General features: G+C 68.8%; 384 protein-coding genes, 10 tRNA genes, 1 rRNA gene, 1 other RNA gene and 1 pseudogene. 124 read left to right on the forward strand and 273 right to left on the reverse strand.

What is annotated here, in order from left to right; all coding sequences use genetic code 11:
• From BN2660_RS14365 to BN2660_RS14385, 5 genes and pseudogenes are all read right to left on the reverse strand, one after another.
• Positions 1 to 10,250 (reverse strand): annotated as a pseudogene (locus BN2660_RS14365) (DUF11 domain-containing protein); the annotation flags it as partial.
• 231 nt (positions 10,251 to 10,481) lie between these two features.
• A complete protein-coding gene (locus BN2660_RS14370; RefSeq protein ID WP_091233766.1) occupies positions 10,482 to 10,862 on the reverse strand; it encodes a hypothetical protein in 381 nt (126 codons plus the stop codon).
• Between the two features lie 144 nt (positions 10,863 to 11,006).
• Positions 11,007 to 11,078 (reverse strand) — tRNA-Val (locus BN2660_RS14375).
• Positions 11,079 to 11,103: 25 nt separating this feature from the next.
• A tRNA-Cys gene (locus BN2660_RS14380) sits at positions 11,104 to 11,174 on the reverse strand.
• Between the two features lie 53 nt (positions 11,175 to 11,227).
• A tRNA-Gly gene (locus BN2660_RS14385) sits at positions 11,228 to 11,300 on the reverse strand.
• Positions 11,301 to 11,452: 152 nt separating this feature from the next.
• Between BN2660_RS14385 and BN2660_RS14390 the strand changes: the two genes are divergently transcribed.
• Both BN2660_RS14390 and BN2660_RS14395 read left to right on the forward strand, forming a co-directional pair.
• Positions 11,453 to 11,525, forward strand: a tRNA-Val gene (locus BN2660_RS14390).
• A gap of 226 nt (positions 11,526 to 11,751) precedes the next feature.
• Positions 11,752 to 12,174 (forward strand): GIY-YIG nuclease family protein, encoded by a 423-nt coding sequence (locus BN2660_RS14395; protein WP_255305192.1) that lies wholly within the window; start codon positions 11,752 to 11,754, stop codon positions 12,172 to 12,174.
• Positions 12,175 to 12,236: 62 nt separating this feature from the next.
• Here the strand turns inward: BN2660_RS14395 and BN2660_RS14400 are convergent, their stop codons facing one another.
• Positions 12,237 to 12,620 (reverse strand): SPW repeat domain-containing protein, encoded by a 384-nt coding sequence (locus BN2660_RS14400; RefSeq protein WP_091233768.1) that lies wholly within the window; start codon positions 12,618 to 12,620, stop codon positions 12,237 to 12,239.
• Between the two features lie 99 nt (positions 12,621 to 12,719).
• Between BN2660_RS14400 and BN2660_RS14405 the strand changes: the two genes are divergently transcribed.
• Positions 12,720 to 13,373: a Pr6Pr family membrane protein gene (locus BN2660_RS14405; RefSeq protein WP_091233772.1), complete on the forward strand. Its 654-nt coding sequence runs from the start codon at positions 12,720 to 12,722 to the stop codon at positions 13,371 to 13,373.
• Here BN2660_RS14405 and BN2660_RS14410 read toward each other — a convergent pair.
• The 3 genes from BN2660_RS14410 to zapE form a co-directional block, all read right to left on the reverse strand.
• Positions 13,352 to 13,918 (reverse strand): type II toxin-antitoxin system PemK/MazF family toxin, encoded by a 567-nt coding sequence (locus BN2660_RS14410; protein WP_091233774.1) that lies wholly within the window; start codon positions 13,916 to 13,918, stop codon positions 13,352 to 13,354. The two genes, BN2660_RS14405 and BN2660_RS14410, sit on opposite strands and share 22 nt — an antisense overlap.
• A gap of 20 nt (positions 13,919 to 13,938) precedes the next feature.
• The gene (locus BN2660_RS14415; RefSeq protein WP_091233777.1) at positions 13,939 to 15,177 is read right to left on the reverse strand and encodes an ammonium transporter; all 1,239 of its coding nucleotides are present in this window, start codon (positions 15,175 to 15,177) and stop codon (positions 13,939 to 13,941) included.
• A 115-nt stretch (positions 15,178 to 15,292) separates the two neighbouring features.
• On the reverse strand, positions 15,293 to 16,342 hold the full coding sequence (zapE, locus tag BN2660_RS14420) for a cell division protein ZapE (RefSeq protein ID WP_091233780.1): 1,050 nt from the start codon (positions 16,340 to 16,342) through the stop codon (positions 15,293 to 15,295).
• 146 nt (positions 16,343 to 16,488) lie between these two features.
• On the opposite strand from zapE, the gene BN2660_RS14425 reads away from it, so the two are divergent.
• Together BN2660_RS14425 and BN2660_RS14430 are read left to right on the forward strand one after the other, a co-directional pair.
• Positions 16,489 to 17,382 carry a sulfurtransferase gene (locus BN2660_RS14425; protein WP_091233783.1) on the forward strand — a complete coding sequence of 298 codons (894 nt, stop codon included), beginning with the start codon at positions 16,489 to 16,491 and terminating at the stop codon, positions 17,380 to 17,382.
• 18 nt (positions 17,383 to 17,400) lie between these two features.
• Positions 17,401 to 17,832: a SufE family protein gene (locus BN2660_RS14430; RefSeq protein WP_091233786.1), complete on the forward strand. Its 432-nt coding sequence runs from the start codon at positions 17,401 to 17,403 to the stop codon at positions 17,830 to 17,832.
• Here the strand turns inward: BN2660_RS14430 and BN2660_RS14435 are convergent.
• Positions 17,816 to 18,970 carry an alpha/beta hydrolase gene (locus BN2660_RS14435; RefSeq protein WP_091233790.1) on the reverse strand — a complete coding sequence of 385 codons (1,155 nt, stop codon included), beginning with the start codon at positions 18,968 to 18,970 and terminating at the stop codon, positions 17,816 to 17,818. The two genes, BN2660_RS14430 and BN2660_RS14435, sit on opposite strands and share 17 nt — an antisense overlap.
• A 25-nt stretch (positions 18,971 to 18,995) precedes the next feature.
• On the opposite strand from BN2660_RS14435, the gene BN2660_RS14440 reads away from it, so the two are divergent.
• The 4 genes from BN2660_RS14440 (at position 18,996) to BN2660_RS14455 (ending at position 24,209) form a co-directional block, all read left to right on the forward strand.
• Positions 18,996 to 19,577: a DUF3000 family protein gene (locus tag BN2660_RS14440; protein ID WP_091233794.1), complete on the forward strand. Its 582-nt coding sequence runs from the start codon at positions 18,996 to 18,998 to the stop codon at positions 19,575 to 19,577.
• Complete coding sequence (locus tag BN2660_RS14445) at positions 19,570 to 20,763, forward strand: ribonuclease D (protein ID WP_091233797.1); 1,194 nt, start codon at positions 19,570 to 19,572, stop codon at positions 20,761 to 20,763. Before BN2660_RS14440 ends, BN2660_RS14445 begins: the two co-directional genes overlap by 8 nt.
• A gap of 74 nt (positions 20,764 to 20,837) precedes the next feature.
• On the forward strand, positions 20,838 to 22,043 hold the full coding sequence (locus BN2660_RS14450; RefSeq protein WP_091233799.1) for a thiolase family protein: 1,206 nt from the start codon (positions 20,838 to 20,840) through the stop codon (positions 22,041 to 22,043).
• Positions 22,044 to 22,049: 6 nt separating this feature from the next.
• A complete protein-coding gene (locus BN2660_RS14455) occupies positions 22,050 to 24,209 on the forward strand; it encodes a 3-hydroxyacyl-CoA dehydrogenase NAD-binding domain-containing protein (RefSeq protein ID WP_091233802.1) in 2,160 nt (719 codons plus the stop codon).
• A 48-nt stretch (positions 24,210 to 24,257) separates the two neighbouring features.
• Here BN2660_RS14455 and BN2660_RS14460 read toward each other — a convergent pair whose 3' ends face one another.
• Genes BN2660_RS14460 through BN2660_RS14470 form a run of 3 tightly spaced genes read right to left on the reverse strand, consistent with a single transcriptional unit; the run spans position 24,258 to position 28,438 of the window.
• Positions 24,258 to 25,907, reverse strand: coding sequence for a GMC oxidoreductase (locus BN2660_RS14460; protein WP_091233805.1), 1,650 nt, complete (start codon positions 25,905 to 25,907; stop codon positions 24,258 to 24,260).
• Positions 25,900 to 26,814 carry a YegS/Rv2252/BmrU family lipid kinase gene (locus tag BN2660_RS14465; protein WP_091233806.1) on the reverse strand — a complete coding sequence of 305 codons (915 nt, stop codon included), beginning with the start codon at positions 26,812 to 26,814 and terminating at the stop codon, positions 25,900 to 25,902. Before BN2660_RS14465 ends, BN2660_RS14460 begins: the two co-directional genes overlap by 8 nt.
• Before the next feature lies 1 nt (position 26,815).
• Complete coding sequence (locus BN2660_RS14470) at positions 26,816 to 28,438, reverse strand: FAD-binding oxidoreductase (RefSeq protein ID WP_255305193.1); 1,623 nt, start codon at positions 28,436 to 28,438, stop codon at positions 26,816 to 26,818.
• Between the two features lie 20 nt (positions 28,439 to 28,458).
• Here BN2660_RS14470 and BN2660_RS14475 point away from each other — a divergent pair, with 20 nt between their 5' ends.
• From BN2660_RS14475 to BN2660_RS14485, 3 genes are all read left to right on the forward strand, one after another.
• Entirely contained in the window at positions 28,459 to 29,067 is a 609-nt protein-coding gene (locus tag BN2660_RS14475) for a TetR/AcrR family transcriptional regulator (protein WP_091233809.1), read from the forward strand.
• A complete protein-coding gene (locus tag BN2660_RS14480) occupies positions 29,064 to 30,515 on the forward strand; it encodes a glycerol-3-phosphate dehydrogenase/oxidase (protein ID WP_091233812.1) in 1,452 nt (483 codons plus the stop codon). The genes BN2660_RS14475 and BN2660_RS14480 overlap by 4 nt, the downstream gene beginning before the upstream one ends.
• Positions 30,516 to 30,654: 139 nt before the next feature.
• Positions 30,655 to 31,350 (forward strand): SPFH domain-containing protein, encoded by a 696-nt coding sequence (locus BN2660_RS14485; protein ID WP_091233816.1) that lies wholly within the window; start codon positions 30,655 to 30,657, stop codon positions 31,348 to 31,350.
• Between the two features lie 49 nt (positions 31,351 to 31,399).
• Here the strand turns inward: BN2660_RS14485 and dxs are convergent, their stop codons facing one another.
• The 5 genes from dxs to dut form a co-directional block, all read right to left on the reverse strand.
• Positions 31,400 to 33,340, reverse strand: coding sequence for a 1-deoxy-D-xylulose-5-phosphate synthase (gene dxs, locus BN2660_RS14490; protein WP_091233819.1), 1,941 nt, complete (start codon positions 33,338 to 33,340; stop codon positions 31,400 to 31,402).
• 159 nt (positions 33,341 to 33,499) lie between these two features.
• Entirely contained in the window at positions 33,500 to 36,364 is a 2,865-nt protein-coding gene (locus BN2660_RS14495; protein ID WP_091233822.1) for an aconitate hydratase, read from the reverse strand.
• Positions 36,365 to 36,517: 153 nt separating this feature from the next.
• Positions 36,518 to 37,246, reverse strand: a complete 729-nt coding sequence (locus tag BN2660_RS14500) for a DUF3159 domain-containing protein (RefSeq protein WP_091234802.1) — start codon at positions 37,244 to 37,246, stop codon at positions 36,518 to 36,520.
• Positions 37,247 to 37,248: 2 nt separating this feature from the next.
• Positions 37,249 to 37,836 carry a DUF3710 domain-containing protein gene (locus BN2660_RS14505; RefSeq protein ID WP_091233825.1) on the reverse strand — a complete coding sequence of 196 codons (588 nt, stop codon included), beginning with the start codon at positions 37,834 to 37,836 and terminating at the stop codon, positions 37,249 to 37,251.
• Positions 37,829 to 38,320: a dUTP diphosphatase gene (gene dut, locus BN2660_RS14510; protein ID WP_091233829.1), complete on the reverse strand. Its 492-nt coding sequence runs from the start codon at positions 38,318 to 38,320 to the stop codon at positions 37,829 to 37,831. The genes BN2660_RS14505 and dut overlap by 8 nt, the downstream gene beginning before the upstream one ends.
• Positions 38,321 to 38,332: 12 nt before the next feature.
• Between dut and BN2660_RS14515 the strand changes: the two genes are divergently transcribed.
• The gene (locus BN2660_RS14515; RefSeq protein WP_091233832.1) at positions 38,333 to 38,800 is read left to right on the forward strand and encodes a DUF3093 domain-containing protein; all 468 of its coding nucleotides are present in this window, start codon (positions 38,333 to 38,335) and stop codon (positions 38,798 to 38,800) included.
• Between the two features lie 122 nt (positions 38,801 to 38,922).
• Here the strand turns inward: BN2660_RS14515 and BN2660_RS14520 are convergent, their stop codons facing one another.
• Positions 38,923 to 39,216 (reverse strand): DUF4193 domain-containing protein, encoded by a 294-nt coding sequence (locus BN2660_RS14520; RefSeq protein ID WP_050720878.1) that lies wholly within the window; start codon positions 39,214 to 39,216, stop codon positions 38,923 to 38,925.
• Positions 39,217 to 39,412: 196 nt separating this feature from the next.
• On the opposite strand from BN2660_RS14520, the gene sepH reads away from it, so the two are divergent.
• Entirely contained in the window at positions 39,413 to 40,465 is a 1,053-nt protein-coding gene (gene sepH, locus BN2660_RS14525; protein ID WP_091233835.1) for a septation protein SepH, read from the forward strand.
• 39 nt (positions 40,466 to 40,504) lie between these two features.
• On the opposite strand, the gene BN2660_RS14530 is transcribed toward sepH, so the two are convergent.
• Positions 40,505 to 41,626: an alkaline phosphatase family protein gene (locus BN2660_RS14530; RefSeq protein ID WP_091233838.1), complete on the reverse strand. Its 1,122-nt coding sequence runs from the start codon at positions 41,624 to 41,626 to the stop codon at positions 40,505 to 40,507.
• Positions 41,627 to 41,670: 44 nt separating this feature from the next.
• On the opposite strand from BN2660_RS14530, the gene BN2660_RS14535 reads away from it, so the two are divergent.
• Positions 41,671 to 44,118 carry a DNA gyrase/topoisomerase IV subunit A gene (locus BN2660_RS14535; RefSeq protein ID WP_091233840.1) on the forward strand — a complete coding sequence of 816 codons (2,448 nt, stop codon included), beginning with the start codon at positions 41,671 to 41,673 and terminating at the stop codon, positions 44,116 to 44,118.
• Positions 44,119 to 44,136: 18 nt separating this feature from the next.
• Here the strand turns inward: BN2660_RS14535 and BN2660_RS14540 are convergent, their stop codons facing one another.
• Together BN2660_RS14540 and BN2660_RS14545 are read right to left on the reverse strand one after the other, a co-directional pair.
• The gene (locus BN2660_RS14540; protein ID WP_091233843.1) at positions 44,137 to 45,045 is read right to left on the reverse strand and encodes an arginase family protein; all 909 of its coding nucleotides are present in this window, start codon (positions 45,043 to 45,045) and stop codon (positions 44,137 to 44,139) included.
• 25 nt (positions 45,046 to 45,070) lie between these two features.
• Positions 45,071 to 47,152, reverse strand: coding sequence for a DNA gyrase/topoisomerase IV subunit B (locus BN2660_RS14545; RefSeq protein WP_091233845.1), 2,082 nt, complete (start codon positions 47,150 to 47,152; stop codon positions 45,071 to 45,073).
• 182 nt (positions 47,153 to 47,334) lie between these two features.
• Between BN2660_RS14545 and BN2660_RS14550 the strand changes: the two genes are divergently transcribed.
• Positions 47,335 to 47,547 (forward strand): DUF7455 domain-containing protein, encoded by a 213-nt coding sequence (locus tag BN2660_RS14550; protein ID WP_060928201.1) that lies wholly within the window; start codon positions 47,335 to 47,337, stop codon positions 47,545 to 47,547.
• 90 nt (positions 47,548 to 47,637) lie between these two features.
• Here the strand turns inward: BN2660_RS14550 and BN2660_RS14555 are convergent, their stop codons facing one another.
• Positions 47,638 to 48,678 (reverse strand): alanine racemase, encoded by a 1,041-nt coding sequence (locus BN2660_RS14555; RefSeq protein ID WP_091233849.1) that lies wholly within the window; start codon positions 48,676 to 48,678, stop codon positions 47,638 to 47,640.
• On the reverse strand, positions 48,675 to 49,382 hold the full coding sequence (locus BN2660_RS14560) for an alanine racemase (protein WP_255305196.1): 708 nt from the start codon (positions 49,380 to 49,382) through the stop codon (positions 48,675 to 48,677). Before BN2660_RS14560 ends, BN2660_RS14555 begins: the two co-directional genes overlap by 4 nt.
• A 79-nt stretch (positions 49,383 to 49,461) precedes the next feature.
• Between BN2660_RS14560 and BN2660_RS14565 the strand changes: the two genes are divergently transcribed.
• Entirely contained in the window at positions 49,462 to 50,478 is a 1,017-nt protein-coding gene (locus BN2660_RS14565) for a sugar-transfer associated ATP-grasp domain-containing protein (protein ID WP_091233857.1), read from the forward strand.
• 78 nt (positions 50,479 to 50,556) lie between these two features.
• Here BN2660_RS14565 and BN2660_RS14570 read toward each other — a convergent pair whose 3' ends face one another.
• From BN2660_RS14570 to BN2660_RS14580, 3 genes are all read right to left on the reverse strand, one after another.
• A complete protein-coding gene (locus BN2660_RS14570; RefSeq protein WP_091233863.1) occupies positions 50,557 to 51,249 on the reverse strand; it encodes a coenzyme F420-0:L-glutamate ligase in 693 nt (230 codons plus the stop codon).
• Complete coding sequence (locus BN2660_RS14575; protein ID WP_255305197.1) at positions 51,249 to 52,481, reverse strand: RNA polymerase sigma factor; 1,233 nt, start codon at positions 52,479 to 52,481, stop codon at positions 51,249 to 51,251. The genes BN2660_RS14570 and BN2660_RS14575 overlap by 1 nt, the downstream gene beginning before the upstream one ends.
• 186 nt (positions 52,482 to 52,667) lie before the next feature.
• A complete protein-coding gene (locus BN2660_RS14580; RefSeq protein WP_091233869.1) occupies positions 52,668 to 53,609 on the reverse strand; it encodes a proteasome assembly chaperone family protein in 942 nt (313 codons plus the stop codon).
• A 104-nt stretch (positions 53,610 to 53,713) separates the two neighbouring features.
• On the opposite strand from BN2660_RS14580, the gene BN2660_RS14585 reads away from it, so the two are divergent.
• From BN2660_RS14585 to sucB, 3 genes are all read left to right on the forward strand, one after another.
• Positions 53,714 to 55,186, forward strand: coding sequence for a leucyl aminopeptidase (locus BN2660_RS14585; protein WP_091233873.1), 1,473 nt, complete (start codon positions 53,714 to 53,716; stop codon positions 55,184 to 55,186).
• A 3-nt stretch (positions 55,187 to 55,189) separates the two neighbouring features.
• Complete coding sequence (gene lpdA, locus BN2660_RS14590; RefSeq protein WP_091233876.1) at positions 55,190 to 56,563, forward strand: dihydrolipoyl dehydrogenase; 1,374 nt, start codon at positions 55,190 to 55,192, stop codon at positions 56,561 to 56,563.
• Positions 56,564 to 56,630: 67 nt separating this feature from the next.
• Positions 56,631 to 58,475 (forward strand): 2-oxoglutarate dehydrogenase, E2 component, dihydrolipoamide succinyltransferase, encoded by a 1,845-nt coding sequence (gene sucB, locus BN2660_RS14595; protein ID WP_091233878.1) that lies wholly within the window; start codon positions 56,631 to 56,633, stop codon positions 58,473 to 58,475.
• 8 nt (positions 58,476 to 58,483) lie between these two features.
• Here sucB and BN2660_RS16815 read toward each other — a convergent pair whose 3' ends face one another.
• Entirely contained in the window at positions 58,484 to 59,971 is a 1,488-nt protein-coding gene (locus BN2660_RS16815; RefSeq protein ID WP_255305198.1) for a hypothetical protein, read from the reverse strand.
• Between the two features lie 160 nt (positions 59,972 to 60,131).
• Here BN2660_RS16815 and BN2660_RS14605 point away from each other — a divergent pair, with 160 nt between their 5' ends.
• Positions 60,132 to 60,836, forward strand: a complete 705-nt coding sequence (locus BN2660_RS14605; RefSeq protein ID WP_091233885.1) for a DUF4191 family protein — start codon at positions 60,132 to 60,134, stop codon at positions 60,834 to 60,836.
• A gap of 64 nt (positions 60,837 to 60,900) precedes the next feature.
• Here the strand turns inward: BN2660_RS14605 and BN2660_RS14610 are convergent, their stop codons facing one another.
• Positions 60,901 to 62,088 carry a RimK family alpha-L-glutamate ligase gene (locus BN2660_RS14610; protein ID WP_091233889.1) on the reverse strand — a complete coding sequence of 396 codons (1,188 nt, stop codon included), beginning with the start codon at positions 62,086 to 62,088 and terminating at the stop codon, positions 60,901 to 60,903.
• A 26-nt stretch (positions 62,089 to 62,114) separates the two neighbouring features.
• Between BN2660_RS14610 and BN2660_RS14615 the strand changes: the two genes are divergently transcribed.
• A complete protein-coding gene (locus tag BN2660_RS14615) occupies positions 62,115 to 62,594 on the forward strand; it encodes an ATP-dependent zinc protease family protein (RefSeq protein WP_091233893.1) in 480 nt (159 codons plus the stop codon).
• A gap of 4 nt (positions 62,595 to 62,598) precedes the next feature.
• Here the strand turns inward: BN2660_RS14615 and BN2660_RS14620 are convergent, their stop codons facing one another.
• Complete coding sequence (locus BN2660_RS14620; protein ID WP_091233896.1) at positions 62,599 to 62,985, reverse strand: RDD family protein; 387 nt, start codon at positions 62,983 to 62,985, stop codon at positions 62,599 to 62,601.
• Between the two features lie 158 nt (positions 62,986 to 63,143).
• Between BN2660_RS14620 and glnA (BN2660_RS14625) the strand changes: the two genes are divergently transcribed.
• The 5 genes from glnA (BN2660_RS14625) to BN2660_RS14645 all read left to right on the forward strand — a co-directional run bounded on the left by glnA (BN2660_RS14625) (position 63,144) and on the right by BN2660_RS14645 (position 67,129).
• The gene (gene glnA / locus BN2660_RS14625; protein ID WP_091233898.1) at positions 63,144 to 64,568 is read left to right on the forward strand and encodes a type I glutamate--ammonia ligase; all 1,425 of its coding nucleotides are present in this window, start codon (positions 63,144 to 63,146) and stop codon (positions 64,566 to 64,568) included.
• A 180-nt stretch (positions 64,569 to 64,748) separates the two neighbouring features.
• Positions 64,749 to 65,249 carry a hypothetical protein gene (locus BN2660_RS14630; protein ID WP_091233902.1) on the forward strand — a complete coding sequence of 167 codons (501 nt, stop codon included), beginning with the start codon at positions 64,749 to 64,751 and terminating at the stop codon, positions 65,247 to 65,249.
• Between the two features lie 53 nt (positions 65,250 to 65,302).
• Positions 65,303 to 66,268, forward strand: a complete 966-nt coding sequence (locus tag BN2660_RS14635) for a M23 family metallopeptidase (protein ID WP_176697224.1) — start codon at positions 65,303 to 65,305, stop codon at positions 66,266 to 66,268.
• 127 nt (positions 66,269 to 66,395) lie between these two features.
• Complete coding sequence (locus tag BN2660_RS14640; protein WP_091233908.1) at positions 66,396 to 66,659, forward strand: hypothetical protein; 264 nt, start codon at positions 66,396 to 66,398, stop codon at positions 66,657 to 66,659.
• On the forward strand, positions 66,656 to 67,129 hold the full coding sequence (locus BN2660_RS14645; RefSeq protein WP_255305199.1) for a BLUF domain-containing protein: 474 nt from the start codon (positions 66,656 to 66,658) through the stop codon (positions 67,127 to 67,129). Before BN2660_RS14640 ends, BN2660_RS14645 begins: the two co-directional genes overlap by 4 nt.
• On the opposite strand, the gene BN2660_RS14650 is transcribed toward BN2660_RS14645, so the two are convergent.
• Positions 67,119 to 67,631 carry a GNAT family N-acetyltransferase gene (locus BN2660_RS14650; RefSeq protein ID WP_091233912.1) on the reverse strand — a complete coding sequence of 171 codons (513 nt, stop codon included), beginning with the start codon at positions 67,629 to 67,631 and terminating at the stop codon, positions 67,119 to 67,121. The two genes, BN2660_RS14645 and BN2660_RS14650, sit on opposite strands and share 11 nt — an antisense overlap.
• A 110-nt stretch (positions 67,632 to 67,741) precedes the next feature.
• Here BN2660_RS14650 and BN2660_RS14655 point away from each other — a divergent pair, with 110 nt between their 5' ends.
• Positions 67,742 to 68,896, forward strand: a complete 1,155-nt coding sequence (locus BN2660_RS14655; RefSeq protein WP_091233915.1) for an AI-2E family transporter — start codon at positions 67,742 to 67,744, stop codon at positions 68,894 to 68,896.
• Here the strand turns inward: BN2660_RS14655 and BN2660_RS14660 are convergent.
• The 4 genes from BN2660_RS14660 to BN2660_RS14675 are packed head-to-tail and all read right to left on the reverse strand — an operon-like array spanning position 68,883 to position 74,362.
• Positions 68,883 to 69,812: a diacylglycerol/lipid kinase family protein gene (locus BN2660_RS14660; RefSeq protein WP_091233918.1), complete on the reverse strand. Its 930-nt coding sequence runs from the start codon at positions 69,810 to 69,812 to the stop codon at positions 68,883 to 68,885. The genes BN2660_RS14655 and BN2660_RS14660 overlap by 14 nt on opposite strands.
• A gap of 9 nt (positions 69,813 to 69,821) precedes the next feature.
• Positions 69,822 to 72,797, reverse strand: a complete 2,976-nt coding sequence (locus BN2660_RS14665) for a bifunctional [glutamine synthetase] adenylyltransferase/[glutamine synthetase]-adenylyl-L-tyrosine phosphorylase (protein ID WP_091233923.1) — start codon at positions 72,795 to 72,797, stop codon at positions 69,822 to 69,824.
• Between the two features lie 9 nt (positions 72,798 to 72,806).
• Positions 72,807 to 74,144, reverse strand: a complete 1,338-nt coding sequence (glnA, locus tag BN2660_RS14670) for a type I glutamate--ammonia ligase (RefSeq protein WP_091234812.1) — start codon at positions 74,142 to 74,144, stop codon at positions 72,807 to 72,809.
• A gap of 2 nt (positions 74,145 to 74,146) precedes the next feature.
• Positions 74,147 to 74,362, reverse strand: a complete 216-nt coding sequence (locus BN2660_RS14675; protein WP_091233926.1) for a hypothetical protein — start codon at positions 74,360 to 74,362, stop codon at positions 74,147 to 74,149.
• A gap of 70 nt (positions 74,363 to 74,432) precedes the next feature.
• Here BN2660_RS14675 and ppgK point away from each other — a divergent pair, with 70 nt between their 5' ends.
• Entirely contained in the window at positions 74,433 to 75,179 is a 747-nt protein-coding gene (gene ppgK, locus BN2660_RS14680; RefSeq protein WP_091233930.1) for a polyphosphate--glucose phosphotransferase, read from the forward strand.
• A 69-nt stretch (positions 75,180 to 75,248) separates the two neighbouring features.
• On the opposite strand, the gene rnpB is transcribed toward ppgK, so the two are convergent.
• From rnpB to BN2660_RS14700, 4 genes are all read right to left on the reverse strand, one after another.
• Positions 75,249 to 75,605, reverse strand: an RNA gene (gene rnpB / locus BN2660_RS14685) — RNase P RNA component class A.
• Between the two features lie 29 nt (positions 75,606 to 75,634).
• Positions 75,635 to 77,332, reverse strand: coding sequence for a bifunctional 3'-5' exonuclease/DNA polymerase (locus BN2660_RS14690; RefSeq protein ID WP_255305200.1), 1,698 nt, complete (start codon positions 77,330 to 77,332; stop codon positions 75,635 to 75,637).
• A gap of 25 nt (positions 77,333 to 77,357) precedes the next feature.
• Positions 77,358 to 78,089 (reverse strand): zinc ribbon domain-containing protein, encoded by a 732-nt coding sequence (locus BN2660_RS14695; protein ID WP_091233933.1) that lies wholly within the window; start codon positions 78,087 to 78,089, stop codon positions 77,358 to 77,360.
• 34 nt (positions 78,090 to 78,123) lie between these two features.
• Positions 78,124 to 78,528, reverse strand: a complete 405-nt coding sequence (locus BN2660_RS14700; protein ID WP_091233936.1) for a YchJ family protein — start codon at positions 78,526 to 78,528, stop codon at positions 78,124 to 78,126.
• A gap of 40 nt (positions 78,529 to 78,568) precedes the next feature.
• Between BN2660_RS14700 and BN2660_RS14705 the strand changes: the two genes are divergently transcribed.
• Complete coding sequence (locus BN2660_RS14705; protein ID WP_091234819.1) at positions 78,569 to 79,408, forward strand: aldo/keto reductase; 840 nt, start codon at positions 78,569 to 78,571, stop codon at positions 79,406 to 79,408.
• 21 nt (positions 79,409 to 79,429) lie between these two features.
• Positions 79,430 to 80,365 carry a methyltransferase family protein gene (locus BN2660_RS14710; protein ID WP_091233939.1) on the forward strand — a complete coding sequence of 312 codons (936 nt, stop codon included), beginning with the start codon at positions 79,430 to 79,432 and terminating at the stop codon, positions 80,363 to 80,365.
• Here BN2660_RS14710 and BN2660_RS14715 read toward each other — a convergent pair.
• Positions 80,337 to 81,173: a helix-turn-helix transcriptional regulator gene (locus BN2660_RS14715; protein ID WP_091233942.1), complete on the reverse strand. Its 837-nt coding sequence runs from the start codon at positions 81,171 to 81,173 to the stop codon at positions 80,337 to 80,339. The two genes, BN2660_RS14710 and BN2660_RS14715, sit on opposite strands and share 29 nt — an antisense overlap.
• A 101-nt stretch (positions 81,174 to 81,274) precedes the next feature.
• Between BN2660_RS14715 and BN2660_RS14720 the strand changes: the two genes are divergently transcribed.
• Complete coding sequence (locus BN2660_RS14720) at positions 81,275 to 82,039, forward strand: SDR family oxidoreductase (protein ID WP_091233945.1); 765 nt, start codon at positions 81,275 to 81,277, stop codon at positions 82,037 to 82,039.
• A 39-nt stretch (positions 82,040 to 82,078) separates the two neighbouring features.
• Here BN2660_RS14720 and BN2660_RS14725 read toward each other — a convergent pair whose 3' ends face one another.
• Complete coding sequence (locus tag BN2660_RS14725) at positions 82,079 to 82,969, reverse strand: TIGR01777 family oxidoreductase (RefSeq protein WP_091233948.1); 891 nt, start codon at positions 82,967 to 82,969, stop codon at positions 82,079 to 82,081.
• A gap of 96 nt (positions 82,970 to 83,065) precedes the next feature.
• Here BN2660_RS14725 and BN2660_RS14730 point away from each other — a divergent pair, with 96 nt between their 5' ends.
• Complete coding sequence (locus tag BN2660_RS14730; protein ID WP_091234824.1) at positions 83,066 to 83,902, forward strand: zinc-ribbon domain-containing protein; 837 nt, start codon at positions 83,066 to 83,068, stop codon at positions 83,900 to 83,902.
• Positions 83,903 to 83,941: 39 nt separating this feature from the next.
• Here BN2660_RS14730 and BN2660_RS14735 read toward each other — a convergent pair whose 3' ends face one another.
• A complete protein-coding gene (locus BN2660_RS14735) occupies positions 83,942 to 84,319 on the reverse strand; it encodes a hypothetical protein (protein WP_176697225.1) in 378 nt (125 codons plus the stop codon).
• Between the two features lie 202 nt (positions 84,320 to 84,521).
• Here BN2660_RS14735 and BN2660_RS14740 point away from each other — a divergent pair, with 202 nt between their 5' ends.
• Positions 84,522 to 85,610 (forward strand): AAA family ATPase, encoded by a 1,089-nt coding sequence (locus BN2660_RS14740; protein ID WP_176697226.1) that lies wholly within the window; start codon positions 84,522 to 84,524, stop codon positions 85,608 to 85,610.
• A gap of 6 nt (positions 85,611 to 85,616) precedes the next feature.
• Here BN2660_RS14740 and BN2660_RS14745 read toward each other — a convergent pair whose 3' ends face one another.
• The 36 genes from BN2660_RS14745 to BN2660_RS14920 form a co-directional block, all read right to left on the reverse strand.
• Entirely contained in the window at positions 85,617 to 86,420 is an 804-nt protein-coding gene (locus BN2660_RS14745; RefSeq protein WP_091233956.1) for a sigma-70 family RNA polymerase sigma factor, read from the reverse strand.
• Positions 86,421 to 86,587: 167 nt separating this feature from the next.
• On the reverse strand, positions 86,588 to 86,902 hold the full coding sequence (locus BN2660_RS14750) for an HU family DNA-binding protein (protein ID WP_091234829.1): 315 nt from the start codon (positions 86,900 to 86,902) through the stop codon (positions 86,588 to 86,590).
• A 191-nt stretch (positions 86,903 to 87,093) separates the two neighbouring features.
• Entirely contained in the window at positions 87,094 to 87,645 is a 552-nt protein-coding gene (locus BN2660_RS14755; protein ID WP_091233959.1) for a hypothetical protein, read from the reverse strand.
• 55 nt (positions 87,646 to 87,700) lie between these two features.
• On the reverse strand, positions 87,701 to 88,129 hold the full coding sequence (fliW, locus tag BN2660_RS14760; RefSeq protein WP_091233962.1) for a flagellar assembly protein FliW: 429 nt from the start codon (positions 88,127 to 88,129) through the stop codon (positions 87,701 to 87,703).
• A complete protein-coding gene (gene flgL, locus BN2660_RS14765; protein WP_255305201.1) occupies positions 88,126 to 89,013 on the reverse strand; it encodes a flagellar hook-associated protein FlgL in 888 nt (295 codons plus the stop codon). Before flgL ends, fliW begins: the two co-directional genes overlap by 4 nt.
• Positions 89,014 to 89,027: 14 nt before the next feature.
• The gene (gene flgK / locus BN2660_RS14770) at positions 89,028 to 90,434 is read right to left on the reverse strand and encodes a flagellar hook-associated protein FlgK (protein ID WP_091233966.1); all 1,407 of its coding nucleotides are present in this window, start codon (positions 90,432 to 90,434) and stop codon (positions 89,028 to 89,030) included.
• A gap of 7 nt (positions 90,435 to 90,441) precedes the next feature.
• Positions 90,442 to 90,924, reverse strand: a complete 483-nt coding sequence (gene flgN / locus BN2660_RS14775; protein WP_091233969.1) for a flagellar export chaperone FlgN — start codon at positions 90,922 to 90,924, stop codon at positions 90,442 to 90,444.
• 122 nt (positions 90,925 to 91,046) lie between these two features.
• Positions 91,047 to 91,295: a carbon storage regulator CsrA gene (csrA, locus tag BN2660_RS14780; RefSeq protein ID WP_091234836.1), complete on the reverse strand. Its 249-nt coding sequence runs from the start codon at positions 91,293 to 91,295 to the stop codon at positions 91,047 to 91,049.
• 117 nt (positions 91,296 to 91,412) lie between these two features.
• The gene (locus BN2660_RS14785) at positions 91,413 to 93,479 is read right to left on the reverse strand and encodes a flagellar biosynthesis protein FlhA (RefSeq protein ID WP_091234840.1); all 2,067 of its coding nucleotides are present in this window, start codon (positions 93,477 to 93,479) and stop codon (positions 91,413 to 91,415) included.
• Positions 93,480 to 93,504: 25 nt separating this feature from the next.
• Positions 93,505 to 94,611, reverse strand: a complete 1,107-nt coding sequence (locus BN2660_RS14790) for an EscU/YscU/HrcU family type III secretion system export apparatus switch protein (protein ID WP_091233971.1) — start codon at positions 94,609 to 94,611, stop codon at positions 93,505 to 93,507.
• Positions 94,608 to 95,369, reverse strand: a complete 762-nt coding sequence (locus tag BN2660_RS14795) for a flagellar biosynthetic protein FliR (RefSeq protein WP_091233973.1) — start codon at positions 95,367 to 95,369, stop codon at positions 94,608 to 94,610. Before BN2660_RS14795 ends, BN2660_RS14790 begins: the two co-directional genes overlap by 4 nt.
• A gap of 8 nt (positions 95,370 to 95,377) precedes the next feature.
• Positions 95,378 to 95,653, reverse strand: coding sequence for a flagellar biosynthesis protein FliQ (fliQ, locus tag BN2660_RS14800; RefSeq protein WP_091233976.1), 276 nt, complete (start codon positions 95,651 to 95,653; stop codon positions 95,378 to 95,380).
• On the reverse strand, positions 95,650 to 96,423 hold the full coding sequence (gene fliP, locus BN2660_RS14805) for a flagellar type III secretion system pore protein FliP (protein WP_255305225.1): 774 nt from the start codon (positions 96,421 to 96,423) through the stop codon (positions 95,650 to 95,652). Before fliP ends, fliQ begins: the two co-directional genes overlap by 4 nt.
• 181 nt (positions 96,424 to 96,604) lie before the next feature.
• Positions 96,605 to 97,030, reverse strand: coding sequence for a flagellar biosynthetic protein FliO (locus BN2660_RS16820; protein WP_091233979.1), 426 nt, complete (start codon positions 97,028 to 97,030; stop codon positions 96,605 to 96,607).
• Between the two features lie 3 nt (positions 97,031 to 97,033).
• Positions 97,034 to 97,690: a FliM/FliN family flagellar motor switch protein gene (locus tag BN2660_RS14815; protein ID WP_091233982.1), complete on the reverse strand. Its 657-nt coding sequence runs from the start codon at positions 97,688 to 97,690 to the stop codon at positions 97,034 to 97,036.
• Positions 97,690 to 98,610, reverse strand: a complete 921-nt coding sequence (locus BN2660_RS14820) for a flagellar motor switch protein FliM (protein WP_091233986.1) — start codon at positions 98,608 to 98,610, stop codon at positions 97,690 to 97,692. The genes BN2660_RS14815 and BN2660_RS14820 overlap by 1 nt, the downstream gene beginning before the upstream one ends.
• A gap of 6 nt (positions 98,611 to 98,616) precedes the next feature.
• Positions 98,617 to 99,426, reverse strand: coding sequence for an OmpA/MotB family protein (locus tag BN2660_RS14825; protein WP_255305202.1), 810 nt, complete (start codon positions 99,424 to 99,426; stop codon positions 98,617 to 98,619).
• Complete coding sequence (locus tag BN2660_RS14830) at positions 99,423 to 100,220, reverse strand: motility protein A (RefSeq protein WP_091234846.1); 798 nt, start codon at positions 100,218 to 100,220, stop codon at positions 99,423 to 99,425. Before BN2660_RS14830 ends, BN2660_RS14825 begins: the two co-directional genes overlap by 4 nt.
• A 2-nt stretch (positions 100,221 to 100,222) precedes the next feature.
• Positions 100,223 to 100,438: a flagellar FlbD family protein gene (locus BN2660_RS14835; protein WP_091233989.1), complete on the reverse strand. Its 216-nt coding sequence runs from the start codon at positions 100,436 to 100,438 to the stop codon at positions 100,223 to 100,225.
• Positions 100,439 to 100,616: 178 nt separating this feature from the next.
• The gene (locus BN2660_RS14840) at positions 100,617 to 101,783 is read right to left on the reverse strand and encodes a flagellar hook protein FlgE (protein WP_091233993.1); all 1,167 of its coding nucleotides are present in this window, start codon (positions 101,781 to 101,783) and stop codon (positions 100,617 to 100,619) included.
• Positions 101,784 to 101,813: 30 nt separating this feature from the next.
• Positions 101,814 to 102,263, reverse strand: coding sequence for a flagellar hook assembly protein FlgD (locus BN2660_RS14845; RefSeq protein ID WP_091233996.1), 450 nt, complete (start codon positions 102,261 to 102,263; stop codon positions 101,814 to 101,816).
• Positions 102,264 to 102,278: 15 nt separating this feature from the next.
• Positions 102,279 to 103,631, reverse strand: a complete 1,353-nt coding sequence (locus BN2660_RS14850) for a flagellar hook-length control protein FliK (RefSeq protein ID WP_141651309.1) — start codon at positions 103,629 to 103,631, stop codon at positions 102,279 to 102,281.
• Entirely contained in the window at positions 103,628 to 103,996 is a 369-nt protein-coding gene (locus BN2660_RS14855; protein ID WP_091234004.1) for a hypothetical protein, read from the reverse strand. Before BN2660_RS14855 ends, BN2660_RS14850 begins: the two co-directional genes overlap by 4 nt.
• A complete protein-coding gene (locus BN2660_RS14860) occupies positions 103,993 to 104,418 on the reverse strand; it encodes a flagellar export protein FliJ (RefSeq protein ID WP_091234008.1) in 426 nt (141 codons plus the stop codon). The genes BN2660_RS14855 and BN2660_RS14860 overlap by 4 nt, the downstream gene beginning before the upstream one ends.
• Complete coding sequence (locus BN2660_RS14865; protein ID WP_091234011.1) at positions 104,415 to 105,812, reverse strand: FliI/YscN family ATPase; 1,398 nt, start codon at positions 105,810 to 105,812, stop codon at positions 104,415 to 104,417. Before BN2660_RS14865 ends, BN2660_RS14860 begins: the two co-directional genes overlap by 4 nt.
• A complete protein-coding gene (locus BN2660_RS14870; RefSeq protein WP_141651310.1) occupies positions 105,809 to 106,447 on the reverse strand; it encodes a FliH/SctL family protein in 639 nt (212 codons plus the stop codon). The genes BN2660_RS14865 and BN2660_RS14870 overlap by 4 nt, the downstream gene beginning before the upstream one ends.
• 134 nt (positions 106,448 to 106,581) lie before the next feature.
• Complete coding sequence (gene fliG / locus BN2660_RS14875; protein ID WP_255305203.1) at positions 106,582 to 107,664, reverse strand: flagellar motor switch protein FliG; 1,083 nt, start codon at positions 107,662 to 107,664, stop codon at positions 106,582 to 106,584.
• On the reverse strand, positions 107,661 to 109,301 hold the full coding sequence (gene fliF / locus BN2660_RS14880) for a flagellar basal-body MS-ring/collar protein FliF (protein ID WP_091234017.1): 1,641 nt from the start codon (positions 109,299 to 109,301) through the stop codon (positions 107,661 to 107,663). Before fliF ends, fliG begins: the two co-directional genes overlap by 4 nt.
• A gap of 3 nt (positions 109,302 to 109,304) precedes the next feature.
• Complete coding sequence (gene fliE, locus BN2660_RS14885) at positions 109,305 to 109,625, reverse strand: flagellar hook-basal body complex protein FliE (protein WP_091234020.1); 321 nt, start codon at positions 109,623 to 109,625, stop codon at positions 109,305 to 109,307.
• Positions 109,625 to 110,017, reverse strand: coding sequence for a flagellar basal body rod protein FlgC (flgC, locus tag BN2660_RS14890; RefSeq protein ID WP_091234024.1), 393 nt, complete (start codon positions 110,015 to 110,017; stop codon positions 109,625 to 109,627). The genes fliE and flgC overlap by 1 nt, the downstream gene beginning before the upstream one ends.
• Positions 110,014 to 110,361 carry a flagellar basal body rod protein FlgB gene (locus BN2660_RS14895; protein WP_091234027.1) on the reverse strand — a complete coding sequence of 116 codons (348 nt, stop codon included), beginning with the start codon at positions 110,359 to 110,361 and terminating at the stop codon, positions 110,014 to 110,016. The genes flgC and BN2660_RS14895 overlap by 4 nt, the downstream gene beginning before the upstream one ends.
• A 109-nt stretch (positions 110,362 to 110,470) precedes the next feature.
• Complete coding sequence (locus BN2660_RS14900; RefSeq protein WP_091234031.1) at positions 110,471 to 110,749, reverse strand: hypothetical protein; 279 nt, start codon at positions 110,747 to 110,749, stop codon at positions 110,471 to 110,473.
• 4 nt (positions 110,750 to 110,753) lie between these two features.
• Positions 110,754 to 111,167 (reverse strand): flagellar export chaperone FliS, encoded by a 414-nt coding sequence (gene fliS / locus BN2660_RS14905; protein ID WP_091234034.1) that lies wholly within the window; start codon positions 111,165 to 111,167, stop codon positions 110,754 to 110,756.
• Positions 111,168 to 111,209: 42 nt separating this feature from the next.
• On the reverse strand, positions 111,210 to 112,571 hold the full coding sequence (gene fliD, locus BN2660_RS14910) for a flagellar filament capping protein FliD (RefSeq protein ID WP_091234037.1): 1,362 nt from the start codon (positions 112,569 to 112,571) through the stop codon (positions 111,210 to 111,212).
• A 101-nt stretch (positions 112,572 to 112,672) separates the two neighbouring features.
• A complete protein-coding gene (locus tag BN2660_RS14915) occupies positions 112,673 to 113,497 on the reverse strand; it encodes a flagellin N-terminal helical domain-containing protein (protein WP_091234041.1) in 825 nt (274 codons plus the stop codon).
• A gap of 118 nt (positions 113,498 to 113,615) precedes the next feature.
• Positions 113,616 to 114,770, reverse strand: coding sequence for a sigma-70 family RNA polymerase sigma factor (locus BN2660_RS14920; protein WP_369690558.1), 1,155 nt, complete (start codon positions 114,768 to 114,770; stop codon positions 113,616 to 113,618).
• Between BN2660_RS14920 and BN2660_RS14925 the strand changes: the two genes are divergently transcribed.
• From BN2660_RS14925 to BN2660_RS14935, 3 genes are read left to right on the forward strand one after another with little or no spacing between them, the layout of a single operon-like run.
• Positions 114,740 to 115,330, forward strand: a complete 591-nt coding sequence (locus tag BN2660_RS14925) for a sulfite oxidase-like oxidoreductase (protein ID WP_091234854.1) — start codon at positions 114,740 to 114,742, stop codon at positions 115,328 to 115,330. The genes BN2660_RS14920 and BN2660_RS14925 overlap by 31 nt on opposite strands.
• Positions 115,327 to 116,052, forward strand: coding sequence for a ferredoxin reductase (locus tag BN2660_RS14930; protein ID WP_255305205.1), 726 nt, complete (start codon positions 115,327 to 115,329; stop codon positions 116,050 to 116,052). Before BN2660_RS14925 ends, BN2660_RS14930 begins: the two co-directional genes overlap by 4 nt.
• Positions 116,049 to 116,339, forward strand: a complete 291-nt coding sequence (locus BN2660_RS14935) for a DUF6510 family protein (protein WP_141651311.1) — start codon at positions 116,049 to 116,051, stop codon at positions 116,337 to 116,339. The genes BN2660_RS14930 and BN2660_RS14935 overlap by 4 nt, the downstream gene beginning before the upstream one ends.
• Positions 116,340 to 116,360: 21 nt before the next feature.
• Here BN2660_RS14935 and BN2660_RS14940 read toward each other — a convergent pair whose 3' ends face one another.
• The 6 genes from BN2660_RS14940 to BN2660_RS14965 all read right to left on the reverse strand — a co-directional run bounded on the left by BN2660_RS14940 (position 116,361) and on the right by BN2660_RS14965 (position 122,221).
• On the reverse strand, positions 116,361 to 117,719 hold the full coding sequence (locus tag BN2660_RS14940; protein WP_091234052.1) for a DUF1254 domain-containing protein: 1,359 nt from the start codon (positions 117,717 to 117,719) through the stop codon (positions 116,361 to 116,363).
• Between the two features lie 34 nt (positions 117,720 to 117,753).
• On the reverse strand, positions 117,754 to 118,245 hold the full coding sequence (locus tag BN2660_RS14945) for a DUF1269 domain-containing protein (protein WP_091234056.1): 492 nt from the start codon (positions 118,243 to 118,245) through the stop codon (positions 117,754 to 117,756).
• A gap of 567 nt (positions 118,246 to 118,812) precedes the next feature.
• Positions 118,813 to 119,799 carry an aldo/keto reductase gene (locus BN2660_RS14950; RefSeq protein ID WP_091234860.1) on the reverse strand — a complete coding sequence of 329 codons (987 nt, stop codon included), beginning with the start codon at positions 119,797 to 119,799 and terminating at the stop codon, positions 118,813 to 118,815.
• A 24-nt stretch (positions 119,800 to 119,823) separates the two neighbouring features.
• A complete protein-coding gene (locus tag BN2660_RS14955) occupies positions 119,824 to 120,582 on the reverse strand; it encodes an SDR family oxidoreductase (RefSeq protein ID WP_091234059.1) in 759 nt (252 codons plus the stop codon).
• A 23-nt stretch (positions 120,583 to 120,605) separates the two neighbouring features.
• A complete protein-coding gene (locus BN2660_RS14960; RefSeq protein ID WP_091234062.1) occupies positions 120,606 to 121,277 on the reverse strand; it encodes a flavodoxin in 672 nt (223 codons plus the stop codon).
• A gap of 62 nt (positions 121,278 to 121,339) precedes the next feature.
• A complete protein-coding gene (locus tag BN2660_RS14965) occupies positions 121,340 to 122,221 on the reverse strand; it encodes an aldo/keto reductase (RefSeq protein ID WP_091234065.1) in 882 nt (293 codons plus the stop codon).
• A gap of 134 nt (positions 122,222 to 122,355) precedes the next feature.
• Here BN2660_RS14965 and BN2660_RS14970 point away from each other — a divergent pair, with 134 nt between their 5' ends.
• Together BN2660_RS14970 and BN2660_RS14975 are read left to right on the forward strand one after the other, a co-directional pair.
• Positions 122,356 to 123,228, forward strand: coding sequence for a helix-turn-helix transcriptional regulator (locus tag BN2660_RS14970; protein ID WP_091234068.1), 873 nt, complete (start codon positions 122,356 to 122,358; stop codon positions 123,226 to 123,228).
• On the forward strand, positions 123,225 to 123,959 hold the full coding sequence (locus BN2660_RS14975) for an SDR family oxidoreductase (RefSeq protein ID WP_091234071.1): 735 nt from the start codon (positions 123,225 to 123,227) through the stop codon (positions 123,957 to 123,959). Before BN2660_RS14970 ends, BN2660_RS14975 begins: the two co-directional genes overlap by 4 nt.
• Positions 123,960 to 124,255: 296 nt before the next feature.
• Here BN2660_RS14975 and BN2660_RS14980 read toward each other — a convergent pair.
• Positions 124,256 to 124,328 (reverse strand) — tRNA-Val (locus BN2660_RS14980).
• Positions 124,329 to 124,481: 153 nt separating this feature from the next.
• On the opposite strand from BN2660_RS14980, the gene aceE reads away from it, so the two are divergent.
• The 6 genes from aceE to BN2660_RS15010 all read left to right on the forward strand — a co-directional run bounded on the left by aceE (position 124,482) and on the right by BN2660_RS15010 (position 132,121).
• The gene (gene aceE, locus BN2660_RS14985; protein ID WP_091234075.1) at positions 124,482 to 127,205 is read left to right on the forward strand and encodes a pyruvate dehydrogenase (acetyl-transferring), homodimeric type; all 2,724 of its coding nucleotides are present in this window, start codon (positions 124,482 to 124,484) and stop codon (positions 127,203 to 127,205) included.
• A 31-nt stretch (positions 127,206 to 127,236) separates the two neighbouring features.
• Positions 127,237 to 128,442 (forward strand): PucR family transcriptional regulator, encoded by a 1,206-nt coding sequence (locus BN2660_RS14990; RefSeq protein ID WP_091234078.1) that lies wholly within the window; start codon positions 127,237 to 127,239, stop codon positions 128,440 to 128,442.
• A 115-nt stretch (positions 128,443 to 128,557) separates the two neighbouring features.
• Entirely contained in the window at positions 128,558 to 129,478 is a 921-nt protein-coding gene (locus tag BN2660_RS14995) for an ACP S-malonyltransferase (RefSeq protein ID WP_091234080.1), read from the forward strand.
• Complete coding sequence (locus BN2660_RS15000; RefSeq protein ID WP_091234083.1) at positions 129,475 to 130,476, forward strand: beta-ketoacyl-ACP synthase III; 1,002 nt, start codon at positions 129,475 to 129,477, stop codon at positions 130,474 to 130,476. The genes BN2660_RS14995 and BN2660_RS15000 overlap by 4 nt, the downstream gene beginning before the upstream one ends.
• A 67-nt stretch (positions 130,477 to 130,543) precedes the next feature.
• A complete protein-coding gene (locus BN2660_RS15005; protein ID WP_017202249.1) occupies positions 130,544 to 130,792 on the forward strand; it encodes an acyl carrier protein in 249 nt (82 codons plus the stop codon).
• A gap of 90 nt (positions 130,793 to 130,882) precedes the next feature.
• Positions 130,883 to 132,121 (forward strand): beta-ketoacyl-[acyl-carrier-protein] synthase family protein, encoded by a 1,239-nt coding sequence (locus tag BN2660_RS15010; RefSeq protein ID WP_091234086.1) that lies wholly within the window; start codon positions 130,883 to 130,885, stop codon positions 132,119 to 132,121.
• Positions 132,122 to 132,188: 67 nt separating this feature from the next.
• On the opposite strand, the gene BN2660_RS15015 is transcribed toward BN2660_RS15010, so the two are convergent.
• Positions 132,189 to 132,848, reverse strand: coding sequence for a membrane protein YczE (locus tag BN2660_RS15015; protein ID WP_091234089.1), 660 nt, complete (start codon positions 132,846 to 132,848; stop codon positions 132,189 to 132,191).
• A 95-nt stretch (positions 132,849 to 132,943) separates the two neighbouring features.
• Here BN2660_RS15015 and BN2660_RS15020 point away from each other — a divergent pair, with 95 nt between their 5' ends.
• Entirely contained in the window at positions 132,944 to 134,347 is a 1,404-nt protein-coding gene (locus BN2660_RS15020; RefSeq protein ID WP_091234093.1) for an aminotransferase-like domain-containing protein, read from the forward strand.
• A 138-nt stretch (positions 134,348 to 134,485) separates the two neighbouring features.
• On the opposite strand, the gene BN2660_RS15025 is transcribed toward BN2660_RS15020, so the two are convergent.
• Both BN2660_RS15025 and BN2660_RS15030 read right to left on the reverse strand, forming a co-directional pair.
• The gene (locus BN2660_RS15025) at positions 134,486 to 134,989 is read right to left on the reverse strand and encodes a DUF3145 domain-containing protein (protein ID WP_091234096.1); all 504 of its coding nucleotides are present in this window, start codon (positions 134,987 to 134,989) and stop codon (positions 134,486 to 134,488) included.
• Between the two features lie 190 nt (positions 134,990 to 135,179).
• Positions 135,180 to 135,953, reverse strand: a complete 774-nt coding sequence (locus BN2660_RS15030; RefSeq protein WP_091234101.1) for a hypothetical protein — start codon at positions 135,951 to 135,953, stop codon at positions 135,180 to 135,182.
• A 175-nt stretch (positions 135,954 to 136,128) separates the two neighbouring features.
• On the opposite strand from BN2660_RS15030, the gene BN2660_RS15035 reads away from it, so the two are divergent.
• The 3 genes from BN2660_RS15035 to BN2660_RS15045 are packed head-to-tail and all read left to right on the forward strand — an operon-like array spanning position 136,129 to position 139,718.
• Positions 136,129 to 138,132: a DUF262 domain-containing protein gene (locus BN2660_RS15035; protein WP_091234104.1), complete on the forward strand. Its 2,004-nt coding sequence runs from the start codon at positions 136,129 to 136,131 to the stop codon at positions 138,130 to 138,132.
• Between the two features lies 1 nt (position 138,133).
• Complete coding sequence (locus tag BN2660_RS15040) at positions 138,134 to 139,381, forward strand: alpha/beta fold hydrolase (RefSeq protein ID WP_091234107.1); 1,248 nt, start codon at positions 138,134 to 138,136, stop codon at positions 139,379 to 139,381.
• Positions 139,382 to 139,436: 55 nt separating this feature from the next.
• Positions 139,437 to 139,718 carry a hypothetical protein gene (locus tag BN2660_RS15045; protein ID WP_091234110.1) on the forward strand — a complete coding sequence of 94 codons (282 nt, stop codon included), beginning with the start codon at positions 139,437 to 139,439 and terminating at the stop codon, positions 139,716 to 139,718.
• Positions 139,719 to 139,806: 88 nt separating this feature from the next.
• On the opposite strand, the gene BN2660_RS15050 is transcribed toward BN2660_RS15045, so the two are convergent.
• The 3 genes from BN2660_RS15050 to glgA all read right to left on the reverse strand — a co-directional run bounded on the left by BN2660_RS15050 (position 139,807) and on the right by glgA (position 142,160).
• Positions 139,807 to 140,061, reverse strand: coding sequence for a type B 50S ribosomal protein L31 (locus BN2660_RS15050; protein WP_091234112.1), 255 nt, complete (start codon positions 140,059 to 140,061; stop codon positions 139,807 to 139,809).
• Positions 140,062 to 140,172: 111 nt separating this feature from the next.
• Positions 140,173 to 140,958, reverse strand: a complete 786-nt coding sequence (locus tag BN2660_RS15055; RefSeq protein WP_091234115.1) for an ABC transporter ATP-binding protein — start codon at positions 140,956 to 140,958, stop codon at positions 140,173 to 140,175.
• A 17-nt stretch (positions 140,959 to 140,975) separates the two neighbouring features.
• Positions 140,976 to 142,160 carry a glycogen synthase gene (gene glgA, locus BN2660_RS15060; RefSeq protein ID WP_091234117.1) on the reverse strand — a complete coding sequence of 395 codons (1,185 nt, stop codon included), beginning with the start codon at positions 142,158 to 142,160 and terminating at the stop codon, positions 140,976 to 140,978.
• A 69-nt stretch (positions 142,161 to 142,229) separates the two neighbouring features.
• On the opposite strand from glgA, the gene BN2660_RS15065 reads away from it, so the two are divergent.
• From BN2660_RS15065 to BN2660_RS15075, 3 genes are read left to right on the forward strand one after another with little or no spacing between them, the layout of a single operon-like run.
• Positions 142,230 to 143,471: a glucose-1-phosphate adenylyltransferase gene (locus BN2660_RS15065; protein ID WP_091234120.1), complete on the forward strand. Its 1,242-nt coding sequence runs from the start codon at positions 142,230 to 142,232 to the stop codon at positions 143,469 to 143,471.
• A gap of 42 nt (positions 143,472 to 143,513) precedes the next feature.
• Entirely contained in the window at positions 143,514 to 144,149 is a 636-nt protein-coding gene (gene serB / locus BN2660_RS15070) for a phosphoserine phosphatase SerB (protein WP_091234124.1), read from the forward strand.
• A gap of 33 nt (positions 144,150 to 144,182) precedes the next feature.
• A complete protein-coding gene (locus BN2660_RS15075) occupies positions 144,183 to 144,884 on the forward strand; it encodes an alpha/beta fold hydrolase (protein ID WP_091234127.1) in 702 nt (233 codons plus the stop codon).
• 54 nt (positions 144,885 to 144,938) lie between these two features.
• Here BN2660_RS15075 and BN2660_RS15080 read toward each other — a convergent pair whose 3' ends face one another.
• Positions 144,939 to 145,649: a beta-ketoacyl-ACP reductase gene (locus tag BN2660_RS15080; protein WP_091234132.1), complete on the reverse strand. Its 711-nt coding sequence runs from the start codon at positions 145,647 to 145,649 to the stop codon at positions 144,939 to 144,941.
• Between the two features lie 137 nt (positions 145,650 to 145,786).
• Here BN2660_RS15080 and BN2660_RS15085 point away from each other — a divergent pair, with 137 nt between their 5' ends.
• The 4 genes from BN2660_RS15085 to BN2660_RS15100 are packed head-to-tail and all read left to right on the forward strand — an operon-like array spanning position 145,787 to position 147,738.
• Entirely contained in the window at positions 145,787 to 146,326 is a 540-nt protein-coding gene (locus tag BN2660_RS15085) for a DUF4190 domain-containing protein (RefSeq protein WP_176697227.1), read from the forward strand.
• A gap of 52 nt (positions 146,327 to 146,378) precedes the next feature.
• Complete coding sequence (locus tag BN2660_RS15090) at positions 146,379 to 146,738, forward strand: DUF3099 domain-containing protein (protein ID WP_091234138.1); 360 nt, start codon at positions 146,379 to 146,381, stop codon at positions 146,736 to 146,738.
• Complete coding sequence (locus BN2660_RS15095; RefSeq protein WP_091234141.1) at positions 146,735 to 146,929, forward strand: hypothetical protein; 195 nt, start codon at positions 146,735 to 146,737, stop codon at positions 146,927 to 146,929. Before BN2660_RS15090 ends, BN2660_RS15095 begins: the two co-directional genes overlap by 4 nt.
• Positions 146,926 to 147,738 (forward strand): SURF1 family cytochrome oxidase biogenesis protein, encoded by an 813-nt coding sequence (locus tag BN2660_RS15100; protein ID WP_091234144.1) that lies wholly within the window; start codon positions 146,926 to 146,928, stop codon positions 147,736 to 147,738. The genes BN2660_RS15095 and BN2660_RS15100 overlap by 4 nt, the downstream gene beginning before the upstream one ends.
• 9 nt (positions 147,739 to 147,747) lie before the next feature.
• Here BN2660_RS15100 and BN2660_RS15105 read toward each other — a convergent pair whose 3' ends face one another.
• Complete coding sequence (locus BN2660_RS15105) at positions 147,748 to 148,368, reverse strand: pyridoxamine 5'-phosphate oxidase family protein (RefSeq protein ID WP_091234148.1); 621 nt, start codon at positions 148,366 to 148,368, stop codon at positions 147,748 to 147,750.
• Between the two features lie 49 nt (positions 148,369 to 148,417).
• On the reverse strand, positions 148,418 to 150,016 hold the full coding sequence (locus BN2660_RS15110; RefSeq protein ID WP_091234864.1) for an ABC-F family ATP-binding cassette domain-containing protein: 1,599 nt from the start codon (positions 150,014 to 150,016) through the stop codon (positions 148,418 to 148,420).
• A gap of 188 nt (positions 150,017 to 150,204) precedes the next feature.
• Here BN2660_RS15110 and BN2660_RS15115 point away from each other — a divergent pair, with 188 nt between their 5' ends.
• The 4 genes from BN2660_RS15115 (at position 150,205) to BN2660_RS15130 (ending at position 154,157) form a co-directional block, all read left to right on the forward strand.
• Positions 150,205 to 150,825, forward strand: coding sequence for a DedA family protein (locus tag BN2660_RS15115; protein WP_091234151.1), 621 nt, complete (start codon positions 150,205 to 150,207; stop codon positions 150,823 to 150,825).
• A gap of 5 nt (positions 150,826 to 150,830) precedes the next feature.
• Complete coding sequence (locus BN2660_RS15120) at positions 150,831 to 152,075, forward strand: sensor histidine kinase (protein WP_091234154.1); 1,245 nt, start codon at positions 150,831 to 150,833, stop codon at positions 152,073 to 152,075.
• A complete protein-coding gene (locus tag BN2660_RS15125; protein ID WP_091234157.1) occupies positions 152,072 to 152,743 on the forward strand; it encodes a response regulator in 672 nt (223 codons plus the stop codon). Before BN2660_RS15120 ends, BN2660_RS15125 begins: the two co-directional genes overlap by 4 nt.
• 97 nt (positions 152,744 to 152,840) lie before the next feature.
• Positions 152,841 to 154,157 (forward strand): acyltransferase family protein, encoded by a 1,317-nt coding sequence (locus BN2660_RS15130; protein WP_091234160.1) that lies wholly within the window; start codon positions 152,841 to 152,843, stop codon positions 154,155 to 154,157.
• Here BN2660_RS15130 and BN2660_RS15135 read toward each other — a convergent pair.
• The 3 genes from BN2660_RS15135 to BN2660_RS15145 are packed head-to-tail and all read right to left on the reverse strand — an operon-like array spanning position 154,104 to position 155,960.
• Entirely contained in the window at positions 154,104 to 154,697 is a 594-nt protein-coding gene (locus tag BN2660_RS15135) for an energy-coupling factor transporter transmembrane component T family protein (protein ID WP_091234162.1), read from the reverse strand. The genes BN2660_RS15130 and BN2660_RS15135 overlap by 54 nt on opposite strands.
• Positions 154,694 to 155,386 carry an energy-coupling factor ABC transporter ATP-binding protein gene (locus BN2660_RS15140; protein WP_255305209.1) on the reverse strand — a complete coding sequence of 231 codons (693 nt, stop codon included), beginning with the start codon at positions 155,384 to 155,386 and terminating at the stop codon, positions 154,694 to 154,696. The genes BN2660_RS15135 and BN2660_RS15140 overlap by 4 nt, the downstream gene beginning before the upstream one ends.
• Positions 155,376 to 155,960: a biotin transporter BioY gene (locus tag BN2660_RS15145; protein WP_091234168.1), complete on the reverse strand. Its 585-nt coding sequence runs from the start codon at positions 155,958 to 155,960 to the stop codon at positions 155,376 to 155,378. Before BN2660_RS15145 ends, BN2660_RS15140 begins: the two co-directional genes overlap by 11 nt.
• Before the next feature lie 55 nt (positions 155,961 to 156,015).
• Between BN2660_RS15145 and BN2660_RS15150 the strand changes: the two genes are divergently transcribed.
• On the forward strand, positions 156,016 to 156,603 hold the full coding sequence (locus tag BN2660_RS15150; RefSeq protein ID WP_091234868.1) for a TetR family transcriptional regulator: 588 nt from the start codon (positions 156,016 to 156,018) through the stop codon (positions 156,601 to 156,603).
• Here BN2660_RS15150 and BN2660_RS15155 read toward each other — a convergent pair.
• The 7 genes from BN2660_RS15155 to sufB are packed head-to-tail and all read right to left on the reverse strand — an operon-like array spanning position 156,566 to position 163,149.
• Entirely contained in the window at positions 156,566 to 157,936 is a 1,371-nt protein-coding gene (locus BN2660_RS15155; RefSeq protein WP_091234172.1) for an MFS transporter, read from the reverse strand. The genes BN2660_RS15150 and BN2660_RS15155 overlap by 38 nt on opposite strands.
• Entirely contained in the window at positions 157,933 to 159,087 is a 1,155-nt protein-coding gene (locus BN2660_RS15160) for a MalY/PatB family protein (protein WP_091234175.1), read from the reverse strand. The genes BN2660_RS15155 and BN2660_RS15160 overlap by 4 nt, the downstream gene beginning before the upstream one ends.
• 2 nt (positions 159,088 to 159,089) lie before the next feature.
• Complete coding sequence (locus BN2660_RS15165; RefSeq protein ID WP_053096448.1) at positions 159,090 to 159,419, reverse strand: metal-sulfur cluster assembly factor; 330 nt, start codon at positions 159,417 to 159,419, stop codon at positions 159,090 to 159,092.
• A 10-nt stretch (positions 159,420 to 159,429) separates the two neighbouring features.
• On the reverse strand, positions 159,430 to 160,200 hold the full coding sequence (gene sufC, locus BN2660_RS15170) for a Fe-S cluster assembly ATPase SufC (protein WP_091234180.1): 771 nt from the start codon (positions 160,198 to 160,200) through the stop codon (positions 159,430 to 159,432).
• Positions 160,201 to 160,527: a non-heme iron oxygenase ferredoxin subunit gene (locus BN2660_RS15175; RefSeq protein WP_091234183.1), complete on the reverse strand. Its 327-nt coding sequence runs from the start codon at positions 160,525 to 160,527 to the stop codon at positions 160,201 to 160,203.
• Positions 160,524 to 161,729: a Fe-S cluster assembly protein SufD gene (gene sufD / locus BN2660_RS15180; RefSeq protein WP_091234187.1), complete on the reverse strand. Its 1,206-nt coding sequence runs from the start codon at positions 161,727 to 161,729 to the stop codon at positions 160,524 to 160,526. The genes BN2660_RS15175 and sufD overlap by 4 nt, the downstream gene beginning before the upstream one ends.
• Position 161,730: 1 nt before the next feature.
• Positions 161,731 to 163,149, reverse strand: coding sequence for a Fe-S cluster assembly protein SufB (gene sufB, locus BN2660_RS15185; RefSeq protein WP_091234191.1), 1,419 nt, complete (start codon positions 163,147 to 163,149; stop codon positions 161,731 to 161,733).
• Positions 163,150 to 163,381: 232 nt separating this feature from the next.
• On the opposite strand from sufB, the gene BN2660_RS15190 reads away from it, so the two are divergent.
• Positions 163,382 to 164,491 carry a COX15/CtaA family protein gene (locus BN2660_RS15190; RefSeq protein ID WP_091234195.1) on the forward strand — a complete coding sequence of 370 codons (1,110 nt, stop codon included), beginning with the start codon at positions 163,382 to 163,384 and terminating at the stop codon, positions 164,489 to 164,491.
• A gap of 85 nt (positions 164,492 to 164,576) precedes the next feature.
• Complete coding sequence (locus BN2660_RS15195; protein WP_255305211.1) at positions 164,577 to 165,005, forward strand: hypothetical protein; 429 nt, start codon at positions 164,577 to 164,579, stop codon at positions 165,003 to 165,005.
• Here BN2660_RS15195 and BN2660_RS15200 read toward each other — a convergent pair.
• Positions 164,951 to 165,856 (reverse strand): heme o synthase, encoded by a 906-nt coding sequence (locus BN2660_RS15200; RefSeq protein WP_091234871.1) that lies wholly within the window; start codon positions 165,854 to 165,856, stop codon positions 164,951 to 164,953. The genes BN2660_RS15195 and BN2660_RS15200 overlap by 55 nt on opposite strands.
• A gap of 332 nt (positions 165,857 to 166,188) precedes the next feature.
• On the opposite strand from BN2660_RS15200, the gene tkt reads away from it, so the two are divergent.
• From tkt to pgl, 6 genes are read left to right on the forward strand one after another with little or no spacing between them, the layout of a single operon-like run.
• Positions 166,189 to 168,285: a transketolase gene (tkt, locus tag BN2660_RS15205; protein WP_091234874.1), complete on the forward strand. Its 2,097-nt coding sequence runs from the start codon at positions 166,189 to 166,191 to the stop codon at positions 168,283 to 168,285.
• Positions 168,282 to 169,394: a transaldolase gene (gene tal / locus BN2660_RS15210; protein ID WP_091234198.1), complete on the forward strand. Its 1,113-nt coding sequence runs from the start codon at positions 168,282 to 168,284 to the stop codon at positions 169,392 to 169,394. Before tkt ends, tal begins: the two co-directional genes overlap by 4 nt.
• Complete coding sequence (locus BN2660_RS15215) at positions 169,391 to 170,998, forward strand: hypothetical protein (protein ID WP_091234201.1); 1,608 nt, start codon at positions 169,391 to 169,393, stop codon at positions 170,996 to 170,998. Before tal ends, BN2660_RS15215 begins: the two co-directional genes overlap by 4 nt.
• Positions 170,999 to 171,020: 22 nt before the next feature.
• Positions 171,021 to 172,571: a glucose-6-phosphate dehydrogenase gene (gene zwf, locus BN2660_RS15220; protein WP_091234205.1), complete on the forward strand. Its 1,551-nt coding sequence runs from the start codon at positions 171,021 to 171,023 to the stop codon at positions 172,569 to 172,571.
• On the forward strand, positions 172,568 to 173,503 hold the full coding sequence (locus tag BN2660_RS15225; RefSeq protein ID WP_091234208.1) for a glucose-6-phosphate dehydrogenase assembly protein OpcA: 936 nt from the start codon (positions 172,568 to 172,570) through the stop codon (positions 173,501 to 173,503). Before zwf ends, BN2660_RS15225 begins: the two co-directional genes overlap by 4 nt.
• Entirely contained in the window at positions 173,500 to 174,288 is a 789-nt protein-coding gene (gene pgl, locus BN2660_RS15230) for a 6-phosphogluconolactonase (RefSeq protein WP_091234210.1), read from the forward strand. The genes BN2660_RS15225 and pgl overlap by 4 nt, the downstream gene beginning before the upstream one ends.
• A gap of 6 nt (positions 174,289 to 174,294) precedes the next feature.
• On the opposite strand, the gene BN2660_RS15235 is transcribed toward pgl, so the two are convergent.
• Positions 174,295 to 175,281, reverse strand: a complete 987-nt coding sequence (locus BN2660_RS15235; protein ID WP_091234213.1) for a DMT family transporter — start codon at positions 175,279 to 175,281, stop codon at positions 174,295 to 174,297.
• A gap of 61 nt (positions 175,282 to 175,342) precedes the next feature.
• Between BN2660_RS15235 and def (BN2660_RS15240) the strand changes: the two genes are divergently transcribed.
• Both def (BN2660_RS15240) and BN2660_RS15245 read left to right on the forward strand, forming a co-directional pair.
• Complete coding sequence (gene def, locus BN2660_RS15240; RefSeq protein WP_091234216.1) at positions 175,343 to 175,909, forward strand: peptide deformylase; 567 nt, start codon at positions 175,343 to 175,345, stop codon at positions 175,907 to 175,909.
• Between the two features lie 117 nt (positions 175,910 to 176,026).
• Positions 176,027 to 176,542, forward strand: a complete 516-nt coding sequence (locus tag BN2660_RS15245) for a septum formation family protein (protein WP_091234219.1) — start codon at positions 176,027 to 176,029, stop codon at positions 176,540 to 176,542.
• A gap of 181 nt (positions 176,543 to 176,723) precedes the next feature.
• On the opposite strand, the gene BN2660_RS15250 is transcribed toward BN2660_RS15245, so the two are convergent.
• From BN2660_RS15250 to dusB, 5 genes are all read right to left on the reverse strand, one after another.
• A tRNA-Asn gene (locus tag BN2660_RS15250) sits at positions 176,724 to 176,799 on the reverse strand.
• Positions 176,800 to 176,896: 97 nt separating this feature from the next.
• On the reverse strand, positions 176,897 to 177,670 hold the full coding sequence (locus BN2660_RS15255; protein WP_091234222.1) for an ATP-binding cassette domain-containing protein: 774 nt from the start codon (positions 177,668 to 177,670) through the stop codon (positions 176,897 to 176,899).
• 36 nt (positions 177,671 to 177,706) lie between these two features.
• Positions 177,707 to 179,575 (reverse strand): DNA primase, encoded by a 1,869-nt coding sequence (gene dnaG / locus BN2660_RS15260; RefSeq protein WP_091234225.1) that lies wholly within the window; start codon positions 179,573 to 179,575, stop codon positions 177,707 to 177,709.
• Positions 179,575 to 180,969, reverse strand: a complete 1,395-nt coding sequence (locus BN2660_RS15265) for a deoxyguanosinetriphosphate triphosphohydrolase (protein WP_091234230.1) — start codon at positions 180,967 to 180,969, stop codon at positions 179,575 to 179,577. Before BN2660_RS15265 ends, dnaG begins: the two co-directional genes overlap by 1 nt.
• A complete protein-coding gene (gene dusB, locus BN2660_RS15270) occupies positions 180,959 to 182,113 on the reverse strand; it encodes a tRNA dihydrouridine synthase DusB (protein ID WP_091234232.1) in 1,155 nt (384 codons plus the stop codon). Before dusB ends, BN2660_RS15265 begins: the two co-directional genes overlap by 11 nt.
• A 59-nt stretch (positions 182,114 to 182,172) precedes the next feature.
• Between dusB and BN2660_RS15275 the strand changes: the two genes are divergently transcribed.
• Entirely contained in the window at positions 182,173 to 182,667 is a 495-nt protein-coding gene (locus BN2660_RS15275) for a glutathione peroxidase (RefSeq protein ID WP_091234235.1), read from the forward strand.
• On the opposite strand, the gene BN2660_RS15280 is transcribed toward BN2660_RS15275, so the two are convergent.
• Positions 182,664 to 183,350 (reverse strand): DsbA family oxidoreductase, encoded by a 687-nt coding sequence (locus BN2660_RS15280; protein ID WP_091234238.1) that lies wholly within the window; start codon positions 183,348 to 183,350, stop codon positions 182,664 to 182,666. The two genes, BN2660_RS15275 and BN2660_RS15280, sit on opposite strands and share 4 nt — an antisense overlap.
• 53 nt (positions 183,351 to 183,403) lie before the next feature.
• Between BN2660_RS15280 and BN2660_RS15285 the strand changes: the two genes are divergently transcribed.
• Positions 183,404 to 184,015: a P-loop NTPase family protein gene (locus tag BN2660_RS15285; RefSeq protein ID WP_091234242.1), complete on the forward strand. Its 612-nt coding sequence runs from the start codon at positions 183,404 to 183,406 to the stop codon at positions 184,013 to 184,015.
• On the opposite strand, the gene BN2660_RS15290 is transcribed toward BN2660_RS15285, so the two are convergent.
• Complete coding sequence (locus tag BN2660_RS15290) at positions 183,955 to 184,758, reverse strand: isoprenyl transferase (RefSeq protein ID WP_091234245.1); 804 nt, start codon at positions 184,756 to 184,758, stop codon at positions 183,955 to 183,957. The two genes, BN2660_RS15285 and BN2660_RS15290, sit on opposite strands and share 61 nt — an antisense overlap.
• The gene (gene recO / locus BN2660_RS15295; protein ID WP_091234248.1) at positions 184,755 to 185,501 is read right to left on the reverse strand and encodes a DNA repair protein RecO; all 747 of its coding nucleotides are present in this window, start codon (positions 185,499 to 185,501) and stop codon (positions 184,755 to 184,757) included. The genes BN2660_RS15290 and recO overlap by 4 nt, the downstream gene beginning before the upstream one ends.
• Before the next feature lie 34 nt (positions 185,502 to 185,535).
• Here recO and BN2660_RS15300 point away from each other — a divergent pair, with 34 nt between their 5' ends.
• On the forward strand, positions 185,536 to 186,222 hold the full coding sequence (locus BN2660_RS15300) for a trimeric intracellular cation channel family protein (protein ID WP_091234250.1): 687 nt from the start codon (positions 185,536 to 185,538) through the stop codon (positions 186,220 to 186,222).
• 200 nt (positions 186,223 to 186,422) lie between these two features.
• On the opposite strand, the gene leuA is transcribed toward BN2660_RS15300, so the two are convergent.
• Positions 186,423 to 188,177 (reverse strand): 2-isopropylmalate synthase, encoded by a 1,755-nt coding sequence (gene leuA / locus BN2660_RS15305; protein WP_091234253.1) that lies wholly within the window; start codon positions 188,175 to 188,177, stop codon positions 186,423 to 186,425.
• A 197-nt stretch (positions 188,178 to 188,374) separates the two neighbouring features.
• Here leuA and BN2660_RS15310 point away from each other — a divergent pair, with 197 nt between their 5' ends.
• Positions 188,375 to 189,013 (forward strand): hypothetical protein, encoded by a 639-nt coding sequence (locus BN2660_RS15310; RefSeq protein ID WP_141651312.1) that lies wholly within the window; start codon positions 188,375 to 188,377, stop codon positions 189,011 to 189,013.
• 42 nt (positions 189,014 to 189,055) lie between these two features.
• Here the strand turns inward: BN2660_RS15310 and era are convergent, their stop codons facing one another.
• The 12 genes from era to lepA form a co-directional block, all read right to left on the reverse strand.
• On the reverse strand, positions 189,056 to 189,952 hold the full coding sequence (gene era / locus BN2660_RS15315) for a GTPase Era (RefSeq protein ID WP_369690559.1): 897 nt from the start codon (positions 189,950 to 189,952) through the stop codon (positions 189,056 to 189,058).
• Entirely contained in the window at positions 189,945 to 191,240 is a 1,296-nt protein-coding gene (locus BN2660_RS15320; RefSeq protein WP_091234260.1) for a hemolysin family protein, read from the reverse strand. Before BN2660_RS15320 ends, era begins: the two co-directional genes overlap by 8 nt.
• Complete coding sequence (gene ybeY, locus BN2660_RS15325) at positions 191,237 to 191,695, reverse strand: rRNA maturation RNase YbeY (RefSeq protein ID WP_091234263.1); 459 nt, start codon at positions 191,693 to 191,695, stop codon at positions 191,237 to 191,239. The genes BN2660_RS15320 and ybeY overlap by 4 nt, the downstream gene beginning before the upstream one ends.
• On the reverse strand, positions 191,692 to 192,717 hold the full coding sequence (locus BN2660_RS15330; protein ID WP_255305226.1) for a PhoH family protein: 1,026 nt from the start codon (positions 192,715 to 192,717) through the stop codon (positions 191,692 to 191,694). Before BN2660_RS15330 ends, ybeY begins: the two co-directional genes overlap by 4 nt.
• Positions 192,718 to 192,763: 46 nt before the next feature.
• Positions 192,764 to 193,111, reverse strand: coding sequence for an HIT domain-containing protein (locus BN2660_RS15335; protein ID WP_091234267.1), 348 nt, complete (start codon positions 193,109 to 193,111; stop codon positions 192,764 to 192,766).
• Between the two features lie 45 nt (positions 193,112 to 193,156).
• Complete coding sequence (locus tag BN2660_RS15340; RefSeq protein WP_091234271.1) at positions 193,157 to 193,885, reverse strand: 16S rRNA (uracil(1498)-N(3))-methyltransferase; 729 nt, start codon at positions 193,883 to 193,885, stop codon at positions 193,157 to 193,159.
• A 10-nt stretch (positions 193,886 to 193,895) separates the two neighbouring features.
• The gene (gene dnaJ, locus BN2660_RS15345) at positions 193,896 to 195,011 is read right to left on the reverse strand and encodes a molecular chaperone DnaJ (RefSeq protein ID WP_091234274.1); all 1,116 of its coding nucleotides are present in this window, start codon (positions 195,009 to 195,011) and stop codon (positions 193,896 to 193,898) included.
• 37 nt (positions 195,012 to 195,048) lie between these two features.
• Positions 195,049 to 196,080 (reverse strand): heat-inducible transcriptional repressor HrcA, encoded by a 1,032-nt coding sequence (gene hrcA / locus BN2660_RS15350; RefSeq protein WP_091234278.1) that lies wholly within the window; start codon positions 196,078 to 196,080, stop codon positions 195,049 to 195,051.
• An 82-nt stretch (positions 196,081 to 196,162) separates the two neighbouring features.
• A complete protein-coding gene (gene hemW, locus BN2660_RS15355) occupies positions 196,163 to 197,380 on the reverse strand; it encodes a radical SAM family heme chaperone HemW (RefSeq protein ID WP_091234280.1) in 1,218 nt (405 codons plus the stop codon).
• A gap of 16 nt (positions 197,381 to 197,396) precedes the next feature.
• Positions 197,397 to 198,050, reverse strand: coding sequence for a DUF1990 domain-containing protein (locus BN2660_RS15360; protein ID WP_091234284.1), 654 nt, complete (start codon positions 198,048 to 198,050; stop codon positions 197,397 to 197,399).
• Between the two features lie 81 nt (positions 198,051 to 198,131).
• Positions 198,132 to 198,608: a DUF1990 family protein gene (locus BN2660_RS15365; RefSeq protein ID WP_091234288.1), complete on the reverse strand. Its 477-nt coding sequence runs from the start codon at positions 198,606 to 198,608 to the stop codon at positions 198,132 to 198,134.
• Position 198,609: 1 nt separating this feature from the next.
• Positions 198,610 to 200,463, reverse strand: coding sequence for a translation elongation factor 4 (lepA, locus tag BN2660_RS15370; protein WP_091234291.1), 1,854 nt, complete (start codon positions 200,461 to 200,463; stop codon positions 198,610 to 198,612).
• Positions 200,464 to 200,703: 240 nt separating this feature from the next.
• On the opposite strand from lepA, the gene BN2660_RS15375 reads away from it, so the two are divergent.
• The 5 genes from BN2660_RS15375 (at position 200,704) to BN2660_RS15395 (ending at position 207,235) form a co-directional block, all read left to right on the forward strand.
• Positions 200,704 to 201,687: an ABC transporter permease gene (locus tag BN2660_RS15375; protein ID WP_091234295.1), complete on the forward strand. Its 984-nt coding sequence runs from the start codon at positions 200,704 to 200,706 to the stop codon at positions 201,685 to 201,687.
• Between the two features lies 1 nt (position 201,688).
• Positions 201,689 to 202,627 carry an ABC transporter permease gene (locus tag BN2660_RS15380; protein WP_255305212.1) on the forward strand — a complete coding sequence of 313 codons (939 nt, stop codon included), beginning with the start codon at positions 201,689 to 201,691 and terminating at the stop codon, positions 202,625 to 202,627.
• Positions 202,624 to 204,552 carry an ABC transporter ATP-binding protein gene (locus BN2660_RS15385; RefSeq protein WP_091234301.1) on the forward strand — a complete coding sequence of 643 codons (1,929 nt, stop codon included), beginning with the start codon at positions 202,624 to 202,626 and terminating at the stop codon, positions 204,550 to 204,552. The genes BN2660_RS15380 and BN2660_RS15385 overlap by 4 nt, the downstream gene beginning before the upstream one ends.
• A 142-nt stretch (positions 204,553 to 204,694) precedes the next feature.
• Positions 204,695 to 206,410, forward strand: a complete 1,716-nt coding sequence (locus tag BN2660_RS15390; RefSeq protein ID WP_091234304.1) for an ABC transporter family substrate-binding protein — start codon at positions 204,695 to 204,697, stop codon at positions 206,408 to 206,410.
• Between the two features lie 69 nt (positions 206,411 to 206,479).
• Positions 206,480 to 207,235 (forward strand): alpha/beta fold hydrolase, encoded by a 756-nt coding sequence (locus BN2660_RS15395; protein WP_091234308.1) that lies wholly within the window; start codon positions 206,480 to 206,482, stop codon positions 207,233 to 207,235.
• Here BN2660_RS15395 and BN2660_RS15400 read toward each other — a convergent pair.
• The gene (locus BN2660_RS15400; RefSeq protein ID WP_255305213.1) at positions 207,153 to 208,439 is read right to left on the reverse strand and encodes an MFS transporter; all 1,287 of its coding nucleotides are present in this window, start codon (positions 208,437 to 208,439) and stop codon (positions 207,153 to 207,155) included. The genes BN2660_RS15395 and BN2660_RS15400 overlap by 83 nt on opposite strands.
• 287 nt (positions 208,440 to 208,726) lie before the next feature.
• Here BN2660_RS15400 and rpsT point away from each other — a divergent pair, with 287 nt between their 5' ends.
• The gene (rpsT, locus tag BN2660_RS15405) at positions 208,727 to 208,987 is read left to right on the forward strand and encodes a 30S ribosomal protein S20 (protein ID WP_091234311.1); all 261 of its coding nucleotides are present in this window, start codon (positions 208,727 to 208,729) and stop codon (positions 208,985 to 208,987) included.
• A 149-nt stretch (positions 208,988 to 209,136) separates the two neighbouring features.
• On the opposite strand, the gene holA is transcribed toward rpsT, so the two are convergent.
• From holA to BN2660_RS15430, 5 genes are all read right to left on the reverse strand, one after another.
• Positions 209,137 to 210,174: a DNA polymerase III subunit delta gene (gene holA, locus BN2660_RS15410; RefSeq protein WP_091234315.1), complete on the reverse strand. Its 1,038-nt coding sequence runs from the start codon at positions 210,172 to 210,174 to the stop codon at positions 209,137 to 209,139.
• Between the two features lie 57 nt (positions 210,175 to 210,231).
• Positions 210,232 to 212,553 (reverse strand): ComEC/Rec2 family competence protein, encoded by a 2,322-nt coding sequence (locus BN2660_RS15415; protein ID WP_091234318.1) that lies wholly within the window; start codon positions 212,551 to 212,553, stop codon positions 210,232 to 210,234.
• On the reverse strand, positions 212,550 to 213,149 hold the full coding sequence (locus BN2660_RS15420; RefSeq protein WP_091234322.1) for a ComEA family DNA-binding protein: 600 nt from the start codon (positions 213,147 to 213,149) through the stop codon (positions 212,550 to 212,552). Before BN2660_RS15420 ends, BN2660_RS15415 begins: the two co-directional genes overlap by 4 nt.
• A gap of 92 nt (positions 213,150 to 213,241) precedes the next feature.
• Positions 213,242 to 215,818 carry a leucine--tRNA ligase gene (leuS, locus tag BN2660_RS15425; protein ID WP_091234879.1) on the reverse strand — a complete coding sequence of 859 codons (2,577 nt, stop codon included), beginning with the start codon at positions 215,816 to 215,818 and terminating at the stop codon, positions 213,242 to 213,244.
• A 33-nt stretch (positions 215,819 to 215,851) separates the two neighbouring features.
• The gene (locus BN2660_RS15430; RefSeq protein ID WP_091234325.1) at positions 215,852 to 217,186 is read right to left on the reverse strand and encodes an anthranilate synthase component I family protein; all 1,335 of its coding nucleotides are present in this window, start codon (positions 217,184 to 217,186) and stop codon (positions 215,852 to 215,854) included.
• Between the two features lie 41 nt (positions 217,187 to 217,227).
• On the opposite strand from BN2660_RS15430, the gene BN2660_RS15435 reads away from it, so the two are divergent.
• Genes BN2660_RS15435 through BN2660_RS15445 form a run of 3 tightly spaced genes read left to right on the forward strand, consistent with a single transcriptional unit; the run spans position 217,228 to position 219,807 of the window.
• Entirely contained in the window at positions 217,228 to 217,905 is a 678-nt protein-coding gene (locus BN2660_RS15435) for a DedA family protein (protein WP_091234328.1), read from the forward strand.
• A 4-nt stretch (positions 217,906 to 217,909) separates the two neighbouring features.
• On the forward strand, positions 217,910 to 218,935 hold the full coding sequence (locus tag BN2660_RS15440) for an App1 family protein phosphatidate phosphatase (RefSeq protein ID WP_091234332.1): 1,026 nt from the start codon (positions 217,910 to 217,912) through the stop codon (positions 218,933 to 218,935).
• Positions 218,936 to 218,937: 2 nt separating this feature from the next.
• The gene (locus BN2660_RS15445; RefSeq protein ID WP_091234335.1) at positions 218,938 to 219,807 is read left to right on the forward strand and encodes a 3-methyladenine DNA glycosylase; all 870 of its coding nucleotides are present in this window, start codon (positions 218,938 to 218,940) and stop codon (positions 219,805 to 219,807) included.
• Positions 219,808 to 219,811: 4 nt separating this feature from the next.
• Here the strand turns inward: BN2660_RS15445 and BN2660_RS15450 are convergent, their stop codons facing one another.
• From BN2660_RS15450 to BN2660_RS15460, 3 genes are read right to left on the reverse strand one after another with little or no spacing between them, the layout of a single operon-like run.
• Complete coding sequence (locus BN2660_RS15450; protein WP_176697229.1) at positions 219,812 to 221,023, reverse strand: glycoside hydrolase family 3 N-terminal domain-containing protein; 1,212 nt, start codon at positions 221,021 to 221,023, stop codon at positions 219,812 to 219,814.
• 4 nt (positions 221,024 to 221,027) lie between these two features.
• Positions 221,028 to 221,684, reverse strand: coding sequence for an SDR family oxidoreductase (locus BN2660_RS15455; RefSeq protein WP_091234339.1), 657 nt, complete (start codon positions 221,682 to 221,684; stop codon positions 221,028 to 221,030).
• 53 nt (positions 221,685 to 221,737) lie between these two features.
• Entirely contained in the window at positions 221,738 to 222,802 is a 1,065-nt protein-coding gene (locus BN2660_RS15460) for an NAD(P)-binding domain-containing protein (protein ID WP_091234342.1), read from the reverse strand.
• Positions 222,803 to 222,960: 158 nt separating this feature from the next.
• On the opposite strand from BN2660_RS15460, the gene BN2660_RS15465 reads away from it, so the two are divergent.
• Positions 222,961 to 223,033, forward strand: a tRNA-Ala gene (locus tag BN2660_RS15465).
• A gap of 115 nt (positions 223,034 to 223,148) precedes the next feature.
• Here BN2660_RS15465 and BN2660_RS15470 read toward each other — a convergent pair.
• Together BN2660_RS15470 and BN2660_RS15475 are read right to left on the reverse strand one after the other, a co-directional pair.
• Positions 223,149 to 223,442 (reverse strand): hypothetical protein, encoded by a 294-nt coding sequence (locus tag BN2660_RS15470; protein ID WP_141651314.1) that lies wholly within the window; start codon positions 223,440 to 223,442, stop codon positions 223,149 to 223,151.
• Positions 223,439 to 224,404, reverse strand: coding sequence for a hypothetical protein (locus BN2660_RS15475; RefSeq protein WP_141651315.1), 966 nt, complete (start codon positions 224,402 to 224,404; stop codon positions 223,439 to 223,441). Before BN2660_RS15475 ends, BN2660_RS15470 begins: the two co-directional genes overlap by 4 nt.
• Before the next feature lie 98 nt (positions 224,405 to 224,502).
• Between BN2660_RS15475 and BN2660_RS15480 the strand changes: the two genes are divergently transcribed.
• Both BN2660_RS15480 and BN2660_RS15485 read left to right on the forward strand, forming a co-directional pair.
• On the forward strand, positions 224,503 to 224,811 hold the full coding sequence (locus tag BN2660_RS15480; RefSeq protein ID WP_091234352.1) for a hypothetical protein: 309 nt from the start codon (positions 224,503 to 224,505) through the stop codon (positions 224,809 to 224,811).
• 139 nt (positions 224,812 to 224,950) lie between these two features.
• Entirely contained in the window at positions 224,951 to 225,130 is a 180-nt protein-coding gene (locus BN2660_RS15485; protein WP_091234355.1) for a hypothetical protein, read from the forward strand.
• A gap of 46 nt (positions 225,131 to 225,176) precedes the next feature.
• Here BN2660_RS15485 and BN2660_RS15490 read toward each other — a convergent pair whose 3' ends face one another.
• The 11 genes from BN2660_RS15490 to rplU all read right to left on the reverse strand — a co-directional run bounded on the left by BN2660_RS15490 (position 225,177) and on the right by rplU (position 233,020).
• Positions 225,177 to 225,461 (reverse strand): hypothetical protein, encoded by a 285-nt coding sequence (locus BN2660_RS15490; protein ID WP_091234358.1) that lies wholly within the window; start codon positions 225,459 to 225,461, stop codon positions 225,177 to 225,179.
• A gap of 102 nt (positions 225,462 to 225,563) precedes the next feature.
• Positions 225,564 to 226,253, reverse strand: a complete 690-nt coding sequence (locus tag BN2660_RS15495) for an SDR family oxidoreductase (protein ID WP_091234361.1) — start codon at positions 226,251 to 226,253, stop codon at positions 225,564 to 225,566.
• Between the two features lies 1 nt (position 226,254).
• Complete coding sequence (gene rsfS, locus BN2660_RS15500) at positions 226,255 to 226,635, reverse strand: ribosome silencing factor (RefSeq protein WP_091234364.1); 381 nt, start codon at positions 226,633 to 226,635, stop codon at positions 226,255 to 226,257.
• The gene (locus tag BN2660_RS15505) at positions 226,635 to 227,879 is read right to left on the reverse strand and encodes a hypothetical protein (RefSeq protein ID WP_176697230.1); all 1,245 of its coding nucleotides are present in this window, start codon (positions 227,877 to 227,879) and stop codon (positions 226,635 to 226,637) included. The genes rsfS and BN2660_RS15505 overlap by 1 nt, the downstream gene beginning before the upstream one ends.
• Positions 227,876 to 228,478 carry a nicotinate-nucleotide adenylyltransferase gene (gene nadD / locus BN2660_RS15510; protein ID WP_091234368.1) on the reverse strand — a complete coding sequence of 201 codons (603 nt, stop codon included), beginning with the start codon at positions 228,476 to 228,478 and terminating at the stop codon, positions 227,876 to 227,878. Before nadD ends, BN2660_RS15505 begins: the two co-directional genes overlap by 4 nt.
• Positions 228,479 to 228,484: 6 nt before the next feature.
• Positions 228,485 to 228,709 carry a hypothetical protein gene (locus BN2660_RS15515; RefSeq protein WP_091234371.1) on the reverse strand — a complete coding sequence of 75 codons (225 nt, stop codon included), beginning with the start codon at positions 228,707 to 228,709 and terminating at the stop codon, positions 228,485 to 228,487.
• Positions 228,710 to 228,776: 67 nt separating this feature from the next.
• Entirely contained in the window at positions 228,777 to 230,030 is a 1,254-nt protein-coding gene (locus BN2660_RS15520; RefSeq protein ID WP_091234375.1) for a glutamate-5-semialdehyde dehydrogenase, read from the reverse strand.
• A gap of 9 nt (positions 230,031 to 230,039) precedes the next feature.
• Positions 230,040 to 230,825, reverse strand: a complete 786-nt coding sequence (proB, locus tag BN2660_RS15525; RefSeq protein ID WP_091234378.1) for a glutamate 5-kinase — start codon at positions 230,823 to 230,825, stop codon at positions 230,040 to 230,042.
• Positions 230,822 to 232,324, reverse strand: coding sequence for a GTPase ObgE (gene obgE, locus BN2660_RS15530; RefSeq protein ID WP_091234381.1), 1,503 nt, complete (start codon positions 232,322 to 232,324; stop codon positions 230,822 to 230,824). Before obgE ends, proB begins: the two co-directional genes overlap by 4 nt.
• A gap of 111 nt (positions 232,325 to 232,435) precedes the next feature.
• Complete coding sequence (gene rpmA / locus BN2660_RS15535) at positions 232,436 to 232,693, reverse strand: 50S ribosomal protein L27 (RefSeq protein ID WP_028501603.1); 258 nt, start codon at positions 232,691 to 232,693, stop codon at positions 232,436 to 232,438.
• A gap of 18 nt (positions 232,694 to 232,711) precedes the next feature.
• Positions 232,712 to 233,020 carry a 50S ribosomal protein L21 gene (gene rplU / locus BN2660_RS15540; protein WP_028501602.1) on the reverse strand — a complete coding sequence of 103 codons (309 nt, stop codon included), beginning with the start codon at positions 233,018 to 233,020 and terminating at the stop codon, positions 232,712 to 232,714.
• A 211-nt stretch (positions 233,021 to 233,231) separates the two neighbouring features.
• On the opposite strand from rplU, the gene BN2660_RS15545 reads away from it, so the two are divergent.
• On the forward strand, positions 233,232 to 233,498 hold the full coding sequence (locus BN2660_RS15545; RefSeq protein ID WP_091234384.1) for a DUF4031 domain-containing protein: 267 nt from the start codon (positions 233,232 to 233,234) through the stop codon (positions 233,496 to 233,498).
• Here BN2660_RS15545 and BN2660_RS15550 read toward each other — a convergent pair.
• Positions 233,463 to 236,030, reverse strand: coding sequence for an Rne/Rng family ribonuclease (locus BN2660_RS15550; RefSeq protein ID WP_255305215.1), 2,568 nt, complete (start codon positions 236,028 to 236,030; stop codon positions 233,463 to 233,465). The two genes, BN2660_RS15545 and BN2660_RS15550, sit on opposite strands and share 36 nt — an antisense overlap.
• A gap of 283 nt (positions 236,031 to 236,313) precedes the next feature.
• Here BN2660_RS15550 and BN2660_RS15555 point away from each other — a divergent pair, with 283 nt between their 5' ends.
• A complete protein-coding gene (locus BN2660_RS15555) occupies positions 236,314 to 236,925 on the forward strand; it encodes a vitamin K epoxide reductase family protein (protein WP_091234388.1) in 612 nt (203 codons plus the stop codon).
• 69 nt (positions 236,926 to 236,994) lie between these two features.
• Here the strand turns inward: BN2660_RS15555 and ndk are convergent, their stop codons facing one another.
• From ndk to BN2660_RS15580, 5 genes are all read right to left on the reverse strand, one after another.
• On the reverse strand, positions 236,995 to 237,411 hold the full coding sequence (ndk, locus tag BN2660_RS15560) for a nucleoside-diphosphate kinase (RefSeq protein ID WP_091234391.1): 417 nt from the start codon (positions 237,409 to 237,411) through the stop codon (positions 236,995 to 236,997).
• 1 nt (position 237,412) lies between these two features.
• The gene (locus BN2660_RS15565; RefSeq protein ID WP_255305216.1) at positions 237,413 to 237,775 is read right to left on the reverse strand and encodes a DUF4233 domain-containing protein; all 363 of its coding nucleotides are present in this window, start codon (positions 237,773 to 237,775) and stop codon (positions 237,413 to 237,415) included.
• A gap of 56 nt (positions 237,776 to 237,831) precedes the next feature.
• Complete coding sequence (locus tag BN2660_RS15570; RefSeq protein ID WP_091234396.1) at positions 237,832 to 239,184, reverse strand: bifunctional folylpolyglutamate synthase/dihydrofolate synthase; 1,353 nt, start codon at positions 239,182 to 239,184, stop codon at positions 237,832 to 237,834.
• Positions 239,181 to 242,585: an isoleucine--tRNA ligase gene (gene ileS, locus BN2660_RS15575; RefSeq protein ID WP_091234399.1), complete on the reverse strand. Its 3,405-nt coding sequence runs from the start codon at positions 242,583 to 242,585 to the stop codon at positions 239,181 to 239,183. The genes BN2660_RS15570 and ileS overlap by 4 nt, the downstream gene beginning before the upstream one ends.
• 424 nt (positions 242,586 to 243,009) lie before the next feature.
• Positions 243,010 to 243,849, reverse strand: coding sequence for an endonuclease domain-containing protein (locus tag BN2660_RS15580; RefSeq protein ID WP_091234402.1), 840 nt, complete (start codon positions 243,847 to 243,849; stop codon positions 243,010 to 243,012).
• A 315-nt stretch (positions 243,850 to 244,164) separates the two neighbouring features.
• Between BN2660_RS15580 and BN2660_RS15585 the strand changes: the two genes are divergently transcribed.
• The gene (locus tag BN2660_RS15585) at positions 244,165 to 244,815 is read left to right on the forward strand and encodes a pentapeptide repeat-containing protein (protein ID WP_091234404.1); all 651 of its coding nucleotides are present in this window, start codon (positions 244,165 to 244,167) and stop codon (positions 244,813 to 244,815) included.
• Here the strand turns inward: BN2660_RS15585 and BN2660_RS15590 are convergent.
• From BN2660_RS15590 to BN2660_RS15605, 4 genes are all read right to left on the reverse strand, one after another.
• Entirely contained in the window at positions 244,805 to 246,313 is a 1,509-nt protein-coding gene (locus BN2660_RS15590) for an ATP-binding cassette domain-containing protein (RefSeq protein WP_091234407.1), read from the reverse strand. The genes BN2660_RS15585 and BN2660_RS15590 overlap by 11 nt on opposite strands.
• Positions 246,310 to 247,122: an ABC transporter permease gene (locus BN2660_RS15595; protein ID WP_091234410.1), complete on the reverse strand. Its 813-nt coding sequence runs from the start codon at positions 247,120 to 247,122 to the stop codon at positions 246,310 to 246,312. Before BN2660_RS15595 ends, BN2660_RS15590 begins: the two co-directional genes overlap by 4 nt.
• Positions 247,119 to 248,057 carry an ABC transporter permease gene (locus BN2660_RS15600; RefSeq protein ID WP_091234413.1) on the reverse strand — a complete coding sequence of 313 codons (939 nt, stop codon included), beginning with the start codon at positions 248,055 to 248,057 and terminating at the stop codon, positions 247,119 to 247,121. Before BN2660_RS15600 ends, BN2660_RS15595 begins: the two co-directional genes overlap by 4 nt.
• Before the next feature lie 103 nt (positions 248,058 to 248,160).
• Entirely contained in the window at positions 248,161 to 249,768 is a 1,608-nt protein-coding gene (locus tag BN2660_RS15605) for an ABC transporter substrate-binding protein (protein ID WP_091234416.1), read from the reverse strand.
• Between the two features lie 153 nt (positions 249,769 to 249,921).
• Between BN2660_RS15605 and BN2660_RS15610 the strand changes: the two genes are divergently transcribed.
• The 7 genes from BN2660_RS15610 (at position 249,922) to BN2660_RS15640 (ending at position 255,984) form a co-directional block, all read left to right on the forward strand.
• Positions 249,922 to 250,326 carry a YbaB/EbfC family nucleoid-associated protein gene (locus BN2660_RS15610; protein WP_091234418.1) on the forward strand — a complete coding sequence of 135 codons (405 nt, stop codon included), beginning with the start codon at positions 249,922 to 249,924 and terminating at the stop codon, positions 250,324 to 250,326.
• A complete protein-coding gene (locus BN2660_RS15615; RefSeq protein WP_091234420.1) occupies positions 250,326 to 250,619 on the forward strand; it encodes a WXG100 family type VII secretion target in 294 nt (97 codons plus the stop codon). Before BN2660_RS15610 ends, BN2660_RS15615 begins: the two co-directional genes overlap by 1 nt.
• Positions 250,620 to 250,681: 62 nt before the next feature.
• On the forward strand, positions 250,682 to 251,008 hold the full coding sequence (locus tag BN2660_RS15620; protein ID WP_091234423.1) for a hypothetical protein: 327 nt from the start codon (positions 250,682 to 250,684) through the stop codon (positions 251,006 to 251,008).
• Positions 251,005 to 252,579, forward strand: a complete 1,575-nt coding sequence (locus BN2660_RS15625) for a hypothetical protein (protein ID WP_091234425.1) — start codon at positions 251,005 to 251,007, stop codon at positions 252,577 to 252,579. The genes BN2660_RS15620 and BN2660_RS15625 overlap by 4 nt, the downstream gene beginning before the upstream one ends.
• Position 252,580: 1 nt before the next feature.
• Positions 252,581 to 253,057 carry a hypothetical protein gene (locus BN2660_RS15630; protein ID WP_091234428.1) on the forward strand — a complete coding sequence of 159 codons (477 nt, stop codon included), beginning with the start codon at positions 252,581 to 252,583 and terminating at the stop codon, positions 253,055 to 253,057.
• A gap of 102 nt (positions 253,058 to 253,159) precedes the next feature.
• Positions 253,160 to 255,769 carry a valine--tRNA ligase gene (valS, locus tag BN2660_RS15635; RefSeq protein ID WP_091234431.1) on the forward strand — a complete coding sequence of 870 codons (2,610 nt, stop codon included), beginning with the start codon at positions 253,160 to 253,162 and terminating at the stop codon, positions 255,767 to 255,769.
• Positions 255,769 to 255,984 (forward strand): hypothetical protein, encoded by a 216-nt coding sequence (locus tag BN2660_RS15640; RefSeq protein ID WP_091234433.1) that lies wholly within the window; start codon positions 255,769 to 255,771, stop codon positions 255,982 to 255,984. The genes valS and BN2660_RS15640 overlap by 1 nt, the downstream gene beginning before the upstream one ends.
• Before the next feature lie 15 nt (positions 255,985 to 255,999).
• On the opposite strand, the gene BN2660_RS15645 is transcribed toward BN2660_RS15640, so the two are convergent.
• The 12 genes from BN2660_RS15645 to BN2660_RS15700 all read right to left on the reverse strand — a co-directional run bounded on the left by BN2660_RS15645 (position 256,000) and on the right by BN2660_RS15700 (position 266,375).
• Entirely contained in the window at positions 256,000 to 256,218 is a 219-nt protein-coding gene (locus tag BN2660_RS15645) for a hypothetical protein (protein ID WP_091234436.1), read from the reverse strand.
• A complete protein-coding gene (locus BN2660_RS15650) occupies positions 256,215 to 256,826 on the reverse strand; it encodes an ArsR/SmtB family transcription factor (RefSeq protein ID WP_091234439.1) in 612 nt (203 codons plus the stop codon). Before BN2660_RS15650 ends, BN2660_RS15645 begins: the two co-directional genes overlap by 4 nt.
• A 185-nt stretch (positions 256,827 to 257,011) precedes the next feature.
• On the reverse strand, positions 257,012 to 258,280 hold the full coding sequence (gene clpX, locus BN2660_RS15655) for an ATP-dependent Clp protease ATP-binding subunit ClpX (protein ID WP_091234442.1): 1,269 nt from the start codon (positions 258,278 to 258,280) through the stop codon (positions 257,012 to 257,014).
• A 164-nt stretch (positions 258,281 to 258,444) separates the two neighbouring features.
• Positions 258,445 to 259,296 (reverse strand): aldehyde dehydrogenase family protein, encoded by an 852-nt coding sequence (locus BN2660_RS15660; RefSeq protein WP_091234445.1) that lies wholly within the window; start codon positions 259,294 to 259,296, stop codon positions 258,445 to 258,447.
• Positions 259,293 to 260,735, reverse strand: a complete 1,443-nt coding sequence (locus BN2660_RS15665) for an aldehyde dehydrogenase family protein (RefSeq protein ID WP_091234448.1) — start codon at positions 260,733 to 260,735, stop codon at positions 259,293 to 259,295. The genes BN2660_RS15660 and BN2660_RS15665 overlap by 4 nt, the downstream gene beginning before the upstream one ends.
• Before the next feature lie 11 nt (positions 260,736 to 260,746).
• Positions 260,747 to 261,748: a deoxyribose-phosphate aldolase gene (gene deoC / locus BN2660_RS15670; RefSeq protein WP_091234451.1), complete on the reverse strand. Its 1,002-nt coding sequence runs from the start codon at positions 261,746 to 261,748 to the stop codon at positions 260,747 to 260,749.
• Positions 261,745 to 262,680, reverse strand: a complete 936-nt coding sequence (locus BN2660_RS15675; protein WP_255305217.1) for a sugar-binding transcriptional regulator — start codon at positions 262,678 to 262,680, stop codon at positions 261,745 to 261,747. Before BN2660_RS15675 ends, deoC begins: the two co-directional genes overlap by 4 nt.
• Positions 262,681 to 262,836: 156 nt before the next feature.
• Positions 262,837 to 263,478, reverse strand: a complete 642-nt coding sequence (locus BN2660_RS15680) for an ATP-dependent Clp protease proteolytic subunit (protein WP_091234454.1) — start codon at positions 263,476 to 263,478, stop codon at positions 262,837 to 262,839.
• 20 nt (positions 263,479 to 263,498) lie between these two features.
• Positions 263,499 to 264,089, reverse strand: coding sequence for an ATP-dependent Clp protease proteolytic subunit (locus tag BN2660_RS15685; protein WP_067120431.1), 591 nt, complete (start codon positions 264,087 to 264,089; stop codon positions 263,499 to 263,501).
• A gap of 81 nt (positions 264,090 to 264,170) precedes the next feature.
• A complete protein-coding gene (locus BN2660_RS15690; protein WP_091234457.1) occupies positions 264,171 to 264,665 on the reverse strand; it encodes a tetratricopeptide repeat protein in 495 nt (164 codons plus the stop codon).
• A gap of 77 nt (positions 264,666 to 264,742) precedes the next feature.
• Positions 264,743 to 266,239, reverse strand: a complete 1,497-nt coding sequence (gene tig / locus BN2660_RS15695) for a trigger factor (RefSeq protein ID WP_091234460.1) — start codon at positions 266,237 to 266,239, stop codon at positions 264,743 to 264,745.
• Positions 266,240 to 266,301: 62 nt separating this feature from the next.
• Positions 266,302 to 266,375 (reverse strand) — tRNA-Pro (locus BN2660_RS15700).
• Between the two features lie 110 nt (positions 266,376 to 266,485).
• Here BN2660_RS15700 and BN2660_RS15705 point away from each other — a divergent pair.
• Positions 266,486 to 266,556: transfer RNA gene (locus BN2660_RS15705), tRNA-Gly, on the forward strand.
• Positions 266,557 to 266,665: 109 nt separating this feature from the next.
• A complete protein-coding gene (locus tag BN2660_RS15710; protein ID WP_091234463.1) occupies positions 266,666 to 267,868 on the forward strand; it encodes a hypothetical protein in 1,203 nt (400 codons plus the stop codon).
• Positions 267,869 to 267,937: 69 nt separating this feature from the next.
• Here the strand turns inward: BN2660_RS15710 and BN2660_RS15715 are convergent, their stop codons facing one another.
• The 11 genes from BN2660_RS15715 to BN2660_RS15765 form a co-directional block, all read right to left on the reverse strand.
• Positions 267,938 to 268,291, reverse strand: a complete 354-nt coding sequence (locus BN2660_RS15715; RefSeq protein WP_091234467.1) for an RNA polymerase-binding protein RbpA — start codon at positions 268,289 to 268,291, stop codon at positions 267,938 to 267,940.
• On the reverse strand, positions 268,291 to 268,539 hold the full coding sequence (gene secG / locus BN2660_RS15720) for a preprotein translocase subunit SecG (protein ID WP_060926463.1): 249 nt from the start codon (positions 268,537 to 268,539) through the stop codon (positions 268,291 to 268,293). Before secG ends, BN2660_RS15715 begins: the two co-directional genes overlap by 1 nt.
• An 85-nt stretch (positions 268,540 to 268,624) precedes the next feature.
• A complete protein-coding gene (tpiA, locus tag BN2660_RS15725; protein ID WP_091234470.1) occupies positions 268,625 to 269,416 on the reverse strand; it encodes a triose-phosphate isomerase in 792 nt (263 codons plus the stop codon).
• Positions 269,407 to 270,621, reverse strand: coding sequence for a phosphoglycerate kinase (pgk, locus tag BN2660_RS15730; protein WP_091234473.1), 1,215 nt, complete (start codon positions 270,619 to 270,621; stop codon positions 269,407 to 269,409). The genes tpiA and pgk overlap by 10 nt, the downstream gene beginning before the upstream one ends.
• A 10-nt stretch (positions 270,622 to 270,631) precedes the next feature.
• Positions 270,632 to 271,642, reverse strand: coding sequence for a type I glyceraldehyde-3-phosphate dehydrogenase (gene gap / locus BN2660_RS15735; RefSeq protein ID WP_091234477.1), 1,011 nt, complete (start codon positions 271,640 to 271,642; stop codon positions 270,632 to 270,634).
• A 114-nt stretch (positions 271,643 to 271,756) separates the two neighbouring features.
• A complete protein-coding gene (locus BN2660_RS15740) occupies positions 271,757 to 272,383 on the reverse strand; it encodes a superoxide dismutase (RefSeq protein ID WP_091234481.1) in 627 nt (208 codons plus the stop codon).
• A gap of 185 nt (positions 272,384 to 272,568) precedes the next feature.
• Positions 272,569 to 273,546 (reverse strand): DNA-binding protein WhiA, encoded by a 978-nt coding sequence (gene whiA, locus BN2660_RS15745; RefSeq protein WP_091234484.1) that lies wholly within the window; start codon positions 273,544 to 273,546, stop codon positions 272,569 to 272,571.
• 68 nt (positions 273,547 to 273,614) lie between these two features.
• Entirely contained in the window at positions 273,615 to 274,487 is an 873-nt protein-coding gene (gene rapZ, locus BN2660_RS15750; protein WP_091234487.1) for an RNase adapter RapZ, read from the reverse strand.
• A gap of 30 nt (positions 274,488 to 274,517) precedes the next feature.
• Complete coding sequence (gene uvrC, locus BN2660_RS15755) at positions 274,518 to 276,431, reverse strand: excinuclease ABC subunit UvrC (protein ID WP_091234490.1); 1,914 nt, start codon at positions 276,429 to 276,431, stop codon at positions 274,518 to 274,520.
• A complete protein-coding gene (gene uvrA, locus BN2660_RS15760; RefSeq protein ID WP_091234492.1) occupies positions 276,431 to 279,319 on the reverse strand; it encodes an excinuclease ABC subunit UvrA in 2,889 nt (962 codons plus the stop codon). Before uvrA ends, uvrC begins: the two co-directional genes overlap by 1 nt.
• A 68-nt stretch (positions 279,320 to 279,387) precedes the next feature.
• The gene (locus BN2660_RS15765; protein ID WP_091234495.1) at positions 279,388 to 279,831 is read right to left on the reverse strand and encodes a MarR family winged helix-turn-helix transcriptional regulator; all 444 of its coding nucleotides are present in this window, start codon (positions 279,829 to 279,831) and stop codon (positions 279,388 to 279,390) included.
• A 45-nt stretch (positions 279,832 to 279,876) separates the two neighbouring features.
• Here BN2660_RS15765 and BN2660_RS16825 point away from each other — a divergent pair, with 45 nt between their 5' ends.
• Complete coding sequence (locus BN2660_RS16825; protein WP_091234889.1) at positions 279,877 to 280,119, forward strand: hypothetical protein; 243 nt, start codon at positions 279,877 to 279,879, stop codon at positions 280,117 to 280,119.
• A gap of 47 nt (positions 280,120 to 280,166) precedes the next feature.
• On the opposite strand, the gene BN2660_RS15775 is transcribed toward BN2660_RS16825, so the two are convergent.
• From BN2660_RS15775 to rpsA, 11 genes are all read right to left on the reverse strand, one after another.
• Complete coding sequence (locus BN2660_RS15775) at positions 280,167 to 280,499, reverse strand: TfoX/Sxy family protein (protein WP_091234498.1); 333 nt, start codon at positions 280,497 to 280,499, stop codon at positions 280,167 to 280,169.
• 16 nt (positions 280,500 to 280,515) lie between these two features.
• Entirely contained in the window at positions 280,516 to 282,588 is a 2,073-nt protein-coding gene (uvrB, locus tag BN2660_RS15780) for an excinuclease ABC subunit UvrB (protein WP_091234501.1), read from the reverse strand.
• Positions 282,589 to 282,681: 93 nt separating this feature from the next.
• Positions 282,682 to 283,893, reverse strand: a complete 1,212-nt coding sequence (locus BN2660_RS15785) for an MFS transporter (RefSeq protein WP_091234504.1) — start codon at positions 283,891 to 283,893, stop codon at positions 282,682 to 282,684.
• Complete coding sequence (coaE, locus tag BN2660_RS15790; RefSeq protein ID WP_091234507.1) at positions 283,890 to 284,489, reverse strand: dephospho-CoA kinase; 600 nt, start codon at positions 284,487 to 284,489, stop codon at positions 283,890 to 283,892. Before coaE ends, BN2660_RS15785 begins: the two co-directional genes overlap by 4 nt.
• Positions 284,490 to 284,520: 31 nt before the next feature.
• Positions 284,521 to 285,105: a CoA-binding protein gene (locus tag BN2660_RS15795; protein WP_255305220.1), complete on the reverse strand. Its 585-nt coding sequence runs from the start codon at positions 285,103 to 285,105 to the stop codon at positions 284,521 to 284,523.
• Positions 285,102 to 286,406, reverse strand: a complete 1,305-nt coding sequence (locus BN2660_RS15800; protein WP_091234510.1) for an O-acetylhomoserine aminocarboxypropyltransferase/cysteine synthase family protein — start codon at positions 286,404 to 286,406, stop codon at positions 285,102 to 285,104. Before BN2660_RS15800 ends, BN2660_RS15795 begins: the two co-directional genes overlap by 4 nt.
• Entirely contained in the window at positions 286,403 to 288,415 is a 2,013-nt protein-coding gene (gene acs / locus BN2660_RS15805; RefSeq protein ID WP_091234512.1) for an acetate--CoA ligase, read from the reverse strand. Before acs ends, BN2660_RS15800 begins: the two co-directional genes overlap by 4 nt.
• A complete protein-coding gene (locus tag BN2660_RS15810; protein WP_091234515.1) occupies positions 288,406 to 289,266 on the reverse strand; it encodes an ABC transporter permease in 861 nt (286 codons plus the stop codon). The genes acs and BN2660_RS15810 overlap by 10 nt, the downstream gene beginning before the upstream one ends.
• The gene (locus tag BN2660_RS15815) at positions 289,263 to 290,309 is read right to left on the reverse strand and encodes an aliphatic sulfonate ABC transporter substrate-binding protein (RefSeq protein WP_091234518.1); all 1,047 of its coding nucleotides are present in this window, start codon (positions 290,307 to 290,309) and stop codon (positions 289,263 to 289,265) included. The genes BN2660_RS15810 and BN2660_RS15815 overlap by 4 nt, the downstream gene beginning before the upstream one ends.
• Positions 290,306 to 291,160: an ABC transporter ATP-binding protein gene (locus BN2660_RS15820; RefSeq protein WP_091234523.1), complete on the reverse strand. Its 855-nt coding sequence runs from the start codon at positions 291,158 to 291,160 to the stop codon at positions 290,306 to 290,308. Before BN2660_RS15820 ends, BN2660_RS15815 begins: the two co-directional genes overlap by 4 nt.
• A gap of 132 nt (positions 291,161 to 291,292) precedes the next feature.
• Complete coding sequence (gene rpsA / locus BN2660_RS15825) at positions 291,293 to 292,747, reverse strand: 30S ribosomal protein S1 (RefSeq protein ID WP_091234527.1); 1,455 nt, start codon at positions 292,745 to 292,747, stop codon at positions 291,293 to 291,295.
• A gap of 209 nt (positions 292,748 to 292,956) precedes the next feature.
• Between rpsA and BN2660_RS15830 the strand changes: the two genes are divergently transcribed.
• The gene (locus tag BN2660_RS15830; protein WP_091234531.1) at positions 292,957 to 293,892 is read left to right on the forward strand and encodes a 5'-3' exonuclease; all 936 of its coding nucleotides are present in this window, start codon (positions 292,957 to 292,959) and stop codon (positions 293,890 to 293,892) included.
• 10 nt (positions 293,893 to 293,902) lie between these two features.
• On the opposite strand, the gene BN2660_RS15835 is transcribed toward BN2660_RS15830, so the two are convergent.
• Together BN2660_RS15835 and trpD are read right to left on the reverse strand one after the other, a co-directional pair.
• Positions 293,903 to 294,889 (reverse strand): PHP domain-containing protein, encoded by a 987-nt coding sequence (locus tag BN2660_RS15835; protein ID WP_091234534.1) that lies wholly within the window; start codon positions 294,887 to 294,889, stop codon positions 293,903 to 293,905.
• Positions 294,890 to 294,897: 8 nt separating this feature from the next.
• The gene (trpD, locus tag BN2660_RS15840; RefSeq protein WP_091234537.1) at positions 294,898 to 295,962 is read right to left on the reverse strand and encodes an anthranilate phosphoribosyltransferase; all 1,065 of its coding nucleotides are present in this window, start codon (positions 295,960 to 295,962) and stop codon (positions 294,898 to 294,900) included.
• Between the two features lie 192 nt (positions 295,963 to 296,154).
• Between trpD and BN2660_RS15845 the strand changes: the two genes are divergently transcribed.
• From BN2660_RS15845 to BN2660_RS15875, 7 genes are all read left to right on the forward strand, one after another.
• Positions 296,155 to 296,808: an aa3-type cytochrome oxidase subunit III gene (locus BN2660_RS15845; RefSeq protein ID WP_091234540.1), complete on the forward strand. Its 654-nt coding sequence runs from the start codon at positions 296,155 to 296,157 to the stop codon at positions 296,806 to 296,808.
• Between the two features lie 20 nt (positions 296,809 to 296,828).
• Positions 296,829 to 297,632: a cytochrome bc1 complex diheme cytochrome c subunit gene (locus BN2660_RS15850; protein WP_091234543.1), complete on the forward strand. Its 804-nt coding sequence runs from the start codon at positions 296,829 to 296,831 to the stop codon at positions 297,630 to 297,632.
• A 36-nt stretch (positions 297,633 to 297,668) separates the two neighbouring features.
• On the forward strand, positions 297,669 to 298,745 hold the full coding sequence (locus tag BN2660_RS15855) for a cytochrome bc1 complex Rieske iron-sulfur subunit (RefSeq protein ID WP_091234546.1): 1,077 nt from the start codon (positions 297,669 to 297,671) through the stop codon (positions 298,743 to 298,745).
• Positions 298,742 to 300,556: a cytochrome bc1 complex cytochrome b subunit gene (locus tag BN2660_RS15860; protein ID WP_091234549.1), complete on the forward strand. Its 1,815-nt coding sequence runs from the start codon at positions 298,742 to 298,744 to the stop codon at positions 300,554 to 300,556. The genes BN2660_RS15855 and BN2660_RS15860 overlap by 4 nt, the downstream gene beginning before the upstream one ends.
• Positions 300,557 to 300,632: 76 nt before the next feature.
• Positions 300,633 to 301,043, forward strand: coding sequence for a RidA family protein (locus BN2660_RS15865; RefSeq protein ID WP_091234552.1), 411 nt, complete (start codon positions 300,633 to 300,635; stop codon positions 301,041 to 301,043).
• A complete protein-coding gene (locus BN2660_RS15870; protein ID WP_091234555.1) occupies positions 301,040 to 301,543 on the forward strand; it encodes a GNAT family N-acetyltransferase in 504 nt (167 codons plus the stop codon). The genes BN2660_RS15865 and BN2660_RS15870 overlap by 4 nt, the downstream gene beginning before the upstream one ends.
• A gap of 93 nt (positions 301,544 to 301,636) precedes the next feature.
• Positions 301,637 to 302,056 carry a rhodanese-like domain-containing protein gene (locus BN2660_RS15875; RefSeq protein ID WP_091234559.1) on the forward strand — a complete coding sequence of 140 codons (420 nt, stop codon included), beginning with the start codon at positions 301,637 to 301,639 and terminating at the stop codon, positions 302,054 to 302,056.
• A 52-nt stretch (positions 302,057 to 302,108) separates the two neighbouring features.
• Here the strand turns inward: BN2660_RS15875 and BN2660_RS15880 are convergent, their stop codons facing one another.
• The 5 genes from BN2660_RS15880 to BN2660_RS15900 all read right to left on the reverse strand — a co-directional run bounded on the left by BN2660_RS15880 (position 302,109) and on the right by BN2660_RS15900 (position 307,157).
• On the reverse strand, positions 302,109 to 302,543 hold the full coding sequence (locus tag BN2660_RS15880) for a cytochrome c oxidase subunit 4 (RefSeq protein ID WP_091234562.1): 435 nt from the start codon (positions 302,541 to 302,543) through the stop codon (positions 302,109 to 302,111).
• Positions 302,544 to 302,546: 3 nt separating this feature from the next.
• Positions 302,547 to 304,280, reverse strand: a complete 1,734-nt coding sequence (gene ctaD / locus BN2660_RS15885) for an aa3-type cytochrome oxidase subunit I (RefSeq protein ID WP_176697231.1) — start codon at positions 304,278 to 304,280, stop codon at positions 302,547 to 302,549.
• 3 nt (positions 304,281 to 304,283) lie between these two features.
• A complete protein-coding gene (gene coxB / locus BN2660_RS15890; RefSeq protein ID WP_091234564.1) occupies positions 304,284 to 305,186 on the reverse strand; it encodes an aa3-type cytochrome oxidase subunit II in 903 nt (300 codons plus the stop codon).
• 96 nt (positions 305,187 to 305,282) lie between these two features.
• Positions 305,283 to 305,648, reverse strand: coding sequence for an iron-sulfur cluster insertion protein ErpA (gene erpA / locus BN2660_RS15895; RefSeq protein WP_091234567.1), 366 nt, complete (start codon positions 305,646 to 305,648; stop codon positions 305,283 to 305,285).
• Positions 305,649 to 305,738: 90 nt separating this feature from the next.
• Positions 305,739 to 307,157: a dipeptidase gene (locus BN2660_RS15900; protein ID WP_091234570.1), complete on the reverse strand. Its 1,419-nt coding sequence runs from the start codon at positions 307,155 to 307,157 to the stop codon at positions 305,739 to 305,741.
• Between the two features lie 44 nt (positions 307,158 to 307,201).
• Between BN2660_RS15900 and BN2660_RS15905 the strand changes: the two genes are divergently transcribed.
• Entirely contained in the window at positions 307,202 to 307,789 is a 588-nt protein-coding gene (locus BN2660_RS15905; protein WP_091234573.1) for a DUF3043 domain-containing protein, read from the forward strand.
• Positions 307,790 to 307,852: 63 nt separating this feature from the next.
• Here BN2660_RS15905 and BN2660_RS15910 read toward each other — a convergent pair whose 3' ends face one another.
• The 29 genes from BN2660_RS15910 to BN2660_RS16045 form a co-directional block, all read right to left on the reverse strand.
• Positions 307,853 to 308,875 (reverse strand): quinone-dependent dihydroorotate dehydrogenase, encoded by a 1,023-nt coding sequence (locus tag BN2660_RS15910; protein ID WP_091234576.1) that lies wholly within the window; start codon positions 308,873 to 308,875, stop codon positions 307,853 to 307,855.
• Positions 308,876 to 308,885: 10 nt separating this feature from the next.
• Positions 308,886 to 309,356, reverse strand: a complete 471-nt coding sequence (gene nrdR / locus BN2660_RS15915) for a transcriptional regulator NrdR (RefSeq protein ID WP_091234579.1) — start codon at positions 309,354 to 309,356, stop codon at positions 308,886 to 308,888.
• 10 nt (positions 309,357 to 309,366) lie between these two features.
• Complete coding sequence (hisD, locus tag BN2660_RS15920; RefSeq protein WP_091234582.1) at positions 309,367 to 310,671, reverse strand: histidinol dehydrogenase; 1,305 nt, start codon at positions 310,669 to 310,671, stop codon at positions 309,367 to 309,369.
• A 2-nt stretch (positions 310,672 to 310,673) separates the two neighbouring features.
• The gene (locus BN2660_RS15925; protein WP_255305222.1) at positions 310,674 to 311,978 is read right to left on the reverse strand and encodes a DUF2637 domain-containing protein; all 1,305 of its coding nucleotides are present in this window, start codon (positions 311,976 to 311,978) and stop codon (positions 310,674 to 310,676) included.
• 109 nt (positions 311,979 to 312,087) lie between these two features.
• Complete coding sequence (gene dnaE, locus BN2660_RS15930) at positions 312,088 to 315,606, reverse strand: DNA polymerase III subunit alpha (RefSeq protein WP_091234585.1); 3,519 nt, start codon at positions 315,604 to 315,606, stop codon at positions 312,088 to 312,090.
• 92 nt (positions 315,607 to 315,698) lie between these two features.
• Positions 315,699 to 316,802 (reverse strand): hypothetical protein, encoded by a 1,104-nt coding sequence (locus BN2660_RS15935; protein WP_091234588.1) that lies wholly within the window; start codon positions 316,800 to 316,802, stop codon positions 315,699 to 315,701.
• Positions 316,777 to 317,382, reverse strand: coding sequence for an RNA polymerase sigma factor (locus BN2660_RS16485; RefSeq protein WP_141651317.1), 606 nt, complete (start codon positions 317,380 to 317,382; stop codon positions 316,777 to 316,779). Before BN2660_RS16485 ends, BN2660_RS15935 begins: the two co-directional genes overlap by 26 nt.
• A gap of 41 nt (positions 317,383 to 317,423) precedes the next feature.
• Positions 317,424 to 318,560, reverse strand: coding sequence for a hypothetical protein (locus BN2660_RS16490; RefSeq protein WP_141651318.1), 1,137 nt, complete (start codon positions 318,558 to 318,560; stop codon positions 317,424 to 317,426).
• Entirely contained in the window at positions 318,557 to 319,153 is a 597-nt protein-coding gene (locus tag BN2660_RS15945) for an RNA polymerase sigma factor (RefSeq protein ID WP_091234591.1), read from the reverse strand. The genes BN2660_RS16490 and BN2660_RS15945 overlap by 4 nt, the downstream gene beginning before the upstream one ends.
• A 31-nt stretch (positions 319,154 to 319,184) precedes the next feature.
• A complete protein-coding gene (locus BN2660_RS15950) occupies positions 319,185 to 319,778 on the reverse strand; it encodes a GNAT family N-acetyltransferase (RefSeq protein ID WP_091234594.1) in 594 nt (197 codons plus the stop codon).
• Positions 319,779 to 319,845: 67 nt separating this feature from the next.
• On the reverse strand, positions 319,846 to 320,766 hold the full coding sequence (locus tag BN2660_RS15955; RefSeq protein WP_091234597.1) for an RluA family pseudouridine synthase: 921 nt from the start codon (positions 320,764 to 320,766) through the stop codon (positions 319,846 to 319,848).
• A 2-nt stretch (positions 320,767 to 320,768) separates the two neighbouring features.
• On the reverse strand, positions 320,769 to 321,419 hold the full coding sequence (gene lspA, locus BN2660_RS15960; protein WP_255305223.1) for a signal peptidase II: 651 nt from the start codon (positions 321,417 to 321,419) through the stop codon (positions 320,769 to 320,771).
• A 9-nt stretch (positions 321,420 to 321,428) separates the two neighbouring features.
• A complete protein-coding gene (locus tag BN2660_RS15965) occupies positions 321,429 to 322,022 on the reverse strand; it encodes a DivIVA domain-containing protein (protein WP_091234601.1) in 594 nt (197 codons plus the stop codon).
• 155 nt (positions 322,023 to 322,177) lie between these two features.
• Positions 322,178 to 322,474, reverse strand: a complete 297-nt coding sequence (locus BN2660_RS15970) for a YggT family protein (protein ID WP_091234604.1) — start codon at positions 322,472 to 322,474, stop codon at positions 322,178 to 322,180.
• A 3-nt stretch (positions 322,475 to 322,477) separates the two neighbouring features.
• Positions 322,478 to 322,951, reverse strand: a complete 474-nt coding sequence (locus BN2660_RS15975) for a cell division protein SepF (RefSeq protein ID WP_091234607.1) — start codon at positions 322,949 to 322,951, stop codon at positions 322,478 to 322,480.
• 43 nt (positions 322,952 to 322,994) lie between these two features.
• On the reverse strand, positions 322,995 to 323,675 hold the full coding sequence (locus BN2660_RS15980; RefSeq protein WP_091234610.1) for a YggS family pyridoxal phosphate-dependent enzyme: 681 nt from the start codon (positions 323,673 to 323,675) through the stop codon (positions 322,995 to 322,997).
• Positions 323,672 to 324,823 (reverse strand): cell division protein FtsZ, encoded by a 1,152-nt coding sequence (ftsZ, locus tag BN2660_RS15985; protein WP_091234613.1) that lies wholly within the window; start codon positions 324,821 to 324,823, stop codon positions 323,672 to 323,674. The genes BN2660_RS15980 and ftsZ overlap by 4 nt, the downstream gene beginning before the upstream one ends.
• Before the next feature lie 177 nt (positions 324,824 to 325,000).
• On the reverse strand, positions 325,001 to 325,912 hold the full coding sequence (locus BN2660_RS15990) for a cell division protein FtsQ/DivIB (protein ID WP_091234615.1): 912 nt from the start codon (positions 325,910 to 325,912) through the stop codon (positions 325,001 to 325,003).
• Between the two features lie 5 nt (positions 325,913 to 325,917).
• Positions 325,918 to 327,315 carry a UDP-N-acetylmuramate--L-alanine ligase gene (gene murC / locus BN2660_RS15995; RefSeq protein ID WP_091234618.1) on the reverse strand — a complete coding sequence of 466 codons (1,398 nt, stop codon included), beginning with the start codon at positions 327,313 to 327,315 and terminating at the stop codon, positions 325,918 to 325,920.
• 65 nt (positions 327,316 to 327,380) lie between these two features.
• On the reverse strand, positions 327,381 to 328,457 hold the full coding sequence (locus BN2660_RS16000) for a UDP-N-acetylglucosamine--N-acetylmuramyl-(pentapeptide) pyrophosphoryl-undecaprenol N-acetylglucosamine transferase (protein ID WP_091234620.1): 1,077 nt from the start codon (positions 328,455 to 328,457) through the stop codon (positions 327,381 to 327,383).
• The gene (ftsW, locus tag BN2660_RS16005) at positions 328,454 to 329,710 is read right to left on the reverse strand and encodes a putative lipid II flippase FtsW (RefSeq protein WP_091234623.1); all 1,257 of its coding nucleotides are present in this window, start codon (positions 329,708 to 329,710) and stop codon (positions 328,454 to 328,456) included. The genes BN2660_RS16000 and ftsW overlap by 4 nt, the downstream gene beginning before the upstream one ends.
• The gene (murD, locus tag BN2660_RS16010) at positions 329,679 to 331,217 is read right to left on the reverse strand and encodes a UDP-N-acetylmuramoyl-L-alanine--D-glutamate ligase (RefSeq protein WP_091234626.1); all 1,539 of its coding nucleotides are present in this window, start codon (positions 331,215 to 331,217) and stop codon (positions 329,679 to 329,681) included. The genes ftsW and murD overlap by 32 nt, the downstream gene beginning before the upstream one ends.
• On the reverse strand, positions 331,207 to 332,319 hold the full coding sequence (gene mraY / locus BN2660_RS16015; protein ID WP_091234629.1) for a phospho-N-acetylmuramoyl-pentapeptide-transferase: 1,113 nt from the start codon (positions 332,317 to 332,319) through the stop codon (positions 331,207 to 331,209). The genes murD and mraY overlap by 11 nt, the downstream gene beginning before the upstream one ends.
• Positions 332,316 to 333,728 (reverse strand): UDP-N-acetylmuramoyl-tripeptide--D-alanyl-D-alanine ligase, encoded by a 1,413-nt coding sequence (murF, locus tag BN2660_RS16020; RefSeq protein WP_091234633.1) that lies wholly within the window; start codon positions 333,726 to 333,728, stop codon positions 332,316 to 332,318. Before murF ends, mraY begins: the two co-directional genes overlap by 4 nt.
• Positions 333,729 to 333,756: 28 nt before the next feature.
• Positions 333,757 to 335,544, reverse strand: a complete 1,788-nt coding sequence (locus tag BN2660_RS16025) for a peptidoglycan D,D-transpeptidase FtsI family protein (RefSeq protein ID WP_091234637.1) — start codon at positions 335,542 to 335,544, stop codon at positions 333,757 to 333,759.
• 36 nt (positions 335,545 to 335,580) lie between these two features.
• Positions 335,581 to 336,153, reverse strand: a complete 573-nt coding sequence (locus BN2660_RS16030; protein WP_091234640.1) for a cell division protein FtsL — start codon at positions 336,151 to 336,153, stop codon at positions 335,581 to 335,583.
• Positions 336,150 to 337,088 (reverse strand): 16S rRNA (cytosine(1402)-N(4))-methyltransferase RsmH, encoded by a 939-nt coding sequence (rsmH, locus tag BN2660_RS16035; protein ID WP_091234644.1) that lies wholly within the window; start codon positions 337,086 to 337,088, stop codon positions 336,150 to 336,152. Before rsmH ends, BN2660_RS16030 begins: the two co-directional genes overlap by 4 nt.
• A gap of 117 nt (positions 337,089 to 337,205) precedes the next feature.
• The gene (gene mraZ, locus BN2660_RS16040) at positions 337,206 to 337,637 is read right to left on the reverse strand and encodes a division/cell wall cluster transcriptional repressor MraZ (protein WP_091234647.1); all 432 of its coding nucleotides are present in this window, start codon (positions 337,635 to 337,637) and stop codon (positions 337,206 to 337,208) included.
• 262 nt (positions 337,638 to 337,899) lie between these two features.
• Positions 337,900 to 338,271, reverse strand: coding sequence for a DUF3040 domain-containing protein (locus BN2660_RS16045; protein WP_091234650.1), 372 nt, complete (start codon positions 338,269 to 338,271; stop codon positions 337,900 to 337,902).
• A gap of 98 nt (positions 338,272 to 338,369) precedes the next feature.
• Between BN2660_RS16045 and BN2660_RS16050 the strand changes: the two genes are divergently transcribed.
• Positions 338,370 to 339,458 (forward strand): polyprenyl synthetase family protein, encoded by a 1,089-nt coding sequence (locus tag BN2660_RS16050; protein ID WP_369690560.1) that lies wholly within the window; start codon positions 338,370 to 338,372, stop codon positions 339,456 to 339,458.
• A 43-nt stretch (positions 339,459 to 339,501) separates the two neighbouring features.
• Here BN2660_RS16050 and BN2660_RS16055 read toward each other — a convergent pair whose 3' ends face one another.
• Positions 339,502 to 339,807: an Rv2175c family DNA-binding protein gene (locus BN2660_RS16055; protein ID WP_091234900.1), complete on the reverse strand. Its 306-nt coding sequence runs from the start codon at positions 339,805 to 339,807 to the stop codon at positions 339,502 to 339,504.
• A gap of 187 nt (positions 339,808 to 339,994) precedes the next feature.
• On the opposite strand from BN2660_RS16055, the gene BN2660_RS16060 reads away from it, so the two are divergent.
• Positions 339,995 to 341,197, forward strand: a complete 1,203-nt coding sequence (locus tag BN2660_RS16060) for a LysM peptidoglycan-binding domain-containing protein (RefSeq protein WP_091234903.1) — start codon at positions 339,995 to 339,997, stop codon at positions 341,195 to 341,197.
• 79 nt (positions 341,198 to 341,276) lie between these two features.
• A complete protein-coding gene (pknB, locus tag BN2660_RS16065; RefSeq protein ID WP_091234657.1) occupies positions 341,277 to 343,223 on the forward strand; it encodes a Stk1 family PASTA domain-containing Ser/Thr kinase in 1,947 nt (648 codons plus the stop codon).
• An 88-nt stretch (positions 343,224 to 343,311) separates the two neighbouring features.
• On the opposite strand, the gene BN2660_RS16070 is transcribed toward pknB, so the two are convergent.
• Together BN2660_RS16070 and BN2660_RS16075 are read right to left on the reverse strand one after the other, a co-directional pair.
• A complete protein-coding gene (locus BN2660_RS16070; RefSeq protein WP_091234659.1) occupies positions 343,312 to 344,652 on the reverse strand; it encodes a class II 3-deoxy-7-phosphoheptulonate synthase in 1,341 nt (446 codons plus the stop codon).
• Between the two features lie 38 nt (positions 344,653 to 344,690).
• Positions 344,691 to 345,389: a lysophospholipid acyltransferase family protein gene (locus BN2660_RS16075; RefSeq protein ID WP_091234906.1), complete on the reverse strand. Its 699-nt coding sequence runs from the start codon at positions 345,387 to 345,389 to the stop codon at positions 344,691 to 344,693.
• A 150-nt stretch (positions 345,390 to 345,539) separates the two neighbouring features.
• Here BN2660_RS16075 and BN2660_RS16080 point away from each other — a divergent pair, with 150 nt between their 5' ends.
• Positions 345,540 to 347,372 carry an AMP-dependent synthetase/ligase gene (locus BN2660_RS16080; RefSeq protein WP_176697232.1) on the forward strand — a complete coding sequence of 611 codons (1,833 nt, stop codon included), beginning with the start codon at positions 345,540 to 345,542 and terminating at the stop codon, positions 347,370 to 347,372.
• A 65-nt stretch (positions 347,373 to 347,437) separates the two neighbouring features.
• Here the strand turns inward: BN2660_RS16080 and def (BN2660_RS16085) are convergent, their stop codons facing one another.
• The 3 genes from def (BN2660_RS16085) to BN2660_RS16095 form a co-directional block, all read right to left on the reverse strand.
• Positions 347,438 to 347,929, reverse strand: a complete 492-nt coding sequence (gene def, locus BN2660_RS16085; RefSeq protein WP_091234665.1) for a peptide deformylase — start codon at positions 347,927 to 347,929, stop codon at positions 347,438 to 347,440.
• Positions 347,929 to 349,824, reverse strand: coding sequence for a nucleotide-binding protein (locus BN2660_RS16090; RefSeq protein WP_369690561.1), 1,896 nt, complete (start codon positions 349,822 to 349,824; stop codon positions 347,929 to 347,931). Before BN2660_RS16090 ends, def (BN2660_RS16085) begins: the two co-directional genes overlap by 1 nt.
• A gap of 66 nt (positions 349,825 to 349,890) precedes the next feature.
• Positions 349,891 to 353,298 carry a pyruvate carboxylase gene (locus BN2660_RS16095; protein WP_091234667.1) on the reverse strand — a complete coding sequence of 1,136 codons (3,408 nt, stop codon included), beginning with the start codon at positions 353,296 to 353,298 and terminating at the stop codon, positions 349,891 to 349,893.
• 93 nt (positions 353,299 to 353,391) lie between these two features.
• Between BN2660_RS16095 and BN2660_RS16100 the strand changes: the two genes are divergently transcribed.
• Positions 353,392 to 354,204: a ParA family protein gene (locus BN2660_RS16100; protein ID WP_091234911.1), complete on the forward strand. Its 813-nt coding sequence runs from the start codon at positions 353,392 to 353,394 to the stop codon at positions 354,202 to 354,204.
• 127 nt (positions 354,205 to 354,331) lie between these two features.
• Here BN2660_RS16100 and BN2660_RS16105 read toward each other — a convergent pair whose 3' ends face one another.
• The 3 genes from BN2660_RS16105 to BN2660_RS16115 all read right to left on the reverse strand — a co-directional run bounded on the left by BN2660_RS16105 (position 354,332) and on the right by BN2660_RS16115 (position 356,148).
• A complete protein-coding gene (locus BN2660_RS16105) occupies positions 354,332 to 354,877 on the reverse strand; it encodes a MerR family transcriptional regulator (RefSeq protein ID WP_091234670.1) in 546 nt (181 codons plus the stop codon).
• 99 nt (positions 354,878 to 354,976) lie between these two features.
• The gene (locus BN2660_RS16110) at positions 354,977 to 355,663 is read right to left on the reverse strand and encodes a transcriptional regulator FtsR (RefSeq protein WP_091234674.1); all 687 of its coding nucleotides are present in this window, start codon (positions 355,661 to 355,663) and stop codon (positions 354,977 to 354,979) included.
• Positions 355,663 to 356,148 carry an FHA domain-containing protein gene (locus tag BN2660_RS16115; protein WP_091234676.1) on the reverse strand — a complete coding sequence of 162 codons (486 nt, stop codon included), beginning with the start codon at positions 356,146 to 356,148 and terminating at the stop codon, positions 355,663 to 355,665. Before BN2660_RS16115 ends, BN2660_RS16110 begins: the two co-directional genes overlap by 1 nt.
• A 100-nt stretch (positions 356,149 to 356,248) precedes the next feature.
• Between BN2660_RS16115 and BN2660_RS16120 the strand changes: the two genes are divergently transcribed.
• Positions 356,249 to 356,923 carry a copper resistance CopC family protein gene (locus BN2660_RS16120; protein WP_091234679.1) on the forward strand — a complete coding sequence of 225 codons (675 nt, stop codon included), beginning with the start codon at positions 356,249 to 356,251 and terminating at the stop codon, positions 356,921 to 356,923.
• Between the two features lie 9 nt (positions 356,924 to 356,932).
• Positions 356,933 to 358,330 carry a dihydrolipoyl dehydrogenase gene (gene lpdA, locus BN2660_RS16125; RefSeq protein ID WP_053096802.1) on the forward strand — a complete coding sequence of 466 codons (1,398 nt, stop codon included), beginning with the start codon at positions 356,933 to 356,935 and terminating at the stop codon, positions 358,328 to 358,330.
• Between the two features lie 55 nt (positions 358,331 to 358,385).
• Here the strand turns inward: lpdA (BN2660_RS16125) and BN2660_RS16130 are convergent, their stop codons facing one another.
• The 6 genes from BN2660_RS16130 to BN2660_RS16155 form a co-directional block, all read right to left on the reverse strand.
• A complete protein-coding gene (locus tag BN2660_RS16130; protein ID WP_091234682.1) occupies positions 358,386 to 359,513 on the reverse strand; it encodes an FAD-dependent oxidoreductase in 1,128 nt (375 codons plus the stop codon).
• A complete protein-coding gene (locus tag BN2660_RS16135; RefSeq protein WP_091234685.1) occupies positions 359,500 to 360,222 on the reverse strand; it encodes a methyltransferase domain-containing protein in 723 nt (240 codons plus the stop codon). Before BN2660_RS16135 ends, BN2660_RS16130 begins: the two co-directional genes overlap by 14 nt.
• Complete coding sequence (locus BN2660_RS16140) at positions 360,219 to 361,373, reverse strand: type III polyketide synthase (RefSeq protein WP_091234688.1); 1,155 nt, start codon at positions 361,371 to 361,373, stop codon at positions 360,219 to 360,221. The genes BN2660_RS16135 and BN2660_RS16140 overlap by 4 nt, the downstream gene beginning before the upstream one ends.
• Positions 361,374 to 361,445: 72 nt before the next feature.
• The gene (locus BN2660_RS16145) at positions 361,446 to 362,090 is read right to left on the reverse strand and encodes a CYTH domain-containing protein (protein ID WP_091234692.1); all 645 of its coding nucleotides are present in this window, start codon (positions 362,088 to 362,090) and stop codon (positions 361,446 to 361,448) included.
• Positions 362,083 to 362,295, reverse strand: a complete 213-nt coding sequence (locus BN2660_RS16150; protein ID WP_091234695.1) for a response regulator — start codon at positions 362,293 to 362,295, stop codon at positions 362,083 to 362,085. Before BN2660_RS16150 ends, BN2660_RS16145 begins: the two co-directional genes overlap by 8 nt.
• Before the next feature lie 65 nt (positions 362,296 to 362,360).
• Positions 362,361 to 362,831: a prepilin peptidase gene (locus tag BN2660_RS16155; protein ID WP_091234698.1), complete on the reverse strand. Its 471-nt coding sequence runs from the start codon at positions 362,829 to 362,831 to the stop codon at positions 362,361 to 362,363.
• Positions 362,832 to 362,967: 136 nt separating this feature from the next.
• Between BN2660_RS16155 and BN2660_RS16160 the strand changes: the two genes are divergently transcribed.
• Genes BN2660_RS16160 through BN2660_RS16170 form a run of 3 tightly spaced genes read left to right on the forward strand, consistent with a single transcriptional unit; the run spans position 362,968 to position 368,755 of the window.
• Positions 362,968 to 363,759: a hypothetical protein gene (locus BN2660_RS16160; RefSeq protein ID WP_091234701.1), complete on the forward strand. Its 792-nt coding sequence runs from the start codon at positions 362,968 to 362,970 to the stop codon at positions 363,757 to 363,759.
• Complete coding sequence (locus BN2660_RS16165) at positions 363,756 to 365,294, forward strand: DNA polymerase Y family protein (protein WP_091234704.1); 1,539 nt, start codon at positions 363,756 to 363,758, stop codon at positions 365,292 to 365,294. The genes BN2660_RS16160 and BN2660_RS16165 overlap by 4 nt, the downstream gene beginning before the upstream one ends.
• On the forward strand, positions 365,294 to 368,755 hold the full coding sequence (locus tag BN2660_RS16170; protein WP_091234707.1) for an error-prone DNA polymerase: 3,462 nt from the start codon (positions 365,294 to 365,296) through the stop codon (positions 368,753 to 368,755). Before BN2660_RS16165 ends, BN2660_RS16170 begins: the two co-directional genes overlap by 1 nt.
• Positions 368,756 to 368,757: 2 nt before the next feature.
• Here the strand turns inward: BN2660_RS16170 and BN2660_RS16175 are convergent, their stop codons facing one another.
• On the reverse strand, positions 368,758 to 369,147 hold the full coding sequence (locus BN2660_RS16175) for a hypothetical protein (protein WP_091234710.1): 390 nt from the start codon (positions 369,145 to 369,147) through the stop codon (positions 368,758 to 368,760).
• 360 nt (positions 369,148 to 369,507) lie between these two features.
• On the opposite strand from BN2660_RS16175, the gene BN2660_RS16180 reads away from it, so the two are divergent.
• Positions 369,508 to 370,377 carry a DUF72 domain-containing protein gene (locus BN2660_RS16180; protein ID WP_091234712.1) on the forward strand — a complete coding sequence of 290 codons (870 nt, stop codon included), beginning with the start codon at positions 369,508 to 369,510 and terminating at the stop codon, positions 370,375 to 370,377.
• 25 nt (positions 370,378 to 370,402) lie between these two features.
• Here BN2660_RS16180 and BN2660_RS16185 read toward each other — a convergent pair whose 3' ends face one another.
• Entirely contained in the window at positions 370,403 to 372,028 is a 1,626-nt protein-coding gene (locus BN2660_RS16185; RefSeq protein WP_091234716.1) for an amidohydrolase, read from the reverse strand.
• Entirely contained in the window at positions 372,025 to 373,476 is a 1,452-nt protein-coding gene (locus tag BN2660_RS16190; protein ID WP_091234720.1) for a purine-cytosine permease family protein, read from the reverse strand. Before BN2660_RS16190 ends, BN2660_RS16185 begins: the two co-directional genes overlap by 4 nt.
• Before the next feature lie 75 nt (positions 373,477 to 373,551).
• Here BN2660_RS16190 and BN2660_RS16195 point away from each other — a divergent pair, with 75 nt between their 5' ends.
• On the forward strand, positions 373,552 to 374,196 hold the full coding sequence (locus tag BN2660_RS16195; protein WP_369690562.1) for a TetR/AcrR family transcriptional regulator: 645 nt from the start codon (positions 373,552 to 373,554) through the stop codon (positions 374,194 to 374,196).
• 5 nt (positions 374,197 to 374,201) lie between these two features.
• On the opposite strand, the gene BN2660_RS16200 is transcribed toward BN2660_RS16195, so the two are convergent.
• The 4 genes from BN2660_RS16200 to BN2660_RS16215 all read right to left on the reverse strand — a co-directional run bounded on the left by BN2660_RS16200 (position 374,202) and on the right by BN2660_RS16215 (position 378,721).
• On the reverse strand, positions 374,202 to 376,103 hold the full coding sequence (locus BN2660_RS16200; RefSeq protein ID WP_091234723.1) for an ABC transporter ATP-binding protein/permease: 1,902 nt from the start codon (positions 376,101 to 376,103) through the stop codon (positions 374,202 to 374,204).
• Positions 376,100 to 377,305, reverse strand: a complete 1,206-nt coding sequence (locus tag BN2660_RS16205) for a peptidoglycan-binding domain-containing protein (RefSeq protein ID WP_176697234.1) — start codon at positions 377,303 to 377,305, stop codon at positions 376,100 to 376,102. The genes BN2660_RS16200 and BN2660_RS16205 overlap by 4 nt, the downstream gene beginning before the upstream one ends.
• Before the next feature lie 74 nt (positions 377,306 to 377,379).
• A complete protein-coding gene (locus BN2660_RS16210; RefSeq protein WP_141651320.1) occupies positions 377,380 to 378,297 on the reverse strand; it encodes a hypothetical protein in 918 nt (305 codons plus the stop codon).
• Positions 378,298 to 378,644: 347 nt separating this feature from the next.
• Positions 378,645 to 378,721 (reverse strand) — tRNA-Pro (locus BN2660_RS16215).
• A 117-nt stretch (positions 378,722 to 378,838) separates the two neighbouring features.
• On the opposite strand from BN2660_RS16215, the gene BN2660_RS16220 reads away from it, so the two are divergent.
• The 3 genes from BN2660_RS16220 to BN2660_RS16230 all read left to right on the forward strand — a co-directional run bounded on the left by BN2660_RS16220 (position 378,839) and on the right by BN2660_RS16230 (position 380,481).
• The gene (locus BN2660_RS16220) at positions 378,839 to 379,423 is read left to right on the forward strand and encodes a GNAT family N-acetyltransferase (RefSeq protein ID WP_091234733.1); all 585 of its coding nucleotides are present in this window, start codon (positions 378,839 to 378,841) and stop codon (positions 379,421 to 379,423) included.
• Between the two features lie 68 nt (positions 379,424 to 379,491).
• On the forward strand, positions 379,492 to 379,944 hold the full coding sequence (locus BN2660_RS16225; RefSeq protein ID WP_091234737.1) for a hypothetical protein: 453 nt from the start codon (positions 379,492 to 379,494) through the stop codon (positions 379,942 to 379,944).
• A 150-nt stretch (positions 379,945 to 380,094) separates the two neighbouring features.
• Positions 380,095 to 380,481: an RNA-binding S4 domain-containing protein gene (locus tag BN2660_RS16230; protein WP_091234740.1), complete on the forward strand. Its 387-nt coding sequence runs from the start codon at positions 380,095 to 380,097 to the stop codon at positions 380,479 to 380,481.
• A gap of 29 nt (positions 380,482 to 380,510) precedes the next feature.
• Here the strand turns inward: BN2660_RS16230 and BN2660_RS16235 are convergent, their stop codons facing one another.
• The 22 genes from BN2660_RS16235 to rrf all read right to left on the reverse strand — a co-directional run bounded on the left by BN2660_RS16235 (position 380,511) and on the right by rrf (position 402,724).
• Positions 380,511 to 381,452, reverse strand: coding sequence for an NUDIX domain-containing protein (locus BN2660_RS16235; RefSeq protein WP_091234742.1), 942 nt, complete (start codon positions 381,450 to 381,452; stop codon positions 380,511 to 380,513).
• A 90-nt stretch (positions 381,453 to 381,542) separates the two neighbouring features.
• Positions 381,543 to 383,015 carry a ribosome biogenesis GTPase Der gene (gene der / locus BN2660_RS16240; RefSeq protein WP_176697238.1) on the reverse strand — a complete coding sequence of 491 codons (1,473 nt, stop codon included), beginning with the start codon at positions 383,013 to 383,015 and terminating at the stop codon, positions 381,543 to 381,545.
• A 40-nt stretch (positions 383,016 to 383,055) separates the two neighbouring features.
• The gene (cmk, locus tag BN2660_RS16245; RefSeq protein WP_091234747.1) at positions 383,056 to 383,775 is read right to left on the reverse strand and encodes a (d)CMP kinase; all 720 of its coding nucleotides are present in this window, start codon (positions 383,773 to 383,775) and stop codon (positions 383,056 to 383,058) included.
• Complete coding sequence (locus BN2660_RS16250; RefSeq protein WP_091234918.1) at positions 383,768 to 384,889, reverse strand: prephenate dehydrogenase; 1,122 nt, start codon at positions 384,887 to 384,889, stop codon at positions 383,768 to 383,770. Before BN2660_RS16250 ends, cmk begins: the two co-directional genes overlap by 8 nt.
• 50 nt (positions 384,890 to 384,939) lie before the next feature.
• A complete protein-coding gene (locus tag BN2660_RS16255) occupies positions 384,940 to 385,746 on the reverse strand; it encodes a pseudouridine synthase (RefSeq protein WP_091234749.1) in 807 nt (268 codons plus the stop codon).
• Positions 385,743 to 386,345 (reverse strand): SMC-Scp complex subunit ScpB, encoded by a 603-nt coding sequence (gene scpB, locus BN2660_RS16260; RefSeq protein WP_091234752.1) that lies wholly within the window; start codon positions 386,343 to 386,345, stop codon positions 385,743 to 385,745. Before scpB ends, BN2660_RS16255 begins: the two co-directional genes overlap by 4 nt.
• Positions 386,335 to 387,180, reverse strand: a complete 846-nt coding sequence (locus BN2660_RS16265; RefSeq protein WP_091234755.1) for a segregation and condensation protein A — start codon at positions 387,178 to 387,180, stop codon at positions 386,335 to 386,337. Before BN2660_RS16265 ends, scpB begins: the two co-directional genes overlap by 11 nt.
• Entirely contained in the window at positions 387,164 to 388,054 is an 891-nt protein-coding gene (locus BN2660_RS16270; protein WP_067115656.1) for a ParA family protein, read from the reverse strand. Before BN2660_RS16270 ends, BN2660_RS16265 begins: the two co-directional genes overlap by 17 nt.
• Before the next feature lie 120 nt (positions 388,055 to 388,174).
• Positions 388,175 to 389,491: an ABC transporter permease gene (locus tag BN2660_RS16275; protein ID WP_091234758.1), complete on the reverse strand. Its 1,317-nt coding sequence runs from the start codon at positions 389,489 to 389,491 to the stop codon at positions 388,175 to 388,177.
• The gene (locus BN2660_RS16280) at positions 389,491 to 390,177 is read right to left on the reverse strand and encodes an ABC transporter ATP-binding protein (protein ID WP_091234761.1); all 687 of its coding nucleotides are present in this window, start codon (positions 390,175 to 390,177) and stop codon (positions 389,491 to 389,493) included. Before BN2660_RS16280 ends, BN2660_RS16275 begins: the two co-directional genes overlap by 1 nt.
• Positions 390,174 to 391,736, reverse strand: coding sequence for an efflux RND transporter periplasmic adaptor subunit (locus BN2660_RS16285; RefSeq protein WP_091234766.1), 1,563 nt, complete (start codon positions 391,734 to 391,736; stop codon positions 390,174 to 390,176). Before BN2660_RS16285 ends, BN2660_RS16280 begins: the two co-directional genes overlap by 4 nt.
• A 1-nt stretch (position 391,737) precedes the next feature.
• A complete protein-coding gene (locus tag BN2660_RS16290; RefSeq protein ID WP_091234769.1) occupies positions 391,738 to 392,754 on the reverse strand; it encodes a hypothetical protein in 1,017 nt (338 codons plus the stop codon).
• A gap of 135 nt (positions 392,755 to 392,889) precedes the next feature.
• Positions 392,890 to 393,792 (reverse strand): site-specific tyrosine recombinase XerD, encoded by a 903-nt coding sequence (gene xerD, locus BN2660_RS16295; protein WP_091234773.1) that lies wholly within the window; start codon positions 393,790 to 393,792, stop codon positions 392,890 to 392,892.
• A 3-nt stretch (positions 393,793 to 393,795) separates the two neighbouring features.
• Positions 393,796 to 394,368, reverse strand: coding sequence for an NUDIX domain-containing protein (locus BN2660_RS16300; RefSeq protein WP_091234921.1), 573 nt, complete (start codon positions 394,366 to 394,368; stop codon positions 393,796 to 393,798).
• Complete coding sequence (locus BN2660_RS16305) at positions 394,368 to 396,062, reverse strand: CTP synthase (RefSeq protein ID WP_091234776.1); 1,695 nt, start codon at positions 396,060 to 396,062, stop codon at positions 394,368 to 394,370. The genes BN2660_RS16300 and BN2660_RS16305 overlap by 1 nt, the downstream gene beginning before the upstream one ends.
• Positions 396,063 to 396,079: 17 nt before the next feature.
• Positions 396,080 to 397,771, reverse strand: coding sequence for a DNA repair protein RecN (gene recN / locus BN2660_RS16310; protein ID WP_091234779.1), 1,692 nt, complete (start codon positions 397,769 to 397,771; stop codon positions 396,080 to 396,082).
• Entirely contained in the window at positions 397,768 to 398,682 is a 915-nt protein-coding gene (locus BN2660_RS16315; protein ID WP_091234783.1) for an NAD kinase, read from the reverse strand. The genes recN and BN2660_RS16315 overlap by 4 nt, the downstream gene beginning before the upstream one ends.
• Positions 398,679 to 399,476 carry a TlyA family RNA methyltransferase gene (locus BN2660_RS16320; RefSeq protein WP_091234786.1) on the reverse strand — a complete coding sequence of 266 codons (798 nt, stop codon included), beginning with the start codon at positions 399,474 to 399,476 and terminating at the stop codon, positions 398,679 to 398,681. The genes BN2660_RS16315 and BN2660_RS16320 overlap by 4 nt, the downstream gene beginning before the upstream one ends.
• Entirely contained in the window at positions 399,473 to 399,649 is a 177-nt protein-coding gene (locus tag BN2660_RS16670) for a hypothetical protein (RefSeq protein ID WP_176697235.1), read from the reverse strand. Before BN2660_RS16670 ends, BN2660_RS16320 begins: the two co-directional genes overlap by 4 nt.
• Positions 399,650 to 399,711: 62 nt before the next feature.
• On the reverse strand, positions 399,712 to 400,749 hold the full coding sequence (locus tag BN2660_RS16325) for an HAD-IIA family hydrolase (RefSeq protein WP_091234787.1): 1,038 nt from the start codon (positions 400,747 to 400,749) through the stop codon (positions 399,712 to 399,714).
• On the reverse strand, positions 400,749 to 402,533 hold the full coding sequence (locus tag BN2660_RS16830; RefSeq protein ID WP_255305224.1) for a primosomal protein: 1,785 nt from the start codon (positions 402,531 to 402,533) through the stop codon (positions 400,749 to 400,751). Before BN2660_RS16830 ends, BN2660_RS16325 begins: the two co-directional genes overlap by 1 nt.
• 74 nt (positions 402,534 to 402,607) lie before the next feature.
• Positions 402,608 to 402,724: ribosomal RNA gene (gene rrf, locus BN2660_RS16340) — 5S ribosomal RNA — on the reverse strand.
• Positions 402,725 to 402,726: the final 2 nt, after the last annotated feature.

Consider the following 402,726-nt stretch of genomic DNA (forward strand, 5'->3'; position numbering starts at 1 on the left):
GCCGACAACGCGGCGCCCGGGACGATCGGCACGGCTGCGGATGCGGTCGAAGGGTCCAGGGTGCCGCGCACGGGGGTGCCTGTCACGGTGACGGCGTTCGCCACGGAGCCCGAGTCGACGTCGGACTGCAGCAGGGTGTATGTCGCGAAGGCGGTCGCCTCGGCACCCGGAGCGAGGATCCCGGGTGCGGCCGGGTCCGGCCACCTGATGTCCAGGGGGCTCAGCCCGGCCAGTCCGTCGTCGAACTCGACCTCGCTGATCGTCACGTCGCCGGTGTTGACGACCGAGAAGCGGAACTCCGCCGTGTCGCCCGTGCGACCGGTCGCGCCCGGCGCCAGGGTGCCGCGCTTGGTCGACGTGAGCGCCGGGCCTGCCGCCGCGAGCTCGGTCGTGACCTCGGCGTCCGGCGAAGTGACGTCGATCTCCGCGGCCGTCGACCCGGTGGCGGTGGCGGCGTTGATCACCTCACCGGCATCGACGTCACCTTGGCGCACCGTGTACTGCGCGGTGGCGGTCACCTCCTGCCCGGGCGCGAGGACGCCGGTCTCGCCGCTCGGCCAGGTGCCGAACACGATGCCGGAGATCCCTTCGAGGTCGTCCGCGATCGCGACGTCGGTGACCGTCGTGTTCCCGACGTTCCGCACGGCGAAAGAGTAGGAGATCGCGTCGCCGAGCACGCCGTCGCCCGAGAGCTGATCGTCCTTCGCGATCTCGAGCGCGGGCGCCCTCGTCTCGGTGCCCAGCGTGATCGTGTCCGATGCCGAGACCGCCGCAGCGGCCGGGGTGACCCCTGTCGCCGTCGCGGTGTTGCGAATTCCCGCGGCGTCCACGTCGGCCTGGGTCACGGTGTACTGCGCAGTCGCGGTCACCGTGGCTCCGGGGGCCAGCGAGCCGGGTGCGGCAGGCCACGCACCGAACGTGATCGCCGACAGCCCCGGCAGCGGGTCGCTCAGCGCGATGCGGTCGATCGTGACCGTGCCGGAGTTCGTCACGGCGAAGGTGAACACCACGGTGTCGCCGACGGCGAGGTCGTCGTCCTGCGACGCGGTCTTGACGAGCGTGAGTCCGGCAGTCGAGTCGATGGCCACCGTCGCCGGCGCCGTCGATGTCGCGACCGCGCCCGACGGGGCCGTCCCGCGACCCGTCACCAGGCCGACGATCGATCCCGCATCGACGTCGGCCTGCGTGAGCACGGTCGTGGCGGTCGCGGTGACCGATCCGCCGGGAGCGAGCACTCCCGCCTGCCCCTGCCACTGGTAGGCCGGCGCAGACGTCCCGGCCAGAGCGTCGGTCAGCGCGGACCCCGTCAGCGTCACATTGCCCGTGTTCCGCAGCGTGTACGTCCACGTGACCGTCGATCCCGTGACTGCACCCGCAGGAAGCGAGCCGGCGTTGGTCACCGCCACCGACGGCGTCGCCGCCTCCACAGGCACCGAGCTCTGAGGCGACGAGACCGAGACGGGCCCTCCGGGCGCGTCGCCCGTCGCGGAGGCGGTGTTCAGCACCCGCCCGGCGTCGACGTGCGCCTGGGTGATCTCGAGCGTCGCCGTCGCGGTGACGCTCTGGCCGGGGTCGAGGACGCCCGTGGCCCCCGGCCACTCGGCCGCGATGTCCGACAGACCCGCCAGCGGGTCGCTGATCACGATGTCGCTCACCGTCACGTTTCCGGTGTTGCGCAGGACGAACGTGTAGGTGATGTCGTCGCCTAGTCCGGCCTCGGCTGGGAGCGTAGTGCCGGACTTGGTGAGTCGCAGCTCAGAGCGTTGGGCTCCGGTGGCGACCTCGACGGAGTCCGTGGCCTCCACGCCCGCTCCGGTCGGCGTCGTACCCGTGGCGGTGACGGAGTTCGGGACGGACCCGACGTTGACATCCGCCTGGGTGATCTCGTACACGGCGACGGCGGTGGCCTGGGCGCCGGGCGCGAGGACGCCGGGGGCGTCCGCATCCGGCCAGGTCACGGTGGGAACCAGGCCGGGGATGCTGTCGGCGAGATCGACGTCCGTGAGCGTGACGTTGCCGGTGTTGACCACGACGAAGTCGAAGCGGATGTCGTCGCCGGCCTCTCCGTCGTCGACGCCGTCACCGACGACCGTGCCGTCCTTCGTGACCGAGACGGAACCGGCAGCCGTGATCGGCACCGTGACTTCGGCGTTCTCGGTGATCGTCGCTCCGCCGGGTGCGACGCCGGATCCGCTCACGACGTTGTCCACGCCGCCGGCATCGACGTCGGCCTGTGTGAGCGCGTAGGTCGCCGTGGCGGTGACCACCTGGTTCGGGGCGAGCACTCCTTCGGCAGCCGGCCACGCGAACGTGAGACCCGAGACGGCAGGGTCCAGGTCAGTGAGGGTGACCCCGGTCAACGTCACGTTGCCGGTGTTGCGGAGCGTGAACGCATACCGGACGATGTCCCCCGCACGCGCTGCGGTCCCGGCGGGGAGAGCGCCCGTCTTGGTCACCTCGATGTCGGGCGTCTGGGCCGCGGTCTGAGTCACGACTGCATCGGACGGGTCGGTGACTCCCGGTCCGGTCGGGGGCGTGCCCGTGGAGCTTGCGGTGTTCGTCACCGAACCCGCGTCGAGGTCTCCTTGGGTGATCCGATGGGTCGCCGTCGCGACCACGGATTGGCCCGGCTGCAGGGTGCCGTTCGCGCCAGGCCACGGACCGTAGGCGAGCGGACTCAGGCCGGGTGCGGGATCGGAGATCGCGACCCCGGTGAGCGTGACGTTCCCGGAGTTCGTGGCCCGGATCGTGTAGGTGATGAGATCGCCGAGCTGGCCGCTTCCGCCGACGGCTGCCGACTTGGTGGTGAGGATTGCCGGTGCGGCGGCCGCTGTGTCGAGCACGATGTTCTGCGATGTCGCGGAGACGGCGGCGCCCGTCGGAGGGCGGCCGGATGCCGTCGCGACATCGGCGATCGATCCTGCGTTCACATCGCTCTGGCGCACCTGGTACGTCGCGGTCGCGGTGATGCTCTGATTGGGAGCCAGGGTGCCGGGAGTACCCGAAGCCCATGTGCCGTAGGCGATGGCGGAGAGCCCGCTGTGCGGATCGGTCACCGCCACGCCCGTGAGCGTGACGTTTCCCGCATTGCGCACGGTGTACGTGTACGTGATCGTGTCTCCGACCGACCCGGAGCCCGCCGTGTAGGCACCGGACTTCTGGATAGTGATCGCCGGAGCCGAGCTCAGCGGCACCGTTCCGGACCCTGACGCGGAGGGGGCCTGGCCGCGTGCCGGAGCGCCTGTCGCCGTCGCGGTGTTCGCGATCGATCCCGCGTCCACGTCCGTCTGTCGAACGGTCGAGGTGGCCGTGGCGGTCACCGACTGTCCGGGAAGAAGCACCCCGTCGGTGCCGCTCGGCCAGGTGCCGTAGGTGAGCGCGCTGATGCCGGGCAGGGAGTCCGACGCGGTCACCCCCGAGAGCGTGACGTTGCCGGTGTTGCGGATCGTCACAGTCCAGGTCACGGTCTCCCCCGCCACCCCCGTGGCACCCGACGGCAGGGCCCCTGACTTCACGACCTGCAGGCGCGGATCGCTCGCAGCCGTCGGGGTCGTCACGGTGCCGGATGCCGCGCTGACCCGCGTGTCGTTGGGCGCGAGCGCGCTTCCCGTCGCGACGTTCACGAGAGCACCCGCGTCGACGTCGGCCTGAGTGAGCGTGCGGCTCGCCGTGGCGACGACCTGCGCCCCGGGGGCGAGCACTCCGGCGGCTCCCGGCCAGGCGTAGACGAACGGTGTGAGGCCGGGGAGCGGATCCGTGACCTGGACACCGCTGAGTGTGACGTTACCGGTGTTCGTCACCCGCACGGTGTAGTCGACGACGTCGCCGACGGCGCCGGTTCCCCCGACGGAGGCGGACTTGACGGTCGTCAGGCCAGGACCGGCGGCGACCGTCGCGAGCGTGACCGTCGGGGAGTCCGCGCCGACAGGGGGTCCGGTGGGCGGGGCGCCGGTCACGCGGGCATTGTTGCGCACCGACCCCGAGTCGACGTCGGCCTGGGTGACCGTGTACGTGGCTGTGCCGACGACCTGCTCGCCGGGAGCGAGCGTTCCGGGTGTGGCCGGCCATGTCAGCGCGATCGGGCTGAGCCCCGCGTGCGGGTCGACGACATCGACGCCGGTCAGGGTCACGTTGCCCGCGTTGCGCGCCGTGAAGGTGTACGTGATGACGCTGCCGACCGCGCCGGTGCCCTGCGTGTAGGCACCGGTCTTGCCGAGAGTGAGCAGCGGACCGGCGATCAACGGCAGCGTGGCGGCCGCCGTCGCCTGCACCGGGGCTCCGGAGGGCGGGGTGCCGGTCGCGGTGGCGGTGTTGGCGACCGACCCGGCATCCACGTCGGCCTGCGTCAGGGCGCGGGTGGCCGTGGCCGTCGTGCTCTGCCCGGGCTGAAGGGTTCCCGATGGACCCGGCCAGGCCGAGAATGCGATCGCTGAGAGGCCCGGCAGTGGGTCGCTGAGACCGATGCCGGTGAGGGTGACGTTGCCGGGGTTGCGCACGGTGAAGCTGTACGTCACGACGTCGCCTGCGCGGCCGGTCGCGCCGGGCGCCAGGCTCGCGGTCTTGTCGAGGGTCACTCGCGGTGCGGCAGCGGCCGTCGCGGTCTCCACCTCGGGCGAGGAGTCGGCGATCGAGCCACCACCCGGCGCGGTGGCCGTGGCCGAGGCCGTGTTGCGGATCGCGCCGGTGTTCACGTCCGCCTGGGTGATGACATAGGTCGCGCGGGCGGTCGCCGCCTGCCCCGGGGCGAGCACGCCCGCCGTCGCCGGCCACGACACCGCGAGCGCCGAGAGCCCGGGCAGCGGGTCGCTGATCGTCACGCCGGTGAGTGTCTGGTTTCCGGTGTTCTCTGCGCGGATCGTGTAGGTGATGACGTCGCCGACGCGATTGCCTGCACCCGCGCTGGCGCTCTTCGTCACCGTGAGCGCGGGCGCGGGGGTGACCGTCGGCACGACGGCCACGCCTGAGGTCGCACTCACGACGGCGCCGACGGGTGGACGACCGCTGACGGTGGCGGTGTTGCGCACCGATCCGGCATCGACATCCGCCTGGCGCACGGTGTAGGTGGCCGTTCCCGTCGCGGTCTGTCCCGGGGCGAGCGTGCTCGCCGCGCCCGGCCAGGTGATCGTCGGGGTGCCGAGACCGGCGAGATCGTCGGTGAGGGCGATGCCGTTGAGGGTGACGTTGCCGGAGTTGCGGATGCTGAAGGCGAACGTGATCACGCTGCCCACCCCGCCGGTCCCACTCGTGACCGACCCGGTCTTGGCGACGGCGATCGAGGGCACGGGCGCGATGCGCACGGTCGACGGGGCGGTCGACGTCACTGCGGCGCCTCGGGGCGGCGCGCCCGTCGCGGTCGCCGTGTTCACGACCGATCCCGCGTCCACGTCCGACTGCCGCACTGTGTACGTCGCGGTTCCCGCGACGCTCTCGCCCGGCTGCAGGACTCCGCTCGCACCGGTCCACCCGGACAGCGCGACCGGTGTCGCACCGATGAGCGGGTCCACGAGCGAGACCCCCGAGAGGGTGACGTTGCCCGAGTTGCGTACGGTGAACGCGTAGCTGATGGTGTCGCCCGCGGCGCCGGAGCCGTTCAGGGTGCCGACCTTGGAGACCGCCAGAGACGGCGCACTCGCCACCGTCGGGGTCGTGACGACTCCGGACGCCGCAGACACGCTCGAGCCGCCTCCCGACCCGGTCGCGGACGCCGTGTTGGTGATCGCCCCGGCGTTCACGTCCGCCTGCGTGACGGTGTATGCCGCCGTCGCGACCACAGACGCCCCGGGTGCGAGCGTCCCGGATGCGCCGGGCCAGTCGTACTGGAGCTCACCGAGTCCCGCGAGCGGATCGGCGATACGTATGCCGGTGAGAGTGACGTTGCCGGTGTTGCTCGCGCGGAAGCTGTAGGTGATGATGCTGCCGACTCCCCCGCCTCCCCCCGAGGCCGTCTTCGTGATCGCGATCCCCGGTGCCGCCGCGACCGTCGCAACCGTCACCTCGCCGGAGGAGGCGTCGATGGCGGGGCCGGTCGGCGGCGTGCCGCGCACGCTCGCAGTGTTGCGCACAGCGCCGGAATCGACGTCGGACTGCCGCACGGTGTAGGTCGCCGTGGCGGTCACCGTCTGATTCGGCTGCAGCGTCCCCGCGGTGCCGGGCCACGTGTAGGTCAGCGCCGAGAGGCCTTCGTGCGGGTCGCTGATGGCCACGCCGGTCAGCGTCACGTTCCCCGTGTTGCGGGCCGAGAAGGAGTAGGTGACGGTGCTGCCGACGGAGCCGTTGCCCTCGGTCAGCGCGCCGGTCTTCGAGATCACGATGCCCGGGGCGGAGGCGAGTGAGACCGTCGCCGGCGCCGTGCTGGTCACGGCGGCCCCGCTCGGCGGCGTTCCCGTGCCGGTCGCGGTGTTGCTGACGGCTCCCGAGTTCACGTCGGTCTGGGTGATGACCGAGGCGGCGGTCGCGGTCACCGTCTGCCCGGGCTGGAGCACGCCCGTCGTGCCACTGGGCCAGGTTCCGTAGGTCGGGGCCGAGATGCCCGGCAGCGAATCCGTGACGGAGACCCCGCTCAGTGTGACGTTCCCGGCGTTCCGGAGTGTGATCGACCAGACGATCGTGTCGCCCGCACGTCCCGAGGAGCCGCTCTGAAGCGCACCGCTCTTCGTCGTCACGATGCCGGCCGACGCAGGCACGGTGTTCGTCGTGACAGTGCCGGAGGTGCTCGTCACGGGGGTGGCGCCGTAGGACGCGGTCGACGACGCGACGTTGCGCACCGAACCGGCGTTCACATCCGCCTGCCGGATCGTGTACGTGGCCGTGCCGGTGACGGTCTGTCCCGGCGCGAGGGTGCCGCCGGTCCCCGGCCAGCTGTAGGCGAAGGCCGACAGACCGGCCAGCGTGTCCGAGATCGCGACGCCGGTGAGCGTCACGTTGCCCGTGTTCGTGGTGCGGACGGTATAGGTCACGACGTCGCCCACAGCGGCGCTGCCCGAGACCGTCGCGGTCTTGGTGGTCGTGCTCGCGGGCGCCGCCGCGACCGTGTTCACCCGGGTGGTCGGCGAGGTGCCCGCGACGGATGAACCGCCGGGCGTGCGTGCCGACGCGGTGGCGGTGTTGGTCACCGCACCGGCGTCGACGTCGGCTTGACGGATGGTGTACGTCGCTCGGCCCTGCACCGTCTGCCCGGGGGCGAGGGTTCCGGCAGTGCCCGGCCAGCTGTAGGTGATCGCCGAGAGGCCCGCGAGCGGGTCGGCGATCGCGACCTGCGTCAGAGTCACGTTGCCGTTGTTGGTCGCCGAGAACGAGTAGGTGACGGTGCTGCCGACGCCGCCCGTGCCGGCCGTCACCGACCCCGACTTCAAGACGGCGAGTGCGCCGCTCGGGCTGACGGGCAGCGTGAACGACCGCGCCTGGCTCACGCGCGCACCGCTCGGCGGCAGGGCGGTCGCCGTCGCCGTGTTGGCGACGGCGCCGGCATCCAGATCGGTCTGCGTCAACGTATAGGTGGCCACCGCGGTCACGGCCTGTCCGGGCGCGAGCACTCCGGGCGTTCCGGGCCAGGTGTAGGTGAGGCCCGAGAGGCCCGGCAGCGGGTCGGCGATGGCCGTCTGGGTGAGCGTGACGTTGCCGCTGTTGACGAGACGGAACGAGTAGGTGACGACATCACCGGCGCGGCCGGTGCTTCCCGGGGCGAGCGCACCGGTCTTGGTCAGGGTCACGGCGGGCGCAGACGCGGCGGTCGAGACGACCGACTGGCTCGTCGGCACCGTGAGCGTGGCGCCCGCGGGAGTCCTCGCCGTTCCTGTGGCCGTGTTCCGCACGGCGCCCACATCGACGTCCGCCTGGGCGATCGTGTATGTCGCCGTCGCCGTGACGGACTGCCCCGGGGCGAGGGTCCCGGCGACGCCCGGCCATGCGTAGTTGAGAGTCGACAATCCCGGAAGCGGATCCGTGAACGCCACGCTCGTGAGCGTCGTGTTGCCGGAGTTGCGTGCGGTGAAGGTGTAGGTGATGGTGCTGCCCACCCCGCCGGTGCCCTGAGTGACGGATCCCGACTTCGTCGTCGTGAGCCCGGGTGCGGAGGCGATGGTGGGGACGGTGACCTGTGGGGAGGAACCGGAGACCGTGGCGCCGCCCGGTGTACGGGCGGTGGCTGTGGCGGTGTTGCGGACGCTGCCTGCATCCACATCCGCCTGGGTGATCGTGTAGAAGGCGGTCGCTGTCGCTGCCTGGCCCACGGGGATGACCCCGGCTGTCGTGGTGGGCCAGGTGATCACCGGAGGCGAGAGGCCGGGCAGCGGATCGACGAGCGACGCATTGGCGAGCGTCACGTTGCCGGTGTTGCGGATGGTGAACGTGTAGTTGATGCGATCGCCCACACGACCGGTCGCGCCGCTCGCCAGTGCACCCGTCTTGGTGACGGTGACGGTTCCCGCCGCCGCGATCGGAGTCACGCGGTTGGCCGATCCGGACGGCCGGATGCCGCCGTCGTCGTCTGCGGCGCTGACCGTCGCCGTGTTCGCCACCGCACCGGCATCCACGTCGCTCTGAGTGAGGGTGTACGTCGCCGTGGCGCTGACCGACTGCCCTGCGGTGAGGGTCCCCGCTGTTCCCGGCCAGGCTCCGAAGGTGATCGGGGAGAGTCCGACGAGCGGGTCGGTGATGACGATGTCGGTCAGCGTCGACTGGCCGGTGTTCGTCACGGTGAACGTGTAGACGACGACGTCCCCCGCCCGGCCGGTTCCTCCCGGAGCAAGAGCGCTCGTCTTGGAGAGGCTGATGGCGCTGAGCAGCACCGTCGTGCTGTCGCTGTCCTGCGCGAGGAAGTCCCCGACCGCCGTCCGCGCGGTCGCATCGGCGGTCGAGACGTACCCGGTGGCCGACGGAGCGGTGGCCGTGCACGTGTAGGTCGTCGTCTGCAGCGGTGCCAGCGTCACTGCGCCGAGATTGCGGGCGCAGTTCGCCTGATCGTCGGTGATTACGATGTTGCGCAGCGTGCCGGCGCCGGTGTTCGTGATTCGGACGGTGAAGGTGGCGAGCTCGCCGGACGTCCGGGACTGGGTGTCGGCGGTGCCGTTGAAGGTCTTGACGATCTGCAGACCGGCGGTCGGAACCGACAGCATGGCGTTCCGCAGCAGATACGAATCACCCGAGGTTCCCAGACGGAGGTTGACCGTCGAGTCCCCCGCCACGACGTTCGGCAGACCGACGGTCGCGACGTCGACGTTCTGATTGGTGAACGCGGTGCCCGTGGTCCCGGCGTACCGCACCGAGCCGACCGCACGCGAGATGCCGACGTTGCCCGACGCGCCTGCCGCGTTCGGTATCTCCGAGTAGGTCGTCGAGCCGCCCCTCGAGTACGAGGCGGAGTCTCCGGTGATGTTGCGGTCGCCCTCGAAGAGGGTGAAGCCCGCGCGCGTTCCGGCGGCGACGGCGGTGAAGCCGTTGAACGCGACCGTGAGGTCCGCGTCGTTCGCGCCCTGACGAACGTGGCCCTCGTAATAGATGATGTTGTGCGGCACCGACGCCGGGTTGTCGGGGATGAAGGTGCCGTAGTCGTAGACGACGTTGATCGACCAGCCCGCGTAGCAGCCCGCCCCCGTCGGGGTCCAGATGTTGCCCGCGGAGATCGAGATCTCTGACCCGGTCGTGACGGAGGCGAAGGCCGAGGTCACGTCGGCGCTGCCGGAATAGTAGAGCGCGGTCGCCTGCGACGCAGGGTCCTGCAGCATGCTCTGCGGGGAGACGTTGATGATGGGGCCCCCGCCGACCTTCACCTGCACGGCGCGGGAGGTGTACCCGGTGGCGCTTCCCGTCGGCATCGTCGCCACACCTCGCGCGGCGGAGTACTGCGAGCAGAGACGGCGCGTGTCGCCCGTGTAGACGCCCGTGTTGGCGCTCCACGTGAGGAAGGCCTTGACCACGGTCGCCCCCGCGGGGATCGTCATCGTCGCGCTGCTCGAGTTCGACGTGAATCCGGAGACGGCATTTGTCTGGGTCATGACGAAGTTGTCGTTGACGTTCGCGGTGTTGGCGTTCGACGCCGCATGCAGCTCGGTGCAGGTGCCGTTGGCGGTCGTACCGGTCGTGGCCGTGCAGCCGAGCACGCCGTTTCCGGCCATGATGAAGTCGCCGTTGACGTTCGCCTGGTAGTTCGGCGTCGTGCCGGAGTTGGTGCCCCACTGCACGACGGCGGCCTCAGCGGCCTGCGGAGCGCCGAGCGTGAAGCCGGCGGCGATCACGGCGATGGCGGTGGTCATGGCGATGGCGGACCTTCGCCACCCACGCCGAACACCGCCTCCCCCGCGCATGATCCACCCCCCTCAGAGCGACGTCTCCCTCTCCCCGGGAGGACGTTTCACCCACCCTAGGCGAACTCATAGGTGGTGGCAATGGTGCGGATGTGACCAATGGGACGTATCGCGAAGACGGCGTCCGCTATCGGAACAGTTCGGCTTGCCGGGGGCTCTGCGGGCGTCAGGCGTCAGGCGTCAGCGCGCAGCGATCTGGGCGAGGAACTCACGGGCCGCATCCTCAGACACCACGTATCCGAGTTCCGCCGCCTTCGCCACGAGTGTCGACGCCGTCTCGTCGGTGGGCTGCGGGTCGGCCGGGTCGAGGCCGATGACACGAAGGGCCTCGTCACGCTGCTCCGGACCTGCACTCTCCCAGACGTCGCTCATGACCTGCACCTGCTCGACGGCGACCGCGGCGGGATCGTCGGCGGCAGGCGACACGGCCGCCGCGGGCGGAGGGGTCTGCGGGGCCGACTCCGAGGGGGCCGGCGTCGGCGTCGGCGTCGGGGCGCTGCACCCGGCCAGCGCCAGGGCCAGCAGGGTGCCTCCGAGGGCCGTTCGCAGTCTCGAGCTCATCACGGACGCGAGCCTATCGACGCCTGCTGGGAGAAAGCCCGAGCAGGTCACGCCGCGGGACGGTCGTGCTCGCGTCCTGCGGTCCGGATGCCCGCGATGTCGAGACGCACGAAAAAACCCCCGGTGAACCGGGGGTTTTGTCTGTGCGCGATACTGGGATCGAACCAGTGACCTCTTCCGTGTCAGGGAAGCGCGCTACCGCTGCGCCAATCGCGCCCGTGTGGGCTATTCAGTTACAGAGAGGTGGCGACGGGATTCGAACCCGTGTAAACGGCTTTGCAGGCCGGTGCCTAGCCGCTCGGCCACGCCACCGTGTGGATTGACCCCACGTGCGGAAGGCCCTCCGAAGAAGGCCCCTGCACTTGAGCGGATGACGAGACTCGAACTCGCGACCCCAACCTTGGCAAGGTTGTGCGCTACCAACTGCGCTACATCCGCGTTGTCCCGGTTGACTGCCCCGAGCACTTGATAAACATTAGCCGATGATCGGCGGCTCTCCAAACCGGAACCGAATCTCGCGCGTGTCCGTGCCGCTGGTCATCGGCTCGTCCAGGCGTCGGGTAGTATCGGTTGACGTACCCCACGGGTATGGGCGATTGGCGCAGTTGGTAGCGCGCTTCCTTCACACGGAAGAGGTCATCGGTTCGAGTCCGGTATCGCCCACCGATGACAACCCCGCCTGGCTGAGCCGGCGGGGTTCTCCTTTTGTCCGGCACCCGCAGCACGCGAGCCAGGTCCGCGCGTGCGCGCATCTCCAGAAGCCATGTGCGCCTGCGAAGGCAGGATGCGGCGAATCCGGACTCGTGAAGCGCGATCCGACGCGCGAGGCGATCGCGCGTGCCCGGTGAGGCAGAGGGCAGCGTCTGTGACCCCGACTATCGTTCTGCGGGTGAAGAGCACTCCCCTCCCCGGCCCGTGCGGCTGCTGCGGTCGCGTCCGAGGCGTCCGCGTCGGCACGGCCCTGCTCTGCGACTGGTGCGGGTGGCGTTACGGAGACGTCCCCGACGACGATCTCGCACGTCCGGTGATCGAGGTCGTCTACTACATCCGCTACGACCGTCGCGTGAAGATCGGAACGAGCAGGCGCCCCCGGCAGCGCCTGTCGAGCATCCGGCATGAGGAGCTGCTGGCGTTCGAGCGGGGCGGCAGAGACGTCGAGCAGGCTCGGCACCGGGAGTTCGCCGCTATCCGCGAGGGGGGCGAGTGGTTCACGCTGACGACGGAGCTGCGGGCGCACATCGCTTCGCTGCAGAGGGTGTCCGACCCATGGCAGCTGCACGCCCGGTGGACCGCCGAGGCCCTGCGCGGCTGACCGCGGGTGCGCAGAACTGAGGCCCCGCACGGGACCGATACCGTGCGGGGCCTCAGGGTCTATCAGGCGCGGGCCGTGGCCTTGACCGACGCGGGCTGCGGCTGCGAGAACAGCACCACGATGATCACAGCGACACCCACGACGACGTGGGGCACCCAGACGTTCGGCGCCTCGGTGGAGAAGCCGAAGATCCACGGCGACAGCGCCAGGAACAGGCTGGCGACGATGTCGAAGACGAGGTGGACGGGCATCGGGATGAACCCGAAGGGGCCCCACTCGTACTTCGTGAACAGGCTGTAGACGATGAGGCCCACGCCGAGCACGATCGGGATGATGACGGCAGGGCCGCCGACGCCGGCGAAGCCGAACAGCCACGGCGCGACGATCAGTGCCGCTCCGACGACGTAGTCGAGAATTCCGTGGACCTTGGTGGGGATGAAGCGCATGATTCCTCCTTGGTGGCGTCGCCGCTGTCGTGCGACTCACAGATGGTTCGCAGCAGTCAGCGAAACGGATTGGGGGCGTCCGGCTCCTAGGCTGATCGGATGCCGTCAGCAGCCGTGCTTCGTCGAATCGCCGTGGGACGACTCGTCGTCGCCGCATCCGTTCTCGTCGTCCTCGGTGTCGCCTATGTGCTCGGGATACCGGCTGAGGGCGCGAGTCCCTTCGACTACTTCGGGTACTTCACGAATCTGACGTGTCTGCTCGCCGCACTCGTCCTGGCGGTCACCGCCGCGCTCATCCTGTACGAGCGACCCGTCCCGCGCCGACTCGTCGACGCCCGTGCCGTCGTGGTGTCCTGCATCATCATCGTGGGCCTCGTGTACAACGTGCTCGTGCCCGGGACGGGCAGCGCGCCCCCATGGGTCGGCGTCACGCTCCACGTCGTGTTCCCCGCCGCTCTGGTCGTCGACTGGCTGCTCGTCGGCGACCGGCCTCCCCTGCCGTGGTCGCGCCTCTGGATCGTGCTCCCGTACCCGCTGCTCTGGCTCATCGTCGTGCTGATCAGAGGCGTGACAGACGGGTGGGTGCCGTATGGATTCCTGCTTCCGGAACGCGGCGCCGCATCCCTGCTGATGCACACCGCGGGTCTCCTCGCAGCACTCCTGGCCGCCGGCGCCGCCGTCTGGGCGCTCAGCCGGATCCCCGGCGCGGTGCGGTCACCGGGCAGTGATCGTCAGGCTGTGCCCCAGCCGTAGCGTCGGGCGAGTGCCGACGCGATTCGTCCGTAGCGCGTCCGATCCAGCACGGCGGCCTCCCGACGAAGCCCGGTCTCATGCACGCTGTAGAGCTGCTCGATGTCCACCCAGGACTCGCGCCCCTGCGAATCCCACGCGCCGGAGCCGATGGACAGGTAGTCCCGTTCTCCGTCGTGCGCTCTGCTGGTCATCCGCACGGCGAACACGCGATCCGACGAGTGCCTGCCGATCACGAGCACCGGACGGTCCTTTCCGCGGCCATCGTTCTCCTCGTACGGCACCCAGGTCCAGACGATCTCGCCCGCGTCCGGGGCACCGTCGCGGTCCGGCGCATAGCCGATCCGCAGGTCGTCGATCCTCGAGGGGTCCACGCGCACTGTGGCGGTGCCGTTCGCGCCCCCCGACTCGGGTGCGCGGGATGCTGCAGTCGGGCGCAGACGCGAGACCGGGCGTCTCGGACTCTGTGTCCGAGACGCCCGGTCTGATCCGAATGCGTTGCGCAGGATCTCCGCGAGTGCCGTCAGGATGCCGTTCGTGTTGCTCACACGGTCACCCTAACCGCAGGTCACGCGTCCGCGAGTGCGTAACCCTCCTCGCCGTGGACGACCTGGTCGACACCGGCGATCTCGTCTTCGTTGGTGACGCGGAAGCCGATCGTCTTCTCGATCGCGAAGCCGATGATGAAGGCGACGACGAAGGAGTAGATCAGCACGCCGAGCGCTGCGATCACCTGGACGGCGAGCTGGCGGGCGTCTCCGCCGACGAAGAGGCCGGTGCCGGTGGCGAAGAATCCGAGGTAGACGGTGCCGATGAGACCGCCGACGAGGTGGATGCCGACCACGTCGAGCGAGTCGTCGAAGCCGAGGCGGAACTTCAGCTCGACGGCCAGGGCGCAGACGATACCCGCGACGGCTCCGAGCAGGAGGGACCAGCCGGGCGTCAGGTTGGCGCAGGCCGGCGTGATCGCGACCAGACCGGCGACGGCACCCGATGCGGCACCGACGGAGGTGGGCTTGCCGTCCTTGATCTTCTCGATGAGGATCCAGCCGAGGATCGCAGCGGCCGTTGCGCCGAGGGTGTTGAGGCCGATGAGCCCGACACCGCCCATGTCCTCCGCGAGCCACTCGGCACCGGCGTTGAAGCCGAACCAGCCGAACCACAGCAGCGCAGCGCCGAGGAGGGTGAGCGGCACGTTGTGCGGCTTCAGGATGCCCTTCTGGAAGCCGATCCGCTTGCCGAGGACGATCGCGAGGGCGAGGGCCGCAGCACCCGCGTTGATGTGCACCGCGGTGCCACCGGCGTAGTCGATGACGCCGATGCCGCTGTCCTCGCCGAAGAGCGTGGTGCCGAGGTTCATGATCCATCCGCCGCCCCAGACCCATGCGGCGACCGGGAAGTAGCCGACGGTCGCGAAGACGCCGGCGAAGATGAGCCAGCTGCCGAACTTCGCGCGGTCGGCGATGGCGCCGGAGATGAGCGCGACCGTGATGATCGCGAACGTCGCGCCGTAGGCCACGCCGAGCAGGGCGACGTTCGAGCCCTCACCCGAGGCGAGGCTGGAGAGGCCGATGTCGGCGAACGGGTTGCCGGCGAAAGCGGTCGGGCTGTCGACGGCGCTCATCGAGAATCCGAAGAGGATCCAGAGCACGGCCACGAGTCCGATCGAGCCGAAGCTCATCATCATCATGCTGACGACGCTCTTGGCCTTCACCAGACCGCCGTAGAAGAAGGCGACGCCGGGCGTCATGAGCAGGACGAGGGCGGTCGCGGTGATCGCCCAGGAGATGTTGCCTGGAGAATCCATAGTCAAACCTCACATTCGGGAAACTGAGAGCTTCAGTGTGACGAGGCCCGATTTCCGGGATGCGTGAAGTTTGTTGCGATGACGTTACAGGCGCGCTCCGTGTGTGAACATCGCGTTACGCGGCGCTGCGATCCGCGTGTGTAAGTGCATTGAGTCTGGAGATAGCCCGCAGGTACTTCTTGCGGTATCCCCCGCCGAGCATCTCCTCCGCGAACACCTGGTCGAGGCTCACACCGGTCGCGACGATGGGGATCTGCGCGTCGTACACGCGGTCCACGAACGCCACGAAGCGAAGCGCCTCCGACTGGTCGGTCAGGACGCGCACGTCCTGCAGCCCCACGAGATCCAGGCCGGTGATCACACGCAGATAGCGCGAGGGATGAACGCGGGCCAGATGACGGATGACGTCGTCGAAGGAGTCATCGGATGCCGTGCCGGCCGCCGCTCCCGCCTCGAGCGCCTGCGCGTACTCGTCGGCGGAGCTCACGACCGCGTGCCCGTCCAGGGCGCGCTGACGGAAGTCGACCCCGTCGATGCGGATCGTCTGGAAGCTGTCGGACATGGCGTGGATCTCGCGGAGGAAGTCCTGCGCGGCGAATCGCCCCTCGCCCAGCGCGTTCGGCGGTGTGTTCGACGTGGCGGCCAGTTTCGTCCCCGTGGGCACCAGCTCGCCCAGGAGCCGCGTCATGACCATGGTGTCGCCGGGATCGTCGAGCTCGAACTCGTCGATGCACAGCAGATCAGCGCCCTTGAGGAGGTCGACGGTGTTCTTGTACCCCAGGGCTCCGACGAGCGCCGTGTACTCGATGAAGGATCCGAAGTACTTCCGGCGAGCGGGCATCGCGTGGTAGATCGACGCGAGCAGATGGGTCTTGCCCACGCCGAACCCACCGTCGAGGTAGACGCCCGGCTTGACCTCCGGCTCCTTCTTCGCGCGGCTGAAGAACCCTCCGCGCTTGGCCGGCGCCGCGCGTCCCGCGAAGCGGATCAGCGTGTCCTTCGCCTCCTCCTGCGACGGGTAGGCCGGATCGGCGCGGTAGCTGTCGAAGGTCGCGCCGTCGAACTGCGGCGGCGGGACGAGACTCGCGAGCATCTCGGGGCCGCTGACGGTCGGCTGGCGATCGGTGAGGTGCACGATGCCCGTGCGGGTGGGCGTGTCGGTCATCACGGTCCTGAATCGGGTGGGCACCTGTGTCGAAGTCTTACGAATCGGGTGCAGGGCGCACGGCGTGGATCTATCGTCGAAGTGACGGCTCCACATTACGCCGTCGCTACCCGCACCTTCGCCGCTCACCGTCTGAGGAGATCCCTGTGGCCATCGAGTTCGACACCACCTCGTCCAAGTTCGCCGAGTACGCCGAGCCCGGGCGGCTCGTCACGACCGAGTGGCTCGCGGAGCGTCTCGGGACGCCGGGGCTCGCGGTGGTCGAATCCGACGAGGACGTGCTGCTGTACGAGACCGGCCACATCCCCGGGGCCGTCAAGGTCGACTGGCACACCGAGCTCAACGATCCCGTCGTGCGCGACTACGTCGACGGCGAGGGGTTCGCCAAGCTCCTCAGCGGCAAGGGGATCTCGCGCGACGACACCGTCGTCATCTACGGCGACAAGAACAACTGGTGGGCCGCGTACGCGCTGTGGGTATTCTCGCTCTTCGGCCATGAAGACGTCCGGCTCCTCGACGGCGGACGCGACCGCTGGATCGCTGAGGGCCGCGAGATCACCCGCGAGGCGCCGCAGATCACCCCGACGGAGTACCCCGTCGTCGAGCGCGACGACGCCGCGATCCGCGCCTACAAGGAAGACGTCCTCGCGCACATCGGCAGCCCGCTGATCGATGTCCGCTCGCCCGAGGAGTACAGCGGTGAGCGCACGACGGCACCGGCGTACCCCGAAGAGGGCACGCTCCGCGCCGGCCACATCCCGACCGCTCAGAGCGTGCCGTGGGCGAAGGCGGTCGCCGAGGACGGCGGCTTCAGGTCACGCGCCGAGCTCGACGCCATCTACCGAGACGGGGCGGGACTCGCCGACGGCGATGACGTCGTGGCCTACTGCCGCATCGGCGAGCGGTCGAGCCACACGTGGTTCGTCCTGAAGCACCTGCTGGGGTTCCAGAACGTCCGCAACTACGACGGCTCCTGGACCGAGTGGGGCAGCGCCGTCCGCGTGCCGATCGTCACCGGCTCGGAGCCCGGTTCGCTCTGACGTGTGACAATGACAGGGATGACCACCACGCACGTTCCTGACACCCTCGCCGAGATCCGCGACGGATTCCTGGAGACCCCTGAGGCCGACCGTCTGCTGCTCCTCCTGGAGTACTCCGACGAACTGCCGGAGGTCTCCGAAGAGGTCGCGAACCATCCCGAGATGTGCGAGCGCGTCGCGGAGTGCCAGTCCCCCGTCTACATCTACGTCGAGGTGAACGACGGTGTGGTGACGATGCACGCCACCGCTCCGCCTGAGGCTCCGACCACGCGCGGCTTCGCGAGCATCCTCGTTCAGGGCATCTCGGGCCTCACACCCGACGAGGTCCTCGCGATCCCGGACGACTACCCGCAGTCGATCGGCCTCACGAAGGCCGTGTCGCCGCTGCGCATCGGCGGCATGACAGGGATGCTCATGCGCGCCAAGAAGCAGGTCAGGCAGAAGCGCTGAGGCCCTGCGCCGCGAGCCAATCGGTGATGGCGGCGCTCCACTCGGACTCGTCGTAGTTCCACAGCTTGGTGTGGCGTGCGACGGAGAACCGCGGCATCGTCACCAGATCGGGCCTGGCCTTCTGGAGCGCGTGCGACGCATCGGCCGGGACGAAGCCGTCGTCGTCGCTGTGCAGGATGAGGATGGGCACCGTCAGCTCCGCGGCGCGGGCGACCATGTCCAGTCGGTCGAACGGGATCGCGTCCTCGGCACCGCTCAGACGCGCGGTGAGCGGCACCGACAGCGCGCTCATCGCGAGGTCCGGCAGCGGCGCCCGCATCCCGGCCTCCTTGGCCTGGAAGCGCAGCACCGTTCGCCAGTCGATCACCGGGGACTCGAGGATGAGCCCGGCGATCCGGTCGCGGTGCCCGGAGTTCACCGAGGTCTGCAGCGCGACAGCGCCTCCCATCGACCATCCCATGAGGATCACCCGCTCCGCACCGCGTCGCAGCGCGTACGCGATCGCCGAGTCGACGTCACGCCATTCGGCGGCACCCAGCGCGTATGCTCCGGAACGGCTGCGCGGCGCCTCACCGTCGTTCCGGTACGACACGACGAGGTTCGGGAATCCCGCGGCGTGCAGTACAGGCACGGCGCGGAGGCACTCCGCCCGCGTGACACCACGACCGTGCACCTGGATCACCCACGTCGACGACTCCGCCGGGAAGTACCAGGCCGGGCACGGCCCCGCTGGCGACCCGATCAACACGTTCTCCCACCGCAGATGCAGCTCGCTCGGTGAGGAGTAGTACCAACCGCTGAAGCCCGCCGACCTGTCGACGCGGGAGCCCGGCTCGATCTGGGTGAGCAGCTTTCGTCTGACGGTGGTGGCGTCGGCGCTGAGGACCGCGCCGAGCTTCACGTAGCCGTATGTGCCCGAGGTGAAGAGGCCGTACCGGCCCGGGAGCTCGGTGTCGGGCGTGCGGGTGAGCTCGATCGTCTGCGCGCCCGTGTCGACCGCCAGTATCTCGACATCAGCCGGCCGGCGCGCCGGGATGACGACCCGACGGGCCACGCTGAGCACGAGCAGACTCATCGCCGTCCCGAGGGCGAGCAATGCAGGGACAAGAAGCGCAACGGCGTGCCTGAGACTCTTCATCGCCTCCTGACTCTAGCCTGATGCCGTGACCGCTCACCCCGATGCCGGGACGATCTTCGACGCCGCCGTGGCAGAACTGCGCGACACCGCGTTCCGCGCGGACCTCGTCGTCCGCGAGATCCCCACCCCTCAGGGCCTCGCACCCTTCGCGCTGGCCCTCGCTGCGGACGTCCGGCCCGACGACGACGGCGACTCCGTCTACGGCACCGGACGGTTCGTGCTGCTCCACGATCCGGAGGCCCCTGCCGCGTGGGGAGGGTCCTGGCGGACCGTGATCTTCGCGCAGGCTCCGCTCGAGACCGAGATCGGCACGGATCCGCTGCTGGCGGACGTGACCTGGGCGTGGCTCGTCGATGCACTCGACTCCCGGGGCGCGGTCTATCACTCGCCGTCCGGCACGTCGACGAAGACGCTCTCCAAGGGTTTCGGAGGCCTCGGGGACGAGGGCGACGGCGCGCAGATAGAATTGAGGGCGTCCTGGACACCCGAGGGCCCGTTCCGACCGCACGTCGAAGCATGGGCCGAACTGGTCGGAATGCTGGCGGGTCTTCCGCCCGGTTCCGAGGGCATCGCCGTGATCGGCGCGCGAAAGGCAGCACGTGACTGAATACTCCGTGATCTCCGACGTCTCGGAGTTCGCTGCGGCGTGCGCCGCCCTCGCCGAGGGGACCGGCCCCGTCGCCGTCGACGTCGAGAGGGCGTCCGGCTTCCGCTACTCCCAGCGGGCATACCTCGTGCAGGTGTTCCGGCGCGACGCCGGGGTGTTCCTGTTCGACCCGCCGGCTCTCGGGGATTTCAGCCCCCTTCAGGCCGCGATCGGCGACGTGGAGTGGGTGTTCCACGCTGCGAGCCAGGATCTCCCCTCGCTGCGGGAGCTCGATCTTCTGCCGAAGACCTTGTTCGACACCGAGCTCGCCTCCCGCCTCCTCGGCCACGACCGGGTCGGTCTCGCGGCGGTCGTCGAGCGCACCCTGGGCATCACGCTCAAGAAGGAGCACTCGGCCGCGGACTGGTCGACGAGGCCGCTCCCCGCCGCGTGGCTGGAGTACGCAGCCCTCGACGTGCTCCACCTCATCGACGTCTACGAGGCGCTGCATGCGGAGCTCGTCGAGCAGGGCAAGACCGAGTATGCGGCGGAGGAGTTCGCCGCCACTCTCACTCGGCTGCCCAAGCCCCCTCGAGAAGACCCCTGGCGGCGGCTGAGCGGGCTGCACCAGGTGCGCGGCGCACGCAATCTCGCCGTCGCCCGTGCACTCTGGCAGGCCCGCGAAGCCTTCGCGCAGGAACAGGACGTCTCCCCCGGCAGGCTCGTACCCGACAGGTCCCTCGTCGCGGCCGTACTCGCGAATCCGCAGAGCAAGCAGGCGCTCGCGGGTCTGAAGGACTTCCAGGGCCGCGCCAGCCGCACGCAGCTCGATCGCTGGTGGCAGGCGATCGTCGAGGGGCGGGCCTCCGAAGAACTCCCCAGGGAGCGGGTTCCCAGTGACACCCTTCCTCCGCCGCGCGCCTGGGCCGATCGCAACCCCGAGGCCGACTCGCGCCTCAAGGCTGCACGCCCGCTGGTCGAGGCGACGGCCGAAGAGCTGCACATGCCGACGGAGAATCTGCTCACGCCCGACTACCTGCGCCGGATCGCCTGGGATGTGCCGGGAACGACGCCCGAAGCGATCGGGACCGCGTTGATCGCCCTCGGCGCGCGTCCGTGGCAGGTTGCACAGACTGCACAGAAGATCGCCACTGCCTTTGTAGAAGCCGCGCAACCGTCCGACGAGGCGTCCGCACCCGCTTCGTAGGTTCGATCCAACCGATTCCTCCCGGTTTCGGGGCCCTCCATAGACTGAGGCCACCGCACAAACTTGGAGGCAGAGTGGCCGAGATCTCGGACGTCTTCTTCGTCGATGGAGTGCGCACCCCCTTCGGGCGCGCCGGCGAAAAGGGCATGTACTGGAACACCCGCGCAGACGACCTCGCCGTGAAGGCGACGATCGGTCTGATGGAGCGCAACGCGGCCGTCCCCGCCGATCGCATCGACGATGTCGCCATCGCAGCGACCAGCCAGACCGGCGACCAGGGGCTGACGCTCGGTCGTTCCGTCGCCATCCTGGCCGGGCTTCCGCAGACCGTACCGGGTCTCGCGGTCGAGCGCATGTGCGCCGGAGCGATGACGAGCGTGACGACGATGGGCGCCTCGATCGGCGTCGGCATGTACGACGTCGCCCTCGCTGGCGGTGTCGAGCACATGGGCCACCACCCGATCGGCGGCAACGCCGACCCGAACCCGCGGTTCGTCGCGGAGAAGATGGTCGACCCCGGCGCGCTCAACATGGGCGTCACCGCCGAGCGCATCTTCGACCGCTTCCCCCACCTCACCAAGGAGCGCTCCGACCGGTACGGCATGCTCAGCCAGCACAAGGTGCAGGCGGCATACGACGCCGGCAAGATCCAGCCGGATCTCGTCTCGGTCGCGATCAAGGACGCCGACGGCGCCTGGGGCCTCGCCACCGAGGACGAGGGACGTCGACCGCAGACGACGATGGAGGACCTGGCGTCCTTGAAGACGCCGTTCCGCCCCCACGGTCGCGTGACCGCGGGAACCTCGTCTCCGCTCACCGACGGCGCGACCATGTCGCTGCTCGCGGGCGGCGGTGCCGTGAAGGAGTTCGGGCTCGCGCCCAAGATGCGGATGGTGTCGTTCGCGTTCGCCGGCGTGCAGCCGGAGATCATGGGCATCGGTCCGATCCCGTCCACCGAGAAGGCTCTCAAGAAGGCCGGCCTGCAGATCTCGGACATCGGACTGTTCGAACTGAACGAGGCGTTCGCGATCCAGGTCATCTCGCTGCTCGACCATTTCGGCATCGCCGACGACGATCCCCGCGTGAACCAGTGGGGCGGTGCCATCGCGGTGGGCCACCCCCTCGCGGCATCCGGTGTGCGTCTGATGATCCAGCTCGCGGCGCAGTTCGCTGAGCGTCCCGACGTCCGCTACGGCCTGACCGCGATGTGCGTCGGGCTCGGACAGGGCGGCTCGGTCATCTGGGAGAACCCGCACTTCGACGGCAAGAAGAGGAAGTAACGTCCGATGACTGGAACGATCTCCGAACAGTACGCATCGGTCGACTTCTCCCCCATCCAGGCGCTCACCGAGGGCGAGGTGATCACCCGTTCCCCCGTGCGCGACATCCGCCTGGGGTCCGGCCGGGTCCTCGCGCTCATCACCCTGGACAACGGTCGCGACCACACCCGTCCCAACACCCTCGGTCCGGCGACGCTCACGGCGCTGGGCGAGACGCTCGACGGACTGCGTGATCGCGCTGCCGCCGGCGAGATCCAGGCGGTGGCCGTCACCGGCAAGCAGTACATCCTCGCCGCCGGCGCCGACCTGTCGGACATCGGCAAGGTGGGCTCTCGGGACAACGCGCGCCTCATCGCGCAGCTCGGGCACAAGGTGCTCGGCAAGCTCGGCGAGCTGGGCGTCCCGTCGTTCGCCTTCGTGAACGGGCTGGCGCTCGGCGGCGGCCTCGAGATCGCGCTCAACTCGACATATCGGACGGTCGACGCCTCCGCTGCCGCGATCGCGCTGCCCGAGGTCTTCCTGGGCATCATCCCCGGCTGGGGTGGCGCATACCTCCTGCCGAACCTCATCGGAATCGAGAACGCGCTCGAGGTGGTCATCTCGAACCCGCTCAAGCAGAACCGGATGCTGAAGCCCCAGCAGGCTTTCGATTACGGGATCGTCGACGCGATCTTCCCCGCCGCGAACTACCTCGAGAACTCGCTCGCGTGGGCCGACGCCGTCCTCGGCGGCAAGAAGGTCGAGCGCAGGAACGAGCCGGGCAAGATCGAACGCCTCACCAAGTGGCCGATCGCGATCAAGATGGCTCGCGGCATGCTCGAGTCCAAGATCGGCACCGTGCCGAAGTCCCCGTATGCCGCGCTCGAGCTGCTCGACAGGGCGAAGAGCGGCACCAAGGCCGAAGGATTCGCGCGCGAGGACGAGGCACTCGCCGAGCTCGTGACCGGCGACCAGTTCGCCGCCTCCATGTACGCGTTCGATCTCGTGCAGAAGCGCGCGAAGCGTCCGGTCGGCGCGCCCGACAAGGCGCTCGCGAAGAAGGTCACGAAGGTCGGCATCATCGGCGCAGGGCTGATGGCGAGCCAGTTCGCGCTCCTCTTCGTCCGCAAGCTCCAGGTCCCGGTGCTGATCACCGACCTGGACCAGGCGCGCGTCGACAAGGGCGTGGCCTACATCCACGAGGAGATCGGCAAGCTGGAATCGAAGGGCCGCCTCGACGCGGACTCCGCGAACAAGCTGCGTGCACTCGTCACCGGGACCACGGACAAGAGCCTCTACGCGGACTGCGACTTCGTGATCGAGGCGGTGTTCGAAGAGGTCGGCGTCAAGCAGCAGGTCTTCGGCGAGATCGAGAACATCATCGCCGAGGACGCGATCCTCGCCACGAACACGTCGTCGCTGTCGGTCGAGGAGATCGGCGCGAAGCTCGCCCACCCCGAGCGTCTCGTGGGCTTCCACTTCTTCAACCCGGTCGCGGTCATGCCGCTGATCGAGATCGTGAAGACTCCGACCACTTCGGAGGCGGCCCTGGCGACGGCCTTCGTCGTCGCGAAGAACCTGGGGAAGAACGCGGTCCTCACCGCCGACGCACCGGGCTTCGTCGTGAATCGTCTCCTCGCGAAGGTCATGGGCGAGGCAGCACGCGCGGTCTACGAGGGCACGCCGATCACGGACGTCGAGAAGGCGTTCGCTCCGCTCGGCCTGCCGATGGGTCCGTTCCAGCTCATCGATCTGGTCGGCTGGAAGGTCGCAGCCCACGTGCAGGACACGATGGCGCACGCCTTCCCCGAGCGCTTCTACGCGAACGAGAACTTCCACGCTCTCGCGGAGCTCGACGCGGTCATCGAGAAGGACAAGGGCGGTCGCGTGACCGGCTGGACGAAGCAGGCGGAGAAGATTCTCAAGCCCGCGGTCGGCAAGACGCCGGCCTCGGCCGCGACGATCCTGCAGCGGGTGCAGGACGGCCTCGCGGGCGAGATCAAGCTGATGCTCGATGAGGGCGTCGTCCCCGAGGTCGAGGACATCGACCTGTGCCTCATCCTCGGTGCCGGATGGCCGTTCATCGACGGCGGTGCGTCTCCGTACCTCGATCGCGAGGGCGCCTCCGAGCGGGCGTTCGGAGCGTCGTTCCACACCCCCCAGATCCGCGGCGTCGAGAACCGCTGATCCGAGAACCGAAGGGGGCCGCGCGATTCGCGCGGCCCCCTTCGCCGTTCACTGCGGCGGGCGAGCGTCCGGCTTCCCGGCGCGCGGCCAGAGAGACAGGGCCCGTTCCGCGAGTGCCGTGATCGTGAGCGAGGGGTTGACACCCGGGTTCGCCGGAACGGCGGCACCGTCGACGACATGGAGGTCCGGGTGTCCCCACACCCGATGGAACCGGTCGACCACTCCGGTCTCGGCCGACGCCGAGATCACCGCACCCCCGAGGAAGTGAGCGGTGAGCGGGATGCCGAAGACCTCCGGCCACGATCCTCTCGCCTCCGTCGCCACACCACCCGCCTCCTGTATCCGGGCCGCGATGGCCGCGGCCGCTCTGTGCGCCTGGGGAAGATGACTCGGGTTGGGTTCCCCATGACCCTGCGCGCTCGTCATCCGGAGCCGTCCGAAGCGCGTCCGCAGCGACAGGGTGAGCGAGTTGTCAGCGGTCTGCATCACGAGCGCGATGATCCCGCGCTCGCTCCACCGTCGCAGCGACCCCAGCCGCAGCTGCCGGACAGGAGCCCGCAGCAGCGCGCCGACGAGGTGCGCTGCTCGTCGCATCGGCGAGAGATCACCGGGCACGAGGACCGATGCGAGCCCACCCATGAGGTTCGATCCCGGGCCGTACCGGACGTTCTCGACGTGCGTGCGGTCGTCGACGTGGAACGAGGTGGTGATGGCGATTCCGCGGGCGAGCTGGAGAGACGACGGCACCGCGGTAGCCACCGCGCCGTCGAGCGCCTCGGAGTTCGTCCGCGTCAGGCGGCCCACGGCGTCCGAGATGCCGGGCAGGGCGCCGCTGCGCTTCATCCGGTGCAGCAGCTGCTGCGTGCCCCAGGTGCCGGCCGCCAGCACGACCTGCGCGGCGCGCACCGTGCGCCGCTGCTTCCGCAGCCAGGCGCCACTCCGCTCCGTCGTCACGGCGAACCCGCCGCCCGGGAGTGCCCGTACCTCGACCACGGTGCGCAGCGGTTCGATGACCACGCCCCGCCGTTCCGCGAGGTACAGGTAGTTCTTCGCAAGCGTGTTCTTGGCGCCGACCCGGCATCCGACCATGCAGTTGCCGCAGAGCGTGCACCCGGTGCGCTCCGGTCCCTGCCCGCTGAAGAACGGATCGGCGGCACGCTCGCCCGGCCGCCCGAACCACACGCCGACCGGCGCGAGCCGGAACGTCCCGCCGACCCCGAGATCCTCGGCGGCACCCTGCATGATCCTCTCGACGGGCCCCGTGTGCGGATACTGCTCGACGACCCCGAGCATCCGTTTCGCCGTCGCGTAGTGCGGAGCGAGCTCGGGCTCCCAATCGGCCAGCGCACTCCACTGCCGGTCGGCGAAGAACGTCTGCCCGGGCTGATACAGCGTGTTGGCGTAGTTGAGGGATCCGCCGCCGACCCCCGCTCCGGCGAGGATCATCACGTGCGGCAGGCGATGGATGCGCTGGACCCCGAAGCATCCGAACGCGGGCGCCCACAGATACCGACGCACATCCCAGCTCGTCTTCGCGAAGTCGTCGTCCTCGAACCGCCGCCCCGCCTCGAAGACGCGCACGCGGTACCCTTTCTCGGCGAGCCGCAGAGCGGCCACGGAGCCACCGAAGCCCGAGCCCACGATCACCACATCCTCGTCGAAAGAAGCATCGGACGGGCTTCGCCCGGAGTCAGTCACGGGGCACCGCCGTTCCGCCGGGAACCATCATCGTCAGGGCGCCGGAGCGGATGCCGACGGTGCACTCGCGTTCTCCGATCCGCTCCCCGTCGGCGTAGACCACGAGGTCAGGCGCGCTGACCGTGACGGAGCGCGCCCGACGATGCGTCACCTCGGGCCTCGCGAGGTGGCGCCCCCGCAGCAGGAGCGGGAACAGGCGGAGGAGCCGAGCACGGGTCAGAGGCTCGACCTGCACGACGTCGAGCAGCCCGTCGTCCGCCGCCGCTCCGGCGCACAGCGGCATCCCGCCGCCGTAGCTCGCAGTGTTGCCGACGGCCACGAGCGTCCCCGGGGACCGGGTCGCGGTCGAGCCGTCGACGGACACCGTGAAGTCCATCGGACGCAGACGCACCAGCTCCACCACGAGTGCCAGGTAGTAGCGCAGCCGTCCGTGCGGCCAGCGCAGCCGGTTCGTGCGGTCGCTCACCTTCGCGTCGAACCCGAGCGCCGCGATCGTGAGGAAGAGCGCGCGGCGGCTCGGCGTGCGGATCTCCCCGACGTCGATGGCGCGCTGCCGGCCCGTCAGCGCGACGTCGACAGCGGCCGCGGGATCATGCCGCGGCAGACCGAGCGCTCGCGCCAGATCGTTCCCGGTTCCCGCGGGCACGAGCGCGACGGGCACCGCTGCGGCGCACACCACGTCGAGGATGCCCGAGAGGGTCCCGTCTCCGCCCACCACGATCAGGACCCGCGGCTGCGCGGCGATCGCATCCGTCGCCAACCGAACGGTCGCCGCCGCCGAACCTCCCGCGTACACGCGCACCGCGACTCCGCGGGCGTGCAGCTGCGCGAGAGCGCGTTCCGCCGCCGCGGCTCCCCTTCCCTTGCCCGCATGGGGGTTCGAGAGCAGCGCGATGTGTTCGCCCATCTCAGCCCATCCGATCGAGAGGGATCACTGCGCCCGGGTTCAGGATGCCGGCCGGGTCGAGCTCCCGCTTGATCGCCGCGAGTATCCTCATGCCTGTGTCGCCGATCTCCGCCTCGAGCCACGGCGCATGGTCGCGGCCGACGGCGTGGTGGTGACTGATGGTCCCTCCGGCGTCGATGATCGCGTCGTTCACCCTCTCCTTGACGGCCCGCCACACCGCCAGGGGCTCGGAGCGGATGCCGGCCAGCACCGTGAAGTAGAGCGACGCGCCCGTCTGATAGACGTGCGAGACATGGCACATCACATAGGGCTTCGCGCCCGCATCCGAGAACCCGGCGCGCAGTGCGGCCGAGACCGCGTCGCGGAGCCTTTCGAGATTCGACCATGTGGTCGCCGTCTCGAGCGTCTCGCAGAAGACTCCCGCGTCCAGCAGAGCGTCCCGCAGGTAGGGGCCGTCGAATCGTCCGGCGAGCCATGCTGCCGCATCGCCCTCGCCGTCCGACACCCCGCCCGATGCACCGAGGAGGGCGGCGGTCCGCGCGCGACGCTCGGCGACGTGATCGCCCTCGTACACCGTGACGACACCGGCCCCCTTCGCGAGCGCCTTCCCGATGCGACCGACCTGCGCAAGACTCACCGCCGTCTCCGCCTCGTCCGACAGCCGGATGGCCGTCGGACCACCTCCGTTCTGGGCGACGCGGCGGAGCGCCTCGGCACCGGCGTGGAAGTCCGTGAAGGACCAGGCTTCGAAGAGCCTCTCGCGTGGGACCGGATGCAGCCGCACCCTGACCTCCGTGATCACGCCGAACACACCCTCGGATCCGAGGATCACTCGGGTGAGATCGGGACCGGCCGCCGACCCGGGCGATCGCCCCAGGTCGAGATCCCCTGTGGGAGTCGCGACGCGCATGCCGGTCACCATCGTGTCGAATCGGCCGTTGCCTGCCGAGTTCTGGCCGGAGGAGCGCGCGGCCGCGAACCCGCCGATCGTCGCGTACCGGAAGCTCTGCGGATAGTGACCGAGCTCGAAGCCGCGGGCCGCCAGCAGCGATTCCGCCTCCGGTCCCGTCGTGCCGGCTCCGAGCACCGCCTCGTGGCTCACCGCATCGAACCGGATCAGCCCGGAGAGACGACGCAGGTCGAGAGCCACCACGGCGTGATGGAGCCCGCGCTGGGGATCGAGTGCTCCGACGACGCTCGTGCCACCACCGAACGGGATCACGGCGATGTGCCTGGCTGACGCCTCCCCGAGGACCGCAGCGACCTCCTCGTGCGTGGCGGGTCTCACCACGCCGTCCGGCGCGGACTGCATCCGCTGTCGTCGTCGCAGGATGTCAGGAGTCGAGCGGCCCCCGGCATGACGGATCCGCGCCTCGTTCGAGAGGTCGACTCCGTCTGCGCCGACAGCCGCCTCGAGAGCGCCGATGTCGGCGGCGTCGAGCGCCGACGGCGCCAGCTCCACCTCGTCGAGGGCGACCGCAGGCTCGGGACGGCGGATGCGGCCGAGCAGCAGAGGCAGCAGGGTGCGAACGGCCAGTGGCAGCTCGACCGCCTTCGCCGGGTCGCCCCACCCGTTCCAGCGCATCTCGGTGTCGTCGGCCACTCTGCCGAGGCGGTCATCCATGCGTTACAGTGTGACAGATCATGGAAGAACGTCAAGCAGTCGCGTCCGCGCCCGATCCGGCCTTCCCCGTCTGGGACGCCACTCAGACGCGAGTGCTGGATGCGGCCGACGAACTGATCGTCCGGCGCGGGGTGCATGGTGTGACGATCGCCGAGCTCGCCCGACGCGCCGGACTCAGTCGCCCGACGGTCTACCGCAGCTGGAACGACGCGGACGACGTCGTACGCGCGGCGCTCCTCCGACGCATGGCCGGCATCATCGAGCTCTTCTCCGAGCGGCCGGCGACGAGGCGGGAGCTCGTCGACGACGTCCTGCGATTCTCCGGCCTGTTCCGCGCGGATGCCGTCTACGGACAGCTGCTGTCCGAGGAGCCGGAGGCGTTCACCCGCTACACCCTGCAGCGTGTGGGGTCGAGTCAGAGGATGATCCTGCGGTGGCTCGCCGATGCGATCCGCACGGCGCAGGTCGGCGGCACGGTGCGGGATTCGGAGCCGACGGGCATCGCCGTGATGCTGCTGCTGGTGGCGCAGTCGGCCGTGCTATCGCACGGGACGGTCTCCGACCTCCTCCCCGAGGAGACGTGGGAGAGCGAGCTCCGCGCGGCGCTGGACGGACTGCTCAGGCCATGACCGCACACTCCCCCGACCTCAACGTGGCGCGTCGGGCCCTCGAACTCGAGCGATCGGCCCTCGACACGGCCGACGTGCTGGTGGTCGGCGGCGGGATCACCGGAGTGGGCGCTGCGCTGGACGCGGCGTCCCGGGGTCTGCGCGTGGTGCTCCTCGAGGCGGAGGACCTCGCCTTCGGCACGAGCAGGTTCAGTTCCAAGCTCGTGCATGGAGGGCTTCGCTACCTCGCGACCGGCGACGTCGCGACCGCCACTGAGAGCGCGCTCGAGCGGCACCTGCTGATGTCGACGATCGCCCCGCACCTCATCAGGCCGTTGGGGCAGCTGCTTCCCTTCTCCCCCGCCGTGTCGGGCCGGCAGCGGATCGCCGGGGTCGCCGGGATGACGATGGGCGACCTGCTGCGCATGCGAGCCCGCACGTCGCGACGAGTGCTGCCTCGCCCGCATCTGGTGTCGTCGCACCGTGCCCTCGAGCTCGCGCCCGGGCTCGAGGGCGCTGGACTGCGCGGCGGGATGCTGTCGTTCGACGGACAGCTCGTCGATGACGCCCGTCTCGTCGTCACAGTGGCGCGCACGGCTGCGGCCCTCGGTGCCCGCATCCTCACCCGCGTCAGGGCCCTCGAGATCCGAGGCGACGGCGTGACCGCGGAGGACGCTCTCACCGGGGAACGCGTCGAGTTCGCCGCGCGCAGCGTGATCAACGCGACGGGTGTCTGGGCGGGTCAGCTCGATGGGTCGATCCGCGTGCGTCCGAGCAGGGGCACGCATATCGTGCTCGACGCGGCCGACCTGGGCCACCCGACCGTCGCGGTGACGATCCCGCACGAAGGATCGATCAGCCGGTACGTGTTCGCTCTGCCACAGCATCACGATCGCGTGATCGTCGGCCTCACCGATGAAGACGCCCCAGGACCCGTTCCTCGCGTGCCGGAACCGACGGAGCCGGAGCTCGCGTTCCTGCTCACGACCCTGAACAGGGTGATGTCGACTCCCATCCGCCGCGAGCAGGTCCGTGGGGCTTTCGCCGGATTGCGCCCCCTCATCGACACCGGCGCGCTGTCCACGGCGGACATCTCCCGCCGCCACCTGGTGGCGCTGTCCGACCAGGGATTCGTCACCGTGCTGGGCGGCAAGCTCACCACCTATCGGCGCATGGCCGAGGATGCGGTCGATCTCGCGATCGGAACGCGAGCGATCAGCGCGCCGCCGAGCCGCACCCGCTCGCTGCGTCTCGTCGATGGCCGTCTCCCTCCCCGCGCAGAGCCGCTGGTCGAGGGACTCGCCCTCGACCGTGCGGAGGTGGAGTTCGCCGTACGGTCAGAAGGCGCCCTCTCCGCCGACGACGTGCTCGATCGGCGCACACGCATCGGCCTCGTCGCCGAGGACAGGAGTCGGGCGGAGCACGCCGTCGACACCGTCGTCAGGGAGACCCTCGCGCAGCTCGCGTGAACAGTCCGCCGACGGCGTGCGTCCTCAGCGTTTCCGCGGCGGGGCGGCGCGGAGAACGGGCACGGAACAGCGTGTGAACACCGCTCGGGTCGGGGCCTTGACGGCCGCGCGTGCGCGGGCGACGAGGCACAGTGGTGTCATGGACATGCTCCTCACCATGCTGAGCGGTAAAGGGGTGTCGGGTCTGCTGAAGACGGGCACTGCGATCCTCACGATCCTGCTCGTCGTGCCGGCCCTGCTGAAGATCTTCATCGTCACCGTCGACGAGGGGTGGGCGGCGATCCGCACCCGCAACGGGAAGCCGATCATCCGCAATCGCCCGCAGCGCCGCCCGAGCGGCCGCGGTGGTGCGGTGGGAGAGGTCGTCGTGCTGGACCCGGGGTCGCACGGCGCGTTCCCGCTGTTCTACTGGTACAAGCTGATCGACGTGCGCTGCCGGGCGAGCGACCTGCCGGCGCGCGAGATGACCGGTGCGAGCGGGCACCAGCACCGGGTGCATGCATCCTTCGAATGGCGGCCGATACCCACCGGACGAGATCTGCGGGTGTTCGAGCTCGATGTCGTGAACGTCAAGGAGCGAGCCTCGAACATCGTCGGAGCGGCACTCCGAGACGTCATCCGCGGGTTGGAGGGCGCCGAGCTGCCGCACAACGACGAGATCAACACGCGCGTGATCGCCGCCAGCGCCGACGAGGTCCGACGCGCGTGCGGGGTGGAGCTGGTCCGCGTCATGGTCACCGGCGACGCGCTCACCGACGGTTACCTCCTGTCGACCGCGCTGCGGGAGACCGACCGTGAGGCGCAGGCTGTCGCCGCACTGCATGCGCTGAACTGACCGTCGTCCACCCGGAATCCGGCCGAGCCGGCTCAGCGCATCCGGTGTGTCAGCGACGCTCCTGCAGCGGTACGTCGATCGAGCCGGCCTCGCCCGCGTGACGCGCGACCGGGATGCGGGTACCGAGCACCTGGGACACGACGTCCTGCGCGATCTTCGAGGCGGTCAGCCCGGCATCCGCGAGGATCTGGTCACGGGACGCATGGTCGATGAACTCATCCGGCAGGCCGAGCTCGTCGACCGCGGTGTCGATGCCCGCTTCGCGAAGCACCTGACGCACCCTGGTGCCGATGCCGCCGACGCGGATGCCGTCCTCGAGGGTGATGACGAGACGGTGGCGGGCCGCCATGCTGAGGATCGACGGCTGCACCGGGATCGCCCAGCGCGGGTCGATGACGGTGGCACCTATCCCCTGTGCGCGCAACCGCTCGGCGACGTCCATCGCGAGAGCGGCGAAGGGACCGATGGCGACCAGCAGCACGTCCTCGGACTCGCCGCGGGCGAGGACGTCCACACCGTCATGCAGCCGCTCGAGTGCGGGGAGCTCGGGGGCCACATCACCCTTCGGGAAACGGATGACCGTCGGCGCGTCGTCGATGAGCACCGCCTCGTCGAGTGCCTCCTGCAGCCGCACGCCGTCGCGCGGCGCGGCGATGCGGATGTGCGGCACGATCTGCAGCATCGCGAGATCCCACATGCCGTGGTGGCTGGGACCGTCCGGACCGGTGACGCCGGCGCGATCGAGCACGAACGTGACGCCGGCGCGGTGCAGGGCGACATCCATGAGCACCTGATCGAAGGCGCGGTTCATGAAGGTCGCGTACAGCGCGACGACCGGGTGGAGGCCACCGAAGGCGAGGCCGGCGGCGGATGCCACGGCGTGCTGCTCGGCGATGCCGACGTCGTACACGCGCTCCGGGAAGCGTTCGGCGAAAGGTGCGAGCCCGGTCGGCCGGAGCATCGCCGCGGTCATCGCGATGACGTCGTCCCGTCGCTCACCCACCGAGACGAGCGCGTCGGAGAACACCTCGGTCCAGCCGACGCCACCGGACGAGAGCGTCTCGCCCGTGATCGGATCGATGCGGCCGACGGCGTGGAACTGATCGGCCTCGTCGTCGCGCGCGGGCTGATAGCCGCGTCCCTTCTCCGTGATCGTGTGCACGATCACCGGCGCGCCGTAGGACTTGGCGAGCTCGAGGGTCTCCAGCAGCGCCGGGAGGTCATGGCCGTCGACGGGCCCCAGGTACTTGATGTCGAGATTCGAGTACAGCGCCTCGTTGTTCGTGAAGCGAGAGAGGAATCCGTGGGTGCCGCCGCGCAGACCACGGAACATCGCTCGTCCGACCGGACCGAACGCGCGGAACAGACGGTCGGACTTGTGGTGGAGGTCCTTGTACGCCGCAGCGGTGCGCACACGATTGAGGTACCGGGACATTCCGCCGATGGTGGGCGCGTACGAGCGACCGTTGTCGTTGACGACGATCACGAGATTGCGGTCGTTGTCATCGGAGATGTTGTTCAGCGCCTCCCACGTCATACCGCCCGTGAGGGCTCCGTCGCCCACGACGGCGACCACGTGGCGGTCGGCGCGTCCCGTCGCCGTGAGCGCTCGGGAGACCCCGTCGGCCCAGCTGAGCGAGCTCGACGCGTGCGAGGACTCCACCACGTCGTGGGGGCTCTCCCCACGCTGCGGGTATCCGGCGAGCCCGCCCCGGAGGCGGAGCGACGAGAAGTCCTGGCGCCCCGTGAGGAGCTTGTGCACGTAGGACTGGTGCCCCGTGTCGAAGATGAACGGGTCGTCGGGGGACGAGAAGACGCGGTGGAGCGCGATCGTGAGCTCGACCACTCCGAGATTCGGACCCAGATGCCCGCCGGTGCGGGAGACGTTCTCGACGAGGAACTCTCGGACTTCCGCTGCGAGTTCGACGAGCTGGTCCTCGGTCAGCGAATCGAGGTCACGCGGTCCTGAGATGCTCGGAAGAATGGGCATCTGCACCTCCTCACAGGCACCTTGGTCGGCACCCGATTCCGGAGCGGATGCCGGTTCGATCCTACCCCGGGGATCCGGGAAAGCTCGGAGAACCCCGATGCCTTGACACGCGAGAGGGGGCCCGGCTACGAAGAACCGGACCCCCTCTCGATGCGGCGATCAGACCAGCGAACGCAGCACGTACTGCAGGATTCCGCCGTTGCGGTAGTAGTCCGCCTCACCGGGGGTGTCGATGCGGACGACCGCGTCGAACTCCACGACCTGCTTGCCCTCGGGCGAGTGCTCGCTCGGAGTCGCCGTCACGCGGACGGTCTTCGGGGTGACGCCGTTGTTGAGCTCCTCGAGGCCGGTGATCGAGACGATCTCCGTGCCGTCGAGACCCAGCGACTCCCAGCTCTCCCCTGCGGGGAACTGCAGCGGGACGACACCCATGCCGATCAGGTTCGACCGGTGGATGCGCTCGAAGCTCTCGGTGATCACGGCCTTGACGCCCAGCAGGCTCGTGCCCTTGGCCGCCCAGTCGCGCGACGACCCGGAGCCGTACTCCTTGCCACCGAAGATGACGAGAGGCGTGCCCTGCTCCTGGTAGTTCATGCTCGCGTCGTAGATGTACGACTGCGGTCCGCCGGGCTGCGTGAAGTCGCGCGTGAACCCGCCCTCGACGACCTGGCCGTCGTTGACGGCCGAGACCATGAGGTTCTTCAGGCGGATGTTCGCGAACGTTCCGCGGATCATGACCTCGTGGTTGCCGCGGCGCGAGCCGAAGGAGTTGAAGTCCTTGCGGTCCACCCCGTGCTCGGTGAGGTACTGCGCGGCAGGCGTCCCGGGCTTGATGTTTCCGGCGGGAGAGATGTGGTCGGTCGTGACCGAGTCGCCCAGTGTCGCCATGACGCGTGCGCCCTGGATGTCGGCGACCGGCGTGAGCTCCATCGTCATGCCGTCGAAGTAGGGCGCCTTGCGCACGTACGTCGAGTTCTCGTCCCACTGGAAGATGTCGTCATCCGGGGTGGGCAGGCTGCGCCAGCGCTCGTCGCCGTCGAAGACGGTCGCGTACTGCTTGATGAACTGCTCGCGCGAGATCGACGAGTCGACGATCTCCTGCACCTCGTCCGGCGACGGCCAGATGTCCTTGAGGAACACGTCGTTGCCGTCGGTGTCCTTGCCGAGCGCGTCGGTCTCGAAGTCGAAGTGCATCGACCCGGCGAGAGCGTACGCGATCACCAGCGGCGGGCTGGCGAGGTAGTTCATCTTCACGTCGGGGCTGATGCGACCCTCGAAGTTGCGGTTTCCCGAGAGGACAGCGGTGACCGCGAGGTCGTTCGCGTTGATCGCCTCGGAGACCTCTTCGATCAGCGGACCGGAGTTGCCGATGCAGATCGTGCAGCCGTAGCCGACCGTGTAGAAGCCGAGCCCCTCGAGATCCTTGTCGAGTCCGGACTTCTCGTAGTAGTCGGTGACGACCTTCGAGCCGGGGCCGAGCGTGGTCTTGACCCACGGCTTCTGCGTGAGGCCCTTCTCCCGGGCCTTGCGCGCCACCAGACCGGCCGCGATCATGACCGACGGGTTCGAGGTGTTGGTGCACGAGGTGATGGCCGCGAGGGTGACCGCGCCGTTGTCGAGCATGTAGCGCTGCCCGTCGGGCGTGGACACCGGCACCGGCTTGGAGGCCGGGTGCGGCCCGCCGCTGAAGAGCAGCATCGACTCGACGTGCTCCTCCTCGTGCTGGTGCGAGACGCCGTTCTCCGCCACGTGCTCGTGCTCGACGCCGGGTGCTGTGCCGGGGTCGGAGGCCGGGAACGTGCCCTCGACCTCGACGGTCTCCTCGCCGATGGCGGCGTAGTGGAGGATGTCCTGCTCGAACTGCGACTTCGCCTCGGAGAGGAGGATGCGGTCCTGCGGGCGCTTCGGTCCGGCGATCGAGGGGACGACCGTCGCGAGGTCGAGCTCGAGGTATTCGCTGAAGACCGGCTCCTGCGACGGGTCGTGCCAGAGCTTCTGCTCCTTGGCGTAGGCCTCGACGAGAGCGACGGCCTCCTCGCTGCGGCCGGTGAGGCGCAGGTAGTCGAGCGTGACGTCGTCGATCGGGAAGATCGCTGCGGTCGAACCGAACTCCGGCGACATGTTGCCGATGGTGGCACGGTTGGCCAGCGGGACCGACGCGACGCCCTCGCCGTAGAACTCGACGAACTTGCCGACGACGCCGTGCTTGCGGAGCAGGTCGGTGATGGTGAGCACGACGTCGGTGGCCGTGACGCCTGCGGGGATCTCACCCGACAGCTTGAAGCCGACGACGCGCGGGATGAGCATCGACACAGGCTGGCCCAGCATCGCGGCCTCGGCCTCGATGCCGCCGACGCCCCAGCCGAGCACGCCCAGGCCGTTGACCATCGTCGTGTGCGAGTCGGTGCCGACGCAGGTGTCGGGGTATGCGCGCAGCACGCCGTCGACGTCGCGGTCGTAGATGACCTTCGCGAGGTGCTCGATGTTCACCTGGTGCACGATGCCGGTTCCCGGAGGAACGACCTTGAAGTCGCTGAACGCCGTCTGGCCCCAGCGGAGGAACTGGTAGCGCTCGCCGTTGCGCTCGTACTCGATCTCGACGTTGCGCTCGAGCGCGTTCTCGGAACCGAACAGATCCGCGATGACGGAGTGGTCGATGACCATCTCGGCCGGCGAGAGCGGGTTGATCTTGTTGGCGTCTCCGCCGAGCGCCGTGACGGCCTCGCGCATGGTGGCGAGGTCGACGATGCAGGGAACACCCGTGAAGTCCTGCATCACGACGCGCGCGGGCGTGAACTGGATCTCCGTGTTCGGCTCGGCCGCGGCATCCCACGACCCCAGCGCCTCGATCTGCGCCTTCGTCACGTTCGCACCGTCTTCGGTGCGCAGCAGGTTCTCGAGGAGGACCTTGAGGCTGAAGGGGAGCTTGTCGAAACCGGGCACCGTGTCGATGCGGAAGATCTCGTAGTCGGTGCTGCCGACCGTCAGGGTGCTCTTGGCACCGAAGCTGTTCACCGTGGACACGAATCCGTCTCCTTCTATTCGGATGGGAGCGACAGGCGCCTCCATCTTGCTCGCCAGCGAGCCCCTGCGGCTAGCAAGGCAGACCTAACCAGTCTGCTCCGCGTGACGCTCGGGCGAAAGCCTGCAATTTATCTTGATGTCAAGATAAATCTATCATGCCTCGGGCGGTGTCCCGGCATTCGGTTCGCGCGGATAGAGCGCTCGGACGACGAGCCAGGTGACGGCGATCAGCGGAGCGAAGAGCGGCAGTCCCATGATGAGCTTCAGCGTGCCGAGGATCGCGACCTCGTCGGCGAGGTAGAGCGGGAGCTGTACGGCGAGGCGTGCGAAGAACAGAGCCGCCCAGGCGATGCCGAGCCAGCGGAACGCACGCCTCTTGCGGCGGTCGCCGCGCCAGGCCGTCCCCTCGCCCATCAGGAACCCGACGGCGAGACCGATCAGCGACCAGCCGATGAGCGCCGACACGAGCATCGCCGTGCCGTACGCCGCGTTCGTGATGAGTCCTGGGACGAAGTTGTCCGCGCCGCGGCCCGTCCACAGGGCCAGCGCGGCGGCGGCGGCAGCGGCGACGAGCCCGCCGATCGCCGCCGAGGGCGGCGATTTCTGCAGCAGTCGGACGATGGTGAACACCGCCGCGAGTCCGACCGAGACTCCCAATGACAGGAGCAGCGGCTCGGGCCGGATCGTGAAGAGGATGACGAACGCCAGGCTCGGGAGGACGGATTCGAGGATTCCTCGCCAGCCGCCCATCGCCGACCAGACGACCTTGTGCGTCGCCCCGTTGTCGGCCGGGTCGAGCCCCGCCTTCCTGGCCGCGCCTCCCAGCGCTGCGCCGAGGATCTCCGACGCGCTCTGCTCGCGCTCGGGCTCCGGTGCCGACACGGTCACGCGGAGCCGGGTGTGGCGGGCATCTTCAGCGGGATCAGGTCCCGAGGAGGCATGGGCGCTCCCCCACGCACGACGACGATCGAGCGGAACAGGTCCTCGACCTTGGCGGCGGCATCGAGGTCCGACGTCGCCGCGCCGCCGATGACGCCGCGCAGGAACCAGCGCGGGCCGTCGATACCGATGAAGCGCGCGAGGCGGAGCTCGGAGCCCTCGTTCGCCGGCGCAGGCACCTCGGCGAGGAGCTCCTTGCCGAGCGGGCCTTCGCGCTCCTCGACGCGCCCGCCCTGCGAACGGACCTGGTCGCGCAGCTGGACGCGGGTCTCGTCCCACAGACCACCGGAGCGGGGTGCCGCGAAGGGCTGCACCTGCAGCGAAGAGTCCGCGTAGTCGAGGCCGACGGCGACGATGCGCTTGGACTGCTCCTCGACCTCGAGGCGGAGGTTGAGACCCTCCCGCGGGAGGATCTTGATGCCGCCGAGGTCGATGTACGGGCGGACCGGGTTCGCTTCGGAATCGTCGAAGGGCCCTTCGGTCGCCCGGTTGAGGGGCGCCGACTTCGAGGGGGTCGCGTTGTTGTCAGTCATTGACCTGTCCTGCTGGAGATGGATGGAGTCCTGCCTGATACCCGGTCGAACCGAAACCGCCTTCGCCGCGGGTGCTCTCGGGCAGCACCTCGACCGGGATGAACGTGGCGCGCGTCACGGGCATGATGATCAGCTGAGCGATGCGATCGCCGACGGCCACATCGTACGCGCTCCGGATGTCGGTGTTGATCAGGCTCACCTTGATCTCACCGCGGTACCCGGCATCCACCGTTCCCGGGGAGTTGACGATGGATATCCCGTGCTTCGCCGCGAGGCCGCTGCGCGGCACGACGAAGGCGGCGTAGCCGTCCGGGAGCGCGATCCGCACCCCGGTGGCGACGAGGGCCCGCTCCCCCGGCTCGAGGTGCACAGACTCCGCGGCCACCAGGTCGGCTCCGGCGTCGCCCGGATGCGCGTATCCCGGCACGACGGCGGCGCCGTCGAGCACAGGGGCGATAATGGGGACATCAACCGAATCAGTCACCCCCCGAGGCTAATGCAGAACACCGCTCCCGACACACGAACGCGATACCGCGAACGGCTCGCGCCGAGCCTGTGGCTGCTGGTCACGGTGGCGCTGGCCGGGCCGATGGTGTCGCTGATCTTCGTGCCGATCGGATCGACGACCTTCGCGCTCATCGTGGGGGCGGCCGTCTCCGCGCTTCTCGTGCTCGGCGCGATCGCGGTCACGCCGGTCGTACGGATCGACGGAGATGTCCTCCGCGCGGGGCGCGCGCACATCGAGGTCCGCCACCTCGGCGAACCGGTGGCTCTGATCGGCGAGGACGCCCGCAGCGCTCGCGGTCCGGCACTGCCCGCCCGGGGGTGGCACCTCATCCGCGGTGGGATCGACGGCGTGGTCGTCGTCCCGAACATCGACGCCGACGACCCCGTCGACACGTGGACGATCTCCACACGGACGCCCGATCGGCTCGCCGCCGCCATCCGCGCGGCGAAGGCCTGATCCCGGAGGCCTTCCTTCAGCGGCCTCGCATTCCACACCTCTCCAGGCCTGCACTGCCCCGAAGACGACGACGCGCCCCTGACCGGATGGTCGGGGGCGCGAGGTATGTCGGTCGGGTGCGCTCAGGCGGCGCACTCCTTGCAGATCGGGCCGGATGCGTCTTCGTGGTCGAGCTGCGAGCGGTGCTTCACGAGGAAGCAGCTCATGCAGGTGAACTCGTCCTGCTGCGCGGGCAGCACGACGACATCGAGCTCGAGGTCGGACAGGTCGGCACCGGGGAGGTCGAAGCTGGACGGGTTGTCCGCGTCCTCGTCTCCCGTGGAGCCGGAGTTCTTGTCCGGCACACGCTCCTTGAGGGCTTCGATCGACTCGGAGTCGTCTTCGCTCTTGCGGGGAGCGTCGTAGTCGGTTGCCATGTGGTGAATCTCCACTTTCATGCGAGTGGGTGGTGCGCCGTCGGGGTAATCGGCGGCCATAGTTTGCACGACCGCAGAGCAATAAGCAAATGCCGACGGGCGCGACAGAGCAAACTCACGGCACGCCCAGGGTATTCCCGGGTCGACGGCGTGCTGCGTGACACCATGAACGCACACCCATCAGAGGGGCAATCGCATGGAAAACGTCACCATCGTCGGCACCGAGGCAGGAGTCCTCGTACTCGCGACCGAGTCGGGCGAGCGGTTCTCGCTGCCCATCGACGACGTGCTGCACCGCGAGATCCGCCGCGCCACGAGGCAGAGCGAGCCGAGCACGCAGCGACTCGCCGCGAGCCCCCGCGACATCCAGGCCCAGATCAGGGCGGGGCTGACTGCGCCCGAGGTGGCCGAGCTCCTCGGCATCACGGTCGAGGACGTCTCGCGGTTCGAAGGCCCCGTGCTCGCGGAGCGCGAGCACGTCATCGGTCAGGCTCTCGCGGTCCCCGTGCTCATCGGCAGCGAGGTCGAACCCGACGCCCAGCCGACGTTCGGCACCGCCATCCGCGCCAAGCTGTCGGAGGTCGAGGCCACCGCCGAGCGCTGGGCGAGCTGGAAGGAGGAGAGCGGCTGGATCATCAAGCTGGAGTTCTCCGCGAACGAGGTCGAGCATGACGCTCGCTGGAGCTTCGACCCACGACGCAGTGCGCTCTCGCCGCTCAATGCCGACGCCACACAGCTCTCCCGCCAGGGATCGCTCCCCGAGGGACTCATCCCCCGTCTCCGCGCGGTCGAGGCGGAGCGTCCCGCCTCGCCCTACAAGGATGAGAGCCGGTTCGACTCCGGCGCGTTCGGGCCCCGGCTCGTCGCGTCGAGTGACATTCCGCTCGACGACAGGCCCACTCCTGAGCGCTCTTCCTCGTCGGTGCAGGAGGCCGCCACCAAGCGCGCACCGGATGCGCCGACCACGAGCCCGGAGACGGCGGACCTGCTCGAAGCGCTGCGTCGCCGCCGTGGCCAGCGTGAATCCGCTCCGGTGATCGCAAGCGACATCGATGATGCCGAGGCTGCGGACGAGCCGAACCCGATCGCTCTGTTCGACGCCGCCTTCGAGCCCGAGGAGCCGGAACCCGAGGAGGAGCCGCGCCCCTCCGCACCCGAGCAGTCGACCGAGAACGGTGGACGCCGAAAGCGCCGCAACGCGATGCCCTCGTGGGATGAGATCGTGTTCGGCGCTCGCACCGACGAGTGACCGCCGCCACCCGGACGTCCTGAAGAGGACGCTGACGACTCAGCGGGCGAAGGCGCCGAGCCGCAGAAGCGGCACCTGACGCTCCTCTGCGGTGAGCCCGCCATGCTGCCCGACCATGCCTCGGTTGCGCTGATCCGGCGCCGTACCGTCGTAGACGGCGCCGTTGCCCCGTGCGACCACCAGGACGTCGCCGATGCGCGACGCCGCCGCGTCTGTGACGGACGGGCCGAAGAGACCGGCGTCCGTCGCCTCCTGCCGGGTGCCCACCTCGGCCAGTCCCTCCAGGTCGCTGCGCCACCGGGTCGCGAGCTCATCGGCGTCGGCGTCGGGTTCGACGTACACATGAAGCATCCGCGGCTCGCCGCCCAGATGGCGCACGCCGACGAGATGCTCGGCCTCGAGCACGACCTGCCGGTGCGCCGGCACGTCGACCATGCCGTGATCGGACGTGACGACGACCCCGACTCCGCTCGGAACACGCGGTGACATCGCCGCGTCGACCTCTTCGAGTGCGGCGATCCACTGCGGCGAGTCCACACCGTACCGGTGTCCGGCCTTGTCCACCTCAGGCAGGTAGCAGTAGACCACCGAGCCCGGGTGACGTTCGGCGAGCTCGTATGCGACCTCCACCCGAGCCGCGGGCGTCGCCGCGGCCACGAAGTCGGCGCCGCGGAGCGTCGCACGCGTGAATCCGCTGCCCGCGTATGCCGCGACCCCGACCGCGAACGCACGCCTTCCCTCCTGCACCGCACGTTCGAACATCGTCGTCGCGGGCTGCCACGTGAGCGGATCCAGACCCTCGGACTCCCACCCGGTGAGCTGATTCACGAGGACATCCCTCGACCGGTCGAGCACGCGGTATCCCACGAGTCCATGCTCCCCGGGCCAGACGCCGGTCAGGATGCTGGTCAGCGCGGCGGCGGTCGTCGAGGGGAAGACCGAGGTCGCGACATCCTTCTTCGCCATACCGGCGGTGAGAGTCCTCGCATGTCCTGCGTGCTGACGCAGACTTATCGCGCCGAGCCCGTCGATGAGCACGAGCACGACGGACTCCGCTCTCGGAAGATGCGCGGATTCGCCGCGCAGAGCCGCGAACAGGTCGTCCGCCACCCCGACGACGCTCCGGGCCGAGAGCGACTCGGACGGTAGCATGAGGGACATCCGAGCCAGTCTGACACAGGCTCCCGCACGCCCTCAGGATGCCCATGCCGAAAACCCCGCCGCCCGAGCTCGTCCCGGAGAGAATCCAGGACATCGACCTCGAGAGCGAGATGCAGGGCTCGTTCCTCGAGTACGCGTACTCGGTCATCTACTCCCGTGCGCTGCCGGACGCCCGTGACGGACTCAAGCCCGTCCAACGGCGCATCCTCTACCAGATGGCCGAGATGGGACTGCGCCCCGAACGCGGGCACGTCAAGAGCGCGCGCGTCGTCGGCGAGGTGATGGGAAAGCTCCACCCGCACGGTGACTCCGCCATCTACGACGCCCTCGTGCGGCTCGCTCAGGACTTCGCCCTCCGCGTTCCGCTCGTCGACGGCCACGGCAACTTCGGCTCCCTCGACGACGGTCCCGCCGCCGCACGGTACACCGAGGCGCGCCTCGCAGCGCCGGCCATGGCGCTGACCGAGAACCTCGACGAGGACGTCGTCGACTTCGTGCCGAACTACGACGGGCAGTTCCAGCAGCCGGCCGTGCTCCCTGCGGCCTTCCCGAACCTCCTCGTCAACGGCGCGAGCGGCATCGCCGTCGGCATGGCGACGAACATGGCCCCGCACAACCTCATCGAGGTCGTCGCGGCCGCGACTCATCTGCTCGAGAACCCTGATGCCACGACGGAAGAGCTCATGGAGTTCGTTCCGGGTCCGGACTTCCCGTCGGGCGGCATCCTCATGGGTCTCGACGGCGTCAAGGACGCCTACACGAACGGCCGTGGTGCTCTGAAGGTGCGCGGCAAGGTCTCCGTGGAGCCCCTCGGTCCTCGGCGCACCGGCATCATCGTGTCCGAGCTCCCCTACATGGTCGGCCCCGAGCGTCTGATCGAGAAGATCCGCGACGCCGTGCAGGCGAAGAAGCTGCAGGGCATCAGCGACGTCACCGACCTCACCGACCGCAACCACGGCCTGCGGGTCGCCATCGGGATCAAGACGGGCTTCGACCCGAACGCGGTGCTCGAACAGCTCTACCGACTGACCCCGCTCGAGGACTCCTTCAGCATCAACAACGTCGCGCTCGTCGACGGACAGCCGCGCACTCTGGGCCTCAAGGAGATGCTCAGCGTCTACGTGGCGCACCGCCTCGAGGTCATCACCCGCCGCAGCCGGTACCGCCTCGCCCGCCGGGAGGAGCGCCTCCACCTCGTCGAGGGTCTGCTCATCGCGATCCTCGACATCGACGAGGTGATCCAGGTCATCCGCTCGTCCGACGACTCTGAACAGGCTCGCACACGCCTGCGATCGGTCTTCGACCTCAGTGAGCTGCAGGCGGAGTACATCCTCGAGCTGCGTCTGCGCCGGCTGACGAAGTTCTCGCGCATCGAGCTCGAGTCGGAGCGCGATGCCCTCCTCGCCGAGATCTCGGCCCTGACCGAGCTGCTGGGCAGCGACGTGCTCCTCCGCGCAGCCGTCGCCCGGGAGCTGGATGCTGCGGCCGACGCATACGGAACTCCGCGCCGCACCCTGCTGATGAACGCCGCGCCTCCCAAGCCCCGCGCGACCAAGGGCGCCGTCGATCTCCAGATCGCCGACGCTCCGACGGTCCTCGTGCTGTCGACGACGGGCCGCGCCGTCCGCGTCGACCTCGGCGAGGGTCAGGAGCTCGCTGTGCCCGCTCGGCGGAGCAAGCACGACGCCATCCTCGCCACCGCCCGCACGACGGTGCGCTCCGACATCGGCGCCCTCACCAGCGAGGGACGAGTCCTGCGGTTCTCCCCCGTCGACCTGCCCTCGGTTCCCGCGACCTCGGTGCAGCTCGCCGCGGGCACCCCGCTGCGCGACTATCTGGGCATCACCACCCGGGGAGAGCGCATCCTCGGCTTCGTGCGCTTCGACAGCGACACCCCGATCGCCCTCGGCACCGCCCAGGGCACGGTCAAGCGCATCGTCCCCCGCACGTTGCCCGTGCGCCCCGACCTCGAGGTCATCGGCATGAAGCCCGGTGACACGGTCGTCGGCGCGATGGAGGCGCCGGACGACGCTGATCTGGTCTTCGTGACCACCGACGCCCAGCTGCTGCGATTCAGCGCGTCCGCGGTCCGCCCGCAGGGTGCGCCCGCCGGCGGCATGGCGGGCGTCAAGCTCGGCTCGGGGGCCGCAGTGCTGTTCTTCGGCGCAGTGGGCGCCGGCGCCGGCGGTGAGGCCGTCGTCGCCACGGTGTCGGGCGGCGAGAGCGTCCTTCCCGGAACCGACCCCGGACGCGCGAAGGTCTCGGTCTTCGCCGAGTATCCCGCCAAGGGACGCGGAACCGGAGGCGTCCGCGCCCACGCGTTCCTCAAGGGCGAGGATCGGCTGACGGTGGCCTGGGTCGGCCCCGGTCCCGCGCAGGCCGTGGACCCCACCGGTGCCGTGCGCAAGCTCCCCGAGACGGGGGCACGGCGCGATGCATCCGGTCAGCCGATCGACGGCGTGATCGGCAGCATCGGCCGCACGCTGGTCTGAGGCAGCAGGAGCGCGGCGTCAGTCCGGCGCGGCGTCTTCCCCCAGCCGAGCCAGGCCCTCGTCGATGACCCCCGCCAGCAGGCGAGCGTAGGCACCGGTCGGGTCGAGGTCGGGGTCGAACACGGTGATCGCCGCGCCCCACGCCCGCGGCGCGAGCTCTCGGAGCAGACCGACCAGCTCCCCGGGCGCGAGGCCCCCGGGATCCGGGCTGTCGACGGCCGGCATGTGCTCGGGGTCCAACACGTCCACGTCCACCTGCAGCCAGAACCCGCGGCTCAACCCCGGTGCGGCGAGTACTCGTTCGGCCACAGCCGAGGCACCGTGCGAGATGACCTGATCGGCGGGCACGGTCACCGCGATCCGCGCCAGGACCTCTGCGAGCTCCGCATCGTCCTTCCGGCACCCGATGTGCGCCGTGGCCGCTGCGTCGAAGTAGGGACCGAGTCCGTCGATATCGGCGATCTCGGACACGTGCTCGCCGATGGCCGCGGCGAGGTCCTCCCCCGCCAGGGATCCGAACGCGGCGCTGTTCCCGGGGTGGCGGAAGTCGGTATGCCCGTCGATGTGCACGAGGCCCGCGCCTCCCGTCGTCCGGGAGGCCAGCCCCGCTGCGACGATCAGGCTGCAGTCCCCTCCCAGCACGAGCGGCGCGTGACCGCCACCCCGCAGGGCCACGAGTCTGCTCGCTAGACGTCGCGCGTGGTCGATGATCGCACCCTGGTTGCGCAGCGCCCGCTCTCCGCGTCCGGGGTCGTCGACGTAGCGACCCGGGAGGATCGCACCACCGTCGATCGCGCCACGCGCGCTCAGCGCGGCATGGAGTCCCGCCTCGCGCAGGGCCTCCGGCGCCTTCGACGTGCCGGGAACGGCACCGGGCACGGGCGGCCGCAGACCGAGATTCGACGGAGCGGAGACGATCGCGATCATGCTCTCATCATCCCGCGTGCGCCGTTCAGGCGTCGATCGACTCCCGCGAGAGGCGACCCGAGGAGTCGATGATGAATTCGCGACGGGGAGCCACCTCGTTGCCCATCAGCAGCTCGAAGACGCGCCCTGCGGCCTCGGCGTCCTCCATGCGCACCCGGCGCAGCAGCCGCCCGCCGCGGTCCATGGTCGTCGTCGCCAACTGCTCGGCATCCATCTCGCCCAGCCCCTTGTAGCGCTGGATCGGCTCGTGCCACTTCTTGCCGGCCTTGCGCAGCTTCGTCAGCAGCGCGTGCATCTCCTGCTCGCTGTACGTGTAGATCGTCTCGTTGGGCTTGGAGCCCGGGTTCATCACGATCACTCGATGCAGCGGCGGGACGGCCGCGAACACGCGACCGTGCTCGATCAGCGGCCTCATGTAGCGGTAGAACAGCGTGAGCAGCAGGGTGCGGATGTGAGCGCCGTCGACGTCGGCGTCGCTCATCAGGATCACCTTGCCGTAGCGGGCCGCATCGATGTCGAAGCTGCGTCCCGATCCGGCGCCGATGACCTGGATGATCGAGGCGCATTCGGCGTTCGAGAGCATGTCGCCCACGGACGCCTTCTGCACGTTGAGGATCTTCCCCCGGATCGGCAGCAGCGCCTGGAACTCGCTGTTGCGCGCGTTCTTCGCCGTTCCCAGAGCCGAGTCGCCCTCGACGATGAAGAGCTCGCTGCGCTCGACCTCGTTCGTGCGGCAGTCGACGAGCTTCGTCGGCAGCGTCGACGACTCGAGTGCGTTCTTGCGCCGCTGAGTCTCCTTGTGCGCGCGGGCCGACACCCGCGCCTTCATCTCGGCGACGACCTTGTCGAGCAGCTGGGTCGCCTGGCTCTTGTCGTCCCGCTTGGTCGAGCTGAACCGGGCGGCGAGATCCTTGCGGAGGACCTGTGCGACGATCTGCCGTACCGCCGGAGTGCCGAGCACCTCCTTGGTCTGCCCCTCGAACTGGGGCTCGGGGACGTTCACGGTGAGCACGGCGGTGAGCCCCGCGAGCACGTCGTCCTTCTCGAGCTTGTCGTTCGCGCCGACCTTCAGCCGACGGGCGTTCTGATCGACCTGCGCGCGCAGAACCTTGAGGAGCTCCTGCTCGAAGCCCTGCTGGTGGGTGCCGCCCTTGGGAGTCGCGATGATGTTCACGAACGAGCGCGTGAGGGTGTCGTACCCCGTGCCCCATCGCATGGCGATGTCGACGGCGCACACGCGCTCGACCTCGGTGGCGACCATGTGGCCGTCCGCCTGCAGAACGGGGACCGTCTCCTTGAAGGTGCCCTCGCCCTGGATCCGCCAGGTGTCCGTCACGGGAGCGTCGATGGCGAGGTACTCGACGAACTCCGAGATGCCGCCCTGGTAGTGGTACGAGGTCTCGTTGTTCTCGTCCGCCCGCTCGTCGCGGACGACGATCTCGAGTCCGGGGACGAGGAACGCGGTCTGACGGGCGCGTGTCTCGAGGTCTGCGAGCTGGAAGGCGGCATCCTTCGTGAAGATCTGCCGGTCCGCCCAGTAGCGGATGCGGGTTCCGGTCACTCCGCGCGGCGCCTTGCCGACGATCCGCAGCTCGCTCTTGTCCTCGAAGGGCGTGAACGGCGCATCAGGGCGCTTGTCGCCCTTATCGGCGAACAGCCCCGGTTCTCCGCGGTGGAAGGACATCGCGTAGGTCTTGCCGCCGCGATCGACCTCGACATCGAGACGCTCCGAGAGCGCGTTGACGACCGAGGCGCCCACGCCGTGCAGACCGCCGGATGCCGCATACGAGCCGCCGCCGAACTTTCCGCCGGCGTGGAGTTTGGTGAAGACCACCTCGACGCCTGTCAGCCCCGTGCGCGGCTCGACGTCGACCGGGATGCCACGACCGCTGTCGTGCACCTCGACGCTGCCGTCCGCGTGCAGGATGGTGACGATCTTCGAGCCGTTGCCCGCGACGGCCTCGTCGACGGCGTTGTCGATGATCTCCCAGAGGCAGTGCATCAGGCCCGGCGATCCGTTCGAGCCGATGTACATACCGGGACGCTTGCGGACGGCCTCGAGCCCTTCGAGCACCTGGAGATGATGGGCGGAATACTCGGCGGTCACAATCTCCGAGTCTATTCGCGGTGTGGGCCCATGCCCCGCAGACACTCCCCGCGGGGACGTCGCTCGCCGGTGGAGTGTACGCGCTGAGCGAAACACGCCGCAAGACGGGCATCACCACACCTGCCGCGTGGTTGTATTGAACACGCCTAACCAGCGAACCCGACACTCAAGGAGGCACCGAGATGAACGCAACGACCGAACGTGAGACCTCCGCCGTCGAGTTCCGCCTGACCGCCATGGATCGCTGTGATTCGTGTGGCGCTCAGGCCTACATCGCGGCCGAGGTCAACGGCTCCGAACTTCTCTTCTGCGCCCACCACGGACGCAAGTACGAGGAGAAGCTGCGCAGCATCGCCACGAGTTGGCACGACGAGACCTCGCGTCTCATCGACTGAGTGGCGCGGCACGCCAGCCGTCCTCGGAGCCCGTCGATTCGACGGGCTCCTTCTGCTTCCGCCCGCTCCCGGTGCCCCGTTCGCCGCGTCTCAGTCGACGATGACGCGACGCACGCGCGCCGTGAGCCGGGTGAGGATCTCCTCGCCGACCGTGTCGATCCGCTCCGCGAGTGTCGTCGCGCTGGATTCTCCGTGGTCTCCGCCGCCGAACACCCGGACGGGGTCGCCGACGGCCATCCCGGGCCACCCGGCGACGACCGAGGTCACGTCGCCCATGCGGATCAGGTCGCGGCGACCTCCGGGAGTCCCCACGGTCATCCCGGCGAGCGTCGACGGAAGACCGTCGAAGGAACCGAGGGCGAGGGTGGCCTCATCGCCGTGGACGGCCGTGACCGTCGCGACGAGCTCCGCCACCGGGGCGATGCCCTCCAGCTCCGGCCCCTCGGCCGAGCGGATGCCGTAGCAGAAGGCACCGATACGAGAGACGGACCCCCGGAGCTCCGGCCGCCACCAGGACGCGGCGGATGCCGTCAGATGCAGCGCCTCGGGGACCCGCCCCGTCGTGCCGGAGCGTTCCACCGCATCCATGAACACGCGCCGCGCGTCGTCGTCCTCCGCGTCGCTCGCCTCGGCGAGATGGCTCCAGATCCCCACGAGCTCGACCGCTCCGTCGGCTTCCGCCGCTCGGACGACCGTGAGCGCCTCGTCCCATTCCTCGGGCAGCAGGCCGTTGCGATGAAGGCCGGTGTCGATCTTCAGATGGATCCGCGCTCGAGCACCTCGTGCCCGCGCGCGAGCGACGATGCGTGCGAGATACTCCGCAGAACCGACCCCGAGGTCCACATCGTGGCGCAGTGCCGCATCGATCTCGTCGTCCGTCGACGTGACCCAGGCGAAGATCCGACCGTGGCCGCCGAGGATGCGGCGGATCTCGACACCGCTGCGGACGTCGTAGGATCCGAACCAGCCGATCCCGGCCGCGACGCCGGTCTCGACGGCCCAGGTCAGGCCGTGACCGTACGCGTCGTCCTTCAGCACCATCATGAGCTCGGAGGGGGCGATGCGGTCCCGGACCGCGGCGATGTTCCAGGCGAGGCGGCGCGACGAGAGGCGCAGCTCGGGCCGGCTCATGCCTCCCACCCCCGCTCGGCGTGCGCACCCGCGACGCTGATCAGCTCCCCGATCGTCATCCCGGTCACAGCGGACCAGCGCGCGAGCCCCGCGCCTGCCGGACCCGCTCCGCCGAAGTACGTCACCTGGTCGCCCGGTGCCACGCCATGCTGCCCCTCGGTGTCGACCATGCAGACGTCCATCGCCACCCGGCCGATGATCGGTCGGAGGGTTCCGTCGAGCTCGACCGGAGCTTTGTTGCCGAGCGCACGCACGATGCCCTGGGCGTAACCGCCCGTGACGAGCACGGCGGTGGTGTCCGCGGTCGCGCGGTGCGTGTACCCGTAGGAGACGGCGTCTCCGGCCTTCAACGGCTTCGTCGAGAGGACGCGACCGGTCAGGCGCATCACGGGGCGGGTACGGAGCACGCCCTCTGCGTCGGGGAGCCCGTAGAGCAGTCGCGTGTCGATGTCGGCGGCACCTCGCGTGACAGCCTCGATACCTTCGAGCGCCAGGGTCTCCACCTCGGCATCCGAGTCGACCAGGGCTGCGGCGGCGCCCGCTGCGATCACCGCGTGCGCCACTCCGACGATCCCGTGGCCCCAGGCGTCGCGTCGGAGATCGGCGATGCGTCCGCCGCGGGAGACGGCCTCGGAAGACGCCGCCGCCAGCGCCGACCGCGAGATCATGGCGTGCGGGAGGGAGCTGGATGTCGAATCACACACCCCTCCAGCCTAGCTCCGTGCTCTCAGGATGCCCGGGCCCTCCCCCGTAGACTGGAGAGTCCGCCGACCCAGGAGATCCATGTCACGCTTTTCCCTCGCGCCCCGCGTCCGCTACCTGCTGGATCGCGCTCGGCGCATCGACGTCGCATCGGTGATCGAGAGGGCGAAGGAGGCCTCGGCCCAGCACGGCAAGGCGGTGCCGCTCGTCGTCGTCGACATGCTGTGGTCCGCAGGGCGTCACAACGTCGGGTTCCAGGACTACATCGACTACGACTTCGCGATCCTGACGAAGGCCGAGCGCGACACCTACATGACCCACCCGGTGTCGAATCAGATCTCACAGAAGTACGACCACCCCGACTATCGCCACCTGTTCCACGACAAGGCGGAGTTCAACGCCCGCTTCGACGCGTATCTCAAGCGCGAATGGATGCTCATCACCGAGGGCAACGCCGATGAGCTGCGCGCCTTCACCGAACGGCAGGGCACGATCGTGGTGAAGGAGACCCACGGTCAGGCCGGCACCGGAGTGCACCGCTACCACGCGGCGGACGTCACCGATTGGAACGCCTTCCACGCCGACCTGCTGTCGAAGAAGCAGGTGCTCGTCGAGGAGGTCATCCGCCAGCACGCGGACCTCGCCGCCGTCTGCCCCGGCACCGTGAACACCACGCGCGTGACCGCCTTCTTCGACGGGGAGAAGACCCACATCCTCGCGATGGCGCAGAAGTTCGGCCGCGGTGCCGTGAGCGACCAGATGAGCTTCGGCGGGTTCTACACGATGCTCGACGAGGACGGCCACTCGGTCGGCTCCGGCTACGACTCGCACGGACATGTGCACGTCACCCACCCCGACTCGGGCTTTCCGATCGCGGACTTCCAGCTCCCGATGATCGACGAGGTCAAGGAGTTCGTCGATCAGGTCGCGCGAGTGGTGCCGCAGATCCAGTACGTCGGCTGGGACATCGTGGTGACGCCCGACGGACCCGTGCTGGTGGAGGGCAACTGGGGCGCCGGCGTCTACGAGAACAAGCCCAGCGTCACCGGCATCCGCACCGGTCACAAGCCTCGCTACCAGGCGGCGATCGGATTCTGACCGCGCGACGAAGAGCATGAAGAAGGCCCGGATGCTGAGCATCCGGGCCTTCTTTGTGTCGTGATCGGGTGCGATGAGTCAGATCTCGCGGACGATGCCCATCGGGGTCGACTGGGTCGCCTGCCCGAGGGGGTTGTCGCCGAGGATCTGCACGAGGCGGCGCTCGCCCGCCTTGTCGAGGGTCGAACCGAGGATGTTCCCGCCGATGTCGTTGATGTCGACGACGGCCACGTCGACGTCACCGCCGACCAGCTTCTGCACGCGCAACGCGACGTCGCGCGGGTTCTTCGGACCCAGCACCACCGCCTCGTTGTACGGCGGGATGGTGTTCTTCGTCGGGCCGTCGATCGCACGGGCCTTGTCTCCCGCGATGCGGTAGAAGTCGCCACGTCGGCCGAAGGCCTTCGTGATGACCGAGACGCCGGCCGCGAACAGGATCCGCAGCGTGCCGCACTCGCGCAACGCCATCTCCATGGTCTCCGGCATGCCGAGACCGATGCCGTACGACGTGCGCACGACATACCGGGAGAGGAAGCGCGCGAGCGGACGCGGCGTGATCTCGTCGAGGCGATACGAGCGCCCCTGTGTGATCGCCACGATCTTCTCGGTCACGAACAGCAGGTCGCCCGGCTGCACCGCATCCTTCGCGTACTCGGTGATGATCGCATCGAGATCGTCGTCGGGCATGACGACCCGGGTCTTGAGCGGGATGCGGGCGTAGCTCTTGCCGTCGACGCTCGCCTCGAGCGCCTTGCCGTCGTTCGCCTGCATCACTCGAGGTAGTCCCGCAGCGACTGCGAACGGCTCGGGTGCCGCAGCTTCGCCATGGTCTTCGACTCGATCTGACGGATGCGCTCACGCGTCACGCCGAAGGTGTCGCCGATCTGATCGAGCGTCTTCGGCTGTCCGTCGCCGAGGCCGAAGCGCATCCGGATGACGCCGGCCTCGCGCTCCGAGAGCGAGTCGAGCAGCTGCTCGAGCTGACGCTGCAGCATGGTGAATCCGACCGCGTCCGCGGGGACGACGGCCTCGGTGTCCTCGATCAGGTCACCGAACTCGCTGTCGCCGTCCTCACCGAGAGGCGTGTGCAGCGAGATCGGCTCACGACCGTACTTCTGGACCTCGACGACCTTCTCGGGCGTCATGTCGAGCTCACGGCTGAGCTCCTCGGGAGTGGGTTCGCGACCGAGGTCCTGCAGCATCTGACGCTGCACGCGGGCCAGCTTGTTGATGACCTCGACCATGTGCACCGGGATGCGGATGGTGCGCGCCTGGTCGGCCATCGCGCGGGTGATGGCCTGACGGATCCACCACGTCGCGTACGTCGAGAACTTGAAGCCCTTGGTGTAGTCGAACTTCTCGACCGCACGGATCAGTCCGAGGTTGCCCTCCTGGATCAGGTCGAGGAACTGCATGCCGCGGCCGGTGTAGCGCTTGGCGAGCGAGACGACGAGACGGAGGTTCGCTCCGAGCAGGTGGCTCTTCGCGCGCTGCCCGTCACGGGCGACCCACTGCAGGTCGAGTCCGAGCTGGCCGGCCTTCTCGGCAGCGGTCATCGCGGAGAGCTTCTCCTCGGCGAACAGACCCGCCTCGATGCGCATCGCGAGCTCGACCTCTTCGGCCGCGTTCAGCAGGGCGACCTTTCCGATCTGCTTCAGGTAGTCCTTGACGGGGTCGGCCGTGGCGCCCGTGATCTGGGTCGAGTAGACGGGGACGTCCTCGTCGTCGTTCGACGAGATGACGATGGCGCCGGTGGGAAGGGGCTCGGTGAACTTCGGCTTCGAGTCCTCGTCCTCCTCGTCGGCCGCCTCGGCGACGGGGGCCTCGTCTTCTTCGACGATGTCGTCCGACTTCTTCTTCTTCGCCGGGGCGCGCTTGGCAGCGGCCCGCTGCGCAGCCGTCTTGGGCGCCGGCTTCTCGGCCGCCTCCTCCACCGGGGCGTCGACCTCGGGAGCTTCGGCAGTCTTCTTCGTCCGGGTGTTCTTGGTCGTGGCAGGAGTCACGTTTCGCCTTTCACGGGGCCCATGGCGACCCCGGGACATTTCGGACACTAGTAAGACCCTTGTCAAGTCTGATCTTCGAAAAGATCGATTGACAACGGGTCAGAGTCCTAGTATCGCACACGTGAGGGGATGCGAGCGCATTCCGACGAAGTTCGACACATGAAGCCCCGGATCGACCCGTCGGCGTCAGCCGCGTCCCGGCTTGTCCTCGTCGCCGCTGGGCCGTGAGGCGAGGTAGCGCTCGAGTTCGGCAGCCAGTTCATCGGCGCTCGGCAGGTCGCGCTCGTTGAATCCGCCCTCGTCGTACGAGCCGTCCTCGGGGTCTCTGCCGGCCATGTAGGCGTCGTACCGGCGCTCGAGTCCGTGCACCATCTGCTGCAGCTCGTCGTTGCCGATGACCTGCTCGTCGACTCGGGAGATGTAGTCCTCGCGCCGCTCCTGCACCTCGTCGAGCATCAGGACGAGACCCGTCGCAGCCATCAGACGCTCGGCGGCGGTGATCACGGCATCGGGGTTCTCGGTCTCGGCGAGGTAGTGCGGCACGAGGAGCACGAATCCCACGACGCGGTCGCCCCGTTCGGCGAAGCGGAACTCGAGCAGGTGGCCGGCGGTCGCGGGCACCTGGGTGCGGGGGCGCCAGACCGAATGCGCGACGGTGAGGTCGCGGCGGTTGCCGCTCACGGTCGTGCCGATCGGGCGCGTGTGCGGAACCGGCATGGCGATCGAGTGCACCCAGTTCAGGCTGGAGACCTCGAACTCCGTGGCGAGGTCCAGCACCGTCCTCGCGAACTCGTTCCACGCGAAATCGGGCTCGTACCCCGCGAGCAGCAGGAACTTCTGCCCGAGCGCGTCGGTGGCGAGCGAGAGCTCCAGACGTGAGGGGCGGAACTCGGTGAGGTGATCCTGGTCGAACGACACGACGGGACGACGCGCGCGGTAGTCGAGGAGCACGTCATTGTCGAAGATCTCCACCGGCTGCGGCTCCGTGGTCTCACGGAGGTGCTCGATGAGGCCGGAGACCGCGTTGCCCGCGTCGGTGAATCCCGTCAGGAGCAGGACCAGCGGCAGCCCGCGGGGCACGGCCGGGGCGTTCGCCACGCGTTCATGGATGTCTCCGGAGAAGGGCATGCATCCATGCTACGAGCACGGTCGGACGTGGGGGCGTCGGCGGTCATGCTGAGAGCGAACAGCGCGTCGGCGTGCGAACCTGCCGCGCTCCCTAGGATGGAGACATGACGCTTCCCGCGCTCTCGCGCACCTCAGATCAGTTCCCCGGAAGCGCTGCAGACGCCGCAGTGCTCGTTATCCCCGAGATCTCCGACTCCGCGGAGTCGCTGGTCGACTACCCGGGACTCGCCGACTCCCTCACGGGGACCGGATTCACCGGATCCGCCTCCGCGTTCGCACGCGTCCACGCGCCCGAGGTGACTGCGCTCCCGTTCGCCGTGGTGGGTGTCGGTCGCACGCCCGATGCCCTCGCCGTGCGCAACGCGGTGGGCACCGCGCTGCGATCGCTCACCGGATTCGCAACCGTCTCGGTCGCCCTCGCTCCGGGGCTCGAGCAGTTCGCGGACGCCGCGGCCGAGGGCGCGGTGCTCGGTGGTTACCGGTTCGAGAGCTACCGCAAGGACCAGGGCAAGGGCCGGGCATCGTCGGTCATCCTGCACGCGGATCTCGACGAGGATGCCCTCGCCCGGGCGACCGCCGTCGGCGAGGCCGTCGCGCTCATCAAGGACCTCGTCTTCGTGCCGGCCGAATGGCAGAGCCCCGCACAGCTCGCGCAGAGCGCTGCGGACAGCGTCGCGGGCCTCGACGTCGCCGTCGAGATCCTCGATGAGCAGGAGCTCGCCGCGCAGGGCTACGGCGGCATCCTGGGCGTGGCGCAGGGTTCCGACCGCCCGGCGCGACTCGTGCGGCTCGATTACGCACCCGAGAACGCCGCGCGGCACATCGCCCTGGTCGGCAAGGGCATCACGTTCGACACCGGCGGGCTGTCGCTGAAGCCCGCGGCGTCGATGGTCGGGATGAAGTTCGACATGGCCGGCGCGGCCACGAGTCTCGCCGCCGTGCGCGCGATCGCCTCCCTCGCTCTCCCGGTGCGCGTCACCGCGTGGCTGTGCATCACGGACAACATGCCCTCGGGTCGGGCGCTCCGCCCCGGCGACGTCATCCGCATCCTCGACGGCACCACCGTCGAGGTCCCGAATACGGATGCCGAAGGTCGCCTCGTCATGGCCGACGGGCTCGTCGCCGCCAGCCGCGAGAACCCCGACGTGATCATCGACGTCGCCACGCTCACCGGTGCGATCGTGATGGCGCTCGGCCACCGCCACACCGGGGTCTTCGGCGATGACGACACGGTCGCGGAGTTCCTGGCCGCCGCGGATGCGGTCGACGAGCTCGCCTGGCACATGCCGCTGCCCGACCACATGGAGGAGTCCCTCGACTCCCCCATCGCCGATCTGCAGAACGCGAACATGGGAGACCGCATGGGCGGCGCCTCTTACGCCGGGCTGTTCCTGCGGCGCTTCGTCGGTCGCACCGGCGAGGGTGACGACGCACCCCGCATCCCCTGGGTGCACCTCGACATCGCCGGATCCGGCGAGCACAACGGAGCCCCGTACGGTTTCACCGACAAGGGCCCCACCGGAGCGATGGTCCGATCGATCATCGCCTTCGCCGAAGCATCCCACACGGAGGCATAGACAATGACAACCCACACCTTCGACATCGTCGTCCTGGGCGGCGGCAGCGGCGGATACGCCGCGGCGCTGCGAGCCAGCGAGCTCGGCAAGTCGGTCGCCCTGATCGAGAAGGACAAGGTCGGCGGCACGTGCCTCCATCGCGGGTGCATCCCGACCAAGGCGCTGCTGCACGCCGCGGAGGTCGCAGAGCACGTGCGCGATGCGGCTCACGTGGGCATCACCGCGACGCTCGAGAGCATCGATCCGGCGGGCGTCCGCGCGTACCGCGAGGGCATCGTGGCGAAGAAGTACAAGGGGCTCGAAGGCCTCGTCAAGGCACGCGGGATCACGACGGTCGCCGGTACCGGGCGACTCAACCCCGACCGTTCCGTGAGCGTCGGCGACGACGTGTACGTGGGATCCGACGTCATCCTCGCCACCGGCTCGTACAGCCGCACCCTGCCCGGCCTCGAGATAGGCGGCCGCGTCCTCACGAGCGAGCACGCTCTGTCGCTCGACGTCATCCCCGAGCGCGTGCTGATCCTCGGCGGAGGCGTGATCGGTGTCGAGTTCGCGAGCGTCTGGCGCTCCTTCGGCGCCGAGGTCACGATCATCGAGGCTCTGCCCCATCTCGTGCCGAACGAGGACATCGCGATGAGCAAGGGTCTGGAGCGGGCCTTCCGCCGGCGCGGGATCCGGTACTCCCTCGGCGTTCGGTTCCAGAGCGTTACCCAGGACGACAGCTCCGTGACCGTGACGCTCGAAGACGGCACGCAGTTCACGGCCGACTACCTGCTCGTCGCGGTCGGCCGCGGCCCGGTGACCGCCGACCTCGGTTTCGAGGAGGCCGGCGTGCGACTCGACCGCGGGTTCGTCACGGTCGACGAGGAGCTCCGCACCGGCGTCGACGGCCTCTGGGCGGTCGGCGACATCACCCCGGGCCTGCAGCTCGCTCATCGCGGGTTCCAGCAGGGCATCGCGGTCGCCGAGCGCATCGCCGGCCTCTCCCCCGTCAACGTGCCGGACGTGCAGATCCCCAAGGTCACCTATTCGAGCCCGGAGGTGGCGTCGGTCGGCGTCACCGAGGAGGCGGCGGTCGCCGAGCACGGCGCCGACGCGGTGAGCGCGTACGAGTACAACCTCGCCGGCAACGGCAAGAGCGAGATCATCGGGACCGCCGGTCTCGTCAAGGTCGTGCGGCTGAAGGACGGCCCGGTCATCGGGGTCCATCTGCTCGGCGACCGCGTCGGGGAGCTCATCACCGAGGGGCAGCTGGCGGTCGCGTGGGAGGCTCACCCGGAGGACATCGCTCCGCTGATCCACGCCCACCCCACGCAGAGCGAAGCGCTCGGGGAGGCTTTCCTCGCTCTCGCCGGCAAGCCGCTCCACGCCCTCTGAACACCAACAGCCGCACAGTTCACTAAGCTAGACACGCGTCATTTAACTTCTTGAAGGAGACTCAGTCATGAGCACATCCGTCGTCCTCCCCCCTCTCGGCGAGAGCGTCACAGAGGGTACGGTCACCCGCTGGCTCAAGCAGGTGGGAGACACCGTCCAGGCGGATGAGGGCCTGCTCGAGATCTCGACCGACAAGGTCGACACCGAGATCCCCTCCCCTGTGACCGGGGTCATCGAGGAGATCCTCGTCGCCGAGGACGAGACCGTCGAGGTCGGCGCTCTGCTCGCCCGCATCGGCGACGGGAGCAGCCCGGCTCCGGCCGCCGACGCCCCGGCTGCGGCGGAGCCCGCAACCGAGCAGGCCGCGCCTGCCGCCGAAGAGGCCGCGCCCGCGGAGGCCGCACCCGCTGCCGAGCAGGCCGCCCCTGCCGCTGCGGAGGCACCCGCAGAAGCCGCGCCCGCACAGGCCGAGGCTCCTGCCGGCGACGCGAAGGACATCGTCCTCCCCGAACTCGGCGAGAGTGTGACCGAGGGAACCGTCACCCGCTGGCTCAAGCAGGTCGGAGACAGCGTCGAGGTCGACGAGGCCCTCCTCGAGATTTCTACCGACAAGGTCGACACCGAGATCCCCTCGCCGGTCGCCGGCGTACTGCAGGAGATCGTCGCCGCCGAGGACGAGACCGTCGCCGTCGGTGCCGTGCTCGCTCGCGTGGGATCCGGGGCAGCCCCAGCCGCGCCCGCGGCCGAGGCACCCGCGGCCCCCGCCGAGGCACCCGCGCCCGCCGCCGAGGCACCCGCGGCACAGCCCACTCCCGCAGAGGCTCCGGAGGCGAAGGCCTCGGTCTCGGAGACTCCTGTCGACAAGCCCGCCGAGCGGCCCGCAGCGGAGGCGCCTGTCGCGGCTCCCGCCGAAGCGGCCCCTGAGCAGGCCACCGGAGGCGCGGCAGCTGCGGGCGCTCCGGCTCCCGCAGAGCAGAAGCTCGCCCTCCCGACGGAGAGCGACAACCTGTACGTGACCCCGCTCGTGCGCCGTCTGGCGTCGCAGCAGGGCGTCGACCTCGCGACCGTGTCGGGCACGGGCGTGGGCGGACGCATCCGCAAGGAGGACGTCCTCAAGGCCGCCGAGAGCGCGAAGTCGGCTCCGGCCGCCACTGCCACCCCGGCCGCTGCTGCGCCGGCTCCTCTCGAGGTCTCGCCGCTGCGCGGAACCACGCAGCCGATGTCTCGTCTGCGCAAGGTGCTCGCCAAGCGTGCGGTGGAGTCGATGCAGCAGACCGCTCAGCTCACGACGGTGGTGGAGGTGGATGTCACCGCCCTCGCGGAATACCGCGACAGCGTCAAGGCATCGTTCCTCGAGAAGACCGGCGACAAGCTGTCCTTCCTGCCGTTCTTCGCTCTCGCTGCGGCCGAGGCTCTGCGCGCCTACCCGATCGTGAACGCCACGGTCGACGGCGAGCAGATCGTCTACCCGGCGTCCGAGAACGTGTCGATCGCCGTCGACACCGAGCGTGGCCTGCTCACGCCGGTCCTGCGCGACGCCGCATCGAAGAACATCGCGGAGATCGCGCACGAGATCGCCGACCTCGCCGCGCGGACCCGCGAGAACAAGCTGAAGCCCGATGAGCTGGCCGGCGGCACGTTCACGCTGACCAACACCGGGTCGCGCGGCGCCCTGTTCGACACGCCCGTCGTCTTCCTGCCGCAGTCTGCGATCCTCGGAACCGGCACGGTCGTCAAGCGCCCGGGCCTCGTCAAGGTCGGCGGAGCGGACGCGATCGCCGTTCGCTCGTACGTGTACCTCGCGCTCTCGTACGACCACCGCATCATCGACGGAGCGGACGCCGCCCGGTTCCTCGGCGCCGTCAAGGCACGGCTCGAGTCGGCGCAGTTCGCCGCTCAGCTCGGAGCCTGACACCCGCATCATCCTGGCTGGTCCGCGACGTCGTAGGCGTCGCGGACCAGCCATTTCTCTGCCACCCGCACGAGGACCAGCATCCGCTCGGCCACGGGCCCCGCGTCGACCGGCGGCGTGGACGCGCGGATGACCGCGACATCGCCGTACTCGTCGACGAGCGTGAGCTCGACCGCCCCCTCGTCGAGCTCGGCGCCACCCAGCAGGTCGACGATGCCCGAGGATCCGGCTGCCACCGCATCCTCGCACGCGGCGTCTCCCCGTACCGCGCATTCCCTGATCGTCGCGAGCAGAGTCCTGCCCGCAGCGACCGGATCGCTCACCGCGTCCATCCCCCGGTCGCCGGGCGGGGTCTGACGGGGCGTCTCGCGACCTGCCTCGACATCGGTCGGTTCGTCCTGCCTCCGGGGTTGCTCTGTGCGCTCTTCCGCCTGACTCGGCGGCTCCTCGCGATGACCCGACTCGCCGGTCGCTCCCCCGGGCCACATCAGGCCTGCGCCGAGGACGACCACGGCCGTCGCGCCCGCCACGAGGAGGCGTCGTGGTCGGCGGAAGGGCGCCCCCACCGCGCCCTCCCTGCTCGTCACCGACCCGTCGCCGACGCCTCGACTGTTCGGCTCGGAATGCGGTTCTCGGTGCGTGGGACGCAGCGAGAACCGCCACTCCGAGAGGCGCTGCCGCGTCGTCCGCATCCCTCGGGTGGCCGCCATGTACACGCCGCGGAGAACGCCGTCCACTGAACCGCTCGTATCCGGTTCCGGCGACGAGCGTCGAGCGCGGCGGGTCTCGGTCGGCGCGTCGCGGAGGGCGCGGACCATCTCGATGTCCCGCACGCGAGCCGGCGCGTGCGTCTCGCGGTTCACCGCGCGCGGCGCGGCGATCGCGAACAGCTCGGCCTCCCACAGCTCGAGCTGCCGCCGTGGCACGCCCGGTCGTGTCTCCCCCGCCCGGAGACCGTCGCGGATCGCGGCGAGGAGACGACTCAACGCCCTGTCGCTGCAATCCCGGTGCAGCCGATCGACGATGAGAGCGCTGCTCTCGCGGGCGACGCCGCCCCTGCCGATGACGAACATCGGGCGGCCGTCCTCGGTGAGCCACCAGTCGCCGTCGACCAGGCCGGCGCCGTCGCTCGCGCTCAGCTCGTCGAGTGCGCGCAGCATGCTCCCCACGAGCGTGCTGACCTCGCCCGCCGCGAATGCGAGGCCGTCGGCCTGGCGGCGCCCGAGGAACACCGAGAGTCGCTCCGTGCACCACGGAAGAAGCACATCGTGCCCGTCGTGTCGACGCACGAGATCGAGAGGACCGGCCACGTGCTCGTCGCCGGCGTGCTCCCACCCGCCCCACCCGCTGATCGCATCGGCGTCCGTCAGCACGACCACCGACCCGCGATCGGTGACGAGAGAGCCTCCGTAGGGTCCTTCGTCGAGGTCCAGCACCCTGATGACCCGGTGCACCCCGGGCATCAGCGCACCGCGCGACTCTTCACTCCCTGTCATGCCCCCATGACAGCGCATGGGCTCACACGACCGGGACGAATTCGGCCTCTGTGGACGCATCAGTGCCGATTCGCACACGGTGCAGGAGAAGTGACGCGACGCGGATCCGCCCCGCGCGAACGGCGTCATGCCGCGCTCCTGCAGCCGGTATTCTTATGTCATGGCAAAGCCCGCACCCGAGAAGCGCCCCGGGTTCTTCTCCCAGATCAAGTCGCTCTTCCGGTTCACCCGAGAGGTCTATCCCTGGCTGCCCTGGGCGCAGATCGCCCTTCTGGTGGTCGGCGTGCTCATCGGGCTCATCGTGGGCTACCTGATCCCTCCGTTCCAGGTGTGGACGCTCATCCTCTGGGGCATCTCCGGCCTCATGCTCGGTCTGCTCGGTGCCATGTTCCTCATGACCCGCCTGTCGACCTCCGCGATGTACCAGAAGATCGACGGCATGGCCGGTGCCACCGGACACGTTCTCAGCACCAGCCTCGGGCGCAACTGGCAGGCGTCCGAGACGCCCGTGGGCATCAACCCGAAGACGCAGGACGCGGTGTACCGCACGGTGGGTCGCGGCGGCGTGGTCGTCGTCGGCGAAGGCTCGCGCGGTCGCCTGACCCGTCTCGTCAACGACGAGCGCAGCAAGGCCGCCCGTGTGGCCCACGGCGTGCCGGTGACCGTGCTCTACGTCGGCCACGGCGAGGATGACGTCGCGATCGCGGACCTCGCGAAGACCATCAAGAAGCTCCCGAAGGCGATCGACAAGGCCACCATGGGCGCGGTGATCCGCCGCATCGACTCGGTCTCCCAGTCGCTGTCGTCGCTCCCGATCCCGAAGGGCATCGACCCGACGAAGGTCCGCGCGCAGCGCCCGCGCTGATCTGCCGGTCCCACACGCACGAAAGCGCGGCCGTCCTCCTCGGAGGGCGGCCGCGCTTCGTCGCTCACTCCGAGAGCGGCTGACGCGGAAGCCGGCGCACCTTTGCCCGGCGCCGTCGACGTTCCGGCACCATCGAGCGCATCTCGTCGAGCTTGCCGAAGCAGAAGAGCCGATCGTCGGCCTCGAGCACGACGTGTTTCCGCGGGTTCGGGATGACGGAGACGCCGCGGTGGAGGGTGAGCACCGTGATGTCCCGCTCCCACAGACCCGCCTCGCCGAGTGTCTTGCCGACGAGGTCGACGGCACCGTGGACCATGAGCTCGGCGACGCCGTAGCCGGTCGAGACGGTGAGACGCTGGCGGACGTCGATCTCGGGGAACGCCACCTGGCCCGCGATGTAGTCGATGATCGCCCCGGCGACATCGAGCTTGGTGGCCGTCTCGATGCCCTGCAGGCCCGGAGACGAGTTCACCTCCATGACGAGCGGTCCGTCATCGCCTTCGAGCATGTCGACTCCGGCCACGCGCAAGCCCATGATCTGCGCGGAGCGCACGGCTGCGCGCTCATACACCGGGTCCAGCTCGATGGCCTCGACCGAGCCACCCCGGTGCACGTTCGAGCGGAACTCGTCGCCGGCTGCGGAGCGCCGCATCGCCGCGACGACCCGGTCGCCGACCACCAGGGCACGGATGTCGCGTCCGCGGCTCTCCGAGATGAACTTCTGGATCAGCACGTTCTGCTTGGTCGAGTGGAGCGTCTCGATGATGGCTTCCGCGACCTTCACCTGCGGAGCGAGGATCACCCCGATACCCTGCGTGCCCTCGAGGAGCTTGATGACGACGGGTGCGCCCCCCACCCTCTCGATCGCTGGGCGCACATCGGCCCGGTTGCGGACGAATGCCGTGGGAGGCATGGCGATGTTGTGCCGTGACAGGATCTGGTTCGCCCGCAGCTTGTCGCGCGCGCTGGAGATGCCGTTGGCGGTGTTGGGCGTGTAGACGTCCATCTGCTCGAACTGGCGGACGACCGCGGTGCCGAAGTAGGTGATCGAGTTCCCGATGCGCGGCAGGATCGCGTCATAGTCGCTGAGCTGGCGACCTCGGTAGTGCAGATCCGGATCCGGTGAGGTGAGATCGATCGCGAATCTCAGGGTGTTGAGGACCTTAACGTTATGACCGCGCTGGAGCGCAGCCGCGCGCAGTCGCTGGGTGGAGTACGCCTGCGGCGCACGGGAGAGCACTGCGATCTTCACGAAGGAATTCCTGCCAGGATGGTCGGGTGAACAAGACATCCCATTCAAACACTCTTATCGGGTGGCGAGAATGGGTGAGCCTGCCCGATCTCGGCGTCGATTGGCTCAAGGCCAAGATCGACACGGGAGCGCGCACGTCGTCGCTGCACGCGTTCGACATCCACGAGTTCGAGCGTGACGGCGTGTCGTGGGTGCGGTTCCGGGTCAAGCCCTGGCAGCACAGCCAGGAGGACGCCGTGGACGTGGAATCCCCCGTGCACGACCGCCGCGCGGTGCGCAGTTCGTCGGGTCACGCACAGGAGCGGTTCGTCGTAGAGATGCTGATCCGCCTGCACGATCGGGAAGTGCTCGCCGAGGTCACCCTCAGCAATCGGGACGAGATGGGCTTCAGGATGCTGATCGGGCGCGAGGCCCTTCGGCAGGGCTATGTCGTGGATCCCGCACGGTCGTTCGTCGGCGGGCGCGCCCCGCGCGAGACGAGACGCCGCAACCGCGGCCGCGACTGAGCCGTCAGGCGCGGATCAGCGCCAGCCCCGTGAGCTTGTCGTGGATGCCGCGCTGATCCGAGTCCCAGATCACCGCGGGAATGACCACCACGATGAGGAGCGTCCGGACGACGGGACGCCAGAGCCCCACCCAGCCACCGCCCAGGTGGATGACGCGCATGCCGAGGATTCGATGACCGGGGCTGCCCCCCGCCGTCGGGATGAAGACGATCTGCAGCAGCGCGAAGACGGCCATCGGCCCGAACATCGTGAGCCCCGCCTCTGACGGCAGCGCGAACTGGTCGTAGCCGAGGAAGGCCGTCGCGATTATCGTCGCCGCCAGGTAGTCGATGACGAGTGCCCCGATGCGACGCCCGGGACGGGCGATGCTGCCGGTCCCGGTTCGCGGCATTCCGAGTCTTTCACCGGGGTACGTGTTCACAGCATCCGTCACGCATCCAGCCTACCGGCGCGTAACATGCCGGAAACAAAGCGGATACCCCCGGGTAACGCCCCGCACGTACTGTGCAGAATGGCCGTAAGCCATCGATCCGCAATCCAGGAGTCGTAATGTTCAAAGATTCGTCCGAGGTGCTCGCCTACATCAAGGAGAACGACGTCAAGTTCCTTGACATCCGATTCACCGATCTCCCGGGTGTGCAGCAGCACTTCAACATCCCCGCGGCCACGGTCGACGAGGACTTCTTCACGGACGGTCAGCTGTTCGACGGCTCCTCGATCCGCGGCTTCGCCAGCATCCACGAGTCCGACATGCAGCTCATCCCCGACGTGACGACGGCCTACATGGACCCGTTCCGCGAGGCGAGCACGCTGGTCATGATCTTCGACATCTACAACCCGCGCACCGGCGAGATCTACTCGAAGGACCCCCGCCAGGTCGCCAAGAAGGCGGAGAAGTACCTCGCCTCCACGGGTATCGCTGACACCGCGTTCTTCGCCCCCGAAGCCGAGTTCTACATCTTCGACGACGTGCGCTACTCGGTCACCGCGGGCGAGAGCTTCTACAAGGTCGACTCCGAGGAGGCCGCGTGGAACACCGGTCGCGAGGAGGAGGGCGGGAACCTCGCCAACAAGACCCCGTACAAGGGCGGCTACTTCCCCGTGAGCCCGGTCGACAAGACCGCCGACCTGCGCGACGACATCACGCTCAAGCTGATCGACGCCGGCTTCATCCTCGAGCGCTCGCACCACGAGGTGGGCACCGCGGGCCAGCAGGAGATCAACTACCGCTTCGACACCATGGTGCACTCGGCGGACGACATCCTGAAGTTCAAGTACATCGTCAAGAACACCGCCGAGCAGTGGGGCAAGGTCGCGACCTTCATGCCGAAGCCGCTCTACGGCGACAACGGCTCGGGCATGCACACCCATCAGTCTCTGTGGAACGACGGCAAGCCGCTCTTCTACGACGAGGCGGGCTACGGCCAGCTCAGCGACATCGCCCGCTGGTACATCGGCGGCATCCTCGCGCACGCTCCGGCGCTGCTCGCGTTCACGAACCCGACCCTGAACAGCTACCACCGTCTGGTGAAGGGCTTCGAGGCTCCGGTCAACCTGGTCTACTCGGCCGGCAACCGCTCCGCCGCCATCCGCATCCCGATCACGGGCTCCAACCCGAAGGCCAAGCGCATCGAGTTCCGCGCGCCGGATGCCTCGGGCAACCCGTACCTCGCGTTCGCCGCCCAGCTCATGGCCGGACTCGACGGCATCAAGAACCGCATCGAGCCGCACGAGCCCGTCGACAAGGACCTCTACGAGCTGCCGCCCGAGGAGGCCAAGAACATCCCTCAGGTGCCGAACTCCCTGCTGGACTCGCTCGAGGCCCTGAAGTCGGACCACCAGTTCCTGCTCGAGGGCGGCGTGTTCACCGAGGAGCTCATCGAGACCTGGATCTCCTACAAGTACGAGAACGAGATCCTCCCGATGGCCCAGCGTCCGCACCCGTTCGAGTACGAGCTCTACTTCGGGGTGTAATCGGATCCTGCGTGACGTCCGCGAGGACTCCGCAGCGTCTCTCGGAAAGCCCGCTCAGCGTCCCGCTGGGCGGGCTTTCCTCTGTCTCCGGGACGAATCCGCCACCCTCCGGAGAAACACGACCTCGCCACTGCGGGCCGTTGACGGGGGACGCGGACTGCACGCGCTACCTTCAGAGATATGAGTCCCCACATCGTCTCTCGACTGCTCACGAGCACCGCCGCGATGGCCGTCGTCATCGCGGTGTCCGGCTGCGCAGCTCTGCCCGGAGCAACGCCGGTTCCCCGCTCCACCGCGACTGCGACGCCCACCACCTCAGCCCCCACTCCCGCCGCCACCACGACACCGCTCCCCGCCCCCACCCCGACGACCGCCCCTGCGTACGGAGACTTCAGCGGAGATCAGCTGGCGCAGATCTGCGTCGACGAGACCGTTTCGACGTTCAACCCGGACGTGACCTTCGATCTCGGCCGCACCCGCATCGAACGACGCACGGTGACGCCGGAATGGCTCGTCATCGTTCCTGCCCGGACCGGCGGTCTCGACGGGCGTTCACTGTGCACGATCGGCGGTACGCCGGCCTCCCCCGTGATCGAGATGGCCTCGGGATCGATCGACGAGCTGCCTGAGGCCCAGATCCAGCGGCTGATCCGGGGAGAGAACGAAGGGACCAACCCCTGATGTGCGACACCGACGGGGATGCCTCCCCACCGGGCCGGGCACCGCATCGGCGAATGTCCCGCCGGACAGTTCTCCTCGCGACCGGCGCTGCGCTCGGAGCGGCCGCGATCGGTGCCGACCTGTTCTCCCCGCCCCAGAGTGCAACAGCTGCAGGCACCTATCTCCGTCCGTGCGGAGATGTCCCGATCTCCAGCACGTGGCAGGGACACCGGAACCGGAAACCGCCGTCCGGCGAGCCCGGCACCGACTACGCGGTCGCCATCGGCACTCCCATCCGCGCGGCGACAGCCGGCGTGATCGTCGACCGCAAGGACACCACCGACTCGGCCACCGGCCGCTACATCGCCCTGCGCGCAGACGACGGGAACTACATCCGGTACCTGCACCTCGCCTCGAGCACGGTCCGGAACGGGACCCGGGTCAGCCGAGGACAGGTCATCGCCTACTCGGGTGCCTCGGGATTCGGCAGCGAGACCGGCTACGGATCCCACGTCCACGTCTCCCTCTGGATCGGCGGCACGCCGAACCAGCTGGGATTCACGAACACCGTCAACTTCGAGAACTTCGTCGAAGGCGGCCCACTACCCACATACCCGGAGGACGACCCCGTGCCCACCCATCAGTCGACCGACCTCGCCACCAGCGTCGCGCTCCCCGCGAACACCTGGACCACCATCGCCGTCGCCGCCGGACAGCTCTACCTGGCGATCGTCGGAGTCGGAGTCGTGGAAACCGCTGACGTGTCCCTCAACCTCAAGGCGAACGGTCTCACGACCGGCCTTCAGGTGCGACTCGTCGCAGAGAAGCTCGCGTCGAACTCGGGTCCCGTGGTCTCGACCCACCCCCAGCCCGTGACCGAGATCCGTGCCACCGCCGCCGCCGGCAGCCCGACCCAAGGGCAGCACGCGCAGTCCTACCAGCTGGCGGGCCCGATGCGCCTCTTCGTGCAGGTCATGGCCCTCAACAGCGGAGTGACGCTCACGGGTGTCTCGGTCAGGAAGAACTACTGGATCTCCTGAATCGCTCAGCGCAGAGCCCCGCCCGTTCGGGCGGGGCTCTGTCGTGTGCACGGGAGACCGCCTGCACGAACAGCGTGAAATGCACAAGGCCCATCGGGATATTCGACTCCCGGCATACACTCCTGGGGTGGTTGATGCACATGAACGTACCTCCGACGTCCTCTGGGCGTGTGTAGAGGAAGGATTTCACGTCGGCAGTCGCGGAGGGGACTTCCTCGGCTACGTCGATCGACAGCCCGATGGCACCTACCGTGCGTTCGAGGCCCACTCCGCTCTCGTCGGCGACTTTCCCACCCTCCACGATGCGACCGCCGCGGTCGTCGGCGCATCGTCTCCGGGTTCGACCGGGTCCGCCGCGATGACCGACGACCTGCAGGGGACGGCTCTGTGAGCGTGGAGGACTCGGCGACGATGATGTCGCTCGTCTACACGAGCACGGCGTCGCAGCCCTTCGGCGAGGGCGCTCTCGAGGATCTGCTCTCGACGTGCAGGACGGGGAACGACGCGCGAGGGGTGACCGGCGTGCTGCTGTATCGTGACGGGCGCTTCATCCAGGTGCTCGAAGGGCAGCGCGAGACGGTCCTCTCTCTCGTCGCCACCATCGGGCGCGACGATCGCCACCACGGCATGCGGATTCTCCTGACGGAAGAGCTTCCTGCGCGACGCTTCGCCGCATGGACGATGGGCTACCGTGCCTTCCGGACCGGCTCGGAGGCGGCGCCGGCGGGATACCGCGATTCCTTCGCGGATCTCGAGGCCTCGGATGACGATGCGACGACGCAGCGCGCCCTGTCAGAACTCACTCTGTGGTTCCGCGTCCGCAGTGATCGTCCCGTCGCACCCGCCTCTCTCAACCGCTGACGGGCGCCTCCAGGTCGAGCACCCATTCGTTGACCTCGAGGTCCGCACCGCGGAACGCCTCGATCTGCGTGCCGACCATCTCGAAACCGCTGTGGCGACAGACGCCGTTCGACGGAACGTTGCCCACTGCGGGGAACGCGACGAGCGATCGACGACCGGCACGGTGCTCCCGGAGCTCGGTCACGAGCAGTTCGAGCGCTCGCGAGGCGACACCGCGCCCCTGAGCCTCGGGGAGGGCGAACCACCCCGTCTCCCACGCCGGCTCGCCGCGCCATCGGACGTGCCAGCACCCGATCGTCCCGACCGGTGCGCCATGCTCGTCCTCGATCACGTACATCAGCGCTTCACCCGCAGCGCTCAGTCGCAGATATCTCGCGCTCCGCTCCTCGATCTCCTGCTCGGTCTCGGGGCCGTTCATCTGAGCGGTCATCTGCGCGGTGTTCGCGGCGCGCAGGAGCCCGATGTCATCGGCGGCCCAGGGGCGCAGCGTCAGTGGTTCCATGCCTTCAGCATCCCACCGGGCACGGACACCCGTCCCGCACCGGCGTGGCCTCCCTCGCCCGACCTCGTGGCGATGGTCAACTGAGAGGTCTGAACAACAGAGGGGGCATCATGCGACGGAACAGCACGCGTGCGCAGGTGAAGCAGCTCGAGGCGGCCGAGAGCCTGCCGGCGCAGCCGAAGACGGCGGCGGCCGCACTCGCCCGCATCAACCCCTTCATGTACGGCCTGCTCGGCGCCCTGGGCGTCCTCGTGGCGGTCATGATCGGCGGCATCGTCGATCAGCTCGCGACGGTCCTCGTGTACATCGGGATCGCGATCTTCCTCGCCCTGGGACTCGACCCCATCGTCGCCTTCATCGAGCGGAAGCTCCCCCGCCCGGCGGCTGTGACGATCGTCGTCGCAGCCGTTCTGCTGGCCTTCGCCGGGATCATCCTGGCCATCGTCCCGATCCTCGTCCAGCAGATCTCGAACCTCATCGAAGACGGACCGAAGATGATCGAGGACTTCATGGCCAGCGCGTGGTTCAAGGATGTGAGCGAGCAGTTCGGCTCGACGTTCGACGACGCGGCACAGGGAGTCCTGGCGTTCATCCAGGACCCGGGGAACATCCTGAACATCGGCGGCGGGGTCTTCGCCGTCGGCGCGGGCATCGCCGGCGGACTCACCGGGGTGACCATCGTCCTGATCCTCACCCTCTACTTCATGGCCTCCTTGCGGAGCATGAAGGCCGTGTCCGCCCGCTTCGTCCCCGCCTATCAGCGCGAGACCTTCTCCGGGCTGCTCGAGGACGTCTCGGGAGCGGTCGGCCGCTACGTGATCGGCCAGGCGAGCCTCGCCGCCGTCAACGGCATCCTCAGCCTCATCGTGCTCAGCATCATCGGCGCACCGGTGCCTGCACTGCTCGCTCTCATCGCCTTCATCGGCTCGATGATCCCGCTCGTGGGCACGCTGAGCGCATCGATCATCAACGCGCTCATCTGCCTCATCGTGAGCCCGGTCACCGCGCTCATCGCGTTCGGGTACTACCTCGTCTACATGCAGATCGAGGCATACGTGCTCTCGCCGCGCATCATGAACAAGGCTGTGGCCGTCCCCGGCGCCCTCGTCGTGATCGCCGCGGTGGCGGGCGGGGCACTCGGAGGGATCCTCGGGGCCCTCGTCGCCATCCCTGTGGCGGCGAGCATCATCATCATCGTGCAGAAGGTCGTCTTCCCGACGCAGGACCGCAAGATCGTGCCGCCCGGAACCCTCAGCGAACGGTGAGCGCCCCCGGCTGAACGCGAACGGTGAAACCGGAGACCTCTCCGATCTCTTCGCCGTCGATCTCGAACATCTGCGGCGACGCGAGCTCGACCCGTACCCGCTCTGCGGACACGTGGGTCGTGGAATCGGTGCTGACCGCCTCGTCGACGCTGCCCAGGATGCGACGGATGCCGTTCTCCCAGACCACCGACCGCACCGTGTCGAGCCACTGGAGCGGCCCCTCCGCACTCACGAGGAGCATGTCGAGCAGCCCGTCGTCGAGCAGCGCATCAGGGAGCAGACGGATGCCGCCCTGCACCATGCCGCAGTTGCCGATGAGCATGGTGTGCCCTCGCAGGTCCTGCGGCTCCTGGTCGTCGAGTGTGAGCGTGATGTCCGTCATCTCGGTCCCCGCGAGGGCACGCCCCATGGCCTCGACGTAAGCGATCCAGCCTGCGCGGATCTTCAGATCCTCGTCGGTCTCGATCAGCATCTGCGCGTCGATGCCGAATCCGACCATCACGACGAATGCGTGCTCCGTGCCGTCGTAATCGACCCACCCCATGTCGATCCGCTTCGGCTCGCCGTCACGAACACGGGCGAGCGCGGCGGGGATGTCGTTCAGGGGGATGTCGAGGTTGCGCGCCAGCAGGTTTCCGGTGCCCTGGGGAACGATGCCGAGGGTCGACTCGGTGCCCGCCAGCGACTCGGCGACGGCACGCACCGTGCCGTCACCGCCGACGGCGGCCACGACATCGCATCCGGCTGCGACGGCCTCAGCCGCCATGCCTCTGCCCGGGTCCTCGATGCTCGTCTCCCACCACTCGACGGGGAGGTCGGGCTGCTCCGATGCGAACGTCGCTGCGACCGCTGCTCGAAGCGGTTCCCCGTCCACCTTCGAGGGATTCCAGATCACACCGAGTTTCGAGATCGCCATCTTCTCAGGCTAGCCGTAGAACAGGGTCTCGAACGCCCGGCGGGCGCGTCGCGTCACACCCAGGTAGTCGTCCTCCAACTCGCTCGCCGAGCGGTCGGGGTAGCCGAGGAGCCGACCGATCGCGTCGAGGTCCCGCGGGTCGGTGGGCAGCACGTCGCTCGTCTTGCCCGTGTACAGCGTGATCGCCGAACGCAGTCTGCTCGACAGCCGCCAGGCGTCGCGGAGCAGATCAGCTGATGCGGCCGGCACCAGGTCGGCCTCGACCGCCGCGTCGAGCGCCGCGATCGTCGATGTGGTCCTCAGTTCAGGCACATCATGTGCGTGCTGCAGCTGAAGGAGCTGGACGAGCCATTCCACGTCGCTCAGGGTGCCGGGGCCGAGCTTGAGGTGGCGGCGCGGGTCGACTCCCTGAGGAAGCCGCTCCCCTTCGACGCGCGCCTTGATGCGCTTGATCTCCCGGGTGCCCTGCAGGTCGACCTCGCGCGGGTAGCGGATGCTGTCGGCGAGCTCCGTGAACGTCGCGATGAGCTTCGCGCTGCCGGCGACCCCCCTGGCGCGCAGCAGCGCCTGCGCCTCCCAGGACAGCGACCACCGACGGTAGTACTCGCCGTAGGCCTCGATGGTCCGGACGATCGGACCGTTGCGCCCTTCGGGACGGAGATCGGCGTCGAGGTCGAGCGGCACGCGGTGGTCCGTGAGGTGCTCTCGGAGCCCTGCGACGATCCGCGTCGCGAGGGCCTGGGCACGCTGCGGCTCGACGCCGTTCGCGTCGTAGACGTACAGGATGTCGGCGTCGGAGCCGAAACCCAGCTCGGCGCCTCCGAACCTCCCCATGCCGATGACGGCGAAGTCGAGAGCGTCGTCTTCGGGCGGGACGATCTCGCGGCGCACGGCACGGAGGCCGGCCTGGATCGTGGCGTCGGTGATCTCGGTGAGCGATCGCGCGATCTCCTCGATCGACAAGACGTCGAGCACTCCCCCCATGGCCGTGCGGAGGAGCTCGCGTCGACGCAGGGCGCGCACCGCCTGCATCGCGTCGCCGACGCCGCGCTGCCTGGTCTGGATCGCTCGCGCCTCTTCGTCGAGCGCGGCACCGCTGCGCGGGCGCAGCAGGTCGCTGCTGTCGAGCCACGCGACGGACTCCGGTATCCACTCCATGAGCTCGCCCACGTAGCGGGACGACGACAGGAGCCGCGTGAGGCTCTCTGCAGCCCCGGACGAATCGCGCAGCATCCGGAGGAACCAGGGGGTGTCTCCCAGCCGCTCGCTGATCCGCCGGAACGCGAGCAGGGCGTAGTCGGGGTCGCTGCCGTCGGCGAACCAGCGCACCATGACCGGCATGAGGTGACGCTGGATGGTGGCCTTGCGGCTGAGCCCCGTCGTCAGCGCCCCGATGTGACGGAGCGCCCCGGCGGGGTTTCGGAACCCGATGGCCATCAGACGATCGTGCGCCTGTTCGGTCGAGAGCGTCCGCTCCCCCTCGGGGAGAGACGCCACCGCACTGAGCAGCGGACGGTAGAACAACCGCGTGTGGATGTCACGGACCTCCCGCCGCACGCCCTCCCAGCGGGCCCACACGGCCTCGCCCGAGTCCGCGAGACCGCTACTGCGGGCGAGGACGCGCAGCCCGGCCGGCGTGCGAGGCATGAGATGGGTCCTGCTGAGCTCCCGCAGCTGCAGCCGGTGCTCCATGAGGCGCAGGATGCGGTAGTCGTCGGCGAAACTCGCCGCGTCCGCCCGACCGATGTATCCGCCCTCGACCAGCGCGTCGAGGGTCTCGATCGTGCCGCGTGTGCGCAGCCGGATGTCGGTGAGACCGTGCACCAGCTGCAGGAGCTGGACCGTGAACTCGATGTCGCGCAGCCCGCCCGCTCCGAGCTTGAGCTGGTAGGGAGCATCCGCAGGGTCGATGTGCTCCATGACGCGCTCGCGCATGCGCTGCACGCTGTCGACGAAGTTCTCGCGCGCCGCGCTGGAGAAGACCTTCGGCTGCAGAGCGGCGATGTACGCCTCCCCGAGTTCCGGGTCGCCCGCGAGCGGCCGCGCCTTGAGCAGCGCCTGGAACTCCCAGCTCTTCGCCCAGCGGTCGTAGTACGCCAGGTGCGACGCCAGAGAGCGCACGAGGGCACCCTGCTTGCCCTCCGGCCGGAGAGCGGCATCGACCTCCCACAGCGGGGGCTCGACCTCGATCCCGCTCAGCCCCCGCATCGCCTCACGGGCGAGCCGCGTAGCGATGTCGATGGCGCGGGACTCCTCCAGGATCTCCTCGTCGCGAGTGCCGCCGACGAAGATGACGTCCACGTCGCTGACGTAGTTGAGCTCGCGAGCGCCGGCCTTGCCCACCCCGATGATCGCGAGCTGGGTGGCGGCGACCTGATCGCGGCTGATCGATTGGGACAGGCGCGTGCGGGCGACGGCGAGGGACGCCTCCAGCGCGGCACCGGCGAGGTCGGCGAGTGCCGCGGCCACCTCGCTGACGACCATGATCGGATTGTGCGCCGTCAGGTCGAACGCGGCGATGGCCGCCAGCGAGCGCCGATACGCCACGCGGAGTGCGACGACGGTGGCGTCGTCGCCCGAGGCGGCGAAACCGTTCAGGGCGCCGACAGCGCCCCGCATCCGATCGCGCAGCTCGTCGGCACCGGGAAGGACCGAGACGCTCTCTCCGAGGACGGCGACCTCCGACGGATGCCGCGAGAAGAAGTCGGCCAGGCCCTGCGAGGCCCCGAACACCCGCCACACCTGCGCCCTCGTCGAGCGATCCTCGAATAGGGCCCGGAGAGGCGCCGCATCGCGCCGTGCGACGCGCAGCAGACCGTCGACGGCCGCGTCAGGATCAGCGGCCACGGCGCCGTCGAGCAGAGTCGCGCGGTCGAGCTGCAGCAGCGTCTCCAGCTCGGCCAGGTTCGCCGCCGCCTCGCTGAGCTCAGCGAACCCGAGCCTGGCCAGTGCGGACAGGGAGACGGAGACGTCCGAACGGGCCATGCGCGACGCTCAGAGGAGCTCGAGGTTGTTCTTCAGCTCCAGCGGAGTGACCTGGCCACGATAGGCCTCCCACTCCTTGCGCTTGTTGAGCAGGACGTAGTTGAACACCGACTCGCCCAGCGTCTCGGCGACGAGCTCGGAGCTCTCCATGTACTCGAGCGCGTGGTCGAGGCTCGCCGGCAGGGCGGAGTAGCCGAGAGCGCGCCGCTCGGCGTCGCTGAGCGACCAGACGTTGTCCTCGGCCTCGGGCGGGAGCTCGTACTCCTCTTCGATGCCCTTGAGCCCCGCGGCGAGCATGAGCGCGTACGCGAGGTACGGGTTCGCCGCCGAGTCGAGGGCGCGGTACTCGACCCGCGAGGAGCCGCCCTTGTTGGGCTTGTACATCGGGACGCGCACGAGGGCGGAGCGGTTGTTGTGTCCCCACGTCACGAAGCTCGGCGCCTCGTCACCGCCCCACAGGCGCTTGTAGGAGTTGACGAACTGGTTCGTGACCGCAGCCATCTCATTGGCGTGGCGCAGGAGGCCCGCGATGAAATGACGACCGGTCTTCGAGAGCTGGTACTTCGCGCCCTCCTCGTAGAAGGCGTTGCGCTCTCCCTCGAAGAGCGACATGTGCGTGTGCATCCCGCTGCCCGGGTGGCCGCTCAGAGGCTTCGGCATGAACGTCGCGTACACGCCCTGCTCGATGGCCACCTCCTTGATGACGGTGCGGAAGGTCATCACGTTGTCGGCCATCGTCAGCGCATCCGCGTACCGCAGGTCGATCTCGTTCTGGCCCGGGCCGCCCTCATGGTGGCTGAACTCGACCGAGATGCCGAGGTCCTCCAGCATCCGCACGGAGCGACGACGGAAGTCGTGCGCGGTGCCGCCGGGCACGTTGTCGAAGTAGCCTGCGGAGTCGACGGGCACGGGGCCCTCGGGCCCGTACGACGACGACTTCAGCAGGTAGAACTCGATCTCCGGGTGCGTGTAGAACGTGAACCCGGCGTCGGCGGCCTTCGCCAGGGTGCGCTTGAGCACGTGGCGCGGGTCGGACACGGCCGGACGACCGTCAGGGGTCGTGATGTCGCAGAACATGCGCGCGGTCGGGTCGATCTCGCCGCGCCACGGAAGCGTCTGGAACGTCGTCGGATCGGGCTGCGCGAGAAGGTCGGACTCGTAGGTGCGGGTGAGCCCCTCGATCGCGGAGCCGTCGAATCCGATGCCCTCGGCGAACGCGCCCTCGACCTCGGCGGGAGCGATGGCCACCGACTTGAGCGTGCCGATCACGTCGGTGAACCACAGGCGGACGAACTTGACGCCGCGCTCTTCGATCGTCCGGAGGACGAAGTCCCTCTGCTTGTCCATCGTCACTCTGCGGCCTTGCCGGTGCCAGCGTCCCAGCCGTTCTCAGCGGCTTCCTCTTCGGCCCAGGCGCGCGAGCGCTCCTTGAGCTTCTCCGGCGCATGCGCCGCCTCGTGCTCGGTGTCGAACGGACCGACGCGGTCGGCGGAGGCCGAGATCATGCCGAATTCGACCTGACCGGTCTGCAGGTTGTACCAGTACTTCTCGTCGCCGTCCGACATGGCCGCTCCCCTTCATCACGTGGTGTCATCGATCCTACTGGCGCTGACGGCGGTCGCTAAGCTATCGACCATGGCAAAAGCGATCGGCGTCGACATCGGCGGCACGGGTATCAAGGCAGGCATCGTCGACCTCGAGCACGGCATCATGGCATCCGACAGGGTGCGCGTACCGACTCCCGAGGGAGCCTCGCCGCAGGACGTCCTGCAGGCGGTCCAGACCGTCCTCAAGACCCTCGACGTCCACGACTCCACGCTTCCGCTCGGCGTCGCATTCCCCGCGATCGTCAAGCGCGGCAAGACCCTCTCGGCGGCGAACGTCTCGAAGGAGTGGCTGGACTTCGATGCCGAGCGGTTCTTCCGCGACGGACTCGGCCGCAACATCGTCTTCGTGAACGATGCGGATGCCGCCGGTGTCGCCGAGGCGCGTCACGGCGCAGCGCGAGATGTGCGCGGCTTCACGCTGCTCACCACGCTCGGCACAGGCATCGGCTCGGCGTTCCTCTACGACGGCGTGCTGCTGCCGAACACGGAGCTCGGTCACCTGAACTTCGGCGAGTACGAGTCGGTCGAAACGTACGCCGCGACTTCGGCACGCGAGCGCGAGAACCTGAGCTGGTCCGAGTGGGCCGAGCGCCTGCAGGCGTTCTACTCGCACATCGAGTTCCTCTTCAGCCCCGACCTGTTCGTCGTCGGCGGAGGCGTGTCGAAGAATGCAGGCGACTTCCTGCCGCTGCTCGACCTCAAGACGCCGATCGTCCCCGCGATCCACCGCAACAACTCAGGCATCATCGGCGCCGCGTCGCTCGCCGGCGACTGACCCGGTGCCCGTCCGACCCTAGACACGAGAAGGCCCCGCCGATCCGGCGGGGCCTTCTGCACGTCCAGGCGAATGGGCCGACCTGTACGCCGGGTTCTGTTCCGGGGTTCTTCGCCCCTTCGACGGCCATCTCTCTCGGCGACACGTTGCCGTGGCACTCTAGCGGTCTACCCGAGGACTCGGCGAGCCGCGTCAACATCCTCTGTCTGACCTTGCTCCGGACGAGGTTTACCTGGCGGGCCATGTCACCATGGCCCCCGGTGGTCTCTTACACCACCCTTTCACCCTTACCCCTTGCGGGGCGGTCTGCTCTCTGTGGCACTTTCTCGCGGATTGCTCCGGGTGGGCGTTACCCACCGTCCTGCCCTGAGGAGCCCGGACGTTCCTCGGTGCGGTTGCCCGCCACGCGACCGTCCAGTCGACCCATTCGCAGCATCCAGTCTACGCGGGCCGCGTCACTTCTCCGCGGACTCCGCGATCCTGAGATCCAGCGGCACGTCGATCGGGAAGTCGCCGAACAGGCGACGTGTGGCCACCGCCGCCGCCTCGCGCACGGCATCCGCCGCGGCTTCGGCCTGCTCGATCGGGACGTGGAGGATCACCTCGTCGTGCAGGAAGAAGGCGAGATGGCCCCGCCTGCCGAACGGGCCCGATGCCGGCGCCGGACGCTCCGCCTCGGGAAGCCGCTGCAGGCGGTGGCGGATCTCGGCCAGCCAGATCAGCGACCACTCGGCGGCGGTCCCCTGCACGACGAAGTTGCGCGTGAAGCGACCCCAGTCGCGCGCTCGACGACGTGCGACGGCGACCTCGGCGGGTTCGGCGTCGGCGTCGGTGGCTCGCGACTGCAGCTCGGACCACTCGGTGGAGGGTCGCGGTGACGAGCGGCCCAGCCACGTGGACACGACGCCGCCGTCCTCGCCGATCCTCGCCGCCTTGTCGACCAGCGCCATCGCGCGCGGATAGACCTTTCGAAGCCGGGGCACCAGACGCCCGCTGTCGCCCGTGGTGGCGCCGTACATGGCTCCGAGCACGGCGTACTTGGCCTCCTCGCGACTCGCCACCGCACCGGATTCCACGACGCCCGCGTACAGGTCACGCCCCTGCGCGGCGCGCGCCATGGCCCTGTCGCCCGCCATCGCCGCGAGCATCCGCGGCTCAAGCTGGGCGACGTCGGCGACGACGAGGGTCCACCCGTCGTCGGCCCGCACCGCGGCCCTGAGTGCGCGTGGCAGCTGCAGCGCCCCGCCGCCGGCGGACGCCCATCGCCCCGTGACGACCCCGCCCGGGATGTAGACCGGCCGGAAGCGTCCTTCGTGGACCCACTCGGCGAGCCAGGCCCAGCCGTTGGCGCTGAGCAGACGGGAGAGCTTCTTGTATGCGAGCAGCGGCGCGACCACGGGGTGGGTGTGCTGCGCCAGCTCCCAGCGACTCGTCGAGTCGACCGGGACGCCGACGCGGTGCAGGGCCCGCAGGAGCTTCGGCTGGCTCTCGAGGTTCAACGTCGGATCGCCGAGGATCGCTCGGATCCGGTCGCCCTCGTCGACCATGCGACGAGGGGTTCCCCCCGCCACGGGACGAGTGCCCAGGATGTCCGTGAGGATGCCGTCGTGCACCGCTTCATTCCACGGCAGTCCGGCAGCACGCATCTCCTCCGCGATGAGGCCGCCGGCGGATTCCGCGGAGGTCAGCAGGACGAGTCGTCCCTCCTTGCCGGCATCGATGACCCGACGCTGCTCCCGGTACTGGTCGAGGGCATCGGCTATGGGATCATCCGGCTCGTGCTGATGCACGACGTCGAACAGCGCGGGCGCCTCCTCGACCGGGTCCCGGCGCACCCAGGACGCGGAGGGCGCGAGCGGGCGGGCGACCGCATCGGTGTCGCGCAGGATCGCATGGCAGAGCACCAGATCGTGCGTGCGCCCGAGCGTCACACCCGCCTCGAGCAGCATCGGGTAGACGTCACGGGCGCTGCGGATGACCCAGCGCGGCGGGTCGTCGCGCTCCTGAGCCGCCACCCACTCGGGGAGCTCGGCCTTCGGCAGGACCAGCCGACCGGTCTCGTCTCCTCGCGCATCGAGTTCGATCGCCGCGTACGCACCGGACCCGGCCGCCAGCAGCGCGACACGGCGCTCTGTCGGGCGCCGCGAACTCACCGTCGGCGCGCTCGCGGCGCAGCCCTCACAGTCCGGATTCCTCGGTCCGGACGAGGATGCAGCCGCACTCGGGGCAGAAGACCACGGCGTCGTCCGCCGAGCGACGGATGTCGTTCAGGTCGGTGCCGGGGAGCAGGATCCGGCAGCCTTCGCAGGTGCCGCGGGTCAGAAGGGCCGCACCGGCGCTGTTGGCGGCACGGCGGGTGTACTCCGCGAGGAGAGGTGCGGGCAGCGCATCGGTGACCGCTTCACGGTCCCGCGCGAGCTGCGCTCCGAGTTCCGTCGCGGCGGCGACGTCGGCCTTGGCCTGCGCGGTCAGCGCCGTACCTTCAGCGGTCGTGGTGTCGAGCAGAGCCTGCTGCGCGGCGACGGCCGCGTCGGCATCCTCCACCCGCCCCATGACATCGAGCTCGATGTCCTCCAGGTCGCTCTGGCGCCGGGCGAGGCTGGCGAGCTCGTGCTCGAGCGCCTGCGCCTCTTTGGGATTCGTGGCCGTCGCGAGGCGCTCGGCGTCGCGGGCGCGGCGCTTCTCGACCAACGAGACGTCGGTCTCGAGACGGGTGAGCTCGGTGCGGACGTCGTCGCGCGTGCCCGTGAGTGCGGTGAGCTCGCGCAGCTGCTCCTGCCGGATCGCGACCAGTTCGCCGATGCGGGCCGCCTGGGAGGGCTTGGTGCGGGCGCGTTCCGCCTGCGCGATGCGCCGGTCCAGGTCGGCGACGTCGAGCAGGATGCGCTGGTGTTCTGGGCTGGCGTTCACGCTTCCAAATCTACTCGGTACCCGGCGTCCGCCATCACCCGACCCGGCCGTCGACGTACTGCCAGCGTCGGCCGTCGCGCGCGAAACGGCTGCGCTCGCGGAGCGAGCCGCGTTGCGCGCCCTGCGACCAGAACGCCTCGAACTCCACGACGCCCTCGCGATCGAACGGACCACCCGCGACACGGTCGACGATCACGAGCCGTCGCCATTCCAGATCACGGTCGAGCTCGAGCTCGTCGGGGCGCGTGGATGCGTGCCAGCTGTCGAGCAGATAGACGTCATCCTGCAGGACGAAAGCGGTGTACCGCGAACGCATCAGACGCTCGGCGGTGGGGGCCGGAGCGCCCGCGAGCACGGGCCCGCAACACGCCCCGAAGGTGTCGCCGGAGTCGCACGGACACCGCGACGCATTATCGGGCACCGTGTCGTCCGACGCCATGCTCTCCGCTCCCGACATGGCTCCAGCGTACGCTGACGGCATGACGGCTCTTCCTCATTTCACGGCACACAACGGCTTCGTCCTCCCCGCGATCGGTCTCGGCACCTACGCCCTCGACGGCGATGCCGGAGCGGATGCCGTGGCGACGGCCATCGGCGCCGGATATCGCCTGATCGACTCGGCGTTCAACTACGAGAACGAGGGCTCCGTGGGCCGCGGTGTGCGGCGCTCGGACGTCGATCGCTCCGAGGTGATCGTCACGACCAAGCTCCCGGGCCGCCACCACCCGTCGGCGAAGGCCCGCACGAGCATCGAGGAGAGCCGGTCGCGGCTGGGTCTGGATGCCACCGACCTGCACCTGATCCACTGGCCGAACCCGAGCCAGGACGAGTACGTGCAGGCCTGGGCGGCGCTCGTGGAGGCGCAGGAGCGGGGCGTGGTGCGTCAGATCGGCGTGTCCAACTTCCTTCCGGAGCACCTCGAGCGCATCGAACGCGAGACCGGGGTGCGTCCCGTCGTGAATCAGATCGAGGTGCACCCGTACTTCCCGCAGGCTGAGCAGCTGGCCTACCACCGGGAGCACGGCATCCTCACGGAGGCGTGGAGCCCGCTGGGTCGTGCGAAGGAGCTGCTGGACGAGTCCGTGATCGGCGAGGTGGCCGAAGCGCACGGCATCTCCCCCGCGCAGACCGTGCTGGCCTGGCATGTGGCCCGGCAGACGGTCGCGATCCCCAAGGCATCGTCGATCGAGCACCAGCGGTCGAACCTCGCCGCGGGCGAGGTCGTCCTGGAGGCCACCGAGGTCGAGGCGATCACGGCGCTGGGGCGCGGCGACGGGCGGCTGTTCGACGCCGATCCCGCGACGCACGAGGAATCGTGAGGCCGCTCCTAGACTGACGGGATGCTCGTCGTCGCCGGTATCCGCATCACTCCGACGACGGCCCGGGCGTACTTCGGCATCCAGGCGCTCGCCGGCGCGGTGTGGTGGCTCGCCGTCTTCGGGTCGGATGCCGTGCGCACGGCGACCCTCGGGGGGCTCCCGCTCCCGCTCATGGCGATGCTCGACATCCCGTTGTTCGTCGTCGGCTCGGCGCTGACCGCCGTCGGCATCCGCTGGGCGCTGTGGATCACCGTCCCCTGGACCGTGCTGGTCGCCGCCGGCATGGCCCTCTACGCGACCGTCACCACGATGGCGGGATGGGGAGCGCTGCTGATGGTGTGCGCCGCGGGTGCGAGCATCGCGGCCGCGATCGTCATCCTCTGGGGACGTGCACCGGTCGAATGGCTCGTCACGGGCCCACTCGCCTTCCGATCGGCCGACCCGGTGGGTCGCGACCGCCTGCTGGCGCGCACCGGTCTGCAGACGCTCTTCTTCTGGGGCACGTTCCTCCTCCTCATCCCGCTCGGCGTCTCGTTCGTCGAATCGCGATGGCTGCTCGGCATCGAGCTGCCGGTGACCGCGCGGATCGCGGGCGCCGCTCTGCTCGCCGCCGCCACCGCGCTGGGCGTCTGGTCGGCGGTCACGATGTCGACGGACGGCGAGGGCACTCCCCTGCCGTCGCAGATGGCGAACCGACTGGTCGTGACGGGACCGTACCGGTACGTGCGCAACCCCATGGCCGTGGCCGGGATCGCCCAGGGTGTGGCGGTGGGTCTGCTGTTCGACTCGTGGCTGGTGGTGATGTACTCGCTGGGCGGCTCGGTGCTGTGGAACACCGTCGTGCGACCGCTGGAGGAAGCGGATCTCGCGGCCAGGTTCGGGGCGGACTTCGACGACTATCGCGCGCGCGTGTCGTGCTGGGTCCCGGTCAGACCCGCTGCGTCCCGAGCACTCTGAGGAGCTCGAGCCTGCTCGCGGCATCCGTGCCCGGTGCCGCGGTGAGGACGACCAGCGCCTGCGACTCGTCCTCGGTGAACAGCGCCTGACAGTCCACCTCGATCTGGCCGATCTCGGGATGGATCAGCACCTTGCGATCGTCGAATCGCCGCTGCACCTCGTGCACCTCCCAGAGGGCGGCGAACTCGGCGCTCCGCGGCCGGAGCTCACGGACGATGTCGCCCGCCCGGGACCGCTCGCCGAGAGCTCCGTAGGCAGAGCGCAACGAGGCCACGAGAACCCGTCCGCGGTGGGCGTGGTCCGCCTCGGGATAGCGGCGTCGCTCATCGTCCGGGTGCGCGAACCAGCGGTAGATCCCGCTGCGCTCGAGTCCCGTGAGGCCGCTCGCATCACCCAGCAGGGCACGTGCGGCGTCGTTCTGCACGAGTACCTCGTCGAGCACCGACACCACGAAGGTCGGGGTGTCGTCGAGGCGGTCGAGCACCCGCAGCATCCCGGGGTGCACGTAGTCGGTGAAGGTCGTGCGATCGGGCGCACTGTGGCCACACACGCGATGCAGGTAGTCCCGCTCGTCCGGCGTCAGGCGGAGAGCCCGAGCCAGCGATGCCAGGATCTGGGCGCTCGGCTGCGGACCACGCCGCTGCTCGAGCCGCGTGTAGTAGTCGGTGGACATCGCCGCCAGCTGGGCGACCTCCTCCCGACGGAGTCCCGGCGTGCGTCGGCGCGGTCCCGCGCTGAGACCGACGTCCGATGGCCGCAGCTGCTCGCGTCGGCGCACCAGGAACTCGGCGAGTGCGTCTCTGTCCATCCGAGAAGTATCCCCTGGCGCGACCACGGGGATCCAGGGACCGCGGATCCCCGGATCGGGCGTCTCTGGAGCGGGGCCGCCCGGCGACGAAGAGTGGACGCATGGACATCAGCGGAAACACCATCTTCATCCCCGGCGCGACCAGCGGCATCGGCCTGGCCCTGGCGCGCGAACTCGCCACGCGTGGCAACACGGTGATCGTCGGCGGGCGCCGCGCCGAGATCCTGGACGAGATCGCCGCGGCGAACCCGGGCATCGGCACCCAGCGGATCGACACGACCGACCCCGCGAGCATCACGGAGGCCGCCCGCACCGTGCTCGAGGCGCACCCCGACCTCAACGTGCTCATCACGATGGCCGGCATCATGCGCAGCGAGGACTGGACGACGCCCTCGGGCTTCCTCGACACCGCGGAGGCGACCGTCACCACGAACCTGCTCGGACCGATCCGTCTCATCGCGGCGTTCATCGAGCACCTGCGCTCGATGCCCGACGCGACGATCATGACCGTGTCGTCCGGGCTCGCGTTCGCACCCCTCCGGGTCACGCCCACGTACAACGCGACCAAGGCCGCCATCCACATGCTCAGCGAATCGCTGCGACTGCAGCTGGCCGGATCGAGCGTGTCGGTCCTCGAGCTGGAGCCGCCGTCTGTGCGCACCGGCCTCATGCCGGGTCAGGAGACGAGCGACTTCGCCATGCCGCTCGAGGACTTCGTCGCGGAGGTCGTCGACCTGATCGCCACGCAGCCGGACGCGACCGAGATCCAGGTCGAGAACGTGAAGTTCCTCCGCTACGGCGAGGCGCGTGGAGACTACGACCAGGTCGTCGCCACCCTCAACAGCCGCGATCCGCACGGGCGCTGAGGCTCGGCCTCCGTCTCGGAAGCGGTCGACGCGGCGCCCTCAGAGTGCCGCGTCGACCGCCGCGGCGGCCGTCGAGTGGGTGAAGGTGAAGCCTGAGGCCTGCAGCACGGCGGGCTGCACGTCGGCATCCGAGAGGAGCAGCGAATCCGCAGCGTCTGCGCTGAGCGCGAGCCGCAGCGCCCAACTCGGAGCCGGCAGCCAGAACGGTCGCCGCATGCGGCGGGCGAGGGCCCGGCCGATGTCGTCGGCCGACGCCTTCGTCGGGCCCGTGAAGTTGACGGGGCCCTGGAGCTTCTCATCGATCACATGCCGGATGCCGCGGACCTCGTCCTCGAGCGAGATCCACGGCCAGATCTGCGTGCCCCGACCGATGGGGCCGGCGACACCGAACCGGGTGAGCTGGATCAGCGGCTTGAGCACCCCCTGACGGTGGATGATGGGCGCCGTGCGCAGCAGCGCCACCCGCACGTCGTCTCCCGCCCGCCGCGCCTCGTGCTCCCACCGCACGCAGAGTCGCGCGAGGAAGGTGTCGCCCGCCCGCGAGTCCTCGGTGATGATCCTGCCTGGCGCCGACCCGTAGAACCCGACGGCGGATGCCGAGACGAAAGACGGGGAGTCCTCGTGGAGCTCCCGCACGGCGGCGGCGAGCGTGCGGGTGGTCGTGATGCGCGAGTCGATGAGCTCGCGGCGGTAGCGGGGAGTCCACGGCAGCCGCCCGACGCTCGCGCCGCCGAGTGCGACGACGGCGTCCGCGCCGGCGAGGACGTCGGGATGGAGCTCGTGCTCGCCCGGGAACCACTGCACCTCGTCGGCTCCGCGCGGAGGGCGCCGCACCAGGGTCGTGACCTCCACGCCGTCCTGCCGCAGCGACGACGCCAAGGCCGTGCCGATGAGTCCTGATGCGCCGCTGATGACGACTCGCTGTGCCATGGTCGCTCCCGTTCGGATATCGGAATGCTGCTGGTGCCGAGTCTGTCACGGCTGAGCGGTGCTCCGGTGTCGGAGCCCACGGGTACCGTGCCGCACATGACCGAACCCGTGCAGGCCTGGTGGGCGCGACGTCAGTTCTCCCGCGGCCTCGACGTGCCGTACCCCGTCGGCACGTACCGCGCGGCGTGGGCGGCGTACCCCGAGCTCATCCGCCAGTACCACCCCGAGCTCAACCACGGCATCGCGCTGTCGCAGGTGCCGCTCGGCGCAGACGTCCTGCTGTGCTGGGAATGCCGGGTCGGGCACCGCTTCGCGGCGACGCCGACCGAGCAGCGCGAGCGTCCGGGGCGGGTGCGACGACAATCGTCGTGGTGCCCGGACTGCTCCACACTGGCACGACCGCAGCCGGTCGTGCTCGGTGAGGCCCGCGCGATACCTCGGCGCCCGAAACCGCCGGCGCCGCCGCTGTGCACGAAGACGCCGCCGCTCCCGACCGGCGAGGCGTTCGTCAGCGCGTGCGCTCCGGCACCCGCGTCCGCCGCCGAGGCGAGGCTGCGCGCAGGTCTGGCCGCGAGGATCTCCTTCACCCCGGGCGTCAACGCGATCAAGGTCGCGCGGCCCTTCTTCCGTCATACCGAGGTCTGGCCGGACATCGTCCTGCCCGAGCTCCGAGTGGCGATCGAGTACGACACCGTGGGGCGTCACGGTCTGGAGCACGTCGGTCGCCGGGAGGAGACCGATCGTCGCAAGGACCGTGCGATCCGCGCCGCCGGATGGGAGGTGGTCCGCATCCGCACAGGAAAGCTGGAACCCCTCGGACCCCATGATCTGCAGATGCCGACTGTGTCCGCGCGCGGCATCGACCGCATCGTCGAGACACTGCGCGGAATCCGCGGGACGCTTCTGGTCGATGCCTACCTGACGGAACAATGACGCGCCGGGCAGAACAGTGTGCCGATCAGGCAACGACCGTCAGACCGGCGGTGCGTCGCCCTGTGCACGTACCACGGCGGTCCATTCCGACGTGAGGAAGCGCGCCTCCCCCGCCGCGACGATCTGCGCGTTGTCGTTCGGACCGCGCTCCGGGCGCATCGTCAGGCCGCCGACCTCGAGGCTGGGGATGAACTCGCGGACGCACTCGATGCTGCCGCGGACGAGCAGCTCCGCGGTCTGCTCGGGTGACGACGCGGCTCCGATCACCTGATCGTCGTGCGCGATGAGCATCGAGTGCCAGACGCGCCCTTTCCCCGCCGCATCGAGGGTGAACCTCATGAGCCCCTGTGGCGCGGCTTCGACCTCGATCTCGATCTCGCCGACGACCGACTCCTCGTCCCCCGTGGACATGTCCATACCAGTCCCCCGACCGGGCGGTCCCACACCGCTGTCCGCTCAGAATACTGGTCCGGGCGCCTCTGCGGACCCCCGATCGTCGCGAACTCGCGCGCGTGGCCGAGGGGGCGCGACACGCCCGGCGGGCACCTCTTTCCGGATTCGTCTTACGGTTCGAGGGTTCCTGCCGATAGACAGGTACGGGGAGCGAAGGCGGAGGACTGTGACAAGCACTTACATCGAGGCGGGCGGGCACGTCCGCGTCTACGACGATGCCGTGCGCACCCATGAGGTGTTCCCTCTCGGCACGTACCGCGTGCATTTCAGCTCGAAAGAGGGCTTCAGCCTCGTCAAGATCGACGACCTCACGATCGGCGCGGAGAAGATCTACGGAGGTCGCGACCGCAAGGTCTCGAAGATCTTCCGCTCGTACGCTCTCTCGGACCGCAGTCTCGGCGTGATGCTGTCGGGCGACAAGGGCATCGGCAAGTCGCTCTTCCTCCGCATGGTCGCCGCGGCGGCCCGTGAACAGGGGCTGCCGGTGGTCGTCGTCTCCGAGGACCATGACGGGATCGTCGAATTCCTCGACAGCCTCGACGAGTGCCTCATCGTGCTGGACGAGTTCGAGAAGGTGTTCCCCGCGGGCCGCCGAGGACACGGCGACGGATCGAACCGTCAGAACCAGTTCCTGTCGCTGTTCGACGGCCTCTCGTCGGTGAAGCGCATCTACTGCCTCACCGTCAACGACGTGGCGGACGTCAGCACGTATCTCGTGAACCGCCCCGGCAGGTTCCACTACCACATGCGCTTCGAGTACCCCGGCCCGGACGAGGTCAGGCAGTACCTGCTGGATCAGGCTCCGCATGCCGCGCCGGAGGAGATCGAGAACGTCGCGCTCTTCTCGCGCCGGGCGCGACTGAACTACGATCACCTCCGCGCCATCGCGTTCGAGCTCGAGCAGCCGGACACGCTCTTCTCGGAGGTCGTCGAGGACCTCAACATCAAGTCGATCGAGCCGAGCACCTACCGGATCGAGGCGCGCTTCCCCGATGGCAAGGTGTGGTCCGAGGAGGTCGAGATGAACCTCTTCGAGCGCGGGGACGTCGGTCGCACGTTCGAACTCCGCAACGGGACGCGGTCGATCTTCGCGTCGTTCGTGCCCAAGGACCTCATCTTCGAGCCGGACGGCGGGATCTTCGTGCCGATCACGAGACTCGAGCTCCTCGACGACGAGGACGAGGAGCCGGAGATCTATCCGACGTCGGTCGCCCTCACCCTCATCGGGCAGGCGGCGTACGGCTTCGGCCTCTGACGGCCGCTAGACGCCGATGCTCAACGGCATCAGCGCGCGGGTGAGACGCTGGCCGCCCGCGGCGATGCGCTCGAGGTAGGACTCGATGGCAGGCGCCGACGACCGCGACGCGCGCTGCGTCACCACACGGGCGTCGTCCGCGTAATGACGATCGAGGGCGTCGCGCAGCATCCGTATCCCTTCAGCGCGATGCTGCGACACGGCGGCGTGCGAGACCCCGAGCTCCTCTGCGATCTCCGTGACAGTGCGGTCCTCGAAGTAGACGGCGCGGATGATCGACCGCTTGCGTTCGGGCAACGCGTCGATGGCGCGATGCAGCAGGGCATCGCGCTCGGTGGTGAGGGCGAGGTCTTCGGGCAGGTGTCCCGTCCACGCGATCTCGACCTCGTCTGCGGCGTCCAGACTCAGGATGAGACGCTCGGCGTCGGCGAGGCCTTCGCGCACCTCGACGGGATCGACCCCCATCGCAGCGGCGATCTCCGCCACGGTCGGTGTGCGGCCGAGCGTCGTGGTGAGGGTCTCCCTGACCTTGGTGGTCCGCCTGGCCCTGACCCGCACGGGGCGCGGCGCCCAGTCCATCGAGCGCAGCTCGTCTTTGAGCGCCCAGTCGATGCGGCCCCTGGCGAAGGCGCCGAACGGGATCCCGAGACTGGCGTCGTACTTCTCCGCTGCGCGAACCAGGGCGAATGCACCCGCCGACGCGAGATCGTCGCGGGAGACGTGGGTCAGACGCGACGAGACGTGCGCCGTCGCTGCTCCCACGATGTGCAGGTGATCGACCACGAGCTGATTGCGCGCGCGCTGGGGCACCGGATCCGCCTCTTCCCTATCGTGAGAGTCTCCGCCGGCGACTCTCGATACGATCACTCCCCAGCGACCGGTTCCCATTCAACTACATGCCGGAGGGTTCTGACGCACAGAAAATCCCCGACGGCCGAAACCGTCGGGGATTCTCGTTTACGTTCATATCCGGTGCGCTAGTCGTTCACCTTCACGCGGCGGTTCACCTCGCGCGTCGCGGAGAACTTCAGGACGGTGTAGTCGTTGACCTCGCCGGCACCCTCGTCCTTCGAGAACTGCACGCGGTGACCCTTGTGCGTCTGCGGGTAGAACTTGCCGAAGTTGGTGAGTGTCACCGTGTTGCCCTGACCGACCAGATCGAGCAGTTCGTCGATCATGGCGTTGTACGCGGTCTGCGCGGCGTGGACGGAGATCCCTCCCCGCCGTGCGAAACGCTGCACGAATTCCCGCTTGCTCACCCTGTTCGCATCGAGCGCGCGTGTTGTGCTCATGTGCTTCACCATCCCAGTGGTTTCGCTCGTCGCCGAGCGTTTGTGCGCTGTACCCCTACCAGCGGCGTCCGCGACGTGTGCAGGTCCCAATCTCCTGCGACGACGCCGGGATGTGCCAGTACCCCAGCCTGTGCTCCTCGAGGATAAACCCTCTTCCTTGGTATACGCGGTGAATCCGCGTTTCGTCTGATTCAGACGGAGAGGACGTCTCTCGAAGGTTCCTCATGATCGGCGCCCGTACCGCCGGCCGTCCCGGCCGATTCACGGGCACGGCGCGCCGCGCTCATCGACGCGACGATCTGCGAGCGGATGTCGCGACCGGCACCGTCAGGAGCGACCGAGAGAGCCGTCGGCTCGACGGTCCGGGTGTTCACCACGACGTGACCGGCGGCGATGAGCAGGTCCGCGCGAACGCCGTATCCCCGGCCGACGATCGCCCCGTTCGGATCCGTCAACTCCGTGACGTTCGGACCGGCTGCCTCCTCGATCGACGCCAGCTGCGTCGGCGAGTACGCAGCCGAGTTGTCGAAGCCCGAGATCGCCCTGGCGCCCGTCCTGCGGACGAGAGCGAGATCCGTCTCGCCTGGCGCCCGGCGGTCTCCGGGGTGCACCCGCGCGTCGAGATAGTGCGTGGTGACCTCGCCGTCCTCGCCGGCGGCGACACGCTCGTCGTACGCCAGCACGACGAGGTTCACCGCCCTGGTCGCGCCGGCGCCGTGGGTTCTTGCTCGCAGATCGACCACCGGGATCTCCTGTGGGTGTCGGGGCTGCGCGCCTCGGTGCGCGCCGCGGGTGGAATCAGACGGCGGTGTCGTCTGCAGCGCCGAGAAGCGCCCGGATCGGGTACGACTGGTCTTCGAGGATCACCTGAGCAGCCCGACCCGTGTCGCGGTGGATCACGATCGGCGCCCGCAGGTTGAGGTAGACCCCGTCGCCCCCCGGGTTCGCCACGACGAAGATCCGGGCATCGGCCTCGTGCTCCGCGCCGATCTCTGCACGGACGACGTCGGGGATCTGCGGCTCATAGCCGTATCCGCCCGACCCCGCATCGAGCAGGAACAGTCGGACGTCCGCGTCCGCGGCCCGCAGGGCGTACAGCCCCTCGGCACCCTCGATGCCCTCGAGGCGGAAGGCCGTGTACGGGCTGAGGCCCGGCATCGGCGAGGCGAAGTCGACGGGAGCGCCGGAAGCGGCGCTGGCGGCGGCGGCAGTGGCGGGAGTGGTCATCGGAGGAACTCCAGGAGGTTGGTCTGCAACGATTTGGCCGTCACCTGCAGCGCGGATTGGAAGACGAGCTCCGCGGATTCGAGGCGGACGAGCACCTCGAGGCTGTCGACGTTCTCGACCTCTGCCCGGCGCGCCTCGAGGTCGACCGACACCGACTGGTTCTGTGCGGCGGCTCGTTCGATCTGGCTCTGGCGGGCACCTGCCGCACCGCGCGCCGCGACGACGTCCTTCAGGCGCGCATCGATGTCCTCCAGGCGGGCACCCACGTTCCCACCGGCCCGCAGCTCCGCCGCGATGTCCTCGAGGAGGGCGAATGCGCTGTTCGCGCCCACCCCGAACGCCTGCGAGCCGTCGAAGTCGACCCGCACGGTCTCGTTGTCGCTGATGCGTCGCGTCACACCGTCGCCAGGGCTCCCGTTGAACGCGAACGTCCCCTGCTCGAAGGCAGCGGCGGCATCGCTCGTGCCGGCGAAGACGCTGCGACCGAGCACGGTCGTGTTGGCCTGGGCGAGGAGTTCCGCGCTGATGGTCTCGAGCTCCTGGGCGATCGACTCCCGCGCGGTCGGGCTGAGAGCTCCGGAGTTGGCGCCCTGCGCCGTCAGGTCTCGCGCACGGTTGAGCAGATCGGTGCTGGCGTCGAGCGCGGTGTCGACGGTCGTGACCCACGCCATCCCGTCGCTGAGATTGCGGGCGAACTGCGCCACCCTCGACTGGTCGCCGTGCACGCCGAGCGTCGTCGCCGCGGCAGCGGGGTCTTCGCTGGGCGAGCGGAACGCGCGCTGCGAGGCGGCCTGATTCTGCAGGCGTTCTCGCTCGACGAGGTTGGTCTGGAGCGTGCGCAGCGACTGCTGCGTCATGGTGCTGCTCGTGATGCGTCCGATCATGATGTCTCCGAGGATCAGCGGCCGACGAGGCCGGTGCGGTTGATCAGCAGGTCGAGTGCCTCGTCCATGGCGGTCAGCACGCGGGCGGCGGCCTGATAGGCGGTCTGGTAGGTGAGCAGGTTCACGGTCTCCTCGTCGCCGTCGACAGACGAGTTCGACTGCTGCGCGGTGATGGCGGCGACGGCGCCCATGTCGGCGATGTCCGCCCGCTGCAGGTCTCCGGCCACCGTCACCGCGAATCCGGTGACGAAGCTCGACCAGGTCCTGCTCGGTCCGCCCGCCGCTGTCCCGAGGGTGCTGATGCGGTCGGCGATCGTGGTGTCCTTGGCGCCGGCGCCCGGTGCCGCGAGGGCGAGCTCCTCCAGCTTCGTCGGGACGATGCTCAGGCCGAGGGCGGCCGGTCCCGTCGCCGAGAGGGCGAAGAAGTCGCCGCCCTGAGCGCCCGACGGTGTCACGCCGGTGCGGTGGATGTCGTTGACGGCCGTCGCGAGCGCGGTGGCCGTCTGGTTGTACGCCGCGGCCACGGCGGCCAGCGAGCCGCCTTCCGCTGCGGGCGCGAGGGCGCTGATCGTGCCGCCCACCACTCCCCCGACGACGCCGACCGTCACGTCGGGGCGATCGGCCCATGCGACGCTGATGCGTCCTGCATCGGAGAGGTCACGAGGACCGCTCACGACGAGGGCGCGGCTGGTGTCCGCGGACACGAGTGCATTGCCGTCGAGCCGGAGCGTGAGCGTGCCGTCGGCCTCGACGACGCCCTTCGCACCGACGGCCGTGGACAGCTGCTGGGCGAGCACATTGCGCTGGTCGATCAGCTCGTTGGCGTTGCGACCCGACTGCAGCGCATCCCGGATCTGACCGTTCAGGGCGGCGACCTGCCCGGACACCGCATTCACGTCGGCGATGTCCCTGTCGACCTGGCCGCGGAGGTCGGTCCACTGCCCGGCGATCGTCTCGTATCCGGCGGCGATCTGGCCGACGAGCACCTGCGAGTTCGTGAGAACGACCTGCGCGGCGGCGGCATCCGGCATGTTGGCGAGGTCCGACCAGCCCGACCAGAAGCGATTGAGGTTCGCTGCCAGACCGTCCTTCGTCGGCTCGGCCATCACGTCCTCCGCCTGACCCGCCGCGGTCGCGCGAGCACTCCAGAATCCAGAGGTCGACAGCGCGTCGCGCACGCGGGCGTCGAGCACGTTGTCGCCGAGACGGGCGACACCCGTGACGCTCACGCCGGCTCCGACGCCGAATCCCGTCTTCCACAGCCCGGTCTGTCCGGGTGCGGTGACCGACGCCTGATCGACCCGTTGGCGGGTGTACCCGGTCGTGGTCTGGTTGGCGATGTTCTGGCCGGTGACCGTCATCCCCGCCCGAGCGGCGGAGAGAGCGGACTCGGCGAGCCGGATCCCTGCGAATGAAGACATGATCCCCTCACATCCGAGTGTCGAGAAGCCGGGCGTCCGCGTCTCGCGCGACGTCTCCCGAGTGGGTGTACTCCCCGGTGGGGACGCCGAGTCCGGCGATGGTCTCCTGAGTGACGCGGATCGCCGTGCGCAGTCGCTGCTCGTTGATCTGCTTCATCTGCTCGATCTCGTCGGCGAGAGCGATCATCGTGGTGAGGTGACCGGTGAGCACCTCACGCCACGCGTCTGTCGGTGCGGCGTCGATCAGCTCGCGGAGCGTACGGGCGTCGGGCACGCCCCACTCGTCCGCCACGGCGACGACGAGAGAGTCGCGGGACAGAGCGACCGTCGGCATGGCGGCCAGAACCCGCTCGATCTCGTTGACGGCGTGCCGGATCCATCGGTTGCGGCCGGTCGCGAGCAGCATCTGCTGCTCGTCGAGCTTGAAGAGCAGCAGCTCGAGCAGCTCCCGCTCGCGCATCAGTTGCATGCTCAGGTCGTGAGCGGCCACGGTACGTCACCTCGTCAAGTCGGAGTCGTCGTGACGGGTTCGCCCGTCACATGGACGACTATCGCGACAAGATCACGACGCAGTAACTCCCCGCCCGCAGCCGGGAGGACGATCGGGGTGACTCAGGGGGTGCCGCCGAGGCGCCCGAGGGCACCGAGGAGGGCGGTCTGCGCGGATTCGTCGGAGGATGTCTGCACGGCCTCCTGGTTCGCGTCGCCCACCGCGAGGACGATCTCCGCGCGGTTGATGCGCTTGTCGCGCGGTGCATCGATCCCCACCCGGACACCGCCGGGCGTGACCGCCAGGATGGTCACCGTGATGTCGTCGCCGATGACGATGCTCTCGTTCGCCCGCCTCGTCAGTACCAGCATGCTCGTGTCCGCCTTCCATGGCTGCAGCGCTGTCACGCCGTCCTGCTGCCAACATACTTCATTCCCTCGTAAATGAGCAGAAGGCGCAAGGGCCGAGGAAGACGAGGAAGACGCAGCCTAGCCCGCGGTGCTCGGCAGCGCGGACTGGGTCGCGCGGACGACACCCACCACGTCGGTGGCGAGCCCACCGGCGGCGGCCTCGTCGTACGACAGCACCGGGAGCCCGCTGATCTGCGGCGCGACGAGCCGGCGGACCGCCTGCCTGAGCGACGGCGCGCACACGAGAACCGGCTCGGGCCCCGACTGATCGAGCTCTCCGACCGTGCGGCGCACGTTCTCGAGGACCTGCATCGTCGCCTCGGGCGTCAGCACGATCTGCGGCTGGCCGTCGACGACGCGCATGCCCTCGAGCATCTGCTGTTCCAGCATCGGCTCGAACATGACCACGCGGATCCTGCCGTCCAGGGCGAACCGTGCGGCGATCGCGGGGCCGAGTGCGGCCCGCGCCGCGTCGATCAGCCCGGCCGTCTCGGTCGACGTCCTGCCACGCAGCACCAGCGCCTCGTAGATCCGGGCGAGGTCGTTGATGGGCACGCGTTCGGCGAGGAGCCCGGCGAGGACGCGCTGGATCGCGGCGAGCGACAACACGGCGGGGGTGAGCTCCTCCACCGTCGCGGGGCTGGACTGCTTGAGATGCTCGGTGAGCTGGCGGACATCCTCGAGCGAGAGCAGCCGGTCCGCCTGGCTCTGCACGAGATCGGAGAGGTGCGTGATGATCACGCTGGCCCTGTCGATCACGGTGGCGCCGGCCATGTCCGCAGCGTGCGACATCTCTGCCGGCACCCACTTGCCCTCCAGGCCGAAGACCGGGTCGACCACGGCGGTGCCCGGCAGCTGCTCGAGTCCGGTGCCGATCGCCAGCACGTGCCCGCGAGGGACTGCGCCGCGCCCGACCTCTACGCCCGCGATGAGGATCGCGTACGTCTGGGCGGGCAGGTCGATGTTGTCGCGGGTGCGCACGGGGGGCATCAGGATGCCGATGTCCATGGCGAGCTTGCGGCGCAGCGACTTCACCCGCGTGAGCAGGTCGCCCGATCCTCCGGCCGCGAGATCGACGATGTCGGGCGAGAGCGAGATCTCGAGGGCGTGCACCCGCATCCGCTCCATCAGCTCCTCCGGTCCTTCCGCACCGGCCTCGGCAGCCTCCTGCTGGAGCGCGTCGGCTTCGAGGGCGGCATCACGGTCCTCGTTCGCCTTCACCCGCGAGGCGGCGAACAGGAGCACACCCCCGATCGCCAGGAAGACCAGAAGCGGCATGCCGGGGATGAATCCCATCGCGATGGCCGCGAGACCGGTGATCACCAGTGCGTTGCGCGACTGCAGGAGCTGACGCCCTGCGGCCTGTCCCATCTCCGCCTCGGCGTTCTCGCGGGTGACGATCATGCCGGTGGAGACGGCCATGAGCAGCGCCGGGATCTGCGTGACGAGGCCGTCGCCGATCGTCAGGATGCTGTAGGTCTCGAGCGCGTCTCCGACCTCCATGCCGTGCTGCACCATGCCGATGACGATGCCGCCGACGAAGTTGATGATCACGATCACGATGCCGGCGATGGCGTCGCCCTTGACGAACTTCGACGCACCGTCCATCGCGCCGTAGAAGTCCGCCTCGGCGCCGACCTCCGCGCGGCGCCTGCGCGCCTCGGTGTCGGTGATGAGGCCGGCGTTCAGGTCGGCGTCGATCGCCATCTGCTTGCCCGGCATCGCGTCGAGCGTGAAGCGGGCGCCGACCTCGGCGACGCGCTCCGCGCCCTTCGTCACGACGACGAACTGGATCACGGTGAGGATCAGGAAGATCACCGCGCCGATGACGAGCGAGCCGCTGATCGTGATCTGACCGAACGCCTGGATGACCTGACCCGCATGCGCCTCGCTGAGCACGAGACGGGTCGACGCCACGTTCAGCCCCAGGCGGAAGAGCGTCGCCACCAGCAGGAGGCTGGGGAACACCGAGAAGTCGAGCGGCTTCCTGATGAACATCGCGGTGAGCAGGATCAGCAGCGCGAACGAGATGTTCAGCACGATGAGCACATCGAGCAGCGGCGTCGCGATCGGGACAATCAGGAGGAGGATGATCCCCACCACTCCGACGGGCACCGCCGCCTTGGACAGCAGCTGACCGATCATGCGCTCCACCTTCGATTGTCGTCTCTCACAGTCCCCGCTCCCTCGTGCTCGAGAAGGGCATCGTGTGCGTGCCCCTGGCGGATCCGCGTCGCTTGAGGTGCTCGATGAACGCCAGCACCTGCGCCACGGCCGCGAACAGCTCCTCGGGGATCTCCCGACCGATCTCGACCGCCGAGTGCAGGGCCCGGGCGAGCGGGATGTCGCGGATCATCGGGACCCCGGCCTCCTCGGCGCGCTCGCGGATCTTCTGCGCCACGACCCCCGCACCCTTCGCGACCACGCGCGGGGCGGACTTGCCCGGCTCGTAGCGCAGCGCCACGGCCACGTGGGTCGGGTTCACGAGCACGACGTCGCTGTCGCCCACCGCGGCGATCATGCGGTTGCGGCTCATGGCGATCTGCCGCGACCGTCGCTGCGAGCGCACGAGCGGGTCTCCCTCGCTCTTCTTGTGCTCGTCCTTCGCTTCCTGCTTCGTCATGTGGGTGTGCTTGCGGTTGCGGCGCATGACGACGGCCACATCGATCGCGGCGAGGAGGATGCCGACCACCACAGCCACCTGGAGCAGGGCGACCGTTCCGGCCGCCGCCTGCTCGAGGAGCCAGCTGATGTTGTGGCTGCCGCTCGACATGAGCACCGGTACGAGCCCGGAGACGACGATCCACAGCGCGACGCCGATCGCGACCGTCTTGAGCAGCGCCTTCGCCCCCTCCCACAGGGCGTGCTGCCCGAAGGTCCGCTTCATGCCCGCGACGAGGTTGAACTGCTCGGTGCGCATCGTCACGCCCCGCAGATGGATGCCGCCCTGGGCCACCGCTGTCGCGGTCGTCGCGAGCAACACGACGAGGAGCATCGGCAGCAGGATCCCGCCGAGCGACGAGATCGCCTCTCCGAGGACGTCGAGCGCCGCACCGTCGGTCGGATTCTCTGCCACCCTCGTGACGCCGAGGAACAGCTCGGTCGCGACCTGGGTGCCGGACGCGATCGTCGGGACCATCATCACCGCGGCGGCCGCGATGCACACCCACGCGGTGAAGTCCTGGCTGCGACCGATCTGGCCCTTGCGTCGCGCCTCCTTGAGGCGGCGCTCGGTGGTCTTCTCGGTCCGTTCGCCGCTGCTGCTCGCGTCGCTCATCGGGTCACCCCCAGGAGCATCTTCACGGCATCGTCGGCGATCACGGCCACCACGCCGGGCAGCGCGGCGTACACGAATCCGACGAGCAGCAGCGTGAGGCCGATCTTGATCGGGAAGCCCATCGCGAAGGCGTTCAGTGCGGGGGCGACACGCGACACGAGGCCGAGCCCGACATCGGCGAGGAACAGGACGATGAGCAGCGGACCGGCGATCTGCACGGCGCTGAGCATCATCTGCGACGCCGCGCCGACCAGTGCCTCCGCCGGCTTGCCGAGATCGATCATGCCCGTCACCGGCACGGCGTCGAACGAGCGGAACAGTCCGCTGAGCACCAGCTGGTAGCCGTCGGACGCGAAGAGGAGCACGATCGCCGTCATCTGGAAGAGCCGGGTGAACTGGGCGCCGTTGATCGCCATGCCGGGATCGAAGGCCTGCGCCATCTGGAAGCCGCCGAACGTGTCGACCAGGTGCCCGGCGCCCTGGATCGCGCTGAACAGCACCATAACGAGGAACCCCAGCAGCGCGCCGGTGAGCGCCTGACCCGCGAGAGCGACCATGAAGCCCCCCGTGTCGAGGCGCTCGTATCCGTCAGTCACCACCGGCGAGACCGCGAGCGCGAGGCCTGCGCCGAGCATCGCGCGGATCCGCATCGGGATCGTGCCGTGGCTGAACGGCGGCGCGATGACGAGGAAGGCCGTGATGCGCACACAGGCGAGGGCGGTCGCCTCGAGCCAGGTGAAGTCGATCGGGATGTTCATCGGGCGCCTCAGCCGCCGTTCAGGAGCATCGGGATCCGCGCGAACATCTCGTTCGTGAACGCGATCAGCTCGGCGATCATCCAGTGCCCGCTCACGAGCAGCGCGATCCCGACCGCGATCAGCTTCGGCACGAACGAGATCGTCATCTCCTGGACCTGCGTGATCGACTGCAGCAGCGAGATCGCGAAGCCGACGACGAGCGCGGTGATGAGCATCGGCGCGCACAGCTTCGCGCCGACGATGAGCGCCGCCTGACCGATGTCGATGACCGCCTCGGGGCTCATCCGCCACCCCCGCTGTACGACTGCACGAGCGCCGTGATCACCATGCCCCATCCGTCGATGAGCAGGAAGAGGAGGATCTTGAACGGCAGCGAGATCATGACCGGCGGGAGCATCATCATGCCCATCGACATCAGGGCGCTGGCGACCACGAGGTCGATCACGAGGAACGGCACGAAGATGATGAAGCCGATGAGGAACGCCGCACGCAGCTCGCTGATCATGAAGGCGGGAACGAGCGTCTGCAGCGGGATGCTCGCGGCATCCGTCGGGTTGTCCATCTGCGCCGCCCGGTACATGAGCGCGATGTCCTCTTCACGCGTGTAGGCGAGCATCCATGCGCGCAGCGGTTCCTGCGCGAGCTCGAAGGCGCGTCCGAAGTCGATCTGGCCGGCTGTGAACGGGCCGACCGCCACCGCGTTGATGTCCGTCAGGACGGGCCACATGATGAACAGCGTGAGGAAGAGGCTCAGCCCTGCCAGCACCTGGTTCGGCGGGATCGACGGCAGCGACAGGGCGTTGCGGGTGAGGGCCAGCACCACGAAGATCTTGGTGAAGCTCGACATCATGAGCAGCAACGCCGGAGCCACGCTCAGCACGGTGATGCCGAGCAGCGTCATGATGCTGTCGGACGGCGTGCCGTTGATGCCGTTGATCGTCACGCCCTCGCCGTCGCCGACCTCGGCCGGCACGAGCGGTGTGGCGGCATGCGCGCCGGTGGCGGAGAGCAGGACCAGCACGACCGCGCCGCAGAGCGCGGCGGCGAGGAGCACTCCGCTGCGGCGCGAGAGGCGCCGTCCGCGCGCGGACGGCGCGGTGCGAGGCACGGATGCGGGCACGGAGGCACTCCGAAGATGGGAGATGTGGCCGATCCGTAGCCGGGGTGTCGAGCGATCCGTGCTCGAAGTGGACTATCGCGACAGGAGGGGGCGCGCGTAACCGCGGCCTCCCCGCTCAGGCGACGGAGCGCAGCGCCCGATCGACGATGTCGTCCGGTGGCTCCTCCGCCGACGGGGCGAGCTCCTGCGGCTGCTCGTCGTCGAGCACGGGAGCCTCCTGGGTGTCGACGACGCTGATGCCCTGCTCCGTCACTCCGAGGACGTAGCGGATACCGCCGAATTCGGCGACCACGAGCTGCGCCTTGCCGCCGAGACCGGAGCGGGCGACGACGGTGATCTTCTCGGGACGCGGGCGGGGCACGGCGGTCGGTCGTGACGGCATCCGCTTCGCGAGCGAGAGCAGCTTCTTCGGCACGAGCTCGGACACCGGGCTGGTGCCCCTGGTCTGGCTCTTCTGGAGGCGGCGGCTGAGAAAGAGCAGCAGGCCCAGCACGGCCCCCAGGGCGACGATCGCACGCAGGGCGACGAGCAGGTCGTCCATGGGTCAGACCGTCTCGGCGCCGTCGAGGATCCGCTCGACGCGGATGGCGAAGTCGCCCTCGGCGACCACGACCGTGCCGTGGCCGATGAGCCGTCCGTTGAGCTTGATGTCGGCGGGCGAGCCTGCCGCGCGGTCGAGCTCGACGACCCGGCCGGGCTCGAGCGACAGCACGTCGCGCACGGGCATCCTGGTGCGTCCGATCTCGACCACGAGCTCCATCTCGACGCCGGCGATGCGGCTCAGTCGCTGCGGTCCGGCGGGTGCCGGCGCGCGATCGCCCTCGATGCGCACCGACGTGCGGCCGACGACGGTGCCTGCGGCGTCGACGAGATCGAAGATCTGCGTGCCGGCATCCGTGAACACCTCGGCGGCGTCGACCAGGCGTCCGTCCCCGAGTGATCCGGCACCGAGCACCGCGACCGCGGCCTCGAAGATCGGATGCAGTCGGTCGGCGAGGTCCGCGGCGGCCGAGCCGTCCTCCAGGTGCGACGGGTCGGCGATCTGGATCGCGATGCGTGCGCCGGGGGTGCCGGTGAACGTGACGACGACCGCGTCGCCCGTCGCGCCCGGATCGGTCGAGGGGGCGGGGATGACCGGGTAGCCGAACGGCAGCTTGCCGGCAATCGCCGCGGCGACGGCGGTCTCGTGGAAGGTGCTCATCAGTGGGTCTCCTCGTGGGTGGTCGTGATCTTGCAGGTGAGCCGCGATCCGCGGCTGCCGGGCGTCGCTCGCGCGAGGTGCGTGCGACCGGCCACCAGTTCGTACGGGCTGGTCTCGGGATGCGGGAGGCGGAGCAGGTCGCCCGGGGCGAGGTCGAGCACCTCCCCCGCGCCGATGGTCAGCGGTGCGAGGCGCAGGGTCACCTCGAGCGGAGCGCTGCGCACCTGGTCGAGCGTGTGCTGCGCCGTGTGCGCCGCCGAGGCATCGGAGCCGGTGGCCGCGAGCCGGTCGACGACGGCGGATGCGGGGAGCATGACCGTCGCCGTCGTCTCGGTCTCACCGAGCCGCATCGTGTAGCGCGCGACGATCACGGCGGCTGCGGCGGAGATGACCTGCATGTACTGCGGGTTGTAGTGCACGGCCGCGAATCTCGGCTCGCCCGGCAGCAGCGCGCCGAGGCTCGCGTGGAGGTGCTCGAAGGTGCCGTCCATGAGGTTGCGGACCAGTGCGAGCTCGATCGGGGTGAAGGTGCGGGCCTCGGGAAGAGAGGTGCTGCGTCCGCCCATCATCTGCACGACCCACAGCAGCGCGCTGTCGAGACCGAACTGCACGACGCACGGTTCGTCGCGGTCGGCGAACGCCCCCGCCACCATCGCCGTCGTCCCGGGAAGCGTCGCCGCGTACTCCTCGTACGACACCAGCTCCACGGTCTCCAGCGACAGGTGCGCCCGCACCCGGATCTTCGCGGTGAGCTGCGACGACCAGAGCCGCGCGAACGACTCGAACGCGGCTTCGAGATGGCGGGTGCTCTCGCGGCCCAGCTGCGCGGGGCGGCTGAAGTCGTAGGCGGGGTACCGACCGCGGGGGTCGTGCAGCACGGCGGCTGCGGTCATGGGGGTCTCCTCGACGCTGATGCTCATGTCTTCTCAGTTCGTGTCGGCGGCAGCGAGGGCGGGGATCAGAGCCCGCACCTGCTCCTCCTCGTTCGATTCGACGACGATGTCGACGCGGCGATTGCTCGCCAGCGCCTCCACGCTGTCTCCCTGGGCGAGGGGACGGGTGTCGGAGAACGCCGTCGCCTTCACCCGGGGGCCGGCGACGCCCTCGTGCTCCACGAGGAAGCGCGCGACCTGCGTGGCGCGCCCTCCGGAGAGCTCCCAGTTCGTCGCGAAGGGATAGGCCGACAGGCGGTGATCCGCGTGCCCCTCGACGCTGACCTGGTTGTCGACCGTGATGAGGACGTCGCCGATCGTGTTGAGGACCGCGTCGGCCTTGCCCGAGAGATCCGAGCTGTTGTCGGCGAAGAACGTCTCGGCCCCGATGAGTCCGACCTTGAGGCCGCGGTCGTCGATCGCGAAGTCGACGGTGTTCTGCAGGCCCTGCACGGCCAGCGCCGCACTCATCCGGTCTCGCAGCCCCTCGAGGCTCTCGTACTCGGCCGTGGCGCGAGCCGTGAGATCGACCACGCCGTCATCGTCCTGCAGCTCGGGCGGGATCACCATGCCCTCGGCGGTGTCGGCCCCGCCTTCGGTGGCCTCCTGACCGAATCCGGTGGCGAGGCTGTTCGCGAGCAGCTCGAACTTGGTCTTGTCGACGTTCGACACGGCGAACAGCACGATGAACAGGCACATGAGCACCGTGACCATGTCGGCGTACGACACGGCCCAGCGCTCGTCCGGCTCGTCGTGGGAATCGTCCTCGTGGCCGCGGCGGCCCGAACGACGGGCAGCGCTCACTGCGTCTCCTCCGCGGACCGCTGCTCCTGCTTCTGCTTCTTCGACTTCGGCTTGACTGTCGACAGCGCCTCGAGGCGCTCCTGGAGCAGGTGCGGAGCGCTCCCCGCCTGGATCGCGAGCATCCCCTCGGAGACGAGGGTCATCCGCTCGAGCTCGACCGCCCCGATGCGGTTGAGGCGACCGGCGATCGGGTTCCAGATGAAGTTCGCCGACAGCAGCCCCCACAGCGTCGCCACGAACGCCGCGGCGATCATGGGTCCGAGGTGGTCGGGCTCGTCGAGCTTCTCGAGGACGTGCGTGAGGGAGACGACCGTGCCCACGATGCCGATGGTGGGCGCGTATCCGCCGAGGGAGGCGAAGAACTTGGCCGCGACCCGTGTACGGGAGGTGGCCGCGGTGATCTCGTCGTCCATGGTGAGGCGCAGGTCCTCGGCATCCGTGCCGTCGGCCAGTGCCTGGAGCGCCTGGCGGGTGAAGGCGTCCGGCGCGCCGTCGAGCTCCTGCTCGAGGGAGAGCAGCCCCTCTCCGCGCGCCTTCTCGGCGTATCCGACCAGGAAGGGGATGACGGCTTCTGGCGTCGTCTTCGGGCCGCGCACCATGCGACCGAGGCTCTTCACGGCGAGGATCGTGTCGCGGAGGGTGTGGCTGGCGATGCCGACGCCGATCGTCGACCCGAGCACGAGGATCATCGGCGCGGGGATGAGCAGGGCCTGGAAGCTGGCGCCCTCCATCGTGATCATGGCGACGAGCGCACCGAACGCCAGGATCACGCCGATGATGAATGCGGGATCCACCGTCACTCCCCCGTGTTCCGGCCGAGCGTCCGCGCGGCGTCGAGCACGCGTGCCCGGTAGGCGACGATCAGCTCGATGACCGCATCGAGGCTCTCGGCGACGACGTAGACGTGTCCGTCGAGCATGTGGAGGGTCGTGTCGGGAGAAGCCTGGACGCGTTCGATCAGGTCGGGGTTGACTGCGAACCTCGTCTGGTCGAGTCGGGTGACGGTGATCATCGGATGCGCTCCGGGCGTCGGGATGGAGGGGGAAGTCCACCCGACTATCGCGACGCACTGCCCGCCCGGTAACCCGCGGCCGAGGCAGAGCGCATCGAGACCGGGGGCACCGGAGGACTCCCGCGATGACGCGGAGTCCCCCGGTGCCCGCGGGGTGGAGGCGCGATGGCGCCCAGGATCAGCGCTTGAGCTGCGTGAGTTCCTGGAGCACCTCGTCGCTCGTGGTGATGATGCGCGCGTTGGCCTGGAATCCGCGCTGGGCGACGATGAGGTTGGTGAACTCCTGCGACAGGTCGACGTTGCTCATCTCGAGCGCTCCCGAGACGAGGTCGCCGAAGCCGGCGTCGCCGGGCTCCCCCATGCGCGCCGCACCGGAGTTGACCGAGACGCGGTAGGCCGTGCCTCCGGCCTTCTCCAGTCCCTCCGGGTTGGCGAAGGTCGCCATCGCGATCTTGCCGAGCGTCTGGGTCGCGCCGTTGCTGAAGGTGCCGACGATCGAGCCGTCGCCGGTGATGCTGTACGACTTCAGCGTCCCCGCCGCCGCGCCGTCCTGCTTCGTCACGGCGACGGTCGAGAGGTCGGCGTATCCGGTGACGGCACCGAGGTCCACGCTCAGGGCACCCGCGGTCAGCGTCAGGCCTGCTCCGGTCTGGGTGCCGTTCGTGAAGGCGAGAGCGCCGGTCGCGCCGCTGTTCGGCTCGGTGACGTTCCAGCCCGCGGCGGTCTTCGTGAACGTGAGGCTGAGGGTCGACGGCGTGCCTTGAGCGTCGTAGACGGTGACGTCGCGCACGAGCTGATCGCCCGTCTTCGCGGTCGACGGGAGGTTGCCGGTCACGGTCGCCGACGTGGTCGCCCGAGCAGGCGCGACGGCGTCGAGGGGCAGCACGATGTTGCCGACTGCCTGACCGGTGTTGACCACGCCGTTCTGCGCGGCCCACCCCTGGACGACCGAGCCGTCGGCGGTGACCATCTTGCCGGTGGGGTCGAACGAGAAGCCGCCCGCACGGGTGTACAGGGTCTCCCCTCCGGAGCGCACCGCGAAGAAGCCGTCGCCGGAGATCATGAGGTCGCCGCCCCGGCCGGTCGCCTGGGCCGAGCCCTGAGCGAAGTTGGTGCGGACGCCGGCCACCTGCACTCCGAGACCGACCTGGGCGGGGTTGCGCCCGCCGACCTCGTCGTCGGGGATGCCGGGGTTGCCGATGAGCTGCGAGAGGGAGTCCTGGAACAGGACCGACGAGCCCTTGAAGCCGGCGGTGTTGACGTTGGCGATGTTGTTGCCGGTCACGTCCAGCATGGTCTGGTGCGACCGGAGGCCGGAGATCCCGGAGTAGAGCGAGCGAAGCATGTGATTCTCTCTTCCTGTGTCAGATGGAGGTCAGGCAGCGGCGCTGGGGGCCGGTGCGGATGAGGTCGTGGAGGTGATGCCGGTGATGACGTCGAGGGCGACGCTCTTGCCGCCGATGGTCACCTGTGGGATCGGCCCGTCGAAGGAGACCTTCGTGACGACGCCGGTGACGCTCTTGCCGTCGGCATCCTTGTAGCTCGCCTCCTGCCCGATGAGCGCGGTGGCCGCCTGGCGCATGTTCAGCGCGAAGGCCTCGCTGCCGTTGTCGGCGAGGGTGGTGAGCTGCTCCATCATGGCGAGCTGCGTCGTCTGCGAGATCATCTCGTTCGTGTCCATCGGACTCGACGGATCCTGATGCGTCAGCTGGGTGACCAGCAGCTTGAGGAACACCTCGCTGTCCATGGTCTGCTTGCGTGCTGCGGGGTCGGTGGTGCTCCCGGTGTAGATCGAGCTCGGTGCGCTCACCGCGTCGACGGTCATGGCGATGGTGTCCTCTCAGGCGAAGGTGTCGAGGCCTTCGCCGATGGCGGCGCCGGCGATGGTCTGGATGCTGCGGGCGACGGTCGTCCCGCGCTCACCGGGGCGACGGTCGCCCCGTTCGTCGGGTCGAGGCTCACGGCCCGAGCCCTGGTCGGCGGGACCGCTCCCCTCGCCGGCGGAGCCACGGCCGGCGTCCGCCTCACCCGCCGCGCCGTGCGCGACGCTGAGGGTCGCCGTCGGCATGACGGAGGCGAGGTCGCGGCGCAGGTCGGTGGCGATCAGGCGCAGCGCGTCGCGCCCGGCATCCGTCCCCCCGAACAGCTCGACCTGCACGTCCCCTCCCGCGCTGATGTGCGCACGCAGGGTGACCGGTCCGAGGCTGTCGGGATTCACGGTCATCGTGAGCTGGTGGGTGCCGGCGGGTCGCTGGGCGAGGTTGATCACGGCGGGCGCGACCTGTGCGGCGACGGCACGAGGCGACGGCGCGTCGGACGCTCCGGTCGGCACGGGTGCTGAGGCACCGCCCGCCTGCGCGAGCGGCGGGGCGCTGAGAGTGGGCGTCGCGGACGCGGGAGCGGCGGCGGCCTGTGCAGGAGCCGGGGACTCGGATGCTTCGCGGCTCGGCGCGCCCTCTCCCGGGACGGGCACCGGTGTCTGAGTCCCTCCCGCATGCACGATGCGGAACGCCTGCGGGTCGGCACCGGCAGTGGGCGTCGCGGTGGCGGTGGCGGTGGAGGACGGCAGCGGGGAGACGGCGGGCGTGGCGGTCGTCACGGTGGTCGACGCGGGGGCCGACGCGGTCGCCGGTGCGGCGGGCCCCGACATCGAGGAGTCGCCGTCGGCGTCGGCACCGGCCGTCGCCACGGCATTGGCGGCGATCCGAGAGGCGGGATCGGCATGCTCCGGCGCCGCGGCGTCCGCGACCGGGCCCGGCGCGACCACCGTCGGCGATCGGTCCAGCACCGCGGCACCCGGAGATCCCGCGGGCGCGGCGGACGAGGCAGACGACCCGGCTGAGGGCGTCTCCTCGTGCGCGTCGCCGGTCGGCGCGGGAGCGTCGCCCGTCGGCACCGGTGATCCGGCATCCCCCTCCACCGGCGTCGCGGCCTGCCTTCCGAAGAGCAGGACACCGGCCACGGAGGAAGCGAGGTCGCCGGCTGCGGGCGAGGACTCCGGCTCCCCGGTGGCCTGCTCGGCCTCCGTCGTCTGCGCCCCGGCCGCCGTCCCGCGCTCGCCGTGGGCGAGATCGAACGACTGCTCGGCGCGTCCGAGCGCCTCGCCGAAGGCCGACCCGGTCGACGGCGCTGCGGCTGTCGGCTGGTCGGCGACGGCGGCAGGGCCGGCGCTCGCCATGCTGACCCCGTTCATCGGAGGAGCCCGGTGAGCTTCTGCATCGCCGCCGTCGGGTCGACCGCGCTCGTCGACTCGGTCGTCTGCGCGGAGAAGAGCGTCTGCAGGACCGAGACCAGCTCGGCCCCCGTCACGTCGTCCTTCGCGGTCCCCGTGGTCCCCGCGTCCACCGCTGCGGGACCTGACGCCGCATCGACCCCGGTCGCCGCCTTGGCGGCGTCGAGCACACCGGCGAACGTGGCTGCACTGGACTCGGTCGACGCGGAGGCCTCGGCGACGGCAGCCGCCTCCGCGACCTTCGCCGCGCGCGCCGCAGCGTCGAAGGAGACGATCCGGCTCTCGATGTCATCGACCCTGGCGATCACGGCGTCCAGCCCGCTCATGCCGCGCTCCCCTCTCCCCGCGCACTGCGGGCGACGGCGATCTCGTCCAGAGCCACCTGCTCGGCGGCGAGCTCCGCCGTCGCCGTGTCGAGGCGGTGGGTGTTCTCCAGACGCTCGAGTCCCTTGAGCTCGCGGCGGGCATCGACGTGTGCCGACTTCGCCACCGACTCGGAGTCCCGGGTCAGCTCGGCCAGGGCCTGCAGGTCACCGAGGGCGCTGCGTCCGGCAGCGCGCGCTGCCGCCATCGCCATCAGCGTGTGCCCGTCTCGGATGACGGGGCTGAGTTCCGACAGGCTCGCGACGGCGTTGCGCGTCGCAGCCTCGGCCTGGGCCCGCTCGGCGCTCGCATGAGCGAGCTGCTCCGCTGCGACCCGTTCTTGAGCGCCGCGCACGCGCAGCAGACCAGCCAGGGGAAAGGTCATGAGGTGAGTCCTCCGAATTCGCGGGAGAGTGCAGCGAGCTGCTGCCAGGATTCGATCGGCGATGCGAGCTCGTCCATGGGCTGGGTGAGGAATCGGCTGATCGCCGCGTCGTGGGCGACGGCCGCATCCACCAGCGGATTCGCGCCCGGGCGATACGCGCCGATGTCGATGAGGTCGTTCGCGCTGCGTCTGGCCGCGAGCACGCTGCGCAGCGTGACGGCGTCCTTGCGCTGCTCCGGCGTGGTGACCTTCGAGACCACGCGGGACACCGACCCGAGGACGTCGACCGCGGGGAAATGGCCGCGCACCGCGAGCGCCCGATCGAGCACGACGTGGCCGTCGAGGATGCCTCGCGCCGCGTCGGCGATGGGCTCGTTGTGATCGTCGCCGTCCACCAGCACGGTGTACAGGCCGGTGATGGATCCGGCGGTGCCCGTGCCCGCCCGTTCGAGCAGGCGCGCCAGCACCGAGAACGTGGAGGGCGGATACCCCCGGGTCGCGGGCGGCTCGCCCGCACTCAGGCCGATCTCGCGCTGCGCCATGGCGACGCGGGTCAACGAGTCCATCATCAGCATGACGTCGAGCCCGTCGTCTCGGAACTGCTCGGCGATGCGGGTGGCGACGAACGCCGAGCGCAGGCGGGCCATGGCCGGCTGGTCGGAGGTGGCGACCACGACGACCGAGCGGGCGAGTCCGTCCGGTCCCAGGTCGTCCTCGAGGAACTCGCGCACCTCGCGTCCGCGTTCGCCCACCAGGGCGATCACCGTCACGTCGGCCGTGGATCCACGGGCGATCATCGACATGAGCGACGACTTGCCGACACCCGAGCCGGCGAACAGGCCGAGCCTCTGACCGACGCCCAGCGGCGTCATCGTGTCGAGCACGCGGACGCCGGAGCCGAGCTGCCGGTCGATCCGCCGCCGGTTCATGATGCTCGGCGCGTCGTTGTCGAGGGGCACGTATGCCGCGCCGCGGTCTATCGGTCCCCTGCCGTCGATCGGCCGCCCCAGGCCGTCGAGGACCCGCCCGAGAAGCGCGGCTCCCGTCGGGACCTGCAGCGGTGCGCCGGCATGACGCACGCGGGCCCGCGCGTGGATGCCGTCGAGCGGCCCCAGAGGCATGCACCGTGCCGAGGATCCGTCCACGGCGACGATCTCGGCGTCGACCGGTCGCCCGTCCGCCGCGTCGATGCGCACCCGATCGCCCACCGCTCCGTCGATGCCCCGCACCTCGACGCCGAGCCCGCGCACGGCGCGCACGGTGCCGGAGCGCTCGGGGCGGGCAGCGTGCAGTGCTCGCCCCCAGGCTGCGGTCGTCGGAGAGACCGGGTCAGCCTGAACCGGAGCGGCCGTGGCGGCGAAGGTCGAGCGCGGAAAGGTCGAGCGCGCAGTCATGAGGCCACCGGGGCCGTGTCGTCGTCGGCGTGCAGCGCGGCGGATGCTCGCGCGAGAGCCTGGGCGATGCGCGTGTCCACGGCGCCGTCCTCGATCTCGATCAGCGCCCCGCCGGCATCCACGGCGGGCGACCCGCTCAGCTCCACGCCTCGAAGCAGGGGCTGCGTTCCCGGGTCGGCCGCGAGCGTCGCCGCATCCCGCTCGCTGAAGGTCACCCGCGTCCAGCGGTCGACGGGCATCTCGGCGAGAGCGCGATGCACGGCGTGTCCGGCCGAGCGGGCCGGATCCGACAGCTCCGCGCCGAGGATGGCGGTGGCGAGTTCGAGTGCCAGGCCTTCGATGCGGTCGGCTGTCAGCGCTGCCAGTTCGCCCACGCGCTCCTCGAGCAGCGAGTGCGCCTTCTGCAGGGCGCTGAGAACAGATCCGCGCTGGTGCAGATAGCCGTCGATGAGCTGCTGCATCCGCGCCTGCTCCGCGGCCTGCTCCTCCGCTGCCTGCTCGAGCGCGATCCGTCGGCCCTCGGCGAAGCCGTCGGCGTACCCCCGTGACCGTGCGCGCTCCGTCTCCCCGCGCACGTCGACCGGCTCGTCGCCCACGCGGGGTACGACGAGCGGCAAAAAGGCGGATTCGGACACGGAGGGCACCCCGGCGGTAGATGGCGTGGCCTGTCCGTGGCCCGAAGGGCGAGCGATCCGTGCTCCCTCTCGACTATCGCGACGCGGGGGCGGGTGTGTAACCACGATCGCCCCGGCACCGCCAGGCACGGGGATCACTCGATGAGCTCGTCCTCGTCCTCACGGGAGATCGTGATCTCCTCGGCGGCCTCGAGCTCGCGGATGATGCGGACGACCTCCGCACGCGCCTCGTCGACCTGGCGCATGCGCACGGGCCCGAGCACCTTGGTCTCCTCGGCGAGGTTCTCCTGGTTGCGCTCGGTCATGTTGGTCTTCACCTTGTCGGCGATCTGCTCGTCCGCCCCCTTGAGGGCGAGCGCGAGCATCCGCAGGTCGATGCCCCGGAGCACACGCTGCGCGTCCCTGTCCTCGAGCCGTGCGATGTCGGCGAACGTCACCATGCGGCTGCGGATGTCCTCCGCGAGGGCGAGGTCGCGGCCCTCCAGCGACGCCAGCAGTGACTTCTCGAGGGCGGTGTCCGAGCGGTTGATGATCTCGACGAGCGGCTGCACCCCGCCGATCGACTCGTGGTTGTCGCGCATCGCGAAGATGCCCGTGCGGGAACGGAGCGACTCGGCGACGATCGAGATCGCCTCCTGCGTCGCGGTCCCCATGGTGGCGATGGCCTGCGCGACGTCGGTGCGCAGCGGATCCTGCAGCGCCGCGAGCACCGCGGCGGCTCGATCCGCACGCAGATTCGCGAGCACGACGGCGACCGTCGTGGGCAGCTCGCCTTCGATGATGGTGGCGAGCTGAGCCGGGTCGGCGGCGTTGAGGAAGTCGAACGAGACGGCGCCCTGCGACATGACGCGACCGACGATGCCGACCGCCTTCTCTCGGCCGAACGCTGTCTCCAGCAGTCCCGTCGCCAGCTCCTGACCGCCGCGAGACGGCACGGAGCCCCCGTTCGCGATGCGGCGGAACTCGGTGAGGGCGCGGGCCGTCGAGGCGACATCGACTCCGCCGAGCTGGGTCAGCTCTGCGGCGAGCATCTCGGAGCGCTCTTCGCCCAGATGACGCAGGACCTCCGCGCCGGCCGCGCGGTCCATGTTCATCAGCACGATCGCCGCCTTGCGCAGACCGCTCATGGCCTGAGGCACGACGACCTGCTCCGTCTCGAGCGTCGACACCTCCACCGTGTCGGCCTGCGCGTCGAGCATCTCCGTCAGCATGCTCATACCCTTGCCTCATCCATCAGTTCGGCGAGTGCCGTGGCGGTGGCCTCGGGCTCGCGCTTGGCCAGGTCGTCGATCTCGCGGCGACGGCGCTCGACGAGCACCTTGTCGGGCTCGGGCTCGTCGTCGAGGTCGACCGCCGCCGAGGGAAGGAGCTTGGTCGGTGCCGTGAGGGGGATCGCGTCGGCGTCCTTCAGGCCCCGCAGCGACTTGAGCTTCTGCTCCTCGTTCTCGGTCACGGTGGCGAAGTACTCGATGGGGCCGTCGTCGGTGTACAGCACCCGGCGCTTCATCTTGCGCCGCACCGCGAGGAAGACGACGAGGATGATCACCGCGAGCAGGATGGATCCGCCGATGATGGCCGACCGCAGCAGCTCCTGCTGGAACTGCTGCTCGCGCTCGGCCTCGGCGGCCTGCAGAGCCGTCTGGGCTGCCGTGGCCCCGGTCTCGCTGAACTCCACGAACTCCACGGCGATCGCATCGCCGCGTTCGACGTCGATTCCTGCCGCGGACGCGACGAGAGCCTCGATCTGCCCCGCGGTGACGCCCGTGACCGCGCCCCGGTTCAGGGCGATGCTCACCGTCTGCCTGGTCACCTCGCCGGCCGGGGTGATGGTCTTCTCGGTCGACTTGTTGACGGCGTTGTTGCGCGAGGTCTCCTCGAACTCGTATGCGCCGTCGCCGTCGCCGCCGTTCGGCACGGCGATGTTGTCGGGGCCCAGCACTCCGGTGCCGTTCGCCTGTCCTCCGGTGTACGTCTCGGTCTTCGTCTGCTCCGAGGCGCTGAGCTCCCCCTCAGGGGCGGTGTACGTCTCGTCCATGCGCTCCGACGTCGAGTTCGCGACGTCGGCCGAGACCGTCACCGTCGCGTTGCCCGGTCCCACGATGGTCTCCAGCATCGCGCTGACAGACGCCGCGACCTTCGCCTCGTGCTCGGTGGCCTGCTTCGACGAGGTGCCGGTGAGGCCCGTGCCGACCGCCGACAGCACGGTGCCGTTCTGATCCGTGACCGCGACGTCCTCGGGCGTCATGCCCGGCACGGCCGCGCTCGTGAGATGCACGATGGCCTCGATCTTCTCGTCGCCGAGCGTCGAACCGTTCCGCGTCTTCACGAACACGGATGCCGTCGGGCTCTGCTGCTCGGAGACGAACACGCTCTCCTCGGGGATCGCGAGCTGCACGGACGCCGTGGAGATGCCCTCCATGGCGCCGATGGTGCTCGCGAGCTCGCCCTCGATCGCACGCTTGTAGGTGACGGACTGCTGGAACTCGCTCGCCGTGACGCCCATCTGGTCGAGCAGGGTGTATCCCTCGCTCGTGTCGCCGGGAAGACCGGCGGATGCTGCGGCGAGCCGCTGCGCGTACACCTGGTCGTCGGGGACGAGGATCGTCGCTCCGCCTTCGGCGAGCTCGTAGGAGACGCCGGCGGACTTGAGCTGCTCGACCACGGCCGAGGCGTCGCCGGCGCTGAGCCCGGTGAACAGCGGACTCATCTGCGGGCGGGTGAGCCAGGCGCCGAGGGCGATGGCCCCCATCACGAGCAGGGCGACGCCGATGATGGCGATCGTGCGCTGCGCGAGGGAGAATCCGGAGACGACCGTCTTCGCGCGGTCGTAGTAGGTCGTGAGCATCTTGGGCATGGCTCAGGCCTGCATCCTCATGATGTCGTTGAACGCGGCGACGCTGCGATCGCGCACCGCGACGACGAGGTCGAGAGTGACCGACGCCCGGGTCGACGCGATCATCGCCTGGTGGATGTCCTGCAGGTCTCCGGTGACGGCCTGGACGGCGAGCTCGTTCGACGTCGCCTGCAGCTGCTGCAGGTTCTCCATCGCTCCCGTGAGCGAGGTGGCGAATGCGCCGGCCGACTCCGGGTTCCGGGGTGCTTCGGGTCCGCTCTCGAAGCTGAGGGACGAGAGCGGGGTGACGCCCGTGGCAGCGACCGCGTCGATGGGCGTGCTCATCAGTTGCGTCCGATCTGCAGTGCCGCCTCGTAGGTGGTCTTGGCGCGGTCGACCACGGCCGCGTTGGCCTCGTAGCCGCGCTGGGCGACGATGAGCATGCTCATCTGGTCGCCGAGCTCGATGTTCGGGTACTGCACGTACCCGTCTTCGTCGGCGTACGGGTGCTCCGGGTCGTAGACGAGTTTCGCCGGGGCCTCCGACTCCTCGACACCGGCGACATAGACGCCGGGGCTGTCGGTGCCGGCCTGCACGGTGACGAGCTTCTCGCGGAAGGCGTCCTCCCCCGCGGGGGTCGCGGTGTTGACGTTGGCGATGTTGTCGCTGAGGGCGTCGAGCCACTTGCGGTGTGCGGTGAGGCCCGTCCCGGCGATGCCGATGGCGTCGAAGGTCATGCGGACGCCTGCCCGATGGCCTTGGTGATCGACGCCGCCTGTCCGCCCACGGCCTGGCTGGCGAACTGGAATCGCAGCACCGTGTCGATGTTCGAGAGGGTCTCCGTGTCGAGGTTCACGTTGTTGCCGTTGAGACGCGTCGGTTCGAGCGAGCGCTCCACGGTGGGCGCGACCGATCCGGTGCCGTTCGCGACGGCCGAGCGCAGCTCGTCCTCGAACTGCACCCGCTTGGCGTGGTAGTCGGGAGTGTTGACGTTCGCGATGTTCTCGGCGATCGAGCGCTGGCGCAGAGCCAGGCCGTCGAGGGCGCTGATCAGCGCGGAGGAGGTGACGGATTCGAGCACGGGGGCACTCCGGACGTTGGTGGAGAGGCCGATCCCTGGCCAATCGTCGAGCGATCCGTGCTCTGTGTGGACTATTGCGACACTGCGGCGGCTTCGTAACCTCGCGGGCTCAGCCTTCGACGTCGAGGTACGCGGGCGCGTCCTGTCGGGGGGTGGGGACCCTCCGCAGCGCCGCGATCTCCCGCGCCACACCGGCGCGCGAGGCGGCGAGCCCGTTGATCATCAGCTGCTGGCGAGCGCGCACCGACTCGGCGCGGGCGCGCAGCTCGTCGGGAATCGGCCCGGCCGGCGGCTCGAACGGCTGCGGGTCCAGCTGCTCGTCGGCGGCGTCGAGTGCACGCTCGAACCGGTCGAGCACGGCGAGCCAGGCGGTGAGGTTGTCCGGCACGGGATCAGCCGACGGCCGATGCCGAGCGCGCGGTGTCGGCGACGCTCAGCTCCGCAGCCGCGTGCCAGGCATCCCGCAGCGGTGCGACGAGTTCGCGGCACTCCGCGGTCGCTCCCCTGTCGCGCGAGACGTTCGCGGTGATCAGCCGGCCGGTGAGGTACACGTAGACGCCACGCAGCTCGTCCGAGCCGTCCCACGCGTCGGTCAGGGAGCCGTTCAGCTCCGACACGATCCACTGCGCGTGGGTGAGGTGGGTGCCGGCCGCGACCCAGTCCTCTGCATCCTGAGCGGATGCCGCGCGGTCGATGTCGACGAGCAGGCGGTCGTAGAGCAGGGTGAGGAGGCGCTCAGGCGACGCGGAGGCCACTTGCTGCTCCAGGTACTGCTGCTTGGCCCGGTCGAGAGAGGTGAGTGCCATGGGTGCGAGCTCCGATGCGAGGGGTTGTCACGAGGACGAGGGTCAGGATTCCTTGGTCGACAGCCCGGCGAGCTGGCTGGTCAACCAGGACGACTGGGACTCCAGCTTCGACAGCTGGACCTCGAGCTGCGCGTAGGTGCGCTCGAGGGTGGCGCGACGTTGTTCGAGCCTGACGTCCCACCGCTCGACCTGGACCTTGAGGGTCTTGACCTCTTCCTCCTGGCCGGTGATGCGCGTGGTCAGGAGGCCTTCGTACTTGTCCGAGTACTGGGTCGTCACGGCCTCCAGCCGGGACGACACCGCCGAGAACAGCTCCTGGGTGGACTCGGGGTCCTCCGCGAGCGCCGCGGCGAACTTCTCGGCGTCGAACGTTAGGACGCCCTTGTCGCTGATGCTGATGCCGATGGTCGAGGGCGACACGCCGTCGACGGGATGCTGTACGGCGTTCGCCAGCGCCCCGCGGAGGGTGCGCACGGTGCTGTCGCCTGTGAAGACGCCGAGTGTCGTGGTCTCGCCGACAGCGCCGACGGTCGCCTTCGACCCGTTGTCGATGCGCGTGAGCAGGCTTGCAATCTCCTTGACGAATGCCTCGGCCGTTGCCGTCTGCTTCTTCGCGTCACGCGCGACGCTCACGGTGACCGGGTCGGCGCCGGCCTTCGTGACCGTGATGTCGATGCCCTGGCCCACGCTGATCGTGTTGCTGGCGCTGGTGAGGGTCTGCTCCGCCGCAGTTCCGGCGAACAGCCGGATCCGCGCGTCCGCGCCCTGAGCGACGACCGCCGCACCGGGCTGGGCGCCGAGGTCCGTCGAGGTTCCGGCCGCCACGTCGGCGGCGGTGCCGCGGTGCAGCGTGAATTCGCCGGCCTCGCCGGTCTCGTTGGAGGTCAGCTGGATGCGTGAGAGCGGCTTCCCGTCGGCATCCGAGCCCGCCGGGACCACGGTCGCGGTGACCCCGGCCTTGGAGTTGTTGATCGCGTTCGCGAGATCCTGCGCTCCGGTGCCCGAAGGGGTGATCTCGACGGGATCGCCGTCGACACCCGCGACCGTGAACGTGCCGCCCCATGCGGTCGAACCCGCCGCGGCCGTCACGACCGAGTGCGCCGTCGCCACGGCGTCGATCACGACGCTGGTCGAGAACGCCATCGCCGTGGATCCGGCGGTGACCGTGACGGTGTCGGACGAGGAGGTCGCGGTGAAGGATGCCAGTGAGGTCGCGGACGCTGCGGTCTTCGCCTTCGTGACGAGGTCCTGCAGCGAGGTGTTCAGCGACTGAAGATTGGAGATGACCGTGTTCCGGTCGGTGATCTTGTTGGTGATGAGCGTCTTCGGGATCGCCGAGACGTCCATCAGAGCCTTGATGAGCTCTTCCGTCTTGAGCCCTGATACGAGTCCGTCGAGTTTCATCCCGGTCGTCTTCCGTGCGATGCGGTCAATGCTTCCTACAGGAAGGCGCCCGAACGGAGGTGACTCCGCCCGGGCGCCCTGTGCGCCTCAGGCGCAGCGGCTCAACGGAGCAGCTGCAGGACGCCCTGGCCCGACTGGTTCGCCTGCGCGAGCATGGCGGTGCCGGCCTGCTGCAGGATGTTCGAGGCGGTGTACTTGACCATCTCGGCAGCCATGTCGGTGTCCGCGATGCGGCTCTTCGCTGCGGCCAGGTTCTCGGCCGAGACCTGCAGCGAGTTGATCGTCGACTCGAAGCGGTTCTGGACCGCACCGAGACCGGCGCGAGCCGTCGAGACGCCCGTGATCTGCGTGTCGATCGCCGCGATCGTGGTGAGCGCGTTCGCAGCGGAGTCGACCGTGAGGCCCTTGACCGTGGCACCGAGACCCGCGAAGTCGGTCAGGGCGACCGAGATCTGGTCCTCGGCTGCGGTCGAGCCTGCGCCGACCTGGAACGTCAGGGTGTTTCCGCCGCTGAGCAGCTTGATCCCGTTGAAGTTCGTGCTCGCCGCGACGCGGGTGAGCTCGTCGCCCAGCGAGTCGATCTCGGTCTTGATGGCGGTGCGCGAGTTCGCGTTGTTCGAGTCCGAACCTGCCTGGACGGCGAGGTCGCGGACGCGCTGCAGGATCGAGTGCACCTCGGTGAGGGCACCTTCCGCGGTCTGGATGACCGAGATGCCGTCCTGCGCGTTGCGGGCTGCAACGTTCAGGCCGTTGACCTGCGAGCGCAGGCCCTCGGAGATGGCCAGGCCTGCGGCGTCGTCAGCAGCACGGTTGATGCGCAGACCGCTCGAGAGCTTCTCGAGGGACTTCGACACGTCGTTCTGGTTGACGGACAGGTTGCGGTACGCGTTCAGCGCGCCGACGTTGGTTGCGATCTGAAGACCCATGATGATTCCTCCGTGGATATGGGGTTGGACGCGGGTCCATCCGTGGACCTGCACATCCGACTTTCGCGACACCGTCGGTGTGCGTAACCACGACGAGGAGGATTTCCTCGCGGTCGGCTCAGACCGCCGCGAGAAGCTCGCCCGAGCGGTCTCGCGATTCCGCACGGACGGGTCCGAACAGGCTCTCGAAGAAGTCGGTCCGCGCCTTGGTCGAGCGGTCGCCGTCAGTGCCGTTCTCCCACGCCTCCATCGCCTCGCGCATGAGCGCGAGCCCTCGCGTGCGCAGCTTCGACACGTAGGCATGGCTGACCGACAGCTCCTCGGCGATGTCCTTCACCATGCGGTCGTCGAGGTAGATGCCGCGGATGACGTGGCTCATCGCCTCGGGCAGCGCCTCGATCACGCGGTTCAGCATCGTCCGGGTCTCGGACTGCTCGACGGCGTGCTCGGGCAGGATGACGCTGTCCGTGAGATCCGCTGCCTGGCGGCCGGTCTCGGCGTCGAAGTGCTCTTCGAAGCTCGTCGCGGTGCGCACCATGTCGTCGAGCTGCATCATCTCGACGACGGCGTCGGCGTCGAGGCCGGACTCGCGCGAGATCTCGGCGACGCTTGGCGTCCTGCCGGTTCGCGCCAGGACGGTCTCGGCGGCCAGGCGGACGCGCTCGATCTTGTCGCGCCCGCGCTCTCCTGCAGGATCCGCGCGCCGCATCTCGGAGAGCATCGCCCAGTTGATCTGGCTGCTCGCGAAGGCTCCGAACGGGATGCCGCGCTCCGGCTCGTAGGTCATCGCCGCCCTGGCTAGTCCGAGCCGCGCGGCCGACATCAGGTCGTCGAGGTCGACGTGCTGGGCGGTTCGCGCCTTCTCGATCGCCAGGAAGGTGGCGAGCGGCATGTTGTCGCGAGCCAGCTGTTCGGGGGACGCCGCGGCGAGCGCGGGTGCGAGGGGGCCAGAATCAACAGAAACAGCAGATTTGCTCGGCAATGTGACTCCGGAGTATGAGCGACTTGTATACGAGTGAAAGTAACACGTTCTGCACGTATTCAAGTAAAAAATGTTCGAACACTTGGTGACGTTGCGAGATCGAGATATGGGAGCTCGAGGGCGCCGACCGGCTGCGCCATCGTGCCCGAGAGCCCTTCCCCCTAGAATCAGTGCGTCAGCGCGCCGACCGCCCTTCGGCACCGGAGGACGGCTGTGCTCGGTCGATGCGCGGCATGCCCGACGAGAGAGAGAAGACGAGCATGGCTGTGATCTCACGCGGTTTCGGAGCACGGAGGCGGGAGTCGGACGACCGGCTCCCTCCCGGCCAGTACCTCACGGAGGACTTCCCCGTGCTCTCCGCAGGACCCACCCCGCGGGTCTCCACCGACACATGGGAGTTCGTCGTCGTCGGGCTCGACGGGGTACGGCGCACGTGGTCGTGGGATCAGCTGCAGGCGCTTCCGATCGACACGATCACCACCGACATCCACTGCGTGACCCGCTGGTCCAAGCTCGGCACCGAGTGGCGCGGAGTGTCGCTGGATCACCTGCTCGCGGATGCTGGCGACGGCGCCTTCACGCGCGTGTTCTCCTACGGCGGCTACACGACGAACGTGCCTCGGGCCGATCTCACCGGAGGGAAGGCATGGATCGCCTTCGAGTTCGACGGCGAGCCGCTCGCCGCCGAGCACGGCGGCCCCGCACGTCTGCTGGTGCCGCATCTCTACTTCTGGAAGTCGGCCAAGTGGGTGCACGGCCTCGATCTGCTGGAGCAGGACGAGCCCGGCTTCTGGGAGCAGAACGGCTACAACATGTACGGAGACCCGTGGAAAGAGGAGCGGTACTGGTGACCTCGGCACCGCTCTGGCTGGTGGCGGAGGTCGTCACGGCGCGCTCGGCGACTCCGCACGGGCGCGTCCTCGAGCTGCGCGTAGACGGGTGGCCCGGGAATCTGGCGGGTCAGCACGTGGATGTCCGGCTGACGGCGGAGGACGGATACCAGGCGGTGCGCTCGTACTCGCTCGCGTCGTCGGGCGGGGCGGACGTCCTCGAACTCGCCGTCGATGAGATCCCCGACGGAGAAGTCTCCCCGTACCTCGTCGAAGACGTGCTCCCCGGTGACCAGCTCGAGGTGCGCGGCCCCATCGGCGCCTATTTCGTGTGGACCCCCGACCGCCCGGAGCCCGTGCAGCTCATCGCCGGCGGATCGGGGATCGTGCCGCTGCTCGCCATGGCGCGGGCGCACGCCCGCTCGAACAGCACGGCCCCCATGCGGATGCTGTATTCGGTGCGCTCCGCGAACGACGCGTTCTACGCCGACGAGCTGACCGAGCTCGCGGACGACCGCTTCACGGTCGACTGGGTCTATACGCGGTCCGCCCCCGACGGCTGGCCGCGACCCGCCGGACGCATCGACGCCGCGACCATCGTCGCGAACACCATCCCCGCGGCCGACCGGCCGGCGGTGTACGTCTGCGGACCGACGAGCTTCGTCGAGGCAGCCGCGGATCTGCTCGTCACGGCGGGGCACTCCCCCGACCGCATCCGCACGGAGAGATTCGGGGGCGCATGATGGACGTCGAGCATTCCGGACACCGGGAGAGGGTCGACGGCAACGCCGCCGGCGGATACCTCCTCGACATCTTCGGCAGGGACATGACCGCCGCCCGAGCGTCCTGTGCGCAGTGCGATCACGAGGCCGCGCTCGCCGACGCCGTGGCCGAGCTGGACGACGCGGGCGTGATCCTGCTGTGCCGCGGGTGCGGACACACGCTGTTGACCTCCCTCCGTTCCGGCGCGGAGCAGACCCTCATGATCGGCAGTCTCACCCGCCTCCGGTGGGTCGTCGAGGGAGCGTAGTCGAACTCGCAGCTCAGCCGGTCAGGCGCTGCCCGGGCCGCTGTCGACCCGCGTGATCGCCGGGAAGACGTAGCTCTGGTCGAGCACCGCGCTGTCGGGCTCGTACATGCGCATGACCGGGCGGAAATCACCGGCCGGGCTCGGCAGCCAGTTCGCCGCCGCCTTCGCATCCTCGGGCTTCTCGTGGCTGATCGTGATGGTGAGGGCTCCGTCATCATCGAGGATCACGCCCGGCGTCCGGTCTCCGAGGGAGTACCGTCCGAGGGGATTCTCGACGAGATAGAAGTCCGGAACCGAGTACATCGTGATCGACCAGAACGCACGTACGGGCGGGGGCGGGTCGAGGCGCAGGGTGTATGTCCGCGCGCCCGTCAGCTGCTCGCCACGATCGTCCACGTAGGTCATGATGTAGGCGGCCTCGTAGGGGTGGTTCCCCCACAGGCCCCCGATCGCCGCTGCCGCGCGCTCGACGATCCGGAGCTTCGGATCGTCGATCTTGAACCGGTCGTCGTCGAGCGCACCGACCTCGAAGAAGTCGAGGTTGTAGTCGAAGGCGTGGAACGTGAGCTTCCACCCGTTGACCTCCGGGGAGTGACCGGAGACGAGGGCGGAGTGCAGCGCCTCCTTCGCCGACGCGAGCCCGGAGACGAGCGCAGCGGTGACGTCGGCGGCAAGACCGACGTAGGGAGACGGCCCTTCCGCGGTGAGACCGAGCGGTGCCAGGCTCTGCTGGAGCGGCTCGTCGCGCTCGGCCGGCGGGAACTGCTGCGACCAGATCCGCAGTTTCTCGAAGAAGGCCAGCTCCTCGGGGACTCCGGTGTCAGGCACGGCGAGTCCCGCGGGCGTGGCGTCCGGATCGAGCGGGGTCAGGGTGGTGGCATCCTGCAGGGCGTGCACGACCGGCAGATCGTCGTCGCTGGCCACGGCCCAGCGTCCGACGATGGATGCCACCAGGGTCGGGAAGCGGATGACGGTCGTCCCCGCGTCGGCGGTGCCGCTCCACGTCGGCGGGACGAGGAGGAACTCTCCTTCCCCTGTGCCGGTGGCGCGATGACCGACGTAGGCGAAGTTGTCCGTCCACGCCGAGACGAACTGGAGCACGTAGTAGCGGCCGCCGGTGTCGGGCACGTGCAGCGCGACGGGACCGACGCTGAGATCGATCTGCGCCATCGAGTACACGGTGTCGTTGTTGATCGTGACGAAGGTGTCCGCCGGGCCGGCCAGTGCACGCGCGTGACTGAACGTGTTGAAGGGCGCCGCGGGATTCGCTCCGACGCCGTCGGTGACGTACCTCGTGACCTGGTCGAGGTTGAACACGAGCGGGAACCCGTAGAGATAGGCCTGCGTGATCTGCCCGGGTTGGGGATCGATGATGTTCATGAGTCTCCTGCGCACGTCGTCGGTGAGGGCGGAGTCACTGGGCGCCGAGGTCGTGGATGAGGGCCTGCTCGTCCTCCTCGGACAGAGACGTCTGGACGACGGTTCCCTCGTACGGGGCGAGGGCGGCGGCGAACTTGTCCTGGGTGAGCTTGACGGCATAGACGACGACGGCGGACTTGCCGGCGGAGACCGTGCTCTTGACCCGGTCTCGGAACTGGGCGTCGAGCCCGCTCTTGTCGAGTCCCGCGAACAGAGCCCCGAAGAGTCCGCCGAAGATCAGACCGGCGAACGGGACGAAGAAGAGGATTCCGATCAGGGTCCCGAAGAGCGCGCCGCCCGCCGCACCGGCGCCGATGTTGCCGACCGCTCCGGGGTATTCGACGTGCGTCTTCCCCTCGCCGTCCACCTTGACCAGCGCGAGACCCGCGAGCTGGACGACGAGGTCGTTCTCCAGGGACTGCACTTCGTTGAACGCTGCTTCAGCCTGTGCCTCGTTGTCGAACGCGATGACGATCAGATCGGACATGGGGGCTCCGTCTCTTCGAGCCACGGCCCTGCCGGTCGCGGCGGTGCGACGCAGCCGAAGGCGACCGCGTGTGAGTCGACCATAGGACGCCGTCCGGGTGCCGCGCCAGTGAACGTTTGGGGATGACACCGATCCCGAGGCGACCGCATGCCTGATCGCGGCATGGCGTTCGGCATGACGGACGGAGGAGACGAGGAGAGGTGGGCCCTGCCGGGATCGAACCGACGACATCCACGGTGTAAACGTCCAACTCGGCGGGCAACCATTCTCTTTCCCGGATGCCGACGCGATGTCAGCAATCCTCGTGCTCGCGAACAGGGTTACGCAGTACGGCGTGTTTCGGTTTATCGACTACGCCGGCCACGAGCCGCAACTTGCGGAGCGCCTTCGGGCGACCTCTCTACGCTGGTACGCGCGCATCCCGAAGGTTCCGGGAGCACCCGAACGGCTTGAGGATGTTACTGGATACCCGCCCCCGTGACCGGGTCCGCCAGTCCTGACAGCGGCGAGTGACGATCGAGTCACCGCGTCCGCACTGACCGGCGGTTTCGATAGTTCAGTGCTTCCTTAGCGATCGATCCACTTCTGCATGCTCGCGGGGTACCGCGCGAGCGAGGTGTCGACGAGGCTCGATGCGGTCGTCAGCTGCACGAGTTCGTCATCGTTAAGGGCGACAGCGGATGCTCCGACGTTCTCCTCCAGGCGGTGAACCTTCGTCGTGCCGGGGATGGGCGCAATCGAGGTGTTCTGTGCGAGGAGCCATGCGAGGGCGACCTGGGCGGATGTCGCGTTCCTTCGCGCTGCGATCTGCGCGAGCAGGTCGACCAGTTGCTGCCCCGCGTCGCGACCTTCAGCGCTGTAGCGTGGCAGGGTCGCTCGGACGTCTCCCTCACCGAACGATGTCGAGGTGTCGAGGGTGCCCGTGAGAAGCCCCTTTCCTAAAGGACTGAACGGGACCAGCCCGATGCCGAGTTCAAGCAGGGCCGGGAGGATCACCTCTTCGGGTTCCCGCCACCACAGTGAGTACTCGCTCTGCAGGGCAGTGACCGGCTGGACGGCGTGCGCGCGGCGGATGGTGTCGGCACCGGCTTCGGATAGACCGAAGTGGGTGACTTTGCCTGCGTCGATCAGCTCTTTGACCGTCCCGGCGACGTCTTCGATGGGGACTGCGGGATCGACACGGTGCTGATAGAGCAGGTCGATCTTGTCGACACCGAGACGCTGAAGCGATGCGTCCACGGTCTGTCGAATGTAGCCCGGGGTGCTGTTCAGTCCGGTTTCGCTGGTGCCGTCGAAGTCGAAGCCGAATTTGGTGGCGATCACGACATCGTCGCGGACGGGGGCGAGTGCTTTGCCGACCAGCTCTTCGTTGGTGAAGGGGCCGTAGACCTGGGCGGTGTCGAAGAAGGTCACTCCGAGGTCGACAGCGCGCCGGATCACCTCGATGCCGTGTGCGTCGTCGAGGTTGTGTCCGTAGCCGTGGCTGAGGCCCATGCATCCGAAGCCGATGGCGGATACTTCCAGGCCGGTGCGGCCGAGAGTGCGGGTGTTCATGTGCATCTCCATTTCGATCGGTGATCAGGCGTTGCCACGGACGGTGTTGAGGTCGTCGACGACGCGCTGGGGTTCTTCGGACGCGGGCAGGTTGTCGGTATCCTTGGCGCCGTCGAGGGACCCGGTGGGGTCGGGTTCCAGGGCGCCGAATACCGGTCCGAGGTCGACCTGTTCGGGGCCGTGTTCGGCGACGAGTTCCAGGGTTCGGCGGTCGGCCTGAGGGTTGGTGAGGCTGTCGAGCAGTACGCGGGCGATCTGTCTGCGGGCGATCACGCCGTCTGCGGGGGTACCGGTGAGGTGGGTGTCGCCCTGACGCATGGTGATTTTCAGCTGATCGGGTGCGTTGTAGTCGAACCAGCCGGGGCGAACGATCGTGTACGTGTTGCCGCTGGCGCGCACGAGGCGCTCGCCGCGTCGCTTCCATTCGGATGTCTCGTAGTGTGCGGTGACTCCGATCGTTGTCATCAGCGCGATCCGGGCGGGTCGGCCATTCAGAGCGCGAAGCACATTGCGCACAGCCCCGTAGTTGACGGCCTCCGGCTCGTTGCTGCTGCCGTGTGTGAAGACAACGGCGTCGATACCGTCAACGGCCTCTGCGAGCGTGCTGGCGTCCGTGAGGTCACCGATGACTGTCTCGGCTCCGGAAGCGATCCCGCGGGCCTTGCTGTTGTTGCGGACGAGCGCTCGGGTGTGATGTCCGGCCTGGACGGCTTGTTCGACGACGTGCTGCCCGATGCTTCCTGTTGCTCCGACGATGAGGACGGTGAGGGCGTGGTCGGTCATGGTGGTTCTCTCCGGTGGGTTGTTCAGAGTCCGATGCGTCGAAGCCAGGCTTGGACGTCGGGTTGAGCTTGTGCGGCTGCCTCGCCTTGCACGGCGAGGCCTTCGGCGATCGTGGAATCGGGGCAGAGATCTACGTAGTCGCTGTCGACGCGTCCCATGCCACTCACGGCGTACGTGACGAACGGGTGGATGGTTTTCCCGGCGAGGTCGACGCCTTCGACGAAGGTGCGCATGATCATCGGGGTCTGCACATTCCACACGGGACTGCCCAGCAGGACGATGTCGTAGTCGGAGACGTCGGGGAGCGGGTTCGCGATCGCGGGGCGGGCGTCGTCGTTCTCTTCCCGCACGTTCCGTTGCACGGTCTCTTCGTAGTCGTCCGGGTACGGATCGGCTGGTTCAATCCGATAGACGTCGACGGTGGTTGCGGCGGCGATCATCTCCGCGACGACCTGAGTGTTTCCTACATCGAGGTCGATGCGGTCGCCGTAGTAGTAGTTCTCGCCCGGGCGGGAGAAGTATGCCAGCAGCACCCGGCCCCCGGAATCGGGTGAGGAAGCGCCTTCGGTCGGTTGTGGGGTCGGGGTGGGTGTGGTCATTGTGGTCTCCCGGTTCGGAGTGCAGGCGGCAAGGACGGTCGCAAGCACTGTGCCGCCGAGAACGGCACCGGCAGCGAGGAAATCACGGCGGTTCATGGTGCCTCCTAGGGGCGGGAGGGGCGGGCGCGAACGTTCGGGTCGTTCGCGCCCGCAGCGGGTCACGCCTCGGGGATCGGCTTTCCGAAGTTCTCGAGGGTGATGACGTCGGGCTCGGGTCCACCGCGAACGCCAGTGTCGAGGGCGTCGATCTGAGCGACCTCGTCGGGGGTGAGTTCGAAGTCGAAGACGTCGAAGTTCTCCGCGATGCGGTGCGCTTTGGTCGACTTGGGGATGACCTGTACGCCATTCTGGATGTGCCAGCGGAGCATCACCTGCGCGGCGGACTTGCCGTGCTTCTCACCGATGGTGAGGATGACGGGCTCGTCGAAGCTGCGCTTCGCGGATTCCCGGTAGGACGTGATGCCGCCGATGGGCGACCACGCCTGAGTGGTGATGCCGTGCTTCCGGTGGAGCGCGACGAGTTCCTTCTGCTGGAAGTACGGGTGCAGCTCGATCTGGTTCACCGCCGGCACGACGTCGGTCTGTTCGAGAAGCTGGGTCAGGTGCTCGGGCATGAAGTTGCTGACACCGATCGCGCGGACCTTCCCGTCGGCAAGGAGCTGCTCGAGCGCCTTGTATGCGGCGATGGTCTTGTCGAACGCGGACGGCAGCGCCTGGTGGAGGATGAACAGATCGATCTGCTCGACGCCCAGCTTCGCGGCGCTCTTCTCGAACGCGTGGAGGGTTTCGTCGTAGCCGTAGTCGCTGATCCACACCTTGGACTCGATGAAGATGTCCTCGCGAGGCACACCGGATTCGCGGATGCCCTGACCGACCTCCTTCTCGTTCCCGTAGGCGGCAGCGGTGTCGATGTGGCGGTAGCCGGTGCGGAGCGCTGTCGCGACAGCGGCGACGGTCTCCTCGGGCGGGGTCTGGAAGACACCGAGGCCGATGGCGGGGATCTCCACCCCGTTGTTCAGAGTGATCGTTGAAGTGGTCATGCCTCCACGCTAAGCACCGTCGACAACGAGGTGAGAGTCCCTGTCATTCACCCCCACAATGTGCTTGTCTCTGGGCGCTGGGGGTGAATGACAGGGACTCCCGCAGCGCGAAAGCGCGGGCTACCGTCGAATGTATGGACACCAGGCACGAGGTTCAGGAATTCCTCACCGCACTCCGCGGCCGCATCACCCCCGAGCAAGCCGGTCTGACCTTCTTCGGAGGAGAGCGGCGTGTGCCCGGCCTGCGCCGTGAGGAAGTCGCGCAGCTCGCCGGAGTGTCAACGGCGTACTACACGCGGATGGAGCGTGGTGACCTCGGTGGCGTCTCGGAGAGCGTGCTCTACGCGCTCGTCAACGCGTTCCAGCTCAACGAGGCCGAACAACAGCACCTCTTCGACCTCGCACGGGCAGCGACCGGCTCCCTCCGAGCACCCCGCGCCAAACGAGAGACCCCGGTTCCAGCCCGGATCGTTCAACTCATCGACACCATGAGCGACGTGCCAACCGTCGCCCTCTCCACCCTCGGCACGCCCCTGGCGGCCAACACCCTCGCGCGGGCCCTTCTGCCGTTCATGTTCCCGGAGGGCAAGCCACCGGTGAACAGCGCCCGGTATCTGTTCCTTGACCCGGCATCCCGGGAGTTCTACCTCGACTGGGAGAAGATCGCCCGCGAAATGGTCTCCTCACTTCGCCTCCGCGCGGGACACGACCCCTCCGACAAGGCCCTCTCCGGTTTGGTCGGCGAACTCGCCACGCGCAGCACCGAATTCCGCACCTGGTGGGGCAGCCACACCGTCCGCACCCACACCACCGGCTCCAAACGGATCCACCACCCCATCGTGGGTGAGATGACCCTCGGATTCGAATCACTCACACTTCCCTCCACGCCTGATATTCGCCTCACCACCTACCTCACCGAACCAGGCTCACCATCCGCCGACGCGCTCAACATGCTCCGCAGCTGGATAGCCGAAGCGCCCGCCACCCAGAAGGAGACCCAGCTATGACAACCGAGACCGCCACTCCTCGCGTCGCCGTCATCACCGGAGCATCATCGGGCATCGGCGAAGCCACCGCCCGCGCACTCCACGCCGCCGGGCACATTGTCGTACTGCTCGCCCGCCGCGCAGACCGCATCAACACCATTGCCACCGAACTCGGTGACCGCGCAATCGCGATCCCCGCCGACGTCACCGACCGCGACTCCATCACCGCCGCAGCAGAACGTGTCCTGGCCGAACTCGGCGGCGCCGACATCCTCATCAACAACGCCGGCATCATGCTTCTTGGCCCCTTCTCCGCTGAGCAGCGCGACGACTACCGGCAGATGATCGAGGTCAACCTCATGGGCGCGATCACCACCGCCGAAGTCTTCCTCCCGCAACTCAGGGCCGCGGATGCAGGAGATATCATCAACATCTCCTCCGTCGCAGGCCGCACCGCTCGCGCAGGAAACGGCGTCTACGCCGCAACCAAATGGGGCATCAACGGCTGGTCAGAATCGCTCCGCCAGGAGCTCCTCCCCCAGATCCGCGTCACCCTCATCGAACCGGGCGTCGTTGACACCGAACTCCCGCACCACACCACCCACGGACAAACCAAAACTGCAATCAACGATCTCTACGCCAAAGCAACAGTCACCGCGGACGACATCGCCGAAGTAATCGCCTTCACTCTCGCGCGCCCCCGACACCTCGCCATCAACGAGATCCTCCTCCGCCCGGCTGACCAGGCATAGCGAGGCATGCGGAAGAGCAAGAGTTCACCGGTGTGCAGCATCGGTGCGCCGCGGAGCGCCTCCCACTGCTCGCCCTTCGCGCTCCAGAACGCAAGGGTTCGCGAACTAGACGGCACGAGCACGGTGAATCTCCACTTGCCACCGGGAAGCTCGCCCGAGATACAGCATCGGTTGCAGGCGCCCGGCGATTATGCTCCGAGAGCTAACTGAGGTCACGTGCGACCGGGGGCCGCCGGGGGGGCCGCGCATGATTTCGCGGCGCCGATCACTTTCGGTCGATGCCACTGATTTCTAGGTGGGCCCTGCCGGGATCGAACCGACGACATCCACGGTGTAAACGTGGCGCTCTACCAGCTGAGCTAAAGGCCCTGGTGCCCTCAGTCTACCCACGACCCGATGCGCGCCGATGTCGTGGAAGAGGGCTAGGCTGAGGGCGGCACGCGTTGTGCACAGCCGACAAGGCTGCCCGCGTCGCTTCCCGTTTCATTGGCATGACCTGCCAGCTTGACGAAAGGCTCCCCCGTGACTGTGCACGACCAGGATCCATACTCCCAGGGCCCCCTCGACAGCGATCCCGAAGAGACCGGCGAGTGGCAGCAGTCGCTCGACGAGCTCGTGGACGCCAAGGGGCACGGCCGCGGTCGCGAGATCATGCTCAGCCTGCTCAAGCGCTCCAAGGAGCTGCACCTGAATGTGCCGATGGTTCCGACCACGGACTACATCAACACGATCGCTCCCGAGAACGAGCCCGAGTTCCCGGGTGACGAAGAGGTCGAGCGCCGCTACCGTGCGTGGATCCGCTGGAACGCGGCCATGACGGTGCACCGCGCGCAGCGCCCCGGCATCGGCGTCGGCGGACACATCTCGACCTACGCATCGTCCGCGGCGCTCTACGAGGTGGGCTTCAACCACTTCTTCAAGGGCGCCGACAACGCCGGCGGCGGAGACCAGATCTTCATCCAGGGCCACGCCTCCCCCGGCACCTACGCCCGCTCCTTCCTCGAAGGACGCCTGACCGAGGACCAGCTCGACGGATTCCGTCAGGAGAAGTCCCGCGAGAACGGCATCCCGTCGTACCCGCACCCGCGGCTGATGCCGGAGTACTGGCAGTTCCCGACGGTCTCGATGGGTCTCGGCCCGATCAACGCCATCTACCAGGCGATGTCGAACAAGTACCTCGAGAACCGCGGCATCAAGGACACGTCGGCCTCGCACGTCTGGGCCTTCCTCGGCGACGGCGAGATGGACGAGGTCGAGAGCCGCGGACAGCTGCAGGTCGCGGCGAACGAGGGCCTCGACAACCTCACGTTCATCGTCAACTGCAACCTGCAGCGCCTCGACGGTCCCGTGCGCGGAAACGGCAAGATCGTGCAGGAGCTCGAGTCGTTCTTCCGCGGCGCGGGCTGGAACGTCATCAAGGTCGTCTGGGGCCGCGAGTGGGACGACCTGCTCGCCCGCGACACCGAGGGCGCTCTGCTCAACCTCATGAACGTCACCCCCGACGGCGACTACCAGACGTACAAGGCCGAGTCCGGCGCGTACATCCGCGAGCACTTCTTCGGCCGCGACGAGCGTGCCGCCGCCCTCGTCAAGGACTACTCCGACGAGGACATCTGGAACCTGAAGCGCGGTGGGCACGACTACCGCAAGGTCTACGCCGCCTTCAAGGCCGCGACCGAGCACAAGGGCAAGCCGACCGTCATCCTCGCGAAGACCGTCAAGGGCTACGGCCTCGGTCCGCAGTTCGAGGGCCGCAACGCGACCCACCAGATGAAGAAGATGACGCTGGACAACCTCAAGACGTTCCGTGACGCGATGCACATCCCGATCACGGATGCGCAGCTCGAGGAGAACCCGTACCTGCCCCCGTACTACAACCCGGGACCGCAGGACGAGACGATCCAGTACATGCTCGAGCGCCGTCAGGCCCTCGGCGGGTTCCTCCCGGAGCGGCGTTCGACGCACGTCGGCCTGTCGCTTCCGGACGACACCGCGTACGCCCTGCCCAAGAAGGGCTCGGGCACGCAGGAGATCGCGACGACCATGGCGTTCGTCCGTCTCCTGAAGGACCTGCTGCGCTCGAAGGACTTCGGTCACCGCATCGTCCCGATCATCCCCGACGAGGCACGCACGTTCGGCATGGACGCGTACTTCCCGACGGCGAAGATCTACAACCCGAACGGCCAGCACTACACGTCGGTCGACCGGGAGCTGCTCCTCGCCTACAAGGAGAGCCCGCAGGGCCAGATCGTGCACGTCGGCATCAACGAGGCGGGCGCTCTCGCGGCCTTCACCGCCGCGGGCACGTCGTACGCCACGCACGGCGAGCCGCTGATCCCGATCTACCTCTTCTACTCGATGTTCGGCTTCCAGCGCACGGGCGACGCCCAGTGGGCAGCCGGCGACCAGATGGCCCGAGGCTTCATCATCGGCGCCACCGCCGGTCGCACCACCCTCACGGGTGAGGGCCTGCAGCACGCCGACGGCCACTCGCACCTGCTGGCGGCGACGAACCCGGCGACGGTGTCGTACGACCCCGCGTACGGGTACGAGATCGCGCACATCATGCGGTCGGGCCTCGAGCGCATGTACGGCGGGAACCACGAAGACCCGAACGTCATGTACTACCTGACGGTCTACAACGAGCCGCTCGTGCAGCCCGTCGAGCCGGCGGATGTCGACGTCGACGGCATCGTGCGTGGTATCCACCGCGTGTCCGTCGGTGAGGGCGAGGGCCACCGCGCCCAGCTCTTCGCCTCGGGCGTCGGACTCCCCTGGGCCCTCGAGGCGCAGGCGCTTCTGAAGAACGACTGGGGCGTGATCGCCGACGTGTGGTCCGTCACCTCCTGGACCGAGCTGCGTCGCGACGGTCTCGCCGCCGACGAGCACAACTTCCTGCACCCCGAGGAGGAGCCGCGTACGGCCTACCTCACGCAGAAGCTGGAAGGCGTAGAAGGACCGGTCGTCGCCGTGAGCGACTACATGCACGCCGTGCAGGACCAGATCCGCCCGTGGGTGCCCAACCGTTTCGCGACGCTCGGCGCCGACGGCTTCGGGTTCTCCGACACGCGCGCCGCCGCTCGTCGCTTCTTCAAGATCGACGGCCCGTCGATCGTCGTCCGCACTCTGCAGTCTCTCGCCGAGGAAGGCAAGGTCGACCGCTCGCTCGCCGCGCAGGCCATCCAGAAGTACAGCCTGCACGACGTGACCGCTGGCACCAGCGGCAACGCGGGCGGCGAAAGCTGAGCCATCGGTGACAGGCTCCTCTCCGCGCGGAATGGACAAGGCCGCGACGCTCACCTGGCTGCGCCGGATCTCCGGTGACATCGCCTCGGTGACGATCAAGCGCCTGGAGGACACCCTCCCCTGGTACGCCGACATGCCACCAGCCCGCCGCTCTGCGGTCGGGCTGGTGGCACAGGCCGGTATCACCTCGTTCATCCAGTGGTACGAGGATCCGACATCGACCCCCTGGATCGCCGCCGACATCTTCGCCGCCGCCCCCCGCGAGCTGCTGCGGAGCGTGAGCCTCCAGCAGACGCTGCAGCTCATCCGGGTCACCGTCGAGGTGACCGAGGAGCGCGTCGCCGGCCGGGGCGACGACCTGCGCGAAGCGATCCTCCTGTACTCCCGCGATGTCGCCTTCGCGGCCGCCGACGTCTACGCCAGGGCCGCCGAGGCTCGAGGCCTCTGGGACGCACGTCTCGAAGCCCTCGTCGTCGATTCCATTCTCACCGGTGAGGCGGACGAGGAGCTGCCGAGCCGGATCGCTGCTCTCGGATGGCACGGCCACGGCGAGGTCGCGGTACTCGTCGGCACGACTCCGCCGCAGTTCGACGTCGACCTCGTGCGCCGCACGGCGCGCAAGCTGTCCGTCGACGTCCTCATCGGCGTGCAGGGCTCCCGGCTGGTGCTCGTCATCGGCCGCGCCCGCATCGCGGGGCAGGAGGTGCCGGACGGCGAGGAGGAGGAACTCGGCTTCGAGGAGATCGCCTCGCGCCTCGAGCCCTCGTTCGGCCCCGGATACGTCGTCCTCGGACCCGCCGTCGCCGCTCTCGTCGACGCGAGCCAGAGCGCGCGAGCGGCACTCGCCGGTTTCGCCGTGGCCCGCGCCTGGCGCAGCGCACCGCGCCCGGTCGAGGCCGACGACCTGCTGCCCGAGCGCGCCCTCGCCGGAGATCCGCTCGCCAAGCAGACGCTCATCGAGCGGATCTTCCGCCCCCTGCAGGCGCACTCGACCGACCTCGTCACGACACTGTGGAGCTATCTCGACAACGGCCGTTCGCTCGAGGCGACGGCGCGCGAGCTGTTCGTGCACCCCAACACGGTCCGCTATCGCCTCAAGCGCGTGAGCGAGGTGATCGGCTGGGACGCGACCGGCCCCCGCGAGGCGCTCATCCTGCAGACGGCGCTCATCCTGGGGTCGATCGGCGCCGCCGAGCAGGTCCGCCGCAGGCCCCCGCTCCGTCGACCTCAGCGCTGAGTCCATCCCTCGGCGCGCCGTATCCGCCGCCGCTGTGCGCCACACACAAGGGTTTTCCCGAATCTTGTGATGGATCATCCACCGATCTCGGCCGATCGTTGGCAGACTTGGGGATGTGATTGTCGTCGTATGCCCCGGACAGGGCTCGCAGACCCCCGGCTTCCTCTCCCCCTGGCTCGAGCTGGACGGCGTGGCGGAGAAGCTCGTCGCCTACTCCGATGCCGCTGAGGTCGACCTCCGCCAGCACGGGACGGTGTCGGATGCCGACACGATCCGTGACACCCGCGTCGCGCAGCCCCTCATCGTGGCCGCTTCCCTCATCGCGGCCGACGCGCTGACGGCACGCGCCGGACGCCGCGCCGACGGAATCGCCGGCCACTCGGTCGGCGAGATCGCGGCGCTCGTCGGCAGCGGGGTCATCGACGCCGAGACCGGTATGCGCCTCGTCGGCATCCGCGGTCGGGCCATGGCGGATGCCGCCGCTCAGACCCCGACCGGAATGAGCGCCGTCCTGGGCGGCGACGAGGAGGCGATCCTCGCGCGCCTCACCGAACTCGGCCTCTCCCCCGCGAACTACAACGGCGGCGGTCAGCTCGTGGTCGCCGGCGAGCTCGCGGGGCTCGACGCCCTCGCCGGCGAGCCGGTCAAGGGCTCCCGCGTGATCGCGCTGCAGGTGGCCGGCGCCTTCCACACGTCGTACATGCAACCTGCGGTGGCCGCGCTCCGCGACGCCGTCTCGACCGTGGCCCCCGCCGACCCCGACCTCACGCTCTGGACCAACCGCGACGGCTCGGTCGTCACCGACGGAGCACAGGCGCTGGACTACCTGGTCGACCAGGTCTCGTCGCCCGTGCGCTGGGACCTCTGCATGGCGTCCTTCGCCGACCGTGGCATCACCGGGCTCATCGAGCTCGCCCCCGCCGGCGCTCTGACCGGCCTCGCCAAGCGCGGACTGCGCGGCGTGCCCACGGTCGCCGTCAAGACCCCCGATGACCTCGATGCGGCCGTCGCGCTGCTGAACGGAGAAGCCGCATGAGCATCACCCTGACCCAGGCCACGGGCCCCGCGTTCACCCGCATCTACTCGTACGGCGCCGCGCGCGGCGAGAACGCCGTCCCGAACGAGGACCTCATCGGTCCGATCGATTCCAGTGACGAGTGGATCCGTCAGCGCACCGGGATCGTCACCCGCGTGCGTGCCGATCACGACACCGACGCGATCGACCTCGCCACCGTCGCGGCGACGGAGGCGATCGAGAAGTCGGGCGTCCCGGCCGACCAGATCGACCTCGTCATCGTCGCCACGATCAGCAACCCGAAGCAGTCGCCGTCGGTCTCCGCGATCGTCGCCGACCGCGTCGGAGCCAATCCCGCGGCGGCGTACGACGTCAACGCCGCGTGCGCGGGATACGCCTACGCCGTCACCCAGGCGGACGCCCTCATCAAGGCGGGCGCGGCCCGCTATGCGCTGGTGATCGGCACCGAGAAGCTCTCGGACATCGTCGATCCGGCCGACCGCAGCATCTCGTTCCTGCTGGGCGACGGCGCCGGAGCCGCGCTCATCGGTCCGAGCGACACTCCCGGCATCGCGCCGGCCGTATGGGGGTCCGACGGCTCGAAGGCCGACGCCGTCGGCATGAACGGCACGCTCACCGAGTTCCGCGACGGCGAGGTGCCGTGGCCGACGCTCCGTCAGGAGGGCCCGACGGTCTTCCGGTGGGCGGTGTGGGAGATGGCGAAGGTGGCGCGCGAGGCCCTCGACAAGGCGGGGGTCGAGCCGACGGACATCGCCGCCTTCATCCCGCACCAGGCGAACGTGCGCATCATCGACGAGTTCGCCAAGCAGCTGAAGCTGCCGGAGTCCACGGTGATCGCCCGCGACATCGAGACGACCGGCAACACCTCGGCGGCGTCCATCCCGCTCGCCAGCCACCGGCTGATGGCCGAGCACCCCGAGCTCTCGGGCGGACTCGCACTGCAGATCGGCTTCGGCGCGGGCCTCGTCTTCGCCGCTCAGGTCGTCGTCCTCCCCTGACGACGCGCCACTTTCCCTAGACTGTTCCACGGTTCCGAATACAACCCGCAAGAAAGAGGAAGACCACATGGCTTTCACCAACGATGAGGTCCTCGCTGGCCTCGCAGAGCTGATCACCGACGAGACCGGCATCAACGCCTCCGAGGTCGCCCTCGAGAAGTCGTTCACCGACGACCTCGACATCGACTCGATCTCGATGATGACGATCGTCGTCAACGCCGAGGAGAAGTTCGGCGTCACCATCCCCGACGACGAGGTCAAGAACCTCAAGACCGTCGGCGACGCCGTCAACTTCATCGTCGCAGGCCAGGAGTAATCCACGCAGGATGCCACCCCCGCACCAGCGGGGCGTGGCATCCTCCGCCTTGCCCGCCTTCTGCTCGACCCGCCTGACAAGGAACCACACATGACCAAGCGCATCGTCGTCACCGGCATCGGCGCCACGTCCGCCATCGGCGGGACCGCCCCGGAGAACTGGGAGAACCTGCTCGCAGGGATGTCCGGCACCCGGACCCTCGAGCACGACTGGGTGCAGCAGTACGAGCTGCCCGTGACCTTCGCGGCCGAGGCGATCGTCCGCCCCGAAGAGGTCCTGCCTCGCCACGAGGCGAAGCGGCTCGACCCGTCGTCGCAGTTCGCCCTGATCGCCGCGCGTGAGGCCTGGGCAGACGCGGGCTCCCCCGAGGTCGCCCCCGAGCGCCTCGGCGTAGACTTCGCCACCGGCATCGGAGGCCTCTGGACCCTGCTCGACGCGTGGGACACGCTGCGTGAGAAGGGCCCCCGTCGCGTGATGCCCCTCACCGTGCCGATGCTGATGCCCAACGCCGCGGCCGGTAACCTGTCGCTGCAGTTCGAGGCTCGCGCCTACGCGCAGACCGTCGTGAGCGCCTGCGCCTCGAGCACCGAATCAGTCATCCACGCCTTCCACCACCTGCAGGAGGGTCTCGCCGACGTCGTCATCGCGGGCGGCACAGAATCCGCGATCCACCCGATCACGATGGCGTCGTTCGCCTCGGCGCAGGCGTTGTCCCGCCGCAACGACGACCCTGCGACCGCCTCGCGCCCCGGCGCGATCGATCGCGACGGCTTCGTGATGGGCGAGGGCGCTGCCGCGCTGATCCTCGAGACCGAGGAGCACGCCAAGGCCCGCGGCGCCAAGATCTACGGCTACGTCCTCGGCGGCGGCGTGACAGCCGACGCGTACCACATCACGGGCAACGACCCCGAGGGCAACGGCGCCGCGCGCGCCGTCACCCAGGCTCTCGCCGAGGCCGGGGTCACTCCCGATCAGGTGACGCACATCAACGCGCACGCCACGTCGACCCCGGTCGGCGATCCCAACGAGTACGTGGCGCTGAAGAAGGTCTTCGGCGACCGGATCGACGAGATCCCCGTCTCGGCGACCAAGGCATCGACCGGACACCTGCTCGGTGGCACCGGTGCCCTCGAGGCGATCTTCTCGCTCCTCGCGATCCGCGACCGCGTGGCGCCCCCCACCATCAACATGACCGAGCCCGACCCGGCCGTGCCGTTCCGCCTCTCCGGCGAGCCCACGCCCCTCGGTGACGGCCCGCAGATCGCGATCAGCAACTCGTTCGGCTTCGGCGGCCACAACGCCGTCGCCGTGTTCGCGAGCGCCGACTGACCGGCATCCGCTGCATGAGAACGGCCCCCGGAGCGATCCGGGGGCCGTTCTCATGTGCGGGGGCGAGTCACGCGATTCGCGACAGCTGACGGGAGCGCACCGCACGCATCCGTGTCGCCCAGGGAAGGAACCAGCCGATGAGCGGTCCGACCCCGAACGCGAACAGCACGGTGCCGACGCCGACCGGGCCGCCGAGGAGGAAGCCGATCACCAGGACACTCCCCTCGAGAAGAGTGCGGACGACCCACACGCGCCACCCCGTGCGTGCGACGAGACCCGTCATGAGCCCGTCGCGGGGGCCGGGACCGAAGTCCGCGGCGATGTACAGGCCGGTCGCGAAGGCGAGCAGCAGCAGTCCGGCGACGAACATCGGAGCACCCACCCACACCGAGGGAGGCGCGGGGATGAGCAGGAGAGCGATGTCGGCGCTCGGTCCCACGAGCAGCGCGTTGAGCGCGGTGCCGATCCCCAGACGCTGCCGCAGCGGGATCCACAGGAGCAGCACCACGATGGAGACGAGGACGGTGACCGAGCCGTAGCCGATGCCGGTGCTTCTCGACACCCCGAGCGCGAGCACGTCCCACGGTGCGACGCCGATGCCGCCACGCACCATCAGACCGAGCGCGACGCCGTAGAGGAAGAGCCCGATGAGAAGCTGGCCGACGCGCTCGACGAGGTCGCGACGACCGGTCGAGGCGATCGGGAGGAAGACGGAGCGGAGCTGCATATCTCTATCGTGGACCAGTGCCGCGGCGGCGGAGAAAGTCCACTCCAGGAGAAGTGGCCTGATGCGTTCAGGCCACTTTGCGGCATGCTGGATGCATGACCTCGCGACTCGTCGAACAGCTCGGCGCCGAGAACGTCGCCGGAGCGACCGCGGCGGCCCTCGCCGGACACATCCGTGCCCTGATCCTCGACGGCCGTCTGACGGTCGGAGAGCGCCTGCCGAGCGAGCGCGCCCTCGCCGTCGAGCTGCGCAGATCGCGCTCGACCATGACGAGGACATACAGCCTTCTCGAGTCCGACGGGTTCGTCACCCGAGTGCACGGCGGAAGCACGCGGGTGGCGCTCCCCCACTCGCCGCACGCCGCGGCCGGAAGCGACGACGGAACGGCGATCGACCTCTCCATCGCGTCGATGGATTCGACACCCGGCCTCTACGACGCGACCGTGCGCTCGCTTCCCCGCCTCGCCGCCCTGCGCGGCACGAGCGGATACTCCTTGCGAGGGCTCCCCGAGCTGCGCGCTGCCGTCGCGCAGCGGTTCACCGAGCGCGGCGTCGAGACGGATGCCGACGAGATCATCATCACTTCGGGCGCCCTGAACGCCGTCAACCTCATACTCGCGACGATCGGGCGCCGTGGCGCCGGAGCTCTCGTCGAACAGCCGACCTTTCCGCACGCGCTGGAGGCGTTCCACCGGCACGGGTATCGTCTCGTGCCCACCCCGGTCGATGTCGACGGCTGGGACGAGCGACATGTCACGGACACCCTGCTGCGCACTCGCCCGCATGCCGCCTATCTGATCCCCGACTTCCACAATCCGACGGGCGCGACACTCCCCGACTCGGAGCGCGCCAGGATCGCGACCACCGCCCGGAGTGTCGGAACCCACGTGCTCGTCGACGAGACGACGGCCGAACTCGATATCGATCGCGGATGGACGCCCTTGCCGATGGCGGCGTTCAGCCCTGAGATCATCACTGTCGGATCGATGTCGAAGATCGCCTGGGGCGGGTTGCGGATCGGCTGGATCCGCGCCGACCGGTCGCTGATCGCGCGGCTCCTCGCCGTGCGCCCCTCGTTCGAGCTCGGCACGGCGCTGCTCGAGCAGTGCATCGCCGTCGAACTGCTGCAGGACATGCCGGCACTCACCGCGCACGTCACCCGCAGGCTCCGAGCAGGTCGTGCGGCCGTCGCTGCCGGGCTCGACGGGCTCGACGGCGTCGAGATGTCGCCCACGAACGGCGGACTCTCCACGTGGCTCGACCTGGGGGCGCCCGTCTCCACCGCGCTGTCGCTCGCCGCGCGAGATCGTCAGCTGCTCCTGCCCCCTGGTCCCCGATTCTCCACCGGCGGGGTCCTCGAACGACGGATGCGCGTCCCGATCACGCTGCCACCGGAGCGCACGACCGAGGCCATGACCCGCCTCCGTCTCGCGTGGGACGACGTGCATTCGGGCGGCGCCGCGCGACCCGCAGAGGTCTCCCACGCCGCCGTCATCTGACAGACGAGGACCCCGTCCCTGATCCCAGGGGCGGGGTCCTCGTCGTGTGGAGCGGGGATTCGCCTTCTCAGCGTCCGGGATCGCTCACCGGCATCCGATACTCGCGCCTTCCCGCTCCAGGTCTCGTGGCGGCTCCGGCTAGCCGACCTTGTGCAGCCACACGACGCGCGCATCGTCGCTCGCGTGACGGAACGGCTCCAGCTCCTCGTCCCACGCCGAGCCGAGGGCCACGTCGAGTTCGCGCTGCAGCTCGGTGGCGCTGCCGGCCGCGATCTCCATCGCGTAGCGGATCCTGTCCTCACCGACGACGATGTTGCCGGCGGCATCCGTCTGCGCGTAGTGGATGCCGAGGTCCGGCGTGTGCAGCCACCGACCGCCGTCACTTCTCGGCGTCGGATCCTCGGTGACCTCGAAGCGCAGGTGCTCCCAGCCGCGGATGGACGTCGCGAGCGCGGCACCCGTGCCCACGGGGCCATCCCAGTAGAACTCAGCGCGTCTCGAGCCCTCGAGCACCGGCTGATCGGTCCAGTCGAAGTTCACCGCACGCCCGATGGCGCGTCCTACCGCCCATTCCAGGTGCGGGCAGAGCGCGCGAGGCGCAGAGTGGATGAACACCACTCCGCGTGCGTAAGCCGTCGCCATGATCTCTCCGTTTCATCAGGTGCGTCTTCCCCAACGACCTGAACCACGAGAACTGGCGAGAATATGCGGTTGTGCGCCCATTCTCGCCCAGACCAGGCGAAATCACAAGCGTGTGATCACGCACGAAGAAGGCCCCGGTCGGATCGACCGGGGCCTTCGGACCGTCAGGCGGTCAGGCGTACGACGAGGATCAGGCCTCGCTCATCGCCTGCTTGACCTGCTGACCCTTGGCGGCGTAGTACGCGGCGCGGGCCTCGTCACGACGAGCCTGCTCGGCGTAGCCGGCCTCCAGCACGTCCTGCGGAACCTCGACGTTCGGAACGTCCTGGGTGCCGTGGTACTTCTCGATGTACGCGTCGAGCTCGGGACCGGAGGTCCACGACGTGATGAGGCAGTACCGGGGGTCGGTGCCGACGTGCGTCGCCGCGTGCCACAGACGCTGTGTGTCCACGATGAGCTGTGCGCCCGCAGGCAGGGCGATGCGGTACTCGATGCTGGGGTCGGTGCGGTTCTCGCGCAGGACGAAGAAGCTGTCCTTGTCGTCCGTGAGGTTGAAGAACCCGCGGACGACCCAGCCGGTGCCATCGGGGTTCAGACGGTTGTTGTCGTCCTGGTGGAGGTTGTACAGGCATTCGCCGTACGGGGTCGGCTGCAGCTCGATGACGCGGCAGCGCCCCACATTCGCGCCCGGCTCCTGGGCGCGGCGCGTCAGGTTCGGCGCCTTCGCGGTCTGCGAATCGATCCAGACGCCGTCCTTGTCGGTGCGCGGCGGCTTGTGGTTCCAGAAGCCGTTGCACTCGATCTCGCCCTTGGCGCTCGCGAGCGGAGCGAAGCGGGTGTCACCCGACGACTTCCAGTCGTTGTACTCGATGTCGAGCCACTCCTTGGGGTCGAGCTCCTGGTTGTAGCTGTCGAGAACGACGAATCCCTTGTCCTCGAGAGCCTTCGACTTGATGTATCCCATGATCTAGGTCATGTCCCTTCATCGGGGGCCAGCACGTTTTAACAGGCCCTGATAAGGCAAGCCTAACAGCGCGGTCGAGGAGCGCCTCGGAGGGTCGCCGGGAATAAGCGAATAGACTGATCCGGGCGCCTGGCGACTCCGGGTGCCGGGCGGTACGGGAGGACGAGACACCAGCATGGGCACTGCGACCAACGTCGAGGCGACAGCTGTCAACACGATCGAATGGCTCGCTCAGGACTCCACCACCATCGTCGTTCCGGTGTACCAGCGGCAGTACCGGTGGGACATCGGCGGATGCGAGCAGCTGCTCTCCGACGTTCGCGCGGTGGCCCGGCAGGATGCCTCCCATCGCCACTTCATCGGCTCGATCCTGTCGGCGGCGGACGACTCGGATGCGGACACCGACCTCGTCCTCATCGACGGCCAGCAGCGCCTCACGACGCTCATGCTCCTCGTCGCGGCTCTCCGACATGCCGTCCAGGGCTCGGATCCCGCACTCGCCGCCGAGCTCGACCGTGTGCTCGTCCGGCCGGACGACCCGAGCCGCACCAAGCTGCGTCCGCACGACGCCTGGGCCGACCTCTACGAGTCCGTCGTCCTCGCGCGCGACGACCACGGAGATCGCGAGTCCCGATTCGACGACAACTACGCCTTCTTCCGCAGCCAGGTGCACGCCGACGAGGCGCCGCTGATCTGGAGCGGACTGCAGAAGCTCGAGCACGTGTCGATCACTCTGGGAGCAGAGGCGAACGCGCAGCAGATCTTCGAGAGCCTGAACTCCACGGGCGAGCCGCTGCGCGACCACGAGCTCATCCACAACTACATCCTCATGGGGCTCACCCACGGCGAGCAGCTCGACGTCGAGGCGCGGTTCTGGCTGCCGATCGAGCAGCACACGGGTGAGGCCATCGGCGCCTTCTGGCGCCATTACCTCGTCATGACGACGGGTCGCGAGGTCGCGGCGAACGGCGAGCACGGGGTGTACAGCGCGTTCCGGCAGTCGTTCCCCCGCGTGGACGTCGGGCGGCTGCAGGCGGATGCCGAGGTCTGGCGGCATTACGCCGAGATCTACGGCATCCTGCTCGACCCCTCGCTCGAGCCGGACGCGGAGATCTCCCGTCAGCTCGGCCACGTGAACACGTTCGGCCGCGCGGCATACCCGCTGGTCCTCAGCGTGTACAGCGACCACCTCCGCGGGCTGATCACGCGCGAGGAGCTGATCGAGACCCTCGAGTGGATCCAGGCGATGTATCTGCGGCGCACGCTCGTGAACCTGCCCAACGAGCGACTCGTCGCGAGGCTCTGTCGCGCTCGGCGCAACGGGCGGGACGCACTGGCGCGCGCCTTCGCCCGCATCACACCGTCGGACGAGCGCGTCAGCGCGGTGCTCAAGTACAGCGAGCTCCCGCATCCGGCCTACGTGCTCGCGCGGCTCGAGGGCGTCGACGATGCGACCGACCTCGACGTCGAGCACATCGTGCCCGTGGTCCCGGCCGACCACTGGTCGGGCGGCGGCGACCGCACCTGGCTCGAATACACCGACGACGAGCGCAACGCCCACCGTGCGCTCGCTCCCACCCTCGGCAACCTCACGCTCCTCGAGCAGGGCCTCGCCGAGCGCGTGTTCGGCGAGTCCTTCCCCACGAAACGCGACCGCGCCTACGCCCGCAGCACGGTGGCCGAGACGCGCGCACTCACGGCGACCGAGACCTGGGGCACAGCGGCGATCTCTGCCCGGACCGTGCGCCTGACGACCGACCTTCTGCGGATCTGGGCGCGCCCCGCGCTGCCCGAGATCGACGACGACGGACTCACGCCGATCCTCGACGCCGTGCGCCGCCGTGGCTGGCCGGCGGGCTGGGAGCGCGAGTTCGAGTACGTCGAGTACCGCGGCGAGCGATGGGAGGTCTACGACGTCAGGCACCTCTTCAACCGTGTGTTCCGTCGCGCGTGGACCGACACCCGGGATGCCGCGATCGCGTACTGCGCCGCGCACGGCGGACCGATCTACGACGAGATGGCCTGGAACGGACACTGGGATCAGCTCGACGAGACGCACCACCTCTACATGGGCTGGGACTCGAACTACATGATGAATGCGGTGCAGGGCATCGCGCTCGAGTCCGACATCGCCTCAGAGGTCTTCGTGAAGTACTCCTATATCGGGAATGTGATGTGACATGACGACCACGATCCGCCGCCTGCTCGACCTGACGATCGAAGAGCACACCCTCACGGTGCCGCTCGTCTGGGACGATCCCGCCGACACCCGCACCATCGACATCTTCGCCCGTGTGATCGCGCGGGACGGCGGGGAGAGACTGCCCTTCCTGGTCTATCTGCAGGGCGGGCCCGGCCACGAGGCTCCGCGGCCGTTCCACAGCTCGACCTCACCGGCGTGGCTCGACGAGGCGTTGGCGCACTATCGCGTCGTCATGCTCGACCAGCGCGGAACGGGGCTCTCCTCCCCCGTCGGAGACGCCGACCTCGCACGCGGCTCCGAGGCGGTCGCCGAGCACCTCACGCACCTCCGTGCCGACGCGATCGTCCGCGACTGCGAGGCCATGCGACAGCACCTGAGCGCCGAGACCTGGAGTGTGCTGGGCCAGTCGTTCGGAGGATTCACGACGCTCGCGTACCTCTCGACCGACGCCGACTCCCTGGCCGACGTCTTCATCACAGGCGGACTGAGTGCCGTCGGTCGGCACCCCGACGACGTGTACGCCCTCTGCTACGACAAGATGCGTGTGGCGTCCGAACGCTACTACCGCCGCTTCCCGGAGCACAGAGACGTCATGCGGCGCCTCGTCGACCTCGCGGACGCGGGCGAGATCGTCCTGCCGGACGGCGAGGTCGTCTCACCGTCGCGGCTGCGCTCCGCCGGATCCGCCCTCGGCACCAACGAGGGCTGGCAGACCCTGTGGTCGCTGCTGGAGCGGGATCCCTCATCGAACGCGTTCCGCTACGACCTGATGGCCGCGATGCCCTATGGCGGCCGCAACCCGCTGTACTTCGCCTTCCACGAGTCGAGCTACGCCGACGGCCACGCGACGAGATGGTCGGCCGAGCGCACGGAGCCCGAGGACTTCCGCTCCGACGTGACGCTGTTCACCGGCGAGCACATCCGGCGGGAGTGGACGGAGACCGTGCCGGCGTTCCAGCCCTGGCGCGACGTCACCCTTGCGCTCGCGGAGTTCGAATGGCCGCGCACCTACGACCAGGTGGCCATCGCCGCCTCGGGGGCCACGGGAGCCGCAGCGGTGTACGCCGACGATGTCTACGTGCCGCTGGAGTTCTCGCTCGAGACCGCCCGCCTCCTGCCCGGAGTGCAGCTGTGGGTGACGAGCGAGCACGAGCACAACGGCCTGCGGTCCGGCCCGGTGCTGACGCACCTCATCGACCTCGCCCACGGTCGCCGGATCCGCTGAGGATCCTCCTCCGGGTGGATGCCGGACTCCGGCGCGCACGTCTAGCCTGGAACGCATGACCGAGGCTCTGGGCATGCTCCTGACGATCGCGATCCTCCTCGTGGTGGCGATCGCCGTCATCGTCGTGATCGTCGCCGTGTACTCGAGGATGCCGCTCGAGAAGAAGTACGAGAGCGCCGGCGGGGGTCTCGGCGGATCGTTCGAAGCGGTGTGGATGCCGTCTGCCCACGAGGCCGGCATGGAGCGCGATCGTCAGACGAAGCGCACCGCGCCTGCACCGTCGCCCGGCGATCCGCCGAGCCGGATCGACGGGGATCGAATCACCATCGATCTCTGATCGACCTCCGGCGCGGAGCCTCGCGTTCCCGCCGCAGACGACGAAGGCCCCGGTTCCGAGGAACCGGGGCCTTCGTGCGCGGATGTCGTTACTTGGATCCGCCGAAGCCCTTGAAGCGCTGGTTGAACTTCTCGACGCGGCCGGCCGAGTCCATGATGCGCTGCTTGCCCGTGTAGAACGGGTGCGAGGCCGAGGAGATCTCGACGTCGATGACGGGGTACTCCACGCCGTCGAGCTCGATCGTCTTGTCGCTCGTGACGGTCGAACGGGTGAGGAACGTCTCTCCCGAGCCGAGGTCGCGGAACACGACAGCCTTGTAGTCGGGGTGAATGTCAGTCTTCATGGGATTCCTTAGTTGCTGCCCTGGATTGTGCCAGGGACGAGGGAAGTCTGCGGCGCAGAGAGCACCAAGGGTCCATTCTACCAGCACTTCGACCGGCTCGGCGACCTGGGATCAGGAGGCTGCGCGGGCCGCGTAGCGTCCGTCCTCGCTGCTGAGCGAGATCGGCATGCCGAACGTCTGACCGAGCGCATCCGCGGTGAGCGTCTCCGCGATGGGTCCGGCTGCGACGACCCGGCCCTCGCGCATCAGCAGCACGTGCGTGAAGCCGACGGGGATCTCCTCGACGTGATGCGTGACCATGAGCATGGCAGGGGTCGTCGGCGACGAGGCGTAGCCGCTCAGCAGAGCGAGCAGCTCCTCACGCGATCCGAGGTCGAGCGAGGCCGTGGGCTCGTCGAGGAGCAGCAGCTCCGGATCGGTCATCACCGCGCGGGCGATCTGGACCCGCTTCTGCTCGCCGTCGCTGAGGGTGCCGAACGTGCGGTCGGCGAGGTGGTCGAGGCGCCAGTCCCCGAGCACACGGAGCGCGCGGCGCTCGTCGATGTCCTCGTAGCTCTCGTTCCAGCGCCCGAGCACCGAGAACGCGGCCGTCAGCACGGTGTTGAGGACGGTCTCGTCGCGCGGCACGCGCTTGGCCATCGCCGAGGACGCGAAGCCGATGCGCGGGCGCACCTCGAACACATCCGTCCGCCCCAGGGTCTCCCCCAGCACGGTCACGGTCCCGGAGGTCGGGTGCATCAGCGTGTCGGCGAGCTGCAGCAGGGTGGTCTTGCCCGCACCGTTGGGTCCGAGGATCACCCACCGCTGATCGTCGTCTACCTGCCAGGTCACGCCATCGATGATGTTGCGGCCTTCGCGGCGCACGACGACGTCGGTGAATTGCAGAGCGGTCGGCATGCAATCAGCCTATCGGCTCACTCGGCGAGCTCCGCGTACAGCGCGCGGGTGGTGTCGGCGATCGCGCCCCAGCTGAACTCGTCCCGTGCGCGCTCCCGCCCCGCCTCACCGTATTCGCGCGCCTTCTCGGGGTCCGAGACGACCTCGGTGAGCACTCGGGCCAGATCCGCGACGTACCGCTCGGGGTCCACCGGCGTGCCGGTTCCGTCCTGCACCTGCTCGATCGGCACGAGGCGTCCGGTCACACCGTCCGCCACGACCTCGGGAATGCCGCCGGTCGCGGTGCCGACGACGGCCGCGCCGCATGCCATCGCCTCGAGGTTCACGATGCCGAGGGGCTCGTAGACAGACGGGCACACGAACGTCGTCGCGGCCGCGAGGATCGTCGACAGCTCGTCGCGCGGCAGCATCCGGTCGATCCAGATGACGCCCTCGCGTGTCTGCTGGAGCAGCTTCATGCCCTCCTGCACCTCGGCCAGGATCTCGGGGGTGTCCGGCGCGCCCGCGCAGAGGATCAGCTGGACCTCGGGCGGGAGCAGCCGCGCCGCCTGGAGCAGATAGGGCAGACCCTTCTGCCTCGTGATCCGCCCGACGAAGACGACCGACGGTCGGGACGGATCCATTCCCACGGATGCGAGGAACTCGCGGTTCTGCACCGGACGCCAGCGCTCGACGTCGATGCCGTTGTGGATGACGCGGACCCGAGCGGGGTCGACGGACGGATAGCTGCGCAGGATGTCGGCCCGCATTCCCGCGCTCACGGCGATGACGGCCGCGGCGTTCTCGTACGCGAGCTTCTCGATGCCGCTGGAGACGGCGTAGCCGCCGCCGAGCTGCTCGGCCTTCCAGGGGCGCAGCGGCTCGAGGCTGTGCGCCGTCAGCACATGAGGGATGCCGTGGAGCTGCGACGCGAGGTGCCCGGCGAAGTTCGCGTACCAGGTGTGGCTGTGCACGATGTCGGCCTCGGAGATCGCCGCGACGATCTCGAGATCGGTGCCCAGGGTCTGCAACGCGGCATTGGCGGAGGCGAGTCCGGAGGGCGTGCGGTACGCGAACGTGCCCGGCTCCTCGCGCTCCGCACCGAAGGCCCTGACCTGTACATCGATATTCTGCCGCAGCGCCGCGACGAGCTCGGCGACGTGCACTCCCGCGCCTCCGTAGATCTCTGGCGGGTATTCCTTCGTGATCATTTCGACGCGCATGCCTAGACGCTAGTGACTCGGTTGTCCAGATGCTAGTTACCCGAGCCGCGCGGCATCTATGGTGGGTGCATGTCCGCACCAAAGAAGATCTTCGGCATCATCCTCGCCGGCGGCGAGGGCAAGCGACTCATGCCCCTCACAGCCGACCGCGCAAAACCTGCGGTGCCCTTCGGCGGACAGTACCGGTTGATCGATTTCGCCATCTCGAACCTCATCAACTCCGGCCTGCGCCAGATCGTCGTGCTCACGCAGTACAAGTCGCACAGCCTCGACCGTCACATCTCCCAGACATGGCGGATGTCCGCGCTCCTCGACTCGTACGTCGCGTCGGTGCCCGCGCAGCAGCGACTCGGCAAGCGCTGGTTCTCCGGCTCGGCCGACGCGATCCTGCAGAGCCTCAACCTCATCAACGACGAGAAGCCCGACATCGTCGTCGTCATCGGTGCCGACCACGTGTACCGCATGGACTTCCGGCAGATGCTCGAGGCGCACATCGAATCCGGGGCGAAGGCGACCGTCGCCGGCATCCGTCAGCCGATCGCGATGGCCTCGCAGTTCGGCGTCATCGACGCCGACACCGAGACCGGGCGCATCAAGCAGTTCCTCGAGAAGCCGACCGACGCGACGGGTCTCGACGACGCACCGCACGAGGTGCTCGCGTCGATGGGCAACTACATCTTCGACGCGGATGCCCTCATCGCGGCCGTCGAGGCAGACGGCGAGTCGCCGACCTCGGGGCACGACATGGGCGGCGACATCGTCCCGTACTTCGTAGACCGCGGTGAGGCCGGCTACTACGACATGAAACAGAACGACGTGCCCGGCTCCTCGCCGCGGGATCGCTCGTACTGGCGCGACGTGGGTACCATCGACTCGTTCTTCGACGCCCACCGGGATCTGATCTCGACCCTGCCGATCTTCAACCTGTACAACATGGAGTGGCCGATCCACTCCCAGGCGGTGAATTCGCCGCCCGCGAAGTTCGTCCGCGATTCGGTGGGCCGCATCGGCAACGCGATCGACTCGATCGTCTCGCTGGGATCCGTGCTCTCGGGCACCCATCTCGAACGCAGCGTCGTGGGTCCCTGGACGCTGGCCGGCGGCGGATCCACCATCACGGACTCCGTCGTGTTCGACCACGTCCAGGTCGGCGCCGGTTCGCGAGTGCATCGGGCGATCCTGGACAAGAACGTCGTCCTCGCCGACGGTGCGACCGTGGGTGTCGACCGCGAACGCGACCTGCAACGAGGGTTCACGGTCACGGACTCCGGCATCACCGTGGTCGGCAAGGGCGTCTTCATCGAGCGCTGACCGGCGTCCGGCGGGCGGAGCGGCTGTCGGTAGGCTCGGAGCGTGACCTCTGCGCGTTTCCTCGTCGTCCTCGATGCCGATTCCACCCTCATCCGCAACGAGGTGATCGAGCTCATCGCCGACGAGGCCGGTCGCCGTGAAGAGGTGCAGGCGGCGACCGAAGCCGCCATGAGGGGCGAGGTCGACTTCGCCGCCAGCCTCCGCTCCCGGGTGGCCGCCCTGCAGGGCGTGCCGGTGTCGCGCTTCTCGCGGGTGCTCGATCGCATCGAGCCGACTCCGGGGGTCCACCGGCTCACCGAGGCCGTCCACGCGCGCGGCGGGGTCGTCGGCGTCGTGTCCGGGGGCTTCCACGAGATCCTCGACCACATCGCTCCAGACCTCGGGGTCGACCGCTGGCGCGCGAACCGCCTGGCGGTCGTCGATGAGGCGCTGTCGGGTCACGTCGAGGGGGACATCGTGGACGCCGCGGCGAAGGCCTCGGCGCTGCAGGAGTGGGCCGACGAGCTCGGGGTCCGCCGCAACGCCACCATCGCGATCGGAGACGGTGCCAACGACCTGCAGATGATGGCCGTCGCCGGTCTGGGCCTCGCGTTCAACGCCAAGCCCGCCGTACGCGCCGCCGCGAGCCTCGTGATCGGCCCGCAGGACCTCTCGGAGGTCATCCCGCTGCTGCCGTAGCGAATGTCGGTGGCCCGGTCTATCGTCGGGCCCATGGACATCATCCTCATCCCCGGACTCTGGCTCGACGCTTCCAGCTGGGGCGAGGTGACCACCGCTCTCGAACAGGCCGGGCACACGGTGCATCCGCTCACGATGCCGGGAGTCGGAGCCCCGGCACCGGAGTCGTCCGGTATCGGCATGTCCGCCTGGGTGGAGGCGGCGGTCGCAGCCGTCGACGCTGTCGGGGGTCCGGTCGTGGTGGTCGGTCACAGCGGCGGGGGCAATGTCGCATGGGGCGTCGCCGACGCACGGCCGGCGACCGTGTCACGGGTCGTCTTCGTCGACACCGTCGCCCCGCCCAGCGGCTTCGGCATCGGCGAGTTCGACGATGTCGACGGCGTCGTGCCCTTCCCCGGGTGGGACTTCTTCCCCGCAGAGGAGGTACGTGACCTCGACGACGAGACCCGCGCCCGCACCGCACCGCTCACCCGCAGCGTGCCCGCTCGTGTGCCCGCCGACCAGATCGAGCTCCGAGACGCGGCGCGCCACCGGGTGCCCGTGACCTTCCTCATGGGCTCGTACGATCAGGAGACCCTCGAGTCCGAGCTCGCGGAGTGGGGGCCTTACGCCGATGAGTACCGGGCGATCGACGACGTCGAAGTCGTCCGGATGGGCTCCGGGCACTGGCCGCAGTTCTCCATGCCACAGCGCCTCGCCGACCTGATCGACGCGGCGGTCACCCGCCGACGCTGAACCCCGCGCCCGGACTCGACGATCGCGGCGACCCGCCAGTGCCGCGCTCGAGCGTCAGTGGCCCATGCCGAGGCCGCCGTCGACCGGGATCACCGCTCCCGAGATGTAGCCCGACTCGTCGCTCGCGAGCCAGGTCACGACACCCGCGACCTCGTCGGGAGTGGCGAAGCGCCCGGCGGGGATGCTCGCCTTGTACTGCTTCTGCGTTTCCTCGGGAAGCTCGGCCGTCATGTCGGTCTCGATGAATCCGGGCGCGACGACGTTCGCGGTGATGCCGCGACCGCCGAGCTCGCGCGTCAATGACCGGGCGAACCCGACCAGAGCGCTCTTCGACGCCGAGTAGTTGACCTGTCCGGCGGACCCGTAGAGACCGACCACGCTCGAGATGAGGATGACCCGGCCGAAGCGCGCACGGAGCATGCCCTTGGACGCTCGCTTGACCACGCGGAAGGTGCCGCCCAGGTTCGTCGCGACGACGCTGTCGAAGTCGTCTTCACTCATCCGCAGCAGCAGCGTGTCCTTCGTGATGCCGGCGTTGGCCACCACGATCTCCACCGGCCCGAGCTGCTGCTCCACCTCGGTGAACGCCGCGTCGAGCGCCGCCGCATCCGTCACATCCGCGCGAACGGTCAGCGTCCCCTCGGGGCCCTCTCCGCTGCGCGCAGTGACGGCGACGCGATAGCCGTCACGGACGAAGCGCTCGGCGATCGCTCGGCCGATTCCACGGTTGCCTCCGGTGACGAGGACGACGCGCTGAGAACTCATTTCCACTCCAGATCTGGCCGCAGAGGGTCGTCGGCCGAGTCGACAACGATCCTATCGATGATGGTCAGAGCACCACCTCGGACGTTTGACAGAAGCGGATGCGACTGGAACGCTGTAGCCGACGAAAGGGCGCCACCGTGAGCGACAACAGCATCCCCTCTCCCACGGGTGATCAGCAGCCGATGCCTCCGGCCCCACCTGCGTACCCCGGCGCCGTGCCCCCGCAGCCCACACAGGCCTACCCCGGTGCCGTCCCGTCCGTCGCTCCGGCGCCGCCCGCGTACGGCGCACCCGAGCCGCGGTCGCCCTACGGCGCCGTCCGCGACCAGAACGGCGCGTATCCGATCTATGCAAGCGCGCCGCTCTACCCCGCTGCGCGTCCGGCGAGCGGCCTCGCGATCACGTCCCTGGTCTGCGGCATCGCCGGTGTGGTGTTCGGCACATTCCTCTTCTGGCTGGTCCTGCCGTTCCTCGCCTCCGTCGTCGCGATCATCACCGGACACCTGGCGCTGCGTCGGACGAAGGCCGATCCGACGGTCGGCGGTCGCGGCCTCGCGTTCGCCGGACTGATCATGGGCTACGTCATGGTCGCGATCCAGCTGATCATCCTGGCGATCGTCCTGTTCAGCTTCCTCTTCGTCGGCGCCTTCTCCCTGCCGTTCATCTTCAGCTCCTGAACCGGCGATATCGCGTGCCGGTGCATCCGGACCGGCGTAGGCTTGAGTAATCGTGAAGAACAAGGGTCTGGTTCCTGCCGTCACCTCCCTGCCGCAGTCGCCGCAGGCCGAGGCAGACCACCGTGTGCGCCGCTATGCGATCACGATGACGATCCGCATCGTCTGCTTCGCTCTCATGATGTTCGTGCAGCCCTACGGCTGGTACACCTGGGTCTTCGCCCTCGCTGCCGCCGTGCTCCCCTACATCGCCGTGGTGTTCGCCAACGCCGGCAGCGACAGCACCGAGACGACCGCGGAGTCCCCCGCGCAGCAGATCGACGCGCCTGCGACACTCGCTCCTCAGGACACGAGCCCTCTGGACGACGGGCCGCAGATCTTCACGATCCGCGAGAGCGGCCAGGATCGCGCGTGAGCGAACTGGAGTGCTCGCGGGCCGGATGCCGGAACGCGGCCACCGCCCGAGTGGTGTGGCGCAACCCTCGCATCCATGCGGTCGATCGCGAGAAGATCTGGCTCGCCTGCTCCGAGCACGTCGACTTCCTGCGTGATTACCTCGCAGCGCGGGACTTCCCGGTGACGGTGCGCGACGGGGTTCCCTCGTGAGCGCTCGGCTGACGCGATGGAGCGTGTACGTGCTGATCGCCATCGGGTTCGCGGTCGGCTGCGCCTTCCTCTCGAACTGGCAGTTCGAGCGGAATGAGCACCGTGCCGAGCAGATCGCGCTGGTCGAGAAGAACTACGACGCCGACCCCGTGCCCTTGGACGAGTTGATCGGAAGCGACGGAGAGCTCGACCCCGAGGACGTCTGGCACCCTGTCGTCCTCACAGGCGAGTACCTCGCCGACGACGAGCTGCTGGTGCGCAACCGCCCGCACGGCGGAACCAGCGCGTTCGAGGTCCTCGTGCCCTTCCGCGACTCCGACGGGCGCGTCATCGTCGTCGACCGAGGTTGGGTGCCGCCGGGCGACGGCGAATCACCCGATGCCGTTCCCGCCCCTCCCCGCGGAGAGGTCGAGGTCATCGTGCGCCTGCGGCCCGGCGAGCAGGCTCCCGCATCGGGTCGCGGAGCTCCCGAAGGACAGGTGCCCACGATCAACCTTCCAGCGATCGCCGAACTGGTCGGCGGAGACGTCCTCACGAGCGCGTACGGTCAGATCGTGAGCGAGAGCCCCGCCGGGGACGGCTCCCTCGGGACGTTCGACTCCCCCACCGATGACCCGGGCCCGCACCTGTCGTATGCGATCCAGTGGATCCTGTTCGCGCTGATGGGCTTCATCTTCATCGGGTACATCATCCGCACGGAGATCGCGAAGCACCGCGAGGAGCTCGAAGGCGCTCCCGCCCCGGTGAAGAGGTCTCGACGGCGAGACAGCGACGCCGACGTCGAAGACGAACTGCTCGACGCCCGCTGAGGCCACCGCTCACGCGCGAGCCTCTTCCTCCATCCGGTCAGCCGCTCGGCCGCTGATCGTCCGGGACCACCGGTCGCCGGCGGCTTCGTAGACGAGACGAGTGTGTCGCCGATCGGTCTCGCCCTGCCAGAACTCGACACGGGAGGGAACGATCCGCCAGAGCACCCAGTCCCCCTCGGCGATGCCTGCCTGTGCGGACGCCGAGCGAGCCGCGAGGTCAGCAGCGCTCTCCTCGGGCGTCGCCTCCTCGACCCGACCGCGCACGCGGACCGCGCGGACCTGCGGCTGCCACCAGAAGTTGAGAGCAGCCGCCGGCGCGACAGCGAGCTGAGCGCCCTTGCGCGACGATCTCGTGCTGGCGAACGCCCACCCGCGTGCGTCGATCCGTTTCAGGATGAGTGTGCGCGCATCGGGGATCCCGTCGGCATCGACCGTCGCCAGGGTCACGGTCTGCGGTTCGGCCACGCCTGCATCGGCTGCGTCGCGCAACCATTCGGCGAAGAGAGCCGCCGGGTCATCCGGCACCTCTCGGACGTCCCACGTCGGGGCCACTCCTGTGAGGGCATGCCGCCCTCGCAGCCACTCGTTGAGCGGAGAGAGGTCGAGGTCCGAGTCGTCGCCATGGGTCACGCTCTCGACTATGCCACCCCCTCGCACAGTGGCATACGTCGCGTGCCGGTTACGCCAGCTCGATGAGGTCCTGGTACTCCTGGCTCCAGATGTCCTCGACGCCGTCCGGGAGGATCAGCACGCGCTCGGGGTTGAGGGATTGCACCGCACCAGGGTCGTGCGAGACCAGGACCACGGCGCCCTCGTAGTGAGCGAGCGCGCCGAGGATCTCCTCGCGCGACGCCGGGTCGAGGTTGTTGGTCGGCTCGTCGAGCAGCAGCATGTTGGCCGACGACACGACGAGAGTCGCGAGCGAGAGGCGGGTCTTCTCGCCGCCCGACAGGACTCCCGCCGGCTTCAGGACGTCGTCGCCGGTGAACAGGAACGAGCCGAGCACCTTGCGGGCCTCGGTCTCGGTGATGTGCGGCGCGGCCGAGACCATGTTCTCGAGCACCGAACGATTCACGTCGAGGTTCTCGTGCTCCTGCGCGTAGTACCCGACCTTGAGTCCATGTCCTGGTTCGAGCTGGCCGGTGTCGGGCTTGTCGACGCCGGCGAGCATCCGCAGGAGTGTCGTCTTGCCTGCACCGTTGAGTCCGAGCACGACCACCTTCGACCCGCGGTCGATCGCGAGGTCGACGTCGGTGAAGATCTCGAGCGAGCCGTACGACTTCGAGAGTCCGGTCGCCATCATCGGCGTCTTCCCGCACGGCGCCGGCTTCGGGAAGCGCAGCTTCGCCACGCGGTCCTCCTGCCGGACCTCGTCGAGCCCCGCGAGGAGCTTCTCGGCGCGGGCGATCATCTGGTGCGCTGCCGCGGCCTTCGAGGCCTTGGCGCCGAAGCGGGCGGCCTGCTGCTGCAGCGTGGTCGCCTTCTTCTCGGCGTTCGCGCGCTCCTTCTTGCGGCGCTCCTCGTCGGCGACCCGCTGACGCAGGTAGTTCTTCCAGTTCATGTTGTAGGTGTCGATGATCTGGCGGTTCGCGTCGAGGTAGAACACGCGGTTGACCGTCTCGCCGACGAGCTCGACGTCGTGGCTGATCACGATCAGCCCGCCCTTGTAGTTCTTGAGGAACTCGCGCAGCCACACCACACTGTCGGCATCGAGGTGGTTGGTCGGCTCGTCGAGGATCATGGTCTCGGCGTCGGAGAAGAGGATGCGGGCCAGCTCGATGCGGCGGCGCTGACCGCCGGAGAGCGTCGACAGGGGCTGATCGAGGATGCGGTCGGGAAGCGAGAGGTTGTTGGCGATCGAGGCCGCCTCGGCCTCGGCCGCGTAACCGCCCTGCGCCTCGAACTGCTCGGTGAGGCGCGCATAGCGCTTCATGGCCTTCTCCGCGACCGCGGGGTCCTCCGACCCCATCGCCAGCGAGGCCTCGGTCATACCGAGGTTCAGCTGCCCCAGGCCGCGCGCGTCGAGGATCCGCGTACGTGCGAGGTCCTCCGGGTTGCCGGACCGCGGGTCCTGCGGAAGATAGCCGAGCTCACCCGAGCGGGTCACGCTGCCGCCGGACGGCAGGACGTCTCCGGCGAGCACCTTCGTCAACGTGGTCTTGCCCGCGCCGTTGCGCCCGACCAGACCGATCTTGTCGCCGTCGCTGACGCGGAACGACACGTTCTCCATCAGGAGGCGTGCGCCCACGCGGATCTCGAGTTCGTGCACGGCAAGCACAGCAGGACGTCCGTTCATTCAAAAGGGAGAGCGGCCGATCGGCCAGCCTCCCAGTATAGAACGCCCGGCTGGGCGTCCCGGCGGTCTCCGCTCAGGATGCCGCCGGCCCCCGATCTACCTCTGCGGGTGGATGCGGTCGATACCTGAGGGTGATGTCCCGAAGGCCGCCCGCTTCCTAACCTTCTCGAGTGGATGTGATCAACGAGCTCGTGCTGCAGACCGTCGCCTCGCCCTGGCTGTACCTCGTGCTGTTCGCGGTCACCGTGATCGACGGCTTCTTTCCGCCGATCCCGAGCGAGACGGTGCTCGTCGCCGCCGCGGCCGTGACGGTGTCCTCCGGCGACCTGTGGGCTCTCGTGCCGCTCGCGCTCATCGCCGCAGCGGGTGCCACCATCGGCGACAACGTCGCGTTCGCACTCGGGCGGAGGATCGGGACGGATCGCTGGTCGTGGATGCGCCGACCTCGAGTGGTCGGCGCCTTCACCCACGCCCAGCTCGCCCTCGGGCGGCGCAGCGCGGCCCTCATCCTCGGTGCGCGGTACATCCCCGTCGGGCGAGTCGCGGTGAACATGTCCGCCGGGGCTCTCCGCTTCCCGTGGCGTCGATTCCTGCCGCTGAGCATCATCGCCGGCCTCAGCTGGAGCGTGCTCAGCGTGACGATCGGACTCCTCGCGGGGGCATGGGTCGCGGACCAGCCGGTGGTGAGCGCAGCCATCGGCGTCGCCGTGGCTCTTCTCCTGGGACTCACGATCGACCGGGTCTCCGCTGTCCGGCGGCGGCGAGCGCCCGCCCTCCACCTGGCAGGATGACAGACATGGCACGTCCCCCGCGCACGAAGCGCACCGCGCGCATGAGCCGACGCACTGCCGCTCTCGCGTCGGTGGGCATCGTGGCGATCACTCTGTACTCGATTCTCGTGCCCGTGCAGACGGCCCTGTACGGCACGTCCCTGCCGTTGTCGTTCCTCCTCGGCGCCGCGCTCTGCGTGGCTCCCCTCCTCGCCGTCTCGCACCCGCGCTGGGCGATCCTGCTGTTCTGCTCCGCATCCTTCACCCTTCCCCTCCTCGTCGTCGCGGGACTCGCCACCGAGGCGCCGTGGCCGTGGTCGGTGCCCGTGTTGCTCGCCTTCGTCCTGCTGGTCGGCGTCGTGACCTTCGTGCACGGCGCCCGTCTCGGCGCGTTCCCCCTCGTCATCGGAGCCGCACTGTCTCTGACCGCTCCCCTCCTTCGCGGTGACGTGATGGCGACCGAAGGGGTGGTGTCGGCCGTCACCGCGAACCTCATCGTGACGACGTCCGTGTCGGCGGCGATGTATCTCGTCGCGGCGCTCACCGCCGGGCGGATGCGCGTGGCTGCCGAGCTGTCGAGGGAGCGCGAGCACTCCGCTCTCGAGGAGTCACGCCGTGCCCTCGTCGAGGAGCGCACCCGCATCGCACGTGAGCTTCATGATGTGATCGCGCACAGCATGTCGGTGATCCAGGTGCAGGCGTCGACCGCGCGCTACCGACTGCCCGGGATCGGCGACGAGGCGTCGGGTGAGTTCGACAGCATCGCCGCCACCGCCCGCACCTCCCTGACCGAGATGCGCCGCATGCTCGGGGTGCTCCGCACCGAGGATCAGTCCGCCGAGCTCACGCCACAGCAGGGCATCGAGGACATCCCCTCCCTGGTCGACACCTTCCGGCGTGCCGGGGTGACGATCGGCTTGCAGATCACCGGGGCGGTCGCGGATGCACCGTCCGCGGCACAGATCGCCATGTTCCGCATCGTTCAGGAAGCGCTGAGCAACGCGGTGCGGCACGCCGCGGGAGCCGCCGTGACCGTGCGCCTGACGAGCGAGGGCGACATGCTGGTCGTCCGCGTGCGCAACGGCACGCCATCGGACACGTCTCCTGCGACCGGTGGAGGCTACGGGCTCCGCGGCATGCGCGAGCGCGTCGAGATCCTCGGCGGCACCTTCACCGCCGGCCCGACGTCCGACGGCGGCTGGGAGGTCGCTGCCGCTCTTCCGCTGTCGGTCGACGCGAATGCCCCTGCATCCATCGAGGAGATCCCATGACCATCAGCGTGCTCATCGCCGACGACCAGGCCATGGTCCGGGCGGGCTTCGCCGCCCTGCTCGACGCCCACGAGGGCATCCGGGTGGCGGGCCAGGCCGCGAACGGCGCCGAGGCCGTCACGCTCGCGGCCCGTCTGGACCCCGACGTCATCCTGATGGACGTCCGGATGCCGGAGATCGACGGCATCGAGGCGACCCGGCGCATCCTCGGCCCGAGCTACCCGGCCGCCCACGTGCCGCGCATCCTCATGCTCACGACGTTCGACATCGACGACTACGTGTACGACGCACTCGAGGCCGGCGCCAGCGGGTTCCTCCTGAAGGATGCCCTGCCCGAGGAGCTCGTGCACGCGGTGCGCGTGGTCGCCGGCGGCGATGCGCTCCTCGCTCCCAGCGTCACCCGCCGGATGATCGAGCAGTTCGCAGGCCGCCGACCGCGCACGTCGACGGCGACGACGGCGCTCGCCGAGCTCACCGACCGTGAGCAGGAGGTCCTGGTGCTGATCGGCAGGGGGCGATCGAACAGCGAGATCGCGTCAGACCTGTTCATCGCCGAGCAGACCGTGAAGACGCACGTCGGCAAGGTGCTCGCCAAGCTCCGACTCCGCGATCGCGTGCACGCCGTGATCCTCGCGTACGACACCGGGCTCGTCGAACCCGCCTCCTGACTACCCCCTCGGTAGGGGTGTGAACGGCCCTGTGGGGTGATGCCCGCCTCCGCACCGCGTCCATACGATCCTCGGACACCCCGACCGAGGAGGACCCATGGCCATCGTGGACGCACCCCCCAGCATCGCTCCCGGAGCACCGATGCCCGCCGGTCGCGACGCCGGGATCGACCTGCTGCGCGCACTCTGCGTGGTCGGCGTCGTCCTGCTGCACGCGATCATGGTGGGCGTCACGGTCGCCGACGGTGCTCCGGTGTTCGCGAACGCGAGTGACGGCGCCTGGTGGATCGTCCCCGTCAGCTGGGCCCTGCAGGTGATGCCGCTCTTCTTCATCATCGGCGGCTTCTCCGGTTTCCTCGCCCACCGTCGGCTGCGAGAGCGCGGGGCGTCCGCCGTCGACTTCGTCGCCGGGCGCGTGCACCGCCTGTTGCGCCCGGCGGTCGTCGTGATCGGGGTCGTCGGAGTCCTGCTCGCGGCTCTCGGCATGAGCGGCGTCCCCGCGGACATCGTGGCGACCGCCGGCTACCGGTACGGGCAGCCGCTGTGGTTCCTGGCCGTCTTCCTGCTATGCCAGTCGCTTCTGCCGGCGCTCGCGGCGGCTCATGCGCGTCGGCCGGTCGTGACCGTCCTGCTGCTCGCCTCGGGCGCCGCGGCGGTGGATCTCCTCCGCGCCGGCACGGGGATGGAGGCGCTGGGCTTCCTCAATCTCGCCTTCGTGTGGCTGACGCTGCAGCAGTTCGGGTTCTTCCTCGCCGACGGCACGGTGGAGCGGCTGACACGACGGACCAGGGCGATCGGCGGAAGCGCCGCTCTCGTCCTGCTCGTCGCCGCCTTCACCGGAGGCGTGTACTCCCCCGACCTCATCGCGAACATCAATCCTCCGACCGGCGCGCTCATCCTCGTGGGCCTGGTGCAGCTGAGTGCCGTGTCGCTCCTCCGGGATCGCATCGCGGCGTTCAGCCGACGTCCGCGCGCAGCGGCTCTCGCAGCCTTCATCAACGCGCGCACGATGACGATCTACCTGTGGCACATGCCGGTGCTCCTCGGCATGGCGGGTGTCTCCGCGGTCGTCGCCCTCTCGACGGGGATCGCCCTGCCCGAGCCGAGCAGTGCGCTGTGGTGGCTGGGTCGCCCCGTCTGGCTCGTCGCGGCCCTGGCGCTGACCGCTGCTCTCGCCGTGCCCCTCACCCGGTTCGAGACGACTCGGACGCCGCGTGCCACGCGCTCGGCACGTCGACTCGCCTGCTCCGTGCTGATCGGACTCAGTGCTGTCGTGCTCCTGCTCGCCGCAGGAACCACCGTGTGGACTGCGGCGGCGGCGGCGGTCGGTGTGCTCGTCGCTCTCCGGCTCGCCCGCCGGTCAGACGAGGCCGCGCGCCACGAGGGCATCCCCGACGTCGTCCGCGTGGCGTAGCGTGCGCACGAGCAGCGGCACGATCGCCCGTGCCCCGATGCGGACGCCCCGCGCGCGATGCGCGTCGGCGATCTCTGCCGCGAAGCCGGAGAACACGGGGATCAGCGTCAGTGCGAGCGAGAGCGTCATCGCGACGGCATCGGCGTCCACACCCCAGCGTCGCAGTGGTGCGAGGAGGCGATGCAGCACGGCGAGCAGCTCCCCCATCGGGGTGGTCATGGTGAGGAGCGTGGCGAGCAGCACGAGGGAGACCACCCTGGCGGTGCTGACCCAGGCCGTGAGCGGTGACACGAAGATCCACAGGGCGCCGCCGAGCACCAGCACGAGCCACCGGAGGCGCCACAGCTCGGTGCCGAGCACCCGGAGCGGCACACGCGCGACGATGAACAGCAGGCCCACACCCAGAGCGACGGCGCCGATGCTGACCGCGTCGTGGGGATACAGAGACACCGCGAACGCGACGACCGCGAGCAGCAGCAGCTTGGAGCCGGCAGACAACCGGTGCATCGGGCTCGCGCCGGGCCGATACAGCTGGATCACGCGCAGCTCCGTCGGTATGCCTCGATCACGGCCGCCGGCTCACCGGACGCGGTGAGCACGCCGTCGTCGAACAGCAGCGCATGATCGCATCGGGCTGCGAGGTCGAGGTCGTGGGTCGCCACCACCAGCTGCGCCGGATCCGACAGCAGCAGGTCGCCGATACGGCGGGCGTTCCGCAGATCGAGGAGAGTCGTCGGCTCGTCGGCGACCAGCAGTGCAGGGTCGGTGATGAGGACCGAAGCGAGGGCGAGCAGCTGCTTCTGCCCGCCCGACAGCGCCGAAGCCGGCACGTCGGCACGATCGCTCAGGCCGTGCTCGCCGAGCGTCGCCCAGACGCGACGCTCGGTCTCGGCCCTCGACGTTCCTCGCAGCGAGAGACGGAGGTCCTCGATCGGCGTCGGCATCAGGATCTGCGCCTGCGGGTCGGTGAACACGAAGCCGACGCGGCGACGAACGGCCGCCGCATCCCGCTGCGTGTCGAGCCCCTGGACCGTGACCCTGCCCGCAGCGGGCAGGACGAGTCCGTTGAGGAGACGCACGAACGTGGACTTCCCAGATCCGTTCGCTCCGATGACCGCGGTGCGCCGAGCGTCGAGCTCTACGGAGACGTCGCGGAGGATCGGTCGGCCCTCGCGCTCGACCGTCACGGCTTCGACGGCGATCCCGGCGACCCGCGTCTCAGGCGGCACGGGCGGACGCGGGAGCATCGATTCCGGCACGCCCGAACGCCGGCGGATATGCGCGGCGCAGCGCGAGCACCAGGGCCGTCGCGGCGGCTGCCTTGAGGAGATCGCCCGGCAGGAAGACGAGGCTGGAGGCGGCCGCGGTCTGAAGGTCCAGGCCCAGCACCAGTGCCTGGACCGGGATGCCGAACAGGTAGACGACGAGGATGCCGCCGACGACCGTGGCGAGGGCGGTGCGCCACCACGAGATGCGGTGCCCGCGGACGAGCAGGCCGATCAGGACCGCGCCGATCACCCAGCCCAGCAGGTACCCGGCGGTCGGTCCCACGAACACGCCGAGGCCTCCCCTCCCTCCGGCGAGCACGGGGAGGCCCAGCGCCGCGAGCACCAGCACCAGGAGCACCGCGAGAGGTGCTCTGCGGGGATCGAGCACCGCGCCCGCCAGCATGACCCCGAGTGTCTGCGCCGTGATCGGCACGCCGCCGGGGAGGGGGAGGGTGACCATGCCGAGCACGACGATGAGCGCCGCGAAGACCGCGATTCGAGCCAGATCGCGACCGAGGTCGTTCTGTCGAGCCATGAGAGATTCCTTCCTGAACACCGTTCACCTGAACGGTGTTCACTATAGTGAGATCATGACCCCGGACCACAACTCGACCCGCCACGACCGTGACGGAGTAGCGAGTGCCGCGCTCGCGCTGCTCGACGAGGTGGGGCTCGCCGACCTCTCGATGCGCCGCATCGCCGGGACCCTCGGCGTCCAGCCGAGCGCGCTCTACTGGCACTTCTCCAGCAAGCAGCAGCTTCTCGCCGAGCTGGCGGACCGGATCACCGCGCCCATCCCGTCCGGCGTCACCGACGTGCTCCCCCTCGCGCGCAGCATCCGCGATGCCCTCTTCACGTATCGGGATGGAGCCGAGCTCGTCCTGAGCACGTACGCGCTCGGCCTCGGATCCGCGCATGCGCAGACCGCGCTGGAGTCGGCCTTGCGTCGCAGCGGCGCAACGGACGCGACGGAGCGCGCCGCCGCCCTCCTCCACTTCGTGCTCGGCCACGCGACCCTCGTCCAGCAGCGCATGCACGCCGACAGCCACGGCGTGGTCGAGATCGATGGTGCCGACGATGTGACGGCCGGTCTCGACCGGATCTTCGATGTCGGCGTCTCCGCGTTGGCCGGACCGGCCGTCAGAGGCGTGTCGACTCCGCCGCGTGGCCGAGCCTGAGGCCGGGGAGGAACGCGAGGGCGACGAGGGCGAGAGCGACCGCGGACACCACTCCGACGTTCTCGACGCCTCCGCCGAGACTGGCGACGGCGAGGCCCGCGACGGCGATGACCACCGCTGAGCCCGTGGAGTCCGAGATCGAGAGCGCCGACGAGTTGAAGCCCTGGTTCCCCTCGTCCGAGTAGGCGAGTGTGAGGACCGTCAGGCGCGGATACAGCAGCCCCATGCCCGCTCCCGCGAATCCCCAGGCGATGACGACGATCACGGGCGACAGGTCACGTGATGCCGTGGCGAGCACACCCGATATCGCGAGGAGCATGAGCACCAGGCTGACGATGGTGATGCGACGGTTGCCGAGCCGCTCGCCGACACGCCCCTGCAGGTGCGACGCACCCGCCCACGCGAGGGCGGCGAACATGAGTCCCACGCCCGCCCACGTGGCCGACCATCCGAATCGCTCGATGAGCAGGTACGGGATGTAGGCCTCGGTCGCGAAGAACGCACCGGCCACCATGCCGCGCATGAGCACGACGCTGGGGAGTCCTCGACCGGCCCGCAGCGTGCGCTTCGGCAGGAGAGGCAGCACGGCGACGGCGATTCCGACTATCGCGCCGATCGCCACCGGCCAGCGAGCTGCTGACAGCATTTCGGGAGTGAGGCCGAGGATCACGGCGAAGGCGGCGACGACGACGGCCAGAGCCAGACGGATGACGAGCGTCCGTCGATCCTGCGGCTCTCCATGCCCGAGATCGACGCCGCGCAGACGGGCGGCGATCGTGAGGAATGCCACGGCGGTGAGCACTGCGACGCCGAGGAACGCCCATCGCCAATCGAGGTATTCGGCGACGGCTCCGGCCAGGAACGGCCCGATCATCGACGGCACGATCCAGGCTGCGGCGAACGCCGCGAAGACGCGACCGTGCAGAGAGGGCGGATACAGGCGAGCGACGACCACGTAGAGCGCCACCGTCTGACCTCCGGCACCGAGCCCCTGCACGAGCCGACCGATGAGGAACTGCTCCATGGAGATCGCGAAGCCGGAGATCACGAGGCCGATGAGGAACAGCGTCACCGCGACGTACAGAGCGCCCCGGGGTCCCCGCGCATCCGACCATGCACCGGCGGCGACCATGCCGATGACGCTGGTCGCCAGGGTCCCCGCGAATGCGGCGGCGAAGAGGTCGCCTCCGTCGAGCGCGTCGCTCACGATGGGCATCACCGTGGTCACCGCGAGCGCCTCGATGGCCGCGAGGAAGATGAGTGCCACCGCCCCGACCGTGACCCACAGCCGGTCGCGATCCCAGATCGAGGCGGCGGTCGCCGCGCTCGTCATCGATCCCTGAGAGACGCGATGCGCTCGATCGCCTCGGTGATGATCTCGGGACTGGTCCCGAAGTTGAGTCTCACGTGTCCCGCACCCTCGACACCGAAGGCGGGACCGTAATGCAGGGCGACCCTGGCGTCCTTGAGGATGCGGCGCGCGGGATTCTCGCCCCATCCGAGGCCTGTGAGGTCGATCCACGCCAGGTAGCCCGCGTCCGGCATCCGATAGCGGGCTTCGGGCAGCCGCGACGAGAGCAGATCCTCGAGCAGCAGGCGGTTCTCATCGAGGGTGCGCAGCAGACCATCGAGCCAGTCGTCGCTCGCCTCCGAGAACGCCGCGACGGCAGCCAGCAGGCCGAACTGCCCGGTGCGCCATTCCACCTCGATGGGGAGGCCGCGCAGCACCGCATGCGTCGTGTCGGATGCGGTGACCATGAGGGCGCACTTGAGGCCCGCGAGGTTGAAGGCCTTGCTCGCGCTCACGACGGCGTAGCCCACGCGCTCCGCGGCCTCGCCGCAGTCGAGGAACGGCGTGAAGCCGGTGCCCGGCTGCGCGAGCGGCGCGTGGATCTCGTCGGACACCACCGCGGCACCGAACTCGTCGGCCAGCTCGGCGAGTGCGCGCAGGGAGTCCCGGTGGTGCACGGTGCCGGTCGGGTTGTGCGGGTTGCACAGCAGGATCGCCGTCGCGCCCTCGTGGAACGCGGCACGGATGCCGTCGAGATCGAGCTCCCACGACGTACCCGTGTCGCAGAGCGGCACTCGCTCGACTTCGGCGCCTGCTTCGGCGACCAGCTCATAGAACGGCGGATACACCGGAGGAGTCACCACGACCCGCTCCCCCGGCTGCGTCACGCGCCGGAGTATCTCCACGATTCCCATGCTGACGTCGGCGGTGCTGCGCATGCGGGCGGGGTCTGCTTCCCAGCCGAAGCGCCGTCGGGCGAAGGCCGCGTACGACGAAGCCAGCGGTGTGCGCGAGGCGATGTAGCCCGTGTCGCCGAGGTCGACCGCGCGGCGAAGCGCCGTCTCGATCTCCGGCGCCAGCGGGAAGTCCGTCTCCGCGACGAACAAGGGCAGGACGTCGGCAGGGTACTCCCGCCACTTCTCGCTGCTGCGCTGACGGAGCTCGGTCAGCGAGAGCGCCCTGACCTCGAGCATCCTCAGATCGCGAAGCCGAGCGCGCGCATCATGTCGCGTCCGTCGTCCGTGATCTTCTCGGGGCCCCACGGCGGCATCCACACCCAGTTGATGCGGAAGCGATCGACGACGTTGTCCAGAGCCTGAGCGGTCTGGTCCTCGAGCACATCCGTCAACGGGCAGCCGGCGCTCGTGAGCGTCATGTGGATCACGAGAGCATCGTTCTCGTCATCCCACGCGAGATCGTAGATGAGGCCGAGGTCGACGACGTTGATCCCGAGCTCCGGGTCCATGACGTCCTTGAGAGCCTCGGTGACCTCGTCGTACTTCGCGTCGGTGAGGGTGGCTGTCATGCGATTCAGCCTACGCCTCGATGGGGGCCGCGGGGTCGAGGAAACGGTCGTATCCCTCTTCCTCGAGCCGGTCGGCGAGCTCCGGGCCGCCCTCTTCCACGATCTTGCCGGCGACGACGACGTGCACGAAGTCGGGGCGGATGTAGCGGAGGATGCGTGTGTAGTGCGTGATCAGCAGCACGCCGAGACCGGTGGACTCCTTGGCGCGGTTGACACCCTCGGAGACGATCTTCAGCGCGTCGACGTCGAGACCGGAGTCCGTCTCGTCGAGGATCGCGAACTGCGGCTTCAGCACCTCGAGCTGGAGGATCTCGTGGCGCTTCTTCTCGCCACCGGAGAACCCCTCGTTGACGTTGCGCTGAGCGAACTTCGGGTCCATGCGGAGGTTCGCCATGGCCGCCTTGACGTCCTTGGTCCAGCCGCGGATCGCCGGCGCCTCGCCGTCGAGTGCCGTCTTGGCGGTACGGAGGAAGTTGGTGACCGTGACGCCCGGGATCTCGACGGGGTACTGCATGGCGAGGAACAGGCCGGCGCGTGCGCGCTCGTCGACGGTCATCTCCAGGACGTCCTGGCCGTCGAAGGTGATCGAGCCGGAGGTCACGGTGTACTTGGGGTGACCGGCGATCGTGTAAGCGAGGGTCGACTTCCCCGAGCCGTTCGGGCCCATGATGGCGTGGGTCTCACCGGTGTTCATGGTGAGCGTGATTCCGTTGAGGATGGGGGTGGTCCCCGCCTCGGTCTCGACCGTCACATGCAGGTCGCGGATTTCGAGAACAGACATTCAGACTTCCTTCGTCACAGTCGGGTCGATGAGCACGTCGTCGCCGTCGATCTCGACGACGTAGACCGGCACGGGCTCATAAGCGGGGAGATTCTGGGGCTTGCCGGTGAGCAGGGAGAACGCCGAGCCGTGCGCCCAGCATTCCACCGTGTCACCTTCGACGAAGCCCTCGGAGAGCGAGATGTCGCCGTGCGTGCAGGTGTCTCCGATGGCGTGGATGACGCCCTCGGAGTCTTTGATCACGGTGATCGGAACGCCGTTCGGCTCGACGCGGATCGGCATGTCCTGCTCGAGGTCGGCAACCCCGCACACGCGCTCCGCGCTCATGCGTTCACCTCGGCGATCTCCGTCTCGATCGCGGCGAGCAGCTCGGCCTCGAGCGCGGGGATCTGCAGACGCTGCACGATGTCGGTGAGGAATCCGAGCACGACGAGTCGACGCGCCTCCTCCTCGCTGATGCCGCGAGCCTGCAGGTAGAACAGCTGCTCGTCATCGAAACGACCCGTCGCGCTGGCGTGGCCCGCGCCGAGGATGTCGCCGGTCTCGATCTCGAGGTTCGGGATCGAGTCGGCGCGTGCGCCTTCGGTGAGCACCAGGTTGCGGTTCGCCTCGTAGGAGTCGGTACCGGTGGCGTCGGCGCCGATGAGCACGTCGCCGATCCAGACGCTGTGCGCGCCGTCGCCCTGGAGCGCGCCCTTGTAGAGGACGTCGCCCTTGGTGTGCGGCCCCTTGTGGTGCAGGTAGACCTGGCTCTCGAGGTGCTGCCCGGCATCCGCGTACGACAGCCCGTAGAGGTAGCCCTCGGAACCTGCGCCCGCGAGCTCGACGCTCGGGTTCACGCGCACGACTCCGCCGCCGAAGCTGATCACGAAGTGCTTGAGCGTGGCGTCGGCGCCGACTCGCGCCTGGTGCGCGGCCGTGTGCACGGCCTCGTCCTGCCACTGCTGCAACGTGATGACCGTGAGCTTCGCACCGTCGCGGACGATGATCTCGACGTTCTGCGCGTACTGGGCGGCACCGGTGTGCTGGAGCACCACGGTCGCCGAGCTGTGCTCGAGGGCCTCGATCACGATGTGCGCGTCCGCGCGCTTCTCGGCGCCCTGACCGTCGATCGTGATGAAGATCGGCTCAGAGACCTCCTCCTCACGCGGGATGCGGATGTGCAGCGCCTCGGTCGCGCCCTGCCAGGCCACGGCGCCGGTGATGTCCTCGGCGAGGAACACCTCGCCACGGGGCGCCGTGCCGGCGGCGAGGAAGGCGGAGAGGTACTTCTCACCCGAGCCGAAGGCGTACGTCACTCCGTCTGCGGAACCCGCGACCTCGAAGAGAGGAGCGAGCTTGGCGACCGGGGTGTGCTTCCAGTTCACCTCGCGGCCGGAGGGCGTGCCGAAGTCGGCGGGCTCGAACGAGTGCGGGCGCTCCGAGCGGGTCTGCACCGGTACGAAACCGGCGTCCGCGACCTGGGCGGCGGGGTCGACGTGCGCGCTCGAATGCTGCGACGCGGTCGGCGTCGTCGTCTGGGCCGTCATATCAGCCGACCGATCCTTCCATGCCCATCTCGATGAGCTTGTTCAGTTCCATGGCGTACTCCATCGGCAGCTCGCGAGCGATCGGCTCGATGAAGCCGCGCACGATCATCGCCATGGCCTCGTCTTCGGGCATGCCGCGCGACTGCAGGTAGAAGAGCTGCTCCTCGCTGACCTTCGACACCGTGGCCTCGTGACCGAGCTGCACGTCATCGACACGGATGTCGATCGCGGGATATGTGTCGGACCGGGACTTCGTGTCGACGAGCAGAGCGTCGCAGCGAACGGTGTTGGCCGAGTGGTGCGCGTTCGCGTCGACGCGGACCTCGCCGCGGTAGCCGGCACGACCACCGCCGCGGGCGATCGACTTCGAGACGATCGACGACTGCGTGTACGGCGCCATGTGAATCATCTTCGCGCCGGCGTCCTGGTGCTGACCGGGACCGGCGAAGGCCACCGAGAGCGTCTCGCCCTTCGCGTGCTCGCCCATCAGGTAGATCGACGGGTACTTCATGGTCACCTTGGAGCCGATGTTGCCGTCGACCCACTCCATCGTCGCCCCCTCGTGCGCGACCGCACGCTTGGTGACGAGGTTGTAGACGTTGTTCGACCAGTTCTGGATCGTCGTGTAGCGCACGCGGGCGTTCTTCTTGACGATGATCTCGACGACGGCCGAGTGCAGCGAGTCCGACTTGTAGATCGGAGCCGTGCAGCCCTCGATGTAGTGGACGTAGCTGTCCTCGTCCGCGATGATCAGGGTGCGCTCGAACTGACCCATGTTCTCGGTGTTGATGCGGAAGTACGCCTGCAGCGGGATCTCCACGTGCACGCCCTTGGGGACGTAGACGAACGATCCGCCTGACCAGACCGCGGTGTTCAGCGCCGCGAACTTGTTGTCGCCCGCCGGGATGACGGTGCCGAAGTACTCCTCGAAGAACTCGGGGTGCTCACGGAGAGCCGTGTCGGTGTCCATGAAGATGACACCCTGCTCCTCCAGGTCCTCGCGGATCTGGTGGTACACGACCTCGGACTCGTACTGGGCGGCGACGCCGGCGACGAGGCGCTGGCGCTCGGCCTCGGGGATGCCGAGGCGTTCGTACGTCTCGCGGATCTCCGCAGGCAGGTCCTCCCAGGACTGCGCCTGCTTCTCCGTCGAGCGCACGAAGTACTTGATGTTGTCGAAGTCGATCTCGCTGAGGTCGGCGCCCCAGGTCGGCATCGGCTTGCGTCCGAACAGCTGGTATCCCTTGAGACGGGTCTTCAGCATCCATTCGGGCTCGTGCTTGAGCGCCGAGATCCCGCGGACCACCTCTTCGGAGATCCCGCGCTTGGCGATGGCTCCGGCAGCGTCCTCGTCATGCCACCCGAATTCGTACACCCCCAGGCTTTCGAGCTCCGGGCGGTCGATCAGCACATCCGACATCACACACTCTCCTCACAGGTCCCAAACGGTGTAATCCGCCCCGACACACCTGATCCCCGTCGAGTCTGCGGGAGCGGGTGCCGTTGGTGGGCCCTCATCACCGGCGCTTCCGTCGCGCCTAAACTGTTGACGATGGTTCAGCGCTGTCAGCGCTCATCGCAACAATCCGATTCTACAGGTTCCGCCTGAAGACAGGGCCGCCCGCCGTGTCCCTTGCGGTTCGGAGACACCCATGCCCCAGTCCACGATCGCCTCCCCCACGAATGCACCGGCAACGTCGACGACCCATGCCGCCCTGTGGGGGCGCGCACTGCGGATCTTCGCGTGGCTGTCGTTCCTGTCGCAGACCATCATCATCGGCACGGGCGGCGCGGTGCGTCTCACGGATTCCGGGCTCGGATGCTCGGAATGGCCGCTCTGCACTCCCGAGTCCCTCGTGCCGATCTACGCCGATCAGGGCATCCACGGGATCATCGAGTTCGGCAACCGCGTCATGACCGGCGTGGTCGGTGTCATCGCACTCGCGGTCCTCCTGCTCGTGCTCGCGCGTGTCGGCGGCAAGCGCCTCGTGTTCTCCGCTCTGCGGTTCGCCGCGGGCGGCATCGCAGCTGCCGCGGTGGTCTTCGCGATCGTCTCGGTGCTCTCGCTGCCTGCGACCCCGTTCGCCATGGGAGCGCTGCTCGTCGCCGTGATCGCCGCGATCATCCGGTCGATGCGCCTGGCACCCGAACGGCGCGATCTCGTGATCCTCGCCTGGCTGGTTCTCGCGGGTGTGGTCGCTCAGGCGCTCGTCGGCGGCATCACCGTGCTGACCGGCCTGAACCCGTTCATCGTGGGCTTCCACTACGTCTCGTCCCTGCTGCTCGTCTGCGTCACCGCCGCGTTCCTGGTGCGTCTGTACGCGACGCCGGGCCTGCGCGAGCGTGCCGTGCCGCGGTGGTTCGCGATCCTCAGCCACGTCACCGGCCTCGCCCTCGCTGTGACGATCCTCTTCGGTGTTTTGACGACGGGGTCCGGTCCGCACTCCGGTGATGCCGCTGTCGAGCGTCAGGGGTTCGACGCCACGGTGCTTGCCCACGTGCACTCGTGGCCCGGGTACATCCTCGCCGCGCTCGTCGCCGCGCTCACCATCTCGGCCTGGGTGCTCCGGCTCGAGCCCCGCAGGTGGCTGCTCGTGCTCGTGCTCGCGATCCTCGTGCAGGTCGGCGTCGGCGTGTGGCAGGCGCGCGAGGGCCTCCCCCCTCTGCTCGTCGGCATCCACATGGTGCTCGCCGCGCTGTCGGCCGCCGCCTACACGGTTGTCGTTCTGCATCTGAAGAAGCCCGTCACCAGCGAGGGCTGATCTCGCGCCGGAGCCTCGACCGGGCACAGTCGATGCATAGCTGCGCCATCAGAGGCTCATCAGTTCGTCGTGCACCGTGGCTGACATGAACAAGTCACTCACTCGCAGCATCGGCTTCTGGCTCCTCCTCGTGCTCTCGCTCGCCTCGGCGGGTGTCGGCGGATGGCTCATCGCCGGTCAGGTCGGCACTATGACGAGCACGCTGCTCGACGGCACGGCGACGGGCATCGAGGTCTACGTCGGGCAGTCGCTGGTCGTGGTCGGCGCGGCTCTGCTGGGCGCCGGAGTCATCGGCATCCTCATCGCCGTGGCACTCACCGCGGTTCAGACCCTCGTCCCGGCATCCGCGCCGGCGGTCGTCGAGCCCATCGACTGGACCGCCGAGAGCTCAGTCGACGAGCGAACGGTCACCGACGACACCACTCCTCGTGAGGATGTCGACCTGGAGGCGGACGACGCTCAGAAGGGCAGCAGCGGGTCGAGCGCGACCGCTACGAAGATCAGCGTCAAGTAGGTGATCGAGGCGTGGAAGACTCGCATCGGCCGCGCCTCGTTCCCCCGCACCGCCTGGTTGTAGAGCCGGTGCGACTCGTAGATGAACCAGCCGCCGAAGACCACGGCGGACACCGTGTAGACGAGGCCCATGTTCGCGATCGGGATCAGGAGCAGCGAGCAGGCGACGGTCGCCCAGGCGTAGAGGATGACCTGGAGCCCCACCTGTGAGGCGTTGCGGGTCACTCCGAGCATGGGCACGTCGACGTCGTCGTAGTCGTCCTTGTACTTCATCGACAGCGGCCAGTAGTGCGGCGGGGTCCAGAGGAAGATCAGGCCGAACAGGATGAACGCGGGCCAGTCGAGCGTCCCGGTGACGGCCGACCATCCGATGAGAACGGGGAAGCATCCCGCGATGCCGCCCCAGATGATGTTCTGCTCGGTGCGGCGCTTGAGGATCATCGTGTAGATCACGACGTAGAAGAAGATGGCGGATGCCGACAGCGTCGCCGCGAGCCAGTTCGTCGTGAACCACAGCCAAACGGTCGACAGCACCGCGAGGGTCCAGGAGAAGACGAGCGCGCCGCGCGGCGTGATCTCTCCGGTCACCAGAGGACGGTTCTCGGTGCGGTGCATGTGCGCATCGATGTCGCGATCGAGGTACATGTTGAACGCGGCTGCCGATCCGGCGCTCATCGAGCCGCCGATCACGGTCGCGAGGACGAGCCACATGTTCGGGAGTCCGCCCTCGGCCAGGAACATCACCGGCACGGTGGACACCAGGAGCAGCTCGAGTACGCGCGGCTTGGTGAGGGCGACGTACGCCTTCACGGTACGACCGATGGACTTCTTCACAACGGTCTGATCAGACATCGTCGAGATCTCGATCGCCTCCTCCGCACGCGTCACGACAGCTTTTCCAGTCTACGGCACCCGCCGGACGCCAGAGACGACGGCGACGCGCCCGGGCGTCGCGGGATCGCGTTCCACGACCGCTGGATCCGGGTCTCAGATCGCACCGGATCCCCCTCGCACGACGGGAATTACCTGCTCGACGCGTGGTTGTAAAGGGGGGTAACGCGAGGACCCGCAGCGCTATGCTGAAAAGACTCGCGCGCCCGGCGCTCATCACATTCCATCCGTAAAGAAGCGGACCGCGATGCTGCGTTCCGGTCGCTCTCGAACAGTTGGAGAAGGGCTTCACCGTGTCGGAACTGCAGTGGGATGAGATCGATCGACGCGCGGTGGACACCGCCCGTCTGCTGGCTGCGGATGCTGTGGAGAAGGTCGGCAACGGCCACCCCGGCACCGCGATGAGCCTCGCACCGGCCGCCTACCTCCTGTACCAGCGGGTGCTGCGCCACGACCCCACCGATGTCGACTGGCTGGGCCGCGACCGTTTCATCCTCTCGGTCGGGCACTCCTCTCTCACGCAGTACGTGCAGCTCTACCTCGGCGGCTTCGGCCTCGAGCTCGACGACCTCAAGGCGCTCCGCACCTGGGGCTCGCTCACCCCTGGCCACCCGGAGTACGGCCACACCAAGGGTGTCGAGATCACCACCGGCCCCCTGGGCCAGGGCCTCGCCTCCGCCGTCGGGTTCGCCTACGCCGCCCGCTACGAGCGCGGGCTGTTCGACCCCGAGGCAGAGGCCGGCACGAGCCCGTTCGACCACTTCGTCTACGTGATCGCCGGCGACGGCGACCTCCAGGAGGGCGTCACGAGCGAGGCCTCCTCGCTCGCCGGCCACCAGGAGCTCGGCAACCTCATCGCGATCTACGACTCGAACCAGATCTCGATCGAGGACGACACGAACGTCGCCTTCACCGAAGATGTCGCGAAGCGCTACGAGGCGTACGGCTGGCAGGTCCAGGTCGTCGACTGGAAGAAGACCGGCGAGTACGTCGAAGACGTCGCCGAGCTGCACGCCGCGATCGAGGCCGCGAAGGGCGAGACGTCCAAGCCTTCTCTCATCATCCTGAAGACGATCATCGGCTGGCCGTCGCCCGGCAAGCAGAACTCCGGCAAGATCCACGGATCGGCCCTCGGCGGCGACGAACTCGTCGCGACCAAGAAGGTCCTCGGCTTCGACCCCGAGGAGCACTTCGCGATCGCCGACGACGTGCTCGCGCACACCCGGGGTCTGGCCGATCGCGCCGCCGAGACCCGCGCCGCCTGGCAGGAGTCGTTCGATGCCTGGGCCGAGGCGAACCCCGAGCGCAAGACGCTCCTCGACCGCCTGGAGGCAGGCGAGCTGCCGGCCGACATCACCTCGGCTCTCCCCGTCTTCGAAGGCGGCAAGGACGTCTCCACCCGTGCGGCTTCCGGTCAGGTCATCAACGCCCTCGCCGCCGAGCTCCCCGAGCTCTGGGGCGGGTCGGCCGACCTCGCCGAGTCGAACCTGACCACGATCAAGGACTCGAAGTCGTTCATCCCCGCCGAGTGGTCGACCCACGAGTGGTCGGGCGACCCGTACGGCCGGGTCCTGCACTTCGGCATCCGCGAGCACGCGATGGGCGCGATCGTCAACGGCATCGTGCTGCACGGTCCGACTCGCGCCTTCGGCGGCACGTTCCTCATCTTCAGCGACTACATGCGCCCGCCGGTACGTCTGGCCGCGCTCATGAACGTCCCCAGCATCTTCGTCTGGACCCACGACTCCGTGGCCCTCGGCGAAGACGGCCCGACCCATCAGCCGGTCGAGCAGATCGCGACGCTCCGCGCCATCCCGAACTTCACCCTCGTGCGTCCGGCCGATGCGAACGAGACGTCGGCCGCATGGCTCGAGATCCTCCGCCGCCACGAGGGCCCCGCGGGCATCGCTCTGACCCGTCAGAACATCCCGGTGTTCGAACGCGGCGACGGCGAGGCATCCGGCGATGTCTTCGCGTCCACCGACGGTGTGTCGAAGGGCGCGTACGTGCTCGCCGAGGCACCGAACGGGAGCCCGGACGTCATCATCATCGCGACCGGTTCCGAGGTGCAGCTCGGCGTGAACGCACGCGCCGCGCTCGCAGAAGAAGGCATCAACGTCCGGGTCGTCTCCGCTCCGTCGTTGGAGTGGTTCGACGAGCAGGACGAGGCGTACCGCGAGTCGGTGCTCCCGAAGGCCGTCACCGCACGTGTCTCGGTCGAGGCCGGTTCCGTCCTCAGCTGGCGCGGCATCGTGGGCGACCGCGGCCGCTCGGTCGGCATCGACCACTTCGGCGCCTCCGCCGACTACAAGACCCTGTTCGAGAAGTTCGGCATCACCACCGAGGCCGTCATCGCGGCCGCACGCGAGACCATCAAGGAGAACGCATGAGCACCCCCACCGCAGACCTCGCAGCAGCCGGTGTCAGCATCTGGCTCGACGACCTGTCGCGCACCCGCATCTCCTCCGGCAACCTCGCCGAGCTGATCTCGTCGCGCAACGTCGTCGGCGTCACCACCAACCCGACCATCTTCGCCAACGCGATCACCGACAAGAACGACACCTCGTACGACGCTCAGGTGACCGAGCTCGCCGCCTCCGGTGCGACCGCTGAAGAGGCCGTCTTCGCGGCGACGACGCAGGACGTCCGCGCCGCGCTCGACGTCTTCCGTCCCGTGTGGGAGGCCTCCGACCACGTCGACGGCCGCGTCTCGATCGAGGTCTCCCCCGATCTCGCGCATGACACCGAGGGCACCGTCGCGTCGGCCAAGGAGCTGTGGGCCAAGGTCGACCGCCCGAACCTGCTCGTGAAGATCCCGGCCACCAAGGCCGGCATCCCCGCGATCACCGAGGCCATCGCCGCGGGCATCAGCGTCAACGTGACCCTGATCTTCAGCCTCGAGCGGTACGCCGATGTCATCGATGCCTACCTCACGGGCCTCGAGCGCGCGCACAGTGCCGACTTCGACCTGTCGAGCATCCACTCCGTGGCCTCGTTCTTCGTCTCTCGCGTCGACACCGAGACCGACAAGCGTCTCAGCGCCATCGGGACGGACGCCGCCGAGGCGCTCAAGAGCAAGGCGGGCCTCGCGAACGCGCGCCTCGCCTACGAGCTCTTCGAGCAGAAGTTCGCCGAGAAGCGCGCTCAGGACCTCCTCGCGCTCGGCGCCAACCTGCAGCGTCCGCTCTGGGCATCGACCGGCGTCAAGGACCCCGCTCTGCCGGACACGCTGTACGTGACTGAGCTCGTGGCTCAGGGCGTCGTCAACACCATGCCCGAGAAGACGCTCGAGGCGACCTTCGACCACGGTGTCGTCACCGGAGACACCATCACCGGCGGCTACGACGAGGCCCGCGAGGTCTTCGCCGGTCTCGCGGAGGTCGGCGTGGACTTCACCGACGTGACCCAGGTGCTCGAGGACGAAGGCGTCGCCAAGTTCATCGACTCGTGGCACGACCTGCTGACGCAGGTGGCCGAAGGGCTCGAGGCGCAGCGATGACCTTCGCGATCCACGCGTCCGGCGCAGCGCGCGTGGCCATCGACGAGACGGTTCCCGCCCTCGTCCACGATCTGATCGCATCGCGCATCACCGGCGGCGACGCAGCGCTGTGGGGCCCCGCGGCCGAGGCCGAGGCAGCCGTGCGTCTGGGCTGGGTGGAGGCGATCTCCGTCTCCCGCCCGCTCGTGACCGAGATCGAGGCGCTGCGCGCCGATCTTTCGTCCCGAGGCATCGACCGCGTCGTCCTGGCCGGTATGGGCGGGTCGTCGCTCGCTCCCGAGGTCATCGCGCAGACCGCCGGAGTGCCGCTGACCATCCTCGACTCCACTGCGCCCGCACAGGTGCTCGCCGCTCTCGACGAGGGAATCGAGAACACGGTGCTGGTCGTGTCGTCGAAGTCCGGGTCCACTGTCGAGACGGACTCGCAGCGCCGGACATTCGAGGCGGCGTTCCGCGATCTGGGCATCGATCCCGCCGAGCGGATCGTCGTGGTGACCGACCCGGGCTCGCCGCTCGACGTGTCGGCCCGCCAGGCGGGCTACCGCGTCTTCAACGCCGACCCGAACGTGGGGGGCCGGTACTCGGCGCTCACCGCCTTCGGGCTCGTCCCCTCGGGCCTGGCTGGGGTCGACATCGACGAGCTGCTCGACGAGGCCGAGGCCTCGCTGCTCGAGGTCGCCGTCGATTCCGCTGAGAACCCGGCACTGCGTCTGGCCTCCGCGATCGCCGCGACCACCCCGCGACGAGACAAGCTCGGCCTCATCACCGACGGCACCCACATCAACGGGCTGCCCGACTGGATCGAGCAGCTGATCGCCGAGTCGACGGGCAAGGATGCCACCGGCATCCTCCCGGTCGTGCTGCTCCCGGTCTCCCCTGAGCTCGACGCGAAGCCGGCCGACCTGCAGATCGTCCGTCTGGTCGATGACGCCAACGAGTTCCACCTGCGCGAGCAGCACGAAGGCGAGATCCTCGTGAGCGGAACGCTCGGCGCACAGTTCATCGTCTGGGAGTACGCCACGGCCATCGCGGGCTACCTGCTCGGGATCAACCCGTTCGACCAGCCCGATGTCGAGTCCGCCAAGGTCGCCGCCCGCGGTCTGCTGGATGCTCGCCCGGCACCGACAGTCCCTGCGTTCGTGGAGAACGGGGTGGAGGTCCGCGTGTCCGACCCGGCTCTCGCTTCTTCGGGAACGGTCGAAGGTGTGCTCGATGCCCTCTGGGCGCGGCTCGCCGACGATGGATACGTCTCCATCCAGGCGTACGTGAACCGTCTCGATGTCCCGCAGCTGCAGGGGCTCCGCGAGCTGGTCGCCGCAGACTCCGGTCGCCCGACGACCTTCGGATGGGGGCCCCGCTTCCTCCACTCCACCGGCCAGTATCACAAGGGCGGACCCGCGCAGGGTGTGTTCCTCCAGATCCTGGAGCGCACGGACGTCGACCTCGAGATCCCCGAGCGGCCCTTCACGTTCGGGCAGCTCATCGAGGCGCAGGCCGCCGGCGACGCCGGTGTCCTCGCCGAGCACGGCCGTCCGGTCGTCTCCCTGACGATCACCGATTCGTCGGCCGACGTCCTCACCCTCTTCGAAGCCGCTCAGAAGTAACAGCCTGGAGATTCCCCCACCGATGTCTGTTCCCATCTCGCGCGGGCACAACCCGCTGCGTGACCCCGATGATCGCCGTCTCAACCGGATCGCGGGGCCCAGCGCTCTCGTGATCTTCGGCGTGACCGGCGACCTGTCACGCAAGAAGCTCATGCCCGCCGTCTACGACCTCGCCAACCGCGGTCTCCTGCCGCCCGGCTTCGCGCTCGTCGGCTTCGCCCGCCGCGACTGGGAGGATCAGGACTTCGCTCAGGTCGTCTACGACGCGGTCAAGCAGCACGCTCGCACCCCGTTCCGCGAGGAGACCTGGGCGCAGCTGCTGCAGGGCATCCGCTTCGTGTCCGGCGAGTTCGACAATCCCGAGTCGTTCCGCAAGCTGCGCGAGACCGTCGACCAGCTGGACGTCGAGCGCGGCACGATGGGGAACCACGCGTTCTACCTGTCGATCCCGCCGAAGTCGTTCGCCGTCGTCGCGCAGCAGCTCAAGGACTCCGGCCTCGTCGGCGACGACGACGATGACGACGACTGCTGGCGTCGCGTCGTCATCGAGAAGCCGTTCGGCCACGATCTCGAGTCGGCTCGTGAGCTGAACGCCGCTCTCGAGGTCGCGTTCTCCGCCGACTCGATCTTCCGCATCGACCACTACCTCGGCAAGGAGACGGTGCAGAACATCCTGGCGCTGCGCTTCGCCAACGAGCTGTACGAGCCGATCTGGAACCGCAACTACGTCGACCACGTGCAGATCACGATGGCCGAGGACATCGGCGTCGGCGGTCGCGCCGGGTACTACGACGGTGTCGGCGCCGCGCGCGACGTCATCCAGAACCACCTTCTGCAGCTCCTCGCCCTCACCGCCATGGAGGAGCCGATCAGTCTCTCCGCCGAGCATCTGCGCGCGGAGAAGGAGAAGGTCCTCGCCGCGGTGCACGTCCCCGACGATCTCTCCCTCGCCACCGCACGCGGACAGTACGCCGGCGGCTGGCAGGGTGGCGAGCAGGTCACGGGCTTCCTCGACGAGGAGGGCATGAACCCCGAGTCGGCGACCGAGACCTACGCGGCCATCAAGCTCGAGATCGACACCCGCCGGTGGGCGGGCGTGCCGTTCTACCTTCGTACCGGCAAGCGTCTCGGCCGTCGCGTGACAGAGGTCGCCGTCGTCTTCAAGAAGGCGCCTGAGCACCTCTTCGGTCGCTCCAACACCTCGGAGCTCGGACAGAACGCCCTGGTGATCCGTGTGCAGCCCGACGAGGGCGTGACGATCCGCTTCGGCTCGAAGGTCCCGGGAAACGGCACCAACGTCCGCGACGTCACGATGGACTTCGGCTACGGCCATGCGTTCACCGAGGCGAGCCCCGAGGCCTACGAGCGTCTCATCCTCGACGTCCTGCTGGGCGACCCGCCGCTGTTCCCGCGGCACGAGGAGGTCGAGCTCTCCTGGAAGATCCTCGACCCGGTGGAGAAGTACTGGGCGGCCGTCGGCGGCCCGGTCGATCAGTATGCCCCCGGCTCATGGGGTCCGGCATCCGCCGACGACCTCCTTGCCCGCGACGGACGAGTCTGGAGACGACCGTGATCATCGACCTTCCCGACACGACCGTCAGCCAGGTCGCGAAGCAGCTCGTCAAGGTGCGCGAAGAGGGCGGCGCGGTCGCCCTCGGGCGCGTGCTCACCCTCGTGATCTCGGCCCGCAACGGCGTCGCCGAGGCCGCCATCGATGCGGCCAACGACGCCTCACGAGAGCACCCGATGCGCGTGATCGTCCTCACCACGGGTGACGGCGACTCACGACTCGACGCACAGATCCGCGTGGGCGGCGACGCCGGAGCGAGCGAGGTCGTGGTGCTGCGCGCCTTCGGCGAGGCGGCGAGCAACGAGGAGAGCCTCATCACGGGTCTGCTCCTGCCCGACGCCCCCGTCGTCGCGTGGTGGCCCGAAGATGCCCCGGTCTCCCCCGCCGCGTCACCGCTCGGCAAGATCGCGCAGCGGCGGATCACGGATGCCGCGACCTCCACCGACGTGCGCGACCGCCTCGCCCTGCTGGGCGAGACCCACGCCCCGGGAGACACCGATCTCGCCTGGACGCGTCTGACGCACTGGCGCGAGCAGCTCGCCGCGGTGCTCGACCAGCCGCCGTTCGAGGAGGTCACGGGCGTCGAGGTGCGCGGGGCCTCCGCCTCTCCCTCGACCGCCCTTCTCGCCGCCTGGCTGCAGATGGCGCTCGACGTCGAGGTGACCTGGTCCTACGAGAACCCGGAGGAGTGGCACGAGGGCATCAAGTCCGTGCGGCTCACCCGCGCGTCCGGCGACATCCTGCTCGAACGCCCCGAGCCGGGCGTCGCGGTGCTCACCCAGCCCGATCAGCCCGATCATGACCTGCACCTTCCCCGTCGCACTCTGCGCGAATGCCTCGCCGAGGAGCTGCGTCGCCTCGACCCCGACGTCCTGTACGGTCGAGTGATCACCGAGGGCTGGGAGAAGCTGGGTCCGCCCGAGACAGGAGAATGATGTCGATGCAGACAGCGCCCGCAGAGAAGCGGGTCGTGGTCGAGACCACCCCGAGCGAACTCGCCGCGAGGGTGGCGGACAGGTTCCTGACCCGGCTTCGCGCGCGCACGCGCAACGGCCGTATCGCTCACATCGCTCTCACCGGCGGATCCATGGGTGGGGCGGTCCTGCGAGCGACCCGCGACGACCCGCGTTCCGCCGGCATCGACTGGTCTCTCGTGCACTTCTGGTGGGGCGACGAGCGGTTCGTCGCCCGTGACGACGCAGATCGCAACGCTCTGCAGTCGCGGGAGGCGCTCCTCGATCACATCCCCGTGCCCGCGGAGAACATCCACGAGGTCGCAGCCTCCGACGACGGTCTGACCCTCGACGACGCCGCGGCGGCGTACGCGGCGGAGCTCGCGCGGTTCGGCACGGACGAGCATCCGTGGCCGTCGTTCGCGGTGTGCTTCCTCGGCGTCGGGCCCGACGGGCACATCGCGTCGCTGTTCCCCGATCGCCCCGAGGTGACTGTCACGGATGCCGCGGCTCTGCCGGTGCGGGACTCGCCGAAGCCCCCGCCCGAGCGGGTCACGCTCACTCGGCCCGTGCTCAACTCGTCGAAGCGGGTCTGGCTCGTGCTGACGGGCGCCGACAAGGCCTCTGCGCTCGGTCTCGCTCTGGCGGGCGCCAGCTACTCGAGTGTTCCGGCCGCCGGCGCGAAGGGCCGCAAGCGCACGGTGTTCTTCGTCGACGAGGCAGCGGCGTCCGAGGTCTCACCCGACCTCATCGATCCCGCCTACTGACCCCAGTCAGCTCTGCGGCTCGTCTGCCGCGGTGCCGTCGCTCCCGCGGGTGATGCCGAGGTCTTGGCTGTCGCTGAGCACCTGCGGGTGGTATCTCGCGAGGCCGACCACTCCCCACACGGCGATGGCGCCGGCGATCCCGAAGATCACGAACACCCACGGCGGCGCAGCGGCGGCCTCGCCGAGAACGACCATGCCGATGAGAACGGCGATGAGCGGGTCGACGACGGTGAGCCCGGCGATCACGAGGTCAGGCGGGCCGGAGCTGTAGGCGGTCTGCACGAAGTAGGCGCCCACCGCCGCGGCGGCGATGAGCGCGACCACGCAGACGATCGTGATCCAGTCGAAGTTCCCCGCCTGGACGCGCTTGATGACGACCTTGGCGAGGGTTGCGACGAAGCCGTAGAGGATGCCCGCGCCCACGATGTAGAAGAGCGCCCGCATGCGGTGACGGAGGATCAGCCAGCATGCGCCGAGGATGATGATCACGACGAGCAGGATCGCCAGGATCGTGAAGAGCTCGGTGTCGGTGACGTCCTTCTCGGTCGCGAAGATGGCAGCGAAGAAGACGAAGAGGAAGATGCCGCCCACGCAGCACACGATGGCGGTGATCGACTGCCTGGTCGGGGCATGCCCGGAGATACGAGCGTTCAGCAGCGTCGTGATGACCAGCGCGATCGCGCCGAGCGGCTGCACGACGATCAGCGGCGCCACCGTCAGAGCCGCGAGCTGACACACGATCGCGAGGGCCAGCATGAGGGTCCCGACGAGCCAGGACGGCCGCGTCAGGAGACCGCGGACCTGCACCATCGAGAGACCGGACGCACCATCCGCGCCACTCAGGCGCTCCATCTTCTCGACGCCGCGGTGCTGATACTGGGCGCCGAGCGACATGAAGACCGCACCGGCCAGCGCCAGCGGGATGCCGAGGAGCAGTCCCGGGTTCTGGAACGCGCCCACCAGCTGGTCGGTGACGTCTTCCGCCCCAGCCATCCATACGGAGATGCTCACCCTTCGACCCTACCCGGCGATATGCGCCGAGTAGGGTTATGGCGTGGCTGTTCTTCCTATTCGCATCATGGGGGACCCCGTCCTCCACTCCCCCGCATCCGTCGTCGAGGAGATCACCGACGACATCCGCACACTCGTCGCCGACATGTTCGAGACGATGGACACTGCGCCCGGGGTAGGCCTCGCCGCCCCGCAGGTGGGCGTGCCTCTGCGCCTGTACACGTACGCCTACGTCGATGACGACGACCGGCCGTGGCGAGGTGTGATCATCAATCCCGAGCTCTGGATGGTTCCCCTCGAACCCGGCGAGCCCGACGAGGACCTCGAATCCGAGGGATGCCTGTCCTTCCCGGGCGAGCGGTTCGCGCTCCGTCGCTCCGAGCGCGTGCGGGTGACCGGCATCGACCTCGACGGCTCACCCGTCGAGATCGCCGTCGACGGATGGCGCGCGCGCATCATGCAGCACGAGTTCGACCACCTGGACGGCATCCTCTACATCGACCGCCTGTCCGACAGCGACTGGAAGACGGTGCAGAAGATCTCGCGGAAGCGCGGGTGGGGCAGGCCCGGTGCGAGCTGGATGCCGGGCATCGACGACCTCGAGGGCTGACGTCCTCCCAGCCCAGTCACAGTCTTCTCGGAGTTGCATCACAGACTCCGCCCCCGATAGCGTTCTAAGGCGGGCCTTACTATGCCCGCGCACCAAGAGGCTCTGGGAGGGGACATCATGATGAAACTGCGCACGCGACGCGCACTGGCGCTGGCAGGTTCTGCTGTGGCGCTGTCGGTCGCACTGACGGGCTGCAGCGCGCTCAACGGCATTCTGGGCGGCGGTTCGGGAGACGCCGACCGCGACGAGGACACGGGTCAGGTCACCGAGAGCTCGAACATCGACATCTTCTCGCTGAAGCTCGGCGACTGCAAGATGGCCAGCGCGACGGGGCTCATCGAGGACGCGGACGTCGTGCCGTGCGATCAGCCGCACGACGAAGAGGTCTACTACGAGATCACGATGGACGACGGCGAGTTCTCGGAGGAGAACATCGACGCTGCCTCGCAGGAGTGCATCGGTGACGCCTACACGAACTTCGTCGGCGTCGCGTTCGACGCCTCGGTGCTCGAGGTCTACCCGATCACCCCGACCCAGCAGACCTGGGACGAACTGAACGACCGCATCGTCCAGTGCGTCATCTCCGACCCGGCCGGACCGACCACCGGCTCGCTGAAGGGCGCAGCTCGCTGATCCGACGCGACTCTCGAAGGGGCTCCGCCATCCGGCGGGGCCTTTTCTGTATCGGCCCACCGTACGACGCGTCCGCACACCGCAGATCGAGACGACACCTCGCTCGGTCTGGCCCCTGCTGCGACGGGAAACGGGAGAAGGCGTCACACTCTCATCGAAACGAGAACGTGACGCCTTCTATTGGCTCCCCGGCTTGGACTCGAACCAAGAACCTGCCGGTTAACAGCCGGCTGCTCTGCCAATTGAGCTACCGAGGAATGTGCTCCGCTGTGCGGGCAACTCGTCAATCTTAGCAAACTCCGGACGATGGTCGTGACACCGGCCGCACATCGGGCGTGTCGACGACAGCACCGCTCAGGGCAGTGAATCCGCCTCGGCGTTGGGCACCCAGAGAAGGTCCTTGCCGACTCCGCGAGCGACCACATGGCCCCCTCGGAGCATCAGCGTCTCCGCGTTCAGCTCGCGGATGAAGTCGGCGTCGTTCGTCACGAGCAGCGCCCCCATCCCCTCTTCTTTGCGGCGCCTGGTGATCGCGTCGAAGACGACGGGACGAACCTCGAGATCCAGGTTCGCGAGGATCTCGTCGGCGATGAGCACGCGAGGCTCGAGGACGAACGACCGTGCGATCGCCACGCGCTGTCGCATACCGGCGCTCAGCTCGTAAGGGAACTTCGCCGCCGTGCCCAGCGGGAGGTGCAGCTCGTCGAGCAAGGTCGCCACGCGGATGGAGAGCGCCTTCGTGTTGACCCGCTTCTCGCGGATGAGGATCGGCTCCGCGATCACCTCGTTCACCGTCAGCTGAGGCGGGAGATCGGCGCCGGCGCCCTGCGGCACGAAACCCGTGCGGTAGGTGAGCAGACGGTGCTTGCGTCCCGGACGCCGCACGTCGACACCGCAGACCTGGGCGCTGCCCCCGACGACGCGCACGGATGGATCGGTGGATCCCGCCAGCGCGGCCACGAGCGTCGACTTCCCCGAGCCCGTCGGCCCGGCGACGCAGATCAGGCCGCCGGGAGCAAGCGTGAAGCTGACACCGTCGATCGCGCGAGTGGGCCCGCTGTGCCCGACGCGGTCGATCACCAAGTCGGAGCAGTCGATCGCATGGGGAGATTCGGGCCGGGAGGACATGATCCCATCCTGCCTTCTCGCGCTCTGCGGCCCCTGTTACGACTCGGTGAACCGCTGACGCTCGACGTCGATGTCGCGCAGCCGCATGCGCAGCGCCCGACCGCCGTCCGAGTCCGCGGGAACCCGCTGCACGGCACCGAGGAGCTCCTGCTTCTCATGCTCGAGGCTGCGGAGGATGAGGCGCCGCGCCAGGTCGGTCGCCGAGGCGCGCGCGCCCTCTTCGTTGCGCGCCGGGAACGGTGTCATCAGCAGCTCGCCCGCGAGCGAGCGGTACGGCTCGCGCACGGAGTTGACGGCATCCGTCACCCATCCGGCGCGCGTGCGATCAGGGGCGGATGCCACGGCCTCACGCACCGCGTCGAGACCCGGCGTCCGGAACGGCGCGGCCAGAGCCCGAGTCAACAGCGCCTGGTCGATCTGGTGGCCGTACTGCAGAGCGCCCATGAGCGCGTCGCGCTCCACCGCGACGTCCGCCGTCCTCGGCAGGCTCGAGAGGGTGACGGGAGCGACTCCGGGTGCGCCGGGCGACGACGCCGACTGCCCTGAATCGTGGCGGGGCTGCTCCTGTCGTCCAGAACCCGCCCCACCTCGCGCGGAGCGCTCCACCTCGTGGTGCACCTCGGTCGGATCCATGCCCAGCCGTCGCGCGAGCACGCGCTCATACCCGGGTCTCAGCAGCCGGTCCCTGATCTCCGCGACGATCGGCGCCGCCGCACGCAGCGCTCCCACGCGCCCCTCGACCGTCGCGAGGTCGAAGCCGCTGAGCTTGCGATCGATGGCGAACTCGAACATCGGCTGCTTGCTCTCCATGAGCGAGCGCACGGCCGCATCGCCGCGCTGCAGACGGAGGTCGCACGGGTCGAGCCCGTCGGGTGCGACAGCGACGAAGGTCTGCGCGTTGAACCGATCGTCCTCGGTGAAGGCGCGCAGCGCGGCCTTCTGACCTGCCTCGTCGCCGTCGAACGTGAAGACGACCTCACCCGAGGCGTTGTCGTCTCCCATCACTCGGCGCAGCACCTTGATGTGGTCCGTGCCGAACGCGGTTCCACACGTGGCGATCGCCGTCGTGAGACCGGCGAGGTGGCACGCCATGACGTCGGTGTACCCCTCGACCACCACGACGCGCCGGGGGTCGCCACGGGCGATGTCGCGCTTCGCGAGATCGAGCCCGTAGAGCACCTGCGCCTTCTTGTAGATCGGCGTCTCGGGGGTGTTGAGGTACTTCGGGCCCTGGTCGTCATCGAACAGCTTGCGGGCGCCGAACCCGATCGTCTGACCCGACACATCGCGGATCGGCCAGACGAGACGACCGCGGAACCGGTCGTACACGCCTCGCTGCCCCGTCGACACGAGACCCGCGGCGCTCAGCTCGTCGCGAGTGAACCCCTGCGCGGTGAGAGCCTTCAGCATCCCGTCCCAGCCGCGCGGGGCGAAGCCCACGCCGAAGTGCGCCGCGGCCCCCGCGTCGAAGCCCCGCTCCCCGAGGAAGCGGCGGCCGGCCTCGGCATCCGCGGTGAGCAGCTGCGCCCGGAAGAACTCCGCGGCGGCGGTGTTGGCCGCGTACAGACGGCTGCGTCCACTCGTCTCCGGGGCCGCTCCGCCGTCTTCGTAGTGCAGCGCGTAGCCGATCTTGCCCGCGAGCCGCTCCACCGCCTCGGTGAAGCTGACGTGGTCCATTTCCCGCAGGAACGAGTAGACGTCGCCCGACTCCCCGCAGCCGAAGCAGTGGTAATAGCCCACCTGCGGACGCACGTGGAAGCTCGGGCTCTTCTCGTCGTGGAATGGGCACAGACCCTTGAGAGACCCGACCCCGGCGGATTTGAGAGCGACGCGTTCACCGACGATGTCGGCGATGTTCGTGCGCGCCTTCACCTCGTCGACGTCGGCCTGACGGATGCGGGGCATCAGCCCGCCCCTTCACTGACCGCCTGACGTGGGGTGTGCATCCGCGCACCCGGCCGTGCGTGCCGCGGCGTCCAGATCCCGACCTCGGCCGGGTCGATCTCGCCCACGAGCCTGTTGTGCCAGTCGATCGCGCTCTGATCGGTGAGGCTCGCGATCTGATCCACCACCACTCGGGCTCGCTGCGCGTCGGACGACGCCGCCAGGAAGTCCGCCGAGAACGCCGGCTCGAGCACGTCGACGCCCGCCGACCACAGGGCGTCGGTCGACCACAGGGCGTCCGCCAGCCTGGTCAGCACCCGACGCTGCTCCTTGTACACGCCCTTGCGGGCATCGATGGTGACGATCGCCTGACCCATGATGCCCTTCAGCACGGCGATCTCGGCCTCCACGACCCGGGGCACGACGACGTGCGCGTTGTACCGGACGAGCGCCGGACCCGCATACGCCGCGCGCGTGGCAGACACCGCGGCCCGGGCGAAACGGCCGATGAAATCGCTCGTCAGGTTCTTCAGACGTGCGAGATCCCGACGGGAACGGTCGAACGACTGCAACCACATCGGCTGCGACGCGAGACGATACAGCGCATCCGCGAGCTCGTCGCGGGTGAAGTCGTACCCCACCCACTGCTGGATGCGGTCGATCAGGGAGTCGTGCGCGGCCGCGTCCGACAGCTGCGCGACATCGACGTAGCCGTTGAGGATCGCGTCCTCGAAGTCGTGCACGGAATAGCCGATGTCGTCGGAGAGGTCCATGATCTCGGCCTCGATGCAGCGCAGACGCCCCGGCGCTCCTTCGCGCATCCAGCGGAACACCGCTTCGTCCTCGGGGTACACGCCGAACTTGAGTCGGCCGCCCGGGTCGGGAACGGGACTGTCGACCGTCCACGGGTACTTGCAGGTCGCGTCCAGGCTCGCCCTCGTGAGGTTGAGCCCCACGGACTGGCCGTCGTCGTCGATCGCCTTCGCCTCGAGCCTCGTGAGGATGCGCAGCGACTGGGCGTTGCCCTCGAACCCGCCGATGTCCCCCGCCCACTCGTTCAGCGCCCGTTCGCCGTTGTGGCCGAACGGAGGGTGGCCGAGGTCGTGACTCAGGCACGCCGTGTCCACCACGTCGGCCGAGACGCCGAGTGCCGTCGCGAGCTCCCGCCCGACCTGAGCGACCTCGAGCGAATGGGTCAGCCGGTTGCGGGCGAAGTCGGCAGTGCTGGCGGGACTCAGCACCTGCGTCTTGGCGGCCAGCCTCCGGAGGGCTGCGGAGTGCAGCACGCGCGCACGGTCGCGGGCGAAGTCGTCGCGCTCGGATCGGTGGGTCTCGGCGAAGAAGCGCTCCGCGTCGCGCGGATCGTATCCGTCCGCGCGAGGGTTCCCGGAGGTTGTCGAAGGGTCAGCCGCCACTGTTCTCGATCTCCGCCCCTCGCATCATCTCGGATGCGGTCGCCGCGAGCTCTCGCGACTCCAGCCACTTGTCCGGCAGCGCCGGGCGCTTCGGGCGACCGGAGCGACCGCGCTGGCCCTCGGCATCCGCGCCCGGGTACGGCGCCGTGTGGTCGAGGCGTCCGAGGAGGTCGTCGATCTCGGCGAGGCTGGATGCGGTGGCGAGACCCGTGCGGATGTCGCCGCCGACCGGGTAGCCCTTGAAGTACCAGGCGACGTGCTTGCGGACGTCGCGGCACCCTCGATCCTCGTCCTCGAAGAACTCGACGAGAAGCTCGGCGTGCCGGCGGAAGGCGTCGGCGACGAAGCCGAGAGTCGCATCGACCGGGTGCGATTCCGCGCCGAAGGCAGCGGCCAGCTCGCCGAACAGCCACGGCCGGCCGAGGCATCCGCGCCCGACGACGACACCGTCGCAGTCGGTCTGCTCCATCATCCGCACGGCGTCGTCCGCCGACCAGATGTCGCCGTTGCCGAGGACGGGGATGCTCGTGACGGCCTGCTTCAGCTCGCCGATCGCGTTCCAGTCGGCGAATCCCGAGTAGAACTCGCTCGCGGTGCGCGCATGCAGGGCGACGGCCGCCACGCCCGCGTCCTCCGCGGCGCGACCGGCGTCGAGGAAGGTGAGGTGGTCGGGATCGATCCCTTTTCGCATCTTCACTGTGAGCGGGATGTCGCCTGCCGCCTTCACCGCCTGCGTGACGATGTCGGCGAACAGCGAGCTCTTCCACGGCAGGGCCGCTCCCCCGCCCTTGCGGGTGACCTTGGGCACGGGGCAGCCGAAGTTGAGGTCGATGTGATCGGCGTGGTCCTCGGCGACGATGATCCGCACGGCCTCGGCGATCGTCTTCGGATCGACGCCGTAGAGCTGGATGGAACGGGGCGTCTCGGACTCGTGGTGGCGGATCAGCCGCATGGTCGTCTCGTTGCGCTCGACCAGCGCGCGCGAGGTGATCATCTCGCTCACGTAGAGCCCGGCGCCGTACTCGCGGCAGAGGCGTCGGAACGCCGTGTTGGTGATACCCGCCATGGGTGCGAGGACGACCGGCACGTCGAGGGCGATCGGACCGATGCGGAGGGTGCGCGGTGAGGCTGTGGCGAGAGTCATGACACCTCCATTCTCCCAGACACGGAGCCGCTCGCGGCGCATCGACCTAAGCTGTGAACATGACCGATGCTGCAGTCCGTTCCATCCCCTTCACCGACGCCGCCGGCAACGAGAAGACCCTCGACGATCTCGGCGCGGATGTGGTCATGGTGGTGAACGTCGCATCCAAGTGCGGTCTCACTCCGCAGTACGAGCAGCTCGAGGAGCTGCAGCGTCTGTACGGCGATCGAGGCTTCAGCGTCGTCGGCTTCCCCTGCAACCAGTTCTTCGGGCAGGAACCCGGCTCGGTCGACCAGATCCTGGAGTTCTGCTCGACCACGTACGGCGTCACCTTCCCCATCAACGACAAGGTGAAGGTCAACGGCCGGAACGCCACCGAGCTGTACAAGACCCTGAGGCAGACCGCGGATGCCGACGGGAAGGCCGGCCGCGTCGAGTGGAACTTCGAGAAGTTCCTCGTGCTGCCGGACGGCGAGGTCGTCCGCTTCCGCCCGAAGCAGAAGCCGAACGACCCCGAGATCGTCGAGGCGATCGAAGCGGCACTGACCCGCTAGACCGCGGCGGTCTCCGACTCGGTCTCGCCGCGCTGAGACCACAGGTCGCGGAGCACGTTCTCGAAGGCTGCCGGCGGCTGTGCGCCGCTGATGCCGTACTGCCCGTCGATCACGAAGAACGGGACGCCCTGAATGCCGTAGGCCTGCGCCTGCGCCTGGTCCTGGCGGACGTCCGCGAGGTGCCGGGAGGAGATGAGAGCGTCGCGCACGTCGTCGGCGTTCAGCCCCACCTCGGTGGCGAGCTCGACGAGGTCGTCGATGCGCCCGACGTGCTTGCCTTCGGTGAAGTACGCCGACATGAGACGCTCCTCCATCTCGTGCTGACGGCCCTGCGACTTGGCGAAGTGCAGCAGCTCGTGCGCCTTCACGGTGTTGGTGTGCTGCAGCAGGTCGAATCGATACTCGAGTCCGGCGCCTTCGGCGACTCCCGTCACGTGCGACAGCATCTGCTCGACCTGCTCGCGCGGCATCCCCTTGTGCCCGGCGAGGAAGTCGATCTCGTCGCCGTCGAAATCGACGGGGGTGTCGGGCGACAGTTCGAAAGAGTGGAACGTGATGTTCACCTGGGGTGCGTCGTCGTCGCCGGAGACGGCGTCGAGTCCCTTCTCGAGATTGCGCTTGCCGATGTAGCACCAGGGGCAGGCGATGTCGGACCAGATGTCGATCGAGATGGGTTCAGTCACACTCACATCCAACCGCATGCACCTGTGCGCTATTCCGTCGTTAGGATTCTCAGATGCTCTCCGCCGCAGATCCGCTGCCTTCCGGGCCTGAGCGAGTGCTCATCGCGGGAGTGACCGGGTCCGGCAAGACCACACTCGCACGGCGAGTGGCTGAACTCTGGGGTCTCAGGCACGTCGAGATCGACGCGTTGTTCCACGGCGAGAACTGGACCCCTCGTCCCGCGTTCCTCGACGATGTGCGTGCCTTCGCTGCGGAGGATCGTTGGGTCACCGAATGGCAGTACACCAGCAAGGGCACCGACGAGATCCTCGCTCCGCGCGCGCAGCTCGTGATCTGGCTCGACTATCCATACCGAGTGGTTCGCTTCCGGCTGCTTCGGCGCACCCTCGGCCGCAGCATCCTTCGCACCCGCATCTACAACGACAACGTGGAGAAGCCGATCTGGAAGATGTTCTCCGGCGATCCGGAGGAGAACATCCTCGTGTGGCAGACAGAGACCCTGCACAAGTGGTCGGAGCGGATGCCAGGTGTCGCGAGCGAGCACCCGCATCTCGCCGTCGTGCGCCTGCGCCACCCCCGCGAGACCGAGAGGTGGCTGCGGACTCAGGCGGAGGCGTCCGGGGTGTCGACCGCCCCGCCGAAGCGGCGATCCCGCGACAGGTAGACGCCGATCGCACGCCAGAGCTCCTCTCGCGAGAAGTCGGGCCACAGTGTGTCGAGGAACACCATCTCCGCATACGCGGCCTGCCACAGCAGGAAGTTCGAGGTGCGCTGCTCCCCCGAACTCCGAAGGAACAGGTCGACGTCCGGCATGTCCGGCACGTAGAGGTTGCGGCGGATCATCTTCTCGCTGATCGCGTTCGGCTTGACCCTGCCGGCCGCGACGTCCGCGGCGATCGCCCGCATGGCATCGACGAGCTCGACGCGCCCGCCGTAGTTCACGCACATCGTGAGGGTGAGCACGTCGTTGCCGCGGGTGAGCTGCTCGGCGTACTGCAGCTCCTTGATGACGCTTCCCCAGAGCCGTGGTTTGCGTCCGGCCCACCGCACGCGCACGCCCCACTCGTTGAGCTGGTCCCGGCGCCGATGCAGCACATCGCGGTTGTATCCCATGAGGAAGCGGACCTCCTCGGGAGATCGCGCCCAGTTCTCGGTCGAGAACGCGTAGACCGAGAGGTGCTTCACGCCGGCCTGGATCGCGCCGGCCACGACGTCGAGCAGCACCTCCTCACCCGCCTTGTGCCCCTCGATGCGGTTGAGACCGCGGCGGTTGGCCCAGCGTCCGTTGCCGTCCATGACGATGGCGACATGCTCCGGCACTGCGGGGAACGCCGGCGGATACACGCCCGTCCAGTCCAGCGGGCGGTATGCCACGGCATCCTTGTGCGTGTAGGGCTTCGGGCTCACCGTGCTCCTTCTCGAGGGTCGTCGGGCACGAGGTGCGCGAGCGAGCGGATGCCGCGCTCCAGGTGCCACTGCGCGTAGGCGGCCACCAGGCCGGATGCTGCGGCGGTGTCGGCGTGAGGGGCGGCGTCGATCACGTCCCACTCCCCTGCCATGAGCGAGCGCAGCAGTGACAGGGTCTTCTCAGCCACGCGCGGACTGCCCGCCGGAGCGCAGTCGCTGCAGACGGCGCCACCGAGCTGCCCGACGAAGTGCACGTGCGGGCCGGGGGCTGCGCATCGGGCGCAGTCACCGAGCGAGGGAGCCCAGCCCGACAGCGCCATGACGCGCAGCAGGTAGGAGTCCAGGATGCTGCGCGGGGAATGCTCGCCGCGTGAGAGCGCCCGCAGTCCGCCGACGAGCAGCAGGTACTGCTCCGGCGTGGCTTCGGAATCGCTCAGCCGGTCCGCAGTCTCCACCATGGCGTTCGCCGACGTGAATCGGTCGTAGTGAGCGGCGATGTCCGTGCCGTAGGCGCCGAGCGACTCCGCCTGCTGGACGATGTCTAGGGAGCGTCCCTGATAGAGCTGCACGTCGGCGACCATGAAGGGCTCGAGTCGGGACCCGAACTTCGAGGACGTCCGCCGCACTCCCTTGGCGACCGCGCGGATCTTGCCGTGCCGCCGAGACAGCATCGTGACGATGCGATCCGCCTCACCCAGTTTGTGGGTGCGCAGGATCACTGCTTCGTCTCGGTAGGTGGGCACACCTCGATTATCCTCCGTGCGAGACAATGGACGGGTGACCGAACCGCTCTTCATCATTCCGTTCTGGGCGGACCTGCTCGGCGTCGGGCTCGGTGGAGTCCAAGGGGCGCTCTTCGCCTCGGGATTCCAAGGGCAGCGCAGGCTCGACTGGCTGGGAGTCGCGATCATCGGGATCATGATCGGCATGGGCGGCGGCCTGATCCGCGACATCCTGCTCGGCCAGACGCCGGCCACGCTGCAGAACCAGTGGTACCTGGTCACGGCAGGCGGCGCAGCGCTGCTCGGCATGCTGCTCGCGGGGCTCTTCACCCGCCTCAACACCGTGATCGTCGTGCTCGACGCCGTCGTCATCGGCATGTTCGGCGCGTTCGGCACGAGCAAGGCGCTCGCCTTCGGCATCCCCGAGGTGCCTGCCGTCTTCATCGGCGTGTGCGCGGCCGTCGGAGGCAGCGTGCTCCGCGACATGCTGATGGGACTCCCGACCGCGATCATGCACGTCGGCTCGCTGTACGCAGTGGCTGCGGGAGCGGGATGCACGTTCATCGTGATCGCCGTGGCCCTGGGCATGCCGATCACGATCGCGGCGGTCGCCGGCATCGCGGTGACGACCGTCATCCGCATCCTCGCCGTCACCTTCGACGTCTCGCTCCCCGAGCAGCGCCGGATCTACCGCCGCAAGGTGGCGGCCGAGACGGGCGTGATCCCCATCATCAAGCCCTGACCCGGGCCGTCGAGCCCGCGCGCGTGCTCGCCCATTCACCTGGCACCTGCGCGCGCGCACACCGATTCAGCTGACACCCATCGCCGCTGTCGGCGCAGCATACCGACACCGGGCGCCATATCGACGAGGCGCCCGCGCGCAGAGATGACACCTGCTGTCGGAATCGCCGGCGCGATCCGACAGCAGGTGCCATCCGAGACTCAGACCGCGGCCAGCTCCTGCTGACGCGTGCGGATCGAGCGGTTCACTCCCGAGACGATCGCCTTGAGCGATGCCGTCGAGATGTCGCCGTCGATGCCGACGCCCCACAGTCGCTGATCGCCGACCTGCAGCTCGACGTAGGCGGCGGCCTGAGCGTCGCCCCCCGAGCTGAGCGCATGCTCGACGTAGTCGTACACCGTGATGTCGAAGCCCTGACCGCGCAGCACCTCGACGAACGCGGCCACCGGTCCGTTGCCGTTGCCGGCGACCGCGAGCTGCTGCTCGTCGTCGCGGAGCACGACGTCGAGCACGACGTCGCCCGACATGTCGCTGCGGGTCTGAGTGGCGAGCAGCTCGAAGCGACCCCACTTGGCCGCCGTGTCCTCTGCGGGCAGGTACTCGTCGTGGAAGATCGACCAGATCTGCTCGCTCGTGACCTCGCCGCCCTCCGCGTCGGTCTTCGCCTGCACGACGCCCGAGAACTCGATCTGCAGCTTGCGGGGCAGGTCGATCGCGTGGTCGGCCTTCAGCAGATACGCGACACCGCCCTTGCCCGACTGCGAGTTGACGCGGATGACCGCTTCGTACGAACGACCCAGGTCCTTCGGGTCGACCGGCAGGTAGGGCACGGCCCATTCGATCTCGTCGACGGTGACGCCCTCGGCATCGGCGCGGGCGGCCATCGCCTCGAAGCCCTTCTTGATGGCGTCCTGATGCGAGCCGCTGAACGCGGTGAAGACGAGGTCGCCGGCCCAGGGGCTGCGCTCGGGCACCGGCAGCTGGTTGCAGTACTCGACCGTGCGCTTGACCTGATCGATGTCGCTGAAGTCGATCTGCGGGTCGATGCCCTGTGTGAACAGGTTGATGCCCAGTGCGACGATGTCGACGTTGCCTGTGCGCTCGCCGTTGCCGAACAGGCATCCCTCGATGCGGTCGGCGCCGGCCATGTACCCGAGCTCGGCCGCAGCGATCGCCGTGCCGCGGTCGTTGTGCGGGTGCAGCGAGAGGATGACGTTCTCGCGGTGTGCGAGGTGGCGGCTCATCCACTCGATCGAGTCGGCGTACACGTTGGGCGTCGCCATCTCGACCGTCGCCGGCAGGTTGATGATGACCTTGCGGTCGGGCGTCGGCTCGAACACCTCGATGACCTGGTTGCAGACGTCGACGGCGAACTCGAGCTCGGTGCCCGTGTAGCTCTCGGGCGAGTACTCGTAGTAGACCTTCGTGCCGGGGATCGTCTTCTCGTACTGACGGCACAGGCGCGCGCCTTCGAGCGCGATGTCGATGATGCCCTGCTTGTCGGTGCGGAACACGACCTCGCGCTGCAGCACGCTGGTGGAGTTGTACAGGTGCACGATCGCCTGCTTCGCGCCGGCGATCGATTCGTAGGTGCGGGCGATCAGGTGCTCCCGCGCCTGCGTGAGGACCTGGATCGTGACGTCGTCCGGGATGACGTTCTCTTCGATCAGCTGGCGGACGAAATCGAAGTCCGTCTGGCTCGCCGACGGGAATCCGACCTCGATCTCCTTGTAGCCCATGCTCACGAGGAGCTCGAACATGACTCGCTTGCGCTCCGGCGACATCGGGTCGATGAGCGCCTGATTGCCGTCGCGCAGGTCGACGGCGCACCAGCGTGGAGCCTCGGTGATGCGGGCGTCCGGCCAGGTGCGGTCAGGCAGGTGGACGGAGATCTGCTCGTGATACGGCCGGTACTTGTGGATCGGCATCGCGGACGGGCGCTGAGTGTTCTGCATGATGGGGCTTCTTCTCTTCGTCAGGAGTGTGAACGGACCAACACAAGCGCCGCGACGAGGAAGGCCCTGGCTTTAGGACTCGTCGCGGCAGCTAAGAAGAAGCAGACCGCCGAATGGCATGCGGCCATGCTAGCAGTGTTGCCGACTCCCGGTGAGTCCCGCGCGAGACGATCGGAGCAGCGCTGACACTCTGAGACATGAGCCGATCGCGCAGTCGTTTGCATCTCGCCGCCGCATCCGTGTTCGGAGTGCTGGGCCTCGCCGCCTGCTCCGGTGGCGCCGGCTCCTCCCCCGCACCGACCAGCTCGGGTTCCGTCACGTGGGACGCCGCGAGCGTCGCACCGCCGGAGGGGCGGGTCATCGGGGCCGGCACCGTCCTCGACGGGGCGGGCGACGCCGAGCTGTGTCTCGGTCCGATCGCCGAGTCGTATCCGCCTCAGTGCGCGGGCATTCCGGTCGACGGCTGGACCTGGGACGGCGTCGACGGGAGCGAGACCGGCGGAGACACCACCTGGGGAAGCTATGCGGTGTACGGCACGTACGACGGCGAGCGGTACACGATCACCGACCCCCCGATCCTGCTCGCGCTCTACGACCCGATCCGCCCTGACGACCCTGCCGGTGGAGTCGACGGCACGAGCTCGGACACCGCGCTCGCCGCGGCCCAGGAGGAGCTCTCGGAATCCCTCGGCCGCGATGCCCTCACGCTCTGGGTCGAGCGCGGGTATGTCTGGGTGCAGGTCGTCTGGGACGACGGATCACTGCAGGATGCCGTCGACGCGACCTACGGCGACGGAGTCGTCATCGTCACGTCGGCGCTTCGCGAGATCGATTAGGAGCCCGACAGCGGCCGATCGGCGCCAGCGCACCATGGCACCTCAGAAGCCGAGACGTCCGAGCTGCTTCGGGTCCCGCTGCCATTCCTTCGCGACCTTGACGTGGAGTCCGAGGAAGACGCGCGTACCGAGGAGGTCTTCGATGCCGACGCGGGCCCGACGACCGACATCGGCCAGCCGCTTGCCCTTGTGGCCGATGATGATGGCCTTCTGGCTGTCGCGCTCCACGACGATCGACGCGTGCACGTCGGTCAGGTCCGTGCCCTCGCGAGGAGCGATGTCGTCGATCACGACGGCGATCGAGTGCGGAAGCTCGTCGCGCACGCCGTCGAGCGCAGCCTCGCGGATCATCTCCGCGATGCGATCCTCCTCCGACTCGTCGGTCGTGACGCCCTCTCCGTACAGCGCCGGCCCCTCGGGCATCAGCAGAAGCACCTCGTCGGCGAGCACCTCGAGCTGGTCGCGGGTGAGGGCGGAGATCGGGATCACGGCGTCCCAGTCCTCGCGGAGCGCGTCGACCTCCATGAGCCGCTCGGTGATCTCATCGCGGCCTGCCGCGTCCGTCTTGGTGACGATAGCGATCTTCTTCGCACGCGGGTAGCCGTCGAGCGATGCCGCGATCCGACGGTCGCCGGGGCCGACCTTCTCGGTCGCCGGAACGCAGAAGCCGATGACGTCGACGTCGCCGAGCACCTGCTCGACGAGGTCGTTCAGGCGCTCGCCCAGAAGCGTCCGCGGCTTGTGGATGCCGGGGGTGTCGACGATGACGAGCTGCCCCTCCGGTCGATTGACGATCCCTCGGATCGCTCGACGGGTGGTCTGCGGCTTCTCGCTGGTGATGGCGATCTTCTCGCCCACGAGGGCGTTCGTCAGAGTGGACTTCCCGACGTTCGGACGCCCCACGAAGGTCACGAATCCGCTTCGCGTCTGCTCAGTCATCGTTTCCGTCTCTCTCATCTGCGGCCGTCTCCGCGTCGTATGCCGCACGTTCCACGAAGACCGTGGCGATCCCGCGTCCTCGACCTCTCGAGGCCCCGCCGGTGAGCGTCAGCCCCTCGACGGTCACGGTCGACCCCGGCTGCGGGACCTGGCCGAGCGACTTGCCCAGCAGTCCGCCGATGGAGTCGACGTCCTCATCCTCGAGTTCGAGGCCGAACAGATCACCGACGTCCTCGAGGGACAATCGGGCGCTCACGCGGTAGCGTCCCTCGCCGAGATCGACGACCTCTGCCAGTACCTGATCGTACTCGTCGGAGATCTCGCCGACGAGCTCCTCGATCAGGTCCTCGAGGGTCACGAGTCCCGAGATGCCTCCGTGCTCGTCGATCACGAGACAGACGTGGACGGCATCCCGCTTCATCTGCTGCAGCAGGGTCTCCGCGCGCATCGACTCGGGGACGAAGGTCGCCGGGCGCGAGATCGGGCGGATGGATGCGGCTCGCCACGCGCTCTCGTCGCGGAACGCGAACTGCACGAGATCCTTCAGGTACAGGACTCCGACGACGTCGTCAGCGTCGTCGTCGACCACCGGCATGCGCGAGACGCCGCGCTGCAGGAACAGCGACATCGCCTCACTCGTCGTCGCGGTCGCGTCTACCGTCACCATCTCGGTGCGGGGCACCATGACGGCCCGGACGAACTGGTCGGTGAAATCGAAGACCGAGTGGATGAGGTCGCGGTCGTCCTCTTCGATGAGATCGTGGGAGGCCGCCTCGTCGACCATGCTGAGCAGCTGGTCCTCGCTCGTGAAGGAGCTGCGTCCGGTGCCCGGCGTCACCCGGTTGCTGAGGACGACGAGTCCCTGCGCGACAGGACCGAGGATGATGCGGAGTCCCCGCACGATCGACGCGCTGCCGCGGATCATCCCCTCGGCGTGGTGTCGACCGAACGAGCGCGGACTCGCACCGACGAGCACGAATGTGATCCCTGTCATGAGCACGGCCGCCGCGAGCATGGCCAGCCAGTTGTTCTCGATCAGGATCGTGAAGGCCACCGTCACGAGCACCGCGGCCGTGACCTCGGCGAGGACGCGGATGAAGGCGACGGCGTTGACGTGGGCGTCGAGGTCGTCGGCGATGCGCTGCAGCGCCTTGGCCCGTCGACCCTCGGTGGCCATCTCGGCGAGATTCGCACGGGAGGCGACACCGTACGCGGCGTCTATCGCGGCCATGAGACCACCGAATGCCACGAGCAGCACCGCGGCGACGAGCAGGAGGAGAGCGGTCATCGGCGACGTTCAGCGGCGGCGAAGCCCTGGATGAGCTCCTTCTGCAGGCCGAACATCTCGCGCTCCTCGTCCGGCTCGGCGTGATCGAAGCCGAGCAGGTGCAGCAGTCCGTGCGTGGTGAGCAGGATCAGCTCGTCCATCAGCGTGTGGTTCGCCGCCTGCGCCTGCGCCTCGGCGACCTGCGGGCAGAGCACGATGTCCCCGAGGAGGCCGGGCGCCGTCGGGCGGTCCTCCGTGCCGGGGCGCAGCTCGTCCATCGGAAAGCTGAGGACGTCGGTGGGTCCGGGCTCGTCCATCCACTGCACGTGCAGAGCCTCCATGGCGCCCTCGTCCACGAGGACGATCGCGACCTCGGCATCGGGGCTCACATGCAGCTGAGCGAGGTTGAAGTCCGTGAGGCGCTGCAGCACCGTCTCGTCGACGTCGATCGCCGACTCGTTGTTGATCTCGATCATGAGAGTCCTCGTTTCGGCATCCGGTCGCGGGGTCCGGGTCGTTGAGCCCCGCGACGCTCGGCGCGGTTGGCGAACCCGGCCGCCTGCTCGCGCTCGAAGCGCTGCGCGGTGCGGCGTTCGTCGTATTCGCTGTACGCGTCGACGATGCGGCCGACGAGCGAGTGCCGCACGACGTCGTCGCTCGTGAGCCGGGAGAAGTGGATGTCCTCGATCCCGTCGAGCACACGCGTCACCAGGCGGAGACCGGATGCGCCCTGCGGGAGGTCGACCTGGGTGATGTCGCCCGTGACGACCATGCGCGTGCCGAACCCGAGGCGGGTGAGGAACATCTTCATCTGCTCGGGCGTGGTGTTCTGCGCCTCGTCGAGCACGACGAACGAATCGTTCAGCGTCCGGCCGCGCATGTACGCGAGCGGGGCGACCTCGATGGTGCCCGTCGCCATCAGACGCGGGACGATCTCAGGATCCATCATCTCGTTCAGCGCATCGTAGAGAGGCCGCAGGTAGGGGTCGATCTTGTCGGTGAGCGTTCCGGGGAGGAACCCGAGCCGCTCGCCCGCCTCGACAGCGGGACGCGTCAGGATGATGCGGGTGACCTCCTTGCGCTGCAGCGCCTGGACGGCCTTCGCCATCGCGAGATAGGTCTTGCCGGTTCCGGCCGGCCCGATGCCGAAGACGATCGTGTTCTCCTCGATCGCGTCGACGTACTCCTTCTGGCCGAGGGTCTTCGGGCGGATCACCTTGCCGCGAGTCGACAGGATGGCCTCGCCGAGCACCTCGCTCGGACGGGGTCCTCCGTCGTTGCGCAACATGCGCGCGGAGTTCGAGACGTCGCTCGGCGCCAGGTCGTGACCGGCGCGAGTCATCGTCAGGAGCTCGTCGACGAGGCTCTTCGCCTCGGCGACGGCATCCTGCGTGCCGGTGAGGGTGATCTCGTTGCCGCGAACGAGCACCTGCACGTCGCGGTGCTCCTTCTCGAGCATCCGGAGGAGTCGATCCTGGGGACCGAGCAGTTGCACCATGGCGACACCGTCGGCATAGATGCGTTCGGTGACGGTGTCTTGATCGTCAGAAGCCAACGAGCTTGTTCTCCTCGATGTTGCCGAGCACATGAGCGTGCACGTGGAAGACGGACTGAGCGGCGCTCGCGCCGTTGTTGAAGATGAGGCGATACTCCCCATTCGCGTGCTCCTCGGCCAGCTGCCTGGCGGCCGCCACCATCTCGGCGAGGAGACCCGGGTCGCCGGCCGCGAGCTCCGTGACGTCGCGATAGTCCTCCGTCTTGGGGATCACGAGGGCGTGCAGCGGAGCCTGCGGGTCGATGTCGCGGATCGCGAACACCCGGTCGGTGTCCAGGAGGATCTCACCCGGGATGTCGCCGTTGAGGATGCGCGTGAAGATCGAGGGGTCGGACATTCTCTCAGTCTACCGATCGCCGCGACGCCCGGCCCAGGGGCCTTGTCACCAGCGCCCGAGCGCCACCGAGAGGACGGCGATCGCGGCGGGTCCGGCTGTCGACGTGCGCAGCACGGTATCGCCGAGCAGCACGCGCTCGGCGCCCGCATCCGTGAGCTTCGCGAGCTCCTCCGGCGAGATGCCGCCCTCGGGCCCGACCACGAGCACGAGATCGCGACCGTCGGAGGCCACCTCGGAGAGCCGGGTCGACGCGGTCGGATCGAGCAGCAGCATCCGCTGGTGCGAAGCCCGTGCGGCGAGTTCGCCCGTGGAGACGGGCGGTGCCACCTGTGGCACCCACGCGCGATGGGCCTGCTTCGCGGCCTCTCGTACGATGCTCGCCCACCGCTCGCGCCCCTTGACCGCCTTGGACCCCTCCCAGCGGGAGACGCTTCGGCTCGCCTGCCACGGGACGATCTCGTCGACGCCCAGCTCGCACGCGGCCTGCACCGCGAGCTCGTCCCGATCGCCCTTCGCAAGCGCCTGGACCAGGACGACGCGAGGAGTCGGCGCGGACTCCACCGCGCGGTCGGAGATACGGACGTCGACGCGAGTCGGCGACACTTCCTCCGCCGCCCCGGTGAGCCAGACCCCTGCTCCGTCGCCCACGGTCACCGCCTCTCCGACTCGGAGCCGCCTGACGACGGCCGCGTGCTTCGCCTCGGGCCCGGTGAGGGAGACGATGTCGCCGACGTCGGCAGCGGACGACGATTCGACGAGGAAGTGAAGAGCCACAGCGCGCCGATCAGTGGGTGCGGAAGCGGTCGCGGAGCTTCGAGAACAGCCCCTGCTGGAACTGCGCGAGCTGAGGAGCCGGTGCCTTCGTCTTCTTCGCGAAGTCCTCGATCAGCCTGCGCTGCGCGGAGTCGATCTTGGTCGGCGTCACGACCTGCACACCCACCCGCAGGTCTCCGCGCTGCGTTCCGCGGAGCGGAGTGATTCCTCGGCCCTTGATGGTCAGCACGTCGCCGGACTGGACTCCCGCGCGGATCTCGAGGTCGACGTCTCCGTCGAGCCCCTGGATCGTCGTCTCGGTGCCGAGGATCGCGTCGGGCATCGACACCTCGAGGGTCGCGAGCAGGTCGTCGCCGTCGCGGCTGAACGTCGGGTGCGCCGTGACGGAGACCTCGACGTAGAGGTCGCCGTTCGGTCCACCCGCCTTGCCGACCTCGCCCGAGCCGGGGAGCTGCAGACGGAGACCGGTCTCGACGCCCGCCGGGATGTCGAGGGACACGGTGCGACGTGAGCGCACGCGACCCTGGCCACCGCAGGTGCCGCAGGGGTAGGGAATCGTCGTGCCGTAGCCCTCGCAGGTGCCGCAGGGCTGCGACGTGACGACGTTGCCGAGCAGACTGCGCACCTGCCGCTGGACGTGGCCGGACCCACCGCAGATGTCGCACGTCACGGGAGACGTGCCCTCCTGGCAGCACGAGCCGTTGCAGGTCTCGCACAGCACCGCCGTGTCGACCTCGATGTCCCGGTGCGCTCCGAAGACGACGTCGCCGAGGTCGAGGGTGACCCTGACGAGGGCATCCTGCCCGCGCTCACGTCGCGACCGCGGCCGACCGCCGCGTCCGCCGCCCTGGGCGGCGCCGAAGAACGTCTCGAAGATGTCGCCGAACCCGCCGAACCCGCCGAAGTTGCCGGCCGCGCCGTCTCCGCCGCCCATGTCGTAGCGGCGACGCGAGTCGTCGTCGCTGAGCACGTCGTAGGCGTGGGTCACGAGCTTGAACTGCTCGGCCGCGTCCTCGCCGGGGTTGACGTCCGGGTGCAGCTGACGCGCCAGACGCCGATACGCCTTCTTGATCTCGTCGGTGGAGGCGTCGCGCGAGACGCCGAGTACCTCGTAGTGATCCGCCACAATGGCCCTTCTGCGTGTGTGTTCTTCGCCGTCCGCGTCAGCGGGCGGCTTCGTCCTCGTCGAGCATCCGCGACAGGTAGCGGGCCACGGCCCGCGCCGCTGCGAGGTTGCTCGGATAGTCCATGCGTGTCGGGCCCATCACACCGACACGCGCCGTGCCGCTGGGGGCGGCGTAGTTGCTGGCGACGATCGACGCCTCACCGAGACCGAACGACGCGTTCTCGGTGCCGATGCTCGCGGCGAGGCCGTGCGCATCCGTCTCCATCTCGCTCATCAGCCGCAGCAGGGTCACCTGCTCCTCGATCGCCTCCAAGAGGGGATGGATGCTGCCGCGGAAGTCCTGCTCGCGGCGGGCGAGCGTCGCTGCTCCCGCCATCACCAGCTTCTCCTGCCGGAATTCGCCGAGCTCGTCGATGATGATCGTCGCGAGAGCGCGGAGGACGCTGTCGTGCGCGTGCTCGTCGGCCGCCAGCAGCGACTGCAGGCGCTCCGCGGCATCGCTGACCGCCCGTCCGGTGATCAGGGAGGAGAGCCGCGCACGCAGCACGGCCATGTCTGCCTCGTCCACGACGTCGGGCAACGGCGCCATGCGCTGTGAGACGCCGCCGGCGTCGGTGACCAGCACGATGAGGAGCCGGTTGGGCGCCAGAGCCACGAGTTCGATGTGCGTGAGGTGGGCGCGGGCGAACGACGGGTACTGCGCCAGGGCGACCTGGCCGGTGAGCTGCGTGAGCACCCGGACGGTGCGCACCATGAGGTCGTCGAGATCGGCGGGGTCGGTGAGGAAGGACTCGATGGCCGTGCGCTGAGCGACCGACAGCGGCCGCAGCTGCGCGAGGTGATCGACGAAGACCCGGTAGCCCTTGTCGGTGGGGACACGGCCCGACGACGTGTGCGGCGCGGTGATCAGCTCCTCGTCCTCGAGGAGCGCCATGTCGTTGCGGATCGTCGCCGCGGACACGCCGAAGGAGTGGCGGTCGACGATCGACCGGCTGCCGACCGGCTCGTGCGTCTCGACGTAGTCCTGCACGATCGCGCGGAGGACCTGGAGGCCTCGTTCGCTGACCATCGCATCACCCCTCATCTGGCACTCACCTGCTGTGAGTGCCAATTCTACCCGCCTGTCGAGCGGCTGCGCTGATCGGGCGCCGTCAGTCCGTGAGCTCCCGCACGACCGCATCCGCGAGCAGCCGACCCCGGAGGGTGAGCTGCACGTGTCCGCGCATCGCCGCAGCGGGCTCGACGAGCCCGTCGGCGATCAGCCCTGCGACGCGCGGCCGCTTGTCCTGGGCGAGATCGTCGACCGCTATGCCCTCGCGGATGCGGCTCAGGAGCAGGATCCGCTCCAGCGTCCGCGAATCCTCGTCGGGCCGCTCGGTCCCCGCCGCCGGGGATTCGGACGCTGCGAGGCGCTGTGCGTACGCGGCCGGGTGCTTGACGTTCCACCACCGCAGTCCCGCGACATGGCTGTGCGCCCCGGGGCCGAAGCCCCACCAGTCACTCCCCCGCCAGTAGGCGAGGTTGTGTCGGGAGCGCTGCTCGGCGGTCCGCGACCAGTTGCTGACCTCGTACCACTCGAAGCCCGCCGCTGCGAGCCGAGCATCCGCCAGTTCGTACATGTCGGCCTGGAGGTCGTCGTCGGGCGTCGGCACCTCACCGCGGCGGATCTGCCTGGCGAGCTTCGTGCCGTCCTCGATGATCAGCGCATACGCCGAGATGTGGTCGGACTCGAGCTCGAGGGCCGCGTCGAGCGAGGCCTCCCAATCCGCCAGGGATTCACCGGGAGCGCCGTAGATGAGGTCGACGCTGACCGCGAGGCCTGCGTCCTTCGCCGCAGCGACGGCCGTGCGCACGTTCTCGGGACGGTGGGTGCGATCGAGCGCGGCGAGCACCTGCGGCACCGCCGACTGCATCCCGATCGAGAGTCGGGTCACCCCCGCATCCGCGAGTGTGCGGGCCACCTCGGGGGTCACGGTGTCGGGGTTCGCCTCGACGGTGACCTCTGCCCCGTCCGCGAGCCCGAACGCCGCGGTGGCGGCGCCGAGCATGCGGGCGAGATCACCGGGGGGCAGCAGCGTCGGCGTGCCGCCGCCGAAGAAGACGGTGTCCATCGGGCGCAGGGCGTCGGCCTCGCCGAGCACCCGGCGGGCCAGGGCGATCTCGGTGATCAGCGTCGATGCGTAGTCCTCCTGCTTCGCGCCGCGGAGCTCGCTCGACGTGTAGGTGTTGAAGTCGCAGTACCCGCAGCGCACGCTGCAGAACGGGACGTGCAGGTACGCGGAGAAGGGGACGTCGCGATCGATCGGGAGGTCGGCGGGCAGACGCCCGTCGGTCGGAGCCGGGTCGCCGAGGGGAAGCGGACCGGCCATCAGAGTTCTGAGACCATCAGACGGGGGTCGCGTACAGCGGTGAGATGGCACGGAGGTACCGGGCGAAGAGCTCGCGACGGCGACGCTTCACCAGCGCAGGGACCATCCGGTACAGCAGGGAGTTCGGGGCGTCGAAGGCGCGCACGGTGAACCACACCTCGTCGTTGTCCTCGCGCCACTCGATGTCGAACGACTCCTCGCCGCGCACGACGGACCCGCTGACCGTGCCGAGCACGAACCCGATGCGACGCTTCTCCTCGGTGACCGAGATCACCCGCAGCTCGGCGTCCGCGCGCATGCCGGCGACGCGTCCGTGCAGGCGCAGGGTCATCCCCGGACCTACGAACGGCGTGCCCTCCGCGTCGAAACGCTGCTCGACGTCGTTCTTGCTCGGGGCGATCGGGTTCCCCTCGGCATCGAAGCTGACACCTGCGTACGCGGGCCCGGGCGCGGGCCGGACGTCTTCGACCGCGAGGCCGGAAGCACGCTGCGCGGTCCACGTCAGCAGTGCCTCACCGGCGCTCTCGAAGCGCTCCGCACCGCTGCCGATCCGCCACGAGTTCTCGGCCGGGATGCTGCGCTCCGGCGGATACTGCATGAGATCGGGCGCGTGAGTGGCACCCACGGCCGCATAGTCCACCGTGTCGTCTCGGAAAGTCCCGCGCCGCATGAGTTCCAGCCTACTTGCCGAACGCTGGACGGTCACTCCACGCGCCGATGCCCCCGCTCGGGATTCGGGTCGAGATGCGCCTCAGCTGGCGCGCGCGACCTCGGAGAGGACGAGCCGTCTGTATCGGGCATGCGTCGAGCGCTGCATGAGTCGCAGCGCGGGCGCGAGCATCCGCCAGACAGGAGAGGACGGCCGCGAGATCGACCTGGCGGTGAAGACGCCGCCTTCCAGTACGAAGGATTCTTCTCCGTAGATCGGATGCCCTGGCCTCGTCTCGTATCCGAATCCGCACCCATCGGCCCAGACCACCCGGATCGGTTCCCGGAAGGTCAGGCCGAGCACCCGCTTCGAGAGGGTCCCCTCCTGCCCGGCGAACGGAGGAGCATCAGGGGTTCCGAACCCGACGCGGCGTTTGAACTCCCACGATCGGATCAGGTCGGCGACGGCATCCTGCGCGCGGGCCGGCACAGGAACCGTCCGCTCGTCGACCCTCATCCCGTCGGGAACCATCACGAGGGGATGCCGCGTCGCCCCGCGCTCGTACCGCGGCAGCGCCACGCTACTTCTTGTCCTTGCCCTCGACGTCACCGGAGAGCGCGGCGATGAACGCCTCCTGAGGGACCTCGACGCGGCCGACCATCTTCATGCGCTTCTTGCCCTCCTTCTGCTTCTCGAGGAGCTTGCGCTTGCGGGTGATGTCACCGCCGTAGCACTTGGCGAGCACGTCCTTGCGGATGGCGCGGATGGTCTCTCGAGCGATGATCCGAGCGCCGATCGCCGCCTGGATCGGCACCTCGAACTGCTGGCGCGGGATGAGCTTGCGCAGGCGCTCAGCCATCATCGTGCCGTACGCGTAGGCCTTGTCACGGTGCACGATCGAGCTGAACGCGTCGACCTTCTCGCCCTGCAGCAGGATGTCGACCTTGACCAGGTCCGCCTCCTGCTGACCGGAGGGCTCGTAGTCGAGCGACGCGTAGCCCTGCGTCTTCGACTTCAGCTGATCGAAGAAGTCGAAGACGATCTCGCCGAGCGGCATGTTGTAGCGGAGCTCCACGCGCTCCTCGGAGAAGTACTCCATTCCGAGCAGCGTTCCTCGACGCGACTGGCAGAGCTCCATCACCGTCCCGACGTAGTCCTTCGGCAGCAGGATCGCCGTCTTCACCATCGGCTCGGAGACCGATCCGATGCGGCCGTCCGGGTACTCGCTCGGATTGGTGACCGTCACCGTCTCGCCGGTGTCACTGGTCAGGACCTCGTAGATCACGCTGGGCGCGGTCGTGATGAGGTCGAGTCCGAACTCGCGCTCGAGGCGCTCGGTGATGATCTCGAGGTGGAGCAGTCCGAGGAAGCCGCAGCGGAACCCGAAGCCGAGCGCGACGGACGTCTCGGGCTCGTACTGGAGAGAGGCGTCGGAGAGCTTGAGCTTGTCGAGCGCCTCGCGGAGCTCGGCGTAGTCGCTGCCGTCGATCGGGTAGATGCCCGAGAAGACCATGGGCTTCGGGTCGGTGTACCCGGGAAGCGGCTCGGTCGACGGCTTGCGCGCCGTGGTGATCGTGTCGCCGACCTTCGACAGGCGCACGTCCTTCACACCCGTGATCAGGTAGCCCACCTCACCGACGCCGAGCCCCTTGGACGGCACGGGTTCGGGACTCGACACTCCGACCTCGAGCGCCTCGTGGGTCGCGCCGGTCGACATCATCTGGATGCGCTCGCGCGGCGAGAGGCTGCCGTCGACCATACGGACGTAGGTGACGACACCGCGGTAGGCGTCGTACACGGAGTCGAAGATCATGGCGCGGGCCGGCGCGTCGGCATCGCCGACGGGGGCGGGGATCTGCTGGACGAGCCGGTCGAGGAGCTCTTCCACTCCGACACCGGTCTTGCCGGAGACGCGCAGGACGTCCTCCGGCTTCCCGCCGATGAGGGAGGCCAGCTCCTTGGCGTACTTGTCGGGATCGGCTGCCGGAAGGTCGATCTTGTTCAGCACCGGGATGATGTGCAGATCGTTCTCCAGGGCGAGGTAGAGGTTCGCCAGAGTCTGGGCCTCGATGCCCTGCGCCGCGTCGACGAGCAGGATCGCGCCCTCGCAGGCGGCGAGAGAGCGCGACACCTCGTAGGTGAAGTCGACGTGACCCGGCGTGTCGATCATGTTGAGGGCGAAGGTCTGGCCGTCGAGCTCCCACGGCATCCGCACCGCCTGGCTCTTGATGGTGATGCCGCGCTCGCGCTCGATGTCCATGCGGTCCAGGTACTGGGCGCGCATGTCGCGATCCGACACCACGCCCGTGATCTGGAGCATGCGGTCGGCGAGCGTCGACTTGCCGTGGTCGATGTGGGCGATGATGCAGAAGTTGCGGATCTGCACCGAAGGCGTCGCGGCAGGCTGAAGCGGAGTGAGGGCGCGTGGTGACATGTCCCGTCGATTCTACGGTGAGGTGCGCCTCATGCCCGATTCGATCGATCCGATGATATTCTGCCCAGGTTGCCCGGGAGCCATCCGTGACACCGGATCCCGTGAGCGATAAGACTCCGTCACAGACCAGGTGCAGGTGTCGTGTCGCGCAGATCGGCTGATGGTGATTGACTGTCTTCCCGGCTCAGCGTTGCGTCGGCACCTTCCGCGCGCGTCTGTAGAAGAGAAAGAATCATCACCTTGATCAAGTATCTCGTGCGCCGAGCGGCCGGCTGGCTTCTCATGATCGTGGTCGCGACGAACATCACGTACTTCCTCGCGTGGGGCTTCCTCGATCCGCGCAGCAACTACGTCGGCCGTCGCCCCCCGCTCACCGAAGAGCAGATCGTGAACACGCTGGCGCCGCGCAACCTCAGCGACACCGTCCCGCTCATCGAGCGATGGTGGACGTGGCTCACCGGCATCGTCCTGCGGTGGGACTGGGGTGTCAGCCCGACCGGCGGATCGGTGAACGAGCAGGTCGCCTACCGCATGTGGGTCAGCGCGGAGCTCGTCCTCGGCGCCACGATCCTCACGACCGTGCTCGGCATCGCGCTCGGCGTGTACACGGCCTCCCGCCAGTACAAGCTGGCGGACCGCATCGGCCAGGCGACGAGCATCATCACGATGAACATCCCGATCGTCGTCGCCGCCTTCGGCATCGTGCTCCTCGCGATCGCGCTGAACGACGCCACCGGCGTCCGCATCTTCTACGTGACCGGCAATGCCAGCAGAGGTGTCGAGGGCTTCTTCCCCGTCCTCATAGACGTGCTCCAGCATCTGACCTTGCCCACGATCTCGCTCGTGCTGGTCGGCTACGCCGGCATCCACTTCCTTCAGCGGTCGCTCCTGCTCGACAACATCGGCGCGGACTACGTGCGAACGGCCCGCGCCAAGGGCCTGACCAAGCAGCAGGCCATCCGCAAGCACGCGCTGCGCACGTCCCTGATCCCGGTCGCCACCCAGGTGGCCTTCACCATCCCCGCCGTGTTCACCGGTGCAGTGCTCACCGAGACGATCTTCGCCTGGAACGGCATGGGCAAGTACTTCATCGACGCGATCACCAAGAACGACATCCACGGCACAGTGGCGATCGCGGCCTTCGGCGCAGTCCTCACCGCGATCGGCGCGATCCTCGCCGATGTCGCCGTCGTCGTTCTGGATCCTCGAGTGAGAGTGAGCTGAGATGACCTCAGAAATGATCGACCCCACCGTCGAGGCGCCCTCCGTCCCGCCGGGCCCCGAGACGACTCGCGTGGCCACCCGCCGGCTGTCCAAGTGGACGCTCTACTCCCGCCGTTTCGCCCGCAACAAGGGCGCGCTCGTCGGACTGGCGATCTTCGTGCTGCTCGTGCTGTTCGCGATCTTCGGCCCGCTGATCGCCCGTTACGATCACGTCGAGCTCGACTTCCTCGCTCTGAGCACGGGACCGACGTCCGAGCACTGGTTCGGCACGAACAACGCCGGGAACGACCTGTTCGCGCAGGTCGCGGTCGGACTCCAGCGATCGCTCATGATCGCCGTGTCGGTGTCCGTCGGCGTGACGATCGTGTCCGCCCTGGTGGGCACGGCCGCCGCGTACTTCGGCGGCTGGACCGAACGCATCACTCTCCTCGTCATCCACTTCATGATGGTGATCCCCAGCTTCCTGATCCTCGCGATGATCTCGAACAAGTCGGGCGGAGACTGGCGGGTCATCGCGCTCATCATGATCTTCGTCATCGGCTGGTACTTCCCCGCCCGTGTCATCTGGACGCTGGCCCTGTCGCTCCGTGAGCGGGAGTATGTGAGCGCCGCGCGCTACATGGGGGTCAAGGGGATGCGGATCGTCCTGCGCCACCTGCTGCCGAACATCGGCTCGCTGCTGGTCATCAACTTCACCCTCGGCGTCGTGAACGCCGTCGTGGCGGAGACCGGACTGTCCTTCCTCGGATTCGGCGTGAAGATCCCCGACGTCTCCCTCGGCGCGCTCATCGGCGCCGGGTCGAGCTCGCTCGTCACGTCACCGTGGCTGTTCTACTTCCCCGCTGCGGCGCTCACGCTTCTCACGGTCTCGATGGCGCTGATCGCCGACGGACTCCGTGACGCCCTCGACCCCACCTCAGCGGCTGGAGGCCGTGCATGAGCAACGTACTCTCAGTCCGAGATCTCACCGTCAGCTTCGCGTCCGAGGCAGGGCGCGTCGACGCCGTGCGCGGCGTCTCCTTCGATCTCGAGGCCGGCAAGACCCTCGGCATCGTCGGGGAATCCGGTTCCGGCAAGTCGGTCACCTCGCTCGCGATCATGGGCCTGCTCGACGAGAACGCCAAGGTGACGGGCTCCATCGTCTACGAGGGCCAGGAACTCCTCGGCATGAGCGACAAGCAGCTCTCGGTGATCCGGGGCAACGGCATGTCGATGGTCTTCCAGGACCCGCTGACGTCGCTGACCCCCGTCTTCACGGTCGGCGACCAGCTCATCGAGGCGCTCACCGTGCACCGCAACCTGAGCAAGAAGGACGCGTGGAACCGCTCCGTCGAGCTCCTGAAGCTCGTGGGCATCACCGAGCCGGAACGGCGGATGAAGTCCTTCCCCCACGAGTTCTCCGGCGGTATGCGCCAGCGCGTGGTGATCGCGATCGCGATGGCGAACAACCCGAAGCTCATCATCTGCGACGAGCCCACGACCGCACTGGACGTGACGATCCAGGCGCAGATCCTCGATCTGATCGAGAAGGCCCAGCAGGAGACCGGCGCCGCGGTGATCATGATCACCCATGACATGGGCGTCGTCGCGCGAACCGCCGACGATGTCATGGTCATGTACGCGGGCAAGCCCGTCGAGCAGGCTCCGGCGCACGAGCTGTTCCACAAGACGCGGATGCCGTACTCGATCGGGCTCCTCGGAGCGATCCCCCGTGTCGACAAGGCCGAGAAGGTGCCGCTCACCCCGATCAAGGGCAACCCTCCCCTGCTCATCAACCTGCCGGATGCCTGCCCGTTCGCCGACCGCTGCCCGATCGCCCTTGAGGCGTGCCGGACGCGGGAACCCGACCTGCTTCCCGTCGCCACCGGCAGCGGCGATGCGCACAAGGCGGCGTGCATCCGCGCCGACGAGATCGAGGACGGAGGGCTGCTCGGCGGCCTCCCCGTCTACCCCATCCGCGACATCCCCGAGAGCCCGCTGGCGACGGTCCCCCGCGAGGAACGGCCGGTCACCCTCGAGGTCAAGAACCTCACGAAGACCTTCCCCCTGCTCAAGGGCGCCTTCCTCAAGCGCAAGGTCGGCGAGGTGCATGCGATCAAGGGCATCAGCTTCGACGTCCGCGAGGGCGAGACGATGGCCATCGTCGGAGAGTCGGGAAGCGGCAAGACCACGACCCTGCTGCAGATCATGGACATGGTGAAGCAGACCGACGGCGACATCGTCATCGCCGGGACCAGCGTCAACGACATCCACAGCCACAAGGTGGAGCGTCGCCTCCGCCGCGACATCCAGATCGTGTTCCAGGACCCCATGGGGGCGCTCGACCCGCGCATGACGGTGGCGGACATCATCTCCGAACCGCTCTTCGCGATCGGCACCCCCAAGGACGAGGCCTACAGCCGCGTCGACGAGCTGATGGATCTCGTGGGACTCAACCCCGCGCACAGCGACCGCTTCCCGCAGGCGTTCTCGGGCGGACAGCGTCAGCGCATCGGCATCGCCCGGGCGCTGTCGACGAACCCGAAGATCGTGGTCCTCGACGAGCCCGTGTCCGCCCTCGACGTCTCGATCCAGGCCGGCGTGATCAACCTGCTCGACGAGCTGAAGGCCAAGCTCGGTCTGTCCTACCTGTTCGTCGCGCACGACCTCTCGGTCGTCCGTCACATCGCCGATCGCGTCGCCGTGATGTACCTCGGAGACTTCGTCGAGCACGGTGATGTCGACGAGGTGTTCGAGAACCCCCAGCACCCGTACACCCAGGCGCTGCTGTCCGCGATCCCCGTGCCCGACCCGGACATCGAGCGCACGAGGACCCGTGTCGTGTTCGATCCGGAGACCATGTCCACCCGTCCCGTTCTCGCCTGATCGCGTCGCCGGACCCGGGGCCTCCGGTCGCGGGTCACTGTCCGATAACGGTTAGGAAGTATTCACTGCGCGCTCGTGTGCTGGCCCTCGAGGCCGAACTAGTCTTCCCCTTATGAAAACGCCGAAAGGCGAAAGGAGCACCATGAAGAACAAGAAGTTGTTGGGGGCGATCGCGATCAGCGGCGTCCTCGCACTCGCCCTCGCGGGGTGCGCGAGCGGTTCCGGGAACAACGGCGGCGGGGAAAGCGGCGGCGAGACCGTCGAGACCAAGGCCGCCGACTACAACCCGCAGCCCCGTGAGAACCTTCAGGAGGGCGGCGAGGTCAATTTCGAGATCAACGAGGTTCCGGAGCAGCTGAACGCGTTCAACAGCGACGCCAGCGCCGACACCGCTCGACTCTGGTACTACTACATGCCGCAGCTTCTCCTTGTCTCGCCGGAGGGCGAGGTCACGAAGAACGACGCCTACCTCGACGAGTACGAGATCGGCGAAGAGGGCGGCAACACGACCCTCACGTTCACCTTCACCGAGGAGTCGCACTTCAACGACGGCACGCCGATGGACTGGACCGCCATCGACGCCACGTGGAAGGCCAACCGCTCGTACGACGAGGGCTTCAACCCCAACGCGACCGACGGATACAAGCAGATCACCTCGGTCGAGCAGGGCGACACCGCCAAGACGGCCGTCGTCACGTTCGACGGGATCTACGCCTGGCCGTCCATGGCCTTCCTCACCGGTGGCGTCCTGAACCCGAAGCACGCCGATGTCGAGACCTTCAACAACGCCTACATCGGCAACCTCAACGCCGAGTGGGGCGCGGGCCCGTACACGGTCGACGAGTTCGACGCGAACGCCGGCTTCGTCTCCTTCAAGCCGAACCCCGAGTGGTGGGGCAACGCTCCGCTCCTCGACAAGGTAACCTTCACCGCTCTCGAGGACGACGCTGCCATCAACGCGTTCAAGAACGGCGAGATCGACCAGGTCGAGGCCGGCAGCCAGGAGCGCCTGAAGCAGGTCGAGGACGTCGACGGCGCAGTCGTCCGTCGTGCTCAGCAGACCGCGAAGACCGTCCTGATGGTCGACGCCGACAAGCCGCAGTTCGCCGAGCTCGACGCCCGCAAGGCGTTCTTCATGGGCATCAACATCGATCAGCAGAAGCAGATCGCGTGGAACGGCCTCGGATACGAGGAGGAAGCCGCGGGCTCGCTGAACATGTACTCCTTCCAGGACGGCTGGAAGGATGCATTCGCCGAGGCCGGACTCGAGTACGACGTCGACGGCGCCAAGAAGCTGCTCGACGACGCAGGCTGGGTCGAGGGCGAAGACGGCATCCGCGAGAAGGACGGGACCAAGTTCACGGTCGTCTACCCGATCTTCAGCAACAGCCCCGTTCAGGAGGCTCTCGCGAAGTCGCTGCAGGCTCAGCAGAAGGAGATCGGCATCGACGTGCAGATCGAGGTCCGCGCGTCGGCCGACTTCTCGGACGACTTCACGACGAAGAACTGGGATGTCTTCGGGCTCCGCTTCACGGACTCCGACCCGTTCGGACCCGCGTGGATGTGCCAGATCTACTGCTCCGACAGCGGTCTGAACCTCTCCGGCACCGGCACCCCCGAGATCGACACGCAGATCGCGGACGAGGTCGAGACGCAGAAGGACGCCGCCAGCTGGACCAAGGCTGCGATGGACCTCGAGCCGAAGATCATCGAGGAGACCTGGGGCGTCATCCCGCTCTACAACGGTCCTTCGATCTACGTCACGCAGGAGGGTCTCGCGAACCTCACCCCTGAGCCGTACGTCGGTCTGGACCTCTTCGGAGTGACTCCGGTCGAGGACCTCGGCTGGGAGAAGTAAGCACAGGACACCTGTGTCGAGGCGGGGTCGGTGGTTCATCCACCGGCCCCGCTTCTCTATGCTGAACGCGTGACCGTCCAGATCGTCCTCGTGCACGGCATCCGCACGTCTGCCACCATGTGGCGGTCGCAGCTGGCCTTCCTCGACGCACACGGCATCCCCGCCACGGCCGTCGATCTGCCGGGCCACGGTACGCGCATGGCGGAGGACTTCACCCTGCACGAGGCGCTGCACACGATCGACACCGCTGTGCGGACCGCAGCCGAGAAGGGTCCGGTGCTCCTCGTGGGGCACTCGATGGGCGGACTCCTCTGTCTGGCCTACGTGGGAGGTGCGCAGAAGCCGCCCGTCGATGCCCTGGTCGCCGCCTCGTGCACCGCCCTCCCCCAGGGGGCCGGTCTCACGGCGTACCGCGTGATCGCCCGCGCCGTCGACCGCCTGCCCGACCGAGGGATGTGGCTGACGAAGAGAATGCTCGCGGCGACCATCCCGGTCGAGACGCGGTCGGACTTCTCCGCCGGCGGCTACGCGCTCGACACCCAGGATGCCGCGCTGCAGGCGCTGTCCGCACTCGACCTCGCCACGGCCGTCGCGCGCATCAGGATCCCGCTCTGGTTCGTCAACGGTCAGTACGACCAGCTGCGCCTGAGCGAGAACCTGTTCCGGCGCCTCGCTCCGCACGCCGAGCTCATCGTCGTCCCGCGCACGACGCATCTGGTCACCGCGATGCGGCCCGAGGTGTTCAATGCGGTGCTGCGGCTGGCGATCGCCACCGTCGACGCATCGGACGACCTGTCCGTTCGGGCTGACGCGCCAGAGCGGTGAGCACCCCTCCGGCGAGCGAGAACACGGCAGCGGCGATGAAGACGAGCCAGAAGCCGCCGACGGCGGCGACCAGCCCCGCTCCGAGGACGGGGCCGACGAGCTGGCCGAGGGCGGCCGTCACCGTGACGACGCCGAGGTCGCGAGCGTGGTGCCGCTCGTCCGGCAGCAGATCGGCGGCGAACGCCAGGCCGACGGTGGAGAACGCCCCATATCCCAGGCCCATCAGGGCGGCAGCGATCAGGGTCGCCTCGAATGTCGGAACGACGGCGATCACGACCCCTGACGCCGCCTGCACCAGCGTCGCGAGCACCGTGAGCATGCGGCGGTCCCCGGTGCGATCCGAGAGGATGCCGGTGAACACCGACGCGATGACGACGAAGACGGTGTAGACGACGACGAGGAGGAGCAGGTTGTCCTGCGCCTCGACAGCGCCCTGGCCCAGGCCGTGGAGCAGGAAGAAGAGGAAGAGCGACGTGCCGAGGGCGTTGCCGATGTTCGTGACGAGGCGGCCAGACAGCATCCAGGCGAAGTCGCGATCACGGAGAGCCGAGAGCATCCGCGGCCGTGTGTGCGCTACTGGGCGCGTGGCCGCGACCGGCGCATCGGGCAGGAGCAGCGCGCTCAGCGTGCCGACCACGGCCATGAGCACCGCGAGGACGATGTACCCGTCGCGGATGCCCAGGCCGAAGAGAACCACCACCCCGACGCCGAGCACCACGCCGACAGCCTGACTCGAGCCGACCGCGGCGGATGCCGCGCCCCGCTGCCTCGCCGCGAGCTGATCGGCGATCATGGCGCTGAACGCGGCAGAGGAGACCGCGACGCCGACCGTCACGCCCACCCATGCCGACCCCACAGCCCACGGACCGTCGGCGAATCCGGTGAGGACGAGGCACAGCGCCGTGAACCAGGTGCCGCCCAGCGCCCAGGGACGCCGTCGCCGCCGGCCGGCACCGGCCCGATCGGACAGAGCCCCGGCGACCGGGCCCGCGACCACGCCCGCGAGGCCGCCGACACCGAGGACGAGACCGGACGACACGACGCCGCTTATCCAGTCGGCCTCCGACGTGTCGAGCTGGAGCGGCAGCAGCAGCTGGACCGGGGTGAGCTGCACGGTCCAGATCGCGAGCCACGCGAGAGTGAACAGGGTCATCCAGCGCGCGCCCACACGGGGTGCGGCGGCGGGCGGTGGTTCCGTGGGCATTGCGCTCCTCGACGTCGATGTCCGAGACGTGCATCGGCCGGCAGCGGCCGCCCGGGTCACAGCCGATTGTGCACCCGAAACACCCCCGACCGCGAGCGGTCGGCGTCGAGGGAGACGCGGTGTCGGCATCCGAGACGCACGCACAGGCGCCGTTTAGGGTGAAGGGCCCCACTGCTGGTAGTGTTGTCTCTTGGCTTGCGTGTGGGTTCTTCCCTCACGACCGCCGTGTGGAAGCCCTCTTCTTCTGCCGGCATTCCGAATATCTCCTGTACAGAAAGCGTCCACACGTGGCAAACATCAAGTCGCAGATCAAGCGCAACAAGACCAACGACAAGGCACACGAGCGCAACAAGGCCGTGAAGAGCGAGCTGAAGACGCACGTCCGCGCCGCCCGCGCCGCCGTCGCCTCGGGTGACAAGGCTGCAGCCGAGACCGCCCTGAAGACCGCGTCCCGCAAGCTCGACAAGGCCGTCAGCAAGGGTGTCATCCACCAGAACCAGGCCGCGAACCGCAAGTCGGCCATCGCGAAGCAGGTCGCCGCTCTCTGAGCCGCGTCCCACCTCGTGTGAAGAGCCCGTCCCGTTCTCGGGGCGGGCTCTTTCGCGCGCCCTGAGCCGATGAGGCCCGCCGAGGTCCAGGCCCGCCGAGGTCCAGGGCGCGCGGACGCGCCACGGGTCACTCAGGCGGGGCGGAGCCGCTATTCGCCGAACGGCTGCCGTGTCGCGATGACCGTGAGCATGCGCTCGAGGGCGAAGACCGGGTCGCGCGACGCGCCCTTGACCTCTGCGTCCGCCCTGGCTGTCGCCTGGATCGCCATACCGAGAGAGCGCTCGTTCCACCCGGCGAGGTCGCGCCGAGCGCGGTCGACCTGCCAGTCCTTCATGCCGAGGCGCTGCGCGAGCTGACGGCTCGGCTCGCGGGTGCCGGCGACGCGTGCCATCGTGCGGAGCTTCATGGCGAAGGCCGCGACCATGGGGACGGGGTCGGCTCCCGAGGCGAGGGCATGACGAAGTGCGATCAGCGCCTCCCCGTAGCGACCGGCGATGGCGGTGTCGGCGACGACGAATGCCGACACCTCCACCCGGCCCCCGTAGTACTTGGTGACAGTGTCTTCGGTGATGTCACCCTCGACGTCGCCGATCAGCTGCTGACACGCTGCGGCGAGCTCGGTGAGGTCGTCGGCGAAAGCTGACACCAGGGCCCGCAGCGCGGGTGGTGCGATGCGCTTCTTCGCCGCCTTGAACTCCCCTGCGGCGAAGTCGACCCGGTCGCTGTCTCGCTTGATCGCAGGGCACGGGATCTCGATGCCGTCGCCGGTGCCGGCGCGGAGCGCATCGAGCAGCTTCTTGCCGCGGACGCTCGCTCCGCTGTGACGGAGGATGACCGTGGCACCCTCCTGCGGATGCTCGAGGTAGGACACCGCCTCCTGGAGGAAGGCGTCGGAGCACTTCTCCACACCGGACACGCGCACGAGCCTCGGCTCACCGAACAACGACGGAGACGTGAGCGACAGCAGCGTGCCCGGCGAATAGTCATCGGCTCGGACATCGCTGACCTCGAGCGCCGGATCCTCGGCGCGCAGATAGTCGCGCACCCCGGCGATCGAGCGCTCGGCGCAGACCTCTTCGGGGCCGAAGACGAGGACCACGGGTGCGGGCCGCGGCTCGCGCCATGACACCTGAGGGATCTTGGCCGCTGAGGCTCCACCACGGGAGGGGGTACGCGAAGCTGCCATTCCTCCAGCCTACTCGGGGCGACCGACGCTCCCCCGGCGAGGCCTCGTCCTGCCCGGTCACTCATCCGTCCAGACCTCGAGTTCGCCGTCGCGGACGCCGAGGAGGATGCGGCCCTGCTGATCGGTTCTCAACACGTGGGCGTCGACGCCCTGCAGGATCGCGAGGATCTCGTCCCGCGGATGGCCGTAGTCGTTGTCCACGCCCGCACTGATGAGAGCCACTGTCGGTCGGAGAGTCTCGTACAGCCCCGCGTCCTGATCGGCGCTGCCGTGGTGCGCGACCTTGACCACGGCATACGCCCCGCTGAGGCGGGCGGCACGCGCGAGCGCGCGCTGCGCCTCGGCGGAGAGGTCGCCGAGATACAAGGATCGCGGCACGCCTCCCCCTGCCACTTCGATCACGATGCTCGCGTCATTGCCGTCGGGGAACGCCGGCGAGGAGCGCGGCGGCCACAGCACGCGCCACGACGCCGTCCCCAGCTCGCCCTCCAGCCCCGCTGCGGCGTCGACGAGCTCCGCGCCACCCTGCTCGAGCGCGTTCAGGACGCGCTCGTCCTCGACGCTCACGGCACGGCCGTGGAGCACACGGTCGACCCGGCCGGTCACGGCCGCCGCCCCTCCGACGTGATCCAGGTCGAAGTGCGTCAGGACGAGCACGTCGATCCGGTCGATCCCGAGGCTTCGAAGGCAGTCGTCGAGAGGACCCGGCTCCGGCCCCGTGTCGATGAGCGCGACCTCGCCGTCGGACTTCAGGAGGATCGCATCCCCCTGCCCGATGTCGCAGGCCGCGATCGACCACGCGCTCGGACTCGTCGCGGCCGCCAGCGGCCCGTTCAGCACGATCTGCGCACCGCCCAGAGCGAGAGCGACCGCGAGCACCGACGTCGCCACTGCACGCACGGCACGGAGGGTTCGAGGGCCGTCGGTTCGGGGGCCGTGGGTTCGGGGGCCGTCGACGAGCACGACGCCGACGGACGCGCTCACGAGCGCCACGAGCATTGCGCTTCCAACACCCGGTGTCAGGGCGATCTGAGCGAACGGGAGGTCGGCGCTCACCGACGCCGTCGTCGCGATCCAGGAGGCGGGCAGCCAGGCGGAGGCAGCGAGGAGGTCGGCGAGCGGGGGCACGGGGGCCGCGAGACAGCCGAGCAGGCCGATGATGGTGACGATCGGAGCGGCCGGCGCAGCGAGGAGGTTCGCCGCGAGACCGATGAGAGACTGCTGCTCCGCGAACAGCGCGATGATCGGGCCGCAGACCAGCTGCGCGGCCGTGGGTACGGCGATCGCCAATGCGAGTGTCTTCGGCATCCACCGCTCGAGTCCACGGGCGAGCGACGGCGCGAGGAGGATCAGCGCCCCGGATGCGGCGACGGACAGGGCGAAGCCCGGAGTCGACGCCAGCCACGGGTCCGCGATGAGGATGCCGGTCGCACTCAGCGCGAGCATACCCGCGCCCGCGCTCGGGCGCCCGAGCAGGATCGACAGCATCGCGACCCCGGCCATCACCGCCGCCCTGATGACGCTGGGCTCGGGCGTCACGAGCAGGACGAACGCGGCCAATGCCGTCGCCGCGGCGATCACCCGAACCTCTCGCCCGCCCCCGCACAGAGCCGTGAGCCAGAAGGCGGCTCCGACGACGATCGCGCAGTTGGCGCCGCTGACCGCCGTCAGATGGCTGAGTCCGCTGGTGCGCATGTCGTCGTCCAGATCCTCTCCGACCGCGCGCGTGTCGCCGACCGCGAGACCGGGAAGCAGACCCGCCCCTGGCTCCGGCAGCCGGAGCGACCGTTCGACGAAGGCTCTGCGCGTCTCCGCCGCGAGCGCGAACACCTCGGACGCCGGACGCTCGATCACCGCTTCGCCGACGAACACCACGAGTGCTGTGCGCTCCCCCGCATCCGTCGCCTCGGCTTCGCCCACCACGACCACGCGTGCGCCGAGGTCGAAGCCGTCTTGGGGATCGACGCCGATCCGTACGGGCGCCGACACGGGCACCGCGGCGGCAGGCGCGCCCGGCGGTCCGATGCGCATGATCTGCGCCTCGATCCAGAGCCGTCCGTCCTGGCCGGTGGACGCGGATGACGTGATCTCGGCGGTGAGCTCGACGACGCGGCCGTCATGGGACGCCACGATGTCGCGCGCTGGCCAGGCGAGTGCGATGGAGAACGATACAGCGGCGCCGGCAGCGAGGACGACGAGGAACAGACCGAGCCGGGTGGCACGGCGGTCGGCGCGCCGCAGCAGCATCCCCGACACGGCGACCGCGCCGAGCCCGCAGCCGGCCGCGCACCAGCCAGCCGCTCCGGGGATGTGGACGCAGAGGAGGGCGACCGTCCACGCTCCGCCGGCCACCGGGAGCAGCCGCAGATCGCGTCTCATACCCGCACCGCGTCTCGGATGCCCTCCAGCAGCTTCTCGCCGATCCCCGGCACCGCGAGCAGGTCGTCCACGGACTGGAACCGACCGTTCTCCTCGCGCCACGCGATGATGCGCTCAGCGAGAGCCGAACCGATCCGCGGCAGGGTCTCCAGCGCGGCCTGGTCGGCGGCGTTGAGATCCACCAGACCGTCGGCGGGTGCTCCGCCGGCGGAGGCGACCGGCGACGCTCCGATCGTCGGGACGAGGATCTGTTCACCGTCGGTCAGCGCTCGCGCGAGATTGATCGCCGCGAGGTCGGCCGAATCGGTGGTGCCGCCGGCCGCGGCGACCGCATCGACCAGGCGCGAGTCGAGATCGAGGATGTAGAGGCCCGGGCGCTCGACCTCGCCGAGCACGTGGACGTAGATCTCCCCCGACGACGAACCGGCATCGTCGGCGTCGGCGGGCAGCGACACGGACTCCGACGGCGCCGCCTGCCCGCGAAGAAGACCCAGACCGACCGCGCCCGAGAGCACGACGAGCGCGAGCACGATCGCCGCGCCGACGGTCAACCGCAATCGTCGCGGACGCAGAGACGGCGCTGACGATTCGTGCATCCCGCCACGCTAGATCCACGCAGCCGGTGTCGACGCCGCGATCACCGCCACCCGTGAGGAACCTTCAGCGGTCTGCCGATGTGGAGGGCGCGTCAGCCCTTCACGACGATGCTGACGATCTTCGGGGCACGGACCACGACCTTCACGATCTCCCGGTCGCCGATCGAGCGGATGACCCGCTCGTCGGCCCTGGCCAGGGCCTCCAGCTCCGCCTCGCCGATCCGAGCGGGGACCTCGAGCTGTGCGCGCACCTTGCCGCCGACCTGCACGACAGCGGTCACCGAGTCCTCGACGAGGAGCGCGGCATCAGCCGAGCGCCAGGTGACGAGTCCCACCGACGGCTCGTGTCCGAGGATCTCCCACATCTCCTCCGCCGTGTGCGGAGCGATGAGGTCGAGCATCACGGCGATCGTCTCCGCGGCCTCGCGCACCGCCGGATCGGCAGCGCCGGCAGCACCGTCGATCGTCTTGCGGGTGACGTTCACGAGCTCCATCAGACGGGCGACGAGCACGTTGAACTTGGTCTGCTCGACCAGCCCGGGGGCATCGGCGAGCAGTTTGTGCGTCGCACGACGCAGAGCCGCATCGCCGCCGGCGAACACCACGTCGACCGGGGTCGAGACCTCGTTCGCGATGCGCAGCGCGCGGGCGAGGAACTTCTGCGCTCCCGTCGTCGACACGTCCGCCCAGTCCTTGTCGTCCTCGACCGGTCCGGCGAAGGCAAGACCCACACGCAGAGCGTCGGCGCCGTACGCGTCGAGCTCCTCTTCGAAGAGCACGAGGTTGCCCTTGCTCTTCGACATCTTCGCGCCGTCGAGCAGCACCATGCCCTGATTGATCAGGTTGGAGAACGGCTCGGTGAAGTCGATCAGCCCCATGTCGAACAGGACCTTGGTGATGAAGCGCGCATACAGCAGGTGCAGGATCGCGTGCTCGACACCGCCGATGTACGAGTCCACCGGGGCCCAGCGCGATGCCTGGGTCGGATCGAAGGCCACTGTGTCGCTGTTCGGCGACAGGAAGCGCAGGAAGTACCACGAGCTGTCGACGAACGTGTCCATGGTGTCGGGGTCGCGCAGCACGGGGTCGCCGCTCGCCGCATCGACGGTGCGGACCCACTTCTCCGCCGCACCGAGCGGGGACGAGCCCTTGGGCTTGAGGTCGAGCCCCTCGACGTCGGGCAGCGTCACGGGGAGCTGCTCCTCAGGCACGGGGACGATGCTGCCGTCCTCTGCGTGCAGCATGGGGATCGGCGTGCCCCAGAACCGCTGACGTGAGATCAGCCAGTCGCGCAGCCGGTAGTTCTTCGCGGCCCGACCGGTGCCCGACGCCTCGAGCTGCTCGATGGCGCGCGCGATCGCGTTGCGCTTCGACAGGCCGTTGAGGGCACCCGAGTTGATCATCCGCCCCTCGCCCGTCAGCGCGACGCCCGTGGAGGCGGGGTTCTGCTCGTCGAGCACGGCACCGGTGTCGATCGGCACGCCCTCGTCGTCCACCTCGATGACCGGCATCGCGCCGGTGATCGGCGCCGTCGTGTCGACGACGACCTTGACGGGCAGGTCGAAGGCTCGCGCGAAGTCGAGGTCGCGCTGGTCGTGAGCAGGAACCGCCATGACCGCTCCGTGGCCGTAGTCGGCCAGCACGTAGTCCGCGGCCCAGACAGGCAGCTTCTCGCCGTTGACGGGGTTGATCGCGTAACGCTCGAGGAACACCCCCGTCTTCGGGCGGTCGGTGGCCTGACGGTCGACATCCGTGGTCTTCTGCACGTCGGCGAGGTAGGCCTGGAAGCGCTCGCGCACCTCGGCCGGAGCGTCGCCTGCGAGCTCCGCAGCGAGATCGGAGTCGGGGGCCACGACGAAGAAGGTCGCGCCGTGCAGCGTGTCGGGGCGGGTCGAGAAGACCGTGACAGGCTCATCGCGTCCCTCGATGCGGAAGTCGACGTCGGCGCCGATCGAACGGCCGATCCAGTTGCGCTGCATCTGCAGCACCTTGTGCGGCCAGAAGCCCTCGAGCTGGTTCAGATCGTCGAGCAGCCGGTCGGCGTAGTCCGTGATCTTGAAGTACCACTGCGTCAGCTTCTTCTTGATGACCTCCGCGCCGCACCGGTCGCAGCGCCCGTCGACGACCTGCTCGTTCGCGAGGACCGTCTGATCGTTCGGGCACCAGTTGACGGCGCTCTTCTTGCGGTATGCCAGACCACGCTCGTGCAGCTTCAGGAAGAGCCACTGATTCCAGCGGTAGTACTCGGGATCGGAGGTGTGCAGCACACGCGCCCAGTCGAAGGAGACCCCGTAGTTCTGGAACGCCTGCTTCTGCTGCGCGATGTTCTGGTAGGTCCACTCACGAGGATCCGCACCCTGGCGGATCGCGGCGTTCTCCGCGGGCAGGCCGAAGGAGTCCCACCCGATCGGGTTCAGCACGTTGTGGCCGCGGTGACGCCAGAATCGGGCCACGATGTCGGAGTAGAGGTAGTTCTCCGCGTGCCCCATGTGCAGGTCGCCGGAGGGATACGGGAACATCGCCAGCACGTAGCGGCGGGGCCGCGTGTCGTCGTCGCCGCCGGTGAGGAACGTCTCGTTCTCCGCCCAGTACTTCTGCCACTTGGCCTGGATCGCATGCGCCGACGAGGTCTCCTCGTCGACGGGAGAGGTGGACAGGTTCTCAGACAACGAACGCACGACCAATCAGAAGGGAAACAGGGATCAGTTCAGGATATCGGAAGCCCACGCGGCGGGCATTTCCGCACCCAGGGCCGCCAACGGCGCTCTGGCCTTCGTCGCGACTTCGGCCACCTCGGCATCCGGGAGCGATCGCCAGGTGATGCCGCCCCCAGCGCCGACGACAGCGCTCTCGCCGTCGACGACGATGCTGCGGATCACCATCGCGAGGTCAATGGCGCCGTCGTCGCCGACGTACCCGAAGCATCCGGCGTAGATCCCCCTGGGGCCGCCTTCCAGTTGGTGCAGACGGGTCATCGCGGAGAGCTTCGGCGCCCCCGTCATGCTGCCCGCGGGGAACGCGGCCTCGAACAGATCACCGCTGGTGGTGCCCGCAGAGGCGATGCCGCTGACGGTGCTCACCAGCTGGTGCACGGCCGGGTAGCTCTCGACCGCCCACAGCGACTCGACCCGGATCGACCCCGGTTCGCACACCCGCGACAGGTCGTTGCGCATGAGGTCGACGATCATCACGTTCTCCGCGCGCTCCTTGGGATCCGCGGCCAGCTCTGCGGCGAGCGCTGCGTCCTGGCGAGGATCGGCGCTGCGCGGTCGGGTTCCCTTGATGGGTCGTGTGCGGATCACGCCGTCCCGGACCTCGAGGAACTGCTCAGGGCTGGCGCTCAGCAGCGCCGTGCCGCCGATGCGCACGAACCCTCCGTGGTGGGCGGGCGTCGCACGGCGGAGCCGGCGGTACGCCTCGACCGCGTCGTGCGGCCCGTCCACGGTGAAACGGGTGGTGAGGCAGAGCTGATACGCGATCCCTGCGCGGATCAGCTCGCGGCATTCGGCGATCAGAGCGGCGTACGCATCCGGGGTGTGGCGTGCCCGTGTCCGCCGTTCCGTCGCATCCGCCCGCGCCGGCATCGGTGAAGGGGATGCCTTCGAGCCGGCGTCGCTCGTGAACGCGGCCCACGCCCGGAGAGCCGCCGACGACGCGCTGGCCCACGCCCGACCGGTGGCATGCTCGATCGCGACGAGCCGGGTGATGCGCAGCCACGCGCCGCCTGCGCCCTCCGTCGGCGCGACCACCGGAGCTCCGGCCGCCCGCGCTCCGCTCTCGTAGTCGTACCACCCCACGCGCCCGTCCTGCAGCGGCGGCAGGCCGGGCTTCCGCCCGTCGACGGGGCCCGGGACGTCCAGACGGATGTCGACCGGAGACGGCGCCCGCTCCCCCGTCCCGATGAAGCTCCACCCCTCCGCTGCGTCGGCCCCGGCATCGAGCCAGAACACGTCGGGCGACACCCGTTCGAGCGCGAGGAAGAGCGCTTCAGGATCGACCCGGTCGGGCAGGACGCGGGTGCTCAGACGTTCGGGCACGTTCTCAGCCTAGGCGGCCGCAACTCCCGTATTCTCAAGGAGTGGACGACCTCCTCCTGTGGCTGTTCGATGTGATCCAGTCGATCGATCCGGTCACACGCACGCTCGTCGCGGGTCTCGCGGTGATGCTGGAGACGAGCATCCTCATCGGGCTCATCGTCCCGGGCGACACGATCGTCATCATCGCGTCGATGGGCGTGTCCGGAATCGTCGAAGGCGTCGCGATGGTCCTCGCGGTCGTGGTGGGCGCACTGATCGGCGAGAGCATCGGCTTCTGGCTCGGACGCTGGCTCGGCCCGCACATCCGCCACTCCTGGGTGGGGCGTCGGGTGGGCGAGCACAACTGGGTGCGGGCGGAGAACTACCTCGCGCGCCGGGGCGGCATCGCGATCTTCCTGTCCCGGTTCCTTCCCGTGCTGCACTCGCTGGTCCCCCTCACCGTCGGCATGAGCCACTACTCCTATCGCCGGTTCATCGCATGGACCGCCCCCGCCTGCCTCATCTGGGCGACGGCGTATGTGAGCATCACCTCGCTCGCCGCCGGAAGCTTTCGCGAGCTCGTCGACACCGTGCACTTCGCGGGATACATCTTCGTCGGGATCATCGCGGCGTTCCTCATCCTCATCTTCCTCGGCAAGAGACTCCTGTCGCGTCTGGAGTCCCGTCACCTGGACGTGCACGACGCGAGCGCGCAGACCGGCGCCGACGTGAAAGACTGAAGCAATGGCTTCCGCACATCCGGCGCCCCGGATCCACTGGTTCGCACGCCTCGAGCACCGCCTCCACGTCTGGCGTGAGGGGCGTGCGCGTCGTCGCGGACGCACCGCGACGATCCTCCCCTTCCCGGGCTACGGCGGCCCCGGCTGGGTGCGCGTGGTCGGACGCGTGCTGATCGTGCCGCCGCAGCGGAACACGAAGGACGGCGAACCGGCGAGCGTCCGAGGATGGCGCAGCTTCGTCGGCATCCCCGTGAGCTTCGCGAAGGTCGCCGTCCAGATCGGCGACTCCGTGCACCACGTCGTCGCCGATCGTGGCGGAGTGATCGACTCCGTCATCGACGCCGACCTCGAACCGGGGTGGCAGACCTTCACGTTCTCGGTCGAGGGACAGGATCCCGTCGAGACGACCGCCTTCATCGTCTCCGCATCCACGCGCTTCGGGGTGGTCTCGGACGTCGATGACACGGTCATGGTCACCGCGCTCCCGCGCCCCTTCATCGCGGCATGGAACTCCTTCGTGGTCGACGAGCACGCACGCATCCCCGTTCCCGGCATGGCCGTGCTCCTCGACCAGGTGCTCCGGGAGCACCCGGGGGCTCCGATGATCTACCTCTCGACCGGGGCATGGAACGTCGCCCCCACCCTCCGCCGTTTCCTCGGCCGCCATCTCTTCCCGGCCGGGTCGATGCTGCTCACCGACTGGGGACCCACGCACGATCGCTGGTTCCGCAGCGGGCGGGAGCACAAGCTCACGAACCTCCGCCGACTCGCCGCAGAGTTCCCGGACATGAAGTGGCTTCTCATCGGCGACGACGGTCAGCACGACGAGGCGATCTACACCGAGTTCATGGAGGAGCACCCGACCTCCGTCGCCGGCGTCGCCATCCGCCGCCTGCTGCCCGCCGAGGCCGTGCTCGCGGGTGGGCGCACGGGCCACGAACCGCATTCCGAGGACGTCGCACCGTGGGTGAGCGCGGAGGACGGCGCGGGGCTCCGCGATCTGCTCGGCGAAGCCGGCATCCTGAGCTGAGCATGTCCCTCACTCGCACCGAATGGCGGGCACGCGAGGACGCGCACCACGAACGTGCCGACGCCCTCACCGCCGAGCACCGGGCGCGCGCCGGACGGCGCGAGAAGCATCCGGTCTGGGACTTCCTGTTCACCTATTACAACTACAAGCCCGCGCAGCTGCGCCGATGGCACCCGGGTGCCGATGTCGAGCTCGAAGAGGCCGAAGAGCGACTGAGCTGGCGGTGGTACTCCCCCGGCGCCCTGCCCCGGAGCGCGACGCCGAGCCCCGCTCTCTTCCGTTCCGAGAAGCCGGAGCTCGCGGCGCTCGTCGAACGGATGCTGCGACGCACCGCATCGCGTCCCGGCCAGTTCGGATGCTTCGGACTGCACGAGTGGGCCATGGTCTACCGTGCCGACGAGCGCCGCCATGCTGCGCCGCTCCGCCTCGGCCGGGCCGGCACCGACGAGGTCGTCGAGAGCCACGACCTGCGCTGCACCCACTTCGACGCCTTCCGCTTCTTCACCCCCGACGCGGTGCCCCTCAACCGCACGTCCCTCAGCCGGGACGAACAGCCGCTCTTCGAACAGCCCGGATGTCTGCACGCGGGCATGGATCTCTACAAATGGGCGCTGAAGCTCGGGCCGCTCGTTCCCGGCGAGCTTCTGCTCGACGCTTTCGAACTGGCGCGCGACATCCGCCTGCTCGACATGAAGGCCGCTCCCTACGACCTGTCGGCCTGGGACGTGGCACCGGTGCGCATCGAGACTGCCGAGGGCAAGGCCGAGTACGTGCGTCAGCAGCGTGTCTTCGCGGAACGCGGCGGGGCGCTGCGTACGCGGCTCATCGACGCCTGGCTCGGGTCTCCCGTCGCCGCCCCCGCAGTGATCTGACCGATCACCCGGCGGGGTCGCACTCCGGACACGGCGTCCACACCGCGCTCGCCGCGTTGGACTGCACGCGGAGGGTCATCACGCGGGTCGCGGCATCCGCCAGTCTCTCGGCGGGAAGCGCTCCCGACTCGACGGCAGCCGCGATGCCGGCGGCCGCCTGCCCCGCGGTGTCCGGCGTCGAGCCGGCGATGAGGAGGACGAGATCGCTGCCGGCGGTGATCGCCGCCACCGCGTTCGCGACCGGGTCGGCGTACTCGGGGACACCGGACGACTCCAGCATGCCGAGGTCGTCGGTGACGATGACGCCGTCGAACCCGAGTTCCTCTCGCGCGATCTGATGCCATCGCGCCGACAGCGACGCCGGGGCCGGGTCGACATCGGTGTAGGCGAGGTGTCCGAACATCAGGAGCGAGGCTCCTGCGTCGATGCCGGCCTCGAACGGCACCGCATCCGTCCGTCGCCACTCCTCGAGGGGCTTGGTCGTCGTCGGTATCGCATGATGCGAGTCGCCCGGTGCTGCTCCGTGTCCGGGGAAGTGCTTGAGCGTCGACGCGACGAACTGCTCCTGCGACGCGGTCGCCGCCGCGACCCGATCGGCCGCGGACGCCGGGTCGATGCCGAGGGCGCGGCCGTGGATGAACGACGACGGATCGGCAGGCACATCGGCGACGGTGCCGAAGTTCACGCCGATTCCGGCCTGGGCGACGAGCGACCCTCGGGCGAGGAACGCCGCCGACGTCGCGCTCACCGGCTGAGACTTCAGCGTCGTCGACGCGGCGTACTCGTCGAACACGCGCGAGACGAGACCGCCCTCCTGATCGACGGCGACCAGCGGCGGCACCTCGCCCGTGCTCGTGACAGCACCGACCACGGCGGTGAGCTCTGCGTCGGTCTGCGGGATGTTGGCGCCCATCAGGATGAAACCGCCGAGGCCCTGGGACATGTAGGCGGTGAGCTCCTGCGGATCGGTGGACGGGATGTGGCCCATCACCACACTCCGAGCCTGCTCCGCGATCGTCATGTCCGCGACGAGATCCTCTGCCCGGACGGAGGCGCCTCGAGTCTCCGTCGCCGCGGCGGACGCCGCCGCCGAGGGGCTGAGGACGCCTGCCGGGATCGTCGGCTGAGACTCACCCGACGCCGCGGCCGGACCGAGCAGAGCGGCTCCGCAGACGATCGCGGCCGTCCCGACCGCCCAGGCACGACGCCGGGCCATGGTGTCAGGCGCTGAGAGCGTCGGCGATAGGCACGGCGGAGTCGGTGGTGCCGTTGCCGAACCGGATCGTGCGGCCGAACGTGGAAGGGCTGCCGATGGCCTCGGCGATCACCGCAGCCACGTCGGCGCGTGAGACCTCGGCCTTGCCCTCGGCGTCGATGAGGATCCGCCCCGTGGGTTCCTCGAACGTGAGCGTGCCCGGCCCGAGGATGGTCGCGTCGAGCTCGGTGCCCCGGAGGTGCTCATCGGCCGCCCACTTGGCGTCGGCGTAAGGGAAGAAGTCCGCATCCTCCGCCACTCCGTGGTCGGCCTTGGATCCGATCCAGGAGACCATGACGTATCGGTTGACGCCGGCCTCGACCGCAGCATCCATCGTGCGGATCGCGGCGTCACGGTCGACCGCATAGGTGCGCTCTGCAGACCCGCCGCCGGCGCCGGCGGACCACACCACCGCGTCGTGACCGCGGACGATGTCAGCGAGTTCTGCGGTGTCCAGCGTCTCCACGTCCGCGACGAGTGCCGTGGCACCCGTCTCTTCGACCTCCGGGACGTGGTCCGGATTGCGGATGACCGAGGTCACCTCGTCGCCGCGGGCGACGAGGAGCGGAGCTAGGAGCAGTGCGATGCGGCCGTGGCCGCCGAAGACGATGATTCGCGACATGTCTTCACCCTACGCGCCCTCCCCGACATCGGCTCGGGCCTTCGGCGATCGCGTCAGGGAGATCGGACGGATGCTGTCGACAGGGCGCGCTGCACGCCCTTCGCCGCGGACCGCCCCGCCCTGTTGGCGCCGATCGTGCTCGCCGAGGGACCGTAGCCCACCAACTGGATGCGGGGATCCGCGACGGCGGTGGTCCCTCGTCCGTTCCGGTCGAGCTGAACACCGCCCGCAGCGCTGCGGAGGTGCAGCGGAGCCAGATGCCCGATCGCCGGTCGGAACCCCGTCGCCCACAGGATGGCGTCGACCCGCTCGAAGGTGCCGTCCGCCCAGCGGAGACCGTCGGGCTCGATTCGCTCGAACATCGGTCGCCGCGCCGCGTAGGCTCCCAGGCGCTCCGCCTCGCGCTCCTGCGGCCGCAGCATCAGACCCGTCACACTCACGACGCTCTGCGGCGGAAGGCCCCGCGCGACACGCTGCTCCACGAGCGCGACCGCTGCGGCTCCCGCCTCCGGAGTGAAGTCGTCGTCGCGCCACACCGGCTCGTGACGGGTGATCCAGAGGGTCTCGGTGAGCGGTGCCAGCGCGCCGAGGAACTGGACAGCGGATGCTCCTCCACCGATCACCGCGACACGCTTGCCGACGAAGTGTCGGGGACCCGGATAGTCGACCGTGTGCAGCTGCTCCCCCACGAAGGTCTCCATGCCGGGATAGTGCGGGAGGAACGGGTGCGTCCAGGTGCCTGTCGCGTTGACGACGGTGCGAGTTCGCCACTGCCTGTCGCCGGCATGCACGACGAGGATGCCGCCGTCGTCCTCGACGCGATCCACTCGTACGGGACGCACGACCGGGAGCCGGTGCGCCTTCTCGTACGCCGCGAAGTATGCCGGAACCGCGATGTTGGCCCTCTGTCCGTCTCGCGGAGGGGGTGCATCGCCCGGTAGCTCCGCCACGCCGTGCACGTCTCGCATGGTGAGGGCATCCCATCGATGCCGCCAGGCTCCCCCCGGTTCGTCGTCGGCGTCGAGCACCACATGCTCGATGCCGAGGCGGGTCAGGTGGAAGGAGGCCGACAGACCGGCCTGACCGGCGCCGATCACGACGCTGTCCAGGATGCTCACGCTGGTGTCAACGTCCGCGATCGCGGTGTTGTTCCGTGAGACGTGGTCGCCCCTCTCGGCGCTCCGCGACGCGCCCGAGGAGGCGGTGCCGATTGGTGCTCGGCGCGATCGGTGTAGTACTCTGTTCAAGTTGCTTCGAGCAGTGAGGAAGCAATTCTGGGCCTGTGGCGCAGCTGGTAGCGCACCTGCATGGCATGCAGGGGGTCAGGGGTTCGAGTCCCCTCAGGTCCACAACGAAACCCGCGAGAGATCGCGGGTTTTCTTGTTCTTGCACGAGCGCTCCGAGCCTCCAGCTCGACCCGCGTCCGGAATGCCGTCAGCTCGGACGGAAACCCGGGCGGAACGTTCATCGGGTGACGAGCCAGAGCACCACCCCGGCGACCACCGCGCCCCCGCAGACGAGTGTCCACCCGAGCCCGTCTGCGCGAGGTGGTCGGCCGGGTGCTGCCGGGAGGCCCAGCTCGCGTCGGATGGCGTCGGCTTCGGTCTCGAGCGTCTCCGACCGCTCGCGCAACGTGGCGGTGTCGCCCACGATGAAATGGAGGCGTTCCTTCGCGAGGTCCGCGAGCTCGACCTGCACCTCTGAAAGTCTCCGTTCGAGGGCCACTCGCCGCTCGTCGGACAGCTCGCTCCTCGTCATGCGAGCCGGCTGCCGGTGCTCCGGGCGTATGCCCGGGTGCGGCGGAGTTGGATGATCGTCACGGGGAGGATGGCGATGAGCGTGACACCAGCGACCGCGGTGAACCAGAGCGGCCACGGGTCGGAGGGATCATCGACGATCGTGAACACCTGCTGGGCTACCGCTGCTCCGACCAGAAGCACGAAGCCCGGGACCGAGTAGGCCTGCGCGACCCAGGCCAAGGACGCGTACGTCGGCACGAGCTCCTCGTCCTCAGGTGACAGCTGAGCGTTCTTGCCGCGCACGACCACTTTGCCGATGCGATTCGCTCGGCCCATGTCGCCTCCCACCAGGTCGCGGATCTGCCTGCTGATCCGCCCGGATGCCAGCAGGCAGGCGATGGCGCCGCCCATCGCGGCGAAGAGCGGCGGATACCGGAGCAGACTCACCAGATCTCCCGGAAAGAAGATCGTCAGCACACCGATGAGAGCCGCGACTCCGATCAGGGTGACCAGCATCGTCAGGAGTATCTTGCGCAGATCCCGACGCAACTGGGTGCGCCCATATGCGGAGCGAGGGTCAACCGCAGGGCGGGCGCGATCCATGCGTCGCAACCGGGGCAGCACGGCGACGGCTCCTGCCATCGCTGCCACGCCGACGGCGGTGAACAGCACCGTCAGCCACCATGGCGCACCGGTCAGAACCGTGAACACGCACATGGCCGCCGTTGCGAGGACCTGGAGGCCGACGTTGACGATGAGAGCCCGCCGGAACCCTCGACGCGCGTCCTCCGAAGCGGTCGTGTCCCAGAAGGACATCAGACTTGCGAGGAGCACGGGAGCGAGCAGATACCCGCCGACGGCGAGACTGCTCAACCACGCCATGCCGTGGCCGGGGGGCGTGTTCAGACCGACGAGAATCGCCGCGCCCGCCGACAGTAGGGCCACCACCACCATGGCCCCGACGAATACCAGTACCCGCACTGCTGCCCCCAGTCGTCGTCCCCGAAGTCACAGTGGCATAGTGCGCGACCTCGCCGATACCCCTGGTGGCCGGCGCGGATCGCTGGTTTGCTTCACAGATGGACGACGAGCGAAGCGAGCCGCACGCGCGATCCGCTCGCGACCTCCCCACTCCGTCCCTGATCCAGCAGCGCATGGCTCTTCAGCGACGGCGGAACTGGGGCGCCTACACCGTGGTCTCTTGCGTTCTGATCTCGTCGATGTGGGCCGTCCTCGTCATGCTCGACGGCGTGGATCTCTGGCGCTTGCTCGGCTCTGCCCTGCTGCTGTTCGGAGCCGTCATGGGAATCCGGGAGATCCGGTCCGCATCGCGGGCCACCCGGGTATTCGAGGCGAAGCACGGACGTGACGCCGGCATCCAGTCCTGACTGGACGGGCCGGGCGTCGGCGATCGGCCGCTCACCGTGGACGCGACGTACTCCTCCGCGGCGAGCCGGTCAAGCCATTCGACCGCGGGACGTCGGCGTCCTATCGTGGCCAGCCACACCGCTCGAGAGGAGAGCCATCATGTCCAACCCCACTCCCCCGATCCTCCCGCTGCCCGACGGCGGCGATGATCAGGACATCCCCCAGCAGGAGGTCGACGGCGGCACCGTGCTCGACACGGATGCCGACGCGGATCAGATCGACGGAGCCGAGGCCGACCGCCTGGCGGCGGAAGAGCCCCGCGACGACGACGCCGTCTGACCGCCCTCGCGCGGCAGCCTCCGTGAGGAGCTGCCGCGCGAATCCGTCAGGTCGCGAGCAGAGGAGGCAGGTGAGGAATCGCGATCGGCCTCGTCGCACGGCTGGGATCCTGCACCCGCGCCACCTCCTCCAACACCTCGTAGGGGTTCGAGTAGCGGACGGCCAACGGGAGGTCCCTCAACCAGACGACCTCGACCTCGGTGTCCGCATACTCGTAGACGCAGGCCACCACATGACGTGGATCGTCGGCGGCGTAGCGCCGGTCGTTGATCACCCACTCCGACGGCGTGACCCGGTTCAGTACATATCTAGGATCTGGATCTCCGGTCATTCGACAGCCCTCCAAGACTTTCTCCCCACGGAGATCATCCCCTGGACGCCGACTCCCAGGTAGACCCTTGACAGTTCGCGTAACGAGATCGAGAATCTCGTTTCAGGGCTTCGGGCGCACCGTGAGGTCGGTGAGGACCGCATCCTCCGGAAGATCGAGCGCCGTCAGTATCGTGGTCGCGACGGAATCCGCAGCGATGAAGCGATCCGGCTCATACGCTCGCCCCTCCTGCTGATGCACGCGCTCCTGCATGGGAGTCGCGGTGCGCCCCGGATAGATCGACGTCACCCTGATCCCGTTCTCCCCCTCCTCCGCGCGCAGCGAATCGGCGAGGGCCTTGAGACCGTGCTTCGACGCTGCGTAGGCCGACCATCCCGCATGAGCGTGGAGGCCGGCGCCGGAGTTCACGAACACGACGTGACCGCGCGAGACACGCAACAGCGGAAGCAGGAGTCGCGTCAGCTCGGCCGGGCCGACCAGATTCACGGCGAGCTGGTGCTCCCACAGGGTGGCGGGGATATCCGCCACCGGCCCGAGATCGACCACGCCCGCGACATGGATGACGGAGTCGAGGCGCTCGGGGAGTGCCTGCTTCGACAACGCCCAGGAGAGCCGCCCCGGCTGCGCCAGGTCGCCCACGATCGCGGAGGAGCCGGGAAGCGACTCGGCGATCGCACGAGCGCGCCCCGCGTCGCGCGCCAGCAGCACCACCTGATCACCTCGGCCGAGCAGGCGACGCGCGAGCGCCGCCCCGATGCCGGACCCGGCGCCGGTGATCAGATGCGCCGGCATGTCAGGAACGGTCGGCCGCGGGATCCGCGAGCTCGAACGGGACCACGGGGCAGTCCTTCCAGAGCCGCTCGAGGCCGTAGTACACGCGCTCCTCCTGGTGGAAGACGTGGACGATCAGGTCTCCGAAGTCGAGGAGCACCCAACGCGCTTCGGCACGCCCCTCTCGGCGCACGCGCTTGTGCCCGGCTTCGATGAGCCTGTCCTCGATCTCATCGGCGATCGCGGCGACGTTGCGCTCGCTGTTGCCCGTGACGAGGAGGAAGATGTCCACGAGCGGGAGGGGCTCGGAGACGTTGAGGGCGACGAGGTCCTCTCCGCCCTTCGAGACGGCGGCGTCTGCCGCGAGCTGCAGCATCTCTTCGGCGGTTTCAGGTGACTGCATCAGAACACATTCGTGGTGAAGGCGACGATCAGGGCAACGCCCAGCGCGAGCGCGAGACCACCCGCCACGATCGCGAGGATGAGCATGAGCTTGTTGCCCTTTTCGGGAGCCGGCGGTCGGATGACCTCACCGGCGGGCTTGATGGTGCTGACCGCGGCGCTTGCCGCGATCGGGGTCGGAGAGGATGCCGGCGGCAGCTCTCCGTCGATGAGGACGGAGTCGATGTCCTTGCCGTCCGTGGTCCCGTGAGCGTGGCCCTGGGAGCCGAGCCCCTTGGGGAGTTCGTACGACCCGGTGACGAGGATCTCTCCGGTGGAGGCGACCGGCCCCGACAGCGAGCCGTCGCCGGGAGAAGGATTGAAGATCAGGGTGTTCGGGGCGAGGTGTTGGGAACCCGCCGAGTCGCCGGCCGTCAGCAGCTCGTCGAACGACGGCGTGAACGGCTGCGGCGCAGCCTCTGCGTCCTTCAGGACGCCTCGACCGAACGCCGAGCTGACGGTGGGACGTTCTGCGGAATCAGGATCGTCGGCGTCGACGGACTCGCCGCCGTCTGCGAGGAGGTCCTGCACGGGGGCGCCGCGCTCCTCCCCCTCGGGATCCACCTGCTCGAGCACGAGCGGCACCTCACCGGCGCTCTCGACGGTGGCGGACGCACTGACGGGCGTCGCGGCGACGTCCTCGTCGGCATCCGCGTCGTCGATGTCGTCAGCCGGCACTGCCGTCACGACCTCCGGCTCGATGACGATCTCGTCGGCGGAGGCCGGCGCCGGCGTCTCAGCCGGTGCGTCGCCCTCGGCACGCTCGTCCTGAGCCGATTCGGACCCGTCGTCGGATGAGTTCGGAGTGACGGGCGGGACCGCCGTGGGCGCGGTGTTCCCGCGCTCGCGTTCGCGCACCTGACGACGGGTCAGGGGCGTGTGCGCCCACTGCCCGGCAACGTCTGCTGCCGGGGCTGCAGCCGTCGGTGCCTCCTCCGCCGGCTCTTCGACAGTCGACTCGGGCTCGGGCTCGGGCTCGGGCTCGGACTCGGACTGGGGCTCGGGCTCGACGGCAGACGCGTCGGCGTCCGGCTCATCGACGACCGGCTCGGTCTCGGGTGCCGGTGACTGCGGTGGCGCCGCGGCCGCAGCCGCAGCGGCGGCCGCCTCTTCGGGCGTGATGACGGGGGTGGCCCCGGTCAACCTGATCTCACGCAGCTGCTTTCGCGTCAGCGGACCGTGCTCCTGCTGATCCGATGTACTCATGCCTTGCTCCGATACAGATGATGCTTCGCGATGTACTGGACGACTCCGTCGGGAACGAGATACCAGACCGGCTCACCGTCGCGCACCCGCTCGCGGCACGCTGTCGACGAGATGGACAGCGCCGGCACCTCCAGCTGGCTGACGTCGTCGCTCGGGAGGCCGTCAGTGCTCAGGACGTGTCCTGGACGAGAGACCGCGACGAAGTGGGCCAGCTCCCACAGTTCATCATGGTCCCTCCAACTGAGAATTTGCGCTACAGCGTCGGCACCCGTGATGAAGAAGAGTTCGGCGTCGGGGCGATCCTTCTTGAGGTCGCGCAGGGTGTCGATCGTGTAGGTCGGGCCTTCGCGGTTGATGTCGACGCGGCTGACGGTGAACTGCGGATTCGATGCCGTGGCGATGACCGTCATCAGATACCGGTGTTCGCTCGACGTCACCTCGGACTTCTGCCACGGATGCCCGGTGGGGACGAAGACGACCTCGTCGAGATCGAAGGAGTGCGCGACCTCGCTGGCAGCGACCAGGTGCCCGTGGTGGATCGGGTCGAAGGTACCGCCCATCACACCGATGCGCGTGGGACGCGAGGTCGTGTCGTTCATAGGGGCCTAGTGGCCGTGTCCCGCCTCGTGGCCGTCCTTGCCGTGCTTCGCGGCCCAGGCCTCGGCCTTGGCCGAGTGGCGGTTGGCGACGTTCTTGTACGACAGCGTCACCAGACCGAGGAATGCGAACACGATCGCCGCGATGACCCCGAAGATCAGCGTCTCGAGCGCGACGTTGCCATGGTGCTCGGTCTCGGCGGCGGCCATCGCGATCTGTGCGACGAGGTTCATCCTGACTCCGTTTCGTGGCTGACGGTGAGCGACACCTGAGGCGTCACAGCGCCACCCAGTCTAGCCCTCAGCCGCGTGTCTGCCCCGCTCCACGCGCCAGCCATTTCGTGCTCGTCAGCTCCGGGAGCCCCATCGGGCCCCTGGCGTGGAGCTTCTGCGTCGAGATGCCGACCTCGGCGCCGAACCCGAACTCGCCCCCGTCGGTGAAGCGAGTCGACGCGTTGGCCATCACCACGGCCGAATCCACCTCGGCCAGGAACCTCTCGGCGTTGCGCGAATCGGTCGTGATGATGGACTCGGTGTGTCCGGTGCTGTACCGCCGTATGTGGCTGAGTGCGTCGTCGAGCGTGTCGACGACCTTCATCGCGATGTCGAGACTGGAGTACTCGGTCTCCCAGTCCTCCTCCGTCGCGGGGATGACGTTGGACACGAGACCCGCGACCATGTCGTCCCCGTGGATCGCCACACCCTCGCTCTGGAGCGCGCTGGCGACGAGCGGGACGAGGCGAGGTGCCGCCTGACGGAGGACGAGGACGGTCTCGACGGCGTTGCACACACTCGGCCGCTGCACCTTCGCGTTCACCACGATGTCGCGTGCCCAGTCGTCGGGCGCGCTCTCGTCGAGGACGATGTGCACGTTGCCCGCACCGGTCTCGATGACCGGGACCGTGGACTCCGTCACGACGGTCTCGATCAGCCCCGCACTCCCCCGCGGCACGAGCACATCGATGAATCCGCGACCGTGCATCATCGCCCTCGCGCCGTCGCGTCCGAAATCGTCGACGGTCTGGACGGCCTCGGGGGTGATGCCGACGCCGTGCAGCGCGTCGCGCATGATCTCGACGAGCACGGAGTTCGAGGCCTGAGCGGCACTCCCGCCGCGCAGCACCACGGCGTTGCCCGATCGGAGGGCGAGCGCGGCGATGTCGACCGTCACATTGGGTCGTGCCTCGTAGATCGCCCCGACGACACCGAACGGGACGCGGACCTGCTCGAGAGCCACGCCGTTCGGCATCCGATGTCCGCCCACGACGCGGCCCACCGGGTCGGGCAGGGCGGCGACGAGCCGGACCGCTGCCGCCAGCGCAGCCACCCGCTTCTCATCGAGGCGCAGGCGGTCGATCAGCGAATCGCCGATGCCGTCGGCGCGACCGCGCTCGATGTCGCGCCCGTTGGCCTCGATGATGCGCTGGGCGTTCAGCTCGAGCGCTGCGGCGATGGCTTCGAGCGCACGATCCTTCTCGTCGCTCGTGAGGGCGGCGGTGGCGCGAGACGCCTCCTTGGCGCGCTCCAGGCGCAGCTCCGGGGTCTGGTCGGTCATCCGCCCAGTCTAGGAGAGGGCAGGTTCGAACCAGGTCCCTATTTCGGCGCCGCGCAGCGCCTTGTCGACGAGATCGGCGCTGGTGACGAGCACGCCGATCCCGGATGCCGCCGCGAGGCGCGCGGCCGACACCTTGGTGGCTGCTCCGCCGGTGCCGACGCTGTTCACGACGGTCGAGCCGAACTCGAGACCCGAGAGGTCGGCATCCGGAGCCACGGTGTCGATCGGCTCGGCCCGCGGGTCCGACGGTGGCCTGGTGTAGAGCGATTCGATGTCGCTGAGCAGCACCAGTGCATCGGCCTGGGTGAGCTGGGCGACGAGGGCGCCGAGGCGGTCGTTGTCACCGAAGCGGATCTCCTGCGTGGCGACCGTGTCGTTCTCGTTCACGATCGGCAGGACCCTGAGTCCGAGCAGTCGCTCCATCGCGCGGCGCGCATTGCTGCGCGAGGTCGGGTTCTCGAGGTCGCCGGTGGTGAGGAGCACCTGGCCGGCGACGATGTCGAACGGCCGAAGCGCCTCCTGATAGCGGTAGACGAGGATGTTCTGCCCGACGGCCGCAGCGGCCTGCTGCGTCGCGAGGTCGGTGGGACGAGCATCGAGGCGGAGGAACGGGATGCCGCTGGCGATGGCGCCGGACGACACGAGGATGACCTCCGCGCCGCGGGCGTGGGCCGCGGCGAGAGCCTCCACGATCACGGGGATCCGCCAGGAGGATTCGCCGCTGATCGACGAGGATCCGACCTTGACGACGATGCGCGACGCGGTCGCGAGGTCCGCGCGCGAACGCGCCGTCACTCCCCGCCCTCGTCGCGGGTCGCGAGGCGCCGGGTCTCCGCTTCTGCGCGAGCCTCGGCCTTGGCGTCCATGCGCTCGTAGTACTGCTCACGGCGTTCGGAGGTGGTGCGTCGGGCGTTCGGAGCCAGACGGGGGTCGGTCCCTCGCGGAGCCGTCATCAGCTCGGCGGCGGACGTCATGGTCGGCTCCCAGTCGAAGACGATGCTGTCGCCCTCGCCGATGACGACCGTCGAGCCCTGCACCGCTCCGAGGCGGAACAGCTCGTCCTCGACGCCCACCTTCTCGAGGCGGTCGGCCAGGAAGCCGACGGCCTCCTCGTTCTGGAAGTCCGTCTGCTGCACCCAGCGGACCGGCTTCTCACCGAGGATGCGGTAGATGTTGCCGTAGGTGCCGCCCTCGACGCGGATCGTGAACTCCTTCTTCGACCCGCGAGGACGGATGACGACTCGCTCACGCGGCGTCTCGGCAGCGGCCTGCTCGGCGCGGTGCTTGTCGACGATCTTGCCGAGGGCGAAGGTGAGCGGGCGAAGGCCCTCGTGCGAGACGGAGGAGATCTCGAAGACGCGGAAACCGCGCGCCTCGAGGTCGGGGCGCACGAGCTCCGCCAGGTCACGGGCTTCCGGCACGTCGATCTTGTTCAGAGCGATGAGCTGAGGACGCTCGAGAAGGGGCGTCTGCCCCTCCGGCACCTCATACGCGGCGAGCTCGGCGAGGATCACGTCGAGGTCCGAGATGGGGTCGCGTCCCGGCTCGAGCGTCGCGCAGTCGAGGACGTGGAGCAACGCCGAGCAGCGCTCGACGTGCCGGAGGAATTCCAGTCCGAGGCCGCGGCCTTCGCTCGCGCCCTCGATGAGTCCGGGGACGTCGGCGACGGTGTAGCGGAAGTCGCCCTGCTGGACGACTCCGAGGTTCGGGTGCAGAGTCGTGAACGGGTAGTCGGCGATCTTGGGCCGCGCGGCGGAGATGGCCCCGATCAGGCTCGACTTGCCCGCGGAGGGATAGCCCACGAGCGCGACGTCGGCCACCGTCTTGAGCTCGAGGACGATGTCGCCCTCGTAGCCCGGCGTGCCGAGGAGCGCGAAGCCCGGCGCCTTGCGCTTCGGTGTGGCGAGGGCGGCGTTGCCCAGTCCGCCCTGACCGCCCTTGGCGACCACGAAGCGCTCCCCCGGAACGATCATGTCGACGAGCACGTCGCCGTCCGGGTTCTTCACCACCGTGCCCACCGGCACGGGGAGCTCGAGGGTCTCACCGAGGAAGCCGGAGCGGTGATCGCCCATTCCGGGCCCGCCGTTGCCGGAAGAGCGGTGCGGCGAGTGGTGGTACGACAGCAGCGTTCCGGTCTGCGTGTCGGCCACGAGCACGATGTCGCCGCCGTCACCGCCGTTGCCGCCGTCGGGACCGCCCAGCGGCTTGAACTTCTCGCGGTGCACCGAGACACAGCCGTTGCCGCCCTTGCCCGCACGCAGATGAAGCGTCACGGTGTCGACGAAGCTGACCATGTCTCTCTCTCCTCAGAAAAGTGTTCGGCCTGAACGGGAGTTCGGCCTAAAAGCAGAGTTCGGGACGGGCCGAAGCCCGCCCCGAACAGGATGCCTACTGTCGCGCTGTGATCACTCAGCAGCGGCGACGATGTTGACGACCTTGCGGCCGCCCTTCGCGCCGAACTGGACCGCGCCGGCGGCCAGTGCGAACAGCGTGTCGTCGCCACCACGGCCGACGTTCACGCCGGGGTGGAAGTGCGTGCCGCGCTGACGGACGATGATCTCGCCGGCGAGAACCTGCTGTCCACCGAAGCGCTTGACGCCAAGTCGCTGAGCGTTGGAGTCACGACCGTTACGGGTGGAGCTTGCGCCCTTTTTGTGTGCCATGTCCTGGTCTCCTCGGTCTTACTTGATGCCGGTGATCTTGACGCGCGTGAGCTCCTGGCGGTGGCCCTGACGCTTCTTGTAACCGGTCTTGTTCTTGTACTTCTGGATGATGATCTTCGGGCCGCGGAGGTTGCCGATGACCTCTGCGGTGACCTTGACCTTCGCGAGCGAGTCAGCGTCGGTGGTCACCGTGGCGCCGTCGACGAGCAGCACGGCGGCCAGCTCGATCTTCTCGCCCTGGGCAGCCTTGACACGGTCGAGCTGAACGATCGTGCCGACCTCGACCTTCTCCTGCCGCCCACCGGCGCGCACTACTGCGTAAACCACTTCATACCTGTTTCGTTGGGGAGCTCGCGGCTCCGAGATCTCACGGGAAGACTGTTGCTTGCATGCGTCGCGGGGCGACGGGCACGAATGCAAGACTCTCCGCATCGACCGTCGAGGAAGACGCGGCATACGCACCAAGGGACTACTTTACCGGATGCGGGACGGTGTCGCAAAACGCGCTCGGTGGCGTGTCCGGTCATAGGCTGTCGAGGTGACCGTACTCGTCGACGACCCCCGCTGGCCCGCGCACGGACGACTGTGGGCTCATCTCGTCAGCGACGACAGTCTCGACGAGCTGCACGCCTTCGCGCGCAGGCTCGACGTACCGGCTCGCGCCTTCGACCTCGACCACTACGACGTGCCGGAGGAGATGATCCCCCGGCTCGTCGCCGCCGGCGCTCAGCCCGTCGGCGGCAAGGAGCTCGTCCGCAGGCTCATCGCCTCAGGCCTCAGAGTCCCCGCTCGCGACCGGCGCTGACGGCTCGGAGTTCACCGACACCGGCGTGCCGGTGAGTGCGGCCGTCGACACGCGACGGCGACCGCGGCCCTGACCGGGCGCCTTCGGCTCGGGCAGCGCGTCGAGCACGGAGTCGAGCAGCTGCTCGGCCGGCGACTTCGGGCTCTTGCGGTCCGAACCGCGCTTCTTCCGCGGCTTCTTCGGGCGCTCCTGGCCGGCGGCCGGAGCCTCGACCGGCTCGGCGGCCGGCGCCGCGGCATCCGCTGCGACCTCGCCGTTCGGCACGAGCGTCGACTTGGCGATCTGAGCCAGGGCCGACTTGGCCCCCTCGGGGATGCTGTGCGTCGTGCCCGTCGCGAGAGCAGGGCTCTGGTTCTGCCCGTTCCCGCCGCGCTGACGCCGGTTCGAGGAGCCGTTGCCGTTGCCGTTGCCGTTGTTGCTCGAGTTGACCCGGTGCTTCACGACCGGGTCGTGGTGGACGATGACGCCACGACCGGCGCACACCTCGCACGCCTCGCTGAACGTCTCGAGGAGACCGAGGCCGAGCTTCTTGCGGGTCATCTGCACGAGCCCCAGAGAGGTCACCTCGGCGACCTGGTGCTTCGTCCGGTCGCGGCTGAGGCATTCGATGAGGCGCCGCAGCACGAGATCGCGGTTCGACTCGAGCACCATGTCGATGAAGTCCACCACGATGATGCCGCCGATGTCGCGCAGTCGCAGCTGGCGGACGATCTCCTCAGCGGCTTCCAGGTTGTTCTTGGTGACGGTCTCCTCGAGGTTTCCCCCCGAGCCCACGAACTTGCCCGTGTTGACGTCGACGACAGTCATGGCCTCGGTGCGATCGATCACCAGCGAGCCGCCGGAAGGGAGCCAGACCTTGCGGTCCAGCGCCTTCTCGATCTGCTCGGTGATGCGGAACGCGTCGAACGGGTCGGTCTCGTCCTCGTACGCCTCGACGCGCTCCAGGAGGTCGGGGGCGACGCTCTCGAGGTACGCGCGGATGGTGCTCTGCGCGTCCTCGCCCTGGATCAGCATCTTGGTGAAGTCCTCGTTGAAGACGTCACGCACGATCTTCACCAGGAGGTCGGGCTCGGCGTGCAACAGCGACGGCGCCTGCTGGTTCTCGACCTGCGTGCGGATGTGCTCCCACTGCATGGTCAGACGCTGCACGTCGCGCGTCAGCTGGTCCTCGGTGGCGCCCTCGGCCGCGGTACGGACGATCACGCCGGACGACTCCGGCAGGACCTCCTTGAGGATGCGCTTGAGGCGCGCCCGCTCGTTGTCGGGAAGCTTGCGGCTGATGCCGTTCATGGATCCGCCGGGCACGTACACGAGGTAGCGACCCGGGAGCGAGATCTGGCTGGTGAGCCGGGCGCCCTTGTGTCCGACCGGGTCTTTCGTCACCTGCACGAGGACGCGGTCGCCGGCCTTGAGCGCCAGCTCGATGCGGCGCGGCTGGTTGCCGGTCTCCACACCGTCCCAGTCGACCTCACCGGAGTACAGGACGGCGTTGCGACCGCGACCGATGTCGACGAACGCGGCCTCCATGCTGGGCAGCACGTTCTGGACACGTCCGAGATACACGTTGCCGATGAGCGACGCATCCTGATTGCGAGCGACGTAGTGCTCCACGAGCACGCCGTCCTCGAGGACGCCGATCTGCGTGCGGCCGTTCTTCGAGCGCACGACCATCTTGCGGTCGACCGATTCGCGGCGCGCGAGGAACTCGGCCTCGGTGACGACCGGGCGGCGACGTCCGGCATCGCGTCCGTCGCGGCGACGCTGCTTCTTCGCCTCGAGGCGTGTCGAGCCCTTGATGGCCTTGGGCTCGGTGATGTACTCGACAACCCGCTGACGGGGCTGGCGCGGCTCGTCCCGCTGATCCCGCTGGTCGCGCTGGTCGCGCGGGTCTGCGTCGTCGGACCCTCCACGGCGACGACGACCACGACGACCGGATGCAGGCTCCTCCGGCTCGCGATCCGCGATGCGGTCGAAGATGCGCTCGCGTCCGGGGCGCGCCGGGAGCGGGACGACCTCGGGCGCGTAGAAGTGCAGCTGCGTGGAGACCTGCGAGACGAACACCTCGGGAAGCAGTCCCAGGCTGACCGCGGTCACCGGCGCCGAAGACGCGTCGGCGGCGGGCTTCTCGGCCGCAACGGGCTCTTCCGCAGCAACGGGCTCTTCCGCAGCAACGGGCTCTTCCGCAGCAACGGGCTCTTCCGCAGCAACGGGCTCTTCCGCAGCAACGGGCTCTTCCGCAGCAACGGGCTCTTCTGCAGCAGCGGGCTCCTCGGCGGCAGGCTGGTCCGCAGCAGCGGGCTCCTCCGCAGTCGCAGGCTCCTCGGCGGCAGGCTCCTCGGACGTCGGCTGCTCCGATGTCTCCTCGGCAGCGGGGTCGGCGGTGGAACCCGTCTCCGTGGGGGTCGCCTCGGCGTCGGGGGCGTCGGCTGCGCCGTCGCCTTCCGGAGCGTCGGCGACTACTCCCGCGGGTGCGTCAGCATCCGCAGAGAAGTCGAGGGTAGGGGCGTCGTAGTCATTGTTCTCATCGGCCATCTCTGGCGTACTCCTCGCGCGGACACTGCGTGTTCCGCGAAATCTCGTGCGGCACCCGCGGGTGCCGCGAACTCACTCGGTGTGCGACCGGCTCTGGGCTCTGGTCACGTGGGGCATACGGCCCCGAAGTCTGCGGCGATGCGAGACACGACCGGGTCGTGCGGTGCATCACAGGTCATTATCGCACCAAGTGCGCCGGATCGCGGCATCCCCACGATCCCGTCTCGATTTTCCCCGGAGCGGCTCACGCCCGGCGCATAGAGATCGCTGGGATAATCCACACATGAGCGAGCAGCGCACCCGCCCCGTCATCTACGCCGTCTGGCTGATCATCGCGAGCGTCGTGGGCTGGTTCGCCGCCTTCCAGCTCACGGTCGAGAAGTTCGCGCTGCTCGAGAATCCCTCCGATCCGCTGGCATGCGATCTGAGCCCGTTCATCCAGTGCAGCACGAACCTCGAGTCCTGGCAGGGCTCCGTCTTCGGCTTCCCGAACCCGATCATGGGGCTCGCCGGATGGATGGCTCCTCTGGTCGTCGGCGTCGCGATCCTCGCCGGCGCACGTTTCTCCCGGTGGTTCTGGGCCCTGTTCGGCGTCGGAGTGACCTTGGCGTTCGGCTTCGTGTGCTGGCTGATCGGCCAGAGCCTCTACGACCTGTTCGTGCTCTGCCCCTGGTGCATGGTCACCTGGGCGGTCACGATCCCGACGTTCTTCGCCACGATGGTGCATCTCACCCGCAACGGCACCTTCACCCGGAACGAGAAGGTCCGGGGGGCCGCGGACAAGGCGATGGTCTGGGTGCCCCTCGCCACGATCCTCGCCTTCGCGTTCATCATCGTCCTGGCGCAGTTGCAGGGCCTCGACTTCCTCGGCGAGATGGCCAAGCTCCTGTTCTGACCCCCTGCTCGCACGACGAAGCCCGCCGCACGGACTCGTGCGGCGGGCTTCGTCGTAACGCGGGACGGGTCAGTCGAACCAGATGCCGAGCTCCCGTGCGGCCGACTCGGGGCTGTCCGAGCCGTGGACGAGGTTCTGCTGCACCTTGAGACCCCAGTCGCGCCCGAAGTCGCCCCGGATCGTGCCGGGAGCAGCCGTGGTCGGGTCGGTCGTGCCGGCGAGCGAGCGGAAGCCCTCGATCACGCGGTTGCCTGCGAGTCGGATCGCGACCGACGGACCCGACAGCATGAACTCGAGGAGCGGCTCGTAGAACGGCTTTCCCTCGTGCTCCGCGTAGTGCGCGGCGAGGAGGTCGCGGTCGGGCTCGACGAGACGGATGTCGACGAGGGCGTACCCCTTCGACTCGATGCGCGCGAGGATCGCTCCGGTGAGGCCCCGGGCGACGCCGTCGGGCTTGACGAGGACGAGGGTTTCTTCAGTGGCCATGTCATTCACTCTCTGTCTGAGTCTCGGTCGCGGGCCCGGCGGGACGTCGTGCGTCCAATCGAGCCCCCATGATCGTCGCATATCCCCACATGCCGCCGAAAACGAGGACGACCATCAGGATCGCGGGGACGAGGATCGCGGACAGCGCGATGATCGCCTGGATCACCCACCCCGCGGGTATCGCCCACGGCTTCGTGATCATTCCGGCGATCGCGATGCACGCGAGACCGACCACGACTCCCCCGACGATGCCCCACCACTGCGGGATGCCCTCGGGGAGCGTCTTCAACCCGAAGATCGTGAGACCGGCGAGGAAGACCACGATCGACTCGAAGCCGAGCACGATCGGCGCGAGCTTCTGCACGAGTGTCCGTGGCGGCCTCGCCGTGCGAGGAGGACGCGCGGCGGTCGGGTCCGAACTCACGCGCGCCACCCGGACTTCCAGTCCTCTTCCTCTGCCAGGGTGATCGCCTCACCGGCGAGAACGACGGAACCGGCGATGATGACGGCGCGGCGATCAGACGACGCCGCCCATTCGCGGGCCGCGTCCGCAGCCTCAGCGAGAGTCGCGTGCACGGTGGCGCGGCGCCCCGTCGCCTCGACCAGATCGGCGATGACGTCGGCGTCGCTGGCGCGATCCGACTCCGGGATCGTCGCGAACACATGAGCCGTCGCCGGCGCGAGTTCGGCCACGATCCCCGCTGCGTCCTTGTCGGCCAGGATGCCGAGCACGAGGCCCCACTCGTCGAAGTCGAAGCTGTCGTCCATCGCCTGGACGAGAGCACGCGCCCCGTGGGGGTTGTGCGCGCCGTCGACGATGACCGTCGGCGAGATGCCGAGCAGCTGCAGGCGCCCGGGGGACGTGGCTCCCTGAAGACCCTCGGACATGATGTCGTCTGCGATGCGCTGCTCGGCGCCGCCGATGAGGGATTCGACCGCGGCCACGGCGAGAGCGGCGTTGTGGCCCTGGTGCGCTCCGTACTGAGGCAGGTACTCCTCGACGTACTGTCCGGCGAGCCCGCGGATGGTCAGCAGCTGCCCGCCGACCGCGAGCTTCTGATCGGCGAGACCGAAGTCGTCTCCCTCGAACACGATGGTGGCGTTCCTCTCGGCAGCGACACGCCGCAGAACCTCGGCCGCCTCGGCGGGCTGCTGCGCCGAGACGACGGCGGCGCCCTCTTTGATGATCCCGGCCTTGACCTGCGCGATCTTCGCGACCGTGTCGCCCAGCCTGTCGGCGTGGTCGATGGCGATCGGCGCGAACACGGCGACGTCTCCGTCGGCGGTGTTCGTGGAATCCCATTCCCCACCCATGCCCACCTCGAGCACGAGGACGTCGACCGGTGCGTCGGCGACCGCGACGAAGGCGAGCACAGTCAGCAGCTCGAAGAAGGTGAGCGGCTCCTCGCCCGCAGCCGTGAGCTCGTCGTCGACGATCCCCACGAACGGCTCGATCTCGTCCCAGGCATCGGCCACCGCGTCATCCGCGATGGGTTCGCCGTCGATCATGATCCGCTCGGTGAAGCGCTCGAGGTGCGGACTCGTGAACAGGCCCGTGCGGAGTCCGTGGGCGCGGAGCAGGCTCTCGATCATCCGTGCGGTCGAGGTCTTGCCGTTCGTCCCGGTGATGTGCACGACGCGGTAGGTGCGCTGCGGGTCGTCGAGGTACTCGAGGACCCGTGCCGTGCGCTCCTTCCGGGGCTGCACCCACCGCTCCCCCGCGCGGCTCAGCAGCGTCTCGTAGACGGCATCCGCCCTGTCGCGTGCGCTCATGCCGACGCTCCTTCCCTCACGACGGCCGTGGCGTCGATGGTGACGATGATCGGGCCCTTCGAGGATCCCAGCGCCCTGGCGCCGGTGCGGAAGACGCCGTCGCCGGGGCTCCGGATGTCGTCCACCACGGCGTCCAGCCCGTCCGTCGGCTGGGCGGCGAAGGCGATGGCGAGCGTCTCACGGGAGATCAGCTCGGAATGCGCCGTCAGTGCGGCCGCGTCCTCCGGCGTCGCGTTGAGCGCCAGCACGATCCGGTCGCTGACGTCGAGACCGGCGTTCTTGCGGGCCTCCTGGACCACGCGGATCGCGTCCCTGGCCAGACCCTCGGCCTCGAGCTCGGGCGTCGTCTGCGTGTCGAGCAGCACGAACCCGCCGGCGGGGACGATCGCGAGCGCCTCCCCCTCCGGGCGTCCGGCGGTCTCGAGCGCCAGCTCGTACTCCGACGGCTCGAGCGCGATGCCTCCCGCCGTCACGACGCCGTCGACCTCCGACCAGTCACCGGACTTCGCGGCCTTGATGACGGTCTGCACGTTCTTGCCGAGACGCGGACCGGCCGCGCGCGCGTTCACGCTCAGTCGATGACTGATGCCGTAGTCGCCGGCGGTCGACTCGGTGAGCTGCACGAGCTCGACCGACTTCACGTTGAGCTCGTCGCGGAGGATGTCCTCGAATTGCGCCAGCTCCGCCGCCACCGGTGAGACGACCGTGAGGCGGGCGAGCGGCAGGCGGACGCGGAGCTTCTCCTTCTTGCGCAGCGCGTTGCCGACGCTCGACAGGTCCCGCACGGCGTCCATCGCGTCGCGGATGTCGTCGGCGGCGGGGAACACGTCGGCGTCCGGCCAGTCCTGCAGGTGGACGCTGCGGCCGCCCGTGAGCCCCTGCCACACGCGCTCGCTGATGAGCGGCACGAGGGGCGCGGCGACGCGGGTCAGAGTCTCGAGCACCGTGTACAGGGTGTCGAAGCAGTCGATCCTCGACCCCGAGTCTGCCGACGGGTCCCAGAACCTGTCACGCGAACGGCGGATGTACCAGTTGGTCAGCACCTCGGCGAAGTCGCGCAGACGAGCGGATGCCGTCGTGGAGTCGAGTCCTTCGAGATCACTCCGCACGTCGCGGACGAGCTCGCCGAGGCGGGCCAGGATGTACCGGTCGAGCACGTCGGTCGAATCGGTCCGCCAGGTCGCCTCGTACCCCTCGGCGGACGCGGCGTTCGCGTACGTCGAGAAGAAGTACCACGAGCTCCACAGCGGCAGCAGGAACTCCCGCACACCGGCGCGGATGCCCTCCTCTGTCACCGCGAGGTTACCGCCGCGCAGCACCGAGCTCGACATGAGGAACCAGCGCATCGCGTCGGACCCGTCACGATCGAGCACCTCGGACACGTCCGGGTAGTTGCGCAGCGACTTCGACATCTTGTAGCCGTCGCTGCCCAGCACGATGCCGTGGCAGCTCACCCCGGTGAACGCGGGCCGGTCGAAGAGCGCCGTCGACAGCACATGCATGACGTAGAACCAGCCGCGCGTCTGCCCGATGTACTCGACGATGAAGTCGGCGGGGGCGTGCGAGTCGAACCACTCCTGGTTCTCGAACGGGTAGTGCACCTGCGCATACGGCATCGACCCGGAGTCGAACCACACGTCGAAGACGTCCTCGATGCGGCGCATGGTGCTGTTGCCGGTGGGGTCGTCGGGGTTCGGACGGGTGAGGTCGTCGATGTACGGCCGGTGCAGGTCGATCTCACCCTCTGGGTTGCGCGGGAGGGTGCCGAAGTCGCGCTCCAGCTCCTCGAGCGACCCGTAGGCGTCGACGCGCGGGTACTCCGGGTCGTCGCTCTTCCAGATCGGGATCGGCGAGCCCCAGTAGCGGTTGCGGCTGATCGACCAGTCGCGCGCGCCCTCGAGCCACTTGCCGAACTGGCCGTGCTTGACGTTCTCGGGCACCCAGGTGATCTGCTCGTTGTTCGCCAGCAGGTCGTCCTTGATGTCCGTGACGCGGATGAACCAGCTTGACACGGCCTTGTAGATGAGGGGGTTCCGGCAGCGCCAGCAGTGCGGGTAGGAGTGCACGTAGCTCTGCTCGCGCAGCAGCCGACCTTCGCCGCGCAGCAAGCGGATGAGCGGAGTGTTCGCGTCCATCCAGAGCTGTCCGGCCACGTCGGTGACGTTCGGGAGGAACTTGCCGCCGTCGTCGAGCGACAGGATGGTGGGGATGCCCGCGGCTCCCGCCACCCGCTGGTCGTCCTCACCGTAGGCCGGGGCCTGATGGACGATGCCGGTGCCGTCGCTGACCGTCACGTAGTCGTCGACCAGGATGCGCCACGCGTTCTCCGTGCCGTAGGTCTCGGCATCCGCGTAGTAGTCGAACAGGCGGTCGTAGGTGACGTCCTGCAGCTCGGCACCGCGCACGGTCTGATCGACCGCGGCGAGCGCGTCCTCGGCGCTCTCGTATCCGAGGTCCTTCGCGTAGCCGGCGACGAGCTCCCTGGCGAGGAGGTAGCGGTGCGCGGAGGCCTCGACGACGGCATCCGTCGTTCCCGCCGCCGCGTGCACGTCGGCCGCGCCGTGCGGGCCCGCCGGGAGCACGACGTACTCGATGTCGGGTCCCACGGCGAGCGCGAGGTTCGTGGGGAGGGTCCAGGGTGTCGTGGTCCAGGCGAGGGCGCGGACGGCGGTCAGCCCGAGAGCCTCGGCCTTGGCGCCGGTGAGCGGGAACGTGACGGTGACGGACGAGTCCTGGCGGTTCTGGTAGACGTCGTCGTCCATGCGCAGTTCGTGCGCCGAGAGGGGGGTCTCGTCGCGCCAGCAGTACGGGAGCACCCGGTAGCCCTCGTACGCGAGGCCCTTGTCGTAGAGAGTCTTGAACGCCCAGAGGACGCTCTCCATGTATCCCAGGTCGAGCGTCTTGTACCCATGCTCGAAATCGACCCAGCGCGCCTGGCGGGTCACGTAGTCCTGCCACTCGTGCGTGTACTTGAGCACCGAGTTCTTCGCCTTCGCGTTGAAGACGTCGATGCCCATGTCCTCGATCTCGCTCTTCTCGGTGATGCCGAGCTGCTTCATCGCCTCGAGCTCGGCCGGGAGACCGTGCGTGTCCCAGCCGAAGACGCGGTCGACCTTCTTGCCGAGCATCGTCTGGAAGCGCGGGAAGACATCCTTGGCGTAACCCGTGAGCAGGTGCCCGTAGTGGGGCAGGCCGTTCGCGAACGGCGGCCCGTCGTAGAACACCCACTCGTCCGCGCCCTCGCGCTGCTCGATGGAGGCGCGGAAGGTCTCGTCGGCCTGCCAGAAGTCGAGCACCTCCTGCTCGATCTCGGGGAACCGGGGGCTCGGTGCGACCCCCCGGGTCGCTGAGCTTGCCGAAGCGTCGGCGGCGGGGCCGAAGGAGGAACGCGGGTAGGTCATGTCGTCTCGCAGGAGTCGTGGCGGATGCTGCTGCGAGGACGATCCGTCCGGATTGTCGTTCCGGGGAACCGCGGTACCACCTCGCGTGCCGCGCCTCACGGCGGGGCCACTCTCACTGCGGCTGTGACGGGCCTGCCCCGCTCGGTTCTACTGGGTCTCGCGACCGTTCTTCCGAGAGCTCCCCGGTGATGGCCGGATCGATGCTCGTGCGTCCATTGTACGCGCGTGCGCTCCCTGACGCTCGCCTCGTCGCTCCTCTCGTCGCTCTCCCTCGCCGCTCTCGCTCGCCGCTCCTCTCGTCGCGTGCACCGCCGAAGTCCGTGTGCACCTCCGGAGGCCGCTCTCGAGGAATACCGCCTCGGGAAGCGCCCACGGCCTTGCGAGGCGCCCGTCCGCTTCGCCGCCCACAGGGCTTCGCGCTCGATCACACCGCGCGATGCAACCCCTGCGCGACCGCGCGCATGATCAGATCCTGCACGACGTGCCAGTCGTACATGATCTGCGCGTAGGACACGCGGATGACGTGGTAGCCCATGAGCCGCAGTTCGGCATCGTGGCGGATGTCCTCGGAACGCTGCGCTCCGACGTGGTGCGCTCCGTCGATCTGGATGACGAGTCGATCGCCGACCAGCGTGTCGACCCGGTGGCCGGCTATCCAGATCTGCACCCTGATCGCGACGCGCAGCCACCGCAGGCGCTCCCTGACATAGGTCTCCAGCCCGGCATCCGAGAACGGCACCGCTCGATCGATGATTCGGCGCGCGGCGGGCTTCCATGAGTATCCGCGCAGCGCCTCGAGCGTGACCAGCGACCTCGTCAACGCCGATTCCCATGTGGCGAGCGCACGCTCGAAGGGCTCGCACTCGGCGATGAAGCCCAGCACGTTCTCGATCGGATCGACCAGGGCATCCGGATGCCGGGGAACGACCGGCGTGCCCCGGTGCACCCGCGCCTCGAAGGGAATCCGCACGGACGCATTGTGAGCGACCGCGAAATGCGGCGGGCCGGAGCTGTCGTGCACCCAGAGTCCGAGGAGCTCGGCCTGCGTCCGGCAGGTGAGGACGACGCCGAGCCGGGCGGCCGCCACCTGAGTCTTCTCCGCATCCGCCTTCGCGATCCACCCTCGACGAGGTCGGATGATGAGGCCGGTGCGGGCCGCGGCCTCGACGGTCCTCCGTGAGAAGCCGCTGTCCGTGATCACCGCGCTGCGGACCACACCTCCGCGCTCCACGAGCAGCACGGACAGGTCATCGACGGTTCTCATCCACCGAGTCTCGTGAACCGCTTCGGTGGCCGCGGCAAGCGCTGACCGAAACCCCCGGCGACGGTGGACCACGATGCGCCCAGACCGATTGTGCAGGAGCGGTGGACGTCGGCATCCGAGCCCGGATGCCGCGCGCCTCGCGCGTCCTTGTGCGCCTCCGAAGTCCGTACTCGAAGAATCCGGCTCTGTGAAGCGCACATGGCCTCCCTAGGCGCCCAGCCGCAGCCCTCAACGCGCAGCCCGAGTCCGGATGCCGGGCGCAGCCCCGACGCCCGGGGCCGACCGAGTGTCCGGGCCACGGCCTACGCTCGACCCATGCCTCGCACTCCCGACTCCCCCATCGCGCCCCGAGTCTCGCCGCCCGACCTGCCTCCCCGGCTCGAAGACGCCTCGCCGGCCCGCGGCGCCGACCTGCTCGCGGCACGCCTCGATCTCAGCGGAGCAGCCGACCTCGCGCACGCCTCCCTCGAGCAGTGCGAGATCTCCGCCGACGCCGACGAGGTGGACCTCACCGGGGCGACGCTCATCGATGTCTCGATCGCCGGGGCGCGCATCGCCTCTCTGCGGATGCGGGATGCGAGCGTCCGCCGCGTCCGCATCAGCGGCGGCCGCATCGGCACGATCGATCTGAGCGGCGCGCGCATCGACGAGCTCGAGCTCCACGACGTTCGGATCGACTACCTGAACCTCGGCGGCACCCGCGCCACCGATGTGACGGTCTCGACCTGCGGCATCCGTACACTCGACATGCCGCAGGCCGAGCTCACCCGCGTGCGCTTCACCGACACGCGCACCGACGAGGTCGACCCCAGAGGGATGCGGGCCAAGGACGTCGACCTCCGCGGGCTCGACGCCCTGGCCTTCCTCGACGCGAACAGCCTTCGGGGAACCACCCTGAGCACCACGCAGGTGCAGCAGCTCGCCCCGCTGTTCGCAGACGGCCTCGGCATCCAGGTCAGGGACTGACGGGGCCGTTCGCCTCCAGCAGCTCCCTCGTGAACGGATGCTGCGGAGCCGCGAACACGGCACCGACCGCGCCCTGCTCCACGATCGCGCCGTCCTGCATGACCAGCACGTCGTCGGCGACGGCGCCGACCACGTCGAGGTCGTGCGACACGAAGATCATCGTGAGGTCGCGCTCGCGCTGGAGCCGCAGCAGCAGGCGCAGCACGAGCTCTCGAACCGACGGATCGAGGGCCGACACGGGTTCGTCCAGGACCAGGACCTCAGGATCCGCGGCGAGCGCTCTCGCGATGGCGGCCCGCTGACGCTGGCCCCCCGAGAGCGAGATCGGACGACGGGACGCGAGCGCCGGATCGAGATCCACCTCCTCGAGAAGGGCCTCCACCCGCGCGCTCCGTTCCGCCCGCGGCACCCCGCCTGCGGCAAGCGCCTCCCGCAGCGACCGTCCGATGCTCCATCGGGGGTCGAAGGCGCCGAGCGGATTCTGATGCACGAGCTGGACGCGCCGCCTCCCGCGCCAGCGCAGCCCGCCGTCATCGGGCGCCTCGACACCGACGATCATCCGCGCGAGCGTCGTCTTGCCCGATCCGGATTCCCCGACCACGCCGAGGGTGCGCCCTTCGGCGACGGCGAACGATGCGTCGTGGACCGCGGCGATCCCGTCGAAGGTCTTCGTCACCCCCGTCGCCACGAGCACGGGATCGGTGGCGGCCTGCCGCTCCCCGCGCGGCTCATGCATGGTCGCGGCGATGAGCTGCCGGGTGTACGCGTGCTGCGGATTCCCGAGGACGTCGGCGACCGTGCCGGATTCCACGACCACGCCGCCGCGCATCACGAGGACCCGATCGGCGATCCGTCGCACCGCGGCGAAGTCGTGGCTGATGAACACCAGGGCCGTGCCCTGGTCGACGATGTCTCGCAGAAGACCCAGGATGCGTGCCTGCACGGTCGCGTCGAGCGCCGTCGTCGGCTCGTCGGCGACCAGGACCGCCGGATCGGCCGCGAGAGCGGACGCGATCAGCGCCCGCTGCCGCAGGCCGCCGGAGAGTTCGTGCGGGTACTGCCGAGCACGACGGTCCGGGTCCGGCATCCAGACGCGGCCCAGGAGCGCCCGCACGCGCCGGCGCAACTCCGCTCGCCCTCGAGCGAGACGGTGCAGCCGCACCGGCTCGGCGATCTCTGACCCGATGCGCTGCAGCGGATCGAGCGACACCAGCGCATCCTGCGAGACGAGGGCTATGCGTGCGCCGCGAAGGGCCCGCCACCCTCGCTCGCCCAGGCGGGCGGCATCTGTGCCGTCGACGACGAGCCGGTCGACGCCCACCCGCGCTCCCGCCGGCGTGAGGCCGAGCAGTGCGCGCGCCGTCAGGGACTTCCCCGCGCCCGACTCGCCGACGATCGCCACGCATTCTCCGCGATCGACCGTCAGGGAGACACCGTCGACGACCGGGCCCGCGCCGAAGTCGATGCGGAGTCCCTCGAGCTCCAGAGCGGCGCTCACGACCGGATCCCGTCGGCACGGGCTCGCAGCGCGCGGCCCACGATGGTCGCGGCGATGACCGTCAGGGTGATGGCTATTCCGGGGAAGACGGCGATCCACCATGCCTGACCCAGCACGTTGCGTCCTCCGGCGAGCATCAGACCCCACTCCGGTGTGGGCTCGGAGGGCCCGAGGCCGAGGAAGCTGAGGCCGGCGGCGGCGAGGATGCTCGAACCGATCCCGATCGTGGCGAGCACGCTCAACGATCCCAGCACGCCGGGTACGACATGCCGCATGAAGGCGGGAAGGGGCGGCACGCCGAGGATGCGCGCCGCCTCGACGTGCTCTGCGGTGCGCAGCGTCCTGGTCTGCACTCGCGCGAGCCGCACGTACACGGGCACGGCCGCCAGGGTCACGGCGATCGCGATGTTCACGGGTCCGGGGCCGAGCACGGCCACCACGACGAGGGCCACGAGGAACTCGGGGAACGCCATGAGCACGTCGTTCACGCGCATGAGCGCGGCGTCGACGCCGCGCGGGGCGAGTCCGGCGAGCGCGCCGACGAGCAGTCCCGCTGCGAGGGCGACGACGGTCGCGAGCAGGCCGATGCCGATGGAGCGCCCCGCGCCGTGCACGACTCGGGAGTACACGTCGCGCCCGCTCTGGTCGGTTCCGAACAGGTGCTCGCCGCTGGGCGGCAGGAGCGACGCCCGCACGTCCGTCTGCAGCGGATCGTGGGTGGCGAGGACTCCGGGGAAGGCCGCAGCGAAGGCCAGCACCGCCAGGACGCCGATCGCGGCCCAGAGGAGGACCAGCGTGGCCCGCCTCATCGCACACCCCGCCGTGCGCGCAGACGCGGGTCGACGATCGGATGCAGCAGCTCGACGACCACGTTGACGGCCACGAAGACGAGCGCGCTCAGCAGGATGATGCCCGTGATCACGGGGAGGTCGCGATTGCTGATGGCGGCGAGCGTGACCCGCCCGAGTCCGGCCCTCGCGAACACCGTCTCGACGAGCACCGCTCCCCCGAGGATCGACCCCGTGAGGTAGGCGGTCAGGGTGATCGCGCCGGCGGCACCGTGCCGGAGACCGTGCCGCAGAGTGAACCACGACGCACCGGCGCCGCGCGCGCGGACGGTCTCGGCGAACGGCATCCGCTCGGCCTGCGCGAGTCCGTCGCGAAGCACCTGACTGAGCAGGGCGGCCACCGGGAGCGCCAGCGTGATCGCAGGAAGCACGATGGTCGCGGGATTCCGTGCCCCCGACACGGGGAACCACCCGAGCCCGAACGCGAAGACGCTGAGGAGCACGAGCCCGATCCAGAAGACCGGGGACGACAGGATCACCAGCTCCACCCCCGCGGCGACCGCGCGACCGGCGCCGCCGCGCACGAAGACGGCGACGGCGAGGGCGAGGACGACGGCGATGACCAGAGCGAGGATCGCCAGCTGCACCGTCGAGCCCAGCTGACGCCCGATGACCTCGGTCACCGGCATCCGCAGCTGATACGACTCGCCGAGGTCGCCCCGCGCGAGCTGGCCGATGAAGGTCGCGTACTGCTCGAGAGGAGGTCGATCGAGGCCGAGCTCGGCGCGGATGCCGTCTTTGACCTCTTCGCTCACCTGGGCCTGCGGCCCGAGCATGACGGACACCGGGTCTCCGGGGATGACGCGGAAAGCGAGGAACGCGAGCGTCGCGGCTCCCCACAGCACGACCACGACGGATGCCGCGAGGCCGGCGACCCGCACGATCGCTGCCTTCACCGTGTGCGCCCTCTCGCCTGTTCCCGAGCGTCCGCCTGCCGCCCGTGCTCGCTCAGGAACGATATCGCACGGTGACGTCGACGGACGCCCCACGACTCTCGGGTCAGTCGACGCTCACGCCGTAGAAGAGCGGTCGACCGTACAGGTCGTAGTCCAGACCGGAGACCCGCTCGCCCATCGCGGTGATGGCGGAGGGGCTGTAGAGCGGCACGATGGCCGTGTACTGCGCGTTCCACTCCTGCAGCTGCGTGTAGATGGCGTCGCGTTCGGCCTGATCGCCGGATGCGACGCCCTGCTCGAGAAGCGCGTCGACCTGAGGATCCGTGACCTGCGACGCGTTCTGGAATCCTTCGGTGTGCAGGTGCGACCGCAGGAAGTCCGGGTCGGCCCCCGAGAAGCCCCAGTCCGTCAGGTCGAACGTCTTGGGCCCGTACTGCTCGTTGTAGGCGCCGGGCTCGAGAACCTCGCGCACCACCTCGAATCCGATCTCCTTGAGATCCGACTGGACGGCGTTCGCCAGGGCGGCGCGGTCGTCCGGAACGGGAGTCCAGGCGATCCAGCGGGCCGAGAGGCGCTCGCCGTCCTTCATGCGGATGCCGTCGCTGTCGCGCGTCGTCCATCCGGCCTCGTCGAGCAGCGCGTTCGCGGCATCCTGATCGAACGGCCAGCTGCCTTCGAGCGAGGAGTCGTATCCCGGGGTCGTGGATCCGAGGATGCTCCAGGCACGGGGGAACTGGTCGAAGAAGATCTCCTCCACCGACGCGTCGACATCGATGCCGCGGGCGAACGCCTGGCGCACCTTCTCGTCGGCGAAGACGCCGTACTTCTCGTTGAGGTACAGCGAGTACGGCAGGCCGGGGTACTCGATCGAGTCGACCGTGATGCCGTCGCCGAGTTCGCCGGCGAGGTTCGGCGGGATGTTGCTCGCGAGATCGGCCTCGCCGCTCTCGATGACTCCGGTGCGCACCGCCGCCTCGGGCTGGATCTCGACGCGGAGGGTCTCGACCTCGGGGGCCTTCTCGCCGTGCGGGCCCCACGCGTAGTCGTCGTTCCGGGTGTAGACGATCTCCTGATCGGGCGTGTACTCGGTGAGCTCGAACGGACCCGTCCCGACCGTGACCCCGGGCCCACCGGCCTTGAGCTGGTCTGCCGACTCGCTGAGCACGGCCGGCGAGTAGAAGCCCAGCTGCGGCGTGCTCGCCGCCTGCAGGAACGGGGCGTAGGGCTGCGAGAACGACACCGTCACGGTGTGCTCATCGACCACCTCGGTGCCCTCGTAGAAGTCCGCGCCCATCATGCTGGCCGCCTGAGCGGACTCGGTCTCGGGGTCGACGATGCGATCGAAGTTGGCCTTCACCGCTTCGGCGTCGAACGGCTCGCCATCTGTGAAGGTCACGTCGTCCCGAAGGGTGAACGTGTATTCGGTGCTGTCGTCGGAGACCGTCCAGTCCTCCGCAAGCCACGGAGTGAAGGATCCGTCGTCCTCCTGGAACACGAGCGAGTCGAGGACCGCGCGCTGCACCATGCCCGACACGTCGAGCTGGCTGACCTGCGGGTCCATGTGCCCGGCAGAGAGATTCGCCCCCTCGATGGACCAAACGAGCTCACTGTCGGCGGAGTCGGATGCCGGCGCGCACGAGCTGAGCAGAAGGGAGCTCACGGCGGCGACGGCGGCGATGGGCAGGACTCGACGCGCGAGCGGAGTGGGCATGCTGATCCTCAGATGGATGTGATCGGGGTGAGATCCATCGTATCGCCGATTCCTGCACCCGGTCCATTTTCCCGCGGCGGGCTGCCGACGAACTCCTTGCGCGAGGCGGACCCGCCCATATACTGCAATGGTCACCGGAGGAGGGGGAGAACTGTGCCGGCTGATGAAGAACTCTCGGAGACCGTCGCTGCGCTGCACGCGAGGATCGACGCCCAGATAGCGCGATCACGTGCGCTCGCTGAGGAGTCCTCCAGGCTCAATGCCGATGTCGAGCAGACCACGGCGACCGTCACGTCGCCGGATGGCCGCGTCACCGTCGTCGCTCGCCCCAACGGCGCGATCGACGAGGTGCGCCTGTCAGCGACGGAGGGGGATGCCGCGGGCCTGGCCCGGGTCATCACGACCACCATCGCGAAGGCGCAGCGTGCGGCTGCCGACTCCGTGCTCGCCTCGATGGCATCCACGCTCGGGGAGGATTCCCCCCTCGTGGCCGCCGTCAGGCAGGACGTCGACGCCGCATTCCCCGGAGGCCGGGGCGACACGATCGAGTACCGCTGATGGGCGTGATCGAAGTGAACCCCGCGATGCTGGCCGCGGCAGCGGAGTCCATCGGCGACTCGTCGGGCCGGATCGACGAAGAATTGCAGCATCTCAGAAAGGCCGCCTACGCGCTGCAGGATTCATGGACCGGTGAGGCGCAGGCCGCCTTCGACGTCGCGCATGACGGGTTCTCCGCGTCCATGACCGAGCGCGCGGCTCTCGTGCGCGAGATCGCGGACGTGCTCGCCGGTCTCGCCGGGCTCTACTCAGAGACCGACCTCGCCGGACAGCGCGCACTCGGCGGAAGCTGACCGGCGCCCGCACCGGTGGACGCCGCCGACCTTCACACTCACCGACGCGACGGGGGAATGTCATGACAGCCGCAAACCAGCAGATCCGGATCGACGAGGAAGTGCTCAGGGCACATGTGAGATCGCTCGAGGATGCGGCTGAGACACTGCGCGCGGCAGCGTCCGCCGCGTCAGGCGGTGTCGGGGCTTCAGCCTTCGGCGCGCTGTGCGGATCTCTGCTCGGACCGGCGATCTCCTCGCTCGGCGATGCGTCCGAATCGGCGCTCACCACGGCCACCGCGCTGGCCACCGGGTCCTCGTCGGGCCTGAAGTCCACGGTGGACTCGTTCAGCGACGTCGAGGACAAGGCTGTGGAGACCTTCCGCGCGATGGAAGGAACCGGACGGTGACGGCGATCGCGTCCGTCGCGGGGCAGGTCCGCTCGGCATCCTGGGCTGCCGGCACCGCAGGTCCCGGCAGCGCGCAGGCGGACTGCGCGAGCATCCCCGGCTTCGCCGGCCTCCTGATCCAGTACGTCGCGCCGCTTCGCGAGTGGTTCGACGACCTCCTCGGCGACCCGGGCACGGTCGGCAGCTTCGCATCGCGGTGGGAGGATGCCGAACGCGCGCTCGTCACCGTCTCGGAGTCCCTGCGCGACGCCGACCGCTCGATCGACGACCTCGACGGACGGACCGTGCGCGCGCTCCGGTCGCGGTACACCGAGCTCGCGGAGGTCGCCGAGGACGGCGCACAGTGGGCCGGGGCCACGGCGAGCGCGGTGCGTCTCGTCTCGCAGATCATCGAGTCCACCCGCATCCTCATCTGCGACTTCCTGGGCCGGCTCAGCAGGTTCGCGGACGACCTCTTCAGCTTCTCGCTGAACCCGTTGCAGAAGCTCGACCAGATCGAGAGGTTCGCCCACTCGGCCTATGAGTTCGTGAGCTCGGCGGGCTCGCTGGTGAAGAGTCTCGTCGATTCGGTCGTCACACTCGCCCAGCTCCTGTACAAGCTGGTCCCGTTGATCGGCGACGCTCTCGCGCAGCTCAAAGAGACGCTCGTCGACATGCTCCCCTACGTCAGCGTGGTGACGATGGGACCGCTCGGGCTGATCTTCGGGAACGTCGCACACGACCTCCTCACCGGCGACGCGGATGTCAGCGAGATCGACCCGGCGACCCTGACGACGACTGGGCAACGCGAGGCATGGGAGAACGCGCACGACGTCACCTCCTTGGACTCCCTCGCGGACCTCGTCTTGGTGAACGGCACGACCGACGCGATCGGCGGCGAGAACGCGACCGCGATCGACATCAAGCAGGTGATGGCACCCGATGGATCGCTGCACTGGGTGGTCTCGTTGCCCTCGACACAGGCGTGGGAGCTCGGCCCGTCGAGCGGTGCGATGAACGACCGGGACAACAACATCGCGCTCATGCTCGACAACCCTCTGTTCCGCACCCAGTACGAGCGAGCGGTGCTCGATGCGATGCAGCAGGCCGGCATACCGGCCGGTGCCGACGTCGTGCTCACCGGGTTCAGCCAGGGCGGAATCATGGCTGCGAACCTCGCCGCCGACTCGTCCTTCCCGTACAACCCGATCGGGGTCGTGACGAACGGCTCCCCCGTCGACAACTTCCACGTGCCGCCGCATGTGCCGGTCTACGCGTTCCAGCACGCCACCGACCCCGTCCCGATGCTCGACGGGAGCATCGTCGCTCTCCCCGGTCTGCCGGGGCAGAGCCCCGTCGACATCCCGAACACCCCTGCCTCCGTGCTGCCGCCGAACATCCACCAGATCACGCTCTCGGATCCCGACGGGCTGCACGGCTTCGGGGCGCACGACAACGAGGAATACGCACTCTCGGTCGGAGAATGGGAGAGCGGCTACCACGCCGCGAACGATGGTTCGGATCCGTGGAATCTGGCCGGTCTCGGCGGAACCGTCGTCGATCACCAGGTCTACCAGGGGGTGGAGCGCTGAGATGAGACGTACACGAGGCAGGGTCGTCCTGCATGGCCTCGGGATCGGCGCGCTCGCCGTGACGCTCTCCCTCTCGCTCACCGCGTGCGGTCCCGTGGCGAAGGAGCTGTCGAACGGAGACTTCGCGGAGACGATCCCGGCCGCGCTCGCGGAGGCCGGCATCGGCGTGACGGATTCATTCGCAGCCAAAGGCCTCGACGGATTCACGTTCTACATGGGAGTCGGCGTGGATCTGGATCACGACGACCTGTCGCCCGACGACCTCGCCACGATCCTGCGGGTCATCCTCGAGCACAACGACGTACCGAGCGATCAGATCCGACTGTCGGTGGATGACTCCGAGGGCGAGACCATCGATGTGCCAGCCGTGGTCGAGAACATCGACCCGGACCTCGAGACGCGAGCGGGGTCCTACGGCGGCCTCTCCGTCACGAATGATCAGGCCGCCGCCATCATCGAGGCCGTCTGGGGCGAGTGAGCGACGACGCTCCTTCGATCCGCGAGGCGTCTAGACTGTAGGGCACAACCCACACTCAGGCACGCTCACACAGTGCCGCACACATCGCTCGAGGAGACCTTCATGGCCGCGTCCGCATCCGCTCAGATTCCTGACAAGCCCGCACTCGAAGGCCTCGAAGCGAAGTGGGGTGAGACCTGGTCCGCGCAGGGAACCTATCTGTTCGATCGCATCCGCGCCGCGCAGTCGGGCCGCGACGGCGTGTACTCCATCGACACTCCCCCGCCGACGGCGTCGGGCAGCCTGCACATCGGCCATGTGTTCTCGTACACCCACACCGACGTCAAGGCGCGCTTCGAGCGCATGCGCGGGAAGACGGTGTTCTATCCGATGGGCTGGGACGACAACGGCCTGCCCACCGAGCGTCGCGTGCAGAACTACTACGGCGTGCGCTGTGACCCGTCGCTCCCCTACGACGCCGATTTCACTCCGCCGTTCGAGGGCGGCGACAACAAATCCAGCCGCGCGGCCGACCAGGTGCCGATCAGCCGACGCAACTTCATCGACCTGTGCGAGCGCCTGACCGTCGAGGACGAGAAGCAGTTCGAGGCGCTGTTCCGCCAGCTCGGACTGAGCGTCGACTGGACGCAGACCTACCGCACGATCTCCGATGACACCATCCGTCAGAGTCAGCTGGCGTTCCTCCGCAACATCGAGCGGGGCGAGGCCTACCAGTCGCTCGCCCCGACCCTGTGGGACATCGACTTCCGGTCGGCGATCGCGCAGGCCGAACTCGAGGACCGTGACCAGCAGGCCGCGTACCACACCATCGACTTCCCCTTCGCAGACGGTTCGGGGTCGATCACCATCGAGACGACCCGTCCCGAGCTGCTGCCGGCATGCGTGGCCATCGTCACGCACCCCGAGGGACCTCACAAGCACCTCATCGGCACGAAGGTGCGCACACCCTTCTTCGGCGCGGAGATCGAGATCCACGGGCACCACCTCGCCCAGCGCGACAAGGGCACGGGTGCGGCGATGGTCTGCACCTTCGGTGACGTGACCGACATCATCTGGTGGCGTGAGCTGCGCACCGTCGAGGGCGGCGATCTGCCGAACATGACGACGATCGGCCTCGACGGTCGTTTCCTGCCCACCGCTCCGTCGATCGTGGCGAATGCCGAGGCGACCGACTGGTACGCCGCCGAGCTCGCCGGCAAGACCGTGTTCTCGGCGCGGAAGGCGATCGTCGAGAAGCTGCAGGAGACGGGCGACATGACCGCCGTCGGCAAGCCCTTCACGCACGCGGTGAAGTTCTTCGAGAAGGGTGACCGCCCGCTGGAGATCGTCTCGACGCGCCAGTGGTACATCCGCAACGGCGCCCGCGACGCGGAGCTCCGCGACAAGCTGCTCGCTCACGGTTCCGAGCTCGCCTTCCACCCGGACTTCATGCGCGTGCGGTACGAGAACTGGGTCGGGGGCCTGACCGGCGACTGGCTGGTCTCGCGCCAGCGCTTCTTCGGCGTGCCGATCCCCCTCTGGTACGCGCTCGACGAGAACGGCGAGCGCGACTACGACCGCGTGCTCACGCCCGACCACGCGTCTCTGCCGATCGATCCGACGACGGATGTACCCGCCGGCTACTCGGAGGATCAGCGGGGCGCGGCGGGAGGCTTCGAGGCAGAGGCCGACATCCTCGACACCTGGGCGACGTCGTCCCTCACGCCGCAACTCGCCGGCGGGTGGCAGCGCGACGAGGAGCTGTGGAACCTCACCGCTCCGTTCGACCTGCGCCCGCAGGGTCAGGACATCATCCGCACCTGGCTGTTCTCCACGATGCTGCGCTCCACGCTGGAGGACGCGCGCTCGCCCTGGCGCAACGCCGCGATCTCCGGCTTCATCGTCGATCCCGACCGCAAGAAGATGTCGAAGTCCAAGGGCAACGTGGTGACGCCTTCGGACATCCTCGAGACCCACGGGTCGGATGCCGTGCGCTACTGGGCGGCCTCCAGCCGCCTCGGCATGGACGCGGCGTTCGATCCCCAGAACCCCACGCAGGTCAAGATCGGCCGCCGTTTGGCCATCAAGGTCCTGAACGCGGCGAAGTTCGTGCTGTCGTTCCCCGTGCCCGAGGGTGCGCAGGTCACGCACGCGCTCGACGCGTCGATGCTGACCGCCCTCGACGCCGTGATCGCCGAGGCCACGACGGCGTTCGAGAACTACGATCAGGCCAAGGCGCTCGAGGTCACCGAGGCATTCTTCTGGACGTTCTGCGACGACTACCTGGAACTGGTGAAGGAGCGCGCCTACAACCAGAACGACGTGGGACAGGCATCGGCTGCACTCGCACTGCGCCTGGCTCTCTCGGCACTGCTGCGCCTGCTCGCACCCGTGCTCTCGTTCGCGACCGAGGAGGCCTGGTCGTGGTTCGAGGAGGGCTCCGTGCACACAGCGGCCTGGCCCGAGGCTCTCCTCATCGACGGCGACCCGGCGGTCCTCTCCGTCGCGAGTGAGGCTCTGATCGGCATCCGACGCGCGAAGACGGAGGCGAAGGCCTCGCAGAAGACCCCGGTGTCGCGGGCGGCCATCGCCGCACCGGCGGCGAAGGTGGAGGCGCTGCGCGCCGCCGCCGACGATCTCCGCGCCGTCGGCCGCATCGCCGACCTCGAGATCACCGAGGCGGAGGAGTTCGCCGTCACGGCGATCGAGCTCGCCCCGGTCGAGGGCGCCTGATGCAGCTGGGCACGCGATGGGCGACGGGCTCCGAGCCCCCCGCATCCGTTCCCGCGCTGCTCAGGCCCGCGATCGCCGAGGTCGAGGCGCGCGGGCTCTCCGGACACTGGACCCTCACCTGGCTGGAGGGCCGGGCGATCGCCGAGCTCGACGCCGGGTGGGAGGTCGTCCAGTCCCCCGCCGGTGACGTGATCGCTCGTCCGTTCGAGGACTGACGCCCGACCCCGGCGTCAGCGCAGAGGAAGACCCAGCTGCGCGAGAGCCAGATCGACGGCGCGGGGATCCTGCCGGCGGGCCTGCTGCTCTCGCAGTGTGTCGAGAGCGATCTCACGACGTTCCGCCCGACCGGCGATCCGGCGTTCCACGTAACGGGCGATCCCGTGCGCGGTGCGCTGAAGCACCCGCTCGAACAGCGTCGGGGTGGCGAGACGGAGCGTTGCCGTGGTCATGATCCCTCCTCAGGGCTGCTGCGGCGATCGCCCGCGTCGGGCAGGTCGAAGATCTCCGCCCGCAACGACACGCGGCGCATGTCGGGTCCGGTCTGTCCTCGGAACCGCTCGATCGCGCTCTCGACGAGCGCCTCGATCTCGCCGCGGAGCTTTCTGACCTGAGCCGCTGTCATATCGAGGTGGGTCGTCGTCGTCAGCCCCGCGTCACGCCATTCCTCCGGTTCGTCGCGTTGTGGGCGGTTGAGGTACTCCATCAGGGTCTCGTGCCGCAGGCGGAAGAACTCCGACGTCACGATCTGGGCGGAAGCACGGTTCGCGGGCGACGTGGTGTCATTCGGACCCGGCACATTCACCCGCCCCTTCGGCAGTTCCCACCACCGCTCGCGTGCAGTACCGCGACCGTCGACCTCCGAGATCAGGTCGTGGGCGGCGAGTGCGCGCAGGTGGTAGCTGGTGGATCCGGAGGTCTCATCGAGCAACGCAGCGAGCGAACTGGCGGTCTGCGGGCCGTGCGAGGCGAGCAGGTCGAAGATCCGCACCCGAAGGGGATGTGCCAGCGCCTTCAGCGCGCGGGAGTCCAGAGTTCGAATCTCGGTGTGTGCGGTCATGGTGCAAAGATATCTCGGCAAAGATTTCTTTGCAAGCATTTCTTTGCACTCGGTTCGATCGAGCCCTCACCTTGGCTCGACGAGCAGTGCTCAGCGGGCGAACGGAACCGCGATCACAGCATCAGGGGGCACGCCGCGACGATCGCCCGATCCATGCGGGCGACGCACGAAGAACGGCGGACCGACTACGCGCTCTTGCGCTTGCGCTCCATGACGATCGTGGGGGGAGCTCCCTCGTCCACCGCCGCACGGGTGATGATCACCTTGGCGACGTCCTCGGCCGACGGGATCTCGAACATGACGGGTCCGAGCACATCCTCCAGGATCGCGCGGAGGCCTCGCGCACCGGTCTTGCGCTCCACCGCGAGGTCGGCGATCGAGCGCAGCGCCTCCTCTTCGAACTCGAGCTGGACGCCGTCGAGTTCGAACATGCGCTGGTACTGCTTGACGAGCGCGTTGCGGGGGCCGGTGAGGATGTCGATGAGGGCATCCTGATCGAGCGGCGAGACGTTGGTGACGACGGGAAGACGACCGATGAACTCGGGAATGAGGCCGAACTTGTGCAGGTCCTCGGGCAGCACCTCGCTGAACAGGTCGAGGTCCTTGCCCTTGTCGTGCAGCGGCGCCCCGAAACCGATGCCGTGCTTGCCGACGCGCGCCGAGACGATGTCCTCGAGTCCCGCGAAGGCACCGGCGACGATGAACAGCACGTTCGACGTGTCGATCTGCAGGAACTCCTGGTGCGGGTGCTTGCGTCCGCCCTGCGGCGGCACGGACGCGACCGTGCCCTCGATGATCTTCAGCAGCGCCTGCTGGACGCCCTCACCCGAGACGTCGCGGGTGATCGACGGATTCTCGGCCTTGCGGGCGATCTTGTCGACCTCGTCGATGTAGATGATGCCCTGCTCGGCGCGTTTGACGTCGTAGTCGGCGGCCTGGATCAGCTTGAGCAGGATGTTCTCGACGTCCTCGCCCACGTAGCCGGCCTCGGTGAGCGCGGTCGCGTCCGCCACCGCGAAGGGCACGTTGAGCTTCTTCGCCAGCGTCTGGGCGAGATACGTCTTGCCGCAGCCCGTCGGACCGATGAGCAGGATGTTGCTCTTCGCGATCTCGATGCTCTCGGCCTTCTGCTCGGCCGGCTGGAGCGTGCCGTGAGCGCGGATCCGCTTGTAGTGGTTGTACACCGCGACGGCGAGGGCCTTCTTCGCGGGCTCCTGACCGACGACGTACTCCTCGAGGAACGAGAAGATCTCGCGCGGCTTCGGCAGCTCGAAGTCGGCCGTGCCGTCGGCGGAGGACTCGGCCATGCGCTCTTCGATGATCTCGTTGCACAGCTCGACGCATTCGTCGCAGATGTATACACCGGGGCCAGCGATGAGCTGCTGCACCTGCTTCTGACTCTTTCCGCAGAACGAGCATTTGAACAGGTCAGCGCTCTCACCGATACGGGCCATGCGCGTCCTCCTAGGGGGATCCAGAGATCGTCTACTGAGCCTAACCGCTGCATCCGACACCGGGACGCATTGGCGCGGCGACGCAGGTTTCGAGTCCGTATCGACCCCGCATGCGGAAGGCCCGCCCCGCGCGATGCGCAGGACGGGCCTCGGGTCGAACGGCGTCAGACCATGCTCTTCGTGTGCCAGACGGTCTTGACCTCGGTGAAGGCGGCGATCCGCTCGGGCGAGGCCGTGACGTCGCCGGGCGTGAGCACTCGCTTCAGGGTCTCGGCTGCGGCGATCTGGAGGTCGACCCACTCGAGGCCGCCTGCTCCCGCCAGGTCGAGCGCATTGACGTCCTGGTGGGCCGCGAGCCACGGCGCCATCTCGGCGGGCGAGCCGGTGAGCACGTTGACGACTCCCCCGGGCACGTCGCTCGTCGCGAAGACCTCCGCCAGGCTGATGGCCGAGAGCGGATGCCGCTCGCTGGCGATCACGACGACCGTGTTGCCCGCCACGAGAGCCGGAGCCACGACCGAGACCAGGCCGAGGAATGCCGAATCCTGCGGGGCGACGATCGCGACCACCCCTGTGGGCTCGGGCACGGAGATGTTGAAGTACGGCCCGGACACCGGGTTGGCGTTGCCTGCGACCTGGGCGTACTTGTCGCACCAGCCGGCGTACCAGACCCAGAGGTCGATCGCGTCGTCGACCTGAGCGGCGGCGGCCGAGGACGACACGCCCTCCTGTGCGACGATCTCGTCGATGAACTGCGCCCGGCGGCCCTCCAGGACCTCCGCGACGCGGTACAGGACCTGCCCGCGGTTGTACGCGGTCGCTCCCGACCAGCCCTTGACGGCCGCGCGCGCGGCGACGACCGCATCCCTGGCATCCTTGCGCGAGCCCTGAGCGGCGTTCGCGAGGAACGCGCCCTTCGCGGACAGCACCTCATAGGTGCGTCCCGATTCGCTGCGGGGGAAGGCTCCGCCGATAGCCAGCTTGTACGTCTTCGGCACGCTCAGTCGCTTGCTCATGCTGCAGCCCCCTTCAGGTACGCGGTGAGGCCCTGACGTCCGCCCTCACGGCCGTATCCGGACTCCTTGTAGCCGCCGAACGGGCTCGACGGATCGAATCGGTTGAACGTGTTGGCCCAGACGACGCCCGCGCGCAGACGGTCCGCGACCGCGAGGATGCGCGATCCCTTGTCCGACCAGATGCCCGCCGACAGACCGTAGGGCGTGTTGTTCGCCTTCGCGATGGCCTCCGCCGGCGTGCGGAACGTCAGAACCGAGAGGACCGGACCGAACACCTCGTCGCGGGCGATCCGGTGAGACGCCTCGACGCCGGTGAAGATGGTCGGAGCGAACCAGAAGCCCTTCTCGGGGATCGCGCACTCCGCCGTCCATCGCTCGGCCCCCTCGGCCTCGCCGATGTCGCTGAGCTCGCGGATGCGGGCCAGCTGCGCCGCGGAGTTGATCGCGCCGATGTCGGTGTTCTTGTCGAGCGGGTCGCCCAGACGCAGCGTCGACAGACGGCTCTTGAGCCGGTCGATGACCTCGTCGTGGATCGACTCCTGGACGAGCAGGCGGCTCCCGGCGCAGCACACATGCCCCTGGTTGAAGAAGATGCCGTTGACGATCCCCTCGATCGCCTGGTCGACGGGCGCGTCGTCGAACACGATGTTCGCGGCCTTGCCGCCGAGCTCGAGAGTGAGCTTCTTGTTCGTGCCCGCGACGGCCCGAGCGATGTCACGTCCGACGCCCGTGGATCCCGTGAAGGCGACCTTGTCGACATCGGGGTGGCGCACGAGCGCGGCGCCGGTGGAGCCGGCGCCCGTCACGATGTTGACGACCCCCGCCGGCAGGTCGGCCTGCTGCAGGATCTCGGCGAAGATCAGCGCCGTCAACGGCGTGGTCTCCGCAGGCTTCAGCACCACCGTGTTGCCGGCGGCCAGAGCGGGGGCGAGCTTCCACGCGAGCATCAGCAGGGGGAAGTTCCACGGGATGACCTGGCCGGCGACGCCCAGTGCGCGCGGGTTCGCGCCGAGTCCCGCATAGTCGAGCTTGTCTGCCCAGCCGGCGTAGTAGAAGAACCAGGATGCGACGAGGGGCACGTCGACGTCGCGGCTCTCCTTGATCGGCTTGCCGTTGTCGAGGCTCTCGGCGACCGCGAGCTCACGAGCGCGCTCCTGCACGAGACGCGCGATGCGGAACAGGTACTTGCCGCGGTCGCGACCGCTCATGCGCGACCAGGTCCGGTCGTACGCGCGGCGCGCAGCGGCGACGGCGCGGTCGATGTCCTCGTCGTTCGCGGACGCGATCTCCGCGATGCGCGATTCGTCGGCGGGCGAGATGGTCGTGAAGCTCGAGCCCGAGCCGTCGACGAACTCGCCGTCGATGAACAGCCCGTAACTGTCCTTGAGGTTCAGGACGGCCTTCGACTCGGGGGCCGGGGCGTATTCCAGAAAAGTCATCTTCGGGGTTCCTAGTCGATCGTGACGTAGTCGGGGCCGGAGTAGTGGCCGGTGGCGAGCTTCTGCCGCTGCAGCAGGACGTCGTTGAGCAGGCTCGAGGCGCCGAAGCGGAACAGGTGGGGCTGGAGCCACTCCTCTCCCACGGTCTCGGCGACGGTGACGAGGTACTTCACGGCGTCCTTCGACGCGCGGATGCCCCCGGCGGGCTTCACGCCGATGCGCTCCCCCGTGCCGCGATACCAGTCGCGCACGGTCTCCAGCATGAGAAGCGTTGTCGGCAGCGTCGCCGCAGGCTGCACCTTGCCGGTCGACGTCTTGATGAAGTCGCCGCCGGCGAGGATGCCCAGCCACGACGCGCGCTTGATGTTGTCGTACGTGGAGAGCTCGCCGGTCTCGAGGATCACCTTGAGCGACGCGTACGAGCCGTCTGCGCGACGACACGCCTCCTTGACCTGTGCGATCTGGTCGTACACGAGTCCGTAGCGCCCCGAGAGGAAGGCCCCTCGGTCGATGACCATGTCGATCTCGTCGGCACCTGCGGCGACGGCCTCGGCGGTGTCGGCGAGCTTGATCGCGAGCGAGGATCGCCCACTGGGGAACGCCGTGGCGACGGCGGCGACCGAGATCAGCCCGTCGTCGGGATCCCCGTGCGCGGCTCCGAGCGCCTCGACAGCGCCCGCGACCATGTCGCCGTACACGCAGACCGCGGCGACCTTCGGGGTCGACGAGTCCGCGGCATCCGGGTTCTTCGCCTTCGCGACCAGCGACCGCACCTTGCCGGGCGTGTCCGCTCCTTCGAGCGTCGTCAGGTCGATCAGGGTGATGATCTTGTCGAGGGCCCAGGCCTTCGACGTCGTCTTGATCGAGCGGGTGCCGAGCCCGGCCGCCCGCTGCTCGAGGCCGACCGCGTCGACCCCCGGGAGTCCGTGCAGGAAGCGGCGGAGTGTGGCGTCGTCCGGCTCACCGCCGAGGACGTCCACCGCCGTTCTGCGGCTGAGTTCTTGGGTCGTCATCGTTCCTCCAACAATGCTCGTGCTGTGGTCTCATCTGTCACCAGGACGCTGCACAGGCCGCTCGTCACGACTGTACGCGCGATGTCGTGCTTGGCGTCACCCGCGGTCACGAAGATCGCGCGCTTCGCTGCCCGCAGTCTTGCGAGGTCCACGCCGACCGTCCGCGCATCGAGCTGCGGGTCGACGATGTTGCCGTCGGCGTCGATGTAGCGCCCGAGCACATCGCCGACGGCGCCCCGTCGCGCGAGCTCCTCGACATCGGATGCCGTCAGGTAGCCGTTCTCGACATGGGCGGAGCTCGCGTCGCACGGACCCGCCGTGAACAGGAACGCCTGGGCCTCGGCGGCCTCCTCGAGCACTCCGGCGACGGTGCGATCCGCCTCGATGGCCTGCTTCGTCTCGACCCGCTCGAGGATCGCCGGGCTGGGAAGGAGGGACACCTGTCCGGAGGCGCGCTGCGCGATGGTGACGGCGAGGCCGGCGGCACCGCCGGAGCGGCGGTTGAGGCTCACTCCTCCGTTGAGCTGCACGACGCTCACGCCCGTGGCCCATCCGTCAGGGAGCGCCTCGGCCACGGCGCGGAGAGTCCGGCCCCAGCTGACTCCGAGCGTTCGGGGCACCGGCCGCATGGATGCCAGGTAGTCGGCGGCGGCCTGTGCCACGCGCTCCAGCGTGCCGTCGTCGCCGTCCGGAGCCGGCACGACCACGGCCGCAGTGAGTCCGTGCATCTCGACGAGCTGCCGTTCGAGGCCGAGACGTCGGGCGCGCGGATGGACGATCTCGATCCGCACGATGCCGCGCTCGCGCGCCTGGGTGAGCAGCCGCCCGACCTTCCAGCGCGAGAGCTTGAGGATGGCGCCGATCTCGTCCTGCGTCTTGTCCTCGTCGTAGTACAGCTCTGCGACGCGGACCATGGTGAGATCGTCTTCCACGGCATCCTCCTTCGGTGACCAAGCCTACGCTCGTGTCATCTTTCGCGCACGCTTTCGCTCATATGAGCATCCGCTCGGCATGCACCCGCGCATTCGCCGGGAAACGACGAGAGGACGCCAGCCCTGGGGCTGACGTCCTCCCGGAACCTCGTGCGCTCAGACGCGCTTGCGCGAGGAGAGCACCTGGTCGACGATGCCGTACTCGAGCGCCTCTGCGGCGGACAGGATCTTGTCGCGGTCGATGTCGCGGTTGACCTGCTCGACGGGCTTGCCGGTGTGGCGAGCCATCGTCTCCTCGAGCCAGGTGCGCATGCGGAGGATCTCCGCCGCCTGGATCTCGATGTCGGAGGCCTGGCCGTGGCCCGCCTCGCCCATCGCCGGCTGGTGCATGAGCACACGGGCGTTGGGAAGCGCGAGACGCTTGCCGGGAGCACCCGCGGCGAGGAGCACGGACGCGGCGGAGGCCGCCTGGCCGAGGACGACGGTCTGGATCTGCGGCGCGACGTACTGCATCGTGTCGTAGATCGCGGTCATCGCGGTGAAGGATCCACCGGGCGAGTTGATGTACATCGTGATGTCGCGCTCGGAGTCCTGGCTCTCCAGGACCAGGAGCTGCGCCATCACGTCATCGGCCGACGCGTCGTCGACCTGCACGCCGAGGAAGATCACGCGATCTTCGAACAGCTTGTTGTACGGGTCCTGACGCTTGAAGCCGTACGCGGTGCGCTCCTCGAACTGGGGGAGCACGTAGCGGCTGGAGGGAAGGTCGCCAGCAGAGCGGAAGGTGGGTGTGTACATGAGAATCCTCTCGCTCTCGATTAGTTGACGTCCGTGCCGCCGCCGCCGACCACGTCGGTCGCGGACTCGCGGATGTGGTCGACGAAGCCGTACTCGAGCGCCTCGTCGGCCGTGAACCAGCGGTCGCGGTCACCGTCGGCGTTGATCTGCTCGACCGACTTGCCGGTCTGAGCGGCCGTGATCTCGGCGAGGCGGTTCTTCATCGAGATGATCAGCTGCGCCTGCGTCTGGATGTCGCTCGACGTGCCGCCGAAGCCACCGTGCGGCTGGTGCAGCAGCACTCGCGCGTTCGGAGTGATGTAGCGCTTGCCCTTGGTGCCGGCGGTCAGCAGCAGCTGGCCCATCGACGCGGCCATGCCGATGCCGACGGTGACGATGTCGTTGGGCACGAACTGCATCGTGTCGTAGATCGCCATACCCGCGGTGATCGAGCCACCCGGCGAGTTGATGTACAGGTAGATGTCCTTCTCCGAGTCCTCTGCAGCGAGAAGAAGGATCTTCGCGCAGATCTCGTTGGCGTTGTCGTCGCGCACCTCTGATCCCAGCCAGATGATGCGGTCCTTCAACAGCCTGTCGAAGACGCTCGTCGCGAGGAGGGGTTCTGCAGCCATGTCAGCTCCTGATTCCGTGTTTCAGTGATTCGAATCTACCGGCGTCAACGCGGCGCTCAGGCCGTGTTCGCCGTCGGCATATCAGGCGTCGAGATCAGCGATCTCGTGCGCGTAGGCGGTCATCGAGCGGTGATAGCGCGGAAGGTGCGGCACGAGCGCGAGAAGCGCGACCGACAGCCCCTGGGCGGGTCTGCCCGCACTCGCGAGGATCAGCGAGTGCACGGTGGCGATCGCGTCCCGGTAGGGTGCGTCGACTGAACGCGCCTCCTCAGCGCGGATCACGGCGAGAGCATCGTCGAACGCACCGAGGTTCCGCAGCGAGCTCGCCAGCTGGATCACGCACTGCGGGCGGTGCTCGTCGTCGAGCCCCAGCGCGAGCGCGCGCCGGTACAGTTCGACGGCCTCGGCGGGACGCCCCGCTGAATCGCGGGCGCCGGCGCGCTCGAACTCCGCGCGCGCGTCGTCTCCGCCCCGCTCGGCGGCGAGGGCGTCGATCCGCGCGATGATCTCGTCGCCGACCTCCTCGCCGGACGCGTCTGCCCAGACCTCGTCGATCCGCTCATTCCAGCTCTTCATCGCCACTCCTCATCACGCTTCCTACGCGAAAAGGGGCGGATGCCGCAGCATCCGCCCCTCTCGTCAATCGACTACGATCACTCGGCCTTGTCGGCCGCGTCCTCGTCCGTCTTCTTCTTGGCCGCAGCCTTCTTGGCGGGAGCCTTCTTCGCAGCCGGCTTCTCAGCCTCTTCGGCGTCGTCGGCCTTCGCAGCAGCCTTCTTGGCAGGAGCCTTCTTGGCAGCGGGCTTCTTGGCCGGCTTCTCCTCAGCCTCGGCGGGTGCCTGCTCCCCAGATGCCTCGTCGGCGGCCTCGTCGTCGGTGACGACGAAGTCGGAGAGATCCACGGCCTTGCCGTTGGTGTCGACGACCTTCACCTTGCCGAGCGCGATCGCGAGGGCCTTGTTGCGGGCGACCTCGCCGACGAGTGCGGGCAGCTGGTTCGACGACTGCAGCGCCTCGACGAACTCCTGCGGCGCCATGCCGTACTGCGACGCCGACTGGATGAGGTACTGGCTCAGTTCCTCCTGCGAGACCTGCACGTCCGCCTGCTCGGCGATCGTGTCGAGCAGCACCTGCGTGCGGAACTGCTTCTCGCTGGCCTCGGTAACCTCGGCGCGGTGCACGTCGTCCTCGAGGCGACCCTCACCCTCGAGGTGGTTGTGCACCTCGTCCTCGATGAGCTGCGGCGGCACGGGGATCTCGATCTGCTCGAGCAGCGTCTCGACGAGCTTGTCGCGCGCGGCGGAGCCCTGCGTGAAGACGCCCTGCTGAGCGACACGCTCGGCGAGGCTCGCTCGGAGCTCGGCGATCGTGTCGAACTCGCTGGCGATCTGTGCGAAGTCGTCGTCCGCCTCGGGCAGCTCGCGCTCCTTGACGGCCTTGACCGTCACGGAGACCTCAGCCTCGGAGCCGGCGTGGTCGCCGCCGACGAGCGCGGAGCGGAAGGTGGTGTCCTCACCGGCGGTGAGGGACTCGATGGCATCGTCGATGCCCTCGAGCAGCTCGCCCGAGCCGACCTCGTAGGAGACGCCCTCGGCACGGTCGATCTCGGCGCCGTCGATCGTGGCGACGAGGTCGAGCTCGACGAAGTCGCCCGTGGCCGCGGGGCGGTCGACGGGGACCAGCGTGCCGAAACGGGCGCGCATGTTCTCGAGCTCGGCGTCGAGCGCCGCCTCATCGGCCTCGACCGCGTCGACCGTCACCGTGATGCCGTCGTACGAGGGCAGCTCGATGTCGGGCCGGACGTCGACCTCGACGTCGACCAGGAGGTCGCCGGAGAAGTCCTTCTCGTTGGGCCACTGGGTGATCTCCGCGGACGGGCGGCCGACGACACGGATCTTGTGCTCGACGGTCGCGTCGCGGAAGAACTTGTCCAGGCCCTCGTTGACCGCGTGCTCGATGACCGCGCCGCGTCCGATGCGCTGGTCGATGATCGGAGCCGGGACCTTGCCCTTGCGGAAGCCGGGGATCTGCACGTCCTGAGCGATGTGCTCGTACGCGTGAGCGATGCTGGGCTTGAGGTCGTCGGGGGTGACCGTGATGCTGAGCTTGACCCGGGTCGGGGTCAGCTTCTCGACGGTGCTGTTCGCCATGCTGGTGTGTTCTCCTTGTGATTTCCGCGCTGAGTCGCGGCTGTCAGGCCGATCAAGCCGTGTCGGGGCGACAGGAGTTGAACCTGCGACCTCCCGCTCCCAAAGCGGGCGCTCTACCAAACTGAGCTACGCCCCGGGGAATCCGCACGCAGATTCAGCCCCACCGAGTCTAACGGACGAGAGCACCCTCGCCAGTCCGCTATGATCGATGAGTCGGTACAGACCCCGCTGGGTCACCTCCGATTCGGGGCTGTAGCTTAGTGGTAAAGCCTCTGTCTTCCAAACAGATGATGCGAGTTCGATTCTCGTCAGCCCCTCACTCCGAAGGCCCCCGCAGATACGGGGGCCTTCATCTTTTTGTCGAACCGATGGACCTCCTTCTGGCAGAGTCGACATACGCAGGTCTTGACCGGAGGTCTCCACCGCATGTCCGTCCCCACCGGCTTCGTCGCTCCCCCACTCGGCGGGCACATCCTTCCCGCCCGTATCGGGAGCGCCCCGCCCCCGCGCCGTCGTCCCCGACGATGGACCGGCTGGCTGCTCGGCGGCCTGGCGGTCCTGCTCGTGACCGGCGTCCTCGCGGCCCTGCAGGTGACGGCGAGTCTGGGCTACGACGAGGCAGAGGCAGACTTCGACGCCACGCGCGATGCCACGCAGTCCGCCATGACGATCGTGGCGGAGTCGGCGGATGCCGTGGCCGGCACGGCGGATTCGGCCGACCTCCTCCTGCAGACGGACAGCGGCCTCCTCGTCGATCCGGCGGCGAGAGACGCGCTGACCGCGGCGGCCGTCGACGCCCGGGCGGCTGATGAAGCGGCGCGTGCGCTGCTCGACGAGCCGCTTCCGGACGCAGGGACCAAGCCCTCGTTCTTCTGGGAGCTGTTCGCCGCCTCCGAGCGGATCGCGATCCAGGCCGACGACCTCGAGAGCCTCGATCGAGAACTCACCGAGGAGACGCCCGCGCTGGACACCGCAGACGCCTCGCTCACCGACGCCGGCATCGCGGTCCTCGGCTCGGCGGCGACCGCGGCGAGCTCCTTCGAGGGCGCGCACCTCTCGGCGAAGAACGACGCCGTGATCGCCCTGCGCGACGCCGCGGCATCCGCATCCCTCGCCTCGACGCTCGATGATCAGGCCGTGAGCGCGCTGGCGGCGCTGCAGGACGCCGCGGGACAGGTCGTGGCGTCGGAGCAGGTCGAGCTCGCCGAGAAGGCAGGCCCCTTGCAGGCCGTGCGTCTCGAGATCGAGGCGTTCGCACGATCGCTCGCCCCCGGAGTCCTTCTCGAGTTCGACTGGAACCCGATCGTGAACAACGCCGGCGGCAACGGCAGCATGGGCGGCTTGACCACGTGGTGGTGGGACGAGCCGGACAGGGCGGTGATCGAACTGTCGAACTCGGTCGCCGAGCAGTGGCCGGCCGATCGGAGCAGAGCCCTCGTCGCCCACGAGGTGGGCCATGCCATCAGCGTGAAGTGCGAGGACATGTACGACTCCACGACGCAGGACAGCATCGAGAAGTGGGCGACCGCGTGGGCCATCGGCATGGGATTCACGGACGACGCGAACGGCGTCTGGGCGTACGGATACCCGCCTCAGTCGTACATCGACGCCGCGTACGGCTGCCGCTGAGTCGCTTGGCAGACGCAGAAGAAGCCGCCGCGACGGATCGCGGCGGCTTCTTCGAAGGTCAGACGGAGGTCACTGCCCCCGGCGCTCGCGCAGCTGGGTCAGGGCATCCTCGAGGAGCTGGACGGCTTCCTCGTCGGTGCGCCGCTCCTTGACGTAGGCGAGGTGGGTCTTGTACGGCTCGGGCTTCGCGAGTGCGGGAGGGTTCTCCTTGTCGCGCCCGGCCGGAAGACCCGACTGCGGGTGGTCGATCGTGTCGGGGATCTCGTCTTCAGGCAGGCCCGCAGCGAAGTAGCGCACCGTCTCGTTGCCGAGCCCGTCCCAGTAGGAGACCGCGATGCGGTCGGCGTGGTAGCCGTGGTCCTGCTCGCCCATGGGGCCGGAGCCGACGCGGGTACCGCGAATGGCGTTTCCACCGGTAGCCATCAGATCACCTCGAACTTCGTGATGAGACCGAGCGCGACGATCGCCACGAACCACGCCAGCGCGAGGATCACCGTGAATCGGTTGAGGTTGCGCTCTGCGAGGCCCGACGAGCCGACAGCCGAGGACATGCCTCCGCCGAACATGTCGGACAGGCCGCCGCCGCGACCCTTGTGGAGCAGGATGAGGAGAGTCAGCAGGACGCTGGTTATGCCCAGCACGACCTGCAGGACGAACTCGAGAATTTCCACGAGGAAGAGCCTTTCGATGGGGCAGGACTGCCCCCGTAACGGTCAAGTATACGGTGCGGCGGGGCCGGAGCCCCGCCGCACGCGCTCATACTCCGACGTGCTTCTCGAACCGGATGATCGCCGCGAACTCGTCGACCACGAGGCTCGCGCCTCCGACGAGAGCACCGTCGACATCGGGCTCGCGCATGAAGCTGGCGATGTTCGCCGCCTTCACCGATCCGCCGTAGAGGATGCGGGTGCGCGCGGCCGCGTCGTCGCCGAGGACCTTCGCGATGACCGTGCGGAGAGCGGCGCACACGTCCTGCGCCTGCTGCGGGGTCGCCGCCTGGCCGGAGCCGATGGCCCAGACCGGCTCGTAGGCGACCACGATGTCCGCATCCTTCGACAGCCCCTGCAGAGCCGCCTCGAGCTGGCCCGCGGGGACGGCACTGGCACCGAACTTCTCCAGGTCCTCCGCCGTCTCGCCGACACAGATGACCGGCGAGAGGCCATGCTTCAGCGCGGCCTTCGTCTTCGCCGCCACGACCTCGTCGGACTCCGCGTGGTACTCGCGGCGCTCCGAATGCCCGATGATGACGTACTTCGCGTCGAGCTTGGCGAGGAACGCACCCGACACCTCACCGGTGTATGCACCGGAGTCGTGAGCCGAGACGTCCTGCGCGCCGAGCGCGAACGGGATCTTGTCCGCATCGATCAGCGTCTGCACGCTGCGGATGTCGGTGAAGGGCGGGAACACCGCGACCTCGACCGAGCCGTCCTCGTGCTTCGCATCCTTGAGCGTCCAGTGCAGCTTCTGCACGAAGGCGACCGCCTGCAGGTGGTCGAGGTTCATCTTCCAGTTTCCCGCGATCAGCGGGGTACGGGTGTTCACACCCATCCGAGCACCTCCAGGCCGGGTAGTTTCTTGCCCTCGAGGAACTCGAGGCTGGCGCCGCCACCGGTCGAGATGTGACCGAACTGGTCATCGTCGAATCCGAGCTGACGCACGGCCGCAGCCGAGTCGCCACCGCCGACGACGCTGAGGCCGTCGACCTCGGTGAGCGCCTGCGCGACGGCCTTCGTGCCACCGGCGAATGCAGCGAACTCGAACACGCCCATGGGCCCGTTCCAGAACACCGTCCGGGATCCGCGGATCACCTCGGCGAATCGCGCTGCGGTCTCGGGCCCGATGTCGAGCCCGATCCCGGACGCGCCGAATGCCGTGCTCTCGATCGCATCCGCGGGCACCGTCTCGTGGGCGGCGTCCGCGGAGAACGACTCGGCCACGACGACATCGGTCGGGAGCACGAGCTCGACACCGCGGTCGGCGGCCTCGGCGATGTAGCCGCGCACCGTCTCGAGCTGGTCCTCTTCGAGCAGGCTTGCCGCCACATCGTGGCCCTGCGCCTTGAGGAAGGTGAACAGCATGCCCCCGCCGACCAGGATGCGGTCGACCCGCGGCAGCAGGTGCGAGATGACACCGAGCTTGTCGCTGACCTTCGAGCCGCCGAGGACGACCGCGTAGGGGCGCTCCGGGGTCTCGGTCAGACGGTCCAGCACTTCGAGCTCCGCGGCGATCAGCAGACCGGCTGCAGACGGGAGGAGCTCGGCGAGGTCGTAGACGCTCGCCTGCTTGCGGTGCACGACGCCGAAGCCGTCGGAGACGAGGACGTCTCCCAGTTCGGCCAGCTGCGCCGCGAAGGCTCCGCGCTCCGCGTCGTCCTTCGAGGTCTCCCCCGCGTTGAACCGCAGGTTCTCGATGACGACGACTCCGCCGTCCTCGAGGGACCCCACGGCCTCGCGCGCCGACTCGCCGACGGTGTCGCGCGCGAAGGCGACCGGCTTGCCGAGCAGCTCGGAGAGCCGCTGTGCCACGGGCTCGAGGCTGTACTGAGGATCGGGCGCCCCGTCGGGGCGGCCGAGATGCGAGCACACGACGACGCGGGCACCCGCGTTGATGAGTGCGTTGAGGGTAGGCAGCGAGGCGCGTACACGGCCATCGTCCGTTATGACCCCGTCCCGCAGGGGGACGTTCAGATCACAACGGACGATGACGCGCTTGCCCTCGAGCGAACCCAGTGAATCCAGGGTGCGCAGAGTCATGGGAGGAGTCTCAGAGACGCTCTGCCACGTACTCGGTCAGGTCGACGAGACGGTTGGAGTAGCCCCACTCGTTGTCGTACCAGCTGGAGACCTTGACCAGGTTGCCGCTCACGTTGGTGAGCGTGGAGTCGAAGATCGACGAGTGCGGGTTGTGCACGATGTCGCTCGACACGATCGGGTCTTCGTTGTACTGCAGGAAGCCGGCGAGGCGTCCGTCGGCAGCGGCCTTCTTGTACGCCTCGTTGACCTCTTCGACCGTGAGGTTCTCACGGTCGGTGATCAGCGTGAGGTCGACGATCGAGCCGGTGGGAACCGGAACGCGGTACGACGAGCCGCTGAGCTTGCCCTGGAGCTCGGGAAGGACCTCGCCGATCGCCTTGGCTGCGCCGGTCGAGGCCGGGGTGATGTTGATGGCCGCGGCGCGGGCACGACGGAGGTCGCTGTGCGGGCCGTCCTGCAGGTTCTGGTCTGCGGTGTAGGCGTGCGCGGTCATCATGAAGCCGCGGTCGATGCCGAAGGCGTCGTTGAACACCTGGGCGAGCGGCGCGAGGCAGTTGGTGGTGCACGATGCGTTCGAGATGATGTGGTGCGTCTCGGGGTCGTACGTGTCCTCGTTCACGCCCATCACGAACGTGCCGTCGACGCCCGTGCCCGGTGCCGAGATGAGCACCTTCTTGGCGCCGGCGTCGATGTGCTTCTTGGCCGCCTCCGCCTTGGTGAAGAAGCCGGTCGACTCGATGACGATGTCGACGCCCAGCTCGCCCCACGGGAGGTTGGCGGGGTCGCGCTCGGCGAACGCCTTGATCGACTTGCCGTTGACGGTGATGCTCTCGTCGTCGTAGCTGATCTCCGCGTCCAGGACGCCGCCGACCGAGTCGTACTTCAGCAGGTGCGCCAGGGTCTTGTTGTCGGTGAGGTCGTTGACCGCGACGATCTCGAGGTCAGCGCCCTGCGCGAGAGCCGCGCGGAAGTAGTTGCGTCCGATGCGGCCGAAGCCGTTGATACCGATCTTGACAGACACTCAGGTCTCCCTGTTTCTCGTGCGCTGTGCGCCGCATTCGTGCGGTGCTGTGCGCGGGGGTTTTTGGCTGAGATGGCGTCCCGACGAGACCAGGCCCGTCGGGACGCGACCCGATTACGACAGTACCAGCAGGCCGTTCGTCTTCTCGCGGGCGACCTCGAAGCGCTGGGCGACGTTCTCCCAGTTGGCGATGTTCCACGCCGCCTTCACGTAGTCGGCCTTGACGTTGAGGTAGTCCAGGTAGAACGCGTGCTCCCACATGTCCAGCTGGAACAGCGGTACGGTGCCCTGCGCCGTGTTCGACTGCTGGTCGAACAGCTGCTGGATGATGAGGCGCTGTCCGATGGAGTCCCAGCTGAGCACCGACCATCCGGAGCCCTGGATTCCGAGGGCGTTGGCGGTGAAGTGCGCCTGGAACTTCTCGAAGGAGCCGAAGAACTCGTCGATGGCGGCCTGGAGCTCGCCCTCGGGCTGTCCGCCGCCGGTCGGCGAGAGGTTGGTCCAGAAGATGGAGTGGTTGACGTGTCCGCCGAGGTTGAACGCGAGGTCCTTCTCGAGCTTGTTCACGTTGGCGAGGTTGCCGGTCTCACGGGCCTCGGCGAGCTGCTCGAGCGCGGTGTTCGCCCCGGCGACGTAGGTCGCGTGGTGCTTGTCATGGTGGAGTTCCATGATCTTGCCGCTGATGTGCGGCTCCAGTGCTGCGAAGTCGTACGGGAGGTCGGGGAGCGTGTAGGTCGCCATATCGCTTTCATCCAATCCGCGCCGCGCCGCGGCGCTTGCCGATCCTCCGCGCCACCGAAGTGCGGTGCGGAGCGGACGTAACTCATCCTACCGACGACAACGCGCGGACGCCCCGGATACTTCCGCCGTATGACGAAGAGAGGCGGCCCCTTGACAGGGACCGCCTCTCGTGACTACGGCAGGCGTCAGACGTCGAGCCCGGCGGGCACGGCGGCCTCGGTGCCGGGGATGCCCTCCTGCTGCGCGCGCTTGTCGGCCATCGCGAGCAGGCGACGGATGCGGCCGGCGACGGCGTCCTTCGTCATGGGCGGGTCGGCGTGGTGGCCGAGCTCGTCGAGGCTGGCGTCGCGGTGCGCGAGGCGGAGCTCACCCGCCACCTTCAGGTGGTCGGGGACCTCGTCCGCGAGGATCTCGAGCGCTCGTTCGACGCGTGCGCAGGCGGCGACGGCGGCCTGGGCCGAGCGGCGCAGGTTCGCGTCGTCGAAGTTGACGAGGCGGTTCACCCCGGCGCGGACCTCGCGGCGCTGTCGCATCTCCTCCCACGCGACGGCGGTCTTCTGCGCGCCCATCTCGCTGAGGATGGAGCGGATGGCCTCGCCTTCGCGCACGACGACGCGCGGCATGCCGCGGACCTCGCGCGCCTTGGCGGCGACGCCGAGCTTGTGGGCTGCGCCGACGAGGGCCATGGCGGCCTCCGACGTCGGGCAGGCGACCTCGAGCATGGCGGAGCGGCCGGGCTCGCTCAGGGATCCCGCTGCGAGGAAGGCGCCTCGCCAGAGACCGGCGACCTCGGCCCGTGAGCCGGTGGTCAGGCGGTTGGGCAGCCCGCGCACGGGGCGGCGGCGCTGGTCGAGCAGACCGGTCTGACGGGCGAGGGTCTCGCCTGCGGCGATGACGCGCACCGCCCACCGTGCGCCGTCGTTCGCCGTGCTCGACTGCACCTGGGCGATCTCGGGGCGGACACCGTAGATCTCCGCGAGGTCGCGGGCCACACGCTGTGCGAGGACCTCGGCGTCGACCTCGGCCTCGACGGCGACCCGGCCGGCGATGGAGTGCAATCCGCCGGCGAACCGGAGGATCGAGGTGACCTCCGCGACACGCACCGTCGGGGGTGCATTACGGATGCTGACCAGCTCAGCCTTGACGTCGGTGGTTAGTGCCACGACACTCCTTCACGCTCACGCGCCGGATCGCGACGCAAACCTCCAGCTTACTCCGGCGGAGACGGTTGCTATTCCCGGCCGAGGTCTCGGTGACGCACGTTGACAGCGACTCCCGGCACCGCGGCGAGGCGGCGCGCCAGTTCCTCGGACATCGCCACCGAACGGTGCTTGCCGCCCGTGCAGCCGATCGCGATCGTCGAGTGGCTCTTGTTCTCACGCTGGTAGCCCTCGAGCACCGGGGTGAGCGCCGCCGAATAGGCCTCGAGGAACTCCGCGGCCCCCTCTCGCGAGAGGACGTAGTCCCTGACCGTCTCGTCCTGACCGGTCAGACCGCGGAGCTCTTCGTTCCAGAACGGGTTGGGGAGGAACCGCATGTCGGCGACGAGATCGACGTCCGTCGGCAATCCGTACTTGAAACCGAAGCTCATCAGGGTCACTCGATGGCGAGCGGCGCCCTCGTCGGAGAAGAGCTCCGACACCTGGGTCGCGAGCTGGTGGATGTTGAGCGCGGACGTGTCGATCACCATGTCCGCGGACTCGCGGATGGGAGCGAGGCGAGAGCGCTCCGAGCGGATGCCGTCGAGCAACGTGCCGTCGCCCTGCAGCGGATGCGGACGCCGCACCGACTCGAAGCGACGGACGAGGACGTCGTCGGAGGCGTCGAGGAAGAGCACACGGACAGACCCTCGGGTGCGCAGCGCGCGGGCTACCTCCGGGAAGTCGTCGAAGAGGTTGCGGCCTCGCACGTCGACGACGGCTGCCACCTTGGGCAGCGCCGGGCCCCCCATGTCGGTGAGCTCCAGCAACGGGCGGAGTATCTGCGGGGGGAGGTTGTCGACGACGTACCAGCCGAGGTCCTCGAGCGCGTTCGCGACCGTCGTGCGGCCGGCGCCCGACATGCCCGTGACGATGAGGAACTCGCCCTTGTCCTCGTCAGCCATCGTTACTCCTTCTCCCCCGCCCCCACAAGCCTACCGAGTGCTGGGCTGTCGGGAGGAGAGATGGTTGTGGATGTTCTGGGCGAGCACGGGTCCGATGCCCTGGACCTCTTCGATCTGCCCGGGCTCGGCCGTGCGCAGCGCCGCCACGGAGCCGAAGTGCTTCAGCAGGACCTTGATCCGCGACGCCCCGAGACCGGGGACCTCGGCGAGCACCGTGGTGATGTCGTTCTTGCGGCGCTTGCGCTGATGGGTGATGGCGAAACGGTGGGCTTCGTCGCGCAGTCTCTGCAGCAGGTAGAGCGACTCGCTCGTCCGCGGAAGGATCACGGGGAAGTCCTCGCCCGGCAGCCAGATCTCCTCGAGCCGCTTCGCGATGCCGCATACCGCGATCTCCGGATGCCCGGCGTCGCGGAGTGCGCGTGCCGCCGCCTCTACCTGCGGCTGTCCGCCGTCGACGAGAAGCAGCTGCGGTGGGTAGGCGAACCGTGGTCGCCGCTTCGCCGCCGGCTCCTGCTCGACCACCGCCTCGTCTTCGACCACGACCTCATCGACCTGCTCCTCGGGCCGGTCGAGGTAGGCCAGACGTCGTCGGAGCACCTGGTACATCGAGTCGGTGTCGTCGGTCGTCTCGGGGATGTTGAAGGAGCGGTACTGGTCTTTGCGAGGCAGCCCGTCTTCGAACACCACCATCGACGCGACGACGTTGGTCCCGCCCAGGTGGGAGATGTCGAAGCACTCGATGCGCAGGGGCGCCTCGGACATGCCCAGCGCCTCCTGCAGGTCGGTCAGCGCCTGCGTGCGGGCGACGTAGTCGCTGGTGCGACGCGTCTTGTGGCGGATCAGGGCCTGCTGAGCGTTGATGGTGGCCGTCCGCATGAGGTCGGCGCGCTGGCCGCGCTGCGGGACCGCGATCTCCACTCGCCGACCGCGCCTCTCCCGCAGCCAGACCTCGAGCTCTGCGGCATCGTCGGGCAGTGCGGGCACGAACACCCGCTTCGGTACGTCCTGAGCGTCGCCATAGGCACGCTGTACGACCTGGTCGACGAGATCGGCGGTCGAGATGTCGATCTCCTTCTCGATGGTGGTCGCCCGCACACCGCGGATGCGTCCGCCCCTGATCACGAAATGCTGCACCACCGCGGCGAGCTCGTCCTCGGCGATGCCGAACAGGTCGGCGTCCTCGTCCGAGGGGAGAACCAGCGCGCTCTTGCCGAGCACCGCGTCGATCGCTGTGAGCTTGTCCCGGTACTTCGCGGCCGCCTCGTAGTCCATGGCGGCGGAAGCGGCGAGCATGCGCTTGCGGAGCTCGCGGGTGAAGCGCTCGTCGCCGCCAGCCATGAAGGCGACGAAGTCGTCGACCATCGCGCGGTGCTCTTCGATCGACACCGTCATGGAACAGGGACCGCCGCACTTGCCGATCTGCCCCGGGAAGCAGGGCCTCCCCGTCTGCATCGCCCGCTTGTAGCTCGAGTCGCTGCAGGTGCGGATGGGGAACGCCTTCACCATCAGGTCGATGGTTTCGTGCACCGCCCAGACCTTCGGGTAGGGACCGAAGTACCGGGCACCCGGGATCTTGTGGTTCCTGGTCACGATCACGCGCGGCGCCTCGTCTCCGAGGGTGACCGCCATGAACGGGTACGACTTGTCGTCCTTGTAGCGGACGTTGAAGGGTGGATCGAACTCCTTGATCCACATGTACTCCAGCTGCAGCGAATCGACGTCGGTCGGCACGACCGTCCATTCGACCGATGCGGCCGTCGTCACCATGCGTCTGGTGCGCTCGTGCAGTGTCCTCAGCGGTGCGAAGTAGTTCGACAGTCGCTGCCGGAGATTCTTCGCCTTGCCGACGTAGAGCACGCGACCGTCGGCGTCTCGGAAGCGGTACACGCCGGGATCGGTGGGAATCTCACCGGTCCGCGGCTTGTACGGGAGCACGTCCGCCATCAGCTGGCCTTCTTCGCTGCGCGCCCCTCACCCAGGATCTCGGCGAGGAACTGGCCGGTGTGGCTCTCCTCGACGCGAGCGATCTGCTCGGGCGTGCCGGTCGCGAGGATCTCCCCGCCGCCGGATCCGCCCTCGGGCCCGAGGTCGATGACCCAGTCCGCGGACTTGATCACGTCGAGGTTGTGCTCGATGACGATGACCGTGTTGCCCTTGTCCACGAGCCCGTTGAGTACTTCGAGGAGCTTGCGGACGTCCTCGAAGTGCAGACCGGTCGTCGGCTCATCAAGGACGTAGATGCTGCGGCCGTTGCTGCGGCGCTGGAGTTCGGTGGCGAGCTTGACGCGCTGCGCCTCGCCGCCCGAGAGAGTCGTCGCCGACTGCCCGAGTCGCACGTAGCCGAGGCCCACGTCGACGAGCGTCTTCATGTAACGGTGGATCGCCTGGATGGGCTCGAAGAACTCCGCAGCCTCGGCGATCGGCATCTCCAGGACCTCGGCGATGTTCTTGCCCTTGTAGTGCACGGACAGCGTGTCGCGGTTGTAGCGCTTGCCGTGGCAGACCTCGCAGTCGACGTACACGTCGGGCAGGAAGTTCATCTCGATCTTGATCGTGCCGTCACCGGAGCACGCCTCGCACCGGCCGCCCTTCACGTTGAAGCTGAACCGGCCGGGCTGGTAGCCACGCACCTTCGCCTCGGGGGTCTCGCTGAAGAGGGTGCGGATGCGGTCGAAGACACCGGTGTACGTCGCGGGGTTCGAGCGCGGCGTGCGACCGATCGGCGCCTGGTCGACGTGCACGACCTTGTCGAGGTTGTCGAGTCCGGACACGCGCGTGTGCTTGCCGGGAACCGTGCGGGCACCGTTGAGCCGGGACGCGAGCACCTGGTACAGGATGTCGTTCACGAGGGAGGACTTGCCGGAGCCGCTCACGCCGGTGACGGCGGTGAGCACGCCCAGAGGGAAGTTCACGCTCACGTTCTTGAGGTTGTTCTCCCTGGCGCCGACAACGCTCAGCATCCGCTTCTTGTCGAGCTTGCGACGCTTCGCCGGAGTCGGTATCTCGCGGCGGCCGGAGAGGTAGTCCCCCGTCATCGAGTCGGATTCCGCCAGCAGCGCGGAGTACGGACCCGAGTGCACGACATTGCCGCCGTTGACGCCTGCTCCGGGTCCGATGTCCACGACCCAGTCCGCGGCTTCGATCGTCTCCTCGTCGTGCTCGACGACGATGAGCGTGTTGCCGAGGTCACGCAGCTTGAGCAGTGTGTCGATGAGTCGACGGTTGTCGCGCTGGTGAAGGCCGATGGACGGCTCGTCGAGGACGTAGAGGACGCCGGTGAGTCCGGAGCCGATCTGGGTCGCCAGACGGATGCGTTGCGCTTCTCCGCCCGAGAGCGAGCCCGCGGAACGGCTGAGGTTGAGGTAGGACAGGCCGACCTGCAGAAGGAAGTCGAGACGCAGGCGGATCTCGCGCAGGACCTGCGCCGCGATCTTCGCCTCACGGTCGGTGAGGGTCAGCGTCTCCATGAAGGAGCGGGCATCGGCGAGGCTCAAGTGCGAGACCTCGGCGATGGAGTGTCCGTGGACCTGGACCGCGAGCACCTCGGGCTTGAGGCGGTTGCCGTCGCAGACCGGGCACGGCACCTCGCGGAGGTACTCGCCCCACCGGGCGCGCTGGGTGTCGGATTCGGCCTGGGCGTACTGCCGCTCGATGTACGGGACCACGCCCTCGAAGCCGGACGAGTAGCGCATCTCACGGCCGTACCGGTTCTTCCACTTGACGGTGACCTTGTAGTTGTCGCCGCGGAGGATCGCGTCCTGGACGTCGACCCTGAGGTCCTGCCAGGGCGTGTCGAGAGAGAAGTTGAGGTCCGCCGCGAGTCCCTCGAGGAGGCGCTCGTAGTACTGGAAGAGTCCCTTGCCCTGCGTCGTCCACGGGATGATGGCGCCCTCGCGGATGGAGAGCTCCTCGTCGCCGAGCATCAGGTCGACGTCCACCGACATGCGCGTGCCGAGGCCGGAGCAGGCCGGGCAGGCGCCGAAGGGGGCGTTGAAGGAGAACGTGCGAGGCTCGATCTCGGTCAGGGTGAGCGCGTGGCCGTTCGGGCAGGCGAGCTTCTCGGAGAACGACTGCCAGGCGGCATCGCCCTCTTCGTCGACGAAGTTCGCCTGGACCACACCGCCGGCGAGCCCGAGAGCGGTCTCCACGGAGTCGGTGACGCGTCCGAGGATGTCGTCCGCAGCGACCAGACGGTCGACGACGACGGCGATGTCGTGCTTGTAGCTCTTCTTCAGCGTCGGCGGCTCGGACAGCTGGATCAGGTCGCCGTCGACGATCGCGCGCGCATAGCCCTTCGCGCCGAGCTCTCGGAACAGGTCGACGAACTCGCCCTTCTTCTGCGAGACGATCGGGGCGACGATCTGGTACCGCGTGCGCTCCGGCAGCTCCATCAGCTGGTCGGCGATCTGCTGCACGGTCTGACGTTGGATGCGCTCACCGCACTCCGGGCAGTGCGGGATCCCGATGCGCGCCCACAGCAGACGCATGTAGTCGTAGATCTCGGTGATCGTGCCGACAGTCGATCGTGGGTTGCGGTTGGTCGACTTCTGGTCGATCGACACCGCGGGGCTCAGACCCTCGATGAAGTCGACGTCGGGGCGATCGACCTGGCCGAGGAACTGACGCGCGTAGGCGCTGAGCGACTCGACGTAGCGGCGCTGGCCCTCGGCGAAGATGGTGTCGAAGGCGAGACTCGATTTTCCCGACCCGGACAGCCCCGTGAACACGACGAGGGAGTCGCGCGGGATGTCGATGTCGACGTTCTTCAGATTGTGCACGCGGGCGCCGCGAACACTGAGTTTTCCTGGGGATGCAACGGGGACGATGGGCACCGAACAAGTCTACGAGGGGCCACCGACATTGGCTCCGTGAGTGCTCCCAGGAAGCACTCGATCCGCCGTCAGCGAGCGGCGGGCCGGCGGCCGGCGAAGGCCGCGAGACCGTCGCGCAGCGTCGCGATCTCCTGCATCTCCATCCCGACGGCCGACATCACCTGCCGCGGCACGTCGAGCGCCCGCTCTCGCAGGGCTCGTCCGGCGTCCGTGAGCGTGATGTCGAGTCGGCGCTCGTCCTGCGAGCTGCGCTGCCGGGCCACGAGGCCGTCGGCCTCGAGCCGCTTGACGAGGGGCGACGCGGTGGCCGGATCCAGAGCGAGATCGGCGGCCAGATCGTTGAGAGGACGCGGCGCCCGCTCCCACAGCGCGAGCATCACGAGGTACTGCGGATGCGTCAGTCCGAGCGGCTCCAGGATCGGGCGGTAGACCGCCACGACGTTCCGCGCCGCGGTCACGAGGGCGAAGCAGAGCTGATTGTCGAGCTTCAGCAGATCGTCGGAGGTGGTCACGTGGTCGACTATACAACGACCCTAATAGTTAGTACACTAATCAACATGTCACAGTCCGGCGACCGTCCCCCGCTTCGCTCCCGCATCAGGGAGGCGGGCGGGCTCTACGCGTGGATCAACACGAATCTCATCAGATTCGCCGGCCCCGCCTCCGTGGGACCGTACGAGAAGACGCCGCCCCCGAGCGCGGCGGAGCGTGCAGAACGCGCATGCCCGCTCTGCGGCGCGCCCATGACTCAGCACGAGATTGACCGCAGCGGCCCCAAGCCGCTCATGCACTGCCCCTGATCGATCCCCGGTCGGTGGCGACCGCACACGCCGCCCGGCCCGAGCCGTCAGTTCGCGGTCGAGGCGTCCTCCCGGGCCACGTCGAGCCAGAAGACCAGATCGTCGTCATCGGCCACTGCCGCCGGCGAGACGTCGAGCCATCCCGTCCCCATCGTCTGGGGCCCCATGACGGCGACGGCCACCCCTGGTCGCATGGCGAGGGCCGCCCCGTTCTCCTCATCGACCCGGACGAGGAGCACACCGCCCTTGCGCGCACCGACGAGGATACGACCGTTCAGCAGGAATGCGCGTGTGCCGAACATCCGCTTCTCCTCGACGTCGGCACCCGAGGTGAGCAGCGCACGCACTCGGTCGGCGAGTTCCTCCTGTGGGGCGTCCATCCGCCCTCCCTTCGGCTCAGGCGTGTCCGGCGCGCTCCATTGCGCGAAGCTCCTTCTTGAGGTCCTGCACCTCGTCGCGCAGGCGCCCCGCCAGCTCGAACTTGAGCTCGGAGGCCGCCGCGAGCATCTGGTCGGAGAGGTCCTGGATGGTCGCCTCGAGCTGCTGCGCCCCCTCCGCGGCGATGCCGGTGCGGCGCAGGTTCGGTGTCGGCGACTTGCCCTTGCCGCTGGCCCGTCCTCGTCCCGACATCATGTCGGCCGTGTCCGCGCCTTCTCGGGCGAGCACCTCGGTGATGTCGGCGATCCGCTTGCGCAGCGGCTGCGGATCGATGCCGTGTTCCTTGTTGTAGGCGAGCTGCTTGTCTCGGCGCCGATCGGTCTCCTCGATCGCCTTCGCCATCGAGTCGGTGATCTTGTCGGCGTACATGTGGACTTCGCCGGATACGTTTCGCGCGGCGCGGCCGATGGTCTGGATGAGGGAGGTCCCCGACCGGAGGAAGCCCTCCTTGTCGGCGTCGAGAATCGCCACCAGCGACACCTCCGGCAGGTCGAGACCCTCTCGGAGGAGGTTGATGCCGACGAGGACGTCGTAGACGCCGGCTCTCAGCTCGCTGAGCAGCTCGACGCGCCGCAGCGTGTCGACGTCGGAGTGGAGATAACGCACCCGCACACCGTGCTCGCCCAGGAAGTCGGTGAGCTCTTCGGACATCTTCTTCGTCAGCGTCGTCACGAGCACGCGCTCATCCCGTTCCACGCGGATCCGGATCTCCTCGAGGAGATCATCGATCTGCCCCTTCGAGGGCTTCACGACGATGTGCGGATCGACGAGTCCGGTCGGGCGGATGATCTGCTCGACCACGCCGTCGGCGATACCCATCTCGTACTTCCCGGGAGTCGCCGAGAGATACACGGTCTGACCGATGCGGTTCTTGAATTCGTCCCACCGCAGCGGTCGATTGTCCATCGCGCTCGGCAGACGGAAGCCGTGGTCGACGAGGGTGCGCTTGCGGGAGGCATCACCCTCGTACATCGCGCCGATCTGCGGCACGGTCACGTGCGACTCGTCGATGACGAGCAGGAAATCGTCGGGGAAGAAGTCGAGGAGCGTGTGCGGCGGCTCGCCCGGCATCCGGCCGTCCATGTGCCGAGAGTAGTTCTCGATGCCCGAGCAGAAGCCGAGCTGCTGGAGCATCTCGAGATCGAAGGTCGTGCGCATGCGCAGCCGCTGCGCCTCGAGCAGCTTGCCCTGTCGCTCGAACTCCTTGAGGCGCTCCTCGAGCTCGTGCTCGATGGTGCCGATCGAACGCTGGATCACGTCCGTCCCGGCCACGTAGTGCGACGCGGGGAAGATCGGCACGGAGTCGAGCTTCTCGATCACCTCTCCGGTGAGCGGGTGCAGCGAGTACAGCCCCTCGATCTCATCTCCGAACAGCTCGATGCGGATCGCGTGCTCCTCGTACACCGGGATGATCTCGATGGTGTCGCCGCGGACCCGGAAGTTCCCTCGCGAGAAGTCGACGTCGTTGCGGTTGTACTGCATGGCGATGAACTGGCGGATGAGGGCGTCACGGTCGTACCTCTCCCCCACCTGCAGCGCGACCATCGCGCGCAGATACTCCTCGGGCGCGCCGAGGCCGTAGATGCATGAGACGGTGGAGACCACCACGACGTCGCGTCGGCTGAGGAGCGAGTTCGTCGTCGAGTGCCGCAGACGCTCCACCTCGGCGTTGATCGAGGAGTCCTTCTCGATGAAGGTGTCCGTCTGCGGGACGTAGGCCTCGGGCTGGTAGTAGTCGTAATACGAGACGAAGTACTCGACGGCGTTGTTCGGCATGAGCTCGCGGAACTCGTTCGCCAGCTGAGCCGCCAGGGTCTTGTTGTGAGCGAGGACGAGGGTCGGTCGCTGAACCTGCTCGACCAGCCAGGCCGTGGTCGCCGACTTGCCGGTACCCGTCGCGCCGAGCAGCACGATGTCGGTCTCGCCGGCGTTGATGCGGGCGGCGAGGTCGGCGATGGCCTTCGGCTGGTCGCCGGCGGGCGCGTACTCGCTGATGACCTCGAACGGACGGACGCTGCGGGTGGTCTGCATTCCTCCAGCGTATGCCGGGCCACGGACATCGGGGGCGGTGTCCGTCAGAGCTGCCCACTGGTCGGGATATGATCGGCCACCGACGGACCCGTGTCAGGTGAGCGGCGTCGCGCCCCCGGCGTTCCGCAGCGAGACGAGAGCAACAGCGGCGGCCGTCGCACACAGCGCGACGATCGCGGCCACGAACCACTGCCAGTCTCCGACGCCGAAGACGATCCCCAGCAGCCACCCGAAGAGGCTCGAGCCGGCGTAGTACCCGAAGTAGTACAGGGAAGAGGCCTGGGCCCTCCCCTCCCGCGCGCTCTCGATCGGGACCCAACCCGACGCCACGGCGTGCGCACCGAAGAACCCGGCAGTGAAAAGCAGGAGACCGGCGAGAACGACGACGGTGATCGGCGTGAGCATCGCCGCCGCTCCGGTCACCATCACGACGATGGATCCGAGCAGCACCGGGTACCGCCCGATGCGCGACGCGAGGGACCCTGCCCAGGGCGAGGAGAGCGTCCCGGCGAGGTAGGCGAGGAAGAGGAGCGTGACCAGCCACGCCGGCAGATCGAAAGGAGGCATCGACAGATGGAAGCCGAGGTAGTTGTACACCGCGACGAATGCGCCCATGAGGAGGAATCCCTGCGCGTAGAGAGCCCGCTGCGCGCTCGATCGGAGAGGCGCGAGAAGGCGGGCTCCGACCCCGGTGGGCCCCGCCTCTCGCATGGGGATGAATCCCTGTGCACGCGGCACGAGCCACAGGAAGAGCACTGCGGCGAGGGCGCACATGCCGGCCACCGTCCCCATGCCGAGCCGCCATCCTCCGAGTTCGCCGACGATCCCCGACACGATGCGGCCGAGAAGCCCGCCGACCGTCGTCCCGGCGATGTAGCTGCCCGCCGCTGCAGCCGCACTCCTCGCGCTCACCTCCTCGCTGAGGTAGGCGAGTGCGACGGCCGGCACGGCACCCAGCGCCACCCCCTCGAGCAGTCGGAGCGCGAGCAGCATCTCCATTCCGGCGCTGAGGGGAGCCATGAGACCGAATGCCGTCGCGGTGAGTATCCCGAGCGCCATGGCCGGCACCCGCCCGACACGGTCCGCCACGAGCGACCACGGGATGACGGCCGCAGCGAGTCCCAGCGTCGCGGCCGACACGCTGAGCGCAGCCGTCGCCGGGGAGATGCCGAGACCGTCCGACAGCTGCGGCAGCACGGCCTGCGGCGAGTAGAGCTGCGCGAACGTCGCGATCCCGGCGAAGAACAACCCGACGATCAGACGCCGATACGTCGGCATCCCCGGCGAGTGTCCGGTGAACGTCACCGCGCGCGGATCCGCTCCCAGAGGGCATCCGTCTGAGCGACGGTCTCGTCGAGCGATCCGGAGGTGTCGACCACCTCGTCGGCGATCGCGAGACGACGATCGTCGGGGACCTGGGCGTCGATGCGCGCCTGCGCGGCCTCCTCCGTCATCCCGCGGAGCTCGACGAGTCGGCGCCTGCGCTCAGCGGCGGGTGCATGCGCCACGACGATGAGATCCCACGGGTCGTCGACTCTGGCCTCCACGAGCAGCGGCACGTCGTAGACAACGACGGCGTGCGGGTCGGCGGCCGACGCCTCGGAGAACCGACGCTGCGACTCCTCGCGCACGGCCGGGTGGACGATCGCGTTCAAGCGCGACAGGAGATCCTGGTCTCCGAACACCCGAGCTCCGAGCGCCGCTCGGTCAAGGGACCCGTCGTCCGAGACGACCTCCGATCCGAAGGTCTGCGCGATCTTCTCCAGCACCGGGGTTCCGGGCGCCTGAACATCGCGGACGATCTGATCCGCGTCGACGATCACGGCACCGTGGTCGGCGAGACGCCGGGCGATCGTGGATTTCCCTGATGCGATGCCGCCGGTGAGCGCGATGAGAGGCATGACGTCAGTCTAGGGTTCGGCGGTCGCGGGCTCAGCGCGCGAGAAGCTGCCGTCGCGAGCTGATGACCCCCGTGTCGAATCCGGCGAGGTGGAGCCCGCCGTGGAATCGCGCATGCTCGATCTTGATGCAGCGGTCCATCACGACGGCGAGGCCTGCGGACTCCGCGATGGCCGCCGCATCCTCGTTCCACGACCCCAGCTGCAGCCACAGAGTCTGCGCGCCGGCCTCGATCGCCTCCTGGGCGACACCGGGCAGGTCGTCGTGGCGGCGGAAGACGTCGACGATGTCGGGCGCCACCGGAAGGTCGGCGAGCGAGGCGTAGACCGGTTGGCCGAGGATCTCGGTCTCGCGCGGGTTGACGAGGTAGACCTCGTATCCGGTGCTCGACAGCAGGTAGGTCGCCACGAAGTACGAGGCGCGCGACGGATTGTTGGATGCGCCGACGATCGCGATCGACCTGGCGCGGCGGAGAACCTCGAACCGCTGCTGCGGCCCCGGCCCGGTCCAGCTCCGCTCCGGTTCACGACCGGTGGTCCCTGGCAGGGCGCATGCCGCAGCATCCGCGACCGGAGGCAGTGCGCAGGCGTCTGCCGAGGCGGAGTTCGTCGAGCTCATCGGTCGTGTCCCGTCGCCGTGGTGAGAGCCTGGTCGAGGTCCCAGATGATGTCCTCGGCGTCTTCGAGACCGACCGAGATGCGGATGAGGTCAGGGCGCACGCCGGCTGCGGCGAGCTGCGCCTCGGTCAGCTGCCGATGAGTGGTGGATGCCGGATGGATGACGAGCGTGCGCGCGTCCCCGATATTGGCCAGATGCGAGGCGAGCTGGAGGCTCTCGATCAGCTTCTCCCCCGCCACGCGACCGTCGTCGGAACGCACACCGAACGCGAACACCGATCCGGGTCCGAGCGGCAGGTACTTCGCTGCGCGCTCATGATGCGGATGCCCCTCGAGGCCTGCCCAGGTGACGTACTCCACGCGAGGGTCCGAGGCGAGCCAGTCGGCGACGATCCGGGCGTTAGCCACGTGCGCGTCGATGCGCTGCGGGAGGGTCTCCACTCCCTGGAGCAGGTTGAACGCGGATTGCGGACTCAGCGCGGGGCCGATATCGCGCAGCTGCTCGGTGCGCAGCTTCGTGAGGAACCCGTACTCGCCGAAGTTGTCCCACCACCGGATCCCGCCGTAGGACTCGACGGGCTCGGTCATCTGCGGGAACCGCCCGTTGCCCCAGTCGAAGGTGCCCTTCTCGATCACGACGCCGCCGAGTGTGGTGCCGTGGCCGCCGAGGAACTTCGTGACCGAGTGGATCACGATGTCGGCACCGTGTTCGAGGGGCCGCGCGAGGTACGGCGTGGCCAGCGTCGCGTCCACGACGAGCGGAACGCCGGCCGCGTGCGCGACCTCTGCGAGTCCCTCGATGTCGGCGATCTCCCCCGACGGGTTGCCGATCATCTCTACGTAGACGACCTTGGTCTCCGGGCGTATCGCGGCGGCGTAGTCCGCAGGATCCGTGGAGGCGACGAACGTCGTCTCCACACCGAAGCGCCGCAGCGTGACGTCGAGCTGGGTGACCGTACCGCCGTACAGCTGTGCGGCGGCGACCACGTGGTCTCCGGCACCGACGAGCGCCGCGAACGTGATGAACTCGGCGCTCATGCCGGATGCCGTCGCAACCGCTCCGATCCCGCCCTCGAGCGAGGCGAGCCGCTCCTCCAGCGCGGCGACCGTGGGGTTGCCGATGCGCGAGTAGATGTTGCCGTACTTCTGCAGGGCGAACAGGTTGCCCGCGTCCGCCGCGTCGTCGAACACGAACGACGTCGTCTGGTAGATCGGGACCGCACGAGCGCCCGTGGATGCATCGGGCGTGCCGCCCGCGTGCAGGGCTCGCGTCCTGAATCCGAAGCGATGTTCTTCCGTCATGATGTCCTCAGTTCTGCCTTCTCGAGCACGGCGGCGATGTCCTCCACGGCCCAGGGGTTCTGCAACGACGTCGTGTCGCCGAGCGGTGCGGCGGCGCGACCCGCCCGACGGTCCTGCTCGGCCTCCCACAGCTGCGCGAGCAGCCTGCGCATGATCTTGCCCGACCGTGTCTTCGGCAGATCGGGGACGACCACGATGTGCTTCGGTTTCGCCACCGGACCGATCGCATGCGCGACCTGGCCGCGCAGCGCCGCCGTCGACACGTCGGCACGACCCGAGGGCGTCACGAATGCGACGACCGCCTGCCCGGTGACGGCGTCGGCGACCCCTGCCGTCCCCGCCTCGCCGACGGTGTCGTGCGCGACGAGGGCAGACTCGATCTCGATCGTCGAGAGGCGATGCCCCGACACGTTGACCACGTCGTCGAGTCGGCCGAGGATCCAGATGAATCCGTCGTGGTCACGCGTCGCGCCGTCACCCGCGACGTAGTAGCCGCCCGTGTCACCCTTGCCCGCGTATGCGGACCAGTACGCGTCGCGGTACCGCTGCGGGTCGCCCCAGACAGTGCGCGCCATGCCCGGCCACGGGCGGCGGACGACCAGCGTGCCCGAGCGTCCGGGTACGACCTCGTCGCCGTTCTCGTCCACCACGGCGGCGTCGATCCCCGGCAGCGGGACGGACGCGGAACCCGGCTTGAGCGTCGTCACTCCGGGAAGCGGCGCGATCATCGCGGCGCCGGTCTCGGACTGCCACCAGGTGTCGATCACGGGCAGCTCGTCACGACCGAAGTTGCGCCGGAACCACACCCACGCCTCCGGGTTGATCGCCTCTCCGACGGTGCCGAGCAGCCGCAGCGTCGTGAGGTCGTGACCGGCGGGCAGGTCTGCACCGAACCACGTCATGAAGGTGCGGATCAACGTCGGCGCGGTGTAGTAGACCGTGACGCCGTAGCGCTCGATGATCTCGAGGTGCCGCTCGCGGTTCGGGGTGTCGGGCGTCCCCTCGTAGATGACCTGAGTGAGCCCGTTCGACAGCGGCCCATAGATCTCATACGTGTGCGCCGTGACCCATGCCAGGTCGGCGGTGCACCAGTGCACGTCGTCCGGCTTGGCGTCGAAGTGCGCCCAGTGCGCCCAGCTCGCATGGGTGAGGTAGCCACCGGAGGTGTGGACGAGGCCCTTCGGCCTCCCCGTCGTCCCCGAGGTGTAGATGATGAACAGCGGATGCTCCGCGTCGAACGCCTCCGCGACGTGCTGCGACGAGGCGCGGTCGACGGCCTCGTGCCACCAGACGTCCCGCCCCTCGGTCCATGGCACGTCCTGCCCGGTGCGCCGCAAGACGAGGACGTGCTCGAGGTGGGGCAGATCCGCGGCCGCGACGTCGGCTGTCGTCTTCACCTCGGTCGCGGTCCCGCGGCGGAACTGCCCGTCGCTCGTCACGAGCAGCTTCGCTCCGGTGTCCGTCAGACGGAACCGCACCGCCTCCGCGGAGAACCCGCCGAACACGAGCGAGTGGACGGCGCCGATGCGGGCGCACGCCAGGGTGATGACCACGGTCTCCACGAGCACGGGCAGGTAGATGACGACTCGGTCGCCCGGCTCGATGCCGAGCTCGATCAGTGCGTTCGCGGCACGCGCGACACGGCGCTGCAGATCGGCGTACGTGACCGTGACCCGATCGCCGGGCTCGCCCTCGAAGTGCAGGGCCACCTTGTCGCCGCGGCCGGCCGCGACATGCCGGTCCACGCAGTTGTACGCCACGTTGAGCCGGCCTCCGACGAACCAGCGGGCCGCGGGCACCGCCCCGTCCACGGGTGGATCCCACTCATGGGCCGTGTGCCAGGGCTCCGCCCAGTCGAGCCGCCGAGCCGCGTCCTCCCAGAACGACACCGGGTCCGCCGAGCCACGACCGTAGGCCTCTGCGCTGACATTCGCCCGAGCAGCGTGCCCGGCGGACGCAGGGTAGCTGCGGGTCTCCTGCAGTCGAGCCTCCACGGCGGTCACGCCCACCGCCGGAGCAGATGCTTCTCGATCAGGGCGAGGACGCCGTTCGTGATGGTTCCGAGCACGGCGAGCAGCACGATCGAGAGGAGGATCCGGTCGACGCGTCCGCTGTTCTGCGAGTCCGTGAGGAGGAACCCGAGTCCCATGGACGACGCGATCAGCTCCGCCGCCACGAGGAACAGCCATGCCTGCGCGAGTGCGAGGCGGAGTCCCGCGACCACGGAGGGCACGACGGCCGGCAGCTGGACGGTGCGGAAGAGCGACCAGCCGCGCAGGCTGAACGACCGCCCTGCCTCGACGAGCTGAGGGTCGACGTGCCGCAGGGCGGATGCGACGGTGGTGTACACCGGGAAGAACGCTCCGATGGCGATGAGCGTCACTTTGGATTCTTCGCCGATCTGCATCCAGAGGATGAGCAGCGGCACCCACGCCAGCGACGGCACGGCGCGCACGGCGGCGAGCGTGGGGCTGAGCAGGACGTCGCCGATGCGGGAGAGTCCGACGATGCCGGCCGCGGCGAGCCCGATCACCGACCCGATCGCGAAGCCGAGCAGCACGCGCTGCACGGAGATCGCGATGTGCGTCCAGAGTTCGCCGCGCTCCGCCAGTTCGACCCCGGCAGTGATGACGGTGGCGGGAGCCGGAAGCCGATAGGGCGGGACTGCTCCGGTCGTCGTGACGACCTGCCAGGCGATCAGGATGATCGCGGGGAGCAGGAAGCCACCCAGGACCCGCACGACCGGACGATCCCACGCACGCCGGGCGACGCTCGCCGGATGCCGACGCACGCCCTTGGCGAAGTCGACCGCGTCCTGACTGTCCGCGGGTACGACGTCGCGCTGATCGATGTCCGTCACTCGCCGCTGACCGCCTTCTTCGCGAAGGTGTCGTTCACGATCGATGACAGCGCCTCGTCGACCGCATCCGCACCGCCCTGCACGTCGCCGGACTCGACGAGAACGGGCGCGATCTTCTCGAGCACGGCGATCTGATCATCACCGGGCACACCGCTCACGTCGAGGTTGGAACGCTCCTCGATGACGGTCGTCGCGACCTCGATGTCGATGCCGGCGACCTCGGCGAGCAGCGCGGCGGTCTCCTCCGGGTTCTCCAGCGCCCACTCGCGAGCCTGCTCGTAGGCATCGACGACGGCCTGGGCGAGGTCGGGGTGGTTCTCGATGAAGTCCTCGGTGGCGTTCAGGAAGCCATAGGTGTTGAAGTCGACGTTGCGGTAGATGAGCTGGTCGCCGGATTCGACCTCGGCCGCGGCCATGATGGGGTCGAGGCCGGCCCAGGCGTCGACGGAGCCACCGTCCAGAGCGGCCCGACCGTCGGCGTGCTGGAGGTTCTGCACCTCGACGTCATCGACCGAGAGCCCGGCCTCTTCGAGGGACTGGAGCAGGAAGAAGTACGGATCGGTGCCCTTGGTCGCGGCGACCGACTTGCCCGCGAGGTCCTCGACAGAGGTGATGTCGCTGTCTGGCCCGACGACGATGGCCGACCACTCCGGCTGGGAGTAGATGTCGATCACCTGGATCGGCGACCCGTTCGAGCGGGCCAGCAGCGCCGCCGAGCCCGCCGTCGAGCCGACGTCGATGGACCCCGATCGCAGCAGCTCGTTCGCCTTGTTCGACCCCGCGGACTGCACCCACTCCACGGCGACGTCGTCGCCCAGGATCTCCTCCAGGATGCCCTGGTCGCGGATCACGAGGCTCAGGGGATTGTAGGTGGCGAAGTCGATCGACAGCGTGTCCGACGACCACCCGTCCGCTGCGGCGGAGTCGTCCGGCGTCGAATCGGAGGCGGAGGCGTTCTCCCCCGCGACGCAGCCGGTCGCCAGGAGCATCATCGACCCGGCGAGGGCGATCGCGGGGATGATTCGGCGGGTGATGGTGCTCATCGGTTCTCCTCGGTGGGTACGCGGTGGTGGGTGTCGACGCCGAGTCCCTCGAGAAGCTCGGCGCGGAGGTCTGCGAGGCCGCGATCGGCTCGATCGCGGGGGCGGCTGCCGGGAACGGCGATGGTCTGCGCGATGGATGCGGCATCCGCTCCGGAGCCGTCGCCGAGCGTGCGCAGGAGCAGCACGCGGTCGGCGAGGTAGAGCGCCTCCTCGACGTCATGCGTGACGAGCAGGACGGTGGTCGGCTCGGCCGCATGGATCTTCAGGAGCAGATCGTGCATCCGAAGGCGAGTCAGGGCGTCGAGCGCGCCGAAGGGCTCATCGAGGAGCAGTACCCCGGGGTTCCGGGCGAGCGCGCGCGCGAGCGACGCCCGCTGAGCCATGCCGCCGGAGACCTCGCGGGGCCGCTGATCTGCGGCGTGGTCGAGTCCCACCAGGTGCAGGAGCTCCTCGACCCTGGCTCGCCCTTCCCTGCGTGGCGTCCCCCGAGGCAGTCCGAGCGCGACGTTCTGCGCGAGGGTGCGCCAGGGCAGCAGCCGGGGCTCCTGGAAGGCGACGGCGGTGCGCTCGTCGACATCCGCGACGGCGGTCTCATCGAGACGGATGCTGCCGCGCGTCGGCGTGTCCAGCCCGCCGATCAGCCGAAGCAGCGTCGACTTGCCGCAGCCGGAAGGGCCGACGATGGCGACGATCTCCCCGGCGGCGATCTCCACCTCGATGTCGCGGAGCACGGGCCGGGTGCCTCGTGGCAGCGGGAACGAGCGCTCGACAGACTCGAGTCGCACGGCCTGTGCGGTGCCGGCGCTCTCCCGTGCGCGCGACGGAGCGGGCGCGTTGAGGAGGGAGGTCATGCCCTCATGGTGTCCGAGACAGGGCGGACGTGACCAGCCGCCTCGTAACGTACGGACACGGAACGCGCCGGCTGGATATGCGGAACGGGCCGCCACCTCCGAAGAGGTGACGGCCCGTTCAGGCAGTGATGCTTAGGAGTTGCCGCCAGAGAGCTTCTCGCGCAGAGCCGCGAGAGCCTCGTCGTCCGCCAGCGTGCCGGCGCCTGCGACCTCGCTGGAGAAGGTCTGACCGCCGAAGTCCTCGCCGGCCGCAGCCTCGGCCTCGGCCGCCTTGGTGACCTGAGCCTTGTGCGCCTCCCAGCGAGCCTGGGCTGCAGCGTACTCCTGCTCCCATGCCTCGCGCTGGGCGTCGAAGCCTTCCTTCCACGCACCGGTCTCGGCGTCGAAGCCCTCCGGGTACTTGTACTCGCCGTTCTCGTCGTACTCCGCGACCATGCCGTAGAGGGCCGGGTCGAACTCGGTGCCGTTGGGGTCGACCGACTCGTTGGCCTGCTTGAGCGACAGCGAGATGCGGCGACGCTCGAGGTCGATGTCGATGACCTTGACGAACACCTCTTCGCCGACGGAGACGACCTGCTCGGCCAGCTCGACGTGCTTGCTGGAGAGCTCGGAGATGTGGACGAGGCCCTCGATGCCGTCTGCGACGCGCACGAACGCACCGAACGGGACGAGCTTGGTGACCTTACCCGGCGTGACCTGACCGATCGCGTGGGTGCGGGCGAAGACCTGCCACGGGTCCTCCTGCGTCGCCTTCAGCGACAGGGAGACGCGCTCGCGGTCGAGGTCGACCTCGAGGATCTCGACGGTGACCTCCTGGCCCACCTCGACGACCTCGGAGGCGTGCTCGATGTGCTTCCAGGACAGCTCGGAGACGTGCACGAGGCCGTCCACGCCGCCCAGGTCGACGAACGCACCGAAGTTGACGATCGACGAGACGACACCCTTGCGAACCTGACCCTTGTGCAGGTTGTTGAGGAACGTCGTGCGCGACTCGGACTGCGTCTGCTCGAGCAGGGCGCGGCGCGACAGGACCACGTTGTTGCGGTTCTTGTCGAGCTCGAGGATCTTGGCCTCGATCTCCTGGCCGAGGTACGGCGTGAGGTCCCGGACGCGGCGAAGCTCGATGAGCGAGGCCGGCAGGAAGCCACGGAGGCCGATGTCGACGATGAGGCCACCCTTGACGACCTCGATGACAGTGCCGGTGACGACGCCGTCGTTCTCCTTGATCTTCTCGACGTCTCCCCAGGCACGCTCGTACTGCGCGCGCTTCTTGGAGAGGATCAGACGGCCTTCCTTGTCCTCCTTCTGGAGAACGAGTGCCTCGACCTCGTCGCCGACCTTGACGACCTCGTTGGGGTCGACGTCGTGCTTGATGGAGAGCTCGCGCGAGGGGATGACACCCTCGGTCTTGTATCCGACATCGAGCAGGACCTCGTCGCGGTCGATCTTGACGATCGTGCCCTCGATGATGTCGCCGTCGTTGAAGAACTTCAGGGTCTTCTCGACCGCGGCCAGGAAGTCCTCAGCAGATCCGATGTCGTTGATGGCGACCTGCTTGGTGGCCGGGGCGGTCGTTGCGGTAGTCATGTAGTGGGTTGTCCTTGTTGAATGGAACTCGGGCTGGAGGCACGGGCCGCGCGCGGCCGGATGCATGCTTCTCAGCGATTGGATTGTGGAGTGCTGACACGAGGGCATGCATGTGCACGCCACGAGTGACGGTTAAGGCTATCAGATCCCGGAGTCGTGCGTCAGAGCAGAATGCTGACCCCGGCGCTCCGCGCTGACAGACTGTCGTCATGCCTCGCGCCGACAAGCTGCTCCTGCTCGACACCGCCAGCCTCTACTTCCGCGCTTTCTACGGGGTCCCCGACAAGGTGACGGCGCCGGACGGCTCCCCCATCAACGCGGTGCGCGGCCTGCTCGACATCGTCGCCAAGCTCGTGACACTGTACGAGCCCACCCACGTGATCGCATGCTGGGACGACGACTGGCGACCGCAGTGGCGCGTCGACCTCATCCCCAGCTACAAGGCGCACCGGGTGGTCGAGGTCGTGCCGGCCGGGCCGGACGTCGAGGAGGTCCCGGATCCACTGGAGGCTCAGATCCCCCTCATCCGTCAGACGCTCGGACTCCTCGGCATCCCGATCATCGGCGTCGCCGAGCATGAGGCCGATGACGTGATCGGAACCCTCGCCACGCACGCCACGATGCCCGTCGACATCGTCACGGGCGACCGCGACCTGTTCCAGCTCGTGGACGACGCCCGACAGGTGCGAGTGGTCTACACCGCGCGTGGCATGAGCAATCTCGAGATCGTGACGGATGCCGTGGTCGTGGCCAAGTACGGAGTCCTGCCCGGCCAGTACGCCGATTTCGCGACGATGCGAGGCGACGCCTCGGATGGCCTTCCCGGCGTGGCCGGTGTCGGCGAGAAGACGGCGGCGACACTGCTCAAGGAGCATGGCGATCTGGTCGGCATCCGCGCGGCGGCCGTAGCCGGCGAGGGCATGAGTGCGGGGGTCCGGGCCAAGGTCCTCGCGGCCGACGCCTATCTCGATGTCGCCCCGAAGGTCGTCGCCGTGGCCACCGACCTCGACATCACCGCTCCGACCGAGCCGCTCCGCCCCCTCGACCCGGCGGAGGTCGATGCGGCGACGGCCGTCGCGGACGAGTGGAACCTGGGCACGTCCATGACGCGAGCCATCGCTGCCGTCGCGACGACCGGAGACTGAGAGGAAGGGCTCAGCTCGTCCAGGCCAGCAGCCGCTCGAGTCCCCACGTCGTGACGATGCGGGAAGCGGGAACCCCGAGACGCTCGGCGCGCTCGGCGCCGTGATCCAGCAGCGACAGCTGCCCCGGCGCGTGCGCATCCGAGTCGATGGAGAAGAGGCATCCCGCGGCGAGAGCGATCTCGATCAGGTCGTCAGGCGGGTCCTGCCGCTCCGGGCGCGAGTTGATTTCGACGGCGACCCCGTTCTCGGCACACGCGGCGAACACGGCTGCGGCGTCGAACTGCGATTCCGGGCGGGTGCCGCGTTCCCCCTGGACGAGCCGCCCTGTGCAGTGCCCCAGGACGTTGACGCGCGGGTGCGAGACCGCGGCGATCATCCGGGCCGTCATCGGACGGGAGTCCATGCGGAGCTTGGAGTGCACGGAGGCCACGACGATGTCCAGCTCCCCGAGGAGGGAATCGTCCTGGTCGAGGGCGCCGTCCTCGAGGATGTCGACCTCGATCCCGGCGAGCAGCGTGAGACCGTCTCCCGACTCCGCCCTGACGAGGGGCATCTGCTCGCGGAGGCGCTCGGCCGACAGACCGCGGGCCACGCGCAGCCGCGGGGAGTGATCGGTGATCGCCTGGTACTCGTGACCGAGCGCGCGCGCCGCGGCTGCCATCACCGGGATCGGCGTGGTTCCGTCCGACCAGTCGGTGTGGGCGTGCAGATCGCCGCGCAGCTTGCCGCGGAGGGCGGAGACGATCTCCGGCTCCACCTCGCCGCGCAGTTCGACGAGGTAGTCGGGCGTCTCCCCTGCCTGCGCCTGCCGGATCACGGCGAAGGTGGATTCCCCGATCCCCTTCGCGGCGCGCAGCCGCGTCGGGTCGTCCCGTACGTCGTCGGGCAGCTGCTGCAGAGTCGCCGCGGCCTGACGGAACGCCTTCGCCCGGTAGCGCGACGCGCGTTCACGCTCGAGGAGCGAGGCGATCTCGAGCAGTGCGGCGACGGCGTCCATGGCTCCTCCTATGCGGTGGCCAGCTCGCGGCTGACGCCGATCCACTCGTCGAGCTTCGCCGCCGCGCGACCGTCGTCGACCGCGGCCGAGGCTCGCTCATATCCTTCGCGCAGCCGCTCGAGGATCGGGCGCTGCACCTGAGTCGCATCCTGCGACAGCTCGAACGCCACGATGCCGGCGGCCGCGTTGAGCAGGACGATGTCACGCACCGCGCCGGTCTCTCCGGCGAGGGTGCGCCGGAGTATGTCGGCGTTGTGCTCCGGAGACCCGCCGATGAGGTCGGCCAGGTCGGCGATCGGGATCCCGAGATCGCGCGGATCGAGGTCGTGCTCGTGGATGTCCCCGCGTGTGACCTCCCAGATCCTGCTGTGGCCCGTGGTCGTGAGCTCGTCGAGACCGTCGTCGCCGCGGAAGACGAGAGCGGTCGCACCCCGAGTTCGGAACACGCCCGTGATGAGGGGGACGCGTTCCATCTGCGCGACGCCGACCGCGTTGGCCTCTGCGCGGGCCGGATTGCAGAGCGGGCCGAGCATGTTGAAGACGGTGGGGACCCCGAGCTGCGCGCGCACGGCTCCCGCGTGCTTGAAGCCGGGGTGGAACGCTCCGGCCCAGGCGAACGTGATCCCCGTGCGGTCGAGGATGGAGGAGACGGATGCCGGGTCCAGGGTCAGCTCCAGGCCCAGGGCACTGAGCACATCGGACGACCCGGACGACGAGCTCGCCGCGCGGTTGCCGTGCTTGACCACCGGGATGCCGGTGGCCCCGATGATGACGGCCGCGGTGGTCGAGACGTTGACCGTGCCGACCCGGTCTCCTCCGGTGCCGACGATGTCGAGCACGTTGGGCGACACCGGCAGCGGCACGGCGGCCTCGAGGATTGCGTCGCGGAATCCCACGATCTCGTCGATCGTCTCTCCCTTGGCGCGCAGCGCCACCAGGAATCCGGCGAGCTGGGCCTCGGTGACGTCGCCGCGCATGATCTGCCGCATGGCCCAGGTCGATTCCCAGACGCTGAGATCGCGACGCTCCAGAAGTGTGGTGAGCAGATCGGACCAGGTCAGGGAATCAGCCATGTGTGCGATCCTATCGGCGTCGAGAAAACGTGCAGATCGTTGCGCGCGCGAGACCGGCTGGGCGGCATCCCCTGTTTCCCGCGGATTCACCGAGGATTCGCAGTGTTTTCTTAGGGTCCCCTAAGTCGCTGCACGTCGAATCGACGGCCCGCGGTGCGAGAATCATGCCCGCGGATCGGCCATAATGGAGGGGTGACGACCTCAGCGACGTATGCCCCGGCGGCAAGAACGATCAAGCGCCCCAATCCGGTAGCTGTCGGCACCATTGTGTGGCTCGGCAGCGAGGTGATGTTCTTCGCGGGACTCTTCGCGATCTACTTCACGCTCCGCAGCACCTCCCCCGAGCTCTGGGCCGACCGCACCGAACTGCTGAACGTACCGTTCGCGTTCGTCAACACCGCGATCCTCGTGCTCTCGTCGTTCACCTGCCAGATGGGCGTGTTCGCCGCAGAGGACCTGCAGCCGTACCGCATCGCCAAGGGGCAGAAGAACGGCGCCGGTCGTCGTCGCCTCTTCGGCTGGGGCATGGTCGAGTGGTTCTTCCTGACCTTCGCGCTCGGTGCCATCTTCGTCTCCGGCCAGGTCTGGGAGTATGCGCAGCTCGTCGCTGAGGGCATGCCGATCAGCGCCGACTCGTACGCCTCGGCGTTCTACATCACCACCGGCTTCCACGCGCTGCACGTCACCGGCGGTCTCATCGCGTTCCTGCTGGTGATCGGACGCGCATACGCCGTCAAGAATTTCCGGCACAAGGAGGCGACCTCCTCGATCGTGGTGTCCTATTACTGGCACTTCGTCGACGTCGTCTGGATCGTGCTGTTCGTCGTTATCTACTTCCTGAAATAAGAGCGGAGCTGATCCCCGAGATGGCACGAGAGAAGAAGCGCCGTTCGAACGGCCGACGCAGCCCACTGGCCGCGGCGGCACTCATCGGAGCAGGCCTCATGATCACCGGCGCCGTGTACGCCGGCGCGTCCGCGGCGTTCGCGGCGACCGACACCCCGACGGCTGCGGAGACGACGCTCACGGTCGAGGACGGCGAGAAGCTGTTCACGGCCAACTGCGCCACCTGCCATGGCCTCGACCTGCAGGGCACCCCCAACGGCCCCAGCCTCTACGGCGTGGGCGAGCTCGCGGTCGAGTTCCAGGTCTCGACCGGCCGCATGCCGCTGCAGATGCAGGGGCCGCAGGCCCCCCAGAAGGAGCCGCAGTTCACCGAGGAGCAGATCCTCGCGATGGCCTCCTACGTGCAGTCCGAGGCCCCCGGCCCCACCTTCCCCGCTGACGAGATCCTCGACGGCGAGGGCGACGTGGCACACGGCGCCGAGCTCTTCCGCGTCAACTGCGCGATGTGCCACAACGTGGCCGCCGCCGGTGGAGCGCTCACGGAGGGCAAGTACGCCCCCGCCATCACGGAGACGAGCGCTCTGCACATCTATGCAGCCATGGTCACCGGCCCCCAGAACATGCCCGTCTTCGGCGACATGAACCTGTCGGACGAGGACAAGCGCGACATCATCTCGGCGCTGCTCTTCCAGCAGCAGTCCGTGCAGGTCGGCGGGTTCTCGCTCGGTTCGCTCGGTCCGGTCTCCGAGGGCCTGTTCGCCTGGATCTTCGGAATCGGCGCGCTTGTCGCGATCACCGTGTGGATCACGGCGAAGTCCAACTGACGCTTAATCATCGAAGAGGAACGTACGAGGAGCACCATGGCACACGACGACGACTCGCAGGCTCTTGACAGGGCCTACCAGCCCTCTCCGGGGCTGGGTGTCGCAGTCAGCGATCCCGTGCAGAACCCCGGGCTGCCGCCGCACCGCGAGCGGATGACCGACAAGGACCCGCGTGCCGAGAAGGCTGCGGAGCGCACGGTCTACACCCTGTTCTACCTCTCGCTGGCCGGTAGCATCTGGGCGGTCGCCGCCTACATGCTCTTCCCGATCGAGAGCGGCGCTCTCATCGACATCCGCCAGAACAACCTCTTCATCGGTCTGGGCATCTCGCTCGCGCTGCTCGCCATCGGCATCGGTGCGATCCACTGGTCCAAGGCTCTGATGAGCGACAAGGAGCACATCGAGTACCGCCACCCCACCCGTGGCAAGGACTCGACCCGCGAGGCGGCGGTCAACGCTTTCTCCGCCGCCAATGAGGAGTCCGGATTCGGGCGCCGTACGATGATCCGCAACTCGCTGTTCGCAGCGATCGTCGCCTCGATCATCCCGGGTGTCACGCTGTTCCGCGGCCTCGCGCCGCACAGCACCCCGGACGACCCCACGGCGGGCGACCCGGTGGTTCTGCTCAAGCACACGATGTGGGAGAAGGGCGCTCGCCTCGTCCGCGACCCCGACGGGACGCCGATCCGCGCTGCGGACGTCACCCTCGGCTCCGCCTTCCACGTCATCCCGGAGGAGCTCGCGGAGCTCAGCCACCACGACGGCTACCTCGAGGAGAAGGCCAAGGCCATCGTCCTGATGATGCGCCTGCGTCCCGAGCAGCTCGTCGAGGCTGAGGACCGCAAGGACTGGTCGTACGACGGCATCGTCGCGTACTCGAAGGTCTGCACGCACGTCGGCTGCCCCGTGGCCCTGTACGAGCAGCAGACGCACCACCTCCTCTGCCCCTGCCACCAGTCGCAGTTCGATGTGACGGATCACGCCAAGGTCATCTTCGGCCCGGCTGCGCGACCGCTGCCTCAGCTGCCCATCACCGTCGACGACGAGGGCTACCTCGTCGCACGCAGTGACTTCACCGAGCCCGTCGGCCCGAGCTTCTGGGAGCGCCATTGAGCACCGCAACGCTGTCCAAAGAGGACAAGGACACCAAGGCGCCTCTCGGCGGCCGCTTCGTCGGCGCCGCGTCGAACTACATCGATGAGCGCACCAGCCTCTCCGGCTTCGTCAAGGAGCTCGGCCGCAAGATCTTCCCCGACCACTGGTCGTTCATGCTGGGTGAGATCGCGCTGTGGAGCTTCGTGGTCGTGTTCCTCTCCGGAACCTTCCTGACGTTCTTCTTCGAGGCCTCCATGGTCGAGACGCACTACACGGGTGCCTATGCCCCGATGCGCGGCATCGCGATGTCGGCCGCCCTCGAGTCGTCGCTGAACATCTCGTTCGATCTCCGTGGCGGACTCCTGGTTCGCCAGATCCACCACTGGGCCGCGCTGGTCTTCATCGCCGGCATCGGCGTGCACATGCTGCGCGTCTTCTTCACCGGTGCCTTCCGCAAGCCGCGTGAGCTGAACTGGGTGATCGGCTTCGTACTGTTCATCCTCGCGATGGCCGAGGGCTTCACCGGCTACTCGCTCCCCGACGACCTCCTGTCGGGCAACGGCCTGCGCATCATCGACGGCATGATCAAGGGAATCCCCCTGATCGGAACCTGGACCTCCTTCATGCTGTTCGGCGGGGAGTTCCCCGGCACAGCGATCGTCGGTCGCCTGTACACGCTGCACATCCTGCTGCTGCCGCTGCTGGTCATCGGCCTCATCGTCGTGCACCTGATGCTCATGATCGTCAACAAGCACACGCAGTTCGCCGGCCCGGGCCGAACGAACGAGAACGTCGTGGGCTACCCGATGATGCCGGTCTACATGTCGAAGATGGGCGGCTACCTGTTCATCGTGTTCGGCGTGATCGTGCTGATCGCGACGTTCTTCCAGATCAACCCGATCTGGAACTACGGTCCCTACGACCCCTCCCCCGTGTCCGCCGGTACCCAGCCCGACTGGTACATCGGCTTCGCGGACGGGGCGCTGCGACTCGCACCGTCGAACCTCGACATCGTGTTCCTCGACCGCACGTGGTCGTTCGGCATCCTGCTGCCTCTCGTCGTGCTCGGTCTGTTCATCGTCGTGGTCGCGATCTATCCCTTCCTCGAGGCGTGGATCACCGGTGACAAGCGCGAGCACCACATCGCTCAGCGCCCGCGCAACGCCGCGACGCGCACGGCGATCGGCGCTGCCGGCGTCATCTTCTACGCGGTCCTGTGGGCTGCTGCCTCGTCTGACCTCATCGCGACGCACTTCATGCTCACGATGGAGGGCGTGATCCACACCCTCCAGGCTCTGCTCTTCATCGGCCCGGTGCTCGGCTACTTCGTCACCAAGCGCATCGCGCTCGCTCTGCAGAAGAAGGACCGCGAGATCGTCCTGCACGGTTTCGAGTCGGGTCGCATCGTCCGCCTTCCCGGAGGCGAGTTCATCGAGGTGCACCAGCCGGTCGACAAGTACGACCGGTGGAAGCTCATCGATCACGACGGCTACGAGCCCCTCGTCGTGCGACCGAACGCCAAGGGACGGATCTCCTGGACGCAGAACCTGCGATCCTCGGTCTCCCGCTGGTTCTACGAGGATCGTCTCGCTCCGCTCACGCAGGCCGAGGTCGCGGCTGCCGATGCGCACCAGCACCACGTGCTCGCACAGGACGAGGAGATCGAGCTCGCCGAGATCCAGGGTGCACACGAGCGCGCCGGGTTCCCTGACGCTCCTCTGACGGCCGACGAGACGCACGTGGACGAGACGCCCAACACTCCCAGCACGGTCATCTCGACCGAGCCGGTGAAGCGGCCTCGCAACAAGAAGTCGGAAGACGACGCCTGATCCAGGCCGACTCCCTGAAGGGCCCTGTCCGTTTTTCGGACAGGGCCCTTTCACGTGGGCGTGCAAGGATCGGGGAATGACCTCCGTCCGCCTCATCCGCACGCCGGCGCTCGCCCCCGCTCCCTACGCCCACGCAGCTACGGCTCCGGCGGGCTCACGTCTGATCTTCCTCGCTGGCGCGTGCCCGCTCGACGAGGACGGACGCACGACCGCTCCCGGGGACTACGCTGCCCAGGCCGCGCACTGCATTCGCACGCTCCGGACAGCACTTCGGGCCAGCGGAGCCGACCTGACCGATGTCATCAGCACACGAGTGCTCGTCGCGTCGTCCTCGCAGGCCGACCTCGTGACCGCCTGGGATGTGGTCCACGAGGCATTCGGATCGCACGACGTCCCCAGCACGCTGCTCGGCGTCACCGTGCTCGGCTATGAGGATCAGCTGGTCGAGATCGAAGCGGTCGCGGCCATCTCGGAAGATGCCCGATGAGCGTGACGATCAGGCCAGCCTCGGCATCCGATGCGGAGCACGTCGCGTCGATCGAACGTGATGCGGACGTACTGCTCACAGACAGCTTCGGCGCATCCGAGTGGCCCCCCGCCGGTGACGCCGTCGAGCGGATCGGCGGCCCGGGATTCGTGCTGCTGCTGGAGGATCCGAGTGACGACTCCCCCGCGGGATTCGTGCACGTCCTGGATGCGGACGGTCACGCCCACCTCGAGCAGCTGTCCGTGCGGCCTGCTGTCGGGCGTCGGGGGTTCGGACGGCTGCTCGTGACCGCAGCGCTCGACGAGGCGCGCGCTCGCGGCTACACCCGCGTCACCCTGCGCACCTACGCCGACGTTCCCTGGAACGCGCCCTTCTACGCCTCCTGCGGCTTTCTCGAGAGCATCCCGGAGACGGCATTCCAACTCCGTCTCGTGGACACCGAGGCGGCGATCGGCATCGACCGGTACGGTCGACGGGTGCAGATGACGATCGAGCTCTGAGGCGCCGCTACCGTTCGAGAGAATGGCGGAAACCTGCTCCCCCGAGTCCGTATGCGATGCGCGCAGCCTCTCTGCCGCTTCTAGGCTGAGATCATGATCGATCGAGCCGACTACTACGCAGCCAAGCTCTCGTACGAGACGGATGCCAGCGACGTCCATGCCGCCCTCAGAGCCGGTGAAGACCTCATCGTCGTCGACGTCCGGTCGGATGAGGCCTGGGCGCAGGGACGTGTGTCCGGCGCCGTGCACATGCACTACAGCGAGATCACGACTCGAGCCCCCGTGGAGATCCCCCGGGATGCGGCAGTCGTGGTGTACTGCTGGAGCCCGGGCTGCAACGCCGGGGCGAAGGGAGCGCTCGAGTTCGCTCGGCTCGGCTATGACGTGCGTGAGATGATCGGCGGGTTCGAGTACTGGGTCAGGGAGGGCTATCCCGTCGAGGACGCCGATGGTGTCCACCGTCGCCCCGTGGACCCGCTGACGGGCATCGCTCGGGTGCGCACTCGCGCGTGATTGTGGCATACGACAAAGGCCCCCGGGATTCCCGGGGGCCTTTGTCGTCTGATCAGCGTGCGAAGTTGCCGCGGTAGTACTCGTACACCCAGCCGATGATCGCGATCACGAAGATCGACAGACCGATCGGGAGGAGGAACTGGCCGACAGCGAGTCCCACGACGAAGATACCGGCGGAGGCGGCCAGCACGATCGGCCACCACGACCACGGGCTGAACTCGCCGAGCTCGGGGTCTCCGTCGTCGATGTCGCTCGTCAGGATGTCTTCGGGCAGCTCACCGTTCTGCGCCTTGTGCGTCCGGTCGAGGTAGAACGCGATCATCGCACCCATGAAGGCGGCGAAGAACAGCGCCACGGTGCCGACCCACTCGATGCGCATCGCGAAGTTCTCGGCCGGCGTGGCCAGGATGTGCCAGCCGGTGTAGACGACGCCGACGAGGGCGAAGAACGCGGTGAGGATCCACCAGAGGATGACGTTGTCGCGCATGGCTCAGTGGCCCTCTCGCTCGCCGGGGGCAGTGGTCGCGAACTCGGCCGCCTCGGGGTGGTTCAGGTCGAACGCCGGGCGCTCGCTGCGGATGCGCGGGATCGAGGTGAAGTTGTGCCGCGGAGGCGGGCAGGACGTCGCCCATTCGAGCGATGCACCATAGCCCCACGGGTCGTTGACGGTCACCTTCGGTGCCTTGCGGGCTGTGATCCACACGTTGAGGAAGAACGGCAACATCGACGCACCGAGGATGATCGCGCCGATCGTCGACACCTGGTTGCCCCACGTCCATCCGTCGGCTTCGGAGTAGTCCGCGTAACGGCGGACCATGCCGTCGACACCCAGCCAGTGCTGGATCAGGAACGTCATGTGGAAGCCGATGAACAGCATCCAGAAGTGCACGTACCCGAGGCGCTCGTTCAGCATCCGCCCCGTCCACTTCGGCCACCAGAAGTAGAACCCGGCGAACATCGCGAACACGACCGTGCCGAAGACGACGTAGTGGAAGTGCGCGACCACGAAGTACGAGTCCGAGAGGTGGAAGTCCAGCGGCGGAGCCGCGAGGATGACACCGGTCAGACCGCCGAAGACGAACGACACGAGGAACCCGAGAGCGAAGACCATCGGCGTCTCGAAAGTGACCGAGCCTCGCCAGAGGGTGCCGATCCAGTTGAAGATCTTCACACCCGTCGGGACGGCGATGAGCATCGTCATCAGCGCGAAGAACGGCAGCAGGACCGAGCCGGTCACGTACATGTGGTGCGCCCACACCGCGACCGAGAGGGCGGCGATGGCGATCGTCGCGTAGACGAGGGTCTTGTACCCGAAGATCGGCTTGCGGCTGAAGACCGGGAAGATCTCCGACACGATGCCGAAGAACGGCAGCGCGATGATGTACACCTCGGGGTGCCCGAAGAACCAGAACAGGTGCTGCCACAGCAGGACGCCGCCGTTCTGCGGGTCGTAGATGTGGGCACCGAGCACACGGTCAGCACCGGCCGCGAAGATCGCCGCGGCGAGCACGGGGAACGCCATGAGGATCAGGAGGCTCGTGATGAGCGTGTTCCACGAGAAGATCGGCATGCGCCACATGGTCATTCCCGGGGCGCGCATGGTGATGATCGTCGTGATGAAGTTCACCGCGCCGAGGATCGTGCCGAAGCCGGAGATGCCGAGACCCAGCATCCAGAGGTTTCCACCGGCGCCCGGCGAGAACGACGCACTGGCCAGGGGCTGATACGCGAACCATCCGAAGGATGCTGCACCCTGCGGGGTGAGGAAGCCGGCGACCGCGATCGTGGAGCCGAACAGGAACAGCCAGAAGGCGAAGGCGTTGAGGCGCGGGAACGCGACGTCGGGAGCACCGATCTGCAGCGGCAGGATCGCGTTGGCGAACCCTGCGAACAGCGGCGTCGCGAACATCAGCAGCATGATCGTGCCGTGCATCGTGAACAGCTGGTTGTACTGCTCCTTGGTGGGGACGATCTGCATCCCGGGAGCGAACAGCTCTGCGCGGATCACGAGTGCCATCACGCCGCCGAGCAGGAAGAACAGCACCGAGGCGATGAGGTACATGTACCCGATCGTCTTGTGGTCGGTGGAGGTGATCCACTTGACGACGATGTTGCCCTTCTGCTCGACGCGCGAGGAGCTCATGAGAGCAGCCTGGCGTGCGGGCAGGGTGGTGGGGCGGGAGCGAGGGGCCTCGTCGGTGCGGGGGGCTTCAGTGGTCGACATGGCTTACTCCTCTCCTTCCTCGGAGTCGTTCTGGGGGCTGATGCCGGGGTAGTTCGCGAGACGGTCGTAGGCGTCCGTGATGTCTCCCGTGTTGCCTTCCTCCTCGAGCGTCTGGAGGTAGGCGTCGTACTCGTCCTGTTCGACGACCTTCACGTTGAAGAGCATCATCGAGTGGTACTCGCCGCAGAGCTCGGCGCACTTGCCGGCGTAGTCGCCGACGCGGGTCGGGATGAACGACCAGGAGTTGTCCTTCCCGATGTACATGTCCTTCTTGTAGAGGAAGTCGATGATCCAGAACGAGTGGATGACGTCGCGGGACTGGAGGTTGATCGTGACCTTCTGGTCGACCGGCAGCACCAGAGTCGGCAGCTGGGCCTGATCGATGTTGCCCGCGGCGTCGGGCTGCGCCTGGATTCCCATCGTCCATACGGCGTCGGAGTTGTCCTCCTCCTCGCCGTCGTACTGGAAGTCCCACGCCCACTGCTTGGCGATCGCGGTGATCTCGACGTCGGGCTCATCCCACTTCGTCTCGATGGCCGCCTGGTCGCGAGCGGTGAAGAAGAACATCCCCAGGACGAGGATGAGCGGCACGATCGTGTAGAAGATCTCGATCGGCATGTTGTACCGCATCTGCACGGGCAGACCGGTCTGCCCCTTGCGGCGGCGGTAGGCGATCGCCGCCCAGGCCATCAGGGCCCAGGTGATCACGCCGACGGCGAGCAGGACGATCCAGGAGTTCACCCAGAGCGACGACACGCGCTCGGTCTGGTTCGTGGCTGCAGGTCCGTCGTCCACGAAGCCGGGGAGATACCCGTTCAGCTCTGTGGTGGTACATCCAGCCAGGGCCACGGCGGTCACCACTCCCAACGGAAGAGCGACCCAACGAAGGCGGCGATTCGAGGGCACGATGCACCTTTCAGATTGCGGACAGGGCACACCCAAGTCTAGGGCAACCTCACACCTGATTCATGCCAACCACGCAGGTTGGCGGGGCTCCCGGGCTCAGTGGAAGCTGTCTCCACAGGCGCAGCTGCCCGCGGCGTTCGGGTTGTCGATCGTGAAGCCCTGCTCCGAGATCGTGTCCTTGAAATCGATGGACGCACCGTCGAGGTACGGGACGCTCATGTTGTCGACGATGACCTCCACACCGTCGAAGTCGACGGTCTCGTCGCCCTCGAGGTAGCGCTCGTCGAAGTACAGCTGGTAGATGAGTCCCGAGCATCCGCCGGGCTGGACGGCGACCCGGAGACGGAGGTCGTCTCGGCCCTCCTGCTCGAGGAGGTTCTTCACCTTCGTCGCCGCAGCATCGGTCAGCTTCACGCCGTGCGCCTGGGTGGTCTCTGCCGGGGTCAGTGTGATATCGCTCATGTCGCTCCTTGTGACGGGCCGCGCTCGCACGGCTGGTATCTCGATTTTACCCTCCGCCTCGCATGCGGGGCTCGGGTGATGCGGCTCGGCTCAGATGATGTCGTTCATCCGCGAGAGCAGCAGCGCCTCGGTCGCGACGGCGTGCCGGAACGTGTCGAGGTGAAGCGATTCGTTCGGGCTGTGGGCACGCGAGTGCGGGTCTTCCACGCCGGTGACCAGGATCTGCGCCTGCGGGAACTCGCGCACCAGATCCGCGATGAACGGGATCGAGCCGCCGACCCCGAGATCGACGGGAGCGACGCCGTAGCCGTCGCGCATGGCCTCGCGGGTGAGGGCGACCGCCCAGCCGCTGGTGTCGACGAGGAAGCCGTTGCCGAGATCCACGTCGGAGAATGTGAGCTCCGCACCGAACGGAGCATGTGCGCGCAGATGCGCCTCGAGCGCGGCATAGGCGTCCTCGCCCGTCTGGCCAGGCGCGACACGGGCGCTGATGACGACTGTGACCTCGGGCAACAGCGTGTTCGAGGCAGCGGCCACGCTCGTCGCGTCGATGCCGATGACGGTCACGGAGGGCTTGTTCCAGATGCGGCTGAGGATCGTGCCGTCTCCGATCGGCGAGGTCCCCGGGAGCAGTCCGGCCTCATCTCGGAGCGTCTCCTCGGTGTAATCGGGCGTCTGCGCGTCGCGCTCGATCATGCCCTCGACGGCGACCGACCCGTCGGCGTTCCAGAGGGTCGCGAGCATCGTGACCGTCGCCATCATGGCGTCGGGGACGGCGCCGCCGAACATCCCGGAGTGCGACGCGTGGTCGAGGGTGCGCACGCGGACGGTGAACCGGGCGTTACCGCGAAGCGACACGGTGAGCCCCGGTGTCGACGAGTCCCAGTTCCCGGAGTCGGCGACGACGATCGCGTCGGCGCGAAGGGCGTCCTTGTTGTCGGAGAGGAACTGCGCGAACGACCGCGAGCCGTACTCCTCCTCCCCTTCGACGAACATCGCGATGCCGAGCTCGAGGTCGTCGCCGAGCACCTCGGCGACCGCACGGATGGAGGCGATGTGGGCCATGATGCCCGCCTTGTCGTCGGCCGCACCGCGACCGTACAGACGTCCGTCTCGTACCGTCGGCTCGAACGGCGGCGTCTCCCACAGGGCATCGTCCCCCGGAGGCTGCACGTCGTGGTGCGCGTAGAGGAGGATCGTCGGCTTGCCGTTGCGCGCCGCGCGGGTGGCGAGGACGGCAGGCTGCCCGACCTCGTCGGTCCCGGGGATCGCCGCTCGCAGGATGCGGACATCATCGAAGACGCCTGTTCCGGACGCGAGCGCGGCCACCGCCTCGGAGCTGCGCTCGAGCTGCGTCTGGTCGAACGCGGGCCACGCCATGCCGGGGATGCGGACGAGCTGTCCGAGGTCGCTCAGCGCGGCGGGGAACCCTGTGGCAGCGGCGTCCAGGACGGCGGCCTCGCGATCGCCGGACGGATTCGGGTCACCGGGCAGAGCAGGAGATGTCATGCGAGTAATCTTAAGGTGAACCCTTCACCGAACCGAGGAACGTCGTGGCCATTACCCCCTCCACCCCATCGACGAACGACGACGCCGCCGAGACGCCTGCCGTCGGCAAGGGTCGCGCGACGCCGACCCGTGCGGAGCAGGAGGCCGCCCGTCGCCGCCCCTTGGTCGCGAACACGAAGGAGGCGAAGGCCGCCGCGCGCGCCGAGCTCAACGAGCGCCGCAATCGCGCCCAGGCCGGGCTCGCGGCCGGTGAGGAGAAGTACCTCCCGGCGCGCGACAGGGGTCCGCAGCGCCGCTGGGTGCGCGACTACGTGGATTCCGGATGGCATCCCGCCGAGTTCGTGATGGGCGTGATGGTGCTCGTCATCCTCATCTCGCTGCTTCCGCCGAGCCTCGCCATCGGCGGGTTCGCGATCGCGGGCTGGGCGTACCTCGTGATGATGGCCTACCTCATCCTCGCCATCGGCGGCATGATCCTCCTCGGCATCCGGGTGAAGCGCAAGGTGGCGGCGAAGTTCGGCCAGGATCGGATGGAGCGCGGCCTCGGCTGGTACGCGGCGATGCGCTCCCTGCAGATGCGCTTCATGCGACTCCCCAAGCCTCAGGTGAAGCGGGGCGACCGCCCCGCCTGATCCCTCGCACGTCAGTGGCGTCCCTGCTCCGTGGAGCGTGGGACGCCTCTTTCGTGCCGCGGATCAGCGGCGCACGAGACCGCGGTTGATCTCCCGGCCCCAGAACGGACCGCGATAGAGGAAGGCCGTGTACCCCTGCACGAGCGTCGCGCCGGCGTCGAGCCGCTCCTGCACATCGGAGGGCGTCTCCACTCCCCCGACCGCGATGACGCAGAAGTCCTCGGGAACCGCGCCGCGCACGAGACGCAGCACCTGCATCGACCTCTCCTTCAGCGGCGCCCCCGAGAGGCCGCCGGCGCCCGCGGCCTCGACGATCGCGGGCTCCGTCAGCAACCCGTCGCGGCTGATCGTCGTGTTGTGCGCGATGATCCCCGCAAGCCCTTCATCGACGGCCATCTTCGCGATGGCCGAGATCTCTTCGTCGGCGAGGTCCGGGGCGATCTTGACGAGCAGAGGCGTCGAGCCGGAGGCGGCCCGCACGGCCCGCAGCAGCGGCGCCAGGGTCTCGACCGCCTGCAGGCCGCGGAGACCCGGGGTGTTCGGTGACGAGACGTTGACCGCGAGATAGTCGGCCAGGGGGGCCAGGCGCGTGGCGGATGCGACGTAGTCGGCAGTGGCGTCTTCCACGTCGACGACTCGGCTCTTGCCGATGTTCACCCCGATGACCGTGTCCGGCGCTCCTCTGCGGAGAGCGGCGAGGCGGCGAGCCACCGCATCCGCTCCCTGGTTGTTGAAGCCCATCCGATTGACGACGGCCCGATCGGCGATGAGGCGGAAGAGGCGCGGCCGTGGATTGCCGTCCTGCGGGATGGCGGTCACGGTGCCGACCTCGACGTGTCCGAAGCCCAGCGCGGCGAGTCCACGCACTCCCACGGCGTTCTTGTCGAAACCGGCGGCGATGCCGAACGGAGACGGGAAGGTCAGGCCGAGCGCCTGGACGCGCAGCGACTCGTCCGGCTTCGTCAGCGCCCGCGTCGCCCAGGCGAACGGAGGGGCACCGAGCACGCGGATGACCGCCATGCCGGCGTGATGGGCGAACTCGGGATCGAAGCGCGACAGGACAGCGCGGAAGAGCAGCGGATACATCCCTGCCAGATTACCGGTCTACGGGCTCCCGCTCGGTGTGGTCGGCGCGGAGCTCGGTGATCGCGCTCTCGAAGTCCTCCAGTGACTCGAAGGCCTGGTAGACGCTCGCGAAGCGGAGATAGGCGACCTCGTCGAGGTCGCGCAGGGGTCCGAGGATCGCCAGACCGATCTCGTTGGCGTCGAGCTGCGAGACCCCGGTCTGCCGGACGGCCTCCTCGACCCGCTGGGCGAGGATGGCGAGGTCCGCCTCCGTCACCGGGCGGCCCTGGCAGGCCTTCCTGACGCCGGAGATCACCTTCTCGCGACTGAACGGCTCCATCACCCCCGATCGCTTGATCACGTTCAGGCTGGCCGTCTCCGTGGTCGTGAACCGTCCGCCGCACTCCGGGCATTGACGGCGCCTGCGGATGGACAGACCGTCGTCGCTGGTACGGGAGTCGATGACGCGGGAGTCCGGATGACGGCAGAAGGGGCAGTGCATCTGACCGATCCTACGCCGTGAACCGCGCCTCGACGGCCTCCCCGTGGGCGGGCAGCGCCTCGCTGTCGGCGAGGGCGACGACACCCGCCCTGACCTCGGCGAGAGCGGCACGGTCGTAGGAGATCACCTGCTGCGGACGCAGGAACGTGTACGCGCCGAGACCGGGCGCGTAGCGTGCCTGTCCGCCGGTCGGCAGCACGTGGTTGCTCCCCGCCATGTAGTCGCCGAGGCTCACGGGCGTGTGGTCGCCGACGAAGACGGCCCCTGCGCTGGTGAAGGATGCCGCTGCGGCATCCGCGTCCTCCAGGTGGAGTTCCAGGTGCTCAGGCGCGTAGGCGTTGCTGAAAGCCGTCGCCATGGCACGGTCGTCGACGAGCACGATGGCGGACTGGGGTCCTTCGAGCGCGGCCGAGACCCGGGTGGCATGCCGCGTCGCGACGGACTGGCGCGCGATCTCCTCGCCGACGCTCTCGGTGAGCTCCAGAGAGTCGGTGACCAGCACGGCTGACGCCTGTTCGTCGTGCTCCGCCTGGCTCACCAGGTCGGCCGCGATCAGACGCGGGTCCGCCGAGGCATCGGCGACGACGAGGATCTCGGTCGCACCCGCCTCCGAGTCGGTGCCCACGACGCCGGCGACCGCTCGCTTCGCGGAGGCGACGTAGTTGTTGCCCGGTCCGGACACGATGTCGACGGGGTCGAGTCCGACCGCGTCGATGCCGTGCGCGAACGCGCCGATCGCGCCGGCGCCGCCCATGGCGTAGATCTCCGTCACGCCCAGCAGTCCTGCCGCGGCGAGGATGGTCGGGTGGATGCGTCCGCCCTGGTCGGCCTGAGGAGGCGAGGCGAGAGCGATCTGCTGCACCCCGGCGACCTGCGCCGGCACCACGTTCATGATGACGCTCGACGGGTAGACCGCCTTGCCGCCCGGGATGTAGACCCCGACCCGGTGCACGGGCTGCCAGCGCTGCGTGATCGTCGCCCCCGGACCGATCTCGGTCACCTGCGTGGCGGGCACCTGGGCGGTGGAGGCCTCGCGGACCCGGCGGATCGCTTCCTCCAGTGCCGTCCTCACCGCCGGATCGAGGGAGTCGAGCGCCTCGGTGATGTGCTCCGCGGGCACGCGGATCTCGTGGCCCGAGACGTTGTCGAAGCGTTCCGCCTGCTCACGGAGGGCGTGCTCGCCGCGCTCGCGCACGTCGTCGACGATGCGCACTGCGGTGTCGAGCGCTTCGGCCCGCGCCTGGGTCGCCCTCGGAACGGCCGCGAGCATGTCAGCCGGCGAGAGCTCTCGCCCTCGCAGATCGATGGTGCGCACTGTCAGCCCTTCGTGATGTCTGCGATGTCGTGAAGGTAGCCGAGCCGGCCGTCATCGTGCCGCACGACGTAGGCGCCCCCGCGGTCCTCGATGACGAGCGCCCAGGCGTTCGGACCGATGCGGAAGAGCACGTCGCCCCGCTCGTCGTGGACGTCACGCTCGGTGGGCGCGAGGATCCAGAAGGGCTGCCCGGCGCCGCGCGCCTCCGCGTCGAAGTCCGTCGCCGGCGCCGAGTCCACAGCGGGGAACGCCGTGGTCTCCGTCGCGTCGACGTCGTGCGCCGACATGCCCATGATGGACTCGATGCTGCCGGTGTCGGAGACGATCTCGGGCTCCGGACCCCGCGAGCGTCGGGAGTAGGACGGCACATAATCGTCGTCCGAGGTCGCCTGCTCCGTACCGGTTCCTCCGCCCGACGCGTGAGCCGCGAGAGGCACCTGCTCGGCGAGATCGAGACGGGCGACCTCGTCGGTGGCCTGCTGCCCCGAGAGCTCGACGTCGAGCTCCGCGGGTCCGTTCGTGCGCGTGGTTGCGGCGGCGGGCGGCGGTGCGGCGGCGAACCCGGCATCGTGGGCCACGCCGTGGTCCGGGACTGGCGCGATCGTCGGCGCCGAGGGGCTCTCTGAGTGCTCATCGACGCCTCGAGGCACGTCGGGGTCCTCGTCGGCAGAGGGCGCCGGCTCGGGGCGGGGCCGCGCGATGACCGGACGGACCGGGTTCGCATTGCGATGAGCCAGGGTGACGAGCCGCCCGTGGAAGTCCTCCTTGAGGCTCGGCACGAGCGGCGCGAACACGGTGAAGATGACCAGAGCCAGCGAGGCGATCAGCTGCACGATGCCGTTCCAGCTCAAGGCGACGACACCGAAGTCGATGCTGAGTGCGACCAGGTTCCAGAGATCCGCGACCCAGTACACCGCGGCCACCGAGAAGGCGACGGAGGCGAACTGATCGATGCCGAGGGAACCCACCCGGCGAATTCCGTCGGGCGAGAACCGGCGGAGGACCAACAGGAACACGGCGACCGTGGGGACGCCGATCGGGAGGATCCACTGGATGCCCGTCCCCCAGATCGATGCGTCGCCGCGGTACGGGAAGAACGATGCGACGAAGGCGATCAGCCAGGCGCCGACGATGAGCAGCTCGCGCAGGGTGAATCCGAGGATCCCGTACTCCGGCGTCACCTCCTCGTCGTACAGCACGCCGTCCTCCGGCTCGAACGAGTCGTCGTCGGCGATCGGGTCTGATGCGGCGGTCGCGCCGTCGGCGTATGAATCCTCGTCGTTGCGGAAGGGAGTGTCCGTGCTCATGGGGGTCCTTTCGTCACGGTGCAGGCATCGTAGGCCCTGCACACGACGCATCCTGATTTTACCGGGGTACGTCCTGGGGGACAGTACAGGAATCCGATGACGCGGATGCTCAGCCCAGGCAGGCCGGCCCGAGCAGCGATTTGAGGTCACCGAACAGGTCGGCGGACACCTTCACCGGCATCGGCACGTCGAAGACCTTGGCGGTTCCGCCGCGGTGCACTCGCAGCACGACCTCCGTGTCGCCGTTGTGGCGTCGAAGCACGTCGGCGAGCTCGTTCATCACCCGTTCGGTCGCACGTTGCTCGGCCAGCACCAGCGCCAACGGGCCCGCCGCGTCGAAGGATCCGACATCGGGCGCGAACGCGGACTGCGCATGGAGGTTGAGCCCGTCGTCTCGTCGGGAGACACGGCCGCGGACGGCGAGGATGGAGTCCTGCTGCAGGATGTGCTGGAACTCGGTGTAGGTCTTGCCCATGAACATGACCGTCACCTCGCCGTTGAAGTCCTCGACCGTGATCATGCCGTAGGGGTTGCCGCTCGCTTTGGCGACGCGGTGCTGGACGCTCGTCACGAGGCCCGCGACCGTCACCTGATCTCCGTCCTGGACGTCCTCGGAGTTGTTGAGGTCGTGGATCGAGATCGACGCATGCTTGGCGAGAGGCACTTCGAGCCCGGCGAGCGGGTGATCGGACACGTAGAGCCCCAGCATCTCGCGTTCGAACGCGAGCTTGTCCTTCTTGATCCACTCGGGTCGAGCAGGCACCTTGGCGGGCGCCGCCTCCTCCATGCCGTCGTAGAGGCTGTCGAAGTCGAATCCGATGGCGCCCTGCGCCTCGTTCCGCTTGCGGTCGACGGCGGCCTCGACCGCGTCCTCGTGGATCTCCATGAGTGCACGACGGGAATCGCCCATCGAGTCGAAGGCGCCCGCCTTGATGAGGGACTCGACCGTGCGCTTGTTCGACACGTGCAGCGGCACCTTGTCGAGGAAATGATGGAAGGAGGTGAAGCGCTCGTCCTTGCGTGCCTTGACGATGCCCTCGACGACGTTGCTGCCGACGTTACGCACGGCACCGAGGCCGAATCGGATGTCGTCCCCGACGGCGGCGAAGTAGTTGATCGACTCCGAGACGTCGGGCGGCAGGACCTTGATGCCCATGCGACGGCACTCGTTCAGGTAGAGGGCCATCTTGTCCTTCGAGTCGCCGACGCTGGTCAGCAGCGCGGCCATGTACTCGGCGGGATAGTGGGATTTCAGGTACGCGGTCCAATACGACACGAGGCCGTATGCGGCGGAGTGGGCTTTGTTGAAGGCGTAGTCGGAGAACGGGAGGAGGATCTCCCACAGTGCATTGACGGCTCCGTCGGAGTACCCGTTCGCGTGCATCCCCGCCTGGAAGCCCTCGAACTGCTTGTCCAGCTCCGACTTCTTCTTCTTGCCCATGGCGCGGCGGAGGATATCGGCCTGTCCGAGGGAGAAGCCCGCCACCCGCTGCGCGATGGCCATGACCTGCTCCTGATAGATGATCAGGCCGTAGGACTCGTCGAGGATGTCGGCGAGGGATTCGGTGAACTCCGGATGGATCGGCGTGATCGGCTGCATGCCGTTCTTGCGCAGCGCGTAGTTCGTGTGGGAGTTCGCTCCCATCGGCCCTGGCCGGTAGAGAGCGATGAGCGCCGAGATGTCGCCGAAGTTGTCGGGTTTCATCAGGCGCATGAGCGAGCGCATCGGGCCGCCGTCGAGCTGGAAGACGCCGAGCGACTCGCCCCGACCGAGCAGGTCGTACGCGCCGCGGTCGTCCAGCGCGAGGTGCTCCAGATCGAGCTCCTCGTTGCGGTTCGACCGGATGTTGTCGAGCGCGTCCGAGATGATCGTGAGGTTCCGCAACCCCAGGAAGTCCATCTTGATCAGACCGAGGGTCTCGCACGACGGATAGTCGAACTGCGTGACGATCTGCCCGTCCTGCTCGCGGCGCATGATCGGGATGATGTCGAGCAGCGGCTCGGACGACATGATCACACCGGCCGCGTGCACACCCCACTGGCGCTTGAGTCCTTCGAGACCCAGGGCACGGTCGAACACCGTCTTCGCCTCAGGGTCGGTCTCGATCAGCGCGCGGAACTCGCTCGCCTCCTTGTAGCGGGGGTGAGCGGAGTCGAACATGCCGTCGAGCGGCATGTCCTTGCCCATGACGGGAGGCGGCATGGCCTTCGTCAGCCGCTCCCCCATGCTGAACGGGAATCCGAGCACCCGACCCGCGTCCTTCAGCGCCTGCTTCGACTTGATCGTGCCGTACGTCACGATCTGGGCGACGCGCTCGGAGCCGTACTTCGCCGTGACGTAGTCGATGACCTCGCCGCGACGACGGTCATCGAAGTCGACGTCGAAGTCGGGCATGGAGACGCGATCGGGGTTGAGGAACCGCTCGAAGATGAGGCCGTGCTCGAGAGGGTCGAGGTCCGTGATCTTCATCGCGTAGGCGACCATGGATCCTGCTCCGGATCCTCGACCCGGCCCCACGCGGATGCCGTTGTCCTTCGCCCAGTTGATGAAGTCGGCGACGACGAGGAAGTAACCGGGGAACCCCATCTGCAGGATGATGCCGGTCTCGTACTCGGCCTGCTTGCGCACCTTGTCGGGGATCCCGCCCGGGTAGCGGTAGTGCAGGCCGTTCTCGACCTCCTTGATGAGCCAGCTGTCCTCGGTCTCGCCGTCCGGCACCGGGAAGCGGGGCATGTAGTTGGCGGAGGTGTTGAACTCCACCTCGCAGCGCTCGGCGATCAGGAGGGTGTTGTCGCAGGCCTCGGGGTGGTCGCGGAACATCTGGCGCATCTCGGCGGCGGTCTTGATGTAGTAGCCGTCGCCATCGAACTTGAAGCGGTTGGGGTCGTCGAGCGTGGAGCCCGACTGCACGCACAGCAGCGCCGCGTGGGCATCGGCCTCGTGCTGATGCGTGTAGTGCGAGTCGTTGGTCGCCACGAGCGGGATGTGGAGGTCTTTCGCGAGGCGCAGGAGGTCGGTCATGACGCGCCGCTCGATGGAGAGCCCGTGATCCATGATCTCGGCGAAGTAGTTCTCTTTGCCGAAGATGTCCTGGAACTCCGCCGCCGCGGCGCGGGCCGCATCGTACTGACCGAGCCGGAGCCGTGTCTGCACCTCTCCCGACGGGCACCCGGTCGTCGCGATCAGGCCCTTGCCGTAGGTCTGCAGCAGCTCGCGGTCCATGCGCGGCTTGAAGTAGTACCCCTCCATGCTCGAGCGTGAGCTGAGCCGGAAGAGGTTGTGCATGCCCTCGGTGCTCTGGCTCCACATCGTCATGTGCGTGTAGGCACCCGATCCGGAGACGTCGTCGCTCTTCTGGTCCGGCGATCCCCACTGCACACGCGACTTGTCGCTGCGGTGCGTGCCGGGGGTCACGTAGGCCTCGAGACCCACGATGGGCTTGACCCCGGCCGCGTTCGCCGCCTTGTAGAACTCGAAGGCGGCGAAGGTGTTGCCGTGATCGGTGACGGCGATGGCCGGCATGCCGTAATCGGCGGCCGCCTGGGTCATCGCGCCGATCTTCGCCGCACCGTCGAGCATCGAGTACTCGCTGTGCACGTGCAGGTGTACGAAGGAGTCGGATGCCATGCGTTCGAGTCTACTTTCGGCGTCCGACATCGGGACGCCGCGGCGGGCCGACGGGCTCCGGCGCGGATGGCAGCGCCGGAGCCCTCCCCCCGTCAGGGCAGCGCGTCGACGATCGTGGTCGTCATCGTCTTGCGGATGTCGGGGATGTCGGCCGGCGCGGGGTCGGTGGCCGCATCGACGTCCGTACGGTCTCGGCGTGAGGTGTACTCGACGACCCACCCCGTCGTGTGATCGATCGACACGGTGACGGTCATAGGGTCGCTCATCTCCGTGAATCGGGACCGATAGGTCACGACATCCCCATCGGTAGCGATGATCTCAGCGTTCCCCGAGAGGGTGACAGCCTCGATGAACGTGGCCCGCGTCGCCGCAGGCGCATAGTTCTCGACCAGGACGTCGATGACGTTGCTGAGCGCGAGCTCGTCCAGGGCCGCCGGGTCCGATCCCCACTCCGAGGCCCTGTCCCGGAAGGACTGGAGCAGCGCCTGAGGGTCGTCCGGGTACTGCAGGTACCACTCATCGGATCCGGTGAGCGGTACCGTCTCGCCGCCGATGCCACCCGTGTACGTCCACGTCTGCACGTCGCCCCGATACGGGAGGATCGCATCCCAGCCTGCGCTTTGATCGGCGGGGTACGAGGCGAGCCGTTCATTGGTCGGGCCCGATCGACCGACCCACTCTCCGCTGCGGTCGCCGGGTACGTAGACGGTGTTGACGTTGCGATAGATCGCGGCGGCGACCGGCGCATCATCGTCCGGACGATACGACCATTCGTAGAACCACGGGTCTCCAGTCCCTCGATAGATGATCCGCTCGTCCGTGGTACGGACGCTGAGGTGCTGCCCGGCCTGCGGCGTGGTGTCGGGAAAGGGCTCCGTGATCCCGGTTCCCGCGGTCGGCGCGGGGTGTGGAAGCGCCACCCCGGGCTGGCGTGGGTCCACCGTGGGCGCGGGTACTGCCTCGACCTGCGGCGCGGGTGCCGTGATGTCGTTCACCACGACGACCGCAGCGGTGGCTGCGGCAACCCCGGCGACAGCTCCCGCGATCAGGAACACCGGGCGACGCGCGATGCGCTTCCGCTCCGCTGCGCTGCCCGCATCGATGCCCTGAAGAAGCCGTGACCGTGCTTCCATGATCCGGTCGTCCGCGAGATACACCCCCGCCTCGACCTCACGCACGCGCTCGAAAATGTCCATCGACCTCTCCTTCCTTGCCGTTCAGGTCCCGTCCGCGACTCGCGAGACGAGTCGGGTTCAGTCGCGTGCGCACGCGGTTCATCCGGGAGCGTACCGTCCCCGTCGGCACGCCCAGCGCCTGGGCGATCTCCTCGTAGGTCAGGTCTCCCCAGGCGTACAGCAGAAGCGTCTCCCGGTCCTTGGCCGAAAGAGCGGCGATCCGCGGCGCCAACTCCCGGGTGGAGATCTCGGCGTCCATTCGCGCGATCGTCGCCTCCAGACCGCCGGCGGAGATGTGCTCCTCGCGGTTCATCGACTCCGTGCTCGAGCGGAGGTGCCTGGCCTCCTTCGCCCGGTGCTTCCTGATCAGGCGAGAGGCGATCCCGAACAACCAGGGCAGCGCGCTGTCCCACGACGTGTCGAACGCGGTCCTGCGGGCGAACGCGACGAGGAACGTCTCGCTGAGGATGTCTTCTCCCGCATCCGGTCCCAGCCGTCGGGCGGCGTACCGCCCGACGGCCCCGGCGTGCCTGTCGAAGAGTTCCGCGAACGCCCGGGGCTGCCCGAGCGATCGCTGGATGATCTCGCTGTCTGTGCTCACACTATGTATTGCCGCAGAACGCGAGAACGGTTCACTTTCGGTCACGGAGCGCCGTTCACGACGGTCGTCGAGTACACGCTGCGCTGGTCGGGAACGGCATCCGGCACCAGCGCTGATCCCGAGCCTGTGGTCATCGTGGTCTCCGTCACGAGCCCGCTGGCGAGGTCGATGGTCGCGGTGCGGCGCTGGATCGTAAGGTTCCCCGCGAGGTCGTCGACCGGCGTGTCGAGCGCGACGGTCACGAGGTCGCCGACCGCGGCGATCACGACGAAGCCCTCCAGCATGCTCAGGGACGCATACATCGCTGCGCGGGCCTCCGGTGATCCGCCGTTGCGGGCGAGCAGATCGACGAGCAGCCAGCCGACCTTCGCGTCGTCGGCCTCGGGCGGCGTCTCCTGGTGCTCGTCGATCCAGACGATCAGTTGAGCCGGATCCTTCGGCATGGCTTCGTAGAACGCGGCGAGGGAATCGCCGGCGGTGGTCGGCCACGGCGCGCCTGCGCCCCCGCTCACCCCGTAGGGGTCGTACGAGCTGTGAGCGACCTCCTGGAGATACTTCTGCGATCTCGCGCCCGCATCCGCCCCGTACAGATCGCCGAGCTGGACCGGCCGCCCGACGTAACGCCATTCCCCATACTGATCCGCCGGCAGGTAGGTCTCCGTGTTGCTCGACACGGTCCACGCACTCGTGGCGCTCGACCGGTCGGCGGCGTACTCTCCCCATGTGCCGTCGGCCCCGCTGTACACGATGGTCGCCGTCGCGGTCGTGACGCGCACGTACTGCCCCGGGGCCGCGGTGAGACCGGTGAAGGCTCCCGCAGACGCTCCTGCCGCGCCGAACACGCCTGCCGCCGTCAGCGGTTCCGAAGTCGCCTCCGCGGTCGGCTCGGACGTCGGCAGCGGGCTGGGACCGACCGACGGCCTCGGTGCCACCGGAACGGCTTCGACGCCACCGGTGGTCGGGGTGAGACCGCCGACCACGAGCACACCCGCTGTCACTGCCGCGCCGATGCCCAGCAGTCCCCCTGCCACGATCCACGGGCGGCGGGCGGCGCGCGGGCGCGCCGGCTGCTGCTCCGCCGCGATCGCGGTCAGAAGTAGCGCTCGTGCCACCGAGATGTTCTCATCGGCCCCTTCGACCTCGGGGCGGGTCTCCTGCACCTTCTCGAAGATGTTCACCGCACGCTCCCTGCTGCTCGATCGGCCTGTGTCTGTGCCTTCTCATACGCCTGTACCTTGCGCACCGGGTCGAGACGTCTGCGCACGCGGTTGAGTCGTGAGCGCACCGTTCCCACGGGCACTTTGAGCGCCGTCGCGATCTCGTCATATGTCATGCCCTGCCAGGCGTAGAGCAGAAGGGTCTCGCGGTCCTTCGGGGCGAGGGCGGCGATGCTCGATCTCAGCGCGTGGACCTCGCGTTCGGCATCGACCCTCGTCATCGCGTCGTCGACGCCGCCCTCCGAGGAGTGCTCCCCCCGCGAGACCTCCGCGACGAACGAGCGCCAGTGCTGAGCCTCGACGGCACGGTGCCGACGGATCAGCCGGGAGGCGATGCCGAGCAGCCAGGGCACGGCGGATTCGTGCACCGAGTCATAGTCGGCGCGTCGGCGGAACGCCACGAGGAAGGTCTCGCTGAGGATGTCCTCCGCCGTCTCCCGACCGACTCTGTACGTCGCGAAGGCGTTGACCACGCGTGAGTGTCGATCGAAGAGTTCTGCGAACGCGGGGGGTCGGTCCAGCGACCGCCGGATGATCTCGCTGTCTGTGCTCACGCTGAGTATTGTCCGTGCGCCCTCGACGAGTTCACGTTTTCTTCGGCGACGGTCGCAGATCGAGCCTCATGAGCACTCGGGGAAACCCGTCGAGGATCGATCCCGTGTCGGCCGCCTTCGTGAATCCGGCCTCTTCGAAGAGCCTCCGCGTTCCCACATACGCCATCGTGGGGTTCACTCTCGCGCCCTCGTTGTCGACCGGGTATCCCTCGATCGCGGGCGCTCCCCGTCTTCTCGCGTACTCGACCGCTCCGCCGATCAGCGCGTGCGAGATGCCCTGCTTCCGATGCCCCGGACGAACCCGGATGCACCACAGAGACCACACGTCGAGATCGTCGACGTGCGGGATCAGCCGATTGCGCGCGAAGCTGGTCTCCCGCCGCGGATGCAGCGCCGCCCAGCCGACCGGCTCACCGTCGAGGTAGGCGATCACACCGGGAGGCGGATCCTCCTGGCACAGCCCTCGCACCCGATCGGCGCGAGCCGCTCCCCTGAGCGCCACGTTCTCCTTGCTGCCGATCCGGTAGCTCAGACAGAAGCAGACGTTCGATGTCGGCTTCTTCGGGCCGACGAGGGTCGCCACGTCGTCGAACTCCGTCGCCGGTCTCACCTCGATGGCGGTCATGCGCACAGTCTCGCGCACACCACCGACAGAGGCCAGCGGCAGGCGGCGGCGGGCGGCAGCCGGCGAGTCAGTCGGCGCGAAGGATCGCGAGCGCGCGCTCGAAGTCGGCCGGATACGCCGACTCGAACTGCACCCAATCCCCCGTCGCGGGATGCGAGAACGCGAGCTTGTGCGCATGCAGCCATTGGCGCGTCAGCCCGAGGCGGGCAGACAGGGTGGGGTCGGCTCCATAGAGCGGATCTCCCACGCACGGATGCCGGTGGGCCGCCATGTGCACTCGGATCTGATGCGTGCGCCCCGTCTCCAGGTGGATCTCGAGGAGCGACGCACCGGGGAAGGCCTCGAGCGTCTCGTAGTGGGTCACGGAGGGCTTTCCGTCCGGCACCACGGCGAACTTCCACGAGTGGTTCGGGTGCCGGCCGATCGGCGCGTCGATCGTGCCGGACAGCGGATCGGGGTGACCCTGGACCACGGCGTGGTAGATCTTCTCGACCGTGCGGTCCTTGAAGGCGCGCTTCAGAGCCGTGTACGCGGATTCCGTCTTGGCGACGACCATCAGTCCGCTCGTGCCGACGTCGAGTCGGTGCACCACTCCCTGACGTTCAGCGGCGCCGCTCGTCGCCACCCGGAAGCCGGCGGCAGCCAGCGCTCCGACGACCGTCGGCCCCTCCCACCCGAGGGAGGGGTGCGCGGCCACACCCGTGGGCTTGTCCACGACGACGATGTCGTCGTCGTCGTACACGATGCCGAGCTCGGGGACCGCGATGGGGACGATCTTCGGCCCCTCCTTCGGCTGCCACTCGACCTCGAGCCACGCGCCGCCCCGGAGGCGACTGGACTTGTCGAGGACGACACCGTCGAGGCTCACGCCTCCGGCTTCGGCGACGTCGGCGGCGAAGGTGCGGGAGAAGCCGAGCATCTTCGCCAGCGCGGCGTCGACGCGTGTGCCGTCGAGTCCGTCAGGAACCGGCAGTGACCGGGACTCCACCCTCAGCGTCCGTCCGACACGGGCGTGCCCGCGGCGGCATCCGAATCGCCCCGCTCAGGAGACGCCGTCGTGTTCGACGACGACGATCCCTCCGAGAGCGCCACGGCCTCCGCGTCCTCGTCCGTCTCGACCTTCACGTGATCGCGCTCGCGAGTGCCGTCGAAGCGCAGTCCGAAGACGACGAGGAGGGCGACGGAGATCATGCCGGAGACGATGAAGATGTCGGCGACGTTGAAGATCGCGGGCATCATCCAGGGCATCGAGATCATGTCGACGACATGACCCATCGGGAAGCCCGGTTCGCGCAGAAGGCGATCCGTCAGGTTTCCGAGCACCCCGCCCAGCAGGCAGCCGAGGACGACGGCCCAGAGGCGGGAGCGGAGACCGAACGCCTTCCAGACGATCACGCCCGCGACGACTGCCAGCGCGATCGTGAAGATCCACGTGACGTCAGACCCGAGCGAGAACGCGGCGCCGGGATTGCGCACGTAGTACAGCTGAAGGAACTCACCGAGAACCGGCACCGGCTCCTGCAGCGGCAGGTTCTGGATCGTGAGGTGCTTCACAAACTGATCGGCGGCCAGTACGACCGCTGCGAGAACCGCAACGAGCGCACCGGCCGCCGACCGACGAAGAGGACGGCGTCCTGGCAAGAGGACGACCTACAGTCCGATCGCGGAAACCGGGGTCGAGTCCGTCGACGCCGACTTCTCATCGAGGTCGCGGAGCTGACCCTCGATGTAGCCGCGCAGCTGCGAGCGGTAGTCGCGCTCGAAGTTGCGGAGCTCCGTGATGCGGGCCTCGAGCGTGTTGCGCTCGCGCTCGAGACGAGCCGATTCCTCACGCTGCTTGGCCTCGGCCTCGGTGCGGATGCGGTTGACCTCGCCCTCGGCGTCGGCGATGAGCTGAGCGCGCTTGGCCTCACCCTCGGCGACGTGCTCGTCGTGCAGGCGCTGGGCGAGCTCGATGATGCCGGCGGTGGCGGTGGCGGATCCCGACGGGGCGGGTTCGGCGGGCGCGGCGACCGGAGCGGCCTCGACAGGAGCCGGCGTCTCGGCGGCCGGAGCCGCTGCGGGAGTTGCTCCCGACTCGTACGCGGCCAGCTTGGCCTTGAGCTCGACGTTCTCCTCGAGGGCCTTGCGCCACTCGATGACGATCTCGTCGAGGAAGTCGTCGACCTCGTCCGGGTCGAAGCCGTCCTTGAAGCGGACGTGCTGGAACTGCTTGGTGACGACGTCATCCGGGGTAAGTGCCATGGGTGGCTCCTTCGATGAGTTCGGTTGCCAGTTTCGAGAATGGCGTGGTCGAGATGTGGCGCGAACCCGGGGCGCGCACCTGGGAGCCAAGCATAGCCCCCGAGCCTGGGCGTCGCGATGTCACGACACTCACGCGCGCCGAAGTCACGGCCGTGTCAGATGAAGATCCGGACGATGTTCATCAGGATCAGGACGATGAGGATCGTGATCGAGAATCCGAAGTCCAGGGACAGCGAACCGATGCGCAGCGGCGGGATGATCCGCCGGAAGAACCGGACCGGAGGATCGGTGATCGTGTAGACGGCCTCGGCGGCCACGAGGCCCGCACCCTTCGGCCGCCATTCGCGATTGAACATCGGGATGTAGTCGAGGATGAGACGCGCGAACAGCACCAGCAGGTACAGCAGGAGCATCAGATGGACGATGCTCGCGATGACGGAGACGAACCCCACGGGTTACGACTGGTCGAAGCCCGCGGACTCAGCGTCTGCGTGCGCGATACCCCCGTGCCCGGACACCGCGATGTTCTCAGGCGAGAGCAGGAAGACCTTGGACGTGACGCGCTCGATGCGCCCGTACAGACCGAGCGAGAGGCCCGAGGCGAAGTCGATCAGACGGCGGGCGTCTGCATCGCTCATCTGCGAGAGGTTGATGATGACAGGCACGCCCTCGCGGAAGCTCTCGGCGATGAGCTGCGCATCGCGGTACTGCTTGGGGTGCACGGTGAGGATCTCGTTCACTGCCCCTCCTGCGGGCTGACGCACCGCGACAGGACGACGCAGCGGGGTGACCGGAGCCGGAGTCGGCTCTTCCCGGTCGCGGTCACGGTCGCGGTGGACGCGGGCGGGAGCCTGCGCCTCCTCCTCGTAGACCTCTTCCTCGTCGGCGAGGCCGAGATACACCATGGTCTTCTTCAGCGGGTTACCCATCGTGTCCTCCGGTTCGAACGTCTCGGGCGGGTCTGATTAGAGGTTAACCCCGCTCGGGGCGGGGTCCTGTGATTGCGGAGCCGATCCGCAGGTGTGTCGCACCCGCGGCGATGGCCTCTACGAAGTCGCCGGTCATCCCGGCGGAGATCCAGTCGGCCGCGGGCTCGAGCTCGCGGAGGCCGTCTGAGACCGCTCGCAGTCGCGCGAACGCAGAGGCGGGCTCCTCATCGAGAGGTGCGACGGCCATCACGCCGCGCAGGGCGAGCGACGGCAGGGTGAGGATGTGCTCCGCGAGAGCGCGGGCGTCGCCGGGCGCGACACCTCCGCGCCCCTGATCCTGGGTCAGATTGACCTGTACGAGGACGTCGAGGACGTCGTCGCCGTCTGCGGCGCGATGCAGCGCGTCTGCCAGACGATCACGATCGACGGAGTGCACGGCGTTCGCGCTGCGACGGATCGCGGCGGCCTTGTTCGTCTGCGCCTGTCCGATGAAGTGCCAGCGGAGATCGAGGTCTGCGAGCTCCTCCGCCTTGGCGCTGAGCTCTTGCTGCCGGTTCTCGCCCACCTCCCGCACACCCGACGCGTACAGATCGCGCACGAGGGAGGCGGGATGGAACTTCGTCACCACGATCCGGGTGATCTCCGCCGGATCGCGGCCGGCCAGGCGCGCGGCGTCGGCGATGCGTTGATCGATCGTCGACAGCCGCGCGGCCAGCTCGGTCACTTCAGGAATTCGGGGATGTCGATGTCGTCGTCGGCGAACGCCGGCTCGATGCTGGTCGTGGTGACGCGCTGCTGCTGCGGCTCCGCCTCGACCCGCTCGGGCTTCTGCGTGCTCTCATCGGCGCTGGGAAGCTCGACCTCGGGCAGGGTGGTCGCTGCCGCGGGGCGCGAGACGACCATCGGGTCGAGACGCAGAGCAGGCTCTCCGCCGTCGAAGCCGGCCGCGATCACGGTCACCCGCACCTCATCGCCGAGCGTGTCGTCGATGACGGTTCCGAAGATGATGTTGGCCTCGGGGTGGGCGGCCTCCTTCACCAGGTCCGCTGCGTCATGGATCTCGAAGATGCCGAGGTTGGAACCACCCTGGATGGACAGCAGGACGCCGTGGGCACCCTCGATGCTCGCCTCGAGCAGCGGCGACTCGACCGCGAGTTCGGCGGCCTTGATCGCACGGTCGGCCCCGCGGGCCGAGCCGATGCCCATGAGTGCCGAGCCTGCACCCTGCATCACCGACTTGACGTCGGCGAAGTCGAGGTTGATGAGACCCGGGGTCGTGATGAGGTCGGTGATGCCCTGCACACCGGCGAGGAGCACCTGATCGGCGGTCGCGAAGGCCTCGATCATCGAGATGCCCCGGTCGCTGATCTCCAGCAGACGGTCGTTGGGCACGACGATGAGAGTGTCGACCTCTTCCTTCAGCTTCGAGACGCCGGCCTCGGCCTGGCTCTGGCGTCGCCGCCCCTCGAAGGAGAACGGCTTGGTGACCACACCGATCGTGAGGGCGCCGATCGACTTGGCGATGCGCGCGACGACGGGCGCTCCGCCCGTTCCCGTGCCGCCGCCCTCTCCGGCCGTGACGAAGACCATGTCGGCGCCGGTCAGCGCCTGCTCGATCTCCTCGGCGTGGTCCTCCGCAGCGCGACGACCCACCTCGGGGTCGGCTCCGGCGCCGAGGCCGCGCGTGAGCTCGCGGCCCACGTCGAGCTTGACGTCGGCGTCGCTCATGAGGAGCGCCTGTGCGTCGGTGTTCACTGCGATGAACTCGACTCCGCGGAGACCGAGGTCGATCATGCGGTTGACGGCGTTGACGCCGCCACCGCCGACGCCGACGACCTTGATCACGGCGAGGTAGTTCTGGTTCTGGCTCATGGCCGGCCTCCGAATAATCGAGCCTGTTGTCTGGAAGGGAATCCGTGAGGGTGAACCTTAAACCTCAACTAGAGGTGTAAAGTATTTCCCGGTATTGGTTTCTCTTGTTCGAAGGTAAGCGCCGCGCATCCGCGCGCACGCGAAGACACGGGCGTGTCGCCCGTTTGGCGACGAAACCTATCCGACGACCGCGACCTCGGGCGAGGTGACGTCGATCGTCGACGCGTCCGGGCGCGCGATCAGGGTCTTGGCGAGGGTCGCGCTCTTGAGCGGCGAGTCGTCCGCACTCCCCCAGACCACGGTCAACCCCGTGCTGAGCGTGAGCGTCACGTCGTCAGCCGTCGTCGCCGACACTCCGGTGAGAGCAGCGCGCACGTCGGCGGGGAGCGAGCGCACCACCAGCCCAGCGCTCTCGAAGGCGGTCGAGTCCGTGCCGCCGTCGATGTCGAGCAGCGGCTGGCCTGCAGGCTGATCGCTCGTCGTCGCGAGAGCGACGCCCGCGGCATCGACCAGGGTGTATCCGGCATCCGACCTGATCACGCCGACCGGCGTGCGCTCGACGATCCGTACCGTGAGGTCATGCGGGGGCTTGGCCTCGAGGGCGTAGGTCTCGATCAGCGGGAAGGCCAGCAGAGCGGCCTTGACCTCGCTCGAGTCGACCAGCGCGAGCGGGGTGCCCACCTGATCTGCGAGCGCTGCCTCCACCGCGGCGCCGTCGAGCGTCGTCGCTCCGACGACGGTGATGCGCTCGACGGCGAACAGCGGACTGTACGCCGCGGCGACGCTTCCGCCGACGACGAGGATGACCGCGCCGAGGGCGCTGAGCCACACGATGCGGCGGCGGCGCGAGCGCTGCGTGAACCGTCGGATCTCCGCTCGCAGCGCTCTTCTTCTGGCGCGGGCCGCACGCCAGACGTCCCTGGTGGAGGTGGGCTGCTCGCCAGAATCCGCCGCCGGCTCATACGCACTGGCGACCGCGGCATCGGAATCCTCGCGAGGGCCCCGCCGCGGTGCCGTCCGGGCGGCGGACTCCGTGTCGCTCTCCGCGAGACCCGCGGGCGGGGTGGGAGGCGGAGGCGGGCGACGCATCGCGGTTACGCTCCGGTGGTCCGCAGCGACTCGAGCACCTGCGGGATGAGCTGGTATACGTTGCCGCAGCCGAGAGTGATCACGAAGTCGCCGTCACGGGCCACCGACGCGGTGTAGTCCGCAGCCTGCTGCCAGTCGGCCACGTAGTGCACGTGCGCGGGGTCCTCGAACGCATCGCTCACCAGCTCTCCGGTGACACCGGGCACCGGGTCCTCACGGGCGCCGTACACGTCGAGCATCACCGTGTGGTCGGCGTAGGTCTCGAGCACGTCCGCGAACTCCTGGAACATGTGCTGCGTCCGGGAGTACGTGTGCGGCTGCTGGATCGCGATGATCCGACCCGTGCCGGCGATGGAGCGCATCGCCTCGAGGGCCGCGCGCACCTCGGTGGGGTGGTGGGAGTAGTCGTCGTAGACCGTCACCCCCCGCTCGATGCCGTGCTGCTCGAGACGACGGACGGTGCCGGCGAAGCCTTCGACCGCCCTCACCGATTCCTCGAGACCGAACCCGAGCGCCCGCAGCACGGCGACCGCACCCGTGGCGTTGACGGCGTTATGCACCCCCGGGACCGCGAGCTGCAGGTGGGCGCTCTCGTCTCCGTGCGTGATCGTCGCGGAGACCGGCCCCGCGGCGACGATGCCGGTCACGCGCACGTCGGCATCCTCCGCTTGTCCGAAGGTGATGACGTTCGCATGCGAGAGACCCGCGCTGACGCGCAGCGCCCCGCTGTCGTCGCTCGAGATGACCACGGCCTCCGTGGCCGCGTCCGCGAACCGCACGAAGGCGTCGTGGAAGGCCTCGTCCGATCCGTAGTGGTCGAGGTGGTCGGGGTCGACGTTGGTGATGAGCGCGACCGCCGTGTCGTACAGCAGGAAGGTGCCGTCCGACTCGTCGGCCTCGATGACGAAGAGGTCGCTGGCACCGGAGGCGCTGGATACGCCGAGCTGCTCGATGACGCCTCCGTTGACGAAGTTCGGGTCGGCGCCCAGAGCCTGCAGCGCCGTCACGATCATGCCCGTCGACGTGGTCTTGCCGTGCGCACCCGCGACCGAGACCAGGCGCCGGGAGCCGATCAGCCAGTGCAGGGCCTGCGAGCGGTGGATCACGTGCAGACCCCGCTCCTTGGCGAGGACGAACTCGGGATTCTCGGGCCAGATCGCGCCGGTGTGCACCACCGTGTCCGCGTCCCCGAGGTGGGCCGCGTCGTGCCCGACGTGCACCGTCGCGCCGGCGGCAGCGAGGGCACGAAGGTTGTCGCTGTCGGCGCGGTCGCTGCCGGACACGCGGATGCCGGCGTCGAGAAACATCTTCGCGAGGCCGCTCATACCGGATCCGCCGATTCCGATGAAGTGCGCGGAAGAGATCGTCTCGGGGATCGGGAGGGAGAGGTCAGGTCTGATCATGTCTCGTCCAGTCTAGTTTTCGGTGGGGCGCATCCGGTCCCACGTCGCATCCGCGTCCAGGTGCGTCAGGAGCCGGTGACCGCCCGGTCGATGAGCGCGATGACGTTCTCGGTACCGGTGCGGGTCCCCACTCGCTCCGCAGCGGCGGCCATCGCGTCCAGGCGAGGCCGGTCGTTCAGAAGAGGCACGACGATGCGCCGCACGGCGTCACCGTCGAAGGTGGCGTCGTCGAGGAGCTGCGCGGCTCCGGCGGCGACCGCCGACGCGGCGTTGAGCCGCTGCTCGCCGTTACCGACCGAGTACGGCACATACAGCGCCGGGATCCCGAGTGCACTGACCTCGCTCACCGTCGCAGCTCCGGACCGGCAGACGACGACATCGGCGACGGCGAACGCGAGGTCCATCCTGTCGACGTAGCGACGGAGTGCATAGCCCTCGACCTGGGGATCTTCGAGCTCGCTCCGCTCCCCCGTCACGTGCAGCAGCTGCCACCCGGCATCGAGGACATCGCTCCAGGAGTCCGAGAACGCCTCGTTCAGGCGCTGCGCGCCGAGCGACCCGCCGAACACGAGCAGGACGGGGCGCGCCGGGTCGAGGCCGAAGTGCGCAGCGGCCTCCGCGCGCGTCGCGGCGCGATCGAGCCCGATCACCTCGGAGCGGAGCGGCATCCCCACGACCTCGGCTCTCCGCAGCGGCGTGCCGTCGAAGGCGACGCCGACGGATGCGGCCCGCCGCGCGCCGAGCACGTTGGCGAGGCCCGGCCTGGCGTTCGCCTCGTGCACGATGAAAGGGACGCCCTCGCGACGCGCCGCCATGTAGGCGGGCGCGGAGGCGTAGCCGCCGAATCCGACGACCACGTCGACGGCGTGCTCGCGGATGTGCGTGCGGACCTGGGCGACCGCCCGGCGCAGACGCTGCGGGAAGCCGAGTGCCTGACGATTCGGGCGCCGCGGGAAGGGCACCTTGTCGACGAGGAGGAGCTCATAGCCCCGGGCGGGCACGAGGCGCGACTCCAGCCCCTCGGCGGTGCCGAGGACGAGAACGGATGCCTCGTCGTCGCGGGCTCGGAGGGCGTCGGCCACGGCGAGCAGGGGGTTCACATGACCGGCGGTTCCCCCGCCGGCGAGAAGGTACGTGGTCACCGTGTGACCCTACCCCGGCCTGCCGAGGACGGACGCCCAGCCGAGGACGCGCGAACCGCCGCGCGCTCCTCGGCGACCGGCAGCGTCCGAGCGAACGACAGCAGCACGCCGCAGGCGATCAGCACCGCGAGGAGCGCGGTCCCGCCCTGAGACATGAACGGGAGCGGAACGCCCATCACGGGGAACACGCCGATGACGACGCCGATGTTGAACACGGCCTGGCCCGTGATCCAGACCGTCAGGCCTCCGGCCGCGACGCGGATGAACGGGTCGTCCGTCTTGCGGATGACGTGGAACGCGCCGACGGTGAAGAGGGTGAACAGGGCGAGGACGACGATGCATCCGATCAGTCCGAGCTCTTCGCCCACGATCGCGAAGATGAAGTCGTTGCCGGCAGCGGGGAGCCAGCCGTACTTCTCCTGGGAGTTGCCGAGCCCCACACCGAAGATGCCGCCGGACGCCATTCCCCAGATCCCGTGGATGGACTGGTAGCAGTCGCCCGTGTACGCGGTCATGTCGTCGCAGGTCGCGGTGATGCGGCGCATCCGGTCGGCGCTCGAGAGCGCGTACGCGAGCACGGCCGCGACCCCGAGGATCACGGGGATGATGAACAGCCGCAGCTTGACACCTGAGAAGAAGAGGCAGCCCAGCAGGATGAGGACGAGGACCATCGACGTGCCGAGGTCGTTTCCTGCGATGACGGTGCCGATGGCGAGGAGCGCCACGGGGATCACCGGGATGAAGACGTGGTGCCAGGTGCCGAGCATCGCCTGCTTGCGGAGCAGGACGAAGGCGATCCAGATCGCGAGGGCGATCTTCACGAACTCGGACGGCTGCAGGGTGAAACTGCCGATCCCGATCCAGTTTCGGTTTCCGCCGTCCTCGATTCCGAGAGGCGTGAAGACGACCATCTGCAGCGCGACGGCTGCGAACAGCGCAGGCCAGGCCATCTTCTTGAGGAATGCGATCGGAAGCCGGGAGATGAGGAACATCAGCGGTACGCCGAGGATGGCGAAGACGCCTTGTCTGAGGGCTCCGTCCATCGGGTTCTCGCCCTTGGCCACGGCCGCCGCGCTCGTCGCCGAGAGCACCATCACGAGGCCGAAGATGGTCAGCAGCAGGGCTGCCGAGGCGATCATCAGGAACTCGGTGGAGACCGGGGTGAAACGTCGGCCGAGGGACACCCGGGCGGCGAGGCCGCCCGATGCCGTGCGTCCCGGCTCAGAGCGAGGGGGGCGTGCGACCTGCGTCATCGGTGCTCCCCCGGTCTATCCAGTCCCGCACCGCCTCGGCGAAGCGGTGGCCCCGATCCGCATAGCTGGAGAACTGGTCGAAGGATGCCGCAGCGGGGGCCAGCAGAACTGTGCCCTCTCCGTCGACGATCCCGGCCGCGATCTCCACGACGCGGTTCATGACGAGTCCAGTCTCGCCAGCATCCACCTCGAACACCGGCACCGCCGGCGCGTGTCGCCGGAATGCCGCGACGACGGATGCGCGCTCGACGCCGATCACGACGGCCGCTCGGGCGGTGACGCCTGCGGTGGCGACCAGATCGGCGATGTCGACGCCCTTGAGATCCCCGCCGACGATCCACACCGCCCCGGGGTAGGCCCGCAGCGAGGACGCCGCCGCGTGGGGGTTCGTCGCCTTCGAGTCGTCGATCCAGGTGACACCCGCATGGCGGGCGACGACCTCGATGCGGTGGGCATCGAGCCGGAACTCCTGCAGAGCCTCGTGGATGCGCTCCGGCTCCACGCCCAGCGACCTCGCGAGGGCGCTCGCCGCGAGGACGTTCTGGACCATGTGCGGTGCCGCGAGTCCGGCGTTCTCCAGGTCGGCGACCGTCGTGAGCTCGAGAGCACTGCGCGCGCGGTCGTCGAGGAACGCCCGGTCGACCACGAGCCCGTCGACGATGCCGAGATCACTCGGCCCGGGCGTGCCGAGGTCGAACCCGATCGCTCTGGCGCCCTCGACCACCTCGGCGTCCTCGACCATCTCCCTGGTCGCCTCATCGGACTTGTTGTACACGCACGCGACGCGCGTGTTGCGATAGACGACCGCCTTCGCGTCGCGATAGGCCTGCGCGCTGCCGTGCCAGACGAGATGGTCGTCTGCGAGGTTGAGGCAGACGGACGAGTACGGATACAGCTCGCCCTCCGGGCGCGACTGGCCGAGATACCAGAGCTGGTGGCTCGAGAGCTCGACGACGAGCACGTCGAACCCGGCCGGGTCACGCACCGCGTCGAGGACGGGCACGCCGATGTTCCCGCAGGGCGCAGCCCTGAGACCGCCCGCGACGAGCAGAGACGCCGTCATCCGGGTGGTGGTGGTCTTTCCGTTGGTGCCGGTGATCAGCACCCAGTCGGCCGCAGAGCCGTCGGGCCTCGTGACCTTGTCACGCACCCGCCAGGCGAGCTCGACGTCACCCCAGATCGCGATCCCGGACTCCTGCGCCCAGCGGATCAGCGGATGAGACGGGGAGAAACCGGGAGAGGCCACGACGACCTCGGGGGCGAACGCGGTCAGAGCCGCCGGCACCTCGCCGAGCGGACCGAGCTCCAGCCGAGCGCCGATGACCGGCAGCAGCTTCGCGTACTCCTCTTCGGCCGATTCGCTCAGCACGAGGACCTCCGCCCCGAGCTCGGCGAGCGTGTCCGCCACCGAGAATCCGGTCATGGACAGGCCGAGAACCGCGACCCGGAGCCCTGCCCAGTCGGCGTTCCAGCTGGTGAGGGTGGCCAGTCTCGACTCAGTCGACACGGGTCAGCCACTCGACGTAGAAGAGTCCGACCGCCGACACGGCGAGCAGACCGGCGATGATCCACATCCGCACCACGATCGTCACCTCGGACCAGCCGCGCATCTCGAGATGATGGTGGAACGGACTCATCAGGAAGAGCCGCTTGCCACGGGTCACCTTGAAGTAAGCGCGCTGGAGGATGACGGAGCCGGAGGCGAGCACGAAGACGCCGGCGATGATGAACAGCATCAGCTCGGTGCGGGTGAGGATCGCCATGGCGGTGATGACCCCGCCGATCGCCATCGAGCCGACGTCGCCCATGAAGACCTTGGCCTTCGGCGCATTCCACCACAGGAACCCGATGAGGCTCGCGGCGAACGACGCGGCGATGATCGCCAGACTGAACGGATCGCGCACCTCGTAGCATCCGCCGATGGCCGCCTTCTCGACGCCCTCTCCGACGCAGGACTGCTTGAACTGCCAGAAGGCGATGAGGCTGTATGCGCCGACGACGATGACGCCTGCACCGGCCGCGAGGCCGTCGAGGCCGTCCGTGAGGTTGACGCTGTTCGAGGTCGCGACGCCGATGACCGAGATCCACAGCAGGTACAGCGCCCAGCCGACGATCGCCGTGAAGGCGAACAGGTTCAGCCACGGGATGTCGCGGAAGAGCGAGATCGAGCCGGATGCCGGCGTCTGGTCGAACTGGTTCGGGAAGTTCAGCGCGATGATGCCGAAGGGGATCATGACGAGCAGCTGGCCGATGATCTTGCGCCAGCCCGACAGGCCCAGGCTGCGCTGGCTCCGCACCTTCATGTAGTCGTCGATGAAGCCGACGATGCCGAAGCCGACCATGAGCCAGATCACGAGCAGCGCGGAGAGCGCAGGGGTTCCGCCGCCGACGTAGACGCCGGTGAAGTAGCCGACCATGGTGCCGACGATGAAGATCACGCCGCCCATCGTGGGGGTGCCGCGCTTCGCCTCGTGGTTGGGGTTCTCGATCGCCTCGGGGGTGCGGATGACCTGCCCCCAACCCCACTTCCGGAAGAGCCGGAGGAAGACGGGAGTCAGGAACAGAGTGAAGGCGAGCGAGATCGCGGCCGCCATGATGAGAGACCTCACGAGAACAATTCTCCCAGACGATCGCCGAGATGCCGGAGGCCCACGGAATTGGACGACTTCACGAGCACGCGGTCGCCGTCGCGCAGCTCGGTGCGCAGGTACTCGAGCGCGGCATCCTGGTCGACGAAGAAGATGGCCTCGCTGTCCCACGATCCTTCGCCGATCGCGGAGATGTAGAGCCGGCGCGCCTCCTGGCCGACGACCACGATGCGCTGGATGTTCAGGCGCACGGCGAGCAGGCCGATGCGGTCGTGCTCGTCGCCGGCGGTCTCCCCCAGCTCGCTCATGGCGCCGAGGACCGCGACGGTGCGCTCGCCCGGACCGGTGATCTGCGCGAGGGTGCGCAACGCGGCGGCCATCGAGTCGGGGCTGGCGTTGTAGGCGTCGTTGATGATGCGCACGCGGTCGCTGCCCATCGGCTGCATACGCCACCGCTCCGCGATCTCGACCGTCTCGAGCCGGGCGATCGCGTCGGCGGTGGAGACTCCCAGCACGCCGGCCGCGGCGATCGCCGCGAGGGCGTTGTTCACGTGATGCGCCCCGAGCACGCGCAGCGCGAGTGGGAGGCGTTCCGCTGCCACGACGATGTCGACGGACGTTCCCGACGCGGACACCTCGATGCCCTCGGCGCGGACGTCCGCATGGGGACTCTGCCCGAATCCGACAACGCGCATGCCGCGCGAGCGAGCGAGGTCGCCCATCGCCGCGACGCGAGGGTCATCGATGTTGAGGACGGCGGTGCCGGTGGGCACGGCCGCGGAGACGAGTTCCGACTTGGCCTTGGCCGTCGCCTCGATCCCGCCGAAGCCTCCTGCGTGGGCCATGCCGACCATCAGCACGACGGCGACGTCGGGCTCGACGAGGCCTGCCAGACGCGCGATGCTGCCGGGTGCGTCCGCTCCGAACTCGCTGACGAGGTATCGGGTGTCGTACGTGACGCGCAGCATGGTCACGGGCGCACCGACCTCGTTGTTGTACGACTTGATCGGAGCCACGGTCTCGCCCTCGTCGGAGAGGATGCGCGCGAGGAAGTTCTTGGTCGTCGTCTTGCCGTTCGACCCGGTGATGCCGACGATCTTGAGGTCGCCTGCCGCGCGGACCCGTGCCACGACCTCACGGGCGAGATCCGCGAGGGCGACCACCACGTCCGAGACGACGATCTGGGTGATGGCGTCCTCGACGGGGTGCTCGACGATCGCCAGTGCTGCGCCGGCCTCGAGCGCGGCGCCGACGAAACGGTGCCCGTCGGTCTCGGCCCCGGGCTTCGCGACGAAGATCGACCCCGGTGCCATGGAGCGCGAGTCGGTGTCGACGACGCCGTCGACGACGGTGTCCGCGGTGGCGGTTCCGGCGAGCCTCAGCTCACCCCCGAGGACGGCGGCGATCTCAGCAAGCGACAGGGCGATCATGACGTCTCCAGGCGCGACGGGGCGCCGACTATTCGAACTTGGGAAGCAGTGCGTCCATCGGGGTGGAGGACGGCATCACGCGATAGGTCTTCATGGTCTGGGTCATCGCCTTCTGGAAGGCCGATGCGGTAGCAGCAGACGATGTAACTCTAGTCGGCTCGTCGAGAGTGACCACGACGACGTACTGCGGATCGTCGACGGGAGCGAAGCCCACCATGCTGGTGTAGTAGACGCCCTGCTTGTATCCGCCGTTGCCGTCGGGGATCTGCGCGGTACCGGTCTTGCTGGTCACGCGGTAGCCGGGAACCTGGATGCGCTCCGCGTTGCCGCCCTGGACCGCGACGTTCTCGAGCATCCGGGTGATGTCGGCCGCCGTCTGCGGCTTGATGATCTGCTCGTGCGCGGGCGCGTCGGGTGTGACGACGGTGCCGTCCGCCGCGGTGCAGGACTCGATGAGCGACAGCCCGATCTTCTCGCCGCCGTTCGCGATGGCCTGGTACGCGCCGGCCAGCTGAGGGGCGGTGACGGTGAAGTACTGGCCGAACGTCGTCGTGTACAGGGACTGGTTGTCCCAGTCCTTCGTCGGATGCAGCAGGCCGCTCGTCTCGGAGGGGAACCCGACCGTGGGAACCCCGACGCCGAAGCGCTCCAGGTAGTCGTGGCGGACATCGGTGCTCACCATGGTCCCGAACTTCGACAGGGCGACGTTCGACGAGTCGATGAGCGCGCCGGCGAGCGTGTAGGTGAAGGCGGGGTGCACGAACGCGTCGTTGATCACCGCACCGTTGTCGAACTTCTCGTGCGACGAGGCGACGACGGTCGGGCTGGTCATCGTGACGCCGGCGTTCTCCATCACCGCCGCCGCCGTGACGGCCTTGAACGTGGAGCCGGGCTCGAAGGGGTACGAGAAGAGCTTGCTGACCCAGGTCCCGGGCCCCGAGGCGTCCAGGTCGTTGGGGTCCATGGTCGGCCACTCGGCCGCTGCCCGGATCTTGCCCGTCCCGACCTCGACGACCGTGACGGTGCCGCCCTTGGCTCCCTGCAGCTGCGCCTCCTCGGCGATCATCTGCTGCATGTACCACTGGAGGTCGCTGTTCACGGTCAGCTGCACGGTGCCGCCGTCGACGGCGTCCGTCCGCGTCTCGCTGCCGGGGATGATCACGCCGTCCTTGCCGGTCCGGTAGCTCTCCTCGCCGTCCGTGGGCGCGAGGCAGCGATCGTCCATCTTCTCGACGCCGGCCTGCGCGGCTCCGGTGCCGTCGAGGTATCCGATGAGGTTGCCGGCCACGGCGCCGTTCGGGTAGACGCGGGTCTCGCGAGCCTCGAAGTGGAGGTAGGAGAGCCCCTGAGCCTTGAGCTCTTTGAGCGCGATGTGCTGTTCGGCGGTCAGGCCGCGCTTCACCTCGAACCAGCGCGAGTCGGGGTCTGCGGCGTTCTGCGCCTCGACCGAGCTCCGGAGCGTCTCGGCATCGATGCCGGTGATCTCGGCGATCCGAGCGGATGCCTCCGCCCACCGGATCTTCGGCGGGTTCTCCTCGTCGTCCTCCAGCAGGAACACGACCTGAGGATCCACGTTGTAGTCGTAGACGGTCACGCTCTCCGCGAGGACCGCCCCCTCGGCGTCCGTGATCGACCCGCGGTCGCCGAGGATGGGCGTGCCCTTCGAGATGAACTCGAGCGACTGGCCGACGTGCTCGTCCGCCTTCACGACCTGGATGTCGATGAGCCGTACGACGAACGCCGCGAGGATAGCGAGGATGACCGCCAGGGCGACGACCGTGCGTCGCCGGGGGCTCCGGGTGGCTCTCGTCGTCATGGACTGTCTCCGTCAAATCGTGGTGGTCGGTGGGTCTCAGCGGGTGGTCGGACTCGGCAGGCCGTCGGTGATCGCCGGCGGCAGCTCGGCGGTGGGCGGGGTCACGGCATCCGTCGTCGCCTGCTCGTCCGCCACTCCGTTCGCGATGGCGTTCTGCAGCAGCGCGTTGCTCACCGCACCCGCGCCGTTCGGGTCGATCGTCGACGTGCCGTCCGCGCCTTCTCCCTGGCCGAACACCGCACCGTCGCTCAGCCGGAGATACGCCGGGGAGCCGGCGACGACCATGCCCAGTGCTGCGGCGCCTGTGGCGAGCGACTGCGGCGAACTCAGACCGGTGAGATCCTCCTGCAGCGCGTCCGTGCGCAGATCGAGTTCGTGCTGCTGCGCGCTGAGGCCCGCCAGGACGAAGGAATCCTGCGTGATGGCCAGGGAGAGCCCGATCTGCGCCGCACCGATGGCCATGGCACCGCCGAGCGCGACCAGGGCGTACGCGAGCTTGGGCTTGCGTCGGGCCGGCGTGGTCGTGACCGGCTGGAGGCGTCGACGCGGCTCGCCCGCGGGGGTGCTGGGCAGGCGCTGCGGCGTACGGGCGGTGGCGTTCAGGCTCATGCGTTCTCTCGGACCTTCTCAGCCGCCCGCAGCCGCACGGGGATCGCCCGGGGGTTGCGCGCGCGCTCGGCGTCATCGGCCAGTTCCGCACCGCGGGTGATGATCTTGAAACGAGGCGCGTGCTCGGGGAGCTCCACCGGCAGTCCCTTCGGAGCCGTCGACGCTGCGCCCGCGGCGAAAGCCTGCTTGACGAGACGGTCCTCGAGCGACTGGTACGACATCACGACGATGCGGCCTCCGACCGAGAGTGCATCCATCGCGGCCGGGATCGCGTCGGCCAGGACGTTGAGCTCGGCGTTGACCTCGATCCGGAGCGCCTGGAACACGCGCTTGGCCGGGTGCCCCGCCCGCTGCGCCGCCGCGGGCGTCGCAGCGATCAGGATGTCGACGAGCTCGCCCGATCGCGTGATCGGCTTCTTCTGTCGCGCGTCGATGATGAAACGCGCATAGCGGCCGGCGAGCTTCTCCTCGCCGTAGCGCTCGAAGATGCGGCGGAGGTTTCCCTCGTTGTATGTGGCGACGACCTCGGCGGCGGTGATGCCGCGCGTCTGGTCCATCCGCATGTCGAGCGGAGCGTCCTTCGAGTACGCGAATCCGCGTTCAGCCTCGTCGAGCTGCAGCGAGGAGACGCCGAGGTCGAACAGGATGCCGGCGGCACCCTGCGCGTGCAGGCCGATCTCGTCGTAGACGGTGTGGACCAGGGTGACCCGGTCGGAGAAGCGCGCGAGCCGCTCCCCCGCGATGCGCAGGGCGTCGGTGTCACGGTCGAGGCCGACCAGTCGGATGTGGGGGAAGCGCTCGAGGAGGGCCTCGGAGTGGCCGCCCATGCCGAGAGTGGCGTCGACGAGGACGGCTCCGTCGGCCTGGAGGGCCGGAGCCAGCAGCTCGACGCATCGATCGAGCAGGACGGGGGTGTGGATGTCGCGGAGGTTCATGATCTCTCTCGGGTGACCTCTGTATGTCGGTGACCAGGGCCCTGATCCCCCTCCGCTTCACGACCCGGCACCGGGGAAGTGTGTCGGGGCGGGAGCGGCGGGGCATCACAGCCGTGGTCAGAACAGTCCCGGGATCACCTCCTGCTCGAGATCGGCGTAGGTCTCCTCGCCGGCGGCGAGGTAGGCGTTCCAGCTCTCGGCATCCCAGATCTCGGCGTGGGCGCCGACTCCGGTGACGATGAGCTCCTTCTGCAGCCCCGCGTACTGGCGGAGGTGCGCGGGGATGGTGATGCGGTTCTGGCTGTCGGGCATCTCCGCACTGGCACCGGAGAGGAAGAGACGCATGAAGTCACGCGCCTGCTTGTTGGCGAGCGGCGCCTGTCGGATCCGCTCGTGCATCGCCTCGAACTCGGCCGTGCTGAAGACATAGAGGCAGCGCTCCTGGCCCCTGGTGACGACGATGCCGCCACCGAGGTCTTCGCGGAACTTCGCGGGAAGGATGACCCGTCCCTTGTCGTCCAGCTTCGGAGAATGCGTTCCCAGCAACATCAGCCATCACCCCCTCTGCGTCCGGCCAACTCGAGGTGCACACCACTTTACTCCACTTTCCTCCACAAACCTACGGTCAATTGGCGCGCTGGCGCCCTTCACCCTCGGCGCAGGTGCGCGATTCCGCGGAACGGCGCGGTGGAGGGCAGTGGAGGGAGAGTGGAGGACCCGAAAGGGCGGGGTCCGCCGGGCGCATGCGCGGGGAGACAACGACGAAGGCCCGGATGCTCAGAGCATCCGGGCCTTCGAGGAGGAAGTGCGGTCAGCGACCGTCGTGACGGCGATCCCATCGATCGTTCATGCGATCCATGAAGGACGCCGAACTCTGCTGCTTGGGAGCCCGCTCGCGGGGAACTGCGGAGAGAGGCTTTCGCACGGGGGTCACGGCGAGCATGACGCCTCCGAGCATCGCGGCGAAGCCGATGACACCGACGACCACTCCCCAGACGTCTCCGAGGACCACACCGACGATGAGCCCACCCACCCCGACGAGGAGCAGGAGCGCTCCGTACACCAGGTTGCGGTAACTGAGTGCTCGGTCGCCAGACGGCGCACTCACGACATCGGCGTCATTGTGCAGGAGATGGCGTTCCATCTCGTCGAGCAGACGCTGCTCCTGTTCGGAGAGTGGCATTTCGTCCCCCTCGGGTATTCGTCCATCCATTCTACGCGCGGTATGCGGCATCGGGCTAGCTGTTCGAGGCCCCATTGCCTTTACGTATGCTGGGAGTCGTGCCGTCCCCCACACTCGTCCCTGACGCCGTCGCCGCCCGTCTGGAGCTCTTCATCGAACGGATGCGGGTCGAGTCGGCCGAGTACGGACCGGATGCCGCCGCGCTCCTCGAGACCGCCGCCGAGACCCTCGTCGGCGGCAAGCGCCTCCGCGCGCGCTTCTGCCACGCGGGTTGGCAGGCGGTCGCCCGGTACCGAGACCGCGACGCCGCGGAGTCCGTGATCCTCTGGGACGTCTGCGCCGCCCTCGAGATCTTCCAGTCGGCCGCGCTCGTGCACGACGACCTCATCGACAACTCCGACACCCGTCGCGGCCGCCCCGCCGCGCACCGCGCTCTCGAGGGCGCGCATCGCGAATCGCGGTGGTCCGGCGACGCGGCGGCCTTCGGCCGCTCTGCGGCGATCCTCCTCGGCGACCTGCTCGTCGCGTGGAGCGACGATCTCGTCGAGGATGCGATCGCACCGCTCCCCCACGCGGCCGCCGTGCGTCGGGAGTATGCCCGCATGCGGCGCGACGTCACCGTGGGACAGTTCCTCGACATCGCCGAGGAGTCGGCCTGGAGCGTGAACGCCACGGACTCGCACGTCGAGCGCGCGCTGCGCGTCGTCTCCCTCAAGTCCGCGCGCTACAGCATCGAGCAGCCCCTGGTGCTGGGGGCGGCGATCGCCGACGCCGACCCGGAGCAGCAGCAGGCGCTGCGCCGGTTCGGGCACCCGGTCGGCATGGCCTTCCAGTTGCGCGACGACGTGCTGGGAGTCTTCGGCGACTCCGCGGTCACGGGAAAGCCCGCTGGCGACGATCTCCGCGAGGGCAAGCGCACGGTGCTCGTGGCGCTCACCAGGCAGACGCTCGAGACCTCGGCGCGGAACCTCTTCGACGAACTCCTCGGAGATCCCGACCTCGACGCGGATCAGGTCGGCTTCCTCCAGGCGACGATCGCGGGCTCCGGAGCTCTCGAGCGTGTCGAGGCGATGATCGACGACTTCGCCAAGGATGCGGACCGCGCACTCTCCGGAGCACGTCTCGACAACGCCGCCGTCGGCGGTCTGCGCGATCTCGCGCGAGCGGCGACGAAGCGCTCCGCCTGACGGTCGCGCGTCAGGCGCGCGGCGTCACACGTCGAGCGCCGTGTCAGGCGAGGGTGCGCGCGAGTCGCCTGACCGCGCTCTTGTGCCCGGCGAGAAGAGCATCGATCGGCGAACGCCCGAGCGTCTCATCGAAGCCGAGCAGCCAGTCGACCACTTCGTCGTCGCTGAAGCCGGCGTCCTGGAGCACGATCACCGTGCCGCGCAGCGACGAGAGCGGGCTCCCGTCGACGATGAAGATCGAGGGCACCGCGAACACCCCGGAGCGGCGCGAGCCGATGAGGTAGTGCTCGTCGATGAGGCGTCGCACGCGACCCAGCGGTACGTCGAGCGCCTCGACGAGGTCGGGCATGGTCAGCCACTCGGTGGGGGTCACGGACGGGTTGTTCTCAGACGGCGCAGACACACAGCAACTATCTCACCTCCGGTCTCGCCCCGCATTTCCGTCACTCGCGTTCCTTGCGTCACTCCTGTCACTTGCGTTGACTTCCGTATACATCCGTGTCAGCGTGGACGAACGCCGAGACATGGGAGACACCGTGAGCACGCACACCGCCGCGCGTCGGACGCGCTATCTGCAGTTCGGGGTTCCCGCTGCCGTCCTGGGCACACTGTCGAGCGCCGTGGCCGGGGTCCCCGCCGCCGCCGCCGCCACCACCGCCGTGCCGATCGAGCGTCCGCAGTCGAGTCCGCTGCGAGTGCTCCCCGCCGAGGCCGCACCCGCGAGCTACACGGTGCAGCCCGGCGACACCGTGTCATCGATCGCGACCCGCTTCAGTCTGCGCACGGTCGACGTCCTCTCGTGGAACGCGCTGACCTGGCGGTCGGTGATCTACCCGGGCCAGACGCTCGCGCTCACGGGCGCCGCCGCATCCGCCGCCCCTGCGGCTCCTGCACCGCCCGCGCCCGCCGCTGCAGCGATGCACGTCGTGGTCGCCGGAGACACCGTCTTCGGGATCGCGCAGAAGCACGGCACCACCGTCGACGCCGTCCTGGCGGCGAACGGTCTGACCAGAGCCTCGGTGATCTTCCCGGGTCAGGCACTCGCCGTCTCGGGCTCTCCGGCAGCCGCTCCGGCGCCGACCGCTGCGCCGGCACCCGCGCCCGCTCCGGCACCGGCACCGGCACCCGCCGGTGCGCGCACGCACGCCGTCGTCGCGGGAGACACCCTGTTCGGCATCGCGAAGAAGTACGGCACGTCGACCGCGGCGCTGCTCGCGCTCAACGGCCTCGGCTCCGATGCGATCATCTACCCCGGCCAGAGCATCGCGGTTGCCGCCGCACCCGCGCCCGCCGCGCCGGCCGCCACCACGGCGCCCGCGCAGTCGTCGGCGGCACTGGACGCGGAGCAGGCCGCCAACGCAGCACTCATCGTGCGCGTCGGCCGCCAGCTCGGCGTCTCGGATCGAGCGATCGCGATCGCACTGGCGACCGCGATGGTCGAGTCGAGCCTCCGGAATCTCCCGTGGGGCGACCGCGACTCGCTCGGTCTCTTCCAGCAGCGCCCCAGCACGGGGTGGGGCACGCCCGAGCAGGCTCTCGACGCCGACCGCAGCACCCGGGTGTTCTTCGGAGGCGCCGGCGACCCCAACGGCCAGGCCACGCGCGGACTTCTCGACATCCCGGGGTGGGAGACGATGCGATTCACGGATGCCGCTCAGGCCGTGCAGATCTCCGCCTACCCCGAGCGGTACGGCCAGTGGGAGGCACAGGCATACCAGTGGCTCGCGCAGCACGGGTGAGCATCTTCCCCGGAAACGGTCAGCACCCGAGGGCGAGCCGCTCCCGGAGCTTTCAGGCAGTCCTCAATAGAATCTTGACGTGACGACCAACCAGCAGGCCGATCCCCTCATCGGGCGGCTTGTCGACGGTCGGTACCGTGTGCGGGCCCGGATCGCGCGGGGAGGCATGGCCACGGTCTACGTCGCCACCGACCTGCGGCTCGAGCGTCGCATCGCCCTCAAGGTGATGCACGCACACCTCAGCGACGACTCGGCCTTCCAGAGCCGGTTCATCCAGGAGGCCCGCGCCGCAGCGCGCCTGGCCGATCCCCACGTGGTCAACGTGTTCGACCAGGGGCAGGACGGCGAGCTCGCCTACCTGGTCATGGAATACCTGCCGGGCATCACGCTGCGTGAACTGCTGCGAGAACAGAAGCGGCTCACCGTGCCGCAGACGATCACGATCATGGATGCCGTGCTGGCGGGCCTCTCCGCCGCGCACCGCGCCGGCATCGTGCACCGCGATGTGAAGCCGGAGAACGTGCTGCTGGCCGAGGACGGCCGGATCAAGATCGGCGACTTCGGTCTCGCGAGGGCCACCACCGCCAACACCGCCACGGGGCAGCAGCTCCTGGGGACGATCGCGTACCTCGCCCCGGAGCTGGTGACGCGAGGCACGGCCGACGCACGCAGCGACATCTATGCGCTCGGCATCATGCTCTACGAGATGCTCGTCGGCGAGCAGCCGTACAAGGGCGAACAGCCGATGCAGATCGCCTTCCAGCACGCCACGGAGTCGGTCCCCCGACCGAGCGTGCGCAACCCGGGCGTGCCCGAGCAGCTCGACGAGCTCGTGCTGTGGGCCACGGAGAAGTCTCCCGACGACCGCCCCGACGATGCACAGCAGATGCTCGAGCGTCTGCGCGAGATCGAGCGGAACCTGGGCATCGCCCCGGCGGTCGCGGCCGCGACGACGCCGCAGCGCGCCCAGGCCGACTCCGCAGATCTCACCAAGGTCATGCCGAGCACGATGGTCATCGCGGACCCGACGGCACCCGCACCCGAGACCGTGGACAACGCCACACTCCTCCGCCGCCGTGCGTCCAAGCGCCGTGCGCGTGGCGCCTTCCTGCTCACCCTCGTACTCCTCCTGGCCACGCTCGCGGGTGGGGTCGGCTGGTGGTTCGGTTCGGGTCCGGGATCTCTGGTCGCCGTGCCCGCCGTCGCGGGACTGACGTACGAAGAAGCCGCGAACGCTCTCAGCGCCGAAGGATTCGTCCCCGTGCGCGGCGAGGAGAACTCGATCGACGTCGCGCGGGATCAGACGATCCGTACCGATCCAGACGAGGGAGCCCGTCTCGACAAGGGCGCCGAGGTCACGGTGATCGTGTCGGCCGGCCCTGCGTCGCACACCGTCGAGGCGTTGAACGGCAAGACGGAGCAGGAGGCGAGGGAATTCCTCGCCGACCTCCAGGTCAACGTGACCGAGCAGCCGCTCATCCTCTTCTCGGATGCCGACGCGGGCCGGGTGATCAATGCGTTCGTGACGCCGAGGGACGGAGCCGAGGTCTACGGCTGCGGCGACGGATGCGACCTGTTCGAAGACGACACGGTCGAGCTCTACGTGTCGGCGGGAGCCTTCCCCGACGTCTCGGGCATGTCGGTGGACGAGGCGACGAACACGCTCGCCGAGAAGCAGCTCCAGGTCTCGGGCGAGATCGACTACCGGTTCAGCGAGTCCGTGGACAAGGACCGGGTCATCGGCGTCGCGGACCGCGCCGAGGAGGGCAACTGGCGCCCCGGAGACTCCGTCCAGCTCATCGTGTCGAAGGGCCCGGAGCTCTTCCCCGTCCCCGACGTGACCGACAGGACGCTCGTCGAGGCCAAGGGCATCCTGGAGGACGCCGGGTTCACCGCGAGCTATGCGGCCTGGGGCGATCTTCCTGGATTCGCCGAGCTGGCCCGCGTCACCGGACAGGATCCCGGCGCCGACAAGCAGCTCCCCCGCGGCGGCAACGTGAAGCTGTCGATCCAGCTGACCGGCTGATCGCCGCTTCTCTCAGCCGCGGCACATCGTCACAGCAGAACCGCCCTCCCGGATTCCGGGAGGGCGGTTCTGCTGTCTCGGCGAGACGTCAGCGCTTCTCGAGCTCCTCTGCGACGAGGAAGGCCAGCTCGAGGCTCTGCATGTGGTTGAGGCGGGGGTCGCACAGGCTCTCGTAGCGCGTCGCGAGCGCCGCCTCGTCGATCTGCTCGGATCCTCCGAGGCACTCGGTGACGTCGTCGCCGGTGAGCTCGACGTGGATGCCGCCGGGGAAGGTCCCCACGGCGCGGTGGGCCTCGAAGAAGCCGCGCACCTCGTCGACCACGTCGTCGAAGCGTCGCGTCTTGTATCCGGTCGGCGTCGTGATGCCGTTCCCGTGCATGGGGTCCGTGACCCACAGCGGCTGGGCGCCCGAGTCGCGGACCGCCTCGAGCAGGGGCGGCAGCGCATCGCGGATCTTGCCCGCGCCCATGCGCGTGATGAACGTCAGGCGACCGGGCTCGCGGTCCGGGTCGAGCTTGTCGATGAGCGCGAGAGCCGTCTCCGGCGTCGTGGTCGGACCCAGCTTCACGCCGATGGGGTTCCGGATCTTCGAGAAGTAGTCGACGTGCGCGCCGTCGAGCTCGCGCGTGCGCTCTCCGATCCACAGGAAGTGCGCCGAGGTGTTGAACGGCGTGTCCGTGCGGGAGTCGATGCGCGTCATCGGGCGCTCGTAGTCCATGAGCAGACCCTCGTGGCCGGTGAAGAACTCGACCCGCTTGAGCTCGTCGAAGTCCGCTCCTGCGGCCTCCATGAACTTGATCGCACGGTCGATCTCCGCGGCCATCCGCTCGTACCGCTGGTTCGCGGGGTTCTGCGCGAAGCCCTTGTTCCACGAGTGGACCTCGCGGAGATCGGCGAACCCGCCCTGGGTGAAGGCGCGGATGAGGTTCAGGGTCGAGGCCGCCGTGTGGTAGCCCTGAAGCAGACGCCCCGGGTCGGCGCGACGGGAGCCCTCGGTGAAGTCGTAGCCGTTGACGATGTCGCCGCGGTAGGCCGGCAGCGTGACGTCGCCGCGCGTCTCGTTGTCGCTCGAGCGCGGCTTCGCGAACTGGCCCGCCATGCGGCCCATCTTCACGATCGGCATCGAGGCGCCATAGGTCAGCACGACCGCCATCTGCAGGACGGTCTTGATCCGGTTGCGGATCTGGTCGGCGGTGGCGCCGGCGAACGTCTCGGCGCAGTCGCCACCCTGCAGCAGGAAGGCCTGCCCGGATGCTGCGCGCGCGAGCCGTTCTCGGAGGTTGTCGACCTCGCCGGCGAACACCAGGGGCGGGAGCGTTGCGATCTGAGCCGAGACCTCTGCGACGCGCTCGGCGTCGGGCCACTGCGGCTGCTGCTTGATCGGGAGCGAGCGCCACGCGTCAAGCGCGTCGATGTGGTGCTGGAGCATGGGTCCAGCCTACTGCTCGCGCAGAGGGCCCAGATGCCTCAGGAGCGCTGTGTGACGCGGGCGGGAAGCCGGTCCTTGACCGTCGACGCGTAGACGTCGTCGTACTCCTGCGCACCGAGCCGCTGCAGCGCCACCATGATCTCGTCCGTGACGGAGCGGAGGATGTAGCGGTCGTTCTCCATGCCCGCGTAGCGGGAGAAGTCGAGTGGCTCGCCGATCACGATCCCGACGCGGACGACCCGGGGCAGCCGCTGTCCGATCGGCATCGCGGTGTCGGTGTCCACCATGATCACGGGGATGACGGGGACCTTCGCCTCGAGCGCCATCCGCGCGAGGCCGGTGCGGCCGCGGTAGAGCTTGCCGTCGGGGCTGCGCGTGCCCTCGGGGTAGATGCCGAGGAGGTCTCCGCGCCCCAGCACCTGGAGCCCGGTGTTGAGAGATGCCTCGGAGGCCTTGCCTCCCGAGCGGTCGATCGGGATCTGCCCGGTGGCCTTCATGAAGAACTTCGTGGCCGCGCCCTTGAGGCCTCGACCGGTGAAGTAGTCGCTCTTCGCAAGGAAGGACATGGAGCGGTCGATCATCAGCGGGAGGAAGATGGAGTCGGCGAAGGACAGGTGGTTGCTGGCGAGGATCGCGGCGCCGCTCGCGGGTATGTTCGCTCGCCCCACGACCCAGGGTCGGAAGACTCCCTTGACCAGGGGCCCGATCGCGACGTACTTCATCAGCCAGTAGAACATCGAGGTGAAGTCTAGCGCCGAGTCCGGCATTCGCCAGAGGCATCCCGCGCAGTGGTCAGGAAGGCGACTCAGTGTCACCGATCATGCGACCGGGTCTCATGCTCTAGACTCATGTGCAACCAGTGCCCGACCGGTACCGAAGGAGCTGCCGTGGTCCAGTTTGAAGTCCCCGCCGTCGTCCCCGCCGACCCCGAGGGGAACGTGGCCGACCTGCTGGCGAAGCGCGTCGAGGCCACCCCGGATCGCGCACTGTTCTCCGTGCCCGACGGAGACGGCTGGCGCGACATCTCCGCCGCCGACTTCGAGGCCGCGGTCATCGCGCTCGCCAAGGGCTTCGTCGCCGCGGGCATCCAGCCCGGCGAGAAGGTGGGCTTCCTCGCCCGCACCACCTACGAGTGGACGCTCGTCGACTTCGCACTCTTCTACGCGGGCGCCGTCATGGTCCCGATCTACGAGACGAGCTCGCCGTCGCAGATCCAGTGGATCCTCGAGGACTCGGGCGCCATCGCCCTCATCGTCGAGTCTCCCGAGCACTACGCCAAGGTGGACGAGGTGCGCGGAGACCTGCCGCTCCTCCGCGAGGTCTGGCAGCTCCACCTCGACGCCATCGGCACGCTCACGGCTCAGGGCTCGTCGGTGACGGATGCCGAGATCGCGCGTCTCCGCAGCATCGCGGTGGGCTCCGACATCGCGACACTCATCTACACGTCCGGCTCGACCGGGCGACCCAAGGGCTGCGTGCTCACGCACAGCAACTTCGTCGAGCTGTCACGCAACTCCGCCAAGGCCCTCGACGCGGTCGTGCAGACGCCGGGCTCCTCGACGCTGCTGTTCATCACCACCGCGCACGTCTTCGCGCGCTTCATCTCGATCCTCAACATCCACGCCGGCGTGCGCACCGGCCACCAGCCCGACACGCGCCAGCTCCTGCCGGCACTGGGATCCTTCAAGCCGACCTTCCTGCTCGCGGTGCCGCGTGTCTTCGAGAAGGTCTACAACTCGGCGGAGCAGAAGGCCGAGGCCGGTGGCAAGGGCAAGATCTTCCGTGCGGCGGCGGACGTCGCGATCGAGCACTCGAAGCTGCTGGAGGAGGGCAAGAGCATCCCCTTCGGCATGAAGCTCAAGTTCGCACTGTTCAACAAGCTCGTCTACGGCAAGCTGCGTGATGCGATGGGCGGGCGCGTGGTCTACGCGGTGTCCGGATCCGCTCCGCTCGGCGCGCGCCTCGGCCACTTCTTCCACAGCCTCGGCGTCGTCATCCTCGAGGGCTACGGCCTCACGGAGACCACGGCTCCCGCCACGGTCAACCTCGCCGACAAGTCGAAGATCGGCACCGTCGGACCCGCGCTCCCCGGCGTGGGCGTGCGCCTCGCCGACGACGGCGAGATCGAGGTCCGCGGCATCAACGTCTTCAAGGAGTACTGGAACAACCCCGAGGCCACGGCCGAGGCGTTCAGCGACGGAGGATGGTTCCACACCGGGGACATCGGAAGCTTCGACTCCGAGGGATTCCTCACGATCACGGGACGCAAGAAGGAGATCATCGTCACGGCGGGCGGCAAGAACGTCGCGCCCGCTGCCCTCGAGGACCCGATCCGGGCGAACCCGATCATCGGTCAGGTGGTGGTCGTGGGCGATCAGCGCCCCTTCATCTCGGCACTCATCACTCTCGACCCGGAAATGCTCCCGACCTGGCTCGCCAACAACGGTCTCGACAAGGAGATGTCCCTGACCGCGGCGTCGAAGAACGAGGCCGTCCGCGCAGAGATCCAGAGGGCGGTGGATGCCGCGAACACCCACGTCTCCCGCGCCGAGTCGATCCGCAAGTTCACCATCCTCGACAGCGAGTGGACCGAGGCGTCTGGCCACCTCACCCCGAAGCTGTCCATCAAGCGGAACGTCATCATGAGCGACTTCGCCGACGAGATCACGGCGATCTACGACGAGCCCGTCTCCACGACCAACGTCGCCATCGGCGGCTGAGACGCCGCCGGACACGGAGAAAGGCCCCGCTTCGGCGGGGCCTTTCTCCGTTCATGGGTGACGGGTCAGAACCAGGCGCTCTCGCGCACCTCGCGCATGGCCCGCTTGCGCGTCTCCGGGTCGAGACGCGAGAGATACAGCATGCCGTCGAGGTGATCGGTCTCGTGCTGCAGAGCCTGGGCCAGCAGACCCTCGCCCTCGAGCACGACGGGCTGCCCGTCGAGATCGATCCCCTCCACGCGAGCCCACGGGTAGCGAAGGGCGTCGTGCCAGAGACCGGGAACGGAGAGACAGCCCTCGCCGGTCGGCACCGGCTCTCCCCTGACCTCGGTCAGCACCGGGTTGATGACGTAGCCGATGTCGCCGTCGATGTTGTAGCTGAAGGCGCGGAGCGCCACACCGATCTGCGGCGCGGCCACACCCGCACGACCCGGCAGCTCCACGGTGTCGACAAGGTCGGCGACCAGGGCGCGGGCCCCGTCGTCGAGCTGCTCGATCAGAGCGCACTTCGTGCGGAGCACGGGGTCGCCGAAGACCCGGATCTCACGAACCGACATCAGGCGCCCTTCGTCCGCAGACCCTCGACGAGGAGCGCAGCGAGTTCGCGCGCGGCAACCCGCGTCTCCGGCTGGAGGTTGGCGAACACGATCGTGCCGCCGCCGGCGATCTGGGCGTCGTACGGCATGCGCACGACATGCTGTGTGCGGGTGCGGAAGTGCGCCTCCAGCTCGTTCAGACGCACCAGCGGAGCCCCCGGCGTCGACTGGTTCAGCACGACGATGGCCTCCCGAGCCTGCTCCGCGTATCCGTTCGTCTCCAACCAGGTCAGCGTCTCGGACGCCAGCCGGGCCTCATCGACGCTCAGCCCCGAGACGATCACGATCTGATCGGCGAGGTCGAGCGTGGCCGACATGACCGAGTGCACGATGCCGGTGCCCGTGTCGGTGAGGACGAGTGAGTAGTAGTGCGCCGCCACTCCGGCGACATCCCGGTAGTCGCTGTCGCTGAACGCCTCGGCGATGCGCGGGTCGGTGTCGGAGGCGAGCACGTCGAGACGGGTGGCATCGCGAGCAACGATCGCGGAGATGTCGTGATATCCCCTGACCTCCTCGTGGATGCGCACCAGATCGCGGACGGTGCGGGTGTGCTGCGGACGGACGATGCGCTCGGCCAGGGTGCCGCGATCGGGATTGGCGTCGACTGCGATCACGCGGTCGTCGCGGGCATCGGCCAGAGCCATCCCGAGCAGTGCCGTGATGGTCGTCTTGCCGACGCCGCCCTTGCGGGACAGCACAGGCACGAAGCGCGCCCCGCCGACGAGCGGCGCGGCGATCCGCGCGGAGAGGGCCTTGCGCTCCCGCGCACGCCGTCCGTCGCCGATATTGATGCGGCGACCCGAGATCGTGTAGAGGAAGTGGCTCCACGCGCCCTCGGGCTCGGGCTTGCTCATGCGGTGCGGGTCGAGCAGGCGGTCGGCCGTCAGCAGATCCGCGCTCTCGCGCGACGAGTCGCCGAGGTCGTCGAGCCGCTTCGAGCTGAGGTGCATGTCTGCACGCGTCGAACGCGTCGTTCGCGGAACGGCGCTCTTGTCGGGGATCTCCACAGCGGTGCTCTCCTTCGTGGCGGGCCGGATGCGAGTGGGGGCTGTGCGCGATGCGGCCCGCGCATCGATGTCGGCCTTGGCGCGGGCGATGAACGCAGCGGCGGCCGCCGCCTCCTCGGCCGCGGCATCCGAGCCGCGGTCCGGAGCGGGAGCTGCCTGCGGCGTCGTCACGGTGGGTGCCGTGGTCGCCGGTGAGGAGACACCCTCGGGCACGGCGGTCGGCTCCGCCTCGGGCTCCGGCGCGGGAGCGGGTTCCGGCGCGCGAGTCGATTCTGTCTCCGACTCGGCATGCGCGTCGCTTCCCCGCTCCGGCTCCGGCTCGGGCTCGGGTTGCGGGTCGGGCTCGGGATCCACTTCCGCCGCGTCGTCCAGCACGGGAGATTCGGGATCCGTTGCCTTCTCCGGACGCTCTGCGTCGTTCGCCGTCGGCCCGGGGTCCTGCTCCCATTCCGCCTCAGGATCGACCTCAGGCTCGGCATCCGGCTCGACCTCAGACTCGGCATCCGCCTGCTGGTCCGGGTCGATCAGCGACTCGCGAGCCTCCGCCGGCTCCGGAGGCAGCTCGATGATCATGGGCCCGAGGGGCGCGCTCGAGATCTCCGTCGTCGCGACGGTCTCCGCTGCAGCCTTCGACGCGGCGACCGGCTCGTCGATGATCAGATCGGCGACGATCTCCCCGTCGACGACTCCGTCGTCTTCGAGGTCGTCGTCCTCGTCCTTGGGCATCACGACGCTCACCTGCGCGGTGTTGCCGAGGATGCCGATGACCGCCGTATCCAAGGAGGCGGCGTCGTCGAGCACCCCCCTGGACTCCTCGTCCGGCGGTTCTGCCATGTTCTTCGGGGTCACGATGTCACTCCAAGCCTGGGCGGGCCTCGGGTGCACTACGACGAGCGCGGCCCGCGCCCGACAAGATTAGTGTGCCGGACGGATGACGACCAAAAGATCCCCGGCGTCCACCTGCTGCGTCGCACCGATCGCCAGGCGTTCGACCACGCCGTCGACCGGCGTCGTGATGGCCGCTTCCATCTTCATGGCCTCGATCGATGCGACCGGCTCGCCCGCTCGCACCGAAGCCCCGATCTCCACCTTGAGCGTCACGACGCCCGAGAACGGCGCGGCCACCTGACCGGCCACCGAGGTGTCGGCCTTCTCCACCTCATGCACGTCGACGGCGACCGACCGGTCTCGGACGAAGACGGGCCGCAGCTGACCGTTGAGCGTCGTCATGACTGTCCGCATGCCCTTCTCGTCCGGGTCGCCGATGGCTTCGAGCCCGACGTAGAGCTGCACGCCCCGATCGATCTCGACGAGATGCTCCTGCCCCTGCACGAGTCCATAGAGGTAGTCGCCCGTGTCGAGCACAGAGAGATCACCGTAGAGCTCGCGCATCTCCGTGAATTCGCGCATCGGCGCGGGGAACAACAGCGTGTTGAGGCGCGCACGACGGGTGGTGCTGTCTCCCGCCAGTGCTGCCTCGTCGTCAGCGGAGATCTCGGTCATGCCGGTGCGGACCGCTCGTCCGGCCAGCACCTTGGATCGGAACGGCTCCGGCCAACCTCCGGGGAGGTCGCCGAGCTCGCCGGCCATGAATCCGACCACAGAGTCCGGGACGTCGTACTTCTCGGGGTTCGCCTCGAAGTCAGCCGGGTCCGCTTTCACGGCGGCCAGGTGCAGCGCGAGATCGCCGACGACCTTCGACGACGGCGTCACCTTCGGGACGCGCCCGAGGATGCGGTCGGCGGCGGCGTACATGTCCTCGATGAGCTCGAAGTCGTCCGCCAGGCCCAGCGCCTTGGCCTGCTGACGCAGGTTGGACAGCTGTCCCCCGGGGATCTCGTGGTGGTACACACGTCCGGTGGGCCCGGGCAGACCCGACTCGAACGGCGCGTACGCCCGCCGCACCGCTTCCCAGTACGGCTCGAGGTCCGACACCGCCGACAGGTCGATGCCGCTGTCGCGGTCGGTATGCGCGAGCGCGGCGACGAGCGAGGACAGCGACGGCTGGCTGGTGGTGCCCGAGAGCGGCGCGGATGCCGCATCCACCGCGTCGACCCCCGCAGCGCTGGCCGCGAGCAGGGTCGCGAGTTGACCGCCGGGGGTGTCGTGCGTGTGCAGGTGCACCGGCAGATCGAAGCGCTCGCGCAGCGCGCCCACGAGCTTCGCCGCAGCGGCCGGGCGGAGGAGACCGGCCATGTCCTTGATGGCGAGGATGTGCGCACCTGCGCCGACGATCTGGTCGGCGAGCCGCAGGTAGTAGTCGAGGGTGTAGAGGTCCTCGGCCGGATTCAGCAGGTCCCCCGTGTAGCAGAGGGCGACCTCGGCCACGGCCGTGCCGGTGCCGCGGACGGCCTCGATCGCCGGACGCATCTGCTCGACGTCGTTGAGGGCGTCGAAGATCCTGAAGATGTCGACGCCGCTCGACGCCGCCTCCGTCACGAAGGCCTCGGTGACCGCTGTCGGGTAGGGCGTGTAGCCCACGGTGTTGCGCCCGCGCAGCAGCATCTGGATCGCCACGTTCGGCAGCGCCTCGCGCAGCTTGTCGAGGCGTTCCCAGGGATCCTCGCCGAGGAATCGCAGCGCGACGTCATAGGTGGCTCCTCCCCACGCCTCGACGGAGAGGAGACCCGGCGTCAGCCGGGAGATATACGGGGCCACCGCGACGAGGTCCTTCGTCCGCACGCGGGTCGCGAGCAGCGACTGGTGCGCGTCGCGGAACGTCGTGTCTGTGATCGCGAGGGCGGTCTGCTCGCGAAGGCTCCGAGCGAAGCGCTCCGGCCCGAGCTCGAGGAGGCGTTGGCGGGAGCCGGCAACCGGCTCGGCCGTCACGTCGATCGTCGGCAGCTTGGTCCGCGGGTCCGGCGAGTGCGGGTGGAGGCCGTTCGGCTTGTTCACGGTGACGTCGACGAGCCAGTTCAGGATCCTCGTGCCGCGGTCCTTCGACTCTCGTCCGCGCAGCAGTTCGGGCCGCTCGTCGATGAAGCCGGTGCTCACGTCTCCGGCGATGAACGCATCGTCGTCGAGCAGGGCCTGCAGGAACGGGATGTTCGTCGAGACGCCGCGGATGCGGAATTCGGCCAGCGCGCGTCGGGCGCGGGCGACCGCCGCGGGGTAATCGCGTCCGCGACAGGTGAGCTTCGCGAGCATCGAGTCGAAGTGCGGGCTGATCTGAGCGCCCTGGTGCACGGTCCCGCCGTCGAGACGGATGCCGGCGCCGCCGGGCGACCGGTACGTGGTGATCTTCCCGGTGTCGGGACGGAAGCCCTGAGTGGGATCCTCGGTCGTGATCCGGCACTGGAGCGCCGCGCCGCGGACCTGCAGGTTCTCCTGATGCAGCCCGAGGTCGGCGAGGGTCTGCCCCGAGGCGATGCGCATCTGGCTCTGCACCAGGTCGACGTCGGCGATCTCCTCGGTCACGGTGTGCTCGACCTGGATGCGGGGGTTCATCTCGATGAAGACGACCTCGCCCGCCCGCTCCCCCGCTGTCTCGAGGAGGAACTCGACCGTTCCCGCGTTCTCGTAGCCGATGGACCGAGCGAAGGCGACGGCGTATCCGTGGAGAGCGGTACGGATGCCGTCGTCCAGGTTCGGGGCGGGCGCGATCTCGACGACCTTCTGATGCCGACGCTGCACCGAGCAGTCCCGCTCGAACAGGTGCACTGTCTCGCCCGTCTTGTCGGCGAGGATCTGAACTTCGATGTGCCGCGGCCTCACGACCGCCTGCTCGAGGAACATGCGCGCATCGCCGAAGGCGCTCGCGGCCTCCCGCATCGCCTCCGCGAGTGCCGGGGCGAGTTCCGCCGCGGTCTCGACGCGGCGCATACCACGGCCTCCACCGCCGGCGACGGCCTTGGCGAAGAGAGGGAAGCCGATCTCCTCGGCCTGGGCGACGAGCGCGTCGACGTCGTCCGACGCTTCGGTCGACCGCAGCACGGGGACGCCCGCCTCGACCGCGTGACGTTTCGCCTCGACCTTGTTGCCCGCCATCTCCAGCACGTTCGCCGGAGGCCCGATGAAGACGATCCCGTTCGCCGCCGCCTTCTCCGCCAGCTCCGGGTTCTCCGAGAGGAAGCCGTAGCCGGGGTAGATGGCGTCGGCCCCCGCCTCCTTGGCGACGCGGATGATCTCGTCGACATCGAGGTACGCGCGAACCGGATGCCCGCGCTCGCCGATCTCGTACGCCTCGTCCGCCTTGAGCCGGTGGACCGAGCCCCGGTCCTCGTGCGGGAAGACGGCCACCGTCCTCGCCCCGACTTCGTAGGCCGCACGGAACGCACGGATCGCGATCTCGCCGCGGTTCGCCACAAGGATCTTCTGGAACATGCACACCTCTGGGAGCTCGATGCGCGGCGTTTTCGGCACGCATGGGGCGGGGCTGAGTGTGCACCCAGCTTAGGGGCAGGTAACGTGGTGTTCGTGCACGTACTCAGCGTCAGCTCTCTCAAGGGAGGCGTCGGCAAGACCACCGTGACCCTCGGCCTGGCCTCAGCGGCCTTCGCCCGTGGTGTCCGGACGCTCGTCGTCGACCTCGATCCGCAGTCCGATGTGTCCACGGGAATGGACATCCAGGTGGCCGGTCGCCTCAACATCGCCGACGTCCTGGCGAACCCGAAGGAGAAGGTCGTCCGCCAGGCGATCACCTCCAGCGGCTGGGCCAAGGTGCACGCAGGAACCATCGACGTGCTGATCGGCAGCCCGTCCGCCATCAACTTCGACGGCCCCCACCCGAGCGTCCGCGACGTGTGGAAGCTCGAAGAGGCTCTCGCCGCTGTCGAGAGCGACTACGACCTCGTCCTCATCGACTGCGCCCCCTCGCTCAACGCCCTCACGCGCACGGCATGGGCCGCCAGCGACCGCGTGATGGTCGTGACCGAGCCCGGTCTCTTCTCGGTCGCCGCCGCCGACCGCGCGCTCCGCGCCATCGAGGAGATCCGTCGCGGGCTCTCTCCCCGCCTGCAGCCTCTCGGCATCGTCGTGAACCGCGTGCGTCCGCAGTCGATCGAGCACCAGTTCCGCATCAAGGAGCTGCGCGACATGTTCGGCCCGCTCGTCCTCTCCCCTCAGCTGCCCGAGCGCACGTCGCTGCAGCAGGCGCAGGGAGCCGCCAAGCCCCTGCACATCTGGCCGGGCGACTCGGCACAGGAGCTCGCCGCCGATTTCGATCAGCTGCTCGACCGCATCATCCGCACCGGCCGGATCCAGGTCGCGGAGTCGAGCGCCCAGGCCTGACCTGGCGCAGACAGCGGAACGGCCATCCTCTCGCGAGGGTGGCCGTTTCTTCATGCCATACCGGCCCCGGCCCTGAGCTCGCCGAAGGAGCCTGAGCCTGCAAGCAGGCCCTGAGTTCGCCGAAGGGTCAGGCGGTGCGCTTGGCGCGGCGTGCCGAGAGCTCGTCGACGGGGTCGGGAGCCGTGGCGTCGAACTGCACCAGCGTCGACTCCACCTCGCGGAGGACCTTGCCCACGGCGATGCCGAAGACGCCCTGCCCGCGGCTCACGAGATCGATGACCTCGTCGTTCGAGGTGCAGAGGTAGACGGATGCCCCATCGCTCATGAGCGTGGTGCCGGCGAGATCGCGGATGCCCGCTCGACGGAGCTCGTCGACGGCGGTGCGGATCTGCTGCAGCGAGATGCCGGTGTCCAGCAGGCTCTTCACGAGCTTGAGCACGAGGATGTCGCGGAACCCGTAGAGCCGCTGCGAACCGGAGCCGCTCGCGCCGCGCACGGTCGGCTCGACGAGCTCGGTGCGGGCCCAGTAGTCGAGCTGACGGTAGGTGATCCCGGCCGCACGTGCCGCGACGGCGCCGCGATAGCCGACCTCGTCGTCCATGGCGGGAAGGCCGTCGGTGAAGAGGAGTTCGGTCACGAACCGCGGGTCGCCTGCACGCTCATCCGCATTCATCTGAATTCCTCCCTGGAGCCGTTACCTCCACGGTAGAGCAGCCCCCGTGCACCGGCAATGACATCCGTGCGACCCCCAAGGTGTGTCGCAATCAGTTCGTTACGAAAGCAGTCGAGACAGCGCGTCCTTGACGAAGAGCGATCGCACCTCGTCGATCTTCGTCGCCAGCGTCGGGGCCATCTCACTGGCCTTGGCCCGCGAGGCCGCGTCGGTCCGACGCAGCAGCGAGGACATGGCCGACTCGATCAGGGCGACCTCGCGTTCGGCTCCCTGCCGGAGCGAACGGAGATGCCTGGGCTCGATGCCATGCCGGTCGAGTGCCACCAGGCCACGCAGCAGGGTCACGGTCGCCTCGGGATACGTCTCCTGCGCGACGATCACGCCGGTGCTGATCGCATCGTTGAGGAGCTGCGGACCCGCACCCGCGGCCGAGAGCAGCTCGGCACGCCGGTAGCGCCTCGGTGCCGGGGCGATCGACGGCGGCGGCACGAGCGCGGCGGACTCGCCGTTCGCCTCGGCCTCGTCGAGCTGATCGCGGATGACGCTCAGCGGAAGATAGTGGTCGCGCTGCAGGGTGAGCCCGAGGCGGAGCCGCTCGATGTCGGCCTGCGAGAACTTGCGGTAGCCCGACTCGGTGCGCGACGGCGTCACGATCCCCTGCACTTCGAGGAAGCGCAGCTTGCTCGAAGTCAGTTCGGGGAACTCCGGGGTGAGCCTGGCGAGCACCTGGCCGATGCTCAGCAGCCCCGGTGACGCGGAGCGTTCACGGGCCAGGGACGCCGCCATCAGGCGTTCGCCGCGACGCGATCGACCGGTGCGACGAAGAAGTTCAGCCGGAACTTGCCGACGCGCAGCTCGGACCCGTCTTCGAGGACGCTGCGGTCGACACGCTCGCCGTTCACATAGGTCCCGTTCAGAGAGCGCTGGTCGATGATCTCGAACGATGTGCCGGATCGTGTGATCTCGGCGTGCCGGCGCGAGACCGTCACGTCGTCGAAGAAGATGTCCGCCTCAGGGTGGCGACCGACGGTCGTCACATCCGTGTCGAGCAGGTACCGCGCACCGGCGAGAGCGCCCGAGCGCACCAGCAGCAGAGCTGATCCTGAGGGAAGAGCCGCGATGGCGCTCTGCTCGACCTCCGTCAACTCCGCGCCGAAAGGCACGAAGGAAAGGTCCGAGTCGTGCCCGAACGTCTGCGTCACGTCGTGCCGCTGCTCGCCGGGACGATGGAATGCGGCGTCCCCGGCCGGTCGGCTGTCGCTGTCTGTCACTGTGCCCTCCTAGTCCTCCAGACTATCGGATGCGGAGCCCCTCGCGTGAGGCGGAGCCCACACTCAGGCGCTGCATACAGAGGGTTCATAGGCTGGCCAGGTGAAAACTGCCGCGCGCCCCTCTCCCGCAGGTCCGATCGCCCTCGCCGCAGCTCTGCTGACGGCCCTCCTCGTGCTCGTCGCACCGCTGCCGGCCTCTGCCCATGACAGCCTGATCGCGTCGTCCCCCGAGGCCGACAGCACCGTCGACACACTCCCTGACGAGCTCACCCTCACCTTCAGCGCCAAGCTCATCGACGGCGAGGGCGCGACCGAGGTCGTCGTCACCGATCCGTCCGGCGCGTCGGCGACCGACGGCGCAGCGACCGTCGACGGCGCGATCGTCACCCAGCCGCTCGTCGACGGCGGGGTCGCGGGGCAGTATCACGTCATCTGGAAGATCGTGTCGAGCGACGGCCATCCGACCTCCGGCGAGTTCGACTTCACGGTCGCGAACGCCTCCACCGACGAACCGAGCGCGGCCCCGACGGCCTCCCCCACGACCGAGCCGGACGACGCGACGGCGACCACCTCCCCGTCGACCGCCGCTCCCTCTCCCGACGAGACCGCGCCCTCCGGCGAGGACTCGTCCGCCACCACCTGGATCTGGATCCTGTCCATCGCGGGCGTCCTGGTCGCCGCTGCGGTGGCGGTCCTGGCGTTCGCCCTGAAGGGGCGCGGTTCCGGCTCGGAGGACGCCGCCGATGGCGACTCCGACGAATCGACGGAGCGATAGGCTTAAGGCATGCCACACTACGATGTCGTCATCCTCGGTGCAGGTCCCGGCGGATACGTCGCTGCGGTTCGCAGCGCGCAGCTCGGTCTGTCCACCGCCATCATCGAAGAGAAGTACTGGGGTGGTGTGTGCCTCAACGTCGGCTGCATCCCCTCCAAGGCTCTTCTGAAGAACGCGGAGCTCGCGCACACGCTCAACCACAAGGCCGACTTCTTCGGCATCTCGGGTGAGTTCACGATCGACTACGGCAAGGCGTTCGACCGCAGCCGCGTCGTCGCCGACGGCCGCGTCAAGGGCATCCACTTCCTCATGAAGAAGAACAAGGTGACCGAGTACGACGGCCGCGGCACCTTCACCGGTCCGAAGGCGATCTCGGTCGCCAAGTCCGACGGATCCACCGAAGAGGTCACCTTCGACAACGCCATCATCGCGACCGGATCCAAGGTCCGCCTGCTCCCCGGTGTGCAGCTCAGCGACAACGTCGTGACCTACGAGGAGCAGATCCTCTCCCGCGAGCTCCCGAAGTCGATCGTCATCGTCGGCGCCGGCGCCATCGGCATGGAGTTCGCCTATGTGATGACGAACTACGGCGTCAAGGTCACCATCATCGAGTTCCTCGACCGCGCACTCCCCAACGAGGACGCGGACGTGTCGAAGGAGATCGCCAAGCAGTACAAGAACTACGGCGTCGACATCCTCACCTCCACCAAGGTCGAGTCCGTCGTCGACAACGGCTCGTCCGTGACCGTCTCGTACACCGGCAAGGACGGTCAGCAGAGCTCGATCGAGGCCGACAAGGTGCTCATGTCGGTCGGCTTCGCCCCGAACATCGAGGGCTTCGGACTCGAGGCGACCGGTGTGAAGCTCACCGAGCGCGGCGCGATCGACATCGACGATCACATGCGCACCAACGTCGAGGGCATCTACGCCATCGGCGACGTCACCGCCAAGCTCCAGCTCGCCCACGTGGCCGAAGCCCAGGGCGTGGTGGCCGCCGAGACCATCGGCGGCGCCGAGACCCAGACCCTGGGCGACTACCGCATGATGCCCCGCGCGACGTTCTGCTCGCCGCAGGTCGCCTCGTTCGGCCTCACCGAGCAGCAGGCCAAGGACGAGGGCCGGGAGATCAAGGTCGCGACCTTCCCGTTCATGGCCAACGGCAAGGCGCACGGACTCGGCGAGCCCGTCGGCTTCGTGAAGCTCATCGCCGACGCCGAGCACCTCGAGCTCATCGGCGCGCACATGATCGGCCCCGACGTGTCGGAGCTCCTTCCCGAGCTGACCCTGGCGCAGAAGTGGGACCTCACGGCCCTCGAGCTCGCCCGCAACGTCCACACCCACCCGACTCTGTCGGAGGCTCTGCAGGAGGGCTTCCACGGCCTCGCGGGTCACATGATCAACTTCTGATCCGCGGATCGGAACGAAGGCCCGGCTCGCTCGCGCGATGCCGGGCCTTCGTGCGTCAGATCCCGCGCATCGTGAGGAGGCCGGAGGTCCATCCCCCCATCGCGGGCGATCCCAAGCCCCGGATCAGCGCATCCCTCGCGGCCAGGGCAACGCCGGACGCCGGCTCCCCCATCGACATGTAGAACGCCGAGCGCCGGTGGGCACGGCGGCCCGAGCGGTGCACCGACCGCTCATACCGCTGCAGGTCCGGCATCCGATCGATCGGCGACCGGCACAGCTCTTCGGCGAGGTTGCGCGCGTCCGACCATCCGAGGTTCATGCCCTGCCCGCCGATCGGACTGATCTCGTGGGCCGCGTCCCCCGCGAGCACCATCCGGCCGCGGACGACCTCGCGAGCCGCGTGCTGCGCAGCGATGAACGACACCGGCGTGCGGTGGTCGCCGATGTCCGGGCGGATCCCGGTGCGGCGCTCGATCTCCGCGCCGAGCTCCGCCGCTGAGACGGCCGCCTCCGGGCCGGCATCCTGCCTGACCACCCAGCGTCGACGGGATCCGGGCAGCGGAAGCGACTCGACCAGACCGGTCGGCTCGCAGTACAGCACCGCCCGCGGATCGGAACCCGGATCGTCGACATCGACCATCGCGTATCGTGCCGTCTTGGGCCTGCTCCGCCACTCGATGCCGAGCCGTTCGCGGATGCCGCTGCGCACACCGTCGGCGGCCACGACCACCGACGCTGCGATCTCGCGTTCGCCTCCGTCGCCGCTCTCCACCCGCAGTCGAACCCGATCGCCCTCGTCTCGTACCCCGCGCACCGTGTGCCCGGTCAGGAGCGCACCGTCGGCCAGCGCACCCAGCCGCCCCCGGAGCAGGGCGTCGGTGCGACTCTGCGCGAGCGTGAGTATCGGCCGCTCGGGGCGGAACGAGAGAGAGGCGAGCAGACGCCCGTCGCTGCGGACCTCCCCGCCCTCGAGGAAGAGCGCTTCCGCGCGGACGCGATCGCCCACACCGGCCTCGTCCAGGGCGTCCAACCCCGGCCGATGGATGCCGATCGCGCGACTCCTCGTGTCGGCTCCCGACCGGCGCTCGAGGACGACCACATCTCGGCCCCGTGCGGCCAGCAGGCACGCGAGCAGCAGCCCGACCGGACCCGCTCCGACGATCACGACCTCACGGTCGCGCATCGCTCTTCTTCCGCCGGAGCTCGAGCCGTGCGGGGAGTCCCGCGCGCACCGTCCACCCTTCGGGGGCGACGGCGGCGAGCTCGGCCGGCGTGTACGACCTGCGGATGCTGATCAGCCCGTCGACCCGGATGAACGAACCGCGCAAGAGGGTGCCGGCGAACGGCAGGGTCGCGGCCGCGAACAGGGCATACGCCGCCTTGCTGCGCGCGATGTCACGATGCACGACCACGCCGCCCGCCCCCGCGAGCCGGTCGGTGTCGCGCAGGACGCCTTGGAGCTCGGGCGCACTGAGGTGATGCAGCACGTGGTTCGAGAACACCACGTCGTACTGGTCGCCCTCCGCGACGAGGTCCTCTGCCAGCGCGCAGCGGTACCGCACACCGGCTCCGTCGTCGTGGGCGGCGGCCCACCGGACGGCGCGCTCGTCGGCATCCAGGGCGGTCACCTCGCCCTCGAGTCCGTCGCGCCGCAGGCGTGCCGCGATCATCCGGCAGACGTCCGCGCCGCCCGCGCCGACGTCGAGCACGCGCACCCGACCCCGTCGCGCGCGCGGGCGGATGTCGTTCCGGTAGAACTGCCCCGGTCGGGACACGAGCGCGTTGACCAGCCGGAAGCGCTCGTAGGTGCGCTCCAGCATCGCGACATCGGCGCCGGGGTCGTCCATGAGCTCACGCGCGTCGGAGGCGCGCGTGGAGAGGTCGTGACTCATGCGGCGCCGACGTCGACGGTCATCAGCGCGCTCTCTGCGGTCAGCCCCGGACCGAACGCCATCGCGGCCATCCGCTCCCCCGGCAGCGCGCCCTCGTCGAGGATGCGCTTGATGACGAACAGGATCGTCGCGCTCGACATGTTGCCGTTCTCGCGCAGCGTCTCCCTCGCCGGGGCCAGCTGCGCGTCGCTGAGGTGCAGCCGCTCCTGGACGCGGTCGAGGATGCTGCGGCCACCCGGGTGGATGGCCCAGTGCTGCACCCGCTCACCGACGCGGCCATCGTCGAAGGCCGCCCCGAGCTCGCCCTCGCGGGCGTAGAGCGGACGGATCGCGCCGATGATCGTCTCGCCGATGATCTGCGGGACCTTGGTCGACAGGATCATCTCGAAGCCGTGGTCGCCGATCGTCCAGGCCATGTCCTTCTCGCCCTCGCGGGCGATCGCCGTGTGGAAGCCGTCCAGGCGGACGGCCGGGACGGGAGTCGGGAGCTCGCGAGCGGTGACGATGCCCGCGGCCGCGCCGTCGGCGAACAGCGAGTTCGCGACGATGAGGTCGGGATCCTCCGAGGACCTCAGGTGCACGGTGCACAGCTCGACGCTCACGACGAGGACGACGGCGTCGGGATCGGCCATGCAGAACTGGCGGGCCGCGCGCAGGGCGGGCATGGACGCGTAGCAGCCCATGAACCCCAGGTGGTACCGCTCGACGCTGTCGGAGAGGCCCAGTGACCGCACGATCTCGTACTCCGGACCGGGCGCGTGGAATCCGGTGCAGGAGACGGTGATGACATGGGTGACATCCGAGGCGACGACGTCGGGATCGGCCTCGAGTGCGCGGCGCGCGACCTCCACGAAGAGCCGCGATGCCTCGCGGACGTAGATCTCGTTGCGCTGCTTGGTACCCGGTGAGAGCAGCACACCGGAACGCCGGTCGTAGAACACCGGCTCCTCGGTGTCGGCGGTGAGCGAGAGCTCCTCGATCACCGTGCGTCGGGTGTCGATCCCCGAGCCGTTGAACGAGGCACCGACGAGACGCTGGGCGAGTCTGCCGACGTCGGGTTGGGTGGCGAAGACGTCTCGCACCTGATCCTGCTCGAGAACGGTGTCGGGCACGATCGTCTGCAGCGACCGGAGTAGTGCGGGGCGGCTCATACCGTCACTCAAGCATGAGCGACCCGGTCACGAAAAGGGGCTTGCGCCCCGACGCGGAGAGACCCAGCCCGGTCAGAAGCCGAGGGCTCGGGCCAGCTTCGATCCGGATGCCGCCTCGCGGCCTCCCACCGCGAAGATCGCCTCCTCCGCCGCAGCGAACAGAGCCTCGCGGCCGGCGGCGTCTGCGGGGGCGGCGGGGCCGAGCTCCAGCTCCCATTCCCGCCACTCGCGCCGCACGTCGTGCCTCAGGTCGGTGGCGCGGACCCGGTCGTCCACGAATTCGGCGACCACGCCCTGCGGTCCGGTGAGGAGGTAGGCCGTCCGGGTGTTCTCGATGCGGGCGAGAGGCGTGAGCCCGCCTGTCGTCCACCGGCTGAGCGTCTCGGCCACGGCGGCGGGGACGCTCTCGGCGTCGCCCGCGTCGGCATCCAGCGGCCAGCCGATCTCGAGGCGGCCGTCTCCCTCGCGGGGCCCCTTGATGTGCCAGCCGGCATCGGGCCCGCCGGTGCGGCGCCGCAGCGCGACCCCTGCGCGGGACAGCGCCGCGTCGACCGTGTCGAGGTAGCGCGCGTCGAGCTCGCGGATTTCACCGGCGGAGACCGCGTCGACGCCGGGCACGCCTCTCCACTCGGGAAGAGGCGTGCCGTCGTCGACGTCGTACTTGCGCTCGACCTCGACGACCCTGGACGGGCCTGAGCCCGAAGGGGTCTCAGTCATCCGAGGGGTTGAGGTCCTCGAGGGACTCGTCGTACCAGTAGTCGATCTCAGTGGGACCGTCGGTGTCGCCCGTGTTCTGCGGTTCGCCGCTGCGGTTGTACACCACCTGGGTCTCGCTGTAGGGGACGATCAGCTTGTCGTCCGCGTCGTCGAGGGGAATGATCTGCCCGTCCAGCGGGCCTCCGTGGAGTCGTGCGAGTGCCATGTCCTCACCCTATCCCCGCCGCCCTGACCCTCGGCCTCATGCCACGGGCGGGCCGCTGTGTCAGGTCAGGTCGCGACGACACCGAGGACGGCCCCGAGGATCATCCAGGGCCCGAACGCGATCCGCGTCGCTCCGTCGGCGCGACGGAAGACGATCAGCACCAGTGCGTACAGCGCGCCGAGGACGAAGGCGGATGCCGCGCCCACGGCGAGCGCCTGCCAGCCGTGCCATCCGAGCACGAGGCCGATCACGGCGGCGAGCTTGACGTCTCCGCCGCCCATGCCCTCGCTGCTGAGGGATCGCAGTGCCGCGTAGAAGACGCCGAGGATGAGCATCCCCCACAGCGCTCCGACCAGCGCGCGGCTCTCCCCCGTCACGAGGGCGTCGAGTGCGGTGAGGGCGAGGAGCGCCGCGAGCGTGGGCAGCACGATGCGGTTCGGCAGCCTGTGGGTGCGCATGTCGATGGCGACGAGTCGGCAGCCGATGAGGAAGAGCACCAGGTGCACCCCGACGACGATCACGGTGCGGGGATCCATCCCGGAAGGCTAGGAGATCTCGGGTCACCGCCGTGCAGGGGTGTGGATAACCGAGAGTCTCCCGCGATGTCGGAGGTTCGAATTATCGTCATCTACTCCAGTTGCTTTAGTAGTACATATATTCGAGGATGGAACCATGGGGATCGGTCTCGATGCGATGAGCACCATCTCTCCGGCCGGTGATGATCGTGCCGGAGAGGTGCTGCGACTGCGCCGCGAGATCAGCCGGATGCAGCGTCGACGCAGCGATCTCCCCCTGCTGCCTCTCGACCCCGCCTTCTCCTCGCTGCTCCCGGAGCAGGGGCTGCAGACCGGTGCCGCGTACACGGTCTCACCCTCACCCAGTCTGGTCCTCGCCCTGCTCGCCGCCGCCTCCCGGAAGGGGCTCTGGTGCGCGGTGGTCGGCATGCCCACCTTGGGCGTCGAGGCCGCAGCGGCGTTCGGCATCGAGCTGCCCCGGCTGATCCTCGTCCCCGATCCGGGAGACCGCTGGCTCGCCGTCACCTCGGCGCTCGCCGAGGTCGTCCCGCTGATCGCCGTGCACCCCGGCAGCAGAGCGCGGGATGCCGACGTCTCGCGTCTCAGCGCCCGGCTGCGCGACCGCGGCACGACGATCCTCGTCACGGAGTCACCGGCCTCGGGGGTCTGGCCGCAGAGCGAGGGGACCATCCGCCTCCACGACCAGCAGTGGCTCGGCATCGGGGAGGGATGGGGTCTCATCGAGGGCTCCACGGCGACGGTGACCGCGAAGACCAGGCAGAGCCCCACCTCCTCGAGCGTGCGGGTGCGCCTGCCTGGCAGCCAGGGGGCCGTCGAGGAACTGGTCCACGAAGAGACCGTCGAGACGATGGCCGAGCTGACTGCGCTGCCCGCTCTTCGCGACGACGACGCCCCCGGCGAGTACCCACGTTGGGCGGTGGCCGGATGACGGCTCCCCTTCGCGTCCTCGTGCTCTGGTTCCCCGATTGGCCCCTGCGCGCCGCCCTGGGCGGGGCTCCGCCGCACCCGCCGACCGCCCTGGTGCACGCGAACACCGTCATCGCCTGCACGGCGTCGGCCAGGGAGCACGGTGTCCGTGCGGGTCAGCGTCGACGGGTCGCGCAGGGGCACATCTCCTCGCTGCGTGTGCTCCCCCACGATCCGGCCAGGGACGAGCGGGCGTTCCTCCCCGTGCTGCAGCTCATCGAGAAGCACGCCCCCGGTGCCGCGCTGCTGCGTCCGGGGCTCGCGGCGGTGAGGGCCCGGGGCATCTCCCGCTATCACGACGGAGAAGCACAGGCCGGAGAGGCCCTGATCTCCGTGCTCGCCGAGGCGGGCTTCCCCGAGGTGCGCGTCGGCATCGCCGACGGCCCGTTCACGGCAGAGCTCGCGGCACGAGGCAGCGCGCCCTGCACCGTGGTGCCGGCGGGTGCCGCCTCCGACTTCCTGGCCCCCCTCCCCGTCCGGGTGCTGCGCGACGAGCAGCTGACCGGCCTGCTCATCCGGCTCGGTGTGCGCACGCTGGGCGAGTTCGCCGCGCTCGATGAGATCGAGGTGCGTGATCGCTTCGGCGAGCGCGGCGCCCGACTTCGGGCTCTCGCCGCCGGTGCCGACTCCCGTGCGGTGGTGGCGCGTCCCCCCGACCCCGAGCTCGTGCGGTCCATCGAGTTCGAGTCGCCGTTGGCCGGAGCAGATCAGGTGGCCTTCGCGGTGCGGCAGACCGCCGATGCGGTGATGCTCGCCCTCGGCGACGCCTCAGTGGTCTGCACCGAGGTGCGGATCGACCTGACCGACGACGACGGCAAGGTCTTCTCCCGGTCCTGGTTGCATCCGACCTGTTTCGACGCCGCGGATCTGGTCGACAGGGTGCGCTGGCAGCTGGAGGCGCTGGGAGCCGAATCGGCGAAGGAGCCGGTCGATGAGGCGCGGGCCTTCGGCGGCATCACGCTGGTGCGCATCGTGCCGGTGGCGGTGGACGACGCCGCCCACCATCAGCCGGGGCTGTTCGGCTCCGGCACCGACGAGCGACTGCACCACGCCGTCTCGCGCGTGCAGACGATGCTCGGACACGAGGGTGTCGTCACCGCCGCACTCTCCGGGGGCCGCTGGCTCGCCGACCGTCAGGTACTCACGCCGTGGGGCGAGCGGGCCGTCGCTCCCCGCGACCCCGCGCCTCCGTGGCCGGGAAGCCTGCCCGATCCGCTCCCCGCCGAGGTCTTCCGGCCTCCTCGACCGATCGGCATCCAGACCTCGGCAGGTGAGACGGTGCTCGTCGACGACCGAGGCACCCTCACCGCGCCTCCTGCACGCATCGACGGCGACCAGGTGCAGGCCTGGGCAGGCCCCTGGCCGATCCATGAGCGCCGGTGGGAGCCCTCGGGGGGCAAGAGAGGGCATCGCCTCCAGATCGTCGACGACCACGACCGCGCCTGGCTGGTCTTCTGCACGGGTGACCGCTGGTGGGTCGAGGGGAGGTATCGCTGATGGGCTGGCACAACCCTCCCGTGACGTGGAGCGAGCTGGAACGAGCCCTGAGCGGCGAGGAGTCCCCTCATCCCATCGGAGGAGAGCCGCCGACCACGCGTCCCGATCCCGGTCCGGTGAGCACCCGACGGAAGAGGAATCCGCCGACCGTGGTGAACCGTCCGGAGGACCCCGTCCCCTATGCGGAGCTGCACGCGCACTCCTCCTACTCGTTCCTCGACGGCGCCTCCTCGCCGGAAGACCTCCTGGCGGAGGCCGAGCGGCTGGGGCTGACCGCGCTCGCACTGACCGATCACGACGGCTTCTACGGTGCGGCGCGCTTCGCCGAGGTCGCCGAGCTGATGGAGGTGAAGGTGCAGACGGTCTACGGCGCCGAGCTCTCCCTCGGCCTCGACGCCCCCCAACGGGGTTCGCCTGATCCGATCGGCGAGCATCTGCTGGTGCTCGCCGACGGGCTGGAGGGGTACCATCGGCTCTCCGGCGCCATGACGACCGCTCACCTCCGGGGCGGCGAGAAGGGCCGACCGGTCTACGACCTCGACGAGCTGGCATCGACGGCGGAGGGACATTGGACGATCCTCACCGGATGCCGCAAAGGCGGAGTCCGCCGAGGCCTCGAGCTCGGAGACGCCAAGACGCCCCTGCGCCGCCTGGTCGACCTCTTCGGGCAAGACCACGTCGCCGTCGAGCTCTTCGACCACGGCGACCCGCAGGACACCCGCCGCAACGACGCCCTCGCCGAGCTCGCGAAGGACATGCGCCTGCCCGTGGTCGCGACGAACAACGTGCACTACGCAGCCCCGGAACGCGCCTCCCTGGCCGAGGCCGTCGCCGCCGTGCGGGCGGTTCGGAGCATGGACGACCTCGACGGGTGGCTGCCGACCCACGGCGGGGCGCATCTGCGCAGCGGTGCCGAGATGGCCGCCCGGTTCCGGCGCTACCCGGGAGCCATCTCCTACGGACTCGAGCTCGCCCGAGCATCCGCCTTCCCCCTGCGCCGCGCGCGGCCGGCCCTGCCGAAACAGGAGGTGCCGGACGGGCACACCCCGATGAGCTGGCTGCGGCACCTGGTGTGGGAGGCCGTGCCGACGAAGTATCCCCGTCTGGATGACGACGGCCACCGCCGCATCGAGCGGGAGCTCGACGTGATCGAGGAGAAGGACTTCCCCGGCTACTTCCTGATCGTGCACGGCATCGTCACGGAGGCGAAGCGCCTCGGCATCCTCTGCCAGGGCCGCGGGTCCGCTGCGGCGAGCGCGGTCTGCTACCTGCTCGGGATCACCGCCGTCGACCCGATCCTCTACCGGCTGCCCTTCGAGCGGTTCCTGGCGACGACCCGCCAGGAGGAGCCGGACATCGACGTGGACTTCGACTCCGACCGGCGCGAGGAGATCATCCAGTGGGTGTACCTGGAGTATGGGCGCGAGCGCGCGGCCCAGGTCGCGAACGTCATCCAGTACCGCCCCAAGAACGCCGTCCGCGACATGGCGAGGGCGCTCGGCTTCTCGCCAGGCCAGCAGGACGCCTGGTCGCGACAGGTGGACGGGTGGAGCACGGGGCTGGAGGTCGCCGACGAGCACGACATCCCGGCGAACGTCCTCGAGTACGCCGGTGAGCTGCTCAAGGCTCCGCGGCACCTCGGCATCCACTCCGGCGGCATGGTGCTGACGCGTCGGCCGGTCGGCGAGGTCGTGCCCGTGGAGCATGCGCGCATGGAGAACCGCACGGTCATCCAGTGGGACAAGGACGACGCCGCCTGGATGGGGCTGGTGAAGTTCGACCTGCTGGGCCTCGGCATGCTCGCGGCGCTGCAGCACTGCTTCGACCTGATCCGCGACGCGACCGGCGAGGAGTGGACGCTGGAGACCCTCCCCAAGGAAGAGCCGGCGGTCTACGACATGCTCTGCCGAGCGGATTCGATCGGGGTGTTCCAGGTCGAGTCGCGAGCTCAGATCGGGCTGCTCCCCCGCCTGCAGCCTCGGGCCTTCTACGACCTCGCGATCCAGATCGCGCTCATCCGTCCGGGTCCCATCCAGGGCGGGGCGGTGCACCCCTTCGTCCGCCGCAAGATGGCGAAGGATGCCCTGGACGAGGAGAACCGCGCCAGGGCCGCTCGGGGCGAAGAGCCGGTGGTGCTCGAGATCCCCTATCCGCACGACGATCTGAAGCCCATCCTCGAGCGGACGCTGGGCATCCCGATCTTCCAGGAGCAGCTGATCCAGATGGCGACCGCCGTCGGCGACTGCACGGCCGACGAGGCCGACCTCCTGCGCCGGGCCATGGGGTCGAAACGAGGGCTGGAGAAGATCGAGAAGGTCCGCGACAAGCTCTACGCGGGGATGACCCGGCGCGGTCTCTCCTCCGAGCAGTCCGACCGCATCTATGCACAGATCCAGGCATTCTCGAACTTCGGGTTCGCGGAATCGCACTCGCTCTCGTTCGCGCTCCTCGTCTACGCCAGCTCCTGGCTCAAGCTGCACTATCCGGCCGCATTCCTCGCGGGGCTGCTGAGGTCGCAGCCCATGGGGTTCTACTCGGCGGCCACGCTCACTGCCGATGCACGGCGGCACGGGGTCGAGGTCAGACGGCCCGACCTGCACGCCTCGCACGCGACGGAGACGCTGGAGGCACTGGAGGGCACCCCCCTGCGTCGCCCGACGGGCCTCGGCTCGTGCAGCGATCCGCAGCAGCCCGAGGTGCCACGGTTCGACCGTTCACGCCCTGACGAGTCCGCCGCGCATCGGAGGGACGGCGGATACGCGGTGCGGCTCGGTCTCAGCGGCGTCCGCGGCATCGGCCTGCCCCTGGCGGAGCGGATCGTCGCGGAGCGCGAGGCGGACGGCCCCTATCGCGACCTGCACGATCTGGTCCGGCGGACGGATGCCACGGCCGCGCAGCTGGAGGCGCTGGCCACCGCAGGTGCTTTCGAATGCCTCGGCCTGCAACGCAGAGAGGCGATCTGGATGGCCGGGGCCGCCGCCGAGGACCGGTCTCGCTACCTCCCCGGCACGACGGTCGCCGTGCAGCCCCCGCTCTTCACGGACCAGTCCAGCTACGAGCGGCTCTCCGCCGATCTGTGGTCGACCGGAGTCTCCACCGACGATCACCCGATGACGCACTTCCGCGGGCTTCTGCGCGAGCGGGGTGTGCTGTCCTCCGCCGATCTGCAGCACCACGAATCGGGGCGCCGTATCGAGGTCGCCGGACTCGTCACCCATCGACAGCGTCCCGCGACGGCGGCCGGCGTCACGTTCCTTAACCTCGAGGACGAGAGCGGTCTGGTCAACGTCATCTGCTCGACCGGGGTGTGGGCACGGTACCGGAGGGTCGCCCGCGACTCCCCCGCACTCATCATCCGCGGCATCCTCGAACGTTCAGCCGAGGGCGTCGTGAACGTGCTCGCCGACGCCTTCGAGGATCTCCGTACCGGGGTCACCCATCGCTCGAGGGACTTCCGGTGAACTCACCAGAAGCGTTCGGGCTCCGGCTCCGGCATCCGGTCTCCGCCGCCCCATCTGTCGGCCTCGGCCTTCGCGGCCTCGACGGCGGCATCCGCACCGGTGAGAGCGGCCTTCGCCCCGACGCCACCCGGGCCGTCGCCGTCGGCATCGACGACGAGCACGGTGCGGTCGCGATGTCCGCCGAACGTCACCGTGCAGTCGAGGACCCGACCGAGCCAGTGCAGGAGCTCTCCCTGGGGCTCTTCCGCGCGGCGGAAGCGGACGCCGGTCTCGAGATCGACGACCGCGAGCAGGACCGGCTCGTTCCTCGTCTCGTCGATGGCCTCCGTCACCTCGACGCGGTGCCCGCGAGGGATCGGGAGCTGCGCGTTCAGCACGAGCATTCTGTCCATGGGTCCACTCTATGAGTGGACGTTCTCACGACAAGAGCAAGTCTTGGAAGAAATATTCGTAGATTTCTTTGTCCCCCAAATGGCGGACAAGACGTTTTCGCGATATTCTGCTTACAGTAGCGGGGGCTACCGGCTGAGACATTGGGGAATCAGTCGATGAGAGCAGCGAGTTCTTCGCCGCCTCCCCTACCGTCCGGGATGGACGGTGAGCCCTCTCGAGGCATCCATCTGGGGTGGACGACTCGGGAGGGCAACCAACCCCCGACGCATCGTCAGCGGCTCTAGCGAAGGCACCGGCGCGCGTCAACCCGCGTCGCGGTGCTCCCGCCTCCCCGTATCGTCGCCCGTGAAGGAGGCGATATGGCTGCGACCGCGTCGACCGGACGCGTGAGAATCGGCGTCTCCGGCTGGAAGTACGCGAGATGGCGGGGCGATTTCTACCCGACGGGTCTGGTTCAGCGCCGCGAGCTGCAGTACATCGGCGAACGCTTCCCGACCGTCGAGCTGAACGGCTCCTTCTACTCGCTGCAGCGTCCGGAGAGCTATCGGCGATGGCGCGCCGACGTGCCCACCGACTTCGTCTTCGCGGTGAAGGGCTCGCGGTACGTCACCCACATGCTCCGCCTGCGCGACGTCGAGCAGGCGCTCGCGAACTTCTTCGCCTCCGGTGTGCTCTCGCTGGGGCGGCAGCTCGGCCCGATCCTGTGGCAGCTGCCGGAGAGGCAGCACTTCGACGCTGAGCTGATCGAGGCGTTCCTCCGCGCGCTCCCATCGACGACCGCCGAGGCGGCCGCCCTGGCTGTGAGGCACGACGAGCGTCTCGAAGGGCGCGCCTGGCTGGAGATCGAGTCCGACGCGCCGCTCACGTACGCGCTCGAGCCGCGGTCCGCGAGCTTCGCCGATCCGGAGGCCCTCCATCTGCTTCGGACGCACGGGACCGCGCTGGTCGTGGCCGACACCGCAGGCAAGTGGCCGCGCTTCGACGCGCTCACCAGCGACGACATCGTCTACATCCGCCTGCATGGCGCGCAGATGCTCTACCACAGCGGCTACACGCCAGCGGAGCTCGACGAGTGGGCACGACTCATCGCCGCCTGGGCCGACGGGAGCGGTGCGAGCGACGCACGGCCGCGCGATGTCTACGTGTACTTCGACAACGACGCCCGAGGACACGCCCCGCACGATGCCGAGGGTCTTCAGGAGCGGGTGCGCCCCCTCCTCGGCTCGTGAAGCTTCCTGCTGACGAGGTGCCGGATCATCGATTCTCGGCAGGCGCGCGATAGCGCGAGCGCCCCGCCACGATCGTCTCGACGATGCGGGTCTCGAGCAGGGACGACGGACCGTCGGCGAAGGGATCGGCATCCAGCACGATGACGTCGGCGGCGAACCCGGGCGCGATCCGTCCGCGCCAGTCCCCGTCTCCGACCGACGCCGCGGCATCTCGGGTCGCGTGACCGATCGCGCTCGCGAGCGGCAGTGCGTACTGCGGATGGGTCGCCGGCACCGAGCGATCCAGCGCCGATGCGCGGGTCGATGCGATGTACATGTTCGCGAGCGACTCATACGGGGCCGTCGGAGCATCCGTCGAGAAGGCGAGCAGCGCACCCGCGGCCTCGTACTCCGGCCAGGCGAAGGCACGATCGACGCGCTCGTCGCCGAGCATCTGCGCCCAGTTGTCGAAGATCGCGGGATCGCTGTGGACCGGCTGCATCGATGCCGTCACGCCGAGCCGCGCCATCCGCTCGGCCGTTCCCGGTGCAGCGTACTCGAGGTGCTCGATGCGATGGCGGCGCGCACGCTCGCCGTTGACGGCGACGGCGTGCTCGAGGGCGTCGAGCGCGATGTCGCTCGCGCGGTCGCCGATGGCGTGCTGGGCGATCTGCAGGCCGGCCGCATCGGCCGCGACCACCACCGGATGCAGCTGCTCGACCGGCCAGATCGGCTCGGCGTTCGTCCCGTCGGCGTACGGGTGCCGCATGGCCGCCGTGCACGCATCGATCACGCCGTCGAGGATCAGCTTGATGCCCACCACCCGCAGCCACGGGGAGGAGGCCTGCTGCGCGAGCTCGGCCGCGCGCGCGACCTGCGCGAGGTTCGCCTCGTCGTCTCCGGTGTTGGTGACGAGCCAGTGGGCGGCGACACGGATCGGCAGCTCGCCGCCGCGTCGCTCCTGCGCCCGCTCGAACGCCGCGAGCCCGAACTGGTCGAACGCCATGTCGACCACTCCGGTGACCCCGGTCGCGAGGTACGCCTCGATGACGCGCTCGACGTCGGCGTCGCGATCGGCGTCGCTGGTGATCTCGTCGCGGTGCGCCCAGGCGTACTGCGTCGCGGCCGTCTCGAGGAGCAGTCCGGTGGGCTCGCCATCGGCATCCCGGACGATGCGTCCTCCCAGCGGGTCGGGGGTGTCCCGGGTGATCCCCAGCTCCGCGAGTGCTGCCGCGTTGACCCAGCACGAGTGGTAGTCGTTCGCGTCCAGGTACACGGGGACGTCGGGAACCACGGCGTCGATCATCGCCGCCGTGGGCGCTCCGCCGGGCACGGAGTCGAAGAGCCAGCCTCGTCCCCGCAGCACCGAGGCATCGGGGTCGGCCGCTCTCGCGGAGCGAAGCGCCTCCTGGATCTGCTCGAGCGACGTGGCGGCGGTGAGCGGCACCTGCCCGAGCGCCGCCCCCGTCATCAGCAGGTGCGTGTGCGCGTCCGTGAATCCGGGGAGCACGAGCCGTCCGCCGAGGTCGACCGTCTCGTCCGTGTCGGGAGCGTCCTGTGCGGAGCCCACGTAGACGATCGTCTCGCCGTCGGTGACGAACGCCTCGGCCCAGGCGTTCGCCGGGTCGGGATCGGCCGTGAAGATGCGTCCGTTGAGGTAGCGGGTGGTCATGGTCGACCGTCCTTTCCGAGGGGCGTGCGAAGAAGTGCGGCGTAGAGGACGGCGGAGACCAGCATCCCGACCGGGACCGACAGGTCGATGTGGCCCGTCAGCTGCGCGATCGGCCCCTCCCACACGCTCGTCGAGAGACACAGCGCCGTGACCGTGCCCCCGACCAGGAGGGCGGCGATGCCGGGGATGCTCCACCCCGCCGAATACCAGAACCGTCCGCCAGGGGTGTCGTGGAAGAGGTCGACGCCGTCGTACCGGTACTTCCGCAGGGTGACGTCGACGACGAAGATCGCCATGGCGGGGCCCGAGACGACGACGAGGAACTGCAGCATCAGGTTGGCCGCTTCGAGCAGGCTCGACGACAGCACCAGGTAGATGGTCAGCGCCGTGCCGACCACGCCGACGATGATCGCTGCCGGGATGCGGCGCAGACGGAAGCCGATCGCCTGCAGAGCCATGCTCGAGGTGTACGCGGTCATGGCGTTCAGGGCGATGGTGTTGATGACGACGCCCACGACGAGCAGCGGGCCGAGCCAGGCGGGCAGCAGGTCGAGCAGAGCCACGTCGATGCCGACCTCGAACGCCGCGCCGCTCAGTCCGGTCGCGAGCAGCACGCCGACCGTGGTGAACACGATGAACGGCACCGCTCCTCCGAGCGCGGTGGCTGCGGCGATGTGCGACGGCTTCGTGCCGCGCGGCAGGTAGCGGGCGATGTCGGGGCTGTTGATGAACGACAGCGGCGTCGAGGCGAGGATCGTGAAGCCGATCGAGATCGACGACCACAGTGCCGCGCCGGTCAGTGGTGCCGGTGCGGAGTACTGCCAGTCGACGGTCGGGAGGATGAAGCCCGCCACCGCGAGGAAGATGACGAACAGCGCCGCCGCCATGAACGGATACGCGCGCAGGATGAGCCCATGCCCGAAGATCGCCACCAGGATCGTCACCGCGGCGACGACCACCGTGACGCCGATCGGCACCCAGACCGGGTCCTCCAGGCCCACGCGGCGCAGCAGGTCGGCACCCATGAACGACGAGGCGAGCCAGGTGAGCGAGAGGAAGACGGCTCCGATGAACCATCCGACGAGGGCGACGAAGAGTCGATTGCCCAGGATTCCGTACATGGCCCGCGTCACGACGGATCCGGCCGTGCCGGAGGCGGGGCCGCTGCCGGCGATGATGCCAGGGAACACCCAGAGCAGGGATGCCACGACGATCACGGCGATCGCCTGCCAGACCTCCAGACCGAGCAGGATGAGCGACGCTCCGATCGTCAGATTCAGGATGCTGACGCTCGGCGCCGCCCAGATGAGAAAGAGGTCGCGGGCTCGACCGTGACGCTGCGTATCGTCGATGAGCTCGATTCCGCGGGTCTCAAGGCGTGCGGCCGAGTCGGCGAGGTCGGCGCCACCGGCTGTCGTGCGGCCGGTGGCGGGGCGGATCTCGGTCATGGAAGTCCTTCCAGAGAGAAGCATCGTTGCTATTGGTCGTGTGCCCAATGGACTATTGGTCACTCATTCAATAGCATGGGTGACGTGACGTCAAGCACTTCTTCTCCACGGATTCGCAAGCAGCCTGAAGAGCGGCGCGAAGAGATCCTCGGCTGCGCCGCGGAGATCGCGATCAACGAGGGGCTCGAGCGCATCACCCTTCGGGCGGTGGCCGCGAAGCTCGGCGTGCAACCAGGGCTCATCACCCACTACTACCCCGTCGCAGAAGACCTGGTCGTCGCGGCTTTCGCCCGAGCCGCCGTCACGGAACGAGAGCAGTTCTTCCCCGCCGACGGCTCGCCCCTCGAGCGTCTCGCCCGCTTCGTCCACCACATCGAGCGCGGGGCGTCACTCCCCCTGGCGCGACTCTGGCTCAATGCACGCCACCTGTCGCGTTTCAGTCCGACGCTCGACGCCGAACTCCAGGTGCAAGACGCCCTCGACCGCGACCGCCTGACCCAGATCATCGAAGACGGCATCACCGCCGGCGACTTCCGCGAGGTGGATGCCGAGACCGCGTGCATCCGCATCCTCATCGCCGTGGACGGCGGCGGGTCGTACGTGAACTCGTCGTCGCACTCCGATCATCCCGCTCACAAGCGGGTGGTCGCCGACGTCGCGGAGTGGACGCTCGGCTTGGTCCCGGGTGCGCTCGGAGAGGTCGTCGCCCGCGAGGACTGAGGTCTTCAGGACGCCCGGAGGTTCTCGGCGGGACGCAGTCTGGCTGCTCGGATGGATGCAAAGGCACCGCCGGCGCTCGACACGACGACGCCCAGCAAGACAGCGAGCGGCATCAGCGTGAGATCGAAAACAGGCGCCCATCGCTGGCTGATCGTGACTGTCAGGATGGCCATCATGCCGACGAAAAGGCCCCCGACTCCGCCCAGGAGTCCGACGTACACGGCTTCGACCGTGATCAGGATTCCGATGTCGCGCTCCTTCGCACCCAAGGCCTTCCGCATGCCGATTTCGCCTCTGCGCGCGTTGACGGCCATGAGTGTCGTGTTCACCAGCGCCGCGATCGCGACGAGGAGAGCGAGAAGCGTGAACGAGACAAGAGTCGCTTGCACGCCCGCCTCGATCTGGCCCCTCAACTGCCCATCATCCGTGGGGGCCACGATTGAGATCCGCTCCGGAGCGAAGGGATTGATCGCTGGAGCGAGCTGCGACGCGACCTGAGGAGCGGCGCCAGCCATCGTCCTCACCAGCAGTGTGGCGTCTGACCCCACTTCGTCCAGGTCGGAAGCGTCGGCGCCGAGCACCAGTTCGCCCCGCAGGAGAGGGAGCCGCTGAGAATCAGTGATGAGACCGGCGACCACGTACCGTTCACCAGCCACCTGCACCGTGGGAGCCGATGCGATGTCGCCGAGTTCGAGATCCCTGGCGAGCAGGTCGCCGACGTACGCCTCGCCGGGCGCGAGAGTGCCCTGGTGCCATGGTGCGACGTCGATCTCGACCCTCGCTGCTTCTTCGAGGTCCCCTGCCACCATGTGGGGTTGCACCTGCGCCGTCGCGGATGCTGTCGATACCGCGGTCGCAGCCACGTCGACGACGATCACGGCGGCTTCTACACCTGCCACCGACCGTGCGGTCGCGGGGGTGTCCATGAGCGGTTCGGAGTCCGGCAACGGGGTGGTCCACGAGGCGGACACTTCGCGATTGAGGTGCGCGTCGAATGTCTCAGACACCTGGGCGTGCGCGGATGCGGAAAGGCCGAGGGTGGTGATGGAAAGCGCCACCGCGATCACCACGGCCAGGCATTGGGCGAACGTCTGAGTCCTCCGCGATGAGATCGAGGCCCAGGCATCCGCCAGCATGTCAGTGGCGCGAATGACGGTCCGGGTCTCCTCAGGCGTCTCGGCGGTTTCATCCTCCGGTGGATTCGCGGGGGTCTCCCTGAGAGCGCGCGTCTCCGTGTCCGAAACCACGACTCCGTCCGAGACGCGGATTATCCGGTCTGCACGTGCCGCGACCTCCGGAGAGTGCGTCACGATGACGACGGCAGCTCCGTTCCGATTCACTCGCTCCAGCTCATCGAGAACGAGTTCGGCGTTGGCGGAATCGAGGTTTCCTGTCGGTTCGTCGGCGAGGACGAGCTGAGCATCACCGGCCATCGCGCGTGCGATCGCGATTCTCTGGCGTTGCCCGCCTGACAGGGTCGACGTGTTCTGCCAGGCGCAGTCGTGCAATCCGACTGCCGCGAGTGCGCGAATCGAGTCCTTCTGTCGCGGACGCAGTGCGACTCCACGGTAGAGCAGGTTCAGCCCGACGCTGTCGATCGCCGGGCGCCGCTCCAACAGGTGGAATGCCTGGAAGATGAACGCGATGTGTCGCGCTCTCAATCTCGCGGCGTCACCGCGATTGACCCGCCCTGGACGTGTCCCGGCGAGGAGATATTCGCCGGAGGAAGGATCGTCAAGCAGCCCCAGGACATTCAACAGCGTGCTCTTCCCGCCGCCGGACGGGCCCACGATGGCGACGAACTCGCCTTCGCTGATCTTCAAGGAGACACTGCGCAGCGCGTGAACCTCCGGTCCGCGAGGCGGCGTGTAGGTTCGCGAGACCCGCCGCAGCTCGATCAACGTCACGAACTTCCCACCCGAACCTGATCGCCTTCCTGTAGCGACGATGGACGCAACGGCACTATCGCCGCTTTGCCGTCGAGAGTGCCGAGGAGGGTCACCTCGACCTCTGCGAATTCCCCGTCCGATCGGCTGACCACGACGACCTGATGGGTATCGCCTCGGTCGATCACCGCGATCGCGGGTACGAGGAGTGCGTCCTCGGCCACAACGATCTGCGATGCGACGACACGCACTTCTGTACTGGTCATCTGAAGCGGTTCGGAGGGGACCACCGTGACTGTCGATCTGCTCTGCGTGTCGTCCTGCTCGGACTGTCCCTCCATCGATTCGTCCTGCGAGCCCGATTCGATCGCCTCGATGCTGGACACGGTTCCCTTCACTACCGAGCCTCCTGTGTCGATGGAGACCTCATCCCCTTGAGCGATCGAGGTCAGATCCGCCGGCACGGCCTCGAATGTCACGGTGGTCGTCGTCGAACCGAGAGCGATGTCAGTCTCGCCCTCGACTCCGACGGCAGTCCCGACGGCGAGCTCACCCAGTGAGACGGCCGGAAGGACTGTGACACCGAGGATCTCGGAGAACGGAATGAAAGCCTCGCTCGTTGCGGGGGCGGCTTCGGATTCGTTGCCCGTCTCTGGGCTTGCTTGCCCGGGCTCAGACCTCGAGGTGCTCGACCCGTCGTGGGCCCCACCATCACGGGTGGCCGGGGTGTAGCCGTTCTTTGAATACCACTGCCGAACAGCCGCCTCAGTCTGCGAGCCGAAATGGCCGTCAACGTCGAGGGAATACCCCAGACGCTCCAGCGTCTCCTGAATGGCGCTCACGTCCGGGCCCTGGTCGCCGAGTCCTACATCACGGTAGAAGGCGAAAGCAGATCGGACGACGAAGACGGGCCGTCCGTTGACTTCACTCAAGACCTCACCGGTGCTCATCGCCGCACCCTCCGCAACGGGATGTCCCGTGATCACCGAACGCAACGCGCCGGACGGCACCGCTAAACTCAGTGACTCCTCGTGCTCGGCGACCACGCTCCCGGAGAACGCAGTCTGTCGAACGAGGTTCCCGGTGGAAACCGTGGCAAGAACCGGGCTCGGTGTCGGTGGGGCCGCGGCAGCATCACGTTGTGCCGTCGACTGGAAAACCGTCGCAAGTGCCCACCCACCACCCAGTGCGACGACAGCCGACAGGGCGATGATCACCGCCATGATCCGCCCGCCGGCGGGTCTGCGCGGGAGCGGGACGACCACTTGTTCGAGGTCTCCGCCCCTCCGACCGGGATTCATTGCGATGGTGCGTTCTCGGCGATCGTCATCTTCAGTTCCGCAGTATGGGCCACTGCTTCGTTTCTGATTCGGTCGAGCTTGTCACGGTTGTTCTCCACAAGAGCTTCTTGAGCCGCCCATTCGGTCTGGTACCGCACTTCGGTGTAGCCGCTGGCATCCCGGCAACGAGCGTCAGCCTCCGCGATGGCTATTTCTTCCGCCGTCGGTCCATCCGTCAGATTCGGGCCATAGATTCCGTACTCCTCGGCCATCGCGGGAGTCGGCATCTCGCTCCATGGATCTTTCGGCAGGTCGAACGTCACGGCTTTCGAGAGACAGGACTTCCAGGACCGGGCTGCGTCTCGAATGGCAGCACTCGACGATATTTCGTCGCGCGCTTGCATTTCGAGGCTCGCGATATAGTTCAGCCCGTCTACGTCGACGACCGTCTGGTCGCCACGTGCATCGTCCCCGCACGCCACGAATCGCGCGCGAAACGCACCGTCCGGCTCGTAACTGTTGGCAAAAGCGCTGAACTCGGACCAAGCGTCGGCCTCGGCAGGATTCGGCACCGGTGCATCGTGGTAGCCGTATCGACGGGCAATATCCGCGTTGAATATCTTGAGGGCCGTGCTGTTGACAGTTTCAGGCTGAGGGAACTCAGTATCCTGCCACGGTACGGGCCATTCGTAGCCTTGCGCCTCAAGGCATTTCGCAATGAGCAGCTGCTCCGCATAGTTGCTCAGCGACGGATTGAACACCTTGAACTCGTCCAGCGGCATTGTCCACATCGATTCGTTCTGCACGACGCCGGCATGTTCGGCCTTCGGTGCAGCGCAACCTGCGATGGAAGCCAGGACACCGACCAGGGCCGCCGCCGAAGCAATATGTCGGCGGCGGCCTCTCTGGGAACTCACCAGCACCTGGCTTGGCACTCACCCAGCGAAGCACTCCCGTGCGCATCGCGTGTCGAAGCGTCGGTTGCAGCCACCAGAATCGCAGTTGCACCTACGAAGGACTTTCTGGACTGCGCTCGCTTCTGGATCCTCTTCTGAACCATGCGGTACCCCCCGGTACTGATACAGCCAGCAACCTGCCGTTGGCCTCGGCGATCAGATTAGACGGGCGCGGGTTTCTTCCTCAATACGGTGTGGAGCTTATATATCGCGACACGCCCCACGGACCACGCGCGAAAGAGGGCCCCCGCATTTCTGCGGAAGGCCCTCTTTCGTCGCCAACTCCGTGCCGGATCTCTCCGTCCGAGGTTTGGCATCCTCATATGTGGTCGGGCTGACAGGATTTGAACCTGCGACCCCTTGACCCCCAGTCAAGTGCGCTACCAAGCTGCGCCACAGCCCGTTGTCCGGCGCTCACGCGCAGGCAACTCCCCTATCTTAGCCCCACCGCGAGCTGGTCCGCGAACCGAGCGGATGCCGGGCGTTGCGACTGTCGGGGGCCAGGGGTACGTTCACCTGCATGGTGACGATCACTACGGAAGTGGCGACGACTGCCCGATGGGACGACGTGCAGCGCGCTCTCACAGGCGGCGGCGACGGAGCGAGCTGCCAGTGCATCTGGCCGATGCTCAGCAACAAGGACTGGGACATGACCACCACGCCGCAGCGCACCGAGATGTTCCGCGACGAGATCGATCAGGGCCCACCGCCCGGGTTGATCGCCTACGTCGACGGAGACGCGGCCGGGTGGATCCGCATCGGCCCGCGGACACGCCAGGCCCGCGTGCCGCGTACCCGGATGATCGCTGCGGCGTCGACGGAGCCTTTCGACGATGAGTCGGTATGGGCCGTGACGTGCTTCGTCGTTCGGAAGGAGCACCGGGGTCAGGGTCTCAACCTCGAACTGCTCCGCGCGGCGGTCGACTATGCCAGACGGTCGGGCGCCCGGCTCATCGAGGGATACCCGGTCGACACGAAGGGCTCGAAGCAGCGAGCGAACGACCTCTTCCACGGAACGCTCGGCACGTTCCTCGCCATCGGGTTCACAGAACAGACGGAGATGAAGCCGGGCCGCGCCCTCGTGTCGCTGGACCTCACGTCGTGATCCTCGAGTCCAAGCTGCCGCGTGCTCCGTGAGCGATCAGGACGACGAAGACGGCTAGCGTGGACTCCATGAGCGAGCACCCGACCATCGACGATCCCGAGCTCGGCACGCTGGTGCGAGCGACCACCGAGTTGAGCGATGGCACGGTGCTCACCCACGACTGGTACGCGGGAACCCTGGAGATCGACGGAGCGGATCTCGAGATCATGCTCGAGGGCACCTCTGCAGACGAGGCTCGCACGCTCGTTCCCCGCGTCCGGCAGACGATCGCGGCGCTCGGCGTGCTTCGACGACTGGCCACGGATGCTGTGGTGACGGCGTTCAGCACCGGCACCCCCGAACAGCACGAGCTCGACGAGGCGGCATCCGACCTCTCTCTCGACACCATCGAAGCGTCGACAGACGCGACTGTCGTCCTTCATTTCACGGACAACTGCGGAAATCACTTCCCCGAGGGGTATTGGCCTGCTGTGCATCTCGGCACCGACGGCCAGATCACCCGGGTCACCGTCGAATCCTGACCGCAGGATGACGGCATCCCGCCCCTACGATGGACGGATGCATCGCCGCCCGTCGCTCGCCCTGCCGCTCGGGGCCTTCACGCCCTTCACGCTCAGCCAGGGCATCATCGTGGCCGGCGCGCTCGTCACTCTGCGAAGGAGAACGGTCTGATGGCGAATGCCGTGCGTGTCGACAGCTGGCTCTGGGCGATCCGCGTCTACAAGACACGGTCGGCCGCGACGACTGCATGCCGCGCGGGACATGTTCGTGTGAACGGCGACAAGGTCAAGGCCGCACAGCAGGTGCGGATCGGCGACGAGCTGCGGATTCGCATCGCCGGATTCGATCGGATCCTCGTCGTGCGCCAGCTCCTCGTGAAGCGGGTGGGGGCGCCGATCGCCGCTCTGGCATACGAGGACCGCACCCCCGAACGCGAACCGCAGGCCATGCTCGGCGTGCGCGATCGCGGCGCAGGACGGCCGACGAAACGCGAGCGGCGTGACATCGATCGGCTGCGGGGGCGCAGCGACGAGGGTCCCGGCATGTTCCAGGGCTGACCCCGGGCGGGCGAGTCAACGCCGCACGGTCAGCGTCGCTCGTCGCGGTCGAGGACGCCGCGCAGCCACCCCGCCGAGCGCACCTGCTCCGCGCCGGCGCGAGCCACCCGCTCCTGCAGCTCCCTGTCGCTCGTCACTGCGGTGACCCGCTGACCCTCACGCACCCGACGCTCCACCTCGGCGACGATCGCATCATCACCGGCAGCATCCGCGGCGACGACCGAGACCACGGCCGCGGGCAGCAGCTCGCCCGCGTCTCCGGGCTGGGGTGCATCGATGCCCCGCGCCTGCCCTTCGACCACGAGGGCGATCTCGGGGAACCATTCCGTCCCGCCCGTGCCGAGGACGGGTGCGGACACCGACAGGCCGTCGAGACGTTCCGCCAGACGAGAGGCCGCTCCCGCCCGATCCTTCCACCACCCGTCGGGTACGGAGCCCACGACGTTCGCCGAGTCCACGACCAGGGCGGGCCTCACGGAGAGCAGCTCCCGGAGCAGGGGCCATGCGCTGCCGAAGCCGGGATGCAGCGGACGGGAATCCACCTCGGCGACCGGAACCCACTCGAGCGCCACGCTCTCGGGGTCGCTGATCACGGGCTCGAACGGGTGCACCACGTCGGCGACGACCGTCGTGTACGACCAGACGCCGAGGTCGAGGACGCTCGTGAACCGCGGCCGCACCGCGCCGTCCGGAACGCCCGCTTCCTCCTGCGCCTCCCGCACGGCACCGACGATGGCGCTCTCGCCCTCGTGCATCGCTCCTCCCGGGAGTCCCCACGTGCCGCCGAAGTGGCTCCACGACACGCGATGCTGCATCAGGACGCCGCGCGCAGGGTCGAACGCCAGCAACCCCGCGGCGCCGAAGCGGCCCCAGTACTTCTCGCCCGAGGGTGCGACGACCCAGGCGTCGCCCGGGTTGCGGGGCCCATCGGGGCGACGAGGTTCGCCGGTGGCGGGAGGTACGACAGTCACCCCTTCAGCCTGTCACAGCATCGGGGCATCGGCACCGTCCTGGTCACACGCGGGAACGCACGACCAGGACGGAGCCTTCGCATTCGCGGCTCAGCGCTGGCGCTTCTCGCGCACGCGCATGTTCACGACGATCGGCGTTCCCTCGAACGGGTAGATCTCACGCAGGCGGCGCTGGATGAAGCGGCGGTAGCCGGGGTCGAGGAAGCCCGTGGTGAACAGCACGAACGTCGGCGGGCGCGTCGACGCCTGCGTGCCGAACAGGATGCGCGGCTGCTTGCCACCACGGAGCGGATGCGGGTGCTCCGCGACGAGCTCGGCGAGGAACGCGTTGAACTTGCCGGTCGGAATACGACGATCCCAGTTCTCCAGCGCTGTCTCGAGCGCCGGCACGAGCTTGTCGAGGTGGCGTCCGGTCTTCGCCGAGATGTTGACTCGCGGAGCCCACGCGACGTGCGCGAGGTCCTGCTCGATCTCGCGTTCGAGATAGCGGCGACGGTCCTGGTTCTCGAGATCGTCGTCGTTGAGACGGTCCCACTTGTTGAACGCCAGCACGAGGGCGCGGCCCGACTCGAGCACGAGGTCGATGATCCGCACGTCCTGCTCGCTGATCGTCTCCGAGACGTCGAGGACGACGACGGCGACCTCCGCCTTCTCCAGCGCGGCCGAGGTGCGCAGCGATGCGTAGAAGTCGGCGCCCTGCGCCATGTGCACGCGGCGACGGATGCCGGCGGTGTCGACCAGACGCCACAGCTTGCCGCCGAGCTCGACGACCTCGTCCACCGGGTCGCGAGTGGTGCCGGCAAGGTCGTTCACGACGACCCGCTCCTCCCCCGCCGCCTTGTTGAGCAGCGAGGACTTGCCGACGTTCGGACGGCCCAGGATCGCGACGCGGCGAGGACCGCCGATCTCCGCCTTCGCGACCGCCGAGACTTCGGGAAGCGTCTTGAGGACCTCGTCGAGGAGGTCGGCCACGCCGCGTCCGTGGATGGCGGAGACGGCATGCGGCTCCCCCAGTCCGAGGTTCCACAGCGCTGCCGCCTCAGGCTCCTGCCGCGCGTCGTCGATCTTGTTCGCGACGAGGAAGACCGGCTTGCCGCTCTTGCGCAGCAGTCTGACGACGTGCTCGTCGGTCGAGGTGGCTCCGACCATGGCGTCGACCACGAAGAGCACGACGTCGGAGAGGTCGATCGCGACCTCGGCCTGGGCGGCGACCGAGCGGTCGATGCCCTTCGCATCGGGCTCCCACCCGCCCGTGTCGACGAGCGTGAAGCGACGATCGGCCCACTCGGCCTTGTACGTGACGCGGTCACGGGTGACACCGGGGGTGTCCTCGACGACGGCCTCGCGGCGGCCGAGGATGCGGTTCACGAGCTGCGACTTGCCGACGTTCGGTCGACCGACGATCGCCACGACGGGAAGCGCGGGCAGGAACTGGATGCCGTCCTCACCGAGCGCGATGCCCGCGAGGAGGGCGGCGTCCTCATCGTCCAGGTCGTAGTCGGCGAGCCCCTGGCGCAGCGTCTCCGCACGGGCCTCCGCGAGCTGCTCGTCGAGCGTCTCCATCTTCTCGGCGAGGTGGTCGGGGCCGCCTTCGTATTCGTCGTCAGCCACGGTGTGCTCCTCGGAGTCGTTCGATGACCGTGAGTACGGCATCGATGGTCTGGGTGAAATCGAGTTCGGTCGAGTCGACGACCTCGACGCCTTCGGCGGCGTTCAGGAAGTCGACGACCGTGCTGTCGGAGGCGTCGCGCTTGTGGAGAGCCGCGGCGACCGCCGCGGCATCCTCTCCGGCGAGTTCCCCCGCCCGGCGCGCGGCGCGCACCTCGGGGGCCGCCGTCAGCAGGATGCGCACGGGCGCATCGGGTGCGACGACGGTCGTGATGTCCCGCCCTTCGACGACGACGGCCGGATAAGGGGCCTCGGCGACGAGCGACCGGAAGAGTCTGTTGACCTGCTCGCGGACCTCGGCGACGCGGGCGACGCCGCTCACGGCCCCGGAGACCCGCGGTTCACGGATCGCCTCGGTGACATCGGCGTCGCCGACGCGGACGCTGCGGTCATCGGGATCGAGCCCCAGCTGCACCGGGAAGTCGGAGGCCGCCGCGATCACGGCATCCGCATCGGCCGTGTCCGCACCGCGCTCGAGCACGTGCCACGCGAGGGCGCGGTAGGCCGACCCGGTGTCGAGGTAGCCGAAGCCGAGGGCGCGGGCAACCGCCTTGGACACGCTGGACTTGCCGGATCCTGCGGGCCCGTCGATCGCGATGAAGTCGGGCGTGCGTGCGTCGACGCCCCTGGCCTGAACGGTCGATGAATCAGTCATTGGTGTTCCCTGCAATCCGCCAGCCGCGTTCCTGGAGCCCCGTGATCGCACCGTGGAGCGCGGCAGGGTCGACGCTGATCTCCGCGAGGCCGAACTGCGCGCCCGGCGAGTGCTCGAGGCGGAGATCCTCGACGTTGACGCCGAGCTCACCGAGCTCTCCGAAGAGCCGCCCGAGCTGACCCGCGGTGTCGTCGACCATCACGACGAGCGACTCGAAACGTCGGTTCTGCCCATGCTTGCCCGGTAGACGTTCGACGCCGTCGTTGCCGTGTCGGATGGTCTCGGCGACCACGCGACGAGCGCCCGGCGCCTCTGGCGCCCGCAGCGCGTCGGACACCTCGCGCAGATCGTCGGCGAGAGCATCGAGGATCTCCACCACCGGCTGCGCGTTCGCACCGAGGATCTGCACCCACAGCTCAGGGGCGGATGCGGCGATGCGCGTGGTGTCGCGGACGCCCTGCCCCGACAGTCGCAACGCGCCCTCGTCGGCGACCGCGAGGCGTGCGGCCAGGAGGCTCGCGACGACCTGTGGAACGTGGGAGGTCAGAGCGACGGAGCGGTCGTGCTCCTCGGGCGTCATCTCCAGCGGCATGGCGCCGACGTCGAGCGCGAGAGCCTCGACGAGCGCGAGGTCGGACGCCTTGGTGTCCTCATCGCGACACACGACCCACGGTCGGCCGATGAACAGGTCGGCGCGGGCGGAGATCGCTCCCCCGCGCTCGCGACCTGCGAGCGGGTGGGACCCGATGTAGCGTGTGAGGTCGACGCCCCGGTTCTTGAGGGTGCGGAACGGATCTAGCTTCACGCTCGCGACATCGGTCACGACCGCATCCGGGTAGCGCGCGAGCTCGGCCTCGATGACGTCGGCGGTGACGTCCGGCGGCACGGCGACGACGACGAGCGACGGCGAGTCCGCGTCGTCCGCTGCCCGGCCCGCGCCGTAGTCGACGGCGAGGCGCAGCTGGGCCGGCGACGTGTCGGAGAGCACCACGTCGACCCCCTTGGCGCGGAGCGCATGCCCGATGCTGGCACCGAGCAGCCCCGCACCGACGACGCGGACGGTGCCCGACAGGCGCGGCGCGACGCGCGGCGCGGCGGACGCCGAGGTCTGCACCCCGTCGTCGACGCGTCCGCGCACCCCGCTGGGCGCACTCGTCGTGTCGGTCACTCGTTCTCCTGCTGCTCGCCTGGCGCCTCGGCGACACCGGAATCACGGCGCGCGAGAGTAAGCAGCGCACCGAGTTCGATTTTACTCAGTTCCCGCGAGCGCCCGGCAGGGAGGGTTCCCAGGTGGAGCGGGCCGAACTGACGTCGAACGAGTTCGGTGACCGGGTGGCCGACGGCGGCCATCATCCGACGGACGATGCGGTTGCGTCCGGAGTGCAGGGTCAGCTCGACGAGACTCGTTCCGCGCGAGGTGTCGAGCAGCCGGGCCTTGTCCGCCGCGATGGGTCCGTCCTCGAGCTCGATGCCCTTCGTGAGCTTCGCGATCGTCTGCGCGGTGACCGTGCCCTCCACCTTGGCGATGTACACCTTGGTGACACCGAACGACGGGTGCGCGAGCACGTGGGCGAGCTCGCCGTCGTTCGTGAGCACGAGCAGGCCGCTGGTCTCGGCATCCAGCCGGCCGACGTTGTAGAGCCGCTCGTCGTACTCGTCGGTGAAGCGGCGCAGGTCGGGGCGGCCGCTCTCGTCGCGCATGCTGCTGACCACGCCGGTGGGCTTGTTGAGCATGACGTACCGCTTCGAGACGTCGAGCTGCACGGCCGTGCCGTCCACGTCGACGAGGTCCGTCTCGGGATCGATGCGGCGACCCAGCTCGGTCACCGTCTCACCGTTGACGCGGATGCGTCCCTCGACGATGTACTGCTCGACGACGCGACGCGATGCGACCCCGGCGGCGGCGAGCACCTTCTGCAGCCGCACGCCCTCGGGCTGAGCGGCCGAGTCGTCGGATTCGTGGATGTTCATCGGATGGTCCCTTCGTCGAACCCGTCTGCACCGTCGTCCAGCAGCGGCGAGATCGGCGGCAGCTCGTCGAGCGAGTTGATGCCGAGATGCTGCAGGAGGGCATCCGTGGTTCCGTAGTTGATGGCGCCGGTCTCCGAATCGGCGAAGAGCTCGGTGATGAGACCGCGTGCGAGGAGTGTCCGCACCACGGAGTCGACGTTCACGGCCCTGATCGAGGCGACCTGGCTGCGGGTCACCGGCTGCTTGTAGGCGATCACCGCGAGGGTCTCCAGGGCTGCCTGAGAGAGCCTGGCAGGTGCCTGGCCGCCCACGAACTCGGCGACCAGGTCGTCGTGGTCGTCGCGCACGTAGAGCCGCCAGCCGCCGCCGACCTCGCGGAGCTCGAACCCCCTGCGCGGCCCGCGGCCCCGGCCGTCGTAGTCGTCGACGAGCGTCTCGATCGCCTGCCGGACGGCAGGGACGGGCGAACCCACTGCGGCGGCGAGGGCGACGAGTCCGATCGGCTCGTCGATGATGAGCAGGATCGCCTCGATCCGCTCGGTGAGAGGCGTGCCGCGCTCGGTGTGCTCGGCCGCGGTTCCGATCGCGTCATCGGTCATAGTCGGCTCCCAGGGTCGCCAGCGTCTCGTCCGACCAGGAGTCGGCGGCCCAGCGCAGTGTCAGCTCGCCGAGCGGTTCCAGTTGTTCGAAGGACAGCGCCGCATGCCGGTACAGCTCCAGCACGGAGATGAACCGCGCCACGACGATGCCGGGTTCCCGGACGCCGGCGACGAGCTCGCGGAAGCTCACCGATTCCGCACCGCGAAGCAGTGTGACGACGATGGCCGCCTGCTCGCGGATGCTGACGAGCGGCGCATGCAGATGGTCGAGGCCGACGTGCGGGATCTCCTTCGGCGCGAACGCCAGCAGCGCCAGGGCTGCGAAATCGTCGATGCTGAGCGACCAGACGAGCTCGGGAGTCTTCTTGCGGTGCTTCTCATCGAGCCGCACGGCGCGGACATGGCGTCGGTCCTCGCGCTGCAGGCAGCGCGCGAACCAGGCCGACACCTCCTTGAACGCCCGATACTGCAGCAGCCGCGCGAACAGGAGGTCCCGCGCCTCGAGGAGGGCCACGGCCTCGGCATCCACCAGCTCGCCCTGCGGGAGCAGCCCCGCCACCTTCATGTCCAGCAGCGTCGCGGCGACGACGAGGAACTCCGATGCCTGATCGAGCTCCTCATCGGCGTCGAGCTCTCTGAGGTAGGCGATGAACTCGTTCGTGACAGCGCTGAGCGACACCTCGGTGATGTCCATCTCGTGCTTCGAGATGAGGTTCAGCAGCAGGTCGAAGGGGCCGTCGAAGTTCGCCAGGGAGACGCGGAAGCCGGCGTCATCGACCGTGGGATCGACGGCCTCAGCCGCCTCGGCAATGCTTTCGTCAGGCGACGGCGCCACGGGCGACCAGCTCCCGCGCGAGCCGCAGATAGGCCTGTGCGGCAGCGTGCTCGGGAGCGAACTCGGTGATGGGCACACCGGACACCGACGCATCCGGGAACTTCACGGTGCGGCCGATCACGGTCTCGAGCACGTCGTCGCCGAAGGCCTCGACGACGCGTTCGAGGACCTCACGCGAGTGCAGCGTGCGCGGGTCGTACATCGTGGCCAGCAGGCCGTCCATCGTGATGGAGGGATTGAGGCGGTCGCGGACCTTGTCGATCGTCTCGATGAGCAGCGCCACGCCACGGAGGGCGAAGAACTCGCACTCGAGCGGGATGATGACGCCGTGCGCGGCGGTCAGGGCGTTCACCGTCAGCAGGCCGAGCGAGGGCTGGCAGTCGATGAGGATGACGTCGTACTCCCCGGCGACCTGGCGGAGGACGCGGGCGAGGATCGTCTCGCGGGCGACCTCGTTGACGAGGTGCACCTCCGCGGCGGAGAGGTCGATGTTCGCCGGCATCACGTCGAGGCCCTCGACACCCGAATGCACGATCGCGTCGTGCGCGTCGCGCTTGGTGTCGAGCAGGAGGTCGTAGATGGTGGGCACGTCGTGGGTCTGGATGCCGAGGCCGGCCGACAGTGCACCCTGCGGGTCGAAGTCGACGGCGAGCACCTTGCGGCCGTATTCGGCCAATGCGGCGGCCAGGTTGATCGACGTCGTCGTCTTGCCGACCCCGCCCTTCTGGTTGCACAGCGCGATGATGCGCGCGGGCCCATGGGATGCGAGAGGTGCCGGAGTCGGGAACCCGTGGTAGGGGCGACCGGTCGGTCCGAGGGGTTTCTCGTCGGCCTTCTGTGCCTTCGCCCTGGACTTCGCCGCTTTCTCAGCCACCGCTTCTCCTGCTCCTTCGTGCTTGCTCGATTGTAGCGGCAGGCCCGTGGCCGAGCGGCCCGGCGCGCGGCGCGAGCCCCGCATGCGGGCGGTGCGCGACCGCAGGCCGGGCGTGTCAGGTCATGCGCCCCGCAGTGCGGCGACGGGCTCGATGCGCGCCGCACGACGTGCCGGGTACCATCCGGAGCCCCACCCGACGATCGCGCCGAGCACCGCACCCGCGACGGCGACGAGCGGATCCGTGACCGGGGTCCACCCCTGCACGACCGCCACCACGATCACCGCGAGCACTCCCACGGCGGAGCCGATCAGGCCCCCGATGAAGCCGATCACGATGGACTCCACCGTGAACTGGGCGCCGATCTGCCGACGGGTCGCACCGAGAGCGCGACGGAGTCCGATCTCGCCGACGCGCTCCATGACGGACAGCAGCGTGACGTTCGCGATGCCGAGGCCTCCGGCGAGCAGCGCGATCACTCCGAGGATCAGGAAGACGACGTTGACGTCTGCCTGCACGCTCTGACTCAGGTCGGACGACCCCGACGGCGCCCGCGCCTCGAGTGTGTCGGGCTCATCGGGCTGGAGAGCGATCACCGCCTGCTCGGCGACCTGCGGACCCGCCCCCACGAGAATGCGGATGTCGAGCTCCGAGGGAGCGAGGAGCCCGAAGTCCGCCCGCGCCGACCCGGTGGGGACGATCACGGCATCCAGCAGCTCACTGCGCCGCTCCATCCCGTCGACGATGCCGATCACCGCATACGCGACGCCGGCGATGAACACCGACGGCTGGGAGTCGACGCGGTTGATGCCCATGCGCTCGGCGGCGCGCTGCCCGAGCACCGCCACCCGGTCGGCGCGCGAGTCGTGACCGGCATCGAACACGCGGCCCGCCACGAGCGTGCCCTCCGTCGTGTCGAGGAGGTCGGACGATGCGCTGAACAGCCGGGGCGAAGCGACGGACGCGGCTGACGGGTCGTTCACGGGGACGGCGGTGATCGTCTCGCCGTCAGCCAGCACGACCTCCCCGAGAAGGGTCGCGCTCTCGACACCCGCGAGGCGCGCCACTCTCTCCGGCGCGTCCCACGGCAGTCGCCCGGCGGCGACGCTCGAGTTCTGCGCACCGGACTGCGCGGTCGCCGCGGACACGACCACGCGCGTCGCCGCGGCGCCGTCGAACTGGCTGGCGATCTGGGCGGCGGCCGTCTGGGCGAACCCGATGGTGGCCACGAGCGAGGCGATCCCGAGGACCGTGCCGAGGATCGTCATGACGAGTCGCGCAGGCCGGGAGCCGATATCGGACGTGGCCTCCGCGACGAGGTCCTGGAAGGTGAAGCGATCTGCGTGGGCGATCGCCGGCACGAGCGGGGTCGCCGCCGCATCCGATGTCTGTTCGTCCGACTTCCGCCGCAGACGCGGGCGCGGGAGCGTCAGGCGCATCACAGCTCGCTCAATCGGCCGTCGGAGATGCGGATGCGCCGGCGCGCTCGCCGTGCCACGCCGTCGTCGTGGGTGATCACGATGAGGGTGAGGCCGTCGTCGTTGAGCTCCTCGAACAGCGACATCACCTCACCCGAGGTGGTCTGGTCGAGGTTGCCCGTCGGTTCGTCGGCGAGCAGCATCTTCGGGCCGCTCACCACCGCACGGGCGACCGCGACCCGCTGCCGCTCGCCGCCCGAGAGCGATCCGGGAAGGAAGTCGATGCGATGCGAGAGCCCCACCCGCGACAGCGCGTCCCGAGCACGGGACTCCCGCTCGCGCCGAGGCACGCCGCTGTAGAGCATCGGCATCAGCACATTGTCGAGGACGCTGCGCCGCGGCAGCAGATGGAACGACTGGAACACGAACCCGATGAATCGCGCCCGCGCGGCCGCGCGGTCGTCGTCGGAGAGGTCGCCCGTCAGCGATCCGGCCAGCCGATACTCTCCGACGCTCGGACGATCGAGGAGGCCCAGGATGTTCAGCATCGTCGACTTGCCCGAGCCGCTGGGACCGACGATCGAGAGGTAGTCCCCCGGGGCGACCGACAGCGTGGCGCCCTTGAGGGCCTGCACCTCGGGAGGACCGGGAAAGGAGCGCGTGATGTCGCGCAGCTCGACGAGTGGAGCGGCCTCCGCGGAGGTCACTCGCCCACCACCACGAGATCGTCCTCCTCCAGCTCGCCCTCGATCGGCGTGACCTCCACGGCGCCCTTGGCGGCGAGCCCGGTCTGCACGACGACCATGCGGGTCTTCGCATCCTCGCCGTCGCGCGGATCCGAGTCCACGACCTCGACGCGCGACTCGCCGCCCGGGCCGGCGGTCAGCGCAGCGAGCGGAACCGAGAGCACGTCGCCGTCGGTCGCGCCCACGGCGATGCCCACACGCACATTGCTGCCCTGCAGCTGCGCGATCTGCTCGGGGGTGAGCGGGTCGGGCTCCAACAGCACGTCCCAGCGGGCCTTGGTGTCCTTGCCCGGCGTGAGCTCCGAGATCACCGCGCGGTGCTCGGTGCCGTCCGGCAGCTCGAACGTGGCCGCGGCTCCGATCTCCAGCAGGCGCGCGTCGGCTTCCGCCGCGGCACCGGTGAGGCGCACGGTCGCACCGGAGACGGTCATGACCGGGCCCGAGATCGCCGTGCCTCGCTTGACGTCCACGGCATCCACCCGGCGAGGGAGCTCCGTGAGGAAGAGCACCTCGCTCGACGGCAGATACGGCAGCACGCTCTGTCTGGCGCTCTCCAGCGCCTCAGCGGCGGAGTCGACCTGCGCGCGGGCGGCGTCGAGTGCCGCCCGCTCGGCCCCCGTGTTCTTCGCTGCCCAGAGCTGATCGCGTTCGAGACGTGCTGTCTGCAGATCCCACTCCGCCTGCTGGACGTTCGTGCCCTCGACGCCGTTGCGCGCATCGGCCAGCGCCTGCTCCGCCTGCGCGACGCGCACGTCCGCCTGCCAGCCCTCGAGCGCCGTCGGACCGGCGCCGGCGGCGGTCAGCGCCTGCTGCGCCTGCGCCACACCGCTCTCCGCGGATCGCACCCCCTCCTCCGCAGAGCGGACGGCATCGGCGGCTCCTTCTTCGGGAGCGGGCAGCGGATAGCCCGCTTGCGCGTAGAGCTGGCCGAGACCGTCGGCCGTCGCCTGATCGAATCGGTCGGATGCCACATCGCCGGCATCGATGCCCACGCTGACGAGCGCCTGCTTGAGCTGCAGCACGTCCGGCCCCGAGACGCCCATGCGCAGAGTCCGGTATGCGGGCAGCTCGCCGGGGAGCACGATGACGGGGCGCCCCTCGACCTCGAGAGCGATAGACAGCGGGTTGAGCGTCGCCCCGAGCTCGGGCACCGCCCCGGTGACGACGCTGCCGCCCCCGGTGGTGTCGATCGTGACCTCGACGGCATCGGCGTACCCGACGTCGGCACGCAGGGTCACGTCGTTGCTCAGCGCGCCGAACTCGACGGGCACCGTGACGAGCCCGGGCTCCGGGGTGTCGCTCGCCTGCGCCGGGGAGATGAGGAATCGGCCGACCAGGAGACCGATGACCAGACTCGCGACCGCGCACAGCGCGACGATCCAGAGCGTCCGGTTGCCGCGCACGATCCGACCCCAGCCGCTCACGCGCGACGTGTCGACCTCGTCCGGACCGTCGGCGTCGACGGCATCCGGAGCCAGCTCTGCGGGGAGTTCTGTCGTGAAGGTGTCGTCGTCCTTCATGTCAGCTGTTCTGCTCTGCGGCAGCTTTGAACGCCTCGAGATCGGTCTTGTTCTCGGCGATGAACTTCTCCTCCAGCGCGAACTGGATCTCGAGCGCCTTCTTCGTGTACGAGGTCTCGGTGCGGCATCCCAGGTCGACGATCGCCAGCTCGATCTCGCGCTCGCCGAGCGCCTTCATCTCAGGGCTCGTGCTGGGGTCCTCGAAATCGGCGGCTTCCGGATCGACGTCGGTGGTCCCGTCGCCGTAGACCGCATCGTAGAGCGCGGTCTGCTCGTCGGAGATCGACTGCTGCGCCTCGGACTGCGTCGCGAAGCCCGGCTCGCCGCCGTCATCCATGCATGCCGCCCACGCCGCGTTGAGCTCGGTAAACTCCGGAGCCTTCTGCATCGAGGTCCACAGCTCGTCCATCTTCGTGCGGAGGTCGGCGAACTCCTCCGCCTGCCAGGGGTCCTCGCCCTGCAGCTCGTGCTGTGCCCAGCCCTGGCAGCCCGCGTCCTCCCATCTGTACTCGTAGCTGCCGTCCTCTGCGAGCTCGTCCTCCTCCGGCGGCACCCCGTACGCGGTCTCGTAGAACGCGGTCTGCTCGGACTCGGAGAGCGATTCGAGGTACTCGGAGTTCGGATCGACGTACTCCTCCGAGGGCTGCTCCTCGGCCATGTCGTTGTACGGGTTGTTGACGATCCCGTAGCCGTACTTCTCGACCCACTCCTTCTCGTCCGGCTCCCACGGCACCTCGTCGTCGGAGTAGACGATCCCGCCGCTCTGCGGGTTCGGCGTGTACTCGAAGCCCTCTTCCGCCATGCACTCCGCCATCAGCTCCTCCTGCTGGCGCTGCTGCTCGTCGAACTGCTTCTGCTGCTCCTCCTGCGAGAGATCGCCGCCGTACGCCGATGACAGATACTTCGTCAGCGGGGAGTCCTCGTAGTCGAGGTCAGCATCGCCGGAACCGGAACAGCCGGCCAGCACGAGGGCCAGTGCGGCTGCTGCGCAGACCGCAAGAGGACCGGTGGAACGCATGTCGTACTCCTTCGTCGCCGACGCCCAGAAGTCAGCTGTCCCGAGTAACAGTAGACGGGCGCGCCAGATCTTCGCGTCCCCCAAATGGCCGACGCGGATACCTCCAGAGGATGACGTGGAAGAGCGTGACGACGGCTAGCGCGCCCGAGGGTGCGAGGTCGCGTAGATGTCGCGCAGGGCCTCGACGGAGACGTGCGTGTAGATCTGCGTGGTGGCCACAGACGCGTGACCGAGCAGCTCCTGCACGACTCGCACGTCCGCCCCGCCCTGCAGCAGGTGCGTCGCGAACGAGTGCCGCAGCGTGTGCGGAGACACCTCGGACGAGATCTGCGCGAGGTGGGCCGCGGCCCGGATGACGAGCCACGCGCTCTGCCGAGACAGAGGGGCACCGCGCGCTCCGAGGAACAGCCGCGCGGACGCGCGACCCTTCGCCGCGAGGCCCGGCCGCACCCGCGTGAGGTACGCGTCGACGGCTGCGCGCGCATAGGAGCCGATGGGGACGATGCGCTCCTTGGAGCCCTTGCCCCGAAGCCGCAGGACGTCGCCGTGCGCGAGATCGTCGACGTCCAGCCCCACCGCCTCCGAGACACGGGCTCCCGTCGCGTAGAGGAGCTCGAGGAGGGCGCGATCGCGGATGCCGAGCGGATCCTCCGCCGAGGGGGCGTTGAGAAGCCGCTCGACCTGCTCGATGGTCAGCGCCTTCGGCAGGCGCTGCGGTGCCTTCGGCGGACGCAGACGACCGCTCGGATCATCGTCCTCGATCCCCTCGCGGGCGAGGAACCGGTGCCAGCCGCGGACCGACGACTGCAGTCGCGCGAGACTCGTCGCGGCCGGCGGCGGGACGGCGCCCGCCCGGTCGGCGACGAAACGGCCGATCACGGCCGGGGTGATGGCACCGGTGTCGGAGATGTCCTCGGCAGACAGCCACTCGAGATACGAGCCGAGATCGCGTCGGTACGCCGCGACGGTGTGCTCGCTGAGTCCGCGCTCGATCGTCACATGACGCAGGTACGTGTCCAGTGCACGATCGAGCTGCACCGACTACTCCCCCGCGCGTCGCCGTTCGGCGGCGAGCAGCCCGATCGCGAGCAGCGCGTTGTGCATGCGTCCTCCGAGCACCGCATCGACGGCATCCGTCAGCGGCATCCACTCCACGCGGATGTCCGCCTCCTCCTCCTCGCGGGCGTGAGCGTCGGCGAGCGGTGCGATGCCGGTGGCGAGGAAGAAGTGGACGATCTCGTTGCTGCCGCCGGGTGTCGCGAAGGTCCGGACCAGGGGCTCCCAGTGCGCCGCCTCGAGGTCGGCCTCCTCCGCGAGTTCGCGCTGGGCGGCGAGGAGCGGCTCCTCGCCCTCGATGTCGAGGAGCCCGGCCGGCAGCTCCCAGTCGCGGTGCCGGATCGGATGCCGGTACTGCTGGATCAGGAGGACCCTGGCGTCGTCGTCGATGGCGACGATCGCCACGGCACCGGTGTGGTCGACGTACTGCCGGACGATCTCGCCGTCGCCGTAGCGGACGCGGTCGGACCGCACATCCCAGACCCGTCCCTCGTACACGAGGTCGCTGGAGAGGACCTCCGGCTCGAACGGCTCGTCCCGCAGCTCGTCGCCCACGATCACGCCTCTTCGACGTCGAACAGCTCGCTGGAGCGGTGACGCTCGATCGCGGCGCCGACCAGTCCGCGGAACAGCGGGTGCGGATCGGTGGGACGCGAGCGGAGCTCCGGGTGCGCCTGGGTCGCGATGTAGTACGGGTGCACGTCGCGCGGAAGCTCGACGTACTCGACCAGGTCGAGCTCGGGGTTGAGACCCGAGAACACGAGGCCTGCCTCGGCGAGACGCGCACGGTAGGCGTTGTTGACCTCGTAACGGTGGCGGTGTCGCTCCGAGACCTCGGCCGCGCCGTAGACCTCGCGGGCGAGGGAGCCTTCAGCGAGCGCGGCCTGGTACAGACCGAGGCGCATCGTGCCCCCGAGGTCGCCGCCGTCGAGGATCTCGATCTGCTCGGCCATCGTCGCGATGACGGGCTCGGTGGTGTCGGGATCGAACTCGCTCGAGGACGCATCGACGATGCCGGCGACGTCACGGGCGTACTCGATCACCATGCACTGCAGGCCGAGGCAGAGACCGAGCGTCGGGATGCCCTGCTCGCGGGCGAACTTCAGCGCGCCGAGCTTGCCCTCGATGCCGCGGATGCCGAATCCTCCGGGCACGCAGATGCCGTCGAGAGCGGCGAGCTGCTCGCGCGCACCCTCCGGCGTCTCGCAGCGGTCGGAGGGGATCCAGCGGATGTTGACCTTGGTCTCCTGTGCGAAACCACCGGCCTTGAGCGCCTCGGTCACCGAGAGGTAGGCGTCGGGCAGGTCGATGTACTTGCCGACCAGGCCGATCGTGACCTCGTGCTTGGGGTTGTGCACGGCGTGCAGCACCTTGCTCCATCGCGACCAGTCCACCTCGTCGGCGGCCTTCTGGTCGAGACCGAGGCGGCGGACGATGTACGAGTCGAGCCCCTGGTCATTGAGCGTCGAGGGGATGTCGTAGATGCTCGGCAGGTCGACCGTGTTGATGACGCCTTCGGCGTCGACGTCGCACATCAGGGCGATCTTGTTGCGGTTACTCTCGCTCACCGGACGGTCGCTGCGGAGGACGAGCGCGTCGGGCTGGATGCCGACCTGACGCAGGGCCGCGACCGAGTGCTGGGTGGGCTTGGTCTTCTGCTCCCCCGAGGCGCCCATGAACGGCACCAGCGAGACGTGCACGAAGAACACGCTGTCGCGGCCGAGCTCGTGACGGAGCTGGCGTGCGGCCTCGAGGAACGGCTGCGACTCGATGTCGCCGACCGTGCCGCCGACCTCGGTGATGATGACGTCGGGACGGGGGTCCTCCGTGGCCTGCAGGCGCATGCGGCGCTTGATCTCGTCGGTGATGTGCGGGATGACCTGCACGGTGTCGCCCAGGTACTCGCCGCGGCGCTCGCGGGCGATGACCTGCGAGTAGATCTGCCCCGTGGTGACGTTGGCGGCCTGCGACAGGTTGATGTCGAGGAAGCGCTCGTAGTGCCCGATGTCGAGGTCGGTCTCCGCACCGTCGTCGGTGACGAACACCTCTCCGTGCTGGAACGGGTTCATCGTGCCCGGATCGACGTTCAGATACGGGTCGAGCTTCTGCATCACGACGCGGAGTCCGCGGGCGGTGAGGAGGTTGCCCAGGCTGGCGGCGGTCAGCCCCTTGCCCAAAGACGAAACGACACCACCAGTCACGAAGATGTGCTTGGTCGTGTCGTTCTTGGGCCCCGCGGAAGAAGAGTTCATCACGGGCTTCGATCCTATCAGGCGGAGGGGGCGCCGAGGCTGAGAAGTTCTCGGGCGTGGGTCAGCGCGGCGTCGGAATCGGTCAGTCCCGAGAGCAGTCTGGCCATCTCGGCCTCGCGCTCCTGCCCTTCGAGACGCCGCACGCTCGACGCTGTGACTGCCCCGTCGTGGGATTTCACGACGGAGAGATGGTTGCTCGCGAAGGCCGCGACCTGGGCGAGGTGCGTCACCGCGATCACCTGCGAGTTCTCCGCCAGCCGGGCGAGTCGCCGACCGACCTCGATGGCGGCGGCGCCGCCGATGCCCGCGTCGACCTCGTCGAACACGAACGTCGGCACGGGGTCGGTGCCGGCGATCACGACCTCGATCGCGAGCATCACGCGCGAGAGCTCCCCTCCGGACGCCCCCTTCGCCACGGACCGGGGCTCTGCGCCCGGGTGCGGGGCGAGGAGGATGGACACATCGTCGCGCCCGTGCGTGGACTCGGCGCCGGGCGAGACCGCCACCTCGAGCCGCGCGTCGGGCATCGCCAGCGCGTGCAGCTCCTCGGTGACCGCCTCGCCGAGCCGCACCGCCGCCGCGGTGCGCTGAGCCGTCAGAGCGTCCGCCAGGGCGTCGAGTTCCGCACGCGCGGCATCGCGCTCCATCTCGAGCCGTCCGAGCCGCTCGTCGTCGTCGTCGAGCTCGGCGAGTCTCGTGGAGCCGGTCTTCCACAGCTCCAGCGCCTCGTCGAGCGAGCCGTGCGCGCGGGCGAGCGTGCTGAGCGCCGCGCGGCGCTCCTCGACCGCGGCGAGCTCATGAGGTCCGGACTCGTCGAGGTCAGCGAGGTACGCGGACAGCTGGCCGGCGAGATCGGCCACGCGGTAGCCGATGTCGGCCAGAGCCGCCGATATCTCGGTGAGTGTGGCGTCGGGCACCCGTTCGAGGACCCGACGGGATTCGGCGATCAGCGCCGACGCGTCCGGTTCCCCCTCTTCGTTCGAGAGCGCGCCGTGGGCGAGCGTCGCAGCCAGGCGCAGCTCCTCGGCATTCGCGAGCCGCTCGGCGCGAGCTGCGAGTTCGACGTCCTCCCCCGGCTCGGGCGCGGTGGCCTCGATGAGCGCCAGCGCCTCGCGGAGCCGCGACGCCTCCTCTGCGCGGCGGTCGCGGTTCTCCGTGATGTCCACGATCTCGGCATCGAGTTCCCGCCACCGCGCGAACGCCGTGCCGTAGGCGTCGATGGCCTGAGCGATCGGCGCGCCTCCGAAACGGTCGAGGGCATCGCGCTGGGCCGCCGACGAACGCAGACGCAACTGCTCCGACTGGCCGTGCACGACGACGAGCTCCTCCGCGAGCGCCGACAGCACCCCGGCCGGAGCCGATCGCCCGCCGACACTGGCTCGGCTGCGCCCCTCGGCGCTCAACGTGCGCGAGACGTACAGCTCGGCGGCACCGGCACCTGCGGGCTCGAGCTCGCCACCGGCATCCGCCACGATGTCTGCCACCTCCCCCGTCTCGGGGACGATCCACACACCGGCGACGGATGCCTGGGCGGAGCCGGCGCGCACCGCGCCCGAATCGGCGCGCTGGCCCAGCAGCAGTCCGAGACCCGTGACGACCATGGTCTTGCCCGCACCCGTCTCGCCGGTGATCGCGGTGAATCCGGCGCCGAGCGGGAGGACGGCGTCGGCGATGACGCCGAGGCCCTGCATCCGCATCTCCTCGATCACGACGTCGCTCCCTGTCCGCGCCACCCTGCGACCGGGAGTTGGAACTTGCGCACGAGCCTGTCTGTGAACTCTGTCGGATGCAGTCGAGCCAGCCGCACCGGGCGGGACGAGCGACGGACGACGACACGCGCGCCGGGTGGAAGGTCGTGCGAGCGCCGACCGTCGCACCAGAGGATGCCGAAGCCTGACGTCCCCTCGAGCATCTCGATGGCGACGGCGGCGTCGGGGCTGACGACCAGCGGCTTGGCGAACAGCGCGTGCGCCGAAAGGGGCACCACGGCGATCGCCTCGACGCGGGGCCAGATGACCGGGCCTCCGGCCGAGAAGTTGTAGGCCGTCGACCCCGTCGGCGTCGATACGACCATGCCGTCGCAACCGAAGCTCGACAGCGGCCGCCCGTCGATCTCGAGCACGACCTCGATCATGCGCTCCCTGCTCGCCTTCTCGACCGTGGCCTCGTTGAGGGCGAACGTCTCGTAGACGACGGCGCCGTGGACGTCCTTCACACGCACGGACAGCGCGAGACGCTCCTCGACCTCGTAGTCGCGGTCGATGACCCGGCGCACCGCGGCGTCCATGTCATCGCGATCGATCTCGGCGAGGAACCCCACGTGTCCCATGTTGATGCCGAGCACAGGGGCCGAGCATCCGCGTACGAGCTCGGCCGCGCGCAGGATCGTGCCGTCGCCGCCGAGGACGATCGCGAGCTCCAGATCTTCCTGCGCGACCGTGTCGCCGAGGACGTCGACATCACGGAAGCGAGGGTCGACGGCGCGAAGGTCGGCGCTGTCGTCGGCGGCGATCACCGGCCGTGCACCGGAGCCGCGGAGCGCCTCCACCACACGCCAGGCCGCTGCCACCGTGTCCTCGCGGCCCGCATGGGCGACGACCAGGATGTTGCGCTCGTTCATCGTCCTCCTGCCAGTGCGTTGATGCGGTCCGACCATTCTGACGGATCGCTGCCGCGCCCCGGCGCGAGATGCACCAGGTACTCGGAGTTGCCGTGGGTGCCGAGGATCGGTGAGGTGAGGATGCCGCACATGCCGAGCCCGACGTCCCAGGCGCTCCACACGACCCGTGCGACGGCGTCTGCGCGCGTCGCGGGGTCGGTGACCAGGCCGCCGCGGACCGCGGTGCGCCCGACCTCGAACTGGGGCTTCACGAGAAGGACGATGTCGGAGCCTGCGGGCGCGATGCCCGCCACGGCGGGGAAGACCAGCTCGAGCGAGATGAACGAGAGATCGCCGACGACGAGCTCGGGGACGTCAGGCTCGCCGGTGGCGTCGGCGAGGTTCTCCGGCGTCATGTGCCGGACGTTGTAGCCCTCGATCGACACGACTCCCGGGTCGGCGGCCACGGATGCCGCGAGCTGCTCGTGTCCGACGTCGACCGCGAGCACACGTCGGGCGCCGCGTTCGCGCAGCACTTGGGTGAAACCCCCGGTGGACGCGCCCATGTCGAGCGCCAGACGTCCGTCGACGCGGATGTCGAAGTGGTCGAGCGCCGCGATCAGCTTGTGCGCTCCGCGCCCGACGTAGTGGTCGGTGCCGGCGATCGAGAGCTCGGCGGAGTCGGCGACCGGTGTCGACGGCTTCACGACCGGACGCCCGTCGACGCTCACGAGGCCGTCGGCGATGAGCGTTGCGGCATGCGTGCGCGAACGAGCGAGTCCTCGCGCGGCGAGGGCGGCGTCGAGTCGGGTCATCGGGGACCCGGCGTGTCGCGCTGGTCGATTCTCGCGCCGCTCTCGAGGCGGCGGGAGAGCTCGTCGTGCAGCCCGGAGTATGCATCTGCGCGGGCAGCCAGGGGCTGACCCTCGATCAGACGCAGGCGACTCCACAGACCGTCGGTCGGTGCGTTCGTCGTCTCATCACTCACGGTCCTACTGTACGCGGCGGCGCCGACAGGCAGACGGCGCCACGACGGTGCGGGAGCCGACGTCAGGGGCGGTGGAACGGATCGTCGTACAGACGCTCAGGCACGCGCAGCACGAACACGGGAGTGCCCGAGGACCAGATGGCCGCGGCACCCGCTCGGAGCAGATCGATCTGGGAGTCGCCCTCCGCGACGATCTCCACGTCGGCGCCGGTGACACGCACCGACGCGCCGTTCACCGAATGCACGCCGTCCTTCACAGACGTCGCCGGATAGGGCTCGTGCAGCTCACGGAGGTCGCTGAGGATGTACGTCGGGCGCGATCCCTCGGGCGCGGCGAGCACGTGCTTCGGCCGATCGATCCCGGTGAGGACGAGGGCGGAGTCGATTCCGGCGCGGACGGCGCCGAGGATGTCGGTGTCCAGTCGGTCGCCGATGAACAGCGGTGACTGCGCGCCGAAACGTGCCATGGCCTCTTCGAAGATCGGCACCTCGGGCTTGCCTGCGACGGTCGCGAGACGGCCGATCGCCGTATGGACGGCGGAGACGAGTGTGCCGTTGCCGGGAGCGACGCCGCGCTCGCGCGGGATGGTCCAGTCCGTGTTCGTGGCGATCCAGGGGATACCGCCCTCGTCCTCCGGAACCTTCAACGCGAATGCGGCCTCCGCGAGGTCGGTCCAGGCGACCTCGGGCGCGAAGCCCTGCACGACTGCATCCGGGGCGTCGTCGGCGCTGCGGGTGACGGTGTATCCGGCCTTCTGCGCCTCATCGACGAGACCGTCGCCTCCGACGATCAGCAACGTCGCGGGCGGGGGCACGATGCCGGCCAGCAGCCGCATGGCCGCCTGCGGGCTCGTGATCACGTCGGCCGGAGCGACCCGCAGACCGAGGCTGCTCAGGTGCTCGGCGACCGACACATCGGTGCGAGAGGCGTTGTTCGTGATGTAGCCCAACCGGAGAGTCTGCGCGGCCGCGTTCAGGCTGTCGACCGCATGGGGCAGCGCTCCAGGACCCGCGTACACGACGCCGTCCAGATCGGCTAGGACCGCATCGGCGCCGTCGAGCGGGGTGCGCGGGAGGGGCTTCTTGGAGAACAGCCCCACTACGCCTCCTTCGTGGGGTCGGGCTCGGTCGAACTCGCGTCGGTGCCTTCGGCGTCCTCTGCGTCGTCGTCCTCCCCCAGCAGCTCGCGAACCTCGTCGTCGATGGAGATCTCGGTCTCCGACTCGCCGTCGTCCTCAGCGTCATCGGCGGCGGTGTCGGATGCGCCGAGGTCTTCAGCTGCGTCAGCTGCGTCAGCTGCGTCAGCTGCGTCGGTAGCCTCGGCGCGGCCGCTCTCGCCGGCCTCCTCGTCACCCGAGGCGCGATCGTCGGCGAGATCATCAGCGAAGTCCTCGTCCTCGATGAGGCCGTCCTCGATGATGATCTCCTCGTCGCCTGCGTCGTCCACGCCCAGTGCCTCTGCGGCGACCTCGGCACGGTGCGCCCAGAACTCGGCCTCGTCGGTGCGTCCGAGGTCCTCGAGCACAGCGGCGCGGGCCGCGAACAGCGCCGGGCTCCACTCGAAGGCGCGGTCCGGGTCGAGCTCGGGGATCTCGAGCTCACCGAGCGCGAGTTCGAGGTCGCCCTGATCGAGCCGTGCGCCAGACATCGCGATCGCGAGGGACACGCGGACCGGTGTCGGCAGCGCTGTGCGATCGACCGCACGTCCCGTCTCCAGCGCGCGGTCGGGACGTCCGATACCGCGCTCGCTGTCGACCATGAGTGCGATCTGGTCGTCCTTGCCCGAGATGCGACGGTAGGTACGCAGCTCGCGCAGCGCCAGCGCGAAGTCCTCCGTGGCGTAAGCGGTGATTCCCAGCGTCTCGCGGACGATCGCGATACGGCCAGCGCGACGGGATGCTGCGAGGGCGTGCTCGTGCGCCAACGCGGGATCCTCGTCGATCAGACGCGATGCCATCGCGAGATGACGTGCGACCAGTTCGGCGTTCTCCTTGCTGAGCGTCTTCAGCTCGTTACGCGCAGAGGTGTGCAGATCGCGCGCCGTGACCTCATCAGGGATGTGCGGGTCGTTGAAGCGCGGGCGATCGCCGGATGCCTGGATGGGCCGCTCGCGACCCTCTCCCCCGCGCTGCGGGTACGAGCGCGACGAGCCACGCTCCGGCGCGCCGCCGCGAGAGTCCCGGTTGTCACGGTTGTAGCCGCCGGTGCGCGGAGCACCACCATCGCGGTTGTCACGGTTGTAGCCGCCCGAACGGGGAGCACCACCATCGCGGTTGTCACGGTTGTACCCACCCGAACGGGGAGCACCACCATCACGGTTGTCACGGTTGTAACCGCCCGAACGGGGAGCACCACCATCGCGGTTGTCACGGTTGTAGCCACCCGAGCGAGGGACGCCACCATCACGGTTGTAGCCACCCGAGCGGGGAGCGCCACCGTCACGGTTGTCACGGTTGTAGCCACCCGTGCGAGGTGCACCACCATCACGGCTGTCACGGTTGTAACCGCCCGTGCGAGGTGCGCCGCCATCGCGGTTGTCACGGTTGTACCCACCCGAACGGGGTGCGCCACCATCGCGGCTGTCACGGTTGTAACCGCCCGTGCGAGGTGCGCCGCCATCGCGGTTGTCACGGTTGTACCCACCCGAACGGGGTGCGCCACCATCGCGGTTGTCACGGTTGTAACCACCCGTGCGAGGTGCGCCGCCATCGCGGTTGTCACGGTTGTAGCCACCGGAGCGAGGGGCATTGCCATCGCGACGAGGGGCGCTGCTGCGCCGATCGTCGCCATCGCGGCTCTGGCCGGAGCGTGCACCGGAAGGTCGGTCTCCGCGCGGTCCTCTATCGTCGTTGCGACGCGGACGGCGCTCTTCCTCTTCCGGCATGATGCTCCTCGATCTTGTTGTCTGTAAACGCAAAATGGCCACCCAACGATGGGTGGCCATTTTGACTAAAAGGAGTCCGGCGGTGTCCTACTCTCCCACAGGGTCCCCCCTGCAGTACCATCGGCGCTGTGAGGCTTAGCTTCCGGGTTCGGAATGTAACCGGGCGTTTCCCTCACGCTATGGCCGCCGAAAC

Source organism: Microbacterium sp. 3J1 (genome assembly GCF_001049495.1).
Lineage (GTDB): Bacteria > Actinomycetota > Actinomycetes > Actinomycetales > Microbacteriaceae > Microbacterium.

Bases quoted from the DNA above. Each gene is read 5' to 3' on its own strand.
- BN2660_RS14370 (WP_091233766.1), bottom strand. From the start codon at position 10,862: ATGAGCTCGAGACTGCGAACGGCCCTCGGAGGCACCCTGCTGGCCCTG.
- BN2660_RS14400 (WP_091233768.1), bottom strand. From the start codon at position 12,620: ATGCGCTTCATCCCCACCAAGGTCCACGGAATTCTCGACTACGTCGTC.
- BN2660_RS14405 (WP_091233772.1), top strand. From the start codon at position 12,720: ATGCCGTCAGCAGCCGTGCTTCGTCGAATCGCCGTGGGACGACTCGTC.
- BN2660_RS14415 (WP_091233777.1), bottom strand. From the start codon at position 15,177: ATGGATTCTCCAGGCAACATCTCCTGGGCGATCACCGCGACCGCCCTC.
- zapE (WP_091233780.1), bottom strand. From the start codon at position 16,342: ATGACCGACACGCCCACCCGCACGGGCATCGTGCACCTCACCGATCGC.
- BN2660_RS14430 (WP_091233786.1), top strand. From the start codon at position 17,401: ATGACCACCACGCACGTTCCTGACACCCTCGCCGAGATCCGCGACGGA.
- BN2660_RS14435 (WP_091233790.1), bottom strand. From the start codon at position 18,970: ATGAAGAGTCTCAGGCACGCCGTTGCGCTTCTTGTCCCTGCATTGCTC.
- BN2660_RS14455 (WP_091233802.1), top strand. From the start codon at position 22,050: ATGACTGGAACGATCTCCGAACAGTACGCATCGGTCGACTTCTCCCCC.
- BN2660_RS14465 (WP_091233806.1), bottom strand. From the start codon at position 26,814: ATGGGCGAACACATCGCGCTGCTCTCGAACCCCCATGCGGGCAAGGGA.
- BN2660_RS14470 (WP_255305193.1), bottom strand. From the start codon at position 28,438: ATGGATGACCGCCTCGGCAGAGTGGCCGACGACACCGAGATGCGCTGG.
- BN2660_RS14475 (WP_091233809.1), top strand. From the start codon at position 28,459: ATGGAAGAACGTCAAGCAGTCGCGTCCGCGCCCGATCCGGCCTTCCCC.
- BN2660_RS14480 (WP_091233812.1), top strand. From the start codon at position 29,064: ATGACCGCACACTCCCCCGACCTCAACGTGGCGCGTCGGGCCCTCGAA.
- BN2660_RS14485 (WP_091233816.1), top strand. From the start codon at position 30,655: ATGGACATGCTCCTCACCATGCTGAGCGGTAAAGGGGTGTCGGGTCTG.
- dxs (WP_091233819.1), bottom strand. From the start codon at position 33,340: ATGCCCATTCTTCCGAGCATCTCAGGACCGCGTGACCTCGATTCGCTG.
- BN2660_RS14505 (WP_091233825.1), bottom strand. From the start codon at position 37,836: ATGACTGACAACAACGCGACCCCCTCGAAGTCGGCGCCCCTCAACCGG.
- BN2660_RS14515 (WP_091233832.1), top strand. From the start codon at position 38,333: ATGCAGAACACCGCTCCCGACACACGAACGCGATACCGCGAACGGCTC.
- BN2660_RS14520 (WP_050720878.1), bottom strand. From the start codon at position 39,216: ATGGCAACCGACTACGACGCTCCCCGCAAGAGCGAAGACGACTCCGAG.
- sepH (WP_091233835.1), top strand. From the start codon at position 39,413: ATGGAAAACGTCACCATCGTCGGCACCGAGGCAGGAGTCCTCGTACTC.
- BN2660_RS14530 (WP_091233838.1), bottom strand. From the start codon at position 41,626: ATGTCCCTCATGCTACCGTCCGAGTCGCTCTCGGCCCGGAGCGTCGTC.
- BN2660_RS14535 (WP_091233840.1), top strand. From the start codon at position 41,671: ATGCCGAAAACCCCGCCGCCCGAGCTCGTCCCGGAGAGAATCCAGGAC.
- BN2660_RS14540 (WP_091233843.1), bottom strand. From the start codon at position 45,045: ATGATCGCGATCGTCTCCGCTCCGTCGAATCTCGGTCTGCGGCCGCCC.
- BN2660_RS14550 (WP_060928201.1), top strand. From the start codon at position 47,335: ATGAACGCAACGACCGAACGTGAGACCTCCGCCGTCGAGTTCCGCCTG.
- BN2660_RS14555 (WP_091233849.1), bottom strand. From the start codon at position 48,678: ATGAGCCGGCCCGAGCTGCGCCTCTCGTCGCGCCGCCTCGCCTGGAAC.
- BN2660_RS14565 (WP_091233857.1), top strand. From the start codon at position 49,462: ATGTCACGCTTTTCCCTCGCGCCCCGCGTCCGCTACCTGCTGGATCGC.
- BN2660_RS14570 (WP_091233863.1), bottom strand. From the start codon at position 51,249: ATGCAGGCGAACGACGGCAAGGCGCTCGAGGCGAGCGTCGACGGCAAG.
- BN2660_RS14580 (WP_091233869.1), bottom strand. From the start codon at position 53,609: ATGCCCTTCTCCGGAGACATCCATGAACGCGTGGCGAACGCCCCGGCC.
- BN2660_RS14585 (WP_091233873.1), top strand. From the start codon at position 53,714: ATGACGCTTCCCGCGCTCTCGCGCACCTCAGATCAGTTCCCCGGAAGC.
- lpdA (WP_091233876.1), top strand. From the start codon at position 55,190: ATGACAACCCACACCTTCGACATCGTCGTCCTGGGCGGCGGCAGCGGC.
- sucB (WP_091233878.1), top strand. From the start codon at position 56,631: ATGAGCACATCCGTCGTCCTCCCCCCTCTCGGCGAGAGCGTCACAGAG.
- BN2660_RS16815 (WP_255305198.1), bottom strand. From the start codon at position 59,971: ATGACAGGGAGTGAAGAGTCGCGCGGTGCGCTGATGCCCGGGGTGCAC.
- BN2660_RS14605 (WP_091233885.1), top strand. From the start codon at position 60,132: ATGGCAAAGCCCGCACCCGAGAAGCGCCCCGGGTTCTTCTCCCAGATC.
- BN2660_RS14620 (WP_091233896.1), bottom strand. From the start codon at position 62,985: ATGCCGCGAACCGGGACCGGCAGCATCGCCCGTCCCGGGCGTCGCATC.
- glnA (WP_091233898.1), top strand. From the start codon at position 63,144: ATGTTCAAAGATTCGTCCGAGGTGCTCGCCTACATCAAGGAGAACGAC.
- BN2660_RS14630 (WP_091233902.1), top strand. From the start codon at position 64,749: ATGAGTCCCCACATCGTCTCTCGACTGCTCACGAGCACCGCCGCGATG.
- BN2660_RS14635 (WP_176697224.1), top strand. From the start codon at position 65,303: ATGTCCCGCCGGACAGTTCTCCTCGCGACCGGCGCTGCGCTCGGAGCG.
- BN2660_RS14650 (WP_091233912.1), bottom strand. From the start codon at position 67,631: ATGGAACCACTGACGCTGCGCCCCTGGGCCGCCGATGACATCGGGCTC.
- BN2660_RS14655 (WP_091233915.1), top strand. From the start codon at position 67,742: ATGCGACGGAACAGCACGCGTGCGCAGGTGAAGCAGCTCGAGGCGGCC.
- BN2660_RS14660 (WP_091233918.1), bottom strand. From the start codon at position 69,812: ATGGCGATCTCGAAACTCGGTGTGATCTGGAATCCCTCGAAGGTGGAC.
- BN2660_RS14665 (WP_091233923.1), bottom strand. From the start codon at position 72,797: ATGGCCCGTTCGGACGTCTCCGTCTCCCTGTCCGCACTGGCCAGGCTC.
- glnA (WP_091234812.1), bottom strand. From the start codon at position 74,144: ATGGACAAGCAGAGGGACTTCGTCCTCCGGACGATCGAAGAGCGCGGC.
- BN2660_RS14675 (WP_091233926.1), bottom strand. From the start codon at position 74,362: ATGTCGGACGGCGACGAGAAGTACTGGTACAACCTGCAGACCGGTCAG.
- ppgK (WP_091233930.1), top strand. From the start codon at position 74,433: ATGGCAAAAGCGATCGGCGTCGACATCGGCGGCACGGGTATCAAGGCA.
- BN2660_RS14700 (WP_091233936.1), bottom strand. From the start codon at position 78,528: ATGGCGTCGGACGACACGGTGCCCGATAATGCGTCGCGGTGTCCGTGC.
- BN2660_RS14705 (WP_091234819.1), top strand. From the start codon at position 78,569: ATGACGGCTCTTCCTCATTTCACGGCACACAACGGCTTCGTCCTCCCC.
- BN2660_RS14710 (WP_091233939.1), top strand. From the start codon at position 79,430: ATGCTCGTCGTCGCCGGTATCCGCATCACTCCGACGACGGCCCGGGCG.
- BN2660_RS14715 (WP_091233942.1), bottom strand. From the start codon at position 81,173: ATGGACAGAGACGCACTCGCCGAGTTCCTGGTGCGCCGACGCGAGCAG.
- BN2660_RS14720 (WP_091233945.1), top strand. From the start codon at position 81,275: ATGGACATCAGCGGAAACACCATCTTCATCCCCGGCGCGACCAGCGGC.
- BN2660_RS14725 (WP_091233948.1), bottom strand. From the start codon at position 82,969: ATGGCACAGCGAGTCGTCATCAGCGGCGCATCAGGACTCATCGGCACG.
- BN2660_RS14730 (WP_091234824.1), top strand. From the start codon at position 83,066: ATGACCGAACCCGTGCAGGCCTGGTGGGCGCGACGTCAGTTCTCCCGC.
- BN2660_RS14735 (WP_176697225.1), bottom strand. From the start codon at position 84,319: ATGGACATGTCCACGGGGGACGAGGAGTCGGTCGTCGGCGAGATCGAG.
- BN2660_RS14750 (WP_091234829.1), bottom strand. From the start codon at position 86,902: ATGAGCACAACACGCGCGCTCGATGCGAACAGGGTGAGCAAGCGGGAA.
- fliW (WP_091233962.1), bottom strand. From the start codon at position 88,129: ATGACCACTCCCGCCACTGCCGCCGCCGCCAGCGCCGCTTCCGGCGCT.
- flgL (WP_255305201.1), bottom strand. From the start codon at position 89,013: ATGATCGGACGCATCACGAGCAGCACCATGACGCAGCAGTCGCTGCGC.
- flgK (WP_091233966.1), bottom strand. From the start codon at position 90,434: ATGTCTTCATTCGCAGGGATCCGGCTCGCCGAGTCCGCTCTCTCCGCC.
- csrA (WP_091234836.1), bottom strand. From the start codon at position 91,295: ATGCTGGTACTGACGAGGCGGGCGAACGAGAGCATCGTCATCGGCGAC.
- BN2660_RS14785 (WP_091234840.1), bottom strand. From the start codon at position 93,479: ATGATCGGTCAGCTGCTGTCCAAGGCGGCGGTGCCCGTCGGAGTGGTG.
- BN2660_RS14790 (WP_091233971.1), bottom strand. From the start codon at position 94,611: ATGAGCGACGCGAGCAGCAGCGGCGAACGGACCGAGAAGACCACCGAG.
- BN2660_RS14795 (WP_091233973.1), bottom strand. From the start codon at position 95,369: ATGAACATCCCGATCGACTTCACCTGGCTCGAGGCGACCGCCCTCGCC.
- fliQ (WP_091233976.1), bottom strand. From the start codon at position 95,653: ATGAGCCCCGAGGCGGTCATCGACATCGGTCAGGCGGCGCTCATCGTC.
- BN2660_RS16820 (WP_091233979.1), bottom strand. From the start codon at position 97,030: ATGGACGACCTGCTCGTCGCCCTGCGTGCGATCGTCGCCCTGGGGGCC.
- BN2660_RS14815 (WP_091233982.1), bottom strand. From the start codon at position 97,690: ATGAGCACCTTCCACGAGACCGCCGTCGCCGCGGCGATTGCCGGCAAG.
- BN2660_RS14820 (WP_091233986.1), bottom strand. From the start codon at position 98,610: ATGAGCATCAGCGTCGAGGAGACCCCCATGACCGCAGCCGCCGTGCTG.
- BN2660_RS14835 (WP_091233989.1), bottom strand. From the start codon at position 100,438: ATGATCACCGTCACCCGACTCGACCAGACGAGGTTCGCAGTCAACCCC.
- BN2660_RS14840 (WP_091233993.1), bottom strand. From the start codon at position 101,783: ATGCTTCGCTCGCTCTACTCCGGGATCTCCGGCCTCCGGTCGCACCAG.
- BN2660_RS14845 (WP_091233996.1), bottom strand. From the start codon at position 102,263: ATGACCGTCGACGCGGTGAGCGCACCGAGCTCGATCTACACCGGGAGC.
- BN2660_RS14850 (WP_141651309.1), bottom strand. From the start codon at position 103,631: ATGAACGGGGTCAGCATGGCGAGCGCCGGCCCTGCCGCCGTCGCCGAC.
- BN2660_RS14855 (WP_091234004.1), bottom strand. From the start codon at position 103,996: ATGAGCGGGCTGGACGCCGTGATCGCCAGGGTCGATGACATCGAGAGC.
- BN2660_RS14860 (WP_091234008.1), bottom strand. From the start codon at position 104,418: ATGACCTTTCCCCTGGCTGGTCTGCTGCGCGTGCGCGGCGCTCAAGAA.
- BN2660_RS14865 (WP_091234011.1), bottom strand. From the start codon at position 105,812: ATGACTGCGCGCTCGACCTTTCCGCGCTCGACCTTCGCCGCCACGGCC.
- fliG (WP_255305203.1), bottom strand. From the start codon at position 107,664: ATGAGCATGCTGACGGAGATGCTCGACGCGCAGGCCGACACGGTGGAG.
- fliF (WP_091234017.1), bottom strand. From the start codon at position 109,301: ATGCCCAAGATGCTCACGACCTACTACGACCGCGCGAAGACGGTCGTC.
- fliE (WP_091234020.1), bottom strand. From the start codon at position 109,625: ATGAGCACGCCCATCGACGCGGTCGCTGCCACGGGCGTCACCCCGCTC.
- flgC (WP_091234024.1), bottom strand. From the start codon at position 110,017: ATGACCTTCGACGCCATCGGCATCGCCGGGACGGGCCTCACCGCACAC.
- fliS (WP_091234034.1), bottom strand. From the start codon at position 111,167: ATGGCACTCACCTCTCTCGACCGGGCCAAGCAGCAGTACCTGGAGCAG.
- fliD (WP_091234037.1), bottom strand. From the start codon at position 112,571: ATGAAACTCGACGGACTCGTATCAGGGCTCAAGACGGAAGAGCTCATC.
- BN2660_RS14915 (WP_091234041.1), bottom strand. From the start codon at position 113,497: ATGGGTCTTCAGATCGCAACCAACGTCGGCGCGCTGAACGCGTACCGC.
- BN2660_RS14925 (WP_091234854.1), top strand. From the start codon at position 114,740: ATGGCTGTGATCTCACGCGGTTTCGGAGCACGGAGGCGGGAGTCGGAC.
- BN2660_RS14935 (WP_141651311.1), top strand. From the start codon at position 116,049: ATGATGGACGTCGAGCATTCCGGACACCGGGAGAGGGTCGACGGCAAC.
- BN2660_RS14940 (WP_091234052.1), bottom strand. From the start codon at position 117,719: ATGAACATCATCGATCCCCAACCCGGGCAGATCACGCAGGCCTATCTC.
- BN2660_RS14945 (WP_091234056.1), bottom strand. From the start codon at position 118,245: ATGTCCGATCTGATCGTCATCGCGTTCGACAACGAGGCACAGGCTGAA.
- BN2660_RS14950 (WP_091234860.1), bottom strand. From the start codon at position 119,799: ATGAACACCCGCACTCTCGGCCGCACCGGCCTGGAAGTATCCGCCATC.
- BN2660_RS14955 (WP_091234059.1), bottom strand. From the start codon at position 120,582: ATGACCGACCACGCCCTCACCGTCCTCATCGTCGGAGCAACAGGAAGC.
- BN2660_RS14960 (WP_091234062.1), bottom strand. From the start codon at position 121,277: ATGAACCGCCGTGATTTCCTCGCTGCCGGTGCCGTTCTCGGCGGCACA.
- BN2660_RS14965 (WP_091234065.1), bottom strand. From the start codon at position 122,221: ATGACCACTTCAACGATCACTCTGAACAACGGGGTGGAGATCCCCGCC.
- BN2660_RS14970 (WP_091234068.1), top strand. From the start codon at position 122,356: ATGGACACCAGGCACGAGGTTCAGGAATTCCTCACCGCACTCCGCGGC.
- BN2660_RS14975 (WP_091234071.1), top strand. From the start codon at position 123,225: ATGACAACCGAGACCGCCACTCCTCGCGTCGCCGTCATCACCGGAGCA.
- BN2660_RS14990 (WP_091234078.1), top strand. From the start codon at position 127,237: ATGGACAAGGCCGCGACGCTCACCTGGCTGCGCCGGATCTCCGGTGAC.
- BN2660_RS15000 (WP_091234083.1), top strand. From the start codon at position 129,475: ATGAGCATCACCCTGACCCAGGCCACGGGCCCCGCGTTCACCCGCATC.
- BN2660_RS15005 (WP_017202249.1), top strand. From the start codon at position 130,544: ATGGCTTTCACCAACGATGAGGTCCTCGCTGGCCTCGCAGAGCTGATC.
- BN2660_RS15010 (WP_091234086.1), top strand. From the start codon at position 130,883: ATGACCAAGCGCATCGTCGTCACCGGCATCGGCGCCACGTCCGCCATC.
- BN2660_RS15015 (WP_091234089.1), bottom strand. From the start codon at position 132,848: ATGCAGCTCCGCTCCGTCTTCCTCCCGATCGCCTCGACCGGTCGTCGC.
- BN2660_RS15020 (WP_091234093.1), top strand. From the start codon at position 132,944: ATGACCTCGCGACTCGTCGAACAGCTCGGCGCCGAGAACGTCGCCGGA.
- BN2660_RS15025 (WP_091234096.1), bottom strand. From the start codon at position 134,989: ATGGCGACGGCTTACGCACGCGGAGTGGTGTTCATCCACTCTGCGCCT.
- BN2660_RS15030 (WP_091234101.1), bottom strand. From the start codon at position 135,953: ATGGGATACATCAAGTCGAAGGCTCTCGAGGACAAGGGATTCGTCGTT.
- BN2660_RS15035 (WP_091234104.1), top strand. From the start codon at position 136,129: ATGGGCACTGCGACCAACGTCGAGGCGACAGCTGTCAACACGATCGAA.
- BN2660_RS15040 (WP_091234107.1), top strand. From the start codon at position 138,134: ATGACGACCACGATCCGCCGCCTGCTCGACCTGACGATCGAAGAGCAC.
- BN2660_RS15045 (WP_091234110.1), top strand. From the start codon at position 139,437: ATGACCGAGGCTCTGGGCATGCTCCTGACGATCGCGATCCTCCTCGTG.
- BN2660_RS15050 (WP_091234112.1), bottom strand. From the start codon at position 140,061: ATGAAGACTGACATTCACCCCGACTACAAGGCTGTCGTGTTCCGCGAC.
- BN2660_RS15055 (WP_091234115.1), bottom strand. From the start codon at position 140,958: ATGCCGACCGCTCTGCAATTCACCGACGTCGTCGTGCGCCGCGAAGGC.
- glgA (WP_091234117.1), bottom strand. From the start codon at position 142,160: ATGCGCGTCGAAATGATCACGAAGGAATACCCGCCAGAGATCTACGGA.
- BN2660_RS15065 (WP_091234120.1), top strand. From the start codon at position 142,230: ATGTCCGCACCAAAGAAGATCTTCGGCATCATCCTCGCCGGCGGCGAG.
- BN2660_RS15075 (WP_091234127.1), top strand. From the start codon at position 144,183: ATGGACATCATCCTCATCCCCGGACTCTGGCTCGACGCTTCCAGCTGG.
- BN2660_RS15080 (WP_091234132.1), bottom strand. From the start codon at position 145,649: ATGAGTTCTCAGCGCGTCGTCCTCGTCACCGGAGGCAACCGTGGAATC.
- BN2660_RS15120 (WP_091234154.1), top strand. From the start codon at position 150,831: ATGGCACGTCCCCCGCGCACGAAGCGCACCGCGCGCATGAGCCGACGC.
- BN2660_RS15125 (WP_091234157.1), top strand. From the start codon at position 152,072: ATGACCATCAGCGTGCTCATCGCCGACGACCAGGCCATGGTCCGGGCG.
- BN2660_RS15130 (WP_091234160.1), top strand. From the start codon at position 152,841: ATGGCCATCGTGGACGCACCCCCCAGCATCGCTCCCGGAGCACCGATG.
- BN2660_RS15145 (WP_091234168.1), bottom strand. From the start codon at position 155,960: ATGGCTCGACAGAACGACCTCGGTCGCGATCTGGCTCGAATCGCGGTC.
- BN2660_RS15150 (WP_091234868.1), top strand. From the start codon at position 156,016: ATGACCCCGGACCACAACTCGACCCGCCACGACCGTGACGGAGTAGCG.
- BN2660_RS15155 (WP_091234172.1), bottom strand. From the start codon at position 157,936: ATGACGAGCGCGGCGACCGCCGCCTCGATCTGGGATCGCGACCGGCTG.
- BN2660_RS15160 (WP_091234175.1), bottom strand. From the start codon at position 159,087: ATGCTCGAGGTCAGGGCGCTCTCGCTGACCGAGCTCCGTCAGCGCAGC.
- BN2660_RS15165 (WP_053096448.1), bottom strand. From the start codon at position 159,419: ATGACAGCCACCCTCACCGACGCGAAGTACGACGAGGTCACCGAGGCT.
- sufC (WP_091234180.1), bottom strand. From the start codon at position 160,200: ATGTCTGTTCTCGAAATCCGCGACCTGCATGTGACGGTCGAGACCGAG.
- BN2660_RS15175 (WP_091234183.1), bottom strand. From the start codon at position 160,527: ATGAGCGCGGAGCGCGTGTGCGGGGTTGCCGACCTCGAGCAGGACATG.
- sufD (WP_091234187.1), bottom strand. From the start codon at position 161,729: ATGACGGCCCAGACGACGACGCCGACCGCGTCGCAGCATTCGAGCGCG.
- sufB (WP_091234191.1), bottom strand. From the start codon at position 163,149: ATGTCGGATGTGCTGATCGACCGCCCGGAGCTCGAAAGCCTGGGGGTG.
- BN2660_RS15190 (WP_091234195.1), top strand. From the start codon at position 163,382: ATGCCCCAGTCCACGATCGCCTCCCCCACGAATGCACCGGCAACGTCG.
- BN2660_RS15195 (WP_255305211.1), top strand. From the start codon at position 164,577: ATGAACAAGTCACTCACTCGCAGCATCGGCTTCTGGCTCCTCCTCGTG.
- BN2660_RS15200 (WP_091234871.1), bottom strand. From the start codon at position 165,856: ATGTCTGATCAGACCGTTGTGAAGAAGTCCATCGGTCGTACCGTGAAG.
- tal (WP_091234198.1), top strand. From the start codon at position 168,282: ATGAGCACCCCCACCGCAGACCTCGCAGCAGCCGGTGTCAGCATCTGG.
- BN2660_RS15215 (WP_091234201.1), top strand. From the start codon at position 169,391: ATGACCTTCGCGATCCACGCGTCCGGCGCAGCGCGCGTGGCCATCGAC.
- zwf (WP_091234205.1), top strand. From the start codon at position 171,021: ATGTCTGTTCCCATCTCGCGCGGGCACAACCCGCTGCGTGACCCCGAT.
- pgl (WP_091234210.1), top strand. From the start codon at position 173,500: ATGATGTCGATGCAGACAGCGCCCGCAGAGAAGCGGGTCGTGGTCGAG.
- BN2660_RS15235 (WP_091234213.1), bottom strand. From the start codon at position 175,281: ATGGCTGGGGCGGAAGACGTCACCGACCAGCTGGTGGGCGCGTTCCAG.
- BN2660_RS15245 (WP_091234219.1), top strand. From the start codon at position 176,027: ATGATGAAACTGCGCACGCGACGCGCACTGGCGCTGGCAGGTTCTGCT.
- BN2660_RS15255 (WP_091234222.1), bottom strand. From the start codon at position 177,670: ATGTCCTCCCGGCCCGAATCTCCCCATGCGATCGACTGCTCCGACTTG.
- dnaG (WP_091234225.1), bottom strand. From the start codon at position 179,575: ATGCCCCGCATCCGTCAGGCCGACGTCGACGAGGTGAAGGCGCGCACG.
- dusB (WP_091234232.1), bottom strand. From the start codon at position 182,113: ATGACTCTCGCCACAGCCTCACCGCGCACCCTCCGCATCGGTCCGATC.
- BN2660_RS15275 (WP_091234235.1), top strand. From the start codon at position 182,173: ATGACCGATGCTGCAGTCCGTTCCATCCCCTTCACCGACGCCGCCGGC.
- BN2660_RS15285 (WP_091234242.1), top strand. From the start codon at position 183,404: ATGCTCTCCGCCGCAGATCCGCTGCCTTCCGGGCCTGAGCGAGTGCTC.
- leuA (WP_091234253.1), bottom strand. From the start codon at position 188,177: ATGCAGAACACTCAGCGCCCGTCCGCGATGCCGATCCACAAGTACCGG.
- BN2660_RS15310 (WP_141651312.1), top strand. From the start codon at position 188,375: ATGAGCCGATCGCGCAGTCGTTTGCATCTCGCCGCCGCATCCGTGTTC.
- era (WP_369690559.1), bottom strand. From the start codon at position 189,952: ATGACTGAGCAGACGCGAAGCGGATTCGTGACCTTCGTGGGGCGTCCG.
- BN2660_RS15320 (WP_091234260.1), bottom strand. From the start codon at position 191,240: ATGACCGCTCTCCTCCTGCTCGTCGCCGCGGTGCTGCTCGTGGCATTC.
- ybeY (WP_091234263.1), bottom strand. From the start codon at position 191,695: ATGATCGAGATCAACAACGAGTCGGCGATCGACGTCGACGAGACGGTG.
- BN2660_RS15330 (WP_255305226.1), bottom strand. From the start codon at position 192,717: ATGGTGCAACTGCTCGGTCCCCAGGATCGACTCCTCCGGATGCTCGAG.
- BN2660_RS15335 (WP_091234267.1), bottom strand. From the start codon at position 193,111: ATGTCCGACCCCTCGATCTTCACGCGCATCCTCAACGGCGACATCCCG.
- hrcA (WP_091234278.1), bottom strand. From the start codon at position 196,080: ATGGTCAGCGAACGAGGCCTCCAGGTCCTCCGCGCGATCGTGCAGGAC.
- hemW (WP_091234280.1), bottom strand. From the start codon at position 197,380: ATGGCCGGTCCGCTTCCCCTCGGCGACCCGGCTCCGACCGACGGGCGT.
- BN2660_RS15360 (WP_091234284.1), bottom strand. From the start codon at position 198,050: ATGCGGCGCGGGACTTTCCGAGACGACACGGTGGACTATGCGGCCGTG.
- lepA (WP_091234291.1), bottom strand. From the start codon at position 200,463: ATGTCACCACGCGCCCTCACTCCGCTTCAGCCTGCCGCGACGCCTTCG.
- BN2660_RS15380 (WP_255305212.1), top strand. From the start codon at position 201,689: ATGACCTCAGAAATGATCGACCCCACCGTCGAGGCGCCCTCCGTCCCG.
- BN2660_RS15385 (WP_091234301.1), top strand. From the start codon at position 202,624: ATGAGCAACGTACTCTCAGTCCGAGATCTCACCGTCAGCTTCGCGTCC.
- BN2660_RS15390 (WP_091234304.1), top strand. From the start codon at position 204,695: ATGAAGAACAAGAAGTTGTTGGGGGCGATCGCGATCAGCGGCGTCCTC.
- BN2660_RS15400 (WP_255305213.1), bottom strand. From the start codon at position 208,439: ATGCCCACGGAACCACCGCCCGCCGCCGCACCCCGTGTGGGCGCGCGC.
- holA (WP_091234315.1), bottom strand. From the start codon at position 210,174: ATGGCAGCTTCGCGTACCCCCTCCCGTGGTGGAGCCTCAGCGGCCAAG.
- BN2660_RS15415 (WP_091234318.1), bottom strand. From the start codon at position 212,553: ATGAGACGCGATCTGCGGCTGCTCCCGGTGGCCGGCGGAGCGTGGACG.
- BN2660_RS15420 (WP_091234322.1), bottom strand. From the start codon at position 213,149: ATGCACGAATCGTCAGCGCCGTCTCTGCGTCCGCGACGATTGCGGTTG.
- BN2660_RS15440 (WP_091234332.1), top strand. From the start codon at position 217,910: ATGGCTTCCGCACATCCGGCGCCCCGGATCCACTGGTTCGCACGCCTC.
- BN2660_RS15445 (WP_091234335.1), top strand. From the start codon at position 218,938: ATGTCCCTCACTCGCACCGAATGGCGGGCACGCGAGGACGCGCACCAC.
- BN2660_RS15450 (WP_176697229.1), bottom strand. From the start codon at position 221,023: ATGGCCCGGCGTCGTGCCTGGGCGGTCGGGACGGCCGCGATCGTCTGC.
- BN2660_RS15455 (WP_091234339.1), bottom strand. From the start codon at position 221,684: ATGTCGCGAATCATCGTCTTCGGCGGCCACGGCCGCATCGCACTGCTC.
- BN2660_RS15470 (WP_141651314.1), bottom strand. From the start codon at position 223,442: ATGACGAGGAGCGAGCTGTCCGACGAGCGGCGAGTGGCCCTCGAACGG.
- BN2660_RS15480 (WP_091234352.1), top strand. From the start codon at position 224,503: ATGGACGACGAGCGAAGCGAGCCGCACGCGCGATCCGCTCGCGACCTC.
- BN2660_RS15485 (WP_091234355.1), top strand. From the start codon at position 224,951: ATGTCCAACCCCACTCCCCCGATCCTCCCGCTGCCCGACGGCGGCGAT.
- BN2660_RS15490 (WP_091234358.1), bottom strand. From the start codon at position 225,461: ATGACCGGAGATCCAGATCCTAGATATGTACTGAACCGGGTCACGCCG.
- BN2660_RS15495 (WP_091234361.1), bottom strand. From the start codon at position 226,253: ATGCCGGCGCATCTGATCACCGGCGCCGGGTCCGGCATCGGGGCGGCG.
- rsfS (WP_091234364.1), bottom strand. From the start codon at position 226,635: ATGCAGTCACCTGAAACCGCCGAAGAGATGCTGCAGCTCGCGGCAGAC.
- BN2660_RS15505 (WP_176697230.1), bottom strand. From the start codon at position 227,879: ATGAGTACATCGGATCAGCAGGAGCACGGTCCGCTGACGCGAAAGCAG.
- nadD (WP_091234368.1), bottom strand. From the start codon at position 228,478: ATGAACGACACGACCTCGCGTCCCACGCGCATCGGTGTGATGGGCGGT.
- BN2660_RS15515 (WP_091234371.1), bottom strand. From the start codon at position 228,709: ATGAACCTCGTCGCACAGATCGCGATGGCCGCCGCCGAGACCGAGCAC.
- BN2660_RS15520 (WP_091234375.1), bottom strand. From the start codon at position 230,030: ATGACCGACCAGACCCCGGAGCTGCGCCTGGAGCGCGCCAAGGAGGCG.
- obgE (WP_091234381.1), bottom strand. From the start codon at position 232,324: ATGGTCAGCTTCGTCGACACCGTGACGCTTCATCTGCGTGCGGGCAAG.
- rpmA (WP_028501603.1), bottom strand. From the start codon at position 232,693: ATGGCACACAAAAAGGGCGCAAGCTCCACCCGTAACGGTCGTGACTCC.
- BN2660_RS15550 (WP_255305215.1), bottom strand. From the start codon at position 236,030: ATGGCCGATGAGAACAATGACTACGACGCCCCTACCCTCGACTTCTCT.
- BN2660_RS15555 (WP_091234388.1), top strand. From the start codon at position 236,314: ATGAGCGAGCAGCGCACCCGCCCCGTCATCTACGCCGTCTGGCTGATC.
- ndk (WP_091234391.1), bottom strand. From the start codon at position 237,411: ATGGCCACTGAAGAAACCCTCGTCCTCGTCAAGCCCGACGGCGTCGCC.
- BN2660_RS15570 (WP_091234396.1), bottom strand. From the start codon at position 239,184: ATGAGCGCACGCGACAGGGCGGATGCCGTCTACGAGACGCTGCTGAGC.
- ileS (WP_091234399.1), bottom strand. From the start codon at position 242,585: ATGACCTACCCGCGTTCCTCCTTCGGCCCCGCCGCCGACGCTTCGGCA.
- BN2660_RS15580 (WP_091234402.1), bottom strand. From the start codon at position 243,849: ATGAGAACCGTCGATGACCTGTCCGTGCTGCTCGTGGAGCGCGGAGGT.
- BN2660_RS15585 (WP_091234404.1), top strand. From the start codon at position 244,165: ATGCCTCGCACTCCCGACTCCCCCATCGCGCCCCGAGTCTCGCCGCCC.
- BN2660_RS15595 (WP_091234410.1), bottom strand. From the start codon at position 247,122: ATGAGGCGGGCCACGCTGGTCCTCCTCTGGGCCGCGATCGGCGTCCTG.
- BN2660_RS15605 (WP_091234416.1), bottom strand. From the start codon at position 249,768: ATGCCCACTCCGCTCGCGCGTCGAGTCCTGCCCATCGCCGCCGTCGCC.
- BN2660_RS15615 (WP_091234420.1), top strand. From the start codon at position 250,326: ATGGGCGTGATCGAAGTGAACCCCGCGATGCTGGCCGCGGCAGCGGAG.
- BN2660_RS15620 (WP_091234423.1), top strand. From the start codon at position 250,682: ATGACAGCCGCAAACCAGCAGATCCGGATCGACGAGGAAGTGCTCAGG.
- BN2660_RS15630 (WP_091234428.1), top strand. From the start codon at position 252,581: ATGAGACGTACACGAGGCAGGGTCGTCCTGCATGGCCTCGGGATCGGC.
- valS (WP_091234431.1), top strand. From the start codon at position 253,160: ATGGCCGCGTCCGCATCCGCTCAGATTCCTGACAAGCCCGCACTCGAA.
- BN2660_RS15640 (WP_091234433.1), top strand. From the start codon at position 255,769: ATGCAGCTGGGCACGCGATGGGCGACGGGCTCCGAGCCCCCCGCATCC.
- BN2660_RS15645 (WP_091234436.1), bottom strand. From the start codon at position 256,218: ATGACCACGGCAACGCTCCGTCTCGCCACCCCGACGCTGTTCGAGCGG.
- BN2660_RS15650 (WP_091234439.1), bottom strand. From the start codon at position 256,826: ATGACCGCACACACCGAGATTCGAACTCTGGACTCCCGCGCGCTGAAG.
- clpX (WP_091234442.1), bottom strand. From the start codon at position 258,280: ATGGCCCGTATCGGTGAGAGCGCTGACCTGTTCAAATGCTCGTTCTGC.
- BN2660_RS15660 (WP_091234445.1), bottom strand. From the start codon at position 259,296: ATGAGCAAGCGACTGAGCGTGCCGAAGACGTACAAGCTGGCTATCGGC.
- BN2660_RS15665 (WP_091234448.1), bottom strand. From the start codon at position 260,735: ATGACTTTTCTGGAATACGCCCCGGCCCCCGAGTCGAAGGCCGTCCTG.
- deoC (WP_091234451.1), bottom strand. From the start codon at position 261,748: ATGACGACCCAAGAACTCAGCCGCAGAACGGCGGTGGACGTCCTCGGC.
- BN2660_RS15680 (WP_091234454.1), bottom strand. From the start codon at position 263,478: ATGTACACACCCACCTTCCGCTCTGCTGGCGACCTTCCCTCCAGCCGC.
- BN2660_RS15685 (WP_067120431.1), bottom strand. From the start codon at position 264,089: ATGGCTGCAGAACCCCTCCTCGCGACGAGCGTCTTCGACAGGCTGTTG.
- BN2660_RS15690 (WP_091234457.1), bottom strand. From the start codon at position 264,665: ATGAAGAGCTGGAATGAGCGGATCGACGAGGTCTGGGCAGACGCGTCC.
- tig (WP_091234460.1), bottom strand. From the start codon at position 266,239: ATGGCGAACAGCACCGTCGAGAAGCTGACCCCGACCCGGGTCAAGCTC.
- BN2660_RS15710 (WP_091234463.1), top strand. From the start codon at position 266,666: ATGTCCGTCCCCACCGGCTTCGTCGCTCCCCCACTCGGCGGGCACATC.
- BN2660_RS15715 (WP_091234467.1), bottom strand. From the start codon at position 268,291: ATGGCTACCGGTGGAAACGCCATTCGCGGTACCCGCGTCGGCTCCGGC.
- tpiA (WP_091234470.1), bottom strand. From the start codon at position 269,416: ATGGGTGTGAACACCCGTACCCCGCTGATCGCGGGAAACTGGAAGATG.
- pgk (WP_091234473.1), bottom strand. From the start codon at position 270,621: ATGACTCTGCGCACCCTGGATTCACTGGGTTCGCTCGAGGGCAAGCGC.
- BN2660_RS15740 (WP_091234481.1), bottom strand. From the start codon at position 272,383: ATGGCGACCTACACGCTCCCCGACCTCCCGTACGACTTCGCAGCACTG.
- rapZ (WP_091234487.1), bottom strand. From the start codon at position 274,487: ATGGCTGACGAGGACAAGGGCGAGTTCCTCATCGTCACGGGCATGTCG.
- uvrC (WP_091234490.1), bottom strand. From the start codon at position 276,431: ATGGCGGACGTGCTCCCGTACAAGCCGCGGACCGGTGAGATTCCCACC.
- BN2660_RS16825 (WP_091234889.1), top strand. From the start codon at position 279,877: ATGTCACAGTCCGGCGACCGTCCCCCGCTTCGCTCCCGCATCAGGGAG.
- BN2660_RS15775 (WP_091234498.1), bottom strand. From the start codon at position 280,499: ATGGACGCCCCACAGGAGGAACTCGCCGACCGAGTGCGTGCGCTGCTC.
- uvrB (WP_091234501.1), bottom strand. From the start codon at position 282,588: ATGCAGACCACCCGCAGCGTCCGTCCGTTCGAGGTCATCAGCGAGTAC.
- coaE (WP_091234507.1), bottom strand. From the start codon at position 284,489: ATGCCTCTCATCGCGCTCACCGGCGGCATCGCATCAGGGAAATCCACG.
- BN2660_RS15795 (WP_255305220.1), bottom strand. From the start codon at position 285,105: ATGAGCTCGACGAACTCCGCCTCGGCAGACGCCTGCGCACTGCCTCCG.
- BN2660_RS15800 (WP_091234510.1), bottom strand. From the start codon at position 286,406: ATGACGGAAGAACATCGCTTCGGATTCAGGACGCGAGCCCTGCACGCG.
- BN2660_RS15815 (WP_091234518.1), bottom strand. From the start codon at position 290,309: ATGAGCACCATCACCCGCCGAATCATCCCCGCGATCGCCCTCGCCGGG.
- BN2660_RS15820 (WP_091234523.1), bottom strand. From the start codon at position 291,160: ATGACCTCCCTCCTCAACGCGCCCGCTCCGTCGCGCGCACGGGAGAGC.
- rpsA (WP_091234527.1), bottom strand. From the start codon at position 292,747: ATGACTACCGCAACGACCGCCCCGGCCACCAAGCAGGTCGCCATCAAC.
- BN2660_RS15830 (WP_091234531.1), top strand. From the start codon at position 292,957: ATGCCTCGCGCCGACAAGCTGCTCCTGCTCGACACCGCCAGCCTCTAC.
- BN2660_RS15835 (WP_091234534.1), bottom strand. From the start codon at position 294,889: ATGGACGCCGTCGCCGCACTGCTCGAGATCGCCTCGCTCCTCGAGCGT.
- trpD (WP_091234537.1), bottom strand. From the start codon at position 295,962: ATGGCTGATTCCCTGACCTGGTCCGATCTGCTCACCACACTTCTGGAG.
- BN2660_RS15850 (WP_091234543.1), top strand. From the start codon at position 296,829: ATGGCACGAGAGAAGAAGCGCCGTTCGAACGGCCGACGCAGCCCACTG.
- BN2660_RS15855 (WP_091234546.1), top strand. From the start codon at position 297,669: ATGGCACACGACGACGACTCGCAGGCTCTTGACAGGGCCTACCAGCCC.
- BN2660_RS15865 (WP_091234552.1), top strand. From the start codon at position 300,633: ATGACCTCCGTCCGCCTCATCCGCACGCCGGCGCTCGCCCCCGCTCCC.
- BN2660_RS15870 (WP_091234555.1), top strand. From the start codon at position 301,040: ATGAGCGTGACGATCAGGCCAGCCTCGGCATCCGATGCGGAGCACGTC.
- BN2660_RS15875 (WP_091234559.1), top strand. From the start codon at position 301,637: ATGATCGATCGAGCCGACTACTACGCAGCCAAGCTCTCGTACGAGACG.
- BN2660_RS15880 (WP_091234562.1), bottom strand. From the start codon at position 302,543: ATGCGCGACAACGTCATCCTCTGGTGGATCCTCACCGCGTTCTTCGCC.
- ctaD (WP_176697231.1), bottom strand. From the start codon at position 304,280: ATGTCGACCACTGAAGCCCCCCGCACCGACGAGGCCCCTCGCTCCCGC.
- erpA (WP_091234567.1), bottom strand. From the start codon at position 305,648: ATGAGCGATATCACACTGACCCCGGCAGAGACCACCCAGGCGCACGGC.
- BN2660_RS15900 (WP_091234570.1), bottom strand. From the start codon at position 307,157: ATGACATCTCCTGCTCTGCCCGGTGACCCGAATCCGTCCGGCGATCGC.
- BN2660_RS15910 (WP_091234576.1), bottom strand. From the start codon at position 308,875: ATGTATCCGCTGCTCTTCCGCGCTGTCCTGTCGCGCTTCGATCCCGAG.
- nrdR (WP_091234579.1), bottom strand. From the start codon at position 309,356: ATGCACTGCCCCTTCTGCCGTCATCCGGACTCCCGCGTCATCGACTCC.
- BN2660_RS15925 (WP_255305222.1), bottom strand. From the start codon at position 311,978: ATGAGCACGGACACTCCCTTCCGCAACGACGAGGATTCATACGCCGAC.
- dnaE (WP_091234585.1), bottom strand. From the start codon at position 315,606: ATGGCATCCGACTCCTTCGTACACCTGCACGTGCACAGCGAGTACTCG.
- BN2660_RS15935 (WP_091234588.1), bottom strand. From the start codon at position 316,802: ATGGACATTTTCGAGCGCGTGCGTGAGGTCGAGGCGGGGGTGTATCTC.
- BN2660_RS15950 (WP_091234594.1), bottom strand. From the start codon at position 319,778: ATGACCGCCATCGAGGTGAGACCGGCGACGGAGTTCGACGACGTGGCG.
- BN2660_RS15965 (WP_091234601.1), bottom strand. From the start codon at position 322,022: ATGGCACTTACCCCGGATGACGTCGTCACCAAGCAGTTCCAGCACGTC.
- BN2660_RS15975 (WP_091234607.1), bottom strand. From the start codon at position 322,951: ATGGGTAACCCGCTGAAGAAGACCATGGTGTATCTCGGCCTCGCCGAC.
- ftsZ (WP_091234613.1), bottom strand. From the start codon at position 324,823: ATGAGCCAGAACCAGAACTACCTCGCCGTGATCAAGGTCGTCGGCGTC.
- BN2660_RS15990 (WP_091234615.1), bottom strand. From the start codon at position 325,912: ATGCGTCGCCCGCCTCCGCCTCCCACCCCGCCCGCGGGTCTCGCGGAG.
- murC (WP_091234618.1), bottom strand. From the start codon at position 327,315: ATGATCAGACCTGACCTCTCCCTCCCGATCCCCGAGACGATCTCTTCC.
- ftsW (WP_091234623.1), bottom strand. From the start codon at position 329,710: ATGACGCAGGTCGCACGCCCCCCTCGCTCTGAGCCGGGACGCACGGCA.
- murF (WP_091234633.1), bottom strand. From the start codon at position 333,728: ATGATCGCCCTGTCGCTTGCTGAGATCGCCGCCGTCCTCGGGGGTGAG.
- BN2660_RS16025 (WP_091234637.1), bottom strand. From the start codon at position 335,544: ATGACGACGAGAGCCACCCGGAGCCCCCGGCGACGCACGGTCGTCGCC.
- BN2660_RS16030 (WP_091234640.1), bottom strand. From the start codon at position 336,153: ATGAGCCTGAACGCCACCGCCCGTACGCCGCAGCGCCTGCCCAGCACC.
- rsmH (WP_091234644.1), bottom strand. From the start codon at position 337,088: ATGAACCTCCGCGACATCCACACCCCCGTCCTGCTCGATCGATGCGTC.
- mraZ (WP_091234647.1), bottom strand. From the start codon at position 337,637: ATGTTGCTGGGAACGCATTCTCCGAAGCTGGACGACAAGGGACGGGTC.
- BN2660_RS16045 (WP_091234650.1), bottom strand. From the start codon at position 338,271: ATGCCACTCTCCGAACAGGAGCAGCGTCTGCTCGACGAGATGGAACGC.
- BN2660_RS16055 (WP_091234900.1), bottom strand. From the start codon at position 339,807: ATGCCCGACCTCGTCGAGGCGCTCGACGTACCGCTGGGTCGCGTGCGA.
- BN2660_RS16070 (WP_091234659.1), bottom strand. From the start codon at position 344,652: ATGCTCCAGCACCACATCGACGCGCTTGACGCGTGGCGCTCGCTCCCG.
- BN2660_RS16075 (WP_091234906.1), bottom strand. From the start codon at position 345,389: ATGTTCTACTGGCTGATGAAGTACGTCGCGATCGGGCCCCTGGTCAAG.
- def (WP_091234665.1), bottom strand. From the start codon at position 347,929: ATGTCGGTTCGTGAGATCCGGGTCTTCGGCGACCCCGTGCTCCGCACG.
- BN2660_RS16095 (WP_091234667.1), bottom strand. From the start codon at position 353,298: ATGTTCCAGAAGATCCTTGTGGCGAACCGCGGCGAGATCGCGATCCGT.
- BN2660_RS16105 (WP_091234670.1), bottom strand. From the start codon at position 354,877: ATGAATGCGGATGAGCGTGCAGGCGACCCGCGGTTCGTGACCGAACTC.
- BN2660_RS16110 (WP_091234674.1), bottom strand. From the start codon at position 355,663: ATGGCGGCGTCCCTGGCCCGTGAACGCTCCGCGTCACCGGGGCTGCTG.
- lpdA (WP_053096802.1), top strand. From the start codon at position 356,933: ATGCCACACTACGATGTCGTCATCCTCGGTGCAGGTCCCGGCGGATAC.
- BN2660_RS16130 (WP_091234682.1), bottom strand. From the start codon at position 359,513: ATGCGCGACCGTGAGGTCGTGATCGTCGGAGCGGGTCCGGTCGGGCTG.
- BN2660_RS16135 (WP_091234685.1), bottom strand. From the start codon at position 360,222: ATGAGTCACGACCTCTCCACGCGCGCCTCCGACGCGCGTGAGCTCATG.
- BN2660_RS16140 (WP_091234688.1), bottom strand. From the start codon at position 361,373: ATGAGCCGCCCCGCACTACTCCGGTCGCTGCAGACGATCGTGCCCGAC.
- BN2660_RS16145 (WP_091234692.1), bottom strand. From the start codon at position 362,090: ATGACTGAGACCCCTTCGGGCTCAGGCCCGTCCAGGGTCGTCGAGGTC.
- BN2660_RS16150 (WP_091234695.1), bottom strand. From the start codon at position 362,295: ATGGCACTCGCACGACTCCACGGAGGCCCGCTGGACGGGCAGATCATT.
- BN2660_RS16155 (WP_091234698.1), bottom strand. From the start codon at position 362,831: ATGGATCCCCGCACCGTGATCGTCGTCGGGGTGCACCTGGTGCTCTTC.
- BN2660_RS16160 (WP_091234701.1), top strand. From the start codon at position 362,968: ATGGGGATCGGTCTCGATGCGATGAGCACCATCTCTCCGGCCGGTGAT.
- BN2660_RS16165 (WP_091234704.1), top strand. From the start codon at position 363,756: ATGACGGCTCCCCTTCGCGTCCTCGTGCTCTGGTTCCCCGATTGGCCC.
- BN2660_RS16170 (WP_091234707.1), top strand. From the start codon at position 365,294: ATGGGCTGGCACAACCCTCCCGTGACGTGGAGCGAGCTGGAACGAGCC.
- BN2660_RS16175 (WP_091234710.1), bottom strand. From the start codon at position 369,147: ATGGACAGAATGCTCGTGCTGAACGCGCAGCTCCCGATCCCTCGCGGG.
- BN2660_RS16180 (WP_091234712.1), top strand. From the start codon at position 369,508: ATGGCTGCGACCGCGTCGACCGGACGCGTGAGAATCGGCGTCTCCGGC.
- BN2660_RS16185 (WP_091234716.1), bottom strand. From the start codon at position 372,028: ATGACCACCCGCTACCTCAACGGACGCATCTTCACGGCCGATCCCGAC.
- BN2660_RS16190 (WP_091234720.1), bottom strand. From the start codon at position 373,476: ATGACCGAGATCCGCCCCGCCACCGGCCGCACGACAGCCGGTGGCGCC.
- BN2660_RS16195 (WP_369690562.1), top strand. From the start codon at position 373,552: ATGGGTGACGTGACGTCAAGCACTTCTTCTCCACGGATTCGCAAGCAG.
- BN2660_RS16205 (WP_176697234.1), bottom strand. From the start codon at position 377,305: ATGGCGGTGATCATCGCCCTGTCGGCTGTCGTCGCACTGGGTGGTGGG.
- BN2660_RS16220 (WP_091234733.1), top strand. From the start codon at position 378,839: ATGGTGACGATCACTACGGAAGTGGCGACGACTGCCCGATGGGACGAC.
- BN2660_RS16225 (WP_091234737.1), top strand. From the start codon at position 379,492: ATGAGCGAGCACCCGACCATCGACGATCCCGAGCTCGGCACGCTGGTG.
- BN2660_RS16230 (WP_091234740.1), top strand. From the start codon at position 380,095: ATGGCGAATGCCGTGCGTGTCGACAGCTGGCTCTGGGCGATCCGCGTC.
- der (WP_176697238.1), bottom strand. From the start codon at position 383,015: ATGGAGACGCTCGACGAGCAGCTCGCGGAGGCCCGTGCGGAGACGCTG.
- cmk (WP_091234747.1), bottom strand. From the start codon at position 383,775: ATGACTGATTCATCGACCGTTCAGGCCAGGGGCGTCGACGCACGCACG.
- BN2660_RS16255 (WP_091234749.1), bottom strand. From the start codon at position 385,746: ATGAACATCCACGAATCCGACGACTCGGCCGCTCAGCCCGAGGGCGTG.
- scpB (WP_091234752.1), bottom strand. From the start codon at position 386,345: ATGACCGATGACGCGATCGGAACCGCGGCCGAGCACACCGAGCGCGGC.
- BN2660_RS16275 (WP_091234758.1), bottom strand. From the start codon at position 389,491: ATGCGCCTGACGCTCCCGCGCCCGCGTCTGCGGCGGAAGTCGGACGAA.
- BN2660_RS16285 (WP_091234766.1), bottom strand. From the start codon at position 391,736: ATGAAGGACGACGACACCTTCACGACAGAACTCCCCGCAGAGCTGGCT.
- BN2660_RS16290 (WP_091234769.1), bottom strand. From the start codon at position 392,754: ATGCGTTCCACCGGTCCTCTTGCGGTCTGCGCAGCAGCCGCACTGGCC.
- BN2660_RS16305 (WP_091234776.1), bottom strand. From the start codon at position 396,062: ATGAACTCTTCTTCCGCGGGGCCCAAGAACGACACGACCAAGCACATC.
- BN2660_RS16315 (WP_091234783.1), bottom strand. From the start codon at position 398,682: ATGAACGAGCGCAACATCCTGGTCGTCGCCCATGCGGGCCGCGAGGAC.
- BN2660_RS16320 (WP_091234786.1), bottom strand. From the start codon at position 399,476: ATGACCCGACTCGACGCCGCCCTCGCCGCGCGAGGACTCGCTCGTTCG.
- BN2660_RS16830 (WP_255305224.1), bottom strand. From the start codon at position 402,533: ATGCCGGAAGAGGAAGAGCGCCGTCCGCGTCGCAACGACGATAGAGGA.